The sequence below is a fragment of the Providencia sp. Marseille-Q8014 genome (assembly GCF_965112055.1).
In genome coordinates this window covers 865,071-1,326,443 of record NZ_CBCOPT010000001.1, presented here as the reverse complement: position 1 = coordinate 1,326,443, position 461,373 = coordinate 865,071, and the positions used below count along the sequence as shown (strand labels likewise).

Below are 461,373 nucleotides of genomic sequence, written 5' to 3'. Positions count from 1 at the left end.
CTTCTGCTTGCTGGCTGTACAACCACAGTAACCCATCGTTTTACGAAAGATCTCGAACAACACGTCCGCAATGCGGATTTATTAGTTGTTGCTGTCGGTAAACCTAACTTTATTCCCGGTGAATGGGTCAAACCTGGCGCCATCGTGATTGATGTCGGTATTAACCGCCTTGAAAGCGGTAAAGTGACAGGAGATGTTGACTTTGATGAAGCTTCAAAACATGCATCTTGGATCACCCCCGTTCCTGGCGGCGTAGGGCCGATGACAGTCGCAACATTAATCCAAAATACGTTACAAGCGTGCGAAGAGTATCACGATATTTAATTTAATCAGGGAGCTGTCATGGATATTTTTAAACTTGAAGGTCACCCACACATTGAATTGTGTGATTTGCTGAAAATAGAAGGCTGGGCGGAAAGTGGCGCAATGGCTAAAGCGATGATCGCTGAAGGTTTAGTTCAAGTTGATGGCGTGGTAGAAACGCGTAAACGTTGCAAAATCACCGCTGGAAAAATCGTCTCTATGGACGATCAAAAAATCAAAATTCAAGACTAGTTAAAAAATAATAAAGTAAGCTGATCTTCCATTTCGGCTTACTTTTATATTTCACGTGCTATTTTTAAGCACGATCATACATAATGATACAACCAAGTAATACAATTATAAAAATAGCGATTTATCATATAATGAATCAAATCACTGAAGAACCAACCCCTACATAAAATGAGTATGTTTCGATCACCCCTTCCCTTTACTTAAATCATATTTGTAAAAATAGTTTTATGCACTTCTCTGATTATCGTATTGCTTTAAAACACTTATTTATAGACAACATCAAGCTCCGCGGTTCCCGTTGCTTTACCTGGTTTTTCAGTGCCATTAGGGCATAACGACCAAACGAGAGGTTGCGTCTGTGAAGCTCCGGACGTATTCGCCCCCAATAGCATAAAATTTAAACCTTGGTTCTTTTCTGAAAAAGGAATGCTTGACGCTCTATCCAAACAACCAACAGCGTCAGTTGCTGCATTACTACCTATATAACCGCGGACTAATCCTCCTATTGTGCCATCACCATAATGCAAACTAATTGCATGAGTTCCCACTAACATTGATGGCGCGACAGGTGTTCCAGAAATACCAATTTGAAAAGCTCGGCCATTATTAATGCCACAGTTAACCGTGATTGAAGATGTCGGATTAATAACAGGCAGCCCTTTTGTCGTATCGAATGTCACTTCTGTCGGCGTAGATATAGAGCAAGGGGGATAACTAACGGTTAGTGTTCCACCTTCAAAAATTTGTTGGTTGACTAAATCACCGTTACTTGTAGCCGCTTTTATGAGATAAAGATTCGGTAATGTATAAGACCCAGGCTTTGCATTAGGCCCTACATATAAAAAGAGTTTACCTTGTATTGAAGCCTTATTATTTTTTTTCTGTGGATTCCATACGTGATCCGTTGGTTCTGGCCAAGCAGAGCCACACCACATTGCAGATGGCACTTGTGTTGGAGTGACAGTATAACTACCGTTACTACTCCATGTGCCTTTTACAGTAATATCTTTATAATTTGCAGATGCGGGTTGCGCTCCAGCGCCAACTGACGCTACCCCTGTTGCATTGGTACTTTGGAGACCAATAATGATATCTTCCGCGACTTTATAACCTTTCATATTACCGACAACAGCTTCATTCGAATTTGATAAACAGTTGTATGCTGTTGAGGATGTATGCACCGCAAAACCATCGGCCCTATTTGCCGCAGCTGAGAATGCACTACTAATTGATGTTAATGTAACTTCTGCATTTACATTACCAAGCGATATAACACTTTCACCCGGTGTCGCGTTAATATTGACTGCCAATGCAGAAGAAGGCATAAAACTAAATGCTATCACTGCGCTAGTAACATATTTATGAAGTACTAAGCTCATAACGGCTTTATATTTTAAATAATGATATTTCATAATCAGTCAAATACCTTAATGCGTTTTGTTATTTTACCGGAGCACATGTGTAAGTTACTTGGCGTATTGGTTGATCGACGTCTAACGTCACATTCGTTAAATCAAAGCTAACCGTGCATTGTTTTTCTGCGGATTCCCCCCATTTAACGAGAAGTTTCCCTTTTTCCGGCAATCCAGTTAAATAAACTAATCCTGCATCACCCACAATGCTGCTGTAGTTATCCGTTGTATGTTGGAGACTGGCTATGGCACCAAACGGAACTGGACTATTATTTTTAATAATCGTCATTAATACTTGGTAGCCTTTTTTGGTCGTGAAATTAACGGGGACAACAGCCCCTTTACTTGGATAGATATTGATATTCGTTTGCGCCACATCGACATCATCAGGCAATGTCGTTGGATCGATACTAATGCTATTTCTTCTATAATCGGAAAGGTAAGGCGCTATACCATAACCTCTCCAGTCAGAACGAGCAGACCCATTATTAATGCTGACATCCGGTGCATCAGGTAAGTAAACCAGAGCTACCGATTCCCCCATATTTTTTGCTAATGTCAGCCCACCAGAATGGAGTAATAAGCCGCCATTTGCGTTCATATTAAATGTTTGAGTCTCACTGCTATGACTATAGCCAGCAGTAACGCTGCCCTTACTTCCTTGGTAACCAACGTTAATATTGCTGTTATTAACACCGTCTTTGTTTTCCCAACTTTGGGAAGCGCTATAGGTCAAATCACCACTCATTAAACTGCCATTAATCCCTGTTTGGATTTGCGATCGTCCATTATTATCGCGAGTGTAGTAGCTAGTTGAATAAATAGACTGTAAAGACTCCGAGTGGCCAAATATGCTAAATGGGATACTTATATTAAAGGAAATTTGCCTATTTTCAGGCCAACTGCCATTATCATCTTTAATTCTATCGATACTATAGTTAGCACCGTAACTTATCCCCTTATAATTATTACTGTAGCCAATCGAGCCACCCGTTTGCGTTCTAGAACTCCCCCAATAATCATCGCGAGTTGCTCGCACATAAAGGGTTCCCCAATCTCCCATGCGTTGACTGACTTGAGTTTGAAAACTACTACGCCGTCTTTGCATTGCCCATGGGTAAACGCCCTCTTCAAGCTGATAGCCTTCAGAGTTAAATTCACTGAAATTATAATAATTGCGTGTTGAATAACGTAGTGCAGTAAGGTCAATGGAAGTTCCAGTGCTCATCATACTTTTCGAGTAACGAAGACGATAAGATTGCCCCGTTTTTCGTGAATCACCGTTTAGTTTTGCAATAGATGATGTAACATCAAGTGAAACAGCACCTATACTGCCTAATGAAATTCCCGCCCCTATGTTGGCCGCTTGATAGTCTTCAGCCGCTAATACACCACCATAAACCGTTGTATCATTCGGTAATCCGTAAACCGCCGTGCCTAATAAAAACTCTGCCTCACGAGAACTATTAGTCACATTTCCATCGTAGCGGCCAGCAGTAATTTCATATTTCCAACCACCAGGCCTTAACATCACTGGTAATGATGAATAAGGCACAATAAATTTTCTCTCTGTGCCATTCGCTTCAGTGATGGTGACATCATAGTCCCCTGAAAGCCCAGCTTCTTGAATATCATTAATATAAAAGGCGCCAGGCGCGACATAGGTTTCATAAATAACATTACCATTTTGACGTACAGTAACCCTTGCATTACTGTTCGCAATACCTTCAATAGGAGGTGCATAGCCACGTAATTGACTGGGTAGCATCTCTTCACTGGAGCTTAATTTTAAACCGCGAAAAGGAACGCTATCAAAAACATCCCCCCCAGTGTTATTTTCACCCACTAATAAAACTGAACGTAATGCAAATAATTCACGATACAGATAAGTATTGGTAAAACGCGTATAACGTTGATGTTCCTTCTTTTGCGCTTGACCATCCGTATTCTGTTGGCTATGAGTAATGGTGCTACGTAAACGCCATGCCCCGGCATTAAGACCGGCTCTCACCGTTGCAAAAAAATTATCGCTTTTTCTATTTGAACTCAGTTTTGATTTATTTTCAGTATGTCCATAGCTGAAACTATAATTAGCCATCAGTGCAGGTACGCCATAATCCAGCAAATCAGGATCTAATGATTCGTTATGACTTGCTTTCATGGCGACTTGAGGGATGCTAATTTCTAATTCCAAAATAGCGATATTAAAATGCGTCGATGCATCTGGAATTAATGCCGATAAGTTATCAATAGAATAATTTTCTGGTAAGTCTTTTGTTTTTGGTAATTGTTTAATGTTCACCCCATATTTCTCTAAAAATGCGGGGGTTAATACAGGTGATACAACTCCCTGATTATTTTCCTTGAATGTAACGGGCAGTTGCCCAATCCCAACTTGGTTTATATAAACAGAAACGAGATATTCACCCGGTGCAATACTGCCTTTTTTAGCATAGGCAGATAAGTCAACTTGATCCGTTTCGCCCATCGCTTGTAAAAATGCCGGATCAAAATAATCCTCTGCTACCGCAGAGTGAATGCTTAACATCAAGCACAACGCAATAGGATGCCATACAAATTTAGTAGGACTTACGCAAACAGGTGATATGTGCTTATTTCTATTCATATTTATATCCATTGACTTATCAATAGCAAAATGAGGCCTAAAGCAGTAAGTGCTCTTTTTTACTTGTTTTCATTTCAATAAAGAGAACTGAATAATGACAATTCGCTCGTATATTGCTGTGTTACCCCACCGTCCCGATCAATTAACGTCCATATCAGTTCACCTGTGGTATTTTCAGGTAATGGATATTGTTGTTGCCCCATTGGTGGAACCATTTCAAATAAAGATGAGGGGTCTATAATGTTATTTCCCACCTTAATTGAATCGAAAGTCACATAATAAGGTGTTGGGTTTTTTACGACTAAACGACCTTTATCTCGATAAAAAACGAGTTTCTTTGATATTTCATCATCACTATATTTTGGTAATCCATCTGGTCGATAAAACAGTTTTAGATGGTTTTGCGTTGCAATAATAATTTGTGATCTTGCTGCATTACCCTCTTCTTTTTTCTGATTCGGTATTGCTCTTATATTAAGAGTAAATAATGACTCACGATCTTTGGGCATTTTATGGTTAATCGCTTTAATCATTAAGACTACTGAGTCTTTTTCATTAACTTTTTCTAATGGTGGCAGTACAATAAAATCAGGTTTCTTTTGCCCGCTGGCATTTGGTTCTGTTACCTGAGACTGCAATAAATAAGCCATATTGCTGTAATTAGTCACTTTAAACGCGACGCCCTTTTGAGCAGACTCAGGATAAATGACTCTCGTGGATTGCATTGCAATTCCATCATATTTAAGCACGTTTTGGCTGTTTGATGTGATTGGCAATAGCCATATAAAATGAAAAAATAACAAAGCACGCCATGATGAAAATTTCATTATTTTTTCTCTCCACCTTTCAAGGCTTGATGGTATTCTCGACTTTCTCCACCAAAATCATTCATCACTCTCCAAGTTATATCTTTAGCCTCTTGGTTAATTTGGTATTTTATGTCTGAAAAAGGAGCAACCATCATTCCTGCACTTTGATTATCTATTTGCTTTCCATTTACCTTTAGTGAAGAGAATGTCTGAAAATAAGCCGTTGGATTATTCACAATCAAGACATTTCCTTTTTGCTGATAAGTCAGCTGTGATGGTGCCTGATTTACGTCGCTAATAATATTTTCGGGTCGGTAAAATAACTTAATAACCATTTGTAAGCCAAAAGAGACTTGCGAATAACTTTCACTACTTTCTGTTAATTCATTCTTTGGTACGCTTGGTATCGCTAAAAAACTTAAATAAAAAACAGATTCTCTATCAGTAGGTAGATGCTTTATTTGATTAGGCATAATCACTACTGTATTTTGGCTTTGTGATTCCATTCTAAATAAAGGTGGATTCACTAAAAAAGGTGCTTTTTCTTGACTGTCAGGTGAAATCAATGCATTAACCTTAACTAAATAGGTATTATTGCTACGATTTTCTATTGTTGCCTTTGTGCTCTTCGCCGTCCCTAAAAAAATAACACGTGTTTGGTTCAGCAATACGCCGCCATCCGCAATAGCGATATTAAATATGCAACTAAATAATAAAGTTAATAACACTAAAAAAAGTTTCATCATTATTTTCAGTCATAAAAAAATTGAAATGTTACTGTGCTATGGAGTTTTCCACCTTGTAATTCACCGCTACAATTCCCACATGAAATTGTTGTCGTAAACGGTATTTTCGTTTTATTTAATATCGATAATGGGCTATTAGCCGTCCAAGTCGCATTAATCCACCCTGTTTCAGCTAAATTATTATTTGCTTTGAAATAGCTGTTTCCCTCTGTAGTGAGTAAAAAACCATATCCTTTCGCTGTTGAACTGGCTGAATTTACATATAAAGGGCTACCACCAAGTGTTAAGCTTTCACCTGATACTTTAATTTTAGGTGTATAGTGAGTTAAGCTTTTACTATCACAATTAATAAAATCTAAGGTAAATTTTTCTTGTACCGCTGTTCCATTCTTCACATTCGAGGTCAAAATACTTGCGCCGTTATTAAATTCAATAATCGGCTGGCTGACACTAATTTCGCATGTGCCTTGAAGATACTCCGCTGAAAAATGAATGCGAATTGGCTCTGCTTTTACTAAGGCTATATGCCCCAGATAGTTTAATGTAATGACCAACAAAGCAAATTTCATAATCCGCTGTAATTGTTTATGCAAGATGAAAAAATTCTGCACAGTTGCCCCTTACTTCTCACTGAAAAAGAACGGTAAATGTAATATTGGCTTTTAAAAAATCAGGAGTAACCGTGTTCTCTACGCTGACAAGCCCAATTTCAAAATACTCCGTACTTGAGAATTGATTCGATGAATTTAATGGTGTTAAGGCAACCTGCTTACCTTGATTTTCTAATGCGTCATCATTATAAAAATCATTTAATCCACGTGTTTTTATCTTCCGCTGGATCATAAATCCTGTTCCATTAGGAGCGCCGTCTAAAAAAACTTTATTATTACCGCTATACGGCGTTATGCCTTTTAAACTTAATAACGGTGTTGTATTCCCACCTTCACATGAAACTTTTGCTGTAATCGGTTGTATTTCAACCGTTGTTTTTGCCGTTGGAAAATCGGTAACACTGTAAGGCTTAAAATCCAGTGACTTTTCTGATAACTCAATAGCGCAGCTGCCATCAACTAAAGACGCTGATAAATCGATTTTTGCAGTACTCTCTGCATGAGCATGACTGATATTTACCAACATCAATGCCAGAAATATCGATGACAGTTTATTGAACCGAGCCATTGAATTGATCCCTTCCGCCAAAGTCATTGATTGCGCTCCACTGCACCTTGCCTTTTTGGTGAATATCTTGATACACCACATCACTAAAAGGGGCGATCATGGTATTACCTAATTTGGGATTAAGCTTAATCAATTTATTAGCCACTTTAATTTCACTGAGTGTGATGTAATAAGGTGTCGGGTTGGCCACTTTTAATCCATTAGAGTGCAGAGAGAATTTCAATAACCCCATCGCCTCTTTTTGGCTAATAGAAAACTTAACAGGTCGATAAAATAGTTTGATCGTATTTCCCGTTGCAATTTGCAATGTCCCTGCCAAGTTAGGATTTGCTTTATCATCAAGCTTATCTGTTGCTGGTAATGCTATTGCTCTAAAATAAAAAATAGATTCACGATCTTTTGGTAAATCATTTTTAATTCTGAGAATTTTAACCTGATTTAAATTATTAGGTTCCAAGCGAAACATAGACGGTGTTGTCACAAACTTATCTTGAGCGACTTGTCCTTGTACATCACGATAAATTTGTGTACGAATTAAATATGGCGTATTCGAATTGTCTTCGCTTTTGATAGTAATGTTCGCACCTACATTGTCCCTACTCTCATTATAAATAATGCGAGTTCCATGCAATATAATCCCCGCTATTGCTGAGGTTGAACTCAGTAATAATAACATTGTTCCAATCATGCCAAATACTTTTACTATCATATCCCTACACCTAATAATTTATTTCACATTAAAATGAAGCGCAGAAATCTGCGCTTCAAGTATTACGAGTTACTCAGATGCATAAGCAATAATAATTGGCGCTGAATATGAACCAACAGCAGGCACAGCATCAGTCGAACCCATACCAACCTTGAAAGAATAATTAGTTGGTTGTGTTGCAGATACCGTTACAGGAATGGCTTTATTAGCAACAACTTGGTCTGTTTTGCCATCTTCTTGCAACATAAAGCCAACTGTAGGGTCGCTACCGATAAAGATATTTTTTGCTGTGTTAGCCGTCGTGGTTGTGCCTTGTACATATAAAGCACCTTTATCTGAATCCGCACTACAATTTTCTAATGATACAACAAGCGCCGTATCACCATTTTGTACATTGGGTGTAAAGCTATTTTGAGCAAAAGTACCAACATTAAATACTGAGTTGCCACCATTTGCAGTGACATTACAAGTTACCGCGGTAATTACACCATTCAGTGTAATATTATCGCTATTATCACCAGCAGCAGCACCAAAGCTGACGCCAGTAAATAACATCGCTGTAATTAACTTAGTTTTAAAAGCCATGATATTCCTCATGAACAAGTAGTGATTAATAGAGCTTAAGTAGCCTCATAATAAATTCAAAATAAATAAGAAATAAAAGATCAGTGTAAGTAGAAATAATATTTACCCCTACCTATTAAAATAATAAATAAAAATACATTTATGTAAACACCTGCTTTTTTAATAATGATAAAACTAAAGCTCATTATATTATTTTAACATTTATTTAAATCTAAATTTTCATTTAAAATACTATCAGTGAGCCAACCAAAGCAAAAATAAAGAAATCTAAATCCATAATAGTCAGTTTTAGACTATAAAGTTGAAATATAAAATTATATTTCATTAATTTGGTAGTTTTTTGTGTTAATTAAGTATTAACACTTAATTTTGTGAGTTTATAGTCACTCTAGATAATTAAATAATGTTGCTACTTTTGAAATATTATTTATCAAAATAGCTCAAAAAATTAATTAAGCCCGTTGCGTTACTATTAATAACATTTGAATTTTTATACTATTAATATTTTAAAAGCCGATATCTTTTAAGTGACTTAATTGGAATTTTTTAGCTGAATCGATACCAGCTTTATTTATTAATCCATAAATAAAGTGGGATGTTAAATGCAGAAAAAGGGAATAAAAAAACCCGTTAAAAATATTTTAACGGGTTAATCTAATCGTATGAGAGGTTATTTACGGCGCCAAGTTGTTCCTTGTGCACCATCTTCTAGCACAATTCCCATTGCCGTTAATTCATCACGGGCTGCATCGGCTAAAGCCCATTCCTTATTTTTACGGGCGTCATTACGCTGTTTAATCAGTGCTTCAATTTTAGCAACTTCTTCATCGCCTTCACTTTGTGCATTACCTTGCAAAAAGGCTTCCGGCTCTTGTTCAAGTAATCCTAATACACTGGCTAATTGACGCAATTCCGCTGCCAATTCATTCGCAGCAACCATGTTTTCTGCTTTTAAGCGGTTAATTTCGCGAGCCATGTCAAACAGGACGGAATAAGCCTCTGGTGTATTAAAATCATCGTTCATCGCTTCTTCAAAACGGTGCTTAAATACTTCACCACCCGCAGGAGCCACTGATTTATCTGTACCACGAAGCGCGGTGTATAAACGCTCTAAAGCCGTACGAGCTTGCTTTAGATTCTCTTCAGTATAATTTAATTGGCTACGATAATGGCCAGATAATAAGAAATAACGCACGGTTTCAGGATCGTAATATCCTAGTACATCACGAATAGTAAAGAAATTATTCAGTGATTTAGACATTTTTTCACGATCAACCATCACCATCCCTGAATGCATCCAGTAATTCACATAAGGACCATCATGAGCACAGGTAGATTGCGCGATTTCATTTTCATGATGTGGGAACATCAAATCAGAACCCCCACCATGGATATCAAAGTGATTACCCAATGCTTTACTGTTCATCGCGGAACACTCAATATGCCAGCCAGGGCGACCTAAGCCCCATGGTGATTCCCAGCTAGGCTCACCTTCTTTTGACATTTTCCATAGTACAAAATCCATTGGGTTACGTTTAACATCAGCAACCTCAACACGCGCCCCTGCTTGTAGTTGTTCTAGATCTTGACGAGATAATTGCCCATAATCTTTATCTGTTTTCACCTCAAACATCACATCACCGTTTTCTGCCACATATGCATGGCCACGTTTGATCAGTAAGTCAGTGAGTTCAATAATTTCTTTAATATGCTGTGTTGCGCGAGGTTCACTATCAGGTCTTAGGATATTGAGAGCATCAAAATCCTTGTGCATTTCAGCCAGCATGCGAGTCGTTAACGCATCAACTGTTTCATTATTTTCAGCAGCACGTTTGATAATTTTATCGTCAATATCCGTCACGTTACGTACATAAGTGAGGTCATAACCCAGATAGCGTAAATAACGGCTAATGGCATCAAAAGCCACAAATGTACGACCATGACCAATATGACACAAATCGTAAATGGTGATACCACACACGTACATCCCTATTTTCCCTGGGTGAATGGGTTTAAACTCTTCTTTTTGGCGACTCAGTGTATTAAAAATCTGTAGCATCTGGACTATTCCGTTAAATGTGTACGTGTTTATCACCCATATACTCGACTCACTCCCAGTTACTGCGCGACGGATAGCATTCGCTCATCCTATGCTAGTATTTCGGAAGCTGCTCGCGATAGACCTATCGTGAATTCGCATCTCAAACTCTTTGGAGTATCGCTGGTTCAAGCTATTAAGGGATATTTCAATAAATATAAGGTATCTACCTACAAAATAGAATGATATTGAACCCTGAACACTATCAGAATGCAAGAAATACACATGATCTTTGTCATACTATCGCTATCGTTCAACGCATTGATAACCTAGACAGTGACTTCAAGTCGGGTTTTATCTGTGATATAAACTTCCTGACAACCACGCCTTCAACAGAAGGCGCAATAAATACAATTATTCAGGATAGCTATTATGGTGACTTTTCATACCAATCACGGTGACATTGTTATTAACACTTTTGACGATAAAGCTCCAGTAACCGTCGAAAACTTTTTGAATTACTGCCGTGAAGGTTTCTACAATAATACCATTTTCCATCGTGTCATTAACGGTTTCATGATCCAAGGCGGCGGTTTTGAACCTGGCATGAAACAAAAAGCAACAAAAACACAGATCAAAAACGAAGCTAATAACGGCTTAAAAAATAATCGTGGTACTTTAGCCATGGCTCGTACTAACGATCCACACTCAGCTACAGCACAGTTTTTCATTAACGTTGTTGATAACGACTTCCTTAACTTCCGTTCAGAACACCCTGATGGTTGGGGCTACTGTGTATTTGCAGAAGTTGTTGAAGGTATGGACGTTGTTGACAAAATCAAAGGGGTTTCAACAGGTCGTAGTGGTTTCCACCAAGACGTTCCACGCGAAGATGTTGTGATTGAAAAAGTGACTGTTAGCGAATAATTCGACGCATAATATGTCCACTTATATCATTGCAGACCTGCATTTGAGTGAAGATGAACCGGCGATTACCGCCGGTTTTATGAATTTTATTCACCAACAAGCTATTAATGCCGACAGCCTGTATATCCTCGGCGACTTTTTTAATTATTGGATTGGTGATGACGATAAGACTCAGCTCCATCAACAAGTGGCTGAAGCCTTAAAAAGCCTTACTGACCGTGGTATCCCTTGTTACTTTATTCATGGAAACCGTGACTTCTTACTAGGCAAACGTTATGCCAAGCAATGTGGCATGACGATACTTAACCAAGAAACATTGCTTGAACTTTATGGTCAACGCGTGTTGATTTTGCATGGCGATACACTGTGTACCGATGACCAAGCTTATCAACGTTATCGTCAAAAGGTCCACACACCATGGATCCAACGTGTATTTTTAACTTTACCTCTATTTATCCGCCGACGTATTGCTGAAAAAATGCGTAAAAATAGTCAATATGCTAGCAGTATGAAAACCGAATCAATTATGGATGTCAATCAGCAGGCCGTTATTGCAGCGTTAGAACACTATCAAGCGGACTGGATGATACATGGTCATACCCATCGCCCCGCTATTCATGAAATTGATGTCGCTGATAAACGTTATTATCGCGGCGTTTTAGGTGCATGGCATCATGAAGGCTCAGCATTTGTGATAAATGAACAAGGTATTGAGCTCATTTTTTTCCCTTTTTAATCTCTGATACGGTGACTCAGTAAATTGCTCAACTCGCATTCGTTTGCTGATATTTTAACCACGCAAACGTTTTCCTTAGCGAGTTACCATGATATGATCGGGGCAATTCATTTTTCCCACCTCACGGTGAAAATTTATTAACCACAGGGATTACACAAAATGACTGCTCAATCTGCGGCAAAAATCGCTATTGTTATGGGTTCTAAAAGTGATTGGACAACCATGCAACACGCTGCCGATGTCTTAACCGAGCTGCAACTGCCTTTCCACGTTGAAATTGTCTCAGCACATCGTACCCCCGACAAACTATTTTCCTTTGCGGAACAAGCAAAAGAAAATGGCTTTGAGGTGATTATTGCAGGAGCCGGCGGAGCCGCTCATTTACCGGGTATGCTTGCAGCAAAAACCTTAGTTCCTGTGTTAGGTGTTCCAGTACAAAGCGCTGCGTTGAGTGGTGTCGATAGTCTCTACTCTATTGTACAAATGCCTAAAGGTATCCCTGTGGGTACACTGGCAATCGGTAAGGCCGGTGCTGCAAATGCGGCACTACTGGCCGCACAAATTCTTGCGAATACTGATAAGGCGCTATTTGCTCGCTTAGCCGCTTGGCGTGAGGCGCAAACGAATGATGTGCTTAACAACCCTGATCCTCGGGAGGCACAATGAAACCCGTCTGTGTCCTTGGTAATGGTCAATTAGGCCGCATGTTGCGTCAAGCAGGTGAACCGCTTGGTATTGCTGTATTTCCTGTTGGGTTAGATGCGGAACCTGAAGCCGTTCCCTATCAACAAAGTGTTATCACCGCAGAAATTGAGCGCTGGCCTGAAACACCACTGACTAAAGAGCTAGCACTTCATAATGCCTTTATTAACCGAGATATTTTTCCTCGTTTAGCAGATAGATTTCCACAAAAAAGCCTCTTTGATTCGCTGGGTTTAGCCACCGCACCTTGGGCTTCTCTTGACGCTAAAGCGCAATGGCCTGAACTCTTTGCAACCCTCGGTGATTTCTTGATCGTCAAACGTAGAACGGGTGGCTATGATGGCCGTGGTCAATGGCGTGTTTCACCCGGTAACGAAGCGAATCTACCCGATGAAATCTATGGGAACTGTATTGTCGAGCAAGGTATCCCTTTTGATGCAGAAGTATCCGTTATTGGCGCTCGTAATCGTGCGGGGGAGTGTGTATTTTATCCCATCACTCATAACCTACATCAAGAAGGTATCTTACGCACCAGTGTCGCTTTCCCCAACGCGAACCATTCACAGCAGCAACAAGCTCAGGCTATGTTAAGTGCTGTCATGAATGAGCTAGATTATGTTGGTGTTATGGCAATGGAGTGTTTTGTCGTTGGTGATAAATTACTTATCAATGAATTAGCTCCACGTGTGCATAACAGTGGTCACTGGACCCAGAATGGTGCCTCTATCAGCCAATTTGAATTGCATTTACGCGCTATTTTAGATTTACCAATGCCATCGCCAACAGTATTTAATCCTTCTGTTATGGTGAATTTAATTGGCACTGAGCTCAATCAACAATGGTTAAGTTTACCGTTAGTTCATCTGCACTGGTATGAAAAAGACGTTCGTCCTGTTCGTAAAGTTGGTCATTTAAACCTGACTCACAGCTGCCCAACTGAGCTTGCTGACAGCCTAAATTCGCTAGTAGAGCTGTTACCAAATGAGTACAAAAGTGGCATTGACTGGGCGAAAGAAAAATTAAACTGGTACTACAGCCAATAAATAGGGAAAATAGCGCCATACGATGCCCGATATTTTCGGGCATTTTGCATTTATATGGCTGCTTTTTTTACGAAAAGGCAGAGTTACTGGAGTTGACATGGCCGCGACAGATTCCCCATCCTTATTTAGCCCACTCTATCAGTGGAGTATCCTCATTCTTTTAGGGATGGTTTATTTTTTAGCCACTGCAACCACCTTTACGTCATTGGGTGTTGTCCTCCCCAGTATGATCGAAGAGCTGAAATGGAGCTGGACAGAAGCAGGGTTTGGTTTCACCTTATTAGGGTTAACCTGTGGTCTTGCAAGTTTCCTGCCCTCCTTGCTTATCCGAAAAATCGGCGTTCGCCTGACACTCCTTCTCGGTACGCTGATCTTTATTGCCGGTTTTTATAGTTTATATTCAACAGAAACCATTAACCGCTATTTTCTTGGCACAGCACTCATTGGTGTGGGTTTCACTTTACTGGCGACCGTTCCTGGAACCTATGTGCTTTCTCGCCTATTTGAAAAGCAGTCATTAGCCTTTGGTTTATATTTTACGATTGGTGGATTGGGTGGTGTCGCTGGGCCTTGGATCTATTTTTATGCATCAAATCAGTTAGGTTCGTGGCGTATGCATTGGGTACTCTGCGCTGTTTACCTTGGCATTGTGACATTCATTACCCTGTTAGCATTGCGTGAAGGTAATCGAGAACGAGAACATGCTAAACATGTGATGCAAAAACAGGTTAGCGACGGCAGTAAACCGATTTATCGCACTACAGAGGTATGGACAGTACGTCGTGCTTTGCGCACTTGGCAGTTTTATTTAATAGCAGCAACCTATACTTCATTTTTATGGTGCGGTATTACGGTTAACAGTTTCGCGGTTGCCCATATTGAAGAGCGCGGCTTTGGTATCACTATTGCCGTTTCATTACTCAGCACAATGGCTTTTGTTAACGCATTTTCAAGATTTATTGGTGGTGCCGTTGGAGAATGGTTGGAGCCCAAAAAACTGTTAATTGTTAGCCTGATCATTATGGTATTTGGGGTTATTTCATTAAGTATCGCAACCTCATGGTTATGGTTGATATTATTTGTGCTCTGTGTCGGTATCGGCTATGGCATGACTTTCTTAGCCTCCAGCGTTTTATTATCCAATTATTTTGGTCGTGGCCCCTATTTAGAGTTATTTTCCGTGGTGAATTTAATTTCTACTGTGGCGTGTTTAGCGCCATTTATTGCGGGTGCGATTAAGGATTATACAAGTAGTTTTACACCTGCATTTCTTATTATCGCCGCCCCTGTTGTCGTGATCCTCATGCTAACGTTAATGATGAAACCGCCTGTTTTATCCGCTAAAAAATGATGCCATTTATCACTGTAAGTCGTGAGTAATAAAATAAAAAAGCTCGGGCTACACCCCGAGCAAAAAAATCAAAATAGACAAGGAAAATTAAGGATTTAACAACGCAGGTACCTTTAATAAGATAAATTCATTATCATCCGCTTGATTAGGGTCACGGCTCGATGAAAATGGATAGTTATTATCATTACCGACAATAATATGTTCACTATCGACAACATCAACATTTTCAATCGTAAAGAATGGGAAAGTGAATACGCCATTATTCAACGGTTTCTTTGCCATTCCTTGCGGGTCTTTTATATTCATTAAATCGATATAGGCTTGCTTATCAACCGGTTTGCCTTGATTGGTATCCGAAAACTCAATACGATAAACACGCTTAAACTTCGCTAGTTGACTAAAACAATTTTGCGTCTCTGTGGTACTTTCAGGACAGGCTTTATCGGCTGTGCCTTCTCCATTATCACGCTCAATAATCAAACCGTGTGTATCATCAATCATATTGAAATCGCCGATGGCATTTTGATTATCTTCAAAGACATATAACCAACTACGTCCACTCCATTGCTGTTTTTTCACATCAAATTCAAGGATACGAGCGGCACGCTTGCCATCGACATTTTCATAATCTTGTTTCTCTTCATCCCAAATAGCCCCTTCAAGCATAGGGTATAGCTTAGTGCCATCTGGTGATGAGGCCATGCCTTCAAAACCTTTTGAACGGTTGACTTGAAAATGAATTTTATCCGTAGGTTTAGCAGGCGTGGTAACTTGATAGTGATCAGGTGAAATCACTTTTTTGCCATCAACGTGAGTTTCAAATAATGCGAGAACTTTGCCATTGAGATCCATCTTAATTAAATAAGGACCAAACTCATCCCCTACCCATAATGCGCCATCCGCAAATTGAAAGCTTTCAGGATCAAAATCACTCCCTGTTAGATAACGCTTATCTGTACTTTCATTCATGATATGAAATGGAATGATTTTATCCGGATCGTGGAAGAAAACAGTATTGAGTGGATTGGCTTGGCCGGTTTTAAAATCAATGTCGTATTGAGTTAAATACAGCATCGAGTCTGGTGAATTAACCTTATTGCCATAACCATTGTCGGTCAGTACCCAATAGGTGCCATCGGCCATACGTTTAATACCGGAATGTCCCTGTCGAGGTTGACCTTTAATCGGTACATGCATCCCAGTTGGACGATCGGCAGACTTCCCTTCAACCTTACCGAGTTCGTCAATACGATTTCCTGTCGTATATTTTCCGCTAACCTGTAAATCTAGTGGTGCATCAGTGGGCGCTGGTACTGTAGAATTGACCGATAAAATAGCGTGTCCTGCTAGTGTTGCAGAGACTTCTTGTTGAGCATACCCTGTGTTGGAAAATGCAATCAATGTTGCAAGTAACGATAATGTACGTAATTTTATGGTGCGGCGAGGCTGCATTATTATGTTCCCATCAAATAGTTAATCATTTATTGACTCGGGAATCATAAGCAGGATAAATGACAATTTAGTGATGGAATTAAGACAGTTATTTGAACGGCTTCTTACTCCTGCACTAGTCAAAAATAAGAAGCCGTATTCATAAAATAAATTAGCTATTTGGCATGCGACGATGTTGATTGCCAGTGCCTAACAAACGAATGCCAAGCCAGCTACCACAAATCGATAGCAGTAGCGCTGCACATAATGGCAATAATAACCACATTGACCACTCTGGCTGCCAAGGAAAATCAAACACTTTGGTTTGTAATAACCATAAAGCAACCTCTGCACCAAATGCCGCCGCAAGTCCCGCCATTAAGCCAAGTAAGGCAAATTCACTCCATAAGGTACGACGCATCAATTTTTTACTTGCCCCTAACGTGCGATAGACCACTAACTCGCGTTCTCTTTGGCTCATTCCGACTTGAATTTGCGCTAATAAAAGTAGTAAACCACAGAAAATCACGAGTACTACCATGACTTCAAGCGCTTGACTTACTTGTTGTAAAATTTGCTGGATTTGTGCGATCAAGGCACCAGTATCTAATACATTGATAGTAGGATAGTTACGGCTCAAATCCGTTAACAATTTGCCATTGCCATCATAGTAAAAACTGCTCATCCATGTCGCGGGGATATCGTTTAAAGTCTCCTCTGAGAAGATAAAGAAAAAGTTCGGTCGCAAACTTTCCCAGTCAACAGTACGAATGCTACTGACTGTTGCACTAAAGACTTGAGCTCCCGCATTAAACGTCAGTTTATCCCCTATTTTGATTCCTAGCTGTTTCACCACAGTTTGTTCAATGGAAACTTCTCCCTCTTTAGGCGGCCACGTTCCTTCATTCACCACATTGGCGTCAGGTAGAGAGGATTGCCATGTGAGGCTTAATTCACGTCGCACCGTATTATTGTTAGGGTCTCTCTCATCAGCCCACTCTATTGCAGAGGTATTATTTATTTCAGACAAACGAGCTAATACTACCGGATAAAACTCTGTCGGCTTCACTTGGTGCTTCGCTAACAGCTCTGTCACCGGTTTTATCTGTGACTCATTCATATTAATTAGAAAATAATTGGGGCTGTCTGCTGGCAGTTGCTGCTGCCATTTATCCAATAAATCCCCCCTCACTAAGATCAATAGTGCCAGTAACATGAATGAGAGCGAAAATGCGCTCATTTGCGTAATTGTTTGTAGCGGTTGACGCAATAAACGGCTAACTGAAAGACGTAAACTCAATTGCTTAAACTTCAATTGCCGCAATAGCCACAAACCAAGCCACCCAATTAATGCCAATAAAACCGCGACGATCACAATACCAATCAAAATTGACCATAAAAGAGGGTTAACTCCGGCAAACAGAAAGAGTCCCCCAACAACGATCAAGCTGACGATTGGCAAATAATAATACAGCGGCCAAACAGGTGAAGGAGCATCTTCCCGTAAAACTCGTGATGGTTGCGTAGCCATCAATTGGCGATAAGGACGGATCCCGACAATTATGGCGATTAAAAATAGCGTACCAATAGCCCAAACCCATGGCCATAAACTCGCTGAAGGAAGTGCTTTAGGTAACATTGCGCCCAGTATTTGCATCAAAATACCTTCGAACGCTAATCCTAACAGCGACCCTAATAGCGCCGCCGCCATTAATATCACTAACCACTGACCAATAACCCATTTTTGTAATGCTGAACGCCCAGCCCCCAACGTTTTCAATACCGCAATTAGTTGGTGACGACTACGACAATAATGGGTCATCGAGACAACCACTGCCGCGATTGCTAACAACAAGGTCAACAATACCGACAGCAGTAAAAATTGCTGAGCGCGTTGGAACGTTTTCCCTACTGCCCCGCTATTTTCTTTTAAGGTATACCAACGTTGGTCAGTTCTGAGTTGCTTATCAAACTGAGCCTCAAATGCATCAATAGCGGCACTATCGCCCGCAAACATATCGCGATAAGTTAAGCGGCTCCCTACCTGAACTGCTCCTGTCGATTCTGCATCGTCCAATGCAATTAACACTCTAGGGGCAATTTGAAATGGGTTAAAACCACTATCAGGCTCTTGAATTAATTTACCTGAAATTTTTAACGTGGCATCGCCAATATCAATATCATCGCCAATCTTTAAATTCAGTAACTCCAATAAACGAGGGGTGACTAAAATTTCCCCTTTCGTTGGGCGCAGCCCTGCTGGCTCAGTGATGAGCTCACCATACAGTGGATATGCCTGATCCGCCGCTTTCACTAGGACTAGTTGAGGGCGTAACGCTTCATCTACCGTTGAGTATGCCATGGTAGAAAACGACATTTGCTGGCTTAGCGTTAAGCCGTTATCTTTGGCTTGTTGTAACCAAGAGGGATCACTAGGATGAGATGAACGTAGCACCAAATCGCCTGCCAACAGTTCACGGCTTTGATAGCTCATGCTGTTTTCAATACGATCGCCAATGCGTCCTAACGCTAAAACACATGCCACTGCCAATGTTAGCGCAAGCCAGACAATCAAAAGTGATGGCGTTTTCCATTCTCGCCAAAACCAACGCCAAATCATGCCTCTTCCCTCAATACACCATCCACTAATCGTAAACGACGTTGGCAACGAGCTGCCAATTCATTGTCATGGGTCACTAAAATCAACGTCGTGCCATATTCTTTGTTCATTGAGAATAATAAGTCTGCAATTTTATCGCCGGTATGACGATCAAGGTTGCCAGTCGGTTCATCTGCAAACAGAATTTTAGGGCGACCATTAAATGCTCTCGCTAAGGCGACACGCTGTTGTTCACCTCCTGATAATTGAGCTGACATATGTTTTAATCGATTACCTAACCCCAATTCAGTCAATAAACTCGCGGCTTGTTGATAACTTGCAGACTCGGGCTCTCCGCGCAATAAGGCGGGTAACTGCACATTCTCTAGCGCATTGAGTGAAGGGATCAACATAAACGATTGAAAAACAAATCCAACACTCTGAGCACGGAGAAATGCCCGTTGTTCTTCATCCAGTTGAGTAAGATCTTGGCCTAATAGGCTGACGCTACCGCTACTGCCATCATCCAGTCCAGCAATGATACCGAGCAGTGTCGATTTACCAGAACCTGACTCGCCAATTAAAGCAATTGTTTGACCGGACTCGACAATTAGCTCAACACCTTGCAATATAGTCAATTCATGTTCACCTTGACCAACACGTTTAATGAGATGATGAACTTCAAGAATATTTTCCGCCGACATTTACTGGTATTTCTCCTGTTATTTGGCGCGAGTGGACCAGCACTCGCCACCACAAAACTATTGATCCTGGGTGACAGCCTAAGTGCAGGCTATCGACTACCGGCAGAGCAAGCTTGGGCATCCTTACTCGCCGAACGTTGGCAGAAATTGTCACCGCCCGTTATTGTTGTTAACGGCAGTATCAGTGGAAACACCTCCGCACAAGGACTGGAGCGTCTTCCTGCCTTACTAGAACAAAATAAACCCGACTGGGTGTTGATCGAGTTAGGTGCAAACGATGGTTTGCAGGGGTTATCTGTTCAACAGATGGAAAACACACTACAACAAATTATCGAACAAATAACGCAATCGGGCGCTAAACCGCTTTTAATGCAAATTCGTATACCGCCAAACTACGGTAAACGCTATACTTCTAGTTTTGAAAAAGTCTATCCAACGCTTGCGCAAAAAAACGCGGTTCCACTGCTGCCTTTTTATATGGAAACCATTATTACCAAGCCTGAATGGATCCAACAGGATGGTATTCATCCAACAGAAGAAGCTCAACCTTCTATTGCTGATTTTATGGAAAAACAATTGCAACCTTATTTATTTTCACCATCAGAATAAAGGTTTAAATAAGTGAGTAATAATAAAGCAATTTTTATCTCAATTTGAGCCTACAGGTAGGTAAAGTTATGCAAAAATCGGTATTTATCACTGGTGCATCTAGCGGTATTGGGTTGTGTGCAGCTCAAACCCTTCGCCAACGCGGCTATCATGTGATTGTCGCTTGCCGTAAAGAAGCCGATATTTTACGTCTCAAAGGATTGGGATTTGATGCTGTAGAGCTCAATCTTGATGATAACCATAGCATAGATCGCGCTGCGGATGAGGTACTCAGCCTCTGTCATGGTCGGCTTTTCGGATTATTCAATAACGCGGGATTTGGCGTCTACGGTGAACTCACTAGTATTAGCCGCCACCAGTTAGAAGCTCAGTTTTCGACTAACTTTTTCGGAATACACCAATTGACCTTGCGTCTACTCCCAGCGATGCTAGCACATAATGAAGGGCGGATCGTCCAAACTAGCTCAGTGATGGGGATTATCTCTACGCCCGGCCGTGGCGCTTATGCAGCCAGTAAATATGCATTAGAGGCTTGGTCAGATGCACTACGTCTCGAATTAAAAGGGACCAACATCCATGTGAGTTTAATTGAACCGGGACCTATTCATACCCATTTCACCCATAACGTAGAACAGACTCAGCTGGATAAACCGGTTAAAAATCCAAGTATCGCACAACGTTTTACCTTAACCCCAGAACATGTGGTGGAAAAATTAGTGCATGCCCTTGAAAGCACTCGTCCGCGTATTCGTTATTCTGTTACGTTACTGACTGTTGCGGTACGTATTCTAAAACGACTCTTGCCGGACTGTTTAATGGATAAAATACTGGCGGGTCAGGGAAAAAAAGCTTGAAAAAAAACAAATTAGCCCCACGTATACAATATTAGAAACTTATTTGAAAGAGATATCTTATGCAAGCTTTTGCCCAAATCATCGATGTTAATGAACAAAACCTGCACCAAGTCGTAGAACAATCAATGCAGATACCTGTTATGTTCTATTTCTGGTCAGCACAAAGTCCACATTGCCAAGAGCTTGGCGCAACGCTCGACAAAATTGCCAATGACTATGCCGGCCTATTTATATTGGCTCGAGTTAATTGTGATGTAGAACAAAACGTTGCCGCTCAGTTTGGTCTTCGAGCAATCCCTACTGTCTATGTATTGCAAGAAGGTCGTCCTGTTGATGGTTTTCAAGGCCCTCAACCCGAGGAAGTCGTGTTAGAGATACTTTCACGCGTTTTACCAAGCCCTGAAGAATTAAAAGCTGCACAAGCAGCAGAATTGATCGCTGAAGGTAAGCACCAAGAAGCCTTACCATTACTGAAAGAAGCCCACCAGCTCAATGCTAAAAACAGTGAAATCACATTACTGCTGGCTGAAACGCAAATCCAACTGAATCAAGTTGATGAAGCTGAAACGACATTGTCATCCGTGCCAATGCAAGATCAAGACAGCCGTTATCAAGGCTTGCTTGCCCAAATTGAACTGTTAAGACAAGCTGCTGATACACCAGAAATTCAACAGCTACAACAGCAATTTGAAGCGGACCCGAGCAATGCGGCTTTAGCAGTGCAATTAGCCCTAAAATTGCATGAAGTCAATCGTAATGAAGAAGCATTAGAAATATTACTAAACTTCTTGAAAAAAGACCTCAGTGCTGGAGAAGGCGCTGTGAAAAAAACCATGATGGATATTATGTCAGCGATGGGAACGGGTGATGCTGTCGCCAGTAAATATCGTCGCCAAGTGTATTCATTACTTTATTAAGTAAGGATTAATAATGGACTTGTTCGCGTTTGGTGCTATACCCATAATCATTTTTATCGCCATCGTTATTGTTTTTACCTGCGTAAAAACAGTACCGCAAGGATACCAATGGACTGTTGAACGTTTTGGGCGCTATACCCGCACATTACAACCAGGTCTTCATATCATTGTGCCTTTTATGGATAAAATAGGTCGTCGTATCAATATGATGGAACAAGTTCTTGATATTCCATCACAAGAAGTTATCTCACGCGATAACGCTAACGTAACGATTGATGCTGTTTGCTTTATTCAAGTCGTTGACCCAGTCCGTGCAGCCTATGAAGTCAGCAACCTTGAGCTATCTGTGCTGAATCTCACCATGACCAATATCCGTACCGTTTTAGGCTCAATGGAATTGGATGAAATGCTGTCACAACGTGATGCGATTAACTCTCGCCTGCTTCATATCGTGGATGATGCAACCAACCCTTGGGGCGTGAAAATTACCCGTATTGAAATTCGTGATGTAAAACCGCCTAAAGAGCTTATTAACGCGATGAACGCACAGATGAAAGCGGAACGTACTAAGCGTGCTGATATTCTTGAGGCAGAGGGTATCCGTCAAGCCGCGATCCTAAAAGCCGAAGGTGAAAAACAATCACAAATTCTCAAAGCTGAAGGGGATCGTCAGTCTGCATTCCTGCAAGCAGAGGCTCGCGAGAGAGCCGCTGAGGCCGAGGCTAAAGCCACCCAAATGGTGTCTGAGGCTATCTCTGCCGGTGACATGCAAGCCATTAATTATTTCGTTGCTCAAAAATACACCGATGCACTTGCCAGCATTGGTGCGGCAGATAATAGTAAAGTCATCATGATGCCTCTTGAAGCCAGTAATTTAATGGGGGCGATTGGCGGTATCTCTGAACTTATCAACCAGAGTAAAAACAGCAATAACAACGCTAAAAAGCAGGAAAACTCATGATAGAACTTATCAGCGCTCAACCTGCTTGGTTTTGGCTATGCCTTGGTGGTTTATTGCTGATTGCTGAATTACTCGGCACCGGAGGTTATCTATTATGGTCAGGTATCGCCGCGGTAGTCGTGGCGATCACGGCATTGATCCTGCCTTTCCTTGGGTGGGAATGGCAAGGCATCTTATTTGCCGTCTTCACCATCGCTTCCGCGATATTATGGCGGAAATGGTTAAGTTCACGCAAAAATGTGCCCGCTGATGAGATAAACCAAAAAAGCCATCAACTTATTGGCGTCAAAGTTCGTTTACTCTCTGATACTGAAGAGGGTTTTAGCCGTGCACGTCTAGCGGATGGCAGCTGGCGAGTCTATAGTGAATTACCATTAAAAGCCGGAACTGAGGTGATTATCACCTCAGTTGATGGTATCACATTGCATGTTAAGCCTTGTCATGATGACAACAGCTCCGTGCAAGGTGATCAATAATCGGGCAATCAGCACCCTCATCACCAGGACAGGCATCCACTAATTCTTGTAAGGTATCCTTTATGGCAGACAATTTTGCAATTGTCTGCTCTAATTCAGCGATTTTAGCCATCGTCGTACTTTTTACGTCAGCACTGTGTCTCGCTGGATTACGAAACAAGCCTAGTAATTCGCCACACTCCTCTAAGGTAAACCCAACATCTTTTGCTTGCTTCAATAAGCCCAATTCATCGAGATGTCTATCCTGATAATAGCGATAACTATTTTCGCCCCGCTCAGGTGGCGTAATTAAACCTTTTTCTTCATAAAAACGAATGGCCTTTGCGGTAAGGCCTGTTTTTTTGGCAATTTCGCTAATATTCATCATATCTCTTGACCTTAACCTTGAGGGAAGGTTTAACCTTTTCTATATATCAAAATTTATATGATTTAAAAAACTCATTGAATTCTGTCATGATAATAAAAAAGACGGAATCAGTCATGAGTTTAGGAGATTTAACTTATGAGTAGCAAAATCATTCTCTCCCTGCAAGGACTAAGTTGCATGCACTGTGTGAATACAGTGACCAAAGCGCTCGAAGCTCGTTCAGATATTGAAAATGTCAAAGTCACGATCGAGTATGCCGTTATTGAAACTAATGCCAGTACGCAGTCGTTGATTGAAACTATTGAAGCAGCAGGATATGAAGCCAAAGTGGCTGAAAAACCGGATGTAACGCTACAGCTTTCCGGCCTAAGTTGCATGAACTGTGCAGGTAAAACTCAGCAAGCTCTTGAAGCCGTTGACGGTGTTGCCGCTGCTATTGTAGATACCCAACAAGCTAGCGTTTATGGCAATACAACCGCAGAAGCCTTAATTCAAGCCGTTGAACAAGCTGGCTATAAAGCGCAAGTCGCTGTGCCAAACCGTGTGAATTTAGCCTTATCAGGACTGAGCTGCATGAAATGTGCAGAAAAAACTCGCCTCGCCCTTGAAGCCGTTGAGGGGGTAGAGAAAGCAGATGTGAATACCGAGTCGGCTGTTGTCTACGGTAATGCTCCGGTAGAACAGTTAATTGCAGCAGTGACGGGAATAGGCTATCAAGCAACGCAGAACGATGAAGATGACACGACTGCCCCAAAAACTGAGCCGCTGACCATACCTACTGAGCAACCGGAAACAAGCTCAGCGGCAATCTGTGATATTCCGGCACAGCAGTCTGACGTCGATCAACAACCTGAAATATCGCCAGCTGATGACAGTATTCAATTGCTATTAGATGGCATGACCTGTGCGAGTTGCGTTAATAAAGTACAAAAAGCGCTAACCAGCGTAGCGGGGGTCGAGAATGCACGGGTTAATCTTGCTGAACGCAGTGCGTTAGTCACTGGTACAGCACAACCCGCAGATCTCGTCGCCGCTGTTGAAAAAGCCGGTTATGGTGCAGAAATTATTCAGGATGAAACGAAACGACGTGAACGCCAGCAACAAGTTGCAGATGCCAATATGCGTCGCTTTCGTTGGCAATCAGCACTGGCATTAGCACTCGGTATCCCAGTCATGATCTGGGGTATGATGGGCGATAATATGATGTTAAGCCCTCAAAACCATTTCATTTGGCTGACAATTGGTATCTTAACTTTAGCTGTAATGGTATTTGCAGGTGGTCACTTCTATAAAAATGCATGGCAAAGCCTCAAAAATGGCAGTGCGACTATGGATACCTTAGTCGCATTAGGAACTGGGGCGGCTTGGTTATACTCGATAGTGGTTAACCTATGGCCTGAGCTGTTTCCAGAACAAGCTCGCCATCTTTATTATGAAGCCAGTGCTATGATCATCGGTTTGATTAACTTAGGCCATGCTCTTGAACAGCGCGCCCGTCAACGCTCTTCAAAAGCGCTGGAAAGGCTACTCGACTTAACGCCACCCACAGCGCGTGTGGTAACCGAGCAAGGGGAAGTCGATTTGCCTCTCGAACACGTTAAAAAAGGCATGATATTACGCCTAGCAACAGGGGATCGTGTTCCTGTTGATGGTGAAATCATAGAAGGCGAAGTTTGGTTAGATGAAGCTATGCTGACAGGAGAACCGATCCCTCAACAAAAAACCAAAGGAGATCAAGTTCATGCAGGTACTGTTGTGCAAGATGGAACAGTTCTTTTCCGTGCGGCAGCCGTCGGTAGCCAAACCACGCTTGCACGTATTATTCACTTAGTTCGCCAAGCACAAAGTAGTAAACCACAAATTGGCCAATTAGCCGACCGCATTTCCGCTGTATTCGTGCCTGTGGTCGTTGCAATTGCCGTCATCTCCGGCCTCATTTGGTATTTTGTCGGTCCTGCACCACAAATTACTTATGCCTTAGTGATTACAACCACGGTTCTGATCATTGCTTGCCCATGCGCATTAGGGTTAGCGACACCGATGTCGATTATTTCTGGTGTCGGGCGGGCAGCCGAGTTTGGCGTATTAGTACGTGATGCCGATGCCCTCCAGCAAGCCAGTGAATTAGATACCATTGTTTTCGACAAGACTGGGACGTTAACGGAAGGAATGCCACAAGTTACGGATATTCATACCTTTAATCATTTTTCTGAACATGAAGTGTTGCAAATTGCCGCCTCACTTGAAAGTGGCTCTAACCACCCGCTTGCTCGTGCCATTACTCAACGGGCTAAAGAACTTTCACTCCCAGCCAATGAGCAATTTAGAACATTAGCGGGTCTCGGTATCAGTGCAGTCGTTAATGGTCAAACCGTTTTGCTCGGAAATCAAAAACTCCTTGCACAAAGCGGTGTTAATACGAGCGAGATCGATACGGTCTTACATCAACAGGCTTCACAAGGGGTAACGCCTGTATTATTGGCTATCGATGGTCAAGTGGCTGCTTTGCTGTCCATTCGTGACCCATTACGTGAAGACAGTGTCAGTGCGCTAGCTCGACTGCATAAGCAAGGTTTCCGTTTAGTCATGTTAACGGGAGATAACCCCGTCACCGCGAAAGCCATTGCGAAAGAAGCCGGTATTGATGAAGTCATTGCGGGTGTCATGCCAGACGGTAAATCAGCCGCAATTGAATCATTGCAAGCTAAAGGCCATAAGGTTGCCATGGTTGGTGATGGGATCAACGATGCTCCGGCATTAGCCCGTGCAGATGTTGGTATTGCTATGGGCGGAGGTAGTGATATTGCTATCGAAACAGCTTCCATTACCTTAATGCGCCAAAGTTTACACGGTGTGGCCGATGCGGTTGCTATTTCTAAAGGTACCTTGCGCAATATGAAACAAAACTTGTTCGGTGCTTTTGTGTATAACTCATTAGGCATTCCAATCGCCGCGGGTATTCTTTATCCATTAACAGGCACCCTATTAAACCCTGTCGTTGCGGGGGCTGCCATGGCGCTATCATCGATTACGGTCGTGACTAATGCCAACCGGTTATTACGCTTTAAACCGAAACAAGACTAGTCGACAAGCTAAACCGCCCCAAGAGTGAGTTATTCCGCTATTGGGGCGCTTCATGTTGAAGCTTCCTAGCGCATATCCATTTTACTGCCATGAATCAGTCTCGTAATATTTCGAAGAAAAAATAGCGCAAAGTGAGTCGCCAAACGGAGTCAGATTGTTTAATCTAACGGATTGATATCTAAATATGAGATGAGGAAATGACATGGCCAAGCTGCTCGAAAGTTTAAAGAACTGGTTACATACGGAAGCAGCCCCCGTCTATCCTTATCCTGCCGTTGATATTCGTTTATCAAAGAAACTCAAACTGCATATTGTGGGCAGTATTCATATGGGCACTGAAAATATGTTCCCCTTGTCTGAAATACTGCTTGAGAAGCTTAACCAAGCCGATGCTTTGATTGTTGAATCGGATATCACTGATATGCGTTCACCTTTCACTGCGGGTGAAAACGCTCACGTACCGTTACAAGAACGCTTAACGGCTACTGAGTACGCTTTGTTACTAAGCCATTGCCAAGAAATACACCAAGAGCCAACACAGTTTGATTCCCTTCCCTCATGGCAAGTTGCTTTAATCCTACAAGCAACCCAAGCTCAAGGCCTCGGTTTACATGGGCGCTATGGGATTGATTATCAATTATTATGTAATGCACAATCCCAACAAAAAAAGATCATTGAACTTGAGGGGATCGATACTCAAATCGAGTTGCTATTAACATTGCCTGAGGAAGGCCTAGCCTTACTAAGAGATACGCTGGTACATTGGCGTACTAATGCCCGCTCGCTACAAACTATGATCAGTTGGTGGTTAGATTTCCAACCAAATAATGACGTGACATTACCTAAAACCTTCAGTGATGAGGTGTACCACGTACTGATGGAACAACGTAACCAAGCTTGGAGCACTAAGCTTAGATCATTACCTGATGGTTATTATGTTGTCGCGGTTGGAGCGCTACATTTGTTTGGTGATGGCAGCTTAGTTGACCATTTACGCAATTGAAAAATACAGGTAAATATATGACTCCTGCTGTCAATCTACTGGAAAAACAAAAGATAAATTTTAAGCTTCACCCTTATGAACATGACCCGAATGTCCATAATTTTGGGGATGAAGCCGTGAATAAGCTCGGTTTAGATGCAAAGCAAGTCTTCAAAACCTTATTGGTCGCTCTTAATGGTGATCAAAAAAAATTAGCCGTTGCGGTTACCCCTGTGTCGGGACAATTAGATTTAAAATTGGTCGCCAAAGTCTTCAATGTGAAAAAAGTTGAAATGGCAGATCCACAAGTCGCGCAAAAAACAACGGGCTATTTAATCGGTGGCATTAGCCCACTCGGCCAAAAAAAACGTTTACTGACTGTCATCGATAGCCAAGCTCAACAATATCCGACGATATTTATTTCTGGGGGAAAAAGAGGATTAGATATTGAGTTAGCGCCACAAGATTTAGCTAATGTGCTTAATGCTAGCTTTGCAGAAATAAAAAAACTTTAACAGCTTGATTATGTGACTTCGCACCATCGTTTTTACCTCCTATATATTGCCCATTAATATTTGATGGGCACCCCCTCTTCGGGATAATACATTAAACAATTGATTTACATAGATGTATTAATTATCCACCAATAAAAAATCCTATTATTTCATTCAGATTATGCATAATATAAATACCAACTTAATTATAATTTCTTTAATAGTTAATATATAAAAGTTTTATTTTTATTAATGTTCTTGAACTATAAAATTTACCATCTAATATTTATTTAATCTTTATGTTTATATAAAAAACACGATTATTCATGGTGATAATATTCAGTCATTATAATTTATATATTGTCTAACTTGGGAAATATCGTTTTATTTTATTGGTGTAAATGTAACAACTCGCAATTAGCTTAATTATCAACATCACTAAGGAGAACATATGTTATCCGTTGGAATTCAATCGATTGCAATTCATTTACCTGAAGGAGTACGTACCAATGGATGGTGGGATAAAGACGCTATCGTTCGTCGTAAACCTTCCCTTTCTCGATCTCAACCCTCCCCCCCTCATTTTTATGATGACGCAATGAAACCTTATCTATCTGACACTTTTCTCGGTAGCGTGGAACGTCGAGTTGTCATCAATCATGAGAGTGCCTCATCGCTTGGTATCAAAGCCGCCACGAAAGTGTTAACAGCGGCCAAAATACCCGCAAGTGATATCGATTGTCTCATCGTGACCTCTCTCTTTGACGATAACATCGGTTTCGGAGATGCGGGGTATATTGCTCATGCATTAGGGATTGGTGGCGGCGCATTCAATATTTCAGCCACCTGTAATGGCTCAATGTCGGCTTTCCTCACAGCCTGTGGGTTAGTCCAAAGCGGACAAAAAAAGAGAGTATTAGTGATTGCGACGGCCCAATTTTCTCGCCTATTTGATGCAGATGATCCCGCTTTGCGCTTTTATGGCGATGCATCTGCCGCTTTCATTGTTGGTTCAGTCGAAAAATCATTTGGCCTGCTTAGCACTGAGTCTATTCATCTGGGGGAAACATGCGGAACGTGGCACTTAGATGTCATTGAAGGTCAACAGACTCCCATATCTCAACGTCTTCGTTTACGTATCGATGATACGGTGTCTCAAGTACTACGCGCCACGTCAGAATATTACCTGAAACGCACCGTTGACAGCGCGTTGTTAAAAGCCAACGTGACGATTGAACAAATTGATTGTGTTGCACTAAATACACCTACAGCTTGGCATGCAGAGTTTTCTGCCAATGCGTTAGGCATAGCAAAAGAGCGAGTGGTGAATACTTTTCCTCAGAACGCGTATAGTGGCCCCGCAATGGTTCCTATCCATTTATACATGGCTGCCACACAAAAACTGATCAAACCCGGCTCACTCGTTGTCTTATACGCCTATGGGGGGCACTCTGAAGCGTCTGCCGCTGTACTACGTTGGTCCGATGTTAGCCTTGGCGAGCCGCCAGCGCCCGCTTTCGTGGTTGATCACGAGCTAACCTTGTGATTTACTTTTATATATCAACACGATTTGATGCGTGTAAATAATCTCTTGTTGGCATTATCTTTATTCTACATAATTATTTTATGTAGAATAATATCGCGGTAGGCTGCTTTAGGTGTGTACCGATGACATCCACTCATCGCTCATTATGTCAACGCTCCATGACTAAAAAGATCTAAAAGGGATTTATCATGGCAGTTGATGAAAATGGTTACATCAGCACACTACACAATAACACCACCCAAACCACATACCAAGGCATAGTATCCTTTGTTCAGGCGGAGCTTTTGGCTGAGTATGGGGAGGCTATTTGCAGTATTTTTATTTATGGTAGTGTAGCGCGTGGTCATGCTATCCCCTCTATTTCAGATCTCGACTTGTGTGTTATTTTCAATAACAACATCAGTGAAAACGAGACGCTAGCTCTTGAACACATTGCGCAAAACAGTATTCAGTATTTCCCTATCATACCTAAAATTGATTTTGATATTGCCACCAAACAGGAGGTTCTCGCCCCCAGTAATATCAATAGTTGGGGATACTGGTTAAAACATCATTGCCGAATCATTTATGGCGAAGACCTTTCTCTCTTCTTTCCGCGATTCCGTCCATCAAGGGATATCGCATTAGCCGTTAATAGTGACTATCATTCTGTTCTTTTAGAATATCGCCAAAAAATAGCCAACACAGACGATCACTCGACATACTTAACATTATCAAAACAAGCCGCCAAAAAACTAATACGCTCTACCAATATCTTACGAACATTTCATGATAATGATTGGCCTGATACGCTCAGTGAACATGTCAGTCGATTGAGTGGTAAATACCCTAAGTTAGAACAGCAATTACCCTTTTTTATTGAACAAATTCAGTTAGGCATTCACTCGAAACACGACTTCATTGCACATTTACAAGCCGCCTTAACCTGTTTATTACAAGAAGACAAAAGCATAATGCCATATGAAAAAACCTGATCCCAGCCACTGGCTAAGATCAGGTTTTATAGACTATATCGGCTTGGTAAAATTAATTAACCAATTATTTTTTATAAATAATTTCACCTTTTGGCTCATAGTCTGCCGCTTTTAAAGGTGAGTGTTTCTCAATATAACCTTTCAATACCTCCGCATCGACAAATCCTGTATTAACATAATTAGGATGATTGTCGATTTTTGGATAACCATCTCCTCCAATCGCATTGAAATTTAATGTCGCCATGCGATAGGTTTTTTCAGGATCAAACGGTTTGCCATCAATTTTGACATCGCTAATGCTACCGTCTGTGTTTAACGTCAGGCTAACATGATAAAATTGTGCATAAGCCCCTGAATCAGGCTTCATATTCGCAGCGGCCTGTAAATACTCGAGTACTTCATCCCCTTTAAAATCGATATAGACCAATTCATTCGTAAAGGGTTGTACTTTTAAAACATCTTTGTACGTAATATCACCACTTTCAATCGAGTCACGTACACCGCCACCACTCATAACAGCAAAATCAGCATCTGCACGCTCTTTTTGTGCCGCTAACAACAAATGCCCCATGTTAGTCTGGACAAAACGGACTTTACTGCGATCGCCTTCAAGCTTCCCTTCAACAGAACCGACTTTTACATTCAGTTGCTCACCCCCTTTTTGTTGATAAGGGGTCAATAACTTCATCATGTCCTCATTGTGGGCTATTTCTTGAGTGTAATAGACACGCTCGCTGGTTCCGTCCTCTTTCGTGATTTTCTTTTTCAAATTGATCGGGATCAGTTGGTAATGTTTTAGCGTGAATTTACCATTCTTAAATTCAAAATCAGCACGCCCCACATATTTGCCCCATTCATGAGCCTGAACGATCCATGTGCCATTTTGGTTATCAGGCGCACAAGGGGTACCAGGAACATAATCGACTTGTTTATAGTTTTTGTTCTCGCTGGACATACAGACGGGATCTTGTGAGTGACCGCCCACAATCATATCCAAATAGCCTTTAGGTAAGCTACGAGCCATTTCTACGTCACCGGGAGCATTTGAGCCATGCTGACCGTTGTCGTAATGCCCCATATGGGTAGCCGCGATGATAATATCTGGTTTTTCTGTAGCGCGGAGTTCTTCAACCACTTTTTTCGCTTCAACCGCCGGTGTTCTAAACTCAACATCTGGGAAGTTTGCAGGATTTCCTAGTTTCGCCGTATCGTCAGTGGTTAATCCTAGAACTGCAATTTTGACACCTTGTTTATCGAATATTTGGTAAGGTTTAAATAGACGCTCACCTGTGCTGGTTTGATAGATATTGGCTGATAAGAACGGAAAATTAGCCCATTTTTCTTGTGTGCGTAGTACGTCTAGTGGGTTATCAAACTCATGGTTACCCAGCGCCATTGCATCATAACCGACTAAGTTCATCCCTTTAAAATCGGGCTCAGCGTCTTGCAGATCAGATTCGGGGACACCGGTATTAATATCACCACCGGAAAGCAATAATAAGCTGCCACCTTGCTTAGCCACTTCATCACGAATTTCATCCACAACGGTTTTCTGTGCTGCTAAACCATATTCACCGTGATCGTTATGCCAAAAATGACCATGATGGTCATTCGTATGTAAAATCGTGATATTGTATGTTTTATCTTTTTCCCAAGCATTTGCCTGTGCGATAGGCAACAGTGCCAAAGATACCGTCAATGCGCATACCGATGCTTTAAAGGTTAAATTCATCTTTTTCTCCCTGCCTATATCTCAAATTTTTATGGTATGTTTAGGTTCTAGCCCTAATAGTAAATGCTAATTTATAGCATAAAACTGCGATCATAATTGGATAACCTATGCGTTAAATGGTGCTTGTTTCATTAAACTGAGACATTAATCAACATTAATAACGATGGTGACTTTTTTTATCGTGATATTTATTAGTTCAATTAAATGACAAATACGCTATATTGATAACAATTTAGCAACACAACTATGAAAGTTACTAATTATGAGTGAGCAAACAACCAACCAAAGTCATACCCCTGCCGCAAAACCTATTAGTAAAACAGGTAAAACTGTTTTTAGCATTCTTACTGCCATTAGCTTCTCTCACTTGCTGAACGATATGATTCAGTCATTGATATTAGCTATCTATCCACTCTTGCAGTCAGATTTTTCACTCAGTTTTGCACAAGTCGGTTTGATTACATTGACCTACCAAATTACAGCATCATTACTGCAACCTGTCATTGGCTATTATACCGATAAACATCCACAGCCTTATTCATTACCTATCGGGATGGGCTTTACACTAACAGGATTGCTATTACTTGCTATGGCTGAAACATTCCCCGTTATATTATTAGCTGCCGCACTAGTAGGAACGGGTTCTTCAGTCTTCCACCCTGAATCATCTCGTGTCGCACGCATGGCATCAGGCGGTCGTCACGGCCTTGCACAGTCTTTTTTCCAGGTTGGTGGAAATTTAGGGGCATCTTTGGGGCCATTACTTGCCGCACTGGTTATTGAGCCTTACGGTAAAGGTAATGTCGGTTGGTTCTCTTTGGCCGCCTTATTAGCGATTGTCGTGTTATTGCAAGTAAGCCGTTGGTATAAGCAACAACATCGAGCTGTCAGTAAAAAGCCAGTATCTCACGTCGAAATCAACGTATTGCCTCGTAAGGCTGTCATTGGTTCATTAGCTATATTGCTGATATTAATTTTTTCTAAATATTTTTATCTCGCAAGTATTAGTAGCTATTACACTTTTTACCTTATTGAAAAATTTGGTGTCACCGTACAGAACGCGCAGATCCACCTATTTATCTTCCTTTTTGCGGTCGCCGCTGGAACCATGATAGGCGGGCCTGTTGGTGACAAGATTGGGCGTAAATATGTAATTTGGTTCTCTATCTTAGGGGTCGCGCCGTTTACATTGCTGCTACCACATGCCTCTCTGTATTGGACGAGCATTTTAACCGTTATCATTGGGTTGATATTAGCCTCAGCGTTTTCGGCCATTTTAGTCTATGCACAAGAGTTGATCCCCGGTAAAACCGGAATGATATCTGGCCTGTTTTTTGGGTTAGCATTCGGCATGGGAGGTGTTGGCGCCGCAGTATTGGGGCAAATCGCAGATAAAACCAGTATCGAACAAGTTTATCAATATTGTGCATTTCTGCCTTTATTGGGTATTTTTACCGTATTACTACCAAATCTAGAACAAAAATAGTCATTTCCCTTTATTTAACCCATACTTATTGAAAAATAAGTATGGGAACTTACCTCTATATCTCACTTAAAATCCAACAAAAAATCACACAAATGACATCTTTGTAACGATTTAGCACTAATAAACCACTTTTATTTGAAAAACATTTAAATTTTTTAAGGAAATTTTTCTCAAATAACGATAAAATAGAATTATATGCAAAGTGCATTCCAAAATATGGGAACTTGATTCCTAAAAATTCAAATCAATCAAAGGAGACTAAATGGAGCATTCTACGCCCTTAATCACAACCATTGTTGGTGGTCTCGCCCTTGCATATTTGTTAGGTATGATCGCTCAGCGATTAAAAATTTCCCCTTTGGTGGGCTATCTTGCGGCGGGTGTTTTAGCCGGTCCTTTTACTCCGGGTTTTGTTGCCGATACAACGCTTGCGCCAGAACTAGCTGAAATTGGTGTTATCCTTTTGATGTTTGGTGTCGGGCTACATTTTTCACTGAAAGATCTCTTAGCAGTTAAAGCCATCGCCATTCCCGGAGCGATTGCACAAATTGCAGTCGCCACTCTTTTAGGTTTAGGCCTTTCCATGCTATTTGGCTGGGGAACCTTTTCAGGTATCGTTTTTGGCCTCTGTTTATCAACAGCAAGTACGGTTGTATTACTTCGTGCCTTAGAAGAACGGCAACTGATTGAAAGCCAACGAGGCCAGATTGCTATCGGTTGGTTAATTGTTGAAGACCTCGCGATGGTTCTGACGCTAGTTCTATTACCCGCTGCTGCTGCAATTATGAATTCTGAGCAAGCGAGCTTTAGTGAGTTACTTATCGGACTTGCATGGACTGTGGGGAAAGTGGTCGCCTTTATTATCATTATGATAGTTATTGGTCGTCGTGTGATCCCTTGGATTTTATCACGTACCGCATCCACAGGTTCTCGTGAATTATTTACACTTGCTGTGCTCGCTCTTGCACTGGGTATCGCCTATGCTGCTGTTGCATTATTTGATGCATCATTTGCACTCGGTGCTTTCTTTGCGGGTATGGTGTTAAATGAATCAGAACTTAGCCACCGTGCAGCACAGGATACGCTCCCACTAAGAGACGCGTTTGCTGTACTCTTCTTTGTTTCCGTTGGGATGCTGTTCGACCCTGTCGTACTGATTGACCATCCATTAGGTGTGATTGGTGTTCTCGCGATTATTATCGTCGGTAAATCTGCGGCCGCATTAATCCTTGTTCGCCTATTTGGCCATTCAAGGCGAACGGCATTAACCATCTCTGTTAGCTTGGCGCAAATTGGTGAGTTTGCCTTTATTTTAGCAGGTATGGGAATGGCACTTGGTGTCATGGACAAAGAAGCACAAAACTTAGTGTTAGCAGGTGCGATAGTTTCAATTATGCTTAATCCTGTACTCTTTAGTTTACTCGATAAGTACTTAGAAAAAACCGAGACTATCGAGGAACAACTACTCGAAGAGACATTGGAAGAAGAAACCCAAATTCCTGTCGATATTTGTGGTCATGCCATCATTGTCGGCTACGGGCGTGTTGGTGGTATGTTAGCTGATAAACTGCGCCGTCGTGATATTCCATTAGTCGTCGTGGAAGACACTCGAGCTAAGTTTGAAGAGCTGGCTGAAAACGGGTTTAGCGCTATCCTAGGTAATGGTGCGAATAAAGACATTATTAGCCTTGCGCGCATTGAGTGTGCGAAAACTTTGCTACTCACGATTCCAAATGGCTACGAGGCTGGTGAAATCGTGACTCATGCAAAAGAGTTGAACCCGAATATTACCGTGATCGTCCGTGCTCACTATGATGATGAAGTTAGCTTCATTAAAGAACGTGGGGCCGACCATATCATCATTGGTGAACATGAAATTGCTAAAGCCATGGCGACTTTTATGTGTAACGACGTGACCGAGTATGGCTGTTCAATTGATGATGAACCATTATCAAAAGATACTGAAGGCAAAAACCTCGATGAGTATCTAAAACCATCTCACTAAAATAATGTTAAAGGGAAGTGCAAACTTCCCTTCAGACTGCCGCCAAACATATGATGTTTGGCGGAAAGTCGAATAGGTTTTGAAAATAAGAGAGGAAAATCAATTTATTGATTTTCGGCTGATAACACAAAGTGGGAAAAACCACGCTTTTATCCCGCTTTGTCAACAACCTCAAGGGAAGTGCAAACTTCCCTTTCTTTTAGGCGCTAATTTCATACCAAAACAACATTAAGCGCTTCCATCGTCTGCGAATCAAATATCCCTTTCTCTAAGCAAGATGTAAGACGTCATATCGGTTATTCATCGTGATTAACCAATCTATGCCCACGACACTCAAAAAACCTTAAATTCAATTTGATATGGCTTACCCGTTCCTTGCAATAATATCGTAATAACATTTTTATCTGTTTATTAGTCTAAAATAGAACAATTAACAATAAATGGATTCATATTTCCTCCACTTTTTAGCCCCTATAAGGCGCTATACTCCATTTCGCCTAAACCATTATTGATGATATTTTTTGTGTCCTACTTCCCCCACTGTGTGGGGGGTTTTTTCTTCACTATCTAAAAAAACACCCCACTGTTTTATTATCAACAATGAGGTGCTATCTGACGCTATTTAAGAAAAAACCAACAACTAGCGTTCCCAATATGACTCTTCTAGACTGTCTTCTTTTTCAGGTAAACCACGGGTTAAACGCGGTGAATGCTGAGTTAGCACTTGATAACTCACCCGATTCGCATATTTGCATACTTGGGCTAATGAAGAGTAAGTCAGATACTGACGCGCATGTTTACTGGAATTCGGTACGTTCATACGATGGTATGAATTCGCAGTGATATCATGTAACAACGCCGATAAAGCGCCGTCACCGGCCCCATTGGTATTCATAATTTTTTCTGGGCCCCCCATATAAGGTTCTATATGGGAATAGATACGCATAGGAACTTCACAATCTTGCCGGCGCATAGCTCGGCTAAATTCATAGAGGTTAAATTCAGGGATCGCCCCCGGCAGCAGAGGATGCTGTGTAGTGCGTTTAAATGCTTCTTCCGTATAGCCAGCCATATAAAGGCCTGAAGGCCCCGCCGTGCACAACACAAGATCAACCCAATTAAGGGCCATATCCGATGCTAACAGTGGATCATTAAAGCCCGTCAGCTCCAATGCTTCATCTTCATTCATCGCCACGACAGAAACATGTTCAGCGAGGAAATCACGCCAAAATTGAGGGTCTTGGGCTATAACAAACTTAGTTCCAAGCGTTAATACCACAGGAACATTATGCTTCTTAGCATAGCTGATAGCTTGCATCGTAGCCTCGGGCATGGTTTCACCCGGTTTACAACGCACTAAATACGCAGTAAGTACCAAGGCCGATGCACCAGCAATAATCTCTTCTGGAATACTTTCAGGACGAAGTCGATTCATATGCCCAGGGCTAATCGCAAAAGTTCGTTCACCATTTTCTGCAATCAGTGTAAAGCAACGTCCTATAGGCCCATCAACCCCTTGTAAATAGTTAAGATCCATTCGGCTCGATGTGTGGCATAAATAGCGATAAGAATAGCTACCTATTTGAATGTTATTACACATGGTACCTAACAATACAGAGCGATCATCCGCCAACACAGAGTAATTATGCAAAGTATTGCCGATGGTTCCACCTGCAAACTCATGAGTTATCAATGCATTACTTGTTAGCTCTGCATATAACGCTTCTGCAACATCATCTTCTATAACTAAAGAATGCCCTTTGCTTAATTGATAGCGTTCAATAAATGCATCATCGACCTTGGCTTCAATATCGACAAGTGTCTGATCGATGCCCACGATATAGGATCGACAGTTTTCACCCTCATCCATCCGCTCTTTGATAGGTTGTAACAGTGGATCTCTTAAACTAACAGGAAAATAATGCTTTGATTTACGTTGACCGGGGAATTTCATAATGAACAAATTAGCGAGTAGACATGCCGCTATTCTAGCATGATAAACATAAACCAGCACCTGCGATCAAGGTGACAATTTATGTTTATCGTGATCGATTATGAATGTGACGCCGTCTTCATTGTATAATCGCGGTATAGCTCGCGAGTTAATACGTATGCGCTGCTCAAGATCAGGCCGAGGATAGCACTCAATGCGATGATGAGTGTCGATTTTGGCGAATCTTTCTTAGCGGGTAAATCAGGTGCAAGAATGAATTTAGCAGGTAAAAAGTCGATAGTATCAATCTTTAATTCTGACAAGCTATTGATGTAGTGTTGACGAATTTGTAAATCTTCACTCAACATTGCAATATCACGGTTCTGCAACTCTATCGCTAATTTTTTCTCTAGCGCTTCAGTTCCTAACGCAATGGGATAATCAGGATCATCACTAATGATGGCAGAATCCGTCACTATTGGCTTACGAACGCCCGCCGCTTTTGCGATATCAATGGCACGTTTTAATCTTTCCACCTTAACATCGTATTCTGTCCGAATTTTTGTCACCTCTTGTTTAAAGGTTTCATTTGCACGGACTAACTGTTGGGCTATCGCATTTTGAATATCTTGCTTAAATTGCTCCCTGACTTTTGTTGCTGTATAGCGAACATAGCCAGCCAACAGATCTTGAGCTTCTGAAGGCGTCGGTGCAATGAAAGTGAGTATAATGTCATTCGATGTACTATTTTTTTCTTTTGACTGGTCTGTAATATGAATACTGTTGGTAATAATGTTATTTACCAGTCGTTGCTCACCATTTTCTTTATCCGCTGGATCAATTTTTTTGGCGAGTTCTTGAAAGTAGTTCGTGCTACGAACATAGGCTTCTTGATTAACTTTTGATCGATACTGCTCAATAAATGCATTAAAAATTTGTTGTGCAGATAAATCAATTTTCACATCAAGAACACTGAGTTGCGCACTGAGTGTATTAATATCTTTAATTTCTTCAGAAGATGGGGGAACAACAACCGCTGTACTGCTCCATTTTTGGGGGAGCAGGGATACCACAAGAGTACTAATAAGCGTAATAGCAACAGTGATAGCGATAATAATAAATTTATTTCTTATTAAAACAGCAAACAAAGCCATCAAATCAACTTCATCGCTTTGCTGTAAGTTAAATTGCGAGATTTGCATCTCACTTGCTGTTTTATCATTCCGTGATTCTCTATCAGTGCTCATAATAAATTCCAGTTAAGTACCAAATTAATAATGCATCAACCCTTTATATCAGTGAGTATAATAGTTTTCTCGATTTATGATATATCGATAAACACCATATTTAATATTAATTTAAACTTTAAATTGTTTTTATTAAACCATTAATCAGGATTTTGAATAAGTTAATACTATCCTCACTGTCATTTAATGCGGGTATATAATGATAGGATTCTCCCCCTTGGCTTTTGAAAAAGTGTTGATTTTGTTCACTAATTTCTTCTAGTGTTTCTAAACAGTCCGCAGAAAATCCGGGACAAATCACTTGAACTGATTTTACGCCTTGTGAGGGTAATTGATTCATTGTCTCATCGGTATAGGGCGTTAACCAAGGCTCACGACCAAAACGAGATTGATAAGTCATCAATACACGTTCCGCTGGAAAATTCAACGCCTCTTTAACTAAACGAGTTGTTGCTTCACACTCTTGTGGATAAATATCGCCAGTATCCGCATAACGTTTAGGAATACCATGGAACGACAAAATCAGTCGGTCAGGTTCACCATGCTGAGCAAAGCTTTGCTCAATTGAGTTGACTAAGCCCTGAATATAGGCAGGATGCGTCGCATAACTACGGATAAAATGTAACGACGGAATTGTACGCATTTGCTTGAGAATCGCGGAAATACCATCATAGACAGCCGCTGTCGTCGAACAGGAGTACTGAGGATATAAAGGAAGTACGATTAATTCGGTCACACCTTGGCACATCAAGGAGTCAATTGCACTTTTCAGTGACGGTGAACCATAGCTCATCCCAACTTCTATTGGTATATTAGGAAAACATTCAGCTAACTTAGCTTTCTGCTTTAACGTATAAGCGAGTAAAGGTGAACCATCTTCGGTCCAAATTGATTGATAGAGTTTCGCAACCTTAGGCGAACGAAATGGCAATACAATGCCATATAAAATAGGTTTCCAAATCGCACGAGAGACATCAATAACACGGACATCACTCAAAAATTCTGCAAGATAACGTTTAACTGCCGGAGTCGTTGGGGCATCAGGCGTCCCTAGATTAACCAATAAAATACCGAATTTATTCTCTGACACAATGATACTCCTTAAATGATAATTATTCCCAACTTTATATCATAAAATGCGGTCTTTATTTATCTTCTTATGCGACAAAAGCAAAGGCAGCGATTATCGCTGCCTTTGTTGATAGCTATCATCTTTATTAGCCGAGGATTTTTGCTAATTCTTCACTCACTTCAGAAACTTTGCGAGTTCCATCAATTTTGAAATACTGAGTGTTACCCGCAGCCGCTTCTTTTTGATAATAAGCGACCAAAGGTGCGGTTAAATCATGATATTCAACCAAACGCTTACGAACGGTATCTTCTTGGTCATCTTTACGAATAGTGAGCTCTTCACCTGTGACATCATCTTTATTTTCAACTTTAGGTGGGTTGAATGTCACATGATAAACACGACCTGAAGGTGCATGCACACGGCGACCAATAATACGCTCAACAATGATTTCATCAGGTACATCGAATTCTAATACGAAATCAACATCAATACCGGCTTCCTTCATTGCATCAGCTTGAGGAATGGTGCGCGGGAACCCATCCAACAAGAAGCCATTGCGGCAGTCATCTTGTTTGATGCGCTCTTTAACTAATGCAATCACTAATTCATCAGTCACTAACTTACCATTATCCATTAGCTCTTTTGCTTTTAAACCTAGCTCACTACCTGCTTTAACTGCTGCACGTAACATGTCGCCAGTTGAAATTTGTGGAATACCAAATTTCTCCATAATAAATTGAGCTTGAGTGCCCTTACCGGCGCCTGGAGCACCGAGCAGAATGATACGCATTGCGTAAACCCCTTGCTATTTAGTTTTTTATAATTTGAAAAGAAAACAAGATACCATACCATTAGGATGGCGCTTTACTCAAGAAGACACGTAAACGTTTTCGCATTTTACTTCTTTCGTAAAAGAAAAAAACCACGCTAAAGCGCTGGCTAAAACGTGGTTTTTGCTCAAAAACGAAAATCAATTAGCGAATTATTTCATTAATAATTCGTTGATTTTACGAATGAATAAATTTGGATCTTCTAATGTACCGCGCTCTGCTAATAAAGCTTGGTCTAACAAAACATTAACCCAATCAGCAAACAGTGCATCATCCGTCACTTCTGACGCTTTCTTAACCAGTGGGTGTGATGGATTAAGCTCAAAGTTATATTTCACTTCAGGAGCCGCTTGACCTGCCGCAGCGAATAACTTCGCCATTTGTGTGCTCATCTCATCGGCATCGGTGGTGACAATCGCAGGTGTATCCGTCAAACGGTGGGTCAATTTGACCTCTTTAACGCGATCTGCCAACAATGTTTTCACACGCTCAACAAAAGGTTCTAATTGCTTATCGGCTTCTTCTTGCTCTGCTTTATCTTCATCTGCGAGTTTATCCAGCGACTCATCGGCTTTGCTAACCGATTGGAAAGGCTTACCATCAAACTCGGATAAATAATTCATCATCCATTCATCAATGCGATCAGAAAGCAGTAGTACCTCAATACCTTTCTTACGGAACAGCTCTAAATGAGGGCTGCTCTTAGCCGCAGCATAGCTATCCGCCGTGATGTAATAGATTTTCTCCTGCCCTTCAACCATACGGCTAATATAGTCTTCTAAAGAGACATTCTGCACGTTGCTATCATTATGTGTTGATGCAAAACGTAGCAGTTTCGCAATAGCTTCACTATTGCTCATATCTTCCGCAGGTCCTTCTTTCATCACTAGACCAAATTGCTGCCAGAAAGACTGATATTTTTCCGCATCATTCTTCGCCAGTTTATCTAGCATTTGCAGGACACGCTTGGTTAATGCGCCACGCAAGCTACGAGTTAATGCGCTATCTTGCAGTATTTCGCGAGATACGTTGAGGGGTAAATCGTTTGAATCCAATACCCCACGCACAAAACGCAAATAATTTGGCATAAACTGCTCAGCGTCATCCATAATAAACACACGCTGAACATACAGTTTTAATCCATGGCGCTGCTCACGATTCCAGAGATCAAACGGCGCCTGTGAAGGTATATACAATAAGCTAGTGTACTCCTGCTTACCTTCAACACGATTATGAGACCAAGTTAATGGATCCGCATAATCATGGGAGATGTGTTTGTAAAACTCGATATACTCTTCATCAGAAATTTCAGACTTATTACGCGTCCATAGCGCTTTAGCTTGGTTGATTTTCTCCCAAGTTATTGTGCCATCTTCTTCATTTTTAACTTCAATTTCTACAGGTAGTGCAATATGGTCTGAATATTTGCTGATAACTGAACGCAAACGCCAGTTATCTAAAAACTCTTTTTCATCTTCACGCAAATGTAACGTGATTTCAGTGCCACGATCCGCTTTTTCAATGTCGGCAATAGTGTATTCACCTTCACCAGCAGATTCCCAAAATACGCCTTGGTCTGCCGATGCACCAGCAGCACGGCTACGAACAGTCACTTTATCAGCAACGATAAAAGCAGAATAGAAACCAACACCAAACTGACCAATCATTTGACTATCTTTTGCTTGGTCACCACCCAGAGATTCTAAAAAGGCTTTAGTGCCTGATTTAGCGATCGTTCCTAAGTTATCAATAACTTCATCACGGCTCATACCAATACCGTTATCGCTAATTGTGAGTGTCCCATCTTCTTTATTTGCGCTAATGCGAACACGCAGTTCCCCATCATTTTCATACAATTCAGGTTTTGAAAGTGCACGAAAACGCAGTTTATCTGCCGCATCGGATGCGTTTGAAATAAGTTCACGCAAAAAGATTTCTTTGTTTGAGTAAAGAGAGTGGATCATCAACTGGAGCAGTTGTTTGACTTCAGATTGGAACCCGCGAGTTTCTTGTCCTTTCATACTCATTAATGCCTCTATATCATCAATCTAATGGGATAGTTTTGACTTATCGATGAGATTGAATTGGGGGCAAAAAACAGAAATTCAAGCGCATGAAAGAAAAAATGTCTCCGCGAAGACTCAGCGACGATAAGTCACTCAAGGGGATAACTAATTGATACTAAAGAATAAAAAAGCGAAGAGATTCGAATTATGTGAAAGGACTGCGACAAAAATAATAAGCGATGCTTCTGGTAAGACATTGCGGTGATTAAAGCTACAGCCAGTCAACCGCCCGTAGCTTAAGATGTTACCTGTTACTAGAGGCGCTGCCTACCCGCTAATGAGTGAGATAACGTGGTACCATCGACCATTTCCAGCTCACCACCAACAGGTACGCCATGTGCGATTCGGCTTGCTGTAATGCCATATTGAGCACACATCTGCGCAATATAGTTTGCTGTTGCCTCACCTTCTACCGTTGGGTTAGTCGCAAGTATCACTTCAGTAATGGTTTCAGAAGATAACCGCTCTTCTAATCTATCCAGTCCGATATCCATCGGGCCAATACCATCAATCGGTGATAAATGCCCCATCAGCACAAAATAACGCCCTGAAAATTGACCCGTTTGTTCCACAGCATAAATATCCGCAGGGCTTTCAACCACACAAATCAAACCGTTCTGTTGACGACGCGGATTTTCACAGATATTACACACATCCTGTTCGGTAAAAGTACGACAATCACGGCAGTGACCGATTTCTGACATTGCTCGAGTCAGTGACTGCGCTAGGCGCATGCCACCACTACGATCACGCTGAAGCAGATGAAAAGCCATACGTTGCGCTGACTTTGGCCCAACACCAGGGAGACAGCGCAAAGCTTCCATCAATGACTCTAGAAGCGGACTCGTTTGCATTAGAATGGCATCTTAAAGCCTGGTGGCAGTTGCATGCCACTTGAAACACTTGCCATTTTTTCTTTCTGCGTTTCTTCAATACGGCGAGCTGCATCATTAAATGCTGCGGCAATCAAATCTTCCAGCATATCTTTATCATCTTCAAGAAGACTTGGATCTATCTCAACACGGCGGCAGTTATGTGAGCCGTTGATGGTAACTTTGACTAGACCAGCGCCAGATTCGCCTGTTGCTTCTAGATTGGCGATTTCTTCCTGAACTTTTTGCATTTTTTCTTGCATTTGTTGGGCTTGCTTCATTAGATTGCCCAAACCACCTTTACCAAACATAGTTATCTCTCACTACTGAGGCCACAGCTTGCTCATAGAGACTGTAGCGTTAAACGGGGCGAATACTTTCTTCATCTAACTGCGCATCAAACATCGAGCGTAGTTTTTGAATCGTTTTATCCGCAATAATTGACTGACGCGCTTGCGCCAGCTTTTCTTCATAAATCGCCTGTCGCCATTCAAGCGGCGTTTTCACTTCGGTATTATCATCTTGAACGATGTTTAGTTCAACAGGATGACCGTAGTGTTCACTCAAGGCACTTTGTAATGCGTCATGTGCCGACGGCTTATTAAGATGACGCTGCGCGGGTCGCAAATGAAGAACGATTTGTGACTCACTGATTCTTTCTATATATGAATTCAAAGCTAATTGTTCAACTAGCTTAGGGATATTTAATTGCGCTATTTCTGCTGACCAGCTATCCCGCTCTCGACCTTCTTCAATAATCTTAGCCGCTAATTCAGGCGTTTTTTCATACTCTAACGCCTCTTTTATTTCAGTCGGTGTGGTAATCGTTTCTTTAGCTTGAGGTTCTTCAAACTGAGGCCGCCACTGATAATGCTTTGGTTTTGTCGATTTTTTAGCGTCAACAGTTTGGTTAACACCCTTTTTTTGATGCTGGCTAGTGACCGCGGTCAGCCTCTCAAGTGCTGACATCGCCGGCTTAGCCTTTTCAGGCGCGGCCGGTTTATTCTTTTTTCCGTCAGATACCTCATCTTGTGAGGACTGTAGCGCTTCCTTAGCCTTTAATAATTGAAAGGTAGGACTATTTTCTGCTATCGGCGTATTTGCCGATAACGGTGATGAAGCCGGTGTTGGTTTCGATGCAACTGAGCGAGTCGGCATCACAGAAGCAGGCTCTACGGCCACCGTTTGTGCTACGGGTTCTTCAATAATGCTTTTGGGGTGAAACGCCAAAGCACGTAACAAAGCCATTTCAATGCCCATACGGCGTTCTGGTGCGTAAGGGAGGTCTCGACGACCAATCAGTAATGTTTGATAAAATAATTGCAAATCTGCTGGAGAAATTATTCGCGCTATTTGTCTGAGACGCCCTTCCGTCGATGAAGGATCCGTTTCTTTTCCTGCGGGTAATAGCTGGATCATGGCAACGCGATGCAACAATGACAATATTTCTACCAGAAGATTTTCCCAATCTGCGCCACGGGTTGCTGCATGCTCGACTTCTTCCATGACAGCAATACCATCAGCACGCACCAAAGCTTCAATGATCGCAAGCGGCTGCTCATCATCCAGCGTACCTAACATCTGACTGACAATATCTGCTGTAACCTGACCTTGCCCCATCGCTATCGCTTGATCTGTCAAACTCAACGCATCACGTAAACTACCATCAGCTGCGCGAGAAATGAGCTGGCGCGCGCGCGAATCATGTTCAATGCCTTCTGCATTTAAAATATGTTCAAGCTGCTCATTAATTTGAGTGACATCTAACGCTTTTAAATGAAACTGCAAACAACGCGACAAAATCGTCACCGGTAATTTTTGTGGATCGGTTGTTGCCAGTAAAAATTTAACGTGCTCAGGCGGCTCTTCTAGCGTTTTTAATAACGCATTAAAGCTATGGCGCGATAGCATATGCACTTCATCAATAAGATAGACTTTAAAACGCCCGCGAGCCGGCGCATACTGCACGTTGTCTAATAATTCTCGCGTATCTTCAACTTTTGTTCTCGATGCCGCATCGATTTCGATCAAATCGACGAAACGCCCCTGCTCGATCTCTTGGCAATTGGTACATTTTCCACAAGGTGTTGCTGTGATCCCCGTTTCACAATTAAGACCTTTGGCAAACAAACGGGCAATTGTCGTTTTACCGACACCACGAGTGCCAGAAAAAAGATAGGCGTGATGAAGCCTCTGGTGTTCCAGACCATTCGCTAATGCGGTCAATACATGCTGTTGACCGACAACATCTGAAAATTTTTGGGGGCGCCACTTACGGGCAAGTACCTGATAGCTCATGAATTATGCAGTTTCTTAACACGGTGATAGCACCATGCTACCACAGCCTCGCCCCTTACGGCGAGACTGTGATAAAAATAGTGAGGAAAATAGGATTAGTGGCCTGGGAACTCAACTAAACTAAATGAGTTAACGCCCTCAGCAGCAAGGCGCTCTACGCCGCCTAAATCCGGTAGGCTGATAATAAAAGCGGCATCGACAATGTTCGCGCCTAGCTGCTTGATCATTCTTACTGTTGCTTCAACAGTACCGCCTGTTGCAAGTAGATCATCGATGACTAATACATTATCTTCAGGCTGAATACTGTCACGATGGATCTCCAGCGTGTCAGTGCCATATTCTAAATCATAGGTCATACTTAATACTTCGCGAGGTAGTTTGCCTTTTTTACGTACAGGAACAAAACCAACGCCTAAGCGCAACGCGACTGGTGCACCAAACAGAAAACCGCGCGCTTCAGTACCTACAATTTTGGTGACATCTTTATCTTTATAATGCTCAACCAACAAATCGATGGTAGCTTGATAAGCTGCCGGGTTATTTAACAGTGTGGTAATATCGCGGAATAATACCCCTTCTTTTGGGTAATCAGGGATAGTTGCAATACTTTCTTTAATCAATTGCAGTTGTTGCTCTCTAGCAGTCATAATAAAGTGCCAATCAATAGTAAACACGAAAAGGTAGAATCTATTTAAAGTACCATAAAAATGCAATAAGGAGCCGCTTATTTGCGACAAGTTTTATTGCTACATATCAATTTTCCATGATTTTTCACTAGTAACGAGAAGAAAAATGAAAATACAGGCTCTTTTAGATGCGCTAAAAACGCAAATTGACGCATTGCAAACCCGCATAGCACCTATCGCTGATCAGGAATTTTCACATTCCCGCTTTGATTCGCAACTGTTTAGCACTAAATCAACGCATCTAGGGGATTGCCAAAAAGAGTTAAATAAACTGTACCAACAACTTTCCCACAGTGTGTCACTTGGTCATATTGAACAAGTTAACTTTCTGACAGAGAAAATAACGCATCAAATCCAAGCGCTTTCCCGAGAACTGTCTACTCAAGCATTACGCCAAAAAGAGACCTCTTTTCAAGAAAAGAAAGAACACGTCGATCTGTATGAACGGTTGGCACAGCATCAAGATTATGAACGCCGATTACTCGCCATGGTCAGTGAACGTGAATTGCAACTCAATGGCCTGACCGATCACGTAAAACGTCACCAATGCCAAAAAGATATTGCAGCATTAGCGGGAAGGCTACACCGTTGCCGACAAGCATTGATACGTATCGAAAAAGCCATAGAACATCAAGAAAACCAATTTTTGGACTAAATTATTAATGGGTGTAGCCTCAGCTCCCATTGTAAGGTGACCTCAATAAATTGATTTATTCTTCATGATTAATTTTATGCAGTAACTGCATACTACCGCAAATAAGCCACCAATGAATGTTTCCATGATCCTTTCTGACAATAAATGATAATCAACATTATTCAGATAAATTGACATTTCAATTAATGACAAGACTAACCCTGTCAAACAAATTGTCCCGAATACATTATTTTTCTTTGTATTACTGATAGGGATTAAAAATGAAAACAAGAGAATTAATGTAAAACCTATGTATGGCATTAAGATAGATGAGTTAAATGCCAAATAAAGTATCAAAACAACAATCAGTGTTCCAATGACCCTATCACGCGTTAATTTAACGATATTTGTTAATTTAGGATTTAAGACAAAGATAAAGGTTAATGGTGCCCAAAAAAAATGGTCTATATTGATGGCTCTTGATGATAAAACACAAAAAATTAAGCCTGTCGAGTAGATCAATGATTGTCCCACTAAGGGAACAGTGACTCTATCTCTTTTTAAAAAGATATACTTCTTTATCTGGTGAATCGTAATTGTTTTCCGTTTGCTCACAGCGTAACAGAACGCAAGTGTCACCACCGTTCCTATCAGTAAACCTATCACCAAGCCGTTGAAGCTCGACTTATTTAAGGTTGCCCCTATGATAAAGAAAATCATAAAGTACTTAAACGACATCTCTAAAGAGGAATCAACATTATAAAGTTGATAATAGAAAAAAGGTGATAGAAATAATACGATAAAGAACAAGTAACTAAAGCCTAAAGAATAACCAAGAGACGTCCCTACAAACACAAATAATGAACATAATAATGAATAAATAATATTTTTATAGCGATTCGCTTTATTAAATATCGTATAACCATGAAGCGCTGACAGTGAACTCCATAAAGTTGCATCAATACCTGCAATATAATAAGTGATAATAAAGCTTAGCACGATACAAAATGTTAAATAGAGGCTTTCCGATAATTTCGTCACAAAATCACCCAGTTATACTATTACTAATAGGTAATAATACTAACATGCACGTAATACCATAACAATCAATAAACTACTTCAATATCATTGATATAAATGATATTACTCAGCTACTCTATTTTCACAAATCGATTAATGACGGGTTATTTTATTATTTACTACACATATGAGAATTATAAAAACTATTGTAAATTTTAACTCTCCCCTTCACGATAAAATGTCAAAGGCACGTTAATTTCTCGTCGCTATTCTTATTATTTTTTTATCATTGCGTAATATCAACTTGCTCCTATTTCGATTAAAAACTAATATCTATCAATGTCGCTACTAAAAAAATGCGTACGATAACTCGCTAAGTCGATACTAAGGAGCCAGAATGGATTCTCTAAAAAATGCCCCCAAAGAAACTCAGCTTGCCGTTGATCTTATCTATTTACTTGAAACTTCAGACGTTGAAACTGACGTGGTACTTAAAGCGCTTGAAATTGTAAAAAATGACTATCTCACTAAACAGGCTGCCGAAGCAACCTGCTCATCTAGCAATTAAGTCATATTAATTACCATCATCTTTTTTTACGTTAGGGTCACGTTTTATTTCTTGAATTTCATCACCTCGCTCGTTATGAAGGTGAACCTCTAACTGGTTAAATGCAATATTAATGTCATTTTCACGACACAACTTATCTATTGCACGATGCACCTCATCACTCGTCGTTCCTCTATCGCCGATTTGGCGAACATAAAAACGCAATTCATGGTCAAGGGTGCTCGCACCAAACCCAGTGAAATACACCGCAGGTGCAGGGTCTGTCATCACCTTACTATTTGAGGTCGCAGCACTTAACAGCACTTGCTTCACTTTATCAAGATCAGAACCGTAAGCCACACCTAATGCTACCGTAATCCTCGTCACTGTATCCGAAAGTGACCAGTTAATGAGACGTTCAGTCACAAACGCTTTATTCGGGATGATCACTTCTTTGCGATCAAAATCAATGATAGTGGTTGCACGAATACGAATTTTACTTACCGTTCCCGAATAACTGCCAATCGTTACGGTATCACCGATACGAATCGGCCTTTCGAATAACAAGATAATCCCCGAAACAAAGTTCGCAAAAATTTCTTGTAAGCCAAACCCCAAACCAACTGTTAATGCCGCGGCTAACCACTGAAGCTTACTCCATGTAATACCGAGCATCCCCAATGACGTTATCGCACCAATACCGACAATAATGTAAGTTAAAATCGTGGTGATGGCATAAGTCGAACCTTGTCGTAATTTTAAGCGTGATAGAACTAAAACCTCTAATAAGCCCGGTAAGTTACGTGTCATAATCCATGCTACAACGATAATCACCATCGCCAAGATTAAATTGGCTAGCGTGACTGATTGTAAAGTATTGCTACCTTCAGCGGTTGTTGCGGTGTAATGCCATAAATCAACACTGTCTAAAAATGAAAATATCGTAATAAAATCAGACCAGATTGCATAAAAAGCTAAAGCAAAAATGATAAATAATACCATCGTGGTTAAACGCAATGACTGTTGACTGATTAATTCAATCGTCATTGGCGGTTCTTTGATGGGTTCGTTTTCACTCTCTTCTTGATGCTGGGCCTTACGACGTTCGATAGCACGTTGATAAGCCAGTTTACGAGCCACTAGAGTCAGGCTGCGCAAACACGCATTATAGGTAATATACCAAAGCAGTAATAAATACAGGCTATCTAACCAACGATTAGCCAGACGTAATGTGGTGTAGTAATACCCCGCCATCATTAAACCAATTAAGATTAGAGGAGAAAACGTGAGCAATGTTACCACGACAGAACGAGTTAAATGGCTGCCTTTTTCTTGCCAGATATGTTTGCAAAATGGCAATGTAAATATAAATAACATCAGTAGTGACAGTAAAACAATTAACTGCCCAATCACATCTTCAGAAACTTTTAGAGGATTAATCACGCCATAAGTTGAAAAATAAATTAATGGTAACAATGGCAGTGATAAACGCGCGACTCGGCGACGAGTTTGTGCGGCAAGTTTTGGCTCAATACTAAAATGCTTTTCTGCTATCCCTCTTGGCTTTAATACCCTTAACGTTAATTCAAAAAGCACCCAAAAAATGGCTAATTGCTGGCAAAGCGCCCACACAAATTCACCTTGAGCATTGCCTGTTTTTAAAAACCAATAGCCAATAGCCAGTAATACCAAAGCCGTCGGTAATGTTTGCAACAGCGTAAGTAATAGCGCAAATGGCGTATTTAATAAACTATCTTGTCTTAAACTGGAAAGGCTTTGAGTGATTTGCTGTAAACGTTCAGCGATTTTTCGGTATAACCAAATAAACACTAATGCCAATACCAATAATGGGATTACCACGAATAATGAATTGGTGATCCCCTTTTTAATATTGCCCTTTGATAAGCTAAAATCAAAACTATTGATTTGTTGTGTTGCCGCCTCTGGAAACGTTTTAACCCAAGTAAGGTCGATCGGCTTATTACTGTTTACCCAAAAGATTTGTTGTGCGAGAGTGTGTTCTAGCGAACTAATCACACTCAATAATTGATTTTGATCGAGTTGTAAATTAATCGCTTGAGAAATTTGATTACCTAATTGTAGATTAAGCTCATCTAATAGCTCACGCCTTACATCCAATAATTTAGTTAACGCTTGTTTATCTTCATCCGACAACAAATAACGACTGTCTTGTTCCCCACCTGACTTTTCCGCTAATTGTTTCTCTAGATTCAAGATGTAATTATTCATTTGATATAACGCATCACGCTGCTGATTAACATCAAACTGTTCAAGGCGTAGATCCGCAATGGTATTAGGCAAATTTTTAGTTAAAATATCATCTGGTAAATCAATTTGTTGTTGAAACAGAATACGTGATAACAATAAGCTACCCCGTAATACATTGATTTGTTCTTTCAAATTACGTTCAGACTGCGTTGCTCGTTCAAGCCAAGTTTTCACACGGATACTATTTTGTACCATGAGATTATTACTCTGAGTCACTTCGATCAAACGTTCGCTAAGCGCATTATTAATCGCTAATTCTTTTTGAATGATAGGATTTTGCTTTAACTGTAGTTCATTATCCGTGGAGGTTTGTGCCTCACGCGCTGTAGCTTCAGAATCATTAAGCCGTTTACTGCTTATATAGGATTGTAGTAATTGAATACGGTTTTCAAGCTGTTCAATATAATAAATCGTGTAGTCACGTTGTTTTTGTAATACATCTTGCAACTGGGTGTTGCCCTGTAACACACGTTTTTGATAATCATTTTGTTGCTGTAAATAGTTTTGTTCTATTTGCAGTAATTCAATTTGTGTATCTCGTAGTTTTGTCGATTCATTAAAAACACTATTAAGCTCATTACGTATTTCTTGTAATCGCCGAGCATTCTCCAGCATCACCGCTTGCGCTCTTTCTGGCTGAGTTTGCAAAGTAATTAAATAGCTATTGTAATTGGCAAGGTCATTCTGCTCAGCTTGTAATTGTTCTAATGCATGACTGAGCATAGCTTCTAACTGTTTTTGTGACGCATTCTTGATGCTATTGGTAAAATTCCGTGTTTCTTCTTCACTGTTATTTTTAAGTTGTTGTAATGCATTCACCGCATGTTTAGCATCATCACTCGCCCTATCGAGACTTTTTTGCAGTTCATCCGACTTACTATCCAGTTTACTTAGCTCATCATAAAAAATAAGCGACTTTTCAATATCAGCAATAGACAGCTTATCTTCAGCACTTTGGTTACTTTTTTTACTCAATACATTCAGTTTATTTTGAATGTCATTTTTGCTTGGAAGAGAATTACTTATTGCAGCATTAGCATAGCAAGAAAAGAAGAAAGCAAAGAGTACAAAGATAACCCTGAATTGCCAGTCTCTTAGATTTTTCAGTGTCCGCATGGATGAACCCATAATAGGTTTTTTGATTCTGTTTAGATAAAATAAAGCGTGCTGCTAGTAAAGACTAACAGCACATTGAGTCCTAATTAAAACGTTAGAACTTTTTCTGCTTCTAATGTCCAAGCAGCGAGCTCAACTAATGTACCAATCTCGACACCATCTGCTAGGGCTAATTCACTAACACCACGTGCATCGGTACAGGTTTTGCATAATTTCACTGGCACCTGCTGTGCAGTCAAAATTTCTAACATTTGCTGAATATTATAACCTTCTTTTGGCTTTTGCGCTTTAATTCCCGCCGTAACGGCATCCGACATTAAAAATAACTTCAGTTCGGTTTGCGGATGTTGTTCTTTTAGTGTGATTGCTAACCGTAATGAGTTAAATAACGTTTCGTTACCGTAAGGAGCACCATTAGCAATTATTAAAATTGATGACATAACCTCTCTCCAATTATTCTGGCTGTTCTGTCTTTAGCCGTAAAGATGGACTGTATTTCAATGCGTCTAACATGGTTTCTACCAGCATTTCAGTACGTTTTTGTATATTAAAACTATCAGGCTGTAATAACCAGTTCTCCAATAGCCCCGCCATCATCGCTCGTACCATAATAGCACCACATTCTAAATCAAGGTTCGCAGGTAATTGTCCTAGTTCAACACAACTACGCAAATGTTCAATGATACGATAATGGCTCGCCATATAGTTTTCTCTTTTTAAATCCACAATAACAGCCATTTCACCTACCAATTCACACTTATGAAAAAGAATATCCATTAAAGCGCGATTTTTAGGGCTTTCTATAAAATCTGTCAAAATATAAACTAAAATTTCTTTTAGAATTGCTAGTGGATCATTACTATACTTCTGACGATAATAGTTTTCGGCCTGTAATATCTGGCTATCACTAAATTCACAAGCTTGGTGGAATAAATCGACCTTATTTTTGAAGTGCCAGTATATCGCACCGCGGGTTACACCAGCGGCCTTTGCAATATCGGCTAACGATGTCGCCGAAACACCTCGTTCAGAGAAGGTTTTGATGGCAGCATCTAAAATTTCCTGACGGGTTTCTTCGGCCTGTTGTTTAGTTTTTCGTGCCATTGTAACTCGTTTATATACAAAGCTGATTTACATACATTCGTGTATGTTTGTACTATAGCATAGTGATAAATCTTATTGTTTACCATTTTCTTGTATTGTTTTTTACTCATGTTGATTAATTGAGGTTAACTTATGCGAAAAAACAGAGGGGTGTTACCTCTGGCTCTGTTGGTTCTTTCAGGTGGCTTAGCTTTATCAGGTTGTAACGATGAACAGAAAGGTGGCGGTGAACGCCCGGCGCCTGAAGTAGGAATTGTTACGCTTAAAGCCGAACCTCTGACTATCAAGACTGAATTACCAGGTCGTACGTCTGCATATCGTATTGCAGAAGTTCGCCCACAGGTAAGTGGCATTATACTCAAACGTAACTACAAAGAAGGTAGCGATGTTGAGGCCGGAACGTCTTTATATCAGATAGATCCAGCGCCTTTCCAAGCCACTTTTGATAGTGCTAAAGCGGAACTTGCTAAAGCGCAAGCTAACGCAAACTTAGCGGGTTTGACTGTAAAACGCTACAAACCACTTTTAGGCACTAATTATATTAGTAAGCAAGAATACGATCAGGCCACCTCAACTTATGCTCAAGCTTTAGCAGCCGTTAAGGCAGCAGAAGCAGCCGTTGAGACTGCGCGTATTAACCTAAACTATACCAAAGTTACTGCGCCTATCAGCGGTCGTACTGGGAAATCTAATGTCACAGAAGGTGCATTAGTTGCTTCAGGACAAGCGACTGAGTTGATGCGAGTTCAACAGCTAGACCCTATCTATGTTGACGTTACACAATCCAGTGAGGATTTCTTACGCCTACGTAATGAGATAGAAAAAGGTGCTCTCCAAAAAGAGCCGGGCAAAGCCCCTGTTAGCTTAGTCATTAATAATGGCCAAGAGTATGCCCAAAAAGGAGCTCTGGAATTTTCTGATGTCACCGTGGATGAGACAACAGGTTCAATCACGATGAGAGCAGTATTCCCGAACCCAAATAAAGAGCTTATGCCAGGAATGTTTGTGCGCGCTATCTTAGAAGATGGTGTTATGGAAAAAGCGATTCTGGTTCCTCAGCAAGGTTTAGCTCGTACGCCACAAGGTGACGCTCAAGTCATGGTTGTTGGTGCCGAGAATAAAGTTGAAGTCAGAAAAGTTAAAGCAGCACAAGCTGTAGGCAACAAATGGCTGGTGACTGATGGCTTGAAGGATGGCGATCGCGTGATTGTGATTGGCCTACAAAAAATCAAACCCGGTATTGTTGTCGTTCCTAAGGAAGCTAATTTAGAAGCGCAAACCATAGACAATCAGGCTCAACCTGAACAAAAGTCTAAGTAAGGGAGCGGTTGATTAATGCCTAAGTTTTTTATAGATAGACCAATTTTTGCATGGGTAATCGCGATTATTACTATGCTTGCTGGTCTGTTGGCAATTATCAAGTTACCTGTGGCACAGTACCCGACTATTGCACCGCCGTCCGTTTCTATTTCGGCAAACTATCCGGGCGCAGATGCATCGACGGTACAGAACACAGTGACTCAGGTTATCGAACAGAACATGAATGGTATCGATAACTTGGTGTATATGTCATCAACCAGTGATTCATCCGGTTCTGCAAGTATCATGCTGACGTTCGAAGCAGGTACTGATGGTGATATTGCTCAGGTTCAGGTTCAAAACAAACTGCAACTTGCAATGCCATTACTACCACAAGAAGTACAGCAGCAAGGTATCAGCGTTGATAAATCTACCAGTTCATTCTTGATGGTAGCTGGTTTCGTTTCTGCCGATGGCTCTATGGGGCAATATGATATTGCCGACTATGTAGGTTCAAACATTAAGGATCCACTTAGCCGAGTCAATGGTGTTGGGGAAACCCAGTTGTTTGGTACGCAATACGCGATGCGTATCTGGTTAAAACCAGAACAGCTCGTGAAGTACAACATGACAACAAATGATGTTATCAATGCCATTAAAGTGCAAAACAACCAAGTTGCGGCAGGTCAGTTAGGGGGAACACCTCCAGTTGATGGCCAACGCTTGAACGTTTCAATCATCGCGCAAACACGTTTAAACAGTCCTGAAGAGTTTGCCAATATCCTGTTACGTGTTAATCAGGATGGTTCTCAGGTGCGTTTAAAAGATCTTGCAACGGTTGAGTTAGGTGCTGAAAACTACAGTACTATTGCCCGTTTTAATGGTAAACCTGCGGCGGGGATCGGTATTAAACTCGCAACAGGCGCTAACGCACTAGATACTGCTAACAACGTTCGTGCTGCACTGGCGAATATGGAACCGTTCTTCCCTGAAGGACTAGAAATTGTTTATCCATATGATACAACGCCTTTCGTTAAAATTTCGATTAACGAAGTAGTTAAAACGCTAGTCGAAGCGATCATGTTGGTTATCGTGGTTATGTATCTGTTCTTGCAGAATATTCGAGCCACATTAATCCCAACAATTGCTGTACCCGTGGTTTTACTTGGAACGTTTGCTGTTTTGGCAGCTTTCGGTTATTCGATAAACACCTTGACCATGTTTGCGATGGTGCTTGCCATCGGTCTTCTTGTGGATGACGCCATCGTTGTTGTCGAAAACGTTGAGCGTGTTATGCAAGAAGAAGGTCTACCGCCAAAAGAAGCGACTAAAAAGTCCATGGGACAAATTCAAGGCGCGTTGGTCGGTATTGCGATGGTGCTATCAGCGGTATTTATCCCAATGGCTTTCTTTGGAGGGTCAACAGGGGCAATTTACCGTCAGTTCTCAGTAACCATCGTTTCGGCAATGATCCTGTCCGTATTCGTTGCAATGATCCTGACCCCTGCACTTTGTGCCACTATGTTGAAGCCAATTGAGAAAGGCAGTCATGGTAGCCAAAAAGGGTTCTTTGGTTGGTTCAACCGTACATTTGAAAAGCAAGCGCATCACTATACCGATAGTGTTAGCCGCATGCTCAATGGTACGGGCCGTTACCTGATCATCTATCTCATTTTAGTGGCAGGTATGGCATTAATGTTTGTTCGTCTCCCATCTTCATTTTTACCAGAAGAAGACCAGGGGGTATTCTTAGCGATGGTTCAATTACCACCGGGATCAACGCAAGAACAAACACAAGCCGTGTTGGATGAAGTTAACACTTACTTCCACACCAAAGAAGAGCGTAACGTTGAATCTGTATTTACCGTTGGTGGCTTCAGCTTCGCAGGTCAAGGCCAAAACATGGGTCTAGCGTTCGTCGTTCTGAAAAATTGGAGTGAACGTAAAGGCGATGAAAACCATGTTGAAGCCATTGTTCAGCGTGCGAACATAGCGTTATCTCAGAAACAAGAAGCAATGATCTATGCCTTTAACCTACCTGCTATTGTTGAGTTAGGTACTGCAAACGGTTTTGACTTCGAGCTCGTTGACCAAGGTAACTTAGGGCATGATGCCTTAATGGCTGCACGTAACCAATTACTTGGCTTAGCAGCTCAGCACCCTGAGATTTTGCAAGGTGTTCGTCCGAACGGTCAGGATGATACGTCACAGTATCGAATCTACATTGACCAGCAAAAAGCACAGGCTCAAGGTGTTGCTATCGCGGATATCAACGCAACGCTAAGTTCCGTATTTGGTGGTACTTATGTAAACGACTTTATCGACCGCGGTCGTGTTAAGAAAGTTTATGTACAAGGTGATGCAGAAAGCCGTATGTTGCCATCTGACATTAGCGCGCTGTATGTTCGTAACGCCCAAGGAAACATGGTACCTTTCTCGGCCTTCTTGGATGAATCCCAAGATCCTTGGAAATATGGTTCGCCACGTTTAGAGCGTTATAACGGTGTACCTTCGATGAATATTCAAGGGCAAGCAGCACCTGGTCAAAGTACCGGTGACGCAATGCTGATGATGGAGAAACTCACCACTGAAAACCTACCAAAAGGTATTGGCTATGAGTGGACGGGGATGTCATATCAGGAACGTTTATCAGGTAACCAAGCACCTGCTTTGTACGCTATCTCACTGATTGTCGTCTTCCTGTGTCTCGCGGCATTGTATGAGAGTTGGTCTGTACCATTCTCAGTCATGTTAGTCGTACCATTGGGTATTATTGGTGCATTACTGTTTACTTCTGTTCGTGGACTGTCTAACGATGTTTACTTCAAGGTCGGTCTGTTAACAACCATTGGGTTATCGGCGAAAAACGCAATCTTGATTGTTGAATTCGCCAAAGACTTGATGGAAAAAGAAGGTAAAGGGTTAGTCGAAGCGACACTTAACGCGGTTAAGATGCGTTTACGTCCAATCCTGATGACATCATTAGCCTTTATGCTTGGTGTTATCCCTCTGGTATTTAGTAATGGTGCAGGTTCTGCGGCACAGAACTCGGTAGGTACTGGTGTACTGGGTGGTATGTTCGCTGCAACCTCATTAGCTATCTTCTTTGTTCCAGTCTTCTTCGTGGTGATCCGTCGCCGCTTTTCGAATAAGTCTGAAGACATCGAACATAGTCATTCACCAGCAAAAACTGAATAACCATTTCAGTTAGAATAAATCGTAAAGGGCCACTGTATATGTGGCCCTTTTTATTATGTATAAACCAAATGAGTTACGTCTGTAGCGTCAAAAAATAATATAGAAAAACATAGAAAAGCTGAGTTTAATATGATGCTTATTTAAGTGAAGTGATATTTTATTTTTTAACAGATCATTCTATTTTTTAGCCAAACTGAAAGAGTTAAACGGAGCTATACTACCAAACAGTAAAAGGGATCTTTCACTGCAAGGAGCTTCACTCAATGAAATTATTAACCGTCCAAATATCATCATTTGTATTATTGTTTGTCCATACTCACTTATCGGCTTCTACTCTTGATATCAACCAAGCTAAAACGATCAATATTGCCGCCCCGCTTAAAAACCATATTTCATTCAATAGTTTCGAAACACTCTCTTCTAATGAACATGGTTTAGTTTTTAATAATGATATTCAAGATAATCGCACTCTTGATGGTAAGGCCGCTAAAATGATCCTTGCGGAAGTGACAGGAAGTGAAGCGACCAATATCCAAGGCGTTATTGCGATTAAAGGTAAAACGGCCAACCTTGTGATTGCTAATCCTAATGGCATCACTTGGCATAATGGCTCCGCAAGTAACATTTCTAGTCTTTCATTGATAGCAGGTAACTTCGAAAGGCAATTTATTAAAGATAAAACAGACCAAGATAAACTTATCCCTAAACCCCTTGAGGATTATAAGCAATTAAAATTCTCTGTATCTCCAGGTAGCCAAGTCATCATCAGCCAGCAGCAGGCTGTGCCTATACAGTTATCTAAAATTAATGTGTTTGCCGATCGTATCAAACTACAAAATGCAGTCAATATTACCTCAGCAGTTCAAAACTATCTCAGTAGTTCAGGCAATGCTTCCTTGTCTATTAGTGAAGGTTTACTCCATTCAGGTGCTAAATACCGTTCAACAACTTTGCATAGTGAGGGAAGTCACTTTGAATTAAGTGAAAATGCCAAACTTATGGGGCGTTCAATTTTGCTCGAAAGTCATCGGTATCAATGTAAAGACAGTTTTATGTGTCCACAAAATAAAATTGATATTAATGGGTTAATTGAAGCGATGAATTTTTCATTACAAGGTGAGAATCAGTTGGCTATCACGGGGCAATTACGTTTAGGTAGTAACCAACAAACCTTAGTCGGACAAAGTGCCAATTTTTAAAAGAATCACTAAAGTCACTATTAAAAGAATAAAATACACGCCTTATTAAACACTAGCGGCCTCATTTGAGGCCGCTAGGGGATAAAAATTTAATCTTGAACTCACTATTGGGTCATTATAACCAGAAGAACCAAGCAAACAGTGAGATCACAATGATACAAGCTACGTTCAATACCGCGCCAACACGGACCATTTCTATCTGTCTAATATAACCAGAACCAAAGACAATAGCATTCGGAGGTGTTGCAACAGGTAACATAAAGGCACAAGATGCACCAATACCAATGATCATCGTTAATACCATTGGAGGCATGCCTAATGCTTCAGCGACTGTAGCAAAAATCGGAACTAATAGCGCCGCACTCGCCGTATTACTGGTAAATTCTGTTAAAATAATGATGAATGTAGTCACCGCTAAAATAATAACAAACCAGTGGCTTTGACCAAATGTCATTTGCATCCAGTCAGCCATTATCTTACTTGCTCCAGATGAACTTAAAATCGCGCTCAGTGTTAAACCACCACCGAACAGCATCAGTACACCCCACTCAGTATTTTTCTGAATTTGAGCCCAGCTAGCAACACCAGTAATCCCAATTAGAATTGCTGCACTTACAGCAATAATGGTGTCCAAGTCTTTAACACCACCTAACGCATCACTAATAAACGTACTCGTAATCCAGCAAACAACCGCAATTAAGAAAATGATCATGGCAGTGATACGTTTACCATTCCACTTCACATGCTCAAGTTCTAATTCAAAGCGGTGCTTCAGATTTGGTCGTAACATCATAAACATCAGCACAAACATCATAGGCAGTAATACAACCATGATCGGAATGCCGTATTTCATCCATGATAAAAAGTCTAAACCAAGTGCAGATGCAGCGATTGCGTTTGGAGGACTACCAACAATAGTCCCTAACCCACCAATACTGGCACTATAAGCAACGCCGAGTAACACAAACACGAATGTATTACGTTCATGGCGAACATCTAAATTAGAGAGAATACCTAATACAAGTGGTAACATCATCGCCGCAGTCGCAGTGTTACTAATCCACATCGAAAGTAATGCAGTAACACCGAACAATAGCACCACTGCAACAGATAAGCGCCCACGGGCAATCATCAACAAACGGTTAGCAATCAGTCTATCTAGACCTTGAATATGCAAAGCCGTTGCCAAAGCAAAGCCACCGAAGAATAGAAAAATGATTGGGTTAGCGAAGGATTTCAACGCATCCCCAGTGTTCATTAACCCTAGCCCCACCGCTAGAATTGGAATACATAATGCAGTGATAGTCACGTGTATAGCTTCAGTTAACCAAAGCACACCAATAAATACCATCATTGCTAGGCCTGCATTTGCTTTATCATCAAAAGGCAAATACTTTAAAAGTAAAATTAGCAATACGATATCAATAGCTAAAATCACCCAGCCCCTAACATTGGACGGGGTTGGCCCCACAGAAGGTTTTAGGGATTCAGAAGCATCCATGTTAACTCCATTGGCTCATCAGTGCGGTAACACATCAAGCTCTTGTTAATATTTATTTACAGTGGAGGAAATATAGAGTTAATTGAATGGAATGAAAATGTGGATAATCAAAAATTGAGATCTGAAACGCGCAATTTAGCTATTTTTTCATTTGATACATAAAAAATTATCGCTTTTATCGACAGATAAGCGGAATCCCTACAACGATTCAATATATTGAATAAAAAAACGGGAAGCCTGAGCCTCCCGTTTTCTTTAATGACTGAGCCTAATATCTAATTACGCTTGGCCTTTAACTTCTTTTAAACCATTGAATGGCGCACGCTCACCCAGAGCTTCTTCAATACGGATCAGTTGGTTGTATTTAGCAACACGGTCAGAACGGCTCATAGAACCTGTTTTAATTTGACCCGCTGCGGTACCAACTGCTAGGTCAGCAATGGTTGCATCTTCAGTTTCACCTGAGCGGTGAGAGATAACAGCAGTGTAACCCGCATCTTTCGCCATTTTAATTGCAGCCAGAGTTTCAGTCAAAGAACCGATCTGGTTGAATTTAATCAAGATAGAGTTAGCAATGCCTTTCTCAATACCTTCTTTCAGGATCTTGGTATTTGTAACGAACAAATCGTCACCAACCAATTGGATTTTGTCACCAAGTACTTTAGTTTGGTATGCAAAACCATCCCAGTCGGATTCGTTCAACCCATCTTCGATAGAAACGATTGGGTATTCTTTGGTCAGACCTTCTAGGTAATGAGTGAATTCTTGTGAAGTAAAGGTTTTACCTTCACCTTTCAATTCGTAGTTACCTGTTTCTTTGTTGTAGAACTCAGAAGCCGCACAGTCCATAGCCAGAGTAACATCTTTACCTAAAACATAACCAGCTTGTTCAACTGCTTCTTTAATCGCAGCCAAAGCAGCAGCGTTAGATTCTAAGTTTGGTGCATAGCCACCTTCATCACCCACAGCTGTATTCATACCTTTAGACTTCAGTACTTTAGCTAAGTGATGGAAAATTTCAGAACCCATACGAACAGCTTCTTTCAGCGTAGGAGCGCCAACAGGCTGGATCATGAATTCTTGAATATCAACGTTATTATCAGCGTGCTCACCACCATTGATGATGTTCATCATTGGCAGAGGCATTGAATATTGACCGTGAGTACCGTTCAGGTCAGAAATATGCTCGTAAAGAGGCATACCTTTTGCCGCAGCGGCTGCTTTTGCGTTAGCTAAAGACACAGCCAGAATCGCGTTTGCACCAAATTTAGATTTGTTATCAGTGCCATCCAGATCAATCATGATCTTATCGATAGCTGCTTGGTCTTTCGCATTTTGACCGATCAGCGCTTCTGCAATTGGACCATTCACTGCCGCAACTGCTTTCAAAACACCTTTACCCAGAAAACGTGATTTATCACCATCACGCAGCTCCAGTGCTTCACGAGAACCTGTAGATGCACCTGATGGCGCAGCAGCTAAACCAACAAAGCCACCTTCTAAATGAACTTCAGCTTCTACAGTTGGGTTACCACGAGAATCAATGATTTCACGACCGATCACTTTAACGATTTTGGACATTAGGTTTTCCTCAGTACAAGTTAAATTGTGGGAGATAGGCCATTGACCTATCCCGCCATATCTTATTTCAACTCACCTTTCTGGTAGCTACCAGCGGCTTTAACAAAACCTTCAAACAATGGGTGACCATCTCTTGGTGTTGAAGTGAATTCAGGGTGGAACTGGCATGCTACAAACCATGGGTGGTTTGGATTTTCAATAATTTCAACCAGTTTATTATCCACTGAACGACCTGCAACTTTTAAACCAGCATCTTCAATGCGTTTTAGCAGCATATTATTCACTTCATAACGATGACGATGACGTTCAATAATTGTATCTTCGCCATACATGTCACGAACTAAGCTGTCTTTCACTAAGTGGCATGGTTGACCACCTACACGCATCGTGCCACCAAGATCGCTCTCTTCAGAACGCACCTCTAGATTACCATTTTCGTCACGCCATTCAGTAATTAACGCAACAACCGGATATTTACACTCCGCATCAAACTCAGTTGAGTTCGCCCCTTCCATGTTGGCAACATTACGTGCAAACTCAATTAAAGCAACCTGCATTCCCAAACAAATACCTAAATAAGGCACTTTGTTTTCACGTGCATAGCGCGCTGTCATGATTTTACCTTCAATGCCACGTTCACCAAATCCACCAGGAACGAGAATTGCATCTAAGCCTTTTAACAGTTCAACGCCACGTGTTTCTACATCTTGAGAATCAATCAGTTTAATATTGACGGTGAGGCGATTTTTTAAACCACCGTGTTTCAACGCTTCAATCACGGATTTATAAGCGTCGGGTAATTCTACATATTTACCAACCATACCGATGGTAACTTCACCAGTAGGATTAGCTTCTTCATAAATGACTTGTTCCCATTCAGAAAGATTCGCTTCGCGGCAATCCAAGTTGAAACGTCGGCAGATGTACTCATCCAAGCCTTGTGATTTCAACATACCAGGGATTTTATAGATAGAATCAACATCTTTCAGTGAAATAACGGCTTTTTCAGGAACATTACAGAACAAAGCAATTTTCGCACGCTCATTCGCAGGAATAACGCGGTCTGAACGACAAATCAATACGTCAGGCTGAATACCGATAGAGAGCAGCTCTTTTACTGAGTGCTGAGTCGGTTTCGTTTTAACTTCGCCTGCTGCTGCCAGATAAGGCACTAGCGTTAAATGTAGATATAAAGTGCGCTCACGACCAACTTCAGCCGCCATTTGGCGAATCGCTTCTAAGAATGGTAGAGATTCGATATCACCAACCGTTCCGCCGACTTCAACGAGAACAACATCATGACCTTCACCACCACGGATAATGCGGTCTTTGATTTCATTAGTGATATGAGGGATGACTTGGATAGTTGCGCCTAGATAGTCGCCACGACGCTCTTTGCGTAGTACTTCTGAATAAACACGGCCAGTCGTAAAGTTATTACGGCGTGTCATTTTGGTACGGATAAAACGCTCATAATGACCTAAATCCAAGTCAGTTTCAGCGCCGTCTTCTGTTACGAAAACTTCCCCGTGTTGGGTTGGGCTCATTGTACCAGGATCAACGTTGATGTACGGATCCAGTTTCATAATGGTGACATTGAGTCCACGGGCTTCGAGTATAGCCGCCAAAGAGGCTGCGGCAATGCCTTTACCCAGAGAGGATACGACCCCGCCGGTCACAAAAATATAATTAGTTTTCATGCTGAACCTGAAAGTTTAGGTTTAAAAGATGATGGATATAACAGGACGGGAAAACAGTATACCCGAACCTTAATTTCGCTACAAATGTTCTAAGCATAATAAGGTTAACTTTCCTCTATATTCCATTAATATCAGCTAGTTAAAATAAAAAATATTTTCTAGCCCCAAACAAGGTTGATTAACATGCAAACAGCAACAGTGCGAGACTCAAGCTGTTTAACCTATTAAGTGACTTTGCTTACCCTAGTCTTCAAGATACGGCCGCTTAAAAACAGTTTTCCTTAAAGTAAAATAGCAATGTGAGTTCACTCATCATATACCTATTTTAGGTTAGCAAATTTGCGTTATCATGCCACTCTTAACACTTCATCTCTCTTCAATTCCATGTCTCCCCATAGAAACATCTTCTAAGGCTAGCATATTTTTCGCAAAAGCTAAATCCTTTCAGCAAAACTAGCGAGAACTAAGATGGTTTTATTAAATTAGGTGAAATTTTTTGTATGATGCGGATAAAAGAGCGGCAATCTGACATGTATTAAGCACACATTATAGGTTAACAGCGGTGTGCTTTACCGCAGTGGTGATTTTCCCAACAAGATAATCAATCATACGGTGACACCCAGCGATTTAATTGCAGATTAAAAACCTTATCTGCCGATTTTATCCTTTCTGGGCGATGAGCGACAAAAACACGAGTAATTTGCAGTGAGGCAATCGCCTCCGTTATTTTACGTTCATTTTCTACGACAGCTAAGTCAGTCAAACTCGTTATACTTTTACGAAAACCCTGATAATCACTTATCGCTTTGCATCACAAAGAAGATATGCCCACTGAATATTTTGTTGGTATGAAATTACAAACAACAGTTATTCCGCGAGCTTAATTTGCTGCCAATGCTGTTCCATCTCCTCAAGCGTTGCGGTTTCTGTGGTTTTACCTTCTAGTGCAAGGCGTGACTCAATTTGGCGAAAACGCTTTTCAAATTTCTGGCAGGCCTTGTTTAGCGCCATTTCGGGCTTATGGCCTAGGTGGCGAGATAAATTCACAGTAGCAAACAGTAAATCGCCAATTTCTTCTTCTAGGCGCTGTTCATCAACAACCACTTGAGTGGCCTCTTCCATTACTTCATCCAACTCTTCACGCACTTTATCGACCACAGGACCGAGTGTATCCCAATCAAAACCGACCGACGCGCAACGTTTTTGTATTTTATACGCTTTCATTAATGCAGGTAATGCGCTTGGAATATCATCAAGTACCGAAAATTGCGCCTTTTGTGCGCGTTCAGCAGACTTACGTTTTTCCCATCCAGCCAGTGCAGCATCACTATCAGGGTGGTTTTCGGCGTCAAAAATATGTGGATGGCGCCGTTCTAGCTTATCACTAACTGCTTGGCAAATATCATCAAAATCAAATCGTGATTGCTCTTTAGCCATCTGTGCATAAAACACCACTTGAAAGAGCAGATCGCCTAATTCCCCTTTTAAGTCGTTAAAATCTTCGCGTTCAATGGCATCAATCACCTCATATGTCTCTTCTAGCGTATACGGTGCGATAGTTTTAAACGTTTGCTGAGTGTCCCATGGACAACCTGTTTGCGGGTCACGCAGTTTTGCCATGATTTCCAGTAAACGTTCAATTTGTGGTGTGCTTGAACTCATATTTTTTGACCTTTAAATATAAAAAATCCCATGAATCAAAGGATAACATGGGATCTTGGGTTATTCACTAAAACCTATTATTGTGAATGGCGTTTGGCTTCAATCACATCTGGTAGTTGATTGAGTTTCGCTAACACTCTCGCTAAGACTTGCAGATTGTATATCTCAATCGTCATATCAATCGTGGCTAACTGCTGCTTAACATCACTACGGCTGCTCACGCCGAGTACATTCACTTTTTCATTCGCTAAAATGGTAGTGATATCACGCAATAATCCACTTCTATCGTTAGCGACAACACGTACGACTAGCGAATAGCCACTGGAGTAGTTTTCTCCCCAGACCGCGTCAACTAAACGTTCTGGTGCATGACTCTGTAACTCAGCAAGCTGTTCACAATCAACACTATGGATTGAGATCCCTCTTCCCTTAGTGATAAAGCCGACAATATCATCACCGGGAATTGGCTGGCAGCAACGCGCAATATGGTGCATAAGGTTACCAACCCCTTCGACCACAACTCGTCCACTACTGTTAGTTTGAGATGTTGGACGTGGTGCTGCCGTTTTACTTTCCAGTGTTTTTAGTGCTTCACGATCAGCTTCTTCGGCTGTGGTCTTCTTAAATTTACTTTGTAAGAAGTTGACTAACTGGTTGATACGAATATCACCGCCACCAATACCGGCAAGGACTTCATCAAGGGAATGAACGTTATAGCGCGTAATCAGTAATTTTTCGGCTTCTTTGATACTGATATCAAGATGCGCCAATTCGTTATCAAGAATTTGACGTCCCGCTAGGATATTTTTGTCACGATCTTGCTTACGGAACCAATTATGAATTTTGGCGCGACCACGACTCGTTGTGACATAACCTAAGTTAGGATTCAGCCAATCACGACTTGGGTTTGGATGTTTTTGGGTAATAATTTCAATTTGATCGCCCATCTGTAATTGATAGCTAAACGGCACAATACGGCCACCAATTTTAGCGCCAATACAACGGTGTCCAACATCACTATGAATATGGTAGGCAAAATCAAGCGGTGTTGAGCCGGCAGGCAAATCAACCACATCACCTTTAGGCGTAAACACATAGACACGGTCATCAAAGACTTGGCTACGCACTTCATCAAGCATTTCACCTGAATCAGCCATTTCTTCTTGCCATGCGATCAGTTTACGTAACCACGCAATACGGTTTTCATAACTGCTACCTTTCCCTATACCAGTCGCACCCTCTTTATATTTCCAGTGTGCGGCTACCCCCAACTCTGCATCTTCATGCATTTGTCGAGTCCGGATTTGTATTTCCAGCGTTTTTCCATTCGGCCCTAACACCACTGTATGAATGGATTGGTAACCATTTGGTTTGGGGTTGGCAACATAATCATCAAATTCATCAGGTAGATGACGGAAATGGGTATGAACAATTCCTAATGCCGCATAGCAATCCTGAAGACGTTCCACCACAATACGTACAGCTCTGACATCGAACAATTCATCAAATGCCAGCGATTTTTTCTTCATTTTGCGCCAAATGCTGTAAATATGCTTAGGACGCCCATAAATTTCTGCTTGAATATTTTCTTTCAGCATTTTTTTACGCAAAACACTCACAAAATTATCAATGTAGTCTTCGCGGTCGATACGGCGTTCATGCAATAGATTCGCAATTTTTTTGTATTCTTCTGGGTGCAGATAACGAAAACAGAAGTCTTCTAATTCCCATTTTAACTGACCAATTCCTAAGCGATTGGCTAATGGCGCATAAATATTTGAACACTCTTTTGCTGCCAGTACGCGCTCATCTTCGGTTGCATCTTTAACTTCTCGTAAATGTGCAATCCTTTCTGCAAGTTTGATGACAACGCAGCGAAAATCTTCCACCATCGATAAAAGCATACGACGAACGTTATCGACTTGAACAGAGCTCGTTTCCGCTGATTGAGTTGCTTTTAATTGACGGATCGCATCCATTTCCAAGACGCCTTTAACAAGCTCATAAATCGATTTACCGAAATCATCGATGACAGCTTGTTCATCTAGCTGATTCTCTTCAACTAATGGGAATAGTAATGCCGCTTGTAGACTGCCAATATCCATGCTCAGCGTTGACAGAATTTCCGTCATTTCAATCCCACGCCATAGCAATAAAGCGGCTATTTCTTGCCCTGCTAATTTATCATGACAATACTGCCAGGTATGGATGAGCTTTTGTTCTGATTGTGGATTATTTAGCCCCAGTCCGCTTACCCATTTTTCAGGGGCAAACTCACCTGCTGGGGTAAGATGTGCACTTCTTACAGCAACCATATATTCTCCCTACCTGTTAACCCTCTGGGCTATTGATAAATAGCGCCATTGATTCCAGATGGCTGGTATGTGGAAACATATCCAACATCCGCAATTGTATTAACTGATATCCAGCCTCAAGCAAAACTTTGCTATCCCGCGCCAAAGTGGTGGGGTTACAAGAAACATAGACAATTTTTTCGGGCATCAGTTTAACTAAATGTTCCATTACACCAGCGGCCCCTGCTCGAGCAGGGTCTAAAAGCACTTTATTAAACCCTTCAGTTGCCCATGGTTGTGTATGGATTTGCGCCTCTAAGTTTTCATTATAGAAGGTCGCATTAGCAATTAAATTGCGCTCAGCATTATTCTGAGCTTGTTTGACTAAATTTTCGACACCTTCAACCCCAATGACTGATTTTACCTGCCTCGCTATTGGTAAGGTAAAATTTCCCATACCGCAAAATAAGTCTAAAACACGATCATGAGGGCTCAGCTCAAGCCATTCAAGAGCTTGGGTAACCATTTTTTGGTTAATTTCACCATTAACTTGTATAAAGTTTAATGGACTAAACTGCAAGGTTTCTCCAGCCACTTGATATTCAGGTAAAACGGCGGTTTCACTCAGTGGCTGTAAGTGATGATCCTCCCCTGCTAACCAAACAGAGACCCCATACACGCTTTCAAAATGCTTAAGCTGTTGTTTATCTGAAGATGCTAAGGGGGCAAGATGGCGAAGTAACACGATCAGGCTATTATCCGCACGGATCAGTTCAACATGGCCAAGTTTTGGAGCTACTTTTAACTGATTTAAACAGTCAGATAACGGTTGGAGCAGCTTATCAAGATCATGATGTAACACTGGACACTGTTTGATGTCCACCAGTGTATTCGATTGAGTTTGACGGAATCCCATCAAAAGATGCTGACTTTTGTTATGGTATTGCAGCCCTAGACGCGCCCGACGACGATAACCATAAGGCTCACCAAAAATAATCGGCTTCGCTTCTTTTATCACGCCTGTTTCACGCGCGATCAAGTGTTGCAATGCTTGTGCTTTGCTTTCTCTTTGTAATGAAATATCAACATGTTGCTGCTGGCAGCCACCACATTGATTGAAATAACGGCATTGCGGCTTAACGCGTTGTGGACTGGTATTGAATCGTTTAATGACTTTGCCCTTTGCAAAGCGACTTTTTTCCTCAACCAGTTCGACCTGAGCCTGTTCCCCAGGTAGCACCCCCGCAATAAAAATAGCTTTGCCATCAGAGCGCGCAACGCCTTGGCCTGAAGCATCTAAACTATCAATTGTAACCGTTATTTGACGGCGTTGGGTGGTACGGCGGTTTGGCGAGTAAAATTGGGCCATAATTCGTCACTACGAGGCGTTAAGTTTTAGAAGATAATTTTGTTTGCTTTCTCTGTTTCAAAAAAAGCGCTATTTACTCGCATGTTAGATGTGAAGTAAAAAGCGCGCCTATAATAGCAGTTTTTTTGCCAAGATGAGTTATCACTTTTTCACTTAACGTATATTTTTTTATTATTTTGTTCTTTTTTATCAACTTATTTCTAAATAAATCGCTGCATTTTCCGCCGAAAATCCGCTTATGGCGCATAAATAAACATTCAATTAGACACCGTACTTTTACGGTACTCTTCATAGGCATAATGATCAGTCATTCCACTGATATAATCCTGAATTAACCGCGCTCGGTAGTAAAATTCAAGGATCGATCTTTCTACTTCATTGGTTGCGCAGATGCCTTCAATCGCTTCACTGTATGACAATCGATGTTTATTAGAGAGCTTATGAAATAAACGCGTCTCGATAAAAAATTGTTTATGGTAGTTATTTTCAACTAATGAGGCGAAATCGTTTCTATCTAGCATCAATAATGGACGGTAAAAATCTAGCAGCCCGCCGATAATACGATAACCTTGCAGCTCAAGCTCTTCCACCTCGTGATGGCTGAAAACATGCTTGAATGCCACCGTTTTCAAAACCTTTAGTAGCCGATGTTCTGGGCTTTTATCTTCGAGTAACGCACTATTAAAACGTCCTGCATAGATTTCAGGGAGGTTTTGAATAAAACGCTGAGCACTGTAACGAGCCAATTTGCTAGTAATATTGACGCGTAAATACATAAAGAATTGGTCTTGCTGAATACGTCTCGTATGATTATCACTGATGTTATTAAAAGCACTCATGATTGTTTCATCAAATAAGTCACCTTTTTTGACCGTTCCCCACTCTGCTTGTAAATAATCAATTAATTGCTCAACGGTAAAAATACCTTTTTCCGCCGCATCATCTAAATCAGCAATACAGTAAGAGATATCATCAGCAGCTTCCATGATATAAGAAAGAGGAAAACGGCAATATTTCTCCATATCAAGCTTTTGGCTTAGTTCATTAATAAAATGTAACTCAGACCAGTAATAACCGGGCTTTTTCATTAAATAATCAAACTGTTCAGGAATAGGCTCGAGATCATAAGCGCCACGGGTATACTTCAGAATTGCCCCAACCTGAGCATAAGTCAGGTTCAATTTCAGCAAGCGATGAACCATGCGTATTCCTTGTGCATTCCCTTCGAAAGAGCACAAATCCTGTTTTAATTGCCGACGGAATAGGTCGAGTCGCTCATCCCCTGTCAAACGCATTGCCGCAATCCTGCAAGGATCTGGAGATTCAGGAGTGAATTGATATTGAGGAGCAAGAAGCTGGCTAAACCAACTTTGGATTGCCGCTTCACCAAAGTGCCCAAAAGGCGGATTACCAATATCATGCATCAAACATGACATTTCCACGAGGCTTTCAAAAGCATCACAACGTTCCTCTAAACCATATTTCTCTAACAAATTTTTCTTTTTTAGTTCATGTAAAACGGTTTTGCTGATATAACGCCCAACTTGCTGTACTTCTAATGAATGAGTCAAACGGCTACGTACAGCGGCATTTTGTTCTAATGGAAAAACTTGCGTTTTTTGCTGTAAACGACGAATTGCTGCTGAATTGATGATACGCCCTCTATCGCTCTCAAATTGACGATTGACCGCATCTTCATTGTGAGCTGAGATTTTAGGGCTTTTCGAACTATTATAGTTCCGTTGATAATTCAGTTTAGTCAGAAAATTAATTGCGCTCACGCCAACTCCTCATCCTTTCTGTACAGACTAAAATAAAAGGCAGAGAAAATAGGCCGTTCAATGCTACACTTTAGCCATCTCAACCTTAAGTGTCTAATTAATCAACAGCGAGTATGACATAATGAAAGTCGGTATCATAGGTGCAATGGAGCAGGAAGTTGCCATCCTGCGTGAACAAATTGAAAACTGCCAAACAATTAGCCGCGCTAGCTGCGAAATTTATACAGGAAAAATTAATGGCGTTGATGTTGCACTACTAAAATCAGGTATAGGTAAAGTTGCAGCAGCAATCGGTACAACTTTACTCCTCGAACATTGCCAACCGGATATTGTGATTAACACGGGGTCTGCTGGCGGTTTAGATGCCAAACTTAATGTCGGTGATATCGTGGTTTCAACCGAAGTTCGCTATCACGATGCAGATGTCACTGCTTTTGGCTATGAATATGGTCAAATGGCACAATGCCCACCCGCCTTTATTGCAGATGCAAACTTGATTAGCCTTGCCGAAAAATGTATTCAGCAGCTAAATATGAACGCGGTACGCGGCCTTGTGTGCAGTGGTGATGCCTTTATTAATGGCTCAGAGCCTTTAGCGCGCATTAAACAGCATTTCCCACATGTTGCCGCAGTTGAGATGGAAGCAACCGCTATCGGCCAAGTTTGCCACCAATTTGGGGTGCCGTTTGTCGTTGTACGAGCCATTTCAGATGTAGCAGATAAAGAATCGCACACCAGCTTTGAGGAGTTTTTACCTGTTGCAGCACGTCAATCATCATTGATGATAGCGGCTATTTTAGCTGAATTAGCTTAATCTTTTTCAATATAAAAAAGCATAAATGCTTAATATTTATGCTTTTTTTACTTTTAAAGGCAATCATCCCATGAAATGGCCCTTCAATGCATTCAGAGCGATACTGGCCTTATTGCTACTCTTATTTTTTAACTCATCAGTCATTGCAGAGACAAAACATCGTGTGATCAGTCTTTCACCGGCGAATACTGAGTTAGCTTATGCGGCTGGCTTAGGAGAAAGTTTAATTGCTGTCAGTGCCTATTCTGACTATCCGGCTGAGGCTAAACAATTAGAACAAGTGTCTGATTGGCAGGGCATCAATGTCGAACGAATCATTGCATTAAAACCTGATTTGATCTTGGCGTGGCGAGGAGGTAACCCCCAGCGTCCTCTAGACCAGCTCGCCGCTTTAGGGATTCCAATTATCTATTTTGACCCAAATAATATTGAGTCCGTCATTTCTGCCGTAGAACAACTAGCGAATTACAGTCCAAAACCTCAGATTGCAGAACAATCTGTTGCTGGCATGCGTGAACAACTCCACCAATTACAACAACGCTATGCACAACAAGCACAGCCTAAAAAGTCGGTATTTATTCAACTCGGTACCCAACCTCTATTTAGCACAGGTAATAACACGATTCAAAACGATATCGTTTCCCTGTGTGGCGGTGACAATATCTTTAAAAATAGTGCAGTACCATGGCCTCAAGTGAGTCGAGAGCAAGTTCTTGCTAGAAAACCTGAAGTGATCGTGATGAGTGGGGATCCAACACAAGAAAACGCAGTACAGCAATTTTGGCAGACACAACTGCCTATCCCTATTATCCGTTTAAATGAAGATTGGTTTCATCGCGCTGGGCCACGTGCATTATTCGCGGCGCAATCTTTGTGTGAACAACTCTATCCAGACAATAAATGAGTGAGAGGGGGATTCCCCTCTCAACAGGTAGGTTTTAAACGCTGAATGAAGAACCACAACCACATGTCGATTTGGCATTTGGGTTGGTGACAATAAAACGAGAACCTTCTAGGCCTTCAGTATAATCAACGCTTCCACCAACTAAATACTGTAGGCTCATTGGATCAACAACTAAGGCAACACCTTGTTTTTCGATCGTCATATCGCCATCATTTATTTGGTCGTCAAAAGTAAAGCCATACTGGAAACCACTACAACCACCACCGGTAATGTAAACACGTAGACGCAGGTTTGGGTTGTCTTCATCAGAAACTAAGTCTTTTACTTTAATTGCTGCCGCATCAGTAAACTGCAATGGCAGAGCTGCATCATCACTCATTTTGTACTCCAGACCGATCAAGCGGTAATTCAGTGTAAGCAGATAGCCTACTCAGATCAATGAGCTAATTATCCGCCAGCTTAGTCATTGATTCAAGCCCTGTGACATAATTCAACACATTGTGCATAGCAATCAATGGATTTGGTTTAATTGGTTCAGTGCTTTAGAATAGAGCCACTATTTTATTCAGCTTATTTATCAGTCCCTATTCAGGAGCCCTGCATGAGCCAATCTTTAAACCTATATAATGAAGCGCAACAGCTTATCCCTGGCGGCGTCAACTCACCTGTCCGTGCTTTTAACGGCGTTGGCGGTACACCTCTGTTCATTGAACGTGCTGACGGCGCTTATATTTTTGATGTTGATGGTAAAGCTTATGTCGACTATGTCGGCTCATGGGGCCCAATGGTGCTCGGCCATAATCATCCTTCTGTCCGCGATGCCGTAATCAAAGCGGTCAACAAAGGCTTAAGCTTTGGCGCCCCAACGGCTGCTGAAGTTGAAATGGCTAAATTAGTTTGTGAGTTAGTGCCTTCTATCGATATGATCCGTATGGTGAACTCAGGAACTGAAGCGACAATGAGCGCTATTCGACTTGCGCGTGGCTACACCGGCCGAGATAAAATCATTAAATTTGAAGGCTGTTATCATGGTCACGCTGACTGTCTGCTCGTCAAAGCCGGATCAGGTGCATTAACCATGGGTGAACCCAATTCTCCGGGGGTGCCCGAGGATTTCGTTAAACATACACTAACATGTACCTATAATGACCTTGCATCTGTCCGCCAAGCTTTTGAAAATTACCCAGAAGAAATTGCTTGTGTGATCGTGGAACCCGTTGCTGGCAACATGAACTGTGTGCCGCCAACGGCTGAGTTTTTACCTGGTCTACGTGCATTGTGCGATGAATTTAATGCATTACTGATTATTGATGAAGTGATGACAGGTTTCCGTGTTGCTTTGGGCGGCGCACAAGACTACTACAATGTACAGCCAGACCTGACGTGCTTAGGTAAAATTATTGGCGGTGGTATGCCTGTAGGCGCATTTGGTGGCCGCTATGAAGTTATGGAGAAGCTAGCCCCTATTGGCCCTGTATATCAAGCAGGTACACTGTCGGGTAACCCTGTAGCGATGGCGGCAGGATTAGCTTGCCTCAATGAAGTCTCTCAGCCTGGGGTTCACGCTCGACTCACCGAGCTTACCGAAAAATTAGCTCGTGGTTTAGAGCGCGTATCGAAAGAGCAAGGTATCCCACTGGTCATCAACCATGTAGGTGGTATGTTTGGTATTTTCTTCACTGACGCTAAAACCGTCACTTGCTACCAAGACGTCATGAAGTGTGATGTTGAACGCTTTAAAACCTTCTTCCACCTCATGTTAGAACAGGGAATTTATTTAGCCCCTTCTGCATTCGAAGCCGGATTTATGTCAATTGCGCATAGCGATGAAGACATTGAAAAAACAATCGAAGCCGCAGAAGCTGCCTTTGCTAAAATGGCTGCTGCTTAATTTTCTTGCAGCAAATAAAAATGCCCCTTAACTGGGGCATTTCAGACTGCGGACAAACCTATTATATTTGGCGGCAAGTCGAATAGGTTTTGAAAATAAACGAGGAAAATCAATTTATTGATTTTCGGCTGATAACACAAAGCGGGAAAAACCACGCTTTTATCCCGCTTTGTCAACAACCTCAAATGCCCCTTAACAGGGGCATTTTTGATTCTTGATAGCGCAAGAGATTCAATCAATTATTTCCAAACATCTCTTTTACCCAGTCAGGCGCATCATCTTGTGCTGGCTCGGCATGATTATTCAAATCCCACACAGGTTCTTGATGCGAAGACGACTGACATAAAGCATCAGGATTATCTGTCCAGATCGGTAGAACACGGCCACCACCAAACTCTGAACAGTTAAATTGGCCATCTGGCATGACTTTCATATCAACGATCCCTTCAGGAGGACGATTAAACAGAGCCAGTGGGGCTTGGTTATCTAAATAACGTTGATAGACCCTCAAAGCACCAGTTGAACCCGTTAATTGTGTTGGTTCATTGTTATCTCGACCAATCCAAACTATCGCGACTTCTTTACCGTCAATTCCAGCGTACCAGCTATCACGTAAATCGTTTGTGGTACCTGTTTTCCCAGCTAGGTTGTATTTGCCAAACTTGGAGAGTAAGACGCGCCCTGTGCCTTGTTGAACCACTTGTTGCATACCGTATAGGGTGAGATAAGCCGCTTGTGAAGGTATTGCACGTTCCGCAGATGGGTAACTTTGATAAATTTCAGTTCCATCACCATCAATAACAGAGCGCAGCGCAGACAATTTAGCGCGGTTACCATTACCACCGATCGTTTGATATATTTGAGCCACTTCAGCTGGCGTTAGGTTTACAGCACCAAGTAGCATCGCTGGGACTTTTTCTATCGCCGCGGCTGGAGCACCTAAACGAACAAAAATATTCACGATCTGATCAAGGCCGACTTCTAACCCTAAATTGACGGTTGGAATATTTTGTGATTTTGCGAGTGCATCAACCAACATCATTCCACCAGTGAAATTACGGCTATAGTTTCTCGGTTTCCACGTCTGGTTACCGACTTTCACCGATAAAGGTTCATCTTTCAGCCAAGTATTTAAACGAAAACGGTCAGGCTCATTCAATGCGGCTAAATAAACGGGCGGTTTCGCTAATGACCCGATGTTACGGCGAGCATTCAGTGCACGGTTAAAACCAGAGTATTGCGGCTGTGAACCGCCTACCATCGCTCGGACTTCACCGTTAATGCGGTCAACCACAACCATCGCACCTTCAATATCATTTAGCTTACGATCTTTACGTAACTGAGCCACCCCGGCTTCAACTGCATTTTCTGCTGCTGTTTGCGCGACAGGATCTAGCGTGGTAAAGATTTTAGCGCCTGACAGCTCTTTAACTTTATCACCTAATTTTTCACTCAGTTCCTGACGAACCATTTGCATAAAAGCAGGCTGAGAAGCGACCAAACCTTCCCTTGGTTTCACACCTAAAGGACGTGCGCTAAGAACTTGATACATTTCATTGTCGATAACATGGCGAGTTTCCAATATTTTCAACACAATGTTACGGCGTTTTGTCGCGTTTTCCGGTTTCGTCCAAGGGTTATAAGTTGACGCGCCCTGCACCATGCCAACAAGTAGAGCTTGCTGGTCTAAACTTAACTCATTAATTGGGCGTCCAAAATAATACAGACTTGCTAATGGGAAACCACGAATTTCATCATTACCGTTTTGCCCTAAGAAAACTTCATTCAGGTACAATTCGAGAATACGGTCTTTGCTATAGTTGTAATCCAACAACACAGCCATAATGGCTTCGTTAGCTTTGCGCTTAAAGGTTCGCTCATTGGTTAAAAATAGATTTTTTACCAACTGTTGCGTCAAAGTACTGCCCCCTTGCACAGATTTACCTGCCACTAAGTTCGCGACTACTGCTCGACCGATTGAGTAAAGGCTTACCCCATCGTGTTCATAGAAGTAACGATCTTCAGTCTCAAGTAGAATTTTCACCAAAGACTCAGGAAAATCAGACAAAGGTAAAACTAAGCGCTGCTCATTATTAGCCGATTGCATCATCGTGATGAGCTTCGGATCTAAACGGAAAAAACCAAATGAACGGCCATTTTCCATATTTTCGATCTTCTTCAGCATCCCTTGATCAAATACCATACGTGCCAATATCTGACCTTCTTTTTGATCTGGGAAATTAAATGGACGACGCAGAATTTCAATCGTATTGCCTTTTACTGAAAATTCACCTGAATTGGTGATTTTGGTGACCTTACGGTATTGCATACCTTCAAGTAAACGCACCATTTCAGCTTGGCTATAATCCATGCCTGGTTCAAGGTTAACCATTCGGCCATATACAGCAGCAGGTAAATCCCAAACTTTGCCATCAAGGCGTTCCTTGATTTGCTGGTTTAGGTAAAATGCATAAGCGCCAAGTAACACGGCAAGGACAATAAAAATTTTAACGAGCAACCAAAACCAACGCCATTTACTCTTTGGTCGGCGGTTTTTATTACCGTTATTTTTTTTCTTAGCCATTAGCTCGCCCTCTTCATCATCGAGGTCTTGCTCATCAATATCATCGTCATCAAATAACTTTTCATCATAATCATAGTCGTCACGGCGGCGACGTGAATTTAGCTGTTTCTTTTTGGTTGACGGTTTTTTACGTCTACCGATTGGTTCTAAATCTTTACCGGACATGGTCGCTCCATATCACCCAAATTCTGCACTGACTTCCCGTGATTTTGACTCAATATACTCAAGTGTTCACAGAAGAAAGCTCTTAATTACATTTCATTACGTTACCTTGCGAGACATTATTCATCCGTCGCAGATATCTATTAGAGCACAAAACAACCTCATTTCGCACTTATCTTTATCATTCGCTGCATAGGCTCCACTGAATTTTATCCCAAAAATCGCCAGCGACATACCAACACGCCAAAAAAACAAAATGTCTTATAGATTACTAATAAAAAAAGAATATTTTCAACTTTCATAAATTATTTTCTAATCAAAAATAACCAATGAAGTGTTTTTTAAATAATTTATTAACCTGTGGAGTGTTATTATGCTGTATCCAGTAGAACCTTACCGAATAAAGAGTGTTGAAACACTATCAATATTGTCGCGACAAGCAGGCAAAATAAAAATTCATGAAGCTGGCTATAATCCTTTTCTGTTACGTTCGTAAGATATTTACATCGACTTATTGACTGACAGTGGGACGAATACAATGTCTGACAAACCGTGGGCAAGTTTGATGACTGGAGATGAGTCCTATGCTGGCAGTCAAAACTTTTATCAACTTGAACACGCCGTACAGCAGCTCTTTGGATTTAAATAGTCATTCCGACACATCAAGGATGCAGAGCTGAAAAGCAAGCCGCGAATGTTCCTATTATTGAACCTATTGGTGGACATGGCGTCTTTTTAGATACTCGGCGTTTTTGTCCACACTTAACACAAGATCAATTTCCAGCACAAAGCTTATCTGCAAGTATCTACCTTGAAACCGCTGTACGTACCGTGGAACGCGGTATTATCTCGGACGGACGAGATAAAAAAACAGGGAAAAACCTTCGACCAGCATTGGAAACCGTTCGTTTGGCCATCCCTCGTAGAGTCTATACCTATGCACATTTAGATTGGGTTGCTAACGGTATTATTCACTTATACCAACAAAAAGAAAAAATGAAAGAGCTTAGATTTACCTATGAACCCAAGCGGTTACGCTTTTTTACAGCGCGTTTCGAGTATATTTAGCGCTGTATTTTTCTATTCGCATTCATTTAATGCTTTTCAATATTATTTAGCGCTTTTTTAGTTTTATTCGTTGGTCGCGTATTAACAGGGTCATCTGGCCATAAATGTTTTGGGTAGCGACCTTTCATCTCTTTTTGTATCTCACGATAACTGCCTTGCCAGAATGCGCCCAAATCTTGGGTAATTTGTAATGACCTCATTGCAGGTGACAATAAAGACACCGCCACAATCACCTTACCATGAGCAACGGTTGGGTTAGAGGCTTGTCCATACATTTCTTGCATACGAATTTCCATCATCGGCGCTTTATCTAAAGAGTAATGAATATTCACAGAGCTCCCTGAGCCTGATAAATAATGTGTCGGTAATGCATCATCTAACCATTTTTTCTGCTGCCAATCTAAACGATGCGCTAAGAGTGCTCCGACATCAATTGCTTGCAGTTGTTTACGATGAGTAATACCTCTGAGATAAGGTGCTAGCCAAGACTCTAACGAATCCAACAAGGTCGCATCATCAACATCCGGCAAAACGACATCAGGAAACCATTGTTTCGCCAATTGGCAACGAATACGTAGCTGGTGAGCAGAAGAATGCCAATCCAAACTACTCAAACCATTCTGGCGTAACCAATGCAACAATGCCTGTTCAATCTGTTTACTATCAGGATTAGTCAATCTTTCTGAATGTACCACTAATTGGCCACATTGCAGCCGCCGCCAAGCTATCAATGTGCCTTTTTGTTCATCCCACTCCACCGTTTCTTGTTGAAAAAATAAATGGGGGCATGCCTCTCGCAAATTGTCTATTTCAATCGCAACCGCTAAGGCTATTTTTGCATCTGCTGAGCTTTCTGGCAGCCATAGCATAGGTGCAATCAGCCATTCTCGACCTGATAATGTATCCTTCTCATCTAACGATGCACCTAACCCACTCGCTAATTGATAACGACCTTGATTATCTCTATTTTTGGCTATCCGATCAGGGAAACCAACGGCTAGCAAAGTAGGTAACCACTCACTAATTAAAGCATGTGCTTTTCCTACAGCAGCCGTCACTTTATGGCCACTCAACAAGGAAGCACGTCGACACCAATTTTCAGTTGGTCTTTCTAAATAGTCGTGAATATCACATCTTCCCTGACGAGGTGGCTCTTCTAAAATAGCCACGAGTAAAGCGGCTAGCTTAACGACCTCATCGTTCTGACTTTGTTGAGCCTGATATAATATCGCCGCTGTCCGCACCGAGCTACCTGACTCGGCCATTCCACGACCTACCGACGTTAATTGCCCATGTATATCGACAGCCTCTAATCGGTACAGTAAATCTTTAGCGGCGGCAATCGCGGGGCGAGGTGGTGCATTCAGCCATTGTAGCTGCTCCGTCTCTTGGCAACCCCATTGCAACAGCGATAACCATAGGGAGCTTAAATCACTGTGTAATATCTCTGCCTCACTGTATTTCGCAGCGCGTTCAGCCTGTTCTTGGCTAAATAAGTGCCAACAAACCCCCGCCTCTAAACGTCCTGCTCGCCCTGCTCGCTGCACCATAGAAGCTTGGCTAATCCTTTGTTTAACCAGTTTAGTCAGCCCCGTTCGAGGGTTAAAAACCCCTATTCGTTCAAAACCACTATCAACGACCAACCGAATGCCTTCAATGGTAAGGCTGGTTTCTGCAATATTCGTTGCTAAAACAATTTTACGCTTCCCTGCTGGCGCGGCTTGAATAGCCAGTTGCTGCTCTTTTATAGACAGTGCACCATACATCGGACATAAAAGTATGTCCTCACTCACTATTGAGGAGAGTTCTGTCAGTGTTCGCTCAATTTCACCTACCCCAGGTAAAAACAGTAACAACGACCCTTTCTCTCTTTGACACAGTTGCCAGACCGCATTAGCGACCTCTTTATGAAATAGTTTATTGCTATTTATAGGGTAAAAATATCGTTCAACGGGGTAAGTACGTCCTTCGGATATCACAATAGGTGCATTTGGGAACAACCGGTTCAACCCTTGGTCATCCAAAGTGGCTGACATTAATAAAATCTTTAAATCATCGCGTAATGCCTGTTGTGTATCCAACAATAGTGCTAGCCCTAGATCCGCCTGCAAACTGCGTTCATGAAATTCATCGAGAATGACTAAACCAATCCCTTCTAACATTGGGTCACTTTGCAACATTCTGGTCAAAACACCTTCAGTCACGACTTCAATACGCGTATTTGAGCTCACTCGGCTTTCCGAGCGCATACGTAGCCCTACTGTGTGACCGATTTCTTCACCTAATTGCTCAGCTAAACGCATAGCAACACTACGTGCGGCAATACGGCGTGGTTCTAGCATGATAATACGCCCCTCAATCACACCACTGTTCAATATAATTAGTGGTAAAACAGTGGATTTACCCGCGCCAGTTGGGGCATGCAGTAGAACTTGGGGTGACTTTTCTAAAGCAGTGAGTAAGGAAGTACTAACGTCATGAATAGGTAACACGCGGATGATAGCTCCAATGAGGTTTAACATTTGCTGATAAAGATTGTAGCATTGCCGATTATTTTCTGAAGACTTATTGCGGAGACGATATGGAGTTTATTCCCCCGTTACAGCCAGCCACACTGATTAAACGCTACAAGCGGTTTTTAGCAGACGTCATCACGCCTGAAGGTCGTGTGATGACCATTCACTGTGCAAATACGGGTGCGATGACGGGTTGCGCGACACCTGGGGATACTATTTGGTATTCAACATCAAATAATACAAAACGAAAGTATCCCCATAGCTGGGAACTCACACAAACCTCGCAAGATCATCTCATCTGTATTAACACGTTACGCGCAAATCAGGTAGTCGCGGAAGCGTTGTCACAAAATAACATTCCAGAATTATCCGAATATAGTGTAATAAAGCCTGAGATGAAATATGGCTCTGAAAATAGTCGTATTGATTTCTTTTTATCTGGTGATGGGTTACCTGATTGTTTTATAGAGGTTAAATCTGTTACTTTACTGGAAAATAATTGCGGTTTTTTCCCTGATACCGTCACTGAGCGAGGACAAAAACATTTACGTGAATTAACAGTAATTGCTAAAGAAAAAAAAAGAGCCATACTGTTGTTTGCAGTTTTGCATACGGGAATCTACGAAGTTTCGGCTGCGGCTCATATTGATAAGCAATACGCAAAACTTTTGGGTGAAGCTATCGAAAATGGTGTCGAAGTTCTTTGTTATCACGTAGATATCAATACACAAAAAATGCTATTGGGTAAAAACATTAAGTTTATAGCTGTTAAATAATGGTCGTTATATCGCTTAACAAAGCGAGGACGAATGGGTTCTGGGGGCTTAAAAAGGAATAAACACGCGCGCCTTCACAGCATTACAAAACTCATTGCATGAACGATTGCCAAGAGGGCACTCTTCTGCTATTTATAGCGACCTTAATTTTTCCCCCTTTGGGGTTTTGTGAAATTTGCGTGTGTAGGAGAAGCATTATGCAAGAAGGGCAAAAACGTAAGACATCGTCCTTAAGCATTCTCGCCATTGCCGGGGTTGAGCCCTATCATGAAAAGGCTGGCGAAGAGTACATGAACGAAGCCCAGTTGGCGCATTTTAAGCTCATTCTCGAAGCATGGCGCAATCAACTCAGGGATGAAGTAGACCGGACAGTTACTCATATGCAAGATGAGGCGGCTAACTTTCCAGATCCTGTTGATCGGGCAGCCCAGGAAGAGGAATTCAGCCTTGAATTACGCAACCGGGACCGTGAACGTAAGTTGATTAAGAAAATCGAGAAAACGTTGAAGAAAGTCGAAGAAGATGATTTTGGCTTCTGCGAATCTTGTGGAGTGGAAATCGGTATCCGTCGTTTGGAAGCCCGCCCTACCGCAGATTTGTGTATCGACTGTAAAACATTAGCAGAAATTCGCGAAAAGCAAATGGCTGGCTAATCGCTAATTATGGAGTCCTTAACGGCGCACCTCACATTGCGCCGTTATAAGGAAGTCTAATAATGAAGATCCCCTCGTCATCCTATGTTGGTCGCTTTGCACCCTCTCCCTCTGGTAATCTTCACTTTGGCTCTCTTGTTACTGCCTTAGGTAGCTATTTGCAAGCTCGTGCCCAGCAAGGTAAATGGCTAGTGCGTATTGACGATATTGACCCGCCCAGAGAGGTGCCTGGAGCTGCTGCAAACATTTTAAAAACATTGGAACATTACCAACTGTATTGGGATGAGCCTGTACTGTATCAATCAAAACGTCATGATGCTTATCGAGCCGCATTAGATAGCCTGCGTCAGCAAGGAAAAAGTTATTACTGCACCTGTTCACGTCAACGCATAAAAGAGCTGCAAGGGCATTATGATGGGCACTGCCGTAATTTGTACCTGCCTAATCACGACGCTGCCATTCGCTTAAAACAAACCCACCCTGTTTACCAGTTTACGGATCGATTGAGAGGAGAAATTTACACTGAAGCCAATATTGCTGAGGAAGATATTATTATTCATCGAAAAGATGGCTTGTTTGCTTATCATTTAGTCGTGGTTGTTGATGACCACTATCAAAATGTCACGGAAGTGATCAGAGGAGCCGATCTCATCCCCGCCACCTCACAGCAAATTTCGTTATATCACCATCTTTCATTACCCATTCCTGATTATGCCCATTTACCATTAATCCTAAATCATGATAATAATAAGCTCTCAAAGCAAAATCATGCTACAGCACTACCTATGACAGATCCTCGCCCAGTAATATGCCATGCGTTAAAGTTGTTAAATCAGCCTTCAATCGAGCATTGGCGGGACTTAAGCACGAGTGAGATTTTAAAAATCGCAACCGATAAATGGCAACTCAAAGCGATCCCATCTCATGATATTATTGATGATGCTTATAACTGAAAATGACTTTTATGCGTTTAAGCATTCTCAAAGAAAGGCCAGTAGGCTATGATTAGCCGCTTATTTTGTTTAATGAATATTAGTAACGATATCGAGGTGTACTATTTTTAACCGAGTAGCAAATTTCTGCCGCAATATTTTATCGCGAAATGACAAGGACACGCGTGACGCACAGGCAGCCGGTGAAAGGCCAGTCACTTATTCTGATACTGCGATAGCAAAGTCCGTAGAGCAGAACACTAAACAAACAAAAACCACGGTTCGTCATTCCAAGCGTGCCGGCATTCAGGCAGAGAAACCAGAGACAATGACGACTGATACGGATGAAAACATCACCATAATTCCGCGTTCAGAGCATACTATTTCACGCAGTGATATTAGTGATAATGCTTTGAAGGTACTTTATCGCCTAAATAAAAGTGGTTTTGAAGCCTATCTTGTTGGCGGCGGCGTGCGTGACTTACTCCTTGGTAAAAAACCCAAAGATTTCGATATTACCACTAACGCAACCCCAGAACAGATTCGTAAATTATTCCGTAATTGTCGGTTGGTGGGTCGTCGATTCCGCCTCGCTCATATTATGTTTGGGCCTGAAGTGATTGAAGTGGCGACTTTCCGTGGCCATCATGACCAAAATGAATCCGAAGACAAAAATCTCTCTCAGCAAGCCAAAAATGGCATGTTGCTACGCGATAATATTTTCGGTTCAATCGAAGAAGATGCTATCCGTCGAGATTTTACTGTTAACAGCCTCTACTACAATATCGATGATTTTTCTGTTCGTGATTATGTCGGGGGATTAAACGATCTTAAAGCGGGTATTATCCGCCTAATTGGTGATCCTGAAACGCGCTATCGTGAAGATCCTGTTAGGATGTTACGTGCGGTACGCTTTGCCTGTAAACTCAATATGCGAATTGAGCCAAAAACGGCTCAACCTATCGAACGTCTTGCTCCGCTATTACGCGATATCCCTTCCGCAAGGCTTTTTGAAGAATCATTAAAGCTATTACAAGCCGGACAAGGCTACGCAACCTACCAGATGCTAAAAGAGTATCATCTATTTGAGCAACTCTTTCCGGTTATTAGTAGCCGCTTTAGTAGCAACAATGATTCTCCAATGGAAAAAATCATTGAGCAAGTGCTCAAAAATACTGATTTTAGACTAAAAAATGATAAGCGCGTTAACCCTGCATTTTTATTTTCAGCCATGTTATGGTATCCGGTTACTGAACATGCTGAAAAGTTATCTCAAGAAGGTGGCCTAGCTTACTACGATGCCTTTGCACTCGCGATGAATGATATTCTTGACGATCAATGCCGTTCGATTGCCATACCAAAACGGATCACCACAACCATGCGTGATATTTGGCAACTACAATTACGTCTACCTCGTCGTCAAGGGCGTCGCGCCAATAAATTAATGGAGCACCCTAAATTCCGTGCTGCATTTGATTTATTAGAATTAAGAGCTAACGTTGAGCGTCGAAATGAGCTACAAGAGCTTGCTATATGGTGGGATGATTATCAGCGTTCAAACAACACCAAACAACGTGAAATGATTGCAGAATTAGGTAGTGCGCCAGTGCGTAAGCGCCATCGCCCACGTAAATCCTCATCTGGCGCTCGTAAGCCTAATAAAACTCAGGAGTCATAGAATGGAATTGGTCTATATTGCAATTGGCAGTAACCTTGGTGAGCCGTTAAAGCAAGCTCAACAGGCTATTGAAGCTTTAAATGCTATTCCAAAGAGCCGTGTAGCCAAAACATCGTCTATCTATCGCACCAAACCACTCGGGCCACAAGATCAAAATGATTTTCTCAACATAGCGGTGCTACTTGAAACTGAGCTTGAGCCTGAGACGTTGCTTGACCATACACAACGTATCGAACTTGAGCTTGGTCGAGTACGCAAAGCTGAACGCTGGGGTCCGAGAACACTTGATCTCGATATTATGCTTTTCGGTCATCAAGTTATTAATACACCAAGACTAACCGTACCTCATTATGGGTTAAAAGAGCGTGAATTCATGTTATATCCGCTCTATGAGATCGCCCCTAACCTTATTTTTCCTGATGGTGAACAACTATCAGAAAGGCTCACACATGTTCCACGTAACGGCCTCACTTATTGGGATATCACCGTCTAAACAGTGACCTTCCTAATAGAAGGGGTCATTCGTGGGATCTTTTCCGGAGGTTATTATAATGAAACCCATTTCTCTGGCTACTCTGGGTCAGTTCAAAAAAGACAAACACAAATTCGCAACCATCACGGCCTATGATGCCAGCTTTGCGCAGTTATTTGCAGAGCAAGGGATCCAAGTCATGCTTGTCGGTGACTCTCTGGGCATGACCGTTCAAGGCGAAACAAGCACGCTTCCCGTTACTGTTGAACAAATTGCTTACCATACTCGCTGTGTACGCAAAGGTGCTCCTGACGCATTTATCATCGCAGATATGCCATTCATGAGCTATGCAACACCAGAGCAAGCCTGTGCAAATGCGGCTGTTTTAATGCAAGCAGGGGCTAACATGGTAAAAATTGAAGGTGGCAGTTGGCTTTGTGATACCGTCAAGATGCTATGTGAACGTTCTGTACCTGTTTGTGGACACTTAGGACTCACACCACAAGCCGTTAATGTACTTGGTGGTTATAAAGTCCAAGGGAGAGATGAGGTCACCGCTAACCAATTAATGAAAGATGCCATCGCCTTAGAAAATGCAGGCATTCAGCTTTTGGTCCTTGAATGTGTTCCTACATCACTTGCGAGCAGCATCACTGAAGAGCTTCTGCTTCCCGTGATTGGCATTGGTGCAGGAAGTGGTACTGATGGGCAAATTCTCGTCATGCATGATGCATTAGGCATCACAGCTCGCCCACCTAAATTTGCCAAAAACTTTCTTGCCCAAGCAGGCAATATGCAAGATGCTATCAGGTTATATATTCAAGAAGTTGAAGCGGGGATCTACCCAAGTGAAGCTCACTCGTTTGAATAATGTCATTATGGCTCAATAATAAGGAATGCACACATGCTGATCGTCGAAACGTCGCCAATCCTCCGCCGTGAAATCCGCCGCTGGAAGCTAGATGGTAAACGTATTGCTCTTGTACCAACCATGGGAAACCTGCATGATGGGCATCTGACTTTAATTGATGAGGCAAAACAACAAGCCGATATTGTTATTGTTAGTATTTTTGTTAATCCCATGCAGTTTGATCGTCAGTCTGATTTAGCCAACTATCCTCGCACTCTGCAAGAGGATTGTGAGAAACTGAAACGTCGTGACATCAATCTTGTTTTTGCACCGTCAGTGAAAGATTTTTACCCAGAAGGAATGGATCAACAGACCTTTGTTGAAGTACCTGAATTATCATCAATATTGGAAGGTGCTAGCCGTCCGGGGCATTTCCGTGGTGTTTCCACCGTCGTGACCAAGCTCTTCAACTTAGTCCAACCTGATTTAGCGTTTTTTGGCGAAAAAGATTATCAACAACTACAACTGATTCGCAAAATGGTACATGACCTTTCATTTGATATACAAATTGTCTCTGTCCCTACCGTTAGGGCCAAAAATGGCCTGGCACTCAGTTCGCGCAATAATAACCTTTCCGCTGAAGAGCTAAAAATAGCCCCTCAATTGTACAATATCATGAGACAAACGGCAGATAAGCTCAGTGCAGCTCCAGAAACCGTTGATACATTGCTTCAAGAGACTGAAGATTTACTACGGCAAGCAGGTTTCACGCCTGATGAACTGTTTATCCGTGATGCAGAGACACTCGCCGCACTCAATACGAGAAGCAAAAAAGCGGTGATTTTAATGGCGGCATGGTTAGGTCAAACTCGGCTCATTGATAATTTACAGGTTGACCTACCCGCTGTTTCAGCTTAAAAAAATAAGCAAACACAGCATAAATATTAAGATGGCAGATAACAATTATGTTTAGAAAAATGCTACAAGGTAAGTTACACCGAGTCAAAGTAACACAAGCCGACCTTCACTACGAAGGATCATGTGCGATTGATCAAGACTTTATGGATGCAGCAGGGATCCTCGAATACGAAGCTATCGATATCTATAATGTTGATAACGGCGAGCGCTTCTCGACTTACGCGATCGCTGGGGAAAGAGGCTCTAAAATTATCTCGGTCAATGGCGCAGCTGCTCGCCGCGCTGCGGTTGGTGATAGGCTGATCATCTGCTCTTATGTGAGTATTAGCGATGAAGATGCGCGCCAACATAAACCGAAAGTTGCTTATTTTGACGGCGATAACGTCATGAGCCGCATAGCTAAAGCCGTTCCGGTACAAGTCGCTTAATCTCTTTAACCCCCAGCGATGAGAAACTCACTGGGGGTTATACTTTTTCATCGTGGTCAAATTAGCTTAGTCAAACTGCAAAACAAATTGTGCCGTTGCTTCCGCTTTCCCCGCTTTTATCGAATGGCTATAACGATAATATTCCGCCTTCAGAGGAACCATCGTTTCCCCTTTCTCTAAATCCGCTAATTTAACGAACGTTTGATTAACCAAAACATTATCATTACTTAATGGTGATTTCACCACGTAACCAATCCCACTTGCATTACTCCCCTGCCCTTCATTATCAATCTTAATAACCGCATCTTTGCCATCATAACTTTCGGTTTTATTAGCTATCAATTTGATCTTAGCTGAAACATTTCCCGTACAAACGATTTTGATATTCTCTTCAACAGCGGATGACTGAGAAGGAAAGCCTATTGACGAAAATGCGGTTATGGGTAAACGAGGCAATGTAAACGTCAAATCGGTATTTTGAGCAGAACAAGATGTGGGTGCACTTTCGACCTTACCTTTTAATCGATAAGTGAAACCGACTTTCGTTGACCCACCACCTGACTCAAAACGTTTAATTAACACTGAACCAATCACTGAGTTAGTAAAGGTAGTCGGTGTTGGATTATCTTTTGCGGCATAGAAAATAACTGTCGCATCAAGTGGCATTAATGACCCTTCAGGTACGGGTAACTCTTGCCCTGGACGATTACGAAAAGGGAGTCCGGTTCTATTATCAATCAACACATAAACAATATTTGCAGGTCCACCCGCGTGAACATGATAAGCAGGTCGACCGTCAATATCCCCATAGTATCGAGCATAAATACCGCTACCTTCACCATACGTTGCATAACCATAAACTTGTGAATCAGGCCCGCACTGAGCAATACCACCACGCCCACTCTCACGTTCGAAGGTGTAGCGCCCAAGTTCATCATGTTTTTTGATCACGCCACTCAATTTAATATCAATCGTGGCACGCATTGCTGAATGATCTTGTCCATCCCCGCCGGGGAGACAGTCCTGAGCAGAAAAACTTTTATTTATACCAACGAGCATTAAAATTAAGCTCAGTACCAAAACACGACCTAAATGTATTTGTTTTTTCATTGCTAGTGCTCCTTTTAACGGCACTCTGAATTAAGCATATAAAGCCCATTCGTTGGTATAGCCTTTTCGATGTTATAATTCACAGTACAGGATTCATTAACACCATCATTTGTCCAATTAACCTTAATTTGGCCTTTCGGTTTATCCGCGACTAAATACAGCGTATTAAAATTAGAAACTAAATGAGTCGCGTCGTCTTCTGTCACCGCTTTCGCTCCAACAGGTAATTCTTTATTCATTGGAAGCTGTAGCTTAAATAATAACTTGTAGCCTTTCTTCGCTTCAAAATCCGCGAGTATTAATGCGCCTTTTGTCGGAATAACATTATTAATAATATTATTCTCAATTTCGGTATCCTCAGGAATTGTTTTCGTATCAATCGCTAATGTATTTTTACGATACGGAGCAATACCTGGCACAACCGCCAAACCAGATGAGTTAGTTTCTACAGAATGTCCATTAATGACACCAACCCCAGCGGCATCTTTCGTCAAGATCAACGCACTCGTATCTTGCATTGACGGGGCTAGCACCATGCCATATTGCGTACCAACTAATGATCCGCTAATACCATAGTTAAAGTTTTTGTTATTATCGTTGTAAGCATATCCAGCATTCACCACCGCATAAGGAGAGCGATAAGAACTGCTTAATCCACCTGAATATCCAACACCTTTATTACTGTAACTTTGATAAATATCCCAAGTACCACGATATGATTCACCGTAGCTTCCATTTAATCGTGCCGTTTGTGATGTCCTATGCTGATCATCTGTTGAGATCCCATAATTGACATACACAGTATTATCAAATACATCAAATGGCACACTGATATTTAAACTCAGGTTATATGAGCTTTTATTATCGTTTTGGAACTGCCTACCTTTTGAGTAAGTGTAATAGACACTATAATGCACCTTATCTATATTGCTGTTAAAACCCGCATTATAAGACTGTTGTTTATTACCACTTGCATATTCATAAACAACAGTATTTAAGTTGATAGAGCTAGCACTTCCCAAAATTGGCTGAGACAATGATGCAGTATATTCATTTTTCAATTTATCATAACTGCCATGGTCTTTATTCTCATAAGAGAATGCATCATCAATATTTAAGAAATTGTTATCAAAGTGACGAAAACCGGCCAGTGATAAACTGGTATTGGTCATTTCAATACGTTTTGAGTAATTAACTCTAAACGCATTTCCACTTAATGTCGTTTTATTTTCAACATTAGCGCGAGAATGCACCATATCAGTCGTAATTGCACCGACATTTCCTAAGTTAAAACCCGTACCAATTGCGTAAGATTGATAATGTTTAGAATACAATACGCCACTAAAAACGGTGACAAAATCTGTCAGCCCATAATAAACTTCAGCTTCATTAATATAACGACCATCACCTTTGTTATTACCGTCATACTGACCACTAGAGAAACTGTATTTTAACTTCCCTTTTCTTTCTAAAAACGCAATGGAAGAAAAAGGAACAATAAAATTCACTTCGTTACCACTCGCCTCTTGCACTGTAACATACAAATTACCACCATTACTCATTGGGTAATAATCAGTAATTTCAAAAGGTCCTGCTGGTACACTTTTCTTATAGATAACCTGTCCATTTTGAACAATGGTTACCACTGATTCAGAGTTGGCAATACCATTCACACTCGGAGCATAATTCGTTAAATCGTATGACTCCATTTGTCTGTCAGTCGCTAACTTAACCCCTTTAAATTTAAAGGAGTCAAAGAGCTGTGAGTTTGTATATAAATTCCCTAGTGTTAGCTCACTTTTAATTGTATTAATATTTCGTGATAGCGTGTTACTGATGCTATTCCACTTATTTTTTTCTCTCTCATTGTTTGACCAAGTTGAATAATTACGATAACGCCACGCACCTATATTGACTTTACTTTGGATATTACCGTAATAATTATCATCAACTTTGCCATTTTCATAAGTGTTAAATGCTGAAAATGAATAATTAACGAATATCGCTGGAATACCATTATCCCACTGTTCTTCTTCTATTTGTTTGATACGCTGTTTATTAATCATTAACTGAGGAACAGTTAATGAAAAAACTTTGGTATTTAAATCAAGATAATGGCTAACATATTCAATATCATTAATATTAAAACATTGCTGCTCATCTTTTATCTGTGACTGGAAATCAATACCAAAACTTTCCCACTCAGAAAAACTAAAGCAAGGCGTTAGCTGTTCACCGCCATTCGCAGTAGACATCATGACAAAATTGATATCTTTAGTAAAAACTAAATTATTATTAATAAAAAACTTCACATGATATTTCCCTGGTGAAATATCATTTTCTCTGAAAACATCCAAGTCTTCATTCGTGAGCTGTGTTCCCATTCCTGCTATATTTAATAAGCTAGGTGGATAGTAATCAGCAGCACGCATATCTAATGAATATGATGCAAATAAAACAGCCATAACAATAGGCGAGCATGGATATTTTTTATAAAAAAACGATTCATAGGCCTTTACTCAGCTTTTTGAGATTATTATTTTATCGTATAACTGCTATCTAACCCTTTACCATAATCATTGATATAGTTCAGAGAAATTGTATGCATACCTGCACCTAATTTAGGAATATTTATAGTCGTTTCAGAACGAGGTTCTAAATAACTTGGTGCTTCAACTTCTTTACCATTCACCTTAAGTTTCGCTATATTGATATAAAAAGGTGTCGGGTTGTTGACTTTTATACCTGATGCCGCTTTAGACCAAGCCAGTTCATTTACTGACTCTTCTACTTTTTTATCTGATAATGCTGTGGGACGATAAATTAATTTTATTTTATTTGTCATTGAATAACGTAAAACGTGTTCTAGATCTTCACTGCTAGGCGCGACAAATTTAACATTAAGCCAATATAATGATTCCTTATCGCTTGGTAATGTCGACACTTTCATTAGCTGAATCGTATTTTTTTGTTCAGCTCTTAATTTCACTAATGGTGGTGTTACCGCGAAATCTTGTGTTACATTACCCTTTTTATCTTCTACCCAAGATTGAAGTAAGTAATTCCGATTTTTATCCGTATTAAATGCAACAACGCCTTCACTTTTATCTTTTTCATGATAAATCACACGAGTAGTTTCTAAACCAAACCCAGCATAGCTTGATGAAATAGAAACACAGAATAGCGATAATGCAGAAATTATTTTCTTCATAAACATAGGCCCCATGATAGAAAAGTTAACGCAGATTAATAATTCATAATTAATAATCTGCGTTAGCAAATTATTTATAAGTAATTTTATAATTTAATGTTGCGTTAGCTTGGCCTGCTTCTACTGTATCATCCGTACTAACGTATTTTGCGATGAAAGTTCCACGCCATTCAGAACTAGAACCATTCACTTTAATATCTTCACTTTTACTACCATTGACTTTTAAAGCTCTAGATGGCTGATCTTCACGATAAATACGGATACCAATATTTTTTGCTACATTAGTACTACCTTTATTATCTAATTCTAAAATAGTGTCATCATAGCGATTTGCATTACCCGTCAAATTAATAGAAACGGTTCCTTGGTCTGGGCAATCAACTAATTCAACTTTTAATTTACCATCACCACCGGTACCACCAACTTCATCACCTTCATCACTAAACTCACTCGTTGCAAAACGTCCCATTTTGACTTCAGCATTCGGTGAATAACTATCGTTTAAGTTAATGGTACAAGTCGCATTATAAATAAGCCCTTTAAATGAAATTGTGCCATTTTGTTCTGCTGCTGTAGCAGTAGCTGAAAATGCAAATGCGGAAGCAATAACAGCCATAATCATTTTTTTCGTTGATAATGTTTTCATGAATATACCTTTATACTCTTATCAGTAAATGTAACTCTATTAGTCATTTATCAATGAATTAATAGGGCGCATCAGACAATACTCTCCTAAAGCTTAATTGATAAATTTCAAAAGCATTTTGAGTAAAAAAAAGAATCAATATTATTAAATCTTGTAACCCACATTATGAGTAACAAGTAAAGTGAGTATATAGGATAGAAATGATGATGAGTTTATGTAAATTTTTCTAAATGTAAATTTACGATGCTCTAAAAAATACTTTAGAACTCTATAATTCATTGTTATAAATGACTTTTATTTTTTGATCGACATCAAAAAATAAACATAAAGTGTTAGGATTGAAAAAATAGAATAATATCAATATGTTAGTCATATGGGATTGTACTTATAAATATTCTGACCTTTACTCTTTTTTGTATTATTTTTTTACACTTACTTTAAGTAACCTTAATAATAACGATTATTGACAGTCGCATTACGACAGCAAATGATTGTAGTGAACCCCAAAAACAAAAACCAAGATAAGCGTCACAAACTTTATCTTGGTTTGAATCGTCATCATCAAATACATGGTTATTGATAAACAATGTCGATTGTCATCGATGCATTCGCGCTACCTGAGGTCACTTTCTCTTCCATTTGCTTATAATAGCCACGCATTAAAATCGCAATATCACCATCCTTCTTAACCGTTTTGATGATTTCATTTCGTTTGTTTAGCTCTAATACTTTCCAGTTACCACTTTCTGTAAAATATTCAGTCTCTATACCGACTCCCGTCGCACTGCCGCCTTCTGCGTTGAGAGCAAGTACACTTGAATGCCCTAAATAGCTATTCCCCTCAGGTATAAAAATCACCGGAATATCACTTGGGCATTTCAACGTAATCGACCAATCTTTTTTTTCACTGGTAGAACCAATATTGCCACCAAATCCTGTTGAACTGAGATAAATATCCCCTAATTTAATATCTTCACTTTCCTTTGAGGTAAGATCACAGGTGGCTGCTTTGACTGAACCTGTAATATTCACTAGCGTGTGATATCCATACGCTTGATTGAGTGTCAGTTCCAACAAGCCGACCAACGCAATACCGAGTATTTTTTTTATCGCCATATTAATTTGCCTGTACGACAAAGGTAACCGACGCATTAGCCTTACCTTGTGTAAGCTTAGTATTGGTTTGAACATAACGCGCCCTAACCTTTAACGACGTATTACCTTTATTAACCGCTTCATTTTTCATGAAGTTATAAAGCGTATTGATATTTCGATTGACCCAGCGATGAGACGCATTTTCATAACTTTGTATTTCAATCGCTGCTCCTGTCGAATAACCATTACCTTTATCGAGAGATAAATATTTTCCACTGGACTCTGAAGCACCTTGAAATTGGCCATTCAATAGACTCATTGAGTCAGGGCACTCAAACTCAAGTGTAAATTCAACCCAATCTGATTGGGTATTTTGTGCACTGCCAAAACCATTTTGGCTTTTCGTTAACCATGTGCCCAAATCAACATTGATATTCTGTGTTTTAATGCCACAAGTGGAGTATTTAATACTCCCTTTATAATGAATATTCACCATTGCCGTGGCATGATTGACCATGCAGGAAAGCAGCGACATGGTCAGAAAATAACGTATCAATTTATCGCGCTGTTTCATGACATCAGGTCCTTAATCATAGACAAACGTCATTGTTAATGCCGCATTTCCAGAACTAGGTTTGACGGTATTAGCTGTTTTTATATATTTAAAAATAAAGGGAACGCTATAAAGCTTATTTCCTTGTTCGGAGCGAAATAAAAATCGATGGTATTTGCCAATCACATTGCTGTCCCCACCAATTTTTAATGGCGTAGGATCATCCCTATGAAAAACCTGCACACCATAACCGGGAGAATTAGAATTATCAGTTAACTCAATGACATCTCGGCCTATACTCGGGGTTCGTCCATATTCGCCAATAGAAACATACACCCGAATACCCGCATTACATCTCATATCAACATTTTCTTCCGCTGATCCAAAATGTGATCCCGTAGATAATTTATTAACTTCGTTAAGGTCATGTTCACCCAAGTCAACATTTAATCGTCTCGTATCAATCTCGCAAGTAGAGGCTGTTGATGTCAAATCAGTATAACCATTACTGACATAACCATAGTAAGTGATATTTTTGTTATCCATTTTATAACATTGGATAAATGCTCGAGCATCTCGAGTAATGTTTGTCTTTCCAAGAGGGGGAATACCGTCAACTCTCACCCGCGCATAAGCAATTTCAAGATTTAATCTAGGGCTCGGCTTATGTATTTCATATTTAAGGCCATTAGTACCATGTAAGAGGGGTTGCCATTTCCGTTGGCCTTCTTCCCTAAACCCCCATGCATAACCAATTCCTTTAACAGTACTCGCATAAACAGGAAATGACACGCCATCATAATTTATCGTTAGCCCAGTCTCTCGTGAAGAGCCATCACGTATCATAAAATATTCGAAGTTTTCTCTCTCATTAGGATTATTTAGATTACTGTCACAGGCTATTCCTGAGTAGATTTGCCACCCTTCACCGATTATTTCTCCTGATGCCATTTCAGCTTCCGCAGTACCAAAAGATAATTTAGAATCTGGTATGTCGATGTCTGGACTTATATCTGAGGCCCTAGCCATATTCATGCAGCTAAATAGCAATCCCAGCACAAACAGGATAAATTGTGTTTTTGAAATTAATCTATGCATTAGTTTCCCTTTATTCACATATTATCTGTAATGATGCGACTGGCATTTGCTTTTCTTTATCATTCAATTGGTAATGTGCTGTACATTGCTCGTTAGAATGATTCCCCCATTTAATATGGATTTTCCCTTTTTCTGGCATGCCACTTAGATAAATATCGCCATTATCGCCAACAATGCCACTACTACTGATTTCAGGGTGATCCGAAACTAATTGCCCAACTGAACCAAAAGGAATCGCTCTAGCATGATAGGAAACATTGAATAAAATCCGATATCCTGTGTAAGTTTTAAACTCTGCTAGCATAGCCGCACCTTTTGTCGGTATTAGCGTGGCTGAATTTTTTTGTAGGTCAACATTATCCGGTAATGAGGTTGTATCTAATGAAATTTCATTCTGTGCGTAGGCATTTAAATAAGGGACGATCGCATAGCCACGACTATCGGTACGAATCCCTGTTTTATTTTGAATTTTAACGCCTTCTGCTCCTGGCGCTTTAACAATAGCGAACGAGTCATAAATAGGTTGTGATAATGTCACGCCGTCAGAATGTACAACAATGGCGCCATTTAAACCGTAATTAGCGCGCTGTGAAAATCGGTCATAACTATAACCGGCATTCGCTATCCCATAACCACTTTTATAGGATAATGATGCATTACCTTGGGCTCGCTGGTTACGATTACCATACGACTGCTGAACGGAATAGTTTAGGTTCTTATCTTCTAACAATGAGCCGCTTAAACCGGCCATATAATTGCTATCGCCATGGTTATTACTACTCATAGACATATTTAGCATGCTATCACCAAAAGCAGATCCACTAAGAGGTATACTTAAGGAAAAGACAAATTGATGATCAGCTTTGTTATTGCCTGCAAAATCCGAGTAACTATAGTTAAATGTGTATAAATAACCTTTGTGGCTATTGCTATAGCCTGTATTTACCGTACGCTCTTGCCCTCGTTGATTCCAAAAATCCTGCTGGTAAGCAGAGGCATAAATATTGCCATAGTCCCCTAAACTTTGGTTAATCATGGCTTGATAACGATTTTTTTTGTTATACAGGCGGTCATTATAATTGTTTGAATTGGCCTCTGAGAAAGTATAAAAACCCTCAGTTGAATAACGGTAACCCGCAAAAGTTAATGTTGTACCTGTCGACAACATATTTTTAGTATATTGAAAACGGTATGACTGCCCCGTTTTTCGTTGATGATTAAATTGTGAAAATTTTGTTTTTGCTTGAGTAACATCTGCTGATAACGCGCCTACATAGCCTAAATTTAACCCCAAACCCGCTGCGTATGATTGGTAATCGTCTGAAAACAATCCACCACCGTAAGCTGTGACCCCTTTTGGTAAACCATAAATAGCCGTCATTTGCGCAAAATTAGGTTCTTTACTACTGCTATTTTGTTTAAATTTCCCCCCAGTTACCGAATATTTAAATTGCCCTTCACGTTGCATAATCGCGAGAGAGGAAAAGGGAACAACAAACGAGCGTTCACTGCCATCCGCTTCTTTGACTGTCACGGTTAAGTCGCCACTGGTTCCCGTTGAGTAAAGGTCATTAATTTCAAATGGGCCTGGTGATACATAGGATTGGTAAATAATGTAGTCATTTTGTTTGATGGTCACTTCAGCATTGCTTTGTGCTATTCCCCTAATTATCGGCGCAAAACCACGCAATGAGCTGGGGATCATTGATTCATCAGAGGCCAGTTTTATCCCGCGAAATTGAAAACCATCAAATATATCACTCGGTGTTGAGGTATCCCCAATCGTTAATTGGGATTTTATTGAATTAATACCACGTTCAAGATAGGTTTCGATATTTTGCCATTGGCTTCGATTATCCTGATAAGAATAGGTCGAATAATTTTTTAAACGCCAAGGACCAATATTTAGCCCACTACGTAAATTAACATAATGGGAAGAGCTGTCCGCACTGGAGGATTTATACCATGTATTAGAGCCTCGATAGAAATAGCTCAGTACCAGTGCAGGAATACCATCATTCCATAAGCTAGGATCAACCGTACCTGACGCTTTTTTGCTCATCGCTATTTGCGGAACAGATATCATCAGCTTCTGCTGGGTTAATTGAAGCCGTGTATAAGCATCTGGTATATAATGAGAAATATCATCAATGGGCTGATCATCTGATAATTTATCAAAACTAGCGATATGTTTTACATCCACCCCCCAATTTTCTAGTTCACTTTTAGTTAAAACAGGGACGAGTTTGTGATTTTCCCCATTATTAATAAACATAAGGGATTCAGAGCCGACTTTCAGCCCATTTAGTATGATATCGACATGATATTCCCCTGCCTTCTGCCCACCCGGTGTCGAGAATTGCTCTAAGCTTTGTAATTCAGCAACATCTTGTCCATTAACAGGGGTTAATGAATGCGGGCTGAAGTAGTCATCAGCAAAAGCTCCCGAGACAAATACCACACTCACCGGTATTGTTAAGCTCGCGATAAATTTGCCAAACAAATGAGGATTCATCTTTCTAAATTCAAATATGGACACTAAATTTTGTTGTATTAACGCTTTTTCTCTAAAAATTAGCATAGTGGCAAAATTCCATACCTGATATGGTTTTTATTATTTTAGTGTTTGCTCTTGGCTATCGGTAATAGCGCCCGCATCAGACACTGCCTTCCACATAACTTTATTACCTTGTGCACCGGAAATATTCCATGATTGTTCACCCATAGGAGGAAGCATCGCGGGTTCATTGATAGACTTATTTCCTACCTGCAAATCACTGAAAGACACATAATAAGGTGTTGGATTTTTGCCCACTAACATATTGCCATTTCTTTCAAATGTGACTTTTTTATAGGCGTTTTCGGCGTCTGAGTTAAATAAAGATTTAGGGCGATAAATTAATTTAATTCTATTGTTAATTGAAATAGTTAAGTTATTTTTTGCTTTTGGATCCGTTGGGGGAATGGATTTTACATTTAGCCAAAAAATAGACTCTCTATCTTCGGGAAGATCTTTGCCTGTATAGACAATCCGCAAAGAGTTAGTTGATTCTGGTTCGATACGAAATAATGGTGGTGTTATTACAAAAGGTAATTTGGCTTGATTTTGTCCCTCAAAGTTATCAATCCATGATTGGATCAAGTAAGGGCGTTTGTCATTATTACGTACAGAAATTGAAGCTTCTTTGCTGTTTGCATCATAAATAACGCGGGTACCACCAAGAACAACACTTGCATATGCTTGCGTCATCATCAAAAAAATGCAACAACCGCTGATATTACTATTTTAAACATAACATATCCTATAAATACGGAGTAAATTTACTCAATGGTTAGCGGAAAACCAACCTAACTCCGTTAATGCTTATTCGACATGGTTAAATTAATGTGGGAACAATCTCCCACATTAATAATGGCTATTCATCTTGCATTATTGGTTATAGGAAATAGTGACAGTAACATCTGCGTTAGCTGCGCCCGCTTTAGCGGCCTCTGTTGTGACATAACGCGCGTAGTACGCTTTTTCTCCACTATTACTTGCACCAGTAAGTTCAATTTCACCCGCTGGCTCACCAGGAGTAATATACGCTGTATCACTCTCATTATGGGTAATACCAATTCCAGCGCCTACATCTGTTGTCGTTTTATATAAGCTAGGGTTTGTTGCGTTAGCTGTACCAGAGAAAGTGATTTTGGCTTTTTTAATGACATCAGGGCAGCCATTCAATGCGATCACAAATTTTGTTGGTGTTGTTGTCTCATTTGCATTTTGCAGATTGCTAACAAGCCACGTACCTAATTGTACAGTTCCTTCATTAGAATTTTCATTATTTGTTTCGATCGAGCAAGTAGAATCAACAAATTGCCCCTTAAAATGAATAGTTCCGGTTTCTTTACCATCAGTGACATCGGCATTTGCAGCACCGACAAATAAGGACATAGTAATAGCTGAAGTAACTAATAAGACTTTATTTAGTTTCATCTTGATGACTCCTAAAATATATAATTTATTATCTTAGTTTTTATTGCCATATAACTATGAAATTACATAGTTTAATGAAGTTATTTTCATACCTAAACACCTAAATGGAGTATATTCAATTTATATTGAAAATCCAGCTTATCCGATAAAAATAAACATTTGCAATAGGTCACCATAAAACACCAACAAAACAAAAATCAAAACACAACAATAAAAATTAACCACCCAAAAATGACAAATACACAAACAAATAATCCATCACAACCATCGTAATCTATATTATCTAAAAATACATAAATGTAACGCAATATTACCCTATATTACACCAACAAAAGAGATATTTTAGATGCAATAATTCACAAAAAAAATAAAAGCCAATATAATCAAAAGTTTTTTATGGGAAATAATTTTTGTTAGCTCGAAAATAAACTTAAATTTAATATTTAAATTCTTCTAATTTTTTTTGTTCGTTACATTTGAACACACATAGCCAATGCATCATTATTTTTATTTTTCTTATTAATGGATGTTATTATTTCTGTAGGGCACTATTTTTGAGAGAGATTAAATAAGTAAAAATACTTAAAATTTTCTGTGTATATTTAACAGTCATTGGTTTTGGTTAAATATCAACATTCACACAGCGATAAATAGGGCTTTAAATATCGAGTAGTGTACAAAAAATAAGCCTCCAAACAATTGATTCTCAACTATTAGGAGGCTGTATTATTGAACTTTTATAGAATAAAACGATGTTATTAGCTTCTTAAGCCGCGACCTTGTTCAATTAAATACCAAGTCAGCGCATAAAAAACAATCAAAAAGACCAGCAACACGCCTAATGTCACAGCAATTGATACATCCGCAATGCCTAAAAAACCGTACCTAAAGCCACTTATCATATAAACAATTGGGTTTAATTTTGATACGGCCTGCCAAAACGGCGGCAATAATGAAAGCGAATAGAAGACCCCCCCTAAATAGGTTAACGGCGTCAACACAAACGTAGGAACGATACTAATATCATCAAATGTTTTCGCAAAAATGGCATTCAATAAGCCTGCAAGTGAGAAAACAATTGCCGTTAATAGCAACGTGATGACGACCATTCCCCAAGAATGCACTTGTAGAGGGATAAAAAATAGCGAAACGATAGTCACCAATAATCCAACTAAAATACCACGAGCGACGCCTCCCCCGACAAATCCAGCAATAATGACATGCGTTGGTACAGGTGCAACAAGCAACTCTTCAATATTTTTCTGGAACTTAGAACCAAAAAACGAGGAACAAACATTGGAGTAGGAATTGGTGATTACGGCCATCATAATCAAACCGGGGACAATAAACTGCATATAGTCCACCCCGCCCATATCACCAATTCGCGAACCGATCAGGTTCCCAAAAATAACAAAATAGAGAGACATGGTAATGACTGGCGGTAATAACGTTTGTACCCATATGCGACCAAAACGGGTCACCTCTTTTATCCAAATAGTTTTTAATGCAACCCAATACAGAGAAATCATTGTGCTTCCTCCATATGCGTAGCATCACTGTCTTTTTTGACTAAATTCACAAAAAGTTCTTCCAATCGATTGGCTTTATTGCGCATGCTCAAAATTTCCACACCTTGTTCATTAAGCTGGCTAAATACGCCGTTAAGCCCTTGCTCTCTTTTGACATCCACTTCTAAAGTGGATGTATCCAGTAAACGCGTCTCATATCCCTTCAGATCAGGTATTGGGCTTCTCGTTCCCAAATCAAAAATAAACGTTTCTGATTCCAACTGACTTAATAACTGCTTCATACTGGTGTTCTCAACCAGTTCGCCGTGTTGAATAATGCCGATATTGCGGCAAAGCATTTCAGCTTCTTCAAGATAATGTGTCGTCAAAATAATCGTCGTACCTTGAGCATTAAGCTTTTTCAAAAAACTCCACATAGAGCGACGTAATTCAATATCGACCCCTGCTGTAGGTTCATCTAAAATTAATAACTTAGGTTCATGCATCAAAGCTCGTGCAATCATTAAGCGGCGTTTCATCCCCCCTGATAAATTACGAGCACGCTCATTACGTTTTTCCCATAAATCCAGCTGAGTTAGGTATGTTTGGGCACGTTGATGCGCGACTGCACGAGGAACACCGTAATAGCCAGCTTGATTCAATACTATCTGTAACACCGATTCGAAAGGGTTAAAATTAAATTCTTGAGGAACCAATCCTAGTTGTTGTTTGGCTTGCACGACTTGTTTGTCTAAATCATAACCAAAAACCTTAACAGACCCACTCGTTTTATTGACCAATGAGCTAATGATTCCTATTGTGGTGGACTTACCCGCGCCATTAGGGCCAAGTAACGCATAAAAGTCACCATCTTCTACGCTTAGGTCAATCCCTCGTAAGGCTTTCACCCCACCGGAATAGGTTTTGGTTAGCTGCGATAACTCAAGTGCGTAAGTCATATTTAAAAAACACCTTTATTCTTGGGTAGGTTTAGGAGCAATATAATACTATGATGCCATTTTTTCCTGATCACTGTTATGCAGAAAAGAGAAAATAGGTATATGCTAGCTAATTCAATTGGTTAGCTATATCAATATTGTCTAATCAGAATGAAATATGCATCATAGGAATGTAAAAATTAATATAACTGAATATTAATTAATAAATAAATGTTGTATAAGATTTTACCGTAAAGTAACACAACTAGGCTATACGTCATGATGAGAAAAATTGAAGAGCTGTTTGCTAACAACGAAGCATGGTCAGCTTCTGTAAATGAAAAAAATCCTGAATTCTTTAAAGAGTTATCTAAAGCTCAAAAGCCAAGATTCTTATGGATAGGGTGTTCAGACAGCCGAGTACCTGCTGAAAAATTAATTAATGCGGCGCCAGGTGATCTTTTCGTTCACCGTAATGTTGCTAACTTAGTTATTCACACTGACCTAAACTGCTTATCGGTCATCCAATACGCTGTTGATGTTCTTCAGGTTGAGCATATTATCATCTGCGGCCACTATGGATGTGGTGGTATTGAGGCTGCTGTTGACAATACAGAGCTTGGCTTAATCAATAACTGGCTACTGCATATCCGTGATATTTGGTACCGACATAGCTCGATGCTCGGTGAACTAAAACCTTGTGAACGTTTAAATCGTTTATGTGAACTAAACGTTGTTGAGCAAGTTTATAACCTTGGTCATTCAACCATTATGCAGTCAGCTTGGAAACGCGGGCAAAAAGTGATGATCCATGGTTGGGTTTACGGTATCAACAATGGTCGCTTGCATGACCTACACACAACAGCGGATAGTCGAGAAAGACTTGAATTGTGCTATCGTGAAGCTATCGCCAAACTGACAAACAAAAAATAAGTTTTATGCTTTAGCTAACGAAAAGGGCTGTTTATCAGAACAGCCCTTTTTATGAGGAAACTCGTACAAGTGAGTACTAACACCAAGATTGTTGTGCGCCGTATGACGAGTAGCGTGAGTGATTACTCTTCGATCAGTGTAACGTGACCAATATAGGGTAAATGACGATATTGCTGCGCGTAATCGATGCCATAACCCACCACAAATTTATCTTCAATCGAATAGCCAATCCATTCAACTGGCACATCCACTTCACGACGTGATGGTTTATCGAGTAGCGTACAGATAGCCACTGATTTTGGACCACGCAACTCAAAAATTTCGCGCACCTTATTTAAGGTATTACCTGAATCAATGATATCTTCGACAATCAAAACATGCTTTCCACGAATATCTTCATCTAAATCTTTGACTATCTTAACATCACGACTTGAATTCATCGCATTGCCATAACTTGAAACAGTCATGAAGTCGACTTCATGAGGCGCGTCAATTTTACGACATAAGTCAGCCATAAAAATAAAGGAGCCTTTTAACAAGCCGACTAATACCAGCTCGCCTTCAATATTTTTATAATGCTCACTAATTTTTTCAGCAAGTTCACTGACTCGCTGGCTGAGCTCTTCTTCAGAGATCATAACTTCAAGAGTATGTTTCAATTTACCAATACCTATTTGTTTTCAATACTAAAAATCATATTTCATATCAAAGAATTCGCACATTTAAGAACGAAAAAGTAATAACATACAAAATATGAGAACAAAATTTTCAGCAAGTATAACAGAACTCACCATTTGTCGTAAAAGAGGATCCTGTGACTTGTTATAAATTTTATCAAATACGTAGAATGATATTCAAAACACATTGATATAAAAATCATCAAAAACAAAATAAATAATTACAAAACAATTGGATATAAATTTCGATTAACGTCAAGAAAAGAGAAATTTAAGACTATTGATAACGTTATTTAATGAATAAAATAAAAGCTCACAAACTCAAAAAGGAAATTGTTGATGCCTTTACCACAAAGATTAGCCCCTCAAAAACCCCAGAAACAGAAGATTGCTCGCCTGAAAACGCTATTAGAACTAATCACACATGAAATCCAACACCATCAGCGTAATGAATACGATATAACTGTACAAAAACACATTTCACAATGGAATGAAATTGCAGTCAGGACTTTCGAATTTCATGAGTTTAGAGATTACCCTTCATGGATCAGCGAACAAGACTTTATCTGCTCCGCACTCCTTCAATCCTCCTATATTGATGACCTTAAGTTCGATGAGCTTGTCATGATTATCGATTTTATTTGCAGTGCGGAAGGAAGCGAAGCAGAGCAAGGCCATGCATTGGAATTGCTAGATATCAATTTTCCCAATGCAAATGCTTCAGATTTGATTTATTGGCCAGATGAATGGTTTAACAATGAAGAGATAGACGATGAATTCAGTGCTGAAGAGATTGCTTGTTACCTTTGTCTTCATTCCGGTAGGATCCTCGCTAATACACCAGAAATTGCGTTACGCTACCCTTTACCCAAATAACCATTATTGACCTAATGAGTGACATGCCTATTTTCACTTTCATCGCATTGCCACAGACCATGCCGTATAAGCTATAAATGATAACAACAACCAAATGACTTTATTGTTCACTTTCTAATTGTTAGGGGCTAACAGTATCCACAATAGTCAGCCCCTAACATACTCAACAATTAATGAACCGTTAGCCTGTTAGCTAACAGTGAATCCCATCATCATGCCTGTATCTTCATGCTCTAATAAATGGCAATGAGCCATATAAGGATGCTGTTTAGTGGCGGGATGTTTGAATTCAACTAATACCTCACTGACTTGGCCTTCAACCTTAACGATATCCTTCCAACCTTGTCTGTGTGGTTCCACGGCTCTACCATTCTCTTTCAATATACGGAAACGTGTCCCATGAACATGGAATGGATGCAACATCATATCCCCACGACCCGAAATCACCCATAGCTCTTGTCGATTCATGGCAGCATCAAAGGCTGCTTCTGTCATAGAAAAGGCTTGTCCATTAATCGTATTGGCGTTGTATATATCTAGCTCACCTGAATTTGTTCCACAATGGCCGCCACTATTACGCATTCCCCCCATATTACCATGGCCCATATTGCCATGATCCACACCACTGTTCTGCATCATATGACCTTGCATCATGCCACCATGGCCCCCCATATTGCCCATAGCTTGGTCACCATAGCGCTCACGTAGCATCATCATACCCTGCATATCCAAACGCATATCCATCATTAAATGGAAACGACGACGAGTTAATCCAGCTAATGAAGGCAGTGCTGGTAAACTTGCCAACTGAGTCGGTAACTGCCCCTCACTCGCACTCATCGTGGTTTCGACATGCAGTACAGGTAAAGGTTGATCAAATGGTGCAAGCGTCATTCCCATTTGATTAACCGGTAATGTCACTAAATCGAAAGAGCGGCCATCCGTTGCATCAATTAAGATTTCAAACCTCTCCCCCATAAGAATCGGCAACTCTGTGACTGCGATAGGTTCCGCAAGTAATCCACCATCACTCGCCACCACATACATTTTGCGGCCATCACTCGTTGAGATATTCAAGCTACGTGCGTTACAGCCATTAAGTAGTCTGAAACGTAACCAACCTTTCGGCGCGACGTGCTTAGGGAATACCGCGCCATTGGTTAACATGAGATCACCAAACCAACCTACCGCTGCGCTCATCACATCTAATTGATAATCAATTTGTCCATCATCCTTAAGACGCTTGTCCTGTAAAATCACAGGGATATCATCAACGCCCCAGGTACTCGGCAATCCATGCTTATTGCTTTGCTCATCTTTAATGATAACCAGACCCGCAAGCCCCATGGCGACTTGATGGCCTGTTTTTCCGTGTGTATGAGGGTGGAACCAACAAGTGGCTTCTGGTTGATCTACAGTGAAATTAACTTTGCGGCTAGCTCCTGGCTTAATAATTGCCTGCGGTCCACCATCCTGTTCTCCTGATATTTCAAGGCCATGCCAGTGAACGGTCGTCTCTTCCGGTAATTGATTAGCGATATGAATATTGACGTTTTGACCATTTTTCAAGCTAAGTGCTGGCCCGAGTAGATCCCCGTTATACCCCCACGTTGTTGTTTTTTTACCCGGAACAAATTGAGAAACCCCTTGTTTAATCGCAAGTTGAAGATTACCTTGCGCATCAGGTTCTATCAGAGGTGGGATAGCCAGTGTCGGGTAATTGTCGGCAGCCACAGCGATACGGCTCCACACAGGCAGTGCACTTGCAGCATAAGCGATAGCACTTAGCTTAATGAAATCGCGACGTAACATTGATAACCTTCCTTTTATTTATCAAATTAAAAACCGAGTAAAAATTCTATGGCACTGTAGGCTATTACCGTTTAGAGCCAAAATATGGTTTAATATCTAAAAATGATAAAGCTTCCCCTTACAGGAAGGTCAAGGAAACCATAGGGTTGTTAGGGGTATATTACACTTATTTAAGAAAAATATACTTGACTAACAATTCTATTATTATGTTAACGTTACTTGACATAAAAAACAGATAGAATATTGAATGCGCAAATTTACTGTGATTTTTTACATCATTACTCTGTTAGGGATAACACATTCTGCCAGAGCACTGACCCCCAATGAAGCTGAAGATCTTGCCGATCTGACGGCGGTTTTTATCTACCTAAAATATGATTGTGGCTATTCACAAATCCCTGATAGGGAAATTGAGCGCGCAATTGTCTATTTTGCCCGTAGTAATAAATGGGATCTTGGTGATTACGATTCTCACAAGATGACCATGCTCAACAAAGAAAGCTACAACGACCTAAAAGGTATCCCGCTATCACAAGAATTTAAGTGCCAATCTCTTGCCCGGGATTCATTAGGCTTGTTTGCTTATGTGAAATAATTCCCTCCCCTTCACTAGGGGAGTTATCATTATTTCACTTCAACCTTCCTTTTTCTTCACGCGTCTTTCTTGCCAAAACATCACTATCGAAGGGATACTTTGAATAATTACCATCCTAATGATGTGATTTGACATGACAAATCCAGCATCAAGGTTCATGGTGATCGCCGCAAATGTCATCGCTTCCATGCTTCCTGGCGCCCAAGCCAGCAGCAATACCGATAGAGGATAGCCAGTGACCCATGCAGCAAACAGTGTGATCAGTAAGGTTAAAAAGATATTAATCACCACCACTTGGGCAGATGAATAGATATTTTTGATCAATGACGACAGTGGAAAAACAATAAAGTGGTTACCAATATTCATCCCGATCAAAACCATACTGAGCTCAGTGATCATCACCGGAAAATGAATTTGTACATCAAGCCAGCCTTGGATCAACGTCGCGGCACCTAATGATGTCAACATAAAGGGGGCAGGAACATGCATTCGCTGCAATACCAAGCCTAATCCTAGTCCTGTTAATACAATCACCGTTAACCAGAAGGTCGCTTCCAATGTTAAGGATGGTAGTACAATCAGAGGCTGAGGATCCCCATGACTACCTACCACAATTCCTGCCAATAGAATTAAAATAATGAGACGGATCGTATGAGAAATCACGATTTTTTGTGGAGGCGTATGCGTATGATCTGTTAAGGCTAATATGGCAGCCATGGCTCCCGGAACAGAGCCCAGCATCGCTTCTTGTTTTGTCCATCCGACTTTGCGGTGAAACCAAAAATAACTGAATGAAAATTGGACAGCCAAGCAGACGATCAACAGCAGAAGAAGTAGAAATAGATTCTCTGCTTGCCCTAATGAGACTTGATTAAACATCAGTCCCACAGACGTTCCTAATGATATCTGAACAAATGTGAGGGTATATTTGGGGATAGCAAATTGAATGTTGAAGCGATTAAAAACAATCACTGCAATGATTGGGCCAAACATAAGAGCGAGAGGTACGCCAAGATAAGTGAGGGTTCCACCAATTAAGGCACAAATAGCAATGCCTAAGCCCATCTTCAATAATCTTATCATCGCGAAATCCTATTACTCTAAGAGCACTTAGCGCATCGATATCATCTGTAATAATCTTAATAGTATCTTCTTAATACTTTAAATTCATTAAATTATTAAATAGTATATAAACTCATAAATTATCATTACATTGAAAGATAAGAAAAATTATGGCAATACGCGTCACAACATCCCCTGCTAAATCTGAAATTGCACATATACATCAATCATTGATTAACTATAACTTACAATTTTTCAGTGAAGATATTCATTCTCCATTAGCCGTATTTTATGAGCAAGAAGAGGCAATATTAGGCGGAATAACAGGTTCAATACTCGGAAATTGGCTACGAATTGACTACTTTTGGCTTGAAGAATCATTGAGGAAGCAAGGCATCGGTTCACAATTGCTACAAGCGATGGAAAATAAAGCGAGAGAGTTAGGTGCCAAATATGCTCAAGTCGATACGTTCAGTTTCCAAGCAAAACCTTTTTATGAGAAACAGGGCTATCAGGTGATCTCAACACTCATTGATTACCCAATTAAACATGAAAGATATTATTTTATGAAATCTTTGTAACTCCACCTATTTTGTAACTCCACCTATAAGGAACGATAGGTTTTCCCCTACCGTTCTTTTAATGCGATACCTCAGCATTCTCGGGCATTTTTATCTGCTGTGGCTTGGTTAATAATCGCTTTCGCCATCCACTGTGCAATTTCAATCACCTCAGCGTCATCTTGCTTCCAAATATCTTTGAGTACTAGAAAGATTTCAGAGCCATAAATGACTGAAAATGCTTTGATAACTTTATCAATAACATCTTGCGGATAGTCATCTTTCATTGGTGCAGTAACCATCGCGAGGATATTTTTACGGTTTCCTCTTTCCAGTGGTTTTTCTTTAGGATCTTGCGTCAGAGCGCGACTTTGTGCCCATTGCTGTAACGATACTTGTAATGCGGCTCTCAAGACGCCTTCATGCTCAAACATTCTAGGGAGTGCATATGTCAGCAACTCCTCAATACGCTCTTCCGTTTTTTCACTTTGCGGTCGCCATGTCAAAATGGGCCCTAAACTGGCATTAACAGTTGCCGCAATCAAATCACTTTGCGTTGGAAAATAGCGATAAGCTGTTGCTCTTGATACGCCCGCCTCAATAGCAAGCTCCGAAATAGAGGGCATATCCCCTTTTTCAAAAAGAGCCAGTGCCGTATTCACCAATAAGTTATAAGTTCGCTTCCTTGTTCCTTTATATTCATGATTAGAATATGTGAATGACATCGTTTCCCTCCCTTTAAAACATGTTCGCTACTATAGTGAATGGGTGACTCATCATGACACTTTACAATGGCTACAGCTACTGCTTATTAATAACGATGAGAATGTTATCGTTCGTCTGTTATAAAAAATGCGGTTTTTAATATGCCATTAAAATTTTAAAATGCTTATTTATCATTGAGATAAAAATATAACATCATGATATTTAAATAAACCCCAAAAATGAGACTGTAATCTCATTTTACTTTTATCCAAAATGATACTATAGTCTCATTCAGATGAGAAATTAAACATCTTCCTAACCTGTAAGGATTTTCCGATGAAACAGCATCAGGGATACATCTATATAGCAACCACGCTAGATACTAAAAGCGATGAATTGTTCTATGTCTGCGATTTGATCAAAGAAGCAGGTTTATCTGTACGTTCAGTAGATTTGACGACGCAACCAACTCAACTAAACAGAAATGCAGATATTAAGGCTCTCACTGTTGCGGCTTACCATCCTTCCGGAGCTGAAGCCGTTTTTTGTGGTGATAGAGGAAAAGCCATTGAAGCTATGTCACTGGCTTTTAGTCTGTACCTCAGTGCCCAAGATGATGTTGCCGCTATTTTAGGTTTAGGAGGTTCCGGTGGTACAGCGCTAATTACTCCAGCAATGCAAGCGCTCCCTGTTGGCATACCTAAACTGATGGTTTCAACGATGGCGTCAGGGGATATATCCGGTTATATCGGTGCAAGTGATATTTCAATGATGTATTCGGTCACCGATGTCTCAGGTTTAAATGTTATTTCTCGTAAGGTATTAAAAAACGCTGCAAATCAAATTGCAGGTGCCGTTTATTTTAATCGTGAAGATAAATATGAAGAGGCATCAAAACCTGCTATTGCACTGACTATGTTTGGCGTCACTACCCCGTGTGTTCAACAGCTAACCGAGCAACTTGAATCACAATATGACTGCTTAGTTTTCCATGCGACGGGAAGTGGCGGTAAAGCCATGGAAAAATTAATTGATAGCCACTTATTAGATTCCGTATTGGACATCACGACAACGGAAGTGTGTGACTATCTGTTTGGTGGCGTTTTAGCATGCGATGAAGATCGTTTTGGCGCAATCGCAAGAACACAAACACCTTGTGTACTGTCATGCGGGGCGCTAGATATGGTCAATTTTGGTCGCCCATCGACAGTACCAGAGCATTATCGTGACCGGTTATTCTATAACCATAATTCACAAGTTACGTTAATGCGTACAACAAAAGAAGAAAATCAACAAATGGGTCGTTGGATTGCCGATAAGCTTAACCGCTGTGAAGGGGAAATTCGCTTTATTATTCCAACAGCCGGCTTCTCTGCACTGGATATTGAAGGTGCCCCATTCTGGGATCCAGAAGCAGACCAAGCCTTTATTAATGCATTAACCGAAAATCTTATAACAACAGAAAAACGCAAACTTATTTTGAGTCCGTACCATATCAACTCAATTGAGTTTTGCGAACAAGTTATTCAATTACACCAGGAAATTTTGAACAACAAGTAGAGGTTCATCAATGAAACATAATCGCGAAAGCTTACTGAAAAAATTCAGAGAGATGATCGCTCGAGGCGAACCAATTATTGGTGGTGGTGCCGGTACCGGCCTATCCGCAAAATGTGAAGAGGCTGGCGGTATAGACTTAATCGTTATTTATAACTCAGGTCGCTACCGTATGGCTGGACGCGGTTCACTCGCGGGCTTACTGGCTTATGGTAATGCTAACGAAATCGTGATGGACATGGCAAAAGAAGTCTTGCCTGTTGTAAAACACACACCTGTACTTGCTGGAGTTAACGGTACGGATCCTTTTTGCCAGTTTGACCACTTTCTTGACGAGATCAAAGCAAAAGGGTTTGCTGGGGTACAAAATTTCCCAACCGTTGGCCTAATAGATGGTAACTTTAGGGCTAACCTAGAAGAAACCGGCATGGGATATGGCTTAGAAGTCGATATGATCCGTTTAGCCCATGAAAAAGGGTTATTAACCACCCCTTATGTTTTCAGCCGTGAAGATGCGATAGCAATGACCGAAGCCGGTGCTGATATTATTGTTCCTCATATGGGCTTAACCACAGGGGGGAATATTGGCGCAGAAACGGCACTAACACTTAAAGATTGCGTACCTTTAATCAATGACTGGGCCAAAGCGGCAAAAGCAGTACGCGATGATGTCATTGTTCTGTGCCATGGTGGTCCAATTGCAACACCTGAAGATGCGGAATATATATTAGCAAACTGCCCTGAATGCCATGGTTTTTATGGCGCTAGCTCGATGGAACGTTTGCCAACTGAAGTCGCACTCACTGCAACAACCCAAAAATTCAAAACCATTAAGCGTTAATACGCAAAACAATATAAGCATAGGCTGCAAGCAAATAACGTTCATCAATCATAATTATTAAGCCGCTTTAATCACAATGAGACTTTGTCAACACCAGGGCACCTACTTCGGTAGGTGCTTTTTTATTTATTTTACCCTGTTGGCCTTGTGGCATATGAAGATTATTACCTAATTAGACATTAGCCTATTTTTTACTTAATAGTTTAAAAAATAGTGGTAACACGACAGGTAAACCAAAATATAAAACACCAAAAGCAAAGGCAACGTGTGGTTTTTCAGGAAATTCTCCACCGTGTGGGATTGTATTATAGTAGTCGATTGACGATAAATAATTGGGCGTCAGTCCACCATAAGGGACTAGCGAAGACACGATGACTACCAGAACGATGCAAAACATAAAATTTACCGCCATCATAGCGGAATTCCCCAAATTCTCTTTACGCTCTTCATCAGTTCGGCTACTAAAACCGTATAATATGCGATTTAATATGGTGAAACTATATAAATAAAGGATCAGCGGCGAATCACCAAGCACGGAGTAATTAAACGCAAAAGCAAACAGTCCATATAATAATGCAAACCCTATCAACACCTTGATATTATTGGTTATTGACATAAAAACACCCGAGTGTACTAAAATAAACTCGAAGATAAGGATCAGCGTTAAGTTATAAATTAAAGCAACATCATAATATTCAGGAAAAAACCAAACAGAAAAAATAAAACCAACATAAAAAAGAGAAAAACACACGCTTATTATTTTTGACAAAAAACGCAATACACTAAATGCATGTTTATTTTCTACAACTGTTTGTGGGGTGCTTTTTGCTGAAAAGAATGTTTTTGTCTCTGTGGTGATATTATTTTTTCTTTTTGAATTTTTAGCCATGATAAAGTCCTTTTTTATCTCAAACTATCTAGCTGACCTCATTGAGACAACGTCAATCATCCCATAAACTATCCACTAATAAGGTAAATGACAACATCGTTGCGGATAAAGAAGAATATAACGAGCTTTCTTAATACGATGCGACATTTGAAGTATAACGCGTATCAACGGAACTGGCATGAGTGCATTCATTACAATCATGCCATCCAGTGATTACACTAACTTAGCAATCAAATTATCAAGATCACCTTGTAAGAAATTCACTGGTGGAATTTCAATCACAGTATATGCCCCTGGTGATTGCTTCATCGTTGCTCGTGCTGCGGAAACCATAAACTGAGAAGTTAATGCTGGATTATTAATACGCATTGAGTATTCAAATAGTTGATTGTGTGTCGCGCCAGAAACACCTTTATGCGTCATATGTACACCATGACCAACGTCTTTTAGTGCATCTACACTATCCACTTGGCGAATATGTGTTTCATCGGAAGCAAAATAGCTATCCGCTTTAATGGCTTTAGCCACTTCATCAAAATTTGCATTTGCAGCGAGTTCCACATAAACCATGCGGCGATGCACTCCGGTACCCAGTGGAATGGTGACCGATAAGGCATCCTTCACCCCATCAATCGCTTTTGCTGCAACACTGTGCCCCATGCTCATTCCTGGGCCAAAGTTAGTATAAGTAACGCCTTTTGGTGCCATCGCTAACATTAAGGCACGCATAATGGAGTCAGAACCAGGATCCCAACCAGCAGAAACAATGGCAACGCTATCGCGTTGTTTAGCAGCCTTATCTAAACGTTTTTTTAATGCCACGATCTCTGAATGGACATCAAAGCTATCAACCGTATTAATCCCCAGATTTAAGATTTTCTCCGCTAAATCACCAATTACACGAGTCGGAGAGCACAGCAGCGCAACATCTACTTTGCCTAATTTTTCAATATCATCGACAACAGTATGCCCTACTAACTCTGCTGGGATATCTTGTCCATTTCGACGAACTACGCCAACAAGTTCAAAATCTTCAGCTGCCAATACCGCTTCGAGTGCATAGCGGCCAATATTGCCGTATCCCACTATTGCGGCTTTAATTTTTGTCATTGTGACTCCTTTACTATGCTGATGTTGTTTTTTGCATTGATAAAATGAATATCAATCTAGAATAAATTAGCAGAATCATCATTATTAAACAAAAGATTAACTTCCTTTTAAATAAGCGTATTTAAACTCTATTAACTCAACATAAATGCGGGTAGAATCAGCCTACTTTTCTGGTATATCACTTTTTAAATTATTTTGAAGGTTCTTAATGCATCAATCTGATGTCACTGAGAGATCACTCTTTTCTCTCAGTTGGCCAATATTTATTGATATTTTTCTTCATTTGGCCACATTACTCATCAACACCTATATGGTGAGCCATGTTTCAACAGCCTACCTAGCGGCAATGGGGGTGGGAAATCAGGTATTTGATCTGTTTATCACCATTTTTAACTTTATCAGTGTGGGGTGTAGTGTTGTTATCGCGCAATATTTAGGGGCTGGGCGACGTGAAAAAGCCAGCCAAGCTATCCACATCTCTATCGCTTTCAACTTTTTATTAGGTTTTTCCAGTGCCCTGATTGCACTCTTTTTTGGTTATAAAATTCTTAGCATCATGAATACACCATCTCATCTTATGCAAGATGGTTATGCATACTTACATATTCTAGGAATCTGTTTAATCCCTGAAGCGATATCCATTATTCTTGCGGCTTGTTTGCGCGTCTATGGCAAAGCTCAACCTGCAATGTGGGTAACACTGATAGCTAACGTCATCACTGTATTTGGTAACATGATTGTTCTTTATGGCTTTTTTGGCCTACCTCAATATGGCCTTGAAGGCGTCGCCTGGTCAACCGTCGTAGGGCGGGTTGTGGCTGTTATACTGCTATTTTGCTTATTATTTTATGGGCTAAGAATTAAGTTCTCCCCACAATTACTGATACGCTGGTCACGTAATATGTTAGGAAAAATCCTGCATATTGGCTTGCCATCTGCCGGCGAAAACTTAGTGTGGATCCTACATTTTATGACCGCATCTGCGTTTATCGGTTTAATGGGCGAAACATCGCTAGCGGCACAAACACTTTATTTCCAACTCTCACTTTTTATTATGCTATTTGGTATTTCAATCAGTATAGGTAATGAAATTATGGTGGGGCACCTTGTTGGTGCTAAACGTTTCGATGATGCTTACAAACGCGGGCTGAAAAGCCTCAAAATGGGCTTTTATGTCACGATTGGCGTAGTCTTTTTCTTCTGGTTATTCCGAGACCCTATTCTTGATAATTTAACTGAAGATCAAAGTATTATCCATGTGTTACTGCCTCTGTTCTTACTCTCAGTCTTTTTAGAACCGGGTCGTACCATCAATATTGTTATGGTTAACGCATTAAGAGCGTCAGGTGATGCGCGTTTCCCACTGTGTACCGCCATTATTTTTATGTGGGGAGTTGCGATTCCACTAGGCTATTTTCTTGGTATTAAAATGGAAATGGGCTTACTGGGTATTTGGATCGGCTTCTTTGCTGATGAGTGGTTACGTGGTTTAACCAATGCATGGCGTTGGCGTTCTCGGCGATGGCAAAATAAACGACTCGACCTCGAAAGTTGAGATTAACGTCACCTTACTCCTGCCTAAATATTTAGGCAGGAGACTTTGTGATAAAGGTCAAACTTAAAAATACTTTCTACTTTTAACTGAATTAACAGAAAATATTTCTATAAAATTTAAACTTCCCCCCTAACATAATGAAAATTTTCTCCTCATAATTATTTAAAATACCCTTATTAATACGATGTTCTTGAAGGGGAATTTACGATGCAAACTCAAGCCCAGCCACTTCTTTGGCAGTACTTTATCAATGCAGTCAAACAAGAAGTTAAACCTGCTTTAGGTTGCACCGAACCCATTTCATTAGCACTCGCGGCAGCAAAAGCAGCCTCTTGTATTGAAGGTGATATTCTTCGAGTCACCGCATTAGTCTCACCGAACCTAATGAAAAATGGGATGGGTGTAACTGTGCCAGGAACAGGTATGGTGGGTCTGCCTATTGCTGCGGCATTAGGCGCTCTTGGTGGCGATGCGGATGCCGGACTTGAGGTATTAAAGTCAGCGTCAACTTCGGCTATTGAGTCGAGTAAAAACATGCTCGAACAAGGCCTAGTGACTGTGAATATTAAACAACCTTGTGATGATGTCATCTATTCAGAAGCGACAGTGTTTACTGACAAAGGTTCTGCAACAGCGATTATTGCAGGGTCACACACCAACCTCGTAAAGATGATGGTTAATAATGATGTCATTTTTGATATCAACCAAAAAGCACCATTAAACACTTCTCCTGTTGATTGTGCTGCCGATGTCGCACTCCCTGAGGTGACCGCAAAAGCCGTTTATCAATTCGCAACCCAAGCCCCATTTGAAGATATTCGCTTTATTTTAGAAGCTGCACAGTTAAATGATGCACTCTCGCAAGAAGGGTTACGTCATGTCTATGGCTTGCACATAGGAAAAACACTCCAAGCTCAACGTGATCGTGGATTACTATCAAAAGATCTTTTATCTGAAATTATGATACGGACATCCGCAGCATCTGATGCTCGCATGGGAGGGGCGATATTGCCCGCGATGAGTAACTCAGGTTCAGGCAACCAAGGGATTGCTGCCACCATGCCCGTTGTTGTCACGGCAGATTATTTGCATTCAACAGAAGAACAATTAGCTAGAGCATTAATGCTATCCCATTTAATGGCTATCTATATTCATAATCAATTACCTGCCCTTTCCGCATTATGTGCTGCGACAACTGCCGCGATGGGTGCCGCCGCAGGTATCGCATGGTTGCTAGAATCACGCTATGAAGTCGTCGCAATGGCAATATGCAGCATGATCGGTGATGTCAGCGGTATGATTTGTGATGGTGCATCGAATAGTTGTGCCATGAAAGTTTCAACAAGTGCAAGTGCGGCCTACAAAGCCGTTTTAATGGCGCTCGACAACAGCTGTGTAAGAGGCTCTGATGGCATTGTTTCCGATGATGTCGATCAATCGATAGCAAATTTATGTTCGCTAGCGACAGGCTCAATGCGCCATACCGATGTGCAAATTATTGAAATCATGGCAGCCAAAGCCCGTTAATCCTAAGTAAGTCAAAAAAACAGATAACTGTAGATGTTGTCTGTTTTTTTATGTCACCTGAAAAACAAACAATAGCAAAAAATAAGCAATGCAGGTTATAAAAAATAATTGTTTTTTAATTTGCTTTGCTGCTAACCCACAATGATTAATGATAATGCCATTCCTTTTTAAATATCTATTCACCTATAAAAAGTAGGTAATTAAAACAGATTCAACTTATAATCAAATGGTTGATTTCTAATATTTATTACATTTTCTAAGACATATAAATTGTATGGTTAATAGACTGATTTTTTTATCTCGCTGATAAATAATCTATTTTATTGTGAGTAATCAATAATTCATTACAAATAGACAATAATAGATACAAATTAACATGAGAGTGTTGCGAATGGTAACGGAAAAAATAGAAAGTATGAGTTTTTAATTATTTTGATATTTTATCTTTAATTGCTTCATTTAGTCTGTATTTTTAGCATTTTATGCTAGATATTTACCAACAAAAGTATGCCACAAAGGATGAATACATTGATTTTATTATCCTTTAATAAATTCCTTAGTTACTCCAGTTGAGAGTTTTTTATAAAAATAAAATAATTGCTATTTATAGAAGGTTTGATCTTAAAAAAAATACGTTTTATATTTGCTTAAAATCAGCACATTTAAATAAAACTTACAAAGAATAAATCGTATAGAAATAAACTCTTAAATAAATATTCATTATGTTGAATATTTTTACTTTATCCAACAAGGGGAAGAATCAATGAAAAAGAGTGAAGATATTAATATAAATGATTTTTTTTCATTTATCTCATTAGCTATTGGAAGAACATTAAAAAGGATAAGAAAAAGCCAAGGACTCACGGCGGGACAATTTGGAAAATTAGTTAATTTAAGCCAACAACAAATGCCGCGTTATGAATGTGGAAGTAACCGCATAAATGTATGCTTACTACTGCTATTATTAGATAAAATCGATATTACTATCGATGAGTTTAACTTATTACTTATTGAAGAAATAAATATAGCCTCTATTGAAAAATACATTGATTTAAATAAGGTGCTAAGTACATCCGTTTTCAATAAGGTCAATAATGATAGCAGTCCAACCTCCAGTTCACCGATTTTATTCGGATAGAACTTTATTCAAACAAAAATAACAATCAGTCTCATGACGCTTCCTTTACAGTAATATCAATACTGTGGGGTTAAATTCTGCGACTTTCTAATAATAACCTACTTTTTTAAAGGAGATTCTTATGAAATTAAAATTTATTTTACCGATTTTATTATTGTCTGTCTCTGCGGTTGGAAATGTTTATGCGCTACGCGATCAGGGGCATGGCCAAATTAAATTTAAAGGCTCCATTATTGATGCACCTTGCTCTATTTCTCCAGAGACTAAAGAGATTATCGAACTGGGTCAAATTTCAAATATGGCATTAGTCATTGGCGGTAAATCAACTCCGCGACCGTTTGAAATATTATTAGAAAACTGTGATGTATCAAAATTAACTAAAGGGGTGCAATTAACCTTTAGTGGGGCAGCAGCCAGTTTTGATACAACCAATAAAACATTAGGAATTGTTGGTACAGGGTCAGGGGCTGGTATTCAAATTGCTAATGGCAGTGCTGGCGTGATCACGTTAGGGCAACCCACTCCATTCCAAAAGATCCAAAATAATAATAATACCCTACAATTTTCGGCCTATCTGGTGGGGAATGGCGGTGATATCGACACGATAACTGTAGGTGAATTCTCATCGGTTGCAGATTTCACACTCAACTACGAATAACACACTCTTTCCACTGACAGTGAATAATTAAGAAAAATAAGTGGGAATTAATTTAGACAGAGGGCGAATGTTGAAATCAATGAATGTTTTTTTCGGTAGCTTTCTGCTCTTCGGTAGCTTTCTGCTCATAGGTACTGCAAATATGAGTACAGCCGTTACTCCCATTAAAATTGGTGGAAGTATTGTAGAAACAGCATGTTCAATTGATATGAGCAGCCGAGATCAAACTATTGATATAGGAACTCTTCCATTGACTCAAATTAGACGTAATGGAGAGAGTTCCCCTCATAAATTTACCATTCGTCTAATCAATTGTTCAATTGAGCGCACTACCTCGAATGATATTAATAAGCTAGGTTGGAAATATTTTCACATTACGTTTGAGAACACTCAAGATAAAACATTGGTTAAAGATTATGGCGGTTCAGGCGGAATTGCACTAAGACTTAATGACCAATTTAACCGTATTATTATTCCTGATGTTCCTATACCAACACAAGATATCACTCAAGGCATTATAAACTTAAACTACCAATTAACATTGATTAATCGTGAAGAGAATTTACCGTCAGAGCTATATTACACTCAAATTCGATTTAAAGTCGACTATGACTAAAATATAAATAAAAAAGAAAAATAACAGTATCTTCAATTTTAATTTATTAGCAACACATTGACATTAGGGGAAACATATTATGGTCGCTATTCAACCGTACATTACGACCTGGCTTAACATAAAGACAATAATTATACCCTTACTGTTATTATCTTCATTCTCAATGAGCACGCAGTTAAATGAAATTGAATTCAACAGTAATATGCTTGATATAAATGATCGAGCTAACATTAACTTAGCACAGTTTTCAAAACCTGGTTATTTAATGCCAGGAGAATACAGCTTCACTATTTATATCAATAATAGCTCCTTTAATGATGAGACAGTCTTTTTTTATCTTGATCCGAACAATAATGATGAGTCTACCGCTTGCGTATCGCCGGAAATCGTTAAGCAACTGGGTTTAAAGGCTGAATATAATGATGCATTAACATGGTGGCACGATAATCAGTGTTTAAATTTAAAGAGCCTGCCGGGTATGGAAGCCCGAGCCGATCTGCCTAAATCCGCCTTTTATATCAGTGTACCACAGGCCTATCTTGAATATACGGCAGATAATTGGGATCCACCTTCACGCTGGGAAGAGGGAATTTCAGGTTACTTATTTGATTACAATCTAACTTCCCAAATTAATCAACAAACACATAAAACCAATAATACGACCTACAGTATTAATACTACCGGCATCACGGGATTTAATACTGGCGCTTGGCGTTTTCGTGTTGATTGGCAAAGCCGTATTAATAAAACGCAAGGACAACAGCAGCAAAATGATTTTGATTTGAGCCGTTATTACAGTTACCGAGCAATTAAATCACTTGGCGCAAAGTTAACACTAGGTGAAAACTACTTTACTTCTGACATTTTTGATAGTTTCCGCTTTAGCGGATTTAGCCTTATTACCGACGATAATATGTTACCGCCAAATCTTCGAGGTTATGCGCCCGAAATCACTGGTGTCGCGAAAACCAATGCAACTGTCATTGTTAGCCAACAAGGTCATATTATTTATCAAACCCAAGTTCCCGCAGGGCCTTTTCGAATTCAAGATTTAAATGATGCGCTCTCAGGAGAGATACGAGTAACGGTTCAAGAACAGGATGGCAGTACGCAAACTTTTACCCTTTCAACTGCTACTGTGCCTTATTTAACTCGTCCGGGGCAAATTCGTTATAAACTTGCTGCGGGCAAAACCTCTGATTATCAGCATCGGATCAATAGCGATATCTTTGCGAGTGGTGAATTTTCGTGGGGAATAAACAATAACTGGTCATTGTACGGCGGCAGTGTCACCGCTAATAACTACCTCTCAGCCGCCTTAGGCGTTGGCCGTGACCTAACGATATTTGGCGCCCTCTCCTTTGATGTCACTCATTCTAGAGCCAGTCTAACCAATATGTATGATATTGGAGACAGAATATATCAAGGTAGTTCTTATCGATTAAGTTATTCAAAGCGCTTTGATGAGGCAAATAGCCAAGTGACGTTTGCTGGTTATCGATTTTCGGAAGAAGGTTTTATGAGCATGTCGGAATACCTTGATGCTCAAACCAGTGGTATTCGTCAATTTAATAGTAAAGAGATGTACACCATTTCGTATAACCAACAGCTAACCACGCTGGGTTTAAGCGCTTATTTAAATTTCTATCACCAATCCTATTGGAATAAGCCAAACAGTGATCGCTATAGTTTATCATTGGCAAAATATTTTGATTTAGGGTCTTTTAAAAACTTAAGTTTAAATATGACTGAATTTTATAATCGCGCTGATCAGCAAAATGATTATGGCACGTACTTTTCTTTATCAATTCCTTGGGGTGAATCAAAAACCATTTCATTAAGTAGCAATTGGAATAAAAATGATACTTCGAATCAAGCCAATTATTACAGTCGATTAGATCAAAGCAGTCATTACAGCCTTAATTCAGGCATAAACCGCGATGGCACATCGATTGGCGGTTCATATAATTATGATGGCAGCTATGCAGCAATCAGCACCAATACTAGCTATCAATATAACCGCTATCGTTCCGCTGCACTGAGTATTAATGGTGGTCTCACTGCCACTAAAGAAGGTGTTGCATTACATCGTATTAATCAAATGGGCGGTGCTCGCATCCTAGTTTCAACCGATGGTGTAGAAAATATACCGATACAAGGATTTGGTGCAGTCGTTAACACCAATTCCTTTGGTTATGCAGTTATTAATGACATCAATAGCTACTACCGCAATCAAGTACGTATTGATGTCAATAAATTGCCAGATACCGCGGCGATTAGCCAATCCATCAAACAAGCGACACTGACGGAAGGAGCGATTGGATATCGCCAATTTGAAGTGGTCTCTGGCACGAATGCAATGGCAATAATTCGCTTAGCAGATAATAGCTTTCCTCCATTCGGTTCCACCGTAACTAATACGCGAAAAAAACAAGTTGGGATCATTTCCGATGACGGGAGCATCTACTTAACTGGCTTAAAAGCTAGTGACACATTAGATGTCACATGGAATGGCAGCGTTCAATGCCAAATACACTTACCAGAAACCTTTCCCGATGAAAGCGTTTTGATGACCAACTGGTTATTACCTTGTGTGAGCGAAAATCAGCCACCACCACCATTAGAAAAGTATTTGGAAGTCTCGCCAATGCCAATTAGCCCCAAATCAATTAAACCAACACGCTGGCTAACAAAGTAGCGCGTTAAAAAGAATACCTATTTTAAGCAAATAACAATGATTAGAAATTTATTAATAAAGAGATTTGATATGAAAAAGTTACTTATTAAAACAGTAAAAAATCAATATTTACATCGACACCACTTAATTAGCACGCTTTTAACGACGATAATATCCGTCAATTTTTCAACTGCACAAGCTGCAATCGCACTGGATCGTACTCGTGCTATTATCACGAGTGACGACAAGTCTATTTCATTAAATATTAGCAATGAAAATAAACAATTACCTTATTTAGCTCAAGCTTGGCTAGAAGATGGCAGTGGAAATAAAACCAACCTTCCCTTTACAGTGATTCCCCCAGTGCAACGGCTAGAAGCAGGCACAATAAGTCAGATAAAAATACTTGCGCTTCCACCTAGTATCAAAAATTTACCCTTAGACCGCGAGTCTGTATTTTATTTTAATTTGCGTGAGATCCCACCAAAAAGTGATAAACCAAACACGCTTCAACTTGCATTACAAACGCGTATAAAACTGTTTTATCGCCCAACAAGTATTATCCCAACAAATGGAGCAATGAGCGAACCATGGCAAGAAAAACTAACCTTAACACGTCAAGATGGCCAATATATTGTCAATAATCCGACGTCTTTTTTTATTACCATTGTCGATGCGAGCTCCCGTAAAAAGGGTCAATCAATAGCAAATTTTGAACCCATTATGATTGAGCCTAAAAGTTCGGCTCCTCTCAATTTAACAATTAAAGCATTAGGGGATACACCTGTTTTAACCTATATCAATGATTACGGTGGCCGCCCCACCTTGATATTTAATTGCCAAAACACGCAATGCAACGTTATTCCCGATAAGAATAGTGAAGGAAATTAATACCATACTCAGTTGCAAGGCGTTTTTTATGAACGCGGTAAGCCGTTCATATTTCCTGCACTGGCTATAGTTCTCACAATACTGAAGGTTTGTATTTTCGCTCAATGAGCGTTCGATAGTGATTAGGAGGAAACATGCGATATTTTCATCAAAGAATTATTATTGCATTAGTCACTTTTTTTTTATTATTCCCTGTATTTTCAGCGATAACGTCTGCTGAGCAACAAGCGCTTCATTTTTCAATTGTCGTGAGTCAAGAGCCAGAATGCAGTGTCATTAATAGCATCACAGATATCGGTGATATATATGAAACATTAATTGATGGTACTGATTATAAAAAAACGCGCATTAATTTTGATTTAACCTGTAAACAGGTTCTCATTAACTCATTTAAAATGACATTATTTTGGCCATCAAGTGCAATCATGGATGGAAAATCAGTCGTCTTAACGAGTATCCCCAATTTGGGTTTAGCTATTTATAACGAAAATAAACCGCTAAACAATAACGCTGCTATTAATTTCATCTATGGAAATCAACCCCCTGTGTTATTCGCTGTTCCAATCAAACCTAGTGGAGTCTCACTACAGCGTAATGGAACTTTCAATGGAACAGTTGTTATGTCCATCGATTATCAATAAGGAAAACACAATGATACTTTACCCAAAACGCATTATTTACCTTTTATTTTTGGGGTTATTAATTTCGAATAGTTATGCGGCATCTTACAACCTTACTATTAAAGGAAATTTAAAAATAGAATCCCCCGAGTGTCTATTAAATACTAATTCCCAAAAATCCGTTAGCTTCGGTGATGTTTTATTAACAAGGTTAAATGGTGCCAATTATAAACAAACGATTCCTTTTGAATTAACATGCCATAACATATTAAAAAACAATTTAAAATTAAAAGTGATTGGTAACCCAACCCGCTTCAATAGTTATGGTGGGTTGAGCACCTCTAATAGTAAGATTGGGATTGTATTTTATATTGATAGCATTCAGCAGCCAATCAATACATTACTCGATTTTAACTATAATCACCTTCCTAACATTGAAGTTGCTCCAATAAAGGATATGAGTGCGAACTTTAGTGATACCGATGGTGGCCAATTTTCGGCTACAGCTATGCTTCAAATTGAATATCAATGAGGTTATTATGAAAAAAACAACCTTATTAACCTTGATAATGATAACGGCATCATTCCCACTGATTGTACTCGCCAATTGGGAATTTACCGGTAATTTGATTATTCCGCCAATATGTCAACTTGCTGAAGAAAATCCATTGCAAGTGTCATTTGGTAAAATTGGGATCCAAAAAATTGATGGCGATGCTTTTCGTAGACAAATTCCATTTACACTTAATTGTAATAAAAATACGCATCCATTATGGGATGTTAAATTAACCTTCAGTGGTAATTTAGCTGGCCGAGGATTTGATGACTCAACACTTTATACTCAAACCCTTAAAAATAATGGAAAGATAGGGATCCAAATACAGGTTGATGGTGTACCACAACCTTTAAATAAGCCTTTCTCTATTAATATTAATGCACCACCTATTATTTCGGCTGTCCCTGTAAAGCTCGCTAATACCAATCTGATTGCTGATGAGTTTACGGCTTCGGGTTATTTAACTATCGATTTTCAATAGGAAAAATCATGATCCCGTTTAATACTATTTTAGGCCTCCTATTTTTCGCAATGGCAGCGCCCAGCTTTGCTACTAATATTAATTTTGATGGTCAGCTTATTGAAGATGCTTGCGATATTTTCCCTGGTGATGAAAATATTGAAATTGATTTTGGTACTGTCGTTAATCAATATTTGTACACATACACAAGAACAAAAGGCATCCCTTTTAAAATACGCTTAATTAATTGCGACTTAGAATTAAGTAAAAGCGTTACGATTAAATTCAGTGGTACAGAAAGTTCAATATCCCCAGGATTAATTGCCCTTACACCATCAAGTTCGGCGAGAGGAATTGCACTTGGTATAGAATCACAAAGTGGTGATTTAATTCCTATAAACAAAGGAAGCCACACGAATAGGATATTAACTAAAAATAATTCGTTAGCACTACAGGCTTTTATTCAAATAGACCCTGAAGCACTATCAAATAAATCACTGCTATTAGGCGATTTTATTGCAACGGCAACTTTTGAACTTGATTACAATTAATTCAGTATAAGATGACATCTTCCTCATAGAGTCATTTCATTAAATATTAATGAGATATTAGTTATGACAAAGAGAAAACAATATTTAATATTTATACTATTTATCAGCCTATTATTTATAAATTTTTCGGCTATCGCCGCATCTTCATGGGCGAGCCCTTATCAAATCGTTAGGGTTGGCAATCAAGTTCAGCTTCGATTTGATTGGGGGATCGATTTATCTGGAGAGGCTAATGGCACAATTTCTTGCGGTAGTCTTCAATGTTTTTTTGGCCCAATCCCGAGAACTGGGTTAGGTCCCTCAAATATGGGTACCGACTGTGACCAAGGTGGATTCTGTAATGGTAGGGCAGCGTTGATAAACCAATCCATGATATTGGTTCCTAACAACATCACTTATCAAGAAGCCTATCAGCGTTATGTCAACGCTAAAGGAAGTCGTGGCACCTATCAAATTAGCGAAGGAAATCGATTCATCTGGTCTTCACCTGCAACAAAGTGGGGCTCACTTTGTATTGGATTTGCCTCAGTTCCGCAGAATAAAGTCTCTGTGTCAGTCCTTGCACAAAATGCAACTTGTGGCGTCGTTACCCCCGCCAATCTGTCATGTAGCGCGACCGTTCCTAATTCACTTGATTTTGGTATTGTAAAAGCAGGAGAGCCTATTTCAAGTACAGCGATTGGTACTGGCTCTGTAAAATGCGACACGACTGCCAATGTCCGTGTTTCCGTCCTCGGCAACATGCCAAAGCTCGATGGCAAAACAATTCAACTTTTTATCAACAACACTCCAATCATCAATCAAACCAACACTGGAGGTTCAACGGGAGCGATTGTTGGGCGAGGTCAAAATGTCACTCTTGATTTTCGAGCTAATATTGATGGCGTTTTCTATAATGCAGGTCACTTCACCTCATCAACGGCAATACTCTTTTCTTATGACTGATATTTTCCCTTCCCTAAATGGGAAGGGATGTTAAATACGGTTTCGTTATTGACTCTCAGCCTTGTTAAGTTGAGAAAACTTTTCGCGAATTTCCTTTTCTGGCAAATGGATACCAATAAAGACCAGTATGCTGTTGCGCGCTTCTCCGACTTCCCATTCTCTATCCCAATCAGCACTATAAAGGCGTTGTACCCCTTGGAATAGTAAACGTTTAGGTTCATCTTTAATCGATAAGATACCTTTATAACGCAATAAGTTATCAGCAAAACCGAGTAACAGTTCTTCCATGACCTGTGATACCGCCATTAACTCTACAGGATAATCAAATTCAACCACTATCGACTCAACTTCATTTTGCTGTTTTGGCGTAAATCGGAATGTTGGCTGATTGACTTGAAGTTGTGAGTCTAATAAAAAACCTTGAATATTAAATAATAAATCAAGGTCGATAGCACCATGGATCACTGGGTAAATTGGCGCACGAGCGTTAATACGCTGTAAGCGTTCAATGAGTGCTTCATGATGAGGTTGTATATCGGTTTTGGTGAGTAGAATTCTATCTGCATAGCCGATTTGCGCTTGTGCTATCGCAAAATCATTCAGTTGCTTGTCTGCATGAAGAGCATCGACCAAAGTAATAATACCATCTAACAGATAACGTTCGCATAAGGCTTCATGCGAAAAAAAAGTTTGCGTAATAGGACCTGGATCCGCCATTCCTGTGCATTCAATCACTAACCTATCAAAATCTAACTTGCCATTATCTAACGCATCTAACAAATCTAATAAGGCATTTTCTAATTCATTGGAACGGCTACAACAGATACAACCATTACTCAATGTGGTGATTTGTGTTGCGCGATCACCAATAATGGCATTATCAATCGGTACTTCACCAAACTCATTTTCAATGACCGCGATTTTATGGCCATGATCAGCTTGTAGAATATGACGTAATAAGGTGGTTTTTCCAGCGCCGAGAAAACCCGTTAAAATCGTTACAGAGATAGGTTTCATTGTTATCCTCATTATGTCATCAATTAACAGCAGCGAAATCCACCTTTACCGCTACCACCATAACGCGCATCTTGGCGTTCGCGAAAGAACTCTTTGTACGTCATGACAGGCTTATCAGGATGATTGTCTGCCATGTGCTGTACATAAGTATCATAATCAGGGATACCCACTAACATACGCGCGGCTTGCCCAAGGTATTTACCTGTTTTGCCTAAATTTCCAAACATAGTATCACTCCAATACAAATGCCCTACATCGTGTTTATCACCATGCAGGGCACCGTTTATCGACTAAAGATTAGTGTGATGATGTTTTCACACCTTCTTTAGGTACTGGCACATAAGGTGTTTCTGCATCGGTACGTTCTGGGTTTTTATATGCCTTCATTGCCGTTCTGATACCATAGAAAATAATACCGTAGACGACAACTAAGAACAGGATACTTAGACCCGCATTAGTATAGTTATTAATAATAATGTGATTCATGTCGGTGATTTGCTGTGCAGTTAAATCAGCACCACCCGCAGCAATTTTCTCTTTATACGATTTCGCAAGATAGAGGAAACCTTCAAGTTGAGGATTGTCACTGAATAGTTTCAATCCTAATGCCCATGTAGTACAAATCAATAACCATACCGCCGGCAATACGGTGACATAGATATATTTACTCCGTTTCATCTTGATTAAAACGACAGTACTCAGGACTAAAGCAACCGCTGCCAACATTTGGTTCGAAATACCGAACAGTGGCCATAGGCTCTTAACGCCACCTAATGGATCGACAACACCTTGATATAATAGGTAGCCCCATAGACCAACACATCCCGCAGTTCCAATAATACCTGCAATTAAGGAGTCGGTTTTTTTCAGGAATGGAACGAAGTTACCCAATAAATCTTGTAGCATAAAGCGGCCTGAACGTGTTCCCGCATCCAACGCTGTTAGGATAAATAAAGCTTCAAAGAGAATACCAAAGTGATACCAGAAGCCCATATTGGCAGCAGGCATAATTTCATGGAATACATAAGCGATACCAACCGCTAGTGTTGGTGCACCACCAGCACGGTTCAGGACAGAAGGCTCACCGATATCTTTCGCCGTTTGCATGATCTGCTCAGGTGAAATGACGAATCCCCATGAACTGACGGTTGCAGCTGCATGCACAGACACATCTTTCAGCTGTGCCATAATTGCAGCACCATCTGGACCACCAAGCTCATGTAAATTAGGCATTGTGATACCTAAAGCAGCTGGCGGTGTATTCATGGCGAAATAAAGGCCTGGTTCGATAATGGAAGCAGCAACCAATGCCATAATCGCAACAAATGATTCCATCAACATCGCACCATAACCGATGTAACGCGCATCTTTTTCGTTAGCCAGTAGTTTTGGTGTTGTACCAGATGCTATCAAAGCATGGAAGCCGGATACTGCGCCACATGCGATGGTGATAAACAGGAATGGGAACAGCGTACCCTTCCAAACAGGACCTGTACCATCCACGAATTGTGTCACTGCTGGCATTTTCAATTCAGGATTTAAAATCACGATCCCAATAGCCAAGCCAACAATAACCCCAATTTTCAGGAAAGTAGCCAGATAATCACGAGGAGCTAGGATCAACCAAACAGGTAATAAAGCCGAAATAAAAGCATAACCAACTAAAACATAAGTAATGGTCGTATCTTTAAAGGTGAGAGCAGGTCCCCAATATGGGTCATGCGCGATCACTCCACCAAACCAGATAGATAAGATCAGCAAAGCAATACCAATGACTGAGACTTCCCCGACACGTCCGGGGCGGATATAGCGCATGTATATCCCCATAAACAGTGCAATTGGAACCGTCGAACAGACAGTAAATACACCCCATGGACTTTCAGCCAATGCTTTAACCACAATCAGCGCTAATACTGCAAGAATAATAATCATGATCAAGAAACAGCCAAAAAGGGCAATCGTCCCTGGAATTGGGCCAAGCTCTTCTTTGACGATTTCCCCTAATGATGCACCATTACGGCGTGAAGAGATGAACAACACCATAAAATCTTGCACCGCTCCCGCCAGTACCACCCCAGCGAGTAACCACAATGTTCCGGGTAAATAACCGACTTGGGCTGCTAATACAGGTCCTACTAATGGCCCCGCCCCCGCAATAGCGGCAAAGTGGTGACCAAATAACACGTTTTTATTAGTCGGTACATAGTTCAAACCATCATTATTAATCACGGCGGGTGTCGCGCGCGTTTCATCCAGCTTCATCACTTTTTTGGCGATATATAAGCTGTAATAACGATAGGCTATAAGGTAAACAGCGACGGAAGCCACAACTATCCATAATGCGCTAATGTGCTCCCCACGTCTGAGTGCGACTACCCCTAAACAGATCGCACCAATTATCCCCAGTATCATCCAAGGAATGTGCTTTAAAATACCATTTTTGTTCATAGAACACCCTTCTAAGGTAAAACGTACTTTTTTCGTGTTTTATTGACTTATCAAGGACAAACTAATTTGAAAGAGCGTAATGTTGTCGCAGTTAAGTCTGTTTTTGGCAGCCGTTATCACCATGTGTTAAGAAAAAGTTTGAGCTCTGCCATGGTTTATATGGTAGAAAATATCTATTTAAGAATGGCTAAAGTAAGCGTGAGCGGTTACATACAAAATTAAGCGGTCAAATTTTCACTGTGAATGGTTTTATTAGAAGAAAAAAGACCGCAGAAGTGTGATTTACTTAACAATAAACATTTATTATCAATAAGTTAATCATATTAATTGAAATGACAAAAATAAAACAATTTGTTACGTAGAAGCAATATAAACATCGCTATCATCATTTAGTGATTGGGCTTTACCGTGCGACCATTCAAATCAATCCATTTCCATTGACCGCCAGTCCACCAGCTATGTTCACCAGCCGTTTCAGTTTTGCAGCCTATCCCCACATTCGCGATACCATTTTCAAATGGATAAGCACAATCATATTCTGCGGCGATGACAATATCTCCTGTCTTTGCGTCAGCAAAACCAATTTTGTCGCCCTGTCGAATACGATAAACCCCCTCCTGAGCTTCATCAGGCCAATTATCAAAATAATAAGGTTGGTAAACCTCATTCCCCTGCCGGTCAATCACAATTACGCCCTGTTTAGGCTGGTTTTTTAAACAATAACGATAGGCAGAATCGGCTTCAAAACAGTTTAATGGTTTATCAGGTTGCTCCAGAAACTGAGCAAATTGTTCCGACAATGAATTGGCAAATGATATCGCGGGTATCACGATTAACATAACTATTAAACGTTTAATCATTTTTATTTCTTTTTAGAGCTAAATAAGTTGACCTCAATATACTGGGTATTACTGATCGTTAAACTAAGAATAGAATGAAAATGAGCCAATCAGATCATGGAAAAATTCCCCCAATAAATTCATTTACTTATTAATGATAATAAGAGAAATACAATTTTAAGAATTACATTAATGAGAAAAAACAACAGAATAATAGCTTCAATAAGCCATTTCCGAGTAGCCAATTTGAACCACCTCACATAAACATCATATTATTCACACGTTAATAAAATAAAGAGTTATTGTTAATAAAACGAAATTCAATGATGACAAAAATGTCACTTCGTCAGGGGAATCTATGAATAATAACAATTATGATTACATCATTGTTGGAGCAGGTTCTGCGGGATGTGTTATTGCCGCACGCCTTATCAAAGAAACACAATCACGGGTTTTGCTCCTTGAAGCCGGCGGCAATGACAATCATCTGTATATCCGTATGCCTGCGGGCGTTGCCAAAATTATTGCTCAAAAGAGCTGGCCTTATGAAACCGAGCCTGAACCTCATGCAAACAATCGAAAAATGCAGATAGCACAAGGCAAAGTCCTTGGCGGTAGCAGCTCGGTCAATGGCATGATTTATATTCGAGGCCAAAAACAAGACTATGATAACTGGGCCCAAGTCTATGGCTGTGATGGCTGGAGCTATCAAGACGTTCTACCTTGGTTTAAAAAAGCAGAACAAAATGAAAGTTTATCTGATAGCTATCACGGCACCTCAGGCCCTCTGCCTGTCAGTGAAAATCGTTATCGTCACCCTCTTTCCATGGCATTTATTCGGGCAGCCCAAGAACAGGGCCTACCCTATGTCAGCGACCTTAATGGTGAAAGCCAACAAGGGGTCAGTTTCTATCAAACAACGACTAAAAATGGAGAGAGAGCCAGCACTTCAAAAACATACCTCAAAAGTGTAGCTCAAAGCGATAAGCTCACTGTAAAACTCAATAAACAAGTTAACCGTATCATTATTCGTGATGGGGAAGCGGTAGGAGTGGCTTATCAAGGAAACGATGGTCATGAAATAGAAGCATTCGCACAGAAAGAAGTTATTATCTGTGCCGGCGCAATGGGCTCCGCTAAGTTATTAATGTTATCAGGGATTGGTCCACAAGATCATCTTAGTACGCTCGGTATTGAAACTATCGTGGATCTTCCTGTTGGCAAGAATTTCCATGACCATCTACATATGTCTATTAATGTCACAACCAAAGATCCCATTAGCCTTTTCGGGGCAGATCAAGGGATTAATGCCTTGAAGCATGGATTTCAATGGCTCGCTTTTCGCAGTGGTTTATTAGCCTCGAACGTACTCGAAGGCGCTGCATTTATCGATAGCTGTGGTCAAGGCCGCCCAGATGTGCAAATCCATTTTTTACCTATTCTCGATAGTTGGGATGATGTTCCTGGCGAGCCGCTTCCCGCTACACATGGATTTACCTTAAAAGTGGGCTATTTACAGCCGAAATCACGCGGGGAATTACTGCTACGTAGTCAAGATCCTCAAGCCCCTCTGAAAATTCATGCCAACTACTTAGCTTCTCCAGAAGATATGGAAGGTTGTAAGCGTGCCGTCAAATTCGGTTTGCAAGTTCTTGAATCAGAAGCTTTGCAAGCAGTCAGTAAAGAAACACTGATGCCACCAGCACAAGTCCGCGATGATGATGCGGCATTAGAAGAGTTTGTACGTAATTTCTGTAAAACGGTCTATCACCCCGTTGGTAGTTGCCGTATGGGAAAAGACGCAGCAACCTCTGTTACTGATTTACGCTTACGAGTTCATGGTATCAACAAACTCCGTGTTATTGATTGCTCTGTTATGCCTGAAATTCCAAGTGGCAACACCAACGCACCAACAATCATGATCGCTGAACGCGGTGCTGCCATGATCATACAAGATAATCACTAATGAGCTAATACCAAGCCACAATTTATTCACTCATACATTGTGGCTTTTCGTTAACCACTCACATTAACCGTTTGAGCCGCTTTTTTCGCCATATCGAGCGCATTATCAATCGAATCAGCTATTGCGAGTGCAACCCCTAAACGGCGAGTTCCTGCTATTTCAGGTTTTCCAAATAGACGCAATTGAATATCAGAACCCAGCGCTTGTTTAAGCCCTGAAAAAACAATATTTTGACTATGTAATTCAGGCAAAATAACCGCTGATGCACTGGGTCCATATTGGCGGATCATGCCAATAGGTAAGCCTAAAAATGCACGCACATGTAAAGCAAACTCGGATAAATTTTGTGAGATGAGTGTGACCATTCCAGTATCATGTGGTCGGGGAGAAACTTCATTAAAAATGATATCGTCACCACATACAAATAACTCGACTCCAAACAAACCATATCCACCTAATGCCGTAACAATCTTTGCAGCGACCTCCTGCGCATTTTGCAACGCTTTTTCGCTCATATGCTGTGGTTGCCATGATTCACGATAATCACCTTTTTCTTGGCGATGCCCAACAGGTGCACAAAAATGAATACCGTCACTTGCGCTGACCGTTAACATGGTGATTTCAAAATCAAAATGCACCATTTTCTCAACAATCACACGCCCTTGACCGGTGCGCCCACCCTCTTGTGAGTAGTGCCATGCAGATTCGAGCTCTTGTTCACAACGAATGACACTTTGTCCTTTACCTGAAGAGCTCATGACTGGCTTCACAATACATGGAAAACCTATCTCATTGGCAGCATTGATAAAATCAGTTTGCGTTTCAACAAACCGATAATCTGAAGTGGGCAAACCCAGTTCTTCTGCTGCAAGTTTACGTATGCCTTCACGGTTCATTGTTAAATAAACAGCATGTGCAGAAGGCACCACTTTTTGTCCTTGCTGTTCTAATTCCACAAGGGTTTTTGTCGCGATGGCTTCAATTTCTGGAACAATAAAATCGGGTTTTTCTTGCGCTACCAGCTGGCGAATCGCATCGCTATCTAACATGTTAATGGTATAGCAACGATGAGCAACGTGCATTGCAGGCGCATTGTCATAACGATCGACCGCAATAACCTCAATGCCCAAACGCTGACATTCAATAGCCACTTCTTTTCCTAGCTCACCTGAACCGAGTAACATAACTTTTGTTGCAGAAGGACAAAGTGCTGTACCTAATTGATTCATGATAGATAACCTTGTATGCAAATATGCCAATTTAATGGTGAAGATTATATACGCAATCGTTTGCTTTAACCACTAAAGATCTGAGCAATCTCTCCCATCTCAAATAATACATTACAGTTTTGGTGTTTTATCGCGCCCAGTAACGTAAGGAACCCGTTTATGGTATTCGTTGTAACGCTTATGCAATAAAGCAATAATGCAGCAGAGTAACCCCAACCAAATTAATGAGAAACTGACTCCTTTTACCCAATCAAATAGCTCATTAAATAAGAATACCGCCAGTAAAAATTGAATTGTCGGTTCAATATATTGTGCCAGTCCGATTACCGTCAATGTCGTGCGCTTAATTGCGGCGGTAAAAAACAGTAATGGAATAATTGTGACAGGAGCGGCGAGCATATAGAGTAGTTTAATTTGCCAATCCCCTGCGGCTACAGCACTACTCTCATTAACAGAGAGCCACCACGTGATCCCACCAGCGACAGGCAGTAACCAAATAGCTTCAATAAATAGTGAAGTAATAACATCGAACCGAATGAATTTACGGATCAAACCATAAACCGCAAAAGCACTGCCCATCACCAATGCAAGTAAAGGTAATTCACCATACTGCAAAATTTGAAAGCAAACGCCCGAAAAAATGAGTAATACCGCCATCTTTTCCGCGACAACAAGCCTTTCGTGTAAAAAAACAACGCCGAGTAAAATGGAAAATAAAGGATTAATAAAATAACCAAGACTCGCGGCTAGCACTTGCCCATGGGTTAAAGCATAGGTGAATGCGCCCCATGATATCGCCATAATCGCCGAACTAAATAGGCACAAAATTATCGAACGTTTATCCGCCCATACTTGTTGCCAAGCCGTTTTATTTTTAATCAGCAGACGGATCAGTAATAAAAAAGGGATCGACCAAATCACACGTTGAGCCAATAACTCTAAAGGTTCTGCTCCAGGTAATAAACGGTAAAAAAGTGGCGTGATCCCCCAAAGAATATAAGAAAAGATAGCTAATACTACCCCTGATCTTAGTAGCATAATTAATCCAAAATAGATGTTTTACAGATAAAATTTTACTGCCAGTATCATACGCTTTTATCTATTAATTTGAATTAATTAACATCACTATTCACATTAATATAGTCTTAGTTTTAAAGCTCTCGAATATGTAATGGTGGTTGCTGATTAATAAACAGAGTTAACTCTTTCTGCGTTGGCGCCGCGCTTATTGCCCCCTTACGCGTCGTTGCTAGCGCCCCACAAGCAGTAGCTTGAGTGATAATATTCATCAAATATTCCTCATTATCACTTAACCCAGCCTGAGCAATCGCTGCAAGCAGTCCTGCCATAAATGCATCTCCCGCCCCTGTGGTATCAACACTTTCAACCCGAAATGCACTCATACCTATTTGTTGGTTATGCGTCAAAACGATGCAGCCTTTGGCTCCCTGAGTGATAACTTTCAAACGAGCAGGATACCGTTTAAGCTTCTCGATGGCATTATCTAAGCTAAGGTCATCAACCAACCACAACAGTTCTTCTTCTGAAAGTTTCAGTATATCCGCCTGATAAGCAAATTGGTCGACCCTTGTATGCATTTCAATAGGATCTGACCACATTTGAGGACGAATATTAATATCAAAACTGAGTAATCCCCCCGCTTGTTTAAGTTGCTCAATAGCCGCAATTAATGAAGTGCGACACACAGAATGCACCAGTGCCAATGAGCAAAAATGCAATATCGCTTTTTCAAATGCAGGTAGATTTTTATGACTTAAGAACTGATCCGCCGACGGCGAGACTAAAAAAGAAAATTCACGTTCCCCATTTTCTTGTAAAGACACTAAAACGGTGCTGGTATGATATTTTTCATCAAATTCCATCGCACGGGTATCGACCCCCATATCAAATAACGTCTTTTGCATAAAATGGCCAAAAGCATCTTCACCAACACGTCCAATAAAACCGCTAGGCTGTCCTAGCTTAGCAACTCCCGCTGCAACATTGACAGGAGCGCCACCAGCACAAGCTTCATATTGCATACTGTGCAAAGGAATTAAATCAACGACTGCATCTCCTAAAGACCAAACTTTCATAGGCTCTCCATCTCGACAATGAGTGACTCAACTAGCAATCATCACAATTAAAACAAATTAATGCTAGAAACTGCTTTTTGTTAACGTTAACATGATTTGTATTGAGTATAAATAAAAAACAGTTCGTAACGCGTGCGTTAGGTCACACCATCACATGATACGAATCACACGCCATTAAATAACCCAATATTCCACAACGATTGTATAGATAGAAATCATTAGTAACGAAAGGAACCATGATGAAACAGCGTATTCACCAAGCATCGATAGCACTTGAAATAGCGAGACAATCTCTCAACAGGCAGTTTTATCCTGAATATCATCTTGCAACCTACGCCGGCTGGCTGAATGATCCTAATGGGCTCATTTATCATGATGGGTTATATCATGCATTCTACCAGCATCATCCTTACAGCGCTGACTGGGGACCTATGCATTGGGGACATGCGACAAGTAAAGATATGATCCACTGGTCACATCAACCTATCGCGCTTGCTCCTGGTGATGAATATGATCGTGATGGATGCTTTTCAGGATCAGCCGTCAGTGATGAAGGCAAGTTATACTTATTTTATACTGGCCATATTTGGTTATCCAATGCAGGAGATGACAGCCAAATCTATCAAGCGCAATGTTTGGCCATAAGTCATGATGGTATTCATTTTGAAAAACACGGCGTCGTGATCCCTTCGCCTGAAGGTTACATGCATTTTCGAGACCCTAAAGTTTGGTTTCAGGATTCACGCTGGTGGATGGTTGTTGGCGCAAGAGATAGTCTCGATCAAGGACAAATTTTGCTCTTTAGCACCGATGACTTACTGAACTGGCCTGAAGAGTACCAAATACTGGCTAAAACAGACGATAAAAATGTTTATATGTGGGAATGCCCTGACTTTTTCCCGTTAGGCGAGCAATTCATCACACTATTTTCTCCTCAAGGAAAAAAACCATCTGGGCATCAATATCGAAATCGCTTTCAAAATGGTTATCTCGTCGGGAATTGGGCACCCGATCAATCTTATGAAATAACCAATCATTTTGCTGAAATCGATTTTGGTCATGATTTTTATGCGCCACAAACTTTTTTAGCTGAAGATGGCCGCCGTATTGCTATCGCGTGGATGGATATGTGGGAGAGCCATATGCCAACAAAAGCGCACGGCTGGGCAGGCAGCTTTACTGTACCTAGAGAATTAACGTTAAACGCCCAAGGAAAGGTACTGGTCAATCCGATCAAAGAGTTACAATCATTAAGACAACAAGCAGTTAACCTCTCCGCTTGTACACTGGAAAAAAATAGCACGCTGCCGATTTACCATGATGCTATCGCGTGTGAAATTGAATTAATTTGGGATTTACAAAACAGTCCCGCTGAAAAATTTGGTTTTTGGCTTGGTAACGGTACACAGTTTTTTATTGATGGACAGACACAGCAATTAACCTTATCCCGCCACTATCCTGAACATATCATCAGCGATTACCGTAGCGCCCCACTCCCACAAACTCGCTATCTCACCATACGTGCTTTTATTGATAGATCGAGCCTTGAAGTATTTATTAATGAAGGTGAAATGTGTTTTACCAGTCGAATTTATCCACAAGAAGGCGAGCGGGCTTTGACACTGTTTACAATTAACCAAAGTGCAAAGTTGATCAAAGGAACATTGTGGCCACTAAAAAGTGTCGCTGAATGATATGACCTGCGAGGATCGCTGATATCAGAGCGATCCTATCTCGTTAAAGAGATTCCCTATCGAGTAAATCACAAGAGACATATTGTGTCCCATTATTTTTCCTTTGCTCAATAATATGTAATGCGGCTTGTTGCCCTAATTGATAATGCGGCAATACAACGGTGCTTAATGGCGGATAAAATAGCTCTCCTACACCGATCATATTGTCATAGCCTAATACCGCAACATCCTCTGGGATACGTAACCCCTTACTCAGTAAAACTTGATAAGTTAAAAAAGCAATACGGTCATTACCACAAACCACCACATCAAAATCAGGTTTCGCTTGCTTGCAATGTCGATTGATAAGATCAATCACATCACGATAGTGTTCATCCCCTAATGCTAAATGATACTGCTTTAAGGACTCCTCCCGTAGACCAGCACAACGCCATGCAGACTCCACAGCCTCTCTACGCGTTTTTCCTGCCACTGTTTCTTGCGGAATATATAAACAAAGGGGTTTTCTATAACCTTTTTCAATCAGCCGACATATCGCCTGATATTGACCATTGTAGTCATCAGGAATATAGGCAGGAAAACGATTTTGAGGGTCGATGCAATTTGCCAGCACTAAATGACTTTTATGCAGTCCTTCTGGAATAGTGACTTCACGTAATCCCATCGTTGTATAAATAATACCATCCGGCCGCTGAGACAATAATTGCCTTACGGCTCGTTCATTGTCTTCATTTGATGTGATGTTAACCACAAAACTACTCCAGCCAAATTGCCTTGCTGTCTGTTCTATTGAAAGAATGACCTCGACTGAGTATGGTGTCGTCGCTGTATCAAGCGCTAAAACACCCACGGTAGATATTTTCGAGCCTTTCCCTCGAATTTTTCTAGCCGAAAAATCAGGAACATAATTTAATGTTTGAATGGCTTGCTGCACCTGCTTAAGCGTCTCAGGTTTCAGCAGCTCGGGATTATTGATAGCTCTTGACACGGTCATTAGTGAAACATTAGCAAGTCGAGCTACATCTTTTAAAGAAGCCATTAAGTATTTTCACTCAGCCAGATATTAATAAATAAAAATTCTAACATAATAAAGATAAAAATCACCTACAGGAGTGATTAAATAACCTTGTTATTATCACGAATGAAACTATACTAAAATCTAGCAATAAGGCTTTTTATGACTACTATTTTACGATATTATCGTTCCATTACATAAAAAATTTTTATAACATGTCAGTAATATTTGATGTAGTTAATAAAAAGTAAGTGTAAATACTTATTATTTTGTCAGTCATTTATTAATTCTTACTCACTGACACAAACGTTAACCATTATTTCTACTTTTATATTAAATTTACCTAGCTGTGAAATATAATATAAATTAAGGTCTGTAAATACATTAATAATAAAACTAAAAAATTAGCAAGAAAATATTACCATTGGCTTACTTAGCCATCTGGTTCTACCTATTTTTTCAAAATTATATGAATATCAAATCAGTGTAACAGGAGTATGGTGATGAATAACACCATTCACGTAATCATAGAAAATGATAATGTCATTAAGAATAAACTGAAACTAATGATGGAATCTTTTGGTTTTAATTTTAAGTTCTATAATGACGAAACGTTATTTACAAGTAATTATACGTACCCTCAAGAAGAAGGAGCTAAAGAGTGTGTATTAATATTCTTAAACAATGAAAATAACCATATTGGCAGATTGAATAATATCGACGGCTCGCTCGGTATTATCCCATTTATCGTCCTCTCCGAAAAACCATCAGTAGAACTTTGCCGTGAAAGTTTTAAATCTGGTGCCTTTGATTTCTTTTCATTCCCATTTAAAGATTCTGATATCGTCCATGCGATAAACAATGCGATGGAACACTCTGTTAGTGAACATGCAGAACTCAATAAATACAACAAATTAACCGATAAATTTGATCGGCTTTCCAATCGAGAAAAAGAGATCATGGACATGATCCTTGAAGGCAATACAAGCAAGGAAACCGCTGAAAAATTAGCCCTTTCCCCTAGAACCGTTGAAGTACACCGATCAAATATTTATACAAAACTCGGTATAAAATCGTTACCGCAATTAATACAAGAATATGAGTATATAAATACATACTCTAGGAATTTATGAACTCATTGTTCATCAATGATTACTGTAGATAAAATTAATTTAGCTATTAATTAATCAGAAAATTTAACTATTTAATATAGTTTTATTTCAAATATTAAGATTTTACAGCTTTAATCACTATAGTTCATTTATATGGCTAGATTAATGGCATAGGCTGTCGTCTGTTTACTTACAACGTACAGCCTTCTTCGCTTATATCGTAATCTTACTTAGAAAAATTATTACTTACGTGATGAAATTATTTCGCATATTATTTCTATATCACTAAGTAATATTAATCATGACCGTACAAGTTACAGCCATTAATTTTAAAACTAAGTTACCGCTTTGTGAAATGTTATTATCTGAAAATTCACTTAGTATAAAAAAAAACAGTTCAAAATCGATATCTTAACATCAATCGTTAGTCAATAATTTTACCCTCCCTTCATTTTTAAATGACGATATTCATTAGTTGGAAACTTTAATATTACATCTAAAGTGAAATAAAACATTTTGTCTCCAAATGGCTATGCCATCGTCATTATTAAGAATATTCGTTAAATTATTTGTGATTTGTAAGTGTCTTAATCTTTATTGCTAAATATCAGCAGAAGCTCTCTCTTTTTTTTCGTAACATTACTTATTATAAATCGATATCTATCGCCGCTAAGACTCACCAGAGGAGAAGAATATGATTGGTCTCATTATTGTTTCTCATAGCAAATTGCTTGCTGATGGAGTGCTCCAACTCGCAGAGCAGATACAGAATAAACAGCATTGTCAGATAATCACTGCGGCGGGTGTTGATGATGACACCCACCCTATTGGTACAGATGCAGTGAAAGTCATGGAGGCGATCGAAACCCTAGCAGATGCTACAGCGATTATTTTATTAATGGACTTAGGTAGCGCATTACTCAGTGCAGAAACTGCTCTCGACCTCATTGACGCTGAATTGGCAAAAAAAGTGCATTTGTGCAGTGCGCCTTTAGTCGAAGGAGCCATTGCTATCACTGCCTCTGCATCTACTGGTGCGTCAATTGATACAATTTTAAATGAAGCACGCCAAGCGCTTTATCCAAAACAACAGCAATTGAATGAGGCTAACGACATAACAGAGAAAGAAACACCAGCGCCTAGCAGCTTCTCTGAAAAAGCCATGATGACGGAATGGTTGGTACAGAATCCTTCAGGACTTCATATTCGCCCTGCGGCTAAATTGGCAACATTACTTTCAGGTTTTAAAGCAAAACTGGAATTACAAAACAACGAAAAGCGTGCGGATGCTAAAAGCATGAACCAAATCGCGCTATTACAGGTTCATCAAGGGGATAAAATTAGGCTTATTGCAGAAGGAGTGGATAGCCAAGAAGCTATCGACGCATTTAATCAACTGGCACAACAACACTTTGGTGATAATATCAGCACATCAAATGCGAATTCACTGATAGGAAAAGCCGCTTATGTTCCTTCCGTAACCGGATTTGCCTATCATATCCCTGAAAATAGCAAACCTTGCACTTTCTCTTATCAAGGCAGTAAACATGAGCTAGAGACGGCAACTCAAGCCATTAAAAGACTACAAAGACAGTTAAATACCCTATCTGATTCACTCGCTGAGACTTATGGAAAAGAGATTGCCAATATTTTTCATGGCCACAGTGTATTATTAGATGACGATGATCTTATCGATTCCATTAAGCAAAAAATAGAACATGAATCGATAACGGCCTATGATGCCATATCCCAGGTATTTAGTGAAATATCAGAACAGTACCAACAACTCGATGATGACTATTTGCAAGCGCGATTTATTGATATTGATGACTTAAAAAACCAGCTACTTATGTCAATATCGTCGGCATCCTCCTCCCCTTTGGTGCTTTCTGAGCCGACAATCCTTCTGACTCATCACTTAGGTCCTTCAGAATTACTGCACTATAACAACGCTAACGTGGTCGGAATTGCTCTCGCTCAGGGGTCCCCTTATTCACACACCTGTATTATTGCAACCAAAATGGGGATCCCCATTTTAGTCAATCTTGGTGAGAAAATTGATGAAATTCCCGAAAATGCAAAATTAACGCTATCCGTTGCAACAGAAACATTAACTATTGGGGCGCCTATTTCTGCATAAATAAACGATACGGCTTGCGATGTTTTAAAGTCAGCATAATGTTCAACCATCGCAAGCCTCAACACAAGTCAGCCCAATGATGCGCAACAATACCTGCTAGCGTTAACCCAAAATGATCCTTTTAAGCTTGTTAAGAAGACTGATGTTATCAAACCTATTTCCCCCTCTTCTAATGGCGTGAAACCGCTGCATCGAATTGCTACTTATATTCCTTGATGTCGATATCATACTGCTTCAACTTACGCCAGAGAGTCGTTCTTCCTATATTCAGCACTTGGTACATTTGCTGAATTTTTCCGTTACATACCTTAGCAGCCTCAATAATTGCTGATTTTTCAATTTCATGAATATTCAGTTCTCTAACGCAGGTAGCGGCACAATTATCAAAAGTCATATCCTGCATCTGAAGGTGACACTTAATTTTTTCACTGATTTCACGGGCGATCGATTGGGTTAACGCAAGAAGAAGGGTGTTATTTACCGTCTGAGATGCCAAAATAATGATGGCAACGAGAGTTTCATTTTCACTAAGAATAGGCGCGAGATAATAAAAGGTTCCCTGCCATTTGATTGGATGCTTAAACAAGCTAAGTGGGGTTTCCTGCATGTCACAGGTTGCTAAAATATTGTGAATGAAAAAGGAGTTCTTCCAAATACGATTGGACCACAGCATCTCACCATAAGGTTCGATTAATGCAGTATCTATTACCAAATCGTTGATAGGTGACAAACCCTTTTCGATAGCAAGACTCGCAATATCAATTAACACGTCGGATGAAATAGTTCTTGCTATCTCTTCCTGTTCAGGAAAAATCACTGGAGATGAAAAATCAACAGACATAGCCATCCTTATACACCGATAAGTTATACTTTGATTATGTCTATTTTTTATTAAATTTTAATATCTCAAATCAAATAATCTATTGATAGATTTTTATCTATTGATCTAGAACAAAAAGTCAGGACATATCCAAATCAGAGATTATTACTGTCGCTGAGATAAAACGATTTCTTACTTATCCGATAAGAGTAAAATGCCCCAGTGATTGACATTCCAACGATTAGGGCACTTTACTGTTGATGTGCGGGTTATTCGTTAACGATCGACCCCCAGAGGTCATACTCATCAGCGTGTTCAATCAACACGTTAACAACATCACCGGGTTTCACTCCGAATTCACCATTCAAATAAACCATACCATCAATCTCAGGAGCATCAGCCATACTACGACCAATCGCGCCTTCATCATCGACTTCATCAATCATTACTGGTAAACGGCGGCCTATTTTTTCTTGTAATCTTTCGGTTGAAATCTGTTGCTGCAATTGCATAAAACGATGATAACGCTCTTCTTTAACATCCTCAGGAACTTGATCAGCAAGTTCGTTCGCTTTCGCACCTTCAACTGGACTATATTTAAAGCAACCTACGCGATCAAGACGAGCCTCTTGCAAGAAATCGAGCAACATTTGGAAATCGTCTTCCGTTTCGCCGGGAAAGCCCACAATAAAGGTCGAACGTAACGTTAATTCAGGGCAGATTTCCCGCCAACGCTTGATGCGTTCGAGAGTTCTTTCTACTGCCCCAGGACGCTTCATTAACTTTAAAATCTTTGGACTCGCGTGCTGTAATGGAATATCCAAATAAGGAAGTACTTTACCTTCCGCCATTAAAGGAATGACATCATCAACATGTGGGTATGGGTAGACATAATGCAAACGTACCCACACGCCAAGTGATGCGAGCTGTTCACATAATCCAACCATACTGGTTTTTACCGGTTTACCATCCCAAAACCCCATGCGATGCTTAACATCAACACCATAAGCAGAAGTATCTTGAGAGATCACTAATAATTCTTTAACCCCTGATTCAACCAAGCGCTTTGCTTCATTTAATACATCCCCGATAGCACGACTATCTAAGTCACCACGCATTGATGGAATAATGCAGAATGTACAACGGTGATTACAACCTTCTGAAATTTTAAGGTAGGCATAATGTTTTGGTGTTAATTTAACACCTTGCTCAGGAACTAAACTTAGGAAAGGATCATGTTCTGGCTTTGGTACATAGTGATGAACATGATTGAGAACTTGTTCATAGCTATGAGGACCTGTGATTTCCAGCACTTTAGGATGAACTTCGCGAATTTGATTTTCTTTAGCGCCAAGACATCCCGTCACAATTACTTTGCCGTTTTCATTTAATGCTTCACCAATCGCTTCAAGCGATTCTTGAACCGCACTATCAATAAAACCGCAAGTATTAACAATAACCAAATCAGCATCATCATAACTTGGTACGACTTGATAGCCATCCGTACGTAGTTCAGTCAGGATGCGCTCAGAATCAACAAGATTTTTCGGGCAGCCAAGTGAAACGAAGCCAATTTTTGGCACCGGATTAGTATTTTGCGACATAACTCACTTCTTTTATTGTTTTAAAAAATGGGCTGGATTTTACCTGAAGTATAGTAGGAATTGTATAAATTTTTATCTATAAAACTATTTTTATTAAACGATTTATGCTTGGCGGATTTTGTCGATATAAAGCCAAAAACCATGAGCGCCTTTCTTGTTGATAGCTACAAAATTTAGCTTATGTTACCATTTGAATTCACTGAAAATAATTGATTACAACGACTCGCCTTTAGAAAATGAAAAAATACAATAACAAAAAACGTAAAAACAAAAGTCGAAATAGAAACCACGATAGCGACAACCGTCATATTGTTAGCACTGATAGTCGGAATCGTGATAATAGTACTCGCAACGAGCATCGTCATTACACCCATTTAGAAACAATGGCTTACCCATTACCTAATGAATTAAAACTTCCTATAGCATCGATCATTGGACATGGTAATCAAACATTTACTTATTTTATATGGCTATTTTGTACTTTAATATGTGCATTGACTTCTCTTATTCTATGGAATGTTATCTCAGGAAGGTTCCTTTTTGTCACTATTGAGATCGTCCTATTAGTTTCATTTTATACTCTACTAAAACGATTTAATAAAACTGTTAGTTATTTTTCTATCGATAATAACGGATTTCGCTTTATTTGTGATCCATATCCAAACATGAACGTTGAAATACTCTGGGAAAATATTTGCTCTGAATATGTTGTTCATATCGAAACAGGCGGTAGATATAGTCCTAACTATCTTGTTTTTCAGTATAAAAACGCCTCAAATGAGAGTAAAGAATATAAATTACCCATCGAAAATTGGATTAACTATTCCCCCTTCTCTCCAGTAGAAAAAAGAAAATTGATGCTCAAAGCGCTACTTAAAGGGCTTGCGAGAATTCCTGATATCAAAATCAACCAACGTGTATTCACTAAACTCGATATAGACCCACAAACATTTAAATTTGTACCATCAAAGAGAAGGTCAGAAAATATATATTGCATGATTTTGACCATCATCGTTTTAGGAATTTCATTGATGTTATGGCTATTTTTGGTCACAATTTTACCGCTTTCATGGGCTTTAGTTTTGTGCTTAGCCGCAACTGTGCTTATCGCTATTGGGGTAATTCTATTCTTTACTTGGCTTTATCCAGAATTCGAAGGCAATATCCGCTATATCAATGATATTAATAAATAATCATCTTAACTGTAGCATTTTTTTCATTTGGGCAACCAAGTGACATGAAGCCAATTTTTGGCGCCGGATTGGTATTTTTCGACTTAACTCACGTCTGTTATTGGGTTAAAAATGAGCCGAGTTTTACCTGACGTATATTTTAGCGCTATAAATCGCTTTTTCAGCAGAACCATAGACTCTTATAGCGGCTCAATTCGCAGTTCATCTGTAGTGATCACATTAGCCGTCCGATAGATGATTGTTCTATTCTGAAAATCTTTCCGCGAGATAACCTCCCCTTAATTGATCGTAACTCTGTCTATAACGAGAATAAAACATCCTTAATCAGCACGATAACGAGTTAAAAAATAAGCTTATTTATACGAAAAATGATGAATGTTAATAAAGTGAGATAGAGTAAAGTATAAAAAACTCGAACTAAAATTTATATTTAGCGGAAATTTAATCGTGTAACTAATGCTAAAAAGTATTGATTATTGAGTTCTCGTTTATAAATTTATTCGTATAAAAAGCTATTATTTCATTGTGTGATAGATCATTAGATTATAGGGTAAACAATGCAAAACAAGGAGCCTGTCTTGGTAAAAAAATCCAATAAAATAATAAGTTACCTAGCGTTATTAATGATAACGGGTTGCTCTAACACGATAAAAAACCATGACCCTATACTTGTTAACGATTTTCAAGACCAGTATGTTGATTATATTTTAGTTCCCGTCACGATAAATGGTGAGAAATACACATTTTTATTAGACACTGGCTCATCAACATCTGTTATTGATCAATCCTTGGTCAACAAATTAACAAGCAACCTTGATGCACCACCCGCCTTTTATCAAAAATACTTTAATGTCGTAAAAACTGTCAGTGATAATAAAAAAATGGCGGACGTTAATTTTGTTAATCCCATTTCCTTTTATATTGGGGAAAAGTACTTTAATGGCGGAGACTTCTGGGCTGCAAATGATCTTAGCCTGCTATCACAAATGGTAGGCGAAAATATTTCAGGGATACTCGGTATTGATATTTTTAGACGATTAAATTGGGAAATCGATAACAAAAATAAAGTATTAACGCTCTATGATAATCCTCCTAATATCAATAACTATGAGCAGTGTATTACATATGATGATTACACGCTTGGAGCTCCCTCTTTCAATGCTTACTTTGATGATAAGACCTATGTGAATGTTAAATTAGATACTGGATCCAAAGTGAGTTATTTGTCTTCTGAATTTTTAGATTATCTAAAAGAAAATAAAATCAATAAGATGGAAAAAATAGAACAATTTGATAATGCAATTACCATCGATTTTTCTGGTGTGAATAACAAAAAAGAAGATCTGTATCGAATTCAGCAAGTTCAATTAAATGATACTACACTCATCGACCAAAAATTTGCTGAAAATAATAATAATGCTTATGCTATTGGCATGTCTGCATTAGCTTCATTTGATAAATATCTATTATCGCCAGATAGAATGCTCATCTGCTATAATAGTCATAAATCCCCAGAGAAAGAATTGCAGGATATTAGAAAAATAAATATCCGGATGTTTAATAACAATATTGAATTCTTTTATAATAATGAGGATACCCTCGCTAAATACCCTATTCAAAATGGGGATGTTTTAATGAGTCTCAATGGGGTTTCATACCCAACAAAGGCTTTAGTCAAAGTGCAACATTTGATCAATACATTACCCAAAGGACAGCTATCTTTGGTTTTACGTCGACAAGGAACGTTAATAAAAGTCGATTTTTAAAATCCATATTGTTCCAATTTGATTAATCAAACACCATTTTAAAATGTTTAAATAACAAATAGATAGCTAATAGAAATAATCCGAATCACACCGTCAGATGATGTGATTCGGATTGCAAAATATGATTGATTAACGATTAATCGAACGAGCAATACGCGAGTAAGTGTGTCTCACACCACGGATAACAATGCCATAATTAAGAATGTTTTCAGGTAATGCAATACCGTTATAGCCTGAATCACCAATATGATGTAGATCTGTTCCTGCCATTTTGCACATCAACGCAATTTGACGGATGGTTTGTAAATCAGCGCCTTCTTGTGATGTTCCAATCGCTGTCATTGTTAATACACCTTGAGAATGACAGTAAGCCACCATCCTTTGCACAAATTCAGCTGAAATACCGGGTACCGTTCCCGGTGCGGGCAAAAGGATCACATCGGCACCGCTATCAATAAAACTTCGAATATCAACTTCTGTAATCAACTGCTCTGCTGACTCATTGAGAACACCAGCAGCGTGCATTTTTCCGGTAATTAAAATGACCTCTTCACCAACAACCGCTTTTAATTCTTTTAGACTTAAATTGATTTCTTGATTGGTGACTCCATTACCCGGATTGCCCGTTAGCACAATAATGTCAACGCCCATCTCCTTTAATTTTATTGCGTTTTTTACCGTGGCTAAACGGCCTTCAGAAATCTTCCACTGCACATCCTGATTGGGATTATTAAACCCTGCAGGAACAGGTTCCAGATTTACACCAATGGCTCGACCTGTAAGGTGTTTTAAAGTCCGGATAATCTCTTGTGGTTCTATATTTGAAGGGAGACCTTGCACAACCGGATTATCAACATCAAAAATATTCAATAATAAAATATCCGCCCCTTGACTTGCGGCGAGCTCCGCATTTGTCACATTCATTAAAACAGGCTGTATCGTACCAATGGTTTCAGAAACCAAAAGGCGCCCTTCACTCCCCTTAATGGCTTCTAATAACGCCTTTTTATTCATGCGCGATATTTCAGAAGCGGTACAATCAAGATAACGTTTTTGCATGCTTTACACCTTTATTTATTCGTAGGCTAATAATAAATAAACTCTGTTCAATTTATCGTGACATATAATCAATAAGCTGAATACATTTTGGCTCAAAAGATATTTTTCAAAAAATAATAACTTTCCTACTGTAACTATTTTTCTAAAACTTTTCATATATTTGGCTATAAATTAAATTTTTGGCCTCAAACTTTAACTTGAACAGCATGAATAATAATGATTATCATTGCGTTCCAATAATAAATAATGGTAAGGACAAGACGATGAAACTCGCTTATCAAGCAGCTGTTTCGGGTTTAGCTTTATTCTCAATCACTGCTTTTGCTCAAGAATATCCTTTAGGACAACCTATCATTAAAGATGGAATGGAGATTCAAGGGGTTTATCTTCAACCAATAACAATGGATACAGAAGAAGGCCATCAAGGGATGTCCCACCTTGCTGCCGATAAAGCAGATATCCATTTAGAAGCAGATATCCATGCGGTTGAGGATAATCCAAATGGATTTGCTGAAGGTGATTGGATCCCATACCTCACTATCGAATACACAGTCAAAAAACTCGGCGATAAGCCACAAACTCAAACAGGCACATTCATGCCGATGGTCGCTAGTGATGGCCCTCATTATGGTCAAAACATCAAATTGGATGGCAACGGTAAATACCAAGTCACCTATAAGATCTATCCGCCATCCCATAATAAACAAGTCGCATTTGGTCGCCATATTGATAAAGAAACAGGGGTAGCTCCATGGTTCAAACCTTTTGAAGTTTCATGGGAGTTTGACTATGCGGGTGTAGGCCGAAAAGGTAGCTACTAACCCACAAATCGATACTCAGCGTTATTCTCGACGCGGCAAAACGACAAGCATATGAAACACGGGAAATAGCTAGAAACGGTCCCCCCGTGTACAGAAAGGAGTCAACAACGCTGCGACTTGCAATATAACGGGTATATCATTTCAGGGCTAGCCGCTGCTTAATTGCTGCGTATAGCCCTTTTATTTGTCGTTATGTTTAGAGCCAATAAAATGAAAACATTACTAAGTTTAGCCCTTTTGCTATTTTCAGCACTCATACCCAATGCGGCTTTCGCAGCAGAAAAATTTACCGTTGAATTAGAAATGAAGAACGGTGATTTAATCCCACGTGTGCTTGAAGTTCCTGCAAAAACGATTATTCGTATCAAAATAACTAACACAGGAACTGAACCCGCTGAGTTTGAAAGCACACAATTGCGTAAAGAAAAAGTTCTCGCGCCGGGAGCTAGCTCTGTTGTGGTTATTGCTCCCCTAAAACCGGGAAGTTATACCTTTTTTGATGATTTCCACCTGTCTCACCCAAAAGGTGAGATCATCGCGAAATAGAAGGATAAATTATGGGGCAAGTTCTATTTGTTGTCTGGCGAGAAAGCTTTGAAGCATTGCTAGTCATTGGCATTATTTATGCTTGGATAAAACACCATCCTGACTCTCGCAATGGCATGAAGTTTTTATGGGGGGGAGTTGCCCTCGGCCTTATCGTTTCTGTTCTATTAGCACTATTGATTTATGGTGTTTTTAACGTTCTCGATGATACGGGTCAATCTCTATTTATGATCTTTATGGAATTGCTTGCCTGTGTTTTGATCGTCCAAATGGTATATTGGATGAATAAACATGGTCGGTCCTTAAAATCTGAAATTGAATCGGGTATTAGCCGCAATGCAGCACACCACAATTGGTGGGGAGCTACGCTGATTATTGCCATTGCCATTGCTCGCGAAGGAAGTGAAATTGTTGTCTTCCTGTCTAGTTTTATCATGTCATTAAATGCTGAAAATGCCTCCGAATTTACGATAGAAGTTGCTGCCGGTATTTTAATTGCAGGTTTGACACTCTATGCCTTCTTACTCACTAATCGTTTTGTTTCATGGAAGATATTTTTTAAAGCGACAGGTGTCATTCTATTATTTCTTGCCCTCTCTCTCTTACTCAAAGGGGTTGAAGAAAGCGCTAACTTATTCATTGAATACGATTATCCTATCCCTGAATTTTTAATTTATCCTGCATGGGATACCACGGCTTTGCTTGATGACTCAAATATTGCCGGTAACTTTATTTCTTCTTTCTTTGCTTATCGGTCACAGCCTATATGGTTAAGTGTTATTACATTTGTGCTTTATTGGATTATCGTTATCACGCTGTTTTCTCGAGGTAAAAAACATGCGTAATACAAGAATATCTACACCAATACTATTGGGTATAAGCTTAGTTTTAATGATGGCGATGCCTACCTCTGCGCTGGCCAAAGCATTGAGGTCCCCAGTACAAACGGGTGATGATATCATTATCGCTAAGGGGGATATCCCAACCCCTGAAAAATATCATCCTGCTATCAGAGCCTATTTAGACTATACGCGTACTCAATTACAGGACATGGTTTCTCAGTTAGAAATCTTAAAGAGCAGCCTTAAAGTCGGTGATTTAACCGCAGCCGAGCGAGCTTACATCCAAGCTCATCAATATTATGAATCCGTTCGTCCTATCATCATTCTATTTGGTAATACTGACCGCATAATCAATGCAAGGGCTGACTATTTTCTTGATAAAGAAAAAGATTATCGTTTTACTGGTTTTCATCTCGTTGAATATCAATTATTTGATCGCAAAGATAATACCGCTGCGATGCGTGCAACCGATGAATTACTCATGAAAGCACAAGATTTGCAAAAGCGGGTTGCCACTGAAAATATTGAAATCCCCAAATTGGTTCAAGCATCGGCAGATTTTATTGAGATGATTCTAGAAACCAAAATGGCTGGCAAAGAAAATATCTATAGCCAATCTGATTTAACGGATATTGCTGCAAATCTACGTGGCTCACAAGAAGTGATCAACGTACTGGCTCCTTTTATCGAGCCAAAACAACTTCAGCGCATCCAAGATAATTACCTAGAAGCCTATCGTATTATCAAACCATATCAATTAACACCTAATCATTATCAGAGTTATAAGCAGTTTGATAAAAAAGACATGATGGCGCTTTATTCTGTATTAACACAACAGGCTGAAGATCTTGCACAACTTCGATATCAGCTCGGTGTTGATGTGTATTACAAGTATTGAGGTAACAAGCCATGAAGGCGAAATCATATAACCATGCTACGTCAATTAGCTTTTCTCGACGTAATGCACTAAAAACCTTAGCTGTTGGCAGCTTTATGGCAGCAGCCCCAACCCTGGCAGCAAATACTCGTCAAAACCAATGCCAATCTTCCTATGAGAAAACCATCCCTTATGAAGGTTTACATCAAGCAGGGGTATTAACGCCAGAACAAAAAAATGCTTCATTTATTGCCTTTAATGTCACTGCCGACTCACTTGATAAATTACAAAAACTGTTTGAAATTTTGACAGATAGGATTGCCTATCTCACACAAGTACAAAAAGCACCTAACACTCACAATGATCGTATGCCACCAGCCGAATCCGGTATTCTTGGGAGCAACCTCCAACCTGATTCCTTGACTGTTACCGTTTCATTAGGTCATAGCCTATTCGATGCTCGATTTGGTTTGGATAAAATCAAGCCTCGTTACCTTGTTGAAATGACAAGCTTCCCCAATGATAGACTGGAACAGCAATGGTGTGGCGGGGATATTAGTTTACAAATTTGCGCCAATAGCCAAGAAAGTGTCATCTATGCATTACGCGATCTCTTGCGCCATACCGCTCCGTTGATGTTCCCTATCTGGAAAATAGATGGTTTTTTACCTTCACGAGATATTGATAACCACTCAACGCCAATCAATTTATTTGGTTTCAAAGATGGCACTGGCAATGCCCCAACCAGCGATAGCCAACTGATGAATGAATTGATTTGGGTCACAGAGGATAACAAAGAACCTAAATGGTGTGTTGGTGGCACTTATCAAGCAGTGCGCCTTATCCGGTTTAATCTTGAATTTTGGGATAGAACGCCCCTCGAAGACCAAGAAAACGACTTTGGTCGTCATAAAGATAGCGGCGCGCCTATTGGTATGAAGCAGGAACATGACGATCCTGAATTTGCTAAAGATCCTCATGGCGATCGCATATTGTTTGATTCTCATATGCGCCGTGCTGAGCCTCGCAACCCTGAGCGTTATACGGCTAAATTAAGGCGCCGTAGCTATAGTTATTCTCTTGGTTTAACAACTAATGGGCTACTCGATATGGGGCTAATCTTTGTTTCATATCAAAAAAATCTTAAAACCGGTTTTATTGATACCCAAAAACGCCTTAATGGCGAGCCACTTGAGCGCTATATTAAACCTTTTGGTGGCGGTTACTATTTTGTTGTGCCCGGTATTCAAAATACGTCAGAGTATCTCGCTCAAGGCATGTTTGAGGCACTCAAACAACCCCGTTAAGCCTTAATCTATCGCGGGAGAATTAATACTTCCGCGATAAACTCATTGTCGATGAAAATACATCACTTTCCTTCCTATATTCCATACAAAAAATAAACAATAAAAATCAATTATCTAGATTTAATATTGCCTTCCGCACTTAATTCGCATCAAAAAAATAGTGTGAGCCATGTCATCTCCTCATCAACTAAGTTGGACTTCATAGCTTTATTTGTGTTCAAAATAGCATTCACTATTACGAATAATAAGGGATCTCTATGATTAACAAACTTACGTCTGCTATCGTCATCTCTTCACTGATTTATGCGTTACCAAGTGGTGCTCAATCAATCTCTGAATTGCCCTTAATGCCTTGGCCTCAGCAGATTGAAATAAAAAATGCGAATGGAAAATGGCTACTGAATAATGAACTCGATATTTATATTGAAGGTGATGATTTAGATGACGCGGTACGTCGTTGGCGCGATAGAATAGAGATCCAAACAGGCTGGCAATTAACGCCACATCAAGCAAAAAATAGCCATGCACCTATCAAAATTTTCATCGAGAAAAAAGTAGCCGAATTACCCGCTATTGAAATGGACGAAAGCTATCAAATCATTACCGATGATAACGGTGCCACCATCAAAGCTGCGACTCGTTTTGGTGCTATGAGAGGAATGGAAACCTTATTGCAATTGATCCAAACGGATGGCGAAAATACGTTTGTGCCACTGTTGAGCATTAATGATAATCCGAGATTTAGTTGGCGTGGTGTGATGCTGGATTCTTCGAGACACTTTCTTCCGATCAACGATATCTTGCGGCAAATCGATGGTATGGCAGCCGCAAAATTCAACGTATTTCATTGGCATTTAACCGATGATCAAGGATGGCGTTTTGAATCGCTTCGTTATCCAAAACTGCAACAGCTCGCCAGTGACGGTCAATATTACACACAAGATCAAATGCGCCAAGTTGTTGAGTATGCTAAAGAACGAGGTATTCGAGTCGTACCAGAAATTGATTTTCCAGGTCATGCCTCCGCTATTGCGGTTGCATATCCAGAGCTAATCAGTGCCGCGGGTCCATACCAAATGCAACGCCATTGGGGGGTTCACCCTCCCCTGCTCAACCCAACCCAAGAGAGCGTCTATCAATTTACCGATGCACTCATTGGTGAGTTAGCCACCATTTTCCCTGACGAATATATCCACATTGGTGGTGATGAAGTCGACCCAACACAATGGCAAAATAATCCATCCATTCAAGAGTTCATGCGAAAAAATAATTTAAAAGATACCCATGCGCTACAAGCTTATTTCAATCAACGCCTTGAACAGATATTAACCCATCATAACCGTAAAATGGTTGGCTGGGATGAAATACAGCATCCAACGTTATCAAAAAATATCGTCATTCAATCATGGCAAGGGCAAGACTCACTCGGACATAGTGCTCAAGAGGGGTTTAAAGGACTCTTGTCGACGGGCTTCTATCTCGATCAATCGCAAAGTGCAGCTTATCATTATCGCAATGAAATATTACCTCAGCCATTTACTGTAGATATCAATGTTAAACAAGGTGAACAATTCCAAAGTTGGCAATTTGAAATTGAAAGGCTTAAAGGCAGCCCAGTAAAAGGTAGCTTTACGTTAATAAAAGGAGTGGATGGCTGGCGTGGATTTATTGATTTTGCAGGTAAATCACGACGAGCTATCAATAAAATTGAATGGCGCTCACCACAACAAGTCAGCTTTTTTGTAGATACTTGGATGGGAGAAACTCGTCCAGTCGTTACATTAACCAATGGAAAGCTGAGTGGCTACACGATTATTGGCAATGCACGCTATCCAACAATAGGCTCTCAATTAACCGCAATCCCCAAAGGTATTGCACCAACAACCCCTGACAGCAATAAAATGCCGAATATTCTCGGGGGAGAAATTGCTTTATGGGCGGAAAATATTCGCGCACCGATCATTGATACTAAGTTGTGGCCACGAGCCTTTGCGGTTTCAGAGCGTTTATGGTCAGCAAAAGATGTCAATAATGAAAATGATATGTACCGTCGTCTGCATGCAGCAGATGCTTGGTCCACCCTCTCTGTCGGTTTACAACAACACGCACAAACAGCGCGTGAATTTACACGATTAGCAAATGGTGTTGATATTGAACCTTTAATCATCTTATCTGAATCTGTAGAGCCTGCGCATTATTATACGCGTCACCATTTGAAATTCCGTGAAAATCAATATCATCAATACGAACCACTGAACCGGTTTGTTGATGCTTTGCCCGCCGAAAGTACGCAAGCAAGAGCTTTTAAACAACATATTGATACATTGATCGCTAAACCCGATGATCAAGTGACTGCCCAGTGGTTAACACATAAATTAAAACGTTGGCACAATAACATTCCACAGGTGCAACAGCTGATAAAGCAATACGTCAATTTAGCACGTTTAGCGCCTGTTGCTGAAAATGTGGAGCAATTGTCCACAATAGGCATCGAGTTAATTGAGCATTACACGGCCAATACCCCCCTAACTGCCAGCCGTAAAGCAGCCATGGCTCAGCAGTTAGAAAAGAGTGCTGAGTTACAGGATGAATTAGTGATTGCGATTGTTGAGCCACTCGAGGCATTGCTTCGCCATATCCCAACGAAAGATTAGTGCAAAAAATACCCCCAATAAACTTCATTGGGGGTATATATACCGCTTATTGGTAGCCTTAACCTCTTGCTACTCTATTTTTTAGCGCGATCCATCGCATCGGCTTCAACATCCTTTTTCCACTCCTCTGATATTGGTGCAGCTTTTTTCTTTGACTCAACGGCATTATTTACCGCTTTATAAGCTTTATCGTAACCCACATCATCTTGTACGTAAGATGTTGCTTTTGACCTGCTAATACCAATATTATCAGCGGCTACAATGGCATCCATATTGGCACCGAGAAAGATGAAGTCCCATTTATCTTCGATCTCCGCCGATTTAATCATCGATTTAATCTTATCTTGACTGTATTTACGGCTACTATTTTCTTCACCATCAGTAATAATGACAAACAGGACATTATTATTCTTCGTTAATTTACGGTTTTCTTGCATTTTGATAATCGTATCGCCAACCGCATCTAGCAAAGCAGTGTTACTGCCTACTTTATAGTCTTCTAGTGTTAAGTTTGAAACCTTATTAATAGGTTCTCTATTGTGTAGTAATGTGGTTTTATCATTAAACAAAACCGTCGTAATAAAAACATCCCCTTTTTTATTACGATTTTCTGTTAATACACTATTAAAACCGCCAATCGTATCCGATTCAAAGCCTGACATTGAACCACTTTTATCGAGTATAAAAACTAAATCTAATACTTCTGCTTGTGATTTCTTCTCAATCATACTCTGGCCGCTGACAATAGAAGAAAACATCAGCAAAATAGACATAACGATCATGCCAAGAAACGACTTTAACTTTGAATTCATTTTGTTATTCCTATAAGAAAATACATCTTGGACTAATAACCATTATTAGTTTACTACGCTTATTTCACATAAGAATACTCTGGTTACCTTTTAAGTATACTCTTAAAATGATTTATTCTAACAACGAAATAGATTTTACAAACATCTAAATAACATACGCCATCAACAAATAAAAATACACCATTCATTCTTTTTGCAGCATAAAACACAAACCTCCGCACTCTATTTAAGTACATTTTTATGTTTGATACTTTTACTTTTAATTACTCACACAATTAACTATCTACAGATAAACATTCCTCATTTCCATACCTTCCCATAATTTATTTAATCCATTGATACAAATATACATTTCATCTGATATTGACAACAAATAATCGTAAATAAAATATCAAAATGCTATTTTAAAAATAGACATAAACATTATAAGAATAATTATTTTTAAGGGGAAATATGATAATTCGAGTTTCTAAATCATTATGTGTTTGCGCCATAGCCTTTTTTATTTCATTATCTGCATTCAATAACTTAACAGATTACAATATTAATTTTACTTTTATACAACATGTTTTAACGATGGATTCAATATTTTATAATGCGACTATTAAATATCGTGCCATCGACTCCCCAATACTTCATCATCTTGCTTACATAACTATTATTATGCTTGAAATTATTTCATCTTTAATTTGTTGGTGGGGTGGAATTAGACTTTTTCAAAACAGAAACAAAAGTGCTGCCATTTTTAATCGGAGTAAAAATATGGCTATTATTGGCCTAACACTCGCCTTTGTATTATGGCAGACACTTTTTATGTCTATCGGTGGTGAATGGTTTGCAATGTGGATGTCTAAACAATGGAATAGTGTACCTAATGCATTTCGTTTTTTTGTCACGGTGCTTTTAGTATTAATTTATGTCGCTTCACAAGACAGTGACAAAGAATCCACTTCCTCAGTTACCTACTAACTATTTATAGGGTTATCTTTTAATGTCTTGAGTAATACCATAAATGCCGACTCGACCATTGGCGTTAATACTTGACTGGTTCTCATCAACGATACAGTGCGTGTCAGTGCGGGCTGTTGTAACTGTAGCACAACCAAATCAGGCTCACGTAAGTGAGCCGTATAGAGCTGAGGGAGGATAGCTACCGCTAATTTAGAACGAACTAGCCCATAAAGAGTTTCAATATAATCGACTTGATAACGCACATTTAGCTTCAAACGATGGCTTTCGATGGTCGCTAAGACCAAACGTTGAATATTCCCCTTAGAGAATACCGCGATATCACGATTATTTAGCATTTTCCAAGGGAGATGAAAACCATTTGCTAATATATCTTCGCGGTGAACAACGGCAACGAAAGGATCATCTTGCAATGTAAAGAGTTGCAGTTCACGAGGCACTGAACTGTCAAGGACCCCTACGCCAAAATCGATTTCATTATTCATTAACTGAGAAACGAGTGAATCATTTGTCTTATCGTAGAATTCAACATTAAGCCGAGGAAAATGTAAATTTAGCTGAGTAGGAACATTAGGAAATAATAATGAGCTAACGGAAGGAACTAACCCAATACGCAACGTACCGTCTCCCCCTTCCTCAATGATTTGTTGGATATCGCTAAAAGCACGATGCGACACACTCAAAATACGTTCAGCATGCGGTAAAATCGCCGCCCCCAATTCAGTGAGTGTGACCGAAGATGCTGTACGGTTAATCAATTTACCGCCAATAACATTTTCAATTTGACGCAGTGCACTACTCAACGCTGGCTGACTAATCGCTAATCGACTGGCTGTATCAGTAAAATGACGTAAATGAGCCAATGTCACAAAATATTGTATTTGCTTTAACGTTAATGCGGGTAGACGCTGCCAAGGTTCTGCCATGTTATCAGTACACACTCTATTTTTAGGTAACGTATTGTTAAATATATTTATTTAACAAATATAATGCCTAACTGAATTCAATAGGATAATTATCATTATAACCCTTTCTTATGATCTGATAAGTTTTATCATCTTGGCAAACGTTTGCGTTGCTCATAAAGTACAAACCAATAATCTTTTATTGATGGTGATTTATGAGTGTAACTGACTACAGCAGACGCCGCGCAATACAAGCAGCCAAAGGTGAAATTCCCTTTGATCTCCTCCTAACACAAGCCAATATCGTTGATATGGTGACGGGTGAAATTCGCCCTGCTGATATTGGTATTATCGATTCTTTGATTGCCAGTGTTCATCCTACAGGTAGTCGCCTCGATGCAAATGAAGTGCATAATCTCAACGGATATTTTATCTCTCCCGGACTGATTGATACTCACGTTCATCTAGAGAGCTCCCATCTTCCGCCTGTACGCTACGCTGAAATTGTTCTCACTCAAGGAACCACCGCCGTATTTTGGGATCCACATGAACTGGCGAATGTACTTGGTTTAGAGGGGGTTCGCTACGCAATCGAGGCAAGCCGTCATTTACCATTACATGTTATGGTTGCCGCCCCCTCTTCCGTTCCTTCAACACCTGGCTTAGAAATGTCTGGCGCTGATTTCGCGGGCAAAGAAATGTCAACGATGTTGAGTTGGCCTGAAATCCATGGCGTCGCTGAGGTAATGGATATGTTTGGTGTACTTCATGGCAGCGAGCGCATGGAGGAGATCTTACACGCTGGTTTAAATTGCGGTAAGTTGATTGAAGGACATGCAAGAGGGCTAAAAGGTGCCGACTTACAAGCATATCTAGCGGCTGGGGTCACCTCCGATCATGAGCTCACTTCAGCAGAAGATGCCTTAGAAAAACTGCGTGCTGGGCTAACGCTTGAGATCCGTGGCTCACATCCGTATTTATTACCTGAAATTGTTGCCGCACTCCAGCAATTACCGCATCTTTCATCACAAATCACTGTATGTACTGATGATGTTCCACCAGATATTTTAATTGAAAAAGGTGGCATTATTGCCTTACTCAACCTATTAATTGAACAGGGTATGCAAGCAACTGACGTCTTACGTTTTGCTACCTTAAATGCCGCCATTCGTTTACAACGTAATGACCTAGGCTTAATTGCAGCTGGACGCCGTGCGGATCTGGTCATCTTTGACTCCCTCAAACAGCTCAAAGCACAACGCGTTTATGTCGCAGGCCAACAAATCGCTGAGAATGGTCAATTATTAACGCCTCTCGCCACGAGCCAAGATGTGCTCCCGCCAAGAGATACCATGCATTTATCACCAATCTCGGCCGAGGACTGCCAATTACACATTAAAAATATCGTCAATGGCAGTGCTCGCTTACGCCATATTCGAGGCGCTCGTTTCACACAATGGGGTGAAATCGATGTGCAAATCAATGATGGCAAAGTGCAACTACCGAGTGGCTTTAGTTTAATTCGCGTTCAACATCGCCATGGTCGCCATGATGCCAAACCACAAATAGCATTATTAGAAGGATGGGGAGAACTACGAGGAGCAATTGCCACTAGCTACTCCCATGATTCTCATAATTTAGTTGTACTCGGTCGTGATGCTAATGATATGGCTCAAGCTGCTAACTTGCTGATTGAAAGCGGTGGTGGAATGGCATTAGTTCAGGATGGGAAAGTATTAGCCCACGTTGCGATGCCGATCGCGGGTATGTTGTCAGATTTACCTGCTCATCAACTCGCAGAACAGTTTCGCCAGTTACGTGAGCTTAGTAGTAAGATTGCAGACTGGGAACCTCCTTATCGCGTTTTCAAAGCAATCGAAGGCACTTGCCTTGCCTGTAATGCAGGCCCTCATTTAACGGATCTCGGACTTACCGATGGCACGACTCGTGAAATTGTTAATGCGGTCATTGAATCGAATGAACACGAATACAAACACAATAATAAATGATAGGAGAGCCAACTAATGGCTGACAACATGCTTCAAAAGCCAACATCAGGGAGTTGGTTAGAAAAACGTTTTGCGTTGCACTCGCGTGGTAGCAGTATCAGAAGCGAATTTTTGGCAGGCATCACAGGCTTCCTCGCGGCAGCCTATTTGTTAGTTGTGATCCCAGGGCTACTTGCCGCAGGAGGAATGGATAAAGGAGCTGCCACAACAGGAACCATTATCGTATTTGTACTTGCCAGCTTACTCATGGCGTTTTATGCCAATCTGCCTTTTATTGTCGGTCCAGGGATCGGTGGCTCTGTACTGGTTGGCATTACTCTCGCAGGTAGCGAAGGGATCAATTGGCAAATTGGTTTAGGTATTGCTTGTTGGTCAGGAATTTTATTTTTCTTGCTCACAAAGTTCGGTTTACGTGAAGTCGTGACACGGTCGGTTCCTCAATCAATCAAACTGGGATTAACCGCCTCTATCGGCCTATTTGTTGCCGTTCTAGGATTTCGTAATGCAGGTTTAGTTCTGGCTAATCCCAAAACAAATGCGTTGATGTTGGGAGACTTTTTATCACCCGGTGCACTTGTAGCATTAGCAGGTTTCTTTTTAGCGATTGCATTACAAGCTAGACGTATACCGGGAGCTATCTTATGGGCAATACTTTTCGCTACCATTGTTGGCATTCCTTTTGGCGTGACAAAATTACCTGATAGCTTTTTTGGTATTCCTCATTCGGTTGCTCCAGTATTTGGTGAAGTTGATTTAATTGGTGCTTTGAATATCGCGTTTCTTCCTTTTTTATTTGTATTCTTTGCCGCCGAATTCTTTTCAACCATGGGAACCACTCTTGCCGTTGGCGGTGAAGCAGGCTTACTCGATAAAGAAGGCAATATGCCTAATATAAACCGTCCCTTTATTGTCGATTCTATTGCCGCAGCTTTAGGGCCTTGGGTTGGTATTCCCGCAGCAACGGCTTTGATCGAATCGTCAGCAGCCGCGGAAGCGGGAGGTAAAACAGGTTTAACAGCACTGGCAGCAGCCTTTATGTTCTTCTTAATGCTGTTATTTACACCCATTGCTCTAATGATCCCTGCTCAAGCCACTGCACCCGCACTGATTTTGATTGGTTTAAACATGTTCAGTGGGTTACGTAAAGTCGACCTTGCCAACTTTACTGACGGTTTACCGGTTTTGCTAATGGTAATGATCACGTTAATCGCGAATAGCTTTGGTACCGGTATTGCCGGTGGGTTACTCTTTTATATTCTGATTAAAGCGGTTGCTGGAAAATGGCGAGAAATCCCAATTAGCCTATGGGTTTTAGCTGTACCACTCGTGTATTACTTCTCCACATTAGTTAAACATTAATCACTTTCAGCACTCGGCAATAGCTGGGTGCTGTTCAATCAACTTTAACCACAAAACAGTTACAACCGCAGTGAAAACGCACCACTTGAGGTAATTTTGGTTTTTTACCTTTGCGTTTACTCTTTGAGTTTTCAATTTCAATAGCATGCTTAATTTCATTAATTTCAAATCTTGATAAGCGCTTATTATTTCCCGTAGCACTTCGAAAACGTTCATCACCAAATTTTACGCCAGACATTGCTATTCCTCAGAAAAAATAATATGGGTAACGTTCATAAGCATTACCCATTAATCTCACTCGTGCTATTTTGTCTCATTCATAACCATTTGTGAAGGCGCGCCAATAGGTAGGTAATCATCGACAAAAACAAGCTCCCCTGTATTAGGCATCACCTTAAATCGGGTGATATTATCGCTACGTTGGTTCATTACATATAAATATTTGCCATCAGGGGATAACGTTAAGGTTCTAGGATAATCACCTCGTGTCCACGTTTGTTTTGCTTGACTTAACGAACCATCTGCATTGACATTAAAATGCGCAATACTGTTATGTAAACGATTTCCAATATATAAATGTTCACCATCTCGGCTTTCAACTATCCCTGAAATAAAATTTGTTCCCTTATAATTTTCAGGTAATGTCGATACAGTTAAACCTTCTTTTAATGTCCCTTTTTGTTTATCAAATTGATATTGTGTTAATGTCGAGGCTTCTTCATTCACTAACCAAACTCGCTCGCCTATTTTTGAAAAAATAAAGTGGCGAGGACCTGCACCTTTAGATGACGCCATAATATACGGGGGGTCATTAGGGATTAATTTGCCATTTTTAGCATCAAACTGATATTGGTAAATACGGTCTAACCCTAAATCTGTCGTCAAGACATATTGTCCCGAGTGATCGGCTGATATCATATGTGCATGAGGGCCATTATGGTCACTCATTGCAAAACTGCCTTCAACCGCAGCTTCAGGATATGCGGCCCCCGCTGGCCCATGATGTTGAATAACATCACTTGCGGGTAATAAGCCACCATCTTCACGGATAGGAAGAACAGATATTACACCACTATGATAGTTAGCCACTAATAAATGACTGCCATCCGGTGTTATGGATAAATAAACGGGGCCATCTCCCCCCGATGAAACCTGATTTATTGCTTGCAGAGAACCATCCTGATGGATTTTCCATGCATGAATCGTACCTTTTTCAACTTCACTTCCGGCATAAAGCACTGTGCCATTATTTGATAATACCAACTGTGCTGCATTGGTAAGTGGAGCCGCTAATATTTTATGACTTAATTGACCTGTTTGATTATCCACATTAAAGCGGTATACCCCTTCCCCATTAGGGCTATATGTACCAACCCAAGCAAATTGAGGCGACGCTATCACAGCAGTACTAGCAAACATCAATGATGCCGCCCAAATAGATAACTTATTTGACATAATAAATTTCCAAGTTAATGACAATGCAAACCTCATATCTTGGTACAAAAAAATATGAGCATTAAATCTAACGACAGCATTTTCAGAATAGGAAAATCATTAGAAACTGTGCAGACACATTATTTCCATTTATGAGTGGAAATTATTAACTGAATAGTCTTATCCATTTCCATTTGTTTAATGCTCATTATTTAACACTATTTTTGAGGGTAATCTTAAACGTTAGATTCAGTTTTGGTGGGCAATTTTACTTTAGTGTGAAATTCCATTTTTGAGATACCGGTCGATATATTTATCATCACCCATCATTATTGGATGATCGGCGGAGATATCACTAGCTATGGCTTAGATTAGTAAAAACCGATAATCAAATATTACCGGTTATCCTTTTTAATTGAGCACCGCATGTGCTTCAATTTCAATCAACCACTCAGGTAGTGATAATCCTGTGACAATAATCCATGATGAAGCAGGAGGTGTCGACGTGAATTTCTCTTTTAGCGCCTGAGATATCGCTTGTTGTTCTTCTTCGCTATCAGCACCTTGCTTAATATAAATTCGTAACATAACAACATCATCTAACGTTCCGTTCGCCGCTTTTAAAACATGCTTAATATTTTCAATCGATTGGATGGTTTGCTCATACATCCCTCCTGCAACAGTACGCTGGTTTGCATCAACGCCAACTTGCCCTGAAAGAAAAATTTGACGTGAACCTTGAGTTTCAATCGCTTGGCTAAATCCATACTGTAATGAATTAAAAACAGCATCAGGGTTAATCAATTTTTTTGACATATAATCTCATTTTTAACAGTGATTGTTGATAACAGCTCAGATTACTCATGTGTATAAAAAACAAAGAATAAAATGATTTGGTGACTTAATAGATAGGAACAAAATATTCGATTTCAATGTCATTTAAGGGAAATTCAACATTTTCTTTTTGATTAATATACTTTTCAATATCCTCCCCCTCACGGCGAAATAACCCTAAAGAAGGAAGCGAGTAAAGATAAAGATTTAAGTTAAAATCACGATACTCAGCTAAAGAACCTTTAAATGAGAATTTAGCGTACTTACCACTTGGTAAATTAATTTCCCTAAATTCTTTCTTATCAACGATAGAATCTGTTGCCTTTAATCCTATTTGATAAAAAACCTGCACCATGTGTGACCTCTTTTCCGTTTTTTGGTAGTCGATCAGCACATAGCATTCTTTTATTTTTAAATTAGTGGATTTAAAGAAATCAGCCCAAAATGTTTCTCTGATACTTTCATGCAACAACCCAACTTCATCGAGTGAAGACAAATATTGATAGTCTTTAACATATAAAGTGTATGGTAGACAATCAACAATTTGCGGAATAGCTAAGTAGTTAATATCAAAGTTAATAGGAGGCTGCATAGCATCCAAATTCCACAATTTATTTCGTCGATAACAACTTGGAGTAACCTTAAAAATATATTTAAATCGGCGAGTAAAAGATTGCTGTGAATCAAATTGGTATTTTAGCGCTATTTCTAAAATCGTCTTTTTAGTTAACCTTAGCTCCACAGCCGCTTTAGTCAAACGACGAGCTCTAATATAAGCCGCTAAAGTGATTCCCGTCACTTTTTTGAATAAGCGCTGAAAATACCACTTAGTATAACCGGCTTTATTTGCAACATCATCAAGCAATAAAGATTGATCTAGATTATGCTCTATCCATAATAAAACATCTTTAATAACAGTTATATGAAACTGTTCATCGTCCCATCGTAATTGGATGCTATTGGCTTTATTTTGATAGCGAGAGTGCTGTTCAATATACATAAAATAACCTAAATGCTTTCAAGATTGTCACGGCTATACCATCGTGATATTATTAACATACTGTCGGTATGTTATTTTTATATCTATCATGGAAAATAGAAATCAGCAACAAAAAAATTTTAAAAGCACTCACCAATTACTGGTAGATTCAGCACGAATCTTATTTGTAGAAAAAGGCTATCAAACGGTTTCAATCGATGAGATTTCAGCAAAAGCCTTGGTAACCAAAGGTGCTTTTTATCACCACTTTAAAAATAAAAAGCAGCTGCTCTGTGCTTGCTATAAACAACAACTCACTATTATTGATAATTACATCACAACAAACGTAGATTTAATGGATAGTTGGTCAGCTTTAGAACGTGTTTTTGAGTGCTACCTTGATTATATTATTGCTAATAATCATACACTTATTCCTATTCAAGAAGTCATGCCCGTCATTGGTTGGAATGAGCTCGAAAAAATGAATCTGGAATATACTTCAGGTCGGGTCAATGCAATTATCGGTGAATTAATTCAACAACATCAGCTGAAAGATTACAGTGATGACGTGCTAAAAAACTTACTAAATGGCTGGTTCATGCATATTGCAATACATGCAAAAAATATTAAACAAATTGCAGAGCAAAAAAATCAGTTTATCGCTATTTATCGTGACTTTTTGTTAAGTTTAAAAAAATAACATAACGCCATTATACTTAAATTTAATTTATTTACTCAGTCATCCTTTTCAAAAATAAAGCTCCCTCTTAAAGTTAAACAACAACTTTAAGAGGGAGCTTAAGAGATTTAATGCATAAAAACACGCTGTTATTGGTTAAATCAATGGGGGAATTGAAGGCAAAATAGGAACTTCAATCACCGTAGGCCCCTGCCGCTTAAATGCGTCCTCACATGCGGCTTTAACCTGTTCTATTGTTTCAGCCCTAACGGCAGAACAGCCATAACCTTTCGCTAATGAAACAATATCCAGCCCTGGGATATCAAGACCCGGCACTCCCGGCGTTTGCTCTAATACCGAAAATGATTTCAAAATGGCGTATTCATCATTTTTAGGGATCACAAATATAATGGGTAATTGCTGTTGCGCTGCACTCCAAAGCCCTTGAATGGAATATTGCATTGAACCATCGCCAATAATTGCCATTACGGGCCTATTACGACCACTATCCTTCTCTCCAAGAGCAATACCGACACTCGCAGGTAAATTCCATCCCAAAGATCCACTCGCAAAAGTATAAAAAGAATCAGGAGTCTCTATCGGCCATTCACGATGTAATTCGCCTAAATTAGATGGCGATTCTTCCACCAAGATTGTTTCTTTTGGAGAAACAGCTCTCAAGGTTCGAAATAACGCTGCCGCGCTCAATACAGATTGCTGCGTTTCTGGCTCAACGGCTGCTGGATGTGGAGCCATATTATGGGTTTGTTTAATAATTGTTTGTGATGGGGCCGTTCTTGGGCTAACAAGCTCAGTTAAACCTTCAATCGCTAAGACTGCATCACTTAAAAGACTGTCTCCGACTGGCGCTCTGCCTATTTCAATAGGATCATCCGTTATATGCAATAAACGTAACCCTTCAGGAATATAATGACCTGATACATAAGGATAATAACGAAAAACAGGCGCACCAATGACCACCGCTAAGTCATGCCCTTGCAATTTTTCTGATAAAGGTTTAATTGCAAATGGTAACCCTCCCGCATAAAGAGGATGAGTCTCAGGAAAAGCAGGACGTTCTGAAGCTGGGGCGGCCCAAACAGGGATATTTAATTTTTCAGCAAGTTTGATACCTGCATCCCATCCCTGCCCACGAGCAATCGCTGAACCATAAATCAAAACCGGATTTTTGGCAGCCATGATAGCATCAGCAAACTCTTCCAAACGTACAGGATCATAACCAATACGCTGTGGTATAGAACGCACAACGGCGTGCTCTTCTAAAGCCGCTTTATCCCAATCATCCAGAGGAATCGATAAAAAAACAGGGCCTGCCGGTGGTTGAAGCGCCATTGCGTATGCACGCATAAATGCCGCGGGAACATCTTCCGCCCGTGCAGGTTGATAGCTCCATTTAACCCATGGTTTAGGTAAGGTTTCCGGTTCAATATTTGTCAGCCATGGTTCCATAAGTAACATTTCACGAGTTTGGTTACCCGCAGTGACAATGAGTGGCGTTCTATTCATATAAGCCGTTAAGATGTTACTCATTGCATTACTCAGTCCAGCGGAGGTATGCACGTTGACTAAAGCAACTTTACGTGTCGCTTGCGCATAACCATCAGCTGCCGCAACGGCTGAGGCTTCCTGTAAAGTTTGGATATAACGAAAATCGCTCGGAAAATCTTTAAGGAATGTTTCTTCTGTCGAGCCAGGATTTCCAAAAATAGTCGTGATATCCAATTCACGTAATAAATCGAATGTCACTTGGCGGATCGTTTTTTTCATCTTACAACTCCAATAATAACTATGGCTCTATGAGATAAATACATAAAAGACGTTGCTATTGTTGCTGACGATGAACGTAATTATCATAATAACATCATCAACAACGGTATCCTTCACTGCCAATGAACACAGGCATAATCTAATCACAGCTGAGAAGATATTTTTATTAGAATAAGTATTAAAATAATAACATTGCTGGTCATTTTTTGAATAAAACGCTTTTATCTAAAAGAGAACAGGTTTCGTTTTTTATCTTTAATACGTTTAAAATTTTAATCTATTTTTTAAAATTTAAAACTATTAAATTAAAATAATAAAATTTAGCCATCTTAAAATAACAGACTGTTAAAACATTTTATATTGATGAAAACAGAATAAATTAAACCTAAATCATCTTTAATAGATGATAACAGGAATATAAATAATAAAAACACATGATAAAAAAGAACAATAAATAATAATGCATCTAAAAACAGATAACTTTTACACGCTACATGACTTATCGCGTCATTCACTAAAAAAACAAAAAGGTAATTCATATTAATGACTTACCTTTTACATTAAAGAAGAGTTATGTTTATTTAAATAACGGTCATGATCTCTTTTTCAGGTAAACGCGACTTGGTTAACTCAGCATTAAAATCATCGACAGCACGGTATCCTAAAGCAACCATCGCAATAGGCTCTAACCCTTGTTCAGTCAGCGTAAATTCGCGATCAAGAATAGCAAAATCCATACCTTCCATTGGTACTGCATCCACACCTAACGCAGCAGCCCCCATTAAAAAGCTTCCTAAGTTAATAAAAGTTTGATTTTTCAGCCATTGAGACAAGTCTTTTTGCGTATTTCGATGATAATTCACAAAGAAATCCCTTGCTCCTGCCATCATCGTTTTATGTTCATCTAATGCATAACGGCCATCGAATGCTTCTTGTTCAAGTATCTTATTCATATAAGCTGTATCAACGTTAGTTTTGCTACAGAATAAGATGACATGAGACGCATCAAGTATTTTTGGAGTATTAAACGCATAATTAGCTGCTGTTGATTTTGCCATGCGTTGTTTAGCGTCACTGCTTTGCGCAATAATAAAATACCAAGGTTGGATATTAACACTAGAAGGGCTGTATCTTAACAACTGTTTAAGTTTTTCAACCACATCATCAGAAATGGTTTTAGTTGGATCAAATGATTTTGTTGAATAACGTTTCATAGCGACATCAATGATTGACATAACTTTTATCCTATCAATAACAGCAATAACAATGGGAAAGTTGATATCATAACCAATACTACCTCTTTAACAAGTACGTACATTTTTGATATATAGGCACATAATGGATACTGTAAAAAACCTCGCTATGATACTTATGAATATGATGGCTGCCCGTCGAAGCTTCATTAAAGCTGATTGATGGTAAAGGGAAAGGCATGATCCTTTACTAGCTTACTGACCAAACGTTGAGGTTTAAGGAATAACAACGTCGCCTCAAATTTATGACTCATCGTATACTCACCAAACAATTACACGAGTTGGAATCAGCGGGATTAATTCACCGAGAAGTCTTTCCTGTCGTCCCCCCAAAAGTTGAGTATAGCCTGACAGAAAAGGTCAATCTCTAAATCCTATTCTGTTGTTACTCAAAAGCTGGGGAGAAGAACATGCATTGCCCTTACTGATTTCACAAAAAAACACACCATAATAAATCTCAAATCGTGCCATTCTTTGAATGATTAGGCGCAGATTTTCTGCATATTAATGCTTAAAGTGCATTTGCACGCTTTGGCATATAGCTTATCGACAATAAAATGATAATCAAATAGAGCATCAATCCTATTAGCCAAACCCAACCATCCCAAATAGCGAGAGTTTGATTATAAATAAGCGCAAACATTAAAGGACCGATAACACCACTTGCATTCGTCAAACTGACTAATAACCCTTGTAATGCACCTTGCTGGTGATGATTTGCTTGAACCGACATCGCCCCCTGTAATGCTGGTAATGCAATCCCTCCGCCAGCAAGCAGAATTAAAACAGGAAAAATTAGCCATCCTTCTGAAATAAATGCTAAAAAAATAAAAGCGCTACTATCTGCAATAAATCCTACAAGTACCGTTGTTTTCTCCCCCCACTTTTTGGCAATTTTTCCAGTTATAAACGCTTGAAATAGAGCATGTAAACAACCAAGTCCAGCCAATGAAAAACCAACCATCATACTGTTCCAACCAAAGCGATTCTCAGTAAACAGCACCCATACTGTTGCTGGAATTTGTCCAATCAATTGGGCTGAAAAATAGATGACCAGTAAAATTGGCATCGTTTTAAAGAGCGTCATAGACACGGAACCGGATTTAATCACGGCCTCTTTATCTTTATTAAGATTGGCATCTTCCGCAGTTTTTCCAGTTTCATTGAAGTGAATCATGACAAAGAAGAAAGTCGTTATATTTAAAAATGCGGCAATAAAAAATGGGCTATGGGGTGAAATATCTCCCGCTAATCCACCAATAATGGGGCCAGCTATGAGTCCAATACCAAAACTTGCCCCTAACCTACCAAACCATTTCACTCGTTCAGAAGATGACGTGGTATCTGCTATTACTGATGCGGCGACGGCTCCAGTCGCTCCCGTAATTCCTGATAATAGACGCCCTAAATACAACATCCAAAGCGCGCTTGAAAAAGCCAATAATAAATAATCCAAAGACGCACCAAGGAGTGATAATAATAAAATGGGACGACGACCAAATCGGTCAGACATCTTTCCAAGCCAAGGTGCAAAAATAACTTGCATTAATGCATATAAAGCCAACAACACACCAAAATGATTGGCAATATTTTCTGGCGCAATAAATTCACGTAATAAGGTGGGTAAGACTGGCATAATAAGGCCAATCCCCATGGCATCGAGTAACGTAATTACCAATGCAATCTTTGCTGATTTGTTCATTTCACTCAACTCTATCACTGATAGGGATTGGTAAAATAACCCTATCAGTGATAGAGTGTCAATCATAAATTAGGAGTTAATAATGGCAAGATTAGATAAAAGCAAAGTCATTGATAGTGCACTAGAGCTACTTAATGAGGTTGGAATAGAGGGGCTAACAACGCGTAAACTGGCTCAAAAATTGGGTGTAGAACAGCCTACATTATATTGGCACGTAAAAAATAAACGGACTTTACTCGATGCATTAGCCATTGAAATGTTAGATAGGCACCATACGCATTTTTGTCCTTTAGAAGGAGAAAGCTGGCAAGAATTCCTACGTAATAATGCTAAAAGTTTTCGATGTGCTTTATTAAGCCATCGTGATGGGGCAAAAGTACATTTAGGGACAAGACCAACAACAAAACAGTATGACACTATCGAAAAACAACTCGCATTTTTATGTCAGCAAGGTTTTTCTTTAGAGGACGCATTGTACGCACTTAGTGCCGTTGGCCATTTTACTTTAGGCTGTGTATTAGAAGATCAAGAGCATCAAGCTGCTAAAGAAGAACGAGAACACCCTACCACAGATACTATGCCCCCATTACTACGACAAGCTATCGAGTTATTAGATAATCAAGGAGCAGAACCCGCCTTTTTATTTGGCCTTGAACTTATTATTAATGGATTAGAGAAACAACTTAAATGCCAAAATGGGTCTTAAAAGCAGCATAGCCTTTTTCGTTAATCGTCACTTCACGATAACCTATATGCCGAGTTAACCAACCTTTAGATTGGTAAAGTGTAAATAACGCAGCGCCGATATAGCCACCTAAATGGAAACGGCGTTCGCTCCAATCTAAACAGGCACAACAGACTTTACGGGAATATTTGCCACTTAAGCGAGCGCATAGCTTAAAGTCAAGAAGGTTTTTGGTTACTTTCTATCTATAACCCACTTTTATCTAAAAAAACTAAATTTCCCCTTTTCATTCCATTTAGAGGGTAATAGGAAACGTGCAGGCATTCGCTCATATCTGGGGTATCTTTCTCTGACATGACGCTAATCCTTTTGACAAATCATTAAGAAAAATAGAATAGCGTAATTTAGCTTAAGGCTCCACCTGAGATGTCCAATTTTTCGGCACCGATAAGATCTATTATGTCAAACAGGTGATTTTGAATGTCCTTATCGCGGCAAAAGGTTTACTCCTTTATGCCGCAAAAAGTGACATTACTCAATTGGAGCTACAGTAGTAGGGCATGCAAGCATATTTATGTTAAATATGAGCGATAACAAGACAATCATTGCGCACAGAAAAACATTAAAACGAGTTCGGTTTATAACGTAGAGAACCTATAATCCGATCCCAGATTTCGACCATTTGAGCTTCGCTATAGCGCGTCTGTAAATATTGACTATCAATTTCAAGCTTCACTATAGGTTTGATTTTACTTGCAATCATTTCATTTCCAATGAGAAAAAAATCATAAACTTGTAAGTTATTTTTTTCATACGGCTGAACACCTTTAAAAAATAAAGCTTCCGTTTGAATACCATTAATATTTAAAGCTTCTTTTTTTAATATTTTCATATGAAAATTTTTTACTTCATCATTAATAGCAGCACTACGCTTAAATAATGAGTCACCATTAGCCATAAAAGTATTATATGTATTTATATCGAATTGAAAATCATCGTTTTTATAACTGAATCCGACAACAATATCATGCTCTCTACCATCATCCGCAATAAATCCATTAGGAATACACCACCCTTTATCGGTTGGAATATCATGATCTAATCGCCCGCTTAATCGCGAAATCAACGAACGCATTGCCGCTAATTTAGAGGGTTTGTCATTCATTTCAGCTTCTGTAAACCCTGCATTAATATATATTTTCTTCCTTTCTGTATATTTATCCGATGAAAGGTCAAGTATTTCAGTTGTAATAATAAAAGCGATATGATTGAGGTACATATGAGCTTCTAATACCCGACCTAAATCATCTTGCCCCGAAATATTTCTATCAAAGATGACCCCTTGATTATCGGGGAGCTGAATAACTTCTTTCAACGCAGGGGCATTTTTCTGACTGGTTTTTTGATTCCTAAGCGCTTCTTCACGTAATGCAATACGTTGCTTGAATGCCGGCGGGTAAATAAATTGGCTTTCGATATCAAAATCATCGTACTTAGCTTTATGTGTCCCGTTATTAAACGATTCGGGGACATCCACCACATAAATTCCCGCACATTGCGGTTTTGTTTCCGAAAATAACGGTTCAACCATAACAGCGTCCTTTTTAACAATGGGATTTGCATACAACGTTGGAATAAAAAACATCACGCCTAAAGAAAAGCTGATTGCGCGCAACGCGGTCTTCATCAACATGCAGGCACCTCTTGAACCATTTTAGCGATAGCACGCAGGGTAAATTTTAACGCAGGGCGTTGATGAATATCGTCAAGGTTTTTGACTTCATAAGCCCCTTGATGGTCAACATTCGTGGCTAACAAACTTTTAATGGACTGCCCGTTTTGTCGCTGGATTGTTTTCAAGGATTCCACAGGAACCGTACCATCCCCCGCAGAATTTGAGGCTTTTAATTCATAAAGACGGGAGCGGTTAAACGGCAAAGGCACTTCACGGTAGTTATTGGGAATTTTTTTATCGCTGTCATGCATATCTTTCGGGTACGTGATTGACGTGATATGCCACTTGACGGAGCCATCGGAAGGCTTTGTATACCCATAAAATGCATAGGTATTAGGATGATAACCAGCAACATTTAATGATGAAATAAAACTTCGGACTTTTTTCCTCATTAAAATAACATACTCTTCCCAATTATTTTGGCTAACCGCTTCCTCTTTATCAAGGATATCGGACTCATACAACCGCCACCATAAGGTTTTATTCAGATAAATCTCCCCAAACGGGTCGCCTTTTTGGGGCAAGGCTAAATCACTCCCATCAGCATTCCCTTTTTCAACACTGAACCACCCCATTCCATGGGCATTACTGGTATAGTTTGGCGCAGGTAATAACTGTAAAGGCGCAGGTTTTTCCCTTTTCATTCCATTTAGAGGGTAATAGGAAACGTGTTGGTATTCGTCGGCTTCTGGGGTATCTTTCTCTGACATGACGCTAATCCTCTCGAATTTTCCTTAATAAAAAAGATAGAGAAATCTAGCTTAAGGTTCCACCTGAGATGTCCAATTTTTCGGCACCGATAAGATCTATTATGTCAAACAGGTGATTTTGAATGTCCTTATCGCGGCAAAAGGTTTACTCCTTTATGCCGCAAAAAGTGACATTACTCAATTGGAGCTACAGTAGTAGGGCATGCAAGCATATTTATGTTAAATATGAGCGATAACAAGACAATCATTGCGCACAGAAAAACATTAAAACGCGTTCGGTTTATAACGTAGAGAACCTATAATTCGATCCCAAATTTCGACCATTTGAGTTTCGCTATAGCGCGTCTGTAAATATTGACTATCAATTTCAAGCTTCACTATAGGTTTGATTTTACTTGCAATCATTTCATTTCCAATGAGAAAAAAATCATAAACTTGTAAGTTATTTTTTTCATACGGCTGAACACCTTTAAAAAATAAAGCTTCCGTTTGAATACCATTAATATTTAAAGCTTCTTTTTTTAATATTTTCATATGAAAATTTTTTACTTCATCATTAATAGCAGCACTACGCTTAAATAATGAGTCACCATTAGCCATAAAAGTATTATATGTATTTATATCGAATTGAAAATCATCGTTTTTATAACTGAATCCGACAACAATATCATGCTCTCTACCATCATCCGCAATAAAGCCATTAGGAATACACCACCCTTTATCGGTTGGAATATCATGATCTAACCGCCCGCTTAATCGCGAAATCAACGAACGCATTGCCGCTAATTTAGAGGGTTTCTGATTTGATTCCGCCTCAGTAAAACCTCTAGCTAAATATTGTTTTTTTCGCTCTTCATGCTTTTTATCCGAAAAATCTCTAAAGTCTGAAGTAATAATAAAAGCGATATGATTAAGATATACATGAGCCTCTAATTGACGATATATATCATCTGAACCACTTTGGTTTTTATCAAAAATTACTCCTTGATTGTCGGGAAGCTGAATAACTTCTTTCAACGCAGGGGCATTTTTCTGACTGGTTTTTTGATTCCTAAGCGCTTCTTCACGCAATGCAATACGCTGTTTAAATGCAGGCGGGTAAATAAATTGGCTTTCAATATCAAAATCATCATACGTGGCTTTATGCGTGCCATTATTAAAAGACTCAGGAACATCCACCACATAAATTCCCGCACATTGCGGTTTTGTTTTCGAAAATAACGGTTCAACCATAACGGCGTCCTTTTTAACAATGGGATTTGCATACAACGTTGGAATAAAAAACACCACGCCTAAAGAAAAGCTGATTGCGCGTAACGCGGTCTTCATCAACATGCAGGCACCTCTTGAACCATTTTAGCGATAGCACGCAGGGTAAATTGCAATGCAGGACGTTGATGAATATCGTCAAGGTTTTTGACTTCATAAGCCCCTTGATGGTCGACATCCGTTGCCAACACGCTTTTAATCAACTGCCCATTTTGACGCTGGATTGTTTTAAAGGATTCCACAGGAACCGTACCATCCCCCGCAGAATTTGAGGCTTTTAACTCATAAAGACGAGAGCGGTTAAACGGTAAAGGCACTTCACGGTAGTTATTGGGAATTGTTTTATCGCTATCATGCATATCTTTCGGGTACGTGATTGACGTGATATGCCATTTCACGGAGCCATCAGACGGTTTTGTGTGCCCATAAAAGACATAGGTATTGGGGTGATAACCTACTTCATGCAATGAAAAAATGAATTTTCTTACTTTGTTGTCCATAAGGTCGCTATATTCAGACCAGTTTTCCCGACTCACCAATTCATCTTTATCAATGATGTCAGACTCATACAACCGCCACCATAAGGTTTTATTCAGATAAATCTCCCCAAACGGGTCGCCTTTTTGGGGCAAGGCTAAATCACTCCCATCAGCATTCCCTTTTTCAACACTGAACCACGCCATTCCATGGGCATTACTGGTATAGTTTGGCGCAGGTAATAACTGTAAAGGCGCAGGTTTTTCCCTTTTCATTCCATTTAGAGGGTAATAGGAAACGTGTTGGTATTCGTCGGCTTCTGGGGTATCTTTCTCTGACATGACGCTAATCCTCTCGAATTTTCCTTAATAAAAAAGATAGCGAAATCTAGCTTAAGGTTCCACCTGAGATGTCCAATTTTTCGGCACCGATAAGATCTATTATGTCAAACAGGTGATTTTGAATGTCCTTATCGCGGCAAAAGGTTTACTCCTTTATGCCGCAAAAAGTGACATTACTCAATTGGAGCTACAGTAGTAGGGCATGCAAGCATATTTATGTTAAATATGAGCGATAACGAGACAATCATTGCCGCACAGAAAAACATTAAAACGCGTTCGGTTTATAACGTAGAGAACCTATAATCCGATCCCAAATTTCGACCATTTGAGCTTCGCTATAGCGCGTCTGTAAATATTGACTATCAATTTCAAGCTTCACTATAGGTTTGATTTTACTTGCAATCATTTCATTTCCAATGAGAAAAAAATCATAAACTTGTAAGTTATTTTTTTCATACGGCTGAACACCTTTAAAAAATAAAGCTTCCGTTTGAATACCATTAATATTTAAAGCTTCTTTTTTTAATATTTTCATATGAAAATTTTTTACTTCATCATTAATAGCAGCACTACGCTTAAATAATGAGTCACCATTAGCCATAAAAGTATTATATGTATTTATATCGAATTGAAAATCATCGTTTTTATAACTGAATCCGACAACAATATCATGCTCTCTACCATCATCCGCAATAAATCCATTAGGAATACACCACCCTTTATCGGTTGGAATATCATGATCTAACCGCCCGCTTAATCGCGAAATCAACGAACGCATTGCCGCTAATTTAGAGGGTTTGTCATTCAATTTAAACTCAGCAAATCCATAACTTAAATAATCATCTCTATCTTTAGCATATTTAGGGGCGGACAAATCAAGAATATCGATAGTTATAATAAAGGCTATATGGTTGATATACACATGAGCCTCTAATGTTCGGTAAGAATCATCTGTTCCACTTTGATTTTTATCAAAGATCACCCCTTGATTGTCGGGAAGCTGAATAACTTCTTTCAACGCAGGGGCATTTTTCTGACTGGTTTTTTGATTCCTAAGCGCTTCTTCACGCAATGCAATACGCTGTTTAAATGCAGGCGGGTAAATAAATTGGCTTTCAATATCAAAATCATCATACGTGGCTTTATGCGTGCCATTATTAAAAGACTCAGGAACATCCACCACATAAATTCCCGCACATTGCGGTTTTGTTTTCGAAAATAATGGTTCAACCATAACAGCGTCCTTTTTAACAATGGGATTTGCATACAACGTTGGAATAAAAAAAACCACGCCTAAAGAAAAGCTGATTGCGCGTAACGCGGTCTTCATCAACATGCAGGCACCTCTTGAACCATTTTAGCGATAGCACGCAGGGTAAATTGCAATGCAGGGCGTTGATGAATATCGTCAAGGTTTTTGACTTCATAAGCCCCTTGATGGTCAACATTCGTGGCTAACACACTTTTAATCAACTGCCCGTTTTGTCGCTGGATTGTTTTCAAGGATTCCACAGGAACCGTACCATCCCCCGCAGAATTTGAGGCTTTTAATTCATAAAGACGGGAGCGGTTAAACGGCAAAGGCACTTCACGGTAGTTATTGGGGATTGTTTTATCGCTGTCATGCATATCTTTCGGGTACGTGATTGACGTGATATGCCACTTGACGGAGCCATCGGAAGGCTTTGTATACCCATAAAATGCATAGGTATTAGGATGATAACCAGCAACATTTAATGATGAAATAAAACTTCGGACTTTTTTCCTCATTAAAATAACATACTCTTCCCAATTATTTTGGCTAACCTCTTCCTCTTTATCAAGGATATCGGACTCATACAACCGCCACCATAAGGTTTTATTCAGATAAATCTCCCCAAACGGGTCGCCTTTTTGGGGCAAGGCTAAATCACTCCCATCAGCATTCCCTTTTTCAACACTGAACCACCCCATTCCATGGGCATTACTGGTATAGTTTGGCGCAGGTAATAACTGTAAAGGCGCAGGGGCGCGGGCTAATACCGGCATCAATTCTTCGGCAGACTTGCCCATGACAATGCCCGCCAATCCTTCTTGTTTTCCACCCACTTTCATCCGGCGATAGGCGGCAGGTGACCCCAAATCCGGAATGACGCCATGAACAACGCCTAACACCTTATCCTGACACCCTTTAAATTCGGCATCGTCTGGCGGATTCATGGCATAACGAGCCACTAATCCTCCCATGGAATGAGTGACTAAAATCACTTTTTCAATCGCAAGACCATGTCCGTGTCCATCTTGGCTTTGGTAATATCGGAGGGTTTTATCTATATACTCCACCAACTTGGCAGCAGAGACGGCATTATCTTCCAACCAGTTATACCCAAACACATGCAAAGGATAGAGAAAATTCAAAAAATGACTAGCTTCTTCTTCAGTCAGACAATCTTCGTTTTCATCTTCGGTGCCTAACACAGTATTGCATAACTGACGCACAATGCCATTCTCTTTCGGATTGTCGCTGAACTCCGTTTTTCCATCAGCACGCCGTCTGGCGGCTTTTTGCCAATCATCTAACAACGCGCCTTGAAGCACACTCAATGTATTCCCATAACTAAAATTAAGAATTTCGCCCCAACCCCGCTCTTTTCGTGGTTGAAGTAAGGTTCCATAATCTCCTTGACCATCATCCGTAATTAACGAATATACTTTTGAATTAATAACCCCACCGTTATCGACCGTTGTGGTTTTAGGGTTCAATAACTCTCGCCTCTTCACTCCTTTCAAGTTAGCCCAGTCTAAATAGACTTCAATATCGTTATCCCCTCGCCAAATCTGTTCTCCCGCTTTAATTTCACCACCGGATGACTTCAAATTACTGCCCATCACCCCAGGCAAAAAAATGACTGGGATAATTTTAGTTGGAGGCACAATGCATTTGGCTTCTGGATTAAGGGATTGGTGTTGAAGCCCAACCCCTTTCCAATGGCATTTTCCTTTTTCATCCCATTGAGGGTGGTAATAGGAAACGTGCAGGCATTCGCTCATATCTGGGGTATCTTTCTCTGACATGACGCTAATCCTTTTGACAAATCATTAAGAAAAATAGAATAGCGTAATTTAGCTTAAGGCTCCACCTGAAATGTCCAATTTTTCGGCACCGATAAGATCCATTATGTCAAACAGGTGAGTTAGCGACTAAAAACAACCCGCCCACTCTCATAAATGCCTATCAAAAAACAATCATATTTTTAATGATAAGTTCTATCCATTTAGCGTTAGGTAGTGGCAATATCATTTTAAAAACGGATAGAAGGTCATAATTGGTGAAAATATATAACCCACCACATGCAGGTAAATTAATCATAGAAATATTGAATAAACTGAACCTAAGTACTACAGCTTTAGCTGAAAAACCGGGAATGACTTCATCTAAGAATCAAAAAAAATACTTATATTAATCATGATATTATACCATTAGCCACCGAAGATTCATCAATAACTCTCGGAGATATTTCAACATTTTGGTTAAATACTCAAAAATATTATTCTGAATAAAAATCGGTGCATTGATGCGCCATTGGCGCATCATTCTGAATCGTCAATATTGCAGCAATCAGTGGACGGCTTATCGGCATTATTTTTGACCTGAGTTCGCAAAAAATCACCTTTCTGCTCACTACTCTCTTCTACATCCCTTTTCTGCTTTTTGCACTGTTAAGCATTCATGCAAGAAAAACGCTGAGCACTGTAATGTAAAAAACTATCTGATGAAGATCTGGGAGCCCAGCAGGTGGCTTGCATCATCTTGAAAGATAAGGTTTATATCATAGTGCTAATTTGCAATGTCCCCTGTTAGCTGATTTACACACAAATAGAGTCATTCATACCGCAATATTTATTGTCTCTAGATACTGGCATGCGGCAGATTTGGTGACTGTTATTTTAGTCACAGACGCTATTACTATACTGATATCGCAGTTTTATCTGGTACCGTTGTTAGCGAAAGTACAACCTGATCAACGAATTACAATTAGAGCGTTGATTTTTGCAGTCTCCTAGATACTGTTTGGGTTCAACGACGCGACAATTCCACTCTGGTAAGGGAGGCTCAGTGACCTTTAGCATTGCGGAGACGATTCTGTTACCTAATATGAGTATTCTGCTCGATCGTTAAAAATAGTAGTGCTTGGACTCTCATTAGAAGCATTTGTTAGTGGCTTATTGCTCGAATTATGGGAAAAGGTAGTTTTTTCGTCATGTCGCTATTTAGCCTGTACATTGTGGCCTTAATGATGACAAATAAGAAAAAAATAAGATTAAAATTAGGTGAATAAAACATGAAAAATAATATTACTTTGATAACTGGCGGCGATCGTGGCATAGGTCGAGCAACAGCAATATATTTAGCAAGCAAAGGCCATAAAGTTTGTATCGGATACCGCGTCCGCAAAGACTGTGCTCATGAAGTTTTAGAAATCATTCGCCATTCAGGAGGTACCGCTATCGCAGTACAGGCTGATATCTCTCAAGAAGAACAAGTTATGATGTTGTTTCAGCAGATCGATAAAGAATTAGGTCCCATTTCAGGGTTAGTTAACAACGCTGGAATAATAATGCTTCAAGCATCAATAGAGCAGTTAGATGCACAGCGTTTAGCCCGAATGTTTGCAACTAATGTCAGTGGTAGTTTTATCTGTGCGCGTGAAGCAGTGAAACGTATGGCGTTTGTTCATGGTGGCCAAGGTGGCGCTATTGTTAATGTTTCTTCTGCCGCATCTCGCCTTGGCTCTCCACATGAATATGTGGACTATGCAGCATCAAAAGGTGCCATCGATACAATGACTATTGGTCTATCTATCGAAGTCGCCGGACAGGGTATTCGCGTCAATGCCGTTCGTCCTGGATTTATTTATACTGACATGCATGCCGATGGTGGTGAGGCAGCCCGAGTCAATCGGATTAAAGATAGTCTACCGATGAAGCGCGGAGGAAAACCAGAAGAGGTTGCCCAAGCTATCGCATGGTTATTATCTGATGAGGCATCTTATGTGACGGGAAGCTTTATCGATTTGGCTGGTGGAAAATAAAAATCAAACAATCCATAGGAAAATATAAAAAGTCCAGTTGAAAAACGCAAAACCTTTACTATTAGTACAGCGAGTTATAAACCTGCATCGAGGTTACTATGTCTAAATTAGTGGTTTTCGCAGCGAATGAACTAACAGTAAGTCGTTACGATCTAACAGAGCATGAAACAAAATTGATTTTGTGTGGTGTGGCGTTACTTAATCCGACAATTGATGCCCCTACTGTACAGTTACACTCGCCTATCAGCAATACGCGCAAATGATTAAATTATCGAACAATAACGTTTATCAGAGATTAAAAAAAACAGAACTAGGAAATTGATGACTCACTTCAAATATTACAGCTATCATATTTTTCTCCGTTGTTTATCTACGAACAGAGTAGTTCAGCCAAAAATAAACGCTTCGATAAGCAACGAAATAAAGGAAAACAACAAGACTGTTTTATGTCACACATCACACTTCTTTAAATTACTCAATATCTTCTTATTACAGCCAACCCACCGTATAAAATTGATGATTATTTATACTTTTTTATTTTTCAATTTATACAGCATTATGTCAAAACCGCATGCGATTAGGCTTATCACGAAATATACCCCATTCCATTTGCCTTAATTTTTTCATATTTACTGTGTGAAATAACCTCTAAATTATCTCTCTATTAACTAAAAGTTATGGATACCCAAACAAAACTCATTGTTAAATATTAGTTAACCAAAGTAATTTAATTTTTCACTAATGTTAAATTTTTATAGTGAAAAATCTGGTAAACTAATAGAGGTAAAAATAATGATCCTAGATGCCAGTTATACATTATTAGTCGCATGTATCGCGCTATTGATTGGGATGTTTGTTGTCAAATTTACCCCATTCCTACAAAAAAACCATATTCCCGAAGCGGTTGTGGGAGGTTTTATTGTTGCTATTATTCTGTTAATCGTTGATAAAACGTCAGGATACACTTTCACTTTTGACTCATCATTACAGAGTTTATTGATGATCGCCTTTTTCTCGTCTATCGGCTTAAGCTCCGACTTTTCTCGGCTGATTAAAGGCGGAAAACCCTTGGTACTACTCACTATTGCTGTAACAATCCTCATTGCTATACAAAATACCGTTGGTATGGGTATGGCTGTTATGATGAATGAAAATCCATTTATTGGATTAATTGCGGGTTCAATTACTTTGACTGGTGGTCATGGTAACGCAGGTGCTTGGGGACCAATTCTAGCGGATAAGTATGGTGTTACGGGCGCGGTAGAACTCGCTATGGCATGCGCAACACTTGGATTAGTTCTCGGTGGACTTGTTGGGGGGCCAGTTGCACGCCACTTATTGAAAAAAGTGACAATCCCTAAGACAACAGAGCAAGAACGTGACACTATCGTTGAGGCTTTTGAGCAACCCAGTGTCCAGAGAAAAATTAACGCCAATAATGTCATTGAAACAATTTCAATGCTGATTATCTGTATCGTCGTTGGTGGTTATATTAGTGCGTTATTTAAAGATACTATCCTACAATTACCGACCTTTGTATGGTGCTTATTCGTAGGTATTATTATCCGTAATATCCTGGCTCATGTATTTAAACATGAAGTATTTGAACCTACTGTCGATGTATTAGGTAGCGTTTCCTTATCACTGTTCTTAGCAATGGCATTAATGTCATTAAAATTTGGACAGTTAGCAAGTATGGCTGGACCTGTATTAATCATCATCGCTGTGCAAACTGTTGTCATGGTATTATTTGCCTGCTTTGTTACCTTCAAAATGATGGGTAAAGATTATGATGCCGCCGTTATTAGTGCTGGTCATTGTGGTTTTGGAATGGGTGCTACGCCAACCGCCATTGCAAATATGCAAACGGTGACAAAAGCATTTGGTCCTTCACATAAAGCCTTTCTCGTTGTCCCTATGGTAGGTGCATTTATTGTGGATATTTCAAACAGTATTTTGATCAAAATATTTATTGAGGTCGGTACTTACTTCACTTAATAATTCGCTTCTCTTTGGTGAGCTTCCCATAGTAAAAAATAGATGAGGAAGTTCACCACTTCGCTTTTTCCTCGCTATAAATTGCACTTATTACCGACAATTCAATAATTCATTGACTCAGTTATCTGATTATTTTTTATTTATCCGTTAGAATGCCTACAAAATGAATAGTAGGTAGGCTACATAGAATGAAATTAAGACATCTTGATATCTTTTATGCTGTAATGACTTGTGGTTCTTTAACTCGTGCAGCGGAAGTTTTGCACATTTCACAGCCAGCTGCCAGTAAAGCGCTAAAACATGCAGAGCAACAATTAGGGTTAGTATTATTTCAACGAATTAGAGGTAAATTATTACCCACGGATGAAGCTTTACTGCTCTTTGATGAAGCAAAAGAAGTTTATCGAAATTTAGATCGCCTAAGAATATTAGCACAAAATTTATCCAAAAACCCTCAAGGGAAATTGGCGATAGGTTGTTTACCAAGCCTTGGTCTGAATTTAGTTCCTGAAGTGACAGCGCTGTTCATAAAAAAACATCCGAACATTAAATTGACAATTGGTACCCACCATACTGTCGATATTATGCAGTTATTAACTCAGCAAGACTTAGATATTGGTATTGGTTTCAATTTATCCATTGAAGGCGGTATTACGGTATTACCTATCGCCGAAATACCACTCGTTTATGTTGATCACCAACAGCACCAAGGGCCGATTTCATTAGCTGATATTGACCAAAATCGCTGGATCCATCCAGGTTCAGACTCTCTTGCTCAATTATTACAGCAATACCATGAATTTTCTGTTTCTAATATTAGCGTACATACTTATCACATGGCCGCTGAGTTTGTTCGTGCTGGATTAGGTTGCAGTATTACGGATATTTTCTCTGCTGAACACACATTACCAAAATCGATGATCCATCCATTGAAAGAGGATCTACATTTAGCCGTTTCAGTATTTCATCGTGCAGATAGGCCCTTGACCAAAGCCGCCCAAAATTATGTAAACACGTTGTCACTGACCCTAGAAAAAAGAAATAAAGTAGTTAACCAAAAGTTATACTCCTGCAATGAAAACTCAATTGTTTAGTTAACTTATTCGCCGTTAAATAATAACTCTCCTGTTATTATTGGTTGCGGATAATTATGAAAAAACATGTGGTGGTGATTGGTGCAGGTGTTATTGGTCTCAGTACCGCATATGCTTTAATAAAAGCGGGTCATGCCGTCACGTTATTAGAATCAGAATCTGATGTCGGCATGCAAACCAGTTTTGCCAATGGTGGGCAACTTAGCTATCGTTATGTTGCACCTTTAGCGGATGCAGGAGTGCCATTACAAGGTTTAAGTTGGATGGGAAAGGATGACTCCCCTTTAAATTTAAAAATTCAATTTTCCCTTCAACAATGGGCGTGGCTAACCCAATTTACCCTCGCTTGTAACCGAAAGACTAATAAAATTAATGGTGCTCACCAGCTTCGCTTATCATTACTCAGCCAAGAAATAATGAATAGTTGGCGAACCAATGGTGATATTGGTGATTTTGCTTGGGAAAAATCAGGGAAGTTAATTATTCACCGCGAACAAAAAAGCTTTAATAAAGCTTGTGAAACTATTGATAGCCAATTTCAAAAAGTATTAACTCCTGCTGAAATTACTGAATTAGAGCCTTCACTAAAGAATATTCAATCACAACTCAAGGGAGCAATTTATGCGCCTGATGATGAAAGTGCTGATTGCTACTTATTCTGTAAAAATTTACTGCAATTCTTATCAACTCAAGCTGATTTTAAACTCTGTTTACAACATGCTGTGCTTTCATTTATTAAAAATAAACAAAGAATCACAGGTGTTATAACTAATCAAGGCACTATTCTTGGTGATGATGTCATTGTTTGTGCAGGTAATGGAAGTAGAGAACTATTACGTCCACTAGGTATTCATGTACCTATGCTTGGTCTAAAGGGATATAGTCTTTCAATTCCCTACCCAGAAAAAGAACACATCGTACCAAAGATTAATGTTACTGATTACGGTAATAAAATTGTTTACGCAAAATTAAATCAACAGCTTCGTATCGCAGCAATGGTAGATATTGGCTATGATAAATTAGGGTTACGTGATAACCGTATTCTTGCGCTAAAAAATATTATAAGCAAAACCTTTCCTGAATTGACGCATCTCGATGATGCCGAAACATGGTGCGGATTGCGCCCATCGACCCCCAAAGGCCCCCCTATGTTAGGTAAAACTGAATACGATAATCTTTGGCTAAATATTGGCCATGGTAGTCTAGGCTTTACATTAGCAGCGGGAAGTGCAGAGATCCTTAATCAATTAATTTCAGGAAAAACTTCACCAATCTTTTTAACTGGATTAACAAGGTAATACAAATATGATAAAGCGTAATAATCCCAAACCACGTTTAGCAGATAGCGTTGAATATGCAGGTTTAGTTTATTTATCAGGGCAGGTTCCAACTGATTTATCTGGTGATATTACCTCTCAAACCCAAGAAGTTCTCGCAAAAATAGAGGCTTTGCTAGCTGCGAGTCATAGTCATAAAACTCGAATCCTTTCTGCTCAAGTATGGATTAAGGATATGAAGCGTGACTTTGCTGCATTTAATACGGTTTGGGAATCTTGGATGCCAGCTGAGTGTAGTCCTGCACGTGCGGCAGTGGAAGCGAATATGGCGAGAGAACAAGTGCTTGTGGAAATTATGGTTATCGCTGCGCAAAATTAATTTTTATTAACAGCAACTGTCCAATTTTACTCACCATTATTAATGAAAACGCCTTTTTATTCTAAAGGCGTTTTTTATTCTCTGAAAAATACGATATACAAAAGAGTTTCTATTCTATATAGAACAACACCATACTATATAGTAAAAATATATATTATTAGATGCGACTACTTATCATTACTATTTTTTGTATAGGCTTGCTGTAACAGAGACATCATTACCGCTTCCTTCAGATTCAATGGAAGTGATAACAAAATATTCGGCCCCTTTCTCATCTGCCTTTTGAGAAATAGCTTTTACATAATCTGCCGATACACCATCGTTCATGACAACATTTACTGTGCCAGCAAATTTTAAATAAAGAGATTTAGTATAATTAATCTCCGTTGCACCAAAAGCGATTGGACTTAATAAGGCTAAAGATAAAAATAAAACCTTCAATCTATTCATCGTCAAGCCATCCTAAAAATTAATTGATTTATATTTTCTAGGACACTAATAAGTTACGTGTTTTTTGTCAATGACACACACCATCATATCTGTACGCTCCTTTCAAGAATAGAAATATTATTAGTACTTAACAAACAAAAGATTACCTCCTAATTTATATTTTACGCTTTATTATATTATTTCATTTATACAACGCGGATCACATCGAATAACTCATATTGAAACCGTCCACAAAAGACTGCTTATTAACCATTATTAAATAATTAATGGAGAGAAAAGTGAAAAAAACAGTTATACAGTATTTATTGTCGCAGCTCTATGATTTAGGTATTAGTGACATTTTTGGTATTGCTGGAGATTATTCATTTCCAATTAATGATGCTGTCTGTGAGCATAACGAACTACGCTGGGTTGGTTGTTGTAATGAATTAAATGCTGCCTATGCCGCAGATGGTTATGCCCGAGTAAAAGGTATCGCTGCACTCTCAACAACATTTGGTGTTGGTGAATTAAGTGCGATTAATGCCATTGCAGGTTCTTATGCCGAATATTTGCCTATTTTTCATCTCGTGGGCATGCCTTCAAGTCGAATGTTACAAAGCCAAAAATTAATTCATCATTCACTCGGCCATAGTGACCATACTCTATTCTATAAAATGTATCAGCCATTGAGCTGTGCACAGGCAATTCTTACCCCTGAAAATTGTGTCGAGGAAGTAAAAAGATTAATTACATGCGCTTTATCTGAGCGTAGGCCTGTTTATATTGGCATTCCAGCCGATTATGCACAAATGGCAATCCATACAGATATGCCATACCCACCAGCGATAAGTATCCCCAACAGTCATCAGGAAAATTTGGCTGTCGTAATTACCGCTATCTTAAATAAGCTGACAAACAGTAAAAAAATAAGTGTACTCCCAGGGATTTTAATTGCGCGTTTAGGGCTCGAAAATGCCGTGTTATCCCTAATCAATAAATCCAATCTGCCTTATGCTTCTATGATTATGGATAAAGGAGTATTAAGTGAAACAACCCCCAATTATATGGGAGCCTACTATGGTAAATTAATGAATCAACATGTTTATGAATATGTTGAAAGTAGTGATTGCATTATGAGTATTGGCGTCATGATGACGGATATGAATACAGGCTGTTTTACCGCGGATATTCCCGTCGAAAACCATATCAGCATTATGCCAGATCATGTCAATATTGGTCCTAATCACTACCCTCACGTTTATATGAAAGATGTGCTTAACGCTTTGCAAAAGCAAATCCCTGTTTTCCATCAAATACCCCCTAGTGTTCAACCTTTAGGTGAGACCCCCGTCACCGATAATGAATTAATATCAGCTGAATACCTCTACTCTCGATTGGAAAAAATGTTTCAAGAGAACGATATTATTATTACTGATACAGGGACGTCATTAATGGGATTACTCTCTGCACAACTTCCGAAAAACGCTCAATTCTATAACCAAGCATTATGGGGGTCTATCGGATGGTCTACTGCCGCTGCATTTGGAGCTGCTTTAGCTGCACCGCATCGTCGGGTCGTATTAATCACAGGAGAAGGTGCACACCAATTAACCGCACAAGAGATCTGTCAGTTTGCCCGTTTTGGATTAAAACCCATCATCTTCATCATTAATAACGATGGATACCTCTTCGAGCGACTCATATGTAAAAATCCCGATGCTTATTTCAATGATATTGCTCAGTGGAATTATGCTCAATTACCTGCGGCACTCGGCTGCCATGATTGGTATTGTCAAAAAGTCACTTGCTGTGATGAACTTGACTTAGCTATTACTCAAGCTGAATCACATGATAGTGCCTCATATATTGAAATCATTACGGGGAAATATGTCGCCCCAGAGCTTGCGCATAAATTGCGCTCTTCATTAGACTCGTTATATTCAGATGAATAAATTTCAACCACTGGTCACGGAAGATAAGCTCACGGGTAAAGTGGCTAATTTTTAAATACACTTAAACATAAAATTTAAGGTTATTACTGGTTAAAAACAGCCATTTTCTCCGAACATTCACGAGAGAGACAACGTACAATTTGAGGTAGAGTCATGCCAAATTGGCACAGACTCTTTTTCTATTAACCTAATTTCTGCGAATCTTTTCCTAAATTTTTACTCATATCCATGTTTGCGGATGAATTTCTAACAAGACGTTATACAATAGGCCAACGCTGAATCACTAATTGGGCTAACTCTGTGATACTGTAACAGTGATAAGTAAAATGCAATCAGGTACTAATACTCGTAAAACTCCATAAACTCATTAAGTAACAACAGACAATGCTATGACTGACAACCAAAATTTCGAATCCCATACACCAATGATGCAGCAGTATTTAAAACTAAAAGCACAACATCCCGATATACTGCTGTTCTATCGTATGGGAGATTTTTACGAGCTTTTCTTTGATGATGCCAAAAAGGCGTCTCAATTATTAGATATTTCACTGACTAAGCGTGGGCAAACTGCGGGTCAGCCTATACCTATGGCGGGAGTTCCGCACCACGCCGCGGAAAACTATTTGGCAAAATTAGTGCAAATGGGTGAATCTGTTGCAATCTGTGAGCAAATAGGCGACCCAGCAACCAGTAAAGGGCCTGTTGAACGAAAAGTTGTACGTATTGTGACCCCAGGAACAATTACTGATGAAGCATTACTGAATGAGCGTCAGGACAATTTACTGGCTGCAATTTGGCAAGAGCCACAGGGTTATGGCTTTGCCACCTTAGATATTACTTCAGGCCGGTTTATGATCAGTGAGATCGATGATGAAGAAGCCTTACAAGCTGAATTACAACGCACTCGTCCTGCTGAGTTACTCTATCCTGAAGACTTTACCAGCATGACTCTGATTGAGAACTGTAAAGGGCTACGTCGTCGTCCTTTATGGGAATTTGAATTAGAGACAGCGAAGCAGCAGTTAGGTCTACAATTCGGCACAAAAGACCTTATTGGTTTTGGTGTTGAAAATGCTTCCAGAGCGCTACGAGCAGCAGGCTGTCTTCTTCAATATGTTAAAGATACGCAACGCACTGCACTGCCCCATATCCGTAGCATTATCATGGAAAGGCAATCCGATAGTGTTATTCTTGACGCGGCAACGCGCCGTAATCTCGAAATCACCCAAAATTTATCGGGTGGAACAGAAAATACATTAGCAGCCATTTTAGACCTATGTGTAACCCCAATGGGGAGTCGTATGCTAAAACGCTGGCTACATACACCGTTACGTCATATTCAAACCCTTAATAATCGTCAACAGGCTATCACGGCGCTACAACAGTGTGGCTTTGAGTTATTACAGCCCCTACTTCGCCAAATTGGTGATTTAGAGCGTGTACTCGCACGATTAGCATTACGTTCAGCTCGTCCCCGTGATTTAGCGCGTATGCGCCACGCTTTTGAGCAATACCACGAAATTCATCAAATTCTCAGCCAATCCAACAGCGAATATTTACAAAGCTTACAAAAACGTATTAATCAGTTTGATGAACTACAAGATCTGTTACAACGCGCTATTATTGATGCCCCCCCAGTGCTCGTACGTGACGGCGGTGTTATTGCCCCCGGCTATAACAGTGAGCTGGATGAGTGGAGAGCGCTTGCTGATGGAGCAACAGATTACCTTGATAGACTGGAAATTCGAGAGAAAGAAAAGCTCGGTATTGATACGCTAAAAGTTGGCTACAATGCGGTGCATGGATATTTTATTCAAGTTAGTCGAGGTCAGAGCCATTTAGTCCCTATTCATTATGTACGCCGCCAAACGCTGAAAAACGCTGAACGGTATATTATTCCCGAATTAAAAGAGTACGAAGACAAAGTACTAACATCGAAAAGCAAAGCATTAGCGATTGAAAAAGCGCTTTACGATGAGCTATTCGATATGCTTTTGCCCCATTTAGCCAATTTGCAAATCAGTGCGGAAGCACTAGCTGAACTAGATGTATTGAACAACTTAGCAGAACGAGCTGAAACGCTTGGCTACACTTGCCCACAACTGACAGATAAACCGGGCATTCATATTACTGAAGGTCGTCACCCTGTCGTAGAGCAAGTACTCAGCGAGCCATTTATCTCTAATCCGCTTTCGCTGTCTCCGCAACGCCGGCTCCTCATCATCACAGGGCCCAATATGGGGGGTAAAAGTACCTATATGCGCCAAACTGCGTTGATTACTTTGCTTGCTTATATTGGTAGCTTTGTTCCCGCGACTAAAGCCGTTATTGGCCCTGTAGACCGTATTTTTACGCGCGTTGGTGCTTCAGATGATTTAGCCTCTGGGCGTTCTACTTTTATGGTTGAAATGACCGAAACCGCTAATATTTTACATAATGCGACTGAACACAGTTTGGTCCTTATGGATGAGATTGGCCGTGGAACATCAACTTACGATGGTCTATCTCTAGCTTGGGCTTGTGCAGAAAATTTAGTCAATCGTATAAAATCGATGACCTTATTTGCAACCCATTATTTTGAATTAACAACACTACCTGAGAAATTAGAAGGTGCTGTTAATATCCATCTAGATGCGATGGAACATGGTGACACCATTGCCTTTATGCATAATGTTCAAGAAGGTGCGGCAAGCAAAAGTTATGGTCTCGCTGTTGCTTCTCTTGCGGGCGTGCCTAAAGAGGTCATTAAACGCGCGAAACAAAAACTTAAAGAGCTAGAGTTCATTTCCAATAATACCAATGCTAGCCATGTTGATAGCGCACAATTAAGCTTTTTAGCGCCTGAAGAACCGTCACCAGTTCTCAGTGCATTAGAGACTATCGACCCTGATAGATTAACACCGAAACAAGCATTAGATTGGTTATATCGTTTAAAGGAAATGGATAAGTAGTATGCAAGATCACGCTGAGCTACTGGCGCCTATCAGCGCGTTTTTACATTGTGAAACGCCTGATAGTTGGGTTAAAAAAGCAAGTGAGCCTGAAAGTTTACCTATACTCTTAAAAGACCACCTTTTATGTGAATTAAAAGCGGCGCAAAGCGCAATGTTTTTGATCCGTAAATATGCCGTTGATAAAGAGAGTGCCGCGACACTGCTTGCTTGGTTTAAACCTTATGAAGACTTTGCCTACGATCGTATAGGAAATGTTGATACTTTAAAGCATAAAAACCAAATATCAAAACAGATCCTAGCAAGAAAACAGTCTCCTTATAGCCAAGATTTAATTGATAAAATGGTACTCTTGATTAAAGAGGAACTTCATCATTTTTATCAAGTGTTAGAAATTATGCACCAACGAAATATTCCTTATGATGGCATAACAGCAAGCCGTTATGCTAAAGGTCTGTTTAGCCATATGAGTGGGCATGAGCCGCAAACATTGGTCGATAAACTGATCATTGGTGCTTATATTGAAGCCCGATCATGTGAACGCTTTGCTAAGCTAGCCCCTTTTTTAGATGATGATTTAGCTAATTTCTACGTCTCATTATTGCGTTCGGAAGCGAGACACTATCAAGATTATCTGCAACTAGCACAATCTATCAGTAAAACAGATATCAGTGACCGCGTTAAAATGTTCGGTATTATCGAAGCACAGCTTATTCTGTCTCCCGATAATGATTTCAAATTTCATAGTGGTGCGCCAATATAAAGCCTAAGGCGACAAACCTCTTTTGACATATTATCCATAAAAAGAAAGCCCTCAGTTTGTCGCTGAGGGCTTTGATAATCTACTGTTAACGATTTTTACATATTAAATAAGGCTTCCAAAGAAAGATCCTCACCTTGTAAAATATCTTTTAACCTTCTTAACCCTTCCACTTGAATCTGACGTACTCTTTCCCGTGTTAATCCAATTTCTCGACCAACCTCTTCCAGCGTTTCTGCCTCATAACCCAATAAACCAAAACGTCGTGCTAATACTTCACGCTGTTTAGGATTCAATTCAAATAACCACTTCACAATGTTTTCTTTTAAGTTGTTATCTTGAATTGTATGTTCTGGGCCTGATTCATTCTCATCAGATAGAACCTCAAGTAAAGATTTTTCAGAATCACCGGCAATAGGCGTATCAACCGAGGTAATACGTTCATTTAAACGTAGCATACGGCTAACATCTTCTACTGGCTTATCTAACTGTTCGGCGATTTCTTCAGCGCTAGGCTCATGATCAAGTTTTTGCGCTAATTCTCGGGCGGTTCGAAGGTAAATATTGAGCTCTTTGACGATATGAATAGGGAGGCGGATGGTTCTGGTTTGATTCATGATGGCACGTTCAATCGTCTGGCGTATCCACCACGTCGCATATGTTGAAAAACGGAAACCTTTTTCAGGATCAAATTTTTCAACTGCGCGAATTAACCCTAGATTACCTTCCTCAATGAGATCAAGTAATGCTAGGCCCCGATTATTATAACGTCGAGAGATCTTAACAACTAAGCGAAGATTACTTTCTATCATGCGTTGACGTGAAGCAATGTCACCACGCAAGGCTCTCCTAGCATAGAAAACTTCTTCTTCAGCTGTCAGGAGCGGAGAGAATCCAATTTCACTGAGATAAATTTGGGTTGCATCCAGAACACGCAAATTCGTGCTCTGGAATAAGTCCATTTCATCGTCTAGTTCTGCAACCAGATCCTCTTCTTTGAATTGACTCTCATCAAAAGCATCATCCATCATGCTGTCGTCGAGGTCATTGTATAACTCGTTAGCTTTCAGCGAACTTTGGCTCATCAGTGACTCCTACCCTTGATAATGAGGACAGAATGTCATTGCATTCTGCCCAGTTTATCGCTGCGGTAAGTAGCGCAGCGGGTTTACTGATTTTCCCTTGTAACGAATTTCAAAATGTAGCCTAACCGAGCTTGTACCGGTGCTACCCATAGTTGCAATTTTTTGCCCAGCAGCGACATCCTGCTGATCACGCACAAGTAACGTATCGTTATGCGCGTAAGCACTTAGGTAGTCATCGTTATGTTTTATTATTATAAGATTTCCATATCCACGTAGTGCATTTCCTGCGTATACCACTTTACCGGGAGCAGCAGCGAGTACAGGTTGGCCTCGTGAACCGGCAATATCAATGCCTTTATTTCCACCTTGCGCATCAGAGAAACCTTCTATCATTTTCCCTTCTGCTGGCCAGCGCCATTTTATCGATGAGCTATTTGTACTGCTTGCTGTCGTCGTAGAAGTTGTAGAAGCAGTCGAGGTTGTTGCTGTAGAAACTTGCGTTGCAGGCTTCTTATTATTAGGCAACATTTTACCCGTATTTTGACCGCTTCCATTTGCAGGATACGCATTAGTTGTTCGAAGATCAACCGGTTGCTGGTTACTATTTGATGAATTTGATGCTAATTGTCCGTTTGAGTTCACATTTCCATTACCAATATTGATCACCTGCCCAACATTTAGGCTATAAGGCTCTGGAATATTGTTTTTCGATGCTAACTCACGGAAATCATTGCCCGTTATATACGCTATGTAGAATAACGTATCGCCACGCTGTACCGTGTAAGTACTACCGCTATAACTGCCTTTTGAAATACTGCCATAGTCACGGTTATAGATAATACGGCCTTGTCCATCCATATTCACTGGGGCCGACGTGCGAACAGATGATGAAGAATTTGCAGACAAATTAGGCCGTGAAGAAGGCATCGCAATACTCGTCCCACCACTATTGCTTGATGGTGTTCTTTGAACTGTTTGTTGACTTGATTGATTTCCTTGACCTTCATTTACGCTAGTAATCGGCGCTGCTGTATGGTACGGAGTTGAACATCCAGCCAGTAATGCCCCGCCAAATGAAAAGATCACCGCCCATCGAATTCTGTTTATTGGGCTAACAATTTTCATGCATCTTCTCCCGTGAAGAAAAATCTGACATCACAACTAAATTTGCGTCAGTAAAACATTCGAGCCTATTATTCTCATCATACTTCAAGTTGCAGCATTGTTAACTAGGTTTATGCGCATAGGTCACCTCTTTTATAGGCCCTGCATCACCTAGCTACAGCTTGAATTATTTAGAACATTAAAACTCTTAAACGAAAAGTATTTGGCTTATTAAAACAGAAATATAAATTATTGAACAAGCCAAATATATCAAAAATATAACAATTTGAGATTATGACTTAATAGAAAATGCGACTTACTCAGTTTTAGAGCAGTCAAGGTCATATTTTGTCGAAGATCATCGCCACTAAATCGCTAAGCTAAGTCACCTGAAACTAAAGGAACAAAGCGCACTTTCTCTATGACATTTGCGTGATAATCATTTCCTCGACGAATAATCAACTTGAGGGCTTGGTCTTTATCCCCAACAGGTAAAACTAAACGCCCACCTTCTTTTAATTGCTGTAATAGCCGAGGAGGAATTTCACTGGGTGCTGCGGTGACGATAATCGCATCAAAAGGCCCTTTTGATTGCCATCCTTCCCAACCATCACCGTGACGAGTAGAGATATTATGCAGATCAAGTTGTTTAAAACGGCGTTTCGCCGTCCATTGTAAACTCTTCACCCTTTCGACTGAAAAAACATGGTCCGCTAAATGCGCTAAAACAGCCGTTTGATAGCCAGAACCTGTGCCTATTTCTAAAACATGATCTTGCGGTGTAACCGCAAGCAATGCGGTCATTTTAGCAACAATATAAGGCTGAGAAATAGTTTGCCCATAACCTATAGGTAATGGGATGTTATCATAGGCCTTATGTGAAAGCGCTTCATCCACAAAACGTTCACGCGGAACTCGTGATAAAGCGTCTAATAGGCGCTCATCGTGAATTCCCTGTTGGCGTAACTGTGCCAATAGTTCTTTCATGAGCCCTGTTTTCATTCTACTTTCACTCCTGATTTCTCTAGCCACTCTTCAATCAATGAATGTGCTTTATAAGCTGTTAAATCCACTTGTAAAGGCGTAATGGAGACATAACCTTGCGATACCGCCTCAAAATCGGTACCAGGCCCTGCATCGCGGATTTCCCCCACTGGCCCAAGCCAATACAGCATATTACCTTTAGGATCTTCGAGATTGTAAACCTCAGAGGCGGCATGACGACTGCCACAACGAGTGACTTTAATCCCTTTCACTTCATTGTAAGGAATATCAGGTACATTGATATTCAATATATTGCCTGCTCGCAATGGATTTTTTTGTAACAATGCCAATATGTCACAAGTCACTTTTGCGGCGGTTTCAAAATGCGTGTCACCATCAAGAGAAACTGCTATGGAAGGTAAACCTAAGTGTCGACCTTCCGTCGCTGCCGCAACGGTACCTGAGTAAATGACATCATCCCCAAGGTTAGGACCACAGTTAATGCCAGATACAACAATATCAGGCCTTGGTCTCACCACTTTGTTAACACCAATATAAACACAATCTGTCGGCGTACCTTCTTGTACTGAAAGGTCACCATTAGCCAGTGTTTGGATCCTTAAAGGTTTATCTAAAGTTAATGCGTTTGATGCACCACTACGATTACGATCAGGTGCAATCACTTGCACCTGATAATATTGGCGTAAAGCAGCTGCCAGTGTTTGGATACCAGGGGCTGTCACACCATCGTCGTTACTCAATAAAATTTTCAGCATCGGCACTATCCTGATTAATAAGTTCTCGCACCACGCTCGTTGCAAAACTTCCCGAATTAAGGAAAAAACACATTTTTAATGTCGTTTGATCAACCCATTGCCATTGAAGGTTTTGAGGTTTCATCATCATCGCCCTACGTGTTGAGGATACCCGTTCCGTTTTCATCAATGTTATCAAGGCGCGATAATTCTCTAAGCAACCCGTCTCAAAGGCTAGCGCATCTTCTTGCGTACCTAATTCACCATCACCGGGCAAAGGTGCCGTGATGCTAAGTTCAAATGTATCAACTCGGGGTTGTAATGAAGAAAATTCTTCTGTCGTTGCCACAAACCAACTGCCACGCCCTGTCAATTGAAGAGCATCACCTAATAACACTTGATTGACGGTCTGGTTCGCAATACGCTCACTCGTCACGTGGTTAAACATCGCACTGCGTGCAGCTGACAGATAAAAGCTTCGTTTGTTGCGCTCACGAACAGTAATTTCTTGATTTGCCCAGCGTAACGCTTGAGTTAAATTCTGTCCATCTCGACCAAAGCGTTGTTCACCAAAATAGTTAGGAACGCCTTGCTCTGCTATTTTCTGTAAACGCAATTCGACATCGTCAGGATCAGAAATCTCCCGAATGGTCAATTCAAATTGGTTTCCTTTCAAGGTGCCAATGCGCAATTTTCTTTTTTGTCTCGTTGTCGCAATCACTCGACAGCCATCAAGTTGCCACAAAGAAAAATCAGGTGTTTCTTTACCTGGCATCTGCAAACAGAACCATTGTTCCGTCATCGCATTGCGATCTTTTAAGCCAGCATAGCTTACTGCTCTTGCTGAAATTTTTGCGAACTTAGCGAGCTGCTCGGCAACAAATAGCGTGTTATAGCCAATCTTTTCAACACGAACCATAACATGCTCGCCTTCTCCATCAAGCTCAAAACCTAAGTTTTCCTTAACGATGAAGTCTTCAGGCTGACTTTTTAGTTTACCGAATGATAGCGGCTTACCATGCAGGTACTGTACATTCATGATTTTCACTACCATTATCTTTAACAAGTAATACTACCGCAGCACATGCAATACCTTCTTTACGACCAACAAAACCTAATTGTTCAGTTGTCGTCGCTTTAACATTAATGTCATCCATATGGCATTCTAGGTCTTCTGCAATATTGACACGCATTTGTGGAATATGTGGCAGCATTTTAGGGGCTTGTGCCATGATAGTGACATCAATATTACCGATACTGTAACCTTTTGCACGTACATGACGATAAGCTTCTTTTAGTAGCACACGGCTATCAGCACCTTTATAGGCCGGATCGGTATCTGGGAATAATTTACCAATATCCCCGAGTGCAGCAGCCCCTAAAATTGCATCCGTTACTGCATGTAATACAACATCACCGTCAGAGTGAGCTAATAAACCTTGTTCATATGGAATACGAACCCCACCAATAATGATGGGACCATCACCACCGAACTTATGTACATCGAACCCGTGCCCAACTCTCATGATTTATTCCTTTTATTTCATTTTAGAAAGATAAAATTCTGCCAGAGCAAGATCTTCTGGTCTGGTCACTTTTAAGTTATCTGAACGCCCTGAAACCAATACAGGTTGATAACCACAATATTCAAGGGCAGAGGCTTCATCTGTGATAACCGCATTTTCTTTCAAAGCTTTACTTAAACAATCCCGCAATAACAATAATGGAAAAAACTGTGGGGTTAATGCATGCCATAATGCTTCACGTTCAACTGTATGATCAATAAGAGCAGACGTTTTAAAACTCCGCTTCATTGTGTCTCTAACAGGCGCAGCAAGAATTCCGCCACAACACTCTTTTGTTGATAGCTGAATAATTTTATTTAAATCATCTTGATGCAAACAAGGACGTGCTGCGTCATGCACCAACACCCACTTATTTTGCATGCTTTCGTTTTTGGCTAAAAGGTTTAACCCCGCCATCACTGAGTCCGCGCGCTCTTTTCCACCCTTTACTGTGGTCACTCGCGGATCTTGTGCAATATCAAGCTTAGCAAAATAATCATCATCCGGGCTGAGTGCGACAACGATATGGGTGACGCTAGGGTTGAGTAACAATGCACTAATCGTGTGTTCAATGATTGTTTTCCCTGCGACTTGTAAATACTGTTTTGGGCAATCAGCATTCATACGGCTGCCAATACCTGCCGCGGGAATTATTGCAACAATTTGCGGGTTTTCCCCAATGATTGAGTTATTCATTATGTTGGATCTTACATCGAAATTAATGGCCAATCGCGATAATAATTCATGAGCAAATACGTTATTTATTGATTATTAGATGCTTTCTGATTATTACTTTCTTTGACCATTCTATAAAATGATTCGCCAGGTTTGATCATTCCGAGTTCTGTGCGAGCTCGTTCTTCAATCGCATCTTGACCATCGTTTAGGTCATTAATTTCAGCAAATAACTGCTCATTACGCACTTTTAAGCGAGAATTGATAATTTCTTGCGCTGCAACATCGTCTTTTACTCGCACATAATCATGGATACCATTTTTTCCTAACCATAGAGAATATTGCGTCCAAGCTAATACTGCGATTAATAGAAGCGTTAATTTGCCCATTCTGCCCCCTGAAATGATTTGCTAATCATCCCATAACTCAGCTCATGACGCTACTAAGAAGAAAGTAATGTCATAAAAGTCAGAGTAAATCACATATTATATGATTAAAATTCACTCAATTTAGTGTTGATCACGCTGTTTTTGTTCCGTTTCTCACTAGCAAATTATAGGGTACCTTGAATCATAAAAATCACTATTACCAATCCAAGTGAAATTTGCCAACAAAAATACGAGCGCCAATACAATATTGATTGTACTTTCGTGCAACATCTTAATAGAAAAAGGTTATTTTATCAGCGTGAAAGTAAAAAGAAGATACCATTAAATGTGATTTAACGGCGTCGTTGATGAAAAGATGCTACTCAAGGCCATTCAGCAACATCTTTTTGAGAATAACAGATTAGGTTTTAATAACTTGTTGAGTTTTCAGCAGGTGGAGAATTTGCGTTATTGAATCAGCGATGGGCTGCCGTCCATCAATGCGTAACTCCGGCTGTAATGGCTCCTGATACGGAGAGTCAATCCCTGTAAAATGCGTTATCTTCCCCTCTCTCGCTTGCTTATACAGCCCTTTTGGATCGCGTTGTTCACAGATGTCTACTGGTGTTGCTACGTGCAATTCAAAAAATTGATTTGCTTCAAACAATTCACGAACCCGTTGTCTGTCCTCTCGATAAGGAGATATAAACGCTGTCGCAACTATCAGTCCAGCATCAACCATCAGCTTAGCCACTTCGCCAATGCGTCGAATATTCTCTTGCCGATCTTCCTCGCTAAAACCAAGGTCGCGGCATAATCCATGGCGTACGTTATCACCATCAAGCAAGTAAGTCTTAATCTCCATCTCGGCTAATGTTTGTTCAATTGCACCAGCCAATGTTGACTTACCTGAGCCAGACAGCCCCGTAAACCATAGCACTGCCCCCTTATGGCCATTCGCTCGCTCTCTAAATTGACGCGTAATGGCATGTGGATGCCACACAATATGTTCATTAATCAAATCCATGATAGTTATTTTCCACCCAGCAAATCACGAGCTCCCCAGTGAGGGAAATGGCGCCTAATTAACTTGTTCAGCTCGATTTCAAATTCACTAAAGTGATCATCTTGCCCAATGAAATCTGCTTTAATTTCACGAACGAGCCCCGCGCCTGCTGTAACATTCGTTAACCTATCAATTAAGATCATGCCGCCGGTATCCGCATTATGTTGATAATTATCCAATAACAGGGGTTCATCAAACGAGAATTCAACAAGGCCAATACTATTTAGCGGTAACTCAGTCGCGACCTTTTGCGTCAAATTATTCACATCAACTTGATATTGAATATTTTCTACCTTCGCTCGACTTCTTTTGCCTGCAATTTTGATATCTAACTGCTGTCCCTGCACCAATGGTTGTTCTGACATCCAAACAACATCGATAAGCGCTTGACGCGTGCTTGTTAGCGTATCATCCTCGGCAACAATTAAATCTCCGCGACTAATATCAATATCATCTTCCAAGACCAACGTGATGGCTTCACCGGGTATTGCAAAATGTTGTGAACCCTCGAAAGTGACAATATCTTTGATTCGCGATAACTGCCCAGAAGGAAGTACTTTAACAGACTGCCCAATATGAATTATTCCTGAAGATAAGGTGCCGCTATAACCTCTAAAATCAAGGTTAGGCCTATTCACATATTGAACGGGAAAACGTAATGCTTGCTCTGAGGCTTTTTGCTGAACCTGAACATTCTCTAAAATTTGCAGTAACGTCTCACCTTGATACCAAGGTAGATTGTGACTTTTATTAACAATATTATCGCCATCAAGTGCCGAAATGGGCACAAACCATACATTAAGGTCGATAGGCAACTCAGTCGCAAAAGACTGATAATCTTGTTTAATTTTTTCGAATACGCTTTCGCTATAGTCCATCAAATCCATTTTATTGACGGCAACCACTAAATGGCGGATACCCAGCAATGTGCTGATAAAGCTATGACGCCGCGTTTGCTCTTGAACACCTTTTCGAGCATCGATCAACAAAATAGAAAGTGAGCATGTCGATGCGCCCGTTGCCATATTTCGGGTATATTGCTCATGCCCAGGCGTATCTGCAATAATAAATTTACGCTTTTGCGTGGAGAAATAGCGATATGCGACATCAATAGTGATGCCTTGCTCACGTTCAGCTGCAAGACCATCCACCAGCAACGCAAGATCTAACTTTTCCCCCTGTGTTCCTATACGTTTACTGTCATTTTGCAGAACAGAAAGTTGATCTTCATAAATTTGCCGTGTGTCATGAAGTAAGCGACCAATGAGCGTACTTTTACCATCATCCACATTCCCGCAAGTCAGGAAACGTAATAGCCCTTTCTCCTGTTGCGCTAACAAATAAGCTTCCACACCACCTTGTTGCTTGATTTGCTCCGCAATTGTTTCATTGTATGCGACATCTGCCATAACGTTTCCCCCCTTAAAAATACCCTTGGCGCTTTTTTTGCTCCATTGATGCTGACTGATCGCTATCAATTAATCGGCCTTGACGCTCACTGGTTGTCGATATCAGCATTTCCTCGATAATCTCAGGTAATGTTTCTGCCTGTGATTCAACGGCTCCAGTTAATGGCCAACATCCTAAAGTGCGAAAACGGACTTTACGTTTAGCAATGACTTCGCCCGCTTGTAAGTCAATACGGTCGTCATCGACCATTAATAATGTGCCATCACGCTCCAACACAGGGCGTTCTTTCGCAAAATAAAGGGGAACGATGTCGATATTTTCCAAATAGATATATTGCCAAATATCCAGTTCAGTCCAGTTTGATAAAGGAAAGACACGTATACTTTCACCTTTATTTATTTGTCCATTGTAGTTATGCCATAACTCAGGGCGTTGGTTTTTGGGATCCCAGCGATGAGAGCGGTCTCTAAAAGAATAGATTCTTTCTTTTGCTCGTGACTTTTCTTCATCACGTCTTGCACCGCCAAATGCCGCATCAAAACCATATTTATCGAGCGCTTGCTTCAATCCTTCTGTTTTCATGATATCAGTATGCTTTGCACTACCATGTATGAATGGATTGATCCCCAGTTTAGCCCCTTCTGGATTACGATAAACTAAAAGCTCAAACCCATAATTTTTCGCTGTTTTATCGCGAAACTCATACATTTCACGGAACTTCCACCCAGTATCAACATGTAACAGCGGAAATGGCAATTTACTCGGATAAAACGCTTTTCGCGCTAGATGAAGCATGACGGATGAATCTTTGCCTATTGAATAAAGCATTACCGGGTTTGCAAACTCAGCCGCGACTTCACGTAAAATATGAATGCTTTCGGCTTCCAGTTGCTGCAAATGAGTCAATCGTTTTTCATTCATGATGGCCTCCTTTTAAGCCAATTCCAGCACGGCGGAACGCCATCTGTTTTCCACGCCATGATGACCAAACCAAGCTAATTGTTGATGCAATGCAACAACCTCGCCAATCACCAATAAAGCAGGGGAAGGTGCTTGCTGAGCAAGTGTCTCTAATTCATGTAACTGCCCGCTAAGCACCTGCTGATTATTGCGTGTTCCGCAACCAATGACCGCAACAGGTGTGTTTGGAGAACGTCCAAACTCAATCAGTTGTTTACTGATATATTCAGCTTTTACCGTTCCCATATAGATAGCTAATGTTTGATGTCCGCTAGCCAGCGCTGGCCAGTCAAGGTCGTTACCATTATTTTTGCAATGACCCGTGATAAACGTGACGCTTTGAGCATGTTCTCTATGTGTAAGCGGGATCCCCGCATAGGCGGTTGCACCAATCGCGGCTGTAATACCAGGAACCACTTGGAAAGGAATTTGAGCTTCTGCCGCAACCTGAAGCTCTTCACCACCTCGCCCGAAAATAAACGGATCCCCCCCCTTTAATCGAACAACTTTTTTTCCTTGTTTAGCCAATTTGACGATTAATGCATTCGTTTCTTCTTGTGAAACCGAGTGATGATGAGCTCGCTTTCCGACACAGATTTTGTCTGCATCTCGTCGCACTAAATCAAGTACTTCCTCACTGACTAAGTTGTCATATAAAACAACGTCCGCGTTTTGTACAACTTGCAAGCCTTTTAACGTCAACAAGCCCGCATCACCAGGCCCAGCGCCTACTAGGATAAGTTCGCCGCTATTATCCCTTTCAGATAATTGCTTCTCTAATTGCTGTTCGGCTTCAAGGAGTTGACCTTTTTCAACTAACGAGGCAAAACGACCATTAAAGCTTTTTTCCCAAAAGCGTTTTCGTTCGCGCATGCTCGTTATCGATGATTTGACTTTTTCTCGCCACCGCCCTGCTATTTTTGCCATATGCCCTAACGAATTCGGCAACATGGCTTCAAGTTTTTCACGCAATAAGCGAGCAAGAACCGGCGCTGTTCCCCCAGATGAGATGGCGATAACGACAGGGTCTCTGTCAATAATTGACGGAACAATGAAAGAACATAATGGTTTCTCATCCACAACATTAACTAAAATTTGTTGTGACTCCGCATCATGAAAAACTTTCTCATTCAATGCAGGTTGGTCTGTTGCAGCGATCACTAGATAAGCCTTTTCGATATGAGAAAAATGATACTCTTCCTTAACCCAGATAAATTTTTTTTGCTCATAAAGACGTTGTAAAACCGGACTTAATGTAGGAGATATGACCATAAGCGCTGCATCGACTTTCAGTAACAGCTCTGCTTTACGTGCCGCAACATCACCACCGCCAACTAGCACAACTTTACGGGATCGCAGATCCACAAATAACGGTAAATATTCCATCTTACTCTTCCGGTGTTATATCACTTTTTTATGACAACGATTTAAATTGACTATATGGCGTGCAAGTTGGGTTATGAAATGCCAAAAATTCATTAGATGTAACGCAAAGGAATAAGTCATTACTGAGTCAATGGCAGAGACCAAATACGTCAGTGAATACGGAGAAGGGTGATAACGGATGTTGATCGCTTCTTTTATACAAATATCTTGAAAAAAATGAGTTAGACTAAGATCATCAATAGAACAAAAATATAAATTATTTAGCCTTTATAAGTATTCAGCCAATTAAGACGAAACATCATGATAAATACTGATAAAAAAAAATTAACCATCAATGATATAGCAAAATTGTGCGGTGTAGGTAAATCAACGGTTTCACGTGTCATTAATCAAGATCCAATGGTTAATGAAGAAACTCGACAAAAAGTTAATCAAATAATCAAAAAATATCAATTTACGCCATCAAAATCGGCTCGTGCGATGCGAGGATACTCAAATCGTTCTTTTGGCATCATCATGACTCGTCTAGATTCTTATGCAGAAAACCAAGCTGTCAGCTCCATGCTACCTATTTTCTATGAAAATAATATCGACCCGATTATTTTAGAAACCCAGTTTAAGCAAGAGAAAATAGAAGAACATTTGAAAATGCTTGCTCGTCAAAAAGTTGACGGTATTGTGCTCTTCGCTTTTTCAGGTATAGATACCAATAAATTGGTCGAGTGGAAGCAAAAAATGGTGGTCATTGCACGACCATTAGAAGGGTTTGTTTCAATCTGTCACGACGATGACAATGCAGTTAAAAACTTAATGCATTATTTTCATGGACAAAAAAAACATGACAAAATCAGTTATGTTGGGATCAATATTCATGATGAAACAACGGGCTTACTTCGTTATCAATCCTACTTACAATATTGCGAACAGCATCATTTAACCCCTCATGCACGTCTAGGTGAGCTAAATTATCAAAGTGGTTACCTGCTCGCTAAAGAAATAGTCACGACATCCCCACAAGCTATCTTATGCGCAACAGATTCTTTAGCATTTGGCGTTCAAAAATATTTGTCTGAACAAAAAATGACGCATATTGATGTTGCCTGTATTGGTCGCAACGACTTACTGACATTTTTATTTCCTCAAACTAAGTTTTACCGTTTAGGTTTTAGAGAAAGTGGGAAAGAAGCAGCTAATATATTGATCAAAATGCAAAAAGAAACAATTCCCCCTCAAAAAATCATTATTTCTAGCGACAGCTTAAATTAATAATTTTCAATAATTAATGATTATGACATGTGATCATCGTCTAGTTATGGGAACGCTCCCGGTTGAATAAGTCAAATAACGATATATATTAAAAAAAACGAAACCATCACGAGAAAATGAATATGTCTAGTGCCAAAGATTTAAAAGCCATTGAAGAGCTTATTGTGCTGATTGGCGGTAAAAATAATATCATTAGTGTTTCTCACTGCTTAACAAGGTTACGCTTTGTCCTTAATGATCCCAATCTTGCTGATATAGATAAAATAAAACAAATTCCTTTTGTTAAAGGCTGTTTTAATAATGCAGGTCAATTTCAAGTTATTATTGGTATAGAAGTTGAAAGCTACTATAAAACACTTTCTAATTGTTTAGAGTTAAAAACAAAAAGCAAAGATGAGGTCAAATCTGACGCCAAAAAAAACATGAGCTTTTGGCAAAGGCTGATAGCTAATTTGGCCGAAATATTTGTTCCTTTATTACCAATTTTAATTTGTGGGGGCTTACTTTTAGGTTTACGCAATGTCATCGGTGAAATGCCGATATCAGAAAATAAACCATTAACCTATTTTTATCCTTGGCTACAACCTATCTATGAATTTCTATGGTTACCTTGTGAAGCGATATTCCATTTTTTACCCGTGAGTATTTGTTGGTCTAGCACTAAAAAAATGGGGGGTACCCCAGCTCTCGGTTTAGTACTTGGTATTACATTAGTGTCACCTCAGCTGATGAATGCCTATAATTTAGGTTCCCAAGTGCCTGATATTTGGAACTTTGGATTATTTACCATTGCGAAAGTAGGCTATCAAGCTCAAGTCATTCCTTCTATTTTGGCTGGATTATTTTTAGGTTGGTTTGAAACCCGCTTACGCCGTTATATCCCCGATTATTTAAAATTGGTTATTGTTCCAATCGTTACCCTAATTGTTTCTGTTTTTGTTGCCCATGTTATTTTAGGCCCAATAGGCAGAGGGATCGGTAATGGTATCGCTGAAATAATCAAATTATTAATGTTAGGTGACTTCGCCCCTATTGGCTCTGCTATCTTTGGTTTCTTCTATTCGCCAATGGTGATTACCGGATTACATCACACAACCTTAGCCATTGATCTACAAATGACTCAGAGCTATGGCGGTACACCTATTTGGCCAATTATTGCGCTCTCTAATATTGCCCAAGCATCTGCGGTTGTTGGTATTATCATTGTCAGTCGTAAAGTCAATGAACATGAAATTACTATTCCTGCGGCTATCTCGGCTTATTTAGGTGTCACTGAACCCGCCATGTATGGGGTTAACTTAAAATATGGATTTCCAATGCTATGCGCAATGATTGGATCCGCGCTTGCGGGGTTGATTTGCGGTTTAAATCATGTGTTATCAAATGGTATTGGCGTTGGTGGTTTACCTGGCATTTTATCGATACAGCCTACTTATTGGTTAGTTTATCTATTTGCCATGATTGTTTCTATTATCGTTCCGATTGGGTTAACGGTTATTGCCTATCGCTATAAAGAAAGAAAAGGCACGCTACAAGCTAATTAATGTATCATTAAATTTAAGGTTTATTATGAATTACTTACTTATTATTTTTTCAGATATCAGCGTGTCTGTTGAAGACAAAAATAAAAAACAATATTACTCATTTGATTTTTTAAATAATACTTATCATGACTGGTTAAACGTTGTTGAGAAAATAAAAAATGACTTTCCTCTGATGCATGGAGGTATTATAGCTCCTCCTTTTGATCAGGATGCTGAAAAAAATGCTATTATTAAAACAAAAGATAATAAAACAATTAACTTAGCAAACTTTTTCTCTGAGACGTTTAACTCTCCCTTTATTATAGAAAAAACGAACTCATTAAATCAGTTAACGAATATAGCGGAAAAATTAGCTGATAAAGAAAATGAATTTACATGGTCTATCGAATATTCAGGGCTAACGTCAGGTAAAGATGAATATTGCCAAGAGTCACTATTGACTGTTGCAAATGGTTATATCGGACTACGCGGCACATTACCTGAAATGACCGCCAGCGAAAATTACTACCCAGCAACCTATGTGGCAGGATTATATAATCAAGCAACATCCCAAATAGGTGATCATCAAGTTATCAATGAAGATTTCGTTAATGCGCCGAATGGACAATTTATCTCCCTTAGAATCGGTGACTCTGATTATATTCATCCTAATAACGTAACGACTCACCGCCTCACCCGTCATTTAGACATGAAAACCGGAGTGATGTCATCTGATTGGCTGATTGAAACCGCGGATGGAAAACGATTGAATATTCGCTGCTTCAAGTTTACCAATATGGCGGATATGTCCCACTATTGTCTTCACTACCAATTTACGCCATTAAATTTCTCCGCCGAAATAACCGTAGTCACCAGATTAGAAGGAAATACGGTTAACGCCGGAGTGGAACGTTATCGTAGTCTTAATCAACATCATTACCATGTGTTAAAAACAGGTGCAAAACAACAAACAGCTTACCTATTAGCAGAAACAAATCAGTCAAAAATAGGGATAGGTTTGACCTCAAATATTTATGGTGATTTTTTTACAGACAAAGACATTGTTTGCCATGTTTCTGAATCCGTGGTTGATCAAACAATTACTTTTAATGCCAAACAAAATATCAGCTATACATTAGAAAAATGTGTTGCTATGACAACCTCTACCGCCTACCCACATCATTGGCATGAAATTGTAAACTGGCAACTTCCTACCTTAAAAGCGCAATTATTAGAGACTAAACAAGCATGGGCAAGCTTATGGAATAGCGCTGATATTGTTGTTTCAGGCGATTTAATGACACAAAAATTGTTGCGTTTACATACCTACCATCTGCTTGCATCGGCTTCACCATTTAGTAATGAAAAACATCAATTAGATGTATCTGTAACAGCAAGAGGCTTACACGGCGAAGCCTATAGAGGGCATATTTTCTGGGATGAAATTTTCATACTGCCTTTTTATATCATGCATTTTCCTAACACCGCTCGCCAACTTTTACTCTATCGCTATCATCGTTTAGAAACGGCGCGTTCAGCAGCCAAAGCGGCAGGTTTTCAAGGAGCCATGTTCCCATGGCAATCAGGGCATGATGGTAGTGAACAAACACAAGTGCTACATCTCAATCCACTCTCTGGACAATGGGATCCGGATCATAGTTGCCGTCAACGCCATGTTTCATTAGCGATTGCTTACAACGTCTGGCTATATTGGCGCAATACTCTTGATCATCAATTTATGGCGGATTACGGTTTAGAATTACTCAATGAAATTACCTTATTTTGGGTAAGCCTATGCCAATTTGATGAACGAGATCAGCGTTTTCATATTAGTGGCGTTATGGGACCTGATGAATTCCATGAAAAATATTCTGACTCACAAGAAGGTGGTTTAAAAGATAATGCCTATACCAATTTAATGGTCGCATGGCTATTTAATGAAATAGTGACACTGTATAGCAATAGCCACTTTACCCATAAATTCACTGAATTGGGCTTTGATGCAGATCTCATCCAGCAACTTAACCATATTAGAACCCAACTGGCCGTTACGCTTAATCAAGATGAAGTGATTGAACAATTTTCAGGTTACTTTTCGTTGAATGAATTGGATTGGGAAAGCTATCGCCAAAAATATGGCAATATTTATCGTATGGATCGAATATTGCGTAAAGAAAATAAGTCAGCCGATGATTTTAAAGTCGCTAAACAAGCCGATACGCTGATGTTATTTAATAATCTAGATAAAGCGACCGTCAAATTCTTAATTGAGTCTCTAGGCTACTCATTGTCTGACGATTTCGCTGAAAAAAACCTTCAGTATTATCTTGAACGAACGTCTCATGGTTCAACGTTATCTCGTATTGTTCATGCCTATTTAGCCGAACAAATACAAAGACATGACCTGTCATGGAAACTTTATCAGGATGCCTTACATTCAGACTACAATGATATTCAAGGTGGAACAACTGCTGAAGGAATTCATACCGGTGTCATGGCCGCAACGTTAAATACCACGATTATGGCTTATGCGGGTGTGGATATTCGTCAAGATACTCTCAATATTACACCATCATTGCCAAACCAATGGCAGAGACTGAGTTTCCATCTAAACCATCAAAATGTTTTGTATCACATTAACCTAACTCATAATGACATTACTGTTACGAGCGATAAAGCCTGCATAATATCCATTAATCATCATCAATATCACCTTATTGATAACACGGCTTTTTGTTTAAACTTCAATGAGGATAAAACTAATGGTTAAAGGTCTGATATTCGATTTAGATGGCGTTATTGTGGATACTGCTGGCTATCACTATTTAGCATGGAAGAAATTAGCGAATGAAATTGGTATTGACATTAATGAAGAGTTCAATCAAACCTTAAAAGGTATTAGCCGAACAGAATCATTAGATAAAATATTAAATTATGGTAATAAGCAAAACCTTTTTTCTGCTCAAGAGAAAAGTGAATTATCAGAAAGAAAAAATAACTACTATGTGAAGTTATTGGATAACATTACGCCAAAAGATATTTTACCTGGTGTGTTAGAATTAATTGAACAGGCCTATCAATACAATATTCCTTGTGTTATCGCTTCAGCATCTCAGAATGCACCAACAATATTAAAGAAATTAAATATTGATAGTTATTTTCAAGCTATTGTTGACCCTAAATCCTTAGCAAAAGGAAAGCCTGACCCAGAAATATTTTTAAAGGCAGCACAACTTATTCATGTCCCCGTAGAATTTTGTGTTGGCTTTGAAGATTCAATAGCAGGAATACAATCTCTAAAGAAAGCAGGGATTTATGCTATTGGTATTATCGCTGAAGGGTTATTACCCGAAGCAGATCTGGAAGTAAATTCATTGACTGAAATAGATATACAGACACTACTCCAATAATAAAATATCAAGTGGGAAATATATTTCCCACTTAGGTATAAAAGGAATAAAGAATGAATATGAAACTACTCGCTATTGCTATTAGCTTGGGATTAACTGTACCAACAATAACCTTAGCTAATACAAACTCTCTATCAATAGAACAACGTTTAGCCCTATTAGAACAACGAACCCTTGCAGCTGAAAAAAGAGCCGAACTTGCTGAACAAAAAGCTGCCCATTTAGAAAATGTATTAAAGAATAATGCTACGATTAGTCAACCAGCTAATGACCAACAAATAGTGACTAAAAAAACACCTGAAGCGCCTAATTTAATTGAAACCAATAGTCAATATGGAACCCTTAAGTTGTATGGTGATGTCGAATTTAATACAGATATTGCTAGTAAAAAAGGACAACTTACTTCAATTAATACCCAAGCAGGAAAAGACAAAGATTTTGGTGACTATGATAAATGGGGAATCAATGGACGAATTCTAATCGGTTTAGATGGTGAACGAGTATTAGATAATAAAAACTATGCGGGTTTTTCTGTCCAACCTCTCGCTAAAATTGATGGAGATGTGAGCTTAGATGATGCTGAATTTCATTTTGGTAAAAAAGAGAGTTGGCAAATAAAGCTCGGTCGCTATGAAGCCTATGATATGTTCCCATTAAATCAAGATACCTTTGTTGAGTATTCAGGCAATACCGCCAATGACACCTATAGCGATGGGTTTGGCTACATTTATATGATGAAAGAAGGTCGAGGAAGAACCAATAGCGGCGGCAGCATGATGTTTAATACGAAATATGACAATTGGTATTTCGAAACAAACCTGCTTATTGAAGATGGTACCAGTATCTTTAGCAATAGTGAGTACCACGGACGAAAACTGATTAATAAAAAGAATGTTGTCTATGTCCGTCCTGTTATCGCTTGGGAAAAAGATAGCTTTAAAATTGCTGCTGCGCTAGAAAGCAATATCGTGAATAATGCCTATGGTTATGAAGATAAAAACACAGGCCAATTTAAAGATCAGTCTAAACGCAATGGCTATGGCTTAACATTGGGCTGGAATAATTTAAAAAATGATCCAACCAATGGCTTGACGATAAATTGGAATACCGCCTATTTAGATGCCAGTCATGAAACTGATTTTACGACAGGTGCAAATATTCTATGGCGTCGTTTACAGTTAGGGTATATCTACGCTCATAATGACATCAAATCCTATGCATTAAATTATGATAACAATATTGATAATGAAGTCATCTTTGGTCCTGGCAAATATGATATTCATACCCTTTATACCTCTTATGAGTTACCGGATATACTTGATATGAATAATTTTAAAATTTATATCGGGGCATACTATTCAGTCATTGATGGAAAAGATATTGAAGTGAAAAATAGCGACAAAGATCGTTACGGCACAAGAGTGAGATTTAAATACTTATTCTAGAATAGATTAATGATGATATTGAGTGGCTAATTTAGTAGTCAGCCACTCAATATATTGATATCGCTTAACCTTCATGAAGCCCACATTCTCTCTTTAAACCAAAGAAGCGGGTTTCTTCTTCACTCATACCCGGTTCCCATTTTCGAGTGGTGTGGGTATCCCCCACGGACAAATATCCTTGTTCCCACAATGGATGATAAGGTAGGTTATGCTGTGTCAGATACTCATGTACTTGCCGATTATTCCAATCAATAACAGGTAAGACTTTAAATATTCCTTTACCTATATTCAATACCGGCAACATAGCACGACTCGCCGACTGCTCTCTACGTAATCCAGAAAACCAGCTTTGTGCTTTCAATTCCTGCAAAGCACGGTTCATCGGCTCAACTTTATTGATTTGATTATATTGCTCGATTCCTGATAGTCCTTGTTCCCATAAGCGCCCATAAACAGCCTCTTGCCAAGCAGGAGACAATGGCGAACGGTAAACATGCAAATTTAACCTCAGCCTTTCCGTCAATTCCTCAATAAAACGATAGGTTTCAGGGAAAAGATACCCTGTATCGGTGAGGATCACTGGAATATCAGGAATGACTTGAGTGACCATATGTAGCGTTAAAGCGGCTTGTATTCCAAAACTCGATGACAATACAAACGCTGTAGGTAAATGGTTCATTGCCCATTCGATTCGTTTGATAGCATCATATTTTTCTAACTGGGTATTAAATGCAGATAAATACTCGTCTTGTTCTGCTTTGTCTAATTTTAATACCTCAGCGAGTTCAAGCTGGCTCATACGGCCTCCTTAACCTCATAGAAATCAACCGCAGAGTTCAGCACCGGCTTCACCACATCCGTGCGTATTAAGAAATCACCAAATCCTTCTTGTGCTTGACGCCCTCTAGCCCAATCACCAATCAAGGTATCTAAAAGAGATAAAATTTCGGCTGAACTAATGTTTTCACGATACATACGAGGAATGCGAGTACCAATCCGGTTTCCCCCTAAATGTAAATTGTATCTGTCGAGTGCTTTACCCACGAGCCCAACTTCCGCCAGCATTGCTCGACCACATCCATTTGGGCACCCCGTAACGCGTAAAACAATATGCTCATCACCAATGCCGTGTGATTGCATGATTTTTTCAACCTCAGTGACAAATTCAGGTAAAAAACGCTCGGCCTCTGCCATCGCCAGTGGACACGTTGGGAAAGAAACACAAGCCATTGAGTTTTCACGCTGCGCAGTCACTTCTGCACTCATCAAACCATGTTCACGGGCAATCGCCTCAATACGGGCTTTTTCCGTTTCAGGTACACCAGCAACAATTAAATTTTGGTTTGCCGTTAAACGAAAATCCCCTTGATGAATTTTTGCAATTTCTGCTATACCTGTCTTTAAGGGCTTATTAGGTAAATCAATCAGGCGGCCATTTTCAATAAATAACGTTAAATGCCAATGATTATCTATCCCTTTTAGCCAACCAATTTGATCACCACGTTGAGTAAATTGATAAGGCCTAATGGTTTCAAATGTCACTCCCGAACGCCGTTCTACTTCTTGCTTAAATGTTTCTACACCAACCCGTTCAAGAGTGTATTTTGTTTTGGCGTTTTTACGTTCAGTACGATTTCCCCAGTCGCGCTGAGTCGTCACAATCGCTTCCGCAACAGCTAACGTATCCTTCAAATAAATAAACCCGAACTCACTGGCTAACCGTGGAAAAGTCGCTGTATCACCATGAGTCATGGCTAGACCACCACCAACCAGTACGTTAAAACCGATAAGCTCACCATTTTCAGCGATCGCCACGAAGTTCATGTCGTTAGCATGTAGATCTACATCATTTAAGGGTGGGATCACTACCGATGTTTTGAATTTTCTCGGTAAATAGGTTTTCCCTAATATAGGCTCTTCATCTGTGGTTGCGACTTTCTCTTTATCAAGCCAAATCTCCGCATAAGCATTGGTTTTAGGCAATAGATGCTCCGATATTTTTTTTGCCCATTCATACGCCTGCTGATGCAACTCAGACTGCACAGGGTTAGATGTACATAACACATTACGGTTGACATCATTGGCCGTTGCTAAGGCATCCAACCCGACGTGATGTAACATCTGATGCGCTGGCTTGACATCCCCTTTTAAAATGCCATGAAATTGAAAGGTCTGCCGATTAGTAATACGCACACTACCGTACAACGTATGCTCAGAGGCGAATCTATCGATGTCCAACCATTGCTTCGGCGTAATAATTCCACCAGGTAATCGGCAGCGTAGCATCATTGCATGGCGAGGTTCTAATTTTTGCTCCGCCCGTTCCGCGCGAATATCGCGATCATCTTGCTGATACATACCGTGGAAGCGAATGAGCAGAAAGTTATCCCCCTCAAAACCCCCACTCAGCCCATTTTTAAGGTCTTCTTTGATAGTTCCACGCAGATAATGACTATTATTTTTCATACGCTCACTATCAGCCAGTTTGCCTTCTACGACCAAAGGCCCGTATTTTTTATCGCTCATTAGTAGACATCCCTCTGATACCGGCGCTCTACGCGCAGCTCACTCAAAAACTCATCTGCCGATTCACTATCCATGTTGCCGTATTGGCTAATAATATCCAACAACGCATGTTCCACATCACGTGCCATGTGATTCGCATCGCCGCAGACGTAAATATGTGCGCCATCTTCAATCCAGCGCCATACCTCTTCCCCTTGTTCGCGTAACTTATCCTGTACATAAACTTTTTGGGCTTGATCTCGAGACCAAGCTAATGAAATGTTGGTCAATAAGCCATCTTTGACATAGCGCTGCCATTCCACTTGATAGAGAAAATCTTCAACAAAGTGAGGATTACCAAAAAACAACCAGTTTTTACCTGTCGCTTGTTCATTATCACGTTGCTGCATAAAGGCTCTAAATGGAGCGATACCGGTTCCTGGGCCTATCATAATGACGGGTTTCGAGGTGTCAGCTGGAAGGCGAAAGTTATCATTATGTTCAATGAATATACGTACCTCGTCACCTTCTTTAAGGCGATCAGCTAAAAAACCAGAAGCGCCACCCGTTCGAGCTCGTCCATCAATGTCATAACGTACAACCCCTACAGTGACATGTACTTCATCCTCTGTTTCCGCTTGTGAAGAGGCAATTGAATACAGTCTTGGAGTAATCGGCCGAAGAATATCAACAAACTCTTGGGCTGTCGGCTGAGAAGCAGCCTGCCTAACCATATCAACAATAGGGGTTGTCTGAGCGTAATGTAACAGTGCTTGTTTATCGCTGATCAAACCAAGTAATGCATCGTCTTTTGCTAGATTGGCATATTTTTCAACAATTAGATGTGTGTTTTGAGTCAGCTCTAAATGGTGTATCAATGCATCACGTAATGGATATGATTGTTCAGCCACCTGAACTTGTTCATCACCTGTCAGCCATAATAAGCCTATCAATTCATCGACAAGGGCTGAATCATTATCGAACCACACACCGAGAGCATCTCCCGGTTGATAACGTAACCCTGAATCGCCAAGGTCGATTTCAATATGACGAACATCTTTTAGCGATCCACGCCCAGTAATTTTTTGATTGACGAGTAATGACGCGGTCAGAGGCGCTGTCTTTGTATAAGGCGATGAATGTATTTCATCAACACTGCCCACTTGGGTTACCACCAATTGCTGATCACTTTGCGTAGGCACTCGCTCTTTAAGGCGCTGCGTCAAATCCTCAATCCATGCTTCAGCGATGGATTGATACTCGACATCGGCATCAATCCTCTCAAGTAATGATGTCGCGCCTAATTGCGATAATTGAGTATCAAAATCTTTCCCTGCTTGGCAAAACTTTTCATAAGAAGAATCACCTAAAGCAAAAACAGCATATACCGTACCACTCAAATTGGGTGCCTTTTTAGAATGCAAGTACTTATATAAAGCAACCGCTTCTTCGGCTGGCTCTCCCTCTCCTTGAGTTGATGCTACGACGACTAACACTTTTTCTTGTGAGATTTGTTTAAATTTATAATCTCCCGCGTTAACTAAGTTGACATTCAGTTTTTCACTTATGAGTCGTTCTCTCAGTTGCTCAGACAAACGTCGAGCATTCCCTGTTTGTGAAGCTGAAATAATCGTAATAGTTTCATCTTGTGGTACTTCAGCACTCATAGGCACGTTAGTGACTGTATTTTGATTAACCATTCCCCACAAATAACCAGACAACCAAGCGAGTTGGTGAGATGAAAAGTCATCGACAGCCGTCTGCAAACGTGAAAGTTGTTCCACCGATATTGGCAATGCCGATATGGGAGACTGTTTTTTTGTCATTATTCTATAACCCCAGAGTTGCTTATCTAAAATTACTACCCCGATAGTTTGTCAGGTTATAACACCCTTGCTAAACGGGATAAGAAACGATCGCCATAACTAATAGCTAAAAAGCCTAATGAAAATAGCTAGTGAATCATACTCATAAAAATGGTTAGCAATAATTCGATAAAATAAGATGCTCCGAGCACAAATTTCAGTAGAATACACTGCGTTTTGATTTATACGGAGTTGGTTATGAGAACAAGTATCTATAAAGATTTTCATTTTGAAGCAGCCCATAGGCTTCCTTATGTTCCTGAAGGTCACAAATGCGGGCGCCTCCATGGACATTCTTTCATGGTGAGACTAGAGCTCACAGGTGAAATCGATGAGAAAACAGGCTGGCTAATTGATTTTAGTGATGTTAAAGAAGCGTTTAAGCCAATTTTAGATCAGCTCGATCACTATTATTTAAATGATATTGAAGGCCTCGAAAACCCAACCAGTGAAGTCTTGGCAAGTTGGATTTGGCATAAAACCAAACCCCTATTACCTTTATTAAGCGCCGTAACGGTGAAAGAAACCTGTAATGCTGGATGTATTTATCGCGGCGAATAGTCATTCACTGATATGCCGTGAACATCGCGGCACATCAGGCGATATTGAGATATTTGTGTGTTTGAATGGAAAGTCGCCAATTTCGCGCAATACAGGTATCAATACATAGCTTAGTGGCTGCGCTTTTTTGGCTAATCGGCTGTAACGCAACAACCGCAGCACTTTTTTCTGTGCGTTTTGATAATAAATTATCCAACTCTTCAATATCTTTTTCACGCGCAACTGGATGCTTGATTTCATTCGCTCGATTGATTGACTCCGTCAGTACCTGTAACCCACCTTTCATAGCCACTTTTGGCGACACCGTCACCCAGGTTTGACTGGAACATTGAATAGGATACGTACCACTGGTTTCAATTTGGCATTGATAACCTTGGTTTTCTAATTCTGTCGTCAGAGGTACGAGGTCATAAATACATGGCTCGCCACCCGTAATGACAATATGTTTTGCCGTATACCCTTGCTTATGCATAAGAGCAATCAATTCATGGCTATTGGCCAACGACCATGAATCTGTATCCATCGTTTTCACGACGATATCGCCAAGTGTTGTTTCTTTGTCAGCGTCTTTATCCCAAGTATGTTTTGTATCACACCAGCTACATCCCACAGGACAGCCTTGTAAGCGAATAAATACGGCGGGAACGCCAGTAAACACACCTTCCCCTTGTAACGTTTGAAAAATTTCATTAATTGGGTATTTCATAATTCTCTCTAGCATTGTCAGCTTCATGCGTATTATATACTCTAACGCATGCAAGTTGCATGCGGACGACAACGAGAATGTCCCATTCAACTGCACGCGTTATTCGTTCAAAATCTTTTCGCCTCGTGAACTTCATATAATTTGGTGTATGGCGCGTATATTGCAAGATATCTATCCCGCGAACCATACGCTTTATGGTAATGTAATCAGCTTGGTTTCAACAAAGTGCATCTAATAGAGAAAAAACCGGAACAATATTCGGTAATTTTAAGACAGGAAACAAAATGCAAAGTAGTAAAACAAATCAACTCAGAAAGGGATTGAGTGTCAGACACATTCGCTTTATGGCTTTAGGGTCAGCGATTGGTACCGGCCTGTTTTATGGTTCTGCGTCAGCGATACAAGCAGCAGGCCCAGCCGTTTTAATTGCTTATATGATTGGTGGGGCCGCCGTTTTTATGGTCATGCGCGCGCTCGGTGAAATGGCTGTTCATAACCCTGTTCCAGGCTCATTCTCCCACTATGCAAGCCATTATATGGGCCCACTAGCTGGCTTTTTAACTGGTTGGAACTATGTTTTCGAAATGCTTGTTGTCTGCCTAGCGGATATCACCGCTTTCGGTATGTATATGGGCTTTTGGTTCCCGCATGTAGACCAATGGATATGGGTGCTAAGCATTGTGTTATTTATTGGTGCACTAAACCTATGCCACGTTAAAATATTCGGCGAGCTAGAATTCTGGCTATCCATCGTGAAAGTCACGGCGATCATTGCAATGATTGTCGGTGGTGCGTTCTTAATGTTTTATGGTTTTGGCAAAGAAACTGACCATGCTGTTGGTATTCAAAACCTCTGGGAACACGGGGGTTTCATGCCGAATGGCATCGCGGGTGTCATCGCTTCTTTAGCTATTGTCATGTTTGCATTTGGTGGTATTGAAGTCATTGGTATCACAGCAAGTGAAGCACAAAACCCAGAAAAAACCATCCCGAAAGCAATCAATGCCGTGCCGATTCGTATCTTGTTATTCTATGGATTAACACTCTTTATTTTAATGTGCATCTACCCATGGAACCAAATCGGGCAAAATGGCAGTCCATTCGTACAAATTTTTTCTAGCTTAAATATTGCTTCTGCTGCCAACATACTTAATATCGTGGTGATTACCGCGGCGATTTCCGCCATTAACAGTGATATTTTTGGTGCGGGTCGAATGATGTATGGTATGGCTCAAGATAAACAAGCCCCAAGAGTTTTCACTAAACTCACCCGCAATGGTGTACCTTGGGTGACCGTACTTGTGATGTCCGTTGTCATGCTCCTCGGTGTCTATCTAAATTACCTTCTACCTGAACGAATTTTCGTGATTATTGCGTCAATTGCGACTTTTGCAACTGTCTGGGTATGGTTAATGATCTTGCTTTCACAAGTTGCGATGCGCCGACAAATGAGCAAAGAAGACGTTAAGAAACTTAAATTCCCAGTGCCATTCTGGCCAATAGGTCCTGCAATAACAATTGCATTTATGGTATTTGTTATCGCATTACTTGGCTTCTTTAAAGAAACACAAGTGGCTTTACTGGTTGGCTGTATTTGGGTTGTAATACTCACTGTCGCCTATTTTATTATGCGTTCATTCCAACATAACCAAACAAATAACAATTAACCATAGCGCATTAAATAGAACACAACATCAAATAACGCCCCTGCTAAACTTCAGGGGCGTTTTCTTTTAACTTTCTAATTGCAGAGCTTGATCAAGGTCTGCTATCAAATCATTAACGTCTTCCAACCCAATCGATAATCTAATTAAGCCATCACTAATGCCATAAAATAACCGTTCTTCAGGTGTATACGTCGAATGAGTCATACTGGCGGGATGCTGTGCTAGAGATTCACAATCCCCTAAACTTACAGCCCGAGAAAACAGATTTAAGCGGTTTAAAAAACGCTTACCTGATTCAATCCCACCTTTTATTTCGCATGCTATCATCCCACCTGGCAGCTTCATCTGCCGGCAGGCCAATTCATACTGTTTAAAGCTATTTAAACCAGGGTAGACCACAAACTCAATCTGCGGATGGGATTCTAAATATTGTGCGATTCGCTGAGCATTTTTCACTATACGCTCCATGCGAATAGGTAACGTTTTCATCCCGCGTATAATCAAACTCGCATCATGTGGCGATAAACATGCCCCTGTCATATCTTTTAGGCCAACTAACCTAATTTGTTTGGCTATCTCTTTTGTCGTAATCACTGCGCCAGCGACGACATCACCATGGCCACTCATGTACTTAGTCAGCGAGTGAATAACAATATCAACACCTAATGTTATTGGCTTTTGTAAGTAAGGGGTACAATACGTATTATCCACGACGACCATGATATTATTTTTTTTAGCTAGCTCACTGACGGCTTTTATATCCACTAAACGCATATCAGGGTTAGCGGGTGATTCAAAGAATATCATGCGCGTATTTTCGCTGATTGATTGCGCTACAGTTTCAAGGTTGCTCATATCAATATGACGCACACGAACACCAAATCGTTCCAATCCGTGATGAAAGAAAGAATAAGTACAACCATAAACAGTCATATCGACCAACAATTCATCCCCAGGATTCATTAAAGACCAAAAAGTTGACGTAATGGCCCCCATACCTGAAGAAAACACAATCGCGGCTTCTCCCTCTTCTAAATCAGCAATTCTCTTTTCTAATAAATCTAAGGTTGGGTTATTAATTCTTGTGTAGATAAAACCTTCTTTCTCACCACTAAAACAAGCTGCTCCCTCTTCTGCATCTTTAAACGAATAGGTTGCAGTTTGGTATATAGGTGGTATTAATGAACCTTTATTTTCCCTCTGGTTATAAAAGCTGTGTATTATACGAGTATCAAATGCATTTTTTGTATCTAAGCTCATACCACTCTCCTAAAATTACTTGTCACTGGATTGAGGTATCCTAGACCCCATAATCTGCAAGGTCCTTAATAGGATGCTCACTCCCCGTAATGTATTTGGATCTTTTAATAAGCTATAAACCGAACGAAAACTTTGATCTTTATTATCATAAATAGCTTCCATCTTAGCCATGTTATACGCTGTTCCTAACTCCCAAACCGGCGTTAACGTGTCTTCAAATGAATTAGCTAATTTTTCAACTGTGCCTAAATCGAGAATATCCACAAGGTCAGACAGTAAAGACAACAGGTCAACAATATTGTCCAAACGTTTTAAATGTAGAAGTGGTGAAATTTTTTCAGCTAAATGATCCGCAGACTCTGAATTAAGTAATTCAATAAGTTTCGCTTGTGTATTTTCATTTGACATCATCATGACCCTCCTACACTAATCCACGAATAGCAGCCCAATAAATTCCCCTATTGAAACCATTTCGGAGCAATCCCCCCACTTTAGTCGCAGGTATCGGCAACACATCATGTTTATAGTCGTACTGTAAAGGCATCCCTGCATTTAACCCCATTTGTGCAACAGCTTGAACTCGGCCGTCATAAATTGCCGCTGGGTAACCGTAAGTCAATTCGCCAACGATATTATCAGCGATAATTGCAGCCTGATTATGGCAGCTACCACCCGCCTTACTTATGGGTAAATCAACAGTATCACCAATAACATAGACACCTTCCGTACCGTAAACTTGTAGCGTTTCATGATCAGTTGGCAACCAACCTTCACCATTATTATGTTCACTTAAACCTGTATTCACGACGGCTTCTACCGCAGTAATTGGCGGCGTACTAATTAAAATATCAAAAGGCTGTTCATCACCTTCTTTTGAATAAGCGACCTTTTTATCTGGGTCAACTTTACTTAAAGTAAAGCCACGTTGAGATTTAATATTCTTTATATTAAAAATTTCAGGAATCGCTTCACAAACAGGTTGTTGAAGGAAAAGACAATTACGTAATAATTGAGATACTGTAGGGTAAGTATAGACAATCTCAATATTATCTCTCACACGCCGCTTACGTAAAAATTCATCTAGCATAAGCGTTGTTTCCATGGGCGCAATACCGCATTGATGAGGGACATTCGGTGTTTCAGGAAAAGATACCGTTATAAAAATCCGACCTTTTTCAATTTTAGATAATTGATCGGCTAATTTTCTCGCGGGATCATAAGCATAAAAATGATGACCTATTTCTTTTAATCCTTCAATTCTATCCGGTCTAGGAACACATCCTGTTGCAATAACAAGATAATCATAATTTAAAACTTTACCACTACGTGATTTTAACTCTTTATTTTTAAAATCAAATGCATCGATTTTATCGATAACCAAATCTATTTCTGGCCTTAATAATGAACGCTCATGACGACTTAGCTCATCTTTAAAAAACAAATTAAATGCTATATACATAAAGGCAGGTTTGTAATAATGAATAGGATTATCAGTAACTAATGTTATTTTTATTTTCTTAGCAAAAATATCGCTATTTAATTTCCTAGCTAAAATGTTGGCTAACATTGTACCACCTGTCCCACCACCAACTATTATGATATTTTTCATATTATTAACCACCTATATTTAAATAGTTTTTAAATAGACAGCGTATGACTAAGTAAATATAGCTGATATTCAATAATTCGCCACTCATATATTTGGCAATTAATGTTAATTTAAAAAATATATATTAATCACAATGATAAATATATCAACCGATGGAGACTCAATTTAATTATAATTAATCATATAATTTATCACTTAATGAAATAATAATATTCTTTTTTAGATTTGTTTATTACCCCCTCTGTAACGACCAACAATTTAACAATGAAATAATACATCTTATAAAATTTTTTCATCTCCAATATTATGGATAATAAGATAGTGTTACTTATCTATTGCTCTATACATCTCTTTATAATCGCAATATGCCGTTAATCCCTATCTCAAATATCAATAGCCAAATCGTCTCTGTATTGGCAGTAATTGGTTTAATGATACCTTTACGATAAAAGATTCGAGATGCAGCAATGAACGGGATGGGGGAGCTATTTTTTGCTCTTATCAATATTAACTTGGCTATTACTAACCGGTTTCTTAATCGGGGTAACGAGTCTATCGAGAAAAGTGCTATAAAGAAGAGTTGAAGATATTAAACTCACTTCTGCATAATAAGAATACCACTAAAGTATAAGATGAAAATAACAATTAGAAAAAGAGACGGTTAACGCCAATAAAGCTAAACGAGTTCAAATTGAGTTATAATCGGGTTATGGTCCGAAGCATCGGTGTTTGTAACGTAGCTATCCTTTACCTTCAGCCCTCTATAAAATAAATAATCTAAAGGTCTTCCAAAGGCTTTAGTTCGTTGGTCATGATCATAGCCAACTTCTTTTAACCCAACACTCCTCACAAAGCGTTTTAATGCATTCACTCTTTGCCGACTCCAAGCATTAAAGTCACCAGCTAGCAATACAGGACCAACATGTTTAGCAATGTGGTCACCTAATTTACTTAATTGTCGTGTGTAAACATCGACCCCAAAACTAAAGTTAATCGCATGTACATTCGCTACCATCAGATGCTTTCCATTCGGCAGCGGATACACCGTTATTAATGCAGATTTTGCTAAACGCAATAAAGGCTCTTTTTCTCGTAGTGGACAACAATATATAGGATGAGAAGTCGCAAGTGTCATTACGCCAGCAGGATGCGGAGAGAAAGGCAAAGCAGGCACTTGGTCTGCAATTAATTGATGCGATGCCGCAAATGAAACAAGCTCTGGGGACATTTGTGCTTCTTGCAGTAGGATCAGCTTTTTACCTTTAACAAGCTCATCTAGCACAATCTTCCAATTTGGACGTTGCTGCTTATAAATATTCCATGTCAGAACATCTAAGGTTTCACCTGCTGCAAATAAAGGTAATCCGACGGGTAGTGATTCTCCTAACATATGTACAGGCATGGGTTGGATACGTTTAGCGGGTTGACCTGCAATATATCTAACAGAATAGGTTCTTTTCGCCACGTTTTAAATCCCTACAAAAATGAGAAGTTAACCGTATTCTAACAAGTTTAGAAACGACATAGCTTGTAGTATATCAAAGCTATCATGTTATATCTTATGAAGTTAAGACTAACCCCCTTATAATGACTGTATACTAACCATTTTTGAGTGCTTTATAGAATATTACAAGATGCCTCTTTATCATTCACTATAACGGCTAAATAAGGAAAGCATGAGCAAAGAAATTGCAGAGCAAAACTGATTTTACAAATAGTAAAAAGCCCCGTGAGAAATCTCACGGGGCTTAATAAGTGGCGGAACGGACGGGACTCGAACCCGCGACCCCCTGCGTGACAGGCAGGTATTCTAACCAACTGAACTACCGCTCCACTATTCTTTCGCCTAACGGCTGCTTATCGCTTCGCAATAAGTCTTTAATTTAATGTCTGGCAGTTCCCTACTCTCACATGGGGAGACCCCACACTACCATCGGCGCTACGGCGTTTCACTGCTGAGTTCGGCATGGGGTCAGGTGGGACCACCGCGCTATTGCCGCCAGACAAATTCGGTTTTCGTTCCCGTTGGCTTACACCAACCAGAACAGCAATCTTGAACAAGCTAATTTCTCGCACTCTGCGTGCGCTTCACAACGTTCTCTCTAAAACACCTTCGGTGTTGTCAGGTTAAGCCTCACGGTTCATTAGTACTGGTTAGCTCAACGTATCGCTACGCTTACACACCCAGCCTATCAACGTCTTAGTCTTAAACGTTCCTTTAGGACCCTTAAAGAGTCAGGGAAGACTCATCTCAAGGCAAGTTTCCCGCTTAGATGCTTTCAGCGGTTATCTCTTCCGCACTTAGCTACCGGGCAGTGCCATTGGCATGACAACCCGAACACCAGTGGTGCGTCCACTCCGGTCCTCTCGTACTAGGAGCAGCCCCTTTCAATCTTCCAACGCCCACGGCAGATAGGGACCGAACTGTCTCACGACGTTCTAAACCCAGCTCGCGTACCACTTTAAATGGCGAACAGCCATACCCTTGGGACCTACTTCAGCCCCAGGATGTGATGAGCCGACATCGAGGTGCCAAACACCGCCGTCGATATGAACTCTTGGGCGGTATCAGCCTGTTATCCCCGGAGTACCTTTTATCCGTTGAGCGATGGCCCTTCCATTCAGAACCACCGGATCACTAAGACCTACTTTCGTACCTGCTCGAGCCGTCACTCTCGCAGTCAAGCTGGCTTATGCCTTTGCACTAACCGCATGATGTCCGACCATGCTTAGCCAACCTTCGTGCTCCTCCGTTACTCTTTGGGAGGAGACCGCCCCAGTCAAACTACCCACCAGACACTGTCCGCACCCCAGATGATGGGGCCACGTTAGAACATCAAACATTAAAGGGTGGTATTTCAAGGTTGGCTCCATGCAGACTGGCGTCCACACTTCAAAGCCTCCCACCTATCCTACACATCAAGGCTCAATGTTCAGTGTCAAGCTATAGTAAAGGTTCACGGGGTCTTTCCGTCTTGCCGCGGGTACACTGCATCTTCACAGCGAGTTCAATTTCACTGAGTCTCGGGTGGAGACAGCCTGGCCATCATTACGCCATTCGTGCAGGTCGGAACTTACCCGACAAGGAATTTCGCTACCTTAGGACCGTTATAGTTACGGCCGCCGTTTACTGGGGCTTCGATCAAGAGCTTCTCCTTACGGATAACCCCATCAATTAACCTTCCAGCACCGGGCAGGCGTCACACCGTATACGTCCACTTTCGTGTTTGCACAGTGCTGTGTTTTTAATAAACAGTTGCAGCCAGCTGGTATCTGCGACTGGCTTCAGCTCCATCCGCAAGGGACTTCACCTAGCGCCAGCGTGCCTTCTCCCGAAGTTACGGCACCATTTTGCCTAGTTCCTTCACCCGAGTTCTCTCAAGCGCCTGAGTATTCTCTACCTGACCACCTGTGTCGGTTTGGGGTACGATTAATGATAATCTAGAGGAGGCTTTTCCTGGAAGCGGGGCATGAGCTACTTCGCCACCGTAGTGACTCGTCATCAGACCTCAGCATGTAGTGAACCGGATTTGCCTAATTCACCTGCCTACATCCTTAAACCGGGACAACCGTCGCCCGGCCAGCCTAGCCTTCTCCGTCCCCCCATCGCAATTATCACCAGTACAGGAATATTAACCTGTTTCCCATCGACTACGCATTTCTGCCTCGCCTTAGGGGTCGACTCACCCTGCCCCGATTAACGTTGGACAGGAACCCTTGGTCTTCCGGCGTGCGGGTTTTTCACCCGCATTATCGTTACTTATGTCAGCATTCGCACTTCTGATACCTCCAGCATGCCTCGCAGCACACCTTCACAGGCTTACAGAACGCTCCCCTACCCAACAACATTTACATGTCGCTGCCGCAGCTTCGGTGCATGGTTTAGCCCCGTTACATCTTCCGCGCAGGCCGACTCGACCAGTGAGCTATTACGCTTTCTTTAAATGATGGCTGCTTCTAAGCCAACATCCTGGCTGTCTGAGCCTTCCCACTTCGTTTCCCACTTAACCATGACTTTGGGACCTTAGCTGGCGGTCTGGGTTGTTTCCCTCTTCACGACGAACGTTAGCACCCGCCGTGTGTCTCCCGTGATAACATTCTTCGGTATTCGTAGTTTGCATCGGGTTGGTAAGTCGGGATGACCCCCTAGCCGAAACAGTGCTCTACCCCCGAAGATGAGTTCACGAGGCGCTACCTAAATAGCTTTCGGGGAGAACCAGCTATCTCCCGGTTTGATTGGCCTTTCACCCCCAGCCACAAGTCATCCGCTAATTTTTCAACATTAGTCGGTTCGGTCCTCCAGTTAGTGTTACCCAACCTTCAACCTGCCCATGGCTAGATCACCGGGTTTCGGGTCTATACCCTGCAACTTAATCGCCCAGTTAAGACTCGGTTTCCCTACGGCTCCCCTATACGGTTAACCTTGCTACAGAATATAAGTCGCTGACCCATTATACAAAAGGTACGCAGTCACACCTAAAAGGTGCTCCCACTGCTTGTACGTACACGGTTTCAGGTTCTATTTCACTCCCCTCGCCGGGGTTCTTTTCGCCTTTCCCTCACGGTACTGGTTCACTATCGGTCAATCAGGAGTATTTAGCCTTGGAGGATGGTCCCCCCATATTCAGACAGGATAACACGTGTCCCGCCCTACTCGTCGAGTTCACAACACCAACACCTTCGGATACGGGGCTATCACCCTTTACTGCCGGACTTTCCAGACCGTTCTCCTGATGCTGATGCTGATTAAGACTCTGGGCTGCTCCCCGTTCGCTCGCCGCTACTAGGGGAATCTCGGTTGATTTCTTTTCCTCGAGGTACTGAGATGTTTCAGTTCCCTCGGTTCGCCTCGTTTGACTATGGATTCATCAAACGATAGTGCAACGAATTGCACTGGGTTTCCCCATTCGGACATCGTCGGCTATAGCGGTTCATATCACCTTACCGACGCTTTTCGCAGATTAGCACGTCCTTCATCGCCTCTGATTGCCTAGGCATCCACCGTGTACGCTTAGTCGCTTAACCTCACAACCCGAAATTGTTTCAACGATCACCTAACTGTCATGGCTGTGCGTGGTGAAATTCTTTGTTGCGCGGTGCTTGTCATGCTCACGTACCGATGTACGCTGCGCTGACTGCGCTCCTACGCCGCGAATTTCACACTGCTCGCTCATGCCACTCGTTTGAATGACCGAAAATTTCAGGTTTGAAATTTTGAGAGACTCTCACATTGTTTAAGCGATAAACAATGTGCGTTGTTTCAATTTTCAGCTTGTTCCAGATTGTTAAAGAGCATAATTATTCGCAATAGACTATAACTAATCTATTCTGAATAATTCAAAAGTATTATGGTGGAGCTAAGCGGGATCGAACCGCTGACCTCCTGCGTGCAAGGCAGGCGCTCTCCCAGCTGAGCTATAGCCCCATAACAGGTTTGACAGTACCAATTATCTCTTCTTTACGCGGTTCGCGTCTTCGGAAGGTCTTTTTTCTTAGGCAAGGCGTAGTCTTGGCGACGTTTACGCGGGTAAACGAGCTAAGCTACAACGCAGCATAAGCAAAAAGTGGTAGGCCTGAGTGGACTTGAACCACCGACCTCACCCTTATCAGGGGTGCGCTCTAACCACCTGAGCTACAAGCCTATTGATACCGTTGACTCTATTTCATCAGACAATCTGTGTGAACACTTCACAAGAACACTTCAATGGTAAGGAGGTGATCCAACCGCAGGTTCCCCTACGGTTACCTTGTTACGACTTCACCCCAGTCATGGATCACAAAGTGGTAAGCGCCCTCCCGAAGGTTAAGCTACCTACTTCTTTTGCAACCCACTCCCATGGTGTGACGGGCGGTGTGTACAAGGCCCGGGAACGTATTCACCGTAGCATTCTGATCTACGATTACTAGCGATTCCGACTTCATGGAGTCGAGTTGCAGACTCCAATCCGGACTACGACGTACTTTATGAGTTCCGCTTGCTCTCGCGAGGTCGCTTCTCTTTGTATACGCCATTGTAGCACGTGTGTAGCCCTACTCGTAAGGGCCATGATGACTTGACGTCATCCCCACCTTCCTCCGGTTTATCACCGGCAGTCTCCTTTGAGTTCCCGACCGAATCGCTGGCAACAAAGGATAAGGGTTGCGCTCGTTGCGGGACTTAACCCAACATTTCACAACACGAGCTGACGACAGCCATGCAGCACCTGTCTCAGAGTTCCCGAAGGCACCAAAGCATCTCTGCTAAGTTCTCTGGATGTCAAGAGTAGGTAAGGTTCTTCGCGTTGCATCGAATTAAACCACATGCTCCACCGCTTGTGCGGGCCCCCGTCAATTCATTTGAGTTTTAACCTTGCGGCCGTACTCCCCAGGCGGTCGATTTAACGCGTTAGCTCCGGAAGCCACGCCTCAAGGGCACAACCTCCAAATCGACATCGTTTACAGCGTGGACTACCAGGGTATCTAATCCTGTTTGCTCCCCACGCTTTCGCACCTGAGCGTCAGTCTTTGTCCAGGGGGCCGCCTTCGCCACCGGTATTCCTCCACATCTCTACGCATTTCACCGCTACACATGGAATTCTACCCCCTCTACAAGACTCTAGCTGACCAGTCTTAGATGCCATTCCCAGGTTAAGCCCGGGGATTTCACATCTAACTTAATCAACCGCCTGCGTGCGCTTTACGCCCAGTAATTCCGATTAACGCTTGCACCCTCCGTATTACCGCGGCTGCTGGCACGGAGTTAGCCGGTGCTTCTTCTGTCGGTAACGTCAATCGTTGATGATATTAGCATCAACGCCTTCCTCCCGACTGAAAGTACTTTACAACCCTAGGGCCTTCTTCATACACGCGGCATGGCTGCATCAGGCTTGCGCCCATTGTGCAATATTCCCCACTGCTGCCTCCCGTAGGAGTCTGGGCCGTGTCTCAGTCCCAGTGTGGCTGATCATCCTCTCAGACCAGCTAGGGATCGTCGCCTAGGTGAGCCATTACCCCACCTACTAGCTAATCCCATATGGGTTCATCCGATAGCGCAAGGCCCGAAGGTCCCCTGCTTTGCTCCTTAGAGATTATGCGGTATTAGCCACCGTTTCCAGTAGTTATCCCCCTCTATCGGGCAGATCCCCATACATTACTCACCCGTCCGCCGCTCGTCAGCGGGAAGCAAGCTTCCCCTGTTACCGCTCGACTTGCATGTGTTAGGCCTGCCGCCAGCGTTCAATCTGAGCCATGATCAAACTCTTCAATTAAAAGTAGTCTGATGCTCAAAGAATTAAACTGTTTATCAATTCGCTTCTGTTCGGCTAACATTGTCGGCTTCGCTGCGCTTTCCTCGCCGTACCTCAGTACTGTCTCGGAAATGCTCACTCGCCTTCGCGTTATCCTTCCACAATCGAATTGCACATTGTTAGTTCATATATGAATTAACGTGTTAGTCACTCTTCAAGACTTAAAATCAAATATTTTTTTGATAGTGTCCTGTGAGTGCCCACACAGATTGTCTGATAAATTGTTAAAGAGCGTTGCGACTTTATCTTTCGATATTAACCGTTTAGGTCGTTGTCGCGAGGTGGCGTATATTACGCTTTCCTCACCGAGAGTCAAGCTTTTTTTTCGCTTATCTTTTCAGATTCTCTCGCCTGCCGTCGTTAGCCTTTTGGGCTTGCCATCACATTCTGTGTTGGCTCATCGTCGGTCAGTGGAGGCGCATTATAGGGAGTCAGAAAATTCTAGCAAGTCTTTTTTTAAAAAAATTTGACGACTGATTATTTTTTACACTTTTGGTGCATTTTTATAGCAAAAAGGGCCTCTTTTCATGAAAAAAGGTGATAAAAAGGCGACCCTAAGGCCGCCTTGGATTCTATTACCTAATTGAAAAGCGAATAGTTACTGTTTAGCGACTATCTCATCATTCTCCACATCTAAGACTATTGGTTTACCTGGGATCAATTTACCTGACAATATTTCTTGCGCCAGAGGGTTTTCAATCTCTTGTTGGATTGCTCTTTTCAATGGACGAGCACCAAAGATTGGGTCAAACCCTGCTTCACCAATTTTTTCCAATGCCGCAGATGATGCGGTAACTTCATAGCCGTGTTCTTCAAGACGTTTATATAAACGACCAAGCTGGATATTCGCAATGTTTGTAATATGTTCTTTACCTAATGGATGGAACACGACCACTTCATCGATACGGTTAATAAATTCAGGTCTAAAGCTATGTGCGACAACCTCCATAACCATATCTTTCATTTCTGAATAACCGATAGTACCAAAACGTTCTTGAATCAAATCAGAACCGAGGTTTGATGTCATAATAATAACGGTATTACGGAAGTCGACCGTACGACCTTGGCCATCCGTTAAGCGCCCATCATCCAATACCTGTAATAAAATATTAAAGACATCTGGGTGTGCTTTTTCGACTTCATCCAAGAGAATAACAGAATAAGGGCGACGTCTAACGGCTTCAGTTAGATAACCACCTTCTTCATACCCCACATATCCTGGAGGAGCCCCCACTAAACGTGAAACGGCATGTTTTTCCATAAACTCGGACATATCGATACGAACCATCGCATCATCACTATCAAACATAAAGTTTGCCAGTGCTTTACATAATTCCGTTTTACCAACCCCTGTTGGCCCCAAGAACATAAATGAACCTATTGGGCGATTAGGGTCTGACAAACCTGCACGGCTACGACGAATAGCGTTCGATACCGCAACTACCGCTTCATCTTGGCCTATTACGCGCTGGTGTAATTGCTGTTCCATACGTAATAGTTTTTCTCTTTCGCTTTCCAACATACGAGAAACAGGTATACCAGTCCAACGAGCTAGAATTTCAGCGATTTCGACATCAGTCACTTTATTTCGCAGAAGTTTCATACTCTTATTTTCTGCTTTAGTCGCTGCTTCTAACTGTTTTTCCAACTCAGGAATACGGCCATATTGCAGTTCAGACATTTTTCCGAGGTCACCACTACGACGTGCTTTCTCCATTTCGTAGCGTGCGTTCTCTAACTCGGCTTTTATATGCTGTGTACCTGTTAATGACGCTTTCTCTGCTTTCCATTCTTCTTCTAATGAAGAATATTCACGCTCTTTTTCCGCTAACTCTTCTTCGAGCATATCAAGACGTTTCTTACTCGCGTCATCGGACTCTTTTTTCAGGGCTTGCTGTTCCAATTTGAGCTGAATGATACGGCGCTCTAAACGGTCAAGCGATTCAGGTTTCGAGTCCATTTGCATACGCAAACTCGCACCAGCTTCATCAATTAAGTCAATCGCTTTATCCGGTAACATACGATCCGTAATATAGCGATGAGATAACGTTGCCGCTGCGACGATTGCAGGGTCCGTAATCTGCACATGGTGATGCAACTCATAGCGCTCTTTCAGACCACGTAAAATCGCGATTGTGTCTTCAACGCTTGGCTCTGCAACATACACTTTTTGGAATCGACGTTCTAAAGCCGGATCTTTTTCTATATATTGACGATACTCATCAAGTGTTGTTGCCCCCACACAGTGCAATTCACCGCGTGCTAATGCAGGTTTCAACATGTTCCCCGCATCCATGGCACCGTCCGCTTTACCCGCACCAACCATGGTATGCAATTCATCAATAAACAGAATGACATTACCTTCTTGCTTAGCAAGGTCACTCAGTACGCCTTTTAAACGCTCTTCAAACTCACCACGGTATTTAGCACCTGCGATTAAGGCTCCCATATCTAAGGATAAAACACGCTTGTTTTTCAGACCTTCAGGCACTTCACCATTCACAATACGTTGCGCTAATCCTTCAACGATCGCGGTTTTACCAACGCCAGGCTCACCAATCAGCACAGGGTTGTTCTTTGTACGACGCTGTAATACCTGAATAGTACGGCGAATTTCTTCATCACGACCAATCACTGGGTCTAACTTGCCTTGTTCCGCACGCTCTGTCAGGTCAACAGTAAATTTCTTTAACGCTTGGCGCTGGTCTTCAGCACCTTGGTCATTCACTTTTTCGCCACCACGCATTTGTTCTATTGCCTTATTTAAATTCGCTTTATTGACACCGGCTGCTTTAAGCATATCCGCAAGTGATGTATTCGCTTCTAAAGCTGCAAGAAGAAATAATTCAGAGGAGATAAATTCATCGCCATTTTTTTGTGCTAGTTGATCACATAAATTTAAATGACGGATCAAATCACTTGAAGGCTGCACATCACCGGCAACCCCTTGCACTTGCGGTAAACGCGAAAGCGCTTCTTCAATTTTTTGTTGCAACTGCCCGACATTGACACCCACCGTTGTCAAAAGAGGTCGTACAGAGCCACCTTCTTGATTAAACAGTGCACTTAATAAATGAATAGGTTCAATAAACTGGTTTTCGCGCCCAAGGGCTAATGACTGGGCGTCAGCGAGAGCTTGCTGGAATTTATTAGTTAAACGATCCAGACGCATAACACCTCCACTAAAAATGAGATTAAAATTGCTTCTGGAGAATAGATGAGGTCTATTTTTATTTATTCAAGTTTATAAATGAATTATTTCATCCATATGGGTTAATTCAGAATAACTCACTAAACACTAGTTATTTACCCATATTAATGAGGCCATGCGCCCCGTTTTTCCCTCACGACGGTAGGAGTAAAATCTGTTTTTGTCACTCACGGTACAAAACTCCCCACCATAAATTGAAGTTACGCCAACGGCTTGCAACTTTTTACGTGCCAATAAATAGATATCCGCTAAAAATTTGTCGCCATGAATAGCAAAACCTGCGGCCAGCTCAGTTGACTGCTTGATAAAAGCGTCTCTGACCTCTGGCCCGACTTCAAATTTGCTGGGGCCAATTGCAGGGCCTAGCCAAGCCATAATTTGATTTTTGGGGCACGAAAACTGAGCAACTGTATTTTCAAGAACACCCTCGCATAACCCACGCCATCCGGCATGAGCAGCGGCAACTTCTTGTCCATCCTGACTACAAAAGAGAACCGGCAGACAATCTGCCGTCATGATGGCACAAACAACGCCCGTTTGATGAGTGTAAACGGCATCAGCTTGTTTATTTTCAATGTCGCTGCCATCTAAGCATAATACTTTTGTACCATGGACTTGTTCGAGCCATAACGGCTGTTGTGGCAACCCTGCTAATGCCTGAAGGCGGTAACGATTTTCACTGACGGCCATTGGCTCATCACCAACATGATCACCCAAATTTAGGCTATCAAATGGAGATGAGCTGACCCCACCAATACGTGTGGTGCTACAGCATGAGACCTTTTTAGGTTGTGGCCAGTCAGGAAAAATCAATGAGTTCATTACCAATCCATATCGTCTTTGTGCAGTTGATAGTCTGCTTTTAAGGCTTCAATAAGCTCAACCATATCATCTGGCAGAGGCGCATGCCACTCCATTTGAATACCAGAAATTGGGTGATACAACCGAAGCATCGTGGCATGCAGCGCTTGACGGTCAAATTTACGCATCACCTCAAAAAATGCTTCACTCGCCCCTTTTAACGGACGTGGACGCCCACCATACAGAGGATCACCAATAAGAGGATGATTGATATGTGCCATATGGACACGAATTTGGTGTGTTCTACCGGTTTCTAAGCGTAGACGCAAACGTGTATGAGCCCTAAAGTGCTCCATAACCCTATAGTGTGTCAATGCGGGTTTTCCCATTGGATGAACAGCCATATGTGTGCGTTTAGTCGGATGCCGTGAGATAGGCTCTTCCACCATGCCGCCAGCCGTCATTCTGCCAACCGCAACCGCTTCATATTCACGTGTAATTTCACGTAATTGTAACGACTCAACTAAACGAGTTTGTGCAGGAACTGTTTTTGCCACAACCATCAGCCCTGTTGTGTCTTTATCTAAGCGATGCACAATACCTGCTCGTGGCACATCGACAATCTCAGGGTAACGATACAATAAGGCATTTAATATCGTGCCATCTGGATTTCCTGCGCCAGGGTGTACAACTAATCCACGAGGCTTATTAATCACGAGAATATCATCGTCTTCATAAACGATATCAAGAGGAATATCTTGTGGCTCCCAACGATTGTCCTCTTCAATTAATGCATCAACTAAAATTTCTTCTCCGCCTAAAACTTTTTCCTTTGGCTTATTGATAACTTTCCCATTAACCTGCACTCTATCATCTAAAATCCACTCTTTTATACGTGAACGCGAATAATCAGGGAACAATTCCGCTAAAGCCTGATCTAAACGTTGACCGAGCTGTGATTCAGCAACAGTTGCATTAAGTTGTACTTGTTGAGCCATAAATTAATCTACTTTTTTAGTGTTTGTGTTTTGACGGCAGTGCCGTTTTATTTAAAATGTATGCTATTGTAACTCGAATTTTGCCGGGAGCCTTACGGATAGTCTCCCTCGAAACACTCAGAGGATAACCAACACGTGATGATACGTATAAAATATCTGGTGGCTGCTGCCACGTTGAGCCTGGTACTCACCGGATGCTCCAGCAATAATGAAGTCAGCCCTGATAGCACTCCGGCTGAAATGTACAGTATTGGTCAGCAAAAGTTGCAGGATGGTAACTACAAAGCAGCCATCAAACAACTGGAAGCATTGGATAACCGTTATCCATTTGGCCCTTACGCACAACAGGTGCAATTAGATCTGATTTATGCTTATTATAAATCAGCTGAGCTACCAATGGCGATAGCAGCAATTGACCGTTTTATGCGTTTAAACCCAACTCACCCAAATATTGACTATGTTCTTTATATGCGCGGGTTAACGGCAATGGCACTTGATGACAGTGCACTGCAAGGTTTCTTTGGTATCGACCGTTCAGACAGAGATCCTCAACATGCACGTGTTGCCTTCAAAGATTTTAGTCAGTTAGTTCGCTATTATCCTAACAGCCTCTATGCTAACGATGCTAGTAAACGTCTTGTTTATTTAAAAGATCGCTTAGCAAGGTTTGACCTTTCTGTCATTGAATACTACAACAAACGCGGGGCTTATGTCGCGGTTGTCAATCGTGCTCAACAAATGTTAAGGGATTACCCAGATACTGAAGCTACCTATAAAGCACTAAAATATATGGAAATAGCTTATAAGCAGATGGGGTTAGATGTCGAAGCTAATAAAGTTAATAGCTTACTCGCCGCCAATGCAAACTAACGCTAGTCAGTAACGATTGAAAACGGCAGCCTCGGCTGCTGTTTTTTTTATTCCAGTATGGCGTGATAAAGATAGGTTCATCCCGAAATAAATTCGGTTCTGTTGATTTTCCAGAGTATTTTTCGCATTTTACGCCAATTGCGAATTTTAACCCAAAAAGAGTACCGACTATTAACCGTATTGATAGTCAACTATTTCAGTTTCGCCCAAGAACCTTAACTTGGCAATCCCTTTCCCTTTCTTTTTTATCCTGAATCACAGTTCAGATCACGAAGTGTAACTGCATTCTTCAAGTGTGATCTACGTCAAGTTTTTTAGATAAATAGTCAGTATTCTGAATACATCAAAGGCGGAAACAATGAGAGGTAACTATATGATAGTGAACATAACTAGCAAACAAATGGATATTACCCCAGCTATCCGAGATCACATTGAAAGCCGTCTGACTAAACTTGAAAAATGGCAAGTCAATTTAATTAGTCCTCATGTTGTCTTATCAAAAGAACCACAAGGTTTTATGGTAGATGCCAATATTAAAACAGCCACAGGAAAACTCGTTGCTAGCGCAAAACATGAAGATATGTACGTTGCCATAAATGAATTGATTAACAAACTCGAAAGACAACTTAATAAAGTGCAACATAAAGGAGAATCAAGAAGAGCCAGCAATAGTGTAAAAGAAGCGAACCTCGTTACGTTATAATTTTATATTATCTACAAACTTATCTTGAAACCTTGCCAACGCGCCTACCATAGGCGCGTTTTTAGTTGAACAGCTTCTTTTTTGTTGACATCTGCTCTTGTATCAGGTCTATTTAAAGACTAGACAAACAATGGTGATATTATTATGCATATGAATTTTGTTTTCTTTTCTTTCTTTAGCTTTAGCCACTCCTATTAGGGGCTTTTGTCGTTTGAGAAAGAAAAGATGACAAGATTTGCAAGCCCCCTAAATTAGGGGGCTTTTTTGTTTCAGCGATGTTTTATAGGGCGGGTAGGATGGATAACAGCACTAATTTACTGAAGATACGAAAAAAAATTAGCCAATTGGACAGCGAACTTCTCGAACTCCTAGCCAAAAGGCGTGGATATGCCGTTGAAGTTGCACAGACAAAATTAGAAGATAACCGCCCAATACGGGATAAAGAACGTGAACGTCAATTATTAGATGTGTTGATTAATAAAGCTAAACCACTAGGGTTAGATGGTTTTTATGTGACACGTCTCTTTCAAATGATCATTGAAGATTCCGTACTTACGCAGCAAGCCATCTTGCAGCAATATTTAAACTTAACACCCAATGACTCTGCGCGTTTCGCATTTTTAGGCCCTAAAGGTTCTTATTCTCATATTGCTGCACGCCAATATTCAGCTCGTCATTTTGACCAATTGGTTGAGTGTAGTTGCCATAAATTCCAAGATATTTTCTCTCTCGTTGAAAGTGGCCAAGCCGATTATGGTATTTTACCAATAGAGAATACTAGCTCAGGTGCAATCAATGATGTGTATGATCTATTGCAAAACACCACATTATCGATTGTGGGTGAAATTCGTCTCCCCATCAATCACTGCCTGCTTACCGTTGGGGGCACTGATCTCAGTAAAATAGAAACGGTTTATAGTCATCCGCAGCCATTCCAACAATGCAGTCAATATTTAGCTCAGTTCCCACACTGGAAAATTGAATACTGTGATAGCACTTCAACCGCGATGCAAAATGTCGCCCAACAAAACTCACCGCATGTTGCAGCGCTCGGCAGCGAAGCGGGTGGTGCCTTGTATGGTTTACAAGTTCTCGAGCATAATTTAGCTAATCAGCAAATTAACATGACGCGTTTTATTGTCGTTGCTCAACAATCCATTGAAGTTACAGAGCAAGTACCTGCAAAAACCACATTACTTATCACAACAGGCCAACAAGCAGGTGCCCTTGTTGATGCACTTATCATCTTAAAAAATAATAAGATTATCATGAGTAAGCTCGAGTCTCGTCCTATCAATGGCAAACCTTGGGAAGAGATGTTTTATATAGATGTGCATGCCAACCTACGTTCTGGGAATATGCAACAGGCATTAAAAGAGTTATCAGCCATTACACGTTCTATTAAAGTTCTTGGTTGCTACCCTTCTGAAAATATCGTTCCTGTTGAACCCGAGAAAATCGCGCCATAATCGAGTGACATTGCAAAATATAAAGCCAGTCAATACACACTGGCTTTATATCATCACCAACCTATTTCAATGACATCATCAATAACACCATTATTTTGATTTAATAATGTTATCTATTTGCAAAGTCGATACGGAAATAGTTCACCAATTGTTTAAGGTGCAATGCTTGTTCATTAAGTGACGCCGCTGCGGCAACGGATTCTTCAACTAAACTCGCATTTTGCTGCGTTGTCGCATCAAGCTGCCCAACTGCACTATTGATTTGCAAGATCCCCGAACTTTGCTCATGGCTTGCTTGGCCTATTTCTTGCAAACGTTGATCGATTTCATCGACATTTTTAACCATGTCATTAATTTGAGATTCAACATGTTCAACTAATTCCATGCCTTCCTTCGTCTGAGCGAGAGAATTTTCAATAAGGCCTCGAATATCATTCGCTGAATTCGCACTTTTTTGCGCTAATAATCTTACTTCACCTGCAACAACGGCAAAACCACGCCCATGCTCACCAGCCCTTGCGGCTTCAACAGAAGCGTTTAAAGCAAGAATATTGGTTTGGAATGCAATCGAATCAATGAGATTAATGATATCTGTCATCTGGCTTGATGAAGAATGAATAACCCGCATTTTTTCTGTCACTTGATTCATCATTCGCCCATTTTTGGTTACAGCAACAGCAGTATCTGCCGCAAGCTGCGTCGCTTGATGGGTATGATCAGCGGTATTTTGTACCGTGGATGTAATTTGCTCCATAGAACTCGCTGTTTCTTCTACGGATGTCGCCTGCTCTTCTGTTCTTGCCGCTAGGTTTTGGTTTCCTGCCACAATTTGGCCTGCGGCAGCTGAAATACTCTCGGAGCCATGTTGAACTTCTCTAACTATCTCAAGTAAGCGTGTTTTCATTTCAACTAACGCTTGTAATAGTATACCGGTTTCATCGCGATATCTGGCTGCAACATGTTGTGTTAGGTCTCCCGATGCTATCGCTTGAGCAAAACCAACGGCTTGGCTCAATGGGCGTGTGATCGATTGTGCAATAAACCAGCCCATACCACAGCCTGTTGCAATGCTAATAATCACAAGAGTCGCTAATAACCATTTATTAAAATTATAATTACTCTCTACAACCCCAGCAGCTGCTTGCATGCGTCTATTCTGAACTTCGATGAAGTTTTGAACTCTTTCACGGTACTCACGTTGAATAGCTGACGTATTATTCATCATCTCATCAATAGCAGCACTGCGATTGTTATTATTTAAGAATTCATTTAAGCGGGCCTGAGATTGTAGAAAGCGCTGACGAACATCACGGATCTGAATTAGCCCCTCTTTAGAGGGCTCATCCATTGCGTTTTCATCTAATTCCTTCAAAAGCTGGGCGACGTTTGAACTAATTTTTTTTAGTTCATTTCGACGTCTATCGCTATCTCGATCATCCAGAAGTATCAACTCCTGTATGCCAATATAAGAATAAAAATTATCCATTAGCTGATTAGCTCTAACAGTCATTGGATAATCTTTATAGATGATTGTTTGAATACCGTTGTTGGCTTTGTTCAAGCTGACGAAAGAAAACGCCGAACTCACTAATATAAGTAAAATAAAGAAAGCGAACGCAATGGATAATTTTGCGCTAATTTTCATATCCTTCAAAGACATAGATTCCTCACCGATAAAACTGTCACTTTATGAGAATTAATATCGATAAATTATTCACTAACTTTATCAGTTAAATCGTTTAATTTATAAATATTCACTCTATAAATAGATATTATTAAAAAATAGCAATATAAATAACTATACAAGTAAATGAGTACAGTATTTTTAATTACAAAAAATCAAAATAAGTGAAATTACGTGTAGATGGTAAAGATCAGGTAGGTAAATTGCGGCGAATTTTTTGACGATACATAAAAATGACTCCTTATATAGGAGCCATTTTTGAAAGCTACTTGCGGTTGTCGTTGGCTCTTTGCAACAGCGATTGGCTTTCTTTCATAAAATGGTGAGCATCTTCCCCGAACCAATCGCTTACTTCATTAAATTGTCGAATAAATTCGGCCTTATCTTTACGTTCGAGCATCTCTATAGATTGGCCGAGTAACTGATAGTAACGGCGAATTAATTCAATATTTTCATCAGATGACATAATAATATCAGCGTACAATTGAGGGTCTTGAGCAAATAGACGCCCAACCATTGCCAATTCCAAGCGATATATAGGCGATGACAACTCTAACAACTGCTGTAGATCCACATGTTCCTGCGCTAAATTTTGACCATACGTAAAAGTTGTAAAATGGCGCAACGCCTGAATAAAACTCATATTACGGTCATGATCACTGGCTGTAATCTTTTTCAAGCGGGCTCCCCAAACCTGTAATTGCTCTAGGAACCACTGGTAAGATTCGCTATCTCGGCCATCACAAAAGGCAAATACTTGTTTAGCAACACTTCCTACATCAGGACCAAACATGGGGTGTAAGCCTAAAACAGGTCCTGCATGCGCTGCTAACATCGCTTTTAAAGGCTTATCTTTAACCGATGCAATATCTATGAGGACTGTTTCTTTATCCAATTTTGGCAGTCGTTCAATTACCTGTACTGTCAAATGAATCGGTACACTGATAATAACAACGCTAGCACCAGAAAGAATTGACTCCGCTTGCGCCCAATCCTGTTCACCCAGCGTTTTAACTTGATAACCTGAGAGTGTCAGTAAACGATTAAACAAGCGCCCCATTTTGCCATCACCACCCACAATCACAATTGGGCCAGCATCAGGTTTCAGGGTTTTAAATCCTTTATCATTTTCGCGAGCGTAAGATTCTCTCATCACGCGGCGAAGAATATCTTCTATTAAATCAGGCGGTATCCCCATCCGTTCTGCTTCTTGGCGGCGAGCAGCCAACATGCTTGACTCTCGCTCAGGGACATAAATAGGCAAACCATGTTGGCTTTTGACTTCACCGACTTCAGCAACCAGTTGTAAGCGTTTAGCCAACAAATCTAATAACGATTTATCAACCTCATCAATTTGTTCTCTCAGATGAGATAATTCAGCAGACATAGCTATACCTTGTATCAACTTGCAATTTCAAATTTTTCAGCACGTTCGTCAAGCACTGGCTGCAATGCATGATGGAGCTTACGCAATACTGTTTCGGTTGTTTCCCAATCAATGCAAGCATCGGTCACTGACACGCCATATTTCATTTCGCTACGTGGCTGCTCAGAACTTTGATTGCCTTCATGTAAATGGCTTTCTAACATAATACCGGTTATTGACTTATTTCCATGAGTAATTTGCTCGATGATAGAGTCAACAACCAACGGTTGACGCCTGAAATCTTTATTCGAGTTACCGTGGCTACAATCAACCATCAATGACGGTTCAAGTCCAGCTTTACGCATTTCAGCTTCACAGGCAGCAATATCTTCTGGGCTATAGTTTGGTGTTTTACCGCCACGCAAAATAACATGTCCATTTTCATTGCCTTTTGTATGCAACAAACTCACTTGACCTGATTGATTAATTCCCATAAAACGGTGAGGCATAGACGCCGCTTTCATCGCATTAATCGCTGTCGATAAGCTACCGTCGGTACCATTTTTAAATCCTACAGGCATTGATAGACCCGATGCCATTTCACGGTGTGTTTGCGATTCTGTTGTTCTTGCACCAATGGCAGACCAACTGAAAAGATCACCTAAGTACTGAGGATTATTAGGATCCAAAGCCTCTGTCGCCAAAGGTAGCCCCATATTAACAAGGTTTGTCAGCAAGTCGCGAGCAATATGTAAGCCTTTTTCCATATCAAACGAACCATCCATTAATGGGTCGCTAATTAAACCTTTCCAGCCAACAGTTGTACGAGGTTTTTCAAAATAAACACGCATCACAATATATAAACTGTCATTCAATTCAGCAGCAAGTTTCTGTAAACGTTGGCCGTATTCAATAGCCGCATCGACATCATGAATAGAACAAGGGCCGCATACCACGAGTAAGCGTGGGTCGCGTTGATGAATAATATCAGCAATGACTTTACGCGAAGCCGCGATGGCATGCAGGTTGCTGTGACTCAGTGGAAATTTTTGTTTTAGAGCCTCAGGTGTAATTAATACCTGTTCATCACGAATATTCACATTATTGAGTACATCTTTTTGCATGATCATTTTTATTACCTGCTTAACTGTTTATATATTGTGTTTGTGTGCTGGTTAATAACATACCATGGAACGTAAAGATTACAATCCAAAACTGTAAAATAATTACAGCGATGTAAATAAAAATGAACACAAAGATAACCAATTGAAAAAGCAAATAATAAAATATCCAGCTCTTTTATTAACGCTCAAAAAACATACAAACAGAAAGAGAATGTAATTATAAGTTTACAACTTGGTAATGGTATGAAATGAGACAGATCAAATTAATAATATCTTAATAAATAAGAATCGGAATCCTTAATGATTGTTGAAAAGGATCACTCTTATCTGTCCATGTTGCCGGTAAGCAGTGTATAAGTGAGATATTGAGGGATTGATATAGCTGAAGGAGTGCAACCAGCAATGTACGGGCCGAAAGATGACAGATATATAAAGGCCCGCACTGGGGCGGGCCTTATATTCTTTCGGATGTAGCGAAAGCGTATTACTTGGCGTTCAGACGCTCTTTAATACGAGCTGCCTTACCAGAACGCTCACGCAGGTAGTACAGTTTAGCTCTGCGAACGGCACCACGACGTTTAACAGTGATGCTATCTACGACTGGAGAGTGAGTTTGGAATACACGCTCAACACCTTCGCCGTTAGAAATTTTACGAACAGTGAATGCAGAGTGCAGACCGCGATTACGAATAGCAATAACCACGCCCTCAAATGCCTGCAGACGTTTTTTAGAGCCTTCTACGACCCATACCTTAACTTCCACAGTATCACCCTGACGGAATGAAGGTACGTCCTGCTTCATCTGCTCTTGTTCAAGTTGTTTAATAATGTTGCTCATAATAATTCTCTTACCCTAGGTAAACTGATATATGTTAGACAATTATTTTAATTGTCTGGATTCACTTGTTGCTCAGACCAATATTCATTTTGAAATTCAGTCAGCAACATCCTCTGCTCGTCAGTCAGAGCTAGGCTTTCCAGAAGCTCAGGTCTTCTAAGCCAGGTACGGCCAAGTGATTGTTTCATACGCCAGCTATCTATCTTTGCATGGTTACCGGATAATAAAACATCAGGTACTTGCATGCCGTCTAACACTTCAGGACGGGTATAGTGTGGACAATCAAGTAGTCCCTCTGCAAAAGAGTCTTCTTGTGCAGAAGCTTGATGACCAAGTACTCCCGGAATAAACCGAGACACCGAGTCAATCAACACCATCGCGGGGAGTTCCCCACCACTGAGAACATAATCACCGATTGACCATTCTTCATCAATTTCGGTTTGAATGATTCGCTCATCAATGCCTTCATATCGACCACAAACAAGAATTAGCTTCTCATTCGTTGCCAATTCGCAAACCCCCTCTTGGCTGAGTTTGCGTCCCTGAGGTGACAGATAAATAACTTTCGCACCCTCACCTGCCTCAGTTCTCGCTGTGTTGATAGCATCCTTTAAAGGTTGCACCATCATCAGCATGCCTGGACCACCACCATAGGGGCGATCATCAACTGTCTTATGTTTATCGTGAGTGAAATCGCGTGGATTCCAACACTCGACAGACAGTAGGCCATTTTTCACTGCCCGACCAGTTACCCCGTACTCGGTTATTGCGCGGAACATTTCGGGAAACAGGCTAATTACACCAATCCACATTATTTAGTCCCACTCATTAAAACCGTTCAACCGGAGATTTAAAAACCAGGATCCCAATCAACTTCAATGAGTTTAGATTTAAGATCGACTTTCTTGATAACCTGCCCATCAAGAAACGGAACCAGCCGCTCCTTGATGCCAAATGCATCTTTTAGATTTGCCTTAATCACAATGACATCATTAGAACCGGTTTCCATCATATCGGTGATGGTCCCGAGATCATAACCTTGCAGTGTCACTACTTGGCAGCCCATAAGGTCTTTCCAGTAATATTCATCATTATCTAATTCAGGAAGTTGCGTTGAATCAACGACTATTTCAAAATTAGTTAACAACGTTGCTGCATCGCGGTCATCGACCCCTTTAAGTTTAATAATGATATCTTTGTTATGGTGTTTCCAATCTTCCAGTTCCACATGTTGCCACTGACCTGAACGTTGAATAAACCAAGGCTGATAATCAAAAATACTTTCAGCATGTTCGGTGGAGGAAAAAACTTTGAGCCAACCACGAATTCCATATGCAGCGCCTAATTTCCCCAAGACGATTGGGTGAGTAGGAGTCGCTAGATTTACTTGCTTGCCCATAGTTACCACCGTGACAGATTAAGCTGCTTTTTTAGCTTGTTTGACCAGTTGTGCAACACGGTCAGAAATAGTTGCGCCTTTACCAACCCAGTGCTCAACACGATCCAAGTCTAAACGCAGTTCTTCTGCTTGACCTGAAGCGATTGGGTTGAAGAAACCAACACGCTCGATGAAACGACCGTCACGCGCATTGCGGCTATCGGTTACAACGATTTGGTAGAACGGACGCTTTTTTGCGCCGCCACGAGATAAACGAATTGTTACCATAACATCCTCATTAGTTAATAAAACAACCAGACTCCATCGAGGGATAGAGTCCGGCTGTCATATAAAAAGCCCGAAAATTTTACTCGCTTTGACGTAAAAATCAATCAAAAGTGCATATTCTTTCTAGCTTTGTTGCTTAACGCCCCGGAAAACCCGGAGGCATCATTCCTTTCATGCCACGCATCATCTTGGCAAGACCGCCTTTTTTCATCTTTTTCATCATGCGTTGCATATCATCAAATTGCTTCAAAAGGCGGTTGACTTCTTGAACACTCGTACCTGAACCAGCGGCAATACGACGTTTACGTGACCCCTTGATAATTTCAGGTTTTTCACGTTCTTTACGCGTCATTGAATTGATTATCGCTTCCATTCGGATAGTGATTTTATCATCCATTTGCGACTTAACAGCATCTGGAACTTGAGACATTCCAGGTATCTTGCTCATCATACTCGCCATGCCGCCCATATTGCGCATCTGTTTTAACTGACTTAAAAAGTCATTTAAATCAAAACCGTCACCTGTTTTCAGCTTTTTAGCAAGTTTTTCTGCCTGATCGCGGTCAACTTTGTGTTCGATCTCTTCAATAAGAGATAATACATCTCCCATACCTAAAATACGGGACGCTACACGTTCTGGGTGGAAAGGTTCTAAAGCATCCGTTTTTTCACCAACCCCTAAGAATTTGATTGGCTTACCTGTAATTGAGCGAATGGATAAAGCCGCACCACCACGCGCATCACCATCAACTTTCGTCAACACCACCCCAGTAAGCGGTAGCGCTTCATTAAAAGCTTTAGCCGTATTCGCGGCATCTTGACCTGTCATCGCATCAACAACAAACAGGGTTTCTACAGGATTGATAATGCGATGGACCTCTTTAATTTCGTCCATCATCGCTTCATCAACGTGTAAACGACCTGCGGTATCCACCAACAACACATCATAGAACTGTAGCTGAGCGTGTTTTAAAGCTTTCTGTACGATTGCTGCGGGTTTTTCTTTGGCATCTGAAGGGAAAAAATCAATACCAACCGTTTCTGCCAATGTCTCTAGCTGTTTAATCGCTGCTGGGCGATAAACGTCAGCAGAGACCACTAAAACTTTTTTCTTTTGTTTCTCTTTTAAAAGCTTACCCAGTTTTGCAACGCTTGTGGTTTTACCCGCACCTTGCAAACCAGCCATCAAGACAACCGCTGGTGGCTGCGCCGAGAGGTTAAGTTGATGGTTTTCATCACCCATGGCTTTGGTCAGTTCATTCTGAACAATTTTGATGAACTCTTGACCTGGAGTTAAGCTTTTATTGACATCTTGGCCAACAGCGCTTTCTTTTACTTTTTGAATAAATTCACGGACAACGGGAAGCGCTACGTCTGCCTCCAGCAAAGCCATACGAACTTCACGCAATGTATCTTTAATATTCTCATCAGTCAGACGCCCACGCCCGCTGATGTTGCGCAAAGTGCGCGATAGTCTGTCAGTTAAATTATCAAACATATGTCTTAACTCAATTCTGTTTATGGGCCTACTGTCAACACTCTATCTGGTTATTGATACTTAAAAATACAAGTACGCAATGGCTAATTTAGACAACACTCACTCATTATTTTTCAAAGGTGCATAACCGATGACAGCCACAACTGAAACCAACGCCGAAATTTTTCGCCACAGTGTATCACACCTGACGTTTATTCGCTTCACTCTGTTAGTATTGATTTGACTGACTGAATAGTAAAATCAGATTTCAATCATAAAATGAACAGTCATACTCCGTGAGAGGCGCTCTTATCATGCGATTAACGATTAAGAAGAGGCTTATTAACTGTACCAATGGTTGGAGCCGGCAGCTCCACGAGTTATACTACACAATATAATCCACTTAAAATGAATAACGACACTATACTATGCCAGTATTTGCAGTCATAGCAGTTTGTACATACCTATTCAGCCTATCGCTGATCGTACCCGGCCAGGTTCGAAAACAACCTGTCTATCGCCGACTAGCCCTTTTATTGGCCGTTATTGCACTGATAACTCATGCAATAACGCTAAAGTTACTGATTTTTCGTGGTGATGAAGGACAAAACCTCACATTATTAAACTTAGGTTCCGCCGTGAGTTTACTCATGTGTATTATTATGACCGTCGTGGCTTATAAGGGCAAAGCTTGGTATTTGACGCCGATTGTCTATAGTTTTGCTGTCATCAATTTAATGTTATCCACCATTATGCCCGGTGAGTTTATCACCCACCTAGAAGGCAGTGTCCCCCTCTTCATTCATATTGGTTTAGCGTTACTGAGTTATGCGACACTCTTAATCGCTGCACTATATGCATTCCAAGTTGCACTCATAGACTTTCAACTAAAGAATAAAACCCTGAAATTTAGTTCAGATATGCCGCCTATGATGGTCATTGAGCGCAAAATGTTTCATATCACCCAAGTTGGTGTGATCCTACTCACCTTAACCTTATGCACTGGCTTTATTTATATGGATAATATCTTTGATAAAGAGAATATCCATAAATCTGTCTTATCGGTTATCGCTTGGTTCGTCTATATTATTTTACTGTGGGGCCATTTCCACGGTGGTTGGAGAGGGAAGCGAGTTCTATTTTTCCACGTCGCTGGAGCCTTTATTCTAACAATGGCATTCTTTGGCAACCGGTTGATGCAACAAATTCTGGTATCTTAACGCTAAGACGAATAAAATCATCTTATCTACACAGTATAAGGAACCTAGTTTTGGATCACGTATCTACCGGTACGCTCATCATTATATTAATCATTTTAATTATCATGTCCGCATATTTTTCTGCGTCAGAGACAGGTATGATGACGCTGAATCGCTACCGCTTAAAGCACCTTGCCAAACAAGGTAACCGGTCAGCAAAACGTGTCGAAAAATTACTTCGTCACCCCGATAAACTCATTAGTTTGATTCTTATCGGCAATAACCTAATCAATATTGTTGCCTCATCCCTAGCGACTATTGTTGGTATGCGCCTATATGGCAATGCGGGTGTCGCAATTGCCACGGGTATTTTAACCTTTGTGATATTAGTCTTTGCTGAAGTGATGCCTAAGACTATCGCGGCTTTATACCCAGAAAAAATTGCTTTCCCAAGCAGCTATATTTTAAAACCTCTACAAAAAATTATGCTGCCAGTGGTTTGGGCCTTCAACAAAATAACATTATTATTTATGTATCTTTGTGGCATAAAACCCCCTGTAATACGCAGTGATGCGGTCAGTAAAGATGAACTGAGAACCATCGTTAATGAGTCAAAAGCTAAACTCAGCAGACGAAATCAAGACATGCTGTTGTCGATTTTAGATCTTGAAAAAGTGACTGTTGGCGACATTATGCTACCAAGGAATGAGATCGTCGGTATTGATGTTAATGATGATTGGAAATCTATCATTCGGCAACTGACCCACTCACCTCATGGCCGCATCGTGCTGTATCGTGACTCCCTTGATGATGCGATTGGAATTTTGCGTGTCCGTGAAGCCTATCGTTTGATGATGGAGAAACGGGAGTTTACCAAGCAGAATTTGATCAAAGCGGCCGACAGTATCTACTTTATTCCAAATAGTACGCCACTAAGTACTCAGCTAATAAACTTCCAACATAATAAAGAAAAAATAGGCATCATTGTTGATGAGTATGGTGAGATTCAAGGGCTGATTACGGTTGAAGATATCCTTGAGGAAATCGTCGGCGATTTTACCACGTCGATGTCCCCTTCATTGTCTGAAGAAGTTTTACCGCAAAGCGATGGTAGTGTACTCGTTGATGGTACGGCAAATATTCGTGACTTGAACAAAGCCTTTGATTGGCACCTTCCTGTCGATGGGCCGAGAACAGTGAATGGTATGGTGTTAGAAGCGATTGGCGATATCCCTGAGCTGCAAGAAAAAATCGTCATTTCACACTATTTAGTCGAGGTCCTGCTCATTAGCGATAATATTATTAAGCAAGTCAAAATTACCCCTATCGCAACGAATGCTTCTACATCTGAAGCTCATTAAACATCAATAAAAAAACTGCACCTTAATGTGTTATTCGCTAACAAGTTAGGTGCAGTTTGTTGCATTAACGTTATTTAAACATGCAGTTCAGTCAGCTTTTCAGCCGGTAATGCAAGTTCATCATTTTTGTTAATTCGAATTTCTGACGCTAGGACATTGCGTGCAATTTGTTGAGCTTCGTCTAGTGAATGCATCTTATACGTGCCACACTGAAAAATATTCAGCTCAGGGATCTTATTCTGATCTTGCACTTTTAATACATCTTGCATTGCACTTTTCCAAGCATCGGCAACACGTTGCTCATCAGGTGCACCAATTAAGCTCATGTAAAACCCAGTACGGCACCCCATTGGAGAGATATCAATAATCTCAACACCATTGCCATTGAGATGGTCTCGCATAAACCCTGCAAATAGATGTTCAAGGGTATGAGTGCCTTTTTCAGACATGGCTTCCTTGTTAGGCACGGTGAAGCGCAGATCGAAAACGGTAATAGTGTCTCCGCTAGGTGTTTTCATCGTTTTTGCTACACGAACCGCAGGCGCAGCCATACGCGTATGATCTACAGTAAAACTGTCTAATAACGGCATTTATTGACCTCCTGAAAAAAAATTATTTTATTTGCAAAATAAATGAAACTATTTGGCAATCGCTGAGTCTTAATCTATGAAAGACGCGCAAATTTGTTATCATCCCTAATTCTCTAAGAGATTTTATATTTGGCCACTTCGCTGTGGCCATTTTCTTTTAGCGCCCTGCATGCCTCCGCAAATAATCCTCAAAGCTTTCAGTTTCATCTTTCTCTATCATAGCCTGTTTTTCTATGGAAGCTAATCGAGCAGCTTCAAACTGAGCTTCGGTAATCACTTCGTAAGGTTCACTAACCAATTGCGCATAGTATTTTTCAGCTAATTCTAATCCGTAGCCACCAATACCTTGTTCAACCATTTTATCCATCACTAATGCAGAATACGTCCGAGTTGGATCTTCAAACATTGAAATAAATTGGTGACAAACTTCCTGATATTTGGCATCACAACAGGTATCGAGGACTTCAGCAACACGGATTAAGTCATCAAATAACTGCTGCCCTACTTCCACCAATGGTTTCATTTCACTACCACAACCAATACCGATAACTTGACCCGGTTTACGCCCTTCAAGGATCACGCGGTTCCAGTTCTGGCGACTGCAATCTAATTCTTGAGCATTCATTGCTGGTGCATCAGCTAACACGCACCAAATCAAAAACAGGTCTAGGAAGCGCGTTTGCGTCTCATCAACCCCAATCGCGCTAAACGGGTTAATATCCAACGCACGAACTTCAATGTACTCAATACCACCGCGCAACAATGCATCAGATGGTGACTCATCACCTTTTGGCACACGCTTAGGTCGAATAGGTGCATACAGCTCGTTTTCAATCTGCAACACATTGGTGTTCAATTGAATATACTTACCTGCTTTTTTCACACCTAGCGCGGCAAATTCCTCAGACGGCTTATAAATCGCTTTTTTCAAACCAGCCACATAGCTATCTAAATCATTAAAGGTAATGTTTAAATCGCTCTGAGACTTATTCGTATAGCCTAAATCACTCATTCTTAACGACGTCGCATAAGGTAAGTAATACGTTCCCGTAGCTGTCTTTTCAAAGGTTAATTTAGTCTCTCTATCTTTAAGGAATGAGCCACAAATAGCAGGAGATGCCCCAAATAAATAAGGGATCACCCAGCCAAAGCGATAATAGTTTCTAATCAGGCGTAAATAACCATCAGAAATTTGCGCTTTACCGCTCTGTGCATCTTTAACACCTGCCCACGCCTGCCAAAATTCAATTGGCAATGAAAAATTATAATGAACACCAGCAATGGTCTGCATTAATGCGCCATAACGGTTTTTTAGCCCTTCACGATATAAGTTTTTGAAGCGGCCTACATTCGATGTACCGTATTGAGCAAGCGTTATTTTATCTTCGTTTTCGATAAAACAAGGCATGCTTAATGGCCACATCCTTTCATTGTGCAGATGACGAGCCGTATAACGGTGTAAATCCCTAAGAAAAGCCAAACTGTGCCTAGTACTTTTATCCACAGGTGTAATGAACTCAAGTAAAGACTCAGCAAAATCTGTCGTGATCCATTTATGTGTTAATGCTTTCCCCAATTCTTCCGGATGCAAAGTTTCAGCAATAGAACCTTTCGGAGTAACACGTAATGTTTCACGTTCGATACCACGTTGAATACCATTCAGTGCTTCTGGGTGCGCCTCTAACCATGAGAGCGCTTTAGATACGTCCGGGATCAAATCGACCTCCCGCCTGTGATGTAATTTTATTTTAGTAAGAAGCTTACTTTAGCGTAAATGAAGGAAATTGTCGCTGCTTAGATGTGTGGTTTATATAAGATACGCATTTGGAATAACATCAAATTATGATAAATCTGATTGATAGACGAAAAAAAAGCCCCTCTATGAGGAGCTTCTTGTTCTGGTGCATCCGGGAGGATTCGAACCTCCGACCGCTCGGTTCGTAGCCGAGTACTCTATCCAGCTGAGCTACGGATGCTTAATTCGTTCATTGAATCGTTGATTCAATAATTAGCCATCGTTTTGATAAAGGAAATTTTGATACACTAGACAAGGACTAGCTGAAGATGGTGCATCCGGGAGGATTCGAACCTCCGACCGCTCGGTTCGTAGCCGAGTACTCTATCCAGCTGAGCTACGGATGCATTACAATATCAAACTCTACACTTCATAACTACTGCTTGTTTTTAGTCGCTAAAAACTAAAAACCAACCCCACCAGTTTTACTCATAGGGTTAAATATGGTGCATCCGGGAGGATTCGAACCTCCGACCGCTCGGTTCGTAGCCGAGTACTCTATCCAGCTGAGCTACGGATGCAGCTATCTAAAATGGCGGTGAGGGAGGGATTCGAACCCTCGATGCAGCTTTTGACCGCATACTCCCTTAGCAGGGGAGCGCCTTCAGCCTCTCGGCCACCTCACCGTTTTTAGTCACAGACGATTTGTTTTGAACATCTCGTCTCTGTGTGGCGCACATATTACTTTCCTAGCTTTAGAAGTCAAACAATTTTTCCAAACTTTTTGGTTTATAATGACTGTTTGCACATTTCACAAGCAAGATGATTAGTTTAGCACCGAAAATCGGATTCATCACGGGGTAATTTCACAAAATTTTACCCGATAAAAAATGATGAATTGAAAAATGAATTCTCGAAAAATAGTCAGCGCTGCGTTCAAATTGAGAAGCTAGAGAGGAAGTTGTCAACGATAAGTATCAAATTGGTATCGTGGTAAGTTAAACCACTCGCTTGAAGGCCGAATCAATTAAAATATAGTGGGTTAAGAATGAGGTCAAATGAAAGACAAGCGTCCATCTTTGCTGTGTGGTTCAAGATATGGACGCTTATTCATTATTATTGATTATCTGGTTGAGTCTTTTCAGCCTGGATCCGTTGATAAATTTCTTCACGGTGAACAGAAACTTCTTTTGGGGCATTGACACCAATACGAACTTGATTGCCTTTTACTCCCAGTACAGTAACTGTTACCTCATCGCCTATCATGAGTGTTTCACCAACTCGACGAGTCAGAATAAGCATTCTTTGCTCCTTGAAATATTAAAAGAGTCGGGTCTCTAGGTTTCCCCCGCTATTGTCCATCACACACCGTGAAAACGTAAAGCAATGATATACACCTAAAGCATCGATGCCATCAAGGCAATCATTTTAATTATATACGTACAAAATATAACACTACCCACAACATATTAACAACGTTGCAACAGATAAAGTTGCCTCACGGTGCATGAGGCAACCTAATCAGCGCTTATAGTCGTGAGTTAACCCACTCTTCTACACTGGCCATCGCCGCTGGTAACGCACTCACATCCGTACCACCCGCTTGAGCCATGTCTGGGCGCCCACCACCTTTACCACCGACTTGCTGTGCAACATATGATATCAAATCACCCGCTTTTATTTTAGCAGTCAAATCATTAGTTACACCAACAATTACACTGACTTTATCACCACTCGTTGTTGAAAGCACGATAATCGCCGATTTCAACTGATTTTTGAGATCATCAACCATCGTTCTCAAAAGCTTAGGTTCAGTGTTACTTAATTGGCTAACAAGTAATTTAATCCCTTTAATATCTTTTGCTTTACTACTAAGTGAAGCACTTTCTTGGGATGCTTGTTGATCTTTTAGTTGCAAAATCTCTTTTTCTAATTGGCGAGATTTTTCCAATGCAGACTTAACTTTTTCAACTAAGCTATTCATATCACCTTTTAAGAGGTGAGCTATCGCATTCAACTGATCAGATTGGTTATGTACGCTTTCAATCGCGCCTTCCCCTGTGACAGCTTCAATACGACGAACCCCCGCAGCCGTACCTGATTCACTGGTGATGCGGAATAAACCGATATCACCAGTACGGCTTGCATGTGTCCCACCACAAAGTTCGATAGAAAAATCGCCCATACTCAGAACACGTACACGTTCTTCGTATTTTTCACCGAATAATGCCATCGCACCTTTTTCTTTTGCACTTTCTAAATCCATAAGTTCCGTTTCAATTGGTGTGTTCTTACGAATTTGTGCGTTAACAATGTCTTCCACTGCGCGTAATTGTGCAGGTGTCATTGCTTCAAAGTGTGAAAAATCAAAGCGGAGATATTTATCGTTAACTAAAGAGCCTTTCTGTGATACATGATCACCAAGTACTTGGCGTAATGCCGCATGCAACAGGTGAGTTGCTGAGTGATTAAGGCGTATTGCATCACGTCTTTTCACATCAATTTTAGCATCTATACGGTGGTTAATGACTAGTGAGCCAGACTCTACCTGACCAATATGACCAATTGCCTGACCATATTTTTGTGTATCAGTGACAGTAAAATGACCACTCTCATTACGCAGTACACCCGTATCGCCAACTTGACCACCCGATTCAGCATAGAATGCAGTCTTATCAAGGATCACAAGACCTTCTTCTCCAGCATTCAGGGAATCTACTGACTGGCCATCTTTATAGATAGCAGTGATAGTGGCTAATTGTTCATTATAGGCATAACCAGAAAATTCGCTGTGTTTTTCAACCTTAATTAACGAATTATAGTCGGTACCAAAACCACTCGACTCTCTTGCACGGCGGCGCTGATCTTCCATTGCGCGCTCAAAGCCTTCTTCATCAACTTTGATGTTACGCTCACGGCAAACATCCGCGGTAAGATCGATAGGGAAACCATAAGTATCATATAAACGGAACGCAGTTTCGCCATCTAAGGTGTCACCTTTAAGAGCCGCAAGTTCTTCATCTAATAATTGAAGACCACGCTCTAATGTACGTGCAAATTGTTCCTCTTCCGTTTTAAGCACTTTTTCAACCATAGCTTGTTGACGAGCAAGTTCATCTGCTGCTGATCCCATCACTTTAATCAGTGGAGCAACCAGCTTGTAGAAAAAGGTCTCTTTTGCCCCTAGCATATAGCCATGACGTACAGCACGGCGAATAATCCGGCGCAATACATAACCACGGCCTTCATTCGATGGGATGACGCCATCACTCACGAGGAATGCACAAGAGCGAATATGGTCAGCAATAACACGAAGTGATTTATTTGATAGGTCGCTAGCACCTGTAGCCTTTGCAGCCGCAGCGATAAGGTCGCGGAAAATATCGATATCATAGTTAGAGTTAACATGCTGCAATACAGCCGCAATACGTTCAAGCCCCATACCGGTATCCACAGATGGCTTAGGTAATGGTTCCATCGTGCCATCTGATTGACGGTTAAACTGCATGAAGACGATGTTCCAAATTTCAATATAGCGATCGCCGTCTTCTTCAGGACTTCCTGGAGGCCCACCCCAGATATGCTCACCATGGTCATAGAAAATTTCGGTGCATGGGCCACAAGGACCAGTATCCCCCATCTGCCAGAAGTTATCAGAGGCGTATGGTGCACCTTTGTTGTCGCCTATACGAATAATGCGTTCAACTGGAATTCCGACTTCTTTGTTCCAAATTTCATAGGCTTCATCATCGGTTTCATACACGGTAACCCACAATTTCTCTTTTGGTAGGTTAAACCACTCTTTTCCAGTTAATAGCTCCCAAGCAAATTTGATCGCATCATGTTTGAAGTAATCGCCAAAGCTAAAGTTACCGAGCATTTCAAAAAAAGTATGGTGACGGGCTGTGTAGCCAACGTTTTCTAAATCGTTATGTTTACCACCTGCTCGCACACATCTTTGTGCCGTAGTCGCTCGGGAATATGCTCTTTTATCCAGACCAAGAAATACATCTTTGAACTGGTTCATCCCTGCGTTAGTGAACAATAATGTTGGGTCATTATTTGGTACTAGCGAACTGCTACTTACCACCTGATGACCTTTTGTATGAAAAAAGTCGAGAAACGCTTGACGGATCTCAGCGGTGCTTTTACTCATATTTATCCCGATTTCAAGCTGGAAACTGAATTACGAATTGTTGAGATGGAATGTAACATCACCTCTAATCAACTCTCCGATTAAAAAGTGACTGATAAGATAAAGTCTCTTTGCGTAGAAGTAAAATTTATACTCTTCATACTGTAAGTTTCAGTACAGTTGATGACATTCATTCGCATTAGTCACACATTGATGAATGTTCCTATTGCCTATTTGGTCACTTAACTGCAACTTGAGCGTTTTAAAGTATAGATACATCCATTCGTGGCTTTCATTGTAAAGCGTCTGAGTATTTTCTGAAAGTATGTTTATACCTTTCAGTTGGCTATTTTTCCACTGGAAAACTATTGTTTACTCCCAATATAGTGCAAATGAAAAATAAAAAACGCCACTCTTTTTTGGAGTGGCGTTAATAATCTGCTTATTTATCAAACCAATGAATCAATATTAAAATTCTTCAGGCGATTCATTTTCTTCGGCTTCACTGATGTAATCAGTGGCTGCACTGCTAAATTCACCAGTGTGAGTTAGTAGCATTTCACGCAGTTTTTTATCAATTTCTTCGGCCGCTTCAGGGTGCTCTTTCAGATATATTGTTGCATTCGCTTTCCCTTGACCAATTTTATCACCGTTATAGCTATACCAAGCACCGGCTTTTTCAATCAATTTATGCTTAACACCTAAATCAATTAATTCACCGTAGGTGTTAATCCCTTCACCGTACAGGATTTGGAATTCAGCTTGTTTAAATGGTGCAGCGACTTTGTTTTTAACGACTTTAACACGCGTTTCGCTACCAACAATCTCTTCACCATTTTTCACAGCACCAATACGGCGAATATCTAAACGTACGGAAGCATAGAATTTGAGAGCATTACCGCCCGTTGTCGTTTCAGGGTTACCAAACATAACACCAATCTTCATACGAATTTGGTTAATGAAGATCAACAGCGTATTTGAGTTTTTCAAGTTACCCGCTAATTTACGCATTGCTTGGCTCATCATACGAGCAGCTAAGCCCATATGAGAGTCACCAATTTCACCTTCAATTTCAGCTTTTGGTGTTAATGCTGCAACGGAGTCAACAATGATGACATCAACAGCCCCTGAGCGCGTCAACGCATCACAGATTTCCAGTGCTTGCTCACCGGTATCAGGCTGAGAACACAGCAGGTTATCAATATCAACGCCTAATTTTTTTGCATAAATAGGGTCGAGAGCATGTTCAGCATCGATAAATGCACATGTTTTACCACTGCGTTGTGCGGCTGCAATAACTTGCAGTGTCAGTGTTGTTTTACCAGAAGATTCAGGCCCATAGATTTCAACAATACGCCCCAGCGGCAGACCACCAGCACCTAAAGCGACATCAAGAGATAAAGAACCCGTTGAGATAGTTTCAACATCCATTGAGCGATCTTCGCCAAGACGCATGATAGAGCCTTTACCAAATTGCTTTTCAATTTGACCTAGCGCTGCTGCTAATGCTTTTTGTTTGTTTTCATCGATAGCCATGTTCACTCCCTTTGATGCAGTGAAGTTACCCACTGCAAATAGAACGATTGAATTCGGTTTGTTAATGCTAAGTATACTGTATAATCATACAGTATCAAGAAGATTTTTCACTTATGATTTGTAAAAGTGTTTCAAGTGCATAAGCTGTTGATTGTAAACGTACAGAATTTCTATCACCTTGGAATATACAGTGCTTAACCGTCACATGAGCTCTGCCTGTAGCGTTTTTTTGGGCGAAACCGAACCAAACCGTTCCCACCGGTTTAGCGTCACTTCCGCCACCTGGACCTGCTATGCCACTCACTGAAATCGCCAAATCAGCAGCAGCTTCAGTTAAAGCACCGAGTGCCATTTCAGAAACCACTTGCTCACTCACTGCCCCAAATTTTTGCAGTGACTCATTTGTCACACCAATCATTTGATGCTTTGCTTCATTACTGTAAGTCACAAATCCTCTATGAAAGTAATCCGAACTACCCGCAATATCCGTCAATACCTTAGCAATCCATCCGCCAGTACATGATTCTGCACAAGTAATCGTTTTACCTTGTTTTTTGAGGACTTCAGCAAGCTGAATACTCAATGTTTCGAGATAACTTTCATTTATCATGTGATTTTTACCTTCGGATAATTACTTTTTGCGTGCGCGATCCCAAACCCATAAACCCGCAATCGCTATAGCAAATACGCTACCAAAACCGACACCAACACTAATAACGGATAATCCTGCTTTCATGGCTAGGGAATATAATCCTAACATAATTAGCATTGCACTATTTTCACCAAGGTTTTGCACTGCAATCGCGTTACCAGCCCCAACGGTTTCCTTGCCTTTTTCCTGCAATAACGCATTAAGAGGAACGACAAATAGCCCGCCAAAAATACCGAGTACCGCTAAGATAGCATAGGATGGTAAGAGATTGGTTTGTAACGCAAGTAATACCACCATGATACCAATGACTACCCCAGCAGGAATACAGCGTGACACCGTTTTTAATGTAATGAATTTAGCAGCCACCCCAGCACCAACCACAATCCCAACGGCAACAGCGGCATTAAGATAGGTTGGCGTTGCGTTATCTTGTAGACCTAATGCAAACGGTACCCAAGCCACCAGTAAAAAACGTAATGTGACGCCCGCGCCCCAAAACATACTGGTTCCCACCAGTGAGAAACGGCTTTCTTGGTTTGCCCAAAGTGTACGGCAAGCAGAGATAAAATCGGTGAAAAGCTTCTTAAAATGCCAGCCTTTACCTGGGCGAGCAGCAACTAAATGCGGAATATAGAAGTTGGCAATCACCGCTAATGCGTACAATACCGTACAGGTAACCAACGCTAAAATAAGGCTAATATCCGATAAAATACCACCGACGACAGAACCAATCAAAATGGCCGCGATAGTTGATGCTTCCATCACGCCATTGGCCTTCACTAAATTATCACCACCGGTCAATTCACCTAAAATACCGTATTTTGCTGGTGAGTAAGAAGCCGCACCAATCCCAACCAACCCATAACAAAGAAATGGGTTAAGCCCTAAACAGATCCCCAAAGCCCCTAAAAATTTAAATAGGTTTGAGAACAACATGACACGCCCTTTAGAAAAGCGATCGGCAACTTGACCAACAAACGGTGCCAAAATGATATAAGTAAATACAAATACCATTTGTAGTATTGGATGGCTCCATTCAGGGTAAAACTCAGCTTTTAACTGCGCTAAAATGGCAAATAACAACGCGTTATCGGCAAAAGCGGATAAAAACTGTGACGTTAGCACAGCCTTCATTCCTCGACTCATCAATGGCGCATTCATTTCTTGCATATCATCAATCCTCTAACGCCATTTGTTTCAGTGTCACAAAGTCTGTTTTACCGGAACCGAGTACAGGTAGCTCTTTCACCAAACGAATATCACGGGGAACGGCCAATTCCGTTAAGCCTTTACTTTTAGCGGCAGAAGAAAGTGCGCTTCTATCGAGGTCTTTATCCGTCGTAAACAGAACTAAAGCTTCACCTTTACTGCTATCAGGTTTAGTGACAACAGCATGATGTGCATTAGGGGACAAACTCAGGACCATCTGTTCAATGCTTTCGAGGGACACCATTTCTCCCGCGAGTTTTGCAAATCTTTTTACGCGGCCTTTAATAGTGCAATAATTAAGCTCATCAAGTACAACGATATCCCCCGTGTCATACCAACCTTTTTCTTGTTCCCCATGTTGGTTTTCCGCTGATGGCGCTTCAAGAATGCCCGGTGACTCAACACGCAAATACCCTTTCATGATATTAGGGCCTTTTAATTGTAATTTCCCCCCATTTTCAATGCCTGAAATAGGGATAATGCGAGATTCCATTTGCGGCAATATTTGCCCTACTGTTCCTTCTTTAGAGGCCATTGGCACATTGATAGAGACAATCGGAGCGCATTCTGTAACACCATAACCTTCAAGAATACGGATACCAAACTTGTCGAACCAAATTTTCTTAGTGCTATCCGACAATTTTTCAGCCCCAGCAACGACATAACGTAATCTTGCAAAATCATATTGATGAGCAAAACGTGCGTAATTAGCTAAAAACGTTGATGTACCAAATAGAACAGTGCAATTTTTGTCGTAAACCAATTCAGGAATGATTCGATAATGCAATGGGCTGGGGTAAAGAAAGACTCGGCTACCAGAAAACAGTGGAATAAACAGCCCAACCGTTAAGCCGAAAGCATGAAATAGGGGCAATGATGACATAAAACGATCACGTGGTGTAAAGTCAGCGATCGTTTTGATTTGTTCCACATTCGCCATCAAACTTGCATGGCTATGTACCACCCCTTTAGGTGTTCCTTCTGAACCTGAAGTAAACAGGACGATAGCTTCATCATCGGCTTTACGCGGTATTACCGCTTTCGCTGGCATCAATAAGTGTTTAACGATCCAGAGTTTATCCCGCAGCGTGACCGTATCTTTTAAATCTTCAAGATAAATCCAATTCGCCTCGGTGACCTGCTCAGGAATATGGGTCAAATTCCCTTTTTCAAGGAACTGCCGTGATGTAAAGACAACTTTAGCTTGAGAAGCTTTGAGTGCATTACTGATACCATGACTACCCGCTGTGTAATTGAGCATCGCAGGCACTCGCCCACGCATTAATGCCCCAAAAATAGCGGCTGCCGTTACTGTTGTATTTGGCAATAATAAACCGATACGCTCATTTTCATGGGTATAGCGCTCAATGATTCTCCCTACACCTAATGATTTCTTTAACAATCCTTGGTAATTATCTTCTTTAAAATTAATGTCTTCAATACAAGGTGCACGGCGTCCAAAACGTTTTACGCTATCAATAAATTCTTCAACCAGTGTGACTTGAGGGCGACAAGCCATACGTGCTGATTTCATGATGTGATATAAGTGAACACCCGCTAAATGACGACGCTCAACCGCTTTAGGCGCTTCTGGCATCGGAATCATTTCAGCAGGTAAAATATGCAGGGTAATTTTAGGAAACCATTTAAGGGGAATGATGCCTTTTAAACGGCTAAAGTGACTACGTTCCGCCCCTTCAATACGAATAGGCACAACTTTTGCGCCGGATTTGGCAGCGACAAACGCAGCACCATCATATATTTTCATCAAAGAGCCATGCACTGAAATACGCCCTTCCGGAAATATCACTATCGGACGGCCTTTTTCAACTTCTTTAACTAACTGACGTATGCCTAAAGGGTTTGCAGGGTCAAGAGGAACAATATCAACATAAGGTTTTAGCAGTTTGATCATTCTTGGTGTTGCGAACGTAGAATAAACTGCAAATACTGGCTTAATCGGTAAAAATAGCGCGACCAACACACCATCAAGAAATGAAACATGATTTGGTGTAATTAAGCATTTGTCTTGGTAGAGCGCTTTTTCATCCCCAACTAAGCGGACTCGAAATAAAAATCTAAGTACTGTCCTCAGCATGTTTGCCAGCATAATAAATCCCTATTATTTGATTTCATTTATCACTTAAGCGGATGATTATGTCGTAAAAACCCGTATAAAACTAAGTGTTTTATTCCTAAAATACCATTCAGAACAATATTATTTATCAAACTGAGTTAATTGATGAATAATTGATTCAATCGGCAACCCTGCATCAATCACATAGTGTGCCGTCTCCCGATAAAGAGACTCTCTTTGTGACATGACCTCTTCTATCTCTTCTAGTATCGATTTCCCTGTCAGACTTGGTCGTTGCTCTGCTTGAGGTTCTGCGGCAAGTCTCGCGGCTAAAATCTCAGGTGTAGCACTTAGATAGATAACCGTTCCATTCGTACGCATGACACGTTGATTTTCTTTTAATAAAATAATACCGCCTCCCGTTGAAACGACGGTATCTGAGTGCGAGATTGATTTTAATACTTCACTTTCTAAATGACGAAAGTGTTCCCAGCCATATTGTTCTACAATCTGTGCAATACTGCTTCCTGCTCGCTCAACGATTAATTTATCAGTATCAACGAATTGGCACGATTTCTGTTCAGCCAATTTTTTTCCGATTGTAGTTTTTCCTGAACCTCTTGGACCTATAAGGTAAAACATCTGCATTCATCCCATCGTCATCATTATTATGGTACATGTGCCACTTGTTATAGATTTAATGGCTCAGTCTAAAAATGGCAAATCATCATAAAAACAAAGCCACACGCTAAGTGTGGCCTAATTATTGTTATTGAATTATTAAGCTCGGTTCAGGAAGTCGCCGTAACCAATCCATTTATAGGTGGTCAACGCATCCAATCCCATCGGCCCTCGAGAATGAAGTTTTTGTGTACTTACCGCTACCTCAGCCCCTAACCCAAACTGCCCACCATCGGTAAATCTTGTGCTCGCATTCACATATACTGCGGCTGAATCAACACGCTGTACAAAGTAATCTGCTTGATTAATCGACTCCGTTAAAATGGCATCTGAATGCGCGGTACCATAAGTGCGAATATGATTAATTGCAGCATCAATTCCAGCAACCACCTCAACGTTAAGGTCAAGAGATAACCACTCGTCCACTAAATTTTCAGGCGTGACAGCAACCACTTTCGCTGGGCCATTTTGTAAATACGGCATCGCTTGTTGGCTGGCATGCAGAGTCACCTGTTGCTCCGCCATTTTTTGGCTCAGTAGTGGTAAAAAATCACCCGCAATTTTTTCGTGAACAAGTACTGTTTCCAGTGAGTTACAAGCACTTGGGCGCTGAACTTTAGCGTTAATCAGCACATCAATGGCTTTATCAAAATTCACTGACTCATCAACAAAAGTATGGCAAACACCAATGCCCCCTGTAATAACAGGGATCGTTGATTGTTCACGACATAATTTATGCAGACCTGCTCCACCACGAGGTATTAACATGTCCACATAACGATCTAATTTAAGTAATTGAGTCACTAGTTCACGATCAGGATTATTAATCGCTTGGATCGCATTTGCGGATATCCCACAATTTTTCAGTGCTTTTTGGATCACTTCCGTGATAGCCAAATTGGTATTGTGAGTTTCTTTACCACCTCGTAAGATCGCTGCATTACCTGTTTTTAAACATAATGCCGCAACATCAACAGTGACATTTGGACGCGCTTCATAGATAACACCAATCACCCCTAATGGCACACGACGACGCTGAAGATTTAGGCCATTATCAAGTTGGTTTCCATCAATAATTTGCCCTACAGGATCTGCTAATTGGCAAACTTTTCTCACATCAGAAGCTATATTTTTTAAACGTTCAGATGTCAGTAATAAGCGATCTTGTAATGCAGGCGACATACCCGTTGCCTGTGCTTGTTCAATATCTTTTTTATTCGCCTCAAGAATGACACGACTTTCTTGTTCCAGCAGATCAGCTATCTGCTCTAACACCGCATTTTTCTGTGTGGTATTTAATTGAGCGAGTTGCCATGAGGCTTCACGAGCCGCTTTTCCCATTTGTTCTAACATAATTAACCCACTATCATATCATCGCGGTGGACAGCAACAGAGCCGTGTTCATACCCAAGTATGCGGCCTATCTCTTGTGAATGATGACCCGCAATCATTCTTAATGCATCACTATTATAATGACTTACTCCATGAGCAAGGTCTTTGCCGGCCATGTTGCGTATTCGCACGACGGCACCACGAGAAAAGTCACCTTCGATTTTCTTGATCCCTTTTGGAAGCAGGGAACTGCCTTTTTCTAAAATGGCTAGTTGTGCACCGTCATCGATATATATATCGCCAGCAGCAGGTGCGCCGAAAATCCAGCGTTTGCGGTTTTCCATTGGGTTTTTCTGCCCATAAAAGCGCGTTCCTACCGGTATATTTTCAATAACGGCACTAATCACATCAGGTTTATTACCCGCTGCAATGATGACATCGATTCCGGCTCTTCCTGCCACATCCGCGGCTTGTAGCTTAGTGGCCATACCGCCTGTACCGAGGCCAGTAACACTTCCGCCTGCCATTTCTCGTAGCTCATCATTGATTCCATACACTTCGGGGATCAATTTAGCATTTGGATTACTGCGAGGATCTGAATCAAATAATCCTTCAATATCCGTTAATAGTAGTAACTTATCTGCATCTCCAAGAATTGCAGCAAGGGCGGATAAATTATCATTATCCCCAACTTTAATTTCTGCTGTTGCGACTGCATCATTTTCATTGATAACGGGCACAATGCCATTATCCAGCAGCGCTTGCAATGTATCTCGCGCATTCAAAAAGCGTTCTCTATCTTCGAGGTCGGCACGCGTTAATAACATTTGCCCAATATGGATGCCATAAATGGAGAATAACCTTTCCCATAATTGAATAAGACGGCTCTGCCCTACCGCGGCCAGAAGCTGCTTCGATGCAATCGTTGCGGGAAGTTCGGGATAATTAAGATGTTCGCGACCCGCTGCTATTGCCCCCGATGTCACGATAATAATACGGTGCCCTTTTTCATATTGCTGTGCGCATTGCCTGACTAGCTCGACGATATGCGCTTGATTCAATCGACGTGAACCCCCTGTCAACACACTGGTGCCTAATTTAACAACAAGTGTCTGGCTATTTTTCATCATTTTTCTGCCATTAAGATTAAAGAAACACAAACTAGCTATTATTTTTATCAGCTGGAGCGCGTTATGCCAACAGGCATAACGCTAAATTAAACAAAAGTTAGTTTAAAACAATTTTATACGCTTAATTCCAGCTTAAATTCTGCCATTTTTGCAGAAGGAAACAAAGAGAGCTCTAATTCCGCAAGCTGTTTTGAAAGAGATTGGTGAAAGGCGATGAGATTCTGTTCAATAGTATCAATGGTTGTATTGTCTTTTAAGGTCTTTGCTTGCCAATTACCTTGGCTATTATACAGACCAAAATGGTATGAATATTCAAATCCATTATCATTTGGCGATAGCAGCATCCACCATCCCCAAAATTCACGCTTTTCCGGCGCAATATTGACATTAACACAAACAGTGAGACTATCGAAAAAATAGCAACCGTCGACACATTGCTTTTCTCGTAGATAAGGTCCTAAAGCCGCAAACTTTTTTAAATACTTTCCATTAGAGTAATCATTAGGTAACGCCATGTAAGGATCTCCTTTTTGAGAAGATCCCTTTTTAGCAAAAGTTAAAAAATAATCAAGTCATTAAATAAAATTAAACTATTTTACTTTTTAACCAATCAACCGTTTCGCTGAGTGCTTTTTGATAATTCACAAAAATCGGTGTTGTGGGTAAAGTTAGCATATGACCGTCCATTGATGAGCGCATAATCAAATCCGATTCCGCTTTAGGGCTATAAATGTCACCTTTCCAATATACTGACATCATAGGTACTCGGCAGCGCCGCCCTAACAATCCTTGGTTTTTCAGTGAATAGCAACTTAGCTCATGACGTAACGCTGCACCGTCAACGTGATAGATACCTAAACGGCTAGCAAAAACGTCCAATTCCATACGCGGAATATCCCGCTGATATTTATCTTCATGCAATAAACTATGCACGATAGGACCTAATACCCCAACCGCTTTAATTTTTTCAGGACACATATAAGCTAGCCTTAAGGCTATATTTGCCCCAAAGCGTAATCCAACCAGCCCAAAACGTGTATGGTCGATCCATGGAATGGTATCTAATTGACGCACGACTTGCTCATGCAAGGCACTGGCCTCTTGAGATAGCTTATATTTAATGGAATAACCTATTGATGGCATATCCAATGTCAGCATCGCAATGCCGAGCGGCTCAAGATAATCACGGAAAAAACGGCAATAGTCGATTTGTAAACTATCGAGAGTTCCACATACCATCACCGTTGGATAAGGACCTTGCCCAGTTGAAGGTATGTGTAAAAAACCACAAACTTCTTTATTACCATCAACCTTAAATGCGATTTTTTTCAACTTATAACGAGAAAATTGTGCTGCGCTGTCATACGCTTTACAGGCTAATAAGACCGCTTGATCGGCTAATTCATCGCCTTTTATGAAAGGATAGGCGGCAATACTGTATAAATTCGCGGCGCGTAACCATGCTTTACTTGCCGCTTCTCCACCTTCAAACTGCAACGCTTTTTGTTGCCATTGCATCGCTTGATGAGACCATTCAAAACACCAGTTTCCTCGGCGGTTACCAATGACTGTATCAAGCAAATTATCATCACTTCGTTCAGCGTCAGTTACCGCAATACGGCTCAACACCTCTTCAATTTCTAACGCATCTATGCCCCGCCAAATCCACAATAAACGATTAATCATGCGATACCAGCCGGCATGCTGCGAGCCACTCAATACAGAATGGTTATTGATGATAGGCGCACTATAGGCTGAATAAGAAACGAGTGTCGATGTTTCAACCTGTCTAACTTTTGGTTTGAACAGTTTTTCGGAGAGATTTTGTTGAGTCATCCTAATAACCTGTTGGTTGATCTAAATAAAAAGGGAATGCCATCGCATCCCCTTATCTTATCGTTTTGTATTGAATTTTATTAGGTAATAATGTTTTAAGCATAATGTATAAAGGGATTCTCACCCTATATTAGCGTTATTTTTACCTATCATTTAGATCTAACTCAAAACAATAAAAGTTTATTTTTCTTGTTCACACAGAGGCTTAACAAATACAACCCCCATATCCCATGGCTGTTCAATCCATGTGTTTTGTGGGATATCGACGACGTAATCATCCACTAATGGACGACCCGCAGGTTTAGCGAAAATCGTGACAAAGTGTGCTTTCGGGTACATCTCACGAATAGCTTTTGCGGTACCACCAGTATCAACAAGATCATCGATGACAATGAAACCTTCACCATCACCTTCAGCGCGTTTAATCACATTCAATTCACGCTGGTTATCATGGTCATAGCTTGAGATGCACACAGTATCAACATGACGGATACCAAGTTCGCGTGCAAGAAGTGCGCCTGGAACAAGACCACCGCGGCTAACCGCGATAATACCGGTCCATTGGTCTACAGGTAATAAACGTTGTGCGAGTTTACGGGCATGTATTTGCAACATATCCCACGTTACGACATATTTTTCGCTCATAAAATTCGGGTCCCGACTACTGAGTAATACTGAAATGTGTCTTGCGGAAAAAAGGTTGCGCGAGATTATAGTGATTTGACGCAGCAAAAACCAGCAAAAACGGATAATTGTGATGAATTAATATTATTTGCACTGACTATTTATAACAATTAGGTGTATGCTGAGAAAATTAATCGTGTGGCCTGAATATCTGTGCTACGCCTTTTAAGCAGAATAAGTTGCTAAAAATAGATAAGACCAAAGTCGCTTAAGGAGATCCAACGTGTCTGAACTAGCCAAATTGTCACCACAGCCATTATGGGATATTTTTGCCAAAATTTGTTCAATTCCCCATCCTTCTCACCATGAAGAAGCGCTAGCAACACACATTATCGAATGGTCAAAACAAAAAGGGTTTCATGTAGAACGTGATCAAGTGGGTAATATTTTGATCCGCAAACCCGCGACCTCTGGTTATGAAAATCGTAAGCCTGTTGTTCTGCAAGCCCATCTTGATATGGTTCCACAGAAAAATAATGACACTGTCCATGACTTTACCAAAGACCCTATCCGTCCTTACGTGAATGGTGAATGGGTTACTGCTGAAGGGACAACCTTAGGTGCCGACAATGGTATTGGCATGGCATCTGCCCTCGCCGTCTTAGCTGATGACAGCGTTGAGCATGGGCCACTTGAAGTGCTATTAACCATGACTGAAGAAACCGGTATGGATGGCGCTTTTGGTCTACAAGCAGGATGGCTACAAGCTGATATTTTGATCAATACTGACTCAGAAGAAGAAGGCGAAATCTATATGGGTTGCGCTGGCGGTGTGGATTTTACAGCTACATTTGATCTGACTCGCGAAGCGATACCACAAGGTTACAAAACCTTTACCCTGACATTAAAAGGCCTAAAAGGCGGACACTCTGGTGGTGATGTCCATTTAGGTTTAGGTAATGCCAATAAATTGTTAGCGCGTTTCCTTGCTGGGCACCAAGAAGAGCTAGGCTTGAAACTGCTAGAATTTACAGGAGGCACAGTTCGTAATGCCATTCCACGTGAAGGACATGTCGTTATTGCGATAGCCGCAGATAAAGTTGCTGAATTAACCGCACTCAGAGCGCGTTATGAAGCTATCTTGCAAAATGAACTCGCTGTTGTTGAACCCAACTTAGTTCTGCTATTAGAAGAAACTCAAACAACATTAACGGCACTCACTGAAGAGTGTCAAAAACGCTTTGTATTCTTCTTAAACGCCGCACCAAATGGGGTGATCCGCATGAGTGATGTGGCGAAAGGCGTAGTGGAGACATCGCTCAATGAAGGCGTTGTTACCATGACAGAAGAGAAAGCAGAAGTGATCTTCTTAGTTCGCTCCTTAATCGATAGTGGCAAAAACTATGTTGTGAATATGCTCACCTCTGTGAGTCAACTGGCGCAAGCTAAATACCGTGCAGAAGGCAGCTACCCAGGCTGGCAACCCGATGCAAATTCCCCCGTTATGCATCTCGTGAGTGAAACTTATCAAAAACTGTTTGGTAAGGTGCCGAATGTTATGGTGATCCATGCAGGCCTTGAATGTGGTCTATTCAAAAAACCTTACCCTGACATGGATATGGTTTCTATTGGACCAACCATTCGTGGTGCGCACTCACCCGATGAGCGTGTCCATATCGCAAGTGTTGGTGAATACTGGAAACTATTGACTGCGGTTCTAAAAGCAATCCCAGTTAAAGGCTAATGAACGACGGCTAATCAAAGTATCCGCTCTACTGGGGCGGGTACTTTAAAGTTCTAACAATAATTGCCTTTCTAATTGTGGGCTTTGCAAAGTCACATGCAAACCAACCAGCCTAACCCCTCGATTTTCGCGACGATTTTCCCAAACCTGTTTAGCCAAAAGTACAAGGTCTTGCTTATCGAGTATTGGATAAATATGTTCCTGAGTTGTTTGCTGGAAATCATTAAATTTTATTTTTACGCCTTGGCGTGCAATACGCCGGTCAGGTTTTACTTTTGTCAGCCTGATTTCCAACTCTTCATATAACTTATCCAATAATGGCAAACACTCCTCCCAGTGATAAATATCCTTCACCAGAGTCCGTTCAACCCCCACAGATTTACGCAATCTATCAGGATTAACGGGCCGTTCATCAATACCATGGCAGCGTTCCCATAAGACCTGCCCAAACTTCCCCATCGCTTTAATTAAAGTGACAGCATCATAATGTTGCACATCCGCACACGTTTCCAATCCCATATCTGATAACTTTTGCGCCGTGACTTTGCCAACCCCCGGAATTTTTTTCAACGGTAATGACAACACAAACTCCGGTAAACGTTGAGGTGTGATGACAAACTGCCCATTGGGTTTATTTAAATCCGAAGCAATTTTGGCTAAAAATTTTATTGGTGCGATCCCTGCTGAAGCAGTCAGCTGTAGCTCATCAAAAATTTGCTGACGAATAGCCTGAGCAATCAGTGTTGCTGAGCCATGACAGTATTGGCTATCTGTCACATCTAAATAGGCTTCATCCCATGACAGGGGTTCAATTAAATCGGTATAACGAGAAAAAATTTTATGGATATGCAAAGACGTTTCTTTATAGAGAGCCATCCTACCCGGTAGAACTTTTAGATGGGGACATAACCTTAATGCAACCGCTGTTGACATGGCACTATGTACACCGTAGCGCCTTGCCTCATAGTTGGCTGTACTAATTACACCACGACGCTCAGCACTCCCCCCTACGGCAATAGGAACATTACGTAGACTAGGGTCGTCACGCATTTCTATTGCGGCATAAAAGCAGTCCATATCAATATGAATTATTTTACGCATTACAATCTCACCGAATAGATACTGTTTAAATATACAGTTTATTTATTAGGTGTGCAATTATTCCTCAAAAAAACCGTCAATATAAAAATAATTATCATTTTCATTACCGGAAAAACGTTCTCAAACGACTAATAGTAGATATTGATAAGAATGGTGAATTATCGAGAATATAATGAATAAAAATTCCACTCAGCAAGTAAAAATAGATAAACCAACACGTGCCTTTTTGTCTAGGCTCAATCGTCTCTCCTTTGCGAGTTTACTGATCGCTACCACAGCAGCCTCTGCCGACGGAGCAGAAACCGTTCTTGAGGCATCGCACAAACAAGAACAAGATCAACCCATTCAATTTCCAGCCCTATCTGTTGTTGGTCATTTAAATTCAAGTGTTGGCGCAGGCAGCTCAGTGCTTAAATTAAAAGATATCGAACGTACCCAAGCCAATAATCTGGCCGAGCTAGTCGATCAGTTACCGGGAGTCTCATCATCCGGTTCCCCTCGCCCTGGAGGGCAAACACTCAATATTTGGGGGATGGGAGATATGGAAGACGTTAAAGTCACTCTTGATGATGCGCCCAAGGGCTTTGAAAAATACCGCCAAGGTTCAGTGTTTATCGAACCTGAACTCATCAAACGTATCGATGTTGATAAAGGTCCACATAACATTATGGACGGCAATGGCGGCTTTGGTGGAACCGTCAAAATCACCACCAAAGATCCTGAAGACCTGTTACGGACAGGACAGCATTTCGGAGCGATGTTTAAATACAGCTATCACACCAACGACCGTCAAAATATTTATAGTTCAGCCTTATATGGCAAAACGCTTAATGGGATTGCCGATGGCTTATTGTATGTCAGCAAAAGAAAAGGGGATGATTTACGTCGTCCTGATGGGAGCCGATTCGGTTTTTCTCAATCAGATCAATTATCTTATTTAATTAAAAGCAATATTTACCTCAATGACCAGCACACTCTCAGTTTATCTGCAATGCGCTCAGAATCGGATAACTTAGTGCCTTGGGCTGCAAAACGAGATGAACTGAGCACACCAACACAAAGAGAGATCGACCAATATGGCTTTGATGGTGCGATCAAACGTAAATTGGTACAGCGAGATCAGCAAGATCAAAACTACAGCGTGAAGTGGAATTTTATCCCTGAAAATAGTGATTTGATCAATCTAACAGCCACATACGCATGGTCAAAAACCAAGCAGCATGACACTAGACCAGAAAATGCGTCTAAATTCTTAACGTCCAGCCTAGGTAATAAAAGCTGGGTTAACTATACAGATCAACTCTTTGATATTCATAATGAAAGTGTCTTCGATACGGGGAGGTTAGAACACCAAGTTACCATTGGTGCAAGATGGCATAAGAATGATCGTGGCATTTTGATGTTCGATGCAGGAAAAGCCAATAAGCCTGAATATAATTACGGTTATTTTCAACCGCAATTTATGCCTGCTGGAGTCCAGGAAACCACCAGCGCATATATCCAAGATGCAATAACTTGGAATAGGCTAACAATCACTCCGGGCGTACGCTACGATTATGTTACCAACAAGGGTAAAGGTAATTTAGCTGCAACCTATATGGAGCAAGACCCTCTCATCGGCCATGATTATCGTTCCGTCACTTATAGTGGTATCTCGCCTCATTTGGGGCTCCTTTGGAAAACAACACCTAACCTCACGCTTTTTGGTGATATTAGCCGTACATGGCGTGCACCTGTTATTGATGAACAGTATGAAGTGCAATTCGCTAATAGCAGCTTAACCGGCAGCAGCCGCAATCTAGGTAAAGAACGTATGCATGGAATTCGTTTGGGTGCAATCGTCGACTTCGACCAAGTCATACAAGCGGATGACCAGTTACAAATACGTACCACGCTATTTCGTAATAGAGGAAAAGATGAGATATTTCGTCGCCGTGGTGAATATTGTGAGGCAAAAAAATACGGTATAGGCGATTGCGAGAGACCCCTTTCGAACTATCGTAATTTACCCGGCTACACCATTGAAGGCTTAGAGATTGAGCTATTTTATGATAGTCCTAATCTTTTCGGTAAAATGGCCTATTCCACAATCAAAGGTGAACGTGATGCCTCTCCTCGTGACCCCTGGTTTGGACAAAAAACATGGATAGGTGAAATTCCACCCGATACCTTACATGTCATGTTAGGTTACAAATTACCGCAATGGCATACTCATTTTGGTGTAACAGGTGACTTTGTCGGACATCAAGTCCGTTCACCCGCAGATAGAGACCCTAAAGCCGACTCATGGGGATACCCAAAATCCAAAGGCTATGCGCTGTATGGCGCATTTGCGCAGTGGAATCCTGAATTTATTTCTGATACAGAGATCAGAGTTACTGCAACTAACCTTTTCGATCAAGATTATTATCCATATCTTGGCGAATCCGTATCCGGTGTGGGTCGAGATGTACGTTTAAGTATCACCAAATATTTTTAATATCGCGGATGGACTCTCTTTTTTGAGGGTCCATAATTGACTTTAAAATAAAAATGATAATAATTATTATTTTTATTTATGACTACACCAATTTTCTCTACTAATAGTACCTCACGAATAGAAGAACAGCGTCTCTTTCAGCAATATGCCCCTGATCTCCTTAGGTATATTCTTGCTCGCACCCCTAACGACGATATCGCAAGTGAAATTTTACAAGATGTCTTTGTTCATACGATTGAAACAAATCGCTGCCAAACTCTACACTTTCCAAAAGCATTTATGTACACGCTGGCACAACGCAATATTGCCAATTTTTATCGTCGACAACACATAGAAGCTAAATATCTCAATCTGCTGGTGGAGCCTGAGCCTGAGTGGCACTTGGAAACACAATTGGTACTAGAGGAGCAGTTGCAACGCATGTTTGAACAACTTGCTAAGCTACCGACAATCATTGAGCAAGCCTATCGGCTAGCCCAATTTGAAGGAATGACCTACCAACAGATTGCGGCGCAATTAAAAGTTAGTCCTAATTCAATCAAGTACTACTTACAAGAAGCCAGAAAAGTATTACAAAAAGGGTTCGCTGAATTCAATTTAACTTATTGAGATAATTATTACAGGTAATACATATGATAAAAATAACAACACCATATATTAAAAAAGGGATATTCGCTGGTTTGTTAATTCTTTCCAGCCAAAGTTGTTTCGCCCACTCGCTACAAATTGTTGCTCATCGGGCAGGTACTGCGGATGCGCCTGAGAATACGCTTTACGCAATTGAGCTCGCCAAACAAAATAATGCTGACATCATTTGGATAACCGCCCAACTGACCAAAGATAAACACGTTGTTTTATATAGGCCAAGTAACTTAGAAGCCTTAACCGCGCAAAAGGGGCTAATATCTCAGTACACCGCACAACAACTCGCCACATTCAATGCCGCTGAGCAATTTAACAAAAAACATCATCGTCAATTACCCATACTACAAACAACGATCCCAACACTCGAATCCGTATTAAAAAAATACCCTAATACGCAATTTTATGTTGATTTAAAATCCCCTGATGCAGACCCAACCACGCAAGCCGATATTATTTATGCATTACTTGAAAAAAATAATGCGTTTAAAAATACGCGCTTTTATTCAACTAATGATGCATTCATCAAAGCCTTAACCAAACGCTCCGATAAAATTAATACCTTTGAAGGCCGTGATGAAACACGCACCATCTTAGCTAATAGCGCTATGAATCATCATTGTTCAGCCCCCACCGATAGACAATCTAAATCACGTTGGTATGGCTTTGAATTACACCGTAAAGTCGAGGTCGTGGAGAAATACACATTAGGCGAGGCTCGCTCACCTGCCACATTATCATGGGATAAAGAAGCTATTGATTGTTTTAGAAAAAATGGCCAAGCCCATATTGTTCTATTTGGTGTCAATAGTATGGAAGATTATCAATTAGCCAAAGACATTGGCGCAGATGCGGTGATGGTTGATTCCCCTAAAAGCTTTAAAGACGCAATCAGTAAGTAGTTCTTAACTTGCTTTATCAAAGTAGCCTAACGCTATGAGCATCAACTCTAATGCATAGCCTCTAAATAAAAAATAAGCCTTAACTGTGACAGTTCACAGCTAAGGCCATCATTATACTTATCAGATTTTAAATAATACGGTGTTTTTCAAGTGCCTTTTGGCGAGCCTCTTCCCGTGCCATACGCTTCTTACGTGCATCACAAGGCTCTGGGCAATCACACACTTTTTCAACACCAATGCTGCTTAATCCACCACAGCTACCTTGAATGCTCTTGCGCTTAATAATGTACCCAAGTGACATACCGAGAAATGCCAGTAGGAACAGGACGAAAGCTGCAATAAAAACATTTAGCATTCTTACACCCTCCTAATTACTGCTTTTTCTGTAAAAATGGCTCGAATGCCTTAGTGTAACGCTCTTCGAAACCTTTTTCTGTCTTGATGATCATAAACACAGGAATATCCAGCTTTTCAGCTAAGGCAAAACCCTCAACGGGTCCGAGCACATTAAGTCCTGTCGATAAACCGTCCGCACTCATGCAAGTTGGAGCAAGTACCGTTATTGATACCAAATTATGTTTAATTGGCATCCCTATTTTTGGATCGATAGTATGGGAAAAACGGACACCATCTTGTTCAAAATAGTTACGGTAATCGCCCGATGTCGCTATAGACATATCACCCGGTTCGATCACTTCCTGAGCCGTTTGATTCACCCCATCAGTCGTCGGCTTTTCAATCGCAATACGCCAAGGAGCATCTTTACCATTTTTCCCTTTCGTACGGACTTCACCACCAATATCAACCATATAGTTATTAATATTGACTGACTCTAAATACTCAGCAACGACATCGACACCATAACCTTTCGCGATAGAAGATAAATCGACATAAAGCTCAGGGATCGTTTTAATCAGATTATTACCTTGTACAGATAATTTCTCTATGCCAACCCATGCACGACGTTTTTCTAATTCACTGTCTGTTGGTGCTTTGGTGACTCGCCCCTCAGGACCAAATCCCCACAAATTAACTAAAGGACCAACCGTGACATCCAGCGCCCCATTAGTTAACTCATTAATACGAATGGCTTCTTTCACCACTTTTGCTGTTGCAGCTGAAACAGGAAAAGGAACATTAACTTCTTTGAACTGGTTGAAACGGCTTAATTCCGAGTCAGGACGATAAGTTGACATTTGGTCATTCACTTCTTCCAAACGTTTATCTATCTCTGCTTGGATTGATTCACTACTTGGAGAGGAAGAATCAGCCACATATTTGATGGAATAGTAAGTTCCCATCGTCTGCCCCTGAAGGTTAGCTTGTTCAGGTCCGCCGCAAGCCGCCAATAATAGTGTTGCTGCAAACAGCAGCACTGGAGTTATCACTTTTCTGTTCAGCATAATTTTCTCTGCTTCAATAATAAGCGCCCACATAAGCGGGCGCTATACTCATCATATTGTTGATTGCCGTGTTGCTGACTACGTTCATTCGCACTAGTCACAGGAATTAACCTGTTCTTAGACACTCATTCTCTTGTCACCTAACTGCACCTCAACTATGTAAGTATATACAAACAACTAAGGGTTACTTAACCACCGAAATCATCCAGTAAGATGTTTTCATCCTCCACACCAAGATCTTTGAGCATCTTGATAACTGCTGCGTTCATCATTGGAGGTCCACACATATAGAATTCACAATCTTCTGGTGCGGGGTGATCTTTCAAGTAGTTTTCATACAGAACATTATGAATAAATCCTGTATAACCATCCCAATTATCTTCCGGCATTGCATCGGAAAGTGCAACATTCCAAGTGAAATTTTCGTGTTCAGCGGCTAATTGATCGAAATCTTCTGTATAGAACATTTCACGTTTAGAACGTGCGCCGTACCAGAAACTGATCTTACGCTTAGAATCTAAACGTTTTAATTGATCGAAGATATGTGAACGCATTGGTGCCATACCAGCACCACCACCGATGAAGACCATTTCTGCATCCGTCTCTTTCGCGAAGAATTCACCAAATGGACCCGAAATAGTCACTTTATCACCTGGTTTCAACGACCAAATATAAGAAGACATGATCCCTGGTGGAACATCTGGATTACGTGGTGGAGGTGTTGCAATACGCACGTTTAACATAATAATACCGTGCTCTTCTGGGTAGTTCGCCATTGAATAAGCTCGAACCGTAGGCTCTTTTACCTCAGAAACATAACGGAATAGATTGAATTTATCCCAATCTTCACGGTATTCCTCTGGTACATCAAAATCTTCATATTTCACCACGTGTGGCGGGCATTCAATCTGAATGTATCCACCTGCACGGAATGGTACAACTTCACCATCAGGAATTTTCAATTTCAGTTCTTTAATGAAAGTTGCTTTATTATCATTAGAGATAACTTCACATTCCCATTTCTTAACACCAAAAATTTCTTCAGGTAATTCAATTTTTAGATCTTGTTTGACGTTCACCTGACAGGCTAAACGGCAACCTTCTTTTGCTTCACGTTTGTTAATGTGGGAAAGCTCGGTCGGCAGAATATCACCGCCACCTTCTTTAATGTGCACGCGGCATTGTCCACATGAACCACCACCACCACAAGCAGATGAAACAAAGATCCCTTGGTTAGATAACATACCTAACAGCTTATCACCCGCTGGAGCTTCAAAGCTCTTATCAGGATCGCCGTTAACTTCAACTTTGATGTTCCCTGTATTGACTAACTTGGACTTAGCAAACAGGATTAAACCTGTTAGCGCCAAGACAATCAGGGTAAACATCACTACGCCTAGAATAATAATATCCATGAATTCTTCTCGCCTTTATAGCTGCACACCGGAGAAGGACATAAAGCCCAGTGCCATCAAACCGGTGGTGACAAAGGTAATACCTAAGCCTTTCAGACCCGCCGGAACATCTGAATATTTCATCTTTTCACGAATTGATGCTAACAACACGATCGCTAACATCCAGCCGATACCTGAGCCAAATCCATATACGATAGATTCGCTAAAGTTATAATCACGCTGAGCCATGAAAGAGACGCCACCAAAGATTGCACAGTTAACGGTAATCAACGGCAGGAAGATACCTAATGCGTTATAAAGTGACGGGAAATAACGATCTAGAATCATTTCCAGAATTTGTACGAGTGCAGCAATAACCCCGATAAAGGTAATGAAGTTAAGGAAAGATAAATCAACTCCCTCAACCAGTGCCCCATCACGTAGAACTAGGTTATACACTAGGTTGTTTGCTGGTACTGAAATACCCAAGACAACCGTCACTGCAATACCTAAACCGAATGCAGTTTTAACATTCTTCGATACCGCCAAAAACGTACACATACCGAGGAAGAATGCCAACGCCATATTTTCAATAAATATCGCTTTTACGAACAGGCTAATATAATGTTCCATAGACTTAATCCTTCTCTACCTGAGCCGGTTTCAAGGTACGTAGTCCCCAAATCAGCATACCAATGATAAAGAATGCACTAGGTGCTAATAGGAACAGACCGTTAGGCATGTACCAACCACCATTTTGCAATGATTCCATAACGGTAATACCAAACAGTTTGCCTGAACCAAATAGTTCACGTAAAAAACCAACGAGGATCAGAATAACACCATAACCGAGGCCATTACCAATACCATCCATAAAGCTTTCTACAGGTGGCGCTTTCATTGCGTAAGCTTCAGCACGTCCCATAACAATACAGTTTGTAATGATAAGACCAACGAATACAGAGAGCTGTTTGGAGATCTCATACGCATAGGCTCGCAAAATTTGGTCAACAACAATAACCAAAGAAGCAATAATTGCCATCTGAACGATAATCCGCACACTATTTGGAATATAGTTACGAATTAATGAGATAAAAAAGTTAGAAAATGCAGTGACCAAAGTTACTGCAATCGTCATCACTACAGCCGTTTCCAGCTTGGTTGTTACTGCTAATGCAGAACATACACCAAGAATCTGTAGTGCGATTGGGTTGTTATCAAACAAAGGCCCAAGCAGTACGCGTTTTACTTCTTTAGAATCAGCCATTATTCAGCGCTCCTTCACGAACTTTTTTCAGGAACGGACCAAAGCCGTTGTCGCCTAACCAAAAATCAAACATGTGTTGGATACCGTTTGAAGTTAGCGTTGCACCTGAAAGGCCATCGATACCATAAGGGCTATCTGTTGAGCCACTACGAACAATTTTTATCGCAGGAACACCCTGCTCATTAAAGAGTTTTTTACCCGGCCACTGAGCTTTCCATTGTGGGTTATCAACTTCCCCCCCTAGACCCGGTGTTTCACCGTGAGAGTAATAAGTAATACCACGTGAAGTTACGCCATCAATGTCGACTGCAACGAAGGCATACATGACAGACCACAGCCCTGAGCCATAAACAGGTAGAATAATTTGTGAAACTTTACCTTGATCATCTTTGACAAGATAAATCTCAGCACTGTTTGCACGACGACGAATTTTCGCAATGTCTTCAGCAGGAGAAAGTGCAATGCTCGTTTCTTCACTGCGCAATTCGCTATTAAGATCATAGCGACTGGTGCTGTCGGAAAGTTCATTAGTTTTGAAGTTCAATAATTTAGGCTCAATACGTTCGCCATAAATTTTTTGCACTTCTTCCGCTGTCATCTTCGGTTGTAAGAGACCAGCAACACTTAAAATATTCCGTTGCGTATCTAATAAAATTTGTTCTTGCTGTTTAGACTTTAAACCTACAGCAGAACCCGCTACGACGATAGAACACACTAGACATAGAATAAAAACGACTATGAACGTTCTGCCGACGCTATCTTTATTGGTTGTTTTTTCATTAGCCACGGGCTTTTCTCCGTTTAATATTTGCTTGAACGACCAGATAGTCAAACAGAGGAGCAAACAAGTTGGCGAACAGGATTGCTAGCATCATACCTTCCGGATATGCAGGGTTTGCAACACGGATAAGCACACACATAACACCGATCAAAATACCGTAAGCCCACTTACCTTTATCTGTGAAAGAGGCAGAAACAGGGTCTGTCGCCATAAAGATCATCCCGAACGCAAAACCACCTAAGACCATATGCCAGTACCATGGCATTGCGAAGAGAGGGTTTGTATCCGAACCGATAAAGTTAAAGAGATAAGACATCGCGATCATACCAGCCATAACACCAGCAACGATACGCCATGAAGCAATACGGAAGAAAATGATGAATGCACCACCGATAAAAATCATCAATGTGGAAACTTCACCAATAGAACCAGGCATATTGCCTAAGAATGCTTGCATCCAAGTGATAGGTTCACCTGATACTGTATTCATTAGAGCATGTTCACCGCCAGTCGCCCACTGAGAAAGTGGCGTTGCACCAGAGAAACCATCAGCAGCCGTCCAAACTAAGTCCCCAGAAATTTGAGCGGGGTAAGCAAAGAATAAGAAAGCACGTCCAGCAAGTGCAGGGTTAAGGAAGTTACGCCCTGTACCACCGAAAATTTCTTTCGCTATCACCACACCAAATGTAATCCCTAATGCTGCCTGCCATAATGGAATGGTAGGCGGAACAATTAATGCGAACAGAATGGAGGATATAAAGAAACCTTCGTTGATTTCATGGCCACGGATAAGAGAAAACAGAATTTCCCAAAAACCACCAACCGCAAAAACAACCGCATAGATAGGCAGGAAATACACTGCACCAAGCAGCATTTTACTTCCCCAACCTGCATCAGGCGTAATGGATGCACCTAAAAACTGAGCAACACGATAATGCCAGTCTCCAGCCAATACCTGCTGTAACTCAGCACCACTATATAAGTGATAAAGAGCAGGAATAGCTTGGTTTCCTACATTATACATTCCCCAAAACATTGCAGGGAACACCGCTAACCAAACAAGGATCATCATACGTTTAAGGTCTATCGTGTCACGAACGTGAGAGCGACCTTTGGTGACGGTACCTGGTGTATAGAAAACTGTCGAAACAGCTTCAAATAATGGATAGAGTTTTTCTAACTTTCCACCAGGCTCAAAATGATGCTCATTCTTTTCAAATAAATTTTTCAACCCCATGGAATTACCCTTCTAACTCAATCTTGGTGAGTACATCACGAAGCACTGGGCCATATTCATACTTGGCCGGACATACATAAGTACACAGCCCCAGATCTTCTTCATCCAACTCTAGACATCCCAATTCCTGAGAAGAATCCGTATCTCCAGAAAGGAGGTCACGTAGGAGGTGGGTTATCATAATATCGAGAGGCATTACCCGCTCATAGTTACCAATTGGCACCATTGAACGCTCTCCACCATTCATCGTTGTGGTGAAATTAAAGCGTTTATTTTTCAAGAAATGCCCAACGGTTGTACGGGTGATAGTGAATTTATTGAAACCAGGCCAAATCCAACCAAACAACTCTTTCTCACGACCTTCACGTAACACGGTGATCTGATTATGAAAACGCCCTAAATAATGATGCGCTTCATCACAGGTTACGCCCCATAGCACAGAGCCAGAGATAATGCGGTTTTCGCCTGCTTTGAGTTGACCTTTGGTTAATTCATACAGATCAGCGCCAAGACGTGTTTTAATCAAACGGGGTTTTTCAACCTGAGGGCCGGCAAGTGATACTACGCGATCAGTATATAGATAACCTGTAGTGAATAACTTCCCAAATGCAATCACGTCCTGATAATTAAGATGCCATACCTTTTTCTGAATGCTGACAGGCTCCAGAAAATGAATGTGAGTACCAACTAACCCTGCTGGGTGAGGGCCAGCAAATTCGCTATAAGCGACTTGCGGATGATTACTAGACTTAGGTAAATCCCCTGCACCATGACATACATGCACTTTACCTTCAGTCAAATGACACAGAACGGTTAACCCGTCATTAAAGGCTTCTTGCTGAGCACGGATGACAACTAGCGGATCAGCCGCCAGTGGATTGGTATCCATTGCTGTCACAAAAATAGCGGCAGGCGAGGTGCCTAGTTCAGGTGAACGGCTAAATGGACGGGTTCTTAATGCTGTCCATAAGCCTGATTTAACCAAGTTTTCTTCGACTTGTTCACGAGTCAAACTTGCCAATTCATCCCTATTGTAAGAAGCAAAGGTCTCTTGTTCGTCACCATCAATTTCGATAACAACGGATTGGAGGACACGACGCTCACCACGATGAATCGCAATAATTTTACCGCAGGCTGGGCTAGTGAATAACACTCCTGGATTCTTTTTATCTTCAAAAAGAACCTGCCCTTTTTTTACGTGCTCACCTTCTTTCACCAGCATAGAAGGACGCATTCCGACATATTCTTCACCTAGCAATGCTACGTGTTGAATTTTCGGGCCGTCTTCTATTACTTGGGCTGGCTCACCTGCAATAGGAAGGTTGAGGCCTTTTTTAATTTTAATCATAAGATCTGCACAAGTTTCTAAGTTAACCCTAAGCTAATGATCCGGTGAAGGACCATAGCGACTCAGTAAATAAAAACAGCTCAAGTTACTCCCATAACTCAAGCAAATAATTCTCTCGATATTTTGACACTATTCTCTTATTCTGCCGTTCGTAATTTTACCAGTTCCCCCGACTTCTGTCCGGATATTCAAGTGACTTAGCTCAAGCAAATAACAATAAATTTTCAATTTTTCTTGCAATCATTCGTAATAAACGAGGTTTTAGCTCACATTTATCGAACGCTGTCCGTTTTTCACACAATATCGATTCATCACTAAATTATTAATGGACTATATCAAATCACTATCTGCTCGTTTAAAATATCGCTAAAATGATTTTTTTTTAAACAAAAAAACTCAACCTTATTTGGCTTAAGCATGAAAAAAAATACCTTTATTAGCTTTAGTTTTATCCTATTTTCTCTACAAGCTCTCGTTGCTGAAGCGAATAATCATTCATTTTTACTTAATAGTAAAACGATTAACCAACAAGATTCGACCCTCTTTATTCAAATATTTAAGCAAGAAGGCATATTAGAACTCTATAAAAAAGCGCCAAATGGGAAGTATAATCTGTCTAAAACTTACCCAATTTGTAAGTTTTCTGGCGGGCTAGGTCCGAAAAAGCTAGAAGGTGATTTAAAAAGTCCCGAGGGATTCTATCAAATAACCGCTTCTCAACTTAATCCAAACAGTCGGTATTACCGATCTATCAATTTAGGATTCCCTAACGAGTTCGATCGAGCGCAAGGCTATGAAGGTAACTACCTTATGATACATGGTGACTGCGTGTCTGTTGGATGCTATGCAATGACCGATAAATATATGAGTGAAATTTATCAAGCTGTTGAGACCGCTTTTAAAAATGGTCAAAACACTATTGATGTCAGCATCTATCCTTTTCGCATGACAAAAGAAAATATGTTACTTCATCGAAACTCAAGCCATTACGCTTTCTGGCAGCAATTAAAACCTGCTTATGATTACTTTCATGATGTAGGCAAGCCCGCACAAATCTCTGTTACATCAGGAAAATATGCCGTTAATAGCTTGCCAGAAACACAAGATAAGTTATTGAGACTTCGATCACAATATACGCTGGCCGAGGTGAAATAGCACAAAACTACCCGGCTCAATTTTATGCCAACTTTCATTTCCAGTAAGTGGCTGGGTAGCTATCACCGAAACAATATCCGTGGGTGTTGTGCAACTTTCAAAATCAATCTCAACATCCTGATCGAGTAATTTCGCTTTACCAAACGGTGCTTTACGCGTGATCCAGTAAAGGTTAGTGGAGCAAAAAGCCATTAAATAACGCCCGTCAGACAATAGCATGTTAAATACGCCTTTACGGCGTAATTGTTCAGCTAAAATCGCAATAAAACGAAAAACAGCAGGCCAATTAGCGGGGGTTCGCGGGTATTTCATGGCGAGTTGGTTTAACAGCCAACAAAATGCTTTTTCACTATCAGTTTCACCAATAGGCCGGTAATTCCCTGTATTCAGCGAGCGATAACCTTTTAATTGCCCATTATGAGCGTAAGTCCAATTACGTCCCCACAACTCTCGTGTAAAAGGGTGCGTGTTGGCTAATGTAACGTCTCCACGATTTGCTTGGCGAATATGTGCGACTACCGTTTCCGATTTAATCGGGTATTCCTGTACAAAACGTGCGACTGGAGACATAAAACTCGGTTGAGGATCTTTAAACGTACGACACCCTAGCCCCTCATAAAACGTGATCCCCCAACCATCTTTGTGTGGGCCTGTTTGCCCCCCTCGGGATATCAGTCCACTGAGACTAAAGTTAATATCTGTTGGCACATTTGCGCTCATGCCAAGTAACTCGCACATTTTAAGACCCTCTCTTGCCAGAGAATTATTTAACCATCTCTTTTTCAATCAATTGGATCAGGATATGAATCACTTTAATATGAATTTCCTGAATACGATCTGCATAACCAAAATGTGGCACGCGAATCTCAATATCGGCGCTCCCGGCCATCTTGCCGCCATCTTTCCCAGTTAACGTAATCACTTTCATGCCTTTTTCACGAGCAGCACTAATTGCTTTAATGATGTTGCCTGAATTGCCTGAGGTTGAGATCCCAAGAAGAACATCTCCTTCTTTACCGACAGCTTCAATAAAGCGAGAGAATACATATTCATAACCAAAATCATTACTGACACAAGATAAATGGCTCACGTCAGAAATCGCGATAGCTGGATAGCCCGGACGATTTTCACGATAGCGTCCTGTTAGCTCCTCAGCAAAGTGCATAGCATCACAGTGAGATCCGCCATTACCGCATGACAGGACTTTCCCCCCCGCTTTAAAGGAGTCTGCTAATAATACAGCAGCCTGTTGAATAGCCTGAATATTTGCATCATCACTAAGGAATTTTGCCAACGTATCGGCTGCTTCTGATAGCTCACCACGGATCAGATCTTGATACATGAGATTTCCCCTTAAATTTAACGGTTTCTGAGCCGTGATAAACGGCCTGAAGATAGGTAATTAATCTTTACTCCTCAGATTGTTACACAGGGTACATTTTCTTTCTACATCTGATTATGTTTGATTTAAGCATTTAGCACTAATCCGTGCTTTTTATCCCCCTTTCTCGCTTTGACGCTTTTTTTACGGCGTTATTTCTTCTTTTCTGAAACTGTTACAGGGCGTTACTTGGTGATTTTGTGAGCCAAGTTGTAATTAAGATGTAAATGTGTTGCTAATTCTTTATTAAAGGTTATAGATTAGATAAACAACAGGTCAGACCTCTTACAAGTATACAGGAGTTTTCCTATGACCCTACTCAGTATCATTCTATTTCTCGTATTAATTGGTATTCTCTGCTACCACAAAACATCATTGGCGCTTAGCACTGTACTGTTACTTGCCTATACCGCAGTGATGGGCGTACTCGATATCTGGAGTTACTGGATGCTGCTACCAGTTGCGCTAGTCTTATTTCCATTTGTCTTTACGCCAGTGCGCCAATCACTATTTTCAGCTCGCGCCCTGAAAATGTTCCAAAAAGTGATGCCTCCGATGTCTCGTACCGAAAAGGAAGCTATCGATGCTGGAACCACTTGGTGGGAAGGCGACCTTTTCCGCGGTGCGCCTGATTGGAATAAATTACATAATTACCCTAAACCTCAGCTAACGGCTGAAGAGCAAGCCTTCATAGACGGCCCCGTTGAAACCGTTTGTGGCATGGTTAATGATTTTGCTGTCAGTCATGAATTGTCTGATCTTCCTCCTGAAGTTTGGCAATATTTACGTGATCACCGCTTCTTTGCCATGATCATCAAAAAAGAATACGGTGGCCTTGAGTTTTCCGCCTATGCGCAATCTCAAGTCCTACAAAAACTGGCTGGTGTTTCAGGTATTCTTGCTATTACTGTCGGTGTACCTAACTCCCTTGGTCCCGGTGAGTTACTACAGCATTACGGTACCGAAGAGCAGAAACAGCGCTACTTACCGGGTCTGGCGACCGGTGAAGAGATCCCTTGTTTCGCACTAACAAGCCCTGAAGCTGGCTCCGATGCAGGCGCCATTCCTGATACAGGCGTGGTTTGTATGGGAGAATGGCAAGGTGAACAAGTTTTAGGTATGCGCCTAAGCTGGAACAAGCGCTATATCACGCTTGCGCCTATCGCAACAGTACTTGGACTTGCATTTAAATTGTCAGACCCTGATCGCTTACTGGGGGGTGAAAAACAATTAGGGATCACTTGTGCCTTGATTCCAACCAATACCCCAGGTGTTGAAATTGGTCATCGCCACTTCCCACTGAATATTCCGTTTATGAATGGGCCTACTCGTGGAAAAGATATTTTTGTTCCTATCGATTACATCATTGGTGGTCCAAAAATGGCAGGGCAAGGCTGGCGCATGCTGGTTGAATGTCTATCTGTTGGCCGTGGTATTACTCTGCCATCCAACTCAACGGGTAGCTTAAAAAGTATTGCAATGGCAACGGGAGCTTATGCCTATATCCGTCGTCAATTTAAATTACCTATCGGTAAAATGGAAGGTATTGAAGAACCTCTCGCACGTATCGCGGGTAACTCCTATCTAATGGATGCAGCGGCGACATTAATTACCTCTGGTATTATGTTAGGCGAAAAACCTGCGGTTCTCTCTGCTATCGTTAAATATCACTGTACTCACCGTGGACAACACTCAGTGATTGATGCAATGGATATTACCGGTGGTAAAGGTATCTGTCTTGGTCCATCTAACTTTGTCGGTAGAGCTTATCAAGGTGCTCCTATTGCCATTACCGTTGAGGGTGCGAATATTTTAACCCGTAGCATGATCATCTTTGGCCAAGGCGCAATTCGTTGTCATCCTTATGTACTGGAAGAGATGGCCGCAGCTCAAGATAATAATCTACATAAATTTGATAAAGCCGTGTTTGGTCATATTGGTCACGTTATTAGTAACCAATTCCGCAGCTTCTGGTTAGGTTTAACCAATGGTCGTGGAAGTAGTGCCCCAACAAAAGATGAGACACGTCGCTACTATCAGATGTTAAATCGCCAAAGTGCAAACCTTGCTCTACTCGCTGACATTTCTATGGCGGTGCTAGGGGGAAGCTTGAAACGTCGTGAACGAATCTCAGCCCGTTTAGGTGATATTCTGAGCCATCTCTATTTGGCGACCGCGACACTGAAGCGCTATGAAGATGAAGGACGTCAAAAAGCGGATTTACCATTAGTCAAATGGGCCGTGGAAGATTGTCTGTATCAGTCTGAAAAAGCGATGGACGATTTATTGAAAAACTTCCCAAATAGAATGGTTGCAGGCTTGATGCGTATTACGTTATTCCCTACAGGTCGTGCTATGTCAGCGCCATCGGATCGCCTTGACCATAAATTAGCACAACTGCTAATGGAACCGTCTGAAACCCGCGACCGAATTGGCCGTGGGCAGTATCTGACACCAACAGAGCATAACCCTCATGGTTTAGTGAATCAGGCACTGTATGACATTATCGCGGCAGAACCTATTTTTGAACGAATTTGTCGCTTGAAAGAACGTAAATTCAGCTTCACTCGCTTAGATAAATTAGCTGAGCAAATGTTGCCTGAAAATATTATCACCCAAGAAGAAGCAGATATTCTGCGCAAGGCTGAGGCTAGCCGTCTACGTACCATCAATGTTGATGAATTTGATTTTGAAGCATTGGGAACAGCTAGTACAAAAAATCCTCATACTGAAGGTGAAAATGACAAGCAAGCTAAAAAGAAACAAGCTGCTTAATTAGGTTATTTTAAATTAGACAAAAACTAGCCCTTAATATTGGGCTAGTTTTTTATTATTTTTCATCAAACCGCCTCGCCACTGTCACTATCCAACGCTAAATATCTCCACTAAAGAGTAATTACATCTTTAGTAACATTATTATTACACAAATAAATTTAACTTAAGAATTTCTTATATTAGAATACGAGACTATTTTTACTATGGTTAGTGAAATCAATTATTATCATTTTTAGAACTGGAGATATAAAATGTCTTATTCGAATAAAGAAGTACCAGAGGGAATTAAGCGTTGGAACTGGGGTGCATTTATGTTCAATATCATATGGGGGTTTGGAAATAAATCGTACTTGCCGTTATTAATGCTAATTCCATTCTTTAATCTAATATGGATGTTTGTTTGTGGGTTCAAAGGTAATGAATGGGCTTGGAAAAATGGTGATTATGATTCAGCAGAAACCTTCATGAAAGTACAAGAAACCTGGAATAGAGCTGGATTAATCTATTTTATTATTACAGTTGTATTTTCTGTGATATTTTTCTTATTCTTTTTCTCGACGATGATGGCGACGTTAGCAAGCATTGCATCACAAAGCCAACACTAATAGCTAAAACTAGTATTACATTGTCATAGTGGTTTTAATCATTCTAAATCACTTAAAATCACTATGGCTAGCGACATACTATTTTTGTTTATGTCAAAGTCTATTCTATTAACAATATCCAACCAATCTTGTTGATACCCGTAAATACTGGATATATCCCCGCGTTTACACCCATATCAACCTAGAATTTAGTTTCCTTTATTTTATTATCAACGAGTTTTTTCTCGGTCAAGAAACATTAACCAACAATTTAATTGCCTAATTTTTGTATTTTCCATTCAGCTCAACAGATTTCTTAAGCACAATAAAATGCTCACTGAATACATAATAAGTACAGCGGATACTACCAATCAAGGTAGTATCCAAATCAAAAAGAATTAAAGCTCTAACGCCAATAACTCTTCGATGGTTTGACGGCGACGAATAAGTTTTGGTTTACCATTAACGAGTAGCACTTCGGGTAATAATGGGCGACTGTTGTAGTTAGAAGACATTGAAGCACCGTATGCACCGGTGTCATGAAACACTAAATAATCACCAACTTGCACTTCTGGTAATAAACGCGTTTCCACCATGCCGCCTTCTTGTTGAGTAAATACATCGCCTGACTCACACAAAGGCCCAGCGATAATCGCTTCTTTTTGTGGTGCATTATCCAGCGAACGCCCATCCGCAGGCAGGACTGAAATATGATGATAGCTTCCATACATGGCTGGACGCATTAAATCATTAAAACCACTATCCACTAACACATAATAGCGGCTCCCCATGTGTTTAACTGCCCTAACCTCTGCGAGTAACACACCAGACTCTGCCACTAAATAACGCCCCGGTTCTATTTCCAACTCAACGGTATGGCCTAAATGCTGCTCAATACGTTGACGAGCACGATTCCATAAGCTGAAATAATGCTGGACATCGATCAACTCATCTTCTTCCCGATATGGCGTTGATAATCCACCACCCGCTGAAATAGCCTGAATATCCACACCCGATGACACGACTTGCTCAACCATTGCATCACAGACATTCGCTAAATGTTGATAGTCAACCCCTGAGCCAATATGCATATGCAAACCAACTAATGACAGGTTATAACGACGAATTTGGGCAAGAGCTTCAGGCAGATCTTGATGCCAAATACCATGTTTACTATTTTCACCACCTGTATTGGTTTTTTGTGAGTGACCATGACCGAAACCTGGATTAATGCGTAACCAAACTGGATGACCCGCTTTTTTCTCACCAATTTGGCTTAACATATCAATAGAGCCAGCATTGACCGGAATATCCAGCTCAGTCACTCGAGCCAACGTCGCTCTATCGAGCACATCAGCCGTAAACACAATTTCTGCATTTTCACGACCCGCTTGAAAACCCGCCACAAGCGCACGCTCTATTTCACCCAGTGAAACAGAATCAACTTTAACGCCCTGCTCACGCATTAGTCGTAGAATATGGATGTTTGAACATGCCTTTTGAGCGAAACGCACGGTATCAAAGATTTTCAATTGATTGATACGTTCAATAATCACTGAACTATCGTATACCCATACAGGTGTACCGAACTGCTCAGGTAAGGAGATTAAATTTTCAGGTGTTAAATATGGGCTTGTGGTGCTTGCAAATGAGGTCATGTTTTTCTCGCCGATAAATTTTTATTCTATCGTTCCATTATTCAGAGAAAGGCAGGGAAAAAAAATATCTATTTTGCTAAAATCTATTCATTTCTGATATAGGATGGTCAATACACTATGCAAACTCTCTCTTGGCGACACCTTGAAATTTTTCGTGCAGTTATGACCACCCCAAATCTGACGGAAGCCGCGTTATTGCTGAACACTTCACAGCCGACGATTAGTCGAGAGTTGGCTCGCCTAGAACACCTACTACAATTTAAATTATTTGATCGTATCAAAGGCCGATTACGCCCTACAGCACAAGGGCTACGTTTTTTTGAAGAAGTTGAACGTTCATATTATGGCTTAGAGCGAATAAAAAATTCAGCACAAACGATCCGACGCTTTGATAATACACAGCTCTCGGTTATTTGCTTACCGGCTTTTGCTCAATCTTTACTGCCAAATGTATGTCAAACCTTCATGGCTGATTACCCAGACGTCAGTCTTACCGTGATCCCACAAGAATCTCCGATTCTGGAAGAATGGCTCTCTGCACAGCGTTATGATTTTGGTTTAACTGAGCATTTACAACCCCCTCCGGGTACCGAACAACTCACATTAGGGTCACTTAATGAAGTGTGTGTATTGCCAGCAGGACACCCCCTTGAAAAGAAAGGAATGCTAACGCCTACTGATTTTCTGCATCAACCTTTTATTAGTCTTTCGCTGACAGATAGCTATCGGCAACTGATCGATACCATTTTTACCCAACATCAAATCGAAAGAAAAATGGTGATGGAAACTCATTCTGCATCCTCTATCTGTGCAATGGTTCTCAAAGGCATTGGTATTTCTATCGTGAATCCAATAACAGCATTGGATTTCCACCAGCAGTCCGCAGGTAAATTAATTATTCGCCCATTAAGTTTTTCAATTCCTTTTACTGTGAGTTTCATTAAGCCGGTTCATCGCCCGTCATCACAACTCTCTGATATCTTCACTCAATATTTAAAAGCGTCATTTGCTCAAACTGAGCGTGATTTAAGCGCCGCGTTGCTGCATCAATGACAACCAATATTCAGAGGTGGCAAACCAATGACCCAGAAAATCCAATACGGCTCTTAATGTTGTCGGCATGTTTTGACGGCTAGCATATACTGCATAAATACCTAACGGCTGAGGTTGGTAATCAGGCAATAGTTGAATTAACTCGCCTGACTCCAGATATTTTTTGACGGACAAATAAGGTTGCAGTGTAATTCCCGCCCCATTTAGCGCCGCTTGCGCTAAAAAGACAGATTCATCGGCACTGAGACGCCCCCCGACCAATACAGAAAAAGGCTCATTCGCTTTTTCAAAATGCCAAAGGCTACGACCAAAAAAATGGTAAGTTAGACACTCTAAGGGCGCTAGATCCTCTGGTTTAGTAGGGAGTTTTTTATCTTTTAAGTAAGATGGCGCAGCACACACCACAGAATGGCAAGTTGAAAGTGGCTTGGCGATCAAACTGGGTTCTAATTGGTTAGTAATTCGTATCGCAACATCAATGCGCTCTTCAATCAGGTTCACCGATTTATTCGTCACACTGAGGTCAATTGCCATATTCGGATAAGAGTGTAAAAACTCCGTTATCGCAACCGAGAGGGCCTGACTGGCAATAGATTGGGCGCAACTAATACGCACTAACCCTGATAGCTGATTCGCATCATGCTGTTGTTGAACAGGTAACGTCTGAGAAAGTGCATTCAATTTTAACGCTTGCTGATAAACGCCCTCACCAGCCGATGTTAAACTTAATCTTCTTGTCGTGCGATTTAACAAGCGTACTCCCGCCCACTGCTCCATTTCAGCCAAATAGCGAGTTACCATTGCCCTCGACATATCCAATTTATCAGCAGCACCACTCATACTGCCCTGCTCAACAATACTAATAAACACTTGAACCGCTGTGAGTCTATCCATCTATTTGACCGATTTATGCAACAAATATTTGCTAATTATGACGTTTTTCTCATCATTATTGCAATTTAATATACATCTCATCGAACCAAACACGAAACAAAGATAATAATGAGGAATAAAGAATGAAACTCCGCACCGTCGCTCTAACGGCATTCGTTACACTAACGACCGCATTTACCCAAGCCGCAACACTAAAACTGGATGTGTATAATCCCGGAAATAACAGCATCTTCCCTGTCTCTTCTGAAATCATCAGCGGCGATAAAGAAGTGATACTAATAGACGCGCAATTCCAAAAAAACGATGCTCAAGCGCTTGTTAACCAAATCAAAGCGCTCAATAAAACGCTAACAACCATTTATATCAGCCATTCTGACCCAGATTATTACTTTGGGTTAGACACCATTATTAAAGCGTTTCCCGATGCAAAAGTGGTCGCAACCCAAGAAACTGTCGAAGCTATCAAAGCGTCAAAAGAGAGTAAACTCGCGTACTGGCGGACAATACTGAAAGATGAAGCGCCAGCAGCTCTCATTGTTCCCGATGTAATACAAGGAGACCGTTTTACTATCGAAGGTGAAACATTATTGATTAAAGGAAGTGATGGCCCAGCCCCTGAACGTACTTATGTTTGGATCCCATCACTGAAGGCTGTTGTCGGTGGTGTCGTTGTCTCGGACAACATTCACGTTTGGGTTGCAGATACGCAAACCAAAGAGTCACGCCAACATTGGCAACAAACGTTAGAAAATATTCAGGCTTTGAACCCTAAGATTGTTGTACCGGGGCACTTTACAGGAAATTCAAAAAGGGATCTAACGTCAGTCACCTTCACCCAAAATTATTTAAAGACTTTTGAAACAATGGCTGAACAAAGTCAGGATGCCAAAATGTTAACGAGTAAAATGGAACAGGCTTACCCAAATCTTGATGACAAATCGAGTTTAGAACTAAGCGCTAAAGTTATTAAAGGCGAGATGCAGTGGCCACAATAAGCTCATTTTGATTGGTCTATTCCCATAAAAATAGACCAATCAAACCAAACAAAACCTAAGGATGACCGATGAATAAAATCACTTTATATTATATTTATGACCCCCTGTGTGGCTGGTGCTATGGTGCTTCACCACTTATCCAAATTGCCAATACCCATCCTGATATTACTTTAGCACTACATGGTGGAGGTATGCTCGCTGGCACTTCACGCCTACAGATGGATAGCCAATTTCGTGAACATATCATCCAGTCCGATAAACGTATTGCAGCCATGACAGGGCAAACTTTTGGTGAGGGTTATTTAGCCATGTTGCATGAGCCTGACCTCATACTTGACTCAGCCCCTCCGTTGTTAGCAATACTGGCGGCCGAAAAACAGCATCAAGCACTTGCTATGTTGCAAGCCGTACAGCAAGCGCATTATATTTCTGGGCGCCATATCAGCGACCCTAAAATATTATCAGAAATCGCACGGGAGATTGGGTTAGATACCACACAATATCTTTCAGACTATGCACAATTCACAGGTGAAAAGCTGCATTGTCACATTCAGCATAGCCGCCAATTACTGACACAATCAAACTCGTCAGGCTTCCCTACTTTACTCATAAAACAATCGGATAAATGGCTACGCATTCCACTACAGAACTACTTAGGTGAGCCGAAAAAATGGCAGCATTTTTTAGATTCTTTAGTGGCTGAAAATCAATGATAAGTCACTCATTTGTAGCATCGATGAGTCATGAGTTTATCAACAGAAAAAATAACCAATAATTTGCGCTGATAATAATTGCAGGGCCAAATGGAATATGGGTGATTGTTTTATGCCGATAAAAGAGATAAACACCCCCATAATAAGCACAACCAAGGCCTGCTGCCAAAGCAAAAAACTTAGGTAAATCCATAAGGCCCAACCATGCAGCGCAAGCGGCTATAAGCTTAAAATCGCCTCTCCCCATTTGTGGGGATTGCCGAATTTTTTCCACCATAGTGGTTATCAACATAATAGAGAGGTAACTGACCACCACGGCATAAATTGCTGAAACGACATTGCCTTGAGAAGCACATGTTTGATACAGCAAGCCTATCCATAGTAAGGGATAAGTTAACACATCCGGTAAATAGCCTATTTTAATATCAATAATAAACAAACTAACAATTAAATTATAAAAAACACTCAATAAAATAATTAAAATCACTTCATGATTAAATAAAAAAACACTCACAACCAAATGTAAATAGACTAAATACAAACATTTACTACTAATATTAATTTCATTCTCATTAAAATACTTAACAGGTATATTCTTTAGAATCCATCGTGTGATTTTTACTGATAAAACAAGGATAAAAAGCAAGAATAAAAGTTTATAACCACATGTATTTAATAAAAAATAACCTTCAACACCGACACCTGTTCTTATGGGACAAAAATAATTTCGACATACGGTAAAAAATGAAAAAATAGGCGCCATAACACTATCAATATAACCAAACGATAATATAGATAAATTATGGATAATTTTTTGGTAGAGCCTTTCAACAAGTAATATCACATGTTCTCCTTATTCCCTTATGGAGTCATAGATGAATATACCGTAACTTTATGGTTCCCCCTACACTATTATTCCGACAAAAATGCTCGCTTTATCCATTATAATTCTACATAGCTTTGCATAGTTGACGGCTATTCACTCAACAAATACAACTCAAACCAGACTACAAAAATTTATGAGATCACGATAAACTAAGACACTAACCTTGTTTTTGGGGATTTCCCCCCCATATTTTCACTTTGTTATCGGTATTTTAACCTTGTATTTTTAAGGAAACCTTATGCGCATCCCACGCATTTATCACCCAGAGCCACTACACATTAACACAACAATCGCTCTTGGCGATGATGCAGCCAATCATGTCGGGCGCGTACTTCGTATGACCGCTGGCCAAAAACTGGAACTGTTTGATGGCAGTAATCAGGTATTTTGCGCTGAAATAGTAGAAGCCACAAAAAAGAAAGTCTCCGTCGATGTCATCAGCGGTCATCTTGATGACAGAGAGTCTCCATTGGATTTACACCTTGGGCAAGTGATCTCTCGCGGAGAAAAAATGGAATTTACGATTCAAAAATCAGTAGAACTGGGTGTTAATACAATCACGCCTTTATTATCTGAACGTTGCGGTGTTCGACTTGATGCGGAAAGATTTGAAAAAAAATTACAACAATGGCAAAAAATTGCTATTGCCGCCTGTGAGCAATGTGGCCGCAACCGTATACCAGAAATTCGGCCTATTCAGTCACTTGAGACATGGTGCGCTGAAAATGATGGGGCGTTTAAAGTGAATTTGCACCCAAGAGCAACACAAAGCATCAATACATTACCGGCCGAATTAAATAAAGTTCGACTGTTAATCGGCCCTGAAGGTGGGCTGAGTGAAGACGAAATCGCCATGACAGCAAATTATCAATTTACTGATATTTTACTTGGGCCAAGGGTATTAAGAACTGAAACGACTGCGCTCACTGCAATCACTGCACTGCAAGTGCGCCTAGGTGATCTAGGTTAAGGAGAAAAAATGATCAAGCTCGGTATAGTAATGGATCCAATTTCATCCATTAAAATCAAAAAAGATACTAGTTTTGCTATGATGCTGGAAGCTCAACGTCGTGGTTATGAAATCCATTATATGGAGATGAACGACCTCTATCTGTATCAAGGTGAAGCGCGCGCAACAACAAAAACGGTCACGGTCGAAGAAAACCCAAATAATTGGTATCAGTTTACATCTGAGCAAGATATTGCGCTTGGTGATCTAGACGCCATTCTCATGCGTAAGGATCCACCTTTCGACACAGAGTTCATCTACGCCACCTATATTCTTGAAAGAGCAGAACAGGCTGGTGCACTGATCGTCAATAAGCCACAAAGCTTACGTGACTGTAATGAAAAGCTGTTTACTGCGTGGTTCCCAGAGTTAACGCCTGACACGCTTGTGACTCGTAATGCTAAACAATTACGCGAATTCCATCAAAAACACGGCGATGTCATCTTCAAGCCTCTTGATGGTATGGGTGGAGCTTCTATTTTCCGCTTGAAACAAGATGATCCTAACGTTGGCGTGATTATTGAAACGCTCACCGAACATGCGACACGTTATTGCATGGCTCAGAACTACCTCCCCGCGATTAAAGATGGCGATAAACGCGTACTCGTCGTTGATGGAGAACCAGTACCTTACTGTCTCGCCCGTATTCCCGCACAAGGGGAAACACGAGGAAACTTAGCGGCTGGTGGCCGAGGTGAAGCACGCCCATTAAGTGAAAGTGATTGGGCAATCGCCCGTGCTGTTGCACCAACATTGAAAGCAAAAGGCTTATACTTTGTTGGTTTGGATATTATTGGTGACAGACTGACTGAAATTAACGTCACCAGCCCAACCTGTGCGCGCGAAATTGAAGCCGCTTACAATATATCGATTACAGGTATGTTGATGGACGCAATTGAGCGTGATATCAAAAAGTAGCACTCTACTTATAAGAAAAGACCTACAATAGGTCTTTTCTTCAAAATATCGACTAAAAGAGGTTATAAGCCAAATAGTTATGAACTTACAGAACCATTTTTTGATAGCAATGCCAACACTCACCGACCCTTATTTTGAGCAATCCGTTGTTTATGTGTGCGAGCACAATGAAAAGGGTGCGATGGGAATTGTCATTAATAAACCAATTGATGATTTTTCCGTCAGCGCTATGCTCGAAAAATTAGAAATCACCATTTCAACGAGTACTAATGCGAGCAACCTAGCAAAACCGGTGATTGCTGGTGGCCCTGTCGCGGAAGAACATGGTTTTATTCTTCATACACCAATTAAAGGCTTTGCTTCAAGTTTGCACCTCAATGACAATATGATGGTGACAACATCCAAAGATATTTTAGAAACGCTAGGTAATGATCAGCATCCAATGCAATCACTCGTCGCGCTGGGTTATGCCAGTTGGGAGCCAGGCCAACTGGAAAGTGAAATCATGGAAAATAGTTGGCTAACGGTTGAGGCTATCCCTGAATTAGTGTTTGATACCCCCATCAAAGATCGCTGGCAGGCAGCGGCAAATCTGCTAGGGATTAACATTCATACTATTTCTATGCAAGCAGGACACGCATAATGTCGAGCAGAACACTTATCGCCTTTGATTTTGGTACTAAAAGTATCGGTGTCGCCGTAGGGCAAGAAATTACAGGAACAGCTCGTTCGCTCGCCTCACTAAAAGCCAATGATGGACGCCCTGATTGGCAACAAATAGAAAAACTGTTGCAAGAATGGCAACCCCAATTGGTGATTGTTGGCCTGCCTTTAAATATGGATGGTACCGAGCAACTGGTCACCAGCCAAGCACGTAACTTTGCCAATCGTATTCATGGCCGCTTTGGCGTCAAAGTCGAATTGCATGACGAACGCCTTTCTACCGTTGCGGCAAAAGCGGAACTCTTTGAGCGCGGTGGCTACCGAGCACTGAGTAAAGGTAAAGTGGATTCCGCTTCCGCAGTTGTTATCTTAGAAAGTTGGTTTGAACAGCACCTTTAAGATGACCGTTTTCTTTCGAAATGTAATTTTTTTCAATCTATACACGCAAAGGTGCCGTTATCGAGCAATATGCTTTACACTATGGGGATTATGATTATCCACCTAATGTAATTGAACAGAATAATGACCATTCAAAGTAATATCTCTGATGTAAAAGCTCGCATTGAACGAGCGGCTGCTGAATGCCATCGCTCTTCACAAGACATAACACTGCTTGCTGTCAGTAAAACCAAGCCTTGTGACGCCATTTTGGCGGCAATTGAGGCTGGACAGCGTCAGTTCGGTGAAAATTATGTTCAAGAAGGTGTTGAGAAAATACAATTTTTTGCGGATAGGCAAGATCTTGTGTGGCACTTTATCGGCCCATTACAATCCAATAAGAGCCGCCTCGTTGCTGAACATTTTGACTGGTTCCATACCTTAGATCGGCAGAAAATCGCCCAGCGTCTTAATGATCAACGACCAAGCACTAAAGCACCATTAAATGTATTAATCCAAATTAATATCAGTGATGAAAATAGCAAATCAGGCATAAAACTAGAGCAATTGGCTGATCTGGCGAAGCAAGTTAGCCAAATGCCAAATTTAGTTTTTCGTGGTTTGATGACAATTCCAGCTCCCGAAACCGACTATCAACGCCAATGCGAAGCCTTTCGCAAAATGGAGCAAGCCTATAAACAATTACAAATTCACTACCCTAGCGTTGATACTTTGTCGATGGGAATGACTGATGATATGACCGCCGCTATCCATTGTGGTTCAACCCTTGTTCGAATCGGAACAGCGATTTTTGGTGCCCGTGACTATCACAATGTATAAGGAGAACAGCATGCAACATCGCAAAATTGCCTTTATTGGGGCCGGAAACATGGCCCACGCTATTATTGCGGGACTGGTTAACCATGGCTATCCAGCCTCGATGATCACCGTCTGCTCACCAACACCGACTCGCCGCGATAAGATTGCCGAACAATATGGTGTTATTAGTCATAGTGATAATTTGTCAGCAGTACAACAAGCCGATGTGGTGGTACTCGCAGTCAAACCACAAATGATGGAAGAGGTCTGCCAACCGTTACAAAAAGAGGTTGATTTTAGCCAGAAGCTGGTACTGACCATTGCCGCGGGGATCCCTGCCCATCGTTACTCTGATTATTTAGCTCAGCCATTACAATTGGTGCGCATTATGCCAAATACACCGTCACTGGTTGGTAAAGGTGTGAGTGGTTTGTTTACTGAAAGTCATATTAACGCAGAAGACAAACAATTCGCAGAACAGTTGATGCAGAGTGTTGGCTCAACGATTTGGTGTGAACAAGAGCAAGAAATTAACCGTATTATTGCAATCACAGGTAGCTCACCAGCCTACTTTTTCCTGTTTATGGAATCTATGCAGCAAGAGGCTGAAAAGCTCGGTTATAGTGCAGAACAAGCACGCCAATTAGTCTTAGATGCCGCTGAAGGTGCAATTACACTCGCCAAATCACAGAATGATACCGCCTTTGCCACTTTGCGTGAGCAAGTCACCTCGAAAGGGGGAACAACCGCAATGGCATTGGCTCAATTTTATGATCAAGGTCTTCCGCAAACGGTAGCAAAAGCCATGCAGAGTGCTATCTCACGAGCAGAAGAAATGGAAAAACTTTTTTAATTAACAGTGGGACGAGACATGCAGACCTTACTTTTTGTCGTAACAACTCTTATTCAACTTTATATTTTTGTTCTGCTGCTACGTGTATGGATGCAGTGGGTACGAGCCGATTATTACAACCCGTTCTCACAGTTTGTGGCAAAGATAACTAAGCCTATTGTTATACCATTGCGTCGTCTTATTCCTGCTATTGGCCCTATCGATACCGCATCTGTTGTGGTTGCATTTATCTTAGCGCTAGTGAGCATCGTTGTCAGTTTATCACTCACAAACACATTGCCAATTCTCGGGATCACCGTCATTCCTATTGGTATTATTTTGTTATTAACCTATGCAGGTAAACTGATCTTTTGGATGATTTTAATCAGAGCCATCATGAGCTGGGTAAGCCAAGGCCGCAACTCTGTTGATTACCTACTGTACCAATTAACAGAGCCTTTAATGGCGCCAATCCGTCGTATCATCCCTGCAATGGGCGGGTTAGATTTCTCTGCAATGATTGTGATGTTTATCTTGATTGCTCTAAATTATCTGCGTTTAGATGTGTCACTCATGATTGACCCAACATTGACGGGTATTCTCTACTCTATCGGTGTGATGTAATAAAGAGTCATTAATAATGCAAAAAGTTGTTTTAGCAACCGGCAATCCGGGAAAAGTGAATGAACTTGCAGACCTACTACGTGATTTTGGTATGGATATTGTTGCCCAAACTTCACTCGGTGTAGAGTCTGTTGAGGAAACAGGGCTAACATTCATTGAAAATGCGCTCTTAAAAGCTCGTCATGCATCTAAACACACAGGGCTTCCAGCGATTGCTGATGATTCAGGTATCTCAGTAGATGCCCTCGGTGGTGCACCTGGCATCTACTCCGCACGCTATGCTGGAGAAGATGCCAGTGATGAACAAAACCTGCATAAATTACTGGATGCCATGAAATCAGTGCCTGATGGCCAACGTCAGGCACAATTTAATTGTGTGTTAGTATATCTACGCCATGCAGAAGACCCAACGCCACTGGTGTTTCATGGTCGCTGGCAAGGAGTGATTACCCATAAGCCTTGTGGACAAGGGGGTTTTGGCTATGACCCTATTTTTTATGTTCCCGAACTGAATTGTACTTCAGCCGAACTCACTAAAGCTGAAAAACAAGCTGTTTCACACCGAGGTAAAGCGTTAGCAATGCTATTGGATGCACTCAAAAATGCTTAAGCTCCCCCCTCTTAGTCTGTATATCCATATTCCTTGGTGTGTACAAAAGTGCCCATATTGTGATTTTAACTCACATACTCTGAAGGGGGAGATCCCCCAACAAGAGTATGTTGAGCACCTATTACATGATTTAGAAAATGACGCCAAATTAATCGGTGATCGCACCATCAAAACTATTTTTATTGGTGGTGGCACCCCGAGTCTCTTAAGTGCCAAGTCAATGCAATCACTCATGGACGGTGTACGACAACGCGTTAACCTTTCTCCAGATGCTGAAGTCACGATGGAGGCCAATCCCGGAACCGTAGAGGCGGATCGTTTTTCAGGTTATCAAAAAGCCGGTATCAACCGAATCTCAATAGGCGTACAAAGCTTTGGTAACGATAAACTAATCACACTAGGGCGGATCCATGGTGCCGAAGAAGCTAAGCGGGCAGCCAAGCTCGCAACCCAACTCAATCTACGTAGTTTTAACTTAGATTTAATGCATGGGTTACCTTCACAAACCCGAGATGAAGGGTTATCGGATTTACGCCAAGCGATTGAATTAGCGCCACCTCATCTATCTTGGTATCAATTGACTATCGAACCTAATACACAGTTTGGTTCTCGACCCCCAACGCTACCGGATGATGATACCTTGTGGGATATTTACTCAGAAGGTCATAAATTATTAATCGCCGCCGGCTATGAACAATATGAAACTTCAGCTTATGCTAAGCCTGGTTTTCAATGTGAACATAACCTTAATTATTGGCGGTTTGGTGATTACCTTGGTATCGGCTGTGGTGCTCATGGTAAGGTTTCATTCTCAGATGGGCGTATCTTGCGCACGATCAAAACCAAGCACCCTCGCGGCTATATGGAAGGACGTTATTTACAAAAATCCTATGACGTTGCTAACCAAGAGAGGCCGTTTGAATACTTTATGAACCGCTTTCGGTTATTAGAAGCGATGCCTAGATGTGAATTTAGTGAGTATACTGGATTAGCTGAATCTGTAGTAAGAAGCTCAATTGATGAAGCGATTGCTAAAGGTTATATCACCGAAACTGAGCATGAGTGGCAGATGACCGAACACGGTAAATTATTTCTAAATTCATTATTAGAACTTTTTCTTAGTGAAGAATAACCCCTTTCAGCCAATATAAAAAAACCCACGCATGTCGTGGGTTTCTATCCTTATAATGCCTTGGCAACTTCGTTGACTTGTTCGGTCAAACTCACTAAGCCCCCACCGGATAAATACCACAGATCCGATTTAAGGTAGGTGATCTTACCATTTTTATATGCTTTCGTTTCTTGAATGTTTTGATCTTCAAAAACCGTTTTATCCAGCTTACCCGCCCCAATTGCTTCGCTACGATCCACAATTAAAATCACATCAGGATTTGCTTGTGCTATCGTTTTGGTATCAACAACGCGGCGCTTAGCTTTATCAGCCTCAGCAGGAGCAGGAAGCTCAACACGTTGTGCTTTCACAACATCATAAACAACACTTTGATTATTCGGGATTAGCTTACCATCATTGTGTAGCAGTACTAACACGTTAGATTTCGATTGTTTCGCTTTTTCTTGTGCAGCAGCAATCGACTTATCCAGTTGTGCCAACTGTTCTTCTACCGCTTTTTGATTGCCATAAAGCTCACCAATTAGATTGATATTTGCTTTAACTGAATCAATATAATGCTTGCTATCTGTCCCTAAATTAACTGTTGGTGCAATCTTCGATAACGCTTCATAAGATTTGCCTTGACGGCCTGTAATCACGATAAGATCAGGCTTCAATTCAGCAATTTTATCCAAGTCTGGCTGCTTCATTCCACCTGCATTTTGCATCGTTGTTGGAATACTGCCTTTCACATATTCAGGTGCATTCCCTGTCGGCAAAGCCACCACTTTATCGCCTAATCCTAGCTTTTGCATGGAATCATAGATACCGAAATCGAATAAAACCACTTTCTGTGGCGCTTTATTCACTTCAGTTTCTCCAGACACATGTTTGATATTCACTTTTTCAGTGCCTTGTGCAATGACGGCATTTGGCGTAAAGACTGTCGATTCTGCACTCAGTGCATACGGCGCGGAAAAAGAAAGTAAGGAAACAAGTACAGCAGGAATGAATTTTTTCATATAAACAATACCAGTTAAGTCGCTAAACCAAACTCGCATTCTAGAGTGAGTTGTTAATAAGTCAATTAAATAAGAATCAATTTCATTTTGATTATTATTATTGATAAAAACATCACATTTTTGCAATAAAGATAATAAAAGGCAGCAATGCGATAAAAAACACGGCTACCTAACAATTTAATATGACTTAAAAAACGCCTATTCCGTTTTTACTTAAGCGCATTCATCAAGGCAATTCGTTGTTGTTCCAACGATGTCACTTTGCCGCAAACTTGCTGGCCAAATTGTTGGAAACTATTCTCTTGCTTTTTCCATTCTGCTTCTAAGTCTTGCTGCAAGCCACCTAGATTTCCAAGCAGTCCTTGTAAGACCTTGCTGCTATCTCCACCTGAGAGTAGCTGTTTACGCCCCATTTCATTAATACTGTCTTGTAATATTCCCCCTAAGCTATCATTCACTAATTGGCGCCCTTGAGTTTCAACTTTATTTATTGCGTCATGGTGAAAAGCATAGCCATTTGGGCGAGTTTCGATCACTTGGTTGATCTGCCCATTAAGGTCATTTTCTAATTTTGAGAGGCGCTTACGTACATTACTATCTTCTCCGATAACGCGTATGACCACTTTATCGAGCGTATTTTTTGATACGGACAGTTTCTGTTGGGTTTCCTGTTTAATCCATGGAAGATCATTGCGAACAGCCGTTTGGTAACGAATAGCCTGCTGCCTTTGCTGTTCAGTCAACGTAATGCTTTGACCATTAAGGGTCACATCACCATTTGGAGTGATTTTCAAATCACCACTGCGTCCGATAACTTGCACATTTTCAGGAGTCATAAAGATATCATCCTTAGGTGTCACTGAACATTTGTAGTCAGCGGCCTGACTGGTTGCACAAGCTAATAATGAGAATGCAATTAAAGTACGGCGTAACATAGTAACTCCTATTCGATCGTTTTATCTTTGGTGATAACTAGAACACTGAACGACCAATTCGTTTTGATAATAATTCTAACGCTGCACACCCCACCAGCGAGTTCCCTGCGGAATCTAGCTCGGGCGCCCATACCGCCACAGAGAACTGATTCGGTACAATGCAGACGATCCCACCGCCAACACCGGATTTTCCTGGCATGCCAATGCGAAAAGCAAACTCACCAGAGCCATCATACATACCACAAGTCATCATTAACGCATTAATTTGCCGTGATTGTAATGGCGTAATAATCGGGTCAACCGAGCAAGCTGAAACCCCTTGCGCAGTCAAATAAGAGAAACAGCGCGCTAGCTCTACACAGTTCATACTGAGAGAACAATAATGAAAGTAAGTTTCGAGAACTGTAAGGACATTATTCTCAAAATTACCAAAGGATTTCATTAAAAAAGCAATTGCGGCATTTCGGCTTGCATGCTCAAGTTCTGAACGCGCAACCTCAAGGTCATAGCTAATATCTGGTTCGCAAGCCAGTTTTCTGACAAACTCCAGCATACGTTGTTTCGGTGCACTTAGCCGTGATTGCAACATATCCGTAATCACGATGGCCCCTGCATTAATAAACGGGTTACGCGGAATACCTTTTTCCATTTCGATTTGGATCAAGGAATTGAAAGGTAAACCCGAGGGCTCTTTCCCAACTCGACTCCAAATTTCATCTTCTTCATAGCGCGTCATCGCCAAAGTCAAACTAAGCACTTTGGAAATCGATTGGATCGAAAAACGAGTTTGAGCATCTCCTGCCATAAAAGTCTCACCTTCTGCGGTGTGCACCGCAATCCCCAATTGATGAGGAGAGACTTTCGCTAATGCAGGAATGTAATCGGCAACTGCACCTTGACCAATCAATGGTCGCACTTGATCTAAAATATCATTCAATAATTGATTAGAAAACAGACGACTCACTGCGCTTTACTCCAGAAAACAAAGGCATCCATTAAGGATGCCTTTGGTCGTAACAACCGTTAGAGTTCGTAAAACGAGGAAACCAAATAAATTGATTACCTAGTTAAGAACTTATTCCCACCAAACATCAAATAGTTCAGAAACAACGATATCTTTCATGCCTTTTGATTTCAGCCAATTTTCCACGATTGCACGGTGTTCTTCGGTACACTTACCAATTTTTTGCAAGCAAACAATACCTTCCCAGCTCATATAGCCACTCGCTTCGAATGCTAAGCCATTCGGTTCAATCGCTTCCGCAATCAGTGCATCAACAGCACGATCAACTTCTTCAATTGGAGTGCCTTCTTCAAAACTCCATTTTACGATAAACCCTAACTCTTGGAATTCATCAATACGTAATTTTTTGCGTAAACGACGACTACGTTGTTGCTTAGCCATTATTTTGTCCTCTCAAACATTAAATCCCATACACCGTGCCCTAATCGCTGGCCACGCTTTTCAAATTTTGTTTCTGGTCGTGTTGCTGGACGAGGAACATAATCACCAGATGCTGATAAGTTTTTATACCCTTGCGCATGAGTCATCACTTCCAACATATGCTCTGCATAAGGCTCCCAATCCGTTGCCATATGAAAAACCCCACCTACAGCAAGTTTTGTGCGGATCTTATCAGCAAAAGGCCCCTGAACGATACGACGTTTATTATGTTTCGCCTTGTGCCATGGATCTGGGAAAAATAACTGAACCATCGATAAGCTCTCATCTGGGATCATACGGTCCAAAACTTCAATTGCGTCATGGCACATCACACGCAAATTAGTCACATTCTCTTCTTTTGCTGAAGCAAGACATGCTCCAACCCCCGGCGCATGAACTTCAATCCCAAGAAAGTTTTTTTCAGGGTTTTGTGAAGCCATAGTGACCAAAGAGGCTCCCATCCCAAAACCTATCTCTAACACAACAGGGTTTTGATTATTAAAAACCGCTGCAAGATCTAAAGGCTGTGCGACAAAATCGATACCCATTGCCGCCCATTCACTTTGTAGCGCATCTTCTTGGCGTTGCGTCAAACGCCCTTGGCGACGAACAAAGCTGCGAACGCGGCGCATAACCCGCCCTTCTTCATTATATTCTGGGGAGATGACGTTATTGATCATAATATAAAAATTCTACGAATTAATTGCCTAATCAAGTAAATAAGCGAAACATGACTGTATCTGTCTACTCTCTTCCATGTATCAGTAGCACAACGAATAAAATAGATTGCATACTCTAATTCCCTCAGTCCACTGAGAGGCTAACACCGATATCTCAAAGTGCGCAGATAGCGACACCACTAAGCTAGCTCAACAAGGTAGCCAAACAAAGTCCAACATCCGTGCAGCATAGCGAGTATATATTAAAGAGCAGGGAGTTTATCAAAACTCCACCAAAGTTACAGGTGAAAATTGGATAACTTTACACTCTAGCACACAATAAGCGGTTTACAGTGTGTTCGGTCTATGTTGCAATCCTGAGCATCACTGACTTTTAATAGAACTACCGATAAAAACAATATACTCAATGGAAGCTCAACAATTTTCGCTCGCCGTGCTTAACTGGTATCACAAATATGGACGTAAAACTTTGCCATGGCAAAAAGAAAAGACGTCCTATCATGTCTGGCTTTCCGAAGTCATGCTGCAACAAACCCAAGTAAGTACGGTTATCCCCTATTTTGAAAAGTTTATCAGCCGTTTTCCTGATGTCATCGCGCTCGCAAATGCCCCCCTCGATGAGGTATTACACCTTTGGACGGGTCTTGGTTACTATGCTCGTGCACGAAATTTACATAAAGCCGCAAAAGTGATTGCTGAACGTTTTCATGGTCAATTCCCAACTTCATTTGATGACGTTGTCGCTCTTCCCGGAGTTGGCCGTTCAACAGCAGGAGCTATCTTGTCGCTATCACAACAACAGCACTACCCAATTCTTGATGGTAATGTTAAACGAGTACTTGCTCGTTGCTATGCTATTGAAGGATGGCCGGGAAAAAAAGAAGTGGAAAATCGCCTATGGGAAATCAGCGCTAAAGTCACCCCCAACGAAGGCGTGCAATTCTTTAACCAAGCCATGATGGATTTAGGCGCCATGGTATGTACCCGTAGTAAGCCTAAATGTGAATTATGCCCACTACAGTTAGGCTGCGTCGCATACGCCAACCATTCATGGCAAAACTATCCGGGTAAAAAACCGAAACAAAAAATTCCTGAAAAAACGGCTTGGTTCCTCATTCTGCAACACGGAGAACAGGTTTGGTTGGAACAACGTCCACCGTCAGGTATCTGGGGAGGCTTATTTGCTTTCCCGCAATTCGAAACACAGCAACAAATGCACGAATGGCTGGTGCAAACGGGGATCAAACATGACACTCCAGAACAATTAATTGCGTTTCGCCACACTTTCAGCCATTTTCATCTGGATATTATTCCTGTTAAAGTTAATATTCAGGCATTTACTTCAGCCATGGATGAAGGCAAAGGACTTTGGTATAACTTAAATCTCGGTGCAACAATCGGCCTAGCTGCGCCGGTTGAAAGCTTACTTCAACAGCTTGCCGTGCCGCCTGATATTCTGAGGAAACAATAATGAGTAGAACAATTTTTTGTACTTTTTTACAACGTGATGCTGAAGGACAAGATTTTCAGCTATATCCGGGTGAGCTAGGAAAACGTATTTTTAATGAAATTTCCAAAGAAGCTTGGGGTCAATGGATGGCCAAACAAACCATGCTGATCAACGAAAAAAAATTGAATACGATGAACCCTGATGATCGTAAAATGCTGGAACAAGAGATGATAAAGTTCCTATTTGAAGGACACGATATCCATATCGACGGCTATACACCTGAAAAATAATCAATCGGTCTACCTGTTATTCGGTAGACCATTAGCTTGAATACTGTGGAATGTATGAAAAAACTGTTAGCCCTAACACTGCTGGTGCCTCTACTCATCTCCTGCTCCAGCAAGAAAGAATCTGATTTTAATCCTAACTATGTGAAAGACACCAATGGGTTCGATATTCTTATGGGGCAATTTGCCCACAATATCGAAAATATTTGGGGGATCAAAGAAGTTCTTATTGCCGGTCCTAAAGACTATGTGAAATATACAGATGAGTATCGTACTCGGAGCCACATAAACTTTGATGAAGGGACTATCACAGTTGAAACCATTTCCGCCGTAGAGCCTTCAGAACATCTGAAAAAAGCCATCATCACAACCTTATTAATGGGTGATGATCCAAACTCCATTGACCTATACTCAGATATTAACGATATTCCTCACAGTAAAGAGCCGTTCTTATTTGGTCAGGTATTAGATAATACTGGCGAACCCATTCGCTGGGAATGGCGTGCAACTAAATACGCTGATTATCTAATTAATAATAAAATGCAGCGCCGGCAGTCAGGAATGAATGTTGTCTGGTCTGTCACGATGCAACTCGTCCCTAACCACCTTGATAAACGTGCCCATAAATACCTGCCATTTATCAAAAAGGCTTCGGCTAAATATGGTGTCGATGAATCGCTTATTTTAGCCATTATGCAAATCGAATCGAGCTTTAACCCCTATGCAGTCAGCCGTTCTGATGCCTTAGGTCTAATGCAGATTATGCCAAACACGGCAGGAAAAGATGTTTTCCGTTCCCAAGGTAAATCAGGTGTACCAAGCCGTAGTTACCTCTTCGATCCAGAAAAAAATATCGATACCGGTACAGCTTACTTGGCAATTTTACAAAACAGTTATTTAGGCGACATTCAAAATGCAACCTCACGCCGTTATGCTGTCATCACGGCCTATAATGGCGGTGCAGGTAGCGTACTAAGAGTCTTCCATAGCGATAAAAAGACCGCTGCACAAAAAATTAATCAATTGGAACCTGGTGAAGTCTATGAAACGTTGTCAACAAAACACCCAGCAGCCGAATCGCGTAACTATTTAATCAAAGTTAATAAAGCGCAAAAAAATTATCGTCGCTAACCTTGTCATTGTATGAACAGAAAACACTCGTTTAAGCCTAGCGCTTTCGAGTGTTTTTTATTTCATTGTCTTTTTATTATGCTAATTGTTCAATCGTTGGCTAACATGTTGAAAAAAAGCGCATCTGATAGAAAGTTTTTTGAATTCACCTTGACTCCCACAGTGAAATCAGGTTTAATACGCCTCGTTGCCCGGATAGCTCAGTCGGTAGAGCAGGGGATTGAAAATCCCCGTGTCCTTGGTTCGATTCCGAGTCCGGGCACCACCTTATTATCAACAGACGTCAACCGACGTCTGTTTTTGTTTGTAAAGCCCGCTAAAATCAACACTCTCCCAAAGTTTCAACTCCACTGAATTCTACTCGATTCTACCCACATCAACCCCATTGTGCGGGTACAATTGCGGGTATACACTAGTTCGATAGAATTTTGTACCCATTTTATCTCTCAGGAAGCTCACTATGGCACTGACTGACGCTAAAATTCGGGCGGCTAAACCCGATGTGAAATCCTATAAATTAACCGATGGTGCAGGTCTGCACTTATTGGTTCACACTAATGGTTCTAAGTACTGGCGATTACGCTACCGCCATTTAGGTAAAGAGAAAACCTTAGCATTGGGTTTATACCCTGATGTCTCTTTATCAGAGGCGCGTTTAAAACGTGATGAAGCAAGAAAATTGATTGCTGACGGTATTGACCCGTGCGAACAAAAACGTGTGGCTAAAGCAGCTTCTGATGCTAATCTCTCTTTTGAAACCATCGCAAGACAATGGCATGCCAGCAATAAAAAATGGTCTGAATCACACAGTGAAAAGGTTTTAAAGAGTTTGGAGTCGCATGTCTTTCCTTATATTGGATTACGCGATATCACTACCCTCAAAACCCCTGACCTGCTTATTCCTATCCGTGCAGCAGAAAGTAAAGAGATTTATGAGATAGCTGCGCGTTTACAGCAACGTATTTCTGCTGTCATGCGTTATGCGGTGCAATCCGGTATTATTGGCTATAACCCTGCTATTGATACCGCAGGGGCTGTAACGACGGTACAACGCCAACACCGTCCAGCTCTTAATCTTGACCGTCTACCTGAACTCATTGCCCGTATCGATGCTTATAAAGGGCAGCCCGTCACTCGACTAGCCGTGATGTTAAATTTATTAGTGTTTATTAGGTCAAGCGAACTTCGCTATGCGCGTTGGTCTGAAATTGACTTCGATAAAGCCTTATGGACTATTCCTGCTCAGCGAAAGCCTATACCCGGCGTTAAATTCTCACACAGAGGCGCTAAAATGCGCACTCCGCATTTAGTTCCCCTTAGCCACCAAGCCATCACTATACTGAAAGAAATTTGGGCATGGACGGGTGAACATGAATTGATCCTAACGGGCGCTCATAATCCCTTTAAGCCTATGAGCGAAAATACAGTCAATAAAGCCTTACGCGTCATGGGCTATGATACGAAAACTGAAATTTGTGGACACGGTTTTAGAACGATGGCGTGTAGTTCATTAGTTGAATCAGGTTTATGGTCGAAAGATGCAGTAGAACGGCAAATGAGCCACCAAGAACGTAACTCAGTGAGGGCTGCTTATATTCATAAGGCAGAACATATAGATCAACGCCGATTAATGGTGCAGTGGTGGGCGGATTATTTGGATGCTAATCGGGAACATACGATTTCGCCATTCGACTTTGCAAAGTTGAATAATCCAATGAATCACTAAAACTTTAGCCATGTCATATAGGAGATCCATTTTCAATACGAGGAGTCGAATACTACGGTAGTATGCCGACTATATCGATTCATTGCGAAATGGTGGCAATATTGTTCATGGGAATTTTCATCGTCAAAACGCATGATAACTAACCACGATTTATCGTAATACATCTCATTCAATAAAAAACTTTATCACTGAAAGCCTCTGTCCTCACGGACAGGGGCTTTTTTGCTTTTAAATCAACCTAAAAGGAAATTATCATGGAAAATTACATTCGTTGCCCGGCCTGCGATTCAACTCGCATTCGTGAACGTCATATCGGGAAAAAGACAGGAGCTGTTGCTGGTGGCGTATCAGGCGCACTAGCTGGAGCGTCTATCGGCTCTGCTATTCCTGTTGTAGGGACGATTGCTGGTGCTGCGGTAGGCGCTCTATTTGGACGTTTAGTCGCTGGAGCTACTGCTGGGGCTGTGAGTGGTTCAGCTTTAGATGGCGTGGTATTTGATCGTTATGAATGTATCGAGTGTGAATACACGTTTGATTGATAGCCATAAGTTAACGGAAACCCCTGATGGGGTTTCATCTCTTAGGAGTCTGTGAGTCTGAACTGCCCCTAGTTTATTGGACAGGGGCTTTTTTCGTTTTAACCCACACAAAAATAAATCATGATAGAAAACTTAACACATTATCGGATATGTCAGTCTGCTCATTATCCTGATCTAAAACGCCATTAATCACGCTTTAAAGCAGATTATCTGTTTTCAGCTGATGGGGATTTTATATCAACATCAGCTTCTAAAGGGAAATAGCTCCCTTTATCAAAATATCGCCATTAATTAAATCACAATACATCAATAATAGGACACGAATATGCGTATAACTGCGACGGCTTCCCTATGCCTAAAATCGGGGATGATTTCTGTTTTTATTACGAATTTAGGTAAATATAACGAAGGTGAACTGGTCGGTGAGTGGCTTGAGCTTCCAGCAACCTCAAAAGAAATAGAACACTGTTTAATGCGGATTGGCATTGATGGTATTCACTATGAAGAGTATTTTTTGACCGACTATGAATCCTCCATTGATGGCCTTTCTTCTTACATTTCAGAATACAGCCTTTTAGATGAGTTGAACGAGTTAGCCACGCGATTAGCCATGTTATCGCCAGATGAAATTGACCTTTATCAGGCAGCTATTGAAATCGGTTCTTCAACGAGTTCAATTCATGATTTAATTCATTTAGCGGATAATTTAGATTCTTTCCAGCAATTAGCGGGGGTCAATAATGAATATGATTTAGGTTATTACTGGATAGAAGAAAGTGGTTGTTATGATTTAGCCCAACTGGGTCATTTATCCCATTACTTTGACTATGAACGCTATGGACGTGATGTTTGTCTTGAACAAGGGGGGATTTTTCACAGTGGAGGATATGTTTATCATACGGGTGGGTAGATAGGACAACAGAATGGGAGTCAAACCGCTTTCATCTCTTAAGGCGGGAAATAAAGAATGTCGTGGTACCCCAATGACATCCATAAGCTAGAACATTAATCAAACTAAACTCTATTTCAAGCCATCTTTACGGATATCCGTAAAGATGGCATATATGTGCTGCACATAATATTTGGGGCTGTCCTAGATAAGGTTTAAATTTTACCTTTAACTATCTGTTTTAGCATAGTTAATTGTTGTTTTGCACTAGGTGTGTTAAATCGCCATTCACACTCTTTTAAATACAGCTCAAAATGAGCCTTCGGAATACCGTTAAATTTACGCATGTGACGCTTCGCTTGGTTCCAAAAATTCTCAATGCCATTGATGTGATTTTGCCGGTCTTTTTTGTCGACAAACTGGGTGCTGTGATTGATCCTGTAATGCTTAAAATCGCTCACATCCAGTACGTCATAACTGGCAAAATTATCTGTGTAGACGATGCTGTCAGGGTAAATTTTTGACTCAATTATTGGCAGTAATGTCCGCGATTTAGCATCGGGTATAATCTTAGTATAAACCTTGTCACTACACTTCAATAGCTGGAATACAGTCACTTTACCGACTGTGCCTCTACCTAGCGAACCTTACGGCTTCCACCAAAATAACTTTCGTCGATTTATATCTCTCCTTCAAACCAAGAATGCTTATCAACGTGCTCAGTGATTAGCACTCTGAGGCGATGGGAATAATAAGCCGCAGTGTTCCTGTAGACACCAACTAATTCGGCAGCAATACTAGCTGTAGAGCCTGTAACAAACAGCTCAATTAACCATTCCTATTTGTACTGACTGAGTCTGCTTTTTCTCATAGAACTATTATAGATGAACTTAATTATCTAGGACTGTCCCCCTTTATTTTTATCTTCAAAGTGTTGTTTAAAAACCAAAACCTCACTCATTTTTACCTTACCATGCCTATTTCTTTTCGGTAACGGTAATCCTTCTAATTCACATGTAGTTCTATATAACATAGCTAAATACTCTGCCTTAACGCCAATATATAAAGCAAAAGAATCTATATCAATATTCATATCTTAACCTAAATCAAATAAATCTATTTATAACCATTAGGATTCTGCGATTGCCAACGCCACACGTCGTTAGCCATATCTTGGATAGAGTATTTTGCTGTCCACCCGAGTTCACGTTGTGCTTTAGCGGGGGTTGACCAATACTCAGCAATATCACCAGGGCGGCGGTCTGCTACTTTATAAGGGATTGGCTTACCTACAGCTTTTTCAAAAGCAGCAATGACTTCAAATACACTAGCCCCTGCACCTGTACCTAAGTTATAGGTATGCAAACCCGCCTTTTGGCTAACACAATTTAAGGCGGCAATATGTCCATCGGCTAAATCCATTACGTGAATATAATCACGAACGCCCTTACCGCCTTTAGTTGGTTAGTCGCTACCAAATACTGTCAGCTCAGGGCGACGTCCAACTGCAACCTGAGCAATAAATGGAGTTAGGTTATTAGGAATACCGTTAGGATCTTCTCCCATCAAGCCTGAATGATGAGCGCCTACAGGGTTAAAGTAGCGAAGCAAGACAGCCGACCATGTTGGGTCAGAGATCACTAAGTCAGCTAAGATGCGTTCTACCATATATTTACTGGTGCCATATGGGCTATTTGTATTACCGACAGAAGCTTCTTCCGTTAAAGGTATATGCTCAGGCTCACCATACACAGTGGCTGATGAGCTAAAAATTAAGCTTTTGACACCCGCTTTTTGCATACTGGCAAGTAATACTAACGTGCCATTGACGTTATTATCATAATACTCAATCGGTTTTTGAACGGATTCACCAACCGCTTTTAACCCAGCAAAGTGGATCACCGATGTGATTTGGTGCTCAGCAAAAATCGTATCCAGAATAGCGTTATCACGTACATCACCGGCATAGAAGACAGGTTTTTTACCTGTGATGGTTTCAATGCGGTTGAGTACTTCTGGGTTGGCATTACATAAATTATCTAAAATAATTGGCTGCATGCCTTGTTCAATCACCTGCACACAGGTATGGCTACCAATGTAGCCAAGACCGCCTATGACTAAGACTTTTGTTGGGTTCATTTTAATTACTGTACGACTAATACTCATAGACATAGTTATAGTCGTCTGATTTTGCATCGATACCATTGAGGATCATACCTGTGATTTCGATATCGTTTTGTTTAAAGCGTTTTAGCGATAGCTCAACGTCTTTCACTGTATTGACACCATAGTAGGCTATAAGCAGTGAGGTGCCGACGTACTTACCGATAATTGCGGAGTCAGTGATTGCTAAGATTGGGGCGGTATCGATGACTACGATATCATATTGCCCTTTCACCGTGTCGAGCAGGTGTTTAAAACGTTCTCCCATCAGTAACTCAGAAGAGTGAGTGACATTTTTACCACGGCAGATCACATCTAGGTTTTCAATCACACCACGGTGGATGGTCGGTTGCGTAATGTCCTGCTGAGCCAAATATTCGGATAACCCCGCTTTATTGCTTAAACCAAAGGCTTTATGAATACGGCCTTTACGTAAGTCGGTATCAATTAGGAGGACTTTTTTACCCGCATTAGCTAATACAACCGCCATATTAGAGGTAACAAAGCTTTTACCTACGCCCGGTGACGCACTACTGATCATCACTAGGTTATTCCCTTGGTTCATCACCGAGAAGTAAACGCTGGTACGCAGGGAACGGATGGCTTCTACTGCCGTATCGGCAGGGTTTTCCAATGCAAGTGGGCGCTTATTTCCCGCTGCGATTAATTTTTTCTCATAATTAGAGAACGGGATAGTGGCATAGACGTTAACACCCAATGCATCGATATCCTCAGTACCTTTAATCTTATTATTAAAGAACTCACGGGCGATCACATAAGCGCAACCCACAATAAAGCCGAGGATAGTGGCAAGAACGAGTATCAATGATTTTTTCGGTGCCACGGCATTAGGTTGGGATTCTGCCGAGTCAATAATGCGTACATCGGCGGTGATCCCGGAGTTTAATACGCTCAGCTCTTGCTGTTTGGCCACTAGCTGATTATAGATAGCTTGTTCGGATTCCACATCACGGGTTAAACGCACAATCTGTTGCTGGGTATTGGGAAGTTTTTGGATATTTTTACTGATTTTCTCTTTTTCACGTAACAGTTGCTGACGCTTATCCAGCAATGATTGGTAAGCAGGGTGGTTACGGGTATAGAGCTGCTGGATCTCTACCTCTTTAAAGGTTAACTCATTGAGTTTCTCTTCGACTTGCAAGGCGCTATCAAGAGCCGATTTAGCCTCTAAGGACAGGTCGATAGATTCATTCTTTTTACGGAAAGCATTTAATTGGTTTTCATAGTTGTCCAATTTAGTTTTTACTTTCGGTAAGTATTCATCTAAGAACAATAAGGTGTTGTTGGTGACCTCTTTTTTGCGCTCGGTATTTTGATCCACATAATTTTGAATAATACTATTCAGAATTTGCACATTTTCTGCTTTATCGGCACCTTTAATAGCAAGATTAATAATACCCGTGCCTTTACCGACTTCTGCAATCGTTAAGGTATTACGTAGGTTTTCAATGGTCGAATAACGGGCATCTTTAGATAAGGTAAATTCTTGTCCGACTTCAGCATTGATTGAGGATACCAGCAAACTGATTTCATCTTGTTTTAGGAGTTCGCCCACTTTGCCTTCAAAGGTTTGGTTATCAATATGAAGAGCATAACGGTTTTCGCCTAAATAGGTCACAATAGCGGGTTCACCAATAAGATGTTCAGGTAAAGAATAGAGGGAAATAGCGACAGAAGCTTTGTCTCCCCAAAGCCTATCGAAAAAACCAGCCGGTGCGGTGTGGATATCTAAATTAAGGTCTGCAACCGTTTTACCGAGCACCATCCGAGACTTAATGACCTCGATTTCGGAATCGGCTTGGCTATTACTATTAGCAAATGGCATCACATCGCTCATTTGATCTAACAATGAAACTTGGCTCATTTTATCGTATTGCAGTGTCGCATTGGCTTGATAGATTGGTGTCGCTAGAAAACTATAAGCGGCACCAATAACAATAAAAAAGAGGGTAAAAAAGCCGATTTTAAGGTAGCTGGATTTGAGTACCTTAAATAGCGCCAGCAGATCGATTTCGTTAGAGGCAGCGGAGCTGGTTTTTGTCGTGTTCATAATCAATTAACGTTAAGCCTTCAAATAGTAAAATTAAATTTTCCCTTGCCACTGTATAACGGCTTTTTCCATCAGTTGATAAACATGCTCGAACATTTCATCACTGCGTTTATGCGGATCTGGGATCTCGGTTTTATTTAGCCACTGGCCGAACAGCATGACTTTGCCACGCGTCTCGGGGAATTGTTGATGAATTCTATCAATATGGTCGTTTTCCATCACTAGGATTAAGTCTGCTTCTTTACATAATTCACTGGTTAAACGACGTGATTGATGACCATCTAAAGAGAGATTGTGGTTTTGTGCAATACGGATGGCGCTATCATAAGCGGGGCGATCCTCTTTGGCGATAATGCCCGCGGAGTGCACCTTTTTATCGGGGAAATGGGTTTGTAATAGGCGCTCCCCCGTGGGGGAGCGGCAAATATTCCCCATACAGACAACGAGAATATTATTAAACATATGGATTACCAGTCATGAATACGTTTAGTACCTTCGGTTAACTGATTATATGACGCGATGGTTGGTAGCAATTGGGTGATTAGGCGGTTCCAACGTACAACTGGAGCGGCTGTGACATAAACTAAGTCATAAGGTTGCAGTTTAAATTCCGTTCCCATCACCATGGCAGTGGCATCGGATAAATCTAACTGATAGACCGCCGCCATTTTTTTCGGCAGTAGGGCATCCAGCTCTTTATCCCCCGAGGTTTGGTTTTTAATTGGACGGATGACAAATACGCCGGTTGCATTTGCGGTATTTTGATCTGTACCGCCTGCTTTACTCAATGCTTCGGTGATACTCATGCCAGCACGGTCAATGGTTAGGGTGTTTGGCTGACCCACTTCGCCCATCACAAACACTTTTTGCCCGTCATTACGTGGTACATATAGTACATCACCCGGTAGCATCAGATGGTTTTGGGTTAGGTCGCCATACTGAACTAATGCTTGCAGTGAAATTTTTATCTCTTTGCCATTTCGGGTGAGTACGACATTGTCCCAATCGGCTTTTTCAGTCAGGCCGCCTGCATTATTAAAGGCCTCTAAAACCGTTAGCGGTACGTTAGTAATCGGCAGTGTACCCGGTTTAGCCACTTCACCTGACACATACATTTTCTGTGAGCGGAAGGCGGCAATGCTGACATCCACTTGTGGTGATTCGATATAAGTCGATAGACGGTTACTCACTAGATTACGGATTTCAGTGACCGTTTTGCCTATGACTTTCACTTTACCGATATACGGATAGTAGATAGTGCCGTCTGAGTGTACCCAGTTGCCTGAATCCGCGGCGCTACGGTAAGAGCCGGCAGGAATGGTTAACTCAGGGTGATCCCATACCGTAATGGTTAATACATCACCCACACCAACACGGTATTCATAGGTTGCCAGTTGCTTCTCTAGGGTTGGGTTGGGTTTTGCGATAACTTGTGGGGTATACATCTCATCTAACAGTTTTGGTGAGATCGGGTAGATATCCACAAATTTAGAAATATCACGATCACCAGTGTCGACGACGTTTTTGCCCGAGGTAGACATATAGACACCAGGGGTAACAGTACAGCCAGTTAGGAGAATACTAACAGCGACTAAGGTAAGTGGGAGACGCTTACTAAGCACAAGACCATCCTATGTTAAAATGTTTAGATAAGGTATAAGTGATGGGGATCATCATTCCCACTTATACGTATTACTACAATATGGAGTAGTTTATATTGATGCTCTATACTAGGCAAAAACTGCGATTCTAAAAATTGAATTTAGTTATTACAAACTAATCGTTACCAAACAAGTCACGGGTATAGACTTTACTCGCTACATCTTCCAACTCAGGCACCATGCGGTTGGCTAAAATAATGTCACATTGAGCCTTAAATTCCGCTAAGTCATTGACCACTTTTGAACGGAAAAACTCAGGTTCATTTAAAACAGGTTCATACACCACCACTTCAATGCCCTTGGCTTTGATGCGTTTCATCACACCTTGTACCGCTGAAGCACGGAAGTTATCAGAGCCCGCTTTCATCACTAAGCGATAAACCCCTACTTTGTGTGGTGCTTTAGCAATAATGGCACCAGAAATAAAGTCTTTACGGGTACGGTTGGATTCGACAATGGCGTTAATCAAGTTATTTGGCACGTCATCGTAATTAGCTAGTAGCTGTTTGGTATCTTTCGGCAAACAATAACCGCCGTAACCGAATGATGGGTTGTTATAATTGCTACCAATACGTGGGTCTAAAGAGACACCTTCAATGATTTGGCGTGCATTTAAGCCTCGGCTTTCTGCATAAGTGTCGAGTTCATTAAAATACGCCACACGCATCGCCAAATAGGTATTGGCAAACAGTTTAATGGCTTCGGCTTCGGTTCCATCGGTAAATAACACCGGAACGTCTTTTTTAATTGCACCTTCTAGCAGTAAATCAGCAAAAACCTTTGCACGCTCAGAACGTTCCCCGACCACAATGCGGGAAGGGTGTAAGTTATCCCACAGAGCACGGCCTTCACGTAAAAATTCAGGGGAGAAAATCACGTTGGTGTAACCAAACTCTTCACGTAAACGCTCAGTAAAGCCCACAGGAATGGTGGATTTCACAATAATCGTCGCTGCGGGGTTAATGTTATTCACGTCATGAATAACAGATTCAACCGATTGAGTATTGAAGTAATTGGTTTTTGGGTCGTAGTCTGTTGGCGTCGCCACTATCACATACTGCGCGCCCGTATAGGCTTCGTTTTTATCTTCTGTGGCACGGAAATTGAGCGTTTTCTCCGTTAAGAATTGCTCAATTTCAGTGTCAACAATCGGTGATTGATGATTGTTTAACATTGCCACTTTTTCAGGGATGATATCGACTGCAACCACTTCGTGATTTTGTGACAGTAACATGGCGTTAGATAGGCCGACGTAGCCGGTCCCTGCGATTGCTATTTTCAAACTTGCCTCTCAATTTCTGCTACGGATGTATTATTTTATTGATGGTAATAAGAACGATACCAATCAACAAAGGCCTGAACACCCTGCTCAATAGACACTTGTGGACGATAACCTGTCACATTAAATAGGTCTTCAGTGTCTGCCCAAGTTGTGTAGACGTCCCCTGCTTGCATAGGTAAGAAGTTTTTAATGGCCTCTTTACCGAGCGCTTTTTCCAACGCTGAAATAAACTCAATCAATTTAACGGGCTGCCCATTACCAATATTATAAATACGGTATGGCGCACTACTTTCTGACGGTGAGGCACCGTTATTGTGCGGGTCTGCTTGTGGAATTATATCCGAAATACGGATCACACCTTCGACAATATCATCAACAAAAGTGAAATCACGGCTGAGATTGCCGTTATTATAGACATCAATGGGCTCCCCCGCCAAAATAGCTTTAGTAAATTTAAATAAGGCCATATCTGGCCGGCCCCAAGGGCCATAAACGGTAAAGAAGCGCAGCCCTGTTGTAGGCAACTGGTATAGATGTGAGTAGGAGTGCGCCATCAATTCATTGGCTTTCTTCGTTGCTGCATACAATGAGATTGGGTGATCGGTTGGCATATCGGTAGTAAATGGGGCCTTATCTGTCACGCCATACACGGAACTAGAAGAAGCATACACAAGGTGTTTTACTTTGGCTTGGCGGCAACCTTCTAAAATAGCTAGGTGACCCGTTAAATTGCTATCTGCATAAGCAAATGGGTTTTCCAACGAATAACGAACACCTGCTTGAGCGGCTAGATGAATGACTCGGTCAAATTGTTCTTCTTCAAACAAATTATTAATTTTTGACTGATCAGTTATATCAACTTGTTTGAATTCGAATTGTTTGCATTTAATCTTTTCAAGACGTGCTAATTTTAAATTAATATCATAGTAGTTATTTAAATTATCAATACCAATTATTTGGTGACCCAAAGCGACTAGTTTGTTAATCAAAGCACTACCAATAAAACCAGCACAACCTGTTACTAAAAATTTCATAGATACCTTAATCTCATAATGGGCAACAGTTTAAAATTATGGATATATTGGGGATGATCACTTTTTCCTTGTTATTCTAATCAAATAAAGAATGAACACTAAGAAAAAAGTTAATATTAAAACTAAATACTCAAGTCTAGAAACACCTCGCAAGTTATACTGCATAGCTCTAATAACAGGAATTAAAAATATAAGATCAATTATAATTAAAGAAGATACTATTATTTTTGTATAGCCAAATGTTCTTAAAATTCTATTTTTTAAGTAACCACATAAAACTCCATGAAAAATAAAGAAAGAGAATGTAATCATTAAACCAACATGTCCAACCAGTTGAGATAGCGCTGAGTGAGGAATACTTTTTCTAAACCGAGCCCACTGATCTATCCCATCTATATCTAGCATAAAACCAGGAAGTGGATTAAGAGACATAAAGAAATATTTGTAATTTAAAATATGTGATGATAAATACTCTGAGAATAATAGAATGGAATAAGAAGTAATATAATTTAATAAATAAAGAGTCATGCCAAGATCTATATTTAAACTAAATATATCATCAAAAACAGGAATAATCCCTTTATAATCTTTAAATCTTATACTCATTACTGCAACAGAAATAATACATGCTACACACAGGTTAAATATTAATTTAAATTTACTCAAACCATTAATGAAATAATTAAAGATAGGATAAGATAATGCAATAACTATTGCAGCCCTTGAACCTAAACCAATAAAAGCAAGTAAAAGTACAATATGGCAAGATAACATTAATATTTTATTTTTTATGAATGGTATAGTCGCAATCGCTAACCAAACAGTGATGTCTGCATATTTTCTAAAGGTTAAATCAGCATCACTAACAACATAACTTGTTCTGTATAATAAATTATCAACTCCAACGGATAGGATAACCATCAATGTTGAAAGCAAAGGAACAAATACAAGTAAGTTAGACTTGAATTTTGCACTATTAAAAGGAACAGGAGAACTCATTGAAATTGAAGGTGGTATCTTACTTTTATTAAAAAATAAACGGTTACCGAAAGAAAATGCAATCGCAAATGAGGAGATTGCAAAAATTGGAAATGCAATTAATTGCTCACTCAGCCCCCTCCCTAAGTCAAAAGGAACTATATATCCAAATTTGAATATGATTAAAGAAACATAAGAGTAAACAGAGCAAAAATAAAGAAAAAATGATAGTAGATTACTGCCAAAGTAATAAATAACAAATCCACTCAAAGCTAAATATAGAGGAAGAAACTCAGTCACGATAACCTCAGTAATTATCTATTATTCCTTACAATATTAGATATAATTCTTAAGTACTCATTAAAAATGATATTTTGTTTATTTTTATCATTAAAAGAATAATAACCATTTTTATTATCAAGTATATCACTTGATTGCTTTAAAAAAGTCCTTGTTTTTTCATTTCCGTAAACACTTTTAAACCCAACACCAAATGCACATGCAGCAACTCCAACATGTAATTTTGTTGAGGTTATACTTTTGGACTCAGATAATTCAAAACTACTTACTATGGGATCTTTATTTTCAAAATGACTTAAAAATGGGATATATGCTTCAGATTTTATACCTGAATCTGAATCATGTGATTTGAAATAAACAGACTTTATAAGTAAAGGCCATAATTTAATGTTAAATAGTGATTTTAAAAAATTCTTTTTAGAAAAATTGATAACTGTACGGTTTTTAAGTAAACCACTTGTAGTTTTATCATTCAAATTGAGATAATTTAATGCAATAGGTAGGGTTAAGATTATATCCTCAAGATATTCGGTATTTGCCAATTCAAATGTATCAATATCAGTTTTTATTCTAACACTACCACCTGAAAAATTTTTACTTTCTATAATTTCTCTTCTGGGGCTATATAAATCAACTTTATTTGATACATTATCAGAACCGACCGATAAACAATAAAGCTTTTTATCTGTTTTTCTTAGCTCATTACTAAGCTCAACTAGATCTTTATTTATCATTGGGTGAGTTTCATGTTCTTGTTTGAAAAATGCACCTCCTCCAATAATTATATAATCACACCATTCTATAGCATCTTTTACTGAGTGAGTTGTTTCTATATTATATTTATTACTTAAATAACTCGAAAGGCGATAACATCTAACATCACAACCCTCTTTTTCTAGTAATTTTGAAAATATAATTCCCATTAGGTCATCCCCAAAATTACCTTGATTATAGCAACCCCAAATAAAAACTTTCATAAATAACCTTTTATATTAAAATAATGCCTGATTTCTTTTTAAGAAAATATACCAAACAAGAACGTTGTAATAATATATAGATAGAGCATGCAATGATGAATGAATTCCCTTCTAAAAAACAAAGAGAAATCAAAAATGGAATTATTGTAACTAATCTTAGTTTAACTAGTAGACTATCATACCCTAAAACTGCCATATATATGTTAACTGGCCCTGAAGCTAAATTAAATGAACAACAGAAAAGAAAGAATAAGAAAGATGCTATATATGGAAAATCAATTAAGCTAGGATAAATAGACCAAATGGAAAACACAGCCACAATTAAGAAACAAATAACGCTTGAAATTCTGTACAATGGTTTTATTTTTCTAATATACGAATTTACAGGCACATGGTCTCTATATTTAAAAATCCTTATAACTTCAGGAACCGTGTAAGAAGATAATGGTGATAATACCGCATTAAAAATATAAGATGAGCGTATTATAAGTATGAACGAACTAGCGTATTCAGTAGTCATACTTAGGGAGGTGAAGTAAATTATTCCCCATTGCTGAATATAGTTCATTATACTATTAATAAAAAGATTAGGTAGAGGATAGAAGAATTTTTTTAATGAAAATTCTTCTATCTTTGTCTCTGGAGTAGATTTGTCAACAAAATTAAAGGTTTCTCTTATTACAATAGCCAAATATATCACAGAAATTACCCCCCAAATTATACCTAGTGATATAATAGGTGAGATATTAAGTAAAAATATGAATGGAAGCGAAAATATCATTACCATTCCGGCATCACATAAGAATGACAAATTAATTTTTCCAAAAGATTTTAAAAATGAAGCCAAACAAAAGTTTAAACTAATTAAAAAAGAAATAAAGATCGCTTGAAGTACAGAAACTGTTTCAAACTTATAAAAGTTATCTACTAAATAAAATAGAACTATAGAGTTAAATGAACACAATAGAGATGCAGATAATAATAAGGAAATGATTTCTGCTTTTCTCTTTGAATCATAGAGATTCGTTACTAATTTTAAGATAGCGGTATCTGCTCCAAAGCGTAATAAAACAGATAGCCCCATAATGATAGATAGGTCTTTTAGAACATTGACATGTTCTGCGCCCCCTGTGAAATGAATTAGAAACCAACTAAATAAAAATCCACCAGCACCTTTTAGTAATAAGAAAAAAGTGCTGATTAAATGAGCTATCTTTATTTTTTTTAGATAAATTATGGTCAAGGTAGTATTCTCGATTTCGTGTTTTTTCTCATACCTCGAGCTTTTACTGAGATGAACCGAAGCGCACTTTTTAAATGCCAATAAAAATGTTTATTGAATATTTTTCTATTAGTATGTTGAGCTAAATGGGTTGCTTTTATTGAAGAGATAAAATTGACACTATACCCCATTTTTTGTGAACGATAACAGATATCTACATCCTCACAATACATGAAATAGCTTTCATTGAATCCACCTAGCTCTCTATATACCTTGCTCTTGAAGCATAGAAAAGAACCTGCAGCCCAATCAATAGTTATTATTCCATGCATATTTGATTTGTCTATGATGGATTTATTCTTGAATCCCAAAAATGAAGATATAAATGTTATCAAAGTTGGAAATTTTCTTATAGAATAGTCATATTTTTTGTAATCTTTATCTATAAATAAATTAATTGTTGATATATTAATATTACTATCACATATAATTGAATTAAATTTTTTTAAACTACTAACTTGTATATCGATATCAGGGTTAAGAACAAGAAAAAAATCATCTTCTTTCATTCCATTATGTTTGCAATATAGATAATTTATATTATTATTCTCACCAAAACCTAAACCATAATCGTTATCAATTATAGCTATATTGTTTTCTCTGCAATATTCAACAATTATGTTATCAGAACAGTTATTCTTGATAACTACAAAGAATTCATTATTAAGATGCCTAATTGAATCAATTTTGCTTATCATTTTCCCATGGCCGTGGGATACAACAGAAATATAAATTTTTTTCATTCTTTACCCAATACTTCTTGATAGAATTTTTTTCGTTTATTATGTAGTATCTCGTAAGTAAAATCTTTTGCGCGTTTCCGGTTTCTATAACTTAGAGACTTAAGTTTATTTTCATCCCTACTTAATGTGAGTATTTTTTCAGCTAATTCCTTACTGGAATTAGTATTTACTAACACCTCTTCATCTAAAATTTCGGAAAAACCCGGCAACTTTGTTGCAACAACAGGAAGTCCCCTAGACATGGCTTCTAACGTTGCTCTTGGAATACCTTCAGTTAAACTAGGTTGAATATAAAGGTCACTACGATCTAATATTTCAATAATTTTTGTTTTAGTTAATATCCCATAGAATATAACTAGATTTTCTATTTTTAGGTCTTTTACTATTTTGTTCCAATTTCTATCATGATGACCACCAATTAAATTTATTACTATTTTTTTATCAGTTTTATTCTTAATTATTTTTATAGATTCAAGTAGATTAAATACACCTTTTCTTTCATTTAAACCTCCAATAAAAGTAATTTCTAAATGTTCTGGTCGGTACTTACTTATATTCTTTTTTGGAAATAGATTCTATATTAACATTACTAGAAATAACATATTGACCATATGATGGATACTTTTCCTTCAAAAACTGAGAAACGTAAGCTGCACCTTTAGCATTTTTTATAAAATACGTCATTAAAGGTTTCATAATTAAACTAACACAAAAACCACCCTTCTTAGAGGAAAACTGGTCATAGTCAGCTGCAACTTCAACAGAAAAAGGTTTTTTTGCAAATGTATTAATAATTAGGCTAAATATCCCAAGAATACTTGGGATATTTGCAACGAGAAAATCGTTATTTTTTATTTCCAAACTAAATTTTAATATTAATTTAATATTAAATATACTCAGGTAATTTTTAGGTGCTATCTCTATTATCTTTATATTTTTATTTTTTATAACTTCATAGCCTTGAGGTAATTCCTCTATACTTTTTAAGTTTATTAGTCTACTAAATATACTTATTTCACATTCTTCAGCCCCAAAGAAACGATTAAAATAAATTTCTGGTATATTAGAGGATGTATATAAACAAGATCCTAAACGATAGAAATGGAGGTCATGTACGTATATTATTTTTTTCATAATATATAATTTTTAATATATTCTCTAAAAGAAATGGCAGATATATCCTTCTTGGATAAGATTGGCTCATCATTATGTGGCCATTTTATCTTTAACTCTTTGTCATTCCAGATTATAGATATTTCGGAAGAGGGATTATAAAAATCTGTACATTTATATACGAACTCAGCCTCATCACTCGTAACATAAAAGCCGTGTGCGAATCCTTCTGGAATCCAAAGCTGACGTTTGTTTTCCTCTGAAAGGTAAATACCAACCCATTGCCCAAATGTTGGGGAATCTTTCCGTATATCAACAGCAACATCGAATACTTCTCCAGAAATTACTCTAACCAATTTTCCTTGCATATTTTGGGTTTGATAGTGCAAGCCTCGTAGAATACCTTTTTTTGACTTAGAATGATTATCTTGAACAAAATTAGTGATTTTTCCCGTAACTAACTCTTCAAATTTTTTTTGATTCCAAGTTTCCATAAAGAAACCTCGTTCATCGCCAAACACTTGAGGTTCTATAATTTTCACATCAGGGATATTGGTATTGATAATTTTCATTTATTTTTAACCATTTTTAGTAAATATTGACCATATGAATTTTTGGATAATGGTTTTGCCAGCTTTTTAACATCATTAGCTGTAATAAAGCCTTTTCTGTAAGCAATTTCTTCGGGGCAAGCAACTTTTAACCCCTGACGTTCTTCTAGTGTTTGGATAAAATTACCAGCATCAATCAAGCTTTGATGGGTTCCGGTATCTAACCATGCATAACCTCGCCCCATCATTGCCACTGATAAATTGCCTTGTTCAAGATAAAGGCGATTAATATCAGTGATCTCTAATTCGCCACGTTCTGATGGTTGCAGGTTTTTAGCAAGCTTAATAACGGTATTATCGTAAAAATATAAACCTGTAACCGCATAATTACTTCTAGGTTTTTTAGGTTTTTCTTCTAAAGAGATAGCGGTACCAGTACCATCAAATTCAACAACACCGTAGCGCTCAGGGTCATTCACATGGTAAGCAAAAACTGTCGAACCAGATTCTTTTTTAGTTGCTTTTTCTAGTTGATTTTGTAAATCGTGTCCGTAGAAAATGTTATCCCCAAGAACTAGTGCACAGTTATCATCACCAATAAACTCTTCACCAATAATAAATGCTTGTGCTAGTCCATCAGGGCTCTCTTGTACTTTATATTCTAAATTTAATCCCCATTGACTGCCATTACCTAATAACTGTTGAAAGCGGGGAGTATCTAGTGGAGTACTAATAATTAAAATATCTCGAATGCCAGCTAGCATCAGTGTGCTCAATGGATAATAAATCATTGGTTTATCATAAACAGGTAATAATTGTTTACTTACTGCCATAGTGACTGGGTATAAACGAGTTCCGGAACCGCCCGCTAAAATAATACCTTTATATGTCTTTTTCATTTTTATATTCTACAAATCTTTTTATTTAATCGATAATTCTTTAATTAAGCGTTTAACACCTAACTCCCAGCTTGGTAACTCTATATTGAATGTTTTTTTAAATTTGTTGTTATTCATCTTTGAATTATATGGGCGTTTGGCAGGTAGGTGGTAGTCGGTTGCTGGAATAGCATTTAATTCCTTCAATGCTAATTTAATTCCATTATTTTGTGCTTCATGTGTAACTAATTTAGTATATAGATACCAATTTGTTGAGCCAGAAGAGACTAAGTGGTATACACCACATTTGTTTTTATCCTGTAACGTTTGAACTAATGCAATAGCTGTGCAGTCAGCGATTAATTCAGCACTTGTTGGTGCACCATATTGGTCATCGATAACTGACAGTTTTTCTTTTTTTTTGGCTAAATTAAGAATTGTTTTCGCAAAGTTATTACCAAAAGTAGAGTAAACCCAACTAGTTCGTAGTATTAAATGATTTGAACAATAAGTTTGTATATTCTGCTCACCTTCTAGTTTTGTTTTTCCATACATATTTAAGGGTGAGGTTTTATCATCTTCGCTCCAGAAATGTTCACCTTCTCCGGAAAATACATAGTCACTTGAATAATGGATTAAAAGAGCATTAATTTTTTCAGCTGATTGAGCTAAAGTCTTTACTGCTTCGCTATTAATTAGTCTAGATAACTCAGCTTCATCTTCAGCCTTATCTACGGCAGTATAAGCTGCTGCATTAACAATAACATCTGGCTTTAGTAACTTAATGGTTTCTGCTAGTTTATTAGGGTTAGAAAGATCACCACAATAATCTTTTGAATGGCGCTCTAAGGCAACTAATTCACCTAATGGAGATAATGCTCGTTGTAATTCCCATCCTACTTGACCATTTTTTCCGAGCAGCAAAATTTTCATTCTTTGCTATCCTCATAATGTTGTTTTACCCATGACTGATAACTGCCATTTTTAATATGGTCAACCCATTCACCATTTTCTACATACCATTTCACTGTCTTACGTAGACCCGTTTCAAATGTTTCTTCCGGTACCCAATTCAATTCATTTTTAATCTTTGTAGCATCAATAGCATAACGTAAGTCGTGACCTGGCCTATCAGTCACATAAGTAATCAGGTTGCTATAATTCTCAATATTATTCGGTTTGTTTGGTACGAGCTCTTCAAGAATGCTGCAAATTGTTTTTACCACATCAATGTTGGCTTTTTCATTGTGACCACCAATATTGTAAGTTTCACCAATCCTACCTTCAGTAACTACTTTATAGAGTGCTCGTGCATGGTCTTCTACATATAACCAATCTCTAATCTGTTGTCCATTACCATAAACAGGTAAAGCTTTTCCTTCTAATGCATTTAAGATGATTAAAGGGATCAGTTTTTCAGGGTAGTGGAATGGACCATAGTTATTAGAGCAGTTTGTTACGATGGTTGGTAAATTGTAGGTACGTTGCCACGCTCTGACTAAATGATCACTAGACGCTTTTGACGCAGAGTAAGGGCTGCTTGGCGCATATGGTGTTGTTTCAGTGAAAAGATCTGTTGTTGATTCAAGATCGCCATAGACTTCATCAGTGGATATATGGTGAAAGCGGAAGGTAGCTTTTTTATCTGTTGAGAGTTTATTCCAATATTGGCGCGCGGCTTCTAATAATGAGTAAGTACCAATGATATTGGTTTGGATAAACTCACTTGGGCCATCAATAGAACGGTCAACATGAGATTCGGCTGCCAAGTGCATTATGGCATCGGGTTGATGTTGCTTAAATATATCCGTAATTAATTTTGCATCACAAATATCTGCTTGAATAAATGTATAGCGATTATTCTCACAAACAGAGTTAAGCGACTCTAAATTTCCTGCATAAGTTAGTTTGTCGACATTAATAATAGCGTCATTGGTATTATTAATAATATGACGAACAACAGCAGAACCAATAAAGCCTGCACCACCAGTAACTAATATTTTCATCTTGGAGTAATAAGTCGTATTTTGATTGTGAAAAACAGAGTGCTAAAAGTAGTTATCTCATGATTTTGGCACGCTACCGCCCCGGGCTTACAGCTACCTGTTCACTGATAATTCTTAGATTTACTTAACTAATTTTGGCTATTATACCCAAATAAGCTCGAGTGAGATAGTTATTAACTAAACTATCTATAAATAAGGTATACTTACAGATAAATCTTACTGTGATCCCCTCCCCCCACTTTAGTTCCGCACCCTTTTGATATTCCATTATTTTCAGCTAACAGCTGATATAGGTTGGCCTCTTAGATTTCCAACAAGTTGATATCACTTAAATTAGTGATTATTGAAATGGCATAGTTAATTTGGCAACCATGCCCGTAATTTGTGAACTGCAAGCAACCTGACGATAAAAGTGATTCATCCAGTTCAACTTTTCCCCCTGGTAAAAAGAGAAGATAAACTTGATGAACCTTGGTTTGTGAATGCTTCCCACTGAGCTTGTTGTTGAAATTGTTGCGGATAGAGCAATGCGCCTTCATTCCATAATGGGCGGTAAATTTTCATTCGATGATCCTTTATATTTAAGCAAAGGCAATTGGCGTTGTGACTTTTTTCCTAAAAATACGGTGGCGATATTTGGCATTTAATGAAACGTGAAAGTAAAGCATTTCTAACGATTTGGTACGCTACCGCCCTTAGCCGTAAACCAAGGCTCATAAGGTAAAACGGTAAATTATTCCAAAGCAAATCCGTCCTCAGAGACCATTAAAGACAACGAAAAACTCGCTTTCACACCAAACAATACAAGTAACTTATCTTAAATAAATAGTTTGAATTATAGGTAGAGTTAAGTAACCCAGCAATATTTTTTATCTATTTATTTTAAATAGATATGAATTCTCATATGTAGAGTTATACGTACCCTGTTAACAACGGATAAAAGGTGGGTATTATGCAACTTAGGAGGATTTTCATGTCAGTGGATTCATTACCCTCGACAACAGCATGACTTAAGCTACTGAGGACGGTTGTACATATAGCAGTGGCATCAGTTTGCCTGATTGATTGCCATCCGCAAGGCAATTACAAAAGTGTCTGAAGTGAAAGCATAGCGTTATCAGATATGAGGTTTGTCATGAGAAGGAATATCAACACAGTGAGTAGCACGCGTTAACGATATTAATCCTTTTGATCCTCCATATTACTTTGCCGTGCTTATCGGCTGAACAATACATATTCATCCATAATAGTTGTTAATCCCCCATTTTCGGCTTGCCTATCAATCACCCATTCCACAAGTTGTTCTTTGGATTTCAACTTGAGTGTATGGTTCCAATCGTCTAACGGTGACCCTAACAGCAAATCATACCAACATAACCAGACCAATTTCGGACGTATTTCCGGATCATTAAATTGCTGAAATAAACTGATTAACTTGTTAGCAAAGGAGTACTGTTTAAGACGCGCACATTCGCTGAGCAGTATCCCTTCCAGCATAGGGTGGTAGCGTAACAGCCGTTCATCAATATGAAAACTCAGGTTTAAATCCTCTTCTTCGGTGAGTTTGTCAGGGTAGGCTTAATTTTGGTGGCAGTACCGTGGTCACATTTAGCGAAAGCGTGATTGATTAACCTAACACCATGAGCATTAAAAGGTCATAATGGAAACGATTTTTCTGTTTTAGGCTGATGTTCCTCTGTGACATTCTGGGCAGGAATACACCAAATCCCCTCATGGCACTTCGGGCAACATTTTTGATTGTTTGTAAAATACTCACGACACTGCACGCAAAACCAATTCGTGATCTTTAAAATAGGGGACACTGATCGAACCTGTGTGCTCAGTCGTGCCTTGTCTTCTAAGCTCTTGATCTTACTGATGACCCGCGGACAGTGCTCTGCGCTCTGAGGATCAGAATGGGTAAACCATGACTCCGTTGGCGTCTTGTGCAGTGTGACGGGCTCACCGCAGTGAGCACAGTAATAGTTTTCTCGTGAATAACTCGGTTCTTGGGTGGCTCCCGCGAAACGATTGTTCTGCGTTAGGGCGAGAGACATTTTGACTTCATGTAATTTAAGCATGGGTGTGCTCCTTCTGTAAAATTTAAACTAAACGTTCTGAGTACCCAACATTCAGGATCCACACTCGGCAACCCACCTTGAAACTTAGAAGACCACTGAGCTGTGCCTGCATGCATATCGAGCCAGGTTCGTATGTTTAGGGCGTAGCTTTGCCTAGAGCGCATTCAATCGCACCAGGTGTGGTTGAAATTGAGTTGGTGGGTAATGGGTAGGTATGCTATGGAAAATGCACGGCGACTCGCGCTAGTGCCTTAGGATCCAAGGGCGGAGTTGCCCCCTCTCGATTCATCAATGCGCGCTTGTAACCACTGTTCAACTTCACTTTTCAACCATCTTGAGCTGCGTCCCAGTTTAATCGGTTTGGGAAACTCACCGTCTTGAATGAGTTTATAAAACCACTTATCCGTAAGCCCGGTAAACTGAGTGATAAATTTCATATCAACAAACTGGTCATTCAGCAGGCTGGTGGTTGGGGGTGTTTGAATCGTCATTGTCTTGTCTCCTGAGTATGAAAAGGAGAAGGCGACTGAGGTGGGGAATGCGTGGTGTCAGTCGTCCTTCAGACAATAACGGACTGCTGTATTTTTTTATTGCGCCTCATCGATAACATTCGGTTCAGTGAGGTCCGTCAACCGCAGCAATGGGGTGCGTACCAACGATTCAATACCCTGATTATTCAGCGCGTAATGAAAATAGCTGTGGTCTTCGGTGACCTGAGAAGCAGGTATGCTGTAAATCCCCTCTCTGCACTTCGGGCAGCACTTTCTGACTGGTCGCTGCTGGCTGGTGTAAAACCGTCGACACCAGACGCAATACCATTCCGTGATGGGCTTTATGGGATGAAGCTCGGAGAACTGTTCAGCTTGTTGAGATTGTCGCGTCAGATAACTGATAGCCGCGTTTACCTCAGGACAATCGAGGTATTTCTTATCAACAGGGTGTGCAAAGAAAAAATGCCGTTTACGGCGATCCAGATACACCGGTAAGTGACAGTGTGGACAGTAAAAGGGAATGGGTAGTGCCGGTTGCCAGCGCTCCTGCTCTTTAAAGGCATTTGTCAGGCGGCCATCAGGTAATTCAGCGATACCGAGCTCCAGTTCATTCAGATTGTAAATGTTCATTGTTTCTCTCCGGTGTGTTGTGTGTTTGAGCAGGACAGTAATAATGGGTCTGAAACCCGTTATGGCGAAGCGGAATATGACGGTATCGGGTATTACCATACGTCGGAGGATGGACGGGTTAATCTGCGTCAGGAAGTCGATCCCAGTAACAACAGTCCAATTGTCATTGCCTATGTTGTCGGCACCGACCACGCTACAGTCTACAGCAACTGCAAAGTGACGGCTGAAGAGGAGTAATGGGTGTGAATAACGCGCTCAGCGCCATTCTGAGCGTTTTATTAAGGCAAGGGTTAAACTTGCACGGTGTCGCCACAATAAACGGCTATAAGGGCCATAGAGATCATCATACAGCCCCTTGCTGCTACAGCATTCCCTATGGCTGACTTAACGATGACGGGAACGAGGACGACCTATCGGCTTATCATTCACATCAGGTAGACGGGAGATATGGTAAATCGGGTCAAAGGGTTTCTGCTCGGCTTTGGCTAAATAGTTCACCACGTAACGCATTGCCTTACAACCAGCATAATCATCAAAGTGTACCGGACGGCGTATAGCGTATCGATAATCGCTTTTATCAGGACAGTGGTAGATATCCCCTTCTCCGTCAGTCACGGCTCTCCACAGGCGTTCTGTTACATCCTGAAAGCCCCATTTCTTACAATGCCGCTGGCCATTGACGTAGATGGCTGCATGAGCATGTAATTTACCACCAGGGCTTTCTTCCAATACCCAGGCATAACCTATTACTCCGGGATATTCTGAGAGACTTAACATCAGGATACTCATATCCCGACTGAATTGATGTTCATCTTCGCAATGGGAACGGTCGGTATTATCAGACCAATGGAAGTCCGTCCGTATCATCAATATTTTGGAATACACTCAAATAACGCTGACTGGTGACGATGTAATTAATTCTGTAATTGAGTTGTAAAAAATCGCTGTAACTGACTAAATTAATAATACTTAACCTCTAGAAGCGGTGATACGTTCATTCAACCAGTGTTCAACCTCACTTTTCAGCCAGCGAGAACTACGACCTAGTTTGATTGGTTTGGGAAACTCACCGTCTTGAATGAGTTTATAAAACCACTTATCCGTTAAGCCTGTGAGCTTTGTAATGAATTTCATATCGATAAATTGGTCATTCAGTAAAGAAGATGATGGCGCTGTGGTCGTTGATGTTTCAATTGGATTTGTCATGAGAAAGGACTCCTGTCTTTAAAGTTAAAAGGCAGAAGGGATATCGATAAATGTTTAGGGATATCTCTCTTGCAAAAGATATCCCCCTCATGTTTTTTATTGGTAGATTAACGGCTGCACCCAAAAGAACGCTCACCATCACCATAATATTTTGTATGTTCTTTGGCTAAGTAGCGACAGCGCTGGTTTAATTCGAATATCGTGCTTTCATTATTGGGTTTATTATTATCTAGCCACGTTATGGCGTTATCTGGAATATGAATTAAATAACGCTCCGCAGGGTAGTTCACACCAATAGCACTACACCATGCTTGCTGTATTAATGCATAGAGCGTCCCTTCAGTTTTAATAAAATCGCCCAGCCTCCAATAAACATCTTTATTTAACAGCAAAAGAACATGATAGTGTTTTTTATTATTTATCTCACCGAACTCTCTAACCCAGACATAAGATAACGGACATATGTGGTTACGCTCCCATATTTTATTCTTACGTTTTAGATCAGCATTTATTTTGGCTTTTAACGATTCAAAGAATCGAGTGATGACCTTTGAATCGTTAAAGTGAAATATATTTTCAGATGGGAAACGTAAGTCAACTCGAACAGCAGTAACACGATTGTGAATTAAAAGTGCTTTACGGATAGTGTGGTTTATCTTTTGAATGTAATGCTCATTGTAGGTGTAACTAGACATGATTAATACCTGTGGTTGGTTTTATTTCATATCTAGAAGTGATGTTGTTAAAAATAGGCATTCATCATTTAACCAAGATGATGAATATATGGATAGGTGAGTCAGTGACAGGGTAATGTTTAATCTTTTAAGTGTGGTAGTGATGCTGGTTATCTTTATTAAAATAATACTATACCAACACGATAAAGCCTTTTTTTATCTTATCATCAATGCCCGTGACAGCGCGTTTTTGAACCACAATGAGCCGCTTCTTTTTGAGGAGAGCCAACTCTGATATTAACTTATCTAAAGATTAGCCTTTACTCTAATAATAATTAGTGCAGTTATCGTGAGTTTTAGCACATAAATAGGGGTTTTCATGTAGTACAATGACACCTTAAACACTACGTAAAATACTATGTAAATATATGCAAAAAATACTACGTGGAGAATAAATGATAAATATAAATGTCAATGATAATTATTTGGAGTGCAGACAATATTATGCTGTTTTGTTCTATATGTTTTCAGAAAAAACACTGTCGCCTAATGAGCTTTATAAAATGATATCCGAAGCAAAGAATAAGAATGTGTGTACATTACTTAGTGAGTTAAATCAGCATGTCGGGAGTAGATTTAAAAATGTTGATTATTATCTCAGAACGATAGAGCAAAAGATTATCCCAATAGAACAATTATCTTTTTTAACGGATGAAAGAATATCATTTGTTATCTTAAACTTTCTCATGAAGTCGTATAATAAACATCTTATAGAAAATGATTACCCATCAATTATGGGGGGCGTGTATAATTACTCTCCCTTGAACTTGAACCCTATCATGGGCAGGAATATCCCTTTTCATTATATTGTTTGTTTTTTAGACTTTTTAGTTTTGTTTATAAACCCTAAAGATTTTAATGATTCAGTCTTTTGCATGAAAGATAAAGCTTCGTCTGTTTCTAAAGAGTACCCCGATCCTTTTTTATTTTTACCCAGAAAAAATGAAGCATTAAAATGGATAGCCGAGAGGATGATCCGCGAAAATATTGCTGTTGATGATGATGTTAATGTTCTTATTCAAAATGAAAAATGGAAATTGATTATTTCCTGTTTTGATTATTGGGCTATTATTTCAAGTGTAGAAGCAGTCAAGCTTTTTCTATCTCAAACAAGAAAAGCTTGGAGCCAAAAAAAATATCGTGATGGTGTTAAAGATAAGGCTGTACTGAATACGTATATTTCCAAATCATCAATGGTAAAATTAAAAAAAATAGCCAAAAATCATAATAAAAATATTAACGAAATTATCGAGGCGATGATTGATCAAATTGTTCTACCACGGGATTCCATTGAAGAACTCATACTGCTAGTTAAAAAGAAAAATTTAAAATAATTTCAAATACATATTATCACCTTGAATAATGATAATTTTATTTTCAAGGAGTTTGTATGAATCAACATATTGAACTGGAGAAGGCTCTCGCAGTCTTTCCCTTTTCATTTAAAACATCATTTTTTAACCAACTCAGTCAGCTCATCAATTACTCCCCCACCATCGGTTTGATGGGTAAAACGGGAGCGGGAAAATCCAGTCTTATCAACGCACTATTCCAATCGTCATTATCACCTGTGAGTGATGTTTCAGGCTGCACACGCCAAGCCCAACGCTTCAGCATGACGATGAACAACCATACTCTCACTTTTGTAGATTTACCCGGCGTGGGGGAAAGCCTTGAGCGGGATAAAAAGTACCACCAGCTCTATCGCAACTTATTACCAGAATTCGATTTAATCATTTGGGTACTCAAGGCCGATGACCGAGCATGGTCTTCTGATGAACAGTGTTATCGCTTTCTCACGAAGAAATGCGGTTACCAACCTAATCAATTTCTATTTGTCTTGAACCAAGCCGATAAAATAGAGCCTTGTCGCCAGTGGGATGAATACAAGCATCAGCCATCCTCAGAGCAGACCTATAACTTAAAATTAAAGCAACAAGCCGTCATAACCGCCTTTAAGCCGCATCATCCTGTGATAACAGTTTCTGCGGTCGAAAACTATCAACTAACTGAATTAGCAGAGCAACTCATACAGGCGTTACCGGCGCAAGCCAGTAGCGGAGTAGCTAGGCAACTGAACATCCCTTACCGGACGCAATCGGTGGAGAACGCTGCACGTAACGATTTTGGTCAATGTGTCAGTGATATTGTGGATACCTTAATCAATATCATTCCCTTGCCGCCATTGATAAGAAGTACGGTTAGCATCGTTAAAAACAGTATCGTCTCCGTCGCTAAATCCCTGTGGAGAATGTTCTTTTAACCTCTTACATTAAACCATTAATTATCACTCTCAGCGTCAGTCCTTAACAGGATTGGCGCTTTTTTATTTCTTTTTCTTGGAGTCTCAACTGATGAATAATTCAACTGAATGTGCAATTACAATGACACTCGTCCCCAATGAACAACGACTTGATTTTTGGCTCAACCACTTCGGGAGCGTGAAAGGCTGGACCACCTTTGAAGTGGTCATTTTTACCACTATGGGGCAGTTTTGTGATGACTATCAAGGTGGATATTGGGAATATTGCACCTTATCCAATGGTGGCGCTTTTATTTATCCAGATTTACCTCAAGAGACACTGACGCTGTTCAACCCACATAACGGTAACGAAGCCAACGTCAGTTGCGAAGCGGCAGGTATTGCCGTGTGTTTGATGATGTACAGTTTATGGTCATTTCAAACGGAAAGTGACATCCTCGTCGATCGCTTTTATCAATTGCGTGATTATGCGGCGCAACACCCAGAACGTTCCGCCATTTTCCATCTAATCGATTAACCACGTCCTTATTTACGCCTTCGTATTATCTGATTCATTATAAAAGTATCATCAGACTAACCCATTAATTAACTTACATTTATTTTTATATCTATATTATTTTAGTGAATCAATCATCAGAATGAGTCACTAAAAATGATACTCAATATACCTATCATTTCGAGAAAGCTCTGCACCGCAAGGTGTAGGGCTTTTTTGCTTATTACTGTCTATCAATATCGACTGAATTGGAGTTCTATTATGTTTACCTTACAAGAGCAAGAATCAACTGTTATCAAAACTAACCTTGTTCACCCTCGTGGTCGTGATACCTTTTGGCGTTTTTACTTTGGCACGGTGCCGGATTGGCAACGTATCGAAGGCGATATCTTTAACATGATGGCTAAATGCTGTCAGACCTATCAAGGGGCTTTCTGGGAGTTCAGTATGTTATCGAATGGAGGCGCTTTTATCTGGCCTGATATGCTCGAACCCTCCCTGCAAATGTTTAACCCGCATAACGGAAATGAAGCTGAGTTAAGCCCTGAAGCAACCGGTATCGCAGTCTGTCTAATGGTGTATAGCATCTGGTTGTTTAAAACCGAGAGTTCTGTGCTGATAGAGTATTTTTACCAACTTCGTGACTATGCGATGCAACATCCCGAGCAAGCACAAATCTTTCACTTAATTGACTAAGTTATTGATAACGCTTTAATACAGCGTCCACCAGCTTATCACCTCACTTATTTCCTTTATCTTATTTTAATTTATCAGTGTTATCACTGAGGAGAGCCCCTATGTCTCGTTTAGCTTCTCGCTTTGGTGCGGCAAATAGCATTCGTCGTGACCGCCCGCTAACCATTGAAGAATTGTTCCGCACAGTACCTAGCGTATTTTCAGAAGAAAAACACGAATCCAGAAGTGAACGTTATACTTACATCCCAACTATTACCTTATTGGATAGTCTTCAAAAAGAAGGCTTTTACCCGTTCTTTGCTTGCCAGACTCGTGTACGTGATGCTAGTCGCCGAGAGCACACCAAGCATATGTTAAGACTTCGACGCCATGACCAAATTACAGGAAGCCAAGTGCCTGAAATCATCTTACTTAATAGCCATGATGGTTCAAGCAGTTATCAAATGTTACCGGGCTTTTTTCGCTATGTTTGTCAAAATGGGCTGGTTTGTGGCGATACCTTTGGGGAGGTCAGAGTCCCCCACCGAGGTCATGTTGTCGATAATGTCATTGAAGGGGCTTATGAAGTATTAGGCACCTTCGATACCATCGCTGAAAAACGTGAGCAAATGCAGTCCTTACTATTACCGCCACCAGCACAGCAGGCCTTGGCGCATGCGGCTTTAACCTATCGCTTTGGTGAGGAACATCAACCAATAACTGAAGCTCAAGTTTTACAACCTCGACGCGTTGAAGATAAAAAAGAAGACCTTTGGACGGTGTACCAACGTTTACAAGAAAATCTGATTAAAGGGGGATTATCAGGCCGTACTGCAAAAGGTAAACGCGCTCGCACTCGTTCAGTTAATGGGATTGATGGCGATATCAAACTCAATAAAGCCTTGTGGGTGATGGCTGAAAATATGCTTCAACTAGCCTCGTAATGATGGAGATATTAACGATGGAGAGTATCAATACTTATACGAATACCTTAACACTGCTTCCTAATGAACAACGTACTATCAAACGTGCGTTGACCATACTGGATAAGTATCTGCGTGAACCGGGTATTGCTTTTACATCAACGCAAAATGTGAGGGATTGGTTACGGCTAAAAATGTCAGCATTAGAGCGTGAAGCGTTTATTGTGCTCTACTTGAATCAACAAAATCAGTTGATAAGCAGTGAAACCCTGTTTGCTGGCTCGATTAGCAGCACACAGGTTTATCCTCGTGAAGTCGTCAAACGAGCACTTCATTTTAATGCTGCTGCCGTTATCTTTGCACACAACCATCCGTCAGGCGATATCACGCCAAGCCAAGCGGATAAATCTATCACGCAACAATTAATAAAAGCATTGCAGCTAATTGAAGTACGAGTACTTGACCATCTGATCATCGGTGGTCAGCAAATCTTCTCTTTCGCTGAGCATGGCTTAGTATGAGGTGAACCATGAATATTATCCGTAAATCCGCAGCAATGAAGATCCATCAGCAACATTTAGGCTCTCGCCTTGCTCGTTATTGTAGGGGAAAGTATAAATGGGTTGGTAATAGCGAGCATTATATTGGTAAGGAGGTGCCAGATTGTCGTGGCGTGTTAGCTGTTTATGTTGAACGTCGCCAAGACAGAGATGGCCCTTATGCGTGTGTCATGTGTGTGACATTGAATTGAATAAGTACTGATCACTTTGAGTTTATCCTATATTGGATGGATAAATTAAGCCTACTTCCACTTTGATTAGTATTCAATGGCACATATCAAACCGTTGGATCTTAACTGAATTAGACATTGAGGAATTAAACAAAAATGACACAATAAGACATCATTAAACATGTCAAATTGGCAATACCATGATTCATACTAGAAACAATTAACATGAACATGATCCCCATTAAATGTATACTTAAAAAGGATTCGAATACGTTATAATTACACCTGTCATCTGTGCAAAAAAACAATCTATTTGCTGCGCTCTATCGCCCCAACCGTGCTCAACAAAACCCACCAAACGGACCGAGGGTACAAAAGAGGGTATAAATAAAATCAAATTCAATTAATATTTTTAAATACAACCAGTTATAATGAAAAGTCGATTCCGAGTCCGGCACCACTTTCTCTTCTACAGTGGTCTCCTCAAGTCAAGTAAACTCCTTTATATTCACTCAGTTACCTTATACTATCACCTATTGTACTTCAGCAAATTCAACACTAAAGTCAGTGCCTGTTGATGAATTTTTTAGGTTTATCTTGTTCAAAATCATTTAGACTTCCCCATAATGACCCCCAGTAGATACTGACTACCAAGCAAAAGGCAAAGAGTACAAGTTCTTTGATGCGTATGAGCTTTATCTTCTCATCAAACCTAATGCGGCTCATTACTGACATATAAAATACCGTTTCACAGTTGAAGAAAAAATAACTCTCCTGATATTTCTCTTGCTGACATTCGCGTTAAACGTGATGAAGCCAGAAAGCGATTAGCTGAAGGTAACGATCCTGCTGAACACAGGAATCCAGCCGTAGCGCTCACTGTAACGCTTAAGAAGCCCTCCAAAAAAGCAAACTCTCTGCTCATTTAAAATAACTCTTCCCCCTCCCCCGCTTTAATACTCATTAAGAATACGTTATCAAACCTAGATAAAACAAAAATTTCAAATATCACTAACTTTAATAGCTCAATATTGGCACTCAGGCATGAGTCATATTTTTTTACTTAGTTTCTCTAGATTGTGCAAATGCAGGCGACACCTAATCCACATAACTAACTGTAAAAATTAACATTTATTGCCCTAATGTTATCATCATCCCTCATTAAATATAGAATGCGAATAATATTGATAATTATTACCATTTGCAATAATATGATAGAAATTTAACATAGCTTTACTGAATTACAGACAACACAAATTCCATCCTTTAATGGAAAATATGCTTATTTCTATAGCAATAGCCTAGTGAGCAGATCAATCGAACTCTAATGGTATGTCGACAAAACTAGATAGCTGAAGAGATAAATACTTTTACGCTAATTGTTTTACCAACAAAACAATAAACCAATATTTTCAATAAAAACATGGAGTAGCAGGAGGCTAAATGTGTCTAGTGTGATGTGCCGGTCGTATTCTCATATACCGCTTACCATAAAAAAAGAGGATTTCATTTTTACTTCTCCTCATAAGAGTTTGCTCGCAAAAGGAATATTTGCCAATCTCACGCTACCTGCGGAACAAGGGCATCGTCACAATAGCGAATTCCAACGGCAAATAGAGCAATTGCTTATACAGGCAACTCGGGCGGGTATAAAAAACCCTATTATCGCTGGCGTCATTCCATTCGATAAACGACACGCCAGTGCATTATATATTCCTCAATCATACCAATGGTTCGATAGACATACGCTAGCGCTGCCCAATACTCCGGTTAACGTTATGGGCCAACTTCACCAATATTTAGATCATAATGACTTTTGTTCAATGGTGAAAAAGGCTCTTTGCGCACTTCATGGTGATACACTAGATAAAGTCGTACTCTCACGTTTACTCAATATTGAAAGTATCAAGCCACTCAATGCACTCAGCATCTGGTGCCAGCTCCATAAGCAAAACCCATCCAGCTACAATTTTTATCTGCCACTTTCAGACTGTACTCTGGTGGGGGCCAGTCCCGAATTACTACTACGTAAACAAGGGGATAAACTTTGGTCATGCCCATTAGCTGGTACAGCTAAACGAGGTGAAAACAGCGCTAGCGATAATTTAGCTAAAGAAACGTTACTTACTTCATCCAAAGATCGCTACGAACATGAGTTAGTGACCAAAGCGATTCATCACCAATTATCCGCACATTGCCAAGACCTTACGATCCCTGTCCCCTCTTTAATCAGCACACCAAAGCTGTGGCATCTCGCCACAGAAATCGAGGGACTGGTTAAAGATAAAAATGAAAGTGCCATTTCTCTAGCATGCTTACTACATCCAACTCCTGCATTATGTGGCACTCCCTCGATGATTGCTCGTGATTTGATAACTCAATTGGAACCTTTTGATCGTCAATGGTTTGGAGGGATTATAGGTTGGAGTGATGCTGAAGGTAATGGTGAATGGGTCGTCGTTATTCGCTGTGGAAAAGTTAGCACATACCGAATTGAATTATTTGCAGGTGCAGGAATTGTGCCCGATTCACAGCCAGAAAATGAATGGTGTGAAACCAGCAATAAACTAGGCACTATGCTCAGTGCTCTGAACTATCAACCATGTTGAATCCTATGCGTCAGACATACTTATCATGATTACATGTAAACGTACTCCCTCACAGAAAATACTGCTTAGAAACTTCTGCCGAGTCCTTGTCCATTCCAAGCTAGCCCCACTAAACATGAGAGCCAACAACCATGAGTATTCCTAAAATAGACAACTATCTACTGCCTGAACCACATGAATTACCCATCAATAAAGTAGCATGGCAACTTGAACCACAACGTGCAGCTTTACTGATCCATGATATGCAGATGTACTTTCTCAATTTTTGGGCAAAAGATAGTCCGACTATTCATACCTTAATTGAACATATTCGGTTATTGCGTGAACGTTGCCATCAATTAGAGATCCCCGTTTTTTACACGGCTCAGCCCAATCAACAAAGTGATATTGACCGTGCTCTACTAAATGATATGTGGGGTCCTGGATTGACTCGCCATCCAGAACAGCAAAAGATCGTCACTGAATTATCACCTACACAGGAAGATACCCTGCTCACCAAATGGCGCTATAGTGCCTTCCAACGCTCTGATTTAGAAGAACGATTACAAGATAAACAGCGAGATCAGCTAATCATTTGTGGTGTATATGCCCATATTGGCTGCCTTATTACAGCGACTGACGCTTTTATGCGTGATATTCAGGCTTTTATGATTGGGGATGCACTAGCGGACTTTAGCCGTGAAGAACATATGATGGCTTTACGTTATACCGCCGGTCGCTCTGGCCGAGTACTCAATACAAAGCAAGCCTTATCTGAGCTTTGCGGTCATCCAGTAGACCAGCAGTAAAGCTTGAACGATTAGCGACAATAACTCACAAAAACAACAAAATCGGCTGATGAGTTAAACACTTTCATGCTGAAAATAGTCATGAATCTCTCTGAATATTAAAGGAAAAAAAAATGATTCTTTTTAATGGCAAGACCGTTTGGGTCACAGGCGCAGGTAGTGGTATTGGTGCCGAAACCGCTCGGCAGTTTCATGAATCAGGAGCAAAAGTCATCGGTTTTGATATATCATTTCCAGCAATAATGCCATTCGAAACTATTACGCTAGATATCAGCGATGCAGACGCAGTCCAGCTCACCTGCTCTGCATTATTAGAAAAGGTCGGGTTAGACATATTGGTCAATTGTGCCGGAACGTTACGACTTGGCCCGACTGAAACCTTCACGCGCCATGACTGGGAACATACGTTTAATGTCAATGTGGGGGCGGCATTTAATTTGTTTCATCTTCTTATTCCCCATTTTAAACGCCAGTGTCGTGGTAATATTGTTTCCGTTGTTTCAAATGCTGCCCATGTACCTCGAGTGAACATGTCTATTTATTGTGCATCTAAAGCGGCAATGCGTAGCCTGTGTCTCAGTGTAGGACTAGAATTAGCGCCGTTTAATGTACGTTCAAACCTTGTTTCCCCTGGCTCCACAAAAACCCCTATGCTAGAAAGCATGCTAAACGATACTGAAGGGTATCAACGATTAATACACGGCCTACCGGAACAATTTAAGCTTGGTATTCCATTAGGGAAAATTGCTCAGCCTAATGATATTGCCAGCGCTATTTTATTTTTAGCATCGGAGCAAGCTAATCATATAACATTACAAGATATTATCATTGATGGCGGGGCAACATTAGGCGCTTAAACATCATGAAAAAAGGTGAATTTAACGCGCTATTTCTGTGCATAGTAGCTAAAAGCCCATTATACACTTAGAGAATTAATGGCCAGCTTTACAGAAACAGCGCCACATTACTTAAGCGATTCTGCCTATTCACAATAATTAAATGTTGCCCCGTAATAAATTCAATATTGTCATTCATCGATGAACCATACAAATAACTACCCCTATTATGTAGCCAATAAATAACGTCTTTTTCTTATTAAGAAGATCATAATAAGCGCTAATGAACATAAAAAAGCGCCAATTGAAAGATAATAAAATAATATTGGGTTCTTGGCATCGGTCATTAACCAAGCGCCAGAATAAGACCCAACAATTGAGCCTAAGCGACCACTTGCCATTGCCCAACTCACCCCTGTTGCTCTAGCATATGCAGGATATACTGTTGCGGAAATTAAATTTAACCCGTTTTGCGCGCCTGCTATTGTAAAGCCAATAAAGAAAATAATTAGCAGTAATCCATAATATTGAAGGGTAAAATCAGCAATGACTAATAATAAGATCATTGCGGTAAAATAAGATAATCCTAGGATAAGAAAAGCCTCCTTTTTATAATCAATCCAAATAGCAAGCAACAAAGCGCCTAAAGTACCGCCAAGAGGTAGCATAGAAGTCATGTAATTAACTTGGCTATAATCATAGACTTCATTAAAAATAACAGGTAACCAATAGGTTAATAAATAAAAAACCAAGAGAGAGAAGAAAAATGCAATCCATAAAAAGACAGTTAAAACGGCTAATTTCCGTCCCAAAATGATCGATATTGTTTGAGGATCACTAAAAAGTTCAGTATCTGAGTCAGTATTATATAATTTCAATAAACTAATATTCTTATTTATATTAGATATAATGCTTTTAAGTTGTGCATTTGCTTTTTGTGATTTTTTCTTTACCAGATACTCAAATGATTCAGGTAACACTAAAGCAATAATAGGAATAGAGAGTAATGGTAATATTCCTCCTAAATAGAACAACCAATGCCAACTAAAGTACTGTAGTATCCAGTTAGTCATGACCCCTCCACTGGCGATACCAACAGTAAAACCACTCCAACTTAACGTGCAGAGTAGCATACGGTATCGCTTTGGCGAGTATTCAGAACATAGCGTAATACATATCGGCATTGCTGCGCCAAGACCAATTCCTGTCATTAATCGAAAAAAGACAAGCCAATAAAAATCACTTGATAATCCACATAGAATAGCCCCAAATCCATATAAAAAAGTTGAAATAATCAGTATTTTTTTTCTTCCACATTTGTCCGCTATAGGCCCGAAAATCATACTTCCCAGCATCAGCCCCAAAACACCAGAAACAAATAAATAAGAAAGATCATTAGAGGAAAGGCCCATTTCTTTTTTTAGCACTGGGACTAAATAAGCGACTATAGAAATATCAAATCCATCTAACATCACGATAAAAAAACAGATAATAATCACCTTCCACTGAAACACACTCATTTTATTATTATCAATGAATATTCTGATTGAGTTTATTGTTACCGTATTTCCTTTCATAACAAGAAAGCATGCTCCATTAGACATAAAATTAACGTTGACTTATCATATTTTTTCAAAATAACACTCATAGTAATTAGCTTGCTGCCATAAGATAAGACTCTAATTGTTTTGCTATCTCAATTTGATCTTCAAGCATATAAACCATATGTTCTTCATTAACATTAGGATTAAGAATAACGACTCTTAAGAAAACAAGCTCTTGATTATCATGCTGTGAAAATTTCCTAATACTTCTAGAAACAAAACTTGTTCCTTTATTCCGCTGCTCTTTTTGTAACTGATAATTAAAATGATTTATTATTATGTTATCTTCTGGTGTCATCACTTTATTTCTGAAAATCCTCGGTATATATCTATAACTCAATATATTAATTTTAGGATCATTCAATAATTCAAAGCATGGATTTTCCTGTATATGCTTAGCTAAAATTTTAATATTATTTAAAGCCACACTAAAAATTTCATCATATCCATTTTTACCAATTAAATGCAGGCAAGCATGAAGATAAAGCATATTTGCAGGACGTGTGCCTTCTAAAGTAAACCTTCCTTGATCAAGAGACGTGCGACGAACAGCATAGGGCGCGGTATGTACGATATTTTGAGAAAACTGAGGATCCTTAAAAAATAACATTCCTGTTCCAATCGGCATAAACATCTGCTTATGTCCATCAATAGTGACTGAATCCGCTCTCTCAAGACCGGATAATAAAGACACATGTTGTTTACTTAAAATAAATGCGCCAGCCCATGCAGCATCTACATGAACATGAATATGATATTTTCTCCCCAATTCAGCAATTTGATGTAATGGGTCTATCGAGCCAAAATCCGTCGTACCGGCGATTGCAACTAATGCAGCGATAGTCATTCCCTCAGCGCGGCATTTTTTAATTTGTTGCTCTAATTCAGTAACCACAATTTGATTTTGGTGATCTACGGGTATGCGATAGAGCTCAACACCTAAAAGTGATGAGGCTTTATCGAAAGAATAATGCATTAATTCTGAGCCTATTACTGCAATTTTATTGACCCCACTCTGTTTTACTTGGCTGACAGCTCCCCACATAGCGGTTAAATTCGCCATAGTGCCACCACTAGTAAAAATACCTGTCGTTTTACTAAAATCCTTGTTTACATCAAAATAAAAATCATCATTAAAATGAAAAATTTCTTGGTGAAGCAACCTAAGTAATTGACGCTCTAATAGTGTTAGCCCCCGACTCGTTTCCATCTTAACCATATTTTGATTTAATGATTGAATAAGCCTACCTATCTGGGGAATAAACCAAGGTAATGGGCTTGTCATATGCCCTAAATAACTTGGATTAGCTAAATGGGAGCACATAGGAATGATAATTTCTTTAATATCTTTGATATAATCATCCATATTTTCTGTGTTTTCTGGAATTTTTAAAGTCGAAAAAAAATTATCAATCTCTTGTTTATTAAAACAACCCACTTCGTCACTTTGAGCTAGAAAATCACTAATACAATAATCTAATGCCTGATTAATATTATAATCACTAGGTTCAAATAAAGATTTAATCGAAAAATTTTCAGTCATTTTTACGCACCAAATTCGTTGTGTTTTATTACGTGTTATAGATTATTAAAATAATCACTTAACAGCTTTAGTTGCTAATAGGGTTGCCAAAAAGGCAATTAAGATAGAACCAATAGTGACAATAGAATATCCCCATGTTTGAGATAGATAAAAACTTAATGAAACCACAATAAAACCAAAAATAAATCCTATGGCTGCTTGCGCATTATAGGCTGTCGCTGGAGCTAAAGCATCAGCAACGTTATCCATAATAATGGTGGATATGGAAATAAAAACAAAGGGTAAGCTTAAATAATAGAGAAAAAATGCCGAGTAAACTAACAAAGGACTGTTATATCCCATCGAGATAGGAATAAACGAAAGTAGACAACATGAATGAAGCCCCGTCGAATACACTAAGCTTCTGCGTCTTGTTAATTTTTTTACTATCTTAGAACTCAAGAAAATGGCGATTAGACTAATGATAGAACCAAAAAGTTTCAATAAAATTGCAATTTCAGGTAAAGACCAACCACTATCAATGAGCGCAGGTGACATTAAATTATATGAAGGTAAAATTCCAAATGGTAAGATAATTAAAAAAGCTAACCATCGTTTTTTTCCTTTCCAAATGGTAAATAAGCTTTTCCAATAATCTTTATCAACTCTTTCATTTATATTTTTCTTTCTTTCATATTGATATTCATTAAAAAACCATACTTGAAGCCAAGTGATAGCGAGTATCACCGAAAGAAATAACATGCATCCATTCCAGTCGATATAAGGATATAATAATAAAACCACTCCCCCACCAATAATATTTCCAAACATAGATCCGCCACTTTTGACGCTTGAAATGAGATAGCGGTCCTTTGCATCAAAAATATTACAAATCAGCCCTGATAAAGCAAGGTCTTGCGTTGCTGTCATAAATGAAAAGATAAAAATAACCAATAAAATCAATGAAAATTCATGCAAAGGATCAACAAAAGAAATAATAAATAAGCAAGAAATCATTAAAAATTGTGCAACTAACAGCCAATTACGATAATGGCCCGTGTTTGTTTTTAGATGCTTATCTATAAATGGAGCCCACAAAGCTTTAAATGCAATGGGTAATGACATCAGCGGAATAAGACTTAATTTATCTAATGAAGCCCCATTCTCACGTAATATCAAAATAAGCACTATGGATAAAAAGCTAATACCAATATATTGGGTTGAATATAGACTAAAAAATAAAGCCCAGAATTTTGCAGGAACCTCTTTTATATTGTTATTATTCATTGATGAAAATCCTCATCCTGTTGTAATGAATGATTCATTGAATAAGCATTTTTTAGCCCTATAGAAAGAGGAAGAATACAAATCAAAACCAATATAGCTGAAAAAACAAAAGGATAACCATCACTACTAGGTAAAGAAAGATTCGCTGAATAATAATACATATTCGTTGCACAAAGCGGTCCCAATACAGCCCAAAAACTACTGATAGACGATAAAGCCCCCATTAGCTGTCCTTGCTCCGAATCAGAAACTTGCGAAGAAAAGAGACTTACAATGGAAGAGTTACTTATGCTAGAAAAACTATAGAGAATGATAGCGATATACAAAGCGACTACACTCGTTGAGAATGCAATACTGATTAGCCCTATAATAAATAATAAAAAACCTAATAACGGAATTTTTTGATCGCTTAGAAAAACTCTGACTATTTTGAGTAATACCGTTTGTGCAAATAATCCGCCTAATCCAATAATCACAAAGGACGTAGCAATTTTCACATCATCCCATTCAAAACGATATTTCGTAAAAAATGGCCATAATGTTGTTGGGAACTGTACAGCAAACATAAAAACAATATTTGCAATAAATAAATAAACTAATCCTTTATACTTAAAAAAGTAGATAATTGACGAGAACGGATTATGGAGTTTAAATGCCCTTCGTTTTTCTATAGGTAACGTTTCTTTAAATAAAAAGATTACACATAATAAGCCAATAAAACTAAGTATACAGGCAACAAAAAAAGGCACTCTTACACCATATTGAACGGCGATCGATGCTATTGCTGGCCCTACAACTATTCCTAGGCTCATGATACCAAAAAGAAAACCATAATTTTGCATTTTACTTCTTTCATCACTCATATCAGCAACACTGGCTAATGAAACGATAATAGAAGAGCCTGCAATACCAGCAATGATCCTCGCTACAAATAATAAATAAAGATTATGACTAATGGCATATAAAAAATAATCTAGAGTAAAAACAACAAAACATACAATTAGCACAGGCTTACGCCCAAACTTATCAGATATCGCTCCCATGATCGGGGCAAAAATAAATTGCATAATACCAAAAGTGGCTAATAACCACCCACCGATAATAGCATTGTCAATGACAGAATCATGAGTAACAGATTCTAGTAGAGAGGGAATAATAGGATATATTAGAAATAAACCAATTTGATCTAAAAAAACAGTTATTAACAAACAAACAAATGACAAAGGTAGCATTTTCTTTTGCATAAATACCTCATAGAGATATAGCTAACATTTAAAAATGAATTAAATAATCGATTTAGTTATCTAAATAATTTATTCAATATAATGGAAAGAAATAGATTAAATTTGTTGTAAATTCCAAAACTCGGAATAAATTCTTTTTAATTGTAATAATTCACTATGAGTTCCTTGCTCAGCAACCTGACCATCATCTATTACTAAAATTTGATTAGCAGCAACAATAGTTGAAATACGATGTGCAATCACTAATACGGTTTTCCCTTGCACTAAGCGATTAATAACGTTCTGTACGGCAATTTCATTTTGAGTATCAAGAGCAGCTGTAGGCTCATCTAAAATAAGGATAGGCGCATTTTTTAAGATAGCACGAGCAATAGAAATACGTTGCCTCTCACCACCCGATAGACTTTTACCAAAATCCGTTAATTGCGTATGATACCCATGTTTAAATTTTTGAATAAAATCATGACAATTAGCTTGCTTACAAACTTCGATAATTTCTTCATCTGTGGCTGATATTTTGGCCATTCGAATATTATTCATTATGGTATCTTGAAACAGATAAACGTCTTGAAACACAACTGAAACTAAACTCATCAGTTGTTTTTGAGATAAATCACGAATATCAATGCCACCAATTTTAATACTGCCAGATGTTACATCAGCAAATCGTAAAATAAGTTTGGTAATGGTTGTTTTTCCGCACCCACTTGCGCCAACAAGCGCGGTCAGACCGTTCTCTGGAATACGAAAAGAAATATTTTCAAGAACATTTCTATCAAGACCTTTGTATGAAAAATCAACCTTATCAAATTCGATATCATAACGACTTGGCATTATAGGTGATATTTTCTCTGGTAATGAAGGTGCATTCAGTAGCTCTTGTAACTTTTCATAACCTATAACGAGTGATTCTAGCATTGATGACATTTGTACAAAGAAATTCAAAACATCAGTAGACCTAGCAATCACTAATAACACACAAGCAAGAAGTAAATAGGAAATATGACCAACATTAACGAGATAAGCACCGATAGATATAATCAATATTAATCCTGTTTGAATCGCTATTGTAATGATTAAATTAGGTTTTTCTCCTTTTTTTGTACCAATACGTAAAATATTTGCGACATCTTTTGCAACTTTAATAAATTGATTTAATTTTTCCTCATGTTGTCCCGTCGATTTTAAGACTTCTAGCCCTTGAATAAACTCTACAGCTTCACCTTTTAATTTAGAATTGGCTTCAGCTAAAATACTAAAGCCTCTGCGATACGCTTTTCTACGCCATAAATATAATGGGATTGCCATAGGAAACACTAAAAACATAATCAAGGATAGCTGCCAACTATAAAACAACAGAGCTATCGCTGCTGATAAAGGAATGACAACACCAGTGATTATGATATTCAGTAGCATAAAGGTATATACCGCAGCCTCATTTACGCTTTGCATCAAAACATAATTAATCTCACCAGACCTAAACTGGTTAAGATATTCGATTGAGATATGCCTTAGTTTATCACCTAACTTTTCTCTTAACTCAGTCACTGCAAGTGTTGAGTATCCATCCGCGTCATAACGTTCTGACAGCATCTTAAACGTAAAACTAGCCACCAATAGTATAATGACCAGTGATAAGTGAATACTAACGGATACGCTATCCTTTGCATCTATTGCTTCAAACAAGGGATATAATAAAACTAAAGAAATGCCAAAAAGACATGATGATATCGTGGTATACACCAAGCTTTGAATAAATATTTTTTTCTGTTTCCCCGCGGCGTTGAGTAATCCTACATATGTTTTAAACAATGATTTTGTCTCTCTTGTACTTTTATTAATATAGTTTTTCATTGCTTACTCCATGATCTGTAGGAATTGACCAATTTTTTGCTTTTTTATATTCATCCCATAAAGCCTGATAATCAGCACAATGCTCTATTAACTCATTATGTTTACCTTGAGCTTTTATCGTTCCTTTCTCTAAAAAAATAATTTGGTCTGCATCGGTCACTGTTGATAGTCGATGAGTCACCATAATGACGGTTTTATTTAATTCAATTAACCTTGAAAACGCCTTCAATAACAAAAATTCGTTTCTTGCGTCTGAAAATGCCGTTGGCTCATCTAAAATGATGATTGGCCTATCCTGTAAGAAGGTTCTTGCAATGGTAATTCTCTGCTTCTGCCCTCCGGATAATAGCTGGCCTCGTTCCCCAACTAGCGTGTCATATTTCTCAGGTAGCCTCATTATAAAATCATGAATTTCAGCTTTTTTGGCTGCTTCAATCACGTCTTCATCAGATATATCATGTAAGCCATAACGAATATTATCGGCAATCGAGCATGAAAATAAAAAATTATCTTGAAACACAAATGAAATTCGAGACATTAATTCCTGATAATGAATATCTTTTATATTAACCCCTCCCAATAAAACCTCACCTTCAGTGGCATCAAAAAATCTAGGTATCATATTGACTAAAGTGGTTTTACCTGAGCCAGAAGCACCAATAAGAACAGTAAAAGATTTCTCAGGGATCCTTAAATTAATATCCGAAAGTGTTTTATCTGTTTCTTCATAAGAAAATCCAACCTGTTTAAGTATAATTTCATTATTTTCTGGAACTATAGGAGCTAACGGAATAGATAATATAGGTAGGTTTTCAACTTCAAAGATACGCTCTATTGAAGCTTTAGATTTTTGAATAATTTGAAATAGCCCCATGATAGGATGAATACTTTCCGCGATACCAACGGCAAGAAGAAGAAAGCAAAAGCTAGTGATAAATGAAACTTGTTCATTATACTGTGCAATTGTTAACCCAATAACAAGAATAAGGCTGATAGGCATGGCAGAAAATAAACTTCTAGCTATTTTTGCGGATAAGCGCATGGATTGTAACCAGTCAAAAATAACGCGACAATAATTTTCCAATGCTTTTTGATATTGAATAAATGAACCTTCACCTGCATCAAAAGTTCTAACGGCACTCATGCCTTGAATATACTCAATAATCCTGCTATTAATTTGAACCGTTGCATTATTATAGTTCTCCTTCATTAGCTTTCCTTTTTTCATAATAAAAGATAATAAGAAAAAAGTTACTAATGTCGTAACAAGAACAATACAGGCAAAAAACCAATTAAAAATAAACAAAACTATTAATGTAAATATCGGTGTAATAAAAGCTTCCGCTTTTAATGGTGGCGCGTCAGCAACAAATGCATGTAACTCTTTAATATCATCGATGAGAACTTTAACTAGATTTCCCCCTCCTATATTTCTTACTGTTTCTATAGGTAGTTGGTTAATTTTATTGACTAGTTTGGTACGTAATATCTCTTCCAGCTCAAATGCTGCATAATGGGATTTATCATGTGCATATATTCTTAATGTATAAAAAATAATACTAATTACAAGTAAGGAGGTTATAAATAAAAAAGGAAAGTTTTTATCTACTGACATTAACTCATATAATACCCATATTAAATTTAGCCATATGCTTAATTTTAACACTTGAGCGATAGAAGCCCAAAAAATAGAAGCAGATATTTTTTTCTTCACAGGAAGAAATATATCATTATAATTCATCATGCTTACCTTATTTCTAGTAAAGAATTGAATCGAAATTAAGTTTATAACTCAATGAATAAAGAAATTAAACTTCAAGAATATTCTTGAGTCTAGTAACAATCGTATCCAATAACATTTTTCTGACTACTGGCTGATTTAAGTAAAAGTGTCCACCAGGAAATGTATAACTACCTAACCACTCCGTTGTATAAGTTGCCCACTTATTAATAGCGTCATGATTTATAATTTCAGAGTCTCTTTCTCCATAAAATGCCATTACAGGAATGTCAATTGAGATGGGTGGAACATCAGATAATTTATCATTTAGCTGAAAATCATTTCTTAATATTGGCAAGAAAAAATCAAGGATCTCAGGATTATTAATTAACTCTTCAGGTATACCTTCATAAACCGAAATAACCTTTAAAAACTCCTCTTTAGGTAATAAGTGATACCCTTTTGGCCTACGGGATAACATTGAGGTTTCCGGTCTGCCACTTAAAATAATTAACTCTAATGGATTATCATGATTTTGTTTTTGCAATTGCTTAACGACTTGTAAGGCAATAATACTACCGACACTGTGCCCAAATACAGCAATCTTTTTATCACATTTATTGATAATACCATTTGTAATTTCATCAATTATTATTTCAGGGTCATTCACGAGTGCTTCTTTCAGCCGACTACCATGGCCAGGATATTCTACAGGGCAAATATTTAACCAATCAGGTGTTATATCATTCCATTTATTATACATAGCAGCATTGCCACCTGCTGAAGGAAAACAAACAAGATCAATAACAGCATTAGCCTTACTTTTAAAATGATATGGGAAAACAGAACTATTAATCATCATATCTCACTTAATATTTTTAGTTATAAGAACGATTACGTTTCGAAAAACAAATTAAAAACTCAATATATTTATCAAAGACATCATTAGAAATTTCTATTTCTTCTAACTTAATATCATTAATAACATTTCCATTATCCAACTGTGTAAATTTAGAGTTTAAAATGTCATGTATAAACCCAAGAGAGAATGATGCCGCAGATTTAATAACCATACTACTATTAATCTCACTAGCATACTTTTTTAATGTATCCAACCACTCTTCCATTAGAACAGCGTTTAACTCTATTCCCTTTTCTCTTATTTTATTTACTATCTTATTTAATGATATATTTTGTGGATATAAAACATGATAGTTTTTGCCTACCCCTTTAATTTCCTTACTGATCATATTAATCGCTGTTACACAATAGTCTACAGGTATAATATAAGATAAAAATGCATCCGGTAATAATGGGAATTTTTTAATTTCAATTGATGCAGACAAAAGCATAAGTAAAGAGTCATTAGGATTTAATTGACCTGTAGATGAATCTCCCCATACTCTTGGTAGCCTATAAATGTTTATAGGAACACCTTTTTTTCGTGCATTATCCATCATTTTTTCAGAAGCCCACTTACTTCTAATATAGCCATTTTCCGGTAACATATCTTCGGATAGCATTTTAGACTCATGGATAATATCAACTTTCCCAATAATTCCAGCAAGCACTGAAACTGTTGATATATGATGTATAGGCTTTAACTTAATATGTGTAGCAAATTTAATAATATTTAATGAACCATTTACATTTGCACCCGACATTCTAGAATAGGTATTGGCCAAGTTAACATTCGCACCACAATGGATAATACTATCAATTTCCTTAGATAATTTATTATATAATTTGTCTTCTATTCCAAAGTTTGATATTGAAAAATCCCCTAAGACTATCAATATTCGTTTTAGATCATTCTGTGAGAACAAATTATAGTTAATCAGATTATCATGAACTCTACGTGTAGCATTATTAACATCATCGCCTCTAACTAAACAATATATATCAGCGGACGTATTTTCAATAAGCTCCTTAATGAAGTAAACACCGACAAATCCCGTACTACCTGTTAATAATATTTTCTTAGGCGAACTGACATTTTCCATTGGCAATAAATGATTAGTCGCTATCGAATCATCAAGAATACAATCAGAAGTTATGTTCTGCTGATTATTTTTAATATCGCTATTGTTTAGCTCTTCGATCCGCTTCGCGAGTTCACCTATACGGCTATTGTCATATACAAGTTGGAATGGTAGATCCATCTTGAATTTTTTATTTAGCCTTAACATTAATGTGGTAAGAGTTAAAGAATTTCCGCCTATTTCAAAAAAATCATCAAAACTTGAAATGATATCAGTATTAATTCTTAAAGTTTCAGCGATTTCATTAATAACGGCCTCTTCAAATTCTGTTTTTTTACCATCACATAAAGTTTGACGTTTTACTCTAGATGTACAATACATTCCCTTTAATTTAGCACGATCGATCTTTTTATTAATAGTAACTGGCCAATTTTCTATAAGGTGTAATTCACTGGGGATCATATAGCTAGGTAATATAGGCCTAAGAATATGTTTTATTTCTTTTAAGTCTATGTTTTTACCCTCTGAAGAGAGTAAAAATAAATAGAGTTTTGTATTATTTAATACATTTTCTGAAATAATAACAGCATCTTGAAAATTAAAGCTTTTTCTAATAATATTTTCTATCTCTCCAAGCTCAACTCTGAAACCTCTAATTTGAACTTGCTCATCATTTCTTCCCATAAAATACAGCATATTATCACAATCATAGTATGCCAAGTCTCCTGTACAATAACCTCCATATTTAAAATTTCGAGAGGTTAAATCTTGGTTATGTAGATAACCTAAACCAACCCCTTCACCTGTGATTAAAATTTCTCCAACAACCCCCGCAGGTAAAAGATTACCCTCATTATCAATAATTTTAATTTCCGTATTTGGTAAAGGATAACCTAAGGATAATGAATTTTTAGTTTCATGAATTGGGTTGTATGTCGCCATTATAGAGGCTTCAGTAGGGCCATATAGGTTATAGAATGATTTAGAGGGTTCAGTTATCCAATCACTAGCAAAGTTAACAGGGCAAACATCCCCGCCTGTTAATAACATATCTAACTCATTGAGTTCATTTTTATCGAGATGAGTAATAATGATAGGAGGTAAAAATGCAAATTGTATTCTTTTATCATTTATATACTTAACTAGTTGACTTAAGTCCTGTCTTTTTTCTTCAGGGATAATATTTAAACAGCTACAACTAACGACGGATAAAACAAGCTCTAAGATTGATGCATCAAAGTTTATTGATGAAAATTGCATCGTTTGAGCAAACTTCATCTGATTATTCATTATGTTCTTACAGCTTGTAACCAATGATCTCATACCATGATAGGTATTAATTGCCCCTTTAGGGGTTCCTGTAGAACCAGATGTATAGATAATATAGGCAACATCAGAATTATCTAAATCCAATACTATTTCTCTATTTTCGATAGAACTATCAACCAATTTTAGGTCATTAATAAAAATATATTCAATATTTTCAAATATTCTATCAGTACTATTGGTAGTAATTATTCTTCCTATCTTAGAATCTTTGACTATATATCTTAATCTTTCAGGTGGATAAGATATATCTAAAGGTAAATAGCAACCTCCGCACTCAAAAATAGCAAGCATACTAAGAAATGAATCGATTCCCCTTTCCTGGTAAACGCCTATTACTTCACCTTTTTTAATAGCTAGTTTATACGCTATACTTTTTATCTTCTCTGAAAGCGCCAAATACGTATATGTGTTAAACTCATCAGAAATAGCGTTTTTATAAGGATTTAACTTAGCATTTAAATGTATTTCTTGATTTAAGCTTAGTTGATGAGGAAGATTCTCCCCTTTTAGCTTAGGATATGAATTGGATAAGTCCTGCAATAACTCCCTAATCGTTAGGTTAGGACTTAATATTATAGCTCTCATTAATTTCAAAAATATCGAAACTATATTATCTGCATAGTCATCAGCTAAATAATGACTAAAATAAACTAGCTCCAGTTTATACAAATTACACTTGAACACGATAGGAAAATCAACTCGTGTTGGCTGATCTATAAATTTAAAATCTAAACCTAAAAGATTGCCTTTATTTTGACTGGTATCTTTAAAGTGTTTTTCTACACTCACAATTGTGTCAAACAATTTTTGATCTATTTTATTATTACTTTCTATTCTTCCTACTTTTTCTAAAATCTCATTGATAGGTAAATAAGAATAGCTATAGCTTTCCATTAATTCATTTTGTACATACTTTAAAAAATCAGTTATGTTTTGTCTATCATCTACACCAATAATGATTGGGATACTGTTAATTAGAGGACCAACGATTTCATTTCCTCTCACCAAATCAATAGGTCTTTGAGATACCACACTTCCAAATACAACTTTATCAATGGAACATAATAAACTTAGCAGTATTGACCATGTCGCTGAAACAAAAGAATTTTCAGTTATTCCACATCGCGCACAAAATGCCAATATTCCCTCTGTAACTTCCTCTTCAATATATAATACCTTTTTCCCGAATATTTTTTCATGATTAGTGATAGTTTGAGGCTTCATAGATAGCGGAAATTTTGATACCTGCTCAAGCATTGCGATTTTTTTATCCCAGAATAAATTGGCTTGATTGAAATCTAACTTTCTATACCAATTAATATACTTTTTAAAACTGACAGGTTCCGACAATTCTAGGAAACTTCCATTTGATAGTGCTTGATAGATTTTTGTAAATTCTTTAGTTAGTATTTGGATTGACCATCCATCTATAATAGCATGATGAATTGTTAATATGATATCAAATGTGTTTTCTCCTAATATAAAAACAGTTATTCGCATCAATGGTGGGACTTTAAAATCAAAACCTTTTTTAGCATCATATTCTATATAATCATTGATTATATCCATTTTCTCTGAGTGTGAATATCCCTTTATATCTTTTACATTAACTTTAAAAGAGAATTTATTTAAAATAACTTGATGAATATCTTTCAGTTGTTCCCACAAAAAAGCAGATCTTAAACAATCATGTCTTTCTATTAATAAACGCCATGATTCTTCGAATAAATCTATTTTAAAATTGCCTGTAACTCTTAAATGAGACTGTTCAACATATAATTCCAGATTACTACCGGTGATAGCAGAGTTTATTAATGCTTTTTGCATTTTAGATGGTATAAATATTTCCTGTATATTATCTTGTTTTTTTTCTTTATTAAGCATAATCATAACTCCACTAGGATTTTAAAATTGTGTTATATAGAACAAACCACCATCAATTAACTAGTTATTAGTTTTATTTCTTTATTTATTAACAACATTAAATCATTAATTAAACTTTCTGATATAGCGGAAACTGCAAAATCAAAATCTATCGATAAATTACGCGTATTAGTGAGCTGTATTCTTATATCTAATGCCACTTGAGGTGTTTGCGTTAATCCAGAATGGTAATAAAAACTTGAGTCATATGGTTCGACTTTCCAAGAAAGGGCATTAGTAATAACGATAGGAAATGGTATGCTATTTTTAAATTTACTGCATAACTCTCTAGCAATCTCTATCCCTGAATATGAGACATGATTTAATCCATTCATGGTGTCAGATTGTATATTTTTAGCATTATTGACTAATGAATCATCATTAGTTCTGTAATATAGCGGAATGATTGTTGATAAATTTGATAACTCCTTATTGTAAAGAGAAAAGGAGATAGGTAGACCCACATAAATATCTTCACGTTCACTTAATGTGCATAATGATTTCAAAATTATAGTGTTTATTAAGGAGTTAGGAAAAATAGCATTTTTTTTCGCGTAGCCAGATAACTCATCCCATCTATTTTTTTTAATTACAATATTAGATCTTTTATATCTTGAACTAGGAATTTCTTCTAAATTGGTCTTCCATGGAAAGCTAATTTTACTTATTCCTTCTAACTTTTTTAGCCAATATGCTTTATCGATATCTTTAACTTTAAAAAGGTTATCACAATCTAATAAATTACTGCTAACTTGAGGGGAAACTGACTCTATACCGGTTTTATTTTTTCTATATAAAATTATAATTTCATTTATAATTGAAGATATAGAATAACCATCTAAAATTAACCCATCGAAACTAAATAAAATAACAGTATGATAATCAACATCTAACTTTTTATTTAATTGAATAAACCACACCCCCCAAGGTGATTTATTCGATTCATGTTTATAATGAGAAACCTGCTCTCTGAGTTGTTCTATCTTTGATAATGTCTCTGTCTTTATATCATTTTGATAATCTATTATTTTTAAGTTTAGATCTAAATCTGTGCTTTCCTTCTGTGAAAATTTTTTATGGTCAATAACGATTCTCAATGCATTATGCTTTTCTACTACCTCTCTTAAGCAATTTTTAAAAACATCAAGATCCACATCTCCTCGATATTCTCTAAAATCGTGCATAGCAACGCCGCCTAATGGCAAATAATTTTGCCTTCCCAATACATATGCAACTTGCAATTTATTTAATTTTCTTTCCATCTTATTAAGATCCGTATTGTTATGTCATATTATCGTTTCATACCAAAAAACACGGCTTAACGAATAGCTTTTTTATTTATCTTTCCAACTAAGGTATATTCAAATGAGGAAACGACTTCAATTTGATCTGGGAGCTTATGCCATACAACACTTTTATCTAATAAATATTTTCTAATTTGCTGAAGTGTTAATATCTCTTCGCTAAAAGTAATTATATACGCTTTTATTTTTTCACCCAGCAAATAATCCGGAATACCAACAACAGAAACATCTTTAATCGATGGATGGTCTATAAGTAATGACTCAATTTCACTTGGTGAGATTTTCTCCCCCCCCTTATTAATGATTTCTTTTAATCTTCCCGTGACGACAATATTTAAGTTACTATCGAGATATCCTATATCCCCAGTTTTATAGTAACCATCATCTGTAAAAGCAATCTTATTAACGCTAGGTAAATTATAATAACTATTTATTGTATAAGGTCCTTGAGTAATAATTTGTCCTATTTCTCCTAATTTTAATTCTTCACCATTCTCATTAACAATTAATATTTTATCATCTTGTGATATTTTTTTACCTTGAGTGTATAGTATTGTTTCTAGGTCATCATCTAATCGTGTATAGTTAACTAATCCTTCCGCCATTCCATACACTTGTTGTAATGTTACATTAAATTTATTGATAAAATCTCTAGCAATTTCTGGTAAAAATTTCGCACCTCCTACTTGTACTATATTAAGGCTAGATAAATCAAACTGATCATAACAACTTGAATTAAGCCAAAGAATAACCAATGATGGCACTAATGATACTTGGTGTATTTTATGTTTTTCTATTAAAGGAAAACAAATCTCAGGAGCAGAAGACTCACTTAAATAAACCGTTGCACCTGCATAAAAAGCACCAAGAAAACCTGGTGAACTCATTGGAAAATTATGAGAAACAGGTAACACCAATAATATTTTTGTTTTTTCATTTAACCCACATATTTTAGCGCTTTCTCTTACTGAATATAAATAATCATCATGTGTACGTGGGATAAGTTTGGGAATATCGGTTGTCCCTCCAGATAATAATAGAAATGCTACTGATTCAGGACTAACGTCGTTATAATCTAATATACCATTGTTTTTTTCTCTCATTAATTTTGAAATTAAAGATGAGTCAATGACTTCTGCATATTTTAGGCTATTACATTTATTCATGAAATGAATATGGGAGCATTCATTTGACTTTCCATTTGAATATTTAATATATCCTATAGCATTACTCGTATTAATTATATTTTCAACTTCATATTCTCCATACCCATTCAGACAAAAAATTGGTCTGGCTCCTGCATAAAAAATACCAAAAACGATAATAAAGTACTCTAATACATTAGGTGATTGTACTAAAATAAAATCATCTTTACGTATCCCTTTCCTTATTAAATAGCTACCAAATATAGATGAGTATTTAAATAGCTCCGCATATGTTAACTCTCTATCATTGTCAACAAGTGCAATATTATTTTCATATTTCCGAGTACAATTTTTTAAAAAGTCGATTAACGTTTCACCTAACCAATATCCTCTCTTCCTATACCTTTCTATCCTTGATTGGCTATACGAAACAAATGGTAGGTCATCTATTATAGTATTCATATATTAGCCTTCATCTTAATAAGCTATTTAAATATTAGTTATGATTTTCAATTATTTTTAACCAATCATTAATGGTAGGACTACTAACAAACTCGGCATATTCAAATTTTTTCTTAGTTAATTCAGTCAACTTTCCTAGTATAAACATCAACGCTAAAGAATTGAGGCCAAACTCTATTAAGTTAGAGTCATTTTTTACTTCATCTACATTGATATCTAATAATTCTTTTAAGTAATTGCGGATAATATTTTCCATTATTTACCTTATATAAAATAGAAGATTCACACTATAAAACAGCATCAGTCTAAATTTAGCTGCTTAAATATATTTGACATATCATCAGCATCAATAACATCTTTTATATCTTTATCCTGCTCCTGTTCTTTTTCATTTTTTTCTTTACTTAAATAAATATGCTCAACTAAATCTTTTATGTTAGAGTAAGATAATATGTCTGATAAGTTTACTATTACACCATGATTTTTATACTCTCGTGTTATTTCTAATGCTTGGAGAGAATCGCCTCCTAATAAGAAAAAATCATCTTGTTTAGTAATGTCATTATTTATAATGACTTTTCTCCAGATCATTAGCGATAGTTCTTCGAGCTCATCCCTTGATTTTATTAATTTTGATTTATTATTACTCGAATTGGCGAGCTGCGGTTCTATTTCTGTATTATCAGGAACAATCCAATAACTTTTAGAATCTAAATTAGCGACAGGTAGCTCTACGACATAACTCTTTGGAATAAAATCCGAAAAATTTACATTGACCCCCAATGACCATATTTCCCCAAGGGCATTTAAAATATTTTTTTGCTCAACACCATGGCCCCTATTCGATACTGAAACAGTATAAATATCTTTGTTATTCATCAATGAAATAGCCGTTAAAGCGTTCTTAGCTGATAAATCAATAAATATAGGAGCACATTCTCTCTCTAATATATGTTGTGTTAAGCTATTGATACCATCTGAAAAATGAACAGTTTCTCTTAAATGTTTTATCCAATATTCACTATTAGTTAATGTATTCTTTGTTAGTATTTCACCTGTCAAATTTGATACTATAGGAATAGTCATTTTCTTGAAGTTCACTTGTAATAAATATTCTTTCCACTTATCGATAATGTTATTCATTAATTTGCTATGAAAGCCTTTTTTGACATCTAACGGTTTACTTTTTATTTCAAGCTCATTCAAATAGCTTATCGCCATATTAATATCATCAGCTTTACCTGAGATCACAAATTGTGTTGGACTATTAATAGCTGCAATATCTAACTTATTTTTGATTTCTTCTGGGAAGATATGAAAGATTTCATGATTAGAAAATATGACCAGCATCATTCCTTCGGGGGTGTCATTCATTAATAACGCCCTAGCGGCAATACATTTGACAGCATCATCCTCATTAAAGGCTCCCGCAATATACGCAGCTGATAGCTCACCTAAACTGTGCCCCATCAGATAATCAGGAGTTATCTCATAAGATTGCAGAACCTGACTTAAACTTGTTGAAATAATAAACAGTGCTGGCTGAGCCCATTTAGTTTGAATACTTTTCTCCAAAGCTTCATCTCTTATATCCTCGCTTGGAAATAGGATCTTACGAATATCTTCCCCCAAATAAGGTTCAAACTTCTGGCTAAGCGTATCAACACTATTTCTAAATAATTCATTCTCCTCATATAATGTTATGTATACATCAACAAAATCAGTGCCTTGTCCAGGAAACAAAAATACAACCTTATTTTTTTCAAGCGCTTTTCTATGGTATGTCATTTCAGGGGCATAATGAGTCGCTTGTATTGAGTCTGTGACTGCATATGTTCGATAAGCATATTCATGTCGGCATAGTCCTAATGTATACGCTATTGCATTGAGCTCACTATCATTATACCTCTTAAAAGAGTTTATCGTTTTGTTGACGTATTCCCTTAATGCGCTTTCACTACGGTCTGACCATAACAGCAATTTATGTTTGCATTTTGTCTTAGATATAACTAACTCATTTGGAAGGTAATCCTTTGGTGCTGAAGCTAAAATAGCATGTGCATTCGTTCCCCCAAAACCAAAAGAGCTAACTCCTCCATATAAAATTTCTTTTTCTGCTTTAAACTGGTAATTATTATCACAAATAAAGAATGGGGTATTGGCTATATCCAGTTGAGGATTAGCTTTAGTATAATTTATAGTCGCCGGTAATATTCTATTTTTTATCGCTAAAGCCGCTTTAATTATCCCCGTAACCCCACTTGTCGTATCCGTATGCCCTACATTTGATTTTATGGAGCCTAAAGCACAATACTGCCTTTTCGTTGTAGCAAAAGCCGTACTTAACGCTTTAACCTCAATAGGGTCACCAAGATATGTTCCTGTGCCATGCGCTTCAATAAAATCAATATCATCTGGGTTAACTTTAGCGGCTTTAAAAGCAGCTTTGATCACCTCGGATTGTCCATGTATGCTTGGAGCTGCTATATTCAAGCTATCGTTGCCATTATTATTTATCGCACTTCCTTTAATAACCGCATAAATATTAAATCCATGTGCGATAGCATCCGATAAACGGCATAAGGTAATCACCCCAACGCCATCGGTAAATATTGTGCCATCTGCCTTTTCATCAAAGACTTTGCATTGACCATCAGAAGATACAGCTCCACCGGGTGTAAATAGATACCCCGTCTTGCTCACCGTGGGGAGCGATGCTCCCCCGGCAAGTGCAAAATCGATTTCTCCCCTTCTTAAATAGCCACACGCTTCATGTATTGCGACTAAAGAGCTAGAACATGCAGACTGAATTGTGATAGCAGGACCAGTTAGGTTTAATTTGTAAGCAACCCTAGAAGATATAAAATCTTTTTCGTTTGCCAACAAAATTTGCATTTTATCTCGACTCAGAAACTCGTTAGACTTAAAGATATTCAGAATTAAATATGTATTGATCGTGCTTGTAGCAAAGACGCCCGTTTTAAATCCTGACTCTGTAGGATATGGCAGCCCAGCTAAATCTAATGCTTCTAAACAGCACGTCATAAATAAGCGCTGCTGTGGATCTGTTAACATTGCTTCTAATCTATTCATTTTGAATAAGTCAGCATCAAACATGTCTTTTTCATGTAGCATTCCACATTTTGCGACGTAACTTATATCGTGGCATACATCAGCATGTTCTGATTTCTCTAACTCTTCGATAGCGATATCAGATATAGTAGTGCCACCATTAAGTAGAAGCTCCCACAGCTCAGGAACCTTAATATTATTTGGGTATCTCCCTGCCATTGAAACTATCGCAATATCATTGCTGCTATATTTCATCTTTTTTCCTCAATAATTATTACGCATAAACGATTCATTGCATTATCATTTAAATTAATCATGTATTAACTTAAACAAGATTTATTTATTCATCATTTTCAGCTATTAATTGGATAATATGCGTTGAAAGTTTACGGAGAGTTGAAAACTGTAATATATCAACTAAGCTAATATTGATATTAAGAGTGTTATTTATAGAGCGATGAAGTCTTGTTAGATCGATTGAGGTTAGCCCCAACTCAAAGAAATTATCATTAAAGTTAACATCATCTATAGATAGAATAGACTTTATTAAACTAGCCAAAGTATTGTCGATACTTCTCTCTTCATTAACTGAAGGACTAATGGCTACCTCTTCTAAACTAGATCTATTACTTATGCCAATTAAAAAATCTTTATTTTGATCTTTAATTGACATTAATACATTAATTCCCTCTGTTTTATCAACTAACTGTAGACCTATTTCATGTAAAAGGTCTCTATCTTGTCCTTTCCCCATTCCTATCCCTTCCCAAGCACTCCAACCAATCCATGACATAGAATAACCATTATTTCTTTTATCTTGGGCATACCCTAATAACTCGCTATTAGCAGCAATATAAGGTCCTAGCATTGGAGAACTTTTGAATACCGCCACTGAGCCAAAAAGTTTAAACTGTATATTTTTACAAGACGTGGGATACAAAATAGACATTGTTTTGCGTAGATTTTCTATTGCAAATACCTTAGGTATTCTTGCTTTATTAAGCTTTTCTACAGAAATCTCTTTTAAAAAAGAAGGTTCAAAAATACCGGCTAAGTGATATACATATTTAGGTGGCTTTTTATGTAAAAAAGATTTAAATGTTACTATTAAACTTTTCAAATCACTACAATCTGTTTTAATCCAAGTTAATTTATCTCTATTCTTAATTACGTACTCAGGTTCATCACTTCTGCCGATAAGGATTATATTCTTATACAGAGGCATTATCTTTTTTATAATTAACTGAGCAATAGCGCCACCTGCGCCTGTGATTACCACATAATCATCAGGTTCAGTATTTTTTATTTTTGATATGTTTTTGATATTCCCAATATTAATATCAGTTAACTTTTCTAACTGATATTGATGACTTTGCTTATACCAACCAGAATCTAAGTTTTTAGGAAAAATTAAATCTAATGAAGATTTTTTTTGTATTACAATATTATGTTTTAGTGAACTCTCAGACGATATACTCGTTAATAAACCGTAGATTAACCCTGCCATTTGCTCGTTATCAGTAACACAACATAGAGTGATATCTTTTAGTGTATTTTCATTAATAATTAAATCAATAAATTCAAGTAAGTCACCTTCATTTTCACATATAGTTCTTCCAAATATAATACCGTTATAACTATTCGTTTCTAATGATTTTTGCAATTCACTCAAAGGTATATTCTTAATATTTTTATGTGTATCAATAGCATCACCTACCGATAACCATTTCATATTTTGTAGATTTTCTGTATGCTCAGTGACAACCCAATCTAAATTAATTAGATTTAGCCTATCAGAATTAGATTGAGTAATTGCTGTTAGCTCGCCATCAACACATTTTTGAGCCATTTTGGCTCTTTGAATCTTTCCACTTGTTGTTTTCAGAAAGAAACACTTCTGAAGAGGTATAATTTTGTTGATATATAATCCTATACTCTTAAATAATAACTGTGAGATTTCAGTATTAATGATATCTACTGCCACTCGGCCATTAGGAACATAACAGACAACTATCTCTTCTTGATCATCTTTTTTTATGCTAAATGCTGCAATATAAGTACTTTCAATTCCTTTTATTTGTTCCAACTGTTCTTCAATCTCATGGCAAAAATAATTTTTACCATTAGCTATTAACATTTCTTTTGTTCGCCCAACAAGATACAAATTACCGTTTGCAATAAAGCCATTATCACCGCTATCAAACCAACCATCTTCAGTAAATACAGAGTTGTTTAAATCTTTCTGCTTATAATAACCATTCGTCACATTTGGGCCTCTGATTTGGTAATGGCCTACCTGAAATTCCTCTAATACACTATTTGTATCATCAACAATTCTTATTTCTACACCCGGAATGACCTTTCCCAAAGATGTAAATAAGCTTGAGCCAGCCTGAATACTATTCTGCTCATTAAAATTGAGACAGTTAATTGATATTTCAGGATCATCTTCATGTCCATACGTAATACATGTACAACTTTCAGCCATCCCGAAGCTTGGAGTTAACACACCTGAATTTAATCCCAATGGCTTAAGCAATTGACTAAAACTTTTCAGTGTTAGCCCAGAAACCATTTCCCCCCCAGTGACTAGCTCCTTCAAACTAGAAAGATCAATAGATAAATTAGAATCAAAAGATTTATTCATCTCATTTATAACGAGCTTATATGCAAAATTCGGTGCCCAGCTATGAGTCACTTGATATTTTGATATCAATTCTAACCATAACAATGGTTTCTCTAGGATTAGTGGCGTTGAGATATGGATTTGGTTGCTACCAACGCAAACGGCTCTCATATGATATAACCAAAGAGGACCGATATGATCCATTGGTAGCCAGTTTAATAAAATATTCTTCTCATTGTAGTCACGAGCATGGCCACTTAAAAATACGTATGAAGCTAACGCTTCATGACGTTGATTAATCGCTTTAGATTTTCCGGTGCTCCCAGACGTCAGTTGATAGAATGCTGTATCTTCAGGTAATGGTTCTATTAATTTAAAATCTTTATTCTGAGCAGATAACTGAATATTTAAAAATTTAATCTTCTTATGTCTTTGGCATAGCGTTGTCATTTCACTCACCAATTCACCATTAGTGACTATCGGCGAGTAATCAAATAGTCTACAAGCATCTATTAATTTATAGCAATTATCATCACTTTCAAAATCAAGTGGTTTAGCAACCGTGATAGGAATAATTCTAGCTAATATAGCTCCCCACAATAAGCAAAAATATTCATTATATTTTTCAGGTATTAAAATAATAACATCACCACTTTTAAGTCCTGAATTATTTAGTTTTTTAGCAAACTGAACACTTTTTTCATATAATTCATTGTACGATATAAAAGTCGTGCCGTAGTCATCAATAATAGTAATTCCATTTGTTGAGTGATTTTTAGCCGTTAATTTGAGAAATTCCGGTAATGTTTTAGGAAAGCATTTAGGTATATCAATATCCCCTGTCTTTTGATATGCTGCATTTCTTTTATTTAATTTAATATCTATCAATTTTTCATTTTTAGAAATGCTATTCAGTAACATTAACAACATATCAATTAGCTTAACGACTTCATATTCTTTAAAAAATGAATCATTATATTCGACAAGAATATCTAAAGTGCGACTATCTATCTGAGCTGTTTGTAAAACCAATTCAAACTTAGCTTCACTTTCACCTAAATAAGCTTCAACATGAGTATCAACACCTTGTATATCTAAATCCCTATAATCTATATTTTGGTGAACACACATAACTTGCATTAAAGAAGATATTCCATCTCCCATTTTTCTTGTGCTTGCACTATTCACAATTTCATCAAAAGGTAGATCTTGATACTTTAATAAGTTTCTTCTTTCAGAGACTAAAGATAATAATATCTCATTAAATCCTAGATTCGGATCTATATCAATTTTAACTGGAATAGTATTAGCTAAAAAACCAAGAATATTTTCGCTTTCTGAATGTAGGTGTCGCCCAGCGGAAACCGTACCAATAAAATAATGATTAACGTTTTTCCAGACTGCCAGTACACAAGCAAAAGTCGTCAGTATAATATCATAAGGATCAATATTTAAATTTTTATAATTCGAATCTATTATTTCATTAATATTTAATGAACAACGTCTTCTAACTACTTTAGAGATATTACGGTCACTACTTATATCTTTATTAAAAAGCTTGCCGCCTTTATCATTCTGAAGGTAATTTTTCCAGAATTTTTTTAAAGTTGATTTTCGACTATCCTCGCCAATCCTATTATTTAACCAATTAGCATAATCAACATGACGGTAAGGTAATGATTTTAAGATTTTTCCATTATATAACTCACTTAGCTCCTTAAACAAAATAGCGATAGACCATCCATCTGCTATAATATGGTGCATACAAATGACAATTGCACTTTTTTCCTGTTTAGTGTCTATTAACGTGACTCGCATTAATGGTGATTGTGATAAATCAAAAGGGATATGATGCTGTTCATACAGTTCATCTTTTATTGCCTGCTCAAAATCACGCTGTCCTACAACTTTATAAATAGGAAAAATATATCCAGAGTCATTAACGAAAACTTTAAATTCACTAATACCTTTATCATCAACAACTTCAATAAAACGACTTCTCAACGCATCGTGCCTATTAATTAGCTCATTTAATGAGAAAGTCAATTTTGATAAATCAACATGACCTATCATAGTTAATGAAAAAGTCATATTATAGCTAATAGATTTAGGTTCTATACTTTGCAAGTAGAATAGCCTTTGCTGATTAAATGATAAGTCATATAGATTATTTTCAGAGTGAATCTTATCGATATTGACACTATCCTTTTCGCTTTCAGATATTAAGCTTGCTATCCCTTTTATTGTCGGAAAATCAAATATATCTGATAAATTTATATCTATACTGAATTTTGTTCTAACAATACTTAACAATCTACTTGCTAATAATGAATGACCGCCTAATCTAAAAAAGTTCTGATCTATACTTATTCTGCCATCAAATCCTAATAGCGATTTCCATATCTGCTCTAATTCTTGTTCTATTAGAGTTTCAGGAATAATATCTTTTGCTGTTAACTCATTTTTGTAACGTGAATCTTGTAATATTGTAGTGCATGCTATTTTATCTATCTTGCCGCCTAGTAAAGTGGGAATTTTATTTATTGATACTATTAAACTAGGAATATGTGTTTTTGGTAGTTTTTTATTTAATTGAGCGTAAACATATTCTTTATCCCGTCCATCTGATAATTCCAGTAAAACAGCTAATATTTTTTCATCGTTAGAGTCTGTTACTATTGAAGATAAACATTGCCTAACACCATCACATGATAATAGAACACGATCAATTTCTTTCAAATCAATCAAAATACCACGAACTTTCTTCCTATCATCTTTGCGGCCTATAACAACGAGTTCATTTTTACTATTCAAATATGCGTAATCCCCCGTTTTATACCATAACTCATCATTATAATAAAAAAAATTATCTCTTTGTTTAGCATTAGCTTTTAAGTATCCGTCACATAAAATACTGCCTGTTACCCACAATTCTCCAACTAACCCTTTAGCTATAGGCTTTTCTTTTTTATTAACAATCATAGCTTTACTATTAAAAACAAGCTTACCTGCTGGAATAATTTCATTTTTTTCATTCTCAATAACATTATAGCAGGTTAAATCGGCACTCATTTCTGAAGAACCGTATATATTAAAAACCTTAGCTTTAGGAATGTATTTTTTAATTTTATTTACAACATTTAAGCTAAGTACTTCACCACTAGAAATAAGTTTCCTTATTGCCATTATATAAATATTGTTTTCTTGCAGTACTCTATACATTTCCAAAATAACTGACGGCGTTAATGTAATATTATTAATGTTATTCTTAATGATATAAGCAATTAAATCTTCTGGGTGTCTTCTTATATCATCATTAGCAATATATAGAATTTTCCCCAAGACTAAAGGCAAAAAGAGTTCAGCATAAAAATCAACGAAACTAACCGATGTTTTCAATAAAAACTTATCATCATCATAAAATGGGTTAAGTTCATTAAACCAATATATTCTATTAAGCAAACCATATCGTTTGTTTAATAATAATTTAGCGTTACCTGAAGAGCCTGATGTATGTATCATATATGTAACCAATGTTTCTTTAATATTAAAGGCTTCTTCTGCATTTCTATTACAATTTGAAAGCAACTCATTGATTAATAAGCAAGGCGTATCATTATTAATATCGTCTAATAAATCACTATTGGTAATAATAAATTTACACTCAGATTCATCTAATATACTTTCAATTCTCTCCGACGATTCATTAATATCTAATAAAAATATAATACCACCACATTTTAATATCGATAAACAACTGATGACCAAATCTATCCCATAAGGTAAAAGTACACCAATGATAGGAGAAGGCGTAGATTTCAATTCATTTAAACCTCTCGCAATACAATTACTTTTCTCCTCAAGGTAAGCGTAACTATACTCGATATCACCATCAACAATAGCTATCTTGTTGGGACTTTTACTTGCATTATCTCTAATTAACTGAGTTAATGGATAGTTATTAAATTCATAGGCAGCACTATGTAATTCAGAATATTCATATGAGCTAGGAAAAAGTGCTAACTCATTTAAAGTAGTGTCACTGTGTTGCTCTATAAAATTAATTAAAATATGATTTATACTCTCTAAGAGTATTTTTGCAAATCGTTTATTAACTTTATTAACCTGTATATTTAATTCACACTGAAAGCCTCCAGATTTTAAGTTGGGCCTTACCCAAAACTCGATATCTGTTCTATTCGTTTCAAGCTCTTCAAGTTGATGGTTACAAGACTCAATTGATAAGTATTCATTTTCATATTTACCTTCAAAAATAGAATTATTATAAATAAAAGTAAACTCAAATAGTGAGTGTTCACCTTTTTTTCTGTCAGGATTCATTTTTTTCACTATTGATTCAAATGGAATATGTTGTCTGATAAAGTCCTGTGTTATTTGTTCATGAGTTGCTATTAACGCATTAGAGATAGTGTGTTCTTCATTATAATCAAATCTTAATAATAAAGGATTTACAAAGTTACCAATGACACTGTTAAATTCAGCTAAATGACGATTAGAAACATAGGTACCAAAAGCGATATCACCTGTTGTTTTAAATTCATTTAAAACAATCTGCAATGCGACTACAAATACTGTATATAATGTTGTGTTATGCTTTCTAGCTAACACGTTTAATTCACTCACTTGCTCAGCAGTTAAGTCAAAAAATAGTGATGAATTATCTTTTTCAGTTGATGATGTTATATATTTATATGGTAACTCCATTGGCCTAAAGCTATCTAGTCTTAACTGCCAGTAAGTTAATCCATCCTCTAAGTAAGATTGATATTCATCACTATTTTCCCAGATAGCATAGTCTAAATAATCTAACTTTAGATCTTCTAATTGATTTCCTTGATAAATCTCAATTAATTCTTTTAATAAAATATCATATGAAACACCATCAAATATCATATGATGGCTTGTTATAAACATATAATAAAGTTCTTCAGAATACTTTATTATTGACACAAAAAATAGAGGACCAGATTTTATGTCTATGACTTTATTTTGTTCTTTGAATTTTATTTCACTGAACTTTTCTTCTTTTTCATTATTGCTAAGTTCGGAAACATCAATAACGCTTATTTTTATCTCATTCTCTTTCAGTACGATACCTGGATAGCCATTAGTATCGCTAATAGATGAGTTTATTACTCTATGCCTTTTAATTATTTCTTTAAAGCTATAGTTCAATCTAGTGATGTCTACTCTTCCTAAAACTCTAAACACTAATGGAATATTAAAATTTTTATTTTCTTTCTCTGAATCTAATTCCATTTGGTACCAAATACCTCTTTGTGATGAGCTTAATGGTATTACAGAATCTTTATTGAATATTTGCTTATGACATTCGGGTATAATTGTTTTTATCTGTGAATCTATATAATTAGCCATTTCATGCAATAATGGATACTGTAATAACTCACTAATTCCAACATCAACACCAAATCTCTCTTTTATGAGAATGCTTAATCTGATGAGTGAAATTGAATCACCACCGCTGGCAAAAAAGTTGTTTTCTCTATCATTATTCGCTACCTCTAATTCTTCCCACAATTCTGATATTATTTTTTCTGTTTTAGTATATAAGTATGACATCCGTTTATCCCCTTTATGGAGTAACACAATTTGATGAGTTAATATTTATTTAATCCATACAGTAGTACTATCAGGATTTACAAGTAGCTTTTGGATATTTAATACATAGGTAGCTAATAATTTTTTTGCTTCATGGGAGGTTGATTTTGTTTTATCGTAATTTAACATTACAGTAAGTTCATTGCTTTTACCCTGCCAACACGACATTTCATAAATTAATCTTACTTCATTACTCACGATATTTAGTTTTTCCATTTTAGCATCACCAAAAAACAGTTCGTCACTATAATTTGGTTGCATGATAAAGCATGCTTGACAGAAATCATTAAATCCATTTCTTCTTCCTATCCCCCCTAATGTTTTTATAATCTTAGAAAGTGATGGCATTGGATACTTAATGACATCTGAATAGTCTTCTTGTACTTTTTTAACCATATCATTAAGGGATATTCTTGAGACTCCACTCACTTTAAATATAGGATTATGTATAAAAAGTCCTAACATAGACTCTGTATCCGGATGGTCCCTTCCCGAATCAGAAATGCCTACAAAGAAATTTTCTTTTTGGTATATGCTAGCAAGAGTTAATTGAAAGATACTAAATAACACAATAAATGGAGTCGTATTTTTCTGGTGGCAAAACTTATTTAATAACTCAGAAATATCTTTGGGTATTGTTGATTCCTCTATCATTGACTCAGGTTTATCCTGATTGTTCACCTCAATTAAGTGCACACCATCCTTAATGACACCTTCCCAATATTTAATATTTTCATTCTCTTCTTTTAATAGCTTATTTTTCTTCCAATAAACGTAATCAACATAATTTATATCATGCTTTATCACTTTGTTAATATTATTGTAGATATTTTCAAGTTCATTAAAAAACAGTTTTACAGACCATCCATCAAAAATAATATGATGGAAATTAAAAAGATAAATTTGTTTTCCATTAGATAAAGGAATCAGGTGTACTCGCCAAGCATATTCATTAAACAAATCGAATTCACTATTTTCAATTTCTCGAATTTTACTTATTAAAGATGATTCATCAATAACCTTCTCATAATAAATTGGTAAAGGTTTGTTTTTATCAACATATTGGCTCAATCCCTTAGACGTTAGAGAAAAGAGTAGTGAAAGCGCAATATGATGACTTCTTAAGTATTCTAACGCATTTTTAAGTTTATTTTCTTCTAGTTTTTTATTAGATTTTAACCCAAAAACAATTCTGAACTTGATTTTTCCCGATGACAATTTTTCTGCCAACCATATGTCTTCTTGGTTGGGAAGTAATGGATATTCACTTAAATCTATATGTGCTATTTTATTTTTATCATTCGTTTTGCTTTGCAATTCTTTGATTAAATGAATTTGTTCATCTATTTTTAGGTTCATTAATAATTTAGCGAAAGGTATTTGGACAGAGAAGTGATTAAATATTTCTGTTGAAAGACTTATTAATAATAACGAATCTCCACCAAGTGAAAAGAAACTATCATTTTTATTTTCTATTTTTTTATTTAACAATCCTTCCCAAATCTCACAGAGCATGACTTCTTGTTTTGTTTTCATGCTTTCATCTTTATTTTTTAACTTCCCCTTCGCTGACTTTAAATAATCTTCGGTGATGAGAGTTAACTTTTGATAATCTACTTTTTGATTCTTAGTTAACGGCAACTCATACAACTGAATCCATAATGAAGGTAACATACTTACTGGCAATACTTCTTTGCTACGTTGATATAGTTCATTATCATTGATTTTCGGGATATTAGGACGCAATACTAATGCCGCCGTCAAACTTCCTTTATATAAATAGACAATAGCTCGGCTAACTTCGATAAACTCTTCTAGTTTTTTCTGTACTTCCCCACATTCAACTCTGACTCCTTTTATTTTTACCTGCCCATCCTTTCTTCCTATAAATTCTATTCTGCCATCAGGATGATATAGCCCGAGGTCACCGGTATTGTATAGTCGTTCTTTCGTTATTGGGTGAATAATAAACTTTTCTGCTGTACGTTTGGGATCATTCATGTAGCCTTGTGCCAATGACACTCCTCCACAATACATTTCACCGATAACCCAATCAGGAACTTCTATCAATTGCTCATTTAATATATAATATGAGCAGTTTTGAATTGGATATCCGTATGGTACACTTAACCAGCTTTCTTCATCTTTAATTCTGTTTGTGATATTCCACATAGTTGTTTCTGTAGGACCACCTACACTATATGCAACAACATTAGTTGAGCAATATTTCTCTATTCTTTTTAGAATATTAGTCGGTATCCAATCCCCTCCCATTATAATATTTTTTATGCTATCTAATGTATATCCTTTAAATTCACACCAGGTAAATAGCATATCAATAATCGCGGGAACTGAAACAATATAGTTAACGTTATATTTTTTTATAATATTAGACCACTCTTCAGGATCTTTTCTTTTATTTTCTTTAGGTAGTATTAGTACACCTTTTTGTATAAAAGTTGCCAATGTATCAAATACTGACATATCGTGATGTAATGCTGATACCCCTAATACGATCGGCCTTTCAGAAAAATTTATTAGTTTTTTTATAGAGTAATCTATCGCATTATTAACGCCTTTATTATTTACCATTACCCCTTTGGGCACACCTGTAGTACCAGATGTATACATGATATAAATAAGATCTTCTTCTGATACAGAATAGCCCGGTAGTGTTCCTGCCAATGGTATATACTCACTTTCAATAACCATTTTATTTTTTTCGATATTGAAAGTTTTTATATTTATACTCTGACTTATTAAGTCTTCTGTTTCATTATTTATAATAATGAGGTCTGGTTTTGCATCTTCTAAAATATCAAAAACTCGACTTTTAGGCTGCTCAAGATCTAATGGTAGATATGTACACCCTGAAGCTAATATTCCCCAAACACAAATTATCTGCTCGCAACTTTTTGGTAATAATATTGCAATTATCTTTTTACTATTTTTGTTCTGATTAATCAGTTTACTTAAATGTCCACCTAATACACATACTTGTTTGTACATTTCTTGGTAGGTGATTTTTTTTGTTTCACAAATAAGTGCATCCTCATCTTGACATGATGAGCTTTCCATCATTTCTGAAAATTGTCTAAAAATAGAATTACTTGAATAGCCTACTCTATTATTATTTATTTCATATCTTTTTTCTTTTTGTTTAATCGGGAGACCGACAACATTTTCTTTATGGATATATTCTTCATAAGTATCACTAATAATAGCAGTGACTAGATTAATAAATATTTCGAACATGCTCTCTATGCAATTATCGGCATAATGATTTTTATCGTAATCCCATTTAATGGTCAATGCACCTTGATAAAACTCATGCCGACAGTCTAACTTTACATTTGGTGTATGTGATATATCATATTTTAAATCACCAAATAACTTGTATTTAATATCATCTCTTAATTTATCTAGCCCATGACTCAATGTAAATACGACGGGATATATGTTGATAGATGACTGATTATTTCTTTGTGATATATGTCTTAATATTTTATTACTCGACACTTGGGAAAAATTTAAGTCATCAATATACTGTTTATGTATATAATTAACTCTATCTTTAAAGGCTGTTCCTGTAGGAAGGTCTAGATTTAATATTAGATATGATGAGAACTCTCCAGCTATATCATTTATTTCTTTATTATAAAATGGCCGTGAAAATGTGGGAATATTTATACAAAATTTATTTGAGTCATTCCAATAATTAATGACTTCACAAAAAATACTTAGTAACAAAATGTCTATATTGGTATTAAGCTCGCGTGCTCTTTTTTTTAGAATATCGACATCTTTATTACTAAGTTTTTTTTCTAATTGTGAAAAGTTATTAATTTGACCTTTATTATTTTGAATGGTTTTGATAGGTAAGTTAGGTGGGAAACTTGTGTGACCTAGGCGGCTATACCAGTAATCTAAAATCTCGTTATCAACAACACCTTCTTTTTTAGAATAAAAGTCTTGTAGATAACTTTTATAGTTATAGCTAATATTAGCCATGTTCTCTTCTGAAAAATAAAACCTAGCCAAATCTGAAAGTATAATATTTACACTGTAAGCATCTATAGCCCACATATTTAAATGCAGTATGAATTTTGTGAACTCATCATCCTCAATTAAATAAATATTATACTGTGGGCCTTCACAACAATTAAATTTCTTATGTGAAACTTCATTTCTTAATGATATATAATAATTTATTTTCTCATCCTTTTTTAAATCTCTAATATCAATATAGTGAATTTCTTTAGGGTATTTTATTATTGTTTGCTGTCCATTATTTAGTGCTACAGCACTAAGCATGTCATGCCTTTCTAACACCTTGTCCCATGACTGCTTAAATTTTTCTAAATTCAATTCTGTTAGATTATACTCACAATAGTATTGGATTCTTGAATTATTCGTTTGTGTATAATCAGTTATACTCATCCAATATGCTGTTTGCATATCAGACATAGGAAAGGTATCCCTAGAATCTGAACGGTAATCCATCTATATTAACCTTATAGAGTTGACAGTAGTGTGTGATTTATGAAAATAAGAATTTATTTTATGGTGTGATTTTAAATCACACCATTTTTCTTAATGAGTTAGAATTTTAGTTCAGCCGTAATACCTACGACTCGCGGCTGTTGATATGTTGTATATCCACCTGTAATAACTTTCACTTTTTTATCTGAATCAAAAGTATTATCAGCGTAAAGTGCTACTCTTCCATATTTAAAATTATAAGCTAAATATGCATTAGCTTGTGAATAGGCATTAATTTTTGACTCTTTACTATTTGATACAGAGGAATAATAATCGCCTGTGTAATTTACGTTAGCCCCCACCTCAAATCCCCTTGGTAGTTCATAACTCCCCCCTACATTTAATGTATAACTTGGTGAGCGACTTAATTTATTATTTTCATAACTTTCATTTTTTTTATATTCTTTGATCTTAGTTTTGAGTAACCCAAGACCTGCGTATAAATTTAGTTCATCGGTAGCTAACCAATTAACATTTAGTTCTGCTCCATATGTTATCGCTTTATTCGCATTATCAACGACCGTATTGCCTGAAATATTATAGTATGGCACTTGTAAGTCTTTATAATCATTATAGAATATATTGGTATTGACACTAAGGCGCTTATCGTCAGAGATCCATCTATGGTAGAGCTCGTAGTTCCATACATATTCAGCATCATATTCATATGTTGCAAATGGAGGTTGAAATGAAATGCCGGCTCCCCCAGGATTATATCCCCTTGCAACCTTAGCCCCGACACGTTGATCATTACTGATTAAATATGCAACATCAAATTTTGGTAAGAAGATATTTTCTTTATCTTTGTAGTTCACGGCAAAAAGACTTCCCCCAGTTCGTGAGTGTTCTTCTTGCTCATAACGTGTAGATATGTTTACTTCAATATTTTGTACTGGCTCAAATGTTAGCTCACCATAAACTGCCTTTGTCGTCGTCTTATCTTTATATGAATTTGGAACCATGAGTAATACTCGCTCATCCTGAGGCGCATTAAAATAAAATAGCCCAAGCAGCCCTCTATAGCTTCCATTATCAAATTTTAATATCGGCTCAATTTGTGTTTCATGGCCTTCAACCCTTGCAGGTCCCCCTGTGGGTAGTGAATAACGGTCCTGAATATAATTTGTATAGATTGCTTTATTTTCAAATTTCCAGTTATCGTTTATTTGGTATCCCATATCCCAAATGTTTGTAGCCGATCTAATTTGGAATACAGCACGGTATGTATCCGCTACCGTATTAGATTTAAATTCGCCTTGCGGTGCCCGAGAGTCAATATGGGAAAAAGTGTAAGAAGTGTAGAAATCGGGTAATGCTGAAGGTAACCATACCAATTTAGCTCGAGTCGTTGTCGCTTCGAATTTACTCGAATCACCAGCAGGATAGTAATCAGCCAATTTTTCATATGATTTTCTCTCTTGCCTATCAACACTTAGACGGAATAATAACTCTTCATCAACAACAGGCCCAGAGACCATGGCAGCATATTGTCGACGATGCTGATTTCCATAATCTACTTTTACCGCACTTTCATATTCATTTATCGGATCTTTACTTTGCATCACTATTGCACCTGCAATAGCATTACGCCCATGAGCATAACTTTGAGGACCGCGATACACTTCCACTTGCTTCATGTCCCATAAAGATTTGGTACCAAAAGCCAATTCATTGTAGTTTGAAGTCCGTCCATCAATTTGGACATTTATACGTGGTCTTGCACCAGTAAAAAACGCCATCGCGCCAGGAGATACTGAGCCATCGATACCTCTAATGGTCGGTAATTCATTACCTAACCCCGTATCAATTATATTTGGTGTCTGTTTAAGTATTTGTGTTAGCGAATATAAATCGGGACGTTTCTCTAATTCTTTAGCTGTGATGATATTAATACTAGCACCGGTCTCAACAGCTCTACGATTAAACCTTTCACCTATTACAACTATTTCATCAGAATTTTCTAGGTTATCCGTATTTTCTGTATTGTTTTTTTTATCTATCTCATTCGCGACACTCAATGAGCTAGAACAACAAATGAGAAGTAAGCTAAGAGAGCTTAATTTAAATTTAACTTTATTCATTTTTAATAGACACCTAATATGTAGTTGGTAAATTATATAGTAAATTCAAAATGCTATATTATAGTTATATATAAAAACTCACCTGCAAAGGCTATCTTTATATTTTAAGACTTAATTAAATAATAGAGTTTAAATATATATATAAGCAGAACAAGTAAATACATCTAACAGCTTAATATTAATGATTTGACATATCCTTGCGTATAACGCGCTAAATTTTTTATTTTTATGTTCCATCATATCCATATAAACATGATGAAACTATTATTATTGTTAATGAAATGTTACAACGAAAAACCTAGCTACCGCCCAAAATAATCCAATAGTCCCCTCATTAAAATCAGCACTTTTATTAATGTTTTTACAAATGATAATGATAATGATAATGATAATGATAATCACATCCATTTCTTTTAGCATGCTTGTAAACTTATGTCAAATTAGCAATAAGTGCGTATTACCTTTAAGCGCCATCATTACAACTAGTTGATTTATAAGTTTAATTTATATTGAGGATTTGACGGGGATTTGTTTAGGAATTATCTTAGAGTGAAAAAAATCAGATCTAGATCTGATAAAATAAAAGTGGTGTAGATAATAACATAAAATATACTTTATGTTTGTGTGGGATTTCTTAAGCGTTAATTTTAAATGTTTATCTATTCTTAGGCAGGAAAATTTTCGTTAAAGAAACAGTTTATCAACAAAAATAATAAACCTTATTAATTACAGCTATTAGGTTATCATAGGCTCGAATTATCTCTTTCATTTATCTTTTTATTACTCTAGCTACTCTACCATTTTGATATTATTCGATGTAAAAACATGATTATCGATAACTCTATATTGAATATTTATTTTATCTCCCACATTCCATCTCTTAGCAAGCTTTTTTGTTAAAACAAATTTCAAATTATCATGGGTCAATTCAATCAACATGGCTGTATTAAAATCAAAAACCTCCCTAACGTCTTTATAAAGAGATTTAAATATTGACTCTTTTGCAGAAAAAATTAATGTAACAAATAATTCCTTTGAAAATTTTATTTTTCTATAGATATCGAATTCATGAGCGACCAAAACTTGATGCTCAATTTCTTTACATAAATCAGAACTTATAACTTTCTCACAATCAATACCAATATTGGTATGTGTAGACTCACTCGCTATACAGGCAGCTGCTATCGATTCTGTATGGGTAATTGAACCAATGATCCCATTTGGCCAACAAGGACTTCTATCAGGATTGCTGATAATTTCGTAATGCTCTTCCGTTTTATACTGCTTTAATGCCATTTTTGCACAGATCCGCCCTGCTAAATACTCACACCTGCGTTTAGGAACCATATTATTGAAGGCTAATGGCAATGCGACTTGATGAAAAGTAAAATCTGTTTCATCAATGTCGGTTATCTCGAAACTTATCTGCCTACAGTACACATGCTCATTTGGCAAAAGGAAATCAGAGGGCAATAATGAATACTTGAAGTGACTTGATAGTAAATGCATCTAATTTTCCAACTTAGACAAATATAAATGAGCACTTAAAATAACGCGACACGCGGATGATGGCAACGACCTTATTTTTAGCTATTTTTAACCAAAATATACTCATTCGCCTTTGAATACACTCGCAAAAAGATGCACTATTCATCTGTGCTTTTCATGAATATCATATATCGAGTCTAAAAGATTGTTCGTTAGTTAATAAACTAAACGTTATGATTATACTTACCTGAAAAGCAATTCTCTTTTTCACCTTTAATAGCCGATGGACAAAATATATGAAATCTTGGCCCTATCCTAAAATTGTCGCTCACCGTGGTGGTGGTATGCTAGCACCAGAGAATACCCTTGCAGCTATTGATGTTGGTGCTAGTTTCGGTCATACAATGATTGAATTTGATGCAAAACTATCTCAAGACAAACAAATATTTTTACTCCATGATGACACGCTTGAACGTACAAGCAATGGCCAAGGTATCGCGGGTGAATTAGATTGGGAACAACTGTCAAAAATTGATGCAGGAAGTTGGTTTGGTCAAATATTTGCAGGTGAGCCATTACCATTACTCTCTCAGGTTGCAGCACGTTGCCAGCAATATGGAATGATGGCAAATATCGAAATAAAACCAACCGAAAATTTAGAATCAGAAACAGGAAGAGTTGTTGCACTAGCCGCACGTCAATTATGGCAAAAACAAACAGCGCCTTTACTTTCCTCTTTTTCCATTGAAGCATTAGAAGCCGCTCAGCAAGCAGCACCTGAACTACCAAGAGGATTGTTATTAGATGAATGGCGAGAAGATTGGCAAGCGCTAATAACACACCTTGATTGTCTATCAATCCATTTAAATCACGAATTACTCGATGAAAAACGCATTAAGCAACTAAAAGACTTTGGATTATATATTTTAGTATATACGGTTAACTCTCCTGCTCGTGCCTCTCAGCTTTTAGCATGGGGTGTCGATGCTATCTGTACAGACGCGATTGATATCATTACTCCCAATTTTGGCGCCTAGTTATCGAACAAATGAAAGTGAGTGAGTATGAACGCCATGTATTATTTGTTTTAATATATGGCGATCTCCAAACTAACTTTCCCATAAATTGCAATGTTTGGGTGAGTTTAATATTAATCACAATTACCTATTGGATAATATTTATCAAAAGCAACAATGTATTTATGGCTTTTCTTTTTTAATCTTGCGTCCCGATACGCCTGTTGGGGTAACAAGTAGAGTACATAAGGAATATCATCTTCATTAGATTCACAATTATCATGTAAAATGACTCTAAAATAGGTATTACCCGTATTTTTTAACACACCTTCATTTTGCCTAAAGTCATATTTGAAATTAGGATTTTTAGGCCTTACTACTAGATAGGTTTCTAAGCTTATCGTTGGATAGAATAATGGCTGCTTTTTTTGTGCCCCAGAATTTTTTACTTCAAATGGCGTTTCACTGATAATAATTTTGTAATAACGTTCTTGGTCATCTTCTTTTCCACGATAAAATATTTTAAAAAACTCCCGTTCTCCCGGTAGTAAAATTTTCTTTAAGGGTGTAAAAATAATCTCTCCATTACTGATTTCTTCTCCAACTTCATCGTTCCCTGGTTTATCAATCTTATATGCACTAAAGCTGTATAAGTTAGTTGTTTTTGTATCATTAACATATGACTTCGACAAAAACGTCTCACCTGATTCTACAGAGGAAATATCAGCATCAATGTATAGCCCATAAGCCTGCTTATAGAATAAGAGTAACACCATAAAAAATAGGCTGCCCAGTAAAGAATGACCATTGTTTTTAAGCATATCATTGACCACACTAAATTAAAGTCAGTGTATTTATTCAAACATAAGAGATAACACGATTCTCGAACAGTACTATTGAATATCTGGACCTGTCCAAATGGCTTTCACGACTACCGTTCCGCTAGCAGACACTGTTCCGAGCCAATCAATACCATCTAATGTAAAAAATGAGTTGGAATCATTCATGGGAAACGATAGATCTAAATGAGTTCTATAAAAAGAGCCTAAATCTTGATTAGGTTTATCCCATGGCGTTTCTTCCCAAAATGCATTTTTCAGTGATATTTCATTACTATCGCAATTTGCCCGATAAGAAGACTGTGAGCCATTTTCATTTTTAAATGATAAATAAGCAGAAAAAGGCACTTTGAATTTGTCATCATCCGAAGAGAAAAGGCAATATGTTCGTCCTTTTAAGGTTATCGTTGGACCATCGACTTTTGCTGTAATTGAATCCGCCTGTCTTGGGCCACTTGTCGTCACAATGTAATTAAATTCAATAGGAGGTTCATCATTTCCAACCTTTCCTGTTTTAGACTGCTTCGGGTTAAAATCTGTTGGTATAATGCTAATTCCATAATCTCTAGGTTTAATAATTAGCATATTGGAAGGTGTAAATTCATAATAGCCTGATTCAGGTACCGCAGTATTTGTAAATGAAAAGGTAAAAAACTCTTGGCTATTAGTAAAATCAATACCTCTAGATATTAGTAATTTCAAAAAAGTGTTCGATAAAAAAATAGATACATGCTTATTACTATTTTGAAAATAATAGTTTGCTTGATATGTTGTATTATAATTATACCACCGATTTGTCCCATCATCAGGGCCTATCAGAATACTGTTTGCAGCTGGTGTAAACGGTATTAGTGTTGAATTTATTTTTAAACTCAGACGAATATTATTAAATATATCGCCTTTTGTTTCATGATCTATAACTTGGCAAATAATCCCATTTTGATTACCAATAATACCTATACGGCAAAATTGAGAACCAAGACCAATGCTTGGGTTACCATTACTATCAATAAAAATTTCTTGTAACGCCCCCGTTGACGTTAATTTGATATGACCTGATTTCGTAATATTAAATTCATGAGAAGCAATAATGTTCCCCCCAACACTTCGACAAGACTCCCCCTTACTTGGATCGTAATCTGTCGTGGTCATACAAGCTCGATAACTGTATGTCTCTGCTGAACCAACAGGTAATGTGAGAAAATATTGATATGCGGAATCACTGAATATGCCTCGAGCATAATTGGACTGGCCATTCGTATTACTCTGTACGATTTTATACGCGCCATCTTTACCAAGATACTGAGCTGGCCAATACCCGCTATTATCATTGCAATAACCCCGCATACATCGGTTTCCCGTAAAAGGTCTATCTATTTGCGAGTTTTCTAACCAAATATCAATATTACGATTCGCGACAATTCCAGTATTCACATATCCCATATACCCTAAACTTCGCTGTGAATCACCAGAATATCGAGTATATTTATTCGATCCCGAGAAACGCGGGTCTGTTGTTCTTGGGGTAATAAAAAATTCATTGTCAACGTTGTTTTCTATAAAAACATAGCTATTAGACACATTCGCCCCAATAGCAGTCACACTTGTTAAACCATTTAATATGGAGCAAATGAAAAATATAAAAAGTATATTTTTATTCATTTAAAATTCTCACTATCTTTTTGCAAGAGATGATTGAGGTTCGCAGGTGACATCACCAACCCACAAAGCACCGCGTGCACCTTCTAAATTTAAATCTGCCTCACAAATTGTTTTTTCATCATCTTGTAAGAGAGAAATGACAGGATAACGAACATCGACATCCATTGAAAATTCACCGTTCTTATCGGTTCTTGTTCTACCAATATGATTACGAATTGAAGCATATTTAATAAATTCACCGTCAGGTGATTTGAGTCGACCAAAGACGGTGACGAGTTGCCTAACTTCGGGTTGATAGAAAGCGATATTACCCGGATATAATGTCACAGACTTATTTCTTCCTGAAATAATGTCAAAACTATCTTTAGATTTCCCATCATTCATTAATTGAATCTCATAATCTGAATATGGCGATAGCGGAATAAACGTATTTTTCCCACTAATTGGATAATTTTGACCGTTAACTTTTGCAACCATGCTGCCATTACCCGTGATCGCTGAATTTATAATGATCCCTGATTTACCTTGTTGACCACTAGGCATGATCGTGCCATCACTATAAGCAATAGAACCTCTAGACGTTAAATTACCATTTAGCCTATCACCATCAGGACGATTAACAGTGATCGTTCCTGAGTTATATTTCATATCGTAAGAAGCATAAGCTAATGTAGAAAAATCAGACTCGCCATTATTCTTGTCACGGACTAACTTCGAAACAGAAAGCCCTGCATTTGTAATTGGTGAATCTTCAAAGTTCTTATTCGCATAAATATTAGCTTTGATATTACCATTGGTCGATGAAACCCCCGTGCTTAACCAAGTCGATAGGGGCAATGAGAAATCGAGATTAATGTATTTTTCGTTTGTACTGCTTTGGTTATCATAATGATAACGTTGAACGCCAGCTCTTAATCCAACCGTACCATAACGACCAGAAAATAATGTATTGCCATATTCATAGTTAATTGAATCGCTGCCTACACGACGGTCTTTGGTATTACTGATAGTAAAAGTCCCTGCTCGATCAATAATTTTGTCAAAATTGAAAGTACCACCATAGGAATAGCTATCCGCGTCATAAAGGGGTAAATCGCCTTTAATAACTGTTTTTTCTCTTGATGCCCACAGAGAACCGTATCCTTCAGGTATCGTCAGAGAAACAGTTCCAATATTTCTATGGCTACCATGATTTTCCATCATGCCTTGCCATGAAAGAGAGATGTACTCATTTAAAGCCACATTGATACTGGTTTCATTAACAAAAAATTTGTCAAAACCATAATTAGACATCGTTAAGCTTAAACCGGACAGTACCGGAAAACTTCTAGCAATAGAGATACCTAATAAATAACTCTTTTCTGGTGATTGGCTATGGGAATTTTCATTTCTGACATAATATTTTTTATCAAAATCAACATAGCCGCCGTATAATTCCCAGTTTGTTTTATCGAAATTTCGTCCTATCGCTCCGAATGACTTATTAATCGTTTGGTTCTGTGTCGTTACCACTTTGCCATCTACAACCGTTTCAATGGTGACATCATAAATACCATAAGGTAATACACTCGTATCAACCTCATAGTTACCCATCGGGAAATTTTGGATATTTAATAACTTGCCCTGCCGATAAATTCGAACCTCACCAGGACTATTTAAAAACGCATATATCGGTGTTAGCGATTGCTGTTTATTTGCCACAACACTTGATGAGTGATTACCAATTGATGCCGCATAAATTTTACTACTACTTAGCGTTGTTAAACTGGCAATAGACTGTAAATTCCATGTACTCATCAGACCTAATGCAAAGCGAAGACCATTAAAATCACGCTCATACATAGCCCGATAAAGCTCAACGTTAGAATTTGACTTGCCAATACTATAAGCTGAAGCATTAATATTTATATGATGCTCGGCAGCGGCAAATAACGTATCTAAATTGAAATAGCTACTGGATGAGTTTTTTGCGTTCTTTACATGGCTTTGGAAAACCCCCAAATCATAATTGGCAACGGCTGAAAACCTATTTACTGACGAATCACCAAGTGAAAATCGTCTAACGCGTTCTTTAGGGGAGAATGCTGCTTTATCTACATCTAGAGATAAGTTAAATGAAGATATATTCAATTTCAAAGTCGCATTACTATCAATAGAAATATCACTGTTTTCGTCAAAAAACACATTATTCTTCTTTTCTAATGTTTCGATAAGTAAGCTATTTAATTGTGGTCCTTGTGTTGAATCAATAATATGAATACTTGCTAATTTTATTTTATCATGTTCAATAACAATAACTGCATCGGCAATTTTATCTTCGCTTTGATTGCTACTAGCCGCATCGTTTAATCGTAAGAATACTGGCACAGACATGCCTTCCTCTAAGGCCATAACAAATGCAGGAGGAATAATATACCCGCCAATTTTAATGCTTTTTATGTCATTAGCATTAATAGAATTGGAAAAAATAATACTCATTATTGATATAGCAAGAACACTCTTACGCATGATTAAAGCCTATTATTCATTATTTGACAACAATGAACTCTCCTTTGTGCCAAATACCTACACTAGATTTCTTATTTGTGAGATCGACAAATTGTAATTTCACCGCTAAATTAGGCATCAAGTAATAACGCTCTCGACATATCCCATCCACACCACTTTTTTGTTTTGATGCTAAACAAGGACCAGATGCAACAACTCGAAACGTACTATTTCCTGTATTAGAAATCTGTGAGTTTGCATATTTATAATTGAATTTTTCTATTCTAGGCGATACGACAAGTATGGTACTAATTGTTGCTGAAGTCGTCGCCGATGCAGATTTCGCGCTTTTTGTTGCCGTGCTTTCTCCAATAGGATCGTCTTTCCAATTTAAGCGATAATAACGTTCTTTATCGTCTTTTGGCCCTTGATAAATAATTTTAAATACATCTTTAGCATTTCCTGGCAAAATTAAATTGGCAGGTGTTGATAATATTTCATTAGGATCAGTTACTGATACTACTTTTCCATTATCTAAAGGCGAATCTATTTTTTCGATAGTTAAATTCACTAATCTTGCTGTATTAACTGTATTTTCGACTTCTTTGGATAATGTATCTTGGCTTGAGTCAATAATTTCAGTAATATTACCGACATTAACAGCCAAACTATTTTTCAATGGTAATAATGATAATAATATTGCGGCTACAGTTGTTTTCTTTATCATAATAAATAATTTAAAAAGAAAGACGATAAAGATACTATATCCTTATATTATCTTTATCGTGTCAGTTAATTAATAGACTAAGCGAATCAACAATTATGCTTCTGGAGCCGGCTCAACAGGAGAAAAATCACCATCCCACGTAGCAGTAAATTGAACTTTTACATCGCCATCCCAAGTACCATCAGTGAGTGAATTAAAGTCAGCTGCTGCACCTTCTGATTCAGCACCCGCGATAACGAATGTAAATTCACCACGGTCAGTTGCACGCTCAGAGCCATTGAAAATACCATCAGCAGCTAAGTTATCTAATCCAGATGTCAGATTTTTTGAAGTATCAATCAATACTGTGTCTGTTGTTTTACTGAGGTCTTCACCATTCCATTTAACACCAACAGTGAGTTTAGAATCATCCGTCGTTCTTGCTAATGTATTAGCAACAATCTTTGATGCTAATTTAAAATCTGTTGCGCCTGCTTGCCCTTGAATAGCAATGTCGAACGCACCATTTTGTTGGTTAAAGCTTTTTTGACCTTCAGCATAATTAAAGGTTAGGCTTTTTAATGGAGTTACAACTAACATGCTCGTTGTATCTTTAATCGCTGTTGCTTGCCAAGTTGCAGTTGCTTGAGCAGTACGAGTCTCAGCATTCGCCACTGTGGCAAAAGAAGCTGCAATTAATGATGAAAGCACGATTGACGTCACTTTTTTATTAAACATATTATTCTCTCTATTTTTATCTATTACACAAAAAAATTAATTGCATAGCATAAAGAATACTGTCATCAGGATTCTTTATTAAATACAATAAAAAACCATGATAATCATTCTATTTACTAAACGATTAATGGATCAAAACACATAGGATATAAAAATAAGCATCTACCCTAAGGTCATTATTAAAAAATATATGATATGAAAAACCTAATAGTTATAATCAGTTCCAAATTTTATTGGAGACATTATTTAAGATATGATAGTAAACCCTATCTTTTTTTATCGCATCTTTAATTCTTTCGTTATCATGCTCATCCATTACTGCATTAAACAAATCTTTCCATGTTTTATTTAATGCCAGCAGTATGCCATCTACCATTTCAAAAGTAAGTTTTGTCTGGCCGGTTTCATAACGAGAAACTTGCTGTTGACTAACATTTAACATTGTAGCTAGCTGGTAACCCGAATAGTTTTTTTCTTTCCTTATTCTTCTTATATACGCCCCGATTTTTTTATTTATTTCATCTGCCAGATAATCCATAAACCTTACCCTATATAAGAATAAATATGATTTTTGAAATACTTTAATGGATAAATCAAATTCACGCTCAAAATTTATTGTGGGGAGATAGTAAAACTAACATGTAAATTTGTATAATCGATTTCGATAATCAAAACCCATAAATAGAAAGTGGAAAGCTATTAAAATAAGTATTCTTAACAAAGACAGAAGACAAAAAATCAAAAAAATCAACATTAACAAGAAGATATATGTATAACCTTTTTAAAAATAAGGTTTTATATTTACATTTAGACATAAACAACAATATTCAAACAGAAAAATTACTCCGATAATGATTAATTTGTTCAAAAATAAACCTAGTAATTATCTATTTGCTCAGTAAAAGTACTCTTTATAGGTGTTATTACTCATATTCAAACATTTTTTTAGGATTTTTCTGACCATAACCTATGTACAACGGAAAGCGCGTTAAGTTTTCCCGCGATCCCCTACAACAATATATTAGCCATAATTCATGGCTAATACTTGCTTACTAAAAAGATAGAGCACGGAAAGTCCAATAGAGCAGATGAGCACTCAGGAAGAACAGAGACTGATTGGCTTAATTTTTATAAATAAGGTTTGAAAAGCGTGACGTGTGCAAAAGAAAGATAAGATAAAAATGTTTGAATGGCGAAATACTCGCTTCCTTTTAATAATACAATGGCGGCATAAATCAAAATTAGTTTATAGCCGTTACATTTGAGCTATGTGCTTATCATTTCTTTTGATTAGTTAAGATTACTTTATGTTTGCTTTTTATAAGAAAGGTTTAGCTTAATGTGCATCAAAGAGAAATGAGATTAGATTAACTGTTCTATAAAAAATTTCAGCTCATCCATTATGTAACGAATAAGAAACCACTCTTACTTTGTTGTAATGAATGAGCTGTTGGGTAATGTGAAATTCAACAGTATTTATACATCTCACGTAAATAACGTATTTTAATCCATGTGATTATGCACTCTAGATTAAAATTAATGCCCGATAGAATCCGATAAATTATTGCCATAATGCGGTACTGAAAACTGCATTCAAAGTATTACCCATTTAAGAAGACAAGCAAAGATAAAATTAGTTAATGATATAACGTTATGACCAATAGTATTTCGGTGTTTTATTAAGAACCTTCAGATATATATTATTCTCTTCTATCGTTTTTTCAGTCACAATCTGATTGTTAACGTTAACAGTTTTAGCTATAAAATCAGCCCAATCACCGTTTAACTCTATCATTAATTGATTAATCAACGTGATATTATAATTCACTTTACCCGTTTCATAACGAGAAAGTTGCTGCTGGCTCAAACCAAGCTTTTTCGCTAATTGGTAGCCAGTCATTCCATTTTTTTTCCTCAAATTTTTAAAATATAACGAAACAATACTATTTAGTTCTCTATTATCCATTGATATATCCTTTATATTTTTAACACACTTTAAATTATACATCTAACCCGCAATATTTAAAGTCTTTTTCACAAGCGAGCACAATGAGATAAAACAATGAAAATATATTAATATTCAATTAGATAAAAAATAACGCACTGCAAATGTTAACGTTAACTTAAGGATATATATAAAAGACACAACTTATTACAAATTAGATATAACAACACATGCTAGGTAAATAAAAACATTCCAATGACCTAGCATATGTTGACGACTTGATATATTAACTGGGCTATTAGCTATTACTCACATTAAGCTTTAATGCCGCGGCAATTGCGATGGGAGAAAGGGTGACACTCGCGGCTAACAAAGCAGCCAAAATAGCTAAATAGCTATTTAGTGGCATATTAAAACTATGAGCTTCCATTGTTCCGGTTGCATAAATAAGCACGGGAATATATAAAGGCAACACAAGTAAACTGACAAGCACCCCGCCCTTTTTCAGAGATACCGTTAAGGCGGCACCGATCGCCCCAATAAAACTCAAAATAGGCGTACCAAGTAATAAGGTTCCTGCGAGTACTAATAGCGTGCTCGCATCAAAAGAGAGCATCAATGCAGCAATAGGTGATAATAAAATTAAGGGAACCCCCGTTACACACCAGTGTGCAATCACTTTCGCGAGTACCGTTATAAAAAGTGGATGAGGGGCTAACAATAGTTGCTCTAATGAACCATCCAAATAGTCATCCTTAAATAGACGCTCAAGTGAAAGTAATGAGGAAAGGATGGCTGCGACCCAAAAGATCCCTACGGCAATACGTGAAAGTAACTGAGGCTCAGGCCCAATACTTAAAGGAAATAATGTAATCACTATAAGGAAAAACCATAGAGGGTTCACTAATTCCGAAAAACTTCTAAACGCTATTTTTAGCTCTCTTCTGAAGACTAACCAAAACATTATTCATACCCGCCTGTCAGTTTTAACGTTCCAAAGTGTCCCGACATCGCTTGATGGGAAGTGAATAGAATTATTCCCCCCTGCTCTGCATGTTGATGAAAGCGTTCCGTTAAGCGTTTTACTCCCGCCACATCAATCGCTGTAAAAGGTTCATCTAATACCCATAAAGGGGATTCACTTAGCCATAGTCTTGCTAAATTAACTCGACGCTGTTGCCCAGCAGATAATTGACCGACAGGAATATCTTCATAGCCTATCAGAGACACTTCTTCTAAAGCAGACCATAAACCCTCTCCCGCTGCATGTTTATGATGCATTTGATAGTAAAACTGAAGGTTTTCATAAGGAGTGAGTAATGATTTGACGGCGGGTTTATGCCCTAAATAGAGTAATTGACGAGTAAAATCTTCTTTTAACTGATGAATAGATTGCTTTTCCCATAAGATGTCACCTTCATCGGGCTTTAAAAGTCCAGCTATCATGCGTAATAACGTCGTTTTTCCTGCGCCATTCGGTCCTTCGACTTGGAGAATTTGTCCTGGTTGCACAGTAAAATTAAGCTGCTGAAAAAGCACTCTATCTTGCCGCTGACAACTGATTTTCTCGGCAGTTAGCATAGTATATTGTTCCTGTTAGTTGCTCGGTGCTATTGGCTTTTCACCACTTTATTTAACAGAATATCACTAATACTTTCATTCGATATTGTTTCACCGCAAAGCACCTTCATCAAAACTTCTCCCCCGAGTGAAGATAATGAAAACAGCATATCAGGGTTAAGTAGACGAATTTTATCCATATTGCTTTCTTGGTTAACCAATACAATGGTTTTTACCCCTTCCTTCGCTAGCTGTTTCACACCTAATAAAGCGAAAGTACTCAAAGCATCACTATCCGTCATGATTAAAACGTATTTAGCCTGTTTAACATTGGATTCAGCTAATAGCTCAGTGCTTGTCGGATCCCCCGTCACAATATTATCCTTCTCAGGATAGTGTGTTCGATGGCTCTCTTGACAAATAACCGCAACAGGCAGTTCTCGGCTTTTGAGTCCTTGATAAACACTTACCGCCATCGGTGTACTACCGATAACAACATAATGATTTTTCATATAAGAAAACCTCTTACGAACAATTTCCTTTGTTCCCTTAGCGAGTAACCCAACCACATAAACCACTGATGTTGTAAAAATGGTAATACCAAGAATAATAACAGTGACCGTAAATACCCGAGCATCTGTTGAAACAGGAACAATATCGCCAAAACCAACCGTCGTCATACAGACTAAAGCAAAATAAAATGCGGTCGATCCATCTTTAACCACAGGCAAAAATTCATCACCAATATAAAGCGTGCCAAAAATAGAATAGAGCAACAAAGCGATAATACAGGTTATTGCGACAAAGCCTGCACTCGTTAAGCTGTGATGATGATAGCGTTTCCAAAATACACTAAGAGCGATAAATAGCGCTAATGAGAAGTAGCCTTGATGCACATTTTCCGTTGCAATTTTTAAATCAACAAATGAAATAATGGCTAATAGCAACAGTGAGAAAACCCAGGCTATTCGCGCACCGTTGATCATAAAAAATGATAAAAAGACTAAAGATATTCCTAATAGAAAGCGGGGAATATCCAACAATTTCATAAAGCCGAGAGATTTAAGCCACTCAGTGAAGCCATTGGTTCGCCAATCAATATAGTATGTATAGGCACCTAACACAGGCTTAATGATCATATACCCATCAACAATGATGAGTATTGATATGACTAATCGAATAAATAAGGATGATTTCAGAAAAACAATAAATGCGTTATCTGACATTTTTCCTTCACCCTCTGATCACCTAGAATTACATAAACTCCTATATATCACATGTTGGTCAATGATGTTAGTTTGAATGGCGTGCTTCATTTAACTTTTAGCTCAATCTATTCATTTTTATTCTTCCTTGTACCCGCACCTATCCCCCTCTTAAACGAAATCATCAATCAACACCCCGTTAAACATAAGCGTAATCGATGAAGCCATTCTTTTTTTGATGGTATTTTTTTGATGATTGATAACCAAACATCAACCAAGTCTAAATCAATTATTAGCTAATTATTTTATTGAACTTAAATTCGAAGATAATATCTAAAAAACGATTTTTGACATTTCTTCTCAATCGCCCAGCATAACGAGTATAAGAGTTCAATTAAATATGGTTAATTCTACGCACACGAAAAAATTTAGTTGGTCAGCCTTGTTCTGGCTGCTTATTTATTTTTGGTACTTCTCCTCTTTATTGCAAATTTATGTTGTTATCACCGGACAAAGCAATACCATCGGATTAAGAGATTCTTTACTGTACAGTACGCTTTGGTTAGTGCCCGCCCTGTTCTTTCCACAACGCATCAAATTAGTTGCTGGTCTTATCGGTATTATTCTTTGGCTTTCATCTGTCGTCGCACTGGCGTATTTTGTTGTATATGGACATCAAATATCACAAAGCGTGATGTTCGTTATGTTTGAAACAAATACCAACGAAGCCGGTGAATTTTTACAACAGTACATTAGCTTTAAAGTTATTGCCGCTATTCTTCTCTACACTCTTGTGGCTATTTTCTTATGGACGAGACTTAAACCAGTCTCAATGCCTGTACCGGCGAGATTATTAGTTTCGTTATTGGTGCTGACAGTCTTATTTGCAATTCCTTATTATAACAAAGGAATTAAGCAAGATAGGCCAATCGCAAATGTGATGTCTTATGTCAATAGCAAACTTGCTTATGCTGCACCTTGGCAGTTTGTTAGTGGTTATTTCCTATATAAAAACCAATTAGCCAATATGGAAGAGCTGATTCGTGATAATAGCAAAATCCCACCATTGGAAAACTTCATCGATGCTAACGGAAATACCCCAAGAACGTTTGTTCTCGTTATTGGCGAATCAACAAGCCGTGATAGGATGAGTTTATATGGCTACCCACGCCAAACAACCCCAGAGCTAGAACAATTAAAACAACATTATCCAGATAATTTATCTGTCTTTACAGATGTTGTGAGTTCTCGCCCTTATACTATTGAAGCTCTACAACAAATTTTGACCTTTGCTTCTCAGACTGAACCTGAACTGTTTAATTCACGCCCTTCAATCATAAATATGATGAAACAAGCAGGGTTTAAAACATTCTGGATTACTAATCAGCAAACGATGACTGAGCGAAATACGTTACTAACCGCCTTTTCTCGCCAAACCGATAAGCAATATTATTTGAATAACGATATGGCTCAAAGCTCACGTATTTATGATGAAGTGGTGCTAGCGCCATTTAAAGAAGCGCTGGCAGATCCCGCAGAAAAGAAATTTATCGTTGTTCACTTGCTCGGCACTCATATGCGTTATGAATTCCGTTACCCTGAAGATAAAGCGGTATTTAAAGATAGAGATAATCTAGTTCCTAGTAACCTAAAAGAGAATGAGGTTGCCGATTACAATGCTTATGATAATGCACAGCATTATAATGACTACATTGTCTCATCTTTAATTAAGGATTTCGACTCATCAAAAGAAAATGGGTTTTTAGTCTTTTTCTCTGATCATGGTGAAGATGTATTTGATACACCGCCTCATGAAACTTTAGGACGCAGTGAAGGTAAGCCAACTCGTGTTATCTATAATGTACCTTTCCTAGTATGGCAATCACCAGAATGGTTACAAAATCATCAATTTAATTTAAACGATAAAACCGATAGGCCTTATAGTACTATGGATTTTATTTATTCATGGTCTGATCTTGCTGGTTTTAACTATCAGGGTTATATACCGCAAAGAAGTCTATTTAGTCATGAGTTTGTACCACAGCCACGCTACATTGGCGATCCAGAGCAAAAGTCATCTTTAATGTTGTATGATGATTTGAAAAAATAGCCGTACACAACATGAAGAGCCATAAGGCTCTTCATGTTTATGTTTGCGTTTCTTCTGATTACTTTATTTTTCCATCTTGTAAGATGAATTTCACTTCCCCTTGCCAAAATTCAGCAAGAAATACCGATTCTGGATGTTCAATTCCCCGCTTAGCCATTTGCTGGGCTAACCAATCTTCATCTTTCTCTACTGACTTCAATTCATTGATTCTGGCAATACCGTCTTTCATAACAATAACAGATGGCATATTGGTAGGATCACAAATGACGGTTAACTGCCCATCCGGTTCAATCTGTGCATAATAGATTTCTTGAAATGAGTGCACACCTTGTGCATGAATTTTTGATGATATATTCAAGATATCAATTTTATTTCCCTTTTCTAATATATTTTCCATGATGAAATTTCCCTTGCTAATAATGGGAATCGGATTACCTATAGTCACATTACGAATAAAGTTAAATTTTTTGGTTAAATAGTTTAGCCCTGAAATAAATGAAACGCCGATAAGCAGTATAATAATATACTGATACAGTGGGATCGTATCGCTATAAATCACACCACCGATGATCCCACCTAAAACAAAGTTCCCAATAAAATCGATCGGTGTCATTTGAGAGAGTTGGGTTTTCCCCGACAAATTCATATGAGTAAGAACAATAGCAAAACCAATCATAAACTTAACAATAACAAGCATATAGTAATAACTCATATAATACTTCCTTTAGCATTCCTATGGTTGTCTTAATTTTCGTTTAATAAAAAGATAACTCTCTAACTGCCGATTAATACTAGAGTTCAATTATAGCTAAATCACCAATCGCATTTCTAATATTAAGAAAAATATTGATATGAGACATTAAAGCTTTCATTTTATTTTTCGTTATAATTTTTTCTTTTAATTCTTTAATTTAAACCTTCAGAACCAACTGATTTTTAATTTTTAAAAATATGAGTTATATTTATATCATGCTACTTATAGTCAGTCCGTATCCACTCACATCATGCTAAAGGAAATGTTTATGAAAAAGAAAATGCTTGGCTCTCTTATTCTAGCAGGTATTATCACTATGGCAGCGGGTTGTGATGATTCATCAAAAAAAGACCAAACGATGAAGCAAGCTGAAGAAAAAGTAGAGCAGATAAAAGAGTCAGGTGAACAGAAAGCCGCTGAAATCAAAGAAAAGGCAACAGAAAAAGCCGATGAACTTGAAAAACAAGCGTCAGAAAAAGCGAATGAGCTGTCCGACAAAGCGAAAGAACTAAAAGAGTCAGGTGAGCAGAAAGCCGCTGACCTCAAAGATAGCGCTACACAGAAAGCCGATGAACTTGAAAAACAAGCGACAGAAAAAGCAAATGAATTGTCAGATAAGACTAAAGAGCTAAAAGAAGCTGCCGACAAAAAAGCAGATGAACTCACTGAGTCAACAAAAGACAAAATTTCAGAAACAAATGATAAAATCACCGAAAAAAGTCAACAACTGAAAACCGATGCAATTAATAAAGCCGATGAGCTAGCCACTGATGCTAAAAGTAAGACTGAAGAGTTAAAATCAGAAAATAAGTAATCATCTACTCATTGACTCTATTTCCTCAAAGCAGGCCTCCATCGGCCTGCTTTTTATGTGCTCTAGTCTTGTAATATAGAGAGCACAAAAATCGTATGTATTATATCTCCATACTGCTATAACGCTTCAAATCTCGATAATATAAACGACTCATTTAGCAATAGAGGACAATATGCAAGTAAAATATAGCGTTGGCTATGCCTATCCGGAACTTGTCAATCATGCCTTTCAGCTACGTCAACAGGTGTTTACTCATGAACAAGGTTTCCCAGCTGACATTGATGTTGATGAATATGATGACAACGCGCTACACGTCGTACTCTATATAGACCATACTCCCGTTGCAGTGCTGCGCTGTATTTTATCCCCCCATAAGGCCATCAAAGTGGGTAGAGTCGCTGTTCTCAAGCAACATAGAGGTAAAGGCCTTGGTCGTAAGCTCATGACGTTTGTTGAGCAATATGCCAAAGAGCACCAGTTCCAATCTATTGAGTTATCCGCACAGCACACTGCGATCGCTTTTTATGAGGCCTTAGGCTACCACACTCAGGGAGATAGCTATGATGAGGACGGAATGGCACATATCTATATGGTTTTATCATTAACATAGCTTCTACTCCCTTGAATTTTCTATTTTCGCCTCTATGATTAGTTGAAGTGATGCTTTTTTGTACGAGGCGATTATGGCTAATGGTTGGGCTAATGAAAATGCGGTTCAAGAACAAATCGACGCAACACTGAATGACGCTATTACTAAGGCACGAAATCAACTTCATACAGGGGAAAGCGCTAAGTTTTGCCTAGAATGCGGGGAACCTATCCCTATTGCACGTCGTCAGGCTCTTCCTGGCGTTCAATTGTGTATAACCTGCCAAAATATATTCGATAATAAAACTGCAACGTTTAGCGGATATAATCGTCGAGGGAGTAAAGATAGCCAGCTACGTTAAAAACGTTTGCTCCCCATTCCCTATAAAGGGATCGCAATATTCGCTCATCTTGCTGTTTTTTGCATATTATCGGATGAACAACGTTAACTTAATTAACGTTTCTGAGGGTTTTATCTAACTTTTTGTTAAATAGTCAAAAACATAACAATGATTACAGTTAATAATGTGATTTATAAGACTATATTTGTCATGAAAAATAGCACTATTTTCTGTTTATTTGAAATTAATCTTGGCATATGGCAGTATATCTGCCTGTTTTTTTGCAAATGGGGTATTAACTGTCAAAAAATATCGATAGCAAACTCAGTCAACTATCTGTCATTTCGCTATCTCTATAAACTGTTTCATTATTGTTCTTTCTATCGTTTCCCAATTGGGACCCTTTCGTAATTTCATTGGTTCATTAAGAAGGACAGCTCACCGCATACTCAGCTCATTTATTGGTATGCCAAAAATAAAATCAAAGAAGGTCGTTATGAGTCAAAATAGTACTGATTCGAAAAAATTTCGCTCAAAAATTAGTCCTCCCGTGTTTTATACCTCTGCTTTCGTTATTTTGGTGATTGTCGGCTTTGCTGCCCTCATGCCTGAAATAGCAGAATCTCATCTAAGTCATCTTCAACAAAACCTCTTCAATAATGCTAGCTGGTTCTATATTTTAGCCGTAGCTATCGTTCTTTTGAGTGTGACTTATCTGGGACTCTCTCGTTATGGACAGATAAAACTGGGACCTGATCATGCGCAGCCCAATTTTAGCTATGTTTCATGGTTTGCTATGCTTTTTTCTGCGGGGATGGGGATTGGATTGATGTTCTTTGGCGTTGCAGAACCTGTAATGCACTATCTCAATCCGCCTGTTGGTGACCCTCAAACCGTCGAAGCCGCAAAAGAAGCCATGCGCTTGACCTTCTTCCACTGGGGTCTACATGCATGGGCAATCTATGCCATTGTTGCGCTGATCTTAGCCTTTTTTAGTTACCGCCATGGGCTACCGCTAACATTACGCTCTGCGTTATATCCAATTATCGGTGAGCGTATCTATGGACCGATCGGCCATTTTGTTGATATTTTTGCTGTCGTGGGGACCGTTTTCGGCGTCGCAACATCACTAGGATTTGGTGTGTTGCAGGTTAATGCGGGTATGAATCATTTGTTTGGTTTACCTGTTAATCCGACAGTACAAGTTGTTTTAATTGTTCTTTTTACTGGTCTTGCAACACTTTCAGTAGTCTCTGGTCTTGATAAAGGGATCCGTATTCTCTCTGAATTAAACTTAGGTTTAGCCTTTATATTGATGCTACTGGTACTCTCTCTGGGACCAACGGTTTTATTACTTAAATCATTTGTAGAAAATACGGGTGGCTATCTATCCGAAATTGTAAATAAAACCTTTAATTTATATGCCTATGAACCTAAATCGAGCGATTGGCTTGGTGGCTGGACATTACTTTATTGGGGATGGTGGTTATCTTGGTCTCCATTTGTTGGGATGTTTATTGCTCGAATTTCACGTGGACGTACTATCCGTGAATTCGTCACCGGCGTCTTATTCGTTCCTGCTGGTTTTACATTGATGTGGATGACATTCTTTGGTAACTCTGCGATCAATCTAATCAAAAACCAAGATGCGGTTAAATTAGCAGAAACCGTGCAGTCGGATGTATCCCTCGCACTATTTGAGTTTTTAACTTACTTCCCATTCTCTACCGTATTATCATTTTTTGCCATGCTGATGGTCATTGTGTTTTTCGTCACATCCGCAGACTCAGGTGCAATGGTTGTCGATACTTTAGCGTCAGGTGGTGATTCAAATACACCGGTTTGGCAGAGGATCTTCTGGGCTGGGTTAATGGGCGTCGTGGCCATTACGTTATTACTCGCAGGTGGTTTACAAGCCTTACAAACCTTAACCATTGCAAGTGCCTTGCCTTTCGCGATGGTACTTTTAGTGGCAATCTATGGTCTATTCAAAGCATTACGTGTTGATGCTTATAAGCGTGATAGCCAGCAACTTGCGACAATCGCACCAACCGCAAGCCGTAACCCTATTCCATGGCAACGCCGTTTGCGTAATATCGCTTATTTCCCAAAACGTAATCAGGTTAAACGTTTCCTTGGTGAGGTCGTTCATCCTTCAATGGAGATGGTTTCTGAAGAGCTTGCGAAACAGAATACAACTTGTCATATCTATGATGATAAAGATGACAGAATTGGCTTTGAAGTTGATTTAGGCGAAGACATGAATTTCCTATATGAAGTTCGCTTGCGCTACTATGTCCAACCTTCTTTTGCGCTTTCTGGCATGGGAGCAGATAGTGATGATGAGAAAAGCGAAGAGCAAAAATATTACCGCGCTGAAGTTCACCTTAAAGAAGGTGGGCAGGATTATGATGTGATGGGCTGGACCAAAGAACAGGTTATTCATGATATTCTCGACCAGTACGAAAAACACATTCACTTCTTGCATTTATTAGGTAAATAATCGCTACGTGCGTTAGATAACTAAAAATAGCCCCTTAATCGAGCATAACTTGATTAAGGGGCTAGTGATTTTTACACGCTACCATAAGTAGAGCGACACGACGATTTTAGGCACTCTCTTTTTTATCAGCCATATTACTGTAATCAGGGCTTTCTAAAGCAATTAATTCATCTAACAGGGCCGTTAATTGCTGCATTTTTTCATGAGAAAATGCCTGCTCAATTTTTTGATAACCTTCTTCCACTTCTTGCCGTGCTTTGTCATATAGCGTCTGACCACCAGGCGTCAGAGAAACATAGAGTTTGCGCTGATCATTGAGTGGTTTTAAGCGAAAAATTAAGCCTTCTCGCTCCATACGAGTCAAAATACCCGTCAAACTAGGACGCAGAATGCAGGTTTTAACTGATAACTCATGGAAATCGATAGAGCGTTTATCAGCAAGTACTCGGATAATACGCCATTGCTGTTCAGTCAAATTATATGACTTTAAAATAGGTCGAAAGAACCCCATCGCGGTCTCTCTTGCCTGTAATAATGCAATTGTCAATGATTCATGCATAAGTCTAAAACTCACCACTCTAAAATGTTTATTTAATACCAATAGGTTGGTATTGGACTAGATATTGCGCCTTAACACCGCAAATTTTTTCAGTGATAGCCTATTCTATCTACTTAGAACCAAGGTTAGCACGGTAAAATAACAATCACAAAGAAAAACCCTAAAATATTAATGAGTAAATAATCCACCTTACTCACAAAAAGTTAATAAAAAGTTACAATAAAAAATCAAAAAAAATATCAAAACCCTGAATATTAAAGGGTTACATGAAAAAAATCCGAATATGTTAAAGAGATCACAATTAAAATTAACAATTCAGTTCACCTATTGCCAATTCCAAATTAATACATTATTAATATATTAACAATCATTCGAAATCTTTGTTTTTCTAATAAGGAGTTGTCAATGAAAGGCACCGTTTTTGCCGTTGCCCTCAATCATCAAAGCCAAGTGGAACACTGGCATGAGGCATTCGGGCAAGCCCCTTATAAAACCCCACCAAAAACACCGGTGTGGTTTATAAAACCGCGTAATACTCGAATTAACTCAGGGGATAATATTTTACATCCTGCGGGTGAAGTGGTGCAAAGTGGTGCAACACTGGCACTCATTATTGGTAAAAATGCACGTAAAGTCAGTCAATCTGAAGCCAAAAATTATATTGCAGGCTTTGCGCTAGCGAACGAAGTTAGTCTCCCAGAGGAGTCATTTTATCGCCCAGCTATCAAAGCAAAATGCTGTGATAGTTTCTGCCCTATTGGGGAAATGATTCAAACCGCTTTAGCAGCACCAATAGACATCATCACGCTTATCAATGGTAAAGAAGCCGATCGTTGGTCAACCAAAGATCTCGTTCGCGATGCCAGTGAATTAGTTGCCGCACTCAGCGAATTTGCAACTTTAAAAGAAGGTGATGTGATTCTGATGGGAACCCCTCATCAACGTATCACTATCCAACCAGGTGATGAAGTTACTGTTCAAGCAGAGGGCTTTCCAAGCTTACGCAATAAAGTTGTCGCGGCGGGAGGACAATAATGAAGCATGCTAAAATCCGTTATCAAGGTACTGAGTATTCAGTCACTGTTGGCGATAATGAAGAGATCACATTACCCAATGGCCAAGTCATTGCAGGTGATGACGCACATGTTGAATGGCTACCACCGGTCAGAGGAACACTGTTCGCTCTTGGCCTGAATTATGCTGACCATGCGACTGAATTAGACTTTAAGCCACCTGAAGAGCCACTCATTTTTATCAAAGCAGACAATACGTTAACAGGTCACCGTCAAGTCTCAGTTCGCCCTGATAATGTCGAATACATGCACTACGAATCAGAACTCGTTGTCGTGATTGGCAAAGCGGCACATAAGGTATCGCAAGAAGACGCGATGGATTATGTTGCAGGCTATACCGTGTGTAACGACTATGCGATCCGTGACTATTTAGAAAACTACTACCGTCCAAATCTTCGCGTCAAGAGTCGTGACACTTTAACGCCAATTGGACCATGGGTTATCGACAAAGATCAGATTAAAGATCCGCACAATCTTGCGCTTTATACCTATGTTAATGGAGAACTGCGTCAAAAAGGGACGACGGCTGATCTCATTTTCAATATTCCATTTTTAATTTCCTACCTAAGTGATTTTATGACACTGCAACCGGGTGACATGATAGCAACAGGAACGCCAAAAGGACTTTCCGATGTTGTGCCTGGTGATGAAGTGATCGTTGAAGTTGAGGGTGTAGGCCGGCTGATTAATTATATTGTCAGCGAGAAAGAATATGAGGAACGTTGTAATGACTAAGATTAATCATTGGATTAATGGCAAAAATGTTGCCAGCAAAGACTATTTCGAAACCACCAACCCAGCAACAGGTGAAGTACTAGCAGAAGTTGCTTCAGGTGGACAAGATGAAATCAATCAAGCCGTTGCTGCCGCCAAAGAAGCATTCCCTAAATGGGCTAATACGCCGATGAAAGAGCGCGCTCGCTTAATGCGCCGCTTAGGTGAATTAATCGATCAAAACGTACCTGAAATTGCAGAAATGGAAACACAGGATACAGGTCTACCAATTCATCAGACTAAGAACGTATTGATCCCACGAGCTTCACATAACTTTGAATTTTTTGCTGAAGTTTGCCAACAGATGAACGGTCGCACCTATCCTGTTGACGATAAAATGATGAACTACACGCTGATTCAACCTGTCGGTGTATGTGCATTAATTTCACCATGGAACGTGCCATTTATGACGGCCACATGGAAAACCGCACCTTGCTTAGCTTTAGGGAATACCGCCGTTCTGAAAATGTCGGAGCTATCACCTTTATCTGCAAACCGTTTGGGTGAATTAGCACTAGAAGCAGGTATTCCTGCTGGCGTACTTAACGTGGTACAAGGCTATGGCAGCACTGCCGGTGATGCGTTGGTCAAACACCATGATGTTCGTGCTGTTTCCTTCACTGGTGGCACAGCGACAGGCCGTTTAATTATGCAAAATGCGGGTCTGAAAAAATACTCCATGGAACTGGGTGGTAAATCTCCTGTTCTCGTATTTGAAGATGCTGATATCGAACGTGCACTCGATGCTGCCCTATTTACCATTTTCTCAATTAATGGTGAACGCTGTACTGCTGGCTCACGTATCTTTATCCAAGAAAGTATCTATCCAGAATTTGTTAAACGTTTTGCAGAGCGCGCTAACCGCCTTATCGTTGGTGACCCTACCGATCCCAAAACTCAAGTGGGTGCACTGATCAGCGAACAGCATTGGAACAAGGTTTCTGGCTATATCCGTCTTGGCGTGGAAGAAGGTGCAACCTTATTAGCAGGAGGCCCTGATAAGCCAACCGATCTACCTGCTCATCTGAAAAATGGGAATTTCTTACGACCTACTGTATTGGCCGATGTCGATAACCGTATGCGTGTTGCTCAAGAAGAAATATTTGGCCCTGTCGCTTGCTTAATTCCATTCAAGTCAGAAGAAGACGGTTTACGCATGGCTAATGATGTTGAGTATGGCTTAGCCTCTTATATTTGGACACAAGATGTCAGCAAGATCTTACGTTTATCTCGCAGCATTGAAGCCGGTATGGTGTTTGTTAATACCCAAAACGTACGTGACCTGCGTCAACCATTTGGTGGCGTTAAAGCCTCAGGTGTAGGCCGTGAAGGCGGTGAATATAGCTTTGAAGTTTTTGCAGAAATGAAGAACGTTTGTATTTCCTTCGGGGATCATAATATTCCTCGTTGGGGTGTTTAATTCATTGAGATAATTAAATTATTGGTAATTCAATAATAAATATTTAATTTAACTTGTGCCCTAAATAGTTCGAGCTGTAGTTATGCAAATTCATTTTTTTGCTACAGCTCGAAATACGACGGGGGAGGTAAAAACTTATGGGTAAATTAGCACTTGCGGCAAAAATAACACATGTTCCATCCATGTACTTGTCAGAATTACCCGGCAAACACCACGGCTGCCGTCAATCCGCTATTGATGGTCACAAAGAAATCAGCCGTCGTTGCCGCGAACTTGGTGTTGATACTATTATTGTTTTTGATACTCACTGGTTAGTAAACAGCGCTTACCATATTAACTGTGCTGATCACTTTAAAGGGATTTACACCAGTAATGAGCTCCCTCATTTCATTCGCGATATGGAATATGAGTACGATGGTAACTCAGAGCTCGGACGTATGATCGGTGAAGAGGCGCGTAAATTAGGTGTTCGTGCTCAATCACATGAAATTCCAAGCTTAACATTGGAATATGCCACGTTAGTTCCTATGCGTTATATGAATAGCGATCGTCATTTTAAAGTGATCTCTATTTCTGCCTTTTGTACCTCCCATAGTTTTGAATCCAGCCGTAAGTTAGGTGAAGCGGTACTCACTGCCATCGAAAAATATGATGGTACTGTTGCAGTATTTGCGAGTGGTTCACTATCCCATCGTTTTATTGATGACCATCGTGCAGAAGAAGGCATGAATAATTATACCCGTGAATTTGATGAGCAGATGGATAAGCGCGTTGTCAAATTATGGCGTGAAGGCCGTTTTGAAGAGTTCTGCAAAATGTTACCTGAATATGCCGACTACTGTTATGGCGAAGGCCATATGCACGATACCGTAATGCTATTGGGCATGCTGGGCTGGGATAAATACGCTGAAAAAGTGGAAGTGTTAACTGATTTGTTTGCAAGTTCAGGAACTGGGCAAATCAATGCCATATTCCCTCTGCCAAGTTATATCACTGATAAACAAGAAGCGAATGCGTAAGGAGTGATCATGCCGCATTTTATTGCTGAATGTACAGACAATATTCGTGATCAAGCCAATCTACCTGAGCTATTTGCTAAGGTAAACAGTGCATTAGCTGGAACAGGTATTTTCCCTTTAGGCGGGATCCGTAGCCGTGCTATTTGGTTAGATACTTGGCAGATGGCCGATGGTCAGCATGACTACGCTTTCGTCCATATGACACTCAAGATTGGCGCTGGACGTTCACTTGAAGATCGAGAGAAAACAGGCCAGATGTTATTTTCACTCATCAAAGAGCACTTCGCTCAGCTTATGAATGAGAGATATCTTGCTTTGTCATTGACTATGGAAGAGCTTGATCCTGTTTTGAATTACAAACAAAACAATGTTCACGCTCTCTTTAAATAAGGAAGCATGATGCCAGCTGCGTTCGATAGACAGATTCCTCGCTACTTAATTCCATTATTAGGTTCATTAGTAGCATTTGGACCATTATCGATAGATATGTATCTGCCCGCATTACCGCAAATGGGGAATGATCTCCATGCGACTCAAGGACAGATGCAATATACGCTCGGCGCTTTTTTTGCAGGCTTCTGTATTGGTATGCTGTTTTATGGGCCACTCAGTGATCTTCTCGGTCGTCGTAAGATGCTGTTAAGTGGCCTCATTATTTTTACACTCGCGAGTTTACTCTGTGCGCAAGCTTCATCGGCTAATACCTTAATTGCATTCCGTGCATTACAAGCCTTTGGAAGTGGAGCCGCCATTGTCATGGCTCAAGCGATCGCAAGAGATGTTTATCCTACGGCTGAACTCCCTAAAGTCTTGTCGCTGATGACGCTAGTCACCATGATCGCCCCGCTGCTAGCGCCGCTACTCGGTGGTTTTTTATTAATTCACTATCAATGGCAAGTGATCTTCTATCTTCTTGCGCTGATAGGACTTTGTTCCACTTGTTGTATTTTTTTCTTACTCCCTGAAACACTGCCGCATCAAGAGGCATCTCAAAACTTACTCCGCGTTGCATTCCATAATTATGCGCAAGTGCTGAGTGACAGAGAAGCGCTAAGCATTATTGGCACTATGGCTTTCTCTTTTGCAGGCATGTTCGCTTTTATTAGTGGATCCCCTTTTGTCTATATTAATTATTTTGGGGTCTCGGAACAGCATTACGGCTTATTATTTGGCTGTAATATTCTCGGCATGATAGCGGTATTACTGCTGAATGTAAGATTACTCAAGGTTTACAGTTTAACTCGCATACTCTGTCTACAAAGTGGAGCTCAATTGCTGTTTGGGTTATTTCTACTCATTTTCTACCAGCAAAGCCTGCCTATTATTGTTATTCTGGTCGTGCTGTTCTTATCGATGGTGAATGCTATCGGTACAAACAGTTTGTCACTGTTATTGCAGCATCGAGGAAAGATTGCTGGCAGCGCCAGTGCTCTTGCTATTTCAATACAATTTGCATTGGCGGCGCTAGCGAGTGTTGCTGTTTCTGTTCTACAGGATGAATCCCCATTTGCTATGGCGCTGGTTATGGCTGTCTGTGCCGGATTAAGTTTCACAAGCCAACGTTTTTCGGCCAAAAATGTCCGCTCACAGTTAATATCAGTGCCTTCGGAGAAAAAAGAAAAATGAGTATTAATGTCAATTCTACCTTATTCCGCCAGCAGGCTTACATCAACGGTCAATGGGTTAATGCCAACGATAATAGCCAATTCGATGTCACTAACCCAGCAAACGGTGAAATCATTGCAAAAGTCAGTAATGTAGGCGCAGCGGAAACCCAACAAGCCATTGATGCCGCTGAAAAAGCCCTGCCAGCATGGCGAGCTAAAAGCGCCAAAGAACGTAGCCAAATTCTGAATAAATGGTTCCAATTGATGATGGATAATCAAAAAGAACTTGCTGAATTACTTAGCTGGGAGCAAGGCAAATCCCTCACTGAATCAATGGGAGAAATTGCCTATGGTGCAAGCTTTATTGAATGGTTCGCTGAGGAAGGTAAACGCGTTTATGGTGAAACCATTCCATCACCACTACCCGGTCGCCGTTTAGTCACGATTAAACAACCCGTTGGTGTGGTCGCCGCGATAACGCCATGGAACTTCCCAAATGCCATGATCACTCGTAAAGTCGGCCCAGCACTGGCAGCGGGTTGTACTATGGTACTTAAACCTGCCGCTGAAACACCGTTATCTGCATTAGCGCTAGCTGCACTCGGTGAGGAAGCCGGTATCCCTGCTGGGGTGTTTAATATTGTTCCTGGTACTGATGCAAAAGCCATTGGGGGGGTTTTGACATCCAGTCCAATCGTTCGCAAATTAACGTTCACGGGTTCAACCCGCGTAGGTAAGTTGTTGATGGCACAATGTGCCGATACCGTCAAAAAACTTTCATTAGAACTCGGTGGAAATGCGCCTTTCATTGTCTTTGATGACGCTGATCTAGATGCCGCTGTACAAGGCGCGTTAGCCGCTAAATTCCGGAATAGTGGACAAACTTGTGTCTGTGCTAACCGTATCTTAGTCCAAGAAGGCATTTATGATGAGTTTGCCAAACGCCTCGCAAAAGCTGTCAATGAGCTGAAAATAGGCCCAGCCACTCAAGCCGATTCACAGCAAGGCCCTCTGATTAATCAAGCGGCTGTCGATAAGGTGACTGAACACATTGCCGATGCCGTCTCGAAAGGTGCTCGTGTACTCACAGGCGGAAAACCGGCATCACTAGGCGGTTTATTCTTTGAACCCACTGTATTAGCTGATGTCACTGAAGCCATGGTCGTCGCCAAAGAAGAAACTTTTGGGCCTTTAGCGCCATTGTTTAAGTTCCGCGATGAGCAAGACGCTATTGATTTAGCAAATGATACCGAATTTGGCCTAGCCTCTTATTTCTATTCTAGAGATATCGGCCGTATCTACCGTGTTGCAGAAGCACTGGAAAGCGGCATGGTCGGTATTAATGAAGGCATTATTTCAAATGAAGTTGCCCCATTTGGTGGCATTAAGCAGTCAGGACTGGGGCGTGAAGGTTCACGTTACGGAATTGAAGACTATCTGGAAGTGAAATATCTCTGCTTTGGTGGGCTGTCGACTAACTAATTGAATTTTGACAGATTACCGCACTGCCATAAGGGCAGTGCGGGTTAGAAAGCGCCCTACATTGCTTGCGTGGTAAGCAGAGTTCAACAGGAGCAATACTCGCATGTTACAAAAAGATATCATATCGCAAGTTGCACAGCGACTTAATCAGGCTGAGAAAACACGTGAACAGATCCGTCAGATATCATTGGATCACCCACAAATAACGATTGAAGATGCTTATGCGATTCAACGTGAGTGGGTTGGCTTAAAAATCGCTGAAGGACGTTCTCTAAAAGGCCATAAAATCGGCTTAACATCTAAAGCGATGCAGGCTAGCTCTCAGATTGATGAGCCAGACTACGGTGCACTTCTTGATGATATGTTTTTTGACGATGGCTGTGAAATTCCAACCGATCGCTTTATTGTTCCACGTATTGAGGTTGAATTAGCTTTCGTTTTAGCGAAACCATTAAGTGGACCCAATTGTACGCTGTTTGATGTTTATAACGCCACAGACTATGTCATACCGGCTCTGGAGCTGATTGATGCTCGCTGCCATGGTATTGACCCTGAAACAAAACGCCCACGCAAAGTGTTTGATACGATCTCAGATAACGCAGCAAATGCCGCGGTCATCTTAGGGGGCAGACCGATCAAACCACGTGATCTCGATTTACGTTGGATCAGCGCGTTACTCTATCGTAACGGTGTCATTGAAGAATCCGGTGTCGCTGCCGCAGTACTGAACCATCCAGCAAATGGTGTGGCTTGGCTGGCGAATAAATTGGCTCCGCATAATGTGCAACTTGAAGCAGGACAAATCATTCTAGGTGGTTCATTTACTCGCCCAGTGCCTGCTCGTAAAGGGGATGTATTTCATGTGGATTATGGTGTGATGGGTTCTGTTAGTTGCCGATTTGTCTAAGGAGATACCGTGGATATCCTACAAAATTCATTTAAACATGCCCTAAAAGAAGGTCGACCACAAATTGGCTTATGGCTAGGATTATGCAGTTCATACAGTGCAGAGCTTGTTGCGGGAGCTGGCTTCGACTGGCTGCTGATTGATGGTGAACACGCACCTAATAATGTGCAAACCATCTTAACTCAGTTACAAGCGATTGCCCCTTATCCATCACAACCGGTCGTTCGTCCGCCTTGGAATGATCCGGTGATCATTAAACAGCTATTAGATATTGGTGCACAGACGTTATTACTGCCAATGGTACAGAATGCGGAGCAAGCCAAGCAAGCTGTGCGTGCAACACGCTACCCGCCTGCTGGGATCCGTGGCGTTGGCAGTGCTTTAGCACGGGCATCTCGCTGGAATCGTATTCCTGATTACCTGCAACGTGCCAATGATGAGATGTGCGTCATTGTACAGGTTGAAACTCGTGAAGCGATCAATAACCTGTCAGAAATTTTGCAAGTTGAAGGCATTGATGGTGTCTTTATCGGCCCTGCTGATCTTAGCGCTGATATGGGCTATTCAGGTAATCCAAACCACCCTGATGTTAAAGCTGTGATCGAAAAAGCGATCGTACAAATTCGCGCAGCGGGCATTGCACCCGGTATTTTAATGGCAGCACCTGATGTTGCTGAACATTATTTAAAATTAGGTGCACTATTTGTTGCGGTGGGTGTTGATACAACATTGTTAGCTCGTGGTGCAGAAGCACTCGCAGCTCGCTTTGGCAATACCGTTACTGAGGTTACATCCAATACACCAAGCGTGTATTAATGAGTGCTAATACAGTAGTAAAGACTTCTTATGTCATTTTATTGATGTAATTTTTATTACCCTACAAATACACAATAAATGGCATAAGAAAAACAACATTAACAACCAATGTGCCGACAGGGCAGACATATTTAATGGCTGCCTCAGAGCCTTTTGTACCCATAACAGCATAAAATGCATATAAATGAGGGATTTACAAATGAGCAAATTATCCAACGTTGCTGAACCAAACCCTGCTGAGCAGCATAAGAATTTGACTGAGCCACAACAACGCGTTATTAAAAAGTTATTCCGTCGATTGATTGTATTTTTATTCGTACTCTTTGTTTTCTCTTTCCTCGATCGTATTAATATTGGTTTTGCTGGCTTAACCATGGGGAAAGATATTGGCCTAACATCCACCATGTTTGGTCTTGCAGCCACACTGTTTTATGCAACCTATGTCATATTTGGCATCCCAAGTAATATTATGTTGGGTATTGTCGGTGCACGTCGTTGGATCGCAACCATTATGGTGCTGTGGGGGATCGCATCAACAGCCACCATGTTTGCAACCGGACCGACAAGTCTCTATATCCTACGAATGCTAGTAGGGGTGGCTGAAGCAGGCTTCTTACCGGGTATTCTGGTCTATCTAACCTACTGGTTCCCTGCTTACTTCCGTGCGCGAGCGAACGCCTTATTCATGGTCGCAATGCCTGTCACAATGGCATTTGGCTCCCTTGCATCTGGCTATATTCTCGAAATGGATGGCATCTTTGACCTCAAAGGCTGGCAGTGGCTGTTCCTACTAGAAGGTTTCCCATCTGTCATCTTAGGTGTACTTGTTTGGTTCTATCTGGATGATTCACCAGAAAAAGCCAAATGGTTGACCAAAGAAGACAAAGAAAGCCTCCAAGAGATGATGGAACAAGATAAGTTAGAGCTTATCCAACCACATGGTTCAAAAAGCCATACTGCATTGCAAAATAAAAGCTTATGGAGAGAGATTTTTACGCCTGTCGTTCTGATGTACACTGTGGCTTATTTCTGCCTGACGAATACACTCAGCGCAATTAATATCTGGACACCACAAATTATGCAGAGCTTTAACGAAGGTAGTAGTAATGCCATGATCGGCTTACTTACTGCGATTCCTCAGTTCTGTACCATATTGGGAATGATTTATTGGAGTCGGCGCTCTGATAGGTTACAAGAGCGTAAAATGCACACGGCACTTCCTTACCTATTTGCCGCAGCAGGCTGGGTATTGGCAGCCTTAACACATCATCCCGTCATTCAACTTATTGGTATCATCATGGCATCGACGGGGTCATTTACAGCTATGGCGGTATTCTGGACAACCCCAGATCAATCTATTAGTTTACGCGCGCGTGCTGTTGGTATTGCCGTTATTAACGCGACAGGTAATATTGGTTCCGCGGTTAGCCCACTCTTAATCGGTTGGTTGAAGGATCAAACAGGTAGCTTCAACTCCGGACTCTATTTTGTCGCGGGTTTACTGGTAATCGGAGCTATACTGGTAGTATTGATACCAATGAAAAATTCACGCCCTAGAGCAACACCTTAATATTTAAGATAACGAAAAAGATTAGAGCCGCGCGATGATACCGTGCGGCTCTAATTGAACAGAACAATGGGAGAACATGGTCGTGTCATCATTAATAACTAATATCGATATCAGCAAAGATTATGATGAGACACAAGGGAATGATGATGTTCATTACCAAACATTCGGTAATATGGCGGCGTTTTTTGGCCGCGATATGCAAGCTCACCGACATGATGGCTTTTTCCAACTCCATTATCTGGAAACAGGTCATATTACATTACAGCTTGATGAACAACGTTATTCTGTTCAAGCACCATTATTTATTCTCACGCCCCCTTCTGTACCCCATGCTTTTTTTACTCAAGAAGATACTGACGGACATGTGCTTACTGTTAGGCAAGATCTAATAACGCCATTATTAGAGTCCCTCTACCCCGCAAACCCAGATATCGTTGCAATACCAGCGATTTGTTTATCTGTTGCTGATAAACCGGATGATCTAGAAACTTTTCGTCATTACTGGGCATTGATGGCTCGCGAATCCGCAAATAGTTACGCAGGCCGAGACCAAGTCTTATCCTCTTTAGCACAAGCTTTATTTACTTTTCTCTTACGTTCGATCCCACTTGACGATCACCCTATCAGTGGAGTGAGAGGAGAGCATCATCTCTTTCAACGTTTCAATCAACTCATTGACTCACACTACCATGAGCATCTTTCTATTCCTGAATACGCAAATAAACTCGGTGTTACCGAGTCTCGACTCAAAGATATGTGTCGGCGATTCGCTAACCGACCGCCTAAGCGATTAATTTTTGACCGCATATTACGAGAAGCGAAACGCATGCTATTATTTTGTGACAGTCCTGTATCAGAAATTGCTTACCAATTAGGCTTTAAAGATCCCGCCTACTTTGCGCGTTTCTTTAATCGCTTAGTGGGTGATTCACCAAGCCAATGGCGTGATAAAAACATTCATTAGCCAATCCATGACTTAACAAACGAGAAAGATAGATTGTCTATAACAAAAAAATCTTGATATTTTCATTTTATATATATCGTCATAAAAACAATCAAAGATGATTAATAATTAATCTAATATTAAATTATCAATTATTGTCGTATATAAATCATAATTTAGATTTTTTCAATATATATTTTCAGCTATTTTATTTATTCAAAATAGCTATTGATTTTAAAAGAACCAATAAATACTATTTATCCAAATTTCACAATTACATCATATTTAAAAATCAAGTCTCCGAATTCTATAATGTATCTCTATAGATTGTTTACATATTATCAATCAAAGCAATTTATCCAATATTATAACTAAATATTATATCAAAATAAGATGATTTACCTAAAAGACCATGGTAAAAATCATCCATTAAATGAGTAATTGCTTTGGTTATTTTTAGGGTAAGGTTAACTATGTACGATGATCTAAATTCATTAAGCCGCCAACTTAAAATGGATAATTTCGCCTTTCTTGAAATAGAGGAGAAAAATCATTCCAACAATGAGAAAACATTATCAAGTATAACGACAAAAAAAGAACCTGTATTATCTGAGAATATAAAAGAGGAAGCCACATCTCTTACTCAAGAAAAAACAGATAGCAATCAGTCCGCACAACCTGAACTTGATCACTTTATGGATTATAAGCATAACTATTATCATAATCCTGTAGCATCAGAGCCACACCTTGAGCGAATAGTTATTCTTAGTGACCTTTTTTCAAGCATTAGCAAGAAATAAAAGACATTAAATATAATATAACTTCATTATGAGTTAGCTATATGCAAAAAATACGCAACCTCTTAATATCTTCATTTTTTATAGTTTTATTTTTTCTATTAATCATTATCCCTCTAGATAGTGATAAGCAATTTATATTAGGTGGAGTTTTGGTTGCATTTATATTTTGTATTGGCAGAATTAAAAACAAAAAAACGCAACTCATGATGATCTTAGTTTCATTACTTTGCACTTCACGTTATGTTTGGTGGAGAGCGACAACAACACTCTATTTTGATTCATATCTAGAATTATTTTTAGGTTCATTGCTATTTATCGCGGAGCTTTATTCACTCACCATTTTATTATTCGGTTATATTCAAACATATTGGCCATTACAAAGAAAAATAGAGCCATTGCCAAAGGATACTTCATTATGGCCAACTGTTGATTTGTTTATCCCTACCTATAATGAACACATTGATATTGTTAAAGATACGGCACTTGCTGCTCAATGCATCGAATACCCTAAAGACAAATTAAATATTTATATATTAGATGATGGAAAACGAAGTGAATTCCGCCAACTCGCAGAGGATATTAATGTTGGTTATATCATCCGTCCTGATAATAGCCATGCAAAAGCAGGAAACCTAAACCACGCATTAACAAAAACCAGCGGTGAACTGATCTGTATTTTTGACTGCGACCATGTTGCAACTCGGGTGTTTTTACAAGCAACTGTAGGTGCCTTCTTAGCAGATGAAAAACTCGCTCTAATACAGACCCCGCATTATTTTTATTCTAAAGATCCTTTTGAGCGTAATTTAACAGCAGCCAAAAGAGTCCCACATGAAGGTGCCCTTTTTTATGGGCCAGTACAACAGGGTAATGATAATTGGAATGCTGCGTTCTTTTGTGGTTCATGTGCAGTTATTCGCCGTAGTGCACTCAAAGAGACAAACGGATTTGCAGTTGAAACGGTTACTGAAGATGCTCATACCGCCCTTAAATTACAGCGTAAAGGCTGGAATACGGCATTTTTAAATATTCCACTTTCTGCTGGCTTAGCGACTGAAAGATTAACTTTACATATTAATCAACGTATCCGCTGGGCTAGAGGAATGACACAAATATTTCGTATTGATAATCCATTGCTTGGCAGAGGACTAACATTTGTACAACGCATTTGTTATTTAAACGCAATGCTACATTTCCAATATGGATTACCTAGAGCTATCTTCCTCTTATCGCCACTCGTTTTCATTTTATTTAGCCTAAATATCATTTCATCATCGGCTACTTTAATATTTTCCTACGCCTTACCTCATTTGATCACATCAAACTACGTGAATTCAAAACTGGTTGGTCACTATCGTTATTCATTTTGGGGGGAAATTTATGAAACAGTCATGGCATTTCATTTAATACCACCAACCTTAATGAGTTTAATATCCCCTAAACTGGGCAAATTTAACGTCACAGATAAAGGCGACCTGACAGATAAAAATTACTTTGATCATCGTGCTGTCCGCCCACTGATTATTGTCGCTTTACTCCTATTATCTGGAATTAGCATTGCCTCCTTTAAATGGATTGTAGGTACCTATAAAGACATTGACGATGGCGTCATCATTATCAATCTTACCTGGGCTATTTATAGTTTGCTGATTGTTTTAGCATCCATCTCTGTGGCAAAAGAAACGAAACAATTACGTCGTGCTACTCGGGTTCCAGCATCAATTCCTGTTACTGTATGCTTTGCTGATGGCAGTCATATTGAAACTCACTCAATAGATTTATCCATGAGTGGCGCAAGACTTCATTTACCCCTTGAGCATCACCATAAACGAGGGGTTATCACACAAATTGCAATTGGAATCGGTAAGGAAAGTGCATTAATTCCCATTAAAAAAGCTTGGGTTGACGAGCAAAAACTACGTCTAGAATTTGATCATTTAACCAATACGGTCCGGCGAGATGTTGTACGTGTTGTTTTAACTCGTGCAGATGCTTGGTTTTCCCCTCTTAGTCCTACTGATAAGCCATTAAGATCGTTTATAGATGTCCTGCAATGCGCATTTGAATTATTTATTATCCGCAGAAATAAAAAAATATTGGATAACTCGATTCTTCTTTCAAAACAGAATAATGAAGAGCGGCAACATGTTTAACTATCTTAAGCTTTTGCTTATCGCCTATACATTACTGACCCATACTACGGCTATTTTTGCTGTAGAACTTAGTGATGAAAATAATAAGTTGCCCTCTCAATTAGCATTTTTATTAGATGATAATTTAGCGAATAACACAGAGGCGATTGAGACTACAGCAGAAGAAATTTCATTAAAAAAAATGGGATTAACGCATGGTGTCACTTTAAATGGCGATACTCTGCAATCAGGGATCAGTTTCACACTCCCTTATGATTTTATTGCAACTCATGCAGAAATGCAGCTCGTCCTTTCCATCGATAGCGCTGAGAATATTGAAAAAGATAACTTACAGGTCACTTTAAATGATCAATCGTTAGGTGCAATACCGCTATCTCAAATTGGCAAAGATGAGGCTATTTTTACTTTTAAAATAGCAAACACAGTTTTATCCTCAAAAAATAACCTTAATTTTCAAATTATTAGCAATGATGACATTATTAACAACGAATGGACATGTCAGCGCCCAGATCTAAAAAATGTAACTCTCAAAATATCACCTTCAAGCATTATGGCGATGCAAGGGATACTCATGAATACACGAAAATCCCTAATGGACTTCCCTCGACCCTTTTTAGATCCGCTAAAAATTAATAAAAACGAACTTGCGTTTGTTTATTCCGCCGCGCCTAATCCAGATATTTTAGCCGCCTCAGCAATCGTTGCTTCTATTTTTGGGATCAAAAGCGAAGAAAAAGAGAATCACTTTCATGTTTATTTGGACCAAATCCCTGAAAAGCATGCTGTTTTATTTACAACAACCAATGAAATGATTGCGGGTTTATCCTTTGCGCATTCCGATGGTCCGCATTTAAAAATTATTGATAATCCTATCAATCAAAAATATAAAATTTTAGTCTTAAGTGGGCGTAATGCAGAAGAGTTACGACAAGCAGCTTACCAGCTTTTCACTGAGGATTTACCCGATGGCGATAGCGACCATTTACACGTTCCCGCTTATCGTTCTAAAAATCGATTAGCTTATGATGCCCCTAATTGGCTCCCACTCAAAAAATCTATTCCTTTTAGCCAAATAATGAAAACGAATGATGCGTTGCAATCTCGACTGTTTTTACTGGAGGAAAAGAATATTACTTTTCAAGTTCCTCCTGATACTTTCATGTTAACGGGGAATAAAATCCCAGTACAAATCAATTATTCTTTCGATAAAAAAAATTGGGTAGATATGAATAATTCGATATTAACAATTGCCCTAAACTATCAATTTTTAAAAAATATTTCTGCTCATAAAAACAGTGTCATTACTGCAATTACTGATTTCTTCGGTCATAATCAAAAAAACAGTACTATGCTCTACCTTGATAACTCAGGTTTGATTGGTAAAAATAAACTCAGCTTTTACTTCAATATTAAGACCGATGAAAATATCGCTTGTGACATTATCAATAATGCGAGTTTTGTTAATCAAATACTCACAAACTCAACTATTGATCTTAGCGATGCATCTCATTTTGGCGAGTTACCTAATACACATTGGTTTTTAAATGGATTATTTCCATACACTAAATATGCAGATCTCTCAGATACCGTTCTGTTATTGAACAGACAACCGGAAAAAGAAGATATTGTTTTAATGTTACAACTCATGGAGAAATCAGGTCGTATTACTGGTTTTCCTGTTAGTCATTTAACTATACTGAGTGATACTCAAAAATCACATAGTAAATTAAAAAATTCAAATATCATTGTTATTGCTAAAATAAAAGACATTCCAGCAGTAACATCGCTCATGAAAGGAACCTCCTATCACTATAGCAATGGAAATCTAAATATTATTTCACCTTCGTTATTCAAAAAAGTAAAACTACTGCTTTTAGGTGAGTGGAAAAATCAATTCGAAATAGTGAGTGATTTTCTATCAAATACTCATCAGTGGCGAGGCATACTCAGTTTTCAATCCCCATGGTCTTCAAATAAAGTTGTGACAATTTTGACTGCAACAAATACAGAACAGTTAAATAAGCTTTATAATGATATCAAAAAATCGGAAAGACAGCCGCTCGATGCGGGTGACATTCTCTTATTCAGTGACGCTGACAGTATTAAAAACTTAAGCATTAATCCATCATTTTTATCTGGAGAACTTCCTCCGCATAGATTAGTTCTATGGTTTTTTAGCCAACATTTATTCTTATTAATGGTTATATTGTTTAGTTCATTATTATTCATTAGCTTCTATTTATATAATAAATTTAAACAACATGAATCCAAACGTCTGACAAAGGTGAAAAGGGAATATGAAAGTTAATTTATTAATAAACACACTTATCACTTTGTTATGTGGAACATATTCATTATCAATATTGGCTAATTCATTAGAAAATGAAGTCGCCATCAAAATGCTTTTAGAAAAAGCAAATTATTGGCATAGCAAATCGAATTATCCTCTTGCTTACGATGCTTTATACAAAGTTTTTGCCATTGAACAATATAACATCGAGGCATTATATTTAATGTCCCATTACAAAATTCAACAGGGAAAAAAACAAGAAGCTATCCTCTGGATCAATAAATTAAAAAAATATTCTCCGAATGATCAGAGAATAGTCAAGCTCATGCGCCTCGATCCCCATAAAGATATCTCGCCTGAATCCTTACAACAGGCTCGTGAATGGGCGAAAAATGGTCATATCAAGCAAGCTATACAAGCTTACGATAAGCTATTTGCCAATCATCCACCTACTGGTGATCTAGCATTAGAATACTATGAAACACTCGCTGGCAGTAAAGCGCATTTAGATAAAGCGATTTTAGCATTAACCGAAAGAGTACAGCACTCCCCTTCTGATTTTAAAGCGCAACGTATTCTAGCGACTGTATTAACCTATCAGGAAAAAACACGACGCGAAGGAATACAAAAACTCTTTCAAATTGAAAATAAAAATGAAGTTGTGATTCATTCACTTAAGCAGGCTCTACTTTGGCTGCAACCTAATGAACAGGATTTACCCCTGTATCAGAATTTTATTAGTTTATCGCCAAAGGATGATAGCGTAATGGAGTATTATCACAGTCGTGTTGGAAATAACGAGACCCTTTCAGGATTTTCCCTACTAAATAAAGGGCACATTGCTCAAGCTAAACAGAAATTTACCGCTGTTTTGATGAAGGATCCTAAAAAAGTTGATGCTATCGCAGGACTTGGTTACGTGGCATTACATCAAAAAGATTACCAACAAGCAGAAAAACTACTGACTGAAGCGGCAAATAACACAAAAGAACATAAGAAAACACAATGGCTAAAAGATGCTCAAAATATGGGCTATTATTCAGCAATCGATACTGTGAAACAATTAATACGCAGTAAGCAGTATGATAAGGCATTGATATTAATTAATGAAACTCATGCCAGTGATACACAACAACTCATCACCCTTGATTTATTTCGCGGACAACTTTATCGAGCAAAAAAAGATTATTCCAGTGCAGAATCACTGTATCAGCAGCTTGATAAAAAATACCCTAATAACAAATTAATAAAAGAGCAGTTAATTTGGGTGTTTGCAGAGCAAAAAAAATATGCTGAATTTGAACAATTACTACAGTCATTACCGCTTGCTGAGCGTCATGCTTACCAACAAAAAATAGATACCAGTGAACAACACCGACAAAGTGCGGCAAAGGCGCTCGATAACGGTTTAATCAGTGAGGCTGAACAGATTCTTAAGAACGCCCTTGTGAAAGCGCCTCAAAATGCTTGGCTAACCTTAGACTATGCTCGAGTGTTAATGAAAAAAGGTGAGCTCGAAAAAGCCAATGCCATGATGAATAATCTAGTTGCTAACTATCCGTCAGCAGCAACTTGGCATAGCGCTCTCATTTGGGAATCTGAACAGAACCAGTGGAATAACGTACTCATTTTAATTAATAAAATTCCGACTGAATTTCAGAGCGATGAAATCATCACACTCAAAAAACGGGCTACATTAAATAAGCAAATCGATATTGCTCAACATTACATTGATAATGGCAACTATAATGCCGCTTTAAATACATTGAAACATAATATCAATACATTACCAGATAATCCCAGTGATATTGGCCGTCTTGCTCAGCTATATATGGATGCCGGCGACAACCAACAAGCCGTTAATATTATTCGTCAAAATTTATCGGCAACCCCCCAGGGAAACTTAAAAGATTATACACAGCAGATTCTTATTTTACGTCGCTTAGGTTACTACTCTGAAGCAGAAAGCTTAATGAATACCCCTGCTTTACTGAGCGCGATGAGTGAAAAAGAAATCAGCAATATCAGAATAAGCTATCTCAGTGAACAAGCGGACTCATTTCGTGAAAATGGCTATTTGAATGAAGCTTGGCAAATATTAGCACCAGAAATAAAAAATGACCCTAATAACAGCAAGTTACTCCTAAGTACAGCGCGTATTTATCAAGCCAATGGCCAATCAGACCAAGCAACCGATATTTATCGCTACATTTTGTCCATTTCCCCCAAAAACCAAGAAGCATTAATTGGTTTAGTCAACTTAGCAATTAGCAATAAAAACATTACAGAAGCGAAGAAATACTTTGCTGATATCAAGCCGACGGACCATACCGATTATATCGTTCTATCTGCACGTCTCGCGCAACTTGCAGGGGATAATAACCAAGCTATAAAATTATTAAAAACCGCACAATGGGGATTAGTTCAACCACAAAAAAATCTCACTTATTTGCCTATCAATCATCCCTTATCTGGGGAAATGCAGACTTATCGCTATCAAAATAATCGCCAAAAAGAGCAACTCAATCACATCGAAACGTTGTTGGCAGATTTGCGGCAAAAAACATCTGTATCGATAAATAGTGAAGTACAGTTTACCCGTCATTCAGGGGAGTCGGGGCTAAGTCAATTAACTGAGCTCAAAGAAACAGTCACACTCTCACTACCATTATTTGATGATGTGAAATTAGCCCTAAATGTTTCGCCCTCGATGATGAGCTCAGGTAAAACCCCCGCAGAAAATGCCAGTCTAGTGGGGAGTGGTGCTTTGACGCGTGCGAATAGACGTAGCTTGGTAGAAAGTGATTTGCGAAATGATTTACATGCCGATGAGATTAATGAGCGTGCAATACAAGGCTTAGAATCAAGCATGATGCTCAAAGGTGATAACTTCCAATTCGATTTCGGGCATACCAATAGCGATGGCGTGATTGTTTCTTTGGTGGGAGGGGCAGAATGGATGCTCGAAACGTCACCAAACAGTCGGTTAACTTTTGGTGCAGAGCGAAGAGCCGTTACAGACAGTCTCCTTTCCTATAGTGGACTCATAGATAGCACAACAGGGAGAAAGTGGGGAGCAGTCACCCGTAACGCCGTTTCAACGCAATATGCTTGGGATGACAGCCAATATGGTGCATATGCAAAAGTGGCCATTAATAAATATATTGGTACACAAGTGCCTAATAACCAATCCATTGATTTAAATACGGGCACTTACATTTATGGCATAAATAAAAAGGATAAATCACTAAAGTTTGGCGCGAACGTTCATTATATGGGATTTGATAAAAACCTAAATCACTATACCTTAGGGCAAGCAGGTTACTTTAGTCCTCAAAGATATATTGCGATTTCTTTACCCGTTTCTTATGAACAAACGATAGATAAATTATCATTAAAATTAAACTCTACATTAGGCTATCAATCATATTCTTCTAATAGCGCGGATTATTATCCCACTGATAAGCGATATCAGGCAGAGTTAAAAAATTATTCTCAGAATGATGAATATATAGATTACGTATATGAAAAATCCAGTGAAAAAGGATTCAGTTACTCCATTAATTTTGACACTAATTATAAATTTTCACCATCGTCATTTATCGGCGCTAATGTAAGCTACAATACTTTTGGTAATTACAACGAAACAAAAGCAAATATTTACTTTAAATATTTATTCGACAACGATATACTAGGAAAATAAAAATGATCTTTGACCAAGATAGTTATCTACAGCGCGGTTATAAGACAGGCTGGCATGATTTAATTAATTTTTTATTTATTGAATTTTCATCTGGAGAAACCAATGAAGGTTGTAAAACATTAAGAAAAATAGGACAACAACTTGGTGAGTTACATACTATTGAAAACTCAAATACATTAAGTCAGCTTGAGAAAAACATTAATACTGTTTTAGAGATGTTTAATTGGGGCTTTGTGAAGATGGCCCCCGCAAATAGCGAGTTATTAATTATGCATTGCGCATGGCCTCATGCACCAACATCTGTAAATAAAAAATGGCGAAGAGCTAGTGCTAGCATTTTAGAAGGGCTTTATACTCAGTGGTTAATAACCCAAGGTGGTAATAAATCAGTTCCCGTTTTATGGAATGAAAATGCCACTGAGGATATATTTATATTTCGTTATGCTTTATTTAAATAAAGAAAAACGCTCATCGTTATGTTTGACATTAAAAAAAACCTATTAGTCAAAAACAAAGCTATTCCATTAAATTCAATCACAAATCAAGCAGTCATGATGCTGCTGATTAATAAACATGGAGAAATAGTTTACGCTAGTGAACTTTTTTTAACGCATAACCACTATACCCATGATGAAATCATGGGATATAAAATAAAAATAAAAACGGACCATCTTATATTAGAAAAGAATAATAGTTATGATATTTTCCGTTATAACGACTTTGAAAAGGAACTGTTTTTTATAAACAAAAACAATAAAAAGCTAGTGTTTATCACGAAACTAATAAAAACAAATATAAAGGGAGATAGCCAATTTAGATATTGCATAACATTCGTTGAAGTGACTAGATTAATAGCGAACAACAATAAATTACTTTTCCAAGTTAATCATGATTCTTTAACAAAGGTACTCAATAGATATGGATTTTATAAAAAGGCAAATGAAAAGATAAAATCAATAAAAAATAACATAGAAAGCTTTTACTTAGCAATTATTGATATTGATGGCTTTAAACGTGTAAATGATACGTTAGGTCATCAGTACGGTGATTACTTATTAAAGAAAATGGCCACAAATATTAAAAAACTTTTGCCTAGCGACGCCATTTTAGCTCGGCTTGGTGGGGATGAATTTGCATTAATGATTAATAGTCATCAAAATGCCGATTACATCTTTTTAAACCTAGTTAATCGTATGAATTGCTATTCATACCGTTACTTAGCCATAAAGATATCCAATATAAGTATTAGTATCGGTGTTGCTCAATATCCACTACATGGGTCCCATTTAAAGGTATTATTGAAAAATGCTGATATTGCTTTATATCAAGCCAAAAAACTAGGAGGCAATCAAACAAAAAAATATCTTTAAACCCGCTATCTAATTATTGCTATTAGAAAGCTAAAAAACTGTGCTCGTTGAGAACCATTTCAACCAGAACAAATTATAATAAATATTTTATTTACTAAGGATTATTTATGTTAAAAGCAGTAATACCTGTTGCGGGTTTAGGTACTCGCATGCTGCCTGCAACAAAAGCAATACCTAAAGAGATGTTACCCCTTGTAGATAAACCTATTATACAGTACATAATAAAAGAATGTTATATGGCCGGTATCAATGAAATTATCTTTGTTACTCATTCATCTAAACATTCCATTGAGAATCATTTTGATACTTGTTTTGAGTTGAAATCATTGTTAGAACAAAAAGGAAAGCAGCAATTATTAAATGAAATCGAGGGCATTTGCCCCAAAAGTATAAAGATAATGCATGTGAGACAAGGCTGTTCAAGTGGCTTAGGACATGCAATATTATGCGCAAAGCCATTGATTGGTGATAACGACTTTATCGTTGTATTGCCCGATGTCATTATTAATGAATATGACTGTAATTATGAATCTGATAATTTACCTGAAATGATTGACCGTTTTTACTCAACAGGCAAAAGTCAGATATTAATTGAGCGAGTCAATATAGAGCATGTGGAAAGTTATGGTATTGTCGATTGTCACCGAAACGGTGACGAGAGTGACCGCTTTCATGATATCTCCGCAATTATAGAAAAACCAAAAAAAGATAATGCTCCATCAAATCTCGCTATTGTTGGTCGTTATATTTTAAGTAAACATATTTGGCCATTATTAGAAAAAACACCTATTGGGGTAAGTGGTGAGATCCAGTTAACAGATGCGCTTTCAATGTTACTGAAAACACACGCGATTGAAGGTTATCATATAAAAGGACGTTCTCATGATTGTGGTGACAAAATGGGGTATATGAAAGCATTCTTTGAATATAGTCGACAGCATCAAACTTTTGGTTATCAGTTTCATCGTTGGATAAAAGATCATGTGGAAGTTATCTAGTTATATGAATATATTCATACGATAACTCTTTTATGAATCAACTAAATCCAATCAGCAGTCTGATTTTCAATTTAACGTGCGAGTATAGATATTACTTTCTATTTTTTGATAGTTAATTTAAAAACTATATTTTCATAAAATCAGGATTGGATTTTCATCATAAAAGAATAACTAACTTATTAATAATAGAGTTTATTTTTTCTATTAGTGCAAACTATTGCTAATTATAAGAGATATGTTTTGTTACTAGATAAATAAGCACGCCAATGAGTGAAAATCTTGTTTATTATAAAGTAAATAGACTAGCTTGAGATTTCATAATGAATAAGTTCAGTTATCAGTTAAGTCAACAATAATTCATAAAAGTGGTTATCTCATTGTGTCGTTAAGTTAACAACTTTTCATTTAATGTTATTAATGGACTATTTTAAAAATTCATAAAATAACAAATCATATTTTATTTTAAATGACAGCAGAGGCAAAAAATGAACATTAGAGATCTTGAATATTTAGATGCATTAGGAAAGTTTCTTAACTTTAAAAAGGCCGCACAATACTGCAATGTTGCTCAACCAACACTAAGTATTCAAATCGGAAAGCTTGAACATTATCTAGGGTGTTTTTTATTAGAAAGAACAACACGTCGAGTTAATTTCACACCATTAGGACTACAAATTTTAGAGCACAGTAAAATTATTTTAAAAGAAATAGAGGAAATTAAAAAAATCGCTCAACAATCAACAAACAATAATGTAAAAATATTCCATGTTGGTATTTCTGATTCATTACCAGAGTATTTTATTTCTTATATTACCGAGGCCGTCTTAAGTAGTGATCCTAGCATCAACTTAAACTTAACTATTGATAAATCTGAAGTACTTTTTTCACAATTGGAATCTATGTCTTTAAATTTACTGATTGTTTCATCAACAAAATGCCCTGATAACTTTATCTCAGCTTCATTGATTAATTTTCCCGTGAGCCATCAAATGGCAATTCTTAAAGCAAATAATGAACAGCCAACAAGCATTCTAGGCTCATACTCGGAAATCAAATCTAAAATTTGTTTTAGAAATGGAGATAAAAATATGGATAATTACTTACACATTGGCAACTTAATCAATGAATCTATAGACGCTTTATCGAAAAAGAATCATATCGCCTAACCCCTTTTATTTAAAAGAAGCGTACTTAATATCGAACATGACATTTCGATATTAAGTACGCTTTAACTGAAAATATTCGAATAATTTTTAACCACACATTAGCAACTTTTTGTTAACCTATTTCGTTATTCTCACTTACCCACTATTCAACAAACAAGCCTATTTGAAATATAGGAAAAGTACTTTTATATCTATTTTATGGGATAAAAGGGAACCTAAGTAGTATAAAATTTTATCAAAAATTAATGTAATTTTTAAATTTATTAAACAATTAATGAATTTTAACTACATGAATATAAAGATAATTATAAAAATAAAGCTTATTTCATTAAGATAAAAAACACTACAATGATCACATTATTATCATAAATCTTCAGTTTCAACGAAAAGTACCAGTGATTCTTTCTAAAATCTCTTTCCTATCTTCAAAGAACAGGCTTCAATTAAGAAACACAAAATAAACATAAAATTAACATAACTTAGATGCCAGCGAACCTATGTACCCAATTATACGCCGGCGCTCTTTGTGAGATAACGAGGTAGACATGAAACCAGAAGATTTTCGCTCAGATGCCAAACGTCCATTCACTGGCCAAGAATACCTAAAAAGCCTGCAAGATGGCCGCGAGATTTATATTTATGGTGAGCGTGTAAAAGATGTCACCACTCATCCTGCATTTCGTAATTCAGCCGCTTCGATAGGACAGTTATATGATGCACTCCATGATAAAGCAACTCATGACCAGCTTTGCTGGGGAACCGACACCGGAAACGGCGGCTATACCCACAAATTCTTCCGCTTCGCCAAAAGTGCCGATGAATTACGCCAACAACGCGATGCAATTGCCGATTGGTCACGCCAAAGCTATGGATGGATGGGACGCACTCCAGACTATAAGGCGGCATTCGCCAGTTGTTTAGGCGCTAACCCTGAGTATTACGGCCAATTTGCTGACAATGCGCGTCATTGGTACAAACGTATTCAAGAAAGTGGGCTGTATTTTAACCATGCGATCGTAAATCCACCTATCGACCGCCATAAACCCGCCGATGAAGTAAAAGATGTCTACATCAAACTGGAAAAAGAAACTGATGCAGGTATCATCGTCAGCGGCGCAAAAGTGGTCGCGACCAACTCGGCTTTGACTCACTATAACTTCATCGGTTTTGGTTCCGCACAAGTTATGGGAGATAACCCTGATTTTGCATTGATGTTTGTCGCGCCAATGGATGCCGATGGAGTGAAACTCATTTCACGCGCATCCTATGAATTAGTTGCAGGTGCAACAGGCGCACCTTTTGACTACCCATTATCAAGTCGTTTTGATGAAAATGATGCGATATTAGTGATGGATCATGTTCTGATCCCTTGGGAAAACGTCTTAATTTATCGTGATTTCGATCGTGCACGTAATTGGGCTGTACAAGGTGGTTTTGCACGTTTATTCCCATTACAAGCTTGTGTACGTTTAGCTGTCAAACTAGATTTTATCACTGGTTTATTACAAAAAAGCCTTGAATGTACAGGCGTTATCGATTTCCGAGGCGTACAAGCAGACTTAGGTGAAGTGGTTGCATGGCGTAATTTATTCTGGTCACTGACCGATGCAATGACTTCAGAAGCAAAAGCGTGGGAAGGCGGTGCATATTTACCAGATACTCAAGCGATTCAAACGTATCGAGTAATGGCACCAATGGCCTATACAAAAATTAAGAATATCATCGAAAGTAACGTAACGAGTGGTTTGATATATCTACCTTCTAGCGTGAAAGACATGAACAATCCAGAAATTGATAAGTATCTGGCAAAATATGTGCGTGGCTCTAACGGCATGGATCATGTAGAACGTATCAAGATCTTAAAACTCATGTGGGATGCGATTGGTAGTGAGTTCGGTGGACGTCATGAACTGTACGAAATTAACTATGCAGGTAGCCAAGACGAAATTCGTCTGCAATGTCTACGACATGCATATGGTTCAGGTAACATGAAGGCAATGACCGATATGGTTGACCGCTGTCTGTCTGATTACGATCAGCATGGCTGGAAACGCCCACATTTACATAACAACAATGATATTAATCAGTTAGATTCGCTGCTGAAGTAATCGGCAGCAGGAGGTCAATATGTCTTTAGAAAATGAACATCGCCTACGTTTCAGAGATGCGATGGCAAGTCTTGGTGCAGCCGTTAACATTGTCACCACGGATGGTACTGCCGGTTGTTGCGGTATTACGGCAACAGCAGTCTGTTCCGTCACAGACACGCCACCCACTTTGATGGTATGCGTTAACCGCAACAGTGCTATGAATGCGGTCTTTCAAGAAAATGGCCGCCTGTGTGTCAACGTGCTTAACCATGAACAAGAAGAAATGGCTTGCCACTTCGCTGGAATGAAAGGCTCGACGATGGAAGAGCGTTTTGCTTGGAGTGTCTGGGATAGAGGTATTTTGCAGCAACCACTCTTGAAAGATGCTCTAGCGAATCTAGAAGGCGAAATTACCCAAGTACAAGATATTGGTACGCATTCTGTTTACTTGGTTGAGATAAAGCAGATTATTGTAAGAGAAGAAGGTCATGGATTAATTTACTTCAAACGTAAATTCCACCCTGTTATGCACCAAGTACTAGCAGTCACTGCATAACCTTTATTACAATAATGAATCAACGAGGCACCGTATAGCACGGTGCCTTTTTTATATGATTCACATTCCCCCCTCCCTCGCCTCTGCCTTACGCATTTAACCATACCTATGCGAGTTCCTTACCTCTGAATTAATGCTGTCACCCCTCTATCGGTCGGGGATACACGCTAATTCGCAATCAATTCGTCCATTATTCATTGTGCCTAGCTATATTTTTAATATCCCAACAAAAATTATGTAATTATATCGCCTGCCTAAATGTAAATTACCTATGTTTATAATTTTTTATAATCAATATGTTAGTACAAACTCGCCTTTTAATGTTAATGATTAGTTAATTAATTGAATGATAATAATAATTATTATTTACAATCGTATTACCAATTAACTTTAAATAATACTCGTCATGAATAAACATTCCATGAGGCCTGTTTCTCGGCTTCTTAAATTAATTATTGGTGTTAGTCCGTTTATGGCAAGCGGAATGATGGTTGCTTACGCTGAAACCCAAGTCTCAACTCAAGACATAACGCAATTAGGCCCACTAAAAGTTTCAGCAAAATCACAAAAAGAGTTGGATGCCGAGTTCCCTTATTTACAGCTCGGCTCTTCCTCTTATATCGATGGAAAAACAGTTGAAAGATTTCGAGGGAATTCCTCCGCTGATTTCTTACGTGGCGTCAGTGGGGTGCATCTAGGTGATATTCGTAACGGTGGCGCCCTTGATGTTAATATTCGGGGTCTACAAGGTCAAAGCCGCGTGCCTATTATTGTTGATGGAACACAACAATCAATCGATGTTTATCGAGGCTATGCGGGTGTACAGCAGCGGAGTTATTTAGACCCCGATTTGATTAGTCAAGTTAGCATCGACAAAGGCCCTACGCTTGCCACTGATGGGGCTGGCGCTATTGGTGGAGCAGTGCGTGTAACCACACTACAACCCGCTGACGTGATCCCTAAAGGCGAAACGTTTGGTGTTCGTTTAAGAGGTGGGATGGCAAATAATACCGTTTCAGAACGCTCAGGGTTTTATACAAAAATCAAAGATAGCGACGATGCAAATCAATGGCCGAATATGAACAGTCGATTCGGCAGTGTAGCGATGGCAACTGACCAAGATCGCTACCAACTCCTTGCAGCTTACGCTTATCGTAAACAGGGTAACTACTTTGCTGGTAAGCATGGTGCTGATCGCTACGAAAAAGCACATTATTCGACAACTGGCGGCACAGGAATGACGACAGCCGCAGTGATCGAAGCGTTTCCTGCTGGTAAAGAGGTACTTGATACACATAGCCGAAGTGAGTCTTGGCTGCTCAAAGGGATGGGGGAGCTAACTGAAAATCAAAAACTGGAGCTGATTTATCGCCGTTATGACGCAAGTTGGGGGGAAATTATGCCTTCAATGATTATGGCCCCGAACAGCAAAGGTGAATCAACACAGTTTGTTCCTAGTAAAATAACCATTGATGCTTTATCGGCAAAACACAATTTTAACCCTGATAATGACTGGCTCAACCTCACATCGGAGTTTTGGTATACGCGCTCAGTGAGCCGTATGTACAATGCCAACATCGGTAATGTTCCTGTGTTTGATTTATCAACAGAACAGCTACCTGATCCACAAAATGAAGAGTACAAACAAGGCTTATTATCGGATATTCGAGCTGATCGCTATGGCGTTAACTTAACCAATCGCTCTACGTTTGAAAGCCGTTTTGGTGAATTTAATTTAACCCTTGGCGGTTCTTTTCAACATGAAGATACAGGACCTAACTCCCCTATTTTAAAAGAAAATTTGCAGAAAAACCGTTTCTTACGTAGCGGCGTTCGCAAAGAGTACAGTCTTTCCAGTTCGTTGGAATATAAACCCGTAAACTGGCTAACACTTCAAGTTGGTGGTCGCTATACCGAATATAATGTGCGAGATAGAAATAGTACCGCTTACGCGGCAAAATCACGTACTCAAGAATATACGTTTGCCCGCCTGAAAAAGAATGGGGAATTTTTCCAAAAATGGCCCGAAAGTTGGTATATGGAATGGTGGCCTGATGAACAAGGTCATTACACCTTGGACTCATTAAAAAATACACCTTATGCCAATAGTACCCTAGGCGATAAATATGATTTCGATGACTTTGAGCGCGATCCTCGTCCACCAGAGCAAGCTATCTTGAAAAAAGAAGTCACAACCGAATACGCTTATACCAAACCAATGGAACGTCATGGACGCGACTTTAGCCCACAAGTCGGTATTGCATTTCATTTAGATGACACTAGCCAGTTATATGTGAAATATAGCGAGGCCGTTAAAAACCCAAGTATTTTTGAATCAACTCTTGGCAATTGGACTTCTGTTCCTGCGGCTGATTTAAAACCCGAAAAAAATAAAGTTTTGGAGATCGGGGCTTCCACCGTCCAACATTCAATGCTAACAAGTGATGATAAGATGGCCGCGAAAGTTGCTTGGTTTAAAAGTGATTTGCACAATATGATCACGCGTGGTTACCATCCAAATAATTCATCATGGCTTATTGAAAACGTCGACCTGTATAAAACTTCAGGGATCGAATATCACCTCTCTTACGATCAGGGTCGCTTCTATGCGGATGTCTCTGGAAACTACTACTTAGAAGCAAAGACTTGTGACGCCACAACCGCGAGTCGTATTCGTGGTTATGCCTATGGTGACCCAAATACACCTAATTGCGTCAATGGTGGCTTTGGCACTTCATTAGTTAATTTGACTAATCCCCCCAAATACACGATTAACACGACACTTGGCGTAAGATTATTAGAGGAGCGTAACTTAGATATTGGCGTGCGCCGTATTTATAATAGTGGACCAACGCATAAATTGAACCAGAATTGGCATACAGTGGGTATGACAGGAACACAATTAATTTATTTGTCGACAGTCACCTACGATGCCTATGCGAACTATCAGTTTAATCCAAATGCAGATATTAATTTAACGGTAACTAACTTAACCAACGAATATTATGTTGATCCAATGGCATTGAGTTTAATGCCTGCTCCTGGACGAACCTTCACGGTGGATTTTACTTATCGATTTTAATGTCCCTCTCCTGCCTTTATAGGCAGGAGAGTTTTAAGCCTGACTTAAGCGGCTTCTTCTGTTTTCAATCGTTGCATATAACGGTAATGTGAAAAGGTAACCAGCAATGCGACAAAAGCGATACCAGCCCCCAACATAAAGCCGCCTGAATACCCTATTGCAGCGGTCAATCCCACGAGCATCATTGAACTCGCTAATTCACCAATATCACGAGTGCTTTGCACTGCGGTCATATCTGTGCCTGCTTGATGGTAACGTGATGCAAACTGCATGCCTGCGGTCATGATAGCAACAGAGGTAATACCTGCTGACAAGGAACCAAGAACGATACATGTCGCCACTAACCCCATCATCACACCATTCACTGATTGCACCATCCAAAGTAAAGAGGATAGCAGTGCAAACAGTAAACCGAATGAAAAGGCCCGCCAAACACCTATCTTACCAATCAGCCATGCGCCACCGCCGCATCCTAATATCAAGGTTACCATTCCACCAGCCATCCCCATTTTGCCGATCTTCGCTAAAGACCAGCCTGCATCATTGAGGAATAGTTTAGCCAATCCAAACCCTGAAACAGCAGTGACAGCGGATAACAGTGTTAATAATAATAATCGAGGAGCACCACGCCGTTTAAAGGTGTTTAACAGACTTGCTTTTTCAGCGACAACGCTTGTCTGTGTTTTTTTCAGTGGGCATACCGCAATAAACAATAAGCTCAATAATGGTACGCACGCCAAAATTGCCAATGACATATGTTGGCCTAAAGAGTCGCTCATCATCATCAAGCCTGCGCCGCCAATAAAAAAGCCAGCCATCACCCCCGCTATCTGTATCGCATTAATTTTAGATAGCATTGCGCTATTGACTTGCTCTGCCGCCATTCCATCTGTGGCAATATCTTGGGTTGCACTCGCTAAAGAGGAAAGACAAAGTAATGCTACACACGCGATAGCATTTTCCACAGAAAACCCAATCACACTGAGTGAAAACATGCTCACAGTGACCACCACTTGCATTGGAATGATCCAACTTTTACGACGTCCTAATGTCTTTCCCCAATGGTTATCAACAAAAGGTGCCCAGAGGAATTTAATCACCCAAGGTAGTCCAACTAAGGGTAAAAAAGCTAATACACTCAGTTCACTGCCATCATGGCGTAAAAATGTCGGCAACGCATCCATTGCAACGCCCATTGGAATGCCTTGTGCAAGATATAATAACCCTAAGGTCACGACTAACTGTTTATTCTGTAATAGATCTTTCATATCCACTCCGATCACTTTTTTGTGGTGCGGACAATTTCGCAACACATACAAGTGCTAATAACAAAAATACGCCACAAAACAGCAAGATAAAATTAATTCGAGTCAAGTAGGCCGGCTGTTGCCATAGGGAACAAGCTAACGCGATGAAAAATAGCAAAGCAGATAATGAGGCAATCAGAATCAACATCTGGCGTCTATGCTTAACCACCATACACATGACCCAAATGGCGCCCCAAAATAGAAAAAATACACGCATTGGCAATGCGAATGACAAGGACATCACGACAAGTAATCCGCTCGTTGACAACAACAATCCGCCACAACATCCCACTATTACCCCTGAAATAGGTGAATCTGAGTGCCGCCAGCACCACATTGCCAACCCACTTGCGACCAATACACAGCCGCTAAAGCCAGCAATAAAATGTAAAACGCTCAACACCATGCCGAGTTTCGGTAGCCATTGATATTGACCATAATGCAGTGGCTGGATACTGATAAAAGCACGAGTCCAAAATGCCTGCTCAGAAGAGTCTCGAATGCCCGTTAGCTGCCCTTTATGCAAATCGAAACGGTATTGTTCAAAATTCGCACTACTGGGTTGCCCTGCCCGCACGCCCCCCACAATCAACACGTTATCGCGGCGCATTAATATTTGAGGTGTGAATGATGGATAGGATTGTTCAAGCAATGTGAGAACTTGCTCGGGTTGGTAGCGGCCTTGTGTAGGCGGCTGGCTGGCTATCTCTCGAAAATCCCCCATCAATTGTTGCATCACTAATTGAGGATGATCAGGATTGACACTGCTTGCCAGCCCAACGGTACCTAAAGCGCCTACCCCTGATAATGCTCCCGTGACAGCAAACAGAATTAGCCATGGGTAACACCATAACCCCAACCCATTATGGAGATCATGGATCAATAAACGTAAATTTCGCCGACGAGGTATCTGCATCATGGAAGCTAGCTTACGTCGGTTAATAATAAAGCCACTGATTAAGAGTACTGCTAGTGCAAAACCAAATAGGCTGATAAAAATGCGTCCGGGGAAATCCATAAAGAGGCTCTTATGCAAAGTTACCAACCACATTGCGGGTGTATTTTGCACTAAAGGCTGGCCAGATATTGCGCTATAGCTGTTATCACATTGCCCTATTCCAAGGCAAAACGTGATCGTCGGATTAGCAGGTTGAGGTAGCTGCACTAATGTTGAGTCAGGCTGTCGTGCTAATAATTGCGATAATGGTAAGTGCTCGCCCGAAAGCGGGGCTTTATTCCACCAAAGACGCAAGGCGTCGCTGCCTAAGCTCCAAGTACCACTCAACATGATCACAAATAAAAAAACACCTAAAAATGCCCCCGCACTACGATGCAAATTAGACATCCGGCGTATAAGAGGTACCGTCATAATCCCCCCTGCCAAAACAGTATTAACAATGGAATTGGCCACCATCCATAACTGCGCAACAACATTTGCTGCCACCCTTGGGCCGTTAAACTGTAGACAAACATGCCTATAGTGACAAAAACCGAAAGGAAAACAGCACCATAAAGGCGGTTTAATGGATCAACGGAAGGGTATAGCTGGGCTAATGATAGGGAGAGCACGACTCCCCCAATCAAAGTACCAATGACTGCGATGACACTGACTAATTTCATTAAAAATCAGCCTTTACCGTCAACATCACATTGCGAGGGTCGCCATAACGGTTATTCCATTGCGGTGAGAACAACCCGGAATAGTAGCGACGATCAAATATGTTATTTAGGTTAACGGCTGCTGTCCACGTTTCATCAATTTGATAACCTAAACGTGCATTAAACAGCGCATAGCCCCCTTGGCGTAAGGTGACATTGCCGTTGGTCGTGCTATAGGCACTTTGTGCTTGCATACCACCACCAACGCTCCATTTACGCTCATCCCAAGGAAGGTCATAATTTGTCCAAACCCGTAGCATATGACGTGGGGTTAAGGTGTTATAAGCATTCCCTTTATTTTGGCTATCATCACGATACTTGGTATCAGTGTAAGTATAACCAACAGAGACATCCCAAAATGGGGTAATGTAGCCAACACCTTCTAATTCAAAACCCTGACTACGAACCTTTCCACCGCTGATAAAGTAGTTATCGAAACCACCAGTTGGATGATCCGGATCTATTTGAGGGTTATTTTTAATATCTATTTGATACACCGCACCAGATAAGTTTACGCTGCCATTAAGCAACCCCGCCTTAATCCCTGTTTCCAACGTTTGCCCTTCCACAGGCTTAAGCATTTTGCCACTCCACGTTTTCGCCGTTTGTGGCTGATACACGGTTGAATAGCTGCTATACCAAGACCAATCTTTTGCAAAATCCCAAATCACACCACCGTATGGCGTGATACGGCCATTTTCCGTGAATTTAGCGCTTGGTGATTTCAGTTCCCACCAACTATCACGCGCACCAATAATCACCGTTACAGGCTCCACAACCTTAATTCTGCCCATCCCATATACGCCTTTTTGGGTCGTCTTGGTTGCTCCGGGTGAACTGTATTGGCCTATTTTAGGCTTAGGCACACTATGGGGATCCCAACGATAAACATTCACCGGAACATTCAGTGCAGGGTCAAACTCAGCGCTATACTGTTTTTCACTCGCATGAGAATAATTCACGCCCATGATCACATCATGTTTTTGCCCCCAACCTTCAACCTTGCCATTTAAGCTTGTATCTAGGCTGATTTGTTCGTTGCGGAATTTATACGCGCCTCCCATTAGCATGGCTCCATCCCCTGTTTCAGGGTCGATATTTCCCCATGCCCCCGCATAAATAAGCCTTGCATTAACGTGCTGATATTCGGTATTGAGCTTATACTGCCAATCATCGTTGATTTGGTGTTCAATGGCGGCAAAAGTACGGGTGGTATCCCATTTAAAACGATCCCAATCCACATCAAGATAGGTTTTACGAGGTAGATGTAAATCGCTACCATCTTTCCCCATCGGCACACCTGCCATATTGGTTACTGAATCGATTGTTTGATATTGTGCTCCTACCCGCAGCAACGTGTCCGGCGTTAGGTCGGCATCAACAGTGGCATACATTAAACGCGTCTTCTGATCGGAAACATCATAGAAGAAATCTTTATCTTCCCATGCCATAACAAAGCGTCCGCGAACACTCCCCGACTCATTAAGCAAGCCACCTACATCGGCCTCACCCCGATAACGATTCCAACTCCCGGCCGTTAAACTGAGTTTTGCCATGTCCTCTTTTGGCGCATGCTTACGTACCATATTGACTGTCGCAGCAGGGTTGCCCATACCGTGAAGCAACCCATTGGAGCCACGTAAAATCTCAACACGCTCATAGACCGCCATATCCTGTGGAGAGCTGGCCATATTACCGAGCAATGCCGGAACACCATCAATTTCAAAAGAGTCAATCTGGAAGCCGCGCACATAATAAGCGGTAGTCAACTTCACATAAGGGGCACTTGTTACCCCTGTCGCCCTTTGCATAACGTCATCAAGCGTTTGTAAGTTTTGTTTTTCGATTTGTTCACGATCAATCACACTGACCGATTGCGCCACTTCTCTTGGCTTTAAGGCTATTTTTCCTAATGTAGTGACACCCGGCTCAACATAGTCATCATCAACACTCGATAGGGTAGTGACTTGCATAACATCATGTTTAGATTGAGAGCTTTCTTCTGCCCCGACTGAAAAGGCCCACGGTGCAGTTGCCAAAAACAATGCACAGGGCGCTAATTTGAGCCCTGATAAGCGCTGAGAGTGATGAACAGACAACATTTTCTACCCTAAAAAAGTTAAATGATAATTGTTATCAATTTAGCAATTTATGGGATTGGTTACTTTCGAATGCCGGATTTTGTCTATCGCTATCCGGCAACAACTAACGTTTTTTGAGTTGATTTGGCGAGAGACCAAAACGCTTACGAAATGCAACAGAGAAATGGGCTGGGGTATAACCAACCTGATAGGCGATGGTCGAAATGTTGGCGTCATGCACCGTTAACAATTGATACGCGGTATCTAAACGATACTCCTGTAACCAACCATAAATACTATTACCAAATAACTGGCGGAAGCCTTGGGTCAACTTACGCGTATTCATGCCAACACGCTTAGCTAATACATCCAAACTTGGAGGGGATTCTAACTCTTGCATCAAAATAGCTTTTGCCATGTGTAGATTATCAATCTCACGTTGGCGTAATTTTGGGGCTGTTTGTACTGGTTCATGTAAAAAATGATGTAAACACAGTGCAGTAATTTCAGTTACCTTGGCACCTAAATAAAGTTGGTGTAACGAAGGATGGGTTGGACAAGTAAATAGCTGCTGCGTCATCGCTAATACACTCGCAGGGATCGCGAAATGGCGTAGTTGAGCTTTATGAGAGGGATAGCAGCTATCAGGCAAAACTAATTGATGCTGTTCAAGCCACTCAGGTGAAATATCAATCATTGTATACTTCATTGGTTGGCAGGCGCGAAACAGGTTGCATAACTGATAGCTTTTCTGGCTGCCAGAGAGTATCAATGAGGGTGAATTCACTTCGACATTATGTCCAGAGCTGCTACGACAACCCATTGCGCCTTGATGTATGGCCACTAACTTCAGGCCTGCCTGTTGTTCTTCATCAATCCCAAGATCATGCGGGATCACAAACTCACCACGACTGATCCTGATAAAAGCACCAATCGAGTAATCTTCACGATGGGAATGAGCTTGATTAAGTTTGTCTTCAGAACACTGCTGCATGATCTTTTTCGAAACAAAGGCTATGTGCCTGCTATCTTGTCAAAGAAACAAGAAAATAACAATCATTATCATTTGCAATTCGTGCATTAAACTCTATTTAATACTGAATAGCTTAGCGTAATGTTTTGGATTAAGACGCAAAAAAAGAAATAATGTTATTAATATCATTAAGATATGTGCGCCCCATACCCAAGCGAAACTTTGGCTGATTTCATGTAGCCATGCGGCAAAGAAAGGACCAAAGGCCGCAATAATAAATCCACCAGCTTGCATCAGAGAGGTTAACGCGCCAGCACTTGCGGGATGAGGCAAATGATCAAGAGACGTAATAATACTTAGTGCAAAACACCCACCCAGCCCTATACCGATTAAACAAACCCATAAAAAAGGCACTGAATGAGGAAATACCACTAAACCAGCAAAACCAATTGCTTGGCTACATAGCGTTACCACCAACCAAAATCGACGATCAATATTATGGGAAGCTAAAACAGGGATTAACAAAGCCGATAATGCTTGAAATACACTCAATAAAGCGACAAGTGAACCACTTTTTGCACTACTCATACCTTGTTCAATAAAAAAGGGGGCTAACCATGTTACGACTGAACCATATCCCGCATTAACAAGACCAAAGCCAACCATAAGCAACCATGCTCTTGGTTTTGTTAAAAACTGCAAAACTGCCCCTTTTCCAGCATGTTGATGAGAAGCTGAAGAGCGTATATTGGCAATAATGGCGAATAAAGCAAATAAAGCGGGTAATGCCATCCACGCTAAAGCGGCTTGCCAATGACCAGACTCATGAGTGCAAGATGGTATCGCTTCATAACATGAGAAATTAGCAATAAGGGGCGTTAATTGTGCACCTATTGCTCCCCCTGCCATCAACATCGCCGAATAAAGCCCTGTCATTGCGGCCATTTTTTGTGGAAAACGTAATTTAATTAATCCAGGAAAAACGGCTTGAATATAAGCGGCTCCGACACCACAAATAAAAGCCGTTATGAGCAATTGCCCACTGTCAGCAACAAATAAGCGGCATAAGGAACCGATGAACAACAATAACATTGCCAGACTAATACCTAAGCGCTCTCCCAGCCTTTGGTTAAGCGCAGGAACAATTAAGGCTCCTATTCCCATTAATAGCATAGGCAATAAGGTGAGTAATGAAATACCTTGATAAGTCATCCCCGTCGTTTGCATAATGCCATCAATCAGTGGGCCGGGGCCGGTCATAAACGGCCTTAAATTAATCCCGACCAATACGATTGTCAGTACTAAACCCAGCGATGCTGTTTGACGTTCACTCATTAATGTTGTTGTTCCCGCCAAAAAGTATAAAGTGCTGATTGCGTTTCATTTTCTGGCTTTAATTGTACAAAAGTCAGTCCGCTTTGCTGTTGTGGCTCCACTCTAAGTGCCTGTGCAATTGCTTCTGTTGATAAGCCAAATGGCTCTGCATCTTGATTTGAATAAGCGTAAATAATTCGTGAAATCCCTGCCATACGCATTGCCGCTAAACACATTGGGCATGGTTGTCCGCTCGCATAGACCACACAATCCTCTAATCGAGTGCGCTGAAGGATCTCCCCTGCTTGTCTTAAAGCCATTAGCTCTGCATGCGCTGTGGGATCACACAATTCAAGCATCTGATTAACCCCTGTTGCAATGACTTTACCATCACAAACAATCACGGCTCCGAAGGGACGGCCGCCCGTTTTAACATTTTCTTTAGCCAGTGAAATTGCTTGTCGCAAAAACTGTTTATCTAACATTACTTAGCTCCTGAATTTTCAAGAATTTCAACTAGATTGTCATAACCCTTTTGCTTGGCCAACGCTAACGGAGATTTTCCTGAAGCGTCCGCTAAATTGACATCGGCGCCACCCTTGATCAATTGAGTCACAATAGCCGCATATTTTTCACTACCATCACCCAGTATGATTGCCTCTATCAGAGCCGTCCAGCCTAATCTGTTTACATGATTAACGTCGACTCCCGCATCAATTAAAGTTTGTACCGTTTTTACATGCCCGCGCTCTGCGGCAGGAATTAATGCTGTTCCACCATAGCGGTTAGTGCTTTTCAAATCCGCGCCATGGGCTAGGGTCATTTCTAAAATTTCCTGTAATCCCCTAGCCCCTGCATATAAATAAGGGGAATCTTGTATTGCATCGCGTGCATTCACATTGGCACCTTGTTCAATTAAAAATTGAGCCACCTCGATTTGATTAGCATGTGTTGCCGCCATTAAGGGAGTACGCAAACGTAAGTCTCGTTGCTCAATATCTGCTCCTTGTTGAATAGCTTGGGTAACCGCCGGCAAATCCCCTTTTTCAGCCAAAGCGACTAGAGATGATGAATTTGCCTGTGCAAATGATTTAACAATAAATATCAATGATATACTAAGAATAACTAACATATAGCCTAGCCATTTGGCTGGCAAAAATAGTGTTTTCATTGTACCCCTCCTCTGCAATCTATTTAATCTACTGAAAATATATGCTATTTAAAAATTAAATATTCAAATGCTAGGTATCTATAAAATGAATACGTTATTAAATTTGGTCTTACTTAAAACTTTTATTGCGGTGGCAGAGACCGGCAGCTTCACTGTCGCTTCACAACATTTAAACTCGACTCAATCCACTCTGAGCCAACAGATCCAGCGCTTAGAAGTCTTAGTGGGCCAGCCTTTATTGATACGCGCCCATCGAATGCTCACATTAACTGAAACAGGTGAAATCCTGTTCAGTTATGCCAAAAAAATTATCGCACTCAATGATATGTTTTTTATGAAAATTACGGGCAATGCGGTGATCCAAACGTTACGTCTTGGTTTCCCTGAAGATTTTGCTTCTGGGCAAGTTACACCAACCCTTGCGACGTTTATGCGTGACCACCCGAACATTCGTTTAGAGGTTACCAGTGGTTTAAGCCGCCAACTTCATCAACGATACCAGCAAGGTGAACTCGATTTAATTATCGTGAAGCAACGAAAAGGTGAATTTAAGAGCCATTATCGTTGGCCAGAACCTCTATGTTGGCTAACAAGCGCTAATAATCAACATGTTAATGCCGATTCTTTGCCTTTGATTGTTTTCCCTGAAAATGGCTTGTATCGTAACGATATGTTCCGCTTACTGGATATTGAACAGCGCCCTTGGCATATTACCTATACTTGCACAAGCCTTGCTGGTATTCAAAGCGCCATTACCGATGGCCTTGGCATCAGTTTATTACCACTGCGAGCTAAGCTACCACAGCATCGTATACTGACTGCACAAGAAGGCTTTCCAGATGCAGAGGAGATGGAAATTGCTCTGCATGTCCATGGCAATTCAGAAGTGGTTTTCACGCTAGCTGAACGCCTAGCACGACAATTTGAACAACTTTGATAAAGAACATGATATGCAGAAACTCTTTGATCACCTAATCACACTAGAAAAAAAGCTACACCATTATTCAAATAGAGATAATTTAGAATTTCTTGAAAATATTCTGCACCCAGCGTTTTTAGAATTTTGCCGCTCTGGTGTGAGCGCCGATAAAACAGAGACACTTTTAGCCCTCACTCAAGCTAATAATTTATTGGAAATTCACTCCGAAAATTTCCAATGTGCACAGATAGATGCGAATACAGTGCTCATCACCTATTTAAGTTTTCAACTTAATAATGGGATACGTATTAAACAAACACTACGCTCATCGATTTGGAGCAAAAATCAGCACAACCAATGGCAGCTCCGTTTCCACCAAGGAACACCACGTTCGTTATAAATGCTTTTTTGCTGCATCGTAAACGTCATTACGATTACGCTTTCCTATGACATATAAACAAATTTCGTTTATTTACTCTATGCAATTTCATGGCTACTATTTTATTTGTTTATTAAAAATAATATCTAATAAATTTAAATAGTTAATGGAATAAATAAAAGGAATTTCAAATGAAAAGACACCCTATTCGACCTAGCTACGCCCCCTATAATTGTAATAGTGGTATACCTCATATACCTGATACACACTGGGATCCACATTCAAAAGCATGGGAGTTCAATGATGTACAAGTTAATCATGACTTCATCCCAGCAAGCTGGCCGCCTGAAGTCAAGGATGCATTAAAGAACAATGTTTATCTTGTTTGTGGTGAAAAGAACTGTCCGTATCTTAAAGAGAAAAATTTTCAAGAATGAATGAAAGCGATCAATAGTGGTGATAAGACGGGTGCTTTAAAAATTTACAGTCAAAGATTTGCGCAATTCAGGAATATGAAAAAAAGCATGATTATGGCGAGTTTAGATAGAGCCAGAGTCGCAAGGGAAAGACAAGGTCCATGTGGTTATTCAGGGCCTATACAGTCAACAGGTATTATTGCAATGCCAGGGATATGGAGTGCGTGGAAAGATCTCCTCACAAGTATGCCAAATGAAATTACCAATACTCCCCATTCGTATACCGTTAATTTTAATAATTCATCAAACTTAGAGTCATCATTTGATGTGGAGATTAAATATCCAATATCTAGTGGAATGAAAACGGTTAATACAGTGGGACCAGGAACTTATCTTATTGAAGCTACTGGTGGTGGAACTGCAAGTATACGCATAAAATCACATTCAGTACCTATCACGGTCAGTATAAGCTTCCCTAAATAATTTATTATTTAACTATATAAAACTAAAAGTAGTACAACGTGATTTCTTTTAGTTTTTAGCATTTCGCCCATAGCTTTCTAAAATATTATTTATTACTTTTTTATCCGAAAATGCCTGTCTATATCCATTTTCAGATTGTATTTCCCCTGCGATATACGTTTGAGAAATTTTATTTACACCGAAGTAAAGGGATACCTTTTTACCAATATTTTTACTCAGAAAAGAATTAAATCTTTCCGAACATTTAGGTGTTCTATTGATCTCAATATTCAAAACATAGTCATTTTTTAACTCTGAATGTCCCAATTGAAGTACTGAAACACACTCTTTTTCTAAAATAAACTCATCATTTTCAAATTTATAGACGAGCCTATCGTTGTTACCTGCCACTGAACAACCTATTGATAAGACACCAACAATAGCGATTAAAAAATTCTGGTTCCATCGACTCACTCAAATATCTCCTTTATAACAAATAAAAAATAATAACTTCCATATTAGCTTGTTATACATTTAGTTTCAGTGCTCAAAAATACAAAAATCCCCCAGTAAGATAACCCTACTGAGGGATGGATTTAGCGATTAGCTTGGTTAACCAAGCCTAAGCACAATTATAGAACGTCAACGCAGTTCAGTTCTTTGAACGCTTGCTCTAAACGAACAACCATGGATTCTTGACCTTTACGCAGCCATACGCGTGGGTCATAGTATTTTTTGTTAGGCTTGTCATCACCTTCTGGGTTACCCAACTGACCTTGCAGATAACCTTCGTTCTTTTTGTAGTAGTTCAGGATACCTTCCCAAGTTGCCCACTGAGTATCTGTATCGATGTTCATTTTGATAACACCGTAGCTAACCGCTTCTTTGATTTCAGCAGCGCTTGAGCCAGAACCACCGTGGAAAACGAAGTCTAGGCTGTTGTGAGGCAGATTAAATTTCTCAGAAACATAGTCCTGTGAGTTACGTAGAATTTTTGGCGTTAACTGGACGTTACCTGGCTTATAAACACCGTGAACGTTACCGAAAGAAGCCGCGATAGTGAAACGTGGGCTGATTGCGCTCAGTTTCTCATACGCGTAAGCAACGTCTTCTGGTTGAGTGTACAGCGCTGAACTGTCCATACCGGTGTTATCAACACCGTCTTCTTCACCACCAGTACAACCCAGTTCGATTTCTAGCGTCATGTCAATTTTTGCCATGCGAGCCAGATACTTAGCACAGATCTCGATATTTTCTTCCAGAGTTTCTTCAGACAGGTCGATCATATGTGAAGAGAACAGAGGCTTACCGGTTTTCGCGTAATGTTTTTCACCTGCATCTAACAAACCATCAATCCATGGCAGCAATTTACGTGCGCAGTGGTCAGTATGTAGGATCACAGGAACACCATAATGCTCAGCCATTTGATGAACATGATGTGCGCCAGAGATTGAACCCAGAATAGCGGCTTGTTGCCCTTCTGCTTTCAAGCCTTTACCCGCGATAAAAGCCGCACCGCCGTTAGAAAACTGAACAATAACTGGAGCACGTACTTTCGCTGCCGCTTCAAGTACGGCATTAATTGAGTCTGTACCGACACAGTTCACCGCTGGCAATGCGAAGTTATTTTCTTTGGCAACTGCGAAAACTTTCTGTACATCATCACCTGTGAGAACACCCGGTTTTACAAAATCAAAAATTTTAGACATTTGAAAAGGTCCTGTGTTAAACAGGCTGCCTACGCAGCCTGTTGTTCATGACAAATTAATTACGCTTTAGCACGTTCTTCCAGCATGACAACCGCCGGCAGTTTTTTACCTTCAACGAATTCAAGGAATGCACCGCCGCCTGTTGAAATGTATGAAATCTTATCCGCAATACCGAATAAATCGATAGCCGCTAATGTATCACCACCACCCGCGATAGAGAAAGCTTCACTATCAGCGATTGCACGTGCAACGATTTCGGTTCCTTTACGGAAGTTAGGGAATTCAAAAACACCAACTGGGCCATTCCACAGAATGGTTTTAGCATTTTTCAGAATTTCAGCCAGACGCTCAGCAGACTCGTCACCTAAGTCGAGGATCTGCTCATCATCTTTAATTTTAGTACTTGATTTTAATGTCGCTTCCGCAGTTTCAGAGAACTCCGTTGCTACACGGACATCAGTCGGTACTGGAATATGGCAGTTTGCCAATAATTTTTTCGCTTCTGGGATCAGATCCGCTTCATATAAAGAGCGACCAACATTATTACCTTCAGCGGCAATAAAGGTGTTTGCAATACCACCACCCACAATTAATTGATCGGCAATTTTAGAGAGTGAATCTAAAACGGTCAGTTTTGTCGATACTTTTGAACCACCGACAATCGCCACCATTGGGCGAGCAGGGTTATCCAGTGCTTTACCTAATGCTTCAAGTTCAGCGCTGAGTAGAGGACCAGCACAAGCAACTGGCGAGAATTTAGCAACGCCATGCGTTGACGCTTGAGCACGGTGAGCGGTACCAAAAGCATCCATGACATAAACATCACACAGTGCAGCATACTGTTTTGACAGCGTTTCATCGTCTTTTTTCTCGCCTTTATTGAAGCGAACGTTTTCCAAAACGACTAACTCGCCTTCCGCGATATCCACGCCACCTAAATAGTCTTTGACTAAACGAACCGGGTAATCAATCTTTTCAGCCAGATAGTCAACAACAGGTTGCAGTGAAAATTCTTCATTATACTCGCCTTCAGTCGGACGACCGAGGTGAGATGTGACCATGACTTTAGCACCTTGCTTGAGAGCAGTTTCAATTGTTGGTAATGAAGCACGGATACGTGCATCAGAAGTAACTTTGCCATCTTTTACAGGAACGTTTAGGTCAGAACGGATGAAAACGCGTTTACCCGCTAGGTCCAAATCGGTCATCTTAATTACAGACATGGTGAATCCTCTTGTTGATTCTCTATAAAGTTTTCATTAATGGCTGTGTGGATCATAGTCTACCCTACCGTCTGTCAGCCGTTAATTAGTTGAAACCTGTTGCTGCCATCGCTAAAGTTGTATCTAGCATCCGGTTAGCAAACCCCCATTCGTTATCACACCAAACAAGGGTTTTAATTAAATGCTTACCGCTCACTCTCGTTTGTGTGCCATCAACAATCGCACTGTGCGGATCATGATTAAAATCCATCGAGACTAACGGTAATTCAGTATAGTCTACTATACCACGAAAATGTCCATGCGCGGCGCTTCGCAAGAGTTGGTTTACCGTTGCTACGCTAACATCACTGTGCACGGTAACACTCAAATCAATGGCTGTCACATTGGTTGTCGGTACACGTACCGATATCGCCTCAAAATGATTTTGAAATTTTGGAAAAATTCGCGTAATACCCGCTGCTAGCTTAGTATCAACCGGAATAATTGATTGGCTGGCAGCTCGCGTTCTTCTTAGGTCATGATGATAAGCATCGATAACAGGCTGATCATTCATTGATGCATGGATTGTTGTTACCGTGCCTGACTCAATACCGAACGCATCATCTAACAGTTTAATGATCGGAATAATACAGTTTGTGGTACAAGATGCGTTTGAAATAATTTTATCGTCAATTGTTAGACTATCATGATTAACGCCATAGACAACTGTCGCATCAAGATCATCCGAGCCAGGATGGGAGAAGAGCACTTTTTTAGCGCCCGCATCGAGGTGAGCTAAACCATCTGCGCGAGAACCGAATGCCCCACTACAGTCAAGCACAACATCAACTCCAAGTTCTTTCCAAGGTAGCGAACTGATATCAGGTTGATGAAAGAGACGAATATTGTCATCGCCGACCTGCAACAGCGAACCGCTAAGGCGGACATCCCAAGCAAAGCGACCATGGCTTGAGTCATACTTCAGCAAATGCGCAATCCCTTCAGGGCTTGCCAGCTCATTAACCGCGACAACCGTAATTTCAGCACGTCGCCCAGACTCATATAAAGCCCTTAGTACACTCCGTCCGATCCGACCGAAGCCGTTAATCGCCACTTTTATTGGCATCCTACACCTTGAATTTCAACAAAATCACACGGCTGATAAGGATAACTGACTCACACAAACTCTACTGCTGATTTTAACGGTCAAACATCAAAAATGTGCTTCACTCGACACTTTTGAAATTTTTTAGCTTATTGACCACAGCAACTGAAACGGTTCAGCTATTTAAGAATTAGATTAAGGGATATAGACACAGAACGCAATAGTCAAAACACATGAAATGCACAAAAAAACAACGCCCCTACAGCAAAATTGATGTAAGGGCGTATTTCACTCTTTCTTACGACCCGTAATTAGGTCGTAAAATAATTACTTCAGCAATGACTTAGCAGCTTTCACTGCGCTTTCAACAGTGATACCGAACTCTTTGAATAGTTCTTCAGCAGGTGCTGATTCACCAAATGTATGCATACCAACGATAGCCCCATTGAGACCTGTATATTTGAACCAGTAATCTGCAATGCCTGCTTCAATAGCAACACGCTTAGTCACACTTGATGGTAGAACGGCTTCACGGTATGCCGCGTCTTGTTTATCAAATACCTCGGTTGAAGGCATTGAAACAACACGTACTTTACGGCCTTCGCCAGTCAGTTGGTCAGCGGCTTTCACTGCTAACTCAACTTCTGAACCTGTCGCGATAAAGATAAGCTCCGGCTGGCCATCGCTATCTTTCAGGATATAAGCCCCTTTCTCGATCTCCGCTAATTGCTTAGCAGTACGTGGTTGCTGCTCCAGATTTTGGCGAGAGAAGATCAGCGCACTTGGGCCATCTTTACGCTCGATAGCGTATTTCCATGCGACAGCAGATTCAACTTGGTCACATGGACGCCATGTATTCATATTAGGCGTTACACGTAAGCTAGCTAATTGCTCAACAGGTTGGTGAGTTGGGCCATCTTCACCCAGACCGATAGAGTCGTGAGTATAAACAAAGATACTACGCACTTTCATCAATGCAGCCATACGCACAGCATTGCGTGCATATTCAACGAACATGAGGAATGTTGCACCATAAGGAACAAATCCACCATGTAAAGCAATACCATTCATGATTGCTGACATACCGAATTCACGTACACCATAATGGATGTAGTTACCCGCTTTGTCTTCATTCAATGGTTTAGAGCCAGACCACATAGTCAAGTTACTTGGTGCTAAGTCAGCAGAACCACCTAAGAACTCAGGCAAGACTTTACCAAAGGCTTCTAAAGCATTTTGTGACGCTTTACGGCTAGCGATGTTGGCAGGATTTGCTTGCAGATTTTCAATAAATTTCTTCGCTTCTGCATCAAAATTAGCAGGCAATTCACCCGCCATACGGCGAGTAAATTCTTCAGCTAATTCAGGGAAGGCTTTTGCGTAAGCGGCGAACTTATCATTCCAAGCCGCTTGTTTTTCTTTACCAGCTTGACGGGCATCCCATGCTTGATAGATATCTTGTGGGATTTCGAATGGACCATACTGCCAGTCTAGATTTTTACGTGTTGCCGCAATTTCGGCATCACCTAATGGTGCACCGTGAACAGATTCTGTACCTGCTTTATTTGGGGAACCAAAACCGATCACGGTTTTACACATAATCAGCGTTGGTTTATCTGTTTCGCGCTGTGCTTCTGTGACAGCAGCATGAATTTGATCGGCATCGTGACCATCGATATCACGAATAACATGCCAGCCATAAGCTTCAAAACGTGCTGCGGTATCATCAGTAAACCAACCTTGTACATGACCGTCGATAGAGATACCGTTGTCATCATAAAACGCAATCAGTTTATTTAATTTCAGTGTCCCTGCTAGAGAGCACACTTCGTGTGAGATACCTTCCATCATACAACCATCACCCATGAACACATAAGTGTGATGGTCGACGATGTCATGGCCTGGGCGGTTAAATTGCGCCGCTAAAGTGCGTTCAGCGATAGCAAAACCGACTGCGTTTGCAATACCTTGCCCTAATGGACCTGTGGTGGTTTCAACGCCTGGAGTATAGCCATATTCAGGGTGGCCTGGTGTCTTAGAGTGGAGTTGACGGAAGTTTTTTAGCTCATCGATAGATAAGTCATAACCCGTCAGATGCAGCAAGCTATAGATCAGCATTGAACCATGGCCATTAGAGAGAACAAAACGGTCACGGTTAGCCCAGTGTGGATCTGCTGGGTTATGATTCATATAGTCACGCCACAGAACTTCAGCAATATCGGCCATGCCCATAGGCGCGCCAGGGTGCCCTGATTTTGCTTTTTGAACCGCATCCATACTTAGACAGCGGATAGCATTAGCAAGGGTTTTACGAGTCGTCATTAGTATACTCCAGGTCGGATAAAAACGTACTTAAACCAATTTTCACAACGCAATACGGAATTATTGCACTTTTTCATAGGCAAACTATGAAACTAACGCAATTTGCTCCATACAGCAATTATTCGCTACATTTGTGCCCGCGAATCGTCAATAAATTAAGCCATTTCAGAGCTGAATCCTTTCCATTGCGCAAAATATCACTTAAAGATGAGTTTTTTGCGCAATTCATTACCCTTATTAAACCTGAGTTTACCATCAGGGATCAAGGTGATTTATGCTTCTTATGCATTTAGAGATAACAATAGTGATTATTGACAAATTTTGCTATGAAAAATTGGCTGATTAGATAGGAGATAAACATGTGCTCTACATATCGAAACAAAAAATCCCCTTTCGTTATACGACTTGGTTATAATCTCGATACAATAGCAGCCCACTAGCCACCAGAAAATGAGTACATTTAGCTCAAACGCACTGAATAATCCAAGGCAGATAAGCATGAAGAAGAGATATCTGCTAATAAATAAAATAATGCATTAGAGGTTTAATTGTGGCATTTGAAATTTTTCGCAATATCGTGCACTACGGTTTTCATTTTTTAGTGCCAATCTTATTTGGCTATCTATTTTGGCGAAAAAATTGGAAATTAGCGGCATTGTTGATGATAGCAACCATGGCGATCGATTTAGATCATTTACTGGCCGATCCGATTTTTGATCCTAATCGCTGCGGTATTGGTTTCCATCCGTTACATACTGGTTGGGCAGCTATCGCGTATGTGATGATATTTTTACTGCCATCATGGAAATTAAAAGCAATTGCGGTGGGGTGTTTATTCCATCTTTTTACCGATTCAGTGGATTGTTATATGGGGAGTTTAAAACAAAATACCACCAATATAGTTCTCATTGAGAAATATCATGAGCACAGAACCTCACTATATTAGTGGTTAGCCATATACAAACCAAAATCGGCTATTTATGATAATAAATATCCATGCTCATAAATAGCCAGATTCTACATTTAACCTATATTACTAAGAATAATAAATATCCTTGGAGCTACTTACTCATGCTCCGATAAAAACCAACATACGCATTAGCAAATAATTGGCAGCCAAATTTGATACCTTCTTTAATCATAAATTGATATTTTGGTTCATCCCAATATTGATTGACAACTTTCAAAAAATCTTCCGAGTGTTCAATATCCAGTTCTCGATGTAAGCCATAATGGGTGATCTTATCTTCTGGAAGCCAACCCTCTTTAGCTATCGCTTCAAATATCATGCACGACACATCAACAAATGTTCTCTCAATACCCGCATACATAGAAGCAGCAAAACGAAAATCACAAAAAGAAGAAACTCCACGTAATGCTTCATTAAAGATCCGAGCATTAGGTGGGGGGTTTTGTAAATCAATACTGGATATATCACCACCTAAACGTTCGATTAAAGTTATGATTGTATTTCCATGCACATTTTCCTTAACACCTTGACCGTGTTCTTCCCAAAGATTCCCCACCAAGGCAATTCGTGAAATAGGGTCGGATATATTGGCTATAATTTGTGCCATTGGCCTACTGAAAAAATAAACCATCGGTGCAAATTCTAATTGGCTATTTAAAAATTGTTCATGGGTCATTTCACCAGAAGTCAGAGATTTAAAATAGGGATTTTCAGGCAGATTTAAATCAAGTATAGATGATTCCAATTGGTTTTTTAATTCTATATTCAATGACATACATCAACCTCCAAGTTTATTTTCAGGGAAGAATACGTTTTTTATCAAACAAGATAAAAGTAAATTAATCATTTCCTTTAAAATAACCATGGCATATTTCAGTTACATTGACTTATATTTAATTATATTAATCATTAATAATTTATTAGCTCATTAAATTACCGATAAAAATAGCATCATAAAATATACAAATTTAAATAATTCACATCATTAACAAAGTGAAATAACCATTCTAATTCCCAATATATAAATTATATTTACATCACTTTAGTTTAATTAAAAGTACACAATGATATTTTGTCGCTTCTATGGAAGCTAAAAATAATTACGCCGGGGGTATTTTTACCGATTCACTGGATTGTGATATGAAAAGAGTTTAATACTAAACACGCCACATAATATTTGAATACGGTAGCTTTGGCTCAGTTTTTTAATTATCGCAAGTTGTTCAGGGAGTCTGACATCACCAGAAAAGTAGCCTTCTTTAAGAGCTCGTCATGCTTTTCGAGATGAGCAATTTTCTTTTTTAGTGCACGAATTTCAACTTGTTCTGGTGTCATTGCCGATGCTTTTGGCGAAATACCTTTACGCTCGTTTTTGAGTTGCCGCCCCCATTATCCAATGGTTGATTTACCCACGCCCATGGCATTGGCAGCTTCGGCCGCGGAACAATTTTAATCAATGACAAATTGAGTCGCTTCAAGTTTAAGTTCAGCACTTAAAAATCGTTTTATACGTTTTGCAATAAATGTCACCTGTTTTTTATGAGGTAATATATCACCTCTGACTTGGTAACCAAATTAACTTTACTACTCCAAATTTTCATAAATCCAGTAAATTTCTGAGAAATGGGAACATATTCAATTTCTGTAGCTATTACTTATAAGATTAGTCTAATATGCACTCATTTCTCTAAATAAAAATACCGTTGATAGCACCTGCATATCCAAAATTAGAGCAAATGGCATCACTCAATTTGTAAATAGCAATGAAATTGATGTCGCTTTATTATTTATTGTAAGATGCATTTCAATTAATTGTACCTATTACTACAACACTTGTTTGATATTCCCCTGCTGTAACACTCCCTGTAGACGATTTTAGCTGTCCATCAATTGTGAATGTCACTTCCCCTATCCCCGTATTAACGATCGATGACCCGCCTAATTTCCCATTTATACCAATAGAAGCATTAAAAGGGCCCAGTTTAACTGAATCTCCACCAACCACAGTAAAGGTAATAGATGCATCCTTTGTACAAGATACTGAGCCTATAGATTGAGCCATGTTTCCAGCCCAGTCATTCATGCCTACAGTTCCAAAGTTCAGATCAGGTAAATTCACATTACATACAGCTGGGATGTCAGGAATTAACCCAGAAGGAATATCAGTGCCACGTACAGTATTATAAAATAAAGACCGGCAAGTAGAACTGTTGACTGTATTTGATGTGCAAGCGATTACATCTGCCAAAGCAGTCATAGACCCATTACGAGGTAAAACCCGAGTATGATTATAACTTCCATTTGAGCAAGACCGATTGGCACATATACCAGATATACCCCGCCAAATATAAAATTTGTTGATGCTTGGTAATGGAATATTAACTGTCGGTAAATCGGATAAAATAGCTTGATTACATGGTTTATCAACCTTTATATACAGATTGGGATCATAAAATACATCACCAAACACATCCCAACGCAGATGCCCGTAACTGTAATCATACCCGCCGTCAGACTCAGAAAAGTATAGAGTTCCATACAAATAACATGATGATCCTCCTGATACGTTAGAAAGCGTATTGTATTTAGCATCAATAGTCACTGCTCCACCGGAGTAGCCATAACTTTCAGCGGACATAACTCCAGTATCATACCCAACAGAATCGGTTATAGGACGCCGATCAATATTATCTTGGATTTTATATACTGTTCCAAATATTGAAAAAGACCCTTCACCATATCCTATTGCTCTTTGCGGAGTATTGTTCTGATTGAAGTAAGATGCCCCAATAGAAGTTAATGGAAAAGTGAATAGCAAAAGAGCTAACTGAATGCGCATTTATGGATTCCTTGTGTCGCTTGATAATGAATACTCATCAACGAAATCTATTTTGAAATTGAATACCAAGAAATTTGCCACCGCTTAAACTGTTATTGTGAGATAAATACTAAGCAATAGATGGCAAATAAATCACTACTAAACCTTAGCGAGCATTGACGTATATAGTCTTGCACTAGCCTGATAGAAAACACCCCGTCTCTACCCCGTAAAATGGAGCATCGCTTCACTGATATATCAACATATACGTCAGCGTCGCCGTAAAAAAACCCGGCTGAATGCTCTCTACCGTTGCGTCTTCCACTGCCTGTATATATGACCGTAACCGTATCGTCATATCCCCTTTTTTTATCGGCATTAAAGGCTCTACCTGAGTGTTATTAATGGGTAACGCTACACCACTCGGGGTTTCAAGACCTATCGCAATCCCACTAGCCTGACTTCCAGCATCCACATTCAGTAATCCATTGTCGGTCGTCGAAACACCGCTAAATTTCACTGCAATACTATTTCCCAAAGAAGTATCACAATCCGTCAAATGAAATTGGATGTCTTCCTTGCTATAACGACGTTGTCCATTCAGCAAATCCTTTGAATTAATATTGCCCCCAAAGTCAACTCCGAAGTTCTCATAATTCGGGTCAACCGTGCACGGCAACGCAATCAACGTTCCACTGTACTGAATATCATTACTGTTCGCCGCCTGAGCCACTGACGGTAGAAAACTGCAACACCACAGTATTGCACTCATCGACATCCAGAAAGTTCTCTTGTGATTGAATATCCTCATGGGTAATTCATCTCCACACTGGCCGTCGCGGTAAAATTCCCTTCATATAACATTGCAGACGGGTCAGTATCCTTCACTGGCACCGCATACAAGGGTAAAGTTGCAACGCCATTATCCGACATCGTTATCGGTGTCCCTGTGTTAGGTGGTATGACGACCCCTTGATGGTATAATCGAACCCCCAACCCGGTCTGACTAGCTTGCAAGGCTTTATTATCAAAACTCTCCGCGACCATCCCGCGATACTCAAGATATAACGCCACGGCATTCCCAAGCCCTGTTCCGCAACTCAGCGTCAAGGTAAAGTCTTGGCGATAGTTTTCGCCATTAATCTTGGTGATCCCCACCTCTCCAAACGGCACGCGGATCGGCTGGTCAACCCCGTCCGGCCCCGCCACATCACACGGCGGGTTTTGGATTAAGTTGGCGGTAAAGTTCACATCTACCGCATACGTCGTCAGCGGCATCAAGCCGCTTAGCCATAATGCCATTGCATATATCTTAGCTTGTCGGTTCATCATTATTGATACTCCACACTCAACGTCGCGGATGCAGTCATCTGACCGTCATTAATCCCCCCAGTCCCACTGCCAATCGGTATCACACTAAGGGTTGGCTGAGTGCTATAATTAAAATGACGCCAGACGCCTAAATTCAGATTACTGTTACCCGCCATAAGGCGTAATCCTAAGTTCTGATCCGAGGTGGACAACACATTCGCCGCTTGGCCACTCATGCGGGGGCCATCAAATTTCAGTTTTAAGGCTGGATTACTTGCTGCATCGTCGCAACTTAGAGTATACGGAATGTCAGTTTTTCCGTAGCTAACCCCATCGATGTTTTTTATGATCAGGTCGCCCATCGCCACATTGATGGGCTGTCCAATCCCGTCAGGCCCGTAGATATCACAGGTCTTCTCAACTACCGTGACCTTCACGGTTAAGGTATAGGTTTCTGCAAGGGTCGCCGCTGAACACAGCATCAAACTGCTCATCAACAGACTGGTTGCCAGCACTTTCGGCAGTCGACATCGTCTCATTGTCATAATGATGACCACTCCTACTCGTACAACATTTCAAATGCAATCAGCGCCGAATACGCCCCCGGCACAAGCTGCCCCGTTCTCACCGGCGTCACGTAATAGGTCAACTGACTTTGCCCTGAAGGCAATAACTGTGGCTCACTTTCTAACCCCAAAGGTAGCAGTGAACCATTTGGTGTCGTGATAGCCAGCCCCAATCCTTTTACCCCATTGACACGAACGATATCCGGCATTGATGGCACACTATCTGCTAAAAAACGAATTTTGACTGCTGGTTGACTGGAGCTCCATGCTGTCATTCCCGTTTGTATATTATCTAAACGAGTCTCTGTTTCTAAACAGTCCTCTAACTCAATCTGAAACGGTACGGGTGCTCCTCTACCATTATGCTGCAAGGTACTGGTATCCAAATTCCCCATCTCGACTGATTGGTAACTAGATGTCATCGCTAGCCGACATGGGCTTTCCGTTAATGAACCAGACACGTACAACACACCATGCTGTCCATCGACATTCCAGTTATCTACTGGCCGATAGAGATTGCCATTATTATCCGCCGCCATACCTGATAAACTGACGGTGCTGCTAAACATCGCTAGAAGTAAGCCGTATCGGAAAACGTTTTTTCTTTGTAAGTCTGTCATGCGCACTCCTTCAATATGGGCACCGTCAGTCGGGTGCTTACTCGAATTATTCGCTTTTACCATTTGGAACAACCTGACAGCTCGACACCTGACAGCGGAAGGTCAAATTAGGGCGTCCACCATAATCATTGATGTAAGTCAGTACGGGATTATTTCCTAATTGATTAGCGCTGATGCCTAAATCATCCTGTCCAAACGGTGGCACCATGACTGGTGTAAAATCTTTACCATCCGATGCTTTGCCATTAGTCGTCGCATTAATAATCGTGACGTAATACGGTGTGGGATTTTTCACGATATAACGTTCACCTTGTTTATCTAAGGTTAATTTGTCTTGCCATGGCGCACCGTTTTTTTCAGGTATTATCGCTTTAGGTCGATAAAACAGCTTCACTCGTGTTTGCAGAGCAATTTGTAATGTGTTTGGTTTATCGCTTTTTGGCGGTATTTCTCGTAAATTAAAATAAAATAAAGACTCACGATCTTGAGGTAACGAATTAATAGCAGGTAATGCTTCAATTTTTACTTGGCTTGATTTACCTGGCTCTATACGCTGTACGGGCGGTAATACAACCAATGGCGATTGGATCTTCTGCCCTTCCGCATTTTCAATCCACCCTTGCGCTAAATATGGTAACTGTTTGTTGTTATTTGAAATATTGAGTGAGATTGACTTTTGTCCACCATCAAAAATAACCCGAGTCCTATCCATCGATACCGCGGAATAAGCTGTGCTGCTAAATAATGCCAAACCAATTAACCCCATGGTTGTACGATAAGAAATCGTTAATTGCATAGTTATTTACCTTTTATTTCTGTGTTCTCTCTTGAGCCATGCTTTTCGTGAATTAGGCTATTCTTGTGCTGAATAAAACTATCTTTTCGCTATCACTGTTGATGCTGGTAACGTTGTCGGAATACACGGCAGTAGTAATGCTTCCTGTAAAGAACCTAACTGAATAGGAAAAGTGATCTGGCAAGCCTTATCTTCTCCCCATGTCACAGTCATCACACTCTGAGGGTTAATACCACTGATATAAGCACTTCCAGAATCACCCACAATTCCTGTGTTTTGCGCTTTACTGTTTTGTATTTGAGCGCCGAATGGCGGGTGGCTACCATCAGGCAATCGCAGTACAGTCATCGCTTTTTGTCCTGATACCACAGCAAAATGACGATAACCTACAGCGCCTTCTGTGAGCGTAGCTTGTACTACCGACTGCTGTGCTTCTACATTGTCTGGTAATGCATTTAAATCAATTTGAGCCTTACTACGGTAGTAACTACTCACATCACCAACAATGGCTTTACCAAACATATTCGAGGTGATCGGTGCACCTATCCCTTTGATCGGTACATTCGAAACACCATCGGTATCGACTAACATTCGCGTTCCTCCTAATGTATTAACACGATGAAGTCCGCCTCCCTCTGGGGTAAAAGTCATTCCACCGCTCATTGATAGACCAAATGCACTATATTGGTTATGCATATAACTCACATTAGCCGTTAAACGTGCGATATCAGCTTGATGGGTGATAAATGCACTTCCCGTTCCTCCTTTTTTGCTACTCCCAGCACTCAACTGGTATGTCGTTCGATCATTGATTCGGTCGTAATAGGTCGCCCGATTTGTCGTATCGTAGCGACTACTATTCAGCGAATACCCTACGTTGGCGCCGTTACTTAAGGGGAATGAGGTCGATAGATATATACTGTCATCCTTGACACCGTTATAAACACTGCGGTTTGCCGATAAGTTAACACTGATATTTTTGAGTGAACCAATATCCATATATTTCGACAGCATAATGCTGTAATAATCATTATCCGGCTGATCCCAATAAGTTTGGTGGTTATAGTTGAGGTATAACGACATTCCTAACTCACCGAAATTTTTATTCAGCGATATCGTATATAACTCTTTACTTCCTCCATAACGCTCACCGGTTTTCAGTGCATTTAAGAAATCAGACATCGACATAAAGTCACGCTCGGAAAAGCGATAACCTGCAAATTGAATAGTGCTATCAATCGCCTCAAAACGTTTAGAGTAATTAATACGGTAAGAACCTCCGCTTAAATTCCCCATATTTGGTAATCGAGCAAAAGATTGAGTAACATCGAAAGATAAAGCTCCAAATGCCAATAAATCACGCCCAATACCCAGCGATACGGCATTGTAATTTTTACTATTCAGGCTACCGCCAAATAGTGACCAGCCATTGTTGACTCCCCACGAAAATTCACCCGTGACAAAAGAATCCCCTTCACTGTGACGCTGATAATTAGTTGGCTGGCCTAATGCTAATTTGTATTGCATTTGCCCCGGACGCGTTAAATAAGGCAAGCTAGCTGTATCTATTTGAAAGTCTTGAGTTGTACCATCTTGTTCTTTAACTGTGATATCGAGTTTGCCACTAACAGCATCACTCAAATCCTGAATACGAAACGGCCCAGGAGCGACTTGTGTTTCGTACAACACTCGCCCTTGCTGGCTAACTATTACCGTCGCATTTGTTTTTGCGATACCTGTCACTTCTGGTGCATAACCACGCAAATTTGGCGGGAGCATATTCAATTCAGAACGCACACTGGCGCCAATAAAACGAAATGAATCAAAGATATTAGAAACGAGGTAATCCTCCCCTAATACCAATTTAGCAGCGAGTGACGGCAATGCGCGATAGGCATAAAACCGATTCCAGTCAAAGTCTTTATTAACCGAATCACCAGAACCAGTCGCATGATTTAAACGACCTTGCCAATCAGCGCGAAAGCGCCAAGCCCCTAAGTTCACCCCTACAATACCATTTCCATTTAACGCATAACTATCGTGACCACCGTTATATGAATTATTGGCATTACCATTAATGTTATAGTCCAGCATCAACGCAGCAATTCCCTCATCCCAACGCGATGGTGGATCCCAGTTAGGCGCAGTGAATTCGAGATAAGCTTGTGGGATACTCACGTATAATGACGAGGTAGCTAAATCACCATGGATTTGCATCCCTGGTAAACTACTTGCTGTCAGACACTGTCCGTCATGCCACCATGCCAACTCTTTTTTTGCCGATGAAGTCAATCCAAATTGATCCGCTACCTCTGGCGATATACAAGCTGTACTACCTTGTGGATCATCTTCAGGGGGATAAAAAGGCACTGACACTTCTGAAAACTGCTCGCCATTTACCTTTAATGTTAAAGAATAGGTCCCCGGCATGATGTAACCCGCACGAGAGAACTGCTCTAGATCAATGTTATTTTTATCTTCTAGATCTAGCACATCCGTATTGAATTCAATTGTCTCAGTTGCCCACAATGGCGTTGATAGACCATAGAATGAAAAAACAATGGCTAGGCCTAAGCGACTAAGGCGAAAAAATACAGGTCGTGAAGAAGACATAAATAACATCCCTAAAAATCAGGTTCAGGAAAAACGTAAGCTAAAAAGAAAAAATGACTTTTTATTATTAGTAATAATCCAGCTTAAAACGCAGTGCGCTTTGATATTGCCCCGGACGTAAAGGCTCTTTATCGGCAACTAGCCTTAACCCATAATTCAGTACAGTATTTCCCGGTGCGATAGTTTGTTTCTCTGTGGACTTCCCTGGATAAATAGGCTTCCCATCTGCATCTTGTAATAACAGAGCAACGCCACGCGCATCTCCCGACACCGTAAACCAATTACCAGAAGCAGGACCGTCAAAAGTCACCGTAAAAGCTTGCCAAGGAGAACCGGTATATGGCACTAAAGTGCAACCAATTAGCGTAATAGAGAAAGGGTGAACAGGACCTTGTCCTTGTTGGCGTATTGTTCCAACGGGTAATATTCCCATGTCGACAACCTGTTCATAAGAACCGGTATCAATAGCACATGCAGAATCGACAATACTGCCATTCATGTTGACACTTCCCCATAGTGTGGAAGCTTGTGCTTGTACACTCGGTAAAGTGGCAAATTGACTAACAAGTAACATGACTAAAATAGCTTTCATAACCGAGTTCCCCCTCTTTTATATTTCCCCTAATCACGAAGTGACTTAGGGGAATACTTCATTGACAATAACGATTAGTTATAGGCCAATGTAAAGTTGGTCACAGCTTGGAAACTACCCGGAACAACAGTCGCATCTGACATACCTTGTAGCGCAGCTTGAAAACTCAAAATGTTATTACCTGAGGTATAAGCACGCTCAACGGTTGAATCATTGATATTGATTTTTGCACCTGATTTATTCATCAATACAATACCTGCACCAGACGCATCACCTGTAATTTGAATTAATCCAGTATTGCTACCATTGTTTACCCACTCTGTACCTTCAAATTTCACTTCAACCATATTGTTATATTTTTGGGTAACGCCATCTTTATCTTTATATTCTGCGTTCAACGTGCAACCTTCGAGATGGATCTCAAAAGGCTGAGCTGCGGACATACCACCTTTCTGTAGGGTAACATTAGAAACCTGTCCTAAATCAATAGTTTGGCTTTCATCTCCTGGAGCGATTGAGCATGGTGCTTCAATGATAGCCCCCGTGAAAGTTACTGTCCCTTTTCCTGCATCCACAGCAAAAGCGGATGCACTCATTGCGCCAGAAATTAAGGTTGCTAAAATAATTTTTTTCATGATTGCCTCTGCAATATAAATATATCGTACTTAAAAAATAGGAATGTATTCACAATCCTTCAGACGTGTTTATTCCTAATTATTTAAAGATAAATAATTTAAAAAACTTTAAATAAAAAAGAATGGTGATATAAAATAATTAATAGAAAATAACTAACCCCATAAGTTAGTTTGATCATACCGAGAAAAAGTTTCTAGCTGTTTTTTTAATTCTTCAGACTGCTCAGAAGAACTAAATACATTGTGGTACTGTACACTGATTTTCTTTTCCTTTTCGAATACCCGTAAAAAGACCTGATTAAAGAAATCAGTTAATGAAACATTTAATGCGTTTAAAATAACAATCAATGTATCTATTGTTATATTACAAACCCCACATTCATAGCGTGATATTTGTTGTTGGGAGACATTAACTACCTTAGCTAGCTCCTTTCCGGTCATCAAACGTTCTTTACGTAATTTATGTATTTCTTCTCCAATCGCTTTGGTAAAAACAGTTTTTGAATCATTGAGTTTATTTTTCGGCATTTGCACCGCACCTACTCTCACTATTTTTCTCCATGCATTAAATTAATTAACCTTACTACTCAAACAGTATTAAAATAAATATAACGAACGAAGATAACTAATAAAAACTGATACCCTTAGAAAACCAATTCATTTAAAAACCGACTAAAAATCGAATAAAAAACCTATTCTCTAGACATTTTATGCAACTTTAAGGATATATGAATAAATAATATTGTATTATGCGTTACCACTGAATCAATGCCCATTAATTTACTTGAGCATTCACGCAAAATCAAACCTAATCCATCCCAGCTAGCAGTACAAACAACCACCAGATACACCACTGGAGAGTAAATTAAATATCATAAAAGCTAGCTATATAGCTGGCTTTAACTGCATTCCTTTTTATGAGCATCCATATAAAATGGTTTTTTTAACCACAAAAACACCAATTAAGACGCAAATAAAGATGAAAGTTTTAAATTTAACAAATAGTCATAATTTTTAGTAAAAATATAAATTAATTAATTAATTAAATATCTCTAATAAAGTAACTGAAAAGAAAAAACAACATATTTTTCATATAGATACAAAACCAGGTCTGTTTTTAAAAATAATAACAAATCTTCAAATATCAGATAAGTCACCTTCAATAGTTAACTTTATCTTTTGATTATACTAATAATACTAACCACGATTTCATCGTCGCTTTTAAAATAACAATCACCATAATTAAAAACAAACGTATTTTTAGTTAATTTCTAAATATTGAAAAATCACTATTAATTCAAATAATATAAATATGCAAAAAAAGTGAATATACCTGATTGTGTTTATTTGTTATTTGAAAATTAAACATACTCATAGCGAGTATCAAAAATAGACAAAATTAAACGAAAAGTAAAATTTGAATTTTAAAAATAATTTAAATTGAAAACTATTATTATTATCAATAACAAAAAAGTAATCTTAAAGTCATAAGGAGATGAGTAAGTGATTTATAGATTATTTAACGAGATAGTTTATATCGCCAACAAAAAGAGAATTAAATCGATTTAAGCTATTCAGGATGGGAAGTACTCATAGATTGTAAAGCCAAATGATCCACACAAAAGGACGGGAATTAAAATTATCTAATCAATTTGGTTATAGTCATACCTCAACAGCTATCATTAATGTCATATTAGCTTTCATCTGTTTATTTAGATTTATAAATTGATTACGCGTAATAACAGTCTTATCTCAAGGCTTCGTTCTCTGTTTCATAAACTTTATTACTGACTAGCTGAGAAATCGTCATGAACACAGATTGAGATATCAAGAGCACTCCTATCACTACTTTTATGACGGATTTTTCTTTGACGTGTTTTTTTAAAGGTTAAAAAGCATAAAAACAAAAAGCCCTGACTCTAAGAGTCAGGGCTTCGATATCTGGCGGAACGGACGGGACTCGAACCCGCGACCCCCTGCGTGACAGGCAGGTATTCTAACCAACTGAACTACCGCTCCGAATGTCCCTCTAGGGAACGAGATGCATATTACGAATACTTACCATGCCAGTCAATACTTTTTCTTGAAAAATCGTACAGTTGAACAGTTTTTAGCCTCAAAAGCGAATAAAGACTAATGAATAGTCTCTTCCTCATCTGGAGATTGTCGCCAAAGACAAGGTTTTCCCCCTTTCTTATCTACGATATCAAGTCGTTTTTCATGCTCAATAAGCTCTTCATCGGTCGCATAAAGCACTTTTAAACCACTCGTTGGACGCTCGATGCGTTGTACCTCTTCAACATAGCTTTCATTCGATGTGTCTGCTTCCATAGAAAAAGCTAAAGATGTCTGTCCCCCCGTCATCGCTAAATACACGTCGGAAAGGATCTCAGCATCCAATAAAGCGCCATGCAGTGTACGCTTAGTATTATCAATCAAATAACGATCACACAAAGCATCCAAATTATTTCTTTTACCTGGAAATATTTGTCGAGCAAGCACTAAACTATCGGTTATCTGGCAAAAATCAGCGGTAGGTGGTATGCCTCTATTTAATTTAGCAAATTCATAATCCATAAAACCAATATCAAAGGGAGCGTTATGGATAATGAGTTCAGCACCGCGAATAAACTCAAGGAATTCATCAGCAATATCAGCAAAAGTCGGTTTATCCTGCAAAAATTCATCACTGATACCATGCACTTCAAACGCTTCAGGATCCACTAACCGATTTGGTTTAATGTAGACGTGAAAATTACGGCCAGTCAGCCTACGATTGATGACCTCAACCGCACCAATTTCAATAATATTATGGCCTTCATAATGAACGCCTAACTTATTCATACCGGTGGTTTCGGTATCGAGGACAATTTGTCTTGTTATCGCCGTGCTCATAATGGGTTTTTGTGTCAAACTAGAGATTGATGAATAAGGTAGAGTTTAACAGAAATGACAAAGCAGGTAGAAATTTTCACGGATGGTTCTTGTCTGGGTAATCCAGGCCCAGGGGGGTATGGTGTTCTTCTTCGTTACCAACAACATGAAAAAACGCTCAGTGAAGGCTTTTTTTTAACGACGAATAACCGCATGGAGCTACTGGCTGCTATTGTCGCCCTCGAATCTTTAAAACGCCCATGCGATATCATTTTAACCACCGATAGCCAATATGTTCGCCAAGGGATTACTCAGTGGATACATAATTGGAAACGGCGTCAATGGCGTAAAGCAGATAAATCTCCTGTCGTCAATGTAGACCTTTGGAAACGCCTAGATGCGGCTATCACTCGCCATAAGATCGACTGGCGTTGGGTAAAAGGCCATGCAGGCCATCCTGAAAATGAAAAATGTGATGAGCTCGCTCGACAAGCAGCAGAGTCACCAACTCAAGAAGATACAGGTTACCAACCAGCTCAAAGTTAAATGTTAACTCGCCTATATTATTTGGACGAAATACAGCTCAGCGCATACATTATATTCTTTTGCATGCTATGAGTTCTTTGAGCGATCCGACATACGTTTTGTGGCACCTAATGCGGTACTTATTTTCACTTTGGGCTGTTTAAATTTTAGTAATGTTGGCGTTAATGGATAAGTACGCTTTCGTGCCACAATCACATTCAATGTCCCAATCCCCCCAATACGTTGATTCAACCAATTGTTAGGGCTGTGCCACGGAAATACCTGACAATTACAATGATAAAGCACTTCATAATTTAATAGACTAAGCCAATCGAATACCCTTAACGTTGGAAATAGACGACTACAATAAGGCTGTTGTTTACGAAGAAATGGCACCATTTTCCCAAGGCCTAATAAGCTAAATGGATTAAAGCCTGAAATAATTAACCAACCATCATCAACTAATAGGCGGTCCACTTCACGTAGCATCCAGTGAGGGTCATGGCTATAGGCCAATACATGTGACATTAAGCATGCATCAATAGATTTATTAATAAAAGGAAGAGCTTGGGATTCTGCAAGAACATGGAAACGAGGGTCATCATTCCCTACACTAAACTGATGCGATATCATGCACTCTTCAGTATCGATCTCAGTGCTTAGATGTCCTAACTTAAGCAAATGAAAGCCAAACATTTTTGGCCACCAAGGACGAAGCTGATATTGTAGGGCTTGGCGGTATTGCCTCCCGAATGGGATATCAGACCAACTTACAGGCATCTGGCGTTTTTTTTCAATACGCGCTGGCTTCATCGAAATTCCCCTTAATCACAATATAGAGTAGAGGTCATTATGGAGTTAATACGAGTTCCTGCTTTAAACGATAACTACATTTGGATTCTTACGGATGCTAATCAACAGTGTATCATTGTTGACCCCTCAGAGTCAGAACCCGTCCTCGAAATATTGTCAGCAAAAAAGTTGACTCCTATCGCTATCTTACTCACCCATCATCATAATGACCATACTGGTGGTGTAAAAGGTATTCTGAAAGTGTTTCGTGATCTTCCTGTTTTTGGTCCCCAAGAAACGCAAGTAAAAGGAGCGACAGAATTAGTCAGTGATGGTGATAGTGTCAAAATTGATAATTTTGATTTTAAAATTATCGGTCTACCGGGACATACACTTGGTCATATCGCTTTTTATCACGCTCCTTATCTCTTTTGTGGGGATACCTTGTTCTCAGGTGGCTGTGGCAGAATATTTGAAGGTACACCAGAGCAAATGTATCAATCAATCCAAAAAATAGCCGCCCTTCCCGATGAAACACTCATCTGTTGTGCACATGAATACACCCAATCTAACCTTAAGTTTGCGCATCATATTTGGCCTGAAAACCAACAAATTAGCCAATACCAAGAAGAAGTCGCAGCTAAACGCAGTAAACAGCAAGCTACTGTGCCAACCACACTCAAAACTGAACGAAAAATAAATATTTTTCTACAGTGCGATAATGCCGAGCTGCAAAACAAGTTAAATATAAATCAAGCAAACCCACCACTTAGGGCCGTTTTTACCGTTTTACGTCAATTAAAAGATCATTATTAACGTTTAATTATTGTCTTCTTTGTGTCGGATAAGTATTATTGTTCGACTTTTACACATAAAACAAAGAATATTGACACAATGAAGACAATAGCGACGATTATCGCCATTGTTCTGCTGGCCGGATGCCAAGCTTCACCACAAAAAACCAAGCAGAACAAGTCTTCAGCAAACCACACTATAGAAAGCGTTGCTCCACATAATCAGGCAGCAAGTAGACAAACCTCAACAATAGATAGCGATCTTTGGGGTTATATCAGTGATGAGCTGAAGATGGATATACCTGATAATTCAATCATCAGGGAACAAGCCAGCAATTATTATACAAAACAAAGTTTTCTCTACGATGTCACATTAAGGGCAGAACCTTATATGTATTGGATCGTAGACGAAGTCAATGCACGTAACTTACCAATGGAATTGGCCTTAATTCCTATTATAGAAAGTTCCTTCAATCCAAAAGCAACCTCTCCGGCACAAGCAGCAGGTCTTTGGCAAATTGTTCCTATCACTGCCCGCTCTTACGGATTAAAACAAGACCAGTGGGTCGATGAGCGTCGTGATCTCGTGACATCGACTAAGGCTGCTTTTGATTTGCTCGAAAATTTAAATATTATGTTTGGCCATGATTGGGAACTCACACTGGCTGCTTATAACTGTGGTGAAGGATGTGTGTTGAATGCGATCAAAAAGAACCAAGCCGCTGGATTACCGACGGATTTTTGGTCGTTGTCCTTACCAAAAGAAACTAAACAGTATGTCCCTAAAATATTAGCGCTCAGCCAAGTATTAAGAAACCCTGAAAGATATCAAGTCAAATTACCACGCAGTAATAGAAGTCGCGCATTAACTCAGGTTGATGTAGGGCAACAAATTACCTTAACCCAAGCAGCAGAATTAACAGGTATCTCAGAGGAATCACTAAAAACATATAACTCAGGTTATAAGCGTGGTGTAACATCACCAAATGGTCCTCATTATATTATGTTGCCTACGGCAAAAGCAGAGCAACTTAAATTATCGCTTTCTGACCAAGCCGTTTTAAATAATATTCGTACTGCTGTTGCTCAAAACCAACTTAAACGATCAGCACCACAAACTAATGGCTTTACTCATAAAGTTGTTAAAGGAGAATCGATCGCAAGTATTGCTAAAAAGTTCAATACCACCAGTAAGAGTATTAAACAACTTAATGGGATGAAAACGGCGAATATCTATCCAGGACAAACCCTTAAGATAAAAGGCAGTGCACCTGCATCAAATAAGCGTAAATCCAAAACGTATAAAGTAAAGAAAGGCGATTCTTATTATAGTATAGCCAAAAGACATGGAATTAAGCTCAATGATTTAATGAGTTGGAATTCTGGGGTCAAAATGGCAGATCTAAAGCCAGGCGTTACATTGAATCTTTACCTATAAAATAATTTTTCTTTATGTACCTACCGATTAATCGGTAGGTATTACTTATTTAGTACCAAAAATTAATTATACTTATCAATATTGATATCATATTCAATAGCCGTTAATACCAAACCTATATTGTTAAAAAAATATTTTAAGATTATTTTGCAGATCGCTTTTTAAGTTAAATTGATCGTGATTTTTTGTAAACAAACGAAAAGTACTGCTAATCTGATATAAAACTCCCCCAGAATTGTGTTTAATCGATATAAATAGCACAAAAAGGCCAAGGGATACTTTTATTTTTGAAAAAAAACACCAGTCAGGTGGTGACTTATGTAATAAAAGTGCTATATTATTAGCACAGCGAAAACTGTTAGCGCTGCTAGCCCGTATTTGAATATTACAGATATAATTATTGATAATTCTAAAAAACTACACCTATTTTTTACAACTTTATATAACCTAAGATATTGATTAATAAATACTTAAGTTAATTATCAAGGTGTGTTATTTAGTTTGTACTCGATTATTTTGATATAGAAATACACATAGCAAAGGTTAGTCTCGCCTGCGGAGGTGATTATGGATGAATATTCACCCAAAAATTATGATATATCAGAGTTAAAATACTTGTGTAACAGTTTGAATAGAGAAGCAATTTCAAGCTTACAGAAAACAAATACACATTGGATAAATGATTTAAGCTCACCACAAAGTGTACGGCTCAATGAGCTTATTGAACATATAGCCGCCTTTGTATGGCAATATAAGATCAAACATCCAAAAGATAATCTCGTTATATCATTAGTAGAAGAGTATCTTGACGAGACTTACGATTTATTCGGTAGTCCGGTAATAACGTTAAGTGAAATTATTGACTGGCAGAGTATGAATCAAAATCTTGTCGCTGTACTTGATGATGATTTAAAATGCCCTGCAAGCAAGACCTAAAGATATTATTCACCACTAAATAAACTATAACATAGCATGTTATACAGATTTTTAATTATCAATAAAAGAAAGGGTATTATGACCAAAACTGATTATCTGATGCGTTTAAGAAAATGCACAACCATCGATACACTTGAGCGTGTTATTGAAAAAAATAAGTATGAGCTTTCTGAAGACGAGCTGGAACTATTTTACTCAGCCGCAGATCACCGTCTTGCAGAACTCACTATGAATAAACTTTATGACAAAATTCCAGCCTCTGTTTGGAAATTTGTTAGATAACTACTTATTAATATGCTCAGATAATAACTGGTTATAGCCGGTAATTTATTTTATCGGCTTAATGTGTGTATTGACTTTAATTTATTAATTATTACAAAAAAATATCACCATTCTACATAGACTTTACTTATCTAAACATAATCGTTGCCCACTAGATA

At 39.5% G+C, this 461,373-nt stretch carries 392 protein-coding genes, 9 tRNA genes, 3 rRNA genes, 7 pseudogenes and 1 other annotated feature (1 of these 412 cut by a window edge); of the genes and pseudogenes, 171 read left to right on the top strand and 240 right to left on the bottom strand.

Annotated features, from left to right (window positions below):
- Together folD and ybcJ are read left to right on the top strand one after the other, a co-directional pair.
- Positions 1-324: the final stretch of a bifunctional methylenetetrahydrofolate dehydrogenase/methenyltetrahydrofolate cyclohydrolase FolD gene (gene folD, locus ACWPW6_RS05740; RefSeq protein ID WP_154623451.1), read on the top strand. It extends 534 nt beyond the left edge of the window; the window shows 324 of its 858 coding nt (coding positions 535-858); its start codon lies beyond the left edge, outside the window; the stop codon is at positions 322-324.
- Between the two features lie 18 nt (positions 325-342).
- Positions 343-555 (top strand): ribosome-associated protein YbcJ, encoded by a 213-nt coding sequence (ybcJ, locus tag ACWPW6_RS05735; protein WP_154623452.1) that lies wholly within the window; start codon positions 343-345, stop codon positions 553-555.
- 263 nt (positions 556-818) lie between these two features.
- On the opposite strand, the gene ACWPW6_RS05730 is transcribed toward ybcJ, so the two are convergent.
- The 9 genes from ACWPW6_RS05730 to cysS form a co-directional block, all read right to left on the bottom strand.
- Positions 819-1,967, bottom strand: a complete 1,149-nt coding sequence (locus tag ACWPW6_RS05730; RefSeq protein WP_154623453.1) for a hypothetical protein — start codon at positions 1,965-1,967, stop codon at positions 819-821.
- A gap of 28 nt (positions 1,968-1,995) precedes the next feature.
- Positions 1,996-4,593 carry a fimbria/pilus outer membrane usher protein gene (locus ACWPW6_RS05725; protein ID WP_250000187.1) on the bottom strand — a complete coding sequence of 866 codons (2,598 nt, stop codon included), beginning with the start codon at positions 4,591-4,593 and terminating at the stop codon, positions 1,996-1,998.
- A gap of 74 nt (positions 4,594-4,667) precedes the next feature.
- Complete coding sequence (locus tag ACWPW6_RS05720) at positions 4,668-5,420, bottom strand: fimbrial biogenesis chaperone (protein WP_250000186.1); 753 nt, start codon at positions 5,418-5,420, stop codon at positions 4,668-4,670.
- Entirely contained in the window at positions 5,420-6,148 is a 729-nt protein-coding gene (locus tag ACWPW6_RS05715; protein ID WP_250000184.1) for a fimbrial biogenesis chaperone, read from the bottom strand. Before ACWPW6_RS05715 ends, ACWPW6_RS05720 begins: the two co-directional genes overlap by 1 nt.
- A gap of 5 nt (positions 6,149-6,153) precedes the next feature.
- Positions 6,154-6,759 carry a fimbrial protein gene (locus tag ACWPW6_RS05710; protein WP_247048039.1) on the bottom strand — a complete coding sequence of 202 codons (606 nt, stop codon included), beginning with the start codon at positions 6,757-6,759 and terminating at the stop codon, positions 6,154-6,156.
- 16 nt (positions 6,760-6,775) lie between these two features.
- Positions 6,776-7,327, bottom strand: a complete 552-nt coding sequence (locus tag ACWPW6_RS05705) for a fimbrial protein (protein ID WP_257759757.1) — start codon at positions 7,325-7,327, stop codon at positions 6,776-6,778.
- Positions 7,311-8,036 (bottom strand): fimbrial biogenesis chaperone, encoded by a 726-nt coding sequence (locus ACWPW6_RS05700; RefSeq protein WP_454209440.1) that lies wholly within the window; start codon positions 8,034-8,036, stop codon positions 7,311-7,313. The genes ACWPW6_RS05705 and ACWPW6_RS05700 overlap by 17 nt, the downstream gene beginning before the upstream one ends.
- Before the next feature lie 69 nt (positions 8,037-8,105).
- Positions 8,106-8,621 (bottom strand): fimbrial protein, encoded by a 516-nt coding sequence (locus tag ACWPW6_RS05695; protein WP_230085842.1) that lies wholly within the window; start codon positions 8,619-8,621, stop codon positions 8,106-8,108.
- 670 nt (positions 8,622-9,291) lie between these two features.
- On the bottom strand, positions 9,292-10,680 hold the full coding sequence (gene cysS / locus ACWPW6_RS05690) for a cysteine--tRNA ligase (protein WP_154623281.1): 1,389 nt from the start codon (positions 10,678-10,680) through the stop codon (positions 9,292-9,294).
- A gap of 411 nt (positions 10,681-11,091) precedes the next feature.
- On the opposite strand from cysS, the gene ppiB reads away from it, so the two are divergent.
- The 5 genes from ppiB to ACWPW6_RS05665 all read left to right on the top strand — a co-directional run bounded on the left by ppiB (position 11,092) and on the right by ACWPW6_RS05665 (position 15,418).
- Positions 11,092-11,586 carry a peptidylprolyl isomerase B gene (gene ppiB, locus ACWPW6_RS05685; RefSeq protein ID WP_250000180.1) on the top strand — a complete coding sequence of 165 codons (495 nt, stop codon included), beginning with the start codon at positions 11,092-11,094 and terminating at the stop codon, positions 11,584-11,586.
- A gap of 13 nt (positions 11,587-11,599) precedes the next feature.
- The gene (locus ACWPW6_RS05680) at positions 11,600-12,322 is read left to right on the top strand and encodes a UDP-2,3-diacylglucosamine diphosphatase (RefSeq protein ID WP_250000178.1); all 723 of its coding nucleotides are present in this window, start codon (positions 11,600-11,602) and stop codon (positions 12,320-12,322) included.
- 159 nt (positions 12,323-12,481) lie between these two features.
- Positions 12,482-12,988 carry a 5-(carboxyamino)imidazole ribonucleotide mutase gene (gene purE / locus ACWPW6_RS05675; protein WP_154623278.1) on the top strand — a complete coding sequence of 169 codons (507 nt, stop codon included), beginning with the start codon at positions 12,482-12,484 and terminating at the stop codon, positions 12,986-12,988.
- Positions 12,985-14,067: a 5-(carboxyamino)imidazole ribonucleotide synthase gene (purK, locus tag ACWPW6_RS05670; protein ID WP_154623277.1), complete on the top strand. Its 1,083-nt coding sequence runs from the start codon at positions 12,985-12,987 to the stop codon at positions 14,065-14,067. Before purE ends, purK begins: the two co-directional genes overlap by 4 nt.
- A 97-nt stretch (positions 14,068-14,164) precedes the next feature.
- Positions 14,165-15,418, top strand: coding sequence for an MFS transporter (locus tag ACWPW6_RS05665; RefSeq protein WP_154623276.1), 1,254 nt, complete (start codon positions 14,165-14,167; stop codon positions 15,416-15,418).
- Positions 15,419-15,505: 87 nt separating this feature from the next.
- On the opposite strand, the gene ACWPW6_RS05660 is transcribed toward ACWPW6_RS05665, so the two are convergent.
- The 3 genes from ACWPW6_RS05660 to ybbA form a co-directional block, all read right to left on the bottom strand.
- Positions 15,506-16,870, bottom strand: coding sequence for an esterase-like activity of phytase family protein (locus ACWPW6_RS05660; protein WP_250000177.1), 1,365 nt, complete (start codon positions 16,868-16,870; stop codon positions 15,506-15,508).
- 151 nt (positions 16,871-17,021) lie between these two features.
- A complete protein-coding gene (gene ybbP / locus ACWPW6_RS05655; protein WP_250000175.1) occupies positions 17,022-19,469 on the bottom strand; it encodes a putative ABC transporter permease subunit YbbP in 2,448 nt (815 codons plus the stop codon).
- Positions 19,466-20,152, bottom strand: a complete 687-nt coding sequence (gene ybbA, locus ACWPW6_RS05650; protein WP_250000173.1) for a putative ABC transporter ATP-binding protein YbbA — start codon at positions 20,150-20,152, stop codon at positions 19,466-19,468. The genes ybbP and ybbA overlap by 4 nt, the downstream gene beginning before the upstream one ends.
- Between ybbA and tesA the strand changes: the two genes are divergently transcribed.
- The 5 genes from tesA to ACWPW6_RS05625 all read left to right on the top strand — a co-directional run bounded on the left by tesA (position 20,123) and on the right by ACWPW6_RS05625 (position 23,969).
- The gene (gene tesA, locus ACWPW6_RS05645; RefSeq protein ID WP_195848160.1) at positions 20,123-20,761 is read left to right on the top strand and encodes a multifunctional acyl-CoA thioesterase I/protease I/lysophospholipase L1; all 639 of its coding nucleotides are present in this window, start codon (positions 20,123-20,125) and stop codon (positions 20,759-20,761) included. The genes ybbA and tesA overlap by 30 nt on opposite strands.
- A gap of 68 nt (positions 20,762-20,829) precedes the next feature.
- Positions 20,830-21,615: an SDR family oxidoreductase gene (locus ACWPW6_RS05640; protein WP_250000171.1), complete on the top strand. Its 786-nt coding sequence runs from the start codon at positions 20,830-20,832 to the stop codon at positions 21,613-21,615.
- A 59-nt stretch (positions 21,616-21,674) separates the two neighbouring features.
- Positions 21,675-22,532, top strand: a complete 858-nt coding sequence (locus tag ACWPW6_RS05635; RefSeq protein WP_163860842.1) for a co-chaperone YbbN — start codon at positions 21,675-21,677, stop codon at positions 22,530-22,532.
- A 13-nt stretch (positions 22,533-22,545) separates the two neighbouring features.
- A complete protein-coding gene (locus tag ACWPW6_RS05630) occupies positions 22,546-23,493 on the top strand; it encodes an SPFH domain-containing protein (protein WP_247046903.1) in 948 nt (315 codons plus the stop codon).
- Complete coding sequence (locus ACWPW6_RS05625; protein WP_196713416.1) at positions 23,490-23,969, top strand: NfeD family protein; 480 nt, start codon at positions 23,490-23,492, stop codon at positions 23,967-23,969. Before ACWPW6_RS05630 ends, ACWPW6_RS05625 begins: the two co-directional genes overlap by 4 nt.
- Here ACWPW6_RS05625 and cueR read toward each other — a convergent pair.
- Positions 23,923-24,333 (bottom strand): Cu(I)-responsive transcriptional regulator, encoded by a 411-nt coding sequence (gene cueR / locus ACWPW6_RS05620; protein ID WP_154623282.1) that lies wholly within the window; start codon positions 24,331-24,333, stop codon positions 23,923-23,925. The genes ACWPW6_RS05625 and cueR overlap by 47 nt on opposite strands.
- Before the next feature lie 138 nt (positions 24,334-24,471).
- On the opposite strand from cueR, the gene copA reads away from it, so the two are divergent.
- The 5 genes from copA (at position 24,472) to ACWPW6_RS05595 (ending at position 31,416) form a co-directional block, all read left to right on the top strand.
- A complete protein-coding gene (gene copA, locus ACWPW6_RS05615) occupies positions 24,472-27,420 on the top strand; it encodes a copper-exporting P-type ATPase CopA (protein ID WP_250000169.1) in 2,949 nt (982 codons plus the stop codon).
- Between the two features lie 202 nt (positions 27,421-27,622).
- Complete coding sequence (locus ACWPW6_RS05610) at positions 27,623-28,423, top strand: TraB/GumN family protein (protein ID WP_247046905.1); 801 nt, start codon at positions 27,623-27,625, stop codon at positions 28,421-28,423.
- Between the two features lie 17 nt (positions 28,424-28,440).
- Entirely contained in the window at positions 28,441-28,917 is a 477-nt protein-coding gene (gene ybaK / locus ACWPW6_RS05605; protein WP_154623265.1) for a Cys-tRNA(Pro)/Cys-tRNA(Cys) deacylase YbaK, read from the top strand.
- Positions 28,918-29,347: 430 nt separating this feature from the next.
- The gene (locus ACWPW6_RS05600; RefSeq protein WP_154623471.1) at positions 29,348-30,442 is read left to right on the top strand and encodes a 3-oxoacyl-ACP synthase III family protein; all 1,095 of its coding nucleotides are present in this window, start codon (positions 29,348-29,350) and stop codon (positions 30,440-30,442) included.
- Between the two features lie 188 nt (positions 30,443-30,630).
- Complete coding sequence (locus ACWPW6_RS05595) at positions 30,631-31,416, top strand: nucleotidyltransferase domain-containing protein (RefSeq protein WP_247046906.1); 786 nt, start codon at positions 30,631-30,633, stop codon at positions 31,414-31,416.
- Positions 31,417-31,480: 64 nt separating this feature from the next.
- On the opposite strand, the gene ushA is transcribed toward ACWPW6_RS05595, so the two are convergent.
- On the bottom strand, positions 31,481-33,148 hold the full coding sequence (gene ushA / locus ACWPW6_RS05590; RefSeq protein ID WP_154635642.1) for a bifunctional UDP-sugar hydrolase/5'-nucleotidase UshA: 1,668 nt from the start codon (positions 33,146-33,148) through the stop codon (positions 31,481-31,483).
- Positions 33,149-33,410: 262 nt separating this feature from the next.
- Between ushA and ACWPW6_RS05585 the strand changes: the two genes are divergently transcribed.
- Both ACWPW6_RS05585 and ybaL read left to right on the top strand, forming a co-directional pair.
- Positions 33,411-34,634: an MFS transporter gene (locus ACWPW6_RS05585; RefSeq protein ID WP_154624235.1), complete on the top strand. Its 1,224-nt coding sequence runs from the start codon at positions 33,411-33,413 to the stop codon at positions 34,632-34,634.
- Between the two features lie 262 nt (positions 34,635-34,896).
- Positions 34,897-36,639 carry a YbaL family putative K(+) efflux transporter gene (gene ybaL, locus ACWPW6_RS05580; protein WP_154635641.1) on the top strand — a complete coding sequence of 581 codons (1,743 nt, stop codon included), beginning with the start codon at positions 34,897-34,899 and terminating at the stop codon, positions 36,637-36,639.
- Between the two features lie 640 nt (positions 36,640-37,279).
- Here ybaL and ACWPW6_RS05575 read toward each other — a convergent pair.
- From ACWPW6_RS05575 to apt, 9 genes are all read right to left on the bottom strand, one after another.
- Entirely contained in the window at positions 37,280-38,593 is a 1,314-nt protein-coding gene (locus tag ACWPW6_RS05575; RefSeq protein WP_196713500.1) for an inosine/guanosine kinase, read from the bottom strand.
- A gap of 98 nt (positions 38,594-38,691) precedes the next feature.
- Positions 38,692-39,819 (bottom strand): LPS O-antigen length regulator Wzz(fepE), encoded by a 1,128-nt coding sequence (gene wzz(fepE) / locus ACWPW6_RS05570; protein WP_154624233.1) that lies wholly within the window; start codon positions 39,817-39,819, stop codon positions 38,692-38,694.
- Positions 39,820-39,937: 118 nt separating this feature from the next.
- Complete coding sequence (gene hemH, locus ACWPW6_RS05565; RefSeq protein ID WP_163860838.1) at positions 39,938-40,909, bottom strand: ferrochelatase; 972 nt, start codon at positions 40,907-40,909, stop codon at positions 39,938-39,940.
- Between the two features lie 127 nt (positions 40,910-41,036).
- Entirely contained in the window at positions 41,037-41,681 is a 645-nt protein-coding gene (adk, locus tag ACWPW6_RS05560; RefSeq protein WP_154623576.1) for an adenylate kinase, read from the bottom strand.
- A gap of 192 nt (positions 41,682-41,873) precedes the next feature.
- Positions 41,874-43,748, bottom strand: a complete 1,875-nt coding sequence (gene htpG / locus ACWPW6_RS05555; protein WP_154623577.1) for a molecular chaperone HtpG — start codon at positions 43,746-43,748, stop codon at positions 41,874-41,876.
- Positions 43,749-44,041: 293 nt separating this feature from the next.
- The gene (recR, locus tag ACWPW6_RS05550) at positions 44,042-44,641 is read right to left on the bottom strand and encodes a recombination mediator RecR (RefSeq protein WP_154623578.1); all 600 of its coding nucleotides are present in this window, start codon (positions 44,639-44,641) and stop codon (positions 44,042-44,044) included.
- Positions 44,641-44,970 (bottom strand): YbaB/EbfC family nucleoid-associated protein, encoded by a 330-nt coding sequence (locus ACWPW6_RS05545; protein WP_154623579.1) that lies wholly within the window; start codon positions 44,968-44,970, stop codon positions 44,641-44,643. The genes recR and ACWPW6_RS05545 overlap by 1 nt, the downstream gene beginning before the upstream one ends.
- A 49-nt stretch (positions 44,971-45,019) precedes the next feature.
- On the bottom strand, positions 45,020-46,957 hold the full coding sequence (gene dnaX / locus ACWPW6_RS05540) for a DNA polymerase III subunit gamma/tau (RefSeq protein ID WP_250000167.1): 1,938 nt from the start codon (positions 46,955-46,957) through the stop codon (positions 45,020-45,022).
- 95 nt (positions 46,958-47,052) lie between these two features.
- Positions 47,053-47,604 carry an adenine phosphoribosyltransferase gene (apt, locus tag ACWPW6_RS05535; RefSeq protein ID WP_154623581.1) on the bottom strand — a complete coding sequence of 184 codons (552 nt, stop codon included), beginning with the start codon at positions 47,602-47,604 and terminating at the stop codon, positions 47,053-47,055.
- Positions 47,605-47,749: 145 nt separating this feature from the next.
- Here apt and priC point away from each other — a divergent pair, with 145 nt between their 5' ends.
- Positions 47,750-48,298 carry a primosomal replication protein PriC gene (gene priC, locus ACWPW6_RS05530; protein WP_250000165.1) on the top strand — a complete coding sequence of 183 codons (549 nt, stop codon included), beginning with the start codon at positions 47,750-47,752 and terminating at the stop codon, positions 48,296-48,298.
- Positions 48,299-48,340: 42 nt separating this feature from the next.
- On the opposite strand, the gene ACWPW6_RS05525 is transcribed toward priC, so the two are convergent.
- Positions 48,341-49,318, bottom strand: a complete 978-nt coding sequence (locus ACWPW6_RS05525; RefSeq protein ID WP_154623583.1) for an FUSC family protein — start codon at positions 49,316-49,318, stop codon at positions 48,341-48,343.
- Positions 49,319-49,694: 376 nt separating this feature from the next.
- Here ACWPW6_RS05525 and ACWPW6_RS05520 point away from each other — a divergent pair, with 376 nt between their 5' ends.
- Positions 49,695-49,865: a YbaM family protein gene (locus ACWPW6_RS05520; RefSeq protein ID WP_154623392.1), complete on the top strand. Its 171-nt coding sequence runs from the start codon at positions 49,695-49,697 to the stop codon at positions 49,863-49,865.
- 6 nt (positions 49,866-49,871) lie between these two features.
- On the opposite strand, the gene mscK is transcribed toward ACWPW6_RS05520, so the two are convergent.
- The 3 genes from mscK to acrR all read right to left on the bottom strand — a co-directional run bounded on the left by mscK (position 49,872) and on the right by acrR (position 54,353).
- Positions 49,872-53,249 (bottom strand): mechanosensitive channel MscK, encoded by a 3,378-nt coding sequence (mscK, locus tag ACWPW6_RS05515; protein ID WP_195848165.1) that lies wholly within the window; start codon positions 53,247-53,249, stop codon positions 49,872-49,874.
- 86 nt (positions 53,250-53,335) lie between these two features.
- Positions 53,336-53,689: a DsrE/DsrF/TusD sulfur relay family protein gene (locus ACWPW6_RS05510; protein ID WP_154623394.1), complete on the bottom strand. Its 354-nt coding sequence runs from the start codon at positions 53,687-53,689 to the stop codon at positions 53,336-53,338.
- Between the two features lie 13 nt (positions 53,690-53,702).
- Positions 53,703-54,353, bottom strand: coding sequence for a multidrug efflux transporter transcriptional repressor AcrR (gene acrR, locus ACWPW6_RS05505; RefSeq protein ID WP_154623395.1), 651 nt, complete (start codon positions 54,351-54,353; stop codon positions 53,703-53,705).
- A 132-nt stretch (positions 54,354-54,485) separates the two neighbouring features.
- Here acrR and ACWPW6_RS05500 point away from each other — a divergent pair, with 132 nt between their 5' ends.
- The 3 genes from ACWPW6_RS05500 (at position 54,486) to ACWPW6_RS05490 (ending at position 60,049) form a co-directional block, all read left to right on the top strand.
- Positions 54,486-55,673, top strand: coding sequence for an efflux RND transporter periplasmic adaptor subunit (locus tag ACWPW6_RS05500; RefSeq protein ID WP_154623396.1), 1,188 nt, complete (start codon positions 54,486-54,488; stop codon positions 55,671-55,673).
- A gap of 15 nt (positions 55,674-55,688) precedes the next feature.
- A complete protein-coding gene (locus ACWPW6_RS05495; RefSeq protein ID WP_154623397.1) occupies positions 55,689-58,850 on the top strand; it encodes an efflux RND transporter permease subunit in 3,162 nt (1,053 codons plus the stop codon).
- A 263-nt stretch (positions 58,851-59,113) separates the two neighbouring features.
- Positions 59,114-60,049 carry a two-partner secretion domain-containing protein gene (locus ACWPW6_RS05490; RefSeq protein WP_247046959.1) on the top strand — a complete coding sequence of 312 codons (936 nt, stop codon included), beginning with the start codon at positions 59,114-59,116 and terminating at the stop codon, positions 60,047-60,049.
- 115 nt (positions 60,050-60,164) lie between these two features.
- Here ACWPW6_RS05490 and ACWPW6_RS05485 read toward each other — a convergent pair whose 3' ends face one another.
- From ACWPW6_RS05485 to dgt, 8 genes are all read right to left on the bottom strand, one after another.
- A complete protein-coding gene (locus tag ACWPW6_RS05485; RefSeq protein WP_154623399.1) occupies positions 60,165-61,550 on the bottom strand; it encodes an SLC13 family permease in 1,386 nt (461 codons plus the stop codon).
- A gap of 279 nt (positions 61,551-61,829) precedes the next feature.
- Positions 61,830-63,131: a phosphopyruvate hydratase gene (gene eno, locus ACWPW6_RS05480; RefSeq protein ID WP_154623400.1), complete on the bottom strand. Its 1,302-nt coding sequence runs from the start codon at positions 63,129-63,131 to the stop codon at positions 61,830-61,832.
- Between the two features lie 62 nt (positions 63,132-63,193).
- Positions 63,194-64,831 (bottom strand): glutamine hydrolyzing CTP synthase, encoded by a 1,638-nt coding sequence (gene pyrG / locus ACWPW6_RS05475; protein WP_154623401.1) that lies wholly within the window; start codon positions 64,829-64,831, stop codon positions 63,194-63,196.
- Between the two features lie 601 nt (positions 64,832-65,432).
- On the bottom strand, positions 65,433-65,594 hold the full coding sequence (locus tag ACWPW6_RS05470; RefSeq protein ID WP_154623402.1) for a P-loop NTPase family protein: 162 nt from the start codon (positions 65,592-65,594) through the stop codon (positions 65,433-65,435).
- A 104-nt stretch (positions 65,595-65,698) separates the two neighbouring features.
- A complete protein-coding gene (gene mazG, locus ACWPW6_RS05465) occupies positions 65,699-66,493 on the bottom strand; it encodes a nucleoside triphosphate pyrophosphohydrolase (protein WP_247046960.1) in 795 nt (264 codons plus the stop codon).
- Positions 66,494-66,570: 77 nt separating this feature from the next.
- Complete coding sequence (relA, locus tag ACWPW6_RS05460) at positions 66,571-68,808, bottom strand: GTP diphosphokinase (RefSeq protein ID WP_154623404.1); 2,238 nt, start codon at positions 68,806-68,808, stop codon at positions 66,571-66,573.
- A 16-nt stretch (positions 68,809-68,824) separates the two neighbouring features.
- The gene (gene rlmD, locus ACWPW6_RS05455) at positions 68,825-70,156 is read right to left on the bottom strand and encodes a 23S rRNA (uracil(1939)-C(5))-methyltransferase RlmD (RefSeq protein ID WP_250000161.1); all 1,332 of its coding nucleotides are present in this window, start codon (positions 70,154-70,156) and stop codon (positions 68,825-68,827) included.
- A 257-nt stretch (positions 70,157-70,413) separates the two neighbouring features.
- Positions 70,414-71,937, bottom strand: a complete 1,524-nt coding sequence (dgt, locus tag ACWPW6_RS05450) for a dGTPase (RefSeq protein ID WP_163860832.1) — start codon at positions 71,935-71,937, stop codon at positions 70,414-70,416.
- Between the two features lie 121 nt (positions 71,938-72,058).
- Here dgt and mtnN point away from each other — a divergent pair, with 121 nt between their 5' ends.
- Both mtnN and btuF read left to right on the top strand, forming a co-directional pair.
- Complete coding sequence (mtnN, locus tag ACWPW6_RS05445; protein WP_154623406.1) at positions 72,059-72,751, top strand: 5'-methylthioadenosine/S-adenosylhomocysteine nucleosidase; 693 nt, start codon at positions 72,059-72,061, stop codon at positions 72,749-72,751.
- Between the two features lie 70 nt (positions 72,752-72,821).
- A complete protein-coding gene (gene btuF / locus ACWPW6_RS05440; RefSeq protein ID WP_154623407.1) occupies positions 72,822-73,655 on the top strand; it encodes a vitamin B12 ABC transporter substrate-binding protein BtuF in 834 nt (277 codons plus the stop codon).
- A gap of 34 nt (positions 73,656-73,689) precedes the next feature.
- Here btuF and erpA read toward each other — a convergent pair whose 3' ends face one another.
- The gene (gene erpA, locus ACWPW6_RS05435) at positions 73,690-74,034 is read right to left on the bottom strand and encodes an iron-sulfur cluster insertion protein ErpA (protein ID WP_154623408.1); all 345 of its coding nucleotides are present in this window, start codon (positions 74,032-74,034) and stop codon (positions 73,690-73,692) included.
- A 222-nt stretch (positions 74,035-74,256) separates the two neighbouring features.
- On the opposite strand from erpA, the gene hemL reads away from it, so the two are divergent.
- A complete protein-coding gene (gene hemL, locus ACWPW6_RS05430) occupies positions 74,257-75,546 on the top strand; it encodes a glutamate-1-semialdehyde 2,1-aminomutase (protein ID WP_154623409.1) in 1,290 nt (429 codons plus the stop codon).
- Positions 75,547-75,781: 235 nt separating this feature from the next.
- Here the strand turns inward: hemL and mrcB are convergent, their stop codons facing one another.
- Positions 75,782-78,295 carry a bifunctional glycosyl transferase/transpeptidase gene (gene mrcB, locus ACWPW6_RS05425; protein WP_250000159.1) on the bottom strand — a complete coding sequence of 838 codons (2,514 nt, stop codon included), beginning with the start codon at positions 78,293-78,295 and terminating at the stop codon, positions 75,782-75,784.
- 370 nt (positions 78,296-78,665) lie between these two features.
- Between mrcB and ACWPW6_RS05420 the strand changes: the two are divergent.
- Positions 78,666-79,360 (top strand): annotated as a pseudogene (locus ACWPW6_RS05420) (beta-eliminating lyase-related protein).
- 26 nt (positions 79,361-79,386) lie between these two features.
- On the opposite strand, the gene hrpB reads toward ACWPW6_RS05420, so the two are convergent.
- Positions 79,387-81,882, bottom strand: coding sequence for an ATP-dependent helicase HrpB (hrpB, locus tag ACWPW6_RS05415; RefSeq protein WP_250000157.1), 2,496 nt, complete (start codon positions 81,880-81,882; stop codon positions 79,387-79,389).
- Between the two features lie 59 nt (positions 81,883-81,941).
- On the opposite strand from hrpB, the gene sfsA reads away from it, so the two are divergent.
- From sfsA to panD, 8 genes are all read left to right on the top strand, one after another.
- On the top strand, positions 81,942-82,652 hold the full coding sequence (sfsA, locus tag ACWPW6_RS05410; protein ID WP_154622202.1) for a DNA/RNA nuclease SfsA: 711 nt from the start codon (positions 81,942-81,944) through the stop codon (positions 82,650-82,652).
- Positions 82,653-82,849: 197 nt separating this feature from the next.
- Positions 82,850-83,305: an RNA polymerase-binding protein DksA gene (gene dksA / locus ACWPW6_RS05405; protein WP_004922522.1), complete on the top strand. Its 456-nt coding sequence runs from the start codon at positions 82,850-82,852 to the stop codon at positions 83,303-83,305.
- Positions 83,306-83,367: 62 nt separating this feature from the next.
- Positions 83,368-84,258, top strand: coding sequence for a tRNA glutamyl-Q(34) synthetase GluQRS (gene gluQRS, locus ACWPW6_RS05400; RefSeq protein ID WP_154622203.1), 891 nt, complete (start codon positions 83,368-83,370; stop codon positions 84,256-84,258).
- Positions 84,259-84,565: 307 nt separating this feature from the next.
- Entirely contained in the window at positions 84,566-85,915 is a 1,350-nt protein-coding gene (gene pcnB, locus ACWPW6_RS05395) for a polynucleotide adenylyltransferase PcnB (RefSeq protein WP_208852759.1), read from the top strand.
- Position 85,916: 1 nt separating this feature from the next.
- Positions 85,917-86,408 (top strand): 2-amino-4-hydroxy-6-hydroxymethyldihydropteridine diphosphokinase, encoded by a 492-nt coding sequence (gene folK, locus ACWPW6_RS05390; RefSeq protein WP_154622204.1) that lies wholly within the window; start codon positions 85,917-85,919, stop codon positions 86,406-86,408.
- 58 nt (positions 86,409-86,466) lie between these two features.
- Complete coding sequence (gene panB / locus ACWPW6_RS05385; RefSeq protein ID WP_154622205.1) at positions 86,467-87,258, top strand: 3-methyl-2-oxobutanoate hydroxymethyltransferase; 792 nt, start codon at positions 86,467-86,469, stop codon at positions 87,256-87,258.
- A gap of 33 nt (positions 87,259-87,291) precedes the next feature.
- Positions 87,292-88,155, top strand: a complete 864-nt coding sequence (panC, locus tag ACWPW6_RS05380; protein ID WP_250000155.1) for a pantoate--beta-alanine ligase — start codon at positions 87,292-87,294, stop codon at positions 88,153-88,155.
- A 47-nt stretch (positions 88,156-88,202) separates the two neighbouring features.
- Positions 88,203-88,583: an aspartate 1-decarboxylase gene (panD, locus tag ACWPW6_RS05375; RefSeq protein WP_154622207.1), complete on the top strand. Its 381-nt coding sequence runs from the start codon at positions 88,203-88,205 to the stop codon at positions 88,581-88,583.
- Positions 88,584-88,649: 66 nt separating this feature from the next.
- Here the strand turns inward: panD and ACWPW6_RS05370 are convergent, their stop codons facing one another.
- The 12 genes from ACWPW6_RS05370 to ACWPW6_RS05315 all read right to left on the bottom strand — a co-directional run bounded on the left by ACWPW6_RS05370 (position 88,650) and on the right by ACWPW6_RS05315 (position 102,745).
- Positions 88,650-89,693, bottom strand: a complete 1,044-nt coding sequence (locus ACWPW6_RS05370) for a fimbrial protein (protein ID WP_154622208.1) — start codon at positions 89,691-89,693, stop codon at positions 88,650-88,652.
- A 14-nt stretch (positions 89,694-89,707) separates the two neighbouring features.
- Positions 89,708-92,158, bottom strand: coding sequence for a fimbria/pilus outer membrane usher protein (locus ACWPW6_RS05365; RefSeq protein WP_282563529.1), 2,451 nt, complete (start codon positions 92,156-92,158; stop codon positions 89,708-89,710).
- Positions 92,159-92,229: 71 nt separating this feature from the next.
- Complete coding sequence (locus ACWPW6_RS05360; protein ID WP_230086010.1) at positions 92,230-92,904, bottom strand: fimbrial biogenesis chaperone; 675 nt, start codon at positions 92,902-92,904, stop codon at positions 92,230-92,232.
- Positions 92,905-92,974: 70 nt separating this feature from the next.
- Positions 92,975-93,550, bottom strand: a complete 576-nt coding sequence (locus ACWPW6_RS05355; protein WP_154635637.1) for a fimbrial protein — start codon at positions 93,548-93,550, stop codon at positions 92,975-92,977.
- Positions 93,551-94,123: 573 nt separating this feature from the next.
- A complete protein-coding gene (locus ACWPW6_RS05350) occupies positions 94,124-94,666 on the bottom strand; it encodes a fimbrial protein (RefSeq protein WP_250000153.1) in 543 nt (180 codons plus the stop codon).
- A 1-nt stretch (position 94,667) separates the two neighbouring features.
- Positions 94,668-95,219, bottom strand: a complete 552-nt coding sequence (locus ACWPW6_RS05345; protein WP_154624216.1) for a fimbrial protein — start codon at positions 95,217-95,219, stop codon at positions 94,668-94,670.
- A 12-nt stretch (positions 95,220-95,231) separates the two neighbouring features.
- On the bottom strand, positions 95,232-96,296 hold the full coding sequence (locus ACWPW6_RS05340; RefSeq protein ID WP_250000151.1) for a fimbrial protein: 1,065 nt from the start codon (positions 96,294-96,296) through the stop codon (positions 95,232-95,234).
- Between the two features lie 10 nt (positions 96,297-96,306).
- A complete protein-coding gene (locus ACWPW6_RS05335; RefSeq protein WP_154624218.1) occupies positions 96,307-98,877 on the bottom strand; it encodes a fimbria/pilus outer membrane usher protein in 2,571 nt (856 codons plus the stop codon).
- A 33-nt stretch (positions 98,878-98,910) separates the two neighbouring features.
- On the bottom strand, positions 98,911-99,549 hold the full coding sequence (locus tag ACWPW6_RS05330; RefSeq protein ID WP_250000148.1) for a fimbrial biogenesis chaperone: 639 nt from the start codon (positions 99,547-99,549) through the stop codon (positions 98,911-98,913).
- Positions 99,550-99,726: 177 nt separating this feature from the next.
- Positions 99,727-100,278, bottom strand: a complete 552-nt coding sequence (locus ACWPW6_RS05325; protein ID WP_154624220.1) for a fimbrial protein — start codon at positions 100,276-100,278, stop codon at positions 99,727-99,729.
- A gap of 758 nt (positions 100,279-101,036) precedes the next feature.
- On the bottom strand, positions 101,037-101,807 hold the full coding sequence (locus ACWPW6_RS05320) for an ABC transporter permease (protein WP_154622523.1): 771 nt from the start codon (positions 101,805-101,807) through the stop codon (positions 101,037-101,039).
- Positions 101,804-102,745 (bottom strand): ABC transporter ATP-binding protein, encoded by a 942-nt coding sequence (locus ACWPW6_RS05315; RefSeq protein WP_154622524.1) that lies wholly within the window; start codon positions 102,743-102,745, stop codon positions 101,804-101,806. The genes ACWPW6_RS05320 and ACWPW6_RS05315 overlap by 4 nt, the downstream gene beginning before the upstream one ends.
- Positions 102,746-103,003: 258 nt before the next feature.
- Between ACWPW6_RS05315 and can the strand changes: the two genes are divergently transcribed.
- The gene (gene can / locus ACWPW6_RS05310) at positions 103,004-103,657 is read left to right on the top strand and encodes a carbonate dehydratase (RefSeq protein ID WP_154622715.1); all 654 of its coding nucleotides are present in this window, start codon (positions 103,004-103,006) and stop codon (positions 103,655-103,657) included.
- A gap of 122 nt (positions 103,658-103,779) precedes the next feature.
- Here can and hpt read toward each other — a convergent pair whose 3' ends face one another.
- Complete coding sequence (gene hpt / locus ACWPW6_RS05305) at positions 103,780-104,316, bottom strand: hypoxanthine phosphoribosyltransferase (protein ID WP_154622716.1); 537 nt, start codon at positions 104,314-104,316, stop codon at positions 103,780-103,782.
- A gap of 357 nt (positions 104,317-104,673) precedes the next feature.
- Here hpt and ACWPW6_RS05300 point away from each other — a divergent pair, with 357 nt between their 5' ends.
- Positions 104,674-105,210: a hypothetical protein gene (locus tag ACWPW6_RS05300; RefSeq protein WP_250000146.1), complete on the top strand. Its 537-nt coding sequence runs from the start codon at positions 104,674-104,676 to the stop codon at positions 105,208-105,210.
- Positions 105,211-105,399: 189 nt separating this feature from the next.
- Here ACWPW6_RS05300 and cueO read toward each other — a convergent pair whose 3' ends face one another.
- Positions 105,400-107,022 carry a multicopper oxidase CueO gene (gene cueO / locus ACWPW6_RS05295; RefSeq protein WP_250000145.1) on the bottom strand — a complete coding sequence of 541 codons (1,623 nt, stop codon included), beginning with the start codon at positions 107,020-107,022 and terminating at the stop codon, positions 105,400-105,402.
- 247 nt (positions 107,023-107,269) lie between these two features.
- On the opposite strand from cueO, the gene ACWPW6_RS05290 reads away from it, so the two are divergent.
- The gene (locus ACWPW6_RS05290; protein ID WP_154622590.1) at positions 107,270-107,617 is read left to right on the top strand and encodes a YacC family pilotin-like protein; all 348 of its coding nucleotides are present in this window, start codon (positions 107,270-107,272) and stop codon (positions 107,615-107,617) included.
- A 39-nt stretch (positions 107,618-107,656) separates the two neighbouring features.
- On the opposite strand, the gene ACWPW6_RS05285 is transcribed toward ACWPW6_RS05290, so the two are convergent.
- A complete protein-coding gene (locus tag ACWPW6_RS05285; RefSeq protein ID WP_257759755.1) occupies positions 107,657-108,700 on the bottom strand; it encodes an AbrB family transcriptional regulator in 1,044 nt (347 codons plus the stop codon).
- 149 nt (positions 108,701-108,849) lie between these two features.
- Between ACWPW6_RS05285 and ACWPW6_RS05280 the strand changes: the two genes are divergently transcribed.
- Positions 108,850-109,260, top strand: coding sequence for a GNAT family N-acetyltransferase (locus tag ACWPW6_RS05280; protein WP_154623568.1), 411 nt, complete (start codon positions 108,850-108,852; stop codon positions 109,258-109,260).
- Positions 109,261-109,331: 71 nt separating this feature from the next.
- Here ACWPW6_RS05280 and ACWPW6_RS05275 read toward each other — a convergent pair whose 3' ends face one another.
- The gene (locus ACWPW6_RS05275; protein ID WP_154623569.1) at positions 109,332-109,964 is read right to left on the bottom strand and encodes a TetR/AcrR family transcriptional regulator; all 633 of its coding nucleotides are present in this window, start codon (positions 109,962-109,964) and stop codon (positions 109,332-109,334) included.
- A gap of 316 nt (positions 109,965-110,280) precedes the next feature.
- On the opposite strand from ACWPW6_RS05275, the gene ACWPW6_RS05270 reads away from it, so the two are divergent.
- Positions 110,281-111,504 carry a Tm-1-like ATP-binding domain-containing protein gene (locus tag ACWPW6_RS05270; RefSeq protein WP_154623570.1) on the top strand — a complete coding sequence of 408 codons (1,224 nt, stop codon included), beginning with the start codon at positions 110,281-110,283 and terminating at the stop codon, positions 111,502-111,504.
- A 10-nt stretch (positions 111,505-111,514) separates the two neighbouring features.
- Entirely contained in the window at positions 111,515-112,342 is an 828-nt protein-coding gene (locus ACWPW6_RS05265) for a phosphoenolpyruvate hydrolase family protein (RefSeq protein WP_154623571.1), read from the top strand.
- Between the two features lie 184 nt (positions 112,343-112,526).
- Here ACWPW6_RS05265 and ACWPW6_RS05260 read toward each other — a convergent pair whose 3' ends face one another.
- The gene (locus ACWPW6_RS05260; protein WP_195848170.1) at positions 112,527-113,231 is read right to left on the bottom strand and encodes a hypothetical protein; all 705 of its coding nucleotides are present in this window, start codon (positions 113,229-113,231) and stop codon (positions 112,527-112,529) included.
- 213 nt (positions 113,232-113,444) lie between these two features.
- Positions 113,445-114,341 (bottom strand): diaminopimelate dehydrogenase, encoded by an 897-nt coding sequence (locus ACWPW6_RS05255; protein ID WP_163860824.1) that lies wholly within the window; start codon positions 114,339-114,341, stop codon positions 113,445-113,447.
- Positions 114,342-114,549: 208 nt separating this feature from the next.
- Here ACWPW6_RS05255 and ACWPW6_RS05250 point away from each other — a divergent pair, with 208 nt between their 5' ends.
- From ACWPW6_RS05250 to ACWPW6_RS05195, 12 genes are all read left to right on the top strand, one after another.
- Positions 114,550-115,896: an MATE family efflux transporter gene (locus tag ACWPW6_RS05250; protein ID WP_154623573.1), complete on the top strand. Its 1,347-nt coding sequence runs from the start codon at positions 114,550-114,552 to the stop codon at positions 115,894-115,896.
- Between the two features lie 207 nt (positions 115,897-116,103).
- Positions 116,104-117,423, top strand: a complete 1,320-nt coding sequence (locus ACWPW6_RS05245) for an L-cysteine desulfidase family protein (RefSeq protein WP_247047652.1) — start codon at positions 116,104-116,106, stop codon at positions 117,421-117,423.
- A 763-nt stretch (positions 117,424-118,186) separates the two neighbouring features.
- On the top strand, positions 118,187-118,561 hold the full coding sequence (locus tag ACWPW6_RS05240; RefSeq protein WP_250000143.1) for a helix-turn-helix domain-containing protein: 375 nt from the start codon (positions 118,187-118,189) through the stop codon (positions 118,559-118,561).
- Positions 118,562-118,682: 121 nt separating this feature from the next.
- A complete protein-coding gene (locus tag ACWPW6_RS05235; protein WP_250000141.1) occupies positions 118,683-119,219 on the top strand; it encodes a fimbrial protein in 537 nt (178 codons plus the stop codon).
- Between the two features lie 67 nt (positions 119,220-119,286).
- Complete coding sequence (locus tag ACWPW6_RS05230; RefSeq protein ID WP_250000140.1) at positions 119,287-119,835, top strand: fimbrial protein; 549 nt, start codon at positions 119,287-119,289, stop codon at positions 119,833-119,835.
- A 79-nt stretch (positions 119,836-119,914) separates the two neighbouring features.
- Positions 119,915-122,533 (top strand): outer membrane usher protein, encoded by a 2,619-nt coding sequence (locus ACWPW6_RS05225; RefSeq protein WP_154623897.1) that lies wholly within the window; start codon positions 119,915-119,917, stop codon positions 122,531-122,533.
- 69 nt (positions 122,534-122,602) lie between these two features.
- Positions 122,603-123,403, top strand: coding sequence for a fimbria/pilus periplasmic chaperone (locus ACWPW6_RS05220; protein ID WP_154623898.1), 801 nt, complete (start codon positions 122,603-122,605; stop codon positions 123,401-123,403).
- Between the two features lie 134 nt (positions 123,404-123,537).
- Positions 123,538-124,044: a fimbrial protein gene (locus tag ACWPW6_RS05215; RefSeq protein ID WP_250000137.1), complete on the top strand. Its 507-nt coding sequence runs from the start codon at positions 123,538-123,540 to the stop codon at positions 124,042-124,044.
- Complete coding sequence (locus ACWPW6_RS05210; RefSeq protein WP_231131787.1) at positions 124,010-124,555, top strand: fimbrial protein; 546 nt, start codon at positions 124,010-124,012, stop codon at positions 124,553-124,555. The genes ACWPW6_RS05215 and ACWPW6_RS05210 overlap by 35 nt, the downstream gene beginning before the upstream one ends.
- A 7-nt stretch (positions 124,556-124,562) precedes the next feature.
- Positions 124,563-125,060 (top strand): fimbrial protein, encoded by a 498-nt coding sequence (locus ACWPW6_RS05205; RefSeq protein WP_163860818.1) that lies wholly within the window; start codon positions 124,563-124,565, stop codon positions 125,058-125,060.
- Positions 125,061-125,068: 8 nt separating this feature from the next.
- Positions 125,069-125,590: a fimbrial protein gene (locus tag ACWPW6_RS05200; RefSeq protein WP_247047858.1), complete on the top strand. Its 522-nt coding sequence runs from the start codon at positions 125,069-125,071 to the stop codon at positions 125,588-125,590.
- Positions 125,591-125,653: 63 nt separating this feature from the next.
- Positions 125,654-126,535: a hypothetical protein gene (locus ACWPW6_RS05195; RefSeq protein ID WP_154635726.1), complete on the top strand. Its 882-nt coding sequence runs from the start codon at positions 125,654-125,656 to the stop codon at positions 126,533-126,535.
- Between the two features lie 45 nt (positions 126,536-126,580).
- Here the strand turns inward: ACWPW6_RS05195 and yjiA are convergent, their stop codons facing one another.
- The 4 genes from yjiA to ACWPW6_RS05175 all read right to left on the bottom strand — a co-directional run bounded on the left by yjiA (position 126,581) and on the right by ACWPW6_RS05175 (position 130,860).
- The gene (yjiA, locus tag ACWPW6_RS05190) at positions 126,581-127,552 is read right to left on the bottom strand and encodes a GTPase (RefSeq protein WP_154622263.1); all 972 of its coding nucleotides are present in this window, start codon (positions 127,550-127,552) and stop codon (positions 126,581-126,583) included.
- Positions 127,553-127,575: 23 nt separating this feature from the next.
- Positions 127,576-127,779 (bottom strand): YbdD/YjiX family protein, encoded by a 204-nt coding sequence (locus ACWPW6_RS05185; protein ID WP_154622262.1) that lies wholly within the window; start codon positions 127,777-127,779, stop codon positions 127,576-127,578.
- A 70-nt stretch (positions 127,780-127,849) separates the two neighbouring features.
- A complete protein-coding gene (locus tag ACWPW6_RS05180) occupies positions 127,850-130,000 on the bottom strand; it encodes a carbon starvation CstA family protein (protein WP_154622261.1) in 2,151 nt (716 codons plus the stop codon).
- A 389-nt stretch (positions 130,001-130,389) separates the two neighbouring features.
- Positions 130,390-130,860 carry a WG repeat-containing protein gene (locus ACWPW6_RS05175; RefSeq protein WP_247047487.1) on the bottom strand — a complete coding sequence of 157 codons (471 nt, stop codon included), beginning with the start codon at positions 130,858-130,860 and terminating at the stop codon, positions 130,390-130,392.
- A 337-nt stretch (positions 130,861-131,197) separates the two neighbouring features.
- Between ACWPW6_RS05175 and ACWPW6_RS05170 the strand changes: the two genes are divergently transcribed.
- A complete protein-coding gene (locus ACWPW6_RS05170) occupies positions 131,198-132,805 on the top strand; it encodes a GMC family oxidoreductase (protein ID WP_154622259.1) in 1,608 nt (535 codons plus the stop codon).
- A 50-nt stretch (positions 132,806-132,855) separates the two neighbouring features.
- Here the strand turns inward: ACWPW6_RS05170 and purT are convergent, their stop codons facing one another.
- The 3 genes from purT to ACWPW6_RS05155 form a co-directional block, all read right to left on the bottom strand.
- Positions 132,856-134,034, bottom strand: a complete 1,179-nt coding sequence (purT, locus tag ACWPW6_RS05165) for a formate-dependent phosphoribosylglycinamide formyltransferase (RefSeq protein ID WP_154622258.1) — start codon at positions 134,032-134,034, stop codon at positions 132,856-132,858.
- A gap of 111 nt (positions 134,035-134,145) precedes the next feature.
- Positions 134,146-135,072 carry an EamA family transporter RarD gene (gene rarD / locus ACWPW6_RS05160; protein ID WP_154622257.1) on the bottom strand — a complete coding sequence of 309 codons (927 nt, stop codon included), beginning with the start codon at positions 135,070-135,072 and terminating at the stop codon, positions 134,146-134,148.
- Between the two features lie 113 nt (positions 135,073-135,185).
- Positions 135,186-136,130: an aminoimidazole riboside kinase gene (locus ACWPW6_RS05155; protein ID WP_250000134.1), complete on the bottom strand. Its 945-nt coding sequence runs from the start codon at positions 136,128-136,130 to the stop codon at positions 135,186-135,188.
- A 239-nt stretch (positions 136,131-136,369) separates the two neighbouring features.
- Here ACWPW6_RS05155 and ACWPW6_RS05150 point away from each other — a divergent pair, with 239 nt between their 5' ends.
- The gene (locus ACWPW6_RS05150; protein ID WP_269204879.1) at positions 136,370-137,824 is read left to right on the top strand and encodes a glycoside hydrolase family 32 protein; all 1,455 of its coding nucleotides are present in this window, start codon (positions 136,370-136,372) and stop codon (positions 137,822-137,824) included.
- Between the two features lie 43 nt (positions 137,825-137,867).
- Here ACWPW6_RS05150 and ACWPW6_RS05145 read toward each other — a convergent pair whose 3' ends face one another.
- Positions 137,868-138,863, bottom strand: coding sequence for a LacI family DNA-binding transcriptional regulator (locus ACWPW6_RS05145; protein ID WP_163860812.1), 996 nt, complete (start codon positions 138,861-138,863; stop codon positions 137,868-137,870).
- A gap of 479 nt (positions 138,864-139,342) precedes the next feature.
- Here ACWPW6_RS05145 and ACWPW6_RS05140 point away from each other — a divergent pair, with 479 nt between their 5' ends.
- Positions 139,343-139,972, top strand: a complete 630-nt coding sequence (locus tag ACWPW6_RS05140) for a response regulator transcription factor (RefSeq protein WP_454209403.1) — start codon at positions 139,343-139,345, stop codon at positions 139,970-139,972.
- A gap of 673 nt (positions 139,973-140,645) precedes the next feature.
- Positions 140,646-142,091, top strand: a complete 1,446-nt coding sequence (dhaM, locus tag ACWPW6_RS05135; protein ID WP_250000131.1) for a dihydroxyacetone kinase phosphoryl donor subunit DhaM — start codon at positions 140,646-140,648, stop codon at positions 142,089-142,091.
- 199 nt (positions 142,092-142,290) lie between these two features.
- Here the strand turns inward: dhaM and ACWPW6_RS05130 are convergent, their stop codons facing one another.
- Entirely contained in the window at positions 142,291-142,938 is a 648-nt protein-coding gene (locus ACWPW6_RS05130; protein WP_410241841.1) for a helix-turn-helix domain-containing protein, read from the bottom strand.
- A gap of 242 nt (positions 142,939-143,180) precedes the next feature.
- Entirely contained in the window at positions 143,181-144,515 is a 1,335-nt protein-coding gene (rimO, locus tag ACWPW6_RS05125) for a 30S ribosomal protein S12 methylthiotransferase RimO (protein WP_163860810.1), read from the bottom strand.
- Positions 144,516-144,751: 236 nt separating this feature from the next.
- Here rimO and ACWPW6_RS05120 point away from each other — a divergent pair, with 236 nt between their 5' ends.
- The gene (locus ACWPW6_RS05120) at positions 144,752-145,708 is read left to right on the top strand and encodes a hypothetical protein (protein WP_250000129.1); all 957 of its coding nucleotides are present in this window, start codon (positions 144,752-144,754) and stop codon (positions 145,706-145,708) included.
- Positions 145,709-146,286: 578 nt separating this feature from the next.
- The gene (locus ACWPW6_RS05115; protein WP_257759753.1) at positions 146,287-147,474 is read left to right on the top strand and encodes a retropepsin-like aspartic protease; all 1,188 of its coding nucleotides are present in this window, start codon (positions 146,287-146,289) and stop codon (positions 147,472-147,474) included.
- Between the two features lie 129 nt (positions 147,475-147,603).
- On the opposite strand, the gene ACWPW6_RS05110 is transcribed toward ACWPW6_RS05115, so the two are convergent.
- Positions 147,604-148,533, bottom strand: coding sequence for a DUF7916 family protein (locus tag ACWPW6_RS05110; RefSeq protein WP_154625016.1), 930 nt, complete (start codon positions 148,531-148,533; stop codon positions 147,604-147,606).
- A gap of 263 nt (positions 148,534-148,796) precedes the next feature.
- On the opposite strand from ACWPW6_RS05110, the gene ACWPW6_RS05105 reads away from it, so the two are divergent.
- The 6 genes from ACWPW6_RS05105 (at position 148,797) to ACWPW6_RS05080 (ending at position 155,580) form a co-directional block, all read left to right on the top strand.
- Positions 148,797-149,354 carry an iron transporter gene (locus ACWPW6_RS05105; protein ID WP_154625015.1) on the top strand — a complete coding sequence of 186 codons (558 nt, stop codon included), beginning with the start codon at positions 148,797-148,799 and terminating at the stop codon, positions 149,352-149,354.
- A 210-nt stretch (positions 149,355-149,564) separates the two neighbouring features.
- Positions 149,565-149,900: a cupredoxin domain-containing protein gene (locus ACWPW6_RS05100; RefSeq protein WP_154625014.1), complete on the top strand. Its 336-nt coding sequence runs from the start codon at positions 149,565-149,567 to the stop codon at positions 149,898-149,900.
- 11 nt (positions 149,901-149,911) lie between these two features.
- On the top strand, positions 149,912-150,745 hold the full coding sequence (locus ACWPW6_RS05095; RefSeq protein ID WP_163860807.1) for an FTR1 family iron permease: 834 nt from the start codon (positions 149,912-149,914) through the stop codon (positions 150,743-150,745).
- Positions 150,738-151,640, top strand: a complete 903-nt coding sequence (locus ACWPW6_RS05090; protein WP_250000122.1) for an EfeM/EfeO family lipoprotein — start codon at positions 150,738-150,740, stop codon at positions 151,638-151,640. The genes ACWPW6_RS05095 and ACWPW6_RS05090 overlap by 8 nt, the downstream gene beginning before the upstream one ends.
- Positions 151,641-151,651: 11 nt before the next feature.
- The gene (gene efeB, locus ACWPW6_RS05085) at positions 151,652-152,926 is read left to right on the top strand and encodes an iron uptake transporter deferrochelatase/peroxidase subunit (RefSeq protein ID WP_250000120.1); all 1,275 of its coding nucleotides are present in this window, start codon (positions 151,652-151,654) and stop codon (positions 152,924-152,926) included.
- Between the two features lie 257 nt (positions 152,927-153,183).
- Positions 153,184-155,580, top strand: coding sequence for a beta-N-acetylhexosaminidase (locus ACWPW6_RS05080; RefSeq protein ID WP_250000117.1), 2,397 nt, complete (start codon positions 153,184-153,186; stop codon positions 155,578-155,580).
- Between the two features lie 74 nt (positions 155,581-155,654).
- On the opposite strand, the gene ACWPW6_RS05075 is transcribed toward ACWPW6_RS05080, so the two are convergent.
- Positions 155,655-156,392, bottom strand: a complete 738-nt coding sequence (locus tag ACWPW6_RS05075; protein WP_250000114.1) for a vWA domain-containing protein — start codon at positions 156,390-156,392, stop codon at positions 155,655-155,657.
- A 453-nt stretch (positions 156,393-156,845) separates the two neighbouring features.
- Between ACWPW6_RS05075 and ACWPW6_RS05070 the strand changes: the two genes are divergently transcribed.
- Entirely contained in the window at positions 156,846-157,361 is a 516-nt protein-coding gene (locus ACWPW6_RS05070; protein WP_250000113.1) for a DUF2165 family protein, read from the top strand.
- On the opposite strand, the gene ACWPW6_RS05065 is transcribed toward ACWPW6_RS05070, so the two are convergent.
- Entirely contained in the window at positions 157,358-158,287 is a 930-nt protein-coding gene (locus tag ACWPW6_RS05065; RefSeq protein WP_163860801.1) for a LysR family transcriptional regulator, read from the bottom strand. The two genes, ACWPW6_RS05070 and ACWPW6_RS05065, sit on opposite strands and share 4 nt — an antisense overlap.
- Before the next feature lie 194 nt (positions 158,288-158,481).
- Between ACWPW6_RS05065 and ACWPW6_RS05060 the strand changes: the two genes are divergently transcribed.
- Complete coding sequence (locus ACWPW6_RS05060; protein ID WP_163860800.1) at positions 158,482-160,275, top strand: adenine deaminase; 1,794 nt, start codon at positions 158,482-158,484, stop codon at positions 160,273-160,275.
- Between the two features lie 15 nt (positions 160,276-160,290).
- Positions 160,291-161,634 carry an NCS2 family permease gene (locus ACWPW6_RS05055; RefSeq protein ID WP_154623103.1) on the top strand — a complete coding sequence of 448 codons (1,344 nt, stop codon included), beginning with the start codon at positions 160,291-160,293 and terminating at the stop codon, positions 161,632-161,634.
- A 34-nt stretch (positions 161,635-161,668) separates the two neighbouring features.
- On the opposite strand, the gene ACWPW6_RS05050 is transcribed toward ACWPW6_RS05055, so the two are convergent.
- From ACWPW6_RS05050 to ACWPW6_RS05035, 4 genes are all read right to left on the bottom strand, one after another.
- Positions 161,669-161,872 carry a hypothetical protein gene (locus ACWPW6_RS05050; protein ID WP_163860799.1) on the bottom strand — a complete coding sequence of 68 codons (204 nt, stop codon included), beginning with the start codon at positions 161,870-161,872 and terminating at the stop codon, positions 161,669-161,671.
- A gap of 65 nt (positions 161,873-161,937) precedes the next feature.
- Complete coding sequence (locus tag ACWPW6_RS05045) at positions 161,938-163,089, bottom strand: lactonase family protein (RefSeq protein WP_410241835.1); 1,152 nt, start codon at positions 163,087-163,089, stop codon at positions 161,938-161,940.
- Between the two features lie 390 nt (positions 163,090-163,479).
- The gene (locus ACWPW6_RS05040) at positions 163,480-163,884 is read right to left on the bottom strand and encodes a RidA family protein (RefSeq protein WP_154623109.1); all 405 of its coding nucleotides are present in this window, start codon (positions 163,882-163,884) and stop codon (positions 163,480-163,482) included.
- An 85-nt stretch (positions 163,885-163,969) separates the two neighbouring features.
- Positions 163,970-164,902 (bottom strand): helix-turn-helix domain-containing protein, encoded by a 933-nt coding sequence (locus ACWPW6_RS05035; protein WP_154623111.1) that lies wholly within the window; start codon positions 164,900-164,902, stop codon positions 163,970-163,972.
- A gap of 43 nt (positions 164,903-164,945) precedes the next feature.
- On the opposite strand from ACWPW6_RS05035, the gene ACWPW6_RS05030 reads away from it, so the two are divergent.
- Complete coding sequence (locus tag ACWPW6_RS05030; protein ID WP_425328546.1) at positions 164,946-165,581, top strand: TetR family transcriptional regulator; 636 nt, start codon at positions 164,946-164,948, stop codon at positions 165,579-165,581.
- Positions 165,582-165,716: 135 nt separating this feature from the next.
- Here the strand turns inward: ACWPW6_RS05030 and mdlC are convergent, their stop codons facing one another.
- Together mdlC and nfsB are read right to left on the bottom strand one after the other, a co-directional pair.
- Positions 165,717-167,348, bottom strand: coding sequence for a benzoylformate decarboxylase (gene mdlC / locus ACWPW6_RS05025; protein WP_163860795.1), 1,632 nt, complete (start codon positions 167,346-167,348; stop codon positions 165,717-165,719).
- Positions 167,349-167,929: 581 nt separating this feature from the next.
- Positions 167,930-168,583 (bottom strand): oxygen-insensitive NAD(P)H nitroreductase, encoded by a 654-nt coding sequence (gene nfsB, locus ACWPW6_RS05020; protein ID WP_154623990.1) that lies wholly within the window; start codon positions 168,581-168,583, stop codon positions 167,930-167,932.
- A gap of 263 nt (positions 168,584-168,846) precedes the next feature.
- On the opposite strand from nfsB, the gene ACWPW6_RS05015 reads away from it, so the two are divergent.
- On the top strand, positions 168,847-168,972 hold the full coding sequence (locus tag ACWPW6_RS05015) for a winged helix-turn-helix transcriptional regulator (RefSeq protein WP_350588906.1): 126 nt from the start codon (positions 168,847-168,849) through the stop codon (positions 168,970-168,972).
- Between the two features lie 140 nt (positions 168,973-169,112).
- Here the strand turns inward: ACWPW6_RS05015 and tet are convergent, their stop codons facing one another.
- Positions 169,113-170,303, bottom strand: coding sequence for a Tet(A)/Tet(B)/Tet(C) family tetracycline efflux MFS transporter (gene tet, locus ACWPW6_RS05010; protein WP_154623989.1), 1,191 nt, complete (start codon positions 170,301-170,303; stop codon positions 169,113-169,115).
- Between the two features lie 82 nt (positions 170,304-170,385).
- Between tet and tetR the strand changes: the two genes are divergently transcribed.
- Positions 170,386-171,009 (top strand): tetracycline resistance transcriptional repressor TetR, encoded by a 624-nt coding sequence (gene tetR, locus ACWPW6_RS05005; protein WP_250000107.1) that lies wholly within the window; start codon positions 170,386-170,388, stop codon positions 171,007-171,009.
- Here the strand turns inward: tetR and ACWPW6_RS05000 are convergent.
- The 7 genes and pseudogenes from ACWPW6_RS05000 to ACWPW6_RS04970 form a co-directional block, all read right to left on the bottom strand.
- Positions 170,987-171,178, bottom strand: a pseudogene (locus ACWPW6_RS05000) (transcriptional regulator); the annotation flags it as partial. The gene tetR and the pseudogene ACWPW6_RS05000 sit on opposite strands and share 23 nt — an antisense overlap.
- A gap of 432 nt (positions 171,179-171,610) precedes the next feature.
- Positions 171,611-172,681, bottom strand: coding sequence for a T6SS immunity protein Tli4 family protein (locus tag ACWPW6_RS04995; protein WP_369120860.1), 1,071 nt, complete (start codon positions 172,679-172,681; stop codon positions 171,611-171,613).
- Entirely contained in the window at positions 172,675-173,433 is a 759-nt protein-coding gene (locus ACWPW6_RS04990; protein ID WP_250000103.1) for an acetyltransferase, read from the bottom strand. Before ACWPW6_RS04990 ends, ACWPW6_RS04995 begins: the two co-directional genes overlap by 7 nt.
- 264 nt (positions 173,434-173,697) lie before the next feature.
- On the bottom strand, positions 173,698-174,666 hold the full coding sequence (locus ACWPW6_RS04985; protein ID WP_250000100.1) for a T6SS immunity protein Tli4 family protein: 969 nt from the start codon (positions 174,664-174,666) through the stop codon (positions 173,698-173,700).
- A gap of 95 nt (positions 174,667-174,761) precedes the next feature.
- Complete coding sequence (locus tag ACWPW6_RS04980) at positions 174,762-175,520, bottom strand: acetyltransferase (RefSeq protein ID WP_250000097.1); 759 nt, start codon at positions 175,518-175,520, stop codon at positions 174,762-174,764.
- Between the two features lie 265 nt (positions 175,521-175,785).
- A complete protein-coding gene (locus ACWPW6_RS04975; RefSeq protein WP_250000095.1) occupies positions 175,786-176,856 on the bottom strand; it encodes a T6SS immunity protein Tli4 family protein in 1,071 nt (356 codons plus the stop codon).
- Positions 176,850-178,574: a lipase family alpha/beta hydrolase gene (locus tag ACWPW6_RS04970; protein WP_250000092.1), complete on the bottom strand. Its 1,725-nt coding sequence runs from the start codon at positions 178,572-178,574 to the stop codon at positions 176,850-176,852. Before ACWPW6_RS04970 ends, ACWPW6_RS04975 begins: the two co-directional genes overlap by 7 nt.
- Positions 178,575-179,842: 1,268 nt before the next feature.
- Between ACWPW6_RS04970 and ACWPW6_RS04965 the strand changes: the two genes are divergently transcribed.
- From ACWPW6_RS04965 to ACWPW6_RS04940, 6 genes are all read left to right on the top strand, one after another.
- The gene (locus ACWPW6_RS04965; protein WP_250000089.1) at positions 179,843-180,592 is read left to right on the top strand and encodes an SDR family oxidoreductase; all 750 of its coding nucleotides are present in this window, start codon (positions 179,843-179,845) and stop codon (positions 180,590-180,592) included.
- Between the two features lie 98 nt (positions 180,593-180,690).
- The gene (locus ACWPW6_RS04960; RefSeq protein ID WP_250000086.1) at positions 180,691-180,855 is read left to right on the top strand and encodes a replication initiation protein; all 165 of its coding nucleotides are present in this window, start codon (positions 180,691-180,693) and stop codon (positions 180,853-180,855) included.
- A gap of 529 nt (positions 180,856-181,384) precedes the next feature.
- Positions 181,385-182,590, top strand: a complete 1,206-nt coding sequence (gltS, locus tag ACWPW6_RS04955) for a sodium/glutamate symporter (protein ID WP_247047740.1) — start codon at positions 181,385-181,387, stop codon at positions 182,588-182,590.
- 188 nt (positions 182,591-182,778) lie between these two features.
- Positions 182,779-183,684, top strand: a complete 906-nt coding sequence (locus ACWPW6_RS04950) for a LysR family transcriptional regulator (RefSeq protein WP_154623289.1) — start codon at positions 182,779-182,781, stop codon at positions 183,682-183,684.
- 56 nt (positions 183,685-183,740) lie between these two features.
- Positions 183,741-184,982 (top strand): D-amino acid dehydrogenase, encoded by a 1,242-nt coding sequence (locus ACWPW6_RS04945; protein ID WP_247047739.1) that lies wholly within the window; start codon positions 183,741-183,743, stop codon positions 184,980-184,982.
- A 7-nt stretch (positions 184,983-184,989) separates the two neighbouring features.
- Complete coding sequence (locus ACWPW6_RS04940; RefSeq protein WP_250000083.1) at positions 184,990-185,340, top strand: RidA family protein; 351 nt, start codon at positions 184,990-184,992, stop codon at positions 185,338-185,340.
- Between the two features lie 180 nt (positions 185,341-185,520).
- Here the strand turns inward: ACWPW6_RS04940 and ACWPW6_RS04935 are convergent, their stop codons facing one another.
- Positions 185,521-185,790 carry a YdgH/BhsA/McbA family protein gene (locus ACWPW6_RS04935; protein ID WP_154635558.1) on the bottom strand — a complete coding sequence of 90 codons (270 nt, stop codon included), beginning with the start codon at positions 185,788-185,790 and terminating at the stop codon, positions 185,521-185,523.
- A 278-nt stretch (positions 185,791-186,068) separates the two neighbouring features.
- Here ACWPW6_RS04935 and ACWPW6_RS04930 point away from each other — a divergent pair, with 278 nt between their 5' ends.
- From ACWPW6_RS04930 to miaE, 3 genes are all read left to right on the top strand, one after another.
- Entirely contained in the window at positions 186,069-187,724 is a 1,656-nt protein-coding gene (locus ACWPW6_RS04930) for an alpha-keto acid decarboxylase family protein (RefSeq protein ID WP_250000081.1), read from the top strand.
- 389 nt (positions 187,725-188,113) lie between these two features.
- Entirely contained in the window at positions 188,114-190,678 is a 2,565-nt protein-coding gene (gene mutS / locus ACWPW6_RS04925; protein ID WP_154622358.1) for a DNA mismatch repair protein MutS, read from the top strand.
- 1 nt (position 190,679) lies between these two features.
- Entirely contained in the window at positions 190,680-191,441 is a 762-nt protein-coding gene (gene miaE / locus ACWPW6_RS04920; protein WP_163860788.1) for a tRNA isopentenyl-2-thiomethyl-A-37 hydroxylase MiaE, read from the top strand.
- A 95-nt stretch (positions 191,442-191,536) separates the two neighbouring features.
- Here the strand turns inward: miaE and rpoS are convergent, their stop codons facing one another.
- The 12 genes from rpoS to cysG form a co-directional block, all read right to left on the bottom strand.
- Positions 191,537-192,523, bottom strand: a complete 987-nt coding sequence (rpoS, locus tag ACWPW6_RS04915) for an RNA polymerase sigma factor RpoS (protein WP_154622360.1) — start codon at positions 192,521-192,523, stop codon at positions 191,537-191,539.
- Positions 192,524-192,577: 54 nt separating this feature from the next.
- Positions 192,578-193,648, bottom strand: a complete 1,071-nt coding sequence (nlpD, locus tag ACWPW6_RS04910) for a murein hydrolase activator NlpD (RefSeq protein WP_163860787.1) — start codon at positions 193,646-193,648, stop codon at positions 192,578-192,580.
- Positions 193,649-194,002: 354 nt separating this feature from the next.
- Positions 194,003-194,629, bottom strand: coding sequence for a protein-L-isoaspartate(D-aspartate) O-methyltransferase (locus ACWPW6_RS04905; protein ID WP_154622362.1), 627 nt, complete (start codon positions 194,627-194,629; stop codon positions 194,003-194,005).
- Positions 194,626-195,387, bottom strand: a complete 762-nt coding sequence (surE, locus tag ACWPW6_RS04900; RefSeq protein ID WP_163860786.1) for a 5'/3'-nucleotidase SurE — start codon at positions 195,385-195,387, stop codon at positions 194,626-194,628. Before surE ends, ACWPW6_RS04905 begins: the two co-directional genes overlap by 4 nt.
- A complete protein-coding gene (gene truD / locus ACWPW6_RS04895; protein WP_163860785.1) occupies positions 195,365-196,414 on the bottom strand; it encodes a tRNA pseudouridine(13) synthase TruD in 1,050 nt (349 codons plus the stop codon). Before truD ends, surE begins: the two co-directional genes overlap by 23 nt.
- Positions 196,380-196,892, bottom strand: coding sequence for a 2-C-methyl-D-erythritol 2,4-cyclodiphosphate synthase (gene ispF, locus ACWPW6_RS04890; protein WP_154622365.1), 513 nt, complete (start codon positions 196,890-196,892; stop codon positions 196,380-196,382). The genes truD and ispF overlap by 35 nt, the downstream gene beginning before the upstream one ends.
- 12 nt (positions 196,893-196,904) lie before the next feature.
- Entirely contained in the window at positions 196,905-197,627 is a 723-nt protein-coding gene (ispD, locus tag ACWPW6_RS04885; protein WP_250000078.1) for a 2-C-methyl-D-erythritol 4-phosphate cytidylyltransferase, read from the bottom strand.
- A 65-nt stretch (positions 197,628-197,692) separates the two neighbouring features.
- Positions 197,693-197,995 carry a cell division protein FtsB gene (gene ftsB / locus ACWPW6_RS04880; protein WP_154622367.1) on the bottom strand — a complete coding sequence of 101 codons (303 nt, stop codon included), beginning with the start codon at positions 197,993-197,995 and terminating at the stop codon, positions 197,693-197,695.
- Between the two features lie 400 nt (positions 197,996-198,395).
- Complete coding sequence (gene cysC, locus ACWPW6_RS04875; RefSeq protein ID WP_163860784.1) at positions 198,396-199,001, bottom strand: adenylyl-sulfate kinase; 606 nt, start codon at positions 198,999-199,001, stop codon at positions 198,396-198,398.
- 5 nt (positions 199,002-199,006) lie between these two features.
- The gene (cysN, locus tag ACWPW6_RS04870; RefSeq protein ID WP_163860783.1) at positions 199,007-200,449 is read right to left on the bottom strand and encodes a sulfate adenylyltransferase subunit CysN; all 1,443 of its coding nucleotides are present in this window, start codon (positions 200,447-200,449) and stop codon (positions 199,007-199,009) included.
- A gap of 13 nt (positions 200,450-200,462) precedes the next feature.
- On the bottom strand, positions 200,463-201,371 hold the full coding sequence (gene cysD, locus ACWPW6_RS04865) for a sulfate adenylyltransferase subunit CysD (protein ID WP_154622370.1): 909 nt from the start codon (positions 201,369-201,371) through the stop codon (positions 200,463-200,465).
- 12 nt (positions 201,372-201,383) lie between these two features.
- Positions 201,384-202,796: a siroheme synthase CysG gene (gene cysG / locus ACWPW6_RS04860; RefSeq protein WP_154622371.1), complete on the bottom strand. Its 1,413-nt coding sequence runs from the start codon at positions 202,794-202,796 to the stop codon at positions 201,384-201,386.
- A 300-nt stretch (positions 202,797-203,096) separates the two neighbouring features.
- Here cysG and treR point away from each other — a divergent pair, with 300 nt between their 5' ends.
- The 5 genes from treR (at position 203,097) to ACWPW6_RS04835 (ending at position 210,440) form a co-directional block, all read left to right on the top strand.
- Positions 203,097-204,062: a trehalose operon repressor TreR gene (gene treR / locus ACWPW6_RS04855; RefSeq protein ID WP_154622372.1), complete on the top strand. Its 966-nt coding sequence runs from the start codon at positions 203,097-203,099 to the stop codon at positions 204,060-204,062.
- A 122-nt stretch (positions 204,063-204,184) separates the two neighbouring features.
- Positions 204,185-205,606, top strand: a complete 1,422-nt coding sequence (gene treB / locus ACWPW6_RS04850; protein ID WP_196714200.1) for a PTS trehalose transporter subunit IIBC — start codon at positions 204,185-204,187, stop codon at positions 205,604-205,606.
- A gap of 25 nt (positions 205,607-205,631) precedes the next feature.
- The gene (locus tag ACWPW6_RS04845; RefSeq protein WP_250000076.1) at positions 205,632-208,355 is read left to right on the top strand and encodes a glycoside hydrolase family 65 protein; all 2,724 of its coding nucleotides are present in this window, start codon (positions 205,632-205,634) and stop codon (positions 208,353-208,355) included.
- Positions 208,348-208,995 carry a beta-phosphoglucomutase gene (gene pgmB / locus ACWPW6_RS04840; RefSeq protein ID WP_250000074.1) on the top strand — a complete coding sequence of 216 codons (648 nt, stop codon included), beginning with the start codon at positions 208,348-208,350 and terminating at the stop codon, positions 208,993-208,995. Before ACWPW6_RS04845 ends, pgmB begins: the two co-directional genes overlap by 8 nt.
- Before the next feature lie 53 nt (positions 208,996-209,048).
- A complete protein-coding gene (locus tag ACWPW6_RS04835; RefSeq protein ID WP_250000071.1) occupies positions 209,049-210,440 on the top strand; it encodes a carbohydrate porin in 1,392 nt (463 codons plus the stop codon).
- Positions 210,441-210,504: 64 nt separating this feature from the next.
- Here the strand turns inward: ACWPW6_RS04835 and ACWPW6_RS04830 are convergent, their stop codons facing one another.
- The 3 genes from ACWPW6_RS04830 to cysJ are packed head-to-tail and all read right to left on the bottom strand — an operon-like array spanning position 210,505 to position 214,771.
- Entirely contained in the window at positions 210,505-211,239 is a 735-nt protein-coding gene (locus ACWPW6_RS04830) for a phosphoadenylyl-sulfate reductase (protein WP_163860779.1), read from the bottom strand.
- Complete coding sequence (cysI, locus tag ACWPW6_RS04825) at positions 211,236-212,966, bottom strand: assimilatory sulfite reductase (NADPH) hemoprotein subunit (protein ID WP_163860778.1); 1,731 nt, start codon at positions 212,964-212,966, stop codon at positions 211,236-211,238. Before cysI ends, ACWPW6_RS04830 begins: the two co-directional genes overlap by 4 nt.
- On the bottom strand, positions 212,966-214,771 hold the full coding sequence (cysJ, locus tag ACWPW6_RS04820) for an NADPH-dependent assimilatory sulfite reductase flavoprotein subunit (RefSeq protein ID WP_250000068.1): 1,806 nt from the start codon (positions 214,769-214,771) through the stop codon (positions 212,966-212,968). The genes cysI and cysJ overlap by 1 nt, the downstream gene beginning before the upstream one ends.
- 237 nt (positions 214,772-215,008) lie before the next feature.
- On the opposite strand from cysJ, the gene queD reads away from it, so the two are divergent.
- The gene (gene queD, locus ACWPW6_RS04815; protein WP_154623485.1) at positions 215,009-215,371 is read left to right on the top strand and encodes a 6-carboxytetrahydropterin synthase QueD; all 363 of its coding nucleotides are present in this window, start codon (positions 215,009-215,011) and stop codon (positions 215,369-215,371) included.
- Between the two features lie 34 nt (positions 215,372-215,405).
- On the opposite strand, the gene queE is transcribed toward queD, so the two are convergent.
- Complete coding sequence (queE, locus tag ACWPW6_RS04810) at positions 215,406-216,077, bottom strand: 7-carboxy-7-deazaguanine synthase QueE (RefSeq protein WP_154623486.1); 672 nt, start codon at positions 216,075-216,077, stop codon at positions 215,406-215,408.
- 284 nt (positions 216,078-216,361) lie between these two features.
- Here queE and ACWPW6_RS04805 point away from each other — a divergent pair, with 284 nt between their 5' ends.
- Positions 216,362-217,744: an amino acid permease gene (locus ACWPW6_RS04805; protein ID WP_250000066.1), complete on the top strand. Its 1,383-nt coding sequence runs from the start codon at positions 216,362-216,364 to the stop codon at positions 217,742-217,744.
- Positions 217,745-217,810: 66 nt separating this feature from the next.
- Here the strand turns inward: ACWPW6_RS04805 and megL are convergent, their stop codons facing one another.
- The 13 genes from megL to rluD form a co-directional block, all read right to left on the bottom strand.
- Positions 217,811-219,004 (bottom strand): methionine gamma-lyase, encoded by a 1,194-nt coding sequence (megL, locus tag ACWPW6_RS04800; RefSeq protein ID WP_154623488.1) that lies wholly within the window; start codon positions 219,002-219,004, stop codon positions 217,811-217,813.
- 15 nt (positions 219,005-219,019) lie between these two features.
- Positions 219,020-219,412 (bottom strand): hypothetical protein, encoded by a 393-nt coding sequence (locus tag ACWPW6_RS04795; RefSeq protein WP_154623490.1) that lies wholly within the window; start codon positions 219,410-219,412, stop codon positions 219,020-219,022.
- A gap of 13 nt (positions 219,413-219,425) precedes the next feature.
- Entirely contained in the window at positions 219,426-220,613 is a 1,188-nt protein-coding gene (locus ACWPW6_RS04790; protein WP_154635562.1) for an NAD(P)/FAD-dependent oxidoreductase, read from the bottom strand.
- A gap of 676 nt (positions 220,614-221,289) precedes the next feature.
- Positions 221,290-222,078: an endonuclease/exonuclease/phosphatase family protein gene (locus tag ACWPW6_RS04785; protein WP_163860776.1), complete on the bottom strand. Its 789-nt coding sequence runs from the start codon at positions 222,076-222,078 to the stop codon at positions 221,290-221,292.
- A gap of 291 nt (positions 222,079-222,369) precedes the next feature.
- Positions 222,370-222,446, bottom strand: a tRNA-Asp gene (locus ACWPW6_RS04780).
- 55 nt (positions 222,447-222,501) lie between these two features.
- Positions 222,502-222,617: ribosomal RNA gene (rrf, locus tag ACWPW6_RS04775) — 5S ribosomal RNA — on the bottom strand.
- Between the two features lie 119 nt (positions 222,618-222,736).
- A 23S ribosomal RNA gene (locus ACWPW6_RS04770) occupies positions 222,737-225,638 on the bottom strand.
- A 324-nt stretch (positions 225,639-225,962) separates the two neighbouring features.
- Positions 225,963-226,038: transfer RNA gene (locus ACWPW6_RS04765), tRNA-Ala, on the bottom strand.
- A 140-nt stretch (positions 226,039-226,178) separates the two neighbouring features.
- Positions 226,179-226,255 (bottom strand) — tRNA-Ile (locus tag ACWPW6_RS04760).
- Positions 226,256-226,321: 66 nt separating this feature from the next.
- A 16S ribosomal RNA gene (locus tag ACWPW6_RS04755) occupies positions 226,322-227,860 on the bottom strand.
- The 16S, 23S and 5S rRNA genes sit together here with 3 tRNA genes alongside, the layout of an rRNA operon.
- Positions 227,861-228,497: 637 nt before the next feature.
- Complete coding sequence (gene clpB / locus ACWPW6_RS04750) at positions 228,498-231,071, bottom strand: ATP-dependent chaperone ClpB (RefSeq protein ID WP_196713860.1); 2,574 nt, start codon at positions 231,069-231,071, stop codon at positions 228,498-228,500.
- A gap of 126 nt (positions 231,072-231,197) precedes the next feature.
- Positions 231,198-231,932 (bottom strand): purine nucleoside phosphorylase YfiH, encoded by a 735-nt coding sequence (gene yfiH, locus ACWPW6_RS04745; protein WP_196713859.1) that lies wholly within the window; start codon positions 231,930-231,932, stop codon positions 231,198-231,200.
- Positions 231,932-232,909, bottom strand: a complete 978-nt coding sequence (gene rluD / locus ACWPW6_RS04740; protein ID WP_250000063.1) for a 23S rRNA pseudouridine(1911/1915/1917) synthase RluD — start codon at positions 232,907-232,909, stop codon at positions 231,932-231,934. The genes yfiH and rluD overlap by 1 nt, the downstream gene beginning before the upstream one ends.
- Before the next feature lie 138 nt (positions 232,910-233,047).
- Between rluD and bamD the strand changes: the two genes are divergently transcribed.
- From bamD to pheA, 3 genes are all read left to right on the top strand, one after another.
- The gene (gene bamD / locus ACWPW6_RS04735; protein WP_154624350.1) at positions 233,048-233,779 is read left to right on the top strand and encodes an outer membrane protein assembly factor BamD; all 732 of its coding nucleotides are present in this window, start codon (positions 233,048-233,050) and stop codon (positions 233,777-233,779) included.
- 373 nt (positions 233,780-234,152) lie between these two features.
- Positions 234,153-234,482, top strand: coding sequence for a ribosome-associated translation inhibitor RaiA (gene raiA / locus ACWPW6_RS04730; protein WP_154624347.1), 330 nt, complete (start codon positions 234,153-234,155; stop codon positions 234,480-234,482).
- Between the two features lie 140 nt (positions 234,483-234,622).
- Positions 234,623-234,751: a sequence feature (Phe leader region), on the top strand.
- 27 nt (positions 234,752-234,778) lie between these two features.
- Positions 234,779-235,951 carry a bifunctional chorismate mutase/prephenate dehydratase gene (gene pheA / locus ACWPW6_RS04725; protein ID WP_167520911.1) on the top strand — a complete coding sequence of 391 codons (1,173 nt, stop codon included), beginning with the start codon at positions 234,779-234,781 and terminating at the stop codon, positions 235,949-235,951.
- 109 nt (positions 235,952-236,060) lie between these two features.
- Here the strand turns inward: pheA and ACWPW6_RS04720 are convergent, their stop codons facing one another.
- The 8 genes from ACWPW6_RS04720 to ffh all read right to left on the bottom strand — a co-directional run bounded on the left by ACWPW6_RS04720 (position 236,061) and on the right by ffh (position 244,127).
- Positions 236,061-237,611: a methyl-accepting chemotaxis protein gene (locus ACWPW6_RS04720; RefSeq protein WP_163860774.1), complete on the bottom strand. Its 1,551-nt coding sequence runs from the start codon at positions 237,609-237,611 to the stop codon at positions 236,061-236,063.
- Between the two features lie 289 nt (positions 237,612-237,900).
- On the bottom strand, positions 237,901-239,022 hold the full coding sequence (tyrA, locus tag ACWPW6_RS04715) for a bifunctional chorismate mutase/prephenate dehydrogenase (RefSeq protein ID WP_163860773.1): 1,122 nt from the start codon (positions 239,020-239,022) through the stop codon (positions 237,901-237,903).
- A gap of 14 nt (positions 239,023-239,036) precedes the next feature.
- Positions 239,037-240,131 carry a 3-deoxy-7-phosphoheptulonate synthase gene (locus ACWPW6_RS04710; RefSeq protein ID WP_269723313.1) on the bottom strand — a complete coding sequence of 365 codons (1,095 nt, stop codon included), beginning with the start codon at positions 240,129-240,131 and terminating at the stop codon, positions 239,037-239,039.
- Positions 240,132-240,609: 478 nt separating this feature from the next.
- Positions 240,610-240,963: a 50S ribosomal protein L19 gene (gene rplS, locus ACWPW6_RS04705; RefSeq protein WP_154625119.1), complete on the bottom strand. Its 354-nt coding sequence runs from the start codon at positions 240,961-240,963 to the stop codon at positions 240,610-240,612.
- A gap of 47 nt (positions 240,964-241,010) precedes the next feature.
- On the bottom strand, positions 241,011-241,775 hold the full coding sequence (trmD, locus tag ACWPW6_RS04700) for a tRNA (guanosine(37)-N1)-methyltransferase TrmD (RefSeq protein ID WP_154625118.1): 765 nt from the start codon (positions 241,773-241,775) through the stop codon (positions 241,011-241,013).
- A 38-nt stretch (positions 241,776-241,813) separates the two neighbouring features.
- On the bottom strand, positions 241,814-242,362 hold the full coding sequence (gene rimM / locus ACWPW6_RS04695; RefSeq protein ID WP_154625117.1) for a ribosome maturation factor RimM: 549 nt from the start codon (positions 242,360-242,362) through the stop codon (positions 241,814-241,816).
- Positions 242,363-242,380: 18 nt separating this feature from the next.
- The gene (rpsP, locus tag ACWPW6_RS04690) at positions 242,381-242,629 is read right to left on the bottom strand and encodes a 30S ribosomal protein S16 (RefSeq protein WP_154625116.1); all 249 of its coding nucleotides are present in this window, start codon (positions 242,627-242,629) and stop codon (positions 242,381-242,383) included.
- A 136-nt stretch (positions 242,630-242,765) separates the two neighbouring features.
- Entirely contained in the window at positions 242,766-244,127 is a 1,362-nt protein-coding gene (ffh, locus tag ACWPW6_RS04685) for a signal recognition particle protein (RefSeq protein WP_154625115.1), read from the bottom strand.
- A gap of 407 nt (positions 244,128-244,534) precedes the next feature.
- On the opposite strand from ffh, the gene ACWPW6_RS04680 reads away from it, so the two are divergent.
- On the top strand, positions 244,535-245,326 hold the full coding sequence (locus ACWPW6_RS04680; protein WP_154625114.1) for a cytochrome C assembly family protein: 792 nt from the start codon (positions 244,535-244,537) through the stop codon (positions 245,324-245,326).
- 50 nt (positions 245,327-245,376) lie between these two features.
- Entirely contained in the window at positions 245,377-246,666 is a 1,290-nt protein-coding gene (locus ACWPW6_RS04675) for a CNNM domain-containing protein (RefSeq protein WP_154625113.1), read from the top strand.
- Between the two features lie 74 nt (positions 246,667-246,740).
- Here ACWPW6_RS04675 and luxS read toward each other — a convergent pair whose 3' ends face one another.
- From luxS to gpt, 18 genes are all read right to left on the bottom strand, one after another.
- On the bottom strand, positions 246,741-247,256 hold the full coding sequence (gene luxS, locus ACWPW6_RS04670) for an S-ribosylhomocysteine lyase (protein WP_154625112.1): 516 nt from the start codon (positions 247,254-247,256) through the stop codon (positions 246,741-246,743).
- Positions 247,257-247,413: 157 nt separating this feature from the next.
- Positions 247,414-248,973, bottom strand: a complete 1,560-nt coding sequence (gene gshA / locus ACWPW6_RS04665) for a glutamate--cysteine ligase (protein WP_154625111.1) — start codon at positions 248,971-248,973, stop codon at positions 247,414-247,416.
- 182 nt (positions 248,974-249,155) lie between these two features.
- Positions 249,156-249,232: transfer RNA gene (locus ACWPW6_RS04660), tRNA-Arg, on the bottom strand.
- 89 nt (positions 249,233-249,321) lie between these two features.
- Positions 249,322-249,398: transfer RNA gene (locus ACWPW6_RS04655), tRNA-Arg, on the bottom strand.
- Between the two features lie 97 nt (positions 249,399-249,495).
- Positions 249,496-249,572: transfer RNA gene (locus ACWPW6_RS04650), tRNA-Arg, on the bottom strand.
- A gap of 12 nt (positions 249,573-249,584) precedes the next feature.
- Positions 249,585-249,677: transfer RNA gene (locus ACWPW6_RS04645), tRNA-Ser, on the bottom strand.
- Between the two features lie 430 nt (positions 249,678-250,107).
- Positions 250,108-250,293, bottom strand: coding sequence for a carbon storage regulator CsrA (gene csrA, locus ACWPW6_RS04640; RefSeq protein ID WP_004264815.1), 186 nt, complete (start codon positions 250,291-250,293; stop codon positions 250,108-250,110).
- A gap of 226 nt (positions 250,294-250,519) precedes the next feature.
- The gene (gene alaS, locus ACWPW6_RS04635; RefSeq protein ID WP_250000060.1) at positions 250,520-253,147 is read right to left on the bottom strand and encodes an alanine--tRNA ligase; all 2,628 of its coding nucleotides are present in this window, start codon (positions 253,145-253,147) and stop codon (positions 250,520-250,522) included.
- A gap of 447 nt (positions 253,148-253,594) precedes the next feature.
- Positions 253,595-254,662: a recombinase RecA gene (recA, locus tag ACWPW6_RS04630; RefSeq protein WP_154625109.1), complete on the bottom strand. Its 1,068-nt coding sequence runs from the start codon at positions 254,660-254,662 to the stop codon at positions 253,595-253,597.
- A gap of 94 nt (positions 254,663-254,756) precedes the next feature.
- On the bottom strand, positions 254,757-255,272 hold the full coding sequence (pncC, locus tag ACWPW6_RS04625; protein ID WP_163860771.1) for a nicotinamide-nucleotide amidase: 516 nt from the start codon (positions 255,270-255,272) through the stop codon (positions 254,757-254,759).
- A 21-nt stretch (positions 255,273-255,293) separates the two neighbouring features.
- Entirely contained in the window at positions 255,294-256,484 is a 1,191-nt protein-coding gene (lplT, locus tag ACWPW6_RS04620) for a lysophospholipid transporter LplT (protein ID WP_250000057.1), read from the bottom strand.
- A 4-nt stretch (positions 256,485-256,488) separates the two neighbouring features.
- Complete coding sequence (aas, locus tag ACWPW6_RS04615; protein ID WP_250000055.1) at positions 256,489-258,633, bottom strand: bifunctional acyl-ACP--phospholipid O-acyltransferase/long-chain-fatty-acid--ACP ligase; 2,145 nt, start codon at positions 258,631-258,633, stop codon at positions 256,489-256,491.
- Between the two features lie 108 nt (positions 258,634-258,741).
- Positions 258,742-259,242, bottom strand: a complete 501-nt coding sequence (gene aroL / locus ACWPW6_RS04610; protein WP_154625105.1) for a shikimate kinase AroL — start codon at positions 259,240-259,242, stop codon at positions 258,742-258,744.
- 138 nt (positions 259,243-259,380) lie between these two features.
- Positions 259,381-260,634: a glutamate-5-semialdehyde dehydrogenase gene (gene proA, locus ACWPW6_RS04605; RefSeq protein ID WP_163860770.1), complete on the bottom strand. Its 1,254-nt coding sequence runs from the start codon at positions 260,632-260,634 to the stop codon at positions 259,381-259,383.
- Between the two features lie 2 nt (positions 260,635-260,636).
- A complete protein-coding gene (gene proB / locus ACWPW6_RS04600; RefSeq protein ID WP_154625122.1) occupies positions 260,637-261,740 on the bottom strand; it encodes a glutamate 5-kinase in 1,104 nt (367 codons plus the stop codon).
- A 116-nt stretch (positions 261,741-261,856) separates the two neighbouring features.
- A complete protein-coding gene (gene crl / locus ACWPW6_RS04595; RefSeq protein WP_154625103.1) occupies positions 261,857-262,258 on the bottom strand; it encodes a sigma factor-binding protein Crl in 402 nt (133 codons plus the stop codon).
- Between the two features lie 70 nt (positions 262,259-262,328).
- Positions 262,329-263,579: an esterase FrsA gene (gene frsA, locus ACWPW6_RS04590; protein WP_250000052.1), complete on the bottom strand. Its 1,251-nt coding sequence runs from the start codon at positions 263,577-263,579 to the stop codon at positions 262,329-262,331.
- A 180-nt stretch (positions 263,580-263,759) separates the two neighbouring features.
- Positions 263,760-264,224: a xanthine phosphoribosyltransferase gene (gene gpt / locus ACWPW6_RS04585; RefSeq protein WP_154625101.1), complete on the bottom strand. Its 465-nt coding sequence runs from the start codon at positions 264,222-264,224 to the stop codon at positions 263,760-263,762.
- Positions 264,225-264,486: 262 nt separating this feature from the next.
- On the opposite strand from gpt, the gene pepD reads away from it, so the two are divergent.
- A complete protein-coding gene (pepD, locus tag ACWPW6_RS04580; RefSeq protein ID WP_163860768.1) occupies positions 264,487-265,947 on the top strand; it encodes a beta-Ala-His dipeptidase in 1,461 nt (486 codons plus the stop codon).
- 45 nt (positions 265,948-265,992) lie between these two features.
- Here the strand turns inward: pepD and dinB are convergent, their stop codons facing one another.
- Positions 265,993-267,048, bottom strand: a complete 1,056-nt coding sequence (gene dinB, locus ACWPW6_RS04575) for a DNA polymerase IV (protein ID WP_163860767.1) — start codon at positions 267,046-267,048, stop codon at positions 265,993-265,995.
- 172 nt (positions 267,049-267,220) lie between these two features.
- Between dinB and ACWPW6_RS04570 the strand changes: the two genes are divergently transcribed.
- From ACWPW6_RS04570 to ACWPW6_RS04560, 3 genes are all read left to right on the top strand, one after another.
- The gene (locus ACWPW6_RS04570) at positions 267,221-269,527 is read left to right on the top strand and encodes a TonB-dependent hemoglobin/transferrin/lactoferrin family receptor (protein WP_250000050.1); all 2,307 of its coding nucleotides are present in this window, start codon (positions 267,221-267,223) and stop codon (positions 269,525-269,527) included.
- A 78-nt stretch (positions 269,528-269,605) separates the two neighbouring features.
- Complete coding sequence (locus ACWPW6_RS04565; protein ID WP_154623973.1) at positions 269,606-270,136, top strand: RNA polymerase sigma factor; 531 nt, start codon at positions 269,606-269,608, stop codon at positions 270,134-270,136.
- 23 nt (positions 270,137-270,159) lie between these two features.
- Positions 270,160-271,071 carry a glycerophosphodiester phosphodiesterase family protein gene (locus tag ACWPW6_RS04560; RefSeq protein ID WP_154623955.1) on the top strand — a complete coding sequence of 304 codons (912 nt, stop codon included), beginning with the start codon at positions 270,160-270,162 and terminating at the stop codon, positions 271,069-271,071.
- 127 nt (positions 271,072-271,198) lie between these two features.
- Here the strand turns inward: ACWPW6_RS04560 and nqrM are convergent, their stop codons facing one another.
- The 9 genes from nqrM to ACWPW6_RS04515 all read right to left on the bottom strand — a co-directional run bounded on the left by nqrM (position 271,199) and on the right by ACWPW6_RS04515 (position 278,501).
- Complete coding sequence (nqrM, locus tag ACWPW6_RS04555; RefSeq protein WP_004923200.1) at positions 271,199-271,426, bottom strand: (Na+)-NQR maturation NqrM; 228 nt, start codon at positions 271,424-271,426, stop codon at positions 271,199-271,201.
- Between the two features lie 16 nt (positions 271,427-271,442).
- Positions 271,443-272,474, bottom strand: coding sequence for an FAD:protein FMN transferase (locus ACWPW6_RS04550; RefSeq protein WP_250000047.1), 1,032 nt, complete (start codon positions 272,472-272,474; stop codon positions 271,443-271,445).
- A complete protein-coding gene (locus ACWPW6_RS04545) occupies positions 272,468-272,599 on the bottom strand; it encodes a hypothetical protein (protein WP_255427370.1) in 132 nt (43 codons plus the stop codon). The genes ACWPW6_RS04550 and ACWPW6_RS04545 overlap by 7 nt, the downstream gene beginning before the upstream one ends.
- Positions 272,600-272,662: 63 nt before the next feature.
- The gene (gene nqrF / locus ACWPW6_RS04540) at positions 272,663-273,889 is read right to left on the bottom strand and encodes an NADH:ubiquinone reductase (Na(+)-transporting) subunit F (protein ID WP_154623957.1); all 1,227 of its coding nucleotides are present in this window, start codon (positions 273,887-273,889) and stop codon (positions 272,663-272,665) included.
- Between the two features lie 15 nt (positions 273,890-273,904).
- Positions 273,905-274,501, bottom strand: coding sequence for an NADH:ubiquinone reductase (Na(+)-transporting) subunit E (nqrE, locus tag ACWPW6_RS04535; RefSeq protein WP_154623958.1), 597 nt, complete (start codon positions 274,499-274,501; stop codon positions 273,905-273,907).
- 4 nt (positions 274,502-274,505) lie between these two features.
- Positions 274,506-275,135 carry an NADH:ubiquinone reductase (Na(+)-transporting) subunit D gene (locus tag ACWPW6_RS04530; RefSeq protein WP_154623959.1) on the bottom strand — a complete coding sequence of 210 codons (630 nt, stop codon included), beginning with the start codon at positions 275,133-275,135 and terminating at the stop codon, positions 274,506-274,508.
- Positions 275,128-275,922, bottom strand: a complete 795-nt coding sequence (locus ACWPW6_RS04525; RefSeq protein ID WP_163860764.1) for a Na(+)-translocating NADH-quinone reductase subunit C — start codon at positions 275,920-275,922, stop codon at positions 275,128-275,130. Before ACWPW6_RS04525 ends, ACWPW6_RS04530 begins: the two co-directional genes overlap by 8 nt.
- On the bottom strand, positions 275,915-277,153 hold the full coding sequence (locus ACWPW6_RS04520) for an NADH:ubiquinone reductase (Na(+)-transporting) subunit B (protein ID WP_154623961.1): 1,239 nt from the start codon (positions 277,151-277,153) through the stop codon (positions 275,915-275,917). Before ACWPW6_RS04520 ends, ACWPW6_RS04525 begins: the two co-directional genes overlap by 8 nt.
- A 4-nt stretch (positions 277,154-277,157) precedes the next feature.
- On the bottom strand, positions 277,158-278,501 hold the full coding sequence (locus tag ACWPW6_RS04515; RefSeq protein WP_154623962.1) for a Na(+)-translocating NADH-quinone reductase subunit A: 1,344 nt from the start codon (positions 278,499-278,501) through the stop codon (positions 277,158-277,160).
- A gap of 417 nt (positions 278,502-278,918) precedes the next feature.
- Here ACWPW6_RS04515 and ACWPW6_RS04510 point away from each other — a divergent pair, with 417 nt between their 5' ends.
- Positions 278,919-279,656, top strand: a complete 738-nt coding sequence (locus ACWPW6_RS04510; RefSeq protein WP_163860763.1) for a L,D-transpeptidase family protein — start codon at positions 278,919-278,921, stop codon at positions 279,654-279,656.
- Here the strand turns inward: ACWPW6_RS04510 and ACWPW6_RS04505 are convergent.
- Together ACWPW6_RS04505 and lpcA are read right to left on the bottom strand one after the other, a co-directional pair.
- Positions 279,627-280,394 carry a class II glutamine amidotransferase gene (locus tag ACWPW6_RS04505; protein WP_154623964.1) on the bottom strand — a complete coding sequence of 256 codons (768 nt, stop codon included), beginning with the start codon at positions 280,392-280,394 and terminating at the stop codon, positions 279,627-279,629. The genes ACWPW6_RS04510 and ACWPW6_RS04505 overlap by 30 nt on opposite strands.
- Positions 280,395-280,419: 25 nt before the next feature.
- A complete protein-coding gene (lpcA, locus tag ACWPW6_RS04500) occupies positions 280,420-280,998 on the bottom strand; it encodes a D-sedoheptulose 7-phosphate isomerase (protein WP_154623965.1) in 579 nt (192 codons plus the stop codon).
- A 348-nt stretch (positions 280,999-281,346) separates the two neighbouring features.
- Here lpcA and fadE point away from each other — a divergent pair, with 348 nt between their 5' ends.
- Positions 281,347-283,812, top strand: a complete 2,466-nt coding sequence (gene fadE, locus ACWPW6_RS04495; protein ID WP_154623966.1) for an acyl-CoA dehydrogenase FadE — start codon at positions 281,347-281,349, stop codon at positions 283,810-283,812.
- Positions 283,813-284,063: 251 nt separating this feature from the next.
- Positions 284,064-284,417, top strand: a complete 354-nt coding sequence (locus ACWPW6_RS04490) for a ribonuclease G (protein ID WP_154623967.1) — start codon at positions 284,064-284,066, stop codon at positions 284,415-284,417.
- Between the two features lie 377 nt (positions 284,418-284,794).
- Here ACWPW6_RS04490 and lysA read toward each other — a convergent pair whose 3' ends face one another.
- Positions 284,795-286,054: a diaminopimelate decarboxylase gene (lysA, locus tag ACWPW6_RS04485; protein ID WP_154623968.1), complete on the bottom strand. Its 1,260-nt coding sequence runs from the start codon at positions 286,052-286,054 to the stop codon at positions 284,795-284,797.
- A gap of 117 nt (positions 286,055-286,171) precedes the next feature.
- Between lysA and ACWPW6_RS04480 the strand changes: the two genes are divergently transcribed.
- Positions 286,172-287,107 carry a LysR family transcriptional regulator gene (locus ACWPW6_RS04480; RefSeq protein WP_154623969.1) on the top strand — a complete coding sequence of 312 codons (936 nt, stop codon included), beginning with the start codon at positions 286,172-286,174 and terminating at the stop codon, positions 287,105-287,107.
- Here the strand turns inward: ACWPW6_RS04480 and ACWPW6_RS04475 are convergent.
- Positions 287,081-288,001 (bottom strand): LysR family transcriptional regulator, encoded by a 921-nt coding sequence (locus ACWPW6_RS04475; RefSeq protein WP_154623970.1) that lies wholly within the window; start codon positions 287,999-288,001, stop codon positions 287,081-287,083. The two genes, ACWPW6_RS04480 and ACWPW6_RS04475, sit on opposite strands and share 27 nt — an antisense overlap.
- A gap of 122 nt (positions 288,002-288,123) precedes the next feature.
- Here ACWPW6_RS04475 and ACWPW6_RS04470 point away from each other — a divergent pair, with 122 nt between their 5' ends.
- Together ACWPW6_RS04470 and ACWPW6_RS04465 are read left to right on the top strand one after the other, a co-directional pair.
- A complete protein-coding gene (locus ACWPW6_RS04470) occupies positions 288,124-288,996 on the top strand; it encodes an MBL fold metallo-hydrolase (RefSeq protein ID WP_154623971.1) in 873 nt (290 codons plus the stop codon).
- Positions 288,997-289,064: 68 nt separating this feature from the next.
- Complete coding sequence (locus ACWPW6_RS04465; RefSeq protein WP_250000044.1) at positions 289,065-289,709, top strand: DsbA family protein; 645 nt, start codon at positions 289,065-289,067, stop codon at positions 289,707-289,709.
- Between the two features lie 28 nt (positions 289,710-289,737).
- Here the strand turns inward: ACWPW6_RS04465 and ACWPW6_RS04460 are convergent, their stop codons facing one another.
- Entirely contained in the window at positions 289,738-290,553 is an 816-nt protein-coding gene (locus ACWPW6_RS04460) for a prepilin peptidase (RefSeq protein WP_250000041.1), read from the bottom strand.
- A gap of 280 nt (positions 290,554-290,833) precedes the next feature.
- On the opposite strand from ACWPW6_RS04460, the gene rsmE reads away from it, so the two are divergent.
- From rsmE to hemW, 9 genes are all read left to right on the top strand, one after another.
- Positions 290,834-291,565, top strand: a complete 732-nt coding sequence (gene rsmE / locus ACWPW6_RS04455) for a 16S rRNA (uracil(1498)-N(3))-methyltransferase (RefSeq protein WP_154624088.1) — start codon at positions 290,834-290,836, stop codon at positions 291,563-291,565.
- A gap of 9 nt (positions 291,566-291,574) precedes the next feature.
- Entirely contained in the window at positions 291,575-292,522 is a 948-nt protein-coding gene (gene gshB, locus ACWPW6_RS04450; RefSeq protein WP_154624087.1) for a glutathione synthase, read from the top strand.
- A gap of 79 nt (positions 292,523-292,601) precedes the next feature.
- Positions 292,602-293,165, top strand: a complete 564-nt coding sequence (locus ACWPW6_RS04445; protein WP_154624086.1) for a YqgE/AlgH family protein — start codon at positions 292,602-292,604, stop codon at positions 293,163-293,165.
- On the top strand, positions 293,165-293,584 hold the full coding sequence (gene ruvX / locus ACWPW6_RS04440; protein WP_154624085.1) for a Holliday junction resolvase RuvX: 420 nt from the start codon (positions 293,165-293,167) through the stop codon (positions 293,582-293,584). The genes ACWPW6_RS04445 and ruvX overlap by 1 nt, the downstream gene beginning before the upstream one ends.
- A 123-nt stretch (positions 293,585-293,707) precedes the next feature.
- A complete protein-coding gene (locus tag ACWPW6_RS04435; protein ID WP_154624084.1) occupies positions 293,708-294,403 on the top strand; it encodes a YggS family pyridoxal phosphate-dependent enzyme in 696 nt (231 codons plus the stop codon).
- A gap of 10 nt (positions 294,404-294,413) precedes the next feature.
- On the top strand, positions 294,414-295,235 hold the full coding sequence (proC, locus tag ACWPW6_RS04430) for a pyrroline-5-carboxylate reductase (RefSeq protein ID WP_250000038.1): 822 nt from the start codon (positions 294,414-294,416) through the stop codon (positions 295,233-295,235).
- A gap of 18 nt (positions 295,236-295,253) precedes the next feature.
- Positions 295,254-295,838 (top strand): YggT family protein, encoded by a 585-nt coding sequence (locus tag ACWPW6_RS04425; RefSeq protein ID WP_154624082.1) that lies wholly within the window; start codon positions 295,254-295,256, stop codon positions 295,836-295,838.
- A gap of 16 nt (positions 295,839-295,854) precedes the next feature.
- Positions 295,855-296,448, top strand: coding sequence for an XTP/dITP diphosphatase (locus ACWPW6_RS04420; protein ID WP_154624081.1), 594 nt, complete (start codon positions 295,855-295,857; stop codon positions 296,446-296,448).
- Positions 296,441-297,580: a radical SAM family heme chaperone HemW gene (gene hemW / locus ACWPW6_RS04415; RefSeq protein WP_250000036.1), complete on the top strand. Its 1,140-nt coding sequence runs from the start codon at positions 296,441-296,443 to the stop codon at positions 297,578-297,580. The genes ACWPW6_RS04420 and hemW overlap by 8 nt, the downstream gene beginning before the upstream one ends.
- Before the next feature lie 50 nt (positions 297,581-297,630).
- Here hemW and ACWPW6_RS04410 read toward each other — a convergent pair whose 3' ends face one another.
- From ACWPW6_RS04410 to trmB, 5 genes are all read right to left on the bottom strand, one after another.
- Positions 297,631-298,581: a siderophore ABC transporter substrate-binding protein gene (locus ACWPW6_RS04410; RefSeq protein ID WP_154624079.1), complete on the bottom strand. Its 951-nt coding sequence runs from the start codon at positions 298,579-298,581 to the stop codon at positions 297,631-297,633.
- Between the two features lie 209 nt (positions 298,582-298,790).
- Positions 298,791-299,516 carry a DUF2884 family protein gene (locus ACWPW6_RS04405; RefSeq protein ID WP_250000033.1) on the bottom strand — a complete coding sequence of 242 codons (726 nt, stop codon included), beginning with the start codon at positions 299,514-299,516 and terminating at the stop codon, positions 298,791-298,793.
- Between the two features lie 37 nt (positions 299,517-299,553).
- The gene (gene glsB, locus ACWPW6_RS04400; RefSeq protein ID WP_196713847.1) at positions 299,554-300,480 is read right to left on the bottom strand and encodes a glutaminase B; all 927 of its coding nucleotides are present in this window, start codon (positions 300,478-300,480) and stop codon (positions 299,554-299,556) included.
- 111 nt (positions 300,481-300,591) lie between these two features.
- Positions 300,592-300,921, bottom strand: coding sequence for a YggL family protein (locus ACWPW6_RS04395; protein ID WP_163860759.1), 330 nt, complete (start codon positions 300,919-300,921; stop codon positions 300,592-300,594).
- Positions 300,921-301,640: a tRNA (guanosine(46)-N7)-methyltransferase TrmB gene (gene trmB, locus ACWPW6_RS04390; protein ID WP_154624076.1), complete on the bottom strand. Its 720-nt coding sequence runs from the start codon at positions 301,638-301,640 to the stop codon at positions 300,921-300,923. The genes ACWPW6_RS04395 and trmB overlap by 1 nt, the downstream gene beginning before the upstream one ends.
- 406 nt (positions 301,641-302,046) lie before the next feature.
- Here trmB and mutY point away from each other — a divergent pair, with 406 nt between their 5' ends.
- The 7 genes from mutY (at position 302,047) to ACWPW6_RS04355 (ending at position 307,683) form a co-directional block, all read left to right on the top strand.
- A complete protein-coding gene (mutY, locus tag ACWPW6_RS04385) occupies positions 302,047-303,111 on the top strand; it encodes an A/G-specific adenine glycosylase (protein ID WP_250000031.1) in 1,065 nt (354 codons plus the stop codon).
- On the top strand, positions 303,111-303,380 hold the full coding sequence (locus ACWPW6_RS04380; protein ID WP_154624074.1) for an oxidative damage protection protein: 270 nt from the start codon (positions 303,111-303,113) through the stop codon (positions 303,378-303,380). Before mutY ends, ACWPW6_RS04380 begins: the two co-directional genes overlap by 1 nt.
- A gap of 54 nt (positions 303,381-303,434) precedes the next feature.
- Complete coding sequence (gene mltC, locus ACWPW6_RS04375) at positions 303,435-304,508, top strand: membrane-bound lytic murein transglycosylase MltC (protein ID WP_163860757.1); 1,074 nt, start codon at positions 303,435-303,437, stop codon at positions 304,506-304,508.
- A gap of 189 nt (positions 304,509-304,697) precedes the next feature.
- Positions 304,698-304,773 (top strand) — tRNA-Phe (locus ACWPW6_RS04370).
- Positions 304,774-304,968: 195 nt separating this feature from the next.
- Positions 304,969-306,234 (top strand): tyrosine-type recombinase/integrase, encoded by a 1,266-nt coding sequence (locus ACWPW6_RS04365; protein WP_409049039.1) that lies wholly within the window; start codon positions 304,969-304,971, stop codon positions 306,232-306,234.
- 254 nt (positions 306,235-306,488) lie between these two features.
- The gene (locus ACWPW6_RS04360) at positions 306,489-306,773 is read left to right on the top strand and encodes a membrane protein (protein ID WP_004917096.1); all 285 of its coding nucleotides are present in this window, start codon (positions 306,489-306,491) and stop codon (positions 306,771-306,773) included.
- A gap of 325 nt (positions 306,774-307,098) precedes the next feature.
- Positions 307,099-307,683, top strand: a complete 585-nt coding sequence (locus ACWPW6_RS04355) for an antirestriction protein ArdA (RefSeq protein ID WP_272573038.1) — start codon at positions 307,099-307,101, stop codon at positions 307,681-307,683.
- Between the two features lie 194 nt (positions 307,684-307,877).
- On the opposite strand, the pseudogene ACWPW6_RS04350 reads toward ACWPW6_RS04355, so the two are convergent.
- From ACWPW6_RS04350 to ACWPW6_RS04305, 10 genes and pseudogenes are all read right to left on the bottom strand, one after another.
- Positions 307,878-308,491 (bottom strand): annotated as a pseudogene (locus ACWPW6_RS04350) (IS1595 family transposase).
- Between the two features lie 69 nt (positions 308,492-308,560).
- Positions 308,561-308,755, bottom strand: a complete 195-nt coding sequence (locus ACWPW6_RS04345) for a hypothetical protein (RefSeq protein ID WP_210838882.1) — start codon at positions 308,753-308,755, stop codon at positions 308,561-308,563.
- A gap of 23 nt (positions 308,756-308,778) precedes the next feature.
- Positions 308,779-309,801, bottom strand: a pseudogene (galE, locus tag ACWPW6_RS04340) (UDP-glucose 4-epimerase GalE).
- 16 nt (positions 309,802-309,817) lie between these two features.
- Positions 309,818-311,896: a polysaccharide biosynthesis tyrosine autokinase gene (locus ACWPW6_RS04335; RefSeq protein ID WP_409049038.1), complete on the bottom strand. Its 2,079-nt coding sequence runs from the start codon at positions 311,894-311,896 to the stop codon at positions 309,818-309,820.
- A gap of 33 nt (positions 311,897-311,929) precedes the next feature.
- On the bottom strand, positions 311,930-312,358 hold the full coding sequence (locus ACWPW6_RS04330; RefSeq protein ID WP_014657219.1) for an arsenate reductase/protein-tyrosine-phosphatase family protein: 429 nt from the start codon (positions 312,356-312,358) through the stop codon (positions 311,930-311,932).
- A gap of 5 nt (positions 312,359-312,363) precedes the next feature.
- Complete coding sequence (locus tag ACWPW6_RS04325) at positions 312,364-313,518, bottom strand: polysaccharide export protein (protein ID WP_014657220.1); 1,155 nt, start codon at positions 313,516-313,518, stop codon at positions 312,364-312,366.
- Positions 313,519-313,672: 154 nt separating this feature from the next.
- Positions 313,673-314,839 (bottom strand): nucleotide sugar dehydrogenase, encoded by a 1,167-nt coding sequence (locus tag ACWPW6_RS04320; protein ID WP_272573021.1) that lies wholly within the window; start codon positions 314,837-314,839, stop codon positions 313,673-313,675.
- Positions 314,840-314,874: 35 nt separating this feature from the next.
- Positions 314,875-315,873, bottom strand: a complete 999-nt coding sequence (locus ACWPW6_RS04315) for an NAD-dependent epimerase (RefSeq protein ID WP_272573020.1) — start codon at positions 315,871-315,873, stop codon at positions 314,875-314,877.
- A 57-nt stretch (positions 315,874-315,930) separates the two neighbouring features.
- Entirely contained in the window at positions 315,931-317,151 is a 1,221-nt protein-coding gene (locus ACWPW6_RS04310; RefSeq protein WP_272573019.1) for a hypothetical protein, read from the bottom strand.
- Between the two features lie 14 nt (positions 317,152-317,165).
- Entirely contained in the window at positions 317,166-318,128 is a 963-nt protein-coding gene (locus ACWPW6_RS04305; protein WP_272573018.1) for a hypothetical protein, read from the bottom strand.
- A gap of 92 nt (positions 318,129-318,220) precedes the next feature.
- Here ACWPW6_RS04305 and ACWPW6_RS04300 point away from each other — a divergent pair, with 92 nt between their 5' ends.
- Both ACWPW6_RS04300 and ACWPW6_RS04295 read left to right on the top strand, forming a co-directional pair.
- A complete protein-coding gene (locus ACWPW6_RS04300; protein ID WP_272573017.1) occupies positions 318,221-318,421 on the top strand; it encodes a hypothetical protein in 201 nt (66 codons plus the stop codon).
- 357 nt (positions 318,422-318,778) lie between these two features.
- Positions 318,779-319,018 (top strand): hypothetical protein, encoded by a 240-nt coding sequence (locus tag ACWPW6_RS04295; protein ID WP_272573016.1) that lies wholly within the window; start codon positions 318,779-318,781, stop codon positions 319,016-319,018.
- A gap of 349 nt (positions 319,019-319,367) precedes the next feature.
- Here ACWPW6_RS04295 and ACWPW6_RS04290 read toward each other — a convergent pair whose 3' ends face one another.
- The 12 genes and pseudogenes from ACWPW6_RS04290 to ACWPW6_RS04235 all read right to left on the bottom strand — a co-directional run bounded on the left by ACWPW6_RS04290 (position 319,368) and on the right by ACWPW6_RS04235 (position 327,903).
- Positions 319,368-320,153 (bottom strand): glycosyltransferase family 2 protein, encoded by a 786-nt coding sequence (locus ACWPW6_RS04290; RefSeq protein WP_272573015.1) that lies wholly within the window; start codon positions 320,151-320,153, stop codon positions 319,368-319,370.
- Positions 320,150-320,707, bottom strand: coding sequence for a glycosyltransferase family 4 protein (locus ACWPW6_RS04285; RefSeq protein ID WP_454210136.1), 558 nt, complete (start codon positions 320,705-320,707; stop codon positions 320,150-320,152). Before ACWPW6_RS04285 ends, ACWPW6_RS04290 begins: the two co-directional genes overlap by 4 nt.
- Positions 320,700-321,287 carry a hypothetical protein gene (locus tag ACWPW6_RS04280; RefSeq protein WP_454209357.1) on the bottom strand — a complete coding sequence of 196 codons (588 nt, stop codon included), beginning with the start codon at positions 321,285-321,287 and terminating at the stop codon, positions 320,700-320,702. The genes ACWPW6_RS04285 and ACWPW6_RS04280 overlap by 8 nt, the downstream gene beginning before the upstream one ends.
- Positions 321,284-321,838 carry a dTDP-4-dehydrorhamnose 3,5-epimerase gene (rfbC, locus tag ACWPW6_RS04275; protein ID WP_272573013.1) on the bottom strand — a complete coding sequence of 185 codons (555 nt, stop codon included), beginning with the start codon at positions 321,836-321,838 and terminating at the stop codon, positions 321,284-321,286. Before rfbC ends, ACWPW6_RS04280 begins: the two co-directional genes overlap by 4 nt.
- The gene (rfbA, locus tag ACWPW6_RS04270) at positions 321,835-322,716 is read right to left on the bottom strand and encodes a glucose-1-phosphate thymidylyltransferase RfbA (protein WP_272573012.1); all 882 of its coding nucleotides are present in this window, start codon (positions 322,714-322,716) and stop codon (positions 321,835-321,837) included. The genes rfbC and rfbA overlap by 4 nt, the downstream gene beginning before the upstream one ends.
- Before the next feature lie 21 nt (positions 322,717-322,737).
- Positions 322,738-323,628, bottom strand: coding sequence for a dTDP-4-dehydrorhamnose reductase (gene rfbD / locus ACWPW6_RS04265; protein WP_272573011.1), 891 nt, complete (start codon positions 323,626-323,628; stop codon positions 322,738-322,740).
- Entirely contained in the window at positions 323,625-324,701 is a 1,077-nt protein-coding gene (gene rfbB / locus ACWPW6_RS04260) for a dTDP-glucose 4,6-dehydratase (protein ID WP_272573010.1), read from the bottom strand. Before rfbB ends, rfbD begins: the two co-directional genes overlap by 4 nt.
- Positions 324,702-325,127: 426 nt before the next feature.
- Positions 325,128-325,265 carry a hypothetical protein gene (locus tag ACWPW6_RS04255; RefSeq protein ID WP_409049037.1) on the bottom strand — a complete coding sequence of 46 codons (138 nt, stop codon included), beginning with the start codon at positions 325,263-325,265 and terminating at the stop codon, positions 325,128-325,130.
- A 651-nt stretch (positions 325,266-325,916) separates the two neighbouring features.
- Positions 325,917-326,273: pseudogene (locus ACWPW6_RS04250) on the bottom strand (hypothetical protein); the annotation flags it as partial.
- 83 nt (positions 326,274-326,356) lie between these two features.
- Positions 326,357-326,758, bottom strand: a complete 402-nt coding sequence (locus ACWPW6_RS04245; protein ID WP_409049045.1) for a putative zinc ribbon protein — start codon at positions 326,756-326,758, stop codon at positions 326,357-326,359.
- A gap of 275 nt (positions 326,759-327,033) precedes the next feature.
- On the bottom strand, positions 327,034-327,273 hold the full coding sequence (locus ACWPW6_RS04240) for a helix-turn-helix transcriptional regulator (protein ID WP_156262354.1): 240 nt from the start codon (positions 327,271-327,273) through the stop codon (positions 327,034-327,036).
- 96 nt (positions 327,274-327,369) lie between these two features.
- Entirely contained in the window at positions 327,370-327,903 is a 534-nt protein-coding gene (locus ACWPW6_RS04235) for a putative zinc ribbon protein (RefSeq protein ID WP_163885768.1), read from the bottom strand.
- Positions 327,904-327,924: 21 nt separating this feature from the next.
- On the opposite strand from ACWPW6_RS04235, the gene ACWPW6_RS04230 reads away from it, so the two are divergent.
- Entirely contained in the window at positions 327,925-328,140 is a 216-nt protein-coding gene (locus ACWPW6_RS04230) for a hypothetical protein (protein ID WP_080025647.1), read from the top strand.
- A gap of 147 nt (positions 328,141-328,287) precedes the next feature.
- Here the strand turns inward: ACWPW6_RS04230 and ACWPW6_RS04225 are convergent, their stop codons facing one another.
- The 3 genes from ACWPW6_RS04225 to ACWPW6_RS04215 form a co-directional block, all read right to left on the bottom strand.
- Positions 328,288-328,680: an inovirus-type Gp2 protein gene (locus ACWPW6_RS04225; protein WP_014656718.1), complete on the bottom strand. Its 393-nt coding sequence runs from the start codon at positions 328,678-328,680 to the stop codon at positions 328,288-328,290.
- Positions 328,681-328,872: 192 nt separating this feature from the next.
- The gene (locus ACWPW6_RS04220) at positions 328,873-329,109 is read right to left on the bottom strand and encodes a helix-turn-helix transcriptional regulator (protein ID WP_014656719.1); all 237 of its coding nucleotides are present in this window, start codon (positions 329,107-329,109) and stop codon (positions 328,873-328,875) included.
- Positions 329,110-329,216: 107 nt separating this feature from the next.
- Entirely contained in the window at positions 329,217-329,804 is a 588-nt protein-coding gene (locus tag ACWPW6_RS04215; RefSeq protein WP_144141679.1) for an inovirus Gp2 family protein, read from the bottom strand.
- A gap of 434 nt (positions 329,805-330,238) precedes the next feature.
- Here ACWPW6_RS04215 and ACWPW6_RS04210 point away from each other — a divergent pair, with 434 nt between their 5' ends.
- The 11 genes and pseudogenes from ACWPW6_RS04210 to dhbA all read left to right on the top strand — a co-directional run bounded on the left by ACWPW6_RS04210 (position 330,239) and on the right by dhbA (position 339,184).
- Positions 330,239-331,177: a hypothetical protein gene (locus ACWPW6_RS04210; RefSeq protein WP_454209352.1), complete on the top strand. Its 939-nt coding sequence runs from the start codon at positions 330,239-330,241 to the stop codon at positions 331,175-331,177.
- Positions 331,178-331,233: 56 nt separating this feature from the next.
- Entirely contained in the window at positions 331,234-332,106 is an 873-nt protein-coding gene (locus tag ACWPW6_RS04205) for a GTPase family protein (RefSeq protein ID WP_121875289.1), read from the top strand.
- 91 nt (positions 332,107-332,197) lie between these two features.
- A complete protein-coding gene (locus ACWPW6_RS04200; RefSeq protein WP_109396749.1) occupies positions 332,198-332,623 on the top strand; it encodes an antirestriction protein in 426 nt (141 codons plus the stop codon).
- Between the two features lie 240 nt (positions 332,624-332,863).
- The gene (locus tag ACWPW6_RS04195) at positions 332,864-333,298 is read left to right on the top strand and encodes an antirestriction protein (RefSeq protein WP_121875361.1); all 435 of its coding nucleotides are present in this window, start codon (positions 332,864-332,866) and stop codon (positions 333,296-333,298) included.
- Between the two features lie 101 nt (positions 333,299-333,399).
- Complete coding sequence (locus ACWPW6_RS04190; protein WP_454209349.1) at positions 333,400-334,221, top strand: DUF932 domain-containing protein; 822 nt, start codon at positions 333,400-333,402, stop codon at positions 334,219-334,221.
- A gap of 17 nt (positions 334,222-334,238) precedes the next feature.
- On the top strand, positions 334,239-334,721 hold the full coding sequence (locus ACWPW6_RS04185) for a JAB domain-containing protein (protein WP_014656726.1): 483 nt from the start codon (positions 334,239-334,241) through the stop codon (positions 334,719-334,721).
- Between the two features lie 8 nt (positions 334,722-334,729).
- Positions 334,730-334,951: a DUF987 family protein gene (locus ACWPW6_RS04180; protein ID WP_004917300.1), complete on the top strand. Its 222-nt coding sequence runs from the start codon at positions 334,730-334,732 to the stop codon at positions 334,949-334,951.
- Between the two features lie 758 nt (positions 334,952-335,709).
- A complete protein-coding gene (locus ACWPW6_RS04175; protein ID WP_350655336.1) occupies positions 335,710-335,859 on the top strand; it encodes a hypothetical protein in 150 nt (49 codons plus the stop codon).
- A gap of 516 nt (positions 335,860-336,375) precedes the next feature.
- A complete protein-coding gene (locus ACWPW6_RS04170; RefSeq protein WP_244316475.1) occupies positions 336,376-337,539 on the top strand; it encodes an isochorismate synthase in 1,164 nt (387 codons plus the stop codon).
- Between the two features lie 131 nt (positions 337,540-337,670).
- Positions 337,671-338,291, top strand: a pseudogene (locus tag ACWPW6_RS04165) (isochorismatase family protein); the annotation flags it as partial.
- Between the two features lie 149 nt (positions 338,292-338,440).
- A complete protein-coding gene (gene dhbA / locus ACWPW6_RS04160) occupies positions 338,441-339,184 on the top strand; it encodes a 2,3-dihydro-2,3-dihydroxybenzoate dehydrogenase (RefSeq protein WP_163860755.1) in 744 nt (247 codons plus the stop codon).
- A gap of 206 nt (positions 339,185-339,390) precedes the next feature.
- Here the strand turns inward: dhbA and ACWPW6_RS04155 are convergent, their stop codons facing one another.
- The 16 genes from ACWPW6_RS04155 to ACWPW6_RS04080 form a co-directional block, all read right to left on the bottom strand.
- Entirely contained in the window at positions 339,391-340,740 is a 1,350-nt protein-coding gene (locus ACWPW6_RS04155) for an MFS transporter (protein WP_249999975.1), read from the bottom strand.
- A 76-nt stretch (positions 340,741-340,816) separates the two neighbouring features.
- The gene (locus ACWPW6_RS04150; RefSeq protein ID WP_249999972.1) at positions 340,817-342,310 is read right to left on the bottom strand and encodes an aminotransferase class V-fold PLP-dependent enzyme; all 1,494 of its coding nucleotides are present in this window, start codon (positions 342,308-342,310) and stop codon (positions 340,817-340,819) included.
- Between the two features lie 54 nt (positions 342,311-342,364).
- The gene (locus ACWPW6_RS04145; RefSeq protein ID WP_249999970.1) at positions 342,365-343,576 is read right to left on the bottom strand and encodes an MFS transporter; all 1,212 of its coding nucleotides are present in this window, start codon (positions 343,574-343,576) and stop codon (positions 342,365-342,367) included.
- The gene (locus ACWPW6_RS04140) at positions 343,573-344,820 is read right to left on the bottom strand and encodes an MFS transporter (protein ID WP_154635767.1); all 1,248 of its coding nucleotides are present in this window, start codon (positions 344,818-344,820) and stop codon (positions 343,573-343,575) included. The genes ACWPW6_RS04145 and ACWPW6_RS04140 overlap by 4 nt, the downstream gene beginning before the upstream one ends.
- A 96-nt stretch (positions 344,821-344,916) precedes the next feature.
- Positions 344,917-346,674, bottom strand: a complete 1,758-nt coding sequence (locus ACWPW6_RS04135) for an ABC transporter ATP-binding protein (protein ID WP_249999967.1) — start codon at positions 346,672-346,674, stop codon at positions 344,917-344,919.
- Complete coding sequence (locus ACWPW6_RS04130; protein ID WP_454209344.1) at positions 346,658-348,418, bottom strand: ABC transporter ATP-binding protein; 1,761 nt, start codon at positions 348,416-348,418, stop codon at positions 346,658-346,660. Before ACWPW6_RS04130 ends, ACWPW6_RS04135 begins: the two co-directional genes overlap by 17 nt.
- 64 nt (positions 348,419-348,482) lie before the next feature.
- The gene (locus ACWPW6_RS04125; RefSeq protein ID WP_272682998.1) at positions 348,483-349,256 is read right to left on the bottom strand and encodes a thioesterase II family protein; all 774 of its coding nucleotides are present in this window, start codon (positions 349,254-349,256) and stop codon (positions 348,483-348,485) included.
- 16 nt (positions 349,257-349,272) lie between these two features.
- Positions 349,273-353,589, bottom strand: coding sequence for a thioester reductase domain-containing protein (locus ACWPW6_RS04120; protein WP_249999960.1), 4,317 nt, complete (start codon positions 353,587-353,589; stop codon positions 349,273-349,275).
- Positions 353,590-353,645: 56 nt separating this feature from the next.
- On the bottom strand, positions 353,646-354,890 hold the full coding sequence (locus tag ACWPW6_RS04115; RefSeq protein WP_249999957.1) for a condensation domain-containing protein: 1,245 nt from the start codon (positions 354,888-354,890) through the stop codon (positions 353,646-353,648).
- A 56-nt stretch (positions 354,891-354,946) separates the two neighbouring features.
- Positions 354,947-356,539, bottom strand: a complete 1,593-nt coding sequence (locus ACWPW6_RS04110; RefSeq protein WP_249999955.1) for a (2,3-dihydroxybenzoyl)adenylate synthase — start codon at positions 356,537-356,539, stop codon at positions 354,947-354,949.
- Between the two features lie 34 nt (positions 356,540-356,573).
- Positions 356,574-356,795, bottom strand: a complete 222-nt coding sequence (locus ACWPW6_RS04105) for a phosphopantetheine-binding protein (RefSeq protein ID WP_154635567.1) — start codon at positions 356,793-356,795, stop codon at positions 356,574-356,576.
- A 44-nt stretch (positions 356,796-356,839) separates the two neighbouring features.
- Positions 356,840-359,866, bottom strand: coding sequence for a type I polyketide synthase (locus ACWPW6_RS04100; RefSeq protein ID WP_249999952.1), 3,027 nt, complete (start codon positions 359,864-359,866; stop codon positions 356,840-356,842).
- Positions 359,867-359,951: 85 nt separating this feature from the next.
- A complete protein-coding gene (locus tag ACWPW6_RS04095; protein ID WP_454209341.1) occupies positions 359,952-367,838 on the bottom strand; it encodes a condensation domain-containing protein in 7,887 nt (2,628 codons plus the stop codon).
- A 45-nt stretch (positions 367,839-367,883) separates the two neighbouring features.
- Positions 367,884-372,380: an amino acid adenylation domain-containing protein gene (locus ACWPW6_RS04090; RefSeq protein ID WP_249999948.1), complete on the bottom strand. Its 4,497-nt coding sequence runs from the start codon at positions 372,378-372,380 to the stop codon at positions 367,884-367,886.
- A gap of 98 nt (positions 372,381-372,478) precedes the next feature.
- Complete coding sequence (locus ACWPW6_RS04085; protein ID WP_249999946.1) at positions 372,479-374,500, bottom strand: TonB-dependent receptor; 2,022 nt, start codon at positions 374,498-374,500, stop codon at positions 372,479-372,481.
- Positions 374,501-375,289: 789 nt separating this feature from the next.
- Positions 375,290-376,009 (bottom strand): 4'-phosphopantetheinyl transferase family protein, encoded by a 720-nt coding sequence (locus tag ACWPW6_RS04080; RefSeq protein WP_249999942.1) that lies wholly within the window; start codon positions 376,007-376,009, stop codon positions 375,290-375,292.
- A 275-nt stretch (positions 376,010-376,284) separates the two neighbouring features.
- On the opposite strand from ACWPW6_RS04080, the gene ugpQ reads away from it, so the two are divergent.
- Complete coding sequence (ugpQ, locus tag ACWPW6_RS04075) at positions 376,285-377,025, top strand: glycerophosphodiester phosphodiesterase (RefSeq protein WP_249999939.1); 741 nt, start codon at positions 376,285-376,287, stop codon at positions 377,023-377,025.
- A gap of 113 nt (positions 377,026-377,138) precedes the next feature.
- On the opposite strand, the gene ACWPW6_RS04070 is transcribed toward ugpQ, so the two are convergent.
- The 10 genes from ACWPW6_RS04070 to ACWPW6_RS04025 all read right to left on the bottom strand — a co-directional run bounded on the left by ACWPW6_RS04070 (position 377,139) and on the right by ACWPW6_RS04025 (position 388,167).
- Entirely contained in the window at positions 377,139-377,780 is a 642-nt protein-coding gene (locus ACWPW6_RS04070) for a fimbrial protein (protein ID WP_454210133.1), read from the bottom strand.
- A 117-nt stretch (positions 377,781-377,897) separates the two neighbouring features.
- Positions 377,898-379,505 (bottom strand): fimbrial protein, encoded by a 1,608-nt coding sequence (locus ACWPW6_RS04065; RefSeq protein WP_230085829.1) that lies wholly within the window; start codon positions 379,503-379,505, stop codon positions 377,898-377,900.
- Positions 379,506-379,517: 12 nt separating this feature from the next.
- Positions 379,518-382,013 carry a TcfC E-set like domain-containing protein gene (locus ACWPW6_RS04060; RefSeq protein ID WP_247047754.1) on the bottom strand — a complete coding sequence of 832 codons (2,496 nt, stop codon included), beginning with the start codon at positions 382,011-382,013 and terminating at the stop codon, positions 379,518-379,520.
- A gap of 19 nt (positions 382,014-382,032) precedes the next feature.
- The gene (locus tag ACWPW6_RS04055) at positions 382,033-382,716 is read right to left on the bottom strand and encodes an EcpB family pilus assembly chaperone (protein ID WP_454210131.1); all 684 of its coding nucleotides are present in this window, start codon (positions 382,714-382,716) and stop codon (positions 382,033-382,035) included.
- 96 nt (positions 382,717-382,812) lie between these two features.
- Positions 382,813-383,436, bottom strand: a complete 624-nt coding sequence (gene ecpA, locus ACWPW6_RS04050) for a common pilus major fimbrillin subunit EcpA (protein WP_154623300.1) — start codon at positions 383,434-383,436, stop codon at positions 382,813-382,815.
- 217 nt (positions 383,437-383,653) lie between these two features.
- Positions 383,654-383,974, bottom strand: a complete 321-nt coding sequence (locus tag ACWPW6_RS04045; RefSeq protein ID WP_154635647.1) for a helix-turn-helix domain-containing protein — start codon at positions 383,972-383,974, stop codon at positions 383,654-383,656.
- Positions 383,975-385,087: 1,113 nt separating this feature from the next.
- Positions 385,088-385,402 (bottom strand): helix-turn-helix domain-containing protein, encoded by a 315-nt coding sequence (locus ACWPW6_RS04040; protein WP_154635646.1) that lies wholly within the window; start codon positions 385,400-385,402, stop codon positions 385,088-385,090.
- A gap of 277 nt (positions 385,403-385,679) precedes the next feature.
- Positions 385,680-386,345 (bottom strand): heme exporter protein CcmB, encoded by a 666-nt coding sequence (gene ccmB / locus ACWPW6_RS04035; protein WP_196713828.1) that lies wholly within the window; start codon positions 386,343-386,345, stop codon positions 385,680-385,682.
- A complete protein-coding gene (gene ccmA / locus ACWPW6_RS04030; RefSeq protein ID WP_154621792.1) occupies positions 386,345-386,962 on the bottom strand; it encodes a cytochrome c biogenesis heme-transporting ATPase CcmA in 618 nt (205 codons plus the stop codon). The genes ccmB and ccmA overlap by 1 nt, the downstream gene beginning before the upstream one ends.
- A 29-nt stretch (positions 386,963-386,991) precedes the next feature.
- A complete protein-coding gene (locus ACWPW6_RS04025; protein WP_154621791.1) occupies positions 386,992-388,167 on the bottom strand; it encodes an ion channel in 1,176 nt (391 codons plus the stop codon).
- A 379-nt stretch (positions 388,168-388,546) separates the two neighbouring features.
- Here ACWPW6_RS04025 and cptA point away from each other — a divergent pair, with 379 nt between their 5' ends.
- Positions 388,547-390,256 carry a phosphoethanolamine transferase CptA gene (gene cptA / locus ACWPW6_RS04020; protein ID WP_154621790.1) on the top strand — a complete coding sequence of 570 codons (1,710 nt, stop codon included), beginning with the start codon at positions 388,547-388,549 and terminating at the stop codon, positions 390,254-390,256.
- Positions 390,257-390,314: 58 nt separating this feature from the next.
- Here cptA and ACWPW6_RS04015 read toward each other — a convergent pair whose 3' ends face one another.
- Positions 390,315-390,968: a DUF421 domain-containing protein gene (locus ACWPW6_RS04015; RefSeq protein WP_154621789.1), complete on the bottom strand. Its 654-nt coding sequence runs from the start codon at positions 390,966-390,968 to the stop codon at positions 390,315-390,317.
- Positions 390,969-391,278: 310 nt separating this feature from the next.
- Between ACWPW6_RS04015 and ACWPW6_RS04010 the strand changes: the two genes are divergently transcribed.
- The 4 genes from ACWPW6_RS04010 (at position 391,279) to ACWPW6_RS03995 (ending at position 395,256) form a co-directional block, all read left to right on the top strand.
- Positions 391,279-391,824: a hypothetical protein gene (locus ACWPW6_RS04010; RefSeq protein WP_163860741.1), complete on the top strand. Its 546-nt coding sequence runs from the start codon at positions 391,279-391,281 to the stop codon at positions 391,822-391,824.
- A 172-nt stretch (positions 391,825-391,996) separates the two neighbouring features.
- Entirely contained in the window at positions 391,997-392,434 is a 438-nt protein-coding gene (locus tag ACWPW6_RS04005; RefSeq protein ID WP_249999931.1) for a GNAT family N-acetyltransferase, read from the top strand.
- Positions 392,435-392,507: 73 nt separating this feature from the next.
- Positions 392,508-392,774, top strand: a complete 267-nt coding sequence (locus ACWPW6_RS04000; protein ID WP_154623328.1) for a DksA/TraR family C4-type zinc finger protein — start codon at positions 392,508-392,510, stop codon at positions 392,772-392,774.
- Between the two features lie 475 nt (positions 392,775-393,249).
- Complete coding sequence (locus ACWPW6_RS03995) at positions 393,250-395,256, top strand: BCCT family transporter (RefSeq protein ID WP_249999929.1); 2,007 nt, start codon at positions 393,250-393,252, stop codon at positions 395,254-395,256.
- Positions 395,257-395,362: 106 nt separating this feature from the next.
- Here the strand turns inward: ACWPW6_RS03995 and hpaR are convergent, their stop codons facing one another.
- Complete coding sequence (gene hpaR / locus ACWPW6_RS03990; RefSeq protein WP_154623326.1) at positions 395,363-395,815, bottom strand: homoprotocatechuate degradation operon regulator HpaR; 453 nt, start codon at positions 395,813-395,815, stop codon at positions 395,363-395,365.
- A 405-nt stretch (positions 395,816-396,220) separates the two neighbouring features.
- On the opposite strand from hpaR, the gene ACWPW6_RS03985 reads away from it, so the two are divergent.
- From ACWPW6_RS03985 to ACWPW6_RS03880, 22 genes are all read left to right on the top strand, one after another.
- Positions 396,221-396,850, top strand: a complete 630-nt coding sequence (locus ACWPW6_RS03985) for a fumarylacetoacetate hydrolase family protein (protein WP_154623391.1) — start codon at positions 396,221-396,223, stop codon at positions 396,848-396,850.
- Positions 396,850-397,623, top strand: a complete 774-nt coding sequence (locus ACWPW6_RS03980; protein WP_154623390.1) for a fumarylacetoacetate hydrolase family protein — start codon at positions 396,850-396,852, stop codon at positions 397,621-397,623. Before ACWPW6_RS03985 ends, ACWPW6_RS03980 begins: the two co-directional genes overlap by 1 nt.
- Positions 397,616-399,082, top strand: coding sequence for a 5-carboxymethyl-2-hydroxymuconate semialdehyde dehydrogenase (hpaE, locus tag ACWPW6_RS03975; RefSeq protein ID WP_154623389.1), 1,467 nt, complete (start codon positions 397,616-397,618; stop codon positions 399,080-399,082). Before ACWPW6_RS03980 ends, hpaE begins: the two co-directional genes overlap by 8 nt.
- Positions 399,083-399,219: 137 nt before the next feature.
- Positions 399,220-400,101: a 3,4-dihydroxyphenylacetate 2,3-dioxygenase gene (gene hpaD / locus ACWPW6_RS03970; protein WP_154623388.1), complete on the top strand. Its 882-nt coding sequence runs from the start codon at positions 399,220-399,222 to the stop codon at positions 400,099-400,101.
- A gap of 9 nt (positions 400,102-400,110) precedes the next feature.
- Positions 400,111-400,491: a 5-carboxymethyl-2-hydroxymuconate Delta-isomerase gene (locus ACWPW6_RS03965; RefSeq protein ID WP_154623387.1), complete on the top strand. Its 381-nt coding sequence runs from the start codon at positions 400,111-400,113 to the stop codon at positions 400,489-400,491.
- A gap of 9 nt (positions 400,492-400,500) precedes the next feature.
- The gene (locus tag ACWPW6_RS03960) at positions 400,501-401,727 is read left to right on the top strand and encodes a Bcr/CflA family multidrug efflux MFS transporter (RefSeq protein ID WP_454209334.1); all 1,227 of its coding nucleotides are present in this window, start codon (positions 400,501-400,503) and stop codon (positions 401,725-401,727) included.
- A complete protein-coding gene (locus ACWPW6_RS03955; RefSeq protein WP_154623385.1) occupies positions 401,724-403,190 on the top strand; it encodes an NAD-dependent succinate-semialdehyde dehydrogenase in 1,467 nt (488 codons plus the stop codon). The genes ACWPW6_RS03960 and ACWPW6_RS03955 overlap by 4 nt, the downstream gene beginning before the upstream one ends.
- Positions 403,191-403,293: 103 nt before the next feature.
- Positions 403,294-404,097 (top strand): 2-oxo-hept-4-ene-1,7-dioate hydratase, encoded by an 804-nt coding sequence (hpaH, locus tag ACWPW6_RS03950; protein WP_154623384.1) that lies wholly within the window; start codon positions 403,294-403,296, stop codon positions 404,095-404,097.
- 9 nt (positions 404,098-404,106) lie between these two features.
- Complete coding sequence (hpaI, locus tag ACWPW6_RS03945; RefSeq protein WP_163860738.1) at positions 404,107-404,913, top strand: 4-hydroxy-2-oxoheptanedioate aldolase; 807 nt, start codon at positions 404,107-404,109, stop codon at positions 404,911-404,913.
- A gap of 199 nt (positions 404,914-405,112) precedes the next feature.
- Positions 405,113-406,483: a 4-hydroxyphenylacetate permease gene (gene hpaX / locus ACWPW6_RS03940; RefSeq protein ID WP_154623383.1), complete on the top strand. Its 1,371-nt coding sequence runs from the start codon at positions 405,113-405,115 to the stop codon at positions 406,481-406,483.
- Between the two features lie 76 nt (positions 406,484-406,559).
- Positions 406,560-407,447 (top strand): 4-hydroxyphenylacetate catabolism regulatory protein HpaA, encoded by an 888-nt coding sequence (gene hpaA, locus ACWPW6_RS03935; protein ID WP_154623382.1) that lies wholly within the window; start codon positions 406,560-406,562, stop codon positions 407,445-407,447.
- Between the two features lie 452 nt (positions 407,448-407,899).
- Positions 407,900-408,226, top strand: a complete 327-nt coding sequence (locus tag ACWPW6_RS03930; protein ID WP_249999926.1) for a hypothetical protein — start codon at positions 407,900-407,902, stop codon at positions 408,224-408,226.
- A 41-nt stretch (positions 408,227-408,267) separates the two neighbouring features.
- Positions 408,268-410,379, top strand: a complete 2,112-nt coding sequence (gene bcsA / locus ACWPW6_RS03925; protein ID WP_249999924.1) for a UDP-forming cellulose synthase catalytic subunit — start codon at positions 408,268-408,270, stop codon at positions 410,377-410,379.
- Positions 410,270-412,687, top strand: a complete 2,418-nt coding sequence (locus tag ACWPW6_RS03920; RefSeq protein WP_272683002.1) for a cellulose biosynthesis cyclic di-GMP-binding regulatory protein BcsB — start codon at positions 410,270-410,272, stop codon at positions 412,685-412,687. Before bcsA ends, ACWPW6_RS03920 begins: the two co-directional genes overlap by 110 nt.
- Positions 412,677-416,372, top strand: coding sequence for a cellulose synthase subunit BcsC-related outer membrane protein (locus ACWPW6_RS03915; protein WP_249999919.1), 3,696 nt, complete (start codon positions 412,677-412,679; stop codon positions 416,370-416,372). The genes ACWPW6_RS03920 and ACWPW6_RS03915 overlap by 11 nt, the downstream gene beginning before the upstream one ends.
- A 2-nt stretch (positions 416,373-416,374) precedes the next feature.
- A complete protein-coding gene (gene bcsD / locus ACWPW6_RS03910) occupies positions 416,375-416,830 on the top strand; it encodes a cellulose biosynthesis protein BcsD (RefSeq protein ID WP_154622188.1) in 456 nt (151 codons plus the stop codon).
- Between the two features lie 18 nt (positions 416,831-416,848).
- Positions 416,849-417,742 carry a GGDEF domain-containing protein gene (locus tag ACWPW6_RS03905; RefSeq protein ID WP_249999917.1) on the top strand — a complete coding sequence of 298 codons (894 nt, stop codon included), beginning with the start codon at positions 416,849-416,851 and terminating at the stop codon, positions 417,740-417,742.
- A gap of 107 nt (positions 417,743-417,849) precedes the next feature.
- Complete coding sequence (galU, locus tag ACWPW6_RS03900; RefSeq protein WP_154635623.1) at positions 417,850-418,740, top strand: UTP--glucose-1-phosphate uridylyltransferase GalU; 891 nt, start codon at positions 417,850-417,852, stop codon at positions 418,738-418,740.
- Between the two features lie 485 nt (positions 418,741-419,225).
- Positions 419,226-419,906: a LysR family transcriptional regulator gene (locus tag ACWPW6_RS03895; RefSeq protein WP_154635622.1), complete on the top strand. Its 681-nt coding sequence runs from the start codon at positions 419,226-419,228 to the stop codon at positions 419,904-419,906.
- Between the two features lie 545 nt (positions 419,907-420,451).
- Positions 420,452-422,014 (top strand): 4-hydroxyphenylacetate 3-monooxygenase, oxygenase component, encoded by a 1,563-nt coding sequence (hpaB, locus tag ACWPW6_RS03890; protein WP_154622657.1) that lies wholly within the window; start codon positions 420,452-420,454, stop codon positions 422,012-422,014.
- 19 nt (positions 422,015-422,033) lie between these two features.
- On the top strand, positions 422,034-422,552 hold the full coding sequence (hpaC, locus tag ACWPW6_RS03885) for a 4-hydroxyphenylacetate 3-monooxygenase, reductase component (RefSeq protein WP_154622656.1): 519 nt from the start codon (positions 422,034-422,036) through the stop codon (positions 422,550-422,552).
- 406 nt (positions 422,553-422,958) lie between these two features.
- Entirely contained in the window at positions 422,959-425,634 is a 2,676-nt protein-coding gene (locus ACWPW6_RS03880) for a TonB-dependent receptor domain-containing protein (RefSeq protein ID WP_154622655.1), read from the top strand.
- Positions 425,635-425,678: 44 nt separating this feature from the next.
- Here ACWPW6_RS03880 and ACWPW6_RS03875 read toward each other — a convergent pair whose 3' ends face one another.
- The 8 genes from ACWPW6_RS03875 to ACWPW6_RS03840 all read right to left on the bottom strand — a co-directional run bounded on the left by ACWPW6_RS03875 (position 425,679) and on the right by ACWPW6_RS03840 (position 434,139).
- Positions 425,679-426,902 (bottom strand): RhtX/FptX family siderophore transporter, encoded by a 1,224-nt coding sequence (locus tag ACWPW6_RS03875; protein WP_249999915.1) that lies wholly within the window; start codon positions 426,900-426,902, stop codon positions 425,679-425,681.
- Positions 426,880-428,310, bottom strand: coding sequence for a PepSY-associated TM helix domain-containing protein (locus tag ACWPW6_RS03870; protein ID WP_249999913.1), 1,431 nt, complete (start codon positions 428,308-428,310; stop codon positions 426,880-426,882). The genes ACWPW6_RS03875 and ACWPW6_RS03870 overlap by 23 nt, the downstream gene beginning before the upstream one ends.
- On the bottom strand, positions 428,307-428,561 hold the full coding sequence (locus ACWPW6_RS03865) for a hypothetical protein (protein ID WP_249999911.1): 255 nt from the start codon (positions 428,559-428,561) through the stop codon (positions 428,307-428,309). Before ACWPW6_RS03865 ends, ACWPW6_RS03870 begins: the two co-directional genes overlap by 4 nt.
- A complete protein-coding gene (locus ACWPW6_RS03860) occupies positions 428,561-430,702 on the bottom strand; it encodes a TonB-dependent siderophore receptor (protein ID WP_154622651.1) in 2,142 nt (713 codons plus the stop codon). The genes ACWPW6_RS03865 and ACWPW6_RS03860 overlap by 1 nt, the downstream gene beginning before the upstream one ends.
- A gap of 103 nt (positions 430,703-430,805) precedes the next feature.
- Positions 430,806-431,675: a helix-turn-helix domain-containing protein gene (locus tag ACWPW6_RS03855; protein WP_154622650.1), complete on the bottom strand. Its 870-nt coding sequence runs from the start codon at positions 431,673-431,675 to the stop codon at positions 430,806-430,808.
- Between the two features lie 93 nt (positions 431,676-431,768).
- Positions 431,769-432,989, bottom strand: a complete 1,221-nt coding sequence (locus ACWPW6_RS03850; protein ID WP_249999908.1) for a cyanate transporter — start codon at positions 432,987-432,989, stop codon at positions 431,769-431,771.
- Complete coding sequence (locus ACWPW6_RS03845; protein WP_154622648.1) at positions 432,989-433,453, bottom strand: nucleoside deaminase; 465 nt, start codon at positions 433,451-433,453, stop codon at positions 432,989-432,991. The genes ACWPW6_RS03850 and ACWPW6_RS03845 overlap by 1 nt, the downstream gene beginning before the upstream one ends.
- Complete coding sequence (locus tag ACWPW6_RS03840) at positions 433,453-434,139, bottom strand: ankyrin repeat domain-containing protein (protein ID WP_154622647.1); 687 nt, start codon at positions 434,137-434,139, stop codon at positions 433,453-433,455. The genes ACWPW6_RS03845 and ACWPW6_RS03840 overlap by 1 nt, the downstream gene beginning before the upstream one ends.
- A gap of 85 nt (positions 434,140-434,224) precedes the next feature.
- On the opposite strand from ACWPW6_RS03840, the gene ACWPW6_RS03835 reads away from it, so the two are divergent.
- From ACWPW6_RS03835 to ACWPW6_RS03820, 4 genes are all read left to right on the top strand, one after another.
- Positions 434,225-435,076, top strand: coding sequence for a LysR substrate-binding domain-containing protein (locus ACWPW6_RS03835; protein ID WP_249999906.1), 852 nt, complete (start codon positions 434,225-434,227; stop codon positions 435,074-435,076).
- A 13-nt stretch (positions 435,077-435,089) separates the two neighbouring features.
- Complete coding sequence (locus ACWPW6_RS03830) at positions 435,090-435,458, top strand: nuclear transport factor 2 family protein (protein WP_249999903.1); 369 nt, start codon at positions 435,090-435,092, stop codon at positions 435,456-435,458.
- Between the two features lie 170 nt (positions 435,459-435,628).
- Positions 435,629-435,874 (top strand): hypothetical protein, encoded by a 246-nt coding sequence (locus tag ACWPW6_RS03825; RefSeq protein WP_249999902.1) that lies wholly within the window; start codon positions 435,629-435,631, stop codon positions 435,872-435,874.
- Entirely contained in the window at positions 435,875-436,336 is a 462-nt protein-coding gene (locus ACWPW6_RS03820; RefSeq protein WP_249999900.1) for a colicin Z C-terminal domain-related protein, read from the top strand.
- Between the two features lie 48 nt (positions 436,337-436,384).
- Here ACWPW6_RS03820 and ACWPW6_RS03815 read toward each other — a convergent pair whose 3' ends face one another.
- The 5 genes from ACWPW6_RS03815 to tkt all read right to left on the bottom strand — a co-directional run bounded on the left by ACWPW6_RS03815 (position 436,385) and on the right by tkt (position 442,653).
- Positions 436,385-436,789 (bottom strand): hypothetical protein, encoded by a 405-nt coding sequence (locus ACWPW6_RS03815; RefSeq protein WP_249999897.1) that lies wholly within the window; start codon positions 436,787-436,789, stop codon positions 436,385-436,387.
- 158 nt (positions 436,790-436,947) lie between these two features.
- On the bottom strand, positions 436,948-438,024 hold the full coding sequence (gene fbaA, locus ACWPW6_RS03810; RefSeq protein WP_154623656.1) for a class II fructose-bisphosphate aldolase: 1,077 nt from the start codon (positions 438,022-438,024) through the stop codon (positions 436,948-436,950).
- A gap of 59 nt (positions 438,025-438,083) precedes the next feature.
- The gene (pgk, locus tag ACWPW6_RS03805; RefSeq protein WP_154623657.1) at positions 438,084-439,247 is read right to left on the bottom strand and encodes a phosphoglycerate kinase; all 1,164 of its coding nucleotides are present in this window, start codon (positions 439,245-439,247) and stop codon (positions 438,084-438,086) included.
- An 85-nt stretch (positions 439,248-439,332) separates the two neighbouring features.
- Positions 439,333-440,352: an erythrose-4-phosphate dehydrogenase gene (epd, locus tag ACWPW6_RS03800; RefSeq protein ID WP_154623658.1), complete on the bottom strand. Its 1,020-nt coding sequence runs from the start codon at positions 440,350-440,352 to the stop codon at positions 439,333-439,335.
- Positions 440,353-440,658: 306 nt separating this feature from the next.
- Positions 440,659-442,653 (bottom strand): transketolase, encoded by a 1,995-nt coding sequence (gene tkt / locus ACWPW6_RS03795; RefSeq protein WP_249999895.1) that lies wholly within the window; start codon positions 442,651-442,653, stop codon positions 440,659-440,661.
- Positions 442,654-443,203: 550 nt separating this feature from the next.
- Here tkt and ACWPW6_RS03790 point away from each other — a divergent pair.
- Positions 443,204-443,599 carry a DUF6122 family protein gene (locus ACWPW6_RS03790; RefSeq protein WP_163860724.1) on the top strand — a complete coding sequence of 132 codons (396 nt, stop codon included), beginning with the start codon at positions 443,204-443,206 and terminating at the stop codon, positions 443,597-443,599.
- Positions 443,600-443,714: 115 nt separating this feature from the next.
- Here the strand turns inward: ACWPW6_RS03790 and ACWPW6_RS03785 are convergent, their stop codons facing one another.
- The 14 genes and pseudogenes from ACWPW6_RS03785 to dnaQ form a co-directional block, all read right to left on the bottom strand.
- Positions 443,715-444,398: a TenA family transcriptional regulator gene (locus tag ACWPW6_RS03785; RefSeq protein WP_163860723.1), complete on the bottom strand. Its 684-nt coding sequence runs from the start codon at positions 444,396-444,398 to the stop codon at positions 443,715-443,717.
- A 363-nt stretch (positions 444,399-444,761) separates the two neighbouring features.
- Positions 444,762-445,144, bottom strand: a pseudogene (locus tag ACWPW6_RS03780) (transposase); the annotation flags it as partial.
- 283 nt (positions 445,145-445,427) lie between these two features.
- Positions 445,428-446,462 (bottom strand): hypothetical protein, encoded by a 1,035-nt coding sequence (locus tag ACWPW6_RS03775; RefSeq protein ID WP_249999892.1) that lies wholly within the window; start codon positions 446,460-446,462, stop codon positions 445,428-445,430.
- A 226-nt stretch (positions 446,463-446,688) separates the two neighbouring features.
- Positions 446,689-447,213: a fimbrial protein gene (locus tag ACWPW6_RS03770; RefSeq protein WP_225829620.1), complete on the bottom strand. Its 525-nt coding sequence runs from the start codon at positions 447,211-447,213 to the stop codon at positions 446,689-446,691.
- Positions 447,214-447,248: 35 nt separating this feature from the next.
- Positions 447,249-447,719, bottom strand: coding sequence for a fimbrial protein (locus ACWPW6_RS03765; RefSeq protein ID WP_227698440.1), 471 nt, complete (start codon positions 447,717-447,719; stop codon positions 447,249-447,251).
- A gap of 53 nt (positions 447,720-447,772) precedes the next feature.
- A complete protein-coding gene (locus ACWPW6_RS03760) occupies positions 447,773-448,297 on the bottom strand; it encodes a fimbrial protein (RefSeq protein WP_223854850.1) in 525 nt (174 codons plus the stop codon).
- A gap of 14 nt (positions 448,298-448,311) precedes the next feature.
- The gene (locus ACWPW6_RS03755; RefSeq protein WP_410242002.1) at positions 448,312-449,001 is read right to left on the bottom strand and encodes a fimbrial protein; all 690 of its coding nucleotides are present in this window, start codon (positions 448,999-449,001) and stop codon (positions 448,312-448,314) included.
- The gene (locus ACWPW6_RS03750) at positions 448,985-449,734 is read right to left on the bottom strand and encodes a fimbria/pilus periplasmic chaperone (protein ID WP_042117401.1); all 750 of its coding nucleotides are present in this window, start codon (positions 449,732-449,734) and stop codon (positions 448,985-448,987) included. The genes ACWPW6_RS03755 and ACWPW6_RS03750 overlap by 17 nt, the downstream gene beginning before the upstream one ends.
- Before the next feature lie 78 nt (positions 449,735-449,812).
- On the bottom strand, positions 449,813-452,347 hold the full coding sequence (locus ACWPW6_RS03745; RefSeq protein ID WP_249999887.1) for an outer membrane usher protein: 2,535 nt from the start codon (positions 452,345-452,347) through the stop codon (positions 449,813-449,815).
- Between the two features lie 67 nt (positions 452,348-452,414).
- Entirely contained in the window at positions 452,415-452,939 is a 525-nt protein-coding gene (locus tag ACWPW6_RS03740; protein ID WP_004927221.1) for a fimbrial protein, read from the bottom strand.
- Positions 452,940-453,013: 74 nt separating this feature from the next.
- Complete coding sequence (locus tag ACWPW6_RS03735) at positions 453,014-453,574, bottom strand: fimbrial protein (RefSeq protein ID WP_249999885.1); 561 nt, start codon at positions 453,572-453,574, stop codon at positions 453,014-453,016.
- 153 nt (positions 453,575-453,727) lie between these two features.
- Positions 453,728-454,123, bottom strand: coding sequence for a helix-turn-helix domain-containing protein (locus ACWPW6_RS03730; protein WP_163860720.1), 396 nt, complete (start codon positions 454,121-454,123; stop codon positions 453,728-453,730).
- A 1,393-nt stretch (positions 454,124-455,516) separates the two neighbouring features.
- Positions 455,517-455,593: transfer RNA gene (locus tag ACWPW6_RS03725), tRNA-Asp, on the bottom strand.
- Between the two features lie 114 nt (positions 455,594-455,707).
- Positions 455,708-456,469 (bottom strand): DNA polymerase III subunit epsilon, encoded by a 762-nt coding sequence (gene dnaQ / locus ACWPW6_RS03720; protein ID WP_154624045.1) that lies wholly within the window; start codon positions 456,467-456,469, stop codon positions 455,708-455,710.
- Between the two features lie 54 nt (positions 456,470-456,523).
- On the opposite strand from dnaQ, the gene rnhA reads away from it, so the two are divergent.
- On the top strand, positions 456,524-456,994 hold the full coding sequence (gene rnhA / locus ACWPW6_RS03715) for a ribonuclease HI (protein ID WP_154624044.1): 471 nt from the start codon (positions 456,524-456,526) through the stop codon (positions 456,992-456,994).
- Positions 456,995-457,060: 66 nt separating this feature from the next.
- On the opposite strand, the gene ACWPW6_RS03710 is transcribed toward rnhA, so the two are convergent.
- Entirely contained in the window at positions 457,061-457,786 is a 726-nt protein-coding gene (locus ACWPW6_RS03710) for a class I SAM-dependent methyltransferase (RefSeq protein ID WP_154624043.1), read from the bottom strand.
- Positions 457,787-457,825: 39 nt separating this feature from the next.
- Here ACWPW6_RS03710 and gloB point away from each other — a divergent pair, with 39 nt between their 5' ends.
- The 4 genes from gloB (at position 457,826) to ACWPW6_RS03690 (ending at position 461,215) form a co-directional block, all read left to right on the top strand.
- A complete protein-coding gene (gene gloB / locus ACWPW6_RS03705; RefSeq protein WP_154624042.1) occupies positions 457,826-458,581 on the top strand; it encodes a hydroxyacylglutathione hydrolase in 756 nt (251 codons plus the stop codon).
- A 78-nt stretch (positions 458,582-458,659) separates the two neighbouring features.
- A complete protein-coding gene (gene mltD / locus ACWPW6_RS03700) occupies positions 458,660-459,997 on the top strand; it encodes a murein transglycosylase D (protein WP_154624041.1) in 1,338 nt (445 codons plus the stop codon).
- Between the two features lie 567 nt (positions 459,998-460,564).
- Positions 460,565-460,933, top strand: coding sequence for an Hha toxicity modulator TomB (gene tomB / locus ACWPW6_RS03695; RefSeq protein ID WP_154635730.1), 369 nt, complete (start codon positions 460,565-460,567; stop codon positions 460,931-460,933).
- A gap of 78 nt (positions 460,934-461,011) precedes the next feature.
- On the top strand, positions 461,012-461,215 hold the full coding sequence (locus ACWPW6_RS03690; protein WP_004927064.1) for an HHA domain-containing protein: 204 nt from the start codon (positions 461,012-461,014) through the stop codon (positions 461,213-461,215).
- Positions 461,216-461,373 lie beyond the last annotated feature (158 nt).

Coding starts and splice junctions, on each gene's coding strand:
- ACWPW6_RS05140 (WP_454209403.1), top strand. CDS start 139,343: ATGAATAACACCATTCACGTAATCATAGAAAATGATAATGTCATTAAG.
- ACWPW6_RS05205 (WP_163860818.1), top strand. CDS start 124,563: ATGAAAAAAACAACCTTATTAACCTTGATAATGATAACGGCATCATTC.
- gltS (WP_247047740.1), top strand. CDS start 181,385: ATGATCCTAGATGCCAGTTATACATTATTAGTCGCATGTATCGCGCTA.
- ACWPW6_RS04355 (WP_272573038.1), top strand. CDS start 307,099: ATGCGTATAACTGCGACGGCTTCCCTATGCCTAAAATCGGGGATGATT.
- ACWPW6_RS05095 (WP_163860807.1), top strand. CDS start 149,912: ATGGGGCAAGTTCTATTTGTTGTCTGGCGAGAAAGCTTTGAAGCATTG.
- ACWPW6_RS05695 (WP_230085842.1), bottom strand. CDS start 8,621: ATGGCTTTTAAAACTAAGTTAATTACAGCGATGTTATTTACTGGCGTC.
- ACWPW6_RS04110 (WP_249999955.1), bottom strand. CDS start 356,539: ATGAATACTATAATAGATGACCTACCATTTGTTTCGTATAGCCAATCA.
- ACWPW6_RS04465 (WP_250000044.1), top strand. CDS start 289,065: ATGAATAAAATCACTTTATATTATATTTATGACCCCCTGTGTGGCTGG.
- miaE (WP_163860788.1), top strand. CDS start 190,680: ATGCAAGATCACGCTGAGCTACTGGCGCCTATCAGCGCGTTTTTACAT.
- ACWPW6_RS04045 (WP_154635647.1), bottom strand. CDS start 383,974: ATGGATTATCTGGCAGATGAAATAAATAAAAAAATCGGGGCGTATATA.
- folK (WP_154622204.1), top strand. CDS start 85,917: ATGGAATTGGTCTATATTGCAATTGGCAGTAACCTTGGTGAGCCGTTA.
- ACWPW6_RS04125 (WP_272682998.1), bottom strand. CDS start 349,256: ATGATGATTAATAGTTCTGTTTTCCCATATCATTTTAAAAGTAAGGCT.
- ACWPW6_RS04215 (WP_144141679.1), bottom strand. CDS start 329,804: ATGTCTAGTTACACCTACAATGAGCATTACATTCAAAAGATAAACCAC.
- tomB (WP_154635730.1), top strand. CDS start 460,565: ATGGATGAATATTCACCCAAAAATTATGATATATCAGAGTTAAAATAC.
- sfsA (WP_154622202.1), top strand. CDS start 81,942: ATGGAGTTTATTCCCCCGTTACAGCCAGCCACACTGATTAAACGCTAC.
- nqrE (WP_154623958.1), bottom strand. CDS start 274,501: ATGGAACATTATATTAGCCTGTTCGTAAAAGCGATATTTATTGAAAAT.
- ACWPW6_RS04425 (WP_154624082.1), top strand. CDS start 295,254: ATGCAGACCTTACTTTTTGTCGTAACAACTCTTATTCAACTTTATATT.
- lplT (WP_250000057.1), bottom strand. CDS start 256,484: ATGCAAGAAATGAATGCGCCATTGATGAGTCGAGGAATGAAGGCTGTG.
- ACWPW6_RS04305 (WP_272573018.1), bottom strand. CDS start 318,128: ATGAAAGTTTTTATTTGGGGTTGCTATAATCAAGGTAATTTTGGGGAT.
- rluD (WP_250000063.1), bottom strand. CDS start 232,909: ATGGCTCAACAAGTACAACTTAATGCAACTGTTGCTGAATCACAGCTC.
- ACWPW6_RS05145 (WP_163860812.1), bottom strand. CDS start 138,863: ATGGCTTCTTTAAAAGATGTAGCTCGACTTGCTAATGTTTCACTAATG.
- ACWPW6_RS04380 (WP_154624074.1), top strand. CDS start 303,111: ATGAGTAGAACAATTTTTTGTACTTTTTTACAACGTGATGCTGAAGGA.
- proA (WP_163860770.1), bottom strand. CDS start 260,634: ATGTTAGAACAAATGGGAAAAGCGGCTCGTGAAGCCTCATGGCAACTC.
- ACWPW6_RS04025 (WP_154621791.1), bottom strand. CDS start 388,167: ATGTCAGATAACGCATTTATTGTTTTTCTGAAATCATCCTTATTTATT.
- ACWPW6_RS05230 (WP_250000140.1), top strand. CDS start 119,287: ATGTTGAAATCAATGAATGTTTTTTTCGGTAGCTTTCTGCTCTTCGGT.
- ACWPW6_RS05520 (WP_154623392.1), top strand. CDS start 49,695: ATGGATTCTCTAAAAAATGCCCCCAAAGAAACTCAGCTTGCCGTTGAT.
- ACWPW6_RS05635 (WP_163860842.1), top strand. CDS start 21,675: ATGCAAGCTTTTGCCCAAATCATCGATGTTAATGAACAAAACCTGCAC.
- dinB (WP_163860767.1), bottom strand. CDS start 267,048: ATGCGTAAAATAATTCATATTGATATGGACTGCTTTTATGCCGCAATA.
- panD (WP_154622207.1), top strand. CDS start 88,203: ATGTTTAGAAAAATGCTACAAGGTAAGTTACACCGAGTCAAAGTAACA.
- ACWPW6_RS04510 (WP_163860763.1), top strand. CDS start 278,919: ATGAAAAAAAATACCTTTATTAGCTTTAGTTTTATCCTATTTTCTCTA.
- nfsB (WP_154623990.1), bottom strand. CDS start 168,583: ATGTCAATCATTGATGTCGCTATGAAACGTTATTCAACAAAATCATTT.
- adk (WP_154623576.1), bottom strand. CDS start 41,681: ATGCGTATCATTCTGCTCGGTGCTCCAGGCGCCGGTAAGGGCACTCAA.
- ACWPW6_RS05270 (WP_154623570.1), top strand. CDS start 110,281: ATGAAACAGCATCAGGGATACATCTATATAGCAACCACGCTAGATACT.
- ACWPW6_RS04790 (WP_154635562.1), bottom strand. CDS start 220,613: ATGAAAAATATCATAATAGTTGGTGGTGGGACAGGTGGTACAATGTTA.
- ACWPW6_RS03840 (WP_154622647.1), bottom strand. CDS start 434,139: ATGAAAACACTATTTTTGCCAGCCAAATGGCTAGGCTATATGTTAGTT.
- ACWPW6_RS04225 (WP_014656718.1), bottom strand. CDS start 328,680: ATGTTAAGTCTCTCAGAATATCCCGGAGTAATAGGTTATGCCTGGGTA.
- epd (WP_154623658.1), bottom strand. CDS start 440,352: ATGCCAATAAAAGTGGCGATTAACGGCTTCGGTCGGATCGGACGGAGT.
- ACWPW6_RS04155 (WP_249999975.1), bottom strand. CDS start 340,740: ATGAAAGGAAATACGGTAACAATAAACTCAATCAGAATATTCATTGAT.
- ushA (WP_154635642.1), bottom strand. CDS start 33,148: ATGAATTTAACCTTTAAAGCATCGGTATGCGCATTGACGGTATCTTTG.
- ACWPW6_RS04080 (WP_249999942.1), bottom strand. CDS start 376,009: ATGCATTTACTATCAAGTCACTTCAAGTATTCATTATTGCCCTCTGAT.
- rimM (WP_154625117.1), bottom strand. CDS start 242,362: ATGGGCAAGCAAGTAAATCTAGCGACTCCTACTCACCCAATCGTCTTG.
- surE (WP_163860786.1), bottom strand. CDS start 195,387: ATGCTGAAAATTTTATTGAGTAACGACGATGGTGTGACAGCCCCTGGT.
- ybaK (WP_154623265.1), top strand. CDS start 28,441: ATGACTCCTGCTGTCAATCTACTGGAAAAACAAAAGATAAATTTTAAG.
- ACWPW6_RS05240 (WP_250000143.1), top strand. CDS start 118,187: ATGAAAAAGAGTGAAGATATTAATATAAATGATTTTTTTTCATTTATC.
- pgk (WP_154623657.1), bottom strand. CDS start 439,247: ATGTCTGTAATTAAGATGACCGATTTGGACCTAGCGGGTAAACGCGTT.
- ACWPW6_RS03785 (WP_163860723.1), bottom strand. CDS start 444,398: ATGTCATTGAATATAGAATTAAAAAACCAATTGGAATCATCTATACTT.
- ACWPW6_RS05105 (WP_154625015.1), top strand. CDS start 148,797: ATGAAACTCGCTTATCAAGCAGCTGTTTCGGGTTTAGCTTTATTCTCA.
- cysD (WP_154622370.1), bottom strand. CDS start 201,371: ATGAATGAAAAACGATTGACTCATTTGCAGCAACTGGAAGCCGAAAGC.
- hpaR (WP_154623326.1), bottom strand. CDS start 395,815: ATGCATGAATCATTGACAATTGCATTATTACAGGCAAGAGAGACCGCG.
- htpG (WP_154623577.1), bottom strand. CDS start 43,748: ATGAGTATGAAAGGACAAGAAACTCGCGGGTTCCAATCTGAAGTCAAA.
- alaS (WP_250000060.1), bottom strand. CDS start 253,147: ATGAGTAAAAGCACCGCTGAGATCCGTCAAGCGTTTCTCGACTTTTTT.
- ACWPW6_RS03755 (WP_410242002.1), bottom strand. CDS start 449,001: ATGGTAAAAGCGAATAATTCGAGTAAGCACCCGACTGACGGTGCCCAT.
- ACWPW6_RS05245 (WP_247047652.1), top strand. CDS start 116,104: ATGCAAACTCAAGCCCAGCCACTTCTTTGGCAGTACTTTATCAATGCA.
- ACWPW6_RS04935 (WP_154635558.1), bottom strand. CDS start 185,790: ATGAATAGATTGAAGGTTTTATTTTTATCTTTAGCCTTATTAAGTCCA.
- galU (WP_154635623.1), top strand. CDS start 417,850: ATGTTAAAAGCAGTAATACCTGTTGCGGGTTTAGGTACTCGCATGCTG.
- ACWPW6_RS04335 (WP_409049038.1), bottom strand. CDS start 311,896: ATGAACACGACAAAAACCAGCTCCGCTGCCTCTAACGAAATCGATCTG.
- ACWPW6_RS03985 (WP_154623391.1), top strand. CDS start 396,221: ATGAAAGGCACCGTTTTTGCCGTTGCCCTCAATCATCAAAGCCAAGTG.
- rplS (WP_154625119.1), bottom strand. CDS start 240,963: ATGAGCAACATTATTAAACAACTTGAACAAGAGCAGATGAAGCAGGAC.
- ACWPW6_RS04140 (WP_154635767.1), bottom strand. CDS start 344,820: ATGCAAAAGAAAATGCTACCTTTGTCATTTGTTTGTTTGTTAATAACT.
- ACWPW6_RS05325 (WP_154624220.1), bottom strand. CDS start 100,278: ATGAAACTAAATAAAGTCTTATTAGTTACTTCAGCTATTACTATGTCC.
- mutY (WP_250000031.1), top strand. CDS start 302,047: ATGGAAGCTCAACAATTTTCGCTCGCCGTGCTTAACTGGTATCACAAA.
- panC (WP_250000155.1), top strand. CDS start 87,292: ATGCTGATCGTCGAAACGTCGCCAATCCTCCGCCGTGAAATCCGCCGC.
- ACWPW6_RS05075 (WP_250000114.1), bottom strand. CDS start 156,392: ATGAATTCAAAGTTAAAGTCGTTTCTTGGCATGATCGTTATGTCTATT.
- ACWPW6_RS04550 (WP_250000047.1), bottom strand. CDS start 272,474: ATGCTGAACAGAAAAGTGATAACTCCAGTGCTGCTGTTTGCAGCAACA.
- ACWPW6_RS03740 (WP_004927221.1), bottom strand. CDS start 452,939: ATGAAAGCTATTTTAGTCATGTTACTTGTTAGTCAATTTGCCACTTTA.
- ACWPW6_RS04570 (WP_250000050.1), top strand. CDS start 267,221: ATGAATAAAAATTCCACTCAGCAAGTAAAAATAGATAAACCAACACGT.
- rpoS (WP_154622360.1), bottom strand. CDS start 192,523: ATGAGCCAAAGTTCGCTGAAAGCTAACGAGTTATACAATGACCTCGAC.
- ispD (WP_250000078.1), bottom strand. CDS start 197,627: ATGAATAACTCAATCATTGGGGAAAACCCGCAAATTGTTGCAATAATT.
- ACWPW6_RS04980 (WP_250000097.1), bottom strand. CDS start 175,520: ATGTCAGAGAAAGATACCCCAGAAGCCGACGAATACCAACACGTTTCC.
- erpA (WP_154623408.1), bottom strand. CDS start 74,034: ATGAGTGATGATGCAGCTCTGCCATTGCAGTTTACTGATGCGGCAGCA.
- ACWPW6_RS04060 (WP_247047754.1), bottom strand. CDS start 382,013: ATGCGTAAGAGTGTTCTTGCTATATCAATAATGAGTATTATTTTTTCC.
- eno (WP_154623400.1), bottom strand. CDS start 63,131: ATGTCCAAAATCGTTAAAGTGATCGGTCGTGAAATCATTGATTCTCGT.
- rfbB (WP_272573010.1), bottom strand. CDS start 324,701: ATGAAAATATTAGTTACTGGTGGTGCAGGCTTTATTGGTTCTGCTGTT.
- btuF (WP_154623407.1), top strand. CDS start 72,822: ATGAAATGGCCCTTCAATGCATTCAGAGCGATACTGGCCTTATTGCTA.
- ACWPW6_RS05070 (WP_250000113.1), top strand. CDS start 156,846: ATGATAATTCGAGTTTCTAAATCATTATGTGTTTGCGCCATAGCCTTT.
- ACWPW6_RS04405 (WP_250000033.1), bottom strand. CDS start 299,516: ATGTTACGCCGTACTTTAATTGCATTCTCATTATTAGCTTGTGCAACC.
- ACWPW6_RS03845 (WP_154622648.1), bottom strand. CDS start 433,453: ATGTTAGATAAACAGTTTTTGCGACAAGCAATTTCACTGGCTAAAGAA.
- pgmB (WP_250000074.1), top strand. CDS start 208,348: ATGGTTAAAGGTCTGATATTCGATTTAGATGGCGTTATTGTGGATACT.
- purE (WP_154623278.1), top strand. CDS start 12,482: ATGACTGCTCAATCTGCGGCAAAAATCGCTATTGTTATGGGTTCTAAA.
- gpt (WP_154625101.1), bottom strand. CDS start 264,224: ATGAGCGAAAAATATGTCGTAACGTGGGATATGTTGCAAATACATGCC.
- frsA (WP_250000052.1), bottom strand. CDS start 263,579: ATGACTCAACAAAATCTCTCCGAAAAACTGTTCAAACCAAAAGTTAGA.
- raiA (WP_154624347.1), top strand. CDS start 234,153: ATGATAGTGAACATAACTAGCAAACAAATGGATATTACCCCAGCTATC.
- ACWPW6_RS05705 (WP_257759757.1), bottom strand. CDS start 7,327: ATGGCTCGGTTCAATAAACTGTCATCGATATTTCTGGCATTGATGTTG.
- ACWPW6_RS03895 (WP_154635622.1), top strand. CDS start 419,226: ATGAACATTAGAGATCTTGAATATTTAGATGCATTAGGAAAGTTTCTT.
- proB (WP_154625122.1), bottom strand. CDS start 261,740: ATGAAAAATAGCCAGACACTTGTTGTTAAATTAGGCACCAGTGTGTTG.
- ACWPW6_RS03850 (WP_249999908.1), bottom strand. CDS start 432,989: ATGAGTGAACGTCAAACAGCATCGCTGGGTTTAGTACTGACAATCGTA.
- rfbA (WP_272573012.1), bottom strand. CDS start 322,716: ATGAAAAAGACATATAAAGGTATTATTTTAGCGGGCGGTTCCGGAACT.
- ACWPW6_RS04835 (WP_250000071.1), top strand. CDS start 209,049: ATGAATATGAAACTACTCGCTATTGCTATTAGCTTGGGATTAACTGTA.
- ACWPW6_RS05625 (WP_196713416.1), top strand. CDS start 23,490: ATGATAGAACTTATCAGCGCTCAACCTGCTTGGTTTTGGCTATGCCTT.
- pcnB (WP_208852759.1), top strand. CDS start 84,566: ATGACGACTGATACGGATGAAAACATCACCATAATTCCGCGTTCAGAG.
- ugpQ (WP_249999939.1), top strand. CDS start 376,285: ATGAAATCTTGGCCCTATCCTAAAATTGTCGCTCACCGTGGTGGTGGT.
- rfbC (WP_272573013.1), bottom strand. CDS start 321,838: ATGAAAATTATCAATACCAATATCCCTGATGTGAAAATTATAGAACCT.
- ACWPW6_RS05660 (WP_250000177.1), bottom strand. CDS start 16,870: ATGCAGCCTCGCCGCACCATAAAATTACGTACATTATCGTTACTTGCA.
- yfiH (WP_196713859.1), bottom strand. CDS start 231,932: ATGAACTCATTGATTTTTCCTGACTGGCCACAACCTAAAAAGGTCTCA.
- ACWPW6_RS04905 (WP_154622362.1), bottom strand. CDS start 194,629: ATGAAAACAGGGCTCATGAAAGAACTATTGGCACAGTTACGCCAACAG.
- tkt (WP_249999895.1), bottom strand. CDS start 442,653: ATGACGACTCGTAAAACCCTTGCTAATGCTATCCGCTGTCTAAGTATG.
- ACWPW6_RS04220 (WP_014656719.1), bottom strand. CDS start 329,109: ATGACAAATCCAATTGAAACATCAACGACCACAGCGCCATCATCTTCT.
- ACWPW6_RS04205 (WP_121875289.1), top strand. CDS start 331,234: ATGAATCAACATATTGAACTGGAGAAGGCTCTCGCAGTCTTTCCCTTT.
- ACWPW6_RS04445 (WP_154624086.1), top strand. CDS start 292,602: ATGAACTTACAGAACCATTTTTTGATAGCAATGCCAACACTCACCGAC.
- fbaA (WP_154623656.1), bottom strand. CDS start 438,024: ATGTCTAAAATTTTTGATTTTGTAAAACCGGGTGTTCTCACAGGTGAT.
- ACWPW6_RS05360 (WP_230086010.1), bottom strand. CDS start 92,904: ATGAAGAAAATAATTTCTGCATTATCGCTATTCTGTGTTTCTATTTCA.
- ACWPW6_RS05340 (WP_250000151.1), bottom strand. CDS start 96,296: ATGCATAGATTAATTTCAAAAACACAATTTATCCTGTTTGTGCTGGGA.
- ACWPW6_RS04475 (WP_154623970.1), bottom strand. CDS start 288,001: ATGGATAGACTCACAGCGGTTCAAGTGTTTATTAGTATTGTTGAGCAG.
- efeB (WP_250000120.1), top strand. CDS start 151,652: ATGAAGGCGAAATCATATAACCATGCTACGTCAATTAGCTTTTCTCGA.
- ACWPW6_RS04950 (WP_154623289.1), top strand. CDS start 182,779: ATGAAATTAAGACATCTTGATATCTTTTATGCTGTAATGACTTGTGGT.
- mrcB (WP_250000159.1), bottom strand. CDS start 78,295: ATGTCCGGTAAAGATTTAGAACCAATCGGTAGACGTAAAAAACCGTCA.
- bcsA (WP_249999924.1), top strand. CDS start 408,268: ATGCAAAAAATACGCAACCTCTTAATATCTTCATTTTTTATAGTTTTA.
- ACWPW6_RS04360 (WP_004917096.1), top strand. CDS start 306,489: ATGGAAAATTACATTCGTTGCCCGGCCTGCGATTCAACTCGCATTCGT.
- ACWPW6_RS04235 (WP_163885768.1), bottom strand. CDS start 327,903: ATGAACATTTACAATCTGAATGAACTGGAGCTCGGTATCGCTGAATTA.
- ACWPW6_RS05185 (WP_154622262.1), bottom strand. CDS start 127,779: ATGTTTGGAAATTTAGGCAAAACAGGTAAATACCTTGGGCAAGCCGCG.
- aroL (WP_154625105.1), bottom strand. CDS start 259,242: ATGTTTTACCTTATAGGTCCAAGAGGTTCAGGAAAAACTACAATCGGA.
- ACWPW6_RS05150 (WP_269204879.1), top strand. CDS start 136,370: ATGAAACAGCGTATTCACCAAGCATCGATAGCACTTGAAATAGCGAGA.
- ACWPW6_RS05315 (WP_154622524.1), bottom strand. CDS start 102,745: ATGACTTACGCACTTGAGTTATCGCAGCTAACCAAAACCTATTCCGGT.
- ACWPW6_RS05250 (WP_154623573.1), top strand. CDS start 114,550: ATGCATCAATCTGATGTCACTGAGAGATCACTCTTTTCTCTCAGTTGG.
- hrpB (WP_250000157.1), bottom strand. CDS start 81,882: ATGTTAAACCTCATTGGAGCTATCATCCGCGTGTTACCTATTCATGAC.
- ACWPW6_RS03930 (WP_249999926.1), top strand. CDS start 407,900: ATGTACGATGATCTAAATTCATTAAGCCGCCAACTTAAAATGGATAAT.
- ACWPW6_RS04345 (WP_210838882.1), bottom strand. CDS start 308,755: ATGAATATTGATATAGATTCTTTTGCTTTATATATTGGCGTTAAGGCA.
- ACWPW6_RS05585 (WP_154624235.1), top strand. CDS start 33,411: ATGAGTGAGCAAACAACCAACCAAAGTCATACCCCTGCCGCAAAACCT.
- tyrA (WP_163860773.1), bottom strand. CDS start 239,022: ATGTCTGCTGAATTATCTCATCTGAGAGAACAAATTGATGAGGTTGAT.
- ACWPW6_RS05370 (WP_154622208.1), bottom strand. CDS start 89,693: ATGAAAAAACAAATACATTTAGGTCGTGTTTTGGTACTGAGCTTAATT.
- cysG (WP_154622371.1), bottom strand. CDS start 202,796: ATGGAATATTTACCGTTATTTGTGGATCTGCGATCCCGTAAAGTTGTG.
- ACWPW6_RS04505 (WP_154623964.1), bottom strand. CDS start 280,394: ATGTGCGAGTTACTTGGCATGAGCGCAAATGTGCCAACAGATATTAAC.
- ACWPW6_RS04065 (WP_230085829.1), bottom strand. CDS start 379,505: ATGAATAAAAATATACTTTTTATATTTTTCATTTGCTCCATATTAAAT.
- ACWPW6_RS04195 (WP_121875361.1), top strand. CDS start 332,864: ATGTTTACCTTACAAGAGCAAGAATCAACTGTTATCAAAACTAACCTT.
- hpaB (WP_154622657.1), top strand. CDS start 420,452: ATGAAACCAGAAGATTTTCGCTCAGATGCCAAACGTCCATTCACTGGC.
- ACWPW6_RS04795 (WP_154623490.1), bottom strand. CDS start 219,412: ATGTCAAATGAAAATACACAAGCGAAACTTATTGAATTACTTAATTCA.
- ACWPW6_RS05130 (WP_410241841.1), bottom strand. CDS start 142,938: ATGGCTATGTCTGTTGATTTTTCATCTCCAGTGATTTTTCCTGAACAG.
- ACWPW6_RS04115 (WP_249999957.1), bottom strand. CDS start 354,890: ATGGAAAGAAAATTAAATAAATTGCAAGTTGCATATGTATTGGGAAGG.
- ACWPW6_RS04480 (WP_154623969.1), top strand. CDS start 286,172: ATGCAAACTCTCTCTTGGCGACACCTTGAAATTTTTCGTGCAGTTATG.
- ACWPW6_RS03915 (WP_249999919.1), top strand. CDS start 412,677: ATGAAAGTTAATTTATTAATAAACACACTTATCACTTTGTTATGTGGA.
- ACWPW6_RS05600 (WP_154623471.1), top strand. CDS start 29,348: ATGTTATCCGTTGGAATTCAATCGATTGCAATTCATTTACCTGAAGGA.
- ACWPW6_RS04830 (WP_163860779.1), bottom strand. CDS start 211,239: ATGAGCCAGCTTGAACTCGCTGAGGTATTAAAATTAGACAAAGCAGAA.
- ACWPW6_RS05055 (WP_154623103.1), top strand. CDS start 160,291: ATGGCTGACAACATGCTTCAAAAGCCAACATCAGGGAGTTGGTTAGAA.
- ACWPW6_RS04255 (WP_409049037.1), bottom strand. CDS start 325,265: ATGAAAATTTACCGCCCATTATGGAATGAAGGCGCATTGCTCTATCCG.
- ACWPW6_RS04070 (WP_454210133.1), bottom strand. CDS start 377,780: ATGGTGTTACTCTTATTCTATAAGCAGGCTTATGGGCTATACATTGAT.
- ACWPW6_RS04410 (WP_154624079.1), bottom strand. CDS start 298,581: ATGAAAAAATTCATTCCTGCTGTACTTGTTTCCTTACTTTCTTTTTCC.
- ACWPW6_RS04130 (WP_454209344.1), bottom strand. CDS start 348,418: ATGATGAATTATAATGATATATTTCTTCCTGTGAAGAAAAAAATATCT.
- ppiB (WP_250000180.1), top strand. CDS start 11,092: ATGGTGACTTTTCATACCAATCACGGTGACATTGTTATTAACACTTTT.
- ACWPW6_RS03820 (WP_249999900.1), top strand. CDS start 435,875: ATGAAAGCGATCAATAGTGGTGATAAGACGGGTGCTTTAAAAATTTAC.
- ftsB (WP_154622367.1), bottom strand. CDS start 197,995: ATGGGCAAATTAACGCTTCTATTAATCGCAGTATTAGCTTGGACGCAA.
- ACWPW6_RS05175 (WP_247047487.1), bottom strand. CDS start 130,860: ATGATTAAACGTTTAATAGTTATGTTAATCGTGATACCCGCGATATCA.
- ACWPW6_RS05065 (WP_163860801.1), bottom strand. CDS start 158,287: ATGGCAGAACCTTGGCAGCGTCTACCCGCATTAACGTTAAAGCAAATA.
- ACWPW6_RS03825 (WP_249999902.1), top strand. CDS start 435,629: ATGAAAAGACACCCTATTCGACCTAGCTACGCCCCCTATAATTGTAAT.
- ACWPW6_RS05215 (WP_250000137.1), top strand. CDS start 123,538: ATGCGATATTTTCATCAAAGAATTATTATTGCATTAGTCACTTTTTTT.
- ACWPW6_RS05510 (WP_154623394.1), bottom strand. CDS start 53,689: ATGTCATCAATTTTAATAATTGCTAATGGTGCTCCTTACGGTAACGAA.
- ACWPW6_RS04105 (WP_154635567.1), bottom strand. CDS start 356,795: ATGGAAAATATTATCCGCAATTACTTAAAAGAATTATTAGATATCAAT.
- tesA (WP_195848160.1), top strand. CDS start 20,123: ATGAACTTCAAGAATATTTTCCGCCGACATTTACTGGTATTTCTCCTG.
- ACWPW6_RS04420 (WP_154624081.1), top strand. CDS start 295,855: ATGCAAAAAGTTGTTTTAGCAACCGGCAATCCGGGAAAAGTGAATGAA.
- ACWPW6_RS05495 (WP_154623397.1), top strand. CDS start 55,689: ATGCCTAAGTTTTTTATAGATAGACCAATTTTTGCATGGGTAATCGCG.
- ACWPW6_RS04315 (WP_272573020.1), bottom strand. CDS start 315,873: ATGAAATTTTTAGTAACAGGTTGTGCTGGTTTTATTGGTAGTGCTTTG.
- cysJ (WP_250000068.1), bottom strand. CDS start 214,771: ATGACAAAAAAACAGTCTCCCATATCGGCATTGCCAATATCGGTGGAA.
- ACWPW6_RS05490 (WP_247046959.1), top strand. CDS start 59,114: ATGAAATTATTAACCGTCCAAATATCATCATTTGTATTATTGTTTGTC.
- ACWPW6_RS05015 (WP_350588906.1), top strand. CDS start 168,847: ATGACTCATCGTATACTCACCAAACAATTACACGAGTTGGAATCAGCG.
- ACWPW6_RS04280 (WP_454209357.1), bottom strand. CDS start 321,287: ATGAAAAAAATAATATACGTACATGACCTCCATTTCTATCGTTTAGGA.
- ACWPW6_RS05200 (WP_247047858.1), top strand. CDS start 125,069: ATGATCCCGTTTAATACTATTTTAGGCCTCCTATTTTTCGCAATGGCA.
- ACWPW6_RS05275 (WP_154623569.1), bottom strand. CDS start 109,964: ATGTCATTCACATATTCTAATCATGAATATAAAGGAACAAGGAAGCGA.
- ACWPW6_RS05120 (WP_250000129.1), top strand. CDS start 144,752: ATGAAAAAATACAATAACAAAAAACGTAAAAACAAAAGTCGAAATAGA.
- ecpA (WP_154623300.1), bottom strand. CDS start 383,436: ATGTTTAATAAAAAAGTGACGTCAATCGTGCTTTCATCATTAATTGCA.
- ACWPW6_RS05730 (WP_154623453.1), bottom strand. CDS start 1,967: ATGAAATATCATTATTTAAAATATAAAGCCGTTATGAGCTTAGTACTT.
- treR (WP_154622372.1), top strand. CDS start 203,097: ATGATAAATACTGATAAAAAAAAATTAACCATCAATGATATAGCAAAA.
- ACWPW6_RS03835 (WP_249999906.1), top strand. CDS start 434,225: ATGAATACGTTATTAAATTTGGTCTTACTTAAAACTTTTATTGCGGTG.
- ACWPW6_RS04365 (WP_409049039.1), top strand. CDS start 304,969: ATGGCACTGACTGACGCTAAAATTCGGGCGGCTAAACCCGATGTGAAA.
- hpaX (WP_154623383.1), top strand. CDS start 405,113: ATGAGCAAATTATCCAACGTTGCTGAACCAAACCCTGCTGAGCAGCAT.
- ACWPW6_RS03870 (WP_249999913.1), bottom strand. CDS start 428,310: ATGACGGTACCTCTTATACGCCGGATGTCTAATTTGCATCGTAGTGCG.
- ACWPW6_RS05220 (WP_154623898.1), top strand. CDS start 122,603: ATGAAAAAGTTACTTATTAAAACAGTAAAAAATCAATATTTACATCGA.
- ACWPW6_RS05575 (WP_196713500.1), bottom strand. CDS start 38,593: ATGAAATTCCCCGGTCAACGTAAATCAAAGCATTATTTTCCTGTTAGT.
- pncC (WP_163860771.1), bottom strand. CDS start 255,272: ATGATAAATGAAAGTTATCTCGAAACATTGAGTATTCAGCTTGCTGAA.
- ACWPW6_RS05680 (WP_250000178.1), top strand. CDS start 11,600: ATGTCCACTTATATCATTGCAGACCTGCATTTGAGTGAAGATGAACCG.
- ACWPW6_RS03860 (WP_154622651.1), bottom strand. CDS start 430,702: ATGTTGTCTGTTCATCACTCTCAGCGCTTATCAGGGCTCAAATTAGCG.
- acrR (WP_154623395.1), bottom strand. CDS start 54,353: ATGGCACGAAAAACTAAACAACAGGCCGAAGAAACCCGTCAGGAAATT.
- ACWPW6_RS03905 (WP_249999917.1), top strand. CDS start 416,849: ATGTTTGACATTAAAAAAAACCTATTAGTCAAAAACAAAGCTATTCCA.
- ACWPW6_RS04985 (WP_250000100.1), bottom strand. CDS start 174,666: ATGGTTGAACCGTTATTTTCGAAAACAAAACCGCAATGTGCGGGAATT.
- dnaQ (WP_154624045.1), bottom strand. CDS start 456,469: ATGAGCACGGCGATAACAAGACAAATTGTCCTCGATACCGAAACCACC.
- ACWPW6_RS04090 (WP_249999948.1), bottom strand. CDS start 372,380: ATGGATTACCGTTCAGATTCTAGGGATACCTTTCCTATGTCTGATATG.
- fadE (WP_154623966.1), top strand. CDS start 281,347: ATGACCCTACTCAGTATCATTCTATTTCTCGTATTAATTGGTATTCTC.
- ACWPW6_RS03770 (WP_225829620.1), bottom strand. CDS start 447,213: ATGAGTGCAATACTGTGGTGTTGCAGTTTTCTACCGTCAGTGGCTCAG.
- nqrF (WP_154623957.1), bottom strand. CDS start 273,889: ATGGATATTATTATTCTAGGCGTAGTGATGTTTACCCTGATTGTCTTG.
- ACWPW6_RS05045 (WP_410241835.1), bottom strand. CDS start 163,089: ATGTCAAATAAGTTATCTATTTGGGCGGCATCATTGATGTTTGCTAGT.
- ACWPW6_RS05060 (WP_163860800.1), top strand. CDS start 158,482: ATGAGTGTAACTGACTACAGCAGACGCCGCGCAATACAAGCAGCCAAA.
- ACWPW6_RS03995 (WP_249999929.1), top strand. CDS start 393,250: ATGAGTCAAAATAGTACTGATTCGAAAAAATTTCGCTCAAAAATTAGT.
- ACWPW6_RS03830 (WP_249999903.1), top strand. CDS start 435,090: ATGCAGAAACTCTTTGATCACCTAATCACACTAGAAAAAAAGCTACAC.
- nlpD (WP_163860787.1), bottom strand. CDS start 193,648: ATGAAAATTGTTAGCCCAATAAACAGAATTCGATGGGCGGTGATCTTT.
- rpsP (WP_154625116.1), bottom strand. CDS start 242,629: ATGGTAACAATTCGTTTATCTCGTGGCGGCGCAAAAAAGCGTCCGTTC.
- treB (WP_196714200.1), top strand. CDS start 204,185: ATGTCTAGTGCCAAAGATTTAAAAGCCATTGAAGAGCTTATTGTGCTG.
- mltD (WP_154624041.1), top strand. CDS start 458,660: ATGAAGACAATAGCGACGATTATCGCCATTGTTCTGCTGGCCGGATGC.
- ACWPW6_RS05715 (WP_250000184.1), bottom strand. CDS start 6,148: ATGATGAAACTTTTTTTAGTGTTATTAACTTTATTATTTAGTTGCATA.
- hpaD (WP_154623388.1), top strand. CDS start 399,220: ATGGGTAAATTAGCACTTGCGGCAAAAATAACACATGTTCCATCCATG.
- ACWPW6_RS04940 (WP_250000083.1), top strand. CDS start 184,990: ATGATAAAGCGTAATAATCCCAAACCACGTTTAGCAGATAGCGTTGAA.
- yjiA (WP_154622263.1), bottom strand. CDS start 127,552: ATGAAACCTATCTCTGTAACGATTTTAACGGGTTTTCTCGGCGCTGGA.
- ACWPW6_RS05500 (WP_154623396.1), top strand. CDS start 54,486: ATGCGAAAAAACAGAGGGGTGTTACCTCTGGCTCTGTTGGTTCTTTCA.
- ispF (WP_154622365.1), bottom strand. CDS start 196,892: ATGAGAGTTGGGCACGGGTTCGATGTACATAAGTTCGGTGGTGATGGT.
- ACWPW6_RS04240 (WP_156262354.1), bottom strand. CDS start 327,273: ATGACGATTCAAACACCCCCAACCACCAGCCTGCTGAATGACCAGTTT.
- dksA (WP_004922522.1), top strand. CDS start 82,850: ATGCAAGAAGGGCAAAAACGTAAGACATCGTCCTTAAGCATTCTCGCC.
- ACWPW6_RS05725 (WP_250000187.1), bottom strand. CDS start 4,593: ATGAATAGAAATAAGCACATATCACCTGTTTGCGTAAGTCCTACTAAA.
- ybcJ (WP_154623452.1), top strand. CDS start 343: ATGGATATTTTTAAACTTGAAGGTCACCCACACATTGAATTGTGTGAT.
- cueR (WP_154623282.1), bottom strand. CDS start 24,333: ATGAATATTAGCGAAATTGCCAAAAAAACAGGCCTTACCGCAAAGGCC.
- ACWPW6_RS05665 (WP_154623276.1), top strand. CDS start 14,165: ATGGCCGCGACAGATTCCCCATCCTTATTTAGCCCACTCTATCAGTGG.
- ACWPW6_RS04845 (WP_250000076.1), top strand. CDS start 205,632: ATGAATTACTTACTTATTATTTTTTCAGATATCAGCGTGTCTGTTGAA.
- ACWPW6_RS05090 (WP_250000122.1), top strand. CDS start 150,738: ATGCGTAATACAAGAATATCTACACCAATACTATTGGGTATAAGCTTA.
- ACWPW6_RS04010 (WP_163860741.1), top strand. CDS start 391,279: ATGAAAAAGAAAATGCTTGGCTCTCTTATTCTAGCAGGTATTATCACT.
- cysN (WP_163860783.1), bottom strand. CDS start 200,449: ATGGCAGATGTCGCATACAATGAAACAATTGCGGAGCAAATCAAGCAA.
- ffh (WP_154625115.1), bottom strand. CDS start 244,127: ATGTTTGATAATTTAACTGACAGACTATCGCGCACTTTGCGCAACATC.
- ACWPW6_RS05255 (WP_163860824.1), bottom strand. CDS start 114,341: ATGACAAAAATTAAAGCCGCAATAGTGGGATACGGCAATATTGGCCGC.
- apt (WP_154623581.1), bottom strand. CDS start 47,604: ATGACTGCTAGAGAGCAACAACTGCAATTGATTAAAGAAAGTATTGCA.
- gshB (WP_154624087.1), top strand. CDS start 291,575: ATGATCAAGCTCGGTATAGTAATGGATCCAATTTCATCCATTAAAATC.
- lysA (WP_154623968.1), bottom strand. CDS start 286,054: ATGACCTCATTTGCAAGCACCACAAGCCCATATTTAACACCTGAAAAT.
- ACWPW6_RS04395 (WP_163860759.1), bottom strand. CDS start 300,921: ATGGCTAAGCAACAACGTAGTCGTCGTTTACGCAAAAAATTACGTATT.
- cysS (WP_154623281.1), bottom strand. CDS start 10,680: ATGCTACAGATTTTTAATACACTGAGTCGCCAAAAAGAAGAGTTTAAA.
- mazG (WP_247046960.1), bottom strand. CDS start 66,493: ATGAGTTCAAGCACACCACAAATTGAACGTTTACTGGAAATCATGGCA.
- ccmB (WP_196713828.1), bottom strand. CDS start 386,345: ATGTTTTGGTTAGTCTTCAGAAGAGAGCTAAAAATAGCGTTTAGAAGT.
- ACWPW6_RS05265 (WP_154623571.1), top strand. CDS start 111,515: ATGAAACATAATCGCGAAAGCTTACTGAAAAAATTCAGAGAGATGATC.
- ACWPW6_RS04520 (WP_154623961.1), bottom strand. CDS start 277,153: ATGGGGTTGAAAAATTTATTTGAAAAGAATGAGCATCATTTTGAGCCT.
- clpB (WP_196713860.1), bottom strand. CDS start 231,071: ATGCGTCTGGATCGTTTAACTAATAAATTCCAGCAAGCTCTCGCTGAC.
- ACWPW6_RS05225 (WP_154623897.1), top strand. CDS start 119,915: ATGGTCGCTATTCAACCGTACATTACGACCTGGCTTAACATAAAGACA.
- cysI (WP_163860778.1), bottom strand. CDS start 212,966: ATGAGCGATAAAAAATACGGGCCTTTGGTCGTAGAAGGCAAACTGGCT.
- mdlC (WP_163860795.1), bottom strand. CDS start 167,348: ATGAAAAAAACGATCCGCCAAGTGACATTCGATTTATTACGTGAATTG.
- trmB (WP_154624076.1), bottom strand. CDS start 301,640: ATGATCAATAACGTCATCTCCCCAGAATATAATGAAGAAGGGCGGGTT.
- ACWPW6_RS05350 (WP_250000153.1), bottom strand. CDS start 94,666: ATGGCGATAAAAAAAATACTCGGTATTGCGTTGGTCGGCTTGTTGGAA.
- purT (WP_154622258.1), bottom strand. CDS start 134,034: ATGAATCAATTAGGTACAGCACTTTGTCCTTCTGCAACAAAAGTTATG.
- relA (WP_154623404.1), bottom strand. CDS start 68,808: ATGGTTGCTGTAAGAAGTGCACATCTTACCCCAGCAGGTGAGTTTGCC.
- ACWPW6_RS05080 (WP_250000117.1), top strand. CDS start 153,184: ATGATTAACAAACTTACGTCTGCTATCGTCATCTCTTCACTGATTTAT.
- csrA (WP_004264815.1), bottom strand. CDS start 250,293: ATGCTTATTCTGACTCGTCGAGTTGGTGAAACACTCATGATAGGCGAT.
- mscK (WP_195848165.1), bottom strand. CDS start 53,249: ATGCGGACACTGAAAAATCTAAGAGACTGGCAATTCAGGGTTATCTTT.
- ACWPW6_RS05595 (WP_247046906.1), top strand. CDS start 30,631: ATGGCAGTTGATGAAAATGGTTACATCAGCACACTACACAATAACACC.
- mutS (WP_154622358.1), top strand. CDS start 188,114: ATGACTGACAACCAAAATTTCGAATCCCATACACCAATGATGCAGCAG.
- ACWPW6_RS03760 (WP_223854850.1), bottom strand. CDS start 448,297: ATGACAATGAGACGATGTCGACTGCCGAAAGTGCTGGCAACCAGTCTG.
- ACWPW6_RS04190 (WP_454209349.1), top strand. CDS start 333,400: ATGTCTCGTTTAGCTTCTCGCTTTGGTGCGGCAAATAGCATTCGTCGT.
- ACWPW6_RS04095 (WP_454209341.1), bottom strand. CDS start 367,838: ATGTCATACTTATATACTAAAACAGAAAAAATAATATCAGAATTGTGG.
- rnhA (WP_154624044.1), top strand. CDS start 456,524: ATGACAAAGCAGGTAGAAATTTTCACGGATGGTTCTTGTCTGGGTAAT.
- ACWPW6_RS03735 (WP_249999885.1), bottom strand. CDS start 453,574: ATGAAAAAAATTATTTTAGCAACCTTAATTTCTGGCGCAATGAGTGCA.
- tet (WP_154623989.1), bottom strand. CDS start 170,303: ATGAACAAATCAGCAAAGATTGCATTGGTAATTACGTTACTCGATGCC.
- ACWPW6_RS03880 (WP_154622655.1), top strand. CDS start 422,959: ATGAATAAACATTCCATGAGGCCTGTTTCTCGGCTTCTTAAATTAATT.
- ACWPW6_RS04210 (WP_454209352.1), top strand. CDS start 330,239: ATGATAAATATAAATGTCAATGATAATTATTTGGAGTGCAGACAATAT.
- ACWPW6_RS03765 (WP_227698440.1), bottom strand. CDS start 447,719: ATGCCGCTGACGACGTATGCGGTAGATGTGAACTTTACCGCCAACTTA.
- ACWPW6_RS05285 (WP_257759755.1), bottom strand. CDS start 108,700: ATGATAAGATTATTGAAGATGGGCTTAGGCATTGCTATTTGTGCCTTA.
- ACWPW6_RS03775 (WP_249999892.1), bottom strand. CDS start 446,462: ATGCGCATTCAGTTAGCTCTTTTGCTATTCACTTTTCCATTAACTTCT.
- ACWPW6_RS04100 (WP_249999952.1), bottom strand. CDS start 359,866: ATGAAATATAGCAGCAATGATATTGCGATAGTTTCAATGGCAGGGAGA.
- ACWPW6_RS05720 (WP_250000186.1), bottom strand. CDS start 5,420: ATGAAATTTTCATCATGGCGTGCTTTGTTATTTTTTCATTTTATATGG.
- recR (WP_154623578.1), bottom strand. CDS start 44,641: ATGCAAACGAGTCCGCTTCTAGAGTCATTGATGGAAGCTTTGCGCTGT.
- purK (WP_154623277.1), top strand. CDS start 12,985: ATGAAACCCGTCTGTGTCCTTGGTAATGGTCAATTAGGCCGCATGTTG.
- aas (WP_250000055.1), bottom strand. CDS start 258,633: ATGCTGGCAAACATGCTGAGGACAGTACTTAGATTTTTATTTCGAGTC.
- ruvX (WP_154624085.1), top strand. CDS start 293,165: ATGTCGAGCAGAACACTTATCGCCTTTGATTTTGGTACTAAAAGTATC.
- pheA (WP_167520911.1), top strand. CDS start 234,779: ATGGATAACAGCACTAATTTACTGAAGATACGAAAAAAAATTAGCCAA.
- lpcA (WP_154623965.1), bottom strand. CDS start 280,998: ATGTATCAAGATCTGATCCGTGGTGAGCTATCAGAAGCAGCCGATACG.
- ACWPW6_RS04185 (WP_014656726.1), top strand. CDS start 334,239: ATGGAGAGTATCAATACTTATACGAATACCTTAACACTGCTTCCTAAT.
- ybbA (WP_250000173.1), bottom strand. CDS start 20,152: ATGTCGGCGGAAAATATTCTTGAAGTTCATCATCTCATTAAACGTGTT.
- ACWPW6_RS03690 (WP_004927064.1), top strand. CDS start 461,012: ATGACCAAAACTGATTATCTGATGCGTTTAAGAAAATGCACAACCATC.
- ACWPW6_RS03960 (WP_454209334.1), top strand. CDS start 400,501: ATGCCAGCTGCGTTCGATAGACAGATTCCTCGCTACTTAATTCCATTA.
- gloB (WP_154624042.1), top strand. CDS start 457,826: ATGGAGTTAATACGAGTTCCTGCTTTAAACGATAACTACATTTGGATT.
- ACWPW6_RS05300 (WP_250000146.1), top strand. CDS start 104,674: ATGCCTTTACCACAAAGATTAGCCCCTCAAAAACCCCAGAAACAGAAG.
- cueO (WP_250000145.1), bottom strand. CDS start 107,022: ATGTTACGTCGCGATTTCATTAAGCTAAGTGCTATCGCTTATGCTGCA.
- ACWPW6_RS03750 (WP_042117401.1), bottom strand. CDS start 449,734: ATGCAATTAACGATTTCTTATCGTACAACCATGGGGTTAATTGGTTTG.
- ACWPW6_RS05640 (WP_250000171.1), top strand. CDS start 20,830: ATGCAAAAATCGGTATTTATCACTGGTGCATCTAGCGGTATTGGGTTG.
- ACWPW6_RS04805 (WP_250000066.1), top strand. CDS start 216,362: ATGCAAAGTAGTAAAACAAATCAACTCAGAAAGGGATTGAGTGTCAGA.
- ACWPW6_RS05365 (WP_282563529.1), bottom strand. CDS start 92,158: ATGGCTGTTTTATTTGCATCATATTCATTAGATATGCGTGCTGCTGAT.
- hpaH (WP_154623384.1), top strand. CDS start 403,294: ATGTTACAAAAAGATATCATATCGCAAGTTGCACAGCGACTTAATCAG.
- ACWPW6_RS05260 (WP_195848170.1), bottom strand. CDS start 113,231: ATGGCTAAAAATTCAAAAAGAAAAAATAATATCACCACAGAGACAAAA.
- ACWPW6_RS04515 (WP_154623962.1), bottom strand. CDS start 278,501: ATGATTAAAATTAAAAAAGGCCTCAACCTTCCTATTGCAGGTGAGCCA.
- copA (WP_250000169.1), top strand. CDS start 24,472: ATGAGTAGCAAAATCATTCTCTCCCTGCAAGGACTAAGTTGCATGCAC.
- ACWPW6_RS04470 (WP_154623971.1), top strand. CDS start 288,124: ATGAAACTCCGCACCGTCGCTCTAACGGCATTCGTTACACTAACGACC.
- ACWPW6_RS05210 (WP_231131787.1), top strand. CDS start 124,010: ATGGAACAGTTGTTATGTCCATCGATTATCAATAAGGAAAACACAATG.
- hemW (WP_250000036.1), top strand. CDS start 296,441: ATGCTTAAGCTCCCCCCTCTTAGTCTGTATATCCATATTCCTTGGTGT.
- ACWPW6_RS04565 (WP_154623973.1), top strand. CDS start 269,606: ATGACTACACCAATTTTCTCTACTAATAGTACCTCACGAATAGAAGAA.
- hpaE (WP_154623389.1), top strand. CDS start 397,616: ATGACTAAGATTAATCATTGGATTAATGGCAAAAATGTTGCCAGCAAA.
- ACWPW6_RS04015 (WP_154621789.1), bottom strand. CDS start 390,968: ATGAGTTATTACTATATGCTTGTTATTGTTAAGTTTATGATTGGTTTT.
- ACWPW6_RS05545 (WP_154623579.1), bottom strand. CDS start 44,970: ATGTTTGGTAAAGGTGGTTTGGGCAATCTAATGAAGCAAGCCCAACAA.
- ACWPW6_RS03865 (WP_249999911.1), bottom strand. CDS start 428,561: ATGAAATTAGTCAGTGTCATCGCAGTCATTGGTACTTTGATTGGGGGA.
- rfbD (WP_272573011.1), bottom strand. CDS start 323,628: ATGAAAATTTTGCTGCTCGGAAAAAATGGTCAAGTAGGATGGGAATTA.
- ACWPW6_RS05335 (WP_154624218.1), bottom strand. CDS start 98,877: ATGCTAATTTTTAGAGAAAAAGCGTTAATACAACAAAATTTAGTGTCC.
- rsmE (WP_154624088.1), top strand. CDS start 290,834: ATGCGCATCCCACGCATTTATCACCCAGAGCCACTACACATTAACACA.
- ACWPW6_RS05610 (WP_247046905.1), top strand. CDS start 27,623: ATGGCCAAGCTGCTCGAAAGTTTAAAGAACTGGTTACATACGGAAGCA.
- ACWPW6_RS04965 (WP_250000089.1), top strand. CDS start 179,843: ATGAAAAATAATATTACTTTGATAACTGGCGGCGATCGTGGCATAGGT.
- luxS (WP_154625112.1), bottom strand. CDS start 247,256: ATGCCGTTATTAGACAGTTTTACTGTAGATCATACGCGTATGGCTGCG.
- ACWPW6_RS05050 (WP_163860799.1), bottom strand. CDS start 161,872: ATGTCTGGCGTAAAATTTGGTGATGAACGTTTTCGAAGTGCTACGGGA.
- ACWPW6_RS05700 (WP_454209440.1), bottom strand. CDS start 8,036: ATGATAGTAAAAGTATTTGGCATGATTGGAACAATGTTATTATTACTG.
- ACWPW6_RS04330 (WP_014657219.1), bottom strand. CDS start 312,358: ATGTTTAATAATATTCTCGTTGTCTGTATGGGGAATATTTGCCGCTCC.
- bamD (WP_154624350.1), top strand. CDS start 233,048: ATGATACGTATAAAATATCTGGTGGCTGCTGCCACGTTGAGCCTGGTA.
- ACWPW6_RS05035 (WP_154623111.1), bottom strand. CDS start 164,902: ATGTATATTGAACAGCACTCTCGCTATCAAAATAAAGCCAATAGCATC.
- queE (WP_154623486.1), bottom strand. CDS start 216,077: ATGAAATACCCAATTAATGAAATTTTTCAAACGTTACAAGGGGAAGGT.
- mltC (WP_163860757.1), top strand. CDS start 303,435: ATGAAAAAACTGTTAGCCCTAACACTGCTGGTGCCTCTACTCATCTCC.
- ACWPW6_RS05040 (WP_154623109.1), bottom strand. CDS start 163,884: ATGTCAAAAAAATTGATTAACCCTGATGCTGTTTTTAATTCATTACAG.
- ACWPW6_RS04710 (WP_269723313.1), bottom strand. CDS start 240,131: ATGATCATGCAAAAAGATGTACTCAATAATGTGAATATTCGTGATGAA.
- ybaL (WP_154635641.1), top strand. CDS start 34,897: ATGGAGCATTCTACGCCCTTAATCACAACCATTGTTGGTGGTCTCGCC.
- ACWPW6_RS04530 (WP_154623959.1), bottom strand. CDS start 275,135: ATGGCTGATTCTAAAGAAGTAAAACGCGTACTGCTTGGGCCTTTGTTT.
- ACWPW6_RS03855 (WP_154622650.1), bottom strand. CDS start 431,675: ATGCAGCAGTGTTCTGAAGACAAACTTAATCAAGCTCATTCCCATCGT.
- ACWPW6_RS05345 (WP_154624216.1), bottom strand. CDS start 95,219: ATGAAACAGCGCGATAAATTGATACGTTATTTTCTGACCATGTCGCTG.
- proC (WP_250000038.1), top strand. CDS start 294,414: ATGCAACATCGCAAAATTGCCTTTATTGGGGCCGGAAACATGGCCCAC.
- pyrG (WP_154623401.1), bottom strand. CDS start 64,831: ATGAAAACTAATTATATTTTTGTGACCGGCGGGGTCGTATCCTCTCTG.
- tetR (WP_250000107.1), top strand. CDS start 170,386: ATGGCAAGATTAGATAAAAGCAAAGTCATTGATAGTGCACTAGAGCTA.
- hemL (WP_154623409.1), top strand. CDS start 74,257: ATGAGCCAATCTTTAAACCTATATAATGAAGCGCAACAGCTTATCCCT.
- panB (WP_154622205.1), top strand. CDS start 86,467: ATGAAACCCATTTCTCTGGCTACTCTGGGTCAGTTCAAAAAAGACAAA.
- ACWPW6_RS04975 (WP_250000095.1), bottom strand. CDS start 176,856: ATGTTGATGAAGACCGCGTTACGCGCAATCAGCTTTTCTTTAGGCGTG.
- ACWPW6_RS03965 (WP_154623387.1), top strand. CDS start 400,111: ATGCCGCATTTTATTGCTGAATGTACAGACAATATTCGTGATCAAGCC.
- ACWPW6_RS04200 (WP_109396749.1), top strand. CDS start 332,198: ATGAATAATTCAACTGAATGTGCAATTACAATGACACTCGTCCCCAAT.
- ACWPW6_RS05320 (WP_154622523.1), bottom strand. CDS start 101,807: ATGATTTCTCTGTATTGGGTTGCATTAAAAACTATTTGGATAAAAGAG.
- ACWPW6_RS04135 (WP_249999967.1), bottom strand. CDS start 346,674: ATGAAAAACTATATTAATAAAAGTACAAGAGAGACAAAATCATTGTTT.
- ACWPW6_RS04120 (WP_249999960.1), bottom strand. CDS start 353,589: ATGCTTAATAAAGAAAAAAAACAAGATAATATACAGGAAATATTTATA.
- ACWPW6_RS05485 (WP_154623399.1), bottom strand. CDS start 61,550: ATGGATGCTTCTGAATCCCTAAAACCTTCTGTGGGGCCAACCCCGTCC.
- ACWPW6_RS03710 (WP_154624043.1), bottom strand. CDS start 457,786: ATGAAGCCAGCGCGTATTGAAAAAAAACGCCAGATGCCTGTAAGTTGG.
- ACWPW6_RS03745 (WP_249999887.1), bottom strand. CDS start 452,347: ATGTCTTCTTCACGACCTGTATTTTTTCGCCTTAGTCGCTTAGGCCTA.
- ACWPW6_RS05195 (WP_154635726.1), top strand. CDS start 125,654: ATGACAAAGAGAAAACAATATTTAATATTTATACTATTTATCAGCCTA.
- ACWPW6_RS05100 (WP_154625014.1), top strand. CDS start 149,565: ATGAAAACATTACTAAGTTTAGCCCTTTTGCTATTTTCAGCACTCATA.
- rimO (WP_163860810.1), bottom strand. CDS start 144,515: ATGTCGCAAAATACTAATCCGGTGCCAAAAATTGGCTTCGTTTCACTT.
- ACWPW6_RS04085 (WP_249999946.1), bottom strand. CDS start 374,500: ATGAATAAAGTTAAATTTAAATTAAGCTCTCTTAGCTTACTTCTCATT.
- ACWPW6_RS04245 (WP_409049045.1), bottom strand. CDS start 326,758: ATGTCTCTCGCCCTAACGCAGAACAATCGTTTCGCGGGAGCCACCCAA.
- ACWPW6_RS04180 (WP_004917300.1), top strand. CDS start 334,730: ATGAATATTATCCGTAAATCCGCAGCAATGAAGATCCATCAGCAACAT.
- ACWPW6_RS04960 (WP_250000086.1), top strand. CDS start 180,691: ATGTCTAAATTAGTGGTTTTCGCAGCGAATGAACTAACAGTAAGTCGT.
- megL (WP_154623488.1), bottom strand. CDS start 219,004: ATGAGCTTAGATACAAAAAATGCATTTGATACTCGTATAATACACAGC.
- ACWPW6_RS04000 (WP_154623328.1), top strand. CDS start 392,508: ATGGCTAATGGTTGGGCTAATGAAAATGCGGTTCAAGAACAAATCGAC.
- gluQRS (WP_154622203.1), top strand. CDS start 83,368: ATGAAGATCCCCTCGTCATCCTATGTTGGTCGCTTTGCACCCTCTCCC.
- priC (WP_250000165.1), top strand. CDS start 47,750: ATGAAAATACAGGCTCTTTTAGATGCGCTAAAAACGCAAATTGACGCA.
- mtnN (WP_154623406.1), top strand. CDS start 72,059: ATGAAAGTCGGTATCATAGGTGCAATGGAGCAGGAAGTTGCCATCCTG.
- ACWPW6_RS04290 (WP_272573015.1), bottom strand. CDS start 320,153: ATGAAAAAAATTTATATTTCTGTTGTATCCCACGGCCATGGGAAAATG.
- can (WP_154622715.1), top strand. CDS start 103,004: ATGATGAGAAAAATTGAAGAGCTGTTTGCTAACAACGAAGCATGGTCA.
- ACWPW6_RS04040 (WP_154635646.1), bottom strand. CDS start 385,402: ATGGATAATAGAGAACTAAATAGTATTGTTTCGTTATATTTTAAAAAT.
- ACWPW6_RS05180 (WP_154622261.1), bottom strand. CDS start 130,000: ATGAACAAAAATGGTATTTTAAAGCACATTCCTTGGATGATACTGGGG.
- ACWPW6_RS04435 (WP_154624084.1), top strand. CDS start 293,708: ATGACCATTCAAAGTAATATCTCTGATGTAAAAGCTCGCATTGAACGA.
- ACWPW6_RS04945 (WP_247047739.1), top strand. CDS start 183,741: ATGAAAAAACATGTGGTGGTGATTGGTGCAGGTGTTATTGGTCTCAGT.
- ACWPW6_RS04720 (WP_163860774.1), bottom strand. CDS start 237,611: ATGTCTTTGAAGGATATGAAAATTAGCGCAAAATTATCCATTGCGTTC.
- nqrM (WP_004923200.1), bottom strand. CDS start 271,426: ATGCTAAATGTTTTTATTGCAGCTTTCGTCCTGTTCCTACTGGCATTT.
- ACWPW6_RS05330 (WP_250000148.1), bottom strand. CDS start 99,549: ATGATGACGCAAGCATATGCAAGTGTTGTTCTTGGTGGTACCCGCGTT.
- ACWPW6_RS05170 (WP_154622259.1), top strand. CDS start 131,198: ATGAATAATAACAATTATGATTACATCATTGTTGGAGCAGGTTCTGCG.
- ACWPW6_RS03920 (WP_272683002.1), top strand. CDS start 410,270: ATGTCCTGCAATGCGCATTTGAATTATTTATTATCCGCAGAAATAAAA.
- ccmA (WP_154621792.1), bottom strand. CDS start 386,962: ATGCTAACTGCCGAGAAAATCAGTTGTCAGCGGCAAGATAGAGTGCTT.
- hpaA (WP_154623382.1), top strand. CDS start 406,560: ATGGTCGTGTCATCATTAATAACTAATATCGATATCAGCAAAGATTAT.
- ACWPW6_RS03955 (WP_154623385.1), top strand. CDS start 401,724: ATGAGTATTAATGTCAATTCTACCTTATTCCGCCAGCAGGCTTACATC.
- ACWPW6_RS04560 (WP_154623955.1), top strand. CDS start 270,160: ATGATAAAAATAACAACACCATATATTAAAAAAGGGATATTCGCTGGT.
- hpaC (WP_154622656.1), top strand. CDS start 422,034: ATGTCTTTAGAAAATGAACATCGCCTACGTTTCAGAGATGCGATGGCA.
- ACWPW6_RS05280 (WP_154623568.1), top strand. CDS start 108,850: ATGGCAATACGCGTCACAACATCCCCTGCTAAATCTGAAATTGCACAT.
- cptA (WP_154621790.1), top strand. CDS start 388,547: ATGGTTAATTCTACGCACACGAAAAAATTTAGTTGGTCAGCCTTGTTC.
- ACWPW6_RS04300 (WP_272573017.1), top strand. CDS start 318,221: ATGATGAATGAATTCCCTTCTAAAAAACAAAGAGAAATCAAAAATGGA.
- queD (WP_154623485.1), top strand. CDS start 215,009: ATGAGAACAAGTATCTATAAAGATTTTCATTTTGAAGCAGCCCATAGG.
- dhbA (WP_163860755.1), top strand. CDS start 338,441: ATGATTCTTTTTAATGGCAAGACCGTTTGGGTCACAGGCGCAGGTAGT.
- ACWPW6_RS03980 (WP_154623390.1), top strand. CDS start 396,850: ATGAAGCATGCTAAAATCCGTTATCAAGGTACTGAGTATTCAGTCACT.
- ACWPW6_RS04490 (WP_154623967.1), top strand. CDS start 284,064: ATGTCTTATTCGAATAAAGAAGTACCAGAGGGAATTAAGCGTTGGAAC.
- ACWPW6_RS04680 (WP_154625114.1), top strand. CDS start 244,535: ATGCCAGTATTTGCAGTCATAGCAGTTTGTACATACCTATTCAGCCTA.
- ACWPW6_RS05235 (WP_250000141.1), top strand. CDS start 118,683: ATGAAATTAAAATTTATTTTACCGATTTTATTATTGTCTGTCTCTGCG.
- bcsD (WP_154622188.1), top strand. CDS start 416,375: ATGATCTTTGACCAAGATAGTTATCTACAGCGCGGTTATAAGACAGGC.
- ACWPW6_RS05630 (WP_247046903.1), top strand. CDS start 22,546: ATGGACTTGTTCGCGTTTGGTGCTATACCCATAATCATTTTTATCGCC.
- ACWPW6_RS04005 (WP_249999931.1), top strand. CDS start 391,997: ATGCAAGTAAAATATAGCGTTGGCTATGCCTATCCGGAACTTGTCAAT.
- cysC (WP_163860784.1), bottom strand. CDS start 199,001: ATGGATTTGATTAATGAACATATTGTGTGGCATCCACATGCCATTACG.
- ACWPW6_RS05155 (WP_250000134.1), bottom strand. CDS start 136,130: ATGAAAGTTTGGTCTTTAGGAGATGCAGTCGTTGATTTAATTCCTTTG.
- ACWPW6_RS04995 (WP_369120860.1), bottom strand. CDS start 172,681: ATGTTGATGAAGACCGCGTTGCGCGCAATCAGCTTTTCTTTAGGCGTG.
- crl (WP_154625103.1), bottom strand. CDS start 262,258: ATGGCGTTACCTAATGATTACTCTAATGGAAAGTATTTAAAAAAGTTT.
- rarD (WP_154622257.1), bottom strand. CDS start 135,072: ATGCTACTAAGATCAGGGGTAGTATTAGCTATCTTTTCTTATATTCTT.
- dhaM (WP_250000131.1), top strand. CDS start 140,646: ATGATTGGTCTCATTATTGTTTCTCATAGCAAATTGCTTGCTGATGGA.
- recA (WP_154625109.1), bottom strand. CDS start 254,662: ATGGCTATCGATGAAAACAAACAAAAAGCATTAGCAGCAGCGCTAGGT.
- ACWPW6_RS04150 (WP_249999972.1), bottom strand. CDS start 342,310: ATGACTGAAAATTTTTCGATTAAATCTTTATTTGAACCTAGTGATTAT.
- ACWPW6_RS04990 (WP_250000103.1), bottom strand. CDS start 173,433: ATGTCAGAGAAAGATACCCCAGAAGCCGACGAATACCAACACGTTTCC.
- ACWPW6_RS03875 (WP_249999915.1), bottom strand. CDS start 426,902: ATGAAAGATCTATTACAGAATAAACAGTTAGTCGTGACCTTAGGGTTA.
- rlmD (WP_250000161.1), bottom strand. CDS start 70,156: ATGGCCCAATTTTACTCGCCAAACCGCCGTACCACCCAACGCCGTCAA.
- ybbP (WP_250000175.1), bottom strand. CDS start 19,469: ATGATTTGGCGTTGGTTTTGGCGAGAATGGAAAACGCCATCACTTTTG.
- ACWPW6_RS05110 (WP_154625016.1), bottom strand. CDS start 148,533: ATGCAAAAACGTTATCTTGATTGTACCGCTTCTGAAATATCGCGCATG.
- ACWPW6_RS04145 (WP_249999970.1), bottom strand. CDS start 343,576: ATGAATAATAACAATATAAAAGAGGTTCCTGCAAAATTCTGGGCTTTA.
- ACWPW6_RS05355 (WP_154635637.1), bottom strand. CDS start 93,550: ATGAAAACATTATCAACGAAAAAAATGATTATGGCTGTTATTGCTTCC.
- ACWPW6_RS04970 (WP_250000092.1), bottom strand. CDS start 178,574: ATGTCAGAGAAAGATACCCCAGATATGAGCGAATGCCTGCACGTTTCC.
- ACWPW6_RS05290 (WP_154622590.1), top strand. CDS start 107,270: ATGCGCAAATTTACTGTGATTTTTTACATCATTACTCTGTTAGGGATA.
- dnaX (WP_250000167.1), bottom strand. CDS start 46,957: ATGAGCTATCAGGTACTTGCCCGTAAGTGGCGCCCCCAAAAATTTTCA.
- trmD (WP_154625118.1), bottom strand. CDS start 241,775: ATGTGGATTGGTGTAATTAGCCTGTTTCCCGAAATGTTCCGCGCAATA.